Raw genomic sequence first — 454,741 nt, 5'->3', positions numbered from 1 at the left:
ATTGACAATCAAGTTGAGCCTGAACGACTTTATGAGGTTCATGATCTTGTCGAGAAATGGAACTGCGTCATTGTTGGCTTTAACTCATGCGTTTTGGAAGGGCCAGACGATCATCGAGGATATATCGGGGAAAGTCAGTTCCAAAACGCTTTAGAGGAAGTCAATGCATTGTGCAAGGGTACTAAGCCTCTAAAAATAGCGATGCTGCACCATCATCTTATTCCAGTTGATTCTCTAGAGGCAAACATCAAAAGGCCGGAGTACATACTGCAAGATGCGGGATATATAAAGTCAGAGCTTCTCCGAAATGGATTCAATATAGTTCTGCACGGACACAGGCACCATGGTCACGAGGAGTTAATTAACCAACAAGGAGATGGTGGTGGGCAGCTATTGATTGTAGGCTGCGGTAGCACTGGAGTTAATATTAATGAGCGTGGATCACAGGCGATTCAATACAATAGATTGAGCATTCGACGAAAAAAAGGTACTGATAACGTAGTGGTGTCAGTTGCACGGTACATTTTTGACTCTAACCGCCGAAAATTCTACCAGTCAGAAGATCACAAGGTGAAGACTTTTTCGCTTGCTCTATTGTAGTTAAGCAGAAAGCTAGGCTTGGTACGAAAAGAGATGTCGCAAAAGCCGCATGGTGCAAGCTAGTGAGACCAAAGCGGCATTTCTTTTCGCGGGCTTATGAAGCCGAAGGTTAAGGGAGGTTCGATCACAGCGGTAGGTTATCAGGATAGTCAGTTGAGGATTTAATCTCGACTTTGGAGCTTCATGATTTCATCCTCAAGTACTGCTATTGTGCTTTGGAGTCTTGAGATGTCGCCTTTTAGGCTGTTGATAACTTCCCTGTTGTTGATAGCCTCGCGCATGTAATAGTCGCGGGAGGATGCTGTCTGTTTGTTGGTGGCCATAAGGGACTTATTACTTGCTCTAGCATCTTCTAGCTGAGTGAACCAGTAGAGGATCTCCATTTTGCTAAGCTCTAAAAGCTCATCGGGCGACTTTATACTGGCTCTGTCAGTTATTTGACTCTTTTCGGCCTGTTCTCTTGCTGCTTTTATGCGATCTAGCTCGTTCCTTGGCCATTCTCGCTGATAAATTGTATTTCGGTGAACATTTGCCAGTTTTGCCAGTGTTGCAACCTTGGCGGGTAGTGAAAAGTCCTTTTCTATTCGCACCAGCGCCTCGTTTAAGCGGAAGGTCACAGCGTCGAAATTTTCAGAGTTTTTGTTATCGTAAGGTGCTGAACTCATATAGATACCTCCCTGCCAAGCTTTCTCAGTACACCTTCAGCTTCAGAGATTGCAAGTTTTAATTGTGCAATTGAGTCTGCTACTTCACCAGAAGCTCTCAAATCAGGGTAAGGTTCAGTTGAATCACCTTCGATTTTTTTTAGTGCAAGTGAGTTCTGAATGTAAACTTCAAGCCACTTGGGAGCATTCGCCTCGGTGACAACCGCGTTCTTACATCGATTCGGATTGCACCGTAGCGAGCCAATGCAAGGAAGTGAAGCATCATGCTCTTCCGACGCACCGCCGTAACAGTAACCTTGGCCAACATTGATAACCGCAAAATTCATTTCAGCCATTCGATCAAAGATTTCATCTTTTGAGTAGCCAGCCTCTAAATAACCTTTGAAATAGGCTGCCAAGCGACTGCGGTGCGCATCTGCGTTATCGCCAGCATATCCGCCATCTGGATCGCATGCATTGACGATGAACTCTCTCTCTGCATCAAAGCGTGCAGGTGCGTCTCTGCCTCCCCCCGAGACCAATGCATCACCGATACCGCCGTAGTCGACTGTAACCGTCTTACGGTGACGCTGTTCCACCTTGCTAACCAAGTGACCAAAATGCTTTAGCTGGTAGGAAATGAAGGGTAGTCCCACCGCCGCTCTGAACATCTGATTTGCTAGTGAGTGCCGCAACGTATAGGGCGAGAAATCGAGGCTTTCAAATTCTTCGAGTGTCAGAACCTTCATTAGAAATGCTTGGAGTTGGTGCCCCAGGCCACAACCACTAACCGAATTAGCTTCTTCTTGCTTAGAAGGTTTGATTGTGTTCATGTTCGTGATTAGAAACGGATTCTGCTTGAATCTGTTTAGAATACGTAAGGCCTTCACAGCGTCAAGAACAGCGGGAATTGCCACCCACTTGTCCTCGAACAGATTACCGTACGCCTCTCGACCCTTAAAGACAGTACTAACAATAAGCCAATGACCAAATACGTCCCTTGTCAGGCAATCCTCCGCAAGACAACCCGCAAGTTCTGACGGGCGCATGCCAGTGTACTGGGTGATTGTATAAATGGCGCTATTGTTGATGTGTGTTATGTACTCGTAAAATTCGTTGTTAAGCTGAGTGTTTGTAAGTTTAGTGATGGCTTCCTTGTCTTTAAATTGACCTGGCATGAGCGGGGACCAGTAATTTTGATCCATTTTATAAAGGAATGGAATTATCTGCCTGCCACTGTATCCGCGTGACCCCATCCGTACTGAGACGTAAATGTCATAGGATCTTCTCGTGAGTTTAACTTTTTTTGCTTCTTCGTAACTGGTAAGGTTAACGCGGTTCAGAGTTTCAGTGTCGGCAATATTCTCTTGTAATGCCTTCAAGAAATCCACTACTGCAAAGGATGCTGCACGAGTACATTTTTCAAATACTTTATTTGGAAGCCATTTTAGCTTTTTTCTGGTTTCCTTGTTGTTCAGTCGATTGCTTTGCCAGCTTAAACTTTCCAGTTCGACATGAGCTAACGGGCCCGCAAGTACGTTTTCGAGCATGAAGTCAGAGCGGAGAATATTAAACCCCTGCATTGTGGCGCTGCGAAAAGAGCGTTTGAATAGCCTGGCCTCTATTTCATAATCATTTTCTGTGAAATCTGAAAGGCTAAAGTATGAGTTTTCGAAAAAATCCTCCCCTTGCTCCAAGCGCTTGCGCTCTGACATTTGGTCAAAGAATGGAATGGTGGATTTAAATATATCAAGAATAGTGTGCGGCTTGTAAGATTTAGGGGAGGCCCTGATTCGTAGAGCGCCAGGTATTTCTAAGACGCATAGCATGGCCATTTTTATTTCGAAAAGAATGGTAGCGTTGAGGCTGGTGTATGCCGCAAAGTCAATTCTGGATTTTGCGCCTTGGATATCTCTGGCTAGGGCGGTGGTCCCGTCGTCAAAATCCCAAACAGAATCCTTTACTCGACTCTTTTTACTGACTGGAAGGTCCATCAGCGCCTTCATCAAGCTCAGGGCATTTAAGCCACTTTCGGAATGATCTACGGTTGTGATGATCTCACTGCCCAGATGCCGAAGAAAGTGATGTCGCACGGACTTAATTTTACGAACTAAGGTCTCAAAATTCATCAGAGTATTACCCCTTCAATTAAGGGGCTGGTGATGACGTGCTCTGACAGACGCTCTGCTTCATCAAGCTGTTCTGCACTAAAACCCTGCTCTGAGGGTGTAAGGATACTATCCAATATCTCAAGGTTTTCTTTGATAATCGCGCCGTAAGGAGTCTGTGCAATCGTGCTTGTTGCCATCATGGACTGATACTCCAGACGCATTGCGAAAAGTTCCGGCAGGTGTGACGATGTAATAATCGAGTTGCTGCACGAAAGGCACTTATTCAATAGTGAACAGGCACTCCCTTTTTTGTAAGTGGGAAGTTTTTTGATTTCGTCAGGGGGGTCATATACATTTCGACATTTAATCAGTCCATTGCTAATGGCGATTGAAGTGCTTAGGTTGTCTGCCGAAGAGGTTTCGTTCGAAGGCTGCTTTTTCGGTGGCTCTTGGGAAACAGCCTCTTTGTGTATTTTTGCAAGCGCAGTCTCAAGAATGTCTCGCGCAGTCTTGCTAAATTCGAGCTTGTCGAGATACTGTATGGTAGTAGACAGGGACTTATGGCCGAGAATAACTTGAATCTCTCGTAGAGAAACTCCTTGTTCAATAAGTTCGGCGACCAAGCTTGGCCTAAGTCGAGACGCTGATATGTTCAGGTCGCTGCCATCTTCATTTTTTAGTTCGTTGTCGCGTGCAAACTGATTCATTGCTAAATTAATAACAGTGGAGTTCTCGAAGGACTTTATTGTGCCTTGCTCATTCTGTTTTCTGGATTCATAAATGAATAGTTTGCTTTTAGTGTTTTTGTCTGCGCGGCTCCGGATGTTGCGTGTCAGAAAAATAACTTCCGCGAAGATTTCTTTTACTTCTTTGCATTGATTGACAGTCAGCCAAGTCATGTCCGCTTCAATTAAGTCTAAGTGCAGCAGTTTTTCTCCGTCGGAGCGCTCTTTCCAGTAACGAAGATACGGTCTTTGGGTCAGCTCATGACGTTCTACAAAGTCTTCAACGTTCAATGATTTTAGGGAGTCGGCATTGAGGCCTGTAATCTGAGCAAGCCGAGTAATGTACGGAGCCATGTGTCGAGATGTGACTTGATAGATTACACCCCAGCTCTCATATGTTCCGACTACGCCTAAGCCTATATACTGCATAATTCTTATAAAGCATTTTTCGTATTTGTTGTTGCGGCTCGCAGCTCCAGGACCGATTATCTGACAGCTGAGTTTATTTTCGAAGATCCAGCGAGCGTTTTCTAGAGATACAAACCCCCTCTTTAGCTCCCCATCGTCACCGACCGGGTCACACCCTCCGCCGAAGGGAACATAATCCTTTGCAAGATTGTTGAGCTTTACTCGCTCGTTGTTGCACGCCTGCTTAATTTGATTGCGTAATGAGGAAGGGTAGGGGCTGTATTCTTCTGTCTTACGATGCGTCTTGAACCCTTCGATATCAATGAAGGTCGTCAGCCCGAGTCCTTTGATTTTGATTGCACGCTTGTACATTGAGCGCACAGCAGAGAGCAATGAGTCGGCAGTGCCTGTAGAGAGACCGCTATTTTCTATTTTGCCAACAAGGAATTTTCGAAAACTAATAAGGTAGTTGGCGCGAAAATACTCACGTGTGTCCTCGCTCCCTGTAAGTCCATTTTCTTTAAGGTGTTCTATAGTATATCTAAATCCCTCACTATAGTTAAATTTTGTGGAGTCCGATCCGCTTTTCATGGAAGCAGCTGAAAATATATGAAGTAGTTTCTTGAACGGAAAATCAGGGGCGTCTGCAATCAGGTCTTCGTAGGAAGATACAGGGATATCTCTTAGCTCAAGCAGTAGCTTTCTATAGGATAGTTTTTTCGGCGAAACTAGCTTTTTTTGTTTAGCTTCAGTTTCTCTGTCGGCAACAGTTTTATAATCAGTTTTTATTACACCTAGGCTTTTTAGGTCAGCAATTATCCAATCGTAGGTCTCAGCGACCAATGGGAAATTCGCACGTGCCCATTTCAGGTTTTTCATCCCTTCCATCTTGTAAAGGCTGGCTTTGGAGGCAATAATCTGGCCAAAGATTGGGATCTCTTTTTTCTCTGTTTCAGAAAGCCCCTCATACCAAAGCAGCAGTTTGCGACGCCACTCGTTAGCTATAGAAGGATGACCGAGAACCACGATGTTCTCATCTATCATTTTTTGGAGAACAGTGTTGATGATATCGGCCCGTGACCGGTACACATTTTCCTCACAGCCTAACTCTCGTTTGAGATAGGTATACGCTAAGCAGGGAGGCCCTTTCTGACCAAGCTGAACAGTAAGTAATGACTGCCGACTTTTTCTGACTTTCTCTGCCCAAGACTCAATCGACAGAGTGATGACGTCGATATCACGCTTAGCTTGCTTGGATACGTCCACTTGTGGAGTTATATCCAATGAGTTTAGGCCGGGTTCGGACAGCATCTTCACTTCTTATCACTCGTGTTTATACGCTTTGTGGTTCTCTCGCGGAGCAGCTTCATCTCGCCAGCCTTTGTCTTCAGCTCAGTGCCTGGCTTACGTAGCTTCTGGTAGATGTCGTGGGGTATCTGAGTATAACCCTCGGACGTCGTTTTACTGTTGTGACCAAAAGCCTTGGAGAGCAATTCGAGCCTCTCCTCGTAGTTTCCTCCAAGATCCGGGCTGCCAAGCATTAGATAGGCTCCGCCATGACGGAATTTATGCGGTGATATCATCCGCTTTATCTTTCCCGAACTTTGGGCACGCTTGCTCACACGCTCAAGTAGCTTTTCCACGCTTTTCGTCTTGTACGGCATGCCTTCTGCATTGAAGAATGCTGGGGTCTCTGACGGGCTTTTGTAGCGACGAGCGCAGCGACGATAGAGTGGCGTCTGGTGGTACTTCTCGATGCGCTCTAAGGACGTCCTGCTCATCAAGGTTAACCGGGGCTTGATGTGATTCTTCCTACCCTTACTACCTTTGATATTCAAAGGTGAGTAATCAGCGTTGATAGGCATGTTCGTTTCTGGGGAGACGAGGTGCAGGGTCTGATGAGCAAGGGCGTCGCGAACGTCTTGGAGCGTAATCCGTGGGACTTCTGAAACGCGAATGCCAGAGTCATACATAGCTTGCAGCAAGCACCGCTCCCGCTCCGAATGGGCGCTAAGGATTACTGCTTCTAGCTCTGCCATGCTGGTTGGTTGAACAATGCCTCGCGTATTAGCGCTGCCTGGGCGTAGCACCCCACCTTCATAGGGATTGTCTGCCCGAATAGCTGGTGAATCACCGAAACGCTTGCATAGGTAGGTAGAGAAGAGGTGGCTGTAGGCAGCGTCTCTCCCTTGCACCGTCTTAGGTGCTAGGCCTTCAGCGTCGAGTTTGGCGAGATAGCTCTCCAGATGGCCTAGGCCGACCGTCAGCAATGCATCGTCTCGATCACAGGTTTCGTATTCGGGTCTGACCTTTAGGTCGGCCAGTAGATAGGAAATTCGTCGCCCATAGGAAACGACGGTTGGATCGGCAAGAAGGGTGTTTCTGTAGTTACGGCTTAGGTAGGAGGAGACTAAAGGAAAAAGGCGTCCGTCATCATCGAGCAGCGCGCTGCCTGTTACCTCAACTACTGGCTGGGCACCCTCTGGCTGAGCGAGAAACCGCTCCCGAAGTGGCCCATGTGCAAGTACTGACTCGCTGAGATCTAACTCCGCACCTCGAACTGCTATCACCTTCATTTCTAGTCGTGTCCTACACATCGGCTGAACAGCTACTGATGTGCATTCTCCGCTAAATGGAAATTCTTGGAAAGCACCTGGGGCGGGGGGATTAGGGCTGGTTGTGCACTTTAGTGTAGGGGGGGAGAAATCACCGCTTCGGCGGCGTGGTCAGTACCGATCACCAGCCCTGCGCGCGCGCCGGCGATGGTGTATTGGGCGACCATGCGCGTGCGTGCCTTGACGTTGCCGACCACGAAGTCCACCAGCGTTGGCGAGCCGTTTTTCAACTCCACCACTTCAGCCGCCAGGGCGCGCACTGCAGGGGCGATGTCCACGGTGTGCACTTCATCGGCCTTGATCACGTCCAGGCAGGCCTGGGCGTCATGTTCATCATGCTGCACCTGGTACGGCAGGCGAACGGCGATGAAGGTATAAGCCTGGTCACCGGTATCGGCGCGCAGTTCGTTGATGGCGCGCTGGGCGAGCAGGGCCGCGGTCAGCGAGTCGACCCCGCCGCTGATGCCCAGTACCAGGGTCTTGAGCCGGGCGTTGGTCAGGCAGTCCTTGATGAACGCCACGCGCCGGGCAACTTCTGCCTCGAGCGCAGCCGCGTCGGCGAACGGCGGCTGGACCTTCAGCGCCTGGGCAATTTCTTGCTGAACCGCTTGCATGGGTTACTCCTTGCTGGGGACTTTGAAAACGTGACGCATGTAAGCAACGAAGTTGGCGTCGCGGCACTGGGTCTTGGCCGCTTCGTCGGAAATCTTGGCCACCGGTGCGCCGTTGCAGTCGGTCATTTTAAGCACGATGCTCATGGGGACCACACCCGGTATGTCGCAGGTCAGGTTGGTACCGATGCCAAAGCTGACGTTGATGCGCCCGCGCAGGGCCCGGAAGATTTCCAACGAGCGGGTAAGGTTGAGGCTGTCGGAAAACACCAGGGTCTTGGTCATCGGGTCGATACCCAGTTTCTGGTAATGGGCGATCGCTTTCTCGGCCCAGGCCACCGGCTCGCCGGAGTCGTGGCGCAAACCGTCGAACAGCTTGGCGAAGTACAGGTCGAAATCGCCGAGGAAGGCATCCATGGTGATGCAGTCGGTCAGGGCGATACCGAGCAGGCCGCGGTACTCGCGCACCCAGCAGTCCAGCGCGGCGATCTGGCTGTCGATCAGCCGTGGGCCCAACTGCTGGTGCGCCATGATCCACTCATGGGCCATGGTGCCCAGCGGCTTGATATCCAGTTTCCATGCCAGGTCGACGTTGCTGGTGCCGACGAAACGGCCCGGAAAGTCGTCGCGTAGTACCCGGACCACTTCCTCCTGCACGCGGCTGGAAAAGCGCCGGCGGGTGCCAAAGTCGGCTACCTGCAGTTCGGCCAGTTCGTCGTCGCTGGCGTGGGCGCGCAGCCAGTCGAACTTGCGGTACAGCTGGTCGCGTGCCTCGGCCAGGCGCATATGCGGGTGCAGGTGGCGGTTGCGCACCTCGCTGATGATCGCCAGCAAAGGCACTTCGAACAGGATCACATGCAGCCAAGGGCCTTTCAGGCGCAGGAACAGCTGATCGTGCTCAATGCCAAGGTGCACATAGCGCAGGTTGAAGCGGAACAGCCGCAAAAACCGCAGGAAGTCGGGCTTGAGGAAACTGATGCGCTCCAGGAAGCCCAATTGGCCATCATCGAGCGTGAGGTCGTTGAGCACCTCCAGCTGGTGGCGGATTTCGCTTAGATACGGGCGCAAGTCCTCGCCGTTGCGGCAGCGGAATTCCCATTCGACATCGGCGTCCGGGTAGTTGTGCAGCACACCCTGCATCATGGTGAGTTTGTAGAAATCGGTGTCGAGCAGGTTGTGCACGATGCGCTGGGCGAATGCGCTCTCGCTCATCAAAGGGGCTCCGGAGGCGGCGAATGGGGAACATTGTGCCAGCCTTTTCGGCCTTGTTGTGTGTGCGCTGGCCTCTTCGCGGGTGAACCCGTCCTACAGGGCCGCGTATCTGCCAAATCCGCGTGTTTTTCGGTGCACCCGCCGGCCTTGAAACGGTGCTGCCTGTAGCAGTCGCGCACCACGGGTGTGCAGTTCGGTGACGTCTGCTGTTACAGGCCGGTTGCACGTAAACACATGGCAGGGTTGCAATGATGGCACGCGGTGGTTGCTCCTTGTCTGTGCGGGTGGTGGCGCCCGGCGCGTGGCAGACGGTTGCACGCTCAATAAAGAAAAGGCCGTCGGTCGCCTGTGCGCGCCGGTGGTGGTGTGATTTTCCGTAAGACAAAACCGATGGCACGGCCCTTGCTCTGAGCATTGGGCTGAGAAGTTGTAGTGCCAACCAAAAAAACTCTAGGAGCACCACCTCATGTCGCAGACGTTTTACAAGAAAGGTTTCCTGGCGCTTGCCGTAGCCACGGCACTGGGTGTTTCTTCGTATGTCCAGGCCGACGTCAAGATCGGTGTAGCGGGGCCGATGACCGGGGCCAACGCAGCGTTTGGCGAGCAGTACATGAAAGGTGCGCAAGCTGCGGCCGACAAGATCAACGCCGCGGGTGGCGTGAATGGCGAGAAAATCGTACTGGTCAAAGGCGATGACGCCTGCGAACCGAAACAGGCCGTTGCCGTGGCCAACCGCCTGGTTGACCAGGACAAGGTGATCGGGGTGGTCGGCCACTTCTGTTCGTCCAATACCATCCCGGCCTCCGAGGTGTATGACGAGGCTGGCGTGATCGCCATCACGCCCGGTTCGACCAACCCACAGGTCACCGAGCGCGGCCTGAGTGCCATGTTCCGCATGTGTGGCCGTGACGACCAGCAGGGCGTGGTCGCCGGCGACTACATTGTCGACGTGCTCAAGGGCAAGAAAGTCGCGGTGCTCCACGACAAGGACACCTACGGGCAAGGCCTGGCTGATGCCACCAAGGCACAGCTGGAAAAACGTGGCGTCAAGCCTGTGTTGTACGAAGGCCTGACCCGGGGCGAGAAAGACTTCAGCGCCGTGGTCACCAAGATCCGTGCTGCCGGTGCCGATGTGGTCTACTTCGGCGGCCTGCACCCGGAAGCCGGCCCGCTGGTGCGCCAACTGCGCGAACAGGGCCTGAAGGACGTCAAGTTCATGTCGGATGATGGCATTGTCACCGACGAGCTGGTGTCTACCGCCGGCGGCGCGCAGTATGTCGATGGCGTGTACATGACCTTCGGCGCCGACCCGCGCCTGCTGCCAGACAGCAAGGCCGTGGTCGAGGAGTTCCGCAAGGCAGGCACTGAACCGGAAGGCTATACCCTGTACGCCTACGCCTCGCTGCAGGCCCTTGCCGCCGCCTTCAACGGCGCCAAGTCGAACAAGGGCGAAGACGCTGCCAAGTGGCTCAAGGCCAACCCGGTGCAGACCGTCATGGGCGAAAAGAAGTGGGACAGCAAGGGCGACCTGACCGTGTCCGACTACGTGGTCTACCAGTGGGACAAGAGCGGCAAGTACCACCAGCTGGACAAACAAAAATAATAACGGCCTCCCGCCCGGGTTGCGCATGCGCCCGGGCCTGAGCCCCCGCGGTACCTGTCCTTATTCGGAGACCTGCACGGTCGTGCACTGCTGGGGCCGCATTGTCCGTGGCCTTGCGTGGTCGGCATGCGTGCAGTCTCGCTCAGTGAGATTGCGTTATGGATGGTATTTTCCTGCAGCAACTGGTCAACGGCCTGACCCTCGGGTCGGTCTATGGCCTGATCGCCATCGGCTACACAATGGTCTATGGCATTATCGGCATGATCAACTTCGCGCACGGCGAGGTGTATATGATTTCCGCCTACCTGGCGGCGATCAGCCTGGCATTGCTGGCCTATTTTGGCGTCGAGTCGTTTCCCCTGCTGATGCTGGGCACGCTGTTGTTCACCATCGTCGTCACGGGTGTGTACGGCTTCACCATCGAGCGCATCGCCTACAAGCCGCTGCGTAACTCTACCCGCCTGGCACCGCTGATCAGCGCCATCGGCATTTCGCTGATCCTGCAGAACTACGCACAGATCAGCCAGGGCGCTCGCCAGCAAGGCGTGCCAACCTTGCTCGAAGGCGCCATGCGCATCGACGTCGGCACCGGCTTCGTGCAACTGACCTACACCAAGATCTTCATCCTGGTGGCGGCATTTGTCGGCATGGGCCTGCTGACCTACGTCATCAAATACACCAAGCTCGGCCGCATGTGCCGCGCTACCCAGCAAGACCGCAAGATGGCCTCGATCTTGGGCATCAACACCGACCGGGTCATTTCCTACGTATTCGTCATTGGTGCAGTGATGGCCGCCCTGGCAGGGGTGCTGATCACCATGAACTACGGCACCTTCGACTTCTATGCCGGCTTCATCATCGGTATCAAGGCATTCACCGCTGCAGTGCTCGGTGGCATTGGCTCCCTGCCTGGCGCCATGCTCGGCGGAATCATCCTGGGGATCTCCGAATCGCTGTTCTCCGGCCTGATCAACTCCGACTACAAGGACGTGTTCAGCTTCTCGCTGCTGGTGATGATCCTTATCTTCCGCCCACAAGGCCTGCTGGGTCGCCCGCTCGTGGCTAAGGTGTGAACATGTCGATTGCCAAAATTGCTTCTGCCTCTGAAACCAAAGGTTTCGATATCAAACGCAGCCTGCTCGAAACCCTCGTCGCCGGCCTGCTGGCGCTGATCGTGTTTGGCCCGATCGTCGGCGTGGTGCTCGACGGTTATACCTTCAACGCTGAACCGCGCCGCGTGGCCTGGCTGGTAGGTGGCGTGATGCTCGGGCGTTTCCTGCTCAGCCTGTATGTGCAGACCGCTGCCGGCCGGCGCATGCTCGAAGGCTTCGACAGCGGTGGCTCGGGCGTGCATGTGCGGGCGCCGAACTATGTGTCGCGGCTGCGCTACATCATCCCGGCGCTGATCGTGATTGCCATCGTCTTCCCGATCTTCGCCAACAAGTACCTGCTGACCGTGGTCATCCTCGGCCTGATCTATGTGCTGCTCGGCCTGGGCCTGAACATCGTGGTCGGCCTGGCCGGCCTGCTCGACCTGGGGTACGTGGCCTTCTACGCCATTGGCGCCTACGGCCTCGCTCTGGGTTACCAGTACCTTGGCCTGGGCTTCTGGAGTGTGCTGCCGCTGGCAGCCATTGCGGCGGCCCTTGCCGGTTGCATCCTGGGCTTCCCGGTGCTGCGCATGCACGGTGACTACCTGGCAATCGTGACGCTGGGCTTTGGCGAGATCATTCGCCTGGTGCTGAACAACTGGCTGTCGTTCACCGGCGGCCCCAACGGCATGCCGGCGCCGTCGCCGACCTTCCTTGGCCTGGAGTTCGGCCGCCGGGCCAAGGACGGTGGGGTGCCCATCCATGAGTTCTTCGGCTTTGCCTACAACCCCAACCTCAAGTTCGTGTTCATTTATGCGGTGCTGTTCATGGTCGTGCTGGCCGTGCTCTACATCAAGCACCGCTTGACCCGCATGCCGGTCGGCCGGGCCTGGGAAGCGCTGCGCGAAGACGAGATCGCCTGCCGTTCGATGGGCCTGAACCACGTGCTGGTCAAGCTCTCGGCCTTCACCCTGGGTGCTTCCACCGCGGGTTTGGCCGGCGTGTTCTTCGCCACTTACCAAGGTTTCGTGAACCCCTCGTCGTTCACCTTCTTCGAGTCGGCCTTGATTCTCGCCATCGTCGTGCTGGGTGGCATGGGCTCCACCGTAGGCGTCGTCATTGCCGCATTCGTGCTGACCGTGGCGCCCGAGTTGCTGCGCAGCTTCTCCGAGTACCGGGTGCTGCTGTTCGGCGTACTGATGGTGTTGATGATGATCTGGCGACCGCGGGGGCTGATCCGCATCAGCCGTACCGGTGTGACCCCGCGTAAAGGAGTGGCGCCATGAGCGACGAAATCATTCTGTCGGTCGACAACCTGATGATGCAGTTCGGCGGCATCAAGGCGCTCAGCGACGTGAGCCTGAAGGTCAGGCGCAACCAGATCTTCGCCCTGATCGGCCCCAACGGCGCCGGCAAGACCACGGTGTTCAACTGCCTGACCGGCTTCTACAAGGCCAGTGGCGGACGCATCGAACTGAATGTGCGCGGTAGCCACACCAATGTGATCCAGCTGCTGGGCGAGCGTTTCCAGGCGGCCGACTTCGTTTCGCCGGCACGCTTTGCCAGCCGCCTGTACTACAAGATGTTCGGCGGCACCCACCTGGTCAACCGCGCGGGCCTGGCGCGCACCTTCCAGAACATCCGGCTTTTCAAGGAAATGTCGGTGGTGGAGAACCTGCTGGTGGCCCAGCACATGTGGGTCAACCGCAACCTGCTGGCGGGGGTATTCAATACCAAGGCCTACCGCAAGGCCGAAAGCGATGCGCTGGACCACGCCTTCTACTGGCTGGAGGTGGTCGACCTGGTCGACTGCGCCAACCGCCTGGCCGGTGAGCTGTCGTATGGGCAGCAGCGCCGCCTGGAAATCGCCCGCGCCATGTGCACGCGACCGAAAATCATATGCCTGGACGAACCGGCGGCGGGCTTGAACCCGCAGGAGACCGAGGCGCTTAGCCAGATGATTCGCGTGCTGCGTGACGAGCACGATATCACCGTGGTGCTGATCGAACACGACATGGGCATGGTCATGAGCATTTCCGACCATATCGTGGTACTGGACCACGGCAACGTGATTGCCGAGGGTGCGCCACAGGACATCCGCAACAACCCGACGGTGATCGCTGCCTACCTGGGTGCAGACGAAGAGGAACTGGTATGAGTGCACCCATTCTCGAGCTGAAGGACCTGGACGTGTTCTATGGGCCGATCCAGGCGCTGAAAAAGGTATCGATGCACATCAACGAAGGTGAGACGGTCAGCCTTATCGGCGCCAACGGGGCCGGCAAGTCGACCCTGCTGATGTCGATATTCGGGCAGCCGCGGGCTGCTTCTGGGCAGATCATCTACCGTGGCACCGACATTACCCGCAAGTCATCGCACTACATTGCTTCCAACGGCATCGCCCAGTCGCCGGAAGGGCGCCGGGTATTCCCCGACATGAGCGTCGAGGAAAACCTGATGATGGGGACCATCCCCATTGGCGACAAGCATGCAGACGAAGACATGCAGCGCATGTACGAACTCTTCCCGCGCCTCAAAGAGCGGCGTAACCAGCGGGCCATGACCATGTCCGGTGGCGAGCAGCAGATGCTGGCGATTGCTCGGGCGCTGATGAGCCGGCCAAAATTGCTGTTGCTGGACGAGCCCTCGCTGGGGTTGGCACCCATCGTGGTCAAGCAGATCTTCTCGACCCTGCGGGAACTGGCGAAGACCGGCATGACCATATTCCTTGTGGAACAGAACGCCAACCACGCCCTGAAACTGTCGGACCGTGCCTATGTGATGGTCAACGGGCAAATTCGCATGACCGGGACCGGGCAAGAGTTGTTGGTCAACGAAGAAGTACGCAGCGCTTACCTGGGTGGGCATTAGTTACCCCTAGGGGCCGCGATCCATGCCCGGTCGCGGTCCCCTGTAGGAGCGGCCTTGTGTCGCGATGGGCTGCAACGCAGCCCCCTTCCCATGTGGACAACTCAACCTAGCCGGGCCTTCAACCCGTTCACCCACAGCTACCCAACCCCGCTTCCCACAAGCCAAATCTTTTCCACCGATAATGTGGAACCCCCTGTGGAAAACATGGTGGTATCCCCGTCCAGCCCAACACCATCAAGCCATACAGCGTCATGATCATTTTTTGATCAGTGCACCCCTGTGGATTGTTTTCCCAGCCAATTCACGTCATACCAACCACTCCCAGCACTGCGCAGATCCTGTGTATAACTCTGTGTAAAAACCTTGGACATCCTGCTACAGGCGGCATGCTTGAAAGCCTTGCGCCGCCACCTAAAGGAACGTCGCCGACCACGACAGGCGCCAAGGGTTCCGCCGGACAGCGAAGTTGCCCCCAATCCGTGGGGAAAGCCCTGTGGATAACATGCGCATAGCTGGCGCCGAGGCCTCTGCCACAAGGGTTTGCCGCACATGAACAAAAAATGACCAGCCGTCTTTCAGCTTGCCGCCAGCGTCGGCCGCGGGCATGCTGCAAAACTGCCATGACCACCCACTGCGAGGAACAGAGCATGTCATCCACTGTATTCATCACTGGCGCCACCTCGGGTTTCGGCGAGGCCACTGCCCGCCGCTTCGCCGAAGCCGGCTGGAAGCTGGTGCTAACCGGTCGTCGCAAGGAGCGCCTGGACGCCTTGTGCGCCGAGCTTGCTGCCAAGACCGAAGTGCATGGCCTGGTACTCGATGTGCGTGACCGCAAAGCCATGGAGCAGGCCATTGCCAACCTGCCAGCCGGCTTCGACAAACTGCAGGGCCTGGTCAACAACGCCGGCCTGGCCCTGGGCGTGGATGCGGCGCAGAACTGCAGCCTGGACGACTGGGAAACCATGGTCGACACCAACATCAAGGGCCTGATGTACACCACCCGCCTGCTGCTGCCACGGCTGATTGCCCATGGCCGTGGGGCGTCGATTCTCAACGTCGGTTCGGTGGCCGGCAACTATCCGTACCCGGGCAGCAACGTGTATGGCGGCACCAAGGCCTTTGTCGGGCAGTTCTCGCTGAGCCTGCGCTGCGACCTGCGTGGCACAGGTGTGCGTGTGAGCAATATCGAGCCGGGCCTGTGCGAAAGTGAATTCTCGTTGGTACGGTTCGGTGGTGACCAAGCCAAGTATGACGCCACCTACGCAGGCGCCGAGCCTATCCAGCCGCAGGACATTGCCGAGACCATCTTCTGGATCCTCAACCAGCCCGCGCACATCAACATCAACAGCCTTGAGCTGATGCCGGTGAGCCAGGACTGGGCTGGGTTTTCGATCGACCGGTCGGTCAAGGGCTGAGCCAGGGCCGCTCGGCGGCAACAACCGCGAAGGCTTCAGCTCAGGCGCTGCAAGCCTTCCAGGCAAGTTGCCAGGTGATAGGGTGTGGTCGAAGGCATGTCGTGCCGGCTGACGGCACCCTCGCCATCCCGGCATTCGTACCAGCCAGCCTCGCGCAGGAACCGCGCTTCCAGCACCTGCAACTGTTCAGGCAACCTGGCTTCACCGCCAGCGCGCAGCACCAACGCGCGCAGGTACTCCGCCTGTGCCCAGATGCGCTGGGTGGCGTCCAGCACCTGGCCATCCACGCCCAGCATGGCAAGCACTGCGCCACCCTGCACCCCTTGCTGTTCGGCGCAGCTGAACCCCCGGTCGATCGAGGCATGCAGCGGCGTATCACGCAGCAGCGGGGAGGTGTGCAACAGGTAGAACCATTCGAACTGGTGGCCAGGCTCGTACCAGTTATCCACAGCCGCGCGTGGCTTCTCCAGCATCAGCCCATGGGCCGGTTCGACGAAATGCGCCTGGAGCGCTGCACACAGTTGCAGCAGTGACTGCCGGGTATGTTCGTCGTCGCGAACAGCCAGTACCTGCAGGAAGGCCTCGGCCAGGTGCATCTGTGGATTCTGCAGGGGGCCGCTGCCCAGGTCTGCCCAGTCCTCGCCCAGGCTTGCTTCGTACAGGCCATCGTCCCTGGCGAACTGCTGGTCGATGATGTCGAGGCCGGCATTGAGTGTGGACTCCACTAGGCTTTCGCCCACCTTGCCCCAGTAGTGCGCGCAGGCAAAGACGATGAAGGCGTGGGTATACAGGTCCTTGCGCCGGTCCTGCGGGTTGCCCTGGGCATCGATGCTGTAGAACCAGCCCCCGTGCTCCGCATCATGAAAGTGCTTCTGCAGCGAGCGGAACAGCGCGGCTGCACGCTCGGCGGCGCCCGGTTGTTCGATGCGGCTGCTGAACAGGTACAGCTGGCGGGCGCAGGCCATGGCCCGGTAGCGCTGTACCGGTAACGGCCGGTGCTGGGCGTCCAGGGCTTCGTAGGGCAGTGCCATGTCGGCATTCCAGCCAGGGCCTTGCCACATTGGCACGATGCGCTCGGCGAAGTGCTGGTTGAAACGGGCCAGTGCGGGCAGGGTAGGGCGGGGGTCGGACATGTCGGCGCTCGTGGCTGTCGGGCAGGGCGCCATGGTAGCAGATGTGGGGTTTTCGGTAGCCGGTGGTGCGCTTGCCCGGCTGTCGGGGCGGCGTTGAGCGCAGGGCGCTCAGCCCGGGTTGCCTAACCCTTGCCAATGCCGCGCTCCGACGAAGATGAAGCGCAACTGCTGGGTAATCTTTTCCTGCGGCGAAAGCGCCTGTGGGTAACCCGCTTCTGGGCTGTCGATCAGCTCGGGCAGGGTGGCGAACACGGTCTTCACCACCAGGTCGGCCATTACTGCCAGCGCCGCGCTGTCCAGGTGCTGCCAGCGTTTCATGCGCGCAAGGTCGGTGGCCAAGTCGTCGCTGATGTTCTGACGCAGGCGGGCAATGGCCTGGCGCACCGGCTGTGACCCACCATACTGTTCCCGCGCCAGGAACAGAAACAGCGCGCGGTGGGCGGCGACTACATCGAGAAAGATGCGCACCGAGGCGTCGGTGATGCCGCCCAGCTCGAATTCGTTGTGGCGGACCAGGCGAATGGTCTGGCGGAAGGTGGTATCGATCTCGGCCACCAGGGCCAGGCCCAGGGCGTCCATATCCGGGAAATGCCGGTAAAAGCCGGTTGGCACGATGCCGGCTGTCTTCGCCACTTCGCGCAGGCTGATGCTGCCAAAGCCACGGCCACTTTCCATGAGCTGGCAGGCCGCATCGAGAAGGGCCTGGCGAGTCTGTAGCTTCTGTTCGGCGCGCGGCAGCATGGTGCGGGCTTCTGTGACGGTGAGGCTGGGCACTCTAGTTAAAAAAACGAAGCCCGGTCAATGACCGGGCTGGGAGGGGAGCAAGCGCTGTGACACAGGTTGTTCTTTTCAGCCATGGCAATCAGCTCACGTGGCTGATTGCAACCAGGCGATCCGAACCACCCTCGGCAACGCGGCCGGACTGTTCGATCAGTCGGTCCGAACCACCCTCGGCAACGCGGCCGGACTGTTCGATCAGTCGGTCCGAACCACCCTCGGCAACGCGGCCGGACTGTTCGATCAGTCGGTCCGAGCCACCTTCGGCAACGCGGCCGGATTGTTCGATGAGGCGATCCGAGCCACCTTCGGCAACGCGGCCGGACTGTTCGATCAGTCGGTCCGAGCCACCTTCGGCCACGCGGCCGGATTGTTCGATGAGGCGGTCCGAACCACCTTCGGCGACTGTTTTCAGCGGTTGCGCAATCTCGACAGCGCTCGAACGCGATTCCGCAGTGAGGTGTTGTTCAGCGGCTGGCAGGGCAAAGGCGTTGGCGGCCAGAATGGACAGGGTCAGGGTCAGCAGTTGGCGTTTCATGATTCGGTGCTCCTTTCGGGGGCTGGAAAGTGGGTACGAAGCCAATGCTACGCCGGGTAACGCCAGAGAGAAGTTCATACGGATAATGGTAACAATCGACCATATTGATAGAGCTCGGCGACCAGTCTATTAAGCACCTTCCAGGCTGGTTGATGGCAAAATGCCGAGGTTGTCGTGGGGTAACATGCGCGCGGCCGCGCCACGATTTGCTGAGCGAATGGCCAGGAAAAACTTCGCTAAGATGACGCTACCGATAAAACCCCACGGGTTTTCATCAGTCCCAGATACTAAGTGCCACCGCCGCGCCTGTTTCGAGCCCCGCAAGGAGAATCACGCAATGACGCGACCCGCCAGAATCCTCGTCTGGACCCTCGCCACCCTGCTGACGCTGCTGGCAATACTGGTAGTGGTGATCGCCACCTTCGACTGGAACCGCGTCAAGCCGTTGCTCAACGAGAAGGTGTCCGAGGCCTTGCATCGGCCGTTCGCAATCAATGGCAACCTCGCCGTGCATTGGCGTACCGAGCCAGAAGAAGGCGGTTGGCGTGCCTGGGTGCCATGGCCGCACTTCACCGCCGAAGACCTCACCCTGGGCAACCCTGAGTGGTTGCAGGAGCCGAAGATGGTGGGCCTGGAGCGCGTAGAGTTCCGCCTGGCGCCACTTGCGCTATTGGTGCAGAAGATCAGCATCCCGCGCATCAACCTGACCAAGCCCACGGCCAGCCTGACCCGGTTGGCAGATGGCCGGGCCAACTGGACATTCGACTTCGGGCCGAAGGACGAAAACGAGGCACCTTCCAAATGGCAGCTGGACATTGGTGCCATCGGCTTTGACCAAGGCAATGTCAGCTTCGACGACCAGCCCTTGAAAACCAGCATGAAGGTGCAGGTTGACCCATTGGGCAAGCCAATCCCCTTCAGCGAAATCGTGGGCAAGGCCAGCGCTGAAAAAGTCGGTGGAGCCCAGGATTACGCCTTTGCTTTCAAGGCCCAGGGCCGCTACAAGGGGCAGCCGGTGTCTGGCGCCGGCAAGATCGGTGGCCTGCTGGCGCTGCAGGACGCCACCCAGCCGTTCCCGTTGCAGGCCGACGTGCGCATTGCCGATACGCACGTGGTACTTGCCGGCACCCTGACCGACCCACGCAACCTGGGTGCCCTTGACCTGCGCCTGCGCCTGTCGGGCGCCAGCCTGGGCAACCTCTACCCCTTGACGGGGGTTACCTTGCCCGACACCCCGGCCTATTCCACAGACGGCCGGCTCAGCGCCAACCTGCATGCAGCCGAAGGTGCGCGTTTCAAGTACGAGGGTTTCAACGGCAAGATCGGCGACAGCGACATCCACGGCGACCTGGCCTTCGTCGCCAGCCAGCCACGGCCCAAGCTGACGGGCAAGCTGGTGTCCAACCAGCTGCTGTTCAAGGACCTGGCGCCGCTGATCGGCGCTGACTCCAATGCCGAGCAGAAGGCCCGTGGCGGGGCCAGCAAGCAACCGGCCGGCAAGGTGCTGCCGGTGGAAGAGTTCCGCACCGATCGCTGGCGCGCCATGGACGCCGACGTCACCTTTGCCGGCAAGCGCATCGTGCACAGTGCGCAACTGCCGTTCAACGACCTGGCGGCACATGTGATCCTCGATGACGGGCTGCTACGCCTGGAGCCGCTGCGGTTTGGCGTAGCCGGTGGCAACCTGGCCTCCAACATTCGCCTGGACGGGCGCAGCGTGCCGCTGCAAGGGCGGGCGCAGTTGACTGCGCGTGGCTTCAAGCTCAAGCAATTGTTCCCCGGTTTCGCGCCCATGCAGACCAGCTTTGGTGAGCTCAATGGCGATGCCGATATCAGTGGCCGTGGCAATTCTGTAGCTGCCCTGTTAGGCACGGCCAATGGTGACCTGCGCATGTTGGTCAACGATGGCGCCATCAGCCGCAGCCTGATGGAGATTGCGGGTTTGAACGTGGGCAACTATGTGGTCGGCAAGCTGTTTGGCGATGAGGACGTGCAAATCAACTGCGCGGCGGCCGATGTTGGCATCAAGGACGGCTTGGCCTCGACCCGGCTGTTCATCTTCGACACCGAGAACGCGATTATCTATATCAATGGCACGGCGAATTTTGCCAGTGAGCAGTTGGACCTGAAGATCACCCCTGAATCGAAGGGGCTACGGCTGTTCTCGCTGCGTTCGCCGCTGTATGTACGCGGGCCATTTGCCAAACCCAGTGCGGGTGTACAGGCGGTGCCCTTGGCGTTGCGCGGTGCGGGCATGGTGGCGTTGGGGGTTGTGGCAGGGCCTGCAGCCGGTTTGCTGGCGCTGATTGCACCCAGCAGTGGCGATGATCCGAACCAGTGCACACCGTTGTTGCAGCAGATGAAGGCGGGCAAGGCACCCGCTGCGGTGAACGGGCGTAAATAGCGGGTAGTTGTGTTGCTGGCCATTACCACGCACGGGCTCTGTTTGAGGTGCGGGTTTACCCGCGAATGCGGTGGCGGATGCGACGGTAAATGGCCAGGAGATAGCCGTCGGCAGGCCCGGCCTCTTCGCGGGTGAACCCGCTCTTACGAGGGGCGCTAAGCGCCTAATGCCATTCAGTTAAGTAATTTGGGGCCGCTTTGCGGCCCTTCGCGGGCACGCCCGCTCCCACAGGGATCGCGCATTTCTTGAGTTCAGCGCCGAACGTGTGGGAGCGGGCGCGCCCGCGAAGGGCTGCAAAGCAGCCCCAGTAACGCTTAACTGACTGGCCCCTGGTGCTTACAAGCCTTGCAGCAAGTCGGACATGTCGTCTGCGTGCTCTTCTTCCTGCGCCAGGATGTCTTCGAAGATGCGGCGGGTGGTCGGGTCTTTGTCGCCGATGTACTGGATGATTTCGCGGTAGCTGTCGATCGCGATGCGCTCAGCGACCAGGTCTTCCAGCACCATCTCCTTCAGGGAATTACCGGCCACATACTGAGCATGCGAGTTCTTGGTCAGGTTGTCGGGGTTGAAATCCGGTTCGCCGCCCAACTGCACGATGCGCTCAGCCAGCTTGTCGGCGTGCTCGGCTTCCTGGTTGGCATGCTCCAGGAATTCGCTCGCGGCAACGCTTGCCTTGATACCGCTGGCCATGAAGTAGTGGCGCTTGTAGCGCAGTACACACACCAGCTCGGTCGCCAGCGACTCGTTCAGCAGGCGCAGGATCTGCTCGCGGTCGGCATGGTAACCCTCGGTTACGGCCCCTTGCTCAACATGCTGGCGGGCACGTTCGCGCAGGGTTTTTACATCGGTCAGTTCAGTAGCACTCATGTTTATCTCCGAAAGCATCAGGGTGGTCGTGGCATGCAGGGTGAGACTTACGCGCCGTGAACGGCCTCGCTGTCTTCTTCGCGTTGTTTACAGGTTTTGAAGCCTTTGGCATCAACATGGCCGGTGGCGTCGAAGCGCACGTAATACGGTTGTTGCTTGCCTTCGTGATTAAGAATGTAGTCGTTGCAGGTGCCCCCGTGCGGCAGGTCGATCACGTTCGATGGGCTACCGCCAATGGCGATGACCTTCTGCATGGTCATGCCGTGCTCCACCTGCTTGACCAGCGGTTCGTCACGGTAGGTGACGTAGTCGACCGGGTTTTCCGGGCGGCTGCCGCAGGCGGCGAGGGTGGCGCTTGCCAGAAGGATTGCCAGGGTCTGCTTGTACATGGTCCCGCTCCTTGCAAAGGGTCTGTGTGGTTTTGAACAACAGCGCGCGCCAGGAGTTCGATTGCGATGCCCACGAAAGCCACTGTAGTGTTGGCCAAACCTCCACGCAAAGGGTCAGGGGCAATGCAGCAGGATTTGGCCACGCAATACCCCTTGGTACTGGTGCCAGGGATGCTCGGGTTCGTGCGGGCGGGGTTCTATCCTTACTGGTTCGGCATTGTCCCGGCCTTGCGCAAAGGGGGCGCGCAGGTGTTCCCGGTACAGGTTTCGCCGCTGCACAGCAGTGAGGTGCGCGGCGAGCAACTGCTAACCATCATCGAAGACATCTGCAGGCGCACGGGCGCCGCCAGGGTCAACCTCATCGGCCATAGCCAAGGCGCCCTGAGCGCGCGTTACGCGGCCGCCAGGCGGCCAGCCAGGGTGGCATCGGTCACCTCGGTGGCCGGGCCCAACCATGGCTCGGAGCTGGCCGACCATCTGCAACGCACGGCGCCGGGGGATTCGCCCCAGGGGCGCATTCTGAGAGCGATGCTGCATGCCCTTGCCGTGGTGCTGGGGTGGCTGGAAACCGGTTGGCGGCGCGAGCCGTTGCCGGTGGATGTGCATGCCTCGCATCAGTCGCTGACCAGCGCCGGGGTGGCGCTGTTCAACCAGGCTTACCCACAGGGCTTGCCGGCCACCTGGGGCGGGGAAGGCGCCCATGAAGTCAACGGAGTACGCTATTACTCATGGTCCGGCACCTTGCAGCCCGGGCTGACCGACCGGGGGCGCAACCGCTTCGATGGCAGCAACCGTTTCTGCCGCCTGTTCGCCCGCAGCTTCGTCAGGGAAAAGGGCCAGTGCGACGGTATGGTGGGGCGCTTCAGCTCGCACTTGGGGCAGGTGATCGGTGACGATTACCCGCTCGACCACCTCGATATCGTCAACCAGCAGTTCGGCGCCGTAGGGCGGGGTGCCGAGCCGGTGCGGCTGTTCACCGAACACGCCGCGCGGCTCAAGGCGGCAGGCCTTTAACGGCGGATGTGGGGGGCTGGGGGGCTGAAATTCTTGGCTACACTCTCACCTCGACACCCGTGCATCGGGCACGGAGCCCAGGAGACCACTCCATGAAAGTGCTGCACATCCCGTTACTGGCCCTGGCGTTGATGTTCAGCGCCCAAGGCTTCGCTGCCAACACCGCGCAGCAGGAAAAAATGAAAACCTGCAATGCCGACGCCACCGCCAAGGCCCTCAAGGGTGATGAGCGCAAGGCCTTCATGAGCACCTGCCTGAAGAAGAGCGCCCCGCAAACCCAACAGGAAAAGATGAAAACCTGCAACGCCGACGCCACCAGCAAAGCCCTGAAGGGGGACGAGCGCAAAGCGTTCATGAGTGACTGCCTGAAGAACAAATGACCTGCGCCTATGCCTGCGCCGCCAAGGCTGGCAGACTGCGGGCATTCCCGCTGTCTGCCTTCGAGGCTGTATGACCTTTACCCCGCGTCAGATTACCTTGGCCAGCCTGATCATCGTCATGGCCGGGCTGTTGCTGGCTTTGCCGCTGAAGTTATTGCCCAGCCTGCTGGCCGGCTTGCTGGTATTTGAACTGGTCAACATGCTGACCCCGCGCCTGCAACCCCTGCTGGCCGGGCAACGCGCGCGCTGGCTGGCGGTGGCGCTGCTTGGCACGCTGGTGGTGCTCAGCCTGAGCCTGCTGATTGCCGGCGCGTTCAGCTTCCTGCTGCACGAGGCGGAAAACCCCGGCGCCTCGTTGGACAAGTTCATGGCCTTGGTCGAACAGGCCCGCAGCCAGCTGCCGCCGTTCATCGAAGCCTACCTGCCCGCCAGTGCTGCCGAATTCAAGGTCGCCATCGGCGACTGGATCAAAAGCCACCTCAGCGACCTGCAACTGGTCGGCAAGGGCATGGCGCACATGTTCGTCACGCTGCTGATCGGCATGATCCTCGGCGCCATCATTGCCTTGCAGCGCATTCCCGATGTGTCCCGGCGCAAACCGTTGGCGGCGGCATTGTTCGAGCGCCTGGCCTTGCTGGTACAGGCGTTTCGCAACATCGTCTTCGCCCAGATCAAGATTTCGCTGCTGAACACGGCCTTTACCGGCATATTCCTGGCAGTGGTGATGCCGCTGTTCGGGGTGCACCTGCCGCTGACCAAGACCCTGATCGTACTGACCTTCCTGCTTGGGCTGCTGCCGGTGATCGGCAACCTGATGTCCAACACCCTGATCACCATCGTCGGCTTGTCGCTGTCGATCTGGGTGGCGGCGGCGGCGCTGGGCTACCTGATCGTCATCCACAAGGTCGAGTACTTCCTCAACGCCCGTATCGTGGGTGGGCAGATCAGCGCCAAGGCGTGGGAGCTGCTGCTGGCGATGTTGGTGTTCGAGGCGGCGTTCGGGCTGCCTGGGGTGGTGGCGGGGCCGATCTACTATGCCTACCTGAAAAGTGAGCTGAAGCGGGCCGAGCTGGTCTGAAGCGGCAAGCGGCAAGCTACAAGTTGCAAGTTGCAAGTTGCAAGTTGCAAGCTGAGCACCTATAGATGCACTAACACCTCTCAGCTTGTAGCTTGTAGCTTGTAGCTTGTAGCTTGTAGCTTGTAGCTTGTAGCTTGTAGCTTGTAGCTTATCCGTACCGCTTGCGCGCTTCGATCGCCAGCCCACTACCAATACTGCCAAAGATATTGCCCTCCACATGGCGCGCATTGGGCAACATCGCCGACACGCTGTTGCGCAATGCCGGAATACCGCTGGAACCACCGGTGAAGAACACCGTGTCGACCTGGCCTTCGCTCACCCCGGCCTTGGCCAGCAGCTCGCTCACGCTGCCGCGCACACGCTCCAGCAACCCCTCAATGGCCTCTTCGAACAGCACCCGGGTCAGTTCGGCAGACAGTTCAGGCTCGACCCGGTGCAGGTCGATGCGGCGGCTGTCGCGCTCGGTCAGTTCGATCTTGCTGGCTTCCACTTCCATCGCCAGCCAGTGCCCGGCACGCTGCTCGATCAGCTTGAACAGCCGGTCGATACCGAAGCTGTCCTCGATGTCGTAGCGCATGCTGCCCAGCGCCAGCTGCGACTTCTGCGAGTACAGCGCGTTGATGGTGTGCCAGGTGGCCAAGTTGAGGTGGTAGCTGGTCGGCATCAGGGCGCCGCTTTTCATGCGGCTACCGTAGCCGAACAGCGGCATCACGCCCTGCAGGCTCAGCTGCTTGTCGAAGTCGGTACCGCCGATGTGCACGCCGCCCGTGGCCAGGATGTCGCTCTGGCGCTCGGCCAGCAGGTGGCGCTCTGGCGACAGGCGGATCAGGGTGAAGTCCGAGGTACCACCGCCAATGTCGACAATCAGTACCAGCTCTTCGCGGCTGATGGTCGACTCGTAGTCGAACGCGGCGGCAATCGGTTCGTACTGGAACGACACGTCCTTGAAGCCGAGCTTGCGTGCCACCTCGGCCAGAGTGTCTTCGGCCTCCTGGTCGGCGGCCGGGTCTTCGTCGACGAAAAATACCGGGCGCCCCAGCACGACCTGGTCGAACTCGCGGCCCGCGGCCGCCTCGGCACGCTTTTTCAGCTCGCCGATGAACATGCCCAGCAGGTCCTTGAACGGCAAGGCACTGCCCAGCACGCTGGTGTCGTGCTTGATCAGCTTGGAGCCCAGCAGGCTTTTCAGCGAGCGCATCAGGCGGCCTTCGTAGCCTTCCAGGTACTCGTGCAGGGCCAGGCGGCCATAGACCGGGCGCCGCTCTTCAATGTTGAAGAACACCACCGAGGGCAAGGTGATCTTGCCGTCTTCCAGGGCAATCAGCGACTCGACCCCAGGGCGGTGCCAGCCAACCGTGGAGTTGGAGGTGCCAAAGTCGATGCCCAGGGCACGGGCCGGGGTTACGTCAGACATGGGAAAAGGCTTCCGGAGGCAAAACGGCCGCGCAGTTTATGCCAGTTGGCTACAGAATCAAGACCAGTCGTCTGCGATGGAGCAAAGCCAAGGCGGTCTTGAAAGGCTATGCTTGACCCCTATCTTCAGTAGCATCTTCAGTTGCAACACGCACTTTCACATTGGTGATCCACAGATGGACTTCAAAGACTATTACAAGATACTTGGCGTAGAGCCCACGGCGGACGAGAAGGCGATCAAGGCCGCGTACCGCAAGCTGGCACGCAAGTACCACCCCGATGTCAGCAAGGAACGCGACGCCGAGGACAAATTCAAAGAGGCCAACGAGGCCTACGAGGTTCTGGGCGACGCGCAGAAACGTGCCGAGTTCGATGAGATCCGCAAGTATGGCGGCCAGCACGGCCGGCCATTCCAGGCGCCACCGGGCTGGGAAAACCGCGGTGGCGGTGGCGGCTTCGAAGGCGGCGATTTCTCCGACTTCTTCAGCTCGATATTCGGCAACCGTGGTGGCAACCCCTTCGGTGGTGGCCGGCAGCAGCAACGCAGTGCCGGCAGGCGGGGGCAGGACGTGGAACTTGAATTGGCCGTATTCCTTGAAGAAACCCTGAGCAAGGAGTCCAAGCAGATCAGCTTCCAGGTGCCGCAAACCAATGCCATGGGCCAGCGCACCGGTTTCACCACCAAAACCCTGAACGTGAAGATTCCGGCCGGGGTCACCGATGGCGAGCGTATCCGCCTCAAGGGCCAGGGCGCGCCGGGCAGTGGCGGCGGCGCCAATGGCGACCTGTTCCTGACCATTCGCATGGCACCGCACCCGCTGTTCGATGTTGAAGGCCATGACCTGATCATCACCGTGCCGCTGGCGCCATGGGAGGCTGCGCTGGGCACCAAGGTTGCGGTACCCACCCTGGACGGCAAGATCAACCTGACCATCCGCCCGGACAGCCAGAGCGGCCAGCGCCTGCGTGTACCGGGCAAAGGCCTGGCGAGCAAGCACGGTGAGCGCGGTAACCTGTATGCACAGCTGAAGGTGGTGATGCCGCCGGCATCCGACGAGTCTGCCCGCGAACTGTGGGCGAAGCTCGCCGAGAAAGCGGCGTTCAACCCGAGGACACAATGGAGTAAGTGATCATGAGCAGCACCCTGATCGTTCAACTGGACATGCGTACCCTGTGTCAGGAAGCCGATGTCTCGGCGGACTGCGTGATCGAAATTGTCGAACACGGCATTGTCGAGCCTTCTGGCCGAACGCCAGAGGACTGGCTGTTTGACGATCAGGCGCCGTTATTGGCCAAGCGCGCGGCCAAGCTGCACCGGGAACTGGAGCTGGAGTGGGAAGGGGTGGCGCTGGCGCTGGAGCTGTTGCAGGAAGTGCAGCAGCTGCGCAGCGAGAACAGCATGTTGAAGCAGCGGCTGGGCAGGTTTACCCAGATGTAGGCTTGCGCGCCGGGTTTTGTGGGAGTGGCAGGGTCGCGAAAGGGCCCTCCCACAAGCGGCCCCGTTTCAGCCTGGTTCAGCTCCCGGGTTCAGCACCAGCTGCATGAAGGTCAAATCCAGCCAGCGGCCGAACTTCACGCCAACCTGGGGCATCTGCCCGGTCACCACGAAACCCAGCCGCTCATGCAGGCGGACCGACGCCGCATTGCCACTTTCGATGGCCGCGACCATCACATGCTTGCCGCAGCCTTGTGCACGCTCGATCAGCGCCGCCATCAACACCGGCCCCAGCCCCTTGCCCCGCTGGTCGCCGCGGATGTACACCGAGTGTTCCACGGTCAGGCGGAAACCCTCGAACGGCCGCCAGTCGCCAAACGAGGCATAGCCCAGCACGCCCGTGTCATCCACAGCCACCAGTATCGGGTAGCCCTGCTGCGCACGTGCTTCGAACCAGGCCTGGCGGTTGGCCAGGTCTACCGGGGTTTCGTTCCAGATCGCCGTGGTAGTGCGCACGGCGTCGTTGTAGATATCGAGGATGCCCGGCACGTCGGCGGGCAGGGCATCGCGCAGCTGGTAACTCATGACAGGGTCTCGCAAGTACGGTGCTTGCAGGTTAAATGGTTACCAGGCCGCGCACACCCTCGGCTTGCATGTTTTCGCCGCGCCCGCGCTGCACGATCTCGCCACGGGCCATGACCAGGTACTGGTCGGCCAGCTCTTCGGCAAAATCGTAGAACTGCTCCACCAGCAGGATCGCCATGTCCCCCCGTGCGGCAAGGCGACGGATGACGGCGCCGATTTCCTTGATGACCGACGGCTGGATGCCTTCGGTCGGTTCGTCGAGGATCAGCAGGCGCGGCCGGCTGGCCAGGGCGCGGCCAATGGCCAGCTGTTGCTGCTGCCCGCCAGACAGGTCGCCGCCCCGGCGCTGCTTCATTTGCTCAAGCACCGGGAACAGCTCGTAGATGAAGGCAGGCACTTCGCGGGCCTCTCGCGCGGGGAAACGCGACAGGCCCATCAGCAGGTTCTCCTCGACGGTCAGGCGCGGGAAAATCTCACGGCCCTGGGGCACGTAGGCAATGCCGGCGTGTACGCGTTGCTGGGGTTTGAGCGCGGTAATCGGTTTGCCTTCCCATTCGATGCTGCCATCCCGGGCGGGCACCAGGCCCATCAGGCAGCGCAGCAGGGTGGTCTTGCCGACCCCGTTGCGGCCCAGCAGGCAGGTCACTTCGCCGACTTTGGCTTCGAAGGAGAGGCCGCGCAGAATGTGGCTGCCGCCGTAGTACTGGTGCAGGGTGTCGATCTTGAGCATGTTGGTGTTCCTGAAAGTGTTGCTGTGCCTGTGCCGGCCTATTTGCGGGTGAACCCGCTCCTACAGGGACCGCACAGATTTCAAGACTTGTGCATTACCTGTGGGAGCGGGTTTACCCGCGAATAGGCCGGCACAGGTATCCCTGTCTAGCGGCCCAGGTACACCTCGACCACCCGCTCATCCGCCTGCACCTGCTCCAGCGACCCTTCTGCCAGCACACTGCCCTGGTGCAGTACAGTCACGTGGTCAGCGATGCTGCCGACAAACCCCATGTCGTGCTCGACCACCATCAGCGAATGCTTGCCGGCCAAGCCCTTGAACAGCTCGGCGGTGAACTCGGTCTCGGCATCGGTCATGCCCGCCACGGGTTCATCCAGCAACAGCAACTGCGGCTCTTGTACCAGCAGCATGCCGATTTCGAGGAACTGCTTCTGCCCGTGCGACAGCAGGCCCGCCTGGCGCTGGGCCAGCGGCAGCAGGCGCAAGGTGGTCAGCACCTCTTCGATGCGCTGGCGCTGCTCGCCGCTCAGCCGTGCAGCCAGGCTGGCCCATACCGATTTGTCGGTCTTCAGCGCCAGCTCCAGGTTCTCGTACACCGTCAGCGCCTCAAACACCGTGGGTTTCTGGAACTTGCGGCCAATCCCGGCCTGGGCGATCTGGTACTCGCCCAGGCGGGTCAGGTCGAGGGTGTCGCCAAAGTAGGCCGTGCCGCTGTCTGGTCGGGTCTTGCCGGTGATCACGTCCATCAGGGTGGTCTTGCCGGCGCCATTGGGGCCGATGATGCAGCGCAACTCACCCACCCCGATGTACAGGTTGAGCGCGTTCAGCGCCTTGAAACCGTCAAAGCTGACACTGATGTCTTCCAGGCTCAGCACCGTGCCGTGGCGGGTATCCAGGCCCGCCTTGCGGGTGTGGCCCAGGCCAATGGCGTCGCGGCCGGCGCCGAGCGGGTCGAATACCGGTTCGAGCATGAATTCGGGATGCACCGGGGGCACGCCTCTCATGGCTGGCTCCTTTTTTTCAACAGGCCGACCACGCCCTTGGGCAGGTACAGGGTGACGAGAATGAACAGCGCACCGAGGAAAAACAGCCAGAACTCCGGGAAGGCCACGGTGAACCAGCTTTTCATGCCGTTGACCAGGCCGGCGCCGAGCAACGGCCCGATCAGCGTGCCACGGCCACCAAGGGCTACCCACACGGCGGCTTCGATGGAGTTGGTCGGTGACATCTCGCTGGGGTTGATGATGCCCACCTGGGGCACGTACAGCGCCCCGGCCAGGCCGCACAGCACGGCGCTGAGCACCCATACCAGCAGCTTGAAACCGCGCGGGTCGTAGCCGCAGAACATCAGGCGGTTCTCGGCGTCGCGCACTGCGGTCAGCAGGCGGCCAAACTTGCTGCGGGTCAGCCGCCAGCACAGGTACAGGCTGGCCAGCAGCAGGCCGACCGTCAGCAGGAACAACACGGCGCGGGTCCCTTGCGCGGTGATGTCGAAGCCCAGAATGGTGCGGAAGTTGGTGAAGCCGTTGTTGCCGCCGAAGCCGGTTTCGTTGCGGAAGAATAACAACATGCCGGCGAAGGTCAGGGCCTGGGTCATGATCGAGAAGTACACCCCCTTGATCCGCGAGCGGAAGGCGAACCAGCCAAACACCAGCGCCAGCAGCCCGGGGGCCAGCACCACCAGGCACAGGGCCCAGGCAAAATGCTGGGTTCCGGCCCAGTACCATGGCAGCTCGGTCCACGACAGAAAAGCCATGAACCCGGGCAGGCCGTCCCCGGCCGCCTGGCGCATCAGGTACATGCCCATGGCATACCCGCCCAGGGCGAAGAACAGGCCGTGGCCCAGTGACAGCAGGCCGGCGTAGCCCCAGACCAGGTCCAGGGCCAGGGCGACGATGGCGTAGCAGAGAATCTTGCCGACCAAGGTCAGGGTATAGGCCGACACTTGCAAGGCGTGGTCAGCCGGGAGCAGCGACAACAGCGGCAGGGCGACCAGCAGCAGGGTGACGACGGCGCCGACGGCCAGCGACAGGCGCGGCCCGGCCTTTTGCGTAGCAGTGACTAGCAGTGGCTGGTTCATCAGTCGATTACCCGTCCCTTGAGGGCGAACAGGCCTTGCGGGCGCTTCTGGATGAACAGAATGATCAACGCAAGGATGAGAATCTTGCCGAGTACGGCGCCGATCTGGGGTTCCAGCAGCTTGTTGGCAATGCCAAGGCCGAACGCCGCCCAGAGGCTACCGGCCAGTTGCCCGACCCCGCCGAGCACCACCACCAGGAACGAGTCGATGATGTAGCTCTGGCCCAGGTCCGGGCCGACGTTGCCCACCTGGCTCAGGGCTACGCCGCCCAGCCCGGCGATGCCCGAGCCAAGGCCGAAGGCCAGCATGTCGACGCGCCCGGTAGACACACCGCAGCATGCCGCCATGTTGCGGTTCTGGGTCACCGCCCGCACGTTCAGGCCCAGCCGCGTGCGGTTGAGCAGCAGCCAGGTCAGCAGCACCACCGCCAGGGCGAAGCCGATGATCACCAGGCGGTTGTAGGGCAGCACCAGGTTGGGCAGCAGCTGGATGCCGCCCGACAACCATGCCGGGTTGCTGACTTCGACGTTCTGCGCGCCGAACAGCAGGCGGATGGCCTGGATCAGGATCAGGCTGATCCCCCAGGTGGCCAGCAGGGTTTCCAGTGGGCGGCCATACAGGTGGCGGATGACCGTGCGCTCCAGCGCCATGCCGACGCCGGCGCTGATGGCGAAGGCCACCGGCAGGGCGATCAGCGGGTAGAACTCGATGGCACCCGGGGCATAACGCTGCACCAGCACCTGGACCATATAGGTGCTGTAGGCGCCGAGCATCAGCATCTCGCCATGGGCCATGTTGATCACGCCAAGCAGGCCGAAAGTGATCGCCAGGCCGAGCGCCGCCAGCAGCAGGATCGACCCCAGCGACAGGCCACTGAAGGCCTGGCCGAGCAGCTCGCCGAACAGCAGCTTGCGCTGCACCTGGGCCAGGCTGGTTTCGGCAGCGGTGCGCACGCCCGGGTCGCTTTCCGCGTCGGGTTGCAGCAGCGCTTCAAGGCGGGTGCGGGCCAGCGGGTCGCCGGTTTCCCCCAGCAGGCGTACGGCGGCCAGGCGTACGGCGGGTTCGCTGGCGCCCAGTTGCAAATTGGCCAGGGCCAGGCCCAGGGCCGCGTGTACGGCAGCGTCCGGCTCGCTAGCGAAGCGCCGGTCGAGGAACGCCATTTGCGCCGGTTGTGCGCTTTTTTGCAGTTGCTGGGCGGCAGCCAGGCGGGCGTCGCTGTCGTCGCTGAGCAACTGGTGGCTGGCCAGGGCATTGTCGATCAAGCCGCGCAGGCGGTTGTTCAGGCGCAGCTTGCGGGTGTCGTCGGGTGCGATGCGGCCCTGGCGCAGGTTTTCCAACAGCGGCAGGCGTGCAGCATCGGGTTGTGCTGCCCAGTTTTCGAGCAGTTGGGCCTGCTCCGCGGGCTTGGCGGTGAGGAAGAATTCGCCCTCGCTGGCGTGGGTTGCCAAGGGCATTAGCAGGAGAAGTGTGAGCAGCAGTCTGAGCATGCGGGCAATCCTGGAAATCGGTGTTGGATTCTTCGCGGGTAAACCCGCTCCTACAGGGATTTCACCGGTCCAGAGGGCAGTGGGGATCCTGTGGGAGCGGGCAAGCCCGCGAATGGGCTGCAAAGCAGCCCCCTGCACTCAGTTACCTTTCACGGCGTAATCTGGCCGCTTGTCATTGCCTGGAATGAACGGGCTCCATGGCTGCGCCCGCAGCGGCTGCTCGGTTTCCCAGACCACGCTGAACTGCCCGTCATCCTGGATCTCGCCGATCATCACCGGCTTGTGCAGGTGGTGGTTGGTCTTGTCCATGGTCAGGGTGAAGCCTGACGGTGCCTTGAAGGTCTGGCCGGCCAGGGCTTCGCGGACTTTGTCCACGTCGGTGGACTTGGCTTTCTCGACCGCCTGGGCCCACATGTGGATGCCTACGTAGGTGGCCTCCATCGGGTCGTTGGTTACCGCCTTGTCGGCACCGGACAGGCCCTTGGCCTTGGCGTAGGCTTTCCAGTCGGCGACGAACTTCTGGTTGACCGGGTTATCCACCGACTCGAAGTAGTTCCACGCCGCCAGGTGGCCCACCAGCGGCTTGGTATCGATACCGCGTAGCTCTTCTTCGCCCACCGAGAACGCCACCACCGGCACGTCGGTGGCTTTCAGGCCCTGGTTGGCCAGTTCTTTGTAGAACGGCACGTTGGAGTCGCCGTTGACCGTGGAGATGACCGCCGTCTTGCCGCCTGCGGAGAACTTCTTGATGTTGGCGACGATGGTCTGGTAGTCGGCGTGGCCGAAAGGCGTGTACACCTCTTCGATGTCCTTGTCGGCCACGCCCTTGCTGTGCAGGAAGGCCCGCAGGATCTTGTTGGTGGTGCGAGGGTAGACGTAGTCGGTGCCCAGCAGGAAGAAGCGCTTGGCGCTGCCGCCGTCTTCGCTCATCAGGTATTGCACCGCAGGGATGGCTTGCTGGTTGGGGGCGGCGCCGGTGTAGAACACGTTTGGCGACATCTCTTCACCCTCGTACTGCACGGGGTAGAACAGCAGGCCGTTGAGTTCCTCGAACACCGGCAGCACCGACTTGCGCGACACCGAGGTCCAGCAGCCGAACACCACCGCGACCTTGTCCTGGGTCAGCAGTTGGCGGCTCTTTTCTGCGAACAGCGGCCAGTTGGAGGCAGGGTCGACCACCACCGGTTCGAGCATCTTGCCGTTGACCCCGCCTTTGGCGTTGATTTCCTCGATGGTCATCAGCGCCATGTCCTTGAGCGACGTCTCGGAAATGGCCATGGTCCCCGACAGCGAATGCAGGATGCCGACCTTGATGGTTTCGGCGGCCTGGATACTCCAGCTCAGGCCCATTGCCGCAATCGATGCGCTGAGGGTAAAGGCCTTGATCAGACTACGACGCTTCATGTGCTCTCTCCGCTGGTTTTTATGTGTTGGGCAAGCGGGGAGGAGCTTTGCAAGGGGTGTGCCTAACGGCGAAACGGGCGGGATAGAGCGGTGGTGCGAGGTGTTGGGGCGTTTGCGCGGGCCAGCTTGGTGCCTGCGGCCTTTGCGTGCACAGGATTGGGGCCGCGGTGCGGCCCCCAGGCCATTAACCGTTGCGCACTGCGGAACGCGGCTGACGGCGGCTGCGCACGCCCTGATAAGTGGATGCCAGCAACAGGAACCAGATCGGCGTTACCACCAGCGCCGAGCGGGTGTCGGCTTCCAGGCTCAGCAACACCAGGATGAAGGCAAAGAACACCAGGCACACGTAGCACATGAAGCGCCCGCCCGGCATCTTGTACTTCGACGCCTGGTGCAGCGCCGCCCGTTGCTTGCGGTACTTCAGGTACGACAGCAGGATCAGCGTCCAGACGAACATGAACAGCACCGCCGACACCGTGGTCACCAGGGTGAATGCCTCGACCACGTTCGGCACCAGGTAAATCAGCACCGCCCCCAGCAGCAGGCAGGTGCAGGAGAAGTACAGGCCGTTGGCAGGTACCGAGCGGCTGGACAGTTTCTCGAATGCCCTGGGCGCATCACCTTCCTGCGACAGGCCGTACAGCATGCGGCTGGTGGAGAACACGCCGCTGTTGGCCGACGAAGCGGCCGACGTCAGCACCACGAAATTGATGATGCTCGCCGCGGCCGGCAGGCCGGCCAGCACGAACAGCTCGACGAACGGGCTCTTGCCCGGTACCACGTCGCGCCACGGGGTCACCGCCATGATCGCGATCAGTGCCAGCACATAGAACACGATGATGCGTACTGGGATCGAGTTGATCGCCCGCGGCAGGGTGCGCTCGGGGTTTTTCGCTTCGGCAGCGGTGGTGCCGACCAGCTCGATGCCAACGAAGGCGAACACGGCGATCTGGAAGCCGGCGAAGAAGCCCATCACCCCGTTGGGGAACATGCCGCCGTCATTCCACAGGTTGGCCAGCTGCGCCGTGCGCCCGCTGGGCGAGGTGAAGCCGGTGATGACCATATACAGGCCTGTGGCGACCAGGCCGAGGATGGCGACGATCTTGACCAGAGCGAACCAGAACTCCAGCTCGCCGAACATTTTCACCGTTACCAGGTTCAGCGACAGCAGCAGCGCCACGCAGGTCAGCGCGGGTATCCACTGTGGCAGGTCGGGGAACCAGAACTGTGTATAGGCGGCGATGGCGACAACATCGGCGATGCCGGTGACCACCCAGCAGAACCAGTAGGTCCAGCCGGTGAAGTAGCCAGCCCAGGGCCCGAGCAGGTCGGCGGAAAAATCGATGAACGACTTGTAGTTGAGGTTCGACAGCAGCAACTCGCCCATGGCGCGCATGACGAAGAACAGCATGAAGCCGATGATCATGTAGACGAAGATGATCGATGGGCCGGCCAGGCTGATGGTCTTGCCCGAGCCCATGAACAGGCCGGTGCCGATCGCGCCGCCGATGGCGATGAGCTGGATATGGCGGTTGGTCAGGTTGCGCTGCAGATGCGGTTCATCTGGCGCTGTGGGTGAGGTTTGCGTCATAGGCAGCATTCCCTTGTAAAGGTCAGTCTTCTTGTCAGAGGTAGCCGGCTAGGCTAACACGGGCGTCCCAATTCGGGGCGTGACAGATCGACTCTGCATTTGGGTAGCAGTGTGATGCCCGTCCCGGCCTCTCTACAAAGCCAACGCAGTTCGTTGTAGGAGCAACTGTCTTTCCCAAAATTTGACAAGCCTGCGCGATTCATTGTGGGAGCGGGCAAGCCCGCGAAGCAGGCGACGCGGTGTCTGGCACCGGCTGCGCCGGTGTTCGCGGGCACGCCCGCTCCCACAGGAACCGTGTGATCTTCGAGTCCTGCATTTTGTCTGTTGATCTACACCCTCTTCGGCTGAGGCAACACCAGATCCAGCCAAGGCTCGCCAGTCCTGAGCATCGCATTGAGTCGCACCATGAGGATGAATTTTTATGCCCTGTGGCCGCACCAGCGCATCGAGTGAAAGACTGGAAACATCGATATCCAAGAGGTGAGAGGACTTTGGCTTGGCCCACGCTTGTGATTCGAGATCAGCGCCGCATCCAACTGTTCGGGCTCTCGCCAAAGTGGAACGGTGAATGGCAGCTTCTGCTCCTACTCGTGCTCTAGGCACCTACGGCATTCAGCTTGTCATTCACCGCTCATGCACAATTAGGCGCTGGCCAACACCCGGCGGCGCCTCACCACCAGGCTGTCCACCGCCCACATCACTATCATCGACACCCCCACCAGCGGGAACATCACCCCCAGCACCAGCATCACCGCCACCGCCGCCTTCCAGCGCGGCAGGTCATGGCGCAGCGGCGGTACGCCCAGACCGCCCTCGGGCCGGCGCTTCCACCACATCACCAGCCCGCTCACCGAGCCCAGCAGGATCATCAGGCACACCAGCAGGATGATGACCTGGTTGACCACGCCAAACATCCTGCCTTCATGCAGCATCACCCCCAGTTCGGTGGCGCGGGCGACCGGGCTGTAGTCCTGCCAGCGCACGTCGGCCAACACCTTGCCGGTGTACTGGTCGACATGCAGGGTGGCGTCATTGCGCGGGTCATCGGCGAACACGGCGACGGTGAACACCCCATCGGCGGTGGTGGGCAGGGTAATGCTGTAGCCCGGCTCGACCTGCCGCGCGGTGGCAATGTCTTCGACCTGCTGCAGGCTTACCTGCGGGGCTGCGGGTTTGGCTGACATCATGTGGTGCCCGGCGTGTTCGGCATGCGCGCCAGACTGCGGCATGGGCGTATTTTCCATGGCCCACGGCACGGTCTGGCGGTGCGCGTCGTTCAGTTCGCCTGCCTGCTGGTCGGACTTGGGCACGTTGGTCCACATGGCCGCCGGGAAGCGGTTCCACAGTTCGGCGTACTGCTTGCCCCACAGGCCGGTCCAGGTCATGCCGCTGAGCAGCATCAACAGCAGCAAGGCCGAACCCCAGAACCCGGTTACCGCATGCAGGTCGCGCCACAGCAGGCGGCCACGTGCCGACAGCCGGGGCCACACTACCCCGGCGCCGGTGCGCCCGCGTGGCCACCACAGGTACAGGCCCGACACCACCAACACGATGCCCCAGCCGGCAGCCAGTTCCACCAGGCGGTCACCGACGGTGCCGACCATCAGTTCGCCATGCAGGGCACGGGCGATGGCCTGCAGGTTCAGCTTGCCGTCCTGTTCGCCGAGGACCTTACCGCTGTAAGGGTCAACGAAGACGTTCAATTCCCGCCCGCCGTCATGCACCACGAACTGCGCGCTGCGCTCGGCATTCAACGGCGGCAGGTATTGGCCCACGTGGCCCTTGGGGTAGGCCTGGTGCACCTCGGCCAGCAACGTATCGGCGGCCTGGCGATGATGGCCGGCTTCGACCACCATCAGGTCGCGGTACAGCACTGGGTCGAGTTGCGGCTTGAACAGGTAGATGATCCCGGTGATGGCCAGCAGGATCATGAAGGGGGCCACGAACAGCCCCGCATAAAAGTGCCAACGCCAGGCCAGGTTATAGAAACTGATGCGTGTTCCTCTCATGGGAACCTCCTTTTGACCCGCAGATGGGCGCAACCGAAGCTGCGCCCGTGGTTAGTGTCAGAAGCTGAAATCGACTTTGGTCCAGAACGTCCTGCCTGGCTCGTTGACCGGCTGTGGGTCGCTTGCCGGGTAGCCGAACCCGGCGTTGCCGGCCAGGTTCAGGTGCTCGGCGTACGCCTTGCCGAACAGGTTGTCGACCCCGGCGCTGAGCTTGAGGTTGGTGTTGACCTTGTAGGCGCCGTTGAGCGAGAACACGCCGAAGCCGGCGCTTTTTTCGTAGTCCTTGCCGACCACGTTGCCCTGGTTCTCGGCGATGCGGTTCTGCGCCGCCACCAGCCGCCACAGCGCACCGACGCTCCACACATCACGGCTGTAGGTCAGGCCCAGGCGGCTTTCCAGCGGGGGCATCTGCGGCAGCGCCTTGCCGTCACTGCTGTTCTTGCCCCACGCGTACGCCAGGCTGGCATCGGCCTTCCAGTGCTCGGTCAGCTGGTAGGCCGCGCCCAGTTCGCCACCCATGATACGCGCATCGACATTCTGGGCCTGCGAGGTGCTCATGCCCATCATGCCGGGGCGGTAGTCGAACAGGATGTAGTCACGGATCTGCCCGACATAACCCGAGGCCCAGGCTTCCAGGCGTTCGCTACGGTACTGGATGCCGAAGTCCAGCTGGGTGGTCTTCTCGGGCTTGATGCCGTCGAAAGCGTTGGCCGCACCGGGCGGTGCCAGCTTGGGCGAAAACAGCTCCCAGTAGTCGGGGAAGCGCTGGGCATGGCCCAGGCCAATGTAAGTGGTGGCTGGCAGGCCTGCCAGGTCATGTTCGTAGCGCACGAAGCCGCTGGGCAGGGTGGCCGCGCGGGTGTCGCCCTGGGTGGCGCTGCCTTGGCGGAAGTCGCGGGCCGAGGCGCGGTCCAGGCGGGCACCGCTGACCAGGCGGTCCTCACCCGTGGCGTACCAGGTCAGTTCGCTGAAGGCACCGTAGTTGTGGAAGTCGGCGTCCTTGGTCCAGGCCTGGCCCTTGTGCGCGTCCACGCCCATGCCGCCACGCTGGCGGTGCTCGTTGGTTTGCGCGTCGAGGCCGCTGATCAGTTGTACGTCGGCCCAGCGCCAGGTGGCCTTGATGCGTGCGCCCAGGGTGCGGCGGTCTACGTTGCTGACCATGGGCATGCCCATCATGCCGCTGCCCGAGGGCGTGCGCAGGCTGTAGTTGTCCATCACGTGGTCGGCGTAGTTGTAGTAGACCTGCGCTTCAAGCGTGTCCAGCACCTCGCCGAGGTTGGACTTTTCAAAGCGCAGGCCCAGGCTTTCGCGCTTGAACTGCGAGCCGTCCATGCCACGCCCGGCGTAGCGGGCTTCGCCATCGCCCTTGCCGGCGGTCAGCTCCAGCAGGGTGTCCTGGTCGGGCGTCCAGCCCAGGGCGACATCGCCGTTCCACTTGTCCCAGCGTGACGGCACGGTGTCGTTGTTACCGTCGTGATAGTCGTCCGAGCGCGACTGGTTGCCGACGAACCGTGCATAGGCCTGGCTGTTCCCGGCAGCGGCATCCAGCACTTTGTCGAAACGGCCGTTGGAGCCGGCCAGCAGGCTGGCATTGACCCGGCTGCCGAGGCTGCCGAACTGCTCGGGTTCGCGTTCGAACAGTATCGTGCCCGCCGAACCGCCTGGCCCCCAGATCACGCTCTGCGGGCCCTTGATAACGGTCAGCCGGTCATAGGTTTCGGGGGAAATGTAGGAGGTCGGCGCGTCCATGCGGTTGGGGCAGGCGCCGAGCATCAGCCCGCCATTGGTGAGGATGTTCAGGCGCGAGCCGAACATGCCGCGCAGGACCGGGTCGCCGTTGGTACCGCCGGCGCGGATCGCCGAGAAACCGGGAATGGTTTTCAGGTAGTCGGCGCCATCGCTGGCCGGCACCGGCTGGCGTGGGTCTTTCGGGTTGGTGACCACGGTCAACGGCGAACTCGGTGCCACGGCCGTGACGACCGTCGGACTCAGCTCGGCGGCCAGGGCTACCGGCGCAAGCAGCGAGCCGCACAGTGCGGCGATGGTCCCACGCAGGGACAAGGCAAAAACAGGGGTGCAGCCAGACATAATGATTCCAGTCGATCAGTCATGAGGTAGCGCGAAGCTCGCTGGCTTCGTGCACAAAATGTGGGTTCAGGTGCTGATCGAGGAAGGCGGTGCACGGCTGCGCGCACCGGGGAATACAGCCTGCCGGGCATGGCCCTGGTGCGTGGGTGCAATCAGGTGGCTGGTGGGGACGACGCTGCCGGCGCTGAGTGGGCTAAGGGCCTGGGGCAGGGCCGGGCAGTTGAACAACAGGCTGCAGTAGCCGCACTTTTCCCACATCACATGCAGCTGGCCGTCGCTGCCGTGGCCGTGATGGCTGCTGCCAGCGTGCTGATGGGCAGCCGGCATGTCCATCAGCATGCCCATGCCGGCGTGGTGGTTCATCGGCATCGCCTGGGAAATCAGCGGGCCGATGAAGATCATCCACATGGCGAACAGGCTCAGCCATCCGCCACCGGCGCGCCTGCGGTCAGGGCGGGTGGTACGGCGCATGCGGGGGTAGGGCAGGCTCATGGCCAGCGCCTGTCAGCTGCGGTCAGTGTGCGTGTTCGTGCGCTTGCGGCTGGTTCGCTGGCGCTTGCTTCTGCACGGCCACTTCGACGGTGACATCGCCGGCCTTCTCGAAGTGCAAGGTCAACGGGAAGCGCTTGCCATCGACCAGCAGGCTGCGATCCTTGGGCTGCATCAGCATCACGTGGTAGGCACTGGGGGCGAAGGTCAGGTCCTTGCCGGCGGGCACCACCACACTGGGTACCTGTTGCATTTTCATGGCCCCGTTGGCGCTCATGGCATGTTCGTGCAGTTGCGCATCATCGCTGATCGGGCTGTCGACGCTGAGCAGGCGGTCGTCGGCCTGGCCGTTGTTGTGCACCACGAAATACGCCGCCACGTTGGGTGCATTGGGTGGCAGTTGCAGCGACCAGGGGTGGGCAATGTGCAGGTCACCCACGCTGTATTCGTGGGCATTGGCGAAAGCGCCAGGCAGCATCAGGGCGGCCAGGACGAGGGCGTGCTTGAGCATGGTGAATCTCCGTTCTGTTTCAGGTTCAGGCAGACAACGACGGAACTCAGGCCAGCGGAGAGGCACGGGGGTTTAACGCAGGCCATAGCTGGCGCGGCGTGGGTTGGTAGTCAGCCGGTGGCGGCAACAGCCCGGCGAACAGTGTAGGCGGGTTGTGCAATTGCGGCGGGTACGCGGGCAGGGCCAGCAGCGGCGCGGCGCCAGAGCAGCACCAGCAGTTCATCAAGGCGGCGCTGTCGTCGCTTTGCGGGCCCAGGTCGATCTTGGCCAGTGCCTGGACATCGACCTTGGCCTTGTTGGCCATGCTGGAACAGAAGGCCCCCCACAGCAGCTGCTCGGCCGGGCCCTTGGGCGCGGCAGAGGACAGCGGCATGGCCAGCAGGTTGAACAGCACTGCAAGGCAGGCTATCCAGGCGATGTGCCGACGTGGGGGCATGGAGAGATCCGGTCAGGAATCGTGGTGGGTATTGTAAGGCCGAGTATACGTAAATACGCGGGGTGCGGTGAAGTGACGCAGCGCGTGGTGCTATCAAGCCTTGCCACGCCCCATCAGCCCACGCACGGTTTCCTGCAGGTCCGCCGGCAACACCACCACCTTGGCGTTGTTGCTCCCGGCCAGGTTTTCCATCGCCCCGACATAGCGCTCACCCAGCAGGTACATGGCCGGCACGGTCTCGTTGCCCACGGCTTCCTTGACCAACGAAATAGCCCGGGCCGAAGCCTCGGCCAGGCTGATTTGCGCCTCGGCGTCCAGCCTGGCGGCTTGCAGGCGCGCTTCGGCTTCCAGGATGGCCGCCTGCTTGGCGCCTTCGGCACGGGTCACATCGGCCTTGCGCTCCCGTTCGGCGGCAGCCTGGCGCTCCATGGCCAGTTGCATGTTTTCCGAGGGCTTGATGTCCTGGATTTCCACCGAACGCACGGTCACGCCCCAGTCTTCGGTCTGCTCGGACATCGCCTCGCGCAGGCGAGCCTTGATCTGCTCGCGGCTGGACAGCGCTTCGTCCAGGTCCATGGCACCGACGATCGCGCGCAGCGAGGTCATGGTCAGGCTGGTGACGGCGAAGGAGAAGTTCTGTACGCCATACGAGGCTTTCTGCGGGTCGACCACCTTGGCGAAGCACAGGGCATTGGCGACGATCACCGCGTTGTCCTTGGTAATGATTTCCTGCTCCTGCACATCGAGGATGATGTCCTTGGTGGGCAGGCGGTAGGCGACCACGTCCATGTACGGGATGACGATGTTCAGGCCGGGCTTGAGGGTGCTGTGGTAGCGGCCCAGGCGCTCGACGATCCATTCCTCGCCCTGGGGCACGATGCGAACCCCCTTGAACACGGTGATCAGAACGAACAGCGCGATGGCGCCAACGACGATGAGGCTGGTCATGATGCAAAATTCCTTTTTGTGCGGTTTCAGGCCCGGATGACGCGGGCGGTATTGCCCTCGATGGCGGTCAGGCGCACCCGCTCGCCGGCGGCGATTTCGCTGTCGGCGATGCAGGTCCATTCTTCATTGCCGAGGATCGGCTTCTGGAAGCGCACGCGGCCCTTGTGGAACTCCGACACCGCGGCGGTCAGCAGGCCCACTTCGCCGATCACGCTGTCGGCGGTCCAGCGCACATCCGGCTGCTTGCGCCGGAACAGCTTGAACCACAGCGCGGTGGTGGCCGATGACAGCACTACCCACAGCAGTACCTGCATGTCCAGGGCCAGGGTGGGCGCGGCCAGGGCAACCAGCGCGACCAGCACGGCACCGATGCCGAACCAGAGGATGAAGAATGTCGGCAGGACCAGTTCCAGCAGGATCAGCCCGATGCCGAACACCAGCCAGATCCACCATTGCATTTCCATATGGGTTGCGCCTTCCAGGGGGAGGTGCTGAGTGTAAGGCAGCAGGGCGCTACTGGGCCACTTGCAGGGCGTACGGAAAAATCCGAAAAAGCTGTCAGTGCAGGCCCAGCGCAGCCAGCAGCGCCAACGGCGTGTCGAATGCACGATCCACCGCTGGCAACGCCGGGCGTTTCAGGACCAGCACTGGCACCCCCAGCTCACGTGCCGCTTCCAGTTTGGGTTCGGTCGCCACGCTGCCGCTGTTCTTGCTGATCAACACGTCTATGTTGCGCCGCTGGAACAATGCCCGTTCATCCTCGAGAATAAACGGCCCGCGCGCACCGATCACTTCACAGCGCTCATTGCCGGGGCAGGCCTCCAGTGCCCGCAAGGTCCAGAACTGCTGTGGCGGAATTTCGTCCAGGTGCTGCAGCGGCTCACGGCCCAGGGTAAACAGCGGCCGGCGAAACGGCTGCAGTGCTGCGATCAAGTGCGCCCAGTCTGCCACTTCGCGCCAGTCATCCCCCTTTTGCGCCTGCCAGGCCGGGCGGCGCAGGGCCCAACAGGGGATGCCGGCGCTGCGTGCGGCCTGGGCGGCATTGCCGCTGATCTGTGCTGCATAGGGGTGGGTGGCGTCGATCAGCAGGGTAATGCCCGACTCGCGCAGGTAGCGCGCCAGGCCTTCGGCGCCACCGAAGCCACCGACCCGCACCTGGCATTGCAGGTCCTGCGGCACACGGCCGATACCGGCCAGGCTGTAGACATGCTGCGGGCCGAGGCGGCGGGCGATGGCCAGGGCCTCGGTGATGCCACCCAGCAGCAGGATACGGGCGGTCATGCCACGCCAGCCTTGCCGACAATGCCGCCCTGGCGGTCGATGGCGAACACTTCCACCTGCACTGCCGCCGGCACCACGCTGCGGGCAAAGGCCAGGGCATGGGCGCACACCGCATCACCCAGCGCGATACCGGCCGCATGCGCCAGCGCGAGAGCCTGCTGGCTGGTATTGGCGTCGATGATCGCGGCTTGCAGGGCTGTGTCAGCACCGATCGCGGCTGCCCAGCCGGCCAGCTGCGGCAGGTCGATGCTGGAATGGCGGCTGTGCAGGTCCATGTGCCCGGCAGCCAGCTTGCTGATCTTGCCAAAGCCGCCGCACAAGGTCAGGCGCGGCACCGGCACCTTGCGCAGGTGCTTGAGCACCGCGCCGACGAAGTCGCCCATTTCGATCAGGGCGATTTCCGGCAGGCCGTAGACACGGCGCATGGTGTCCTCACTGGCGTTGCCGGTGCAGGCGGCGATGTGGGTGTAGCCGTTGGTGTGGGCCACGTCGATGCCCTGGTGGATCGACGCGATATAGGCGGCGCAGGAGAAGGGCCGCACGATACCGCTGGTGCCGAGGATCGACAGGCCGCCGAGGATGCCCAGGCGCGGATTCATGGTCTTGAGCGCCAACTGTTCACCCCCCTGCACGTTGACCGTGACCTCGAAGCCGCCAGGGTGGCCACACTCATCGGCCAGGCGCTGCAGGTGCTCGCTGATCATGCGCCGGGGCACCGGGTTGATGGCAGGTTCACCGACCGCCAGCACCAGCCCCGGCCGGGTCACGGTGCCGACGCCGCTGCCAGCGACGAAGCGCACGCCCGGTTCACCCAGCAGGCGCACCTGACTGTACAGCAGCGCACCATGGGTCACGTCGGGATCATCGCCGGCATCCTTGACGGTCCCGGCTTCGGCGCATTCGCCCACCAGGCGACAGAATTCCAGGCGCATCTGCACCACCTTGCCTTTGGGCAGGGTGATAGCCACGGCGTCGTCACGCTGCCCGGTGAGCAACAGCTTGGCTGCCGCCAGGCTGGTGGCGGTGGCGCAACTGCCAGTGGTCAGGCCGCTGCGCAGTGGGGCGGGCTGTTCGCGGGTTTCTTCACGCATCGACGGGTTTCTGCACTTCCAGCAGGGTGATCGGTAGCGCCTGGCGCCAGGTGTCGAACGCGCCCAGCGGTTGGGCATGGGCGACATGCACGCGGGTCAGTTCGCCACCGTGCTGTTGGCGAAAATGCGCCAAGGCCAGTTCGCTTTGCAGGGTCACCGCATTGGCCACCAGGCGCCCGCCAGGGCGCAGGCTGGCCCAGCACAGGTCGAGCACCCCTTCGCGGGTGACGCCGCCGCCGATGAAAATGGCATCGGGCGGCTCAAGCCCATGCAACGCTGCCGGCGCCTTGCCGCGAACCAGCTGCAGGCCGGGAACACCCAGCGCATCGCGGTTATGTTCGATGAAACCCTGGCGGCCTTCGTCGGCCTCGATGGCCATGGCGCGGCAGGCCGGGTGGGCGCGCATCCATTCGATACCGATCGAGCCGCAGCCAGCACCCACGTCCCACAGCAGCTCGCCTGGCTGCGGCGCCAGGCGCGCGAGGGTCATGGCGCGGACATCGCGCTTGGTCAGCTGGCCGTCGTGGCGAAAGGCGCTGTCGGGCAGCCCGGCAAGGCGATGGTGACGGGGGGCGTCGGGCGCGGCCTGGCAGTCGATGGCCACCAGGTTGAGCGCAGCGATATCGGTGTGCGGCCAGTCCTGGGCAGTGCCGGCCAGCGTGCGTTCGGCTTCGCCACCGAGGTGCTCGAACACCTGCAGGCGGCTGGGCCCGAAGCCACGTTCGCAGAGCAGCGCAGCGATGGCCGCCGGGCTGTCGCCATCGTTGCTCAGCACCAGCAGGCGCAGGCCGCTGTGCAGGTGGGCGTTGAGGGCAGCCAGCGGCCGCGCCACCAGTGACACCACGTGCAGGTCTTGCACTGGCCAGCCCAGGCGGGCCGCTGCCAGGGCGCAGGAAGAGGGCATCGACAGCACGCGCATTTCGGCCGCGGGCACCAGGCGCGCCAGGCTGGCCCCGACGCCGTAGAACATGGGGTCGCCGCTGGCCAGCACGCACACCGGCTCGCCACGCAGGGCCAGTACCGGGTTCAGCGAGAATGGGCTGGGCCAGGGCAGTTGTTCAGCGCGCGTGCAGTGCGGCAGCAGGGCCAGCTGGCGGGGGCTGCCGACGATCTTCGTGGCGCCCAGCAGGGCGCGCCGGGCTTGTTTGCCCAAGCCAGGGAAGCCGTCTTCGCCGATGCCTACTACTGTCAGCCAGGGTGTCATTCATACCTCTTAAAGATTCTGGGGCGCACAGCGCCCCAAAATTTCTGCTCAAACCCGAATGATGCTCGACCACCGGCTTTTCATGCCGCCGACCAAAGCAGGCATAATACCGCGCCTTCTACACTCAAGCGCACTTTCACAGATTGCCGGATACTCCATTGACCCAGGCCGATGCCCCCGCTGTTACCCCACGTCCCTCGGCTTGCCCGGGGTTGTGGCGCATCGTCAGTGCCCGCGATGGCGGAATCTGCCGGATCAAACTACCGGGCGGCCTGCTGCTGGCCGACCAGGCCGATGCGGTAGCGGCCGCTGCCGAGCGTTTCGCCGGCGGCGTGATCGAGGCCACCAACCGCGGCAACCTGCAAATCCGCGGTATCGGCAATGCACACCACGCCTTGGTCGAGACCTTGCTCGCGGCAGGCCTGGGCCCGCGCGATGCGGCAGGCGACGATGTGCGCAACCTGATGCTCAGCCCGCTGGCCGGGCATGATCCGGCCATGCTGCTGGACGCCCGGCCCCTGGCCAGGCAGATTCTCGACCTGCTCGAAAGCACTCCGCGCTTCCACCAGTTGTCGGCCAAGTTCGCCGTGCAGCTCGATGCCGGCGAAGCCCTGGCCATGCTCGAACACCCTCACGACCTGTGGTTGTCGGCCTTGCGCCTGGGCCAGCAAACCTGGCTGGCTTTCGGCCTGGCGGGTTGCCCGGCAGATGGCCAAGTGCTGGGTGCGGTTCCGCTGGCCGATGGCCTGGCCCTGGTGCGTGCCGTGCTCGACCGTTTCCTCGACCTGGCCAGCCTCGCGCATTCGCGCATGCGCCAGCTGCTGGAAGCCTGCCCGGCCGGCGAGTTTGTCGAAGGCCTGCCTCTGGATATCCGCCGCGACGCTGCCGTGCTCGGCTGGCGCCGGCACCAGCCTGCTCCCGTGTGGTTGGGCAAGCTGCCTCAGGCCCGCGGCCTGGCCCTTGGCGTTGCCCCGGCGCAGGGCCGCCTGACCCCGGCCATGCTGCGCGGCGTCGCCCAGGTCTGCCGTGAGCTGGGCGACGGCAGCCTGCGCCTGAGCCCATGGCAAAGCCTGGTGCTGACCAACCTGCCGGCGCAGCACATCGAGCAGGCCCAGGCCGGGTTGTCTGCCCTGGGCCTGCTTTGCCACGTCGATGAGCCGCTGGCGCGTATCAGCGCCTGCACCGGCAGCAGCGGCTGCGCCAAGGCCCTGGGCGAGACCAAGGGCGATGCCGTGGCCCTGGCCGCGCTGCTCGGCCCTGGCGCCCCGGGCAGCGTGCACTTGTCTGGCTGCCCCCGTTCCTGCGCCGTGGCCCACGTTGCCCCGGCCACCCTGTTGGCCCGTTCACCGGGCCGTTATGACCTGTACCTGCGTGACGCGTGCCAGCCAGGCTTTGGCGCCCTGCGCGGCACCGACCTTACCTTGAATGAAGCAGGCGCCATGCTCGACCTGCCGACGGAGCACCTTGATGATTGACTACATCCGCGATGGTCAGGAGATCTATCGCAATTCCTTCCGGATCATCCGCGAGGAAGCCCGGCTCGAGCGGATCCCCGCAGACCTCGAAAAGCTCGCCGTGCGGGTGATCCACGCCTGTGGCATGGTCGAAGCCATCGATGGCCTGCAGTTCTCTGCAGGCGCTGGCCATGCCGGGCGCGAAGCGCTGCGCAACGGCGCACCGATCCTGTGCGATGCGCACATGGTCGCCGAGGGCATCACCCGGGCCCGCCTGCCAGCCGACAACCAGGTCATCTGCACCCTGCGTGACCCCAGCGTGCCTGGCCTGGCCAAAGAGGCCGGCAACACCCGCTCGGCCGTGGCCCTGGAATTGTGGCGCCCGCACCTGGAGGGCAGCGTGGTGGTCATCGGCAATGCCCCCACCGCCCTGTTCTACCTGCTGGAAATGCTCGACGCCGGCGCGCCCAAGCCGGCGCTGATCCTCGGCTTCCCGGTTGGCTTCGTCGGTGCTGCCGAGTCCAAGGCGATGCTCGCTGCCGACAGCCGCGGCGTGCCGTTCGTGATCATGCAAGGCCGCCTGGGCGGCAGCGCAATGGCCGCTGCCGCGGTCAACGCCCTGGCCACGGAGGTGGAATGATGGCGTCGCGTGGACGACTGCTGGGCCTGGGCGTAGGCCCCGGCGACCCCGAGCTGATCACCGTCAAGGCCCTGCGCCTGCTGCGCGAGGCACCGGTGGTCGGCTACTTCGTGGCCAAGGGCAAGCGTGGCAATGCCTTCGGCATCATCGAGGCGCACCTGCAGCCTGCCCAGACCCTGCTGCCGCTGGTCTACCCGGTGACCACCGAAGCCCTGCCGGCGCCTTTGTCCTATGAACAGGTCATCAGCGATTTCTACGACGAAGCCAGCGTGCAAGTGGCCGAGCACCTGGATGCCGGCCGGGACGTGGCAGTGATCTGCGAAGGCGACCCGTTTTTCTACGGCTCGTACATGTACCTGCACGACCGCCTGGCGCAGCGTTATGAGGCCGAGGTGGTTCCTGGGGTGTGCTCCATGCTGGGGGGCGCGTCGGTGCTGGGCGCGCCCTTGGTGTACCGCAACCAGAGTTTGTCCGTGCTGTCCGGGGTGTTGCCGGCCGAAGAGCTCAAGCGCCGCCTGGGCGACGCCGATGCGGCGGTGATCATGAAGCTTGGCCGCAACTTCCCCAAGGTCCGCGACGTGCTGGCCGAGCTTGGCCTGGACGGGCGCGCGCTGTACGTGGAGCGGGCGACCATGGCCAACCAGAAAATCGTGCCGCTGGACCAGGTCGACCCGCTGTCGTCGCCGTACTTTTCGCTGATTATCGTGCCGGGGGAAAAATGGCAGGGCTGACCATGAACCCGGCACCGGCCATCGTCATTCTCGGGCCGGGCAGTCTGTTGACGGCACAGCGCATCCAGCAGTGTTATCCACAGGCCTTGATCCATGGCCTGGAGGGCCGCGTGGAGGGCGCCGACTGCTACTACAGTGCCTTTGGCGACACCCTGCGGGCGCTGTACCAGCAAGCCACCCCGATCATTGCGCTGTGTGCAGCCGGTATCGTCATTCGCAGCCTGGCGCCCCTGCTCAGCGAGAAGGGCAGCGAACCGCCGGTGCTGGCCGTGGCCGAAGATGGCAGTGCGGTGGTGCCATTGCTCGGTGGCCTGGGCGGGGTGAACGTGATGGCGCGGGAAATCGGCGCGGCGCTGGGTGTTGCCGCCGCCATCACGACCAGCGGCGAACTGCGTTTCGGCACCTGCCTGCTGAACCCGCCGCAAGGCTATGCCCTGGCCGATGTCGAGCAAGGCAAGCGCTTTGTTTCCGACCTGCTGGCTGGCGAGTCGGTGCGGGTCGAAGGGCATGCGCCCTGGTTGCAGCAGGCGCAATTGCCCGCCAGCGAGGTGGCCCGGCGCACCATTCATGTGGGGCACCTGGCGCGCCCGGCCAGCCGCGACGAGTTGCTGATCCACCCGCGCTCGGTGGTCGTGGGGGTTGCAGGCGGCGCGCTGCACAGTATCCGTGCTGCCTTGCAGCAGGCCGGCATCGCCGAGCCAGCTGTGGCCTGTGTGTTGGCGGGCGAGCACGCCATGGCCGACACCACCTTGCACGAAGCGGCGCAGGCTTTGGGTATTGCCCTGCGCTTCGCGGCCCAGCCAGGCGATGTTCCCAGCATGCTGGCGGCGGCATTGCCCGATGCCCAACTGATCGGGCAGGGCGAGGTGGTCATCGCAGTGGCACCCGCCCCGGTCGAGGTGGAGCGGCTGGGCCGCCGTCGCGGCCGTCTGGCCGTTATCGGCCTGGGGCCGGGCGCTGCCGAGCTGATGGTGCCAGCGGTCAAGGCGGAATTGGCCCGGGCGCAGGACGTGCTTGGCTATGAAACCTATGTGCGCATGGCCGGGCCGTTCCGTAGCGACCAGGTGCTGCACTGCACCGACAACCGCGAAGAGATGCAACGCGCCAGGCATGCCTTCGAGCTGGCGGCCCAAGGCCGTTCGGTGGTGGTGGTGTCGTCGGGCGACCCGGGGGTGTTCGCCATGGCGGCGGCAGTGCTCGAAGCGCTGCACGCGTCGACCGACCCGGCGTGGCACCGGGTCGACCTGGAGATCCTGCCGGGGGTCTCCGCCTCGCTGGCGACCGCTGCCCAGGCAGGTGCACCGCTGGGCCATGACTTCTGCGTGATGTCGCTGTCGGACAACCTCAAACCCTGGTCGATCATCGAGAAGCGCCTGGACCTGGCCGCCCAGGCTGACCTGGTATTGGCATTCTACAACCCGATTTCCCGCTCGAGGCCGCATCAGCTCGGCGTGGCGCTCGAGGTGGTTCGGCGGCACCGTGCTGGCAACACGCCTGTAGTCCTGGGGCGTGATATCGGTAGGCCGGGGCAGACGCTCAAGGTAGTCACATTGGCCGAGCTGCTGCCAGAAATGGTCGACATGCGCACCATGGTGCTGGTGGGCTCCTCCACAACCTGCGTGTTTCCTCGCCTCACGGGCGGGGTGTGGGCCTACACGCCACGTTGGTACCCTTCGGCCAGCTAGCTGCCGCGGAAACCCTTCAGCGCGCTGTCTTGCGAGCGCGCTGGCTAAGGTGGCTGCCCCTGATTCAGGGGTAACCACCAAGGAGTTTCCCAATGTCTGAAACACAAGCCACTACCCGCGACGCCGCCGTCCTGGTCGAAGGCAACCTGCTTGCCTGTGGCGCGGGTATGTCCGTGCAAAGCCGCCATGACTGCAAGAATGCATACCACTTTGCCACCTTGGTGGCGGACAAAGCCTTCGATGCCGAAAAGCAAAGCAGGGAGTGGTATGACAAGCTCATCGATGTGATGCGTAACCTGGGCTTCACCATCCCCAAGCGCAGCTTCGAGCAGGAAACATCGGCTGAGCTGTCGGTCACCGTCGGCGCCATTGCTGTGCGCGCGATTGCCGTTGCCGGCAACGCAATGTTGGGCGGCACCCAACTGGGCAGTCTGGCCAAAAAGGCCTTCGACAAGATGGCCACCGTCGAGAGCGACGCCAAAGTGCTCGACCACAAACGCAAGAACAAGACCCGGGGCATGGTCGGCCTGGCTGCGTGCATCGAGACGGAACAAGGTGATGTGGTCATGGTGATCAGCTGTATCCAGGCGTCTGCCCCGCAGCTGGACGACGACGTGCTGGGCATCCAGTGGAAGCTGAACAAGAGCCGCTACTACGCCGGTACGGCGGTGCTCACCCTCAACAACTTCGTCTACGACAAAGTGCGCGAAACCGTGGAAAACAAACTGGGCGTGCGCAGCGTCGAGAACGTTCTGCAGTACGACATCTGATTGCCTGGCGGCATTTCGCCGATGCCGCCTTTTCGACTCTCCTTGAAATGAGGCAACACACATGGATAAAGCATCCGAGCAACTGATGCTGATCGGTGGCACGGCGTTGGTTTACCCGCAGAGGGCGGGCGAAATACTGCGCCAGGCCGCTTTCGACTCGATACTGTACGCCCAGTTGGTGGCCAACAAGCACGCCGGGTCGCGTTTCGAGCAGTATGACGCCTGGTACGCGGCCAACCGCGAGGCATTTCGCCAATTGGGCTGGATCAAGCTGGCCAGCACCCACGACCTCAAACAGCTGGGGCAACCCGTTCGGTGCGCCCAGCCCCAGCCGCTGGAAGCCTGGTTGAAAATGCGCGCGATCAGCCCCGAAGCCCTGCTGACCACGGTAAAGGCAGGCCTGCGCCGCTCTGCCCAGGCTGTAGGCCATTTGCTGAAGTTCAGCGCCCAGGAGCAGGGCCAGCGCTCCAGCCTGGTAGTGGAGGTGGGGCTGCTGAAGGCCGGGCCAACCCTCGATCTTTGCAGCATCACGCTGCAGGTCGACGAGCGTATTTCTGCCGTGCCCGTGAATGTGCTGCTGAGCGAGCAGGTACTCAGGGGCGAAGCCGAGTTCGATGGTATTTCCCTGGCACTGGATAACGGGCGCTTTGAGCACCAGCGCACTGCACTGCAGGCGCTGATGGAGGACAGGAATGCCCAAGGTGAATACCGCTTCGACCCTTATGCGCCAGTAGTGGAGGCAATACCATGACGGACGTTGCTCCTGCGGTAATTGGTGCCGGTATCGTGTCGTTCTTGCCAGGAATGGACGCAGCCCAGGCGAGCAAGGTGAAGCTGGCCCTGGCGATGGCCGAGCGGGCCACGCAAACAGCCCACAGTGAGGGCTTGATCGAGAACTGGTTCGACTACTACCGCAACCAGCTCAAGTACATGGGTTGGGACTCGGTTTCTGCCGAGCAGGCGCATTGGCCCGACCCGCGCCGTGCCAAACAGACCGATCAGGTTCTGGAAACCATCGCTGCCAAGGCGGGGGAGCGCTTTGCAACGACAACCGGGCTCTCCATCCGGAAACTGCTGAGGCAGCCCTCGGTGCTGCGTGAGCTGGAACGGTGCGCATACGAGCGCGAGCATTTCCAGTTACTGCCCTGTGCGCCCGCCGGTGCTGGCCGGGTCGACATGGTGCTTTACCATGAGGTCGACAGCCACGCGGCATTCAAGGCCGGCTTCCTCAGCCACAAGCGCAGCCACAAGGTGGTGCGGGCGGAACTGGTGCGGTTCAATGTGCTGGCGTTCGAGAACAGCTTCCTGGGCAAAGTGCAGGAGCGGGTGGTGCAAGCCTCATTGAACCGTATTCTGGAATACGGCCTTTAAGGTGCCAGGTAGCCTTTGATGCCGGTGAAGATGATCTGTGCAGCCAGGGCGCAGACGAACAGGCCCATCAGCCGGCTGACGATCTGCAAGCCCTGGTCACCGAGCAGGCGCTCGATGCGGTGCGATAGGTACAGCACCACACCCACGGTGAAGCTGGCCAAGGCAATGCCGATAATTGCCAGCAATTTGTCGCCCCAGTGCGGTTGGCTGACGCCCATTACCAGCAGGGCGCCGATGGTGCCAGGCCCGACGGTCAACGGGATGGTCAGCGGCACGATGGTGACGTCCTGTTGCACGTTGTCGGCCTGCACCGCGGACTTGCCTTGGGCCATGCCCAGCGCAGAAATGAACAGCACACTGCCCGCGCCGATCCGGAAGGCATCGGCGGTGATGCCGAAAATGCCGAAGATCGCCCGGCCGAACAGGTACAGCAGCACGCTGGCGATGAGCGCGGCAAAAGCCACCTTCCAGGCCAGTTGCTTGCGTTCTTTGCTGGAGTGGCCACGGGTCAAGCTGATGAAGCACGACAGCACGAAGAACGGGCTGTAGAGCACGAGCATTTTCAGGTAGACGCTGAACAACTCATGGAGCATGAGCGCGGGTCCTTGGCAAAGTCGGTTGGAGTGGGCTGGGCTGTGGTGGGCCTGCGTCGGCAGGTCAGGAAATGTGCGCCGGGTCTGTCGCGGCTTCGCGCTGGCTGGCCCAGTACTGAATCAGTTCGCGCAGTTGCGACAACTCCACCGGCTTGGCCATGTGCCCGTCCATGCCGGCCAGCCGCGCGCGCTCCTTGTGCTCGGCAAGAATATGCGCCGTCAGCGCCACCACCGGGGTGCGCTGGCGGTTGTTGGCGGCTTCCCAGGCGCGCAGCTGCCGGGTGGCCGAGAAACCATCCAGCACAGGCATTTCACAGTCCATCAAGACCAGGTCGTAATGCCTTTCTTTCATGGCCTGCAGGGCTTCCTCACCATTGCTGGCGGTGTCGGGTTGCAGGTTCAGCTTGCCGAGCATGCCGCGTATCACCTTGGTCGAAATGCTGTTGTCCTCGGCCACCAGTACGCGGAAATCTGCCGGCAGGTCCAATGCCTGCGGGACCCCAGGTGGGCTGGCGGGTAGCGCCTGCTCGCGGCCGCGCTGAGCCAGCTCCTCGGCGAGGGTGGTTTTCAGGGTATAACCGGCGACCGGCTTGGCGAGTATCCGTTTGACCCCGGCGTTGCGCGCGATGACTTTGCTGGGCGCGTTGCTGATACCGGTGAGCATGACCACCAGAATGTCGTGGTTCAGGCTGGGGTCTTCCTTGATCTTGGCGGCCAGCTGCATGCCGGTCATGCCGGGCATGTTCTGGTCCAGCAGCACGGCGTCGAAGTAGTCGCGCAGGTGCGCCTTGGTGCGCAACAGGGCCAGGGCCTCCTTGCCTGACGGCACCGCGCTGACATTCATGCCCCAGGCACTGCATTGCTGCACCAGCACTTTGCGGCAGGTATCGTTGTCGTCCACTACCAGCACCCGCGCATCGCGCAGCGGGCCTTCGAGGTCGGCCAGGGGCTGTTCCAGGCGCGAAGGGTCCAGCGGCAGGGTCAGCCAGAGGGTATTGCCCATGCCGGTGCTGCTCTTGATGCCGAATTCACCTTGCATCAGGCCGATCAGCTGCTTGGCGATGACCAGCCCCAGGTGGCCGCCCAGCTTGCTGCTGGAAAGGAAATGGTGGCTGTGCAGTTCGGCCTGCAGCAGGGCCTCGCGGTCTGCGGCCGGCAGCGGCTCGCCACTGTCCTGCACGGCAATGCGCAGGCGTGGCACCTCACCCCGCTGATCCAGGGCCACCACCAGCAGGATCTCGCCTTGGTCGGTGTTTTTCAGTGCGTTTTCCAGCAGGCTGGACAACGCCTGGCGCAGCCGCGTGGGGTCACCGCTGATGACCCGCGGCACCTGGGGCTGGGTAAAGCTGATCAGCTCGATGTTCTGCTGTTCGGCCTTGGCGCGGAATATGTTCAGGCAGTCCTCGATCAGCGCGTTGAGGTCGAACTGCACATCATCCAGCTCGATCTGCCGGGACTCGAGCTTGGAAATGTCGAGTATCTCGTTGATCAGGGTCAGCAGTTCGTTGCCCGCGCTGTGGATGGTCTGCACGTAGTCGCGCTGCTTGACCGACAACGGCGTGCCGAGCAACAGCTCGGTCATGCCCAGCACCCCGTTCATCGGGGTGCGGATTTCGTGGCTGATCTTGGCCAGGAACTCGGCCTTGGCGTTGATTTCGGCATCGCTGGCAGCCAGTGCCCGGCTGACGCTGAAGCGCTCTTCACTCATGCGCCGCAGGCGCTCGCTAACCGCCAGGTTGAGCAGCAGGCCGCTGGCCACGGCCAGGCCCAGCAAAATGCTCAGTAGCCAGGGCGTGGAAGTGCGGGTAAAGCCCAGCAGGGCCGGCAACAGCACCAGGCCACCCAGGTTGAACAGCACCATCGCCAGGCAGAACAGCCGGGCGGGGGCATAGCCCTTGTACCACTGGTAGCTGCTGACCAGCAGCATGCTCACGGTGCCCAGCGCCATCAGGGCATAGGTCATCAGGTTGAGGGGCAGGGTATCGACGAACAGCAGCACCAGGCCACTGAGCCCAACCAGCAGCATTTCGCCTTGCAGCAAGCGGTTCAGCCGGGGCGAATTGCACGGCGAGAAGAAGTGCTGGGTGAAATACAACCCGGCCAGCCCCGCCAGTACCAGGGTCAGGTAGGCCGCGGGCGTTTGTGCGCTGTGCCAGACATGCCACCACGGGCCGCTGAGGTTCAGCAAGATAAGGCCACTGAGCAGCATCAGGCCGTGATACAGCGCCAGCACCAGGGAAGTGCTGGAGCGGCTGTAGAAGAAGCGGATCAGGTTGTGCAGGATCAGCATCACCAAACCGCCGAACAGCATGCCGAACAGCAGCGGCTGGCGCTGATCGGCGGCGGCCTGGGCGGCGGGCTCCAGGCTGATGGCCGGGCGCAGCTGGTGTTCGGACACCAGGCGCAGGTAGATGTCCACCGGTTGCTTGCTGTTGGGCAGGGGGAGTACATGGTCGCTGCCGCGCAGGGTGGGGCTGGCATTGCCGGCCTGACGCCCGTGGTGCAACTGACGCAGAAGTTGGTCGCCTTCGAGGGCGTAGAGGTCCAGGCCAGACAGGTCCGGGGCGAAAACCCGCAGCAACTGTTCCTGGTCGCCCGGCCCCAGGCGGTAATGCAGCCACAGGGCTTGTTCTGCCGGTGCGGCATCCAGTTCGGCAAGGATCAGCGGGCTGAACTGGTTACGGTAGCGCTCGGAACGCACGTCGCTCAGTTGCAGGTTGGCCTGTTCATCGAGCAGCACCGACCAGCCTCCGCCATGATCGGCCGCAGCCGGGAACATGCAGAGCAAGGTCAGCAAGCTGACGATAAGAGCTGAGGCAATCCGAAGCCGACGCACTACGAAATCCCTTCTTGGCCGATGTGCCGGGTATCAACTATGCGCGGCGCACCAAGCCGAAGGCAAGGCCCATGGCGGGCCTTGTCGACGAGCCGGGCGCCGGGTGCACAGGCCACCGCGGCGTGCCGGTAGTGGTTACTGCTGGTGTTCACCGCGCTCACGGGCAATGGCCCGGTAGCCGATGTCGGTACGGTAGAAGCTGCCGTTCCAGCTGACTTCCTTGGCCAGGCGATAAGCCTGCTGCTGCGCGTCGGCAACGGTGCTGCCCATGGCGGTGGCACACAGCACGCGGCCGCCGTTGGTGACCACCTGGCCATCCTTGAGCGACGTACCGGCATGGAACACCTTGCCTTCGATCTGCGCTGCAGCGTCCAGGCCGTTGATCACGTCGCCCTTGGCGTAGTCGCCCGGGTAACCGCCAGCGGCCAGTACCACGCCCAGGCTCGGGCGTGGATCCCACTGGGCTTCGACCTTGTCTAGCGCCTTGGCGAAGGCCGCTTCTACCAGCAGCACCAGGCTCGATTCCAGGCGCAGCATGACTGGCTGGGTTTCCGGGTCACCGAAGCGGCAGTTGAACTCGATGACCTTGGGGTTGCCCGCCTTGTCGATCATCAGGCCGGCATACAGGAAGCCGGTGTAGACGTTGCCTTCCTCTGCCATGCCGCGCACGGTTGGCCAGATCACCTGGTCCATCACGCGCTGGTGCACGTCGGCGGTAACCACCGGGGCAGGGGAGTAGGCACCCATGCCGCCGGTATTGGGGCCCGTGTCCTGGTCACCGACGCGTTTGTGATCCTGGCTGGTTGCCATCGGCAGTACGTTGTGGCCATCGACCATGACGATGAAGCTGGCTTCTTCGCCGTCGAGGAACTCCTCGATCACCACACGCGAACCGGCGTCACCGAATGCGTTGCCAGCCAGCATGTCACGCACGGCGGCTTCGGCTTCTTCCAGGGTCATGGCCACGATCACGCCTTTGCCCGCGGCCAGGCCGTCGGCCTTGATCACGATCGGCGCGCCTTTTTCCTGCAGGTAGGCCAGCGCCGGCTCGATCTCGGTGAAGTTCTGGTAGTCGGCGGTCGGGATCTTGTGGCGTGCCAGGAAGTCCTTGGTGAAGGCCTTGGAGCCTTCCAGCTGGGCCGCGCCCTTGGTGGGGCCGAAGCAGTCCAGGCCGCGGCTGCGGAACAGGTCGACCACGCCGATGACCAGCGGCGCTTCCGGGCCGACGATGGTCAGGTCGACGTTCTTCTCGGCGAAGTCGGCCAGTTGCTCCAGGGCGCACACATCGATGGCAACGTTTTCGCATTTGGCTTCTATGGCTGTGCCGGCGTTGCCTGGGGCAACGAAGACTTTTTCTACGCGGGGGTCCTGGGCGACTTTCCAGGCCAGGGCGTGCTCACGGCCGCCGCTGCCGATGATCAAAACTTTCATGTCAAAACCTCGATTCAGGTGACCCCGAGGCGGGTGGGGAACGCTGTGGGAGCGGGGGGCCCGCGAATGCGGCGGTGAATTCACCATCGTATTCGCGGGCGCGCCCGCTCCTACAGGATCGCCGCTTGCCCGGGATCCGCGTAATTAGTGGCGGAAGTGACGCATACCGGTGAATACCATCGCGATGCCAGCTTCGTCAGCCGCGGCGATGACTTCTGCATCACGCATCGAACCACCCGGCTGGATCACGGCGCTGATACCCACTTTGGCGGCATTGTCGATGCCGTCACGGAACGGGAAGAACGCATCCGAGGCCATGACCGCGCCCTGTACCTGCAGGCCGGCATGCTCGGCCTTGATGGCGGCGATGCGGGCAGAGTTCACGCGGCTCATCTGGCCAGCGCCCACGCCGATGGTCTGGCGCTGCTTGGCGTAGACAATGGCGTTGGACTTGACGAACTTGGCCACTTTCCAGGCGAATACCAGGTCGTGGACTTCCTGCTCGGTTGGCGCACGTTTGGTAACGATCTTCAGGTCATCGGCAGTGATCATGCCGATATCACGGCTTTGCACCAGCAGGCCGCCGTTGACGCGCTTGAAGTCCCAGCCGGCAGCGCGCTCGGCTGGCCACTCGCCGCATTCCAGCAGGCGCACGTTCTGCTTGGCAGCCACTACGTCGCGCGCCGCCTGGGAAATTTTCGGGGCAATGATCACTTCGACGAACTGGCGCTCGACGATGGCCTTGGCGGTTTCGCCGTCCAGTTCACGGTTGAAGGCGATGATGCCGCCGAACGCCGACTCGGTGTCGGTGGCATAGGCCAGGTCGTAGGCCTTGCGGATGCCGCCTTCGTCTTCCGGCACCACGGCCACGCCACACGGGTTGGCGTGCTTGACGATGACGCAGGCTGGCTTGACGAAGCTCTTCACGCACTCCAGCGCGGCGTCGGTGTCGGCCACGTTGTTGAACGACAGCTCCTTGCCTTGCAGCTGCACGGCGGTGGAGATGCTGGCTTCGCCCTTCTTGGCTTCTACGTAGAACGCCGCGCTCTGGTGCGGGTTCTCGCCGTAGCGCATTTCCTGGGCCTTGACGAACTGGCTGTTGAAGGTGCGGGGGAATTCGCTGCGTGCAGCCGTCGACAGCGTCTGCTGAGCCTGGTCGATGGTGCCCATGTAGTTGGCGATCATGCCATCGTAGGCGGCGGTGTGCTCGAACGCCTTGAGCATGAGGTCGAAGCGCTGGGCGTAGGTCAGGCCACCGGCCTTGAGGCCTTCGACGATGCCGGCGTAGTCGCTGGCGTTGACCACGATGGCCACGTCCTTGTGGTTCTTGGCTGCCGAACGGACCATGGTCGGGCCGCCGATGTCGATGTTCTCGATGGCGGTCGGCAGGTCACAGCCAGGCTTGGAAATGGTGGCTTCGAACGGGTACAGGTTGACTGCAACCAGATCGATCGGCTTGATGCCGTGCTCGCTCATGATGGCGTCGTCGGTACCGCGACGACCGAGGATGCCGCCGTGGATTTTCGGGTGCAGGGTCTTGACCCGGCCGTCCATCATTTCGGCAAAGCCGGTGTAGTCAGCCACTTCCACCGCGTCAACGCCGTTGTCCTTGAGCAGCTTGTAGGTGCCGCCGGTGGACAGGATCTCGACACCGAGCTGTTGCAGCTCACGGGCGAATTCGAGGATACCGGTCTTGTCGGAGACGCTGATCAGGGCGCGGCGGACTGGCAGGCGGGTAGTCTGGTCGGTCATTTCGGGTTCCAATAACGCGGTGGAGTCAGCAAAAAAGGCGCCTCTGTTCAGGGAGCCGCCTTTTCTGATTGGGATTCTGTGTTACAGCAAGTCGTACTGCTTGAGCTTCTTGCGCAGCGTGCCTCGGTTCAGCCCGAGCATCTCGCTGGCCTTGGTCTGGTTGCCCTTCACGTAGTTCATGACGCTTTCGAGCAGGGGGGCCTCCACTTCGGAGAGCACCAGGTTGTAGACGTCCGTGACGGTCGCGCCTTCCAGATGGGCGAAGTAATTGTGCAGCGCCTTCTCGACGCTGTCGCGAAGGGTCTGGCCCTCTTCGCTCGGCGTGTTCAGGTGCTGTTTCAGGTTGGCGTTGTCGCTCACGGGCGTTGTTCCACTCACAAAATTCTCGGTCATCATCGTCATGCGGCCACCCCTTGTCCGTCCTCTGTCTCAAGGCTCTGTCGACGCTCGCTGAAAAACGCGCGAACGTTGGCGCACTGCGCTTGTGTGTCTTCCAAAGCGTTGAACCGGGAGCGAAACTCCTTGCCGCCGGGTCGTGTTGCCAGGTACCAGCCAACGTGCTTGCGGGCGATACGTACGCCCAACACATCGCCATAGAAGGCATGCAGCGCGGCCAGGTGTTGCAGCAGAATGTGTTCCACTTCGTCCAACTGCGGCGCCGGCAGGTGTTCGCCGGTGCGCAGGTAATGCTCGATCTCGCGAAAGATCCATGGCCGCCCCTGGGCAGCCCGGCCAATCAGCAGGCCATCGACCCCGGTGGCGTCCAGCACCGCTCGGGCCTTTTCTGGCGACGTGATGTCGCCGTTGGCAAAAACCGGGATCGACACCGCCTGCTTGATGGCAGCGATGGTGTCGTATTCGGCTTCGCCGGTGTACAGGTCGGCGCGTGTGCGGCCATGTACCGCCAGCGCCTGGATACCGGCCTGCTCGGCGATTTTCGCCACGTTCAGGCCGTTCTTGTTCGCCCGGTCCCAACCGGTGCGGATCTTCAGGGTCACCGGAACGTCCACGGCGCCGACCACGGCGTGGAGAATCTCGTTGACCAAGGCTTCATCCTTCAATAAAGCAGAGCCTGCAGCTTTGTTGCAGACTTTTTTTGCCGGGCAGCCCATGTTGATATCGATGATCTGGGCGCCTGCCTCGACATTGGCCCGTGCTGCCGCTGCCATCATCTGCGCATCACCGCCGGCGATCTGCACCGAGCGCGGCTCGGGATCACCCTCATGGATGCGGCGCAGGCTCGACTTGCGGCTGTTCCACAGGTTCATGTCGCTGCTGACCATTTCCGACACGACCATGCCTGCGCCCAAGCGCTGGCAAAGTGTACGGAAAGGCTGGTCCGTGACCCCGGCCATGGGCGCGAGGATCAGGTTGTTGCGTAGCGTGTATTGGCCGATGCGTACCGCCGACATAGGTGATCCCTGTTGTGGGGCCGAATCTTGGAGTTCGAAAAAGGGTTGGCATGATACCCGCTCTCGGTGACCGGATAAAGATGGAACTGGATAAAATCTGAACAACCGGGGCTGGCGACAAGCGACAAGTTGCAAGCCACAAGACAAGCAAGCCGACAGCCGGCCTGCTTCGTCTTGTAGCTTGAAGCTTGAAGCTTGAAGCTTGCCGCTTGTCGCTTATTCCGGCGAGCGGAAGCTCAGGCTGTAATTGACCGCCTTCGGGCCGGGGTCGAGGATGTCCAGGGCAATATGGATCGGCGTCTGGCTGGGCATTTCGCCACGCCCCGCCAACTCACCGGACAGGTATTCGCTGGGCTTGAAGCGGCGGCTGGCGATCAGCTGGCCATTGAGGTCGGCGAAGCGCAGTTCGAGCAACGGGAATGGCTGGGCAAATGGCGCACGGTTGTAGATGATCGCATCAACGATGAGCGCGCCTTTGAAATCCGGGTGGCTGCGCACCACCAGGTTGCTGCTCTTGATCCGGCCAATGTCGACACGGGTGGGCACTTGGCAGCCGACCAGCGGGCACAGCTGCAGGAACATGGGCCGATACTGGTCCTGGCGGGCCATTTCGTCGAAGTGGAACCATACGTACTGGAAGGCCAGCAGGCCGGCGGCCAGCAAAGACAGCACGCCCCACAGGATCCGCTTGCCCCAGTTGGGCGCAGGCTTTTCCCAGCCCAGTTGCAGGGGGTCGTCGACCACGTCGACCAGCGGCTCCTTGCGCGATGCGCGCTCGGGCTTGCCGGCAAGGCCGGGTTCCAGGCGCTCACCGGGCAGCGGTGCGCCAAGCTCGTCGTCCCGCGCCGACAGCTGCAGTGGCAGCGGTTCATCGTCGTGGGCGCTAAGGCCTTTTTCCGGGATGTCGTCATCGTCAGTGTGCAGCGGTTCGCCGAGTGTTTCAGGCTCACCGGTTTCGCCAGTGCGCTGCACCGGCGGCTGGTCGTCGAAGTCCAGGTCGAAAGTGCTGCCCAGTACCGGTTCGGTGCGCTCGCCAGGGGCAGGCTGCAGGTCTGGCGCCTGTGGCTCCGGCGTCAGCAGCACTGGCGCAGGCTGTGCCTGCTGTGGCGGTTCGAGGGGGTCATCGGTTGCCGTGCCGAACAGGTCGTCCACAGGCTCGTCGGCATGCCCCTCATCGCGCCGCGCTTGCAACCCGTCATCCTGCCGGGCGGCGCGCGCCTGGGCCGGCCCCCCACGCCGCTCAAGGCGCTCCAGCTCTTTGTCGAGGTCAAGGGCATCGAGCGCCTCGGCGGTGACGGCCCAGTCCTCCCCCGGCGCAGGGCGGGGCGCACTGCTGACCGCCTCGGGCGGGGCAGGCGTTGCCGCCTCGGCGTCGGGCAGCGCTGGCGCCGCCGGGGCAGCAGGCGCGGCCGCCGGCGCTGGCGGGGCGCTGGCAGCGCGGTTCTGCTCCAGCAACTGCTTGGCGGCGTTGAACACCTGCAGGCAATGGCCGCACCGCACCACGCCGCGCGCTACGCTTAGCTGGTGGTGGGTGACGCGAAAGCTGGTCTGGCAATGCGGGCACTGGGTGACGAAACTGTCGGTCATGCGGCAATCCGGGAGCTGTGCAGAAAAGTATTCTAGGCCCGCTTAGCGGCGCCGACCACTGATGCGCACCCAGCCGTCGCGCACGACGATCGGGTCCAGGTCGAAGTCGGCGGCATAGGCTGCGGCCACTTCCTCGCCCTGTTCGGCAAGGATGCCCGACAGCGCCAGCAGGCCACCTGGGCGGACCAGCCCGGACAGCTGCGGGGCCAGCGATACCAGCGGGCCGGCAAGGATGTTGGCGACCAGCACGTCGGCCTGCATCGCCGGCATGTGCTCTGGCAGGTACAGGGCCAGTTTCTCGTCGGCGATGCCATTGCGCTGGGCGTTGTCGCGGGAAGCCTCGATGGCTTGCACGTCGATGTCGGTACCCACTGCCTCACGGGCGCCGAGCAGCAGGGCGGCGATGGCCAGAATGCCCGAGCCGCAACCGAAGTCCAGCACCTGGGTGCCTTCGAGCTGCTGGCCATCGAGCCATTCCAGGCACAGGGCGGTGGTGGGGTGGGTGCCGGTGCCGAAGGCCAGGCCCGGGTCGAGCAGCAGGTTGACCGCGTCTTTCTCGGGGGCGTCATGCCAGCTGGGCACGATCCACAGGCGGCGGCCAAAGCGCATGGGCTGGAAGTTGTCCATCCAGCTGCGTTCCCAGTCCTGGTCCTCGATCACTTCGGCCTGGTGCTCGGGCAGTTCGGCGCCGGTCAGCAGGCGCAGGTGGGCGAACACCTGCTCAGCATCGGTATCGGCTTCGAACAAGGCCAGCAGGTGGGTGTGCGACCACAGCGGGGTGGTGTTGAGGTCGGGTTCGAAGATCGGCTGGTCTTCGGCGTCCATGAACGTGACAGAAACGGCGCCTACTTCAAGCAGGGCGTCTTCGTAGGTTTCGGCTTGTTCCGGGCTGATGGCCAGGCGTACTTGCAGCCAGGGCATGGCGGGCACCTTTGGTAAATCGACGGGGGCAGCCCTAGGCTGCGCGAAGGCTGGCAGTTTACGCGAGTGCGCAGGGTTTGTAGAGAAGGCCTGGCACGGGCCTTGTGGGTGCAACTGGCTTGTATTGCCTGGGCTGGCCTCTTTGCCGGCAAGCCAGCTCCCACAGGCACTGCACAGGGCTTGAGGCGGATACGGTCGAGGTGGGAGCGGCCTTGTGTCGCGATAGGGCTGCGCAGCAGCCCCAGGATCTCAACGTCATGCAACCATTGCCGGGGCCGCTTTGCGGCCCAATCGCGACACAAGGCCGCTCCCACAGGGGCGCGGTGCATCAGACAAAGCAGAGCGAAAGCGACTCAGCAATATAAGCAGGCTTCGCTTCACCCTCGATTTCCAGCGTGGCAATCGCCTTGAGCAGCCACTGCCCCGGTCTTTTTTCGCTCACCTCGGCCAGGTCCACTTTCAGCCGCACCTGGCTGTTCACCTTGACCGGCTGGATGAAACGCACGCTGTCCAGCCCATAGTTCACCACCATCTTCATGCCTTGCGGCAGTACCAGGATGTCTTCGATCAGCTTGGGGATCAGCGAAAGGGTCAGAAAGCCATGGGCAATCGTGCTGCCAAACGGGGTTTGCGCTGCCTTTTCCGGGTCGACATGGATGAACTGGAAATCGCCGGTGGCTTCGGCGAACAGGTTGATGCGCTGCTGGTCGATCTTCAGCCAGGCCGAGCGGCCCAGTTCCTTACCAACGTATTGCGAAAGCTCTGTAACCGGTACATAGGGCATCGCGGACTCTCCAGGTTGTCAGTTGGTACGAAAGTGCAAGATCAGCACGCTCGGCCATTGCAGTCAAGTTGTCCGCTTTTCGGCGAATATCGATCTATAGCGCAGCGTGCTTATAATGACGCCATGCTCAAGGGAGATGCTTATGCTGTTGCGTGGTTTGACCTGGCTGGTGCTGTTCCAGCTGTTGGGAACGGCGATCAACCACCTGTTGCTGCCGGTTTTGCCGGGCCCGATCATCGGCCTGTTGCTGCTGTTGGGCTTCCTCATGGCCCGCGGCGAGGTTGGCAAACCACTGAATGAAGCGGCCAGCAGCCTGCTGCGCTACCTGCCGCTGTTGCTGGTGCCGCCGGCAGTGGGGGTGATGGTCTATGCCCGGGATATCGCTGCCGACTTCTGGGCGATTGTCGGCGCCCTGCTGATTTCCTGCCTGCTGACCCTGGTTTTCGTCGGGGTGCTGATGCAGAAGTTGATCCAGCGCCAGAGCAAGCGCGAGGAGCAGCCATGATGCTTGACTGGCAAGGCGCCCTGGATGCGGTCGTGCACCATCCTTTGTTCGGCATCGGTATCACCCTGGCGGCCTACCAACTGGTGCTCGCTGGCTACGACAAGACGCGCTGGATCTTCCTGCAGCCGGTGCTGGTGTCGATGCTGCTGGTGATCGGCGTGCTGCTGGCGTGCGGCATCGACTACAGCGAATACCGCAACAGCACGCAAATCATGAATACCTTGCTGGGCCCGGCCACCGTGGCCCTGGCGGTGCCTTTGTACCTCAACCTGCGGCGCATCCGGCAGTTGTTCTGGCCCATCTTTACTACGCTGGTAGTCGGGGGGCTGTTTGCCACCCTGTGTTGCTTGCTGCTCGGCTGGTGGTTCGGTGCCGAGCACATGATCCTGATGACCATGGCGCCCAAGTCGGTCACCTCGCCGATTGCCATGCTGGTGGCCGAACAGATTGGCGGGGTCGCTGCCCTGGCAGCGGTGTTCGTGCTGATTACCGGGGTAATCGGCGCCATCTTCGGCCCGGCGCTGCTCAGCCGTGTTGGCGTGCACAGCCCGGAAGCCCGCGGCATGTCGCTGGGGGTGACGGCGCACGCGGTGGGCACTTCGGTGGCCCTGCAGGAAAGTGACGAATGCGGCGCCTTTGCCGCGCTTGCAATGAGCCTGATGGGCGTAGCCACGGCGGTGTTTCTGCCGTTGGCGGTGAGCCTGGTGGCCTGAGGACTGGTGATGACGCTACCGCTGTTTCCGCTCAATACCGTGCTGTTTCCTGGCTGCTTTCTCGACTTGCAGATTTTTGAAGCGCGCTACCTCGACATGATCGGGCGCTGCATGAAGCAGGGCGAAGGGTTTGGCGTGGTGTGCATCCTGGAGGGCGAGCAGGTGGGCAAGGCGCCGCCGACGGTCGCCTCGATCGGCTGCGAGGCGCTGATCCGCGATTTCGTGCAGCAGGACAACGGTTTGCTGGGCATTCGCGTCGAAGGCGCGCGGCGCTTCAACCTGGACAGCACCGAGGTGCAAAAGGACCAGTTGCTGGTAGGGCAGGTGCAGTGGCTGGCCGAGCAGGCCGACTGCCCGTTGCTCGAAGCGGACGATGACCTGGTGGCGCTGCTGGTGGCCTTGGGTGAACATCCGATGGTCGAGGCGCTGGACATGCCGCGCCCGCTGGACGGGCGCCAGGCGCTGGCCAACCAGCTGGCGTACCTGCTGCCGTTCATGGAAGAAGACAAGCTGGACTTGCTGAGCCTTGACACGCCGCAGCAGCGGCTGGGCGAGATCCAGAAATTGCTGGAGCGGATTCAGGGCGAGCTGTTTGCCTGAGGTGAGTGTTGCCTATGCCGGCCTGTTGGTGGGTGAGCCTGTCCAGTAGCGGCTTGCCCCGCCAACAGGCCGGCAACATCAATAGTGATACCTGGCCAACGCCTGCGGCAGTGCATGCATGGCGAAAAAGGCCAGCAGCGCCACGCAGGCCGGCAACACCAGCCACCACACCCGCTGCGGCAAGGCCGGTAGCGGCTGGCGGTGCTGCACCAGGGTCAGGCTGAGGGCGCACACGCAGCAGGCCAGCAGGGCCCCGGCGAGGATATCGGTGGGCCAGTGAGCACCCAGGTAGACCCGCGACAGGGCAATCGCCAGCGCCGGAATGCAGCCCAGCATCACCCAGGTCAGGCGCATCCGCGGCGGCTGACCGCGCCCGGCCAGCACCGCCATCACCAGGAAGAAGGCAAACGATGCCGAGCTGTGCCCGCTGGGCATGCTGTAGCTGGTCAGCGGGTCGCTCAGTACCTCGGGCCGGGCACGGGCAAACAGCCATTTGAGGGTACCATTGGCGATTGCCGTGCCCATCAGCGCGCCGCCGGCGAACACGGCGTGACGCCATTGCCGGGCCAGCAGCAACAGGCCGGTCAGCAAGCCGCCCAGGAACAGCTGGGTTCTGAAGTCGCCCAGGCGGGTGACCAGGACCACGGTGCCATCAATGGCCTGGCTGCGGTGCTCCTGCACCAGGGTCATCACGCCTTGGTCGAATTCATGCAGGTACGGCCAGCCCAGAAAAATGCCGGCCAGGGCGAGCAGGCTCAAGCCGGCAACCAGTCGGGTGCCGTGGCGTTGATCGCGAATGCTGCTGTTCAGGCTCAGGCCGATCACCACAGCCAAGCCACCGGCGAGGATGCCGGCGTCCAGCCAGAAGCCCTCTGGCAAGGGCAGGCGCATGGCAGCCCCGGTGGCCCAGCCAGGCAGCAGGTAGGCCACCGACCAACCTGCGCCGGCCACCAGGCTGACGGCGATGAAGCGTGGCAGCGGCATGTCGAACATGCCGGCGACCATCGGCAGCATGGGGCGCAGCGGGCCGATGAAGCGGCCGACCAGCAGGCTGGCGATGCCGTAGCGCTGGAAGTAGGTTTCGGCACTGCCGATCCATTCCGGGTGATGGCGCAGCAATGGCAGCCGGCGGATGTTCTGGTGGAAGTACTTGCCCACCGTGTACGACAGCGCGTCGCCCAGCAGCCCGCCGAGAAAACCCAGCAGCAAGGTCTCGCCCAGGCTGAAGGTGCCGCTACCGGCCAGTACCGCCACGGCGAACAACAGCACGGTGCCTGGCACGATGATGCCGGCGATGGCCAGGCATTCGACGCAGGCCACCAGGAAAATCGCCACGCCAAGCCACTGGGGGTTGGCGCTGAGCCAGCCGGTCAGGCTGTCGAGCCATTGGCCCATGTTCAGCTTCCTTGTTCGAGAATGAAGAAATCGCGACCTTCGACTTGGCCGCGGCGCAAGGGGTTCCGCGTGCAGAGACGCGCGTACTCGGCATCGACGAAGCGGTACGGCAGGTGCTCGTCACGCCCGTGCGGGATACCCAGGCGGGTGGCCTGGATCACCTTCGGCACGTGGCTGCCACAATCTTCCACGTACAGGCGCTCGGCGTCGAAGCGCTGGGCATCCCACTGTGGCACTTTCAAACCCAAGGCGCGGCACAGCAGCGTTTGCCCGGCGCACAGGCGTTCCGGTGGGCGCAGCTTGCCACTGGCGTCGGGGTTGTTCAGTTGCATCTGGGCCAGGCTGTTGGGGCCCGAGCGGGCGTCCTGCCAAGGATAGGCGGACTTGATGAGCACTGCGTTGCCAGGGCCGTGGGCGCTGAAGTTCAGAGAGTCGCCGCCGCGCGCGTAATACATGTAGATATGCCCGCCATCGAGGAACAGCGCCTTGCGCTTCTCGGTATAGCCGAGTGAAGCATGGCTGCCTTTGTCGGTGAGGTAATAGGCCTCGGTTTCGATGATGCGCGCCGCCAGCCACAGGTCGCCCTGGCGATGGCGGATGACCTTGCCCAGCAGGGCTTTGGCCAGGGTCTGGGCGTCGCGGTCGAAAAAGCTGTCGGGCAGGGCTGGCATGCGGGCTGTTCGCGATTTGGGGACGCCGGATAATAGCAATGAATGGCTTAATCGAGGCTGAATCGAGTGTGGTGTTGGCGGGGCCGGCCCTTTCGCGGGCATGCCCGCTCCCACAGGTACTGCATGGCCCAAGGCCTTGTGAAATCCCTGTGGGAGCGGGCGCGCCCGCGAAAGGGCCACAGCAGGAGAGTGAAATTTCGATAAGAGCGGTTACATCTTTCCTGCATATTGCCCAGGCCATTTTCGACCATCCGCCACCCACCGCTGGGCGTATACCTGCGCGGCAGTTATAATCAGCCGATTTCCCCTTCGCCAAGACACCGAACCCATGACTGAGTCCGTTCTTGACTATATGACCCGCCTGGGTCGCGCTGCCTGCGAGGCGTCTCGGGTCATCGGCCGTGCCAGCACTGCGCAAAAGAACCGCGCCCTGTTGGCCGCTGCCGATGCGCTGGATGCTGCCCGCGCCGAGCTCACCGCTGCCAACGAACTGGACCTGGCCGCCGGCCGTGCCAATGGCCTGGAGCCTGCGCTGCTGGACCGCCTGGCGCTGACCCCGGCCCGTATCGACGGCATGATCACCGGCCTGCGCCAGGTGGCCAGCCTGCCGGACCCGGTGGGCGCCATCCGGGACATGAGCTACCGCCCATCGGGCATCCAGGTAGGCAAGATGCGTACGCCACTGGGGGTGATCGGGATCATCTACGAGTCGCGCCCCAACGTGACCATCGATGCCGCCAGCCTGTGCCTGAAGTCGGGTAACGCCACCATCCTGCGTGGGGGCTCCGAAGCCATTCATTCCAACCGCGCCATCGCCACCTGCATCCAGCGTGGCCTGGCTGCCGCCGACCTGCCGGCCGCGGTGGTCCAGGTGGTCGAAACCACCGACCGCGAGGCCGTGGGCGCGCTGATCAGCATGCCTGCGTTCGTCGATGTCATCGTCCCACGGGGTGGCCGTGGTCTGATCGAGCGTATCAGCCGCGATGCCCGCGTGCCGGTGATCAAGCACCTGGACGGTATCTGCCACATCTATGTCAGCCAGCATGCCGACCTGGACAAGGCCTGGAATGTGGCATTCAACGCCAAGACATACCGCTACGGCATTTGCGGGGCGATGGAAACGCTGCTGGTCGACCAGCAGGTGGCCGAGCGCTTCCTGCCGGAAATGGCCCGCCGCTTCCGGGACATAGGCGTGGAACTGCGGGGTTGCGAGCGCACCCAGGCAATCATCGACGCCAAACCGGCTACCGAAGACGACTGGCACACCGAGTACCTGGACGCGATCCTGGCAATTCGTGTGGTCGACGGCCTGGACCAGGCTATCGAGCACATCAATCACTATGGCTCGCACCATACCGACTCGATCATCAGCGAACACCAGGGCGAAGCCCGCCAGTTCATGGCTGAGGTCGATTCGGCATCGGTCATGCTCAACACCCCAACCTGTTTCGCCGATGGCTTCGAGTACGGGCTGGGCGCTGAAATCGGCATTTCCACCGACAAGCTGCATGCCCGCGGCCCCGTCGGCCTGGAGGGCCTGACCTGCGAAAAATACGTCGTCATCGGTGATGGCCAGTTGCGCGGTCAGGGGTCCTGCTGAGTTGAGCAGGGCCCAGACAGTCCGGCGCATCGGCATTCTCGGCGGAACCTTCGATCCGGTGCACATCGGCCACCTGCGCAGCGCGCTGGAAGTGGCCGAGTTCATGGGGCTGGACGAACTGCGCCTGCTGCCCAATGCCCGGCCGCCGCACCGCGATACCCCGCAGGTGGCCGCGCAAGACCGCCTGGCCATGGTGCGCGAAGCAGTACAGGGGGTGGCCTGCCTGAGCGTCGATGCCCGCGAGCTCGAGCGTGACAAGCCGTCGTACACCATCGACACACTGGAGTCGGTCCGTGCCGAACTGGCCGGTAACGACCAGTTGTTCCTGGTGCTGGGCTGGGATGCCTTCTGTGGCTTGCCCAACTGGCACCGCTGGGAAGAATTGCTGCAACACTGTCACATTCTGGTGCTGCAACGCCCGGATGCCGACGTAGAACCCCCTGACGAGCTGCGCAACCTGCTGGCTGCGCGCTCGGAGAGCGATCCCACCGCCATGTCCGGCCCGGCGGGAAATATTTCGTTCGTCTGGCAGACACCGCTTGCGGTGTCGGCTACACAGATCCGACAGCTGCTGGCCAGCGGCAAATCGGTGAGGTTCCTGGTGCCGGACGCCGTACTGGCCTATATCGAGGCGCACGAACTGTATCGTGCGCCCAACTGACGGCGCCCCTGGCGCCTCATCCAACGAGTTGAACGAGTTTTATATGACCAAGCAGAAAATTTACGGCGAAGAACTGGTCGCAGTGACCAAGGCCGCGCTGGAAGACGTAAAGGCCCAGGACATCCAGGTCATCGACGTGCGCGAGAAGCACAGCCTGACCGATTACATGATCATTGCCACCGGTACCTCCAACCGCCAGATCAACGCCATGGCCGAAAAGGTCCGTGAAGCCGTCAAGGCCAAGGGCGCACAGCCTCTGGGCGAAGAAGGCAAGGGCGACAGCGATTGGGTGCTGCTGGACCTGAACGACGTCATCGTGCACATGATGACCGCCGCTGCGCGCCAGTTCTACGACCTGGAGCGCCTGTGGCAAGGCGCCGAGCAAAGCCGTGCTGCCGACGGCAAGCACCACAGCCCGGACCATGCCCACGAGTACTCCGACAAGCTCAAAGACCGCGAATAAGGGCCGCGCCGTGCGTTTGCGCCTGATTGCGGTCGGCTCGCGCATGCCGAAGTGGGTCGAGGAAGGCTGGCATGAATATGCCAAGCGCCTGCCCACCGAGCTGTCGCTGGAGCTGGTGGAAATTCCGCTGAACACCCGTGGCAAGAATGCCGACGTCGCCCGTCTGATCCGTCAGGAGGGCGAGGCCATGCTGAGCAAGGTGCAGCCCGGGGAACGCATCGTTACCCTGGAGGTCCATGGCAAGCCCTGGAGTACCGAGCAACTGGCGGGCGAGCTGGATCGCTGGCGGCTGGACGCGCGCACGGTCAATATGATGGTGGGCGGCCCGGAGGGCCTGGCGCCTGAGGTTTGCGCGCGCGCCGAGCAACGCTGGTCGCTGTCGCCGCTGACCCTGCCACACCCGTTGGTAAGGATACTCATCGGCGAGCAGATCTACCGCGCCTGGACCGTGTTGTCCGGGCACCCTTACCACAAATGAGCCTGTAAGCCGTCCGATGTCGCAGCCGATCCGTCTCAAGGACCACGAGAAAGACGCCCGCCTGGTGCGTAACCGCGTTGTGGTCGGCGCAATCGCGGTGGTGCTGCTGGTGTGCGTGCTGATCGCGCGGCTGTACTACCTGCAGATCATTCAGTACGACTACCACTCCACGCTGTCGGAAAACAACCGGGTGCATGTGCAGCCGATCCCGCCGACCCGCGGGTTGATCTTCGACCGCAACGGCGTGATCGTGGCCGACAACCGGCCCAGTTTCAGCCTGTCGATGACCCGCGAACGCGCGGGGAACTGGCAGCAAGTACTGGACACCATCGTCGAAGTGCTGGAATTGACCGAAGACGACCGCGCCCTGTTCGAGAAGCGCATGCGCCAGGGCCGCCGGCCGTTCGAGCCGGTGCCGATCCTGTTCGAGCTCAACGAAGAACAGATTGCCCGGGTGGCGGTAAACCAGTTCCGCCTGCCGGGTGTCGAGGTGGTCGCGCAACTGGTGCGGCATTACCCCCAGGGGGCGCACTTCGCCCATTCGGTGGGTTACGTGGGGCGGATCAACGAGAAAGAGCTGAAAACCCTCGACCCGGTGAACTACAGCGGTACCCACCATATCGGCAAGACCGGCATCGAGCGCTTCTACGAGGATGCGCTGCACGGCCAGGTCGGTTACGAGGAAGTCGAGACCAACGCCCGCGGCCGCGTGCTGCGGGTGCTCAAGCGCACCGACCCAAAGCCGGGCAAGGACATCGTGCTGAGCCTGGACATCAAGCTGCAGGAAGCCGCCGAAGCCGCCCTGGGTGGCCGCCGTGGTGCCGTGGTGGCGCTGGACCCGCGCACTGGCGAGGTTCTGGCCATGGTCAGCCAGCCAAGCTTCGATCCCAACCTGTTCGTCACCGGCATCAGCTTCAAGGCGTATGCCGAGTTGCGTGATTCGATCGACCGGCCGCTGTTCAACCGCGTGTTGCGCGGCTTGTACCCGCCGGGCTCCACCATCAAGCCGGCGGTGGCGATTGCCGGCCTGGACAGCGGTGTGGTCAACGCCAGTAGCCGGGTATTCGACCCTGGCTACTACCAACTGCCCAACTACGACCACAAATACCGTAACTGGAACCGCTCGGGTGATGGCTGGGTCGACCTGGACACCGCGATCATGCGCTCCAACGACACCTACTTCTACGACCTTGCCCACAAGATGGGCATCGACCGGCTGTCCAGTTACATGAACAAGTTCGGCATCGGCCAGCGGGTATCCCTGGACATGTTCGAGGAATCTGCCGGGCTGATGCCATCGCGTGAATGGAAGCGTGCCACCCGCCGCCAGGCCTGGTTCCCGGGTGAAACCCTGATCCTGGGCATTGGCCAGGGCTACATGCAGGCGACGCCGCTGCAGCTGGCCCAGGCCACTGCGCTGATCGCCAACAAAGGCGTATGGAACCGCCCGCACCTGGCCAAGACCATCGAAGGCCAGCCGCCGGTGGACGAAAACCCTATGGCGAACATCGTGCTGCGGGACAAGTCAGACTGGGCCAAGGTCACCCATGGCATGGAGCAGGTGATGCACAACGCCCGCGGTACCGCACGCAAAGCCGCCCTCGGTGCCCAGTACCGCATCGCCGGCAAGAGCGGTACCGCCCAGGTGGTGGCGATCAAGCAGGGTGAAAAGTACGACCGTAACAAACTTCAGGAGCGCCACCGTGACCACGCCCTGTTCGTTGCCTTCGCTCCGGCCGAAGCCCCGAAAATCGTGGTATCGGTGATGGTCGAGAACGGCGAGTCCGGTTCGGGTGTTGCGGCACCGGTGGTCCGCCAGATCATGGACGCCTGGCTGCTCGACGAAAATGGCCGTCTCAAGCCCGAGTTCGCGCCTGCTACCGCTACCCAGGAATCAGCCCTGTGATGAACAATTTCGATCGCATGCTCTCCAGTGAGGATGTGATGCGTCGGCGCGCCAGCTTCCTGCAGCGCATTCATGTCGACGGCCCCTTGCTGATCATTCTGCTGACCCTCGCCGCCGGCAGCCTGTTCGTGCTGTATTCGGCCAGCGGCAAGAACTGGGACCTGCTGCTCAAGCAGGCGACCTCGTTCGGCATCGGTCTGGTGTCGATGTTCGTCATCGCCCAGCTGGAGCCGCGCTTCATGGCCCGCTGGGTGCCGCTGGCCTACCTCACCGGGGTGCTGCTGCTGGTGGTGGTGGACGTGATGGGCCATAACGCCATGGGCGCCACGCGCTGGATCAATATCCCGGGGGTGATCCGCTTCCAGCCCTCGGAATTCATGAAGATCATCATGCCGGCGACCATTGCCTGGTACCTGTCCAAGCGCACCTTGCCGCCGCACCTGAAGCACGTGGCCATTAGCCTGGTGCTGATCGGCGTGCCATTCATTCTGATCGTGCGCCAGCCCGACTTGGGCACCGCACTGCTGATCCTGGCATCGGGCGCCTTCGTGCTGTTCATGGGTGGGCTGCGCTGGCGCTGGATCCTCAGCGTAGTGGCAGCGGCGGTGCCGGTGGCGGTGGCGATGTGGTTCTTTGTCATGCACGACTACCAGAAGCAGCGGGTACTGACCTTCCTCGACCCGGAAAGCGACCCGCTGGGCACCGGCTGGAACATCATCCAGTCCAAGGCGGCAATCGGTTCGGGCGGGGTGTTCGGCAAAGGCTGGCTGCTCGGCACGCAGTCGCACCTGGACTTCCTTCCGGAAAGCCATACCGACTTCATCATCGCCGTGCTCGGCGAGGAGTTCGGCCTGGTCGGTATCTGCCTGCTGCTGATCGTCTACCTGCTGCTGATCGGCCGTGGCCTGATGATTACCGCCCAGGCCCAGACCCTGTTCGGCAAGCTGCTGGCGGGTAGCCTGACCATGACCTTCTTCGTCTACGTATTCGTCAATATCGGCATGGTCAGCGGCCTGCTGCCCGTAGTGGGCGTGCCGCTGCCCTTTATCAGCTATGGCGGAACATCCTTGGTAACGCTGCTGTCAGCGTTTGGCGTTCTCATGTCGATCCATACGCACCGAAAATGGATCGCACAGGTTTGAAAAAGGTGAACAATTTGATGCAAGCAGTGCGTAACTGGGCTGCCCGTTGTGCGCCGTGGGTCGGCGCGGTGGGCCTGTTCGGCGCTGTACAGCTGGCCCATGCCGGCGACTATGAGGGTTCGCCACAGGTGGCCGAGCTGGTGGGCGAAATGAGCCGTGACTACGGTTTTGCCCCGGAGCAGCTGATGGGGGTGTTCCGTGAGGTGCAGCGCAAGCAGTCGATTCTGGATGCCATCTCGCGCCCTGCCGAGCGGGTCAAGCCGTGGAAAGACTACCGGCCGATGTTCATCACCGATGCGCGCATTGCCCGCGGGGTGGACTTCTGGCGCCAGCACGAGGCGGTGCTGGCCCGCGCGGAGCAGGAATACGGGGTGCCGGCGCAATATATCGTCGCGATCATCGGGGTCGAAACCTTCTTCGGCCGCAACACCGGCAACTACCGGGTGATCGATGCCCTGTCGACGCTGGGCTTCGACTACCCGCCGCGCGCCGAGTTCTTCCGCAAGGAGCTGCGTGAGTTCCTGCTGTTGGCGCGCGATGAGCAGCTGGACCCGTTGACCCTCAAAGGCTCCTACGCCGGTGCCATGGGGCTTCCACAGTTCATGCCGAGCAGTTTTCGCAACTACGCGGTGGACTTCGACGGTGACGGCCACATCAACATCTGGAACAACCCGGACGATGCCATTGGCAGCGTGGCCAACTACTTCAAGCGCCACGGCTGGGTAGCCGGCGAAGGCGTGGTCAGCCGCGCCTGGGTAGAAGGTGCGCGCGCCGATGAAGGCCTGACTACCGGTATCGAGCCGGTCAAGACCGCGGGGGAGTTGCGCGCGCTTGGCTGGTCGGTTCATGATTCGCTGCGCGATGATCTGCCGGTTACGGCCTTCCGGCTCGAAGGCGACAATGGCCCCGAGTATTGGATGGGGCTGAAGAACTTCTACGCGATCACTCGCTACAACCGCAGCGTGATGTATGCCATGGCGGTGCATCAGCTAGCGGAACAGCTGGTACAAGTACGGGGCGTCAAGTAATGCGCGCAATCATCTCTGCACACTCTTTCAAGCTGCTCACCTGCCTGGCCGTTGGCCTGGTGCTGGCCAGTTGCTCTTCCAACCGCCCGGCCCCGCAAAAAAGCAGCGGCAACGTGGTACGCAGCCAGCCGGGCCTGGATATCAACCGGGCACACAAGGATGGCGCGCCGTGGTGGGACGTGGATGTGAACAAGATCCCCGACGCCACGCCGACCGTGCACACCGGTAACTACAAGGCCAACCCCTACACGGTGCTGGGCAAGACCTACTACCCCATGCAGGACTCGCGCAACTACCGCGCCGAGGGTACCGCGTCCTGGTACGGCACCAAGTTTCACGGGCAGAACACCGCCAATGGTGAGCTGTACGACCTGTACGGCATGAGTGCCGCGCACAAGACCTTGCCGCTGCCGGCCTATGTGCGCGTGACCAACCTGGCCAACGGCCGTAGTGTGATTCTGCGGGTCAATGACCGTGGGCCGTTCTATTCCGACCGCATCATCGACCTGTCCTATGCCGCAGCGAAAAAGCTCGGCTATGCCGAAATCGGCACCGCACACGTGCGTGTCGAGGGCATCGACCCGCAACAATGGTGGGCCCAGCGTGGCCAGACACCACCGATGGTGCTGAAGGAGCCCCAGGTGGCCCAGACCCAGGCGGTGCCGGCCACGACCGGGCGGGTCGAGCAATGGACGCCGCCGCCGCAGCAGCACGCGGCGCCGGTGGTGCCGGTACAGGTAGGGGGCAACAACGTCCCGGGTGGCAATGGCGGCAGCTTCCTGCAGGTGGGTGCCTTCGCCAACCCGGATGCCGCCGAATTGCTGCGCTCCAAGCTCAGCACCATGGTCAGCGCGCCGGTGTTCATCAGCTCGATCGTGCGTAACCAGCAGACCCTGCACCGCGTGCGGCTGGGGCCGATCGGCAGCCAGGGCGAGATCCAGCAAGCCCAGGACAGCATCCGCCTGGCGAACTTGGGGCAGGCCAAGCTGGTCACAGACTGAGCTCAGCTATAAGCAACCGGCTGCAAGCTGCAAGCTGCAAGAAGACCCTGCGCCCACCCGCTTTGTCTTTCGGCTTGCAGCTTGAAACTCTTGCTGTCGGTTTTGTCATGAACTGCCGGGCTCGGCCATGTACAATGTCGGCTTTTGCCCGCAGCGGCATAAAGCCGCACTGTAGCGGGCCAGGCCTCTGGCCATAAAACTAGACTGACTGGCGCTGGGCGCATGATGTTGCCCAGGGAACATCAGACCATTAGCGATTTTCGAGAGACGGATGAACATCACCAACCTTGCCAAACGACTTTGCCTGCCTGTACTGCTGCTGATCACGCCTGCCGCCTTCGCGGCCGAGCAGATGACACCGGCACCACCGCAACTGGCAGCCAAGTCCTACGTACTCATGGACGCGTCCAGCGGCAACGTGCTGGTCGAAAACAACGGTGACGAGCGCCTGCCGCCAGCCAGCTTGACCAAGCTGATGACCGCCTACATCGCCACCCTGGACATCCGCCGCGGCCAGATCGGCGAGAACGACCCGGTTACCGTCAGTGAAAACGCCTGGCGTACCGGCGGTTCGCGCATGTTCATCAAGGTTGGCAGCCAGGTCACCGTCAGCGACTTGCTGCACGGCATCATCATCCAGTCCGGCAACGATGCCTCGGTCGCCCTGTCCGAGCACATCGCCGGCAGCGAAGATGCATTCGCCGACATGATGAACAAGACCGCGGCCGACCTGGGCATGACCAACAGCCACTTCATGAACCCGACTGGCCTGCCGAACCCAGACCACTACTCGTCGGCCCATGACATGGCGGTACTGGCCCGGGCGATCATCAACGTCGACCCGGCGCACTACGCCATCTATTCGCAGAAAGAGTTCTTCTGGAACAACATCAAGCAGCCTAACCGCAACCTGCTGCTGTGGCGTGACAAGACCGTCGACGGCCTGAAAACCGGCCACACCGAAGAAGCAGGCTACTGCATGGTGGCTTCGGCGGTACGCGATGGCCAGCGCCTGATCGCGGTGGTGTTCGGCACCAACAGCGAACAAGCGCGTGCTGCCGAAACCCAGAAGCTGCTGACCTACGGCTTCCGCTTCTTCGAAACCCAGACCTTCTACCAGAAGGGCACCGAGCTGACCCAGGCGCCGGTGTGGAAGGGCGCCACTGGCCAAGTCAAGGCCGGCCTGGCCGACGACCTGACCATGACCATGCCTAAAGGCCAGCTCAAGCGCCTGGTCGCCACGATGACCATGAACCCGCAGCTCACCGCGCCCATCGCCAAAGGTGACGTGATCGGCAAAGTGGAAGTCAAACTGGACGAGAAAGTGGTTCACAGCGCCGACCTGATCGCCCTCGATGGCGTCGAGGAAGGTGGTTTCTTCCGCCGTATGTGGGATAGCATCCGTCTATTCTTCTACGGGTTGTTCAACTGATACGTGACCTGCACACCCCCGCGCATCACGCGGGGGTGGTGTTGCCACGGCTTACGAGGCCGTTTCCGCCATGAGCGAACCAGACGTCAAGTCGCACAAGATCGAATTCCCTTGCGCCGATTACCCGATCAAAGTCATCGGTGACACCGTTGTCGGCTTCAAGGACACGGTCATCGAGATTCTCAGCAAGCACGCCAAAGTCGACCTTTCCACCCTGGCCGAACGCCAGAGCAAGGAAGGCAAGTACACCACCGTGCAACTGCACATCGTTGCCGAAAGCGAGAACCAGCTGCACGATATCAACAGCGCCCTGCGCGCTACCGGTATCGTGAAAATGGTGCTCTGATGCCCGCCTGCCTCGGTTTTCGCGAGCTTGGCCTGCAGCCCTACCAACCGGTGCTGGAGGCCATGCGGCGCTTCACCGAGCAGCGCAGCCCGGCCAGCCAGGATGAAATTTGGCTGGTCGAGCACCCTGCAGTCTTTACCCAGGGCCAGGCCGGCAAGGCCGAGCACCTGCTGGTGCCGGGTGACATCCCGGTGGTGCAGACCGACCGCGGCGGCCAGGTGACCTACCATGGCCCCGGGCAGTTGGTGGCCTACCTGCTGCTGGATGTACGCCGGCTGGGTTTTGGTGTGCGTGAGCTGGTCAGCCGTATCGAGCAGACCCTCATCGACCTGCTGGCCAGCTATGGTGTGAAGGCTTCAGCCAAGCCCGATGCGCCGGGCGTCTATGTCGATGGAGCGAAGATCGCCTCCCTCGGCCTGCGAATTCGCAACGGCCGTTCGTTTCACGGCCTTGCCCTGAACGTGGACATGGACCTTGCGCCATTCCGCCGAATCAACCCCTGCGGTTATGCGGGGCTGGCGATGACCCAGCTACGTGACCTGGCAGGCCCGATCGAACTCGACGAGGTCAGGACAAGGCTGCGCGGACAGCTGGTCAAGCACCTCGACTACGCTGAGCAGACGACCCTCACGGGCGGAATCGACTGAATATGACAACTGTGCAAGAAGCCGTGCCCAACCTCATACCTACCCAGGATGCCACCCCGCGCCCAGCGCCGAAAAAGGTGGAAGCCGGGGTCAAGCTGCGTGGCGCCGAGAAGGTGGCGCGCATCCCGGTGAAAATCATCCCGACCGACGAGTTGCCGAAAAAGCCCGACTGGATTCGCGTGCGTATCCCAGTCTCGCCAGAGGTCGACCGCATCAAGCAACTGCTGCGCAAGCACAAGCTGCACAGCGTGTGCGAGGAAGCTTCCTGCCCTAACCTGGGCGAGTGCTTCTCGGGCGGCACCGCCACCTTCATGATCATGGGTGACATCTGCACCCGGCGTTGCCCGTTCTGCGACGTGGGCCACGGCCGACCGAAGCCGCTGGACCTGGACGAGCCGAAAAACCTGGCGGTCGCCATCGCTGACCTGCGCCTGAAGTACGTGGTGATCACCTCGGTAGACCGCGACGACCTGCGTGACGGTGGTGCCCAGCACTTTGCCGACTGCATCCGCGAAATCCGCGCGTTGTCGCCAGGCGTGCAACTGGAAACCCTGGTGCCGGACTACCGCGGGCGTATGGACGTGGCACTGGAAATCACTGCGCAAGAGCCGCCGGATGTGTTCAACCACAACCTCGAAACCGTGCCGCGCCTGTACAAGGCCGCGCGCCCGGGCTCTGACTACGACTGGTCGCTGGACCTGTTGCAGAAGTTCAAGCAGTTGGTGCCGCACGTACCGACCAAGTCGGGCCTGATGCTGGGCCTGGGTGAAACCGACGAAGAAGTGATCGAAGTGATGCACCGCATGCGCGAGCACGACATCGACATGCTTACCCTCGGTCAGTACCTGCAACCGTCGCGCAGCCACCTGCCGGTGCAGCGTTTCGTGCACCCCGACACCTTTGCCTGGTTCGCCGAGGAAGGCTACAAGATGGGCTTCAAGAACGTGGCTTCTGGCCCCCTGGTGCGCTCTTCGTACCATGCCGACCAGCAGGCGCACGAAGCCAAGATCAAGCTCTGAGCCTGGCTGAAACACAAATGCCGATGCTTGCCGAAAGGGCAGCATCGGCATTTTTTTTGCCGGCGACAAGCCATAAGCTACAAGCGACAAGATGCCTGGAGCTGCATGATGAATTGTGTCGATACCCTTCCCGTACATTTGCCCAAGGCGATCTTGCAGGACACCTGCTTCGCTATCATCGCGCCGGCGGGCTCGGCGCGGCTGGATACGCACAAGGTCAACCAGTGGTTCGCTGATCGTGGCTACCGTTGCCGCATTTACCCAGGTGCCCTGCAGGCTCAGGGTTACCTGGCAGGCCCGGACCAGCAGCGGCTGCAGGACCTGCACGATGCCTTTGCCGACCCGGGCATCGACGCCATCCTGTGCATGCGCGGCGGTTACGGCAGCATGCGCCTGCTCGACCAGCTGGATTTCCAGCTGATTCGGGGCAACCCCAAGCCGCTGATTGGCTACAGCGATATCACAGCGCTGCACACGGCCCTTTATCGGCACGCCGGGCTGATCACGTTCCATGGCGCGATGCTCAATGCCGACTTGCTCGGCGGCAAGCTGGCGCCGACCGAGTCGTCGTTGCTGGCCCAGCTGGGTGGGCATGTGCGCGCAGGGGAGCAGATTGCCCACCCAGCGGGCTATGCCATGAGCACGGTCATTCCAGGGGCCGCAAGCGGGCATTTGCTGGGTGGCAACCTGTCTATGCTGGGCGCGACGCTTGGCACTGTGGCAGAGCTGGATACCGCGGGCTGCATCCTGTTTATCGAAGACGTCAATGAGCCGCTGTACCGGGTGGACCGGCTGCTGACGCAGTTGCGCCTGGCGGGCAAGCTGGCGGGCGTGAAAGGCGTGCTGGTAGGGGATTTTGCAGGGATTACCACGGCGGCGTTGACGCCATTGCTGGAGGAAACTTTCGGGCCCTTGGGCGTGCCGGTGCTGGCGGGGTGGCGCAGTGGGCATTGCGACCCGAATGTGTGCTTGCCGCTGGGGGCTCGGGTACGGCTGGACAGTGATCAGCAGTGCTTGGTGTTGGAGCAGGATGTGTTCAAGGCTTGAGATAGCCGGGGCTGCTTTGCAGCCCTTTCGCGACACAAGGCCGATCCCACAGGGATCGCGTTACACCAACGTACCGCAACCCCCAGCTATCTCACTGGCTACGCAGGCTCTCAAGCAGCTTATGGGTCGGGTAACCATCCGCCGGCCACCCCAGCCCTTGCTGGGCGTTGCGTATGGCCTTGCGGGTGTTGGCGCCGATAATGCCATCGGCATTGCCTGCGTCATACCCACGGCCGTTAAGCAGGTTCTGCAACTCCACGCGTTCGCTGCGGCTCAGCGGCAAGTCTTCCTTCGGCCAGCTGCCGGCAATGAAGCCCCAGCCGCTGAAGCGGTCGGCCAGCAGGCTCACCGCCAGTGCATAGGACGATGAGTTGTTGTACTTGAGGATGGCGCGGAAGTTATCCAGTACCAGGAACGCCGGGCCACGCGCGCCTGCTGGCAGCAGCAACGCGGCAGACAGCTGGTTGCTGCCCGCTGGCAATTGAGTACCGGTTGGCAACTTCACACCCATTGCCAGCCACTCGCTCACCGGCCTGCGCAACGCGCCATCGGCCTGCCAGAAATCGAAACCTGGTGGTACCTGCACCTCGAAGCCCCACGGTTGGCCACGCTTCCAGCCCGAGCTTTGCAGGTAGTGCGCGGTCGAGGCCAGGGCATCGGGGGTGCTGTTCCAGATATCGCGGCGGCCGTCGCCGTCGAAGTCCACGGCATGGGTGTTGTAGGTGGTCGGGATGAACTGGGTCTGGCCCATGGCGCCAGCCCACGAGCCACGCATGGCCTCAGGCTGAATGTCACCATGCTGGATGATCTGCAGGGCGGCGATCAGCTGGTCCTGGGCGAACTGCGGGCGACGGCCTTCATAAGCCAGGGTCGCCAGCGAGCGAATTACCGACTTGTTGCCCTGGAACTGGCCGAAATTGCTCTCCATGCCCCACACCGCCACCAGCACCTGGCGGTCAACGCCATAGCGTTGCTCGATGCGGGTCAGCAGTTCGGCGTGCTGCTCCAGCAGCCGCTTGCCATTGCGCACGCGCAAAGGGGACAGCGCGCCTTCGAGGTATTCCCACACCGGGCGGCTGAACTCAGGCTGGCTGCGGTCGGCCTTGATCACGTCCATGTCGGGGGTAACCCCGAGGAAGGCGCGGTCGAAGATGCTGGGCGAAATACCCGCTTGCAGGGCTTGTTCGCGGAAACCCGCTTGCCACTGGGCGAAGGTTTGCAAAGGCTGGATTTCAGTGCTGGCGTCTGGCGTTGCACCGGGTACGGTTACCACGGGCGCAGGTTGCGCAGGGGCCAGCGGCAGCGCGTCGGCCGCGGTAGGTTTTTCCGCGCAGGCAACCAGCAGGATGAAGCTGGAGGCCGCGATCAGCTGGCGGGTTTCCCAACGGGGAGAAAGACGGAAGAGCATGCACAGATCCAGAATTGCAGGTCAGGTGCTGACCATATCATGCCTGCGCCCGCGATGCTTTCATGCCGCCAAAAAGTAGGAAGCCTCCCAATCTCTCGATTGGAAGGCTTCGCGGCGGTAGCTGCCTTTGCCTTTTTCCGGTTGTTCCTGGCGGCAGCGGAACAGCGGTTGGGCAATGATCGACTTGGCCTTGTTGGGGCCGTGCTTTTTCGGCTTTTTGCTCATGGCGGGGTTCCCGTGGTAGGTGGGTTTCGGGGCGCACTTTAGGGCCCTGAGGAGATGTGGGCCAATTGATTGTGTATATGGTTCACAGGCCCTATCGCTGGCAAGCCAGCTCCCACAGGGATCGATCAGGGCTGACAGGTGTTTGTCAGAAGATATGCAGCGCCTGTGAGATCGAGCGCCGCCCGCGCGGCGCTCGGTTTCACAGGCGCTGCATAACTTGTGGCAAACACCGACAGCCCTGACGCGCACCCTGTGGCTGGCTTGGCAGCGATAGGGCCTGTGACCGTTATAGAGGGGGTAGCGCCAGGCGCTGACCCGCCATCAACAATGACAACCGCGCCAGGCCCGGCCACGGCGAGCCCTCGGCCTGGCCCTTGATTTGCGCATCGATACGCTGGGTATCCTGCAGCAGTTGCGCCCAGCGCTGCGCCGAGAGGCGCTGCAGGGCCTTGCTGACCAACGGCCGGCGCTTATCCCAGACCGGTGGGCGCGCCTGGCTGAACGCCTTGTCCAGCGGTACGCCCTGGCTGAATTGCTGGGCCAGCCCGGCGAGCTGGCGCAGCTCGCGCGCCAGGGCCCAGAGAATCACCGGGGGCTCGACTCCCTCACCGCGCAAGCCTTCGAGCATGCGCAGGGCATGTGCAGCTTCACCGTTGAGAATGGCGTCGACCAGCCCGAAAACGTCGAACCGGGCGCTGTCAGCGACAGCCGACTGCACGGTTTCGACGGTGATCTGGTTGCCTTCGGCCAACAGCTTGAGCTTTTCGATTTCCTGCGCGGCAGCCAGCAGGTTGCCTTCCACGCGTGCGGCAATCAGGTCGACAGCGTCACGCTGTGCCGACAGGCCGGCCTGCTGCAGACGCTGGTTGATCCACTGTGGCAGCTGGTGCGAATCCACCGGCCAGATCTGGATGAACTGGCAGTGGGCACCTTCGATCAAGGCCTTGCCCCACTTGGTCTTCTGCGCGCTGCCGTCGAGCTTGGGCAGGCTGACCAGCAGCAGGGTGTCTTCGGCGGGATTGGCGCAGTATTCCATCAGCGCTGCAGCGCCCTTGTCACCCGGCTTGCCCGAGGGCAGGCGAAGTTCCAGCAGGCGCCGCTGGGCGAACAGGGACAGGCTGGCACCGGCCTGGAGCAGGGTGCCCCAGTCGAAGTTGGCGTCGGCACTGAAAACCTGGCGCTCGTCGAAACCTTGCTGGCGCGCAGCTTGGCGGATGGCGTCGGCGGCTTCCTGGCACAGCAGCGGGTCGTCACCGCTGACCACGTAGACCGGGGCCAAGGCGCCTTGCAGGTGCTTGTTGAGTTGGGCGGGGGCGAGCTTCATGGGCAGTAGGCGGGGCACCCGAAGGTACCCCGCACGGGCTTAGTTGCCCGGTACTTCCAGGGGCGACTGCTGCGGCGTTTCCGCCTGCTGGCGGCGTGCGGCCTCAAGGGCGGCCGCTTCAGCCTGGGCACGCTGATCGGCTTTTTGCTGCAGCTCGTCCAGCTGGGCCGGGGTCAGTTGCTGCAGGCGCACGACCATGGCGTTGACCAGGTCACGGCGCATTTCCAGGCGGGAACGGGCGGCTTCCTGCTCGGAACCGGTGATGTTCGAGGCATCGCGCACATACACCTTGCGCACTTCCAGCTTGTCACTCAGCAGTTCAAGGTTGTTCAAGCCCTGGATGCTGTAGTTGAGCTGGGTGGTCAGCTCGTACTCGGCAGTGCGGTTACCGCTGTTGTAGCTGGCCGAGCGCTCGCGCTGCTGTTCGTTGGTCAATACCAGGCGGTACGGCGCACCGGTGTGCACATTGACGCCGCTGTTCTTGAGCACCTGGCGCAGTTCGGTCACGGTAGGCCCGTACGCGTCACGCGCACTGACGTCCATTTCCTTGATGCTCAGCTCGTTGGTGCCAGTACCGCGCAGCTGGAAACCGCAGGCGCTGAGCATGACCGCCAGGCCAATTACCAGCAAATTGCGTTTGATCATGTTGTTGCTCCCTTGTGGGCCTGTTCCGCCCGCCCGCAGTGGCTGCGGGCGGGCGTTGCCATCAGTTGGCGACGATGTTGACCAGCTTGCCCGGTACCACGATGACCTTGCGAATGGCCAGGCCGTCGATGAAGCGCAGGACGTTCTCGTTGCTGCGCGCGGCGGCTTCGATTTCTTCGCGGCTGGCGGCGGCCGGCATTTCGACCTGCCCGCGCAGTTTGCCGTTGACCTGCACCACCAGGGTGACGGTGTCCTGCACCAGTGCGGCTTCGTCGACCGCTGGCCAGCCAGCGTCGATCACAGCCTGATCATGGCCCAGCTGTTTCCACAGCTCGTGGGAGATGTGCGGGGTGATCGGCGCCAGCAGCAGGGTCACGGCTTCCAGGCCTTCGTGCAGCAGGGCACGGTCTTGCGCCGTGGCTTGCGGGGCTTTTTCCAGCACGTTCATCACGGTCATCACCTGGGCGATGGCGGTGTTGAATTTGTGGAACTGGCCGACGTCGGTACTGGCCTGCTTGATAGCGGCGTGAATGGCACGGCGAATGACCTTCTGTGCGTCGTCCAGGGCGGCGACATCCAGCTTGCCCGGCAGGCCTTGGGCGACGTGTGCCTGGGCCAGGCGCCAGACACGGCGAAGGAAGCGGCTGGCGCCTTCGACGCCGGAGTCGGACCATTCCAGGCTCGCGTCAGGTGGCGAGGCGAACATCATGAACAGGCGGCAGGTATCGGCGCCGTACTGGTCGATCATCGACTGGGGGTCGACGCCGTTGTTCTTCGACTTGGACATCTTCTCGGTGCCGCCGATTTCCACCGGCAGGCCGTCGGTCTTCAGGCGTGCGCCAATGATCTTGGCCTTGGCATCGCGTTCGATTTCGACATCGGCCGGGTTGAACCAGTCCTTGCCGCCGTTGCTGGCAACGCGGTAGTAGGTTTCGGCCACGACCATGCCCTGGGTCAGCAGGTTCTTGAACGGCTCGTTCGAGGTGACCAGCCCTTCGTCACGCATCAGCTTGTGGAAGAAGCGCGCATACAGCAGGTGCAGGATGGCGTGTTCGATACCGCCGATGTACTGGTCGACCGGCAGCCAGTGGTTGGCCGCTTTCGGGTCGACCATGCCACCTTCGTAGTTCGGCGAGGCGTAGCGGGCGAAGTACCAGGACGACTCGACGAAGGTGTCCATGGTGTCGGTTTCGCGCTTGGCCGCAGCACCGCATTTCGGGCAGCTGCATTCGTAGAATTCTGGCATGCGCGCCAGTGGCGAGCCGGCACCATCGGGCACCACGTTCTCCGGCAGGGTCACCGGCAACTGGTCTTCTGGCACGGGCACGTCGCCGCAGGACGGGCAGTGGATGATCGGGATCGGGCAGCCCCAGTAGCGCTGGCGGCTGATACCCCAGTCGCGCAGGCGGAACTGGGTGCGCGATTTGCCCAGGTCTTTACGGATCAGGGCTGCTTCGATGGCGTTGAAGGCGCCGGCAAAGTCCAGGCCGTCGAACTCGGCGGAGTTGATCAGTTGGCCGTGCTCGCCATAGGCGTCCTGCCACTCGTTGCCGACTTCATCGCCCGCACTGGTGCGTACTACGGCCTTGACCGGCAGGTTGTACTTGTGGGCGAACTCGAAGTCGCGCTCGTCGTGGGCGGGCACAGCCATTACCGCGCCATCGCCGTAGTGCATGAGCACGTAGTTGGCGACCCAGACCGGCAGCTTCTCGCCGGTCAGCGGGTGCTCCACCAGCAGGGAAGTGGCCATGCCCTTCTTCTCCTGGGTGGCCATGTCGGCTTCGGCAACGCTGCCGGCCTTGCATTCTTCGATGAACGCCTGCAGCGCCGGGTTGCCCTGGGCAGCCTGGGTGGCCAGCGGGTGCTCGGCGGCGACGGCGACGTAGGTGGCACCCATCAGCGTGTCGGGGCGGGTGGTGAAGACCTTGAGCGTGCCGGCGTGGCCGATGCTGGCCTGGTCGTAGGGGAACTGGACTTCCATGCCGCGCGACTTGCCGATCCAGTTGCGCTGCATGGTCTTGACCTGCTCAGGCCAGCCCGGCAGTTCGTCGAGGCTTTCCAGGAGCTCGTCGGCGTAGTCGGTGATGCGGAAGTAGTACATCGGGATTTCGCGCTTTTCGATCAGCGCGCCGGAACGCCAGCCGCGGCCGTCGATGACCTGCTCGTTGGCCAGTACGGTCTGGTCTGCCGGGTCCCAGTTCACGGTCCCGTTCTTGCGGTAGATGATGCCTTTCTCGAACAGGCGGGTGAACAGCCACTGCTCCCAACGGTAGTAGTCAGGCTTGCAGGTGGTCACTTCACGTGCCCAGTCGATGGCCAGGCCCAGGCTCTTGAGCTGGGTCTTCATGTACTCGATGTTTTCGTACGTCCACTTGGCCGGGGCGACGTTGTTCTTCATCGCCGCGTTTTCCGCGGGCATGCCGAAAGCGTCCCAGCCCATCGGCTGCAGCACGTTCTTGCCCAGCATGCGCTGGTAGCGGGCAATCACGTCACCGATGGTGTAGTTGCGCACGTGGCCCATGTGTAGCTTGCCGCTCGGGTACGGGAACATCGACAGGCAGTAGTAGGTGTCCTTGCCTGGCTGTTCGGTAACAGCGAACGATTGTTGCTCGTCCCAGAAGTTCTGGGCGGCGGCTTCGATATCACGGGGCGTGTATTGTTCGTGCATGGCTACTTTTTGCTGAGAGGGAAGAGACCTTGTTCCAGGCAGCGGAACCTCGCTGCGTCCGGCACTCCGGTGTCATTTAGAGTGAACGCCGTAGCATACAGCAGCGCTGCGTATCGTGGGAAACCTTCGTTGCGAATGGCCGCTGGTCGCTGCACCCGGCTGCTTTTTGCAACGACGCTAAGCTCTGGTGTGGGGGGAGATATTCTTATCTTCAATGAGGTGAACGGATGGGAGACACGCAGCTACCCGCAATCAGACCGGAGCTTTACGAGCGCCTGATCGACCGGCTTGGCCTGGCCCTCGAAAGCGCCAGGACCTCTGTACGATTGCGCGACGAGATGCCAGCCGAGCTGGAGTTGCGTGGCCTTAGCCACGCAGAGTTCGAAGTGATCAAGGCCTACCTGGAAGCTCTTCCGGAGCGCCGTAATGCTGCTGTCGGCAGTTACCCACAAGCGGAGCCGGCATCAGCCAAGATTATCTGGCTCAAGGACCAGAAGCGCGCTGCTACTGCGGCCAGACCCAGAACGCTGCGCCAGCGCTAGTCGTTCAAGGCGCCCCGCGCAGGCCAGCGCGCCACGGTCATTCATCATTCACACAGCTTGCGATCGGCACCGGCCCTACCTTGTTGACCGGTGCCGATCCTTTTAGGCTGCACGCCTGCCAAGGAGGTGTGGCCGATGCCGATTCGATTTTTCATCAAACAATGGCTGATGCCGCCGGGCATCTTGTTCCTGTTGCTGCTTGCCGCATGGTGGTGGCGTGCGCGCCGGCCACGGCTGGCGGCGCTGTGTTTTGGCGTGGGGCTGGGTGGCTTGTGGTTGCTGAGCTTGCCGCTGGTGGTGCAGGAAACGGCCCGGGTGCTGGAGACCGAGCCGCCTCTGGCCGTCAGCGACTGGGCCAGGCTGGCCAGCCGGGCAGATGCCATTGTGGTGCTGGGCGCGGGGCGCGAACGGGGTGACCCCGCGTGGGGCGGTGGTGACCAGCCTACCGCCACGGCGCTGGAGCGCATGCGCTTTGCCGCGCGGCTGGCCAAGGCTTCGGGTTTGCCGCTGCTGACCAGTGGCGGGCTGCACTACGGCACGCCGCCAAGCGAGGCGCAGTTGATGGCCGATCGCCTGCGTGAGGATTTCGCGGTCGAGGTGAGGTGGCGCGAAGAGGCCAGCCGCACGACCTGGGAGAACGCCCAGTTGTCGGCCAAGGTCCTACAGCCGCTGGGGATTCGCCGTGTGGTGGTGGTCACCCAAGCCTGGCACATGCAGCGTTCGCGCTGGAGCTTCGAACAGGCGGGGTTCGAGGTGGTGCCGGCGCCGGTGGGGTTCCTAGGGCGCGAGCATGCGCGGCCGTTCGGCGGGTTGCTGCCGGAAAGCCGAGCGATGTGGCAGAGCGGGCAGTTGCTCAATGAGGTGGTGGGGCTGGTGGGGTACCGGGTGTTCTATTGAATTCAGGTTTGCGCGGTTCCTTGTAGGAGCGGCCTTGTGTCGCGATGGGCTGCGCAGCAGCCCCGGATCTCAGCTCTATCTCAAGATTGCCGGGGCTGCTTTGCAGCCCATCGCGACGCAAGCCCGCTCCTACAGGGACCGTGTAATGCCAGTTAGACGGTCTTGGCTATGCGCCCGGCCAACAATGCCCAGCCCAGCAGCAGCACGCAGACAATCGCCAGCGGCCACGAACGCCATTGCAGATAGGGCGTGAGCTGCTGCATCGGCACCACTTCGCCATACATCACCGCCTGCTGGAATTGTGGTACTTGCGTGGTGATACGGCCGAACGGATCGATCAGCGCGGTCACACCATTGTTGGTGGCGCGGATCATCCAGCGGCCGGCTTCCAACGCACGCATCTGTGCCATCTGCAAGTGCTGTAGCGGGCCGATCGAGGTGCCGAACCAGGTGTCGTTGCTGATGGTCAGCAGCAGGTCGCTACGCGCCGCCAGCCCCGCAGCGAATTCCGGGTAGACCACTTCGTAGCAGATGTACGGGGCAATCTGGTAACCCTTGGCCTGCAGCAGTGGCTGGTCTTCCGGGCCACGGGCAAAGTCCGACATGGGCAGGTTGAAGAACTCGATGGCGCCACGCAGCATGTCCTGCAGCGGCACATACTCGCCAAACGGCACCAGTTTCTGCTTGAGGTAGGTGCCATCGCCTTCGCCGGCCACCGTGATACCGTTGTAGTAGCGGCGCTGGTGGTGCACCTCTTCGCGTACCGGTACCCCGGTGATCAGCGCCGAATGCCGCTCGGCGGCAAAGCGGCCCATCACATCAATGTAGCCCTGGGCCTGGTCCTTGAGCACCGGTACCGCGGTTTCGGGCCACACCAGCAGGTCCACTGGCTTGGAACTGAAGCTCAGGTCACGGTACAGCGCCAGTTGTGCATCGATGTGCGCCGGGTCCCATTTCAGGTCCTGTTCGACGTTGCCCTGAATGGCCGCCACTTTCAGCGGGTCGCCAGCCGGCTTCGTCCAGGCATGGCCTTTGAGTGCCAGGCCCAGGGCCCAGGGCGCCAGCAACAGCACCGCGGCAATGGCCAGGAACGCAGGGCGCGCGCGCAGGCGGTGCAGGTTGCACAGCAGGGCGGCAGTGAGGGCCAGGGCGAAGGAAACCAGCCATACACCACCCAGCGGGGCAAGGCCTGCCAACGGCCCGTCGAGCTGGCTGTAACCGGCGTAGAGCCAGGGAAAACCGGTCAGGAACCAGCCGCGGAAAGCTTCCTGCAGCAGCCACAGGGCGGCGAAACACAAGGCGTCGGCCAGCGGCGCTTCGTTGCGCCGCAACCAGCGTGCCCACAACCAGGTGGGCAGGGCGAAGAACCACGCCAGGGCGGCAAAAAATGCCAACAACAGCACGATCGCCAGCAATGGCGAAGCGCCGCCGTAGGTGGTCATGCTGACGTAGATCCACCAGGTGCCCGCGCCGTACAGGCCAAACCCGAACCACCAGCCACGCCACATGGCCTGGCGCGGGCTGAGCTCGCGCAGGCCCAGGTAGAGCAGGGCGATCGATAGCAAAGCCAGCGGCCAGATATCGAACGGTGCCAGGGCCAGGAGGGTGGATGCGCCGGCCGCCAGGGCCAGCAGGTTACCGGGCCAGCCGGGGCGGGTGATCCAACGCATGTTTGTCCTTAACGGTTGATCGGGGTCAGGCGCAGCAAGTGTATCCGCCGGCTGTCGGCGTTGAGAATACGGAACTTGTAGGCACCGATCTCGGTGGTTTCGTTACGCTTGGGCAGGTGGCCAAAGGCACTCATCACCAGGCCGCCGACGGTGTCGAACTCGTCATCGGAGAACTCGCTGTCGAAGAACTCGTTGAAGTTCTCGATCGGGGTCAGCGCCTTGACCAGGAAGTCACCGCTGGGCAGCGGCTTGATGTAGCTGTCTTCCTCGACATCGTGCTCGTCCTCGATATCGCCAACGATCTGCTCCAGCACATCCTCGATGGTGACCAGGCCGGCCACGCCGCCGTATTCGTCGATGACCACAGCCATGTGGTTGTGGTTGGCACGGAACTCGCGCAACAGCACGTTGAGGCGCTTGGACTCGGGCACGAAGGTGGCCGGGCGCAGCAGGTCCTTGATATTGAAGCTGTCGCCGTTCTCTTTGAGGATGAGCGGCAGCAGGTCCTTGGCGAGCAGGATCCCGAGCACATCGTCGTGGCTTTCGCCGATCACCGGGTAGCGCGAGTGCGCGGCGTCGATCACCGCCGGCAGGAATTCGCGCGGCGACTGGCTGGCCTTGATGCTGATCATCTGCGAGCGCGGGACCATGATGTCGCGCACCTGCAGGTCGGCGACCTGGATGGCGCCTTCGACAATGGTCAGCGCCTCGCTGTCCAGCAGTTTGTTCTGATGGGCTTCGCGCAGCAGCTCCAGCAGCTCCTGGCGGTTTTTCGGCTCATGGGCAAAAGCCTGGGTCAGTTTACCCAGCCAGGACTTCTGCCCGTTGCTCGATCGATCTTCGCTCATGGCGGTTCTCGTGATCCTTCGTGTATCAGTGTGTGAGGGTGTCGGTTTCATCATCGGCATACGGGTCGGGGTGACCCAGTTCTGCCAGCAATTCTCGTTCCATGCCTTCCATTTCCTCGGCTTCCTCATCTTCGATGTGGTCGTAGCCAAGCAGATGCAGGCAACCGTGAATGACCAGGTGGGCCCAATGCGCGTCTAGCGACTTGCCTTGCTCGCTTGCTTCGCGCTCGACCACCGCCACGCAGATGACCAGGTCGCCCAGTAGCGGGATATCGAGCAGGTCATCGGGTACATCGGCAGGGAACGACAGCACGTTGGTCGCGTAGTCCTTGTGCCGGTAGGTGTGGTTCAGCTCACGGCCTTCGGCTTCGTCGACCAGGCGAATGGTCATTTCCGAGTCGGCGCTGCGCTGGCGCAAGGCCAGCTCACACCAACGGCGGAAGTCATCGTCGCCCGGGGCAGCGGCATCGGTGGCCCGTTGAATGTCGAGTTCAAGCATCTTTGCCGGGTGCCTCAGGCTTGGCCTGGCGGGCATCGAAGCGGTCATAGGCCTCGACGATACGCTGCACCAGTGGATGACGAACCACGTCTTTGGGCTGGAAGTGGGTGAAACTGATACCCGGCACGTCCCGCAATACTTCGATGACGTGTGCCAGGCCCGACTTGGTGCCACGGGGCAGGTCGACCTGGGTGATGTCGCCGGTGATCACCGCGGTAGAGCCGAAGCCAATACGGGTCAGGAACATCTTCATCTGCTCGAGCGTGGTGTTCTGGCTTTCGTCGAGGATGATGAAGCTGTTGTTCAGGGTGCGGCCGCGCATGTACGCCAGCGGGGCGATCTCGATGACCTGGCGCTCGATCAGCTTGGCCACGTGCTCGAAGCCGAGCATTTCGTACAAAGCGTCATACAGCGGGCGCAGGTACGGGTCGATCTTCTGCGCCAGGTCGCCAGGCAGGAAGCCGAGCTTTTCGCCTGCCTCGACCGCCGGGCGTACCAGCAGGATGCGGCGCACCTGCTCGCGCTCTAGTGCATCCACCGCGCAGGCCACTGCCAGGTACGTCTTGCCGGTACCGGCCGGGCCGATGCCGAAGTTGATGTCGTTGGCGAGGATTTCCTTGACGTAGCGCTGTTGGTTCAGACCACGCGGGCGGATATTGCCCTTGCGGGTGCGCAGCGACACGCTGACTTCGTTGACGGCCGGGTTGTCGATGTGCTCGACGGCCGACTCCTGCAGGTACAGGTGCACGGTTTCCGGCGACAGGTCAGTGGCCTTGGTCTCACGGTAGAGACGGCGCAGCAGCTGTTCAGCAGCAGAGGTTGTCTTGGGTTCGCCGATCAGTTCGAACTGATTGCCACGGTTGCGGATTTCGATGGCCAGGCGCTGTTCGATCAGGCGCAGGTGCTCGTCGAACTGGCCGCACAAGTTGGCGAAACGGTTGGCCTCGAAAGGTTCGAGGATGAAACGATGGGGTTCTATGGGTGCGTTCAAGGTCGTTTTTAGCCGCTCGACGGCAATGGAGTTGAACTCAAGAATAACCCTTGAATGGCAGTGGCGAAAGCACTGAAACGATCAAGGGTATGTTCGCCCTGCACCGGGCGCGTGTACCCATGCTGGCGTACTGGCGGTCAGGGCAATGGCGAGAACGGCGTGCGCCCTTCGGCGTTCTGCAGTTCCAGCAGGTATTTGCGGAAAATCTGGCCGAGCACCTGGGTGGCATGCTCCAGGTCGTCGCGAGGCATTTGCTCGGTCACTTCGTCGGCCATGTCCAGCGCGTCTTCGGCACCGTTGACCGCGGCCATTTTCAGCAGGATATAGGCTTGCACATTGTTGGCCTTGACCCCTTCGCCATGGAAGAACATGGCCCCCAGGCGATACTGGGCATCGGCCTGGCCTTGCAGCGAGGCTTTCTGGAACCAGTCCAGGGCTTTGTTGAGGTTCTTGGGGGTTTGCGTGTAGTAGTACTCGCCCAGTTCGAACTGCGCCTGGGCGTCCCCCGCGCTCGCCGTCTGCTCGCAGGCCTTGAGGGCGTTTGCCAGGTCTTCAGGCTGAACGTTCAAGGTGCAGCGCCCCGCTGCCGGAATGAGCAACGAGTTACCGCCCTCCGCCAGGGCCAGCAGGGGCTGAAGAAGCAACAGGCAGCCCAGGGTCAGGGCGCGGCCGGTGCGGTTCATGGGGATCGACTTACCTCTGCAAAGCTGCGGCCAATGTCTCTGGTGGCACATTATGGGATAAGCAGCGCCAACCTTACAAAGTTTTACTCGAATTTCTGCTTGGTGGGTGAAGTCAGCTGATTGTGCATGAATGATTGTTGCCTGGACCGGCCTCTTCGCGGGGTAAACCTGCCAAGAGGCCGGTACAGGCAAAGCGTCACTTCAGGGCAGCAAAAGCCTTCTCAGCCGCATCCAGGGTGATCTGCAACTCCTTGTCGCCATGGGCGATGGAGGTGAAGCCCGCCTCGAACGCGCTCGGTGCCAGGTACACGCCACCGTCGAGCATCAGGTGGAAGAAGCGCTTGAAGCGCTCGGCGTCGCTGGCCATCACGTCATCGAAGGTGACGATATCGTCGGCACCGCTGAAGTACAGGCCGAACATGGCACCGGCCTGGGTGGTGACGAACGGCACCCCGGCGGCATCGGCGCGCTGTTGCAGGCCGTCGAGCATGCGGCTGGTGTAGTCGGTCAGCTCGGCGTGGAAGCCGGGGCGGCTGATCAGCTTCAGGGTGGTCAGGCCGGCGGCCATGGCCAGCGGGTTACCCGACAGGGTGCCGGCCTGGTAGACCGGGCCTAGCGGGGCGATGCAGCCCATGATTTCACGCTTGCCGCCGAAGCAGCCGACCGGCATGCCGCCGCCGACGATCTTGCCGAAGGTGGACAGGTCCGGGGTGATGCCGTAGTGGCCCTGGGCGCCACCCAGGGAAACGCGGAAGCCAGTCATCACTTCGTCGAAGATCAGTACCACGCCATGCTTGTCGCACTGCTCGCGCAGCCCTTCGAGGAAGCCCGGGGCCGGTGGCACGCAGTTCATGTTGCCGGCCACTGGCTCGACAATGATGCAGGCCACGGTCTGGCCAACTTCGGCCAGGGTCTTCTCGACGGCAGCGATGTCGTTGAACGGCAGGGTCAGGGTGTGCTTGGCGAAGTCGGCTGGCACGCCGGCCGAGCTGGGTACGCCCTGGGTCAGCAGGCCGGAGCCGGCTTTTACCAGCAGGCTGTCCGAGTGGCCGTGGTAGCAGCCTTCGAACTTGATGATGGCATCGCGGCCGGTGTAGCCACGGGCCAGGCGGATGGCGCTCATGGTGGCTTCGGTGCCCGAGCTGACCATGCGCACCATTTCCATCGACGGCACGATCGAGCAGACCAGGTCGGCCATTTCGGTTTCCATGGCCGTTGGCGCACCGTAGGACAGCCCGTGCTGCAGCTGCCTGCGCACCGACTCCAGCACCTCGGGGTGGCCATGGCCGAGGATCATCGGGCCCCAGGAGCCGACATAATCGACATAGCGCTTGTCGTCCTCGTCAACGACGTAGGCGCCCTCGGCATGCTTGAAGAACAGCGGCGTACCGCCAACGCTCTTGAAAGCGCGGACCGGCGAGTTGACGCCGCCGGGGATGTGCTTCTGGGCTTGGGCGAACAGGGCTTCGGAACGGGACATGGGAATCTCTCGAATCAGGATGCGAACAAGGCGTTGAAGGCGCGGGCGCGGCGGGTAACTTCCTGCGCGCTGTCGGCACCGAACAGGCCGTGGATCACCGCCAGCAGGTCGGCGCCATGGGCGACCAGCGGGGCGGCGTTGTCGAGGGTAATGCCGCCGATCACCGCGATCGGCAGCTTTACCTGGGCGCGAGCCTGCTCCAGCAGCTCGGTACTGGCGGCAGGCGCGCCGGGCTTGGTCACGGAGTTGAAGAAGCGGCCGAAGGCCACGTAGCTGGCACCTTCCTTGGCGGCCTGGGCGGCCAGCGCGAGGCTGGCGTGGCAGGTGGAACCGATGATCGCCTGGCGGCCGAGCAGGGCCCGGGCCGGGGTCAGCGGGCCGTCGGTCTGGCCAAGGTGCACGCCGACGCCCAGGCGCGCGGCCAGTTCGGCGTCGTCGTTGATCAGCAGCTGGGTGCCATAGCGCTCGCACAGCTTCATCAGCGCTTCGGCTTCACGCAGCCGGCGCGCTGCGTCGTCGCTTTTGTCGCGGTACTGCAGCAGGCACACGCCGCCTTCCAGCGCCGCTTCGACATAAGACAGGAAACGGCCGGCAAGCAGTTGACTGTCGGTAATGGCATACAGACCACGTAGCTTCATTGAAAGCCTCGCTTCAAGCGCAGAAGTCCAGGGGCAGGCGGCGCGGCACGTACTGGCCTTTGCCCAGCTGCTCGGCGTCACGCAGGGTGCGCCAGGTGTAGTCAAGGGCGCTGCGTACGGCGCTTTCCAGCTGCTCGCCCAGGGCCAGGCGGCCGGCCAGGGCGCTGGCCAGGGTGCACCCCGAGCCGTGGTAGCTGCCTGGCAGGCGCTGGCAGGTCCACGTGTATTGCTGGCCGTTCTGGGTGTACAGGCGGTTGTGGATTTCGTCTTCGTCGCCGTGCCCGCCGGTAATCAGCAGGTGCTTGCAGAACGGCAACAGCTTCTCGGCACACGCATCGGCGCTGCCCTCGGGCAGTTCGGCGAGAATGCGCGCCTCAGGCAGGTTCGGCGTGGCGATGGTCGCCAGCGGCAGCAGGCGTTCGCGCAGGGCATAGCCTACTTCATCCTTGCCCAGGCGGCCGCCGCCGCCGGCGCGCAGCACCGGGTCGCAGACCAGCGGCAGGTGCGGGTGTGCGGCCAGCAGCTCGGCGACGGTGTCGACCATGTCGATCGAGCCAAGCATGCCGAGCTTGACCGCGGCAACCGTGGAGTCGGCCAGTACGGCGTTAGCCTGGGCCAGCACCCACTCGCGGTCGAGTACCCGGAAGTCGGAAACATTGACGGTATCCTGCACGGTCAGGGCAGTCACGGCGGGTGCAGCGTGACAGCCTTGGGCGAGCAGGGCTTCGATATCTGCCTGCAGGCCGGCGCCGCCACTTGGGTCGTGGCCGGAGAGACAGAGGACAACGGGGCGGGAGCTGTAGGTATTCATGGTCGGCGAGCTTACCACCAAACCTGTTTGGGAGAATCGTCCGACAAACCAGATTTACTGATCGAATGGTCAGCTTATGGCTTGGATATCCCCTCAAACTATTGATTTAGAGGCCTTTGTTCGCGTTTTGGTATGGCCGATTGCCAGCGCTTACAGCTATGCTAGAGTGCTTGGATAACTCGATAAACGGACTCTGCTGGATCACGTCGTCTCAAACGGATGGGAGGCAACCCCGACGCGACTGCACAGACCAGGCTGGGGCTGTATGCGCTATTTGCTGATTGTGCTTCTGGGGGTGCTGCCCGTGCTGGCCGGCGCAGTCGATTTCGACGGGGCTACCCGGCACCTACCGCTGGGCAAGGTCATGCAGGTTTATGAAGACCCTGATGGCAGTAGCAGCATCGCCCAAGTCAGCGCCCCTGACTTTGCCAGATACTTCCGGCCACACCCAGACGAGGTGCTGAACGCCGGTTATTCCACTTCGGTGTTCTGGCTCAAGGTCGAGTTGCGCCCGGTTGCGGCGCCCGGTGCTGCGCCCCGGCAGTGGCTGCTGGAACTGGCCTACCCGCCCCTGGATCATCTGGAGCTGTACCTGGCCGATGGCAATGGTGGTTACCGCCTAGCCCAGCGCACCGGCGATGCCTTACCCTACGACAGCCGGCAGGTGCGCCAGAGCAATTATCTGTTCGAGCTGCAGCTACCGCCCGGCCAGGTGACTACCGCTTACCTGCGGCTGCATAGCCAGGGCTCGGTGCAGGCGCCGCTGGCGCTATGGGCCCCCGAGGCCTATATCGAGGCGCAACCGACCCGCCTGTATGTGCTGGGCATGATTTATGGCGTGCTGCTGGTGATGCTGGTGTACAACCTGTTCATCTACCTCAGCGTGCGCGACGTCAGCTACCTCTACTACATCCTCTATATCGCCTCGTTCGGCCTTTACCAGGTGTCGGTGAATGGCGCCGGTGTAGCCTACTTCTGGCCGGACAGCCCATGGTGGGCGAATGCTGCGACACCGCTGAGCATCGGTGCTGCCGCACTGTTCGCCTGCCAGTTCGCCCGCCACTTCCTGCAGCTTGGCAGTATCAGCCGGGGCTTCGATCGGCTGTTGCAACTGTTGATGCTGGGGGGCGTGGTGGTCATGGTGCTGGCCGTGAGCATGGCCTACGGGGTGGCCCTGCGCGTGGCCACCCTGTTGGCGCTGCTGTTCACCGTCAGCGTGTTCAGCGCCGGGCTGTATGCCTGGTGGCGGGGGTTGCGCCTGGCGCGTTGGTTCATCATTGCGTGGACGGCGTTCCTGCTTGGTGGCCTGGTCAATACCCTGATGGTGCTGGGCTACCTGCCGAACCTGTTCATCACCATGTATGCCAGCCAGCTGGGTTCGGCATTGGAGGTGGCACTGCTGTCGCTGGCGCTGGCCGACCGCATCAACATCCTGCGCGAGCAGCAGGCGCAGGCCTTGCGTGAAACCGGCCGTACGCTGGAACAACTGAACGTGCAACTGGCCAGGAGCAACCGGTTGAAAGATGAATTTCTGGCCAGTGTGACCCATGAACTGCGCACGCCGATGAACGGGGTGATTGGCTCGCTGGAGTTGATGCATACCTTGCCGATGGAAGGCGAGATGGCCCAGTACCACCGTACAGCGGTCGGTTCGGCGCAAGGCATGATGGACATGGTCGATGCCATTCTTACGCTGTCCGAGCTGCAAGCGGGGCGCCTGCGGGCGCAGCCGGCGCCGTTCAGCCTGCGTACCTTGTTGCAGAGCCTGCGCGCAGGTTACGCCGGCCAGGCATTGGCCAAGGGCCTGTACCTGAGCCTGGATATCCCGGCCGATTTGCCGGATGGGTTACTGGGTGACGGGCCCAAGCTAGCGCGTTGCCTGGGGTGCCTGGTGGATAACGGGTTGAAGTTCACCCATCAGGGCGGTGTGGTGATCCAGGTGCGCGGGCGCCGGGTGGGGCCGGATGACATGGCGCTGACCTTCACTGTCAGCGACAGCGGTATCGGCTTCGATGACCTGTACCAGGCGACGTTGTATCAGCGGTTCTTCCAGGTAGATGGCTCGATGACCCGGCGCTATGGCGGGTTGGGGATCGGGTTGTCGATCTGCCGGCAGATGGGCGAGTTGCTGGGTGCGCGGTTGGCGCATGAGTCGACGCGCGGGTTGGGGAGCCGGTTTGAGTTGAGTTTGAATATGGCGGTTTCGCAGGGGCAGGTGCCGGTGGGGATCTTGCAGAAGCGTCGTTCGGTTTGAGGGGGCGGGGTGGAGGGTGTTCGCCTCGACACATTCAGCGCCTGCGAGATCGAGCGCCGCCCGCGCGGCGCTTCGCGGGTAAACCCGCTCCTACGTTTGTTTCGGGCCAGTATTGCCTGTGCCGGACGCGCGCGACCGCCTTGTTTTTACGACGCGATATCGTGGTGGGCGCCAAGGCGTTCGCGCGCAAATCCCACAGGCGTAACTGGCCCGAAAACAAACCTAGGAGCAACTGTCTTTCTCAAAATTTGAAAAGCTTGCGCGATTCATTGTAGGAGCGGGTTCACCCGCGAAAGGGCCGGGCCTGCGGGCCGATTTCTGCCAGGCATTGTGCATTGCCGGTACCACCGTATTCGCGGGTGAACCCGCTCCTACACCGATCGATGATGCCGGCCCGGCCCCGCAGGGCTACCGGCCACCCCCGCCCGTTGTAGCAGCGGGTTTACCCGCGAAAGGGCCGGGCCTGCGGGCCAGTTTCTGCCAGGCATTGTGCGTTGCCGGTACCACCGTATTCGCGGGTAAACCCGCTCCTATATCGATCGATGATGCCGGCCCGGCCCCGCAGGGCTGCCGGCCACCCCCGCCCGTCGCAGGAGCGGGTTTACCCGCGAAAGTGCCAGGCCTGCGGGCCAGTTTCTGCCAGGCATTGTGCGTTGCCGGCACCACCGTATTCGCGGGTGAACCCGCTCCTACATCGATCGATGATACCGGCCCGGACCCGCAGGGCTACCGGCCACCCCCGCCCTTTGTAGGAGCGGGTTCACCCGCGAAGCGCCGCGCGGACGGCGCTCGATCTCGCAGGCGCTGAGTGTGTCGAGGCGAACGCTTCGGCGCTCGATCTCAAACGCGCCGCAGATCTTATGGCGAACACCTGCCAGCCCAGATGCAGGCTCAAGACATGCACCTGCAACCCATGCCCCCACCACCACACCTTTAGTCACGAATGCCACTTTGCCAACCCCGCAGGCAGTGCTTCACTGGGTCTCTCAAGCCTACCCGGATCCAGGAGCCCCCGATGAACCTGCACCAGTACGCTGAAACCCACGAAGTCACCAACCAGCCGCCATCCCTCGACGGTGCCAACCTGTACCGCCTGGACCTACCGCTCCAAGAGTGGTCACGGCGTTTCGGCGCGGGCTGGGCCGAGTCGCGGATCGATGCCTACGGCGCCTTGGCCGGGGGGCCGCTGATGCAGGCTGGCTTTCTGGCCAACGCGCACAAGCCCGAATTCAGCAGCCACGACCGCTACGGCCATCGCATCGACCTGGTCGAGTTCCACCCGGCCTACCATGAACTGATGCGCACCGCGATCGAGCACGGCCTGCCGTCGCTGCCATGGGCCGAGCCGCGCCCCGGGGCGCATGTGGCACGTGCATCCATGACCTACCTGCACAGCCAGGCCGAAGCCGGCAGCGGCTGCCCGTTGACCATGACCTTCGCCGCCGTGCCAGCCCTGCGCTTGCAACCCGAGCTGGCCGAGTACTGGCTACCGAAAATCCTCGCCTGCGAGTATGACCCGCGCAATGTCGGTGACCGGCACAAGGCCGGGGTCACCCTGGGTATGGCGATGACCGAAAAGCAGGGCGGCACCGATGTGCGGGCCAACACTACCCGGGCCTACCCGGTCGGGGCGCCGGGGCCAGGTCAGGCCTATGAGCTGGTTGGCCACAAGTGGTTCTGTTCGGCGCCGATGTGCGATGCCTTCCTTACCCTGGCACAAACCGAAAAAGGGCTGAGCTGTTTCCTGCTGCCGCGCCACCGCCCGGATGACAGCCGCAACCAGTTCTATATCCAGCGCCTGAAGAACAAGCTGGGCAACAGCTCGAACGCCTCCAGCGAGGTGGAGTTTCGCGGGGCGTTGGCGTGGATGATCGGTGAGGAAGGCCGTGGTGTGCCGACCATCATCGAAATGGTCGCCATGACCCGCTTCGATTGCATGGTCGGTTCCAGCGCGCTGATGCGCCAGGCGCTGACCCAGGCTACCCACCACTGCGCGTACCGCAAGGTCGGTGGGCGCGTGTTGAATGAGCAGCCGCTGATGCAGAACGTGCTTGCCGACCTGGCCCTGGAGAGCGAGGCTGCGCTGGCCCTCAGCCTGCGCATGGGGCAGGCGCTGGAGCAGCTCGATGACCCGCAGCAGGCGCACTTCGCCCGCCTGGTGACGGCAGTGGGCAAGTACTGGATCTGCAAGCGTGCGCCGGCCATGATCAACGAAGCCGCCGAATGCCTGGGCGGTGCCGGTTATGTGGAAGACAGCATCCTGCCCCGGCTGTACCGCGAAGCACCGGTGAACTCGACGTGGGAAGGCTCGGGCAATGTGCAGTGCCTGGATGTGCTGCGGGCCTTGTCCAAGGAACCGGGGGTGCTCGATGCTTTGTTCGCCGAGCTGGGCGATGGGCATGGCGACCCACGTTTGGCGGCGCATATCGGCAACCTCAAGGGGGCGTTTGCCGATACTGGCGACATGCAGTACCGCGCGCGGCAGTTGACCGAGGACATTGCCTTGGCGTTGCAGGCCAAGCTGTTGCTGGAGGCGGGCAATGCGCTGGTCAGTGATGCATTCATTGGCAGCCGGTTGGCGGGGGGCGGCCGGGTATATGGGGCGTTGCCGCGGGGTGTGGATGTGCAGGCCCTGGTGGCGCGGGCGACGCCAGCCTGGGCGAATTGATTCGGCTTCTTCGCGGGCATGCCCGCTCCCACAAGATCTTCATGGATGTTCCGGGCGGTGCCGTACCTGTGGGAGCGGGCGCGCCCGCGAAGAATCCAGCACCGATCAGTGGGGATGTATTTAGCCAAGAAGGCAGGCAAGATGGTTCACATGCATGTCCAGACAGGAAGCACAGTGTGAGCCACGCTTTTGTAGTCGTTGATACCCCCGAACAGGCCGTCGATCGTCTGGCGGCCCTGCATGAACAAGCCACCGGTGCTCTAAGCCTTGCGCTCAAGCGTTATCTGAAAGACCGCACCGAACCCGACGCCGAGCAGCGCGACCTGTTCCGCTACCCGGCCCTGCGCCTGACCTACTACAGCCATGGCGAAGTCGCCGCTACCACGCGTGCCTACGCCAAGGTGCAGGTGGCCGGCACCTACAGCGTCACTGTCACCCAGCCCGCGGCGTTCCGTGGTTATCTGCTGGAGCAGCTGCGCCCGCTGATGCACGACTACACCGTTACCGTCGAAGTGGGCGTCAGCGAACAGAATATCCCTTACCCCTATGTGGTCGACCAGGGTGACGAACTGGCCGGCAGCGGCATCACCGCCGCGCAGCTGGCGCGGGTGTTCCCCAGCACCGACCTGTCGGCCGCCACCGACAATATCGCCGACGGCCTGTACGACTGGGACCATGCCGACGTGCTGCCGCTGGCACTGTTCGATGCCGCGCGCGTCGATTTTTCGCTGCGCCGCCTGGTGCATTACACCGGCAGCGACTGGCGCCACATGCAGCCGTGGATCCTGCTGACCAACTACCACCGCTATGTCGACCAGTTCATCAGCCATGGCCTGGAGCAGTTGCGTGACGACCCGCGTTTCGTGCGCATGGTGCTGCCGGGCAACGTGGTCATCGAAAAAGGCATGGACCATGGCGAAACCCAGGCGCTGGTTGCCAGTGTGGTCTGGCACCGTTACCAGATGCCGGCCTACCACCTGATCGCCGCCGACGGCGACGGCATCACCCTGGTCAACATCGGCGTCGGCCCGTCGAATGCGAAGAACATCACCGACCATCTGGCGGTGCTGCGCCCGCATTGCTGGTTGATGATTGGCCACTGCGGCGGCCTGCGCCAGTCGCAGACCATTGGCGACTATGTTCTGGCACACGCCTACATGCGCCGCGACGGCATTCTCGACCGCGTGGTGCCGCCGAATATTCCGATTCCGGCCCTGGCCGAGGTGCAGTTGGCGCTGCAGGAAGCGGCTGCGCAGGTGACCGGTGAGCGGGGCGAACAGTTGAAGAAGCGCCTGCGCACCGGCACCGTGCTGACCTACGATGACCGCAACTGGGAGCTGCGTTGGGCCCAGGAGCGGCCGCTGATCAACCTCTCACGTGCCGTGGCGGTGGACATGGAAAGCGGCACCATTGCCGCCCAGGGCTACCGCTTGCGGGTACCGTACGGCACCTTGCTGTGCGTGTCCGACAAACCGCTGCACAGCGAGATCAAGCTGCCAGGTTCGGCCAACGCCTTCTATAACCGGGCGGTCAGCCAGCACCTGAAGATCGGCATTGCCGCCCTCGACCTGCTGCGCACCGAGCTCAACTCGTTGCACTCGCGTAAACTGCGCAGCTTCGATGAGCCGCCGTTCCGCTGAGGATCCATGTCACTGCCACCCCGTAACAAGCCGCGCCGCCCCCAGGCGCGGCCTGCCGCCGGCCCGCGTCGCCAGGCCAAGGCACCGCCGGCCGAGCCCCGCCTGATTCTGTTCAACAAACCGTTCGACGTGCTGACCCAGTTCAGTGACGGCGAAGGGCGGGCGACGCTCAAGGACTTCATCGACATCCCGGGCGTATACCCGGCCGGGCGGCTGGACCGTGACAGTGAAGGCTTGCTGTTGCTGACCAACGATGGCGGGCTGCAAGCGCGGATTGCCGACCCTAAGCACAAGCTGGCCAAGACCTACTGGGTGCAGGTGGAAGGTGAGCCGAGCGACGAGCAGTTGCAGCGTTTGCGTGACGGTGTGGAGCTCAACGATGGGCCTACCTTGCCGGCCGAGGCGCGGCGCCTGGCCGAGCCCGCGTTGTGGCCGCGCAACCCGCCGGTGCGTTTTCGCAAGAGCGTGCCCACCAGCTGGCTGGAGCTGGTGATTCGTGAAGGGCGTAACCGCCAGGTGCGGCGCATGACGGCAGCGGTGGGGTTGCCGACCTTGCGCCTGGTGCGGGTACGCATTGGTGACTGGGCGCTGGACGGGTTGGAGCAGGGGTGCTGGCGCGAGGTTCCGGCAAAATTGCAGCGCTAGTGGGGCCGCTTTGCGGCCCATCGCGACACAAGGCCGCTCCTACAGAACCGCGCAAACCCATGCCTTGGGTCGCGACCCCCGCATTCTCAAGGCCTAAACGCCTTCAAGAAACCCCACCACCACGCTCTTGATGATAAAGGCCAGCACCCCCAGCCCCAGCACGAAGAACAGGATCAGCGTACCGAACTTGCCCGCCTTGGACTTTTTCGCCAGGTCCCAGACGATGAAACCCATGAAACCGATCAGCACGGTGACCAGGATGATCATCATCCACTCTTCGAATACGGCGGGATCCATCGGTGTTCTCCAGGCAGTTTGAGCGCTCGAGTATACGCCCGCAGGGGCGGGCAATTACCGAAGGTGGGTCAATGGCAGCTCGGTGCTGGCCAGCACCTGGTTCAGCACGAAACTCGAACGCACGCTGGTGACGCCTTCGATGCGGGTCAGGCTGCCGAGCAGCAGTTTCTGGTAGTGGTCCATGTCGGGCACCACCACCTTCAACTGGTAGTCGGCATCCATACCGGTGACCAGGCTGCATTCCAGTACCTGTGGCAGGTTGCGGATAGCGGCCTCGAAGGTCTCGAAGCGCTCCGGCGTGTGCCGGTCCATGCCGATCAGCACGTAGGCGGTCAGGCTCAGGCCCAGCTTTTTGCGGTCGAGCAGGGCGACCTGGCGGGAGATGTAGCCGTCGTCCTCCAGCTGCTTGACCCGACGCGAGCATGGCGAAGGCGACAAGCCGATGCGCTCGGCCAGTTCCTGGTTGGAAATGCGCGCATCGCGCTGCAATTCGGCGAGGATGCTCAGGTCATAGCGGTCGAGTTTGCTCATGGCATTTGCCTTTTCTGTTCGGATTGCGGCGAATTATCATTCCAGGGTGAAAAATTGCGCAAGTACTATTTATATGAGCAATCTTAGCAATCCGCTGCCGCCAGCTGTCCGGTATCTTTATCAACAGAATCACTGCCCGGACATCAGTCCACGGCGACGCGCCCTAGGCGGGCGGTCGCGGCCAGCCATCCAACCGGATCCGCAGGCCCCCGGGCTACACAGCTTCCAGAAGACGCTGTGAGGTGAGCCGGCGCCACAAGTGCCGAGCACGGACGACAATTCCTGAAGGGAGGCCCTGCGGCCTCCCTTTTTTCATGTCGGTAATTTTAATTGGCCGGCCTGAAGAGCACGGTAGACTGGCTGCCTGCTGCAGTTTACCTACCGAGAGGGATACCATGACGTCGCGCATCTGGCAGTTGGCAGGTGTTGGCTTGCTGGGGTTGGGCATCAGCCTTGGGGCGCTGGCCGAAGGGCCCGGCGACCCTGGGCCCGGTCGGCCGCTGAACGCCCGCGACGAAGTACGCCAGACCCAGCCGCCCCGGCAGGGCTACTACCAGGATATTCCCCGCCGCCATGGCGATGAGCATCGCTGGCAAGCCGGGGGGCCGGGGCCAAGGCCCGGTGGCGACTGGCAGGGGCGCCCGGACGGCCATGGCAATGGCTGGGGGCCGGGGCCGCAGTACCGCCCTGGGCACACGGTCGATCGTTTCCCTGACCGCTACTGGAAAGTGCCCTATCGCGGCCATGACTACTTCTACTCCGGTGGCTACTGGTATCGCCCGCAGGGCGGCAATTACATCGTGGTAACCCCGCCTTACGGTGTGCGGGTCAATTACCTGCCGCCGTATGCACGGGAAGTGTGGGTGGGTGGGGCGTTGTTCTTCCTGGTTGCCGATACCTACTACCAGTACCTGGCAGACAGCCAGGAATATGTGGTGGTCAACCCGCCGGCGGTGGCGCCGCCACCCGCGCCGCCGGTTGCGGGCGGTTATGACGTGGTGGCGTACCCGATGTATGGCCAAGGCCCGGAGCAGCAGGAGCAGGACCGTTACCAGTGCCACCGCTGGGCGGTCAGCCAGTCAGGCTTCGACCCGGCCACCGCGACCTACGCGCCGCCGCCGAATGTGCTCAGCAGTTACCAACGCGCACTGGGGGCCTGCTTCAGCGGCCGAGGGTACAGCGTCAACTGACCCACGCGCAGGTTCAGATCGGGTCGGCATGCACCATCACATCCGCTTGCGGATAACGCTGGCGGATCACCCGCGAGGCTTCCACGCACAGCTCATGGGCATCATGCAGCGGCAACTGCCCGGGCAAATCCAGGTGCAGTTGTACGAACCACTGGTTGCCCGACAGCCGCGTACGCAGGTCGTGCACGCCTTTGACCCCGGGAATGGCCAACACCAGCGCGGCCATTTCCTCGCCCACATCGCCGGGCAACTCCTTGTCCATCAGGATGGCGATACTCTCGCGCGCGATCTGCAGCGCGCTCCACAGGATGTAGAGGGCAATGCCCAGGCCGAACAGCGCATCCAGCTGCGGCCAGCCGAAACGGGCCAGTAACAGCGCCAGCAGGATGCTGCTATTGAGCAGCAGGTCCGAACGGTAGTGCAGCGAGTCGGCCCGGATCGCCGTGGAGCCGGTCAGGCGGATGACCTTGTACTGGAAGGCCAGCAGGGCGACCGTCAGCACGAGTGACAGCAGCATCACCGCGATACCGATGCTGGTATCACCCAAGGGTTGTGGCGTATGCAGGCGCTCGACCGCCTGCACGCCGATCAATACGGCACTGACGCCGATGAACAGCGCCTGCGCCATGCCGGCCAGGGCTTCGGCTTTGCCATGCCCGAAGCGGTGGTCGTCATCAGCCGGGCGCAGGGCGTAGTGCACGGCCAGCAGGTTGAGGAACGAGGCGACGGCGTCCAGTGCCGAGTCGGTGAGCCCGGCCAGCAGGCTGACCGAGCCGCTCAGCCACCAGGCCAGCGCCTTGCTCACTACCAAGATGCCGGCCACCGCCAGCGAGGCGCGGGTGGCCAGGCGCAACAGGCGCTGGTGTTCAGCCGGGGTGGTTATCATCCGTGGTCAGGTCCTTGTGGTTCAGGCTGCTGGCATCAGGCCAAGGCTGGCCAATTGCTCGACACTGCCGCGGTGCTGGATAAGCCGCGGGTCGTCAAGCGGCAGGCGCTGGCCCAGTTCGGTTTCAAGAATGGCCTGCAGTTTCAGGTTGTCGACCTTGCCATCCGGGCTGACGGCCTGTTGCAGTTTTGCCGGATCGACCTGGGCGGTGTGGCCGCCTGGGTAGTAGATGGCGCCGGTGGCGAAGTCGATGCCGAAGGCGATCAGCCCGGGGATCACGTAGAAGAGGATGCCGATAGCGTCCATGGCGGCAACCACCGGGTCGATCTTGCCACCGATCTGGCCGCGACGGTCCGGGTAGAAAATGGTGCCGCAGGCGGTCAGTTGGGTCAGCAGGGTAACCACGAGTGCGCCACTGATGGCGCGGGTTGGGATGCGCATGACAATCTCCGAAAGGGTATTGAGCAGGGCAAGCGAAGCGCCTGCGCCTGATGCTAAGACCATGATAAGGCAGGCTGCGTTCGCCGTTATACTCGCCAGACTGTTCGAGGACCACCATGATTTCATTACCCATTGATGCGGCCTTGCCCGCTTTGCGCCAAGCCTTGCAAACCCGTGACGAAGCGGTGCTCGAGGCGCCCCCGGGGGCGGGCAAGACCACCCGTGTGCCGCTGGCGTTGTTGCACGAGCCATGGCTGGCCGGGCAGACCATCCTCATGCTGGAACCTCGGCGCCTGGCCGCCCGCGCGGCGGCCGAGCGGCTGGCCAGTGAGCTGGGTGAGCAGGTTGGGCAAACCGTGGGCTACCGCATTCGCCTGGACAGCAAGGTGGGCCCCAGCACCCGTATCGAAGTGGTCACCGAAGGTATTCTTACCCGTCGCCTGCAAGCCGACCCGGCACTGGAAGGGGTGGGCTTGCTGATTTTCGACGAATATCACGAGCGCAGCCTGGATGCCGACTTGGCGTTGGCGCTGAGCCTCAACGGCCGTGAGCTGCTGCGTGACGACCCGCCCCTGAAAATCTTGCTGATGTCTGCCACGTTGGAGGGCGAGCGCTTGTCACGCTTGCTGGACGACGCGCCGGTCGTGCGCAGCGAGGGCCGCATGCACCCGGTGGATATCCGCTGGGGGCGGCCGTTCCAGCCGGGGGAATTCATCGAACCCCGGGTCGTGGAAAGCGTGCTGCAGGCGCTCGCCGACCAGGCGGGCAGCGTGTTGGTGTTTCTGCCGGGCCAGGCCGAGATCCGCCGGGTGCACCAGCATCTGCAGGAGGCCTTGGGCGAGCGCCCCGAGATCCTGCTGTGCCCGCTGCATGGCGAGCTGGACCTCAATGCCCAGCGGGCTGCCATCGACCCGCCGCCGGCGGGCCTGCGCAAGGTGGTGCTGGCCACCAATATTGCGGAAACCAGCCTGACCATCGAGGGCGTGCGGGTGGTGATCGACGCCGGCCTGGCCCGTGTGCCGCGTTTCGACCCAGGTAGTGGCATGACCCGCCTGGACACCCAGCGGATCTCCCGCGCCAGTGCCACCCAGCGGGCCGGCCGGGCTGGGCGCCTGGAGCCGGGCGTGTGCTACCGCCTGTGGTCCGAGGCCCAACATGACCAGCTTCCCGCCTACGGCACTGCCGAGATCCTGCAGGCAGACCTGGCCGGTCTGGCCCTGCAACTGGCCCGCTGGGGCGTCACCCCCGAGCAGTTGCGCTGGCTTGACCACCCCCCCGCGGCCGCCTTCGCTCAGGCCCAGGACCTGCTGGCGCGGCTGAACGCGTTCAAGCCAGGCCGCCGCGACAGCCTCAGCGAGCACGGCCAGGCCATGGCCGAGCTGCCGGCGCATCCACGTATCGCGCACTTGCTGCTGCGCGGCCAGGCGCTGGGCCTGGCACAGATGGCCTGCGATGTGGCGGCGCTGCTGGGCGAGCGGGATATACAGCGCGGCGGTGGCGCAGACCTGCACAGCCGGTTGGCGCTGGTCAGTGGCGAGAGCAAGGCGGTACGGGGCGGCCACGGTGGCGTGCAACGTGCCCGGCAACTGTCGCGCCAGTACCGTGGCCTGCTACGTGGCAAGGCCAGCGCGGCGGTCGCCGAACCGGGCCACCCACGCTGGCTGGGTGCACTGCTGGCACTGGCCTACCCCGACCGCGTTGCCCAGCAGCGCCGCGAAGGGGGAGCCGAGTACCGCCTGGCCAATGGCCGGGCGGCGCTGTTTGCCGAGGTCGATGCCCTGATGAAGTGCCCGTGGCTGGTAATCGCCGACTTGGGTAGCCGCCAGGGCCAGCGTGAAGAGCGTATCTACCTGGCCGCAGCGTTCGATTCCAGCCTGTTCGAGGATGTGCTGGCCGAGCAGGTGGAGCAGGTCGACATGCTCGATTGGGACGAGCGTGAACAGGTACTGCGCGCCGAGCGCCAACTCAAGGTGGGCGAGCTGGTGCTCAGCCGTGAGCCGCTGCCAGGCCTGGATAACGACGCCAAAGCTCGCGCGCTGCTTGGGCTGGTCCGCCGCAAAGGCTTGAACCTGCTGACCTGGACGCCGGAACTGCGCCAGTGGCAGGCGCGGGTCGCACTGTTGCGCCAGCTGGACTTGGCCGGGCAGGGCCACAGCGAGTGGCCCGACCTCAGTGACGAGGCCTTGCTCGCCAGCCTGGAAGACTGGTTGCAGCCGTATCTGGGCAAGGTCTCCCGACTGAGCCATTTCGCGGCCCTGGACTTGCCATCGCTGCTGCGCAACCTGTTGCCCTGGCCGCTGCCGCAGCGCCTGGAAGAACAGGCCCCGGCACACCTTGCCGTGCCCTCTGGCTCGAACATTCGGCTGGATTACAGCGAGAACCCGCCGATCCTCGCCGTGCGCCTGCAAGAGTTGTTTGGCCTGGCCGACACCCCGCGTATCGCCAACGGCCGCCAGCAGGTCAAGCTGCACCTGCTGTCACCGGCACGGCGCCCGGTGCAGGTCACCCAGGACCTGGCCAATTTTTGGCGTACGACCTACGCCGAGGTGAAAAAGGACCTCAAAGGGCGCTATCCCAAGCACTACTGGCCAGATGACCCACTGGTGGCAGAGGCCACGGCCCGGGCCAAGCCACGGGGCACCTGAAGGCGGCGCGGTGCCCTGCGCGCTGGCAGGCGACCGGGAGGGCGCCCTCAGGCGCCGGCTTTTTCTTCCAGCAACATGAACAGCCGGTAGAGCACCACGGTGCTGAACAGCTGCAGGAAGCCGCTGAGGCTGTCCATGGCCAGCTTCATGGCCGGCGATGGCTCGGGGAACGCCATGAGCAGCAACCCGTCGATCAGCCAGATCGGGGCCAGCACCGCGACCACGCAAACCATGATGCGCATGAAATGCCCGGTGGTCATGCTGGCGCTGTCGCGCATCGCCTGCACCACCGGCCGGCCACGCAGTACCAGCAGGTACTCGGCGAACACCAGGTTGATCATGATCCACACGCCTGGGAAGACGAACAGGGCCAGGCCCGCCATGATCAGCAGCGAGCTGATCAGGATCAGCAGGGCCAGTTGCGGCCACAGTTGCAAGGCGCGGGCGAACAGGTCGCGCTTGGCGATGTCCTGGCCCTGGCTACGGGTGTCCAGGTACAGGATCAGGGCGGCGCTGTACAGCGGATAGCACAGCAGGCTGATCAGCATGCCGTAGGCGGGCGATGCCTGGTCGCCCAGTTGCCGGTACAGCAGTTGGGTGAGCAGGGCCTCCAGCACGACCAGCGGCAGGCACAGCTGGATGATGTTCGGCAGGTGGCGGCGGAAAAAGTACAGGGAGTCGCGCAGGACGCTCAGCGGATTCATCGGGCTATATCGCATGGCAGTAAAAACAGGTGCATCACTTTAGCCCAAAGCAGGCGTGGCGCTGTCACTTGCTGAAAAATGTTTCACCCTTGCAGCGATTGAATCGCGCGGCGCAACGCCCCATCTTTGAGGTTGTCCGTTGTCCCGCTACCCATGAGGTCGCCCCATGAACACTGAAGAACAAACCCTGATCGACGGCCTGTTCGGCCGTCTCAAGCAAGCCGAGGACCCCAGCCAGCCGCGCGACCCGCAGGCCCAGGCCTGCATCGAGCAGCACCTGCGCCAGCAGCCGGCTGCGCCTTACTACATGGCCCAGGCGATCCTGGTGCAGGAAGCGGCGCTCAAGCGCCTCGACGAGCAGAACAAGCAACTGCAGGCCGAGCTGGAACAGGCCCGTGCCCAGGCGGCCCAGGGCGGCAACAGTGCGCCCAGCGCTGGCGGTGGCGGTTTCCTGTCCAGCATTTTTGGTACGGGCGGGCGCACTGCAGCGCCGCCGGTGCAGCCACAGCGGCCAGCGCCTGCGGTGGCATCGGCTGGCGGCTGGCGTGAGCCGGCGGCACCGGCCTATGCGCAACCGCAAGCACAGCAGCCTGGCATGGGCGCTGCGCCGGCACGCAGTGGTGCCAGCAGCTTCCTCGGTGGCGCCATGCAGACCGCCGCCGGTGTGGCTGGTGGTGTATTGCTGGCGCAAGGTATCAGCAGCCTGTTCAACCACAACGCCCAGCCCGAAGAGGTGGTCGAGGTGATCAAGGAAGAGCCTGCGCCGGCCAGTGACAGTGGTGGCTGGAATGACCAGGGCGGGCAGCAGCAAGTGGCCGACAATGGTGGCTGGGGCAGCGACCAGGGTGGTTACGCCGACACCGACTACAGCAGCGATGACGGTGGGTTCTTCTCGGACGACGACTCCTACGTCTGACAGGTCTGGCATACTGCTGGCATTTCCGGGGCAGCGCAGCGGCCCCGGCATTCCAGGCCAGACAAGAGGTTCCCAGGTGAAAAAGATCGCGCTGTTCGCCGATGTGCAGAACCTCTACTACACCGTGCGCCAAGCCCATGGTTGCCATTTCAACTACACCGCCCTGTGGGCCGATGTCTGCCGCGAAGGGCAGATCGTCGAGGCCGTGGCGTATGCCATCGACCGCGGCGACAGCAAGCAACAACAGTTCCAGCAGATCTTGCGCAACCTTGGTTTCGACGTGCGCCTCAAACCCTTCATCCAGCGCAGCGACGGCTCGGCCAAGGGTGACTGGGACGTGGGCATTACCCTGGATGTGATCGATGCCGCCAGCCGGGTCGACCAAGTAGTGCTGGCCTCGGGTGACGGCGATTTCGACCTGCTGCTGGAGCGGGTGATCCAGCGCCACGGCACTGAGGCGGTGGTGTATGGTGTGCCCGGGCTGACGGCGCTGTCACTGATCCGTGCCGCCAGCCGCTATGTACCCATCGAGGGTAAGTTGTTGCTCAAGCACTGAGGTCATTCGTGGAACGTATCGCTGTCATCGACTTTGAAACCACCGGCATTTCCCCTGGTGCCGGCTGCCGCGCCACCGAAGTGGCGGTGGTCATGCTGGAAGGCGGGCGTATTGTCGAGCGCTACCAGAGCCTGATGAACGCCGGTGTGCCGGTACCCGCATTCGTCGCCGGGCTGACCGGCATCACCACGGCGATGCTGCGCAGTGCGCCGCCGGTCGACAAGGTCATGAACGAGGTGGCCGAGTTTGTGGGTGAAACCCCGCTATTGGCGCACAACGCCGCGTTCGACCAGAAGTTCTGGGACTACGAGCTGGCGCGCATCGGCCGCAGCCGCAGCCAGTCATTTGCCTGTTCGCTGTTGTTGTCGCGGCGCCTGTTGCCGGCAGCGCCGAACCACAAGCTGGGCACCCTGACCCGCTGGGCGGGGCTGCCGAACACCGGTACTGCGCACCGGGCCATGGCCGATGCCGAAATGGCCGCCAACCTGATGCAGCACCTGGCCGGCGTGTTGCGAGAACAACATGGTGTGCAGCAGCTCTCGCATGGCCTGCTGTGCCGGTTGCAGAAAACACCGGCAGCCAAGCTGCGCGAGGCGCTGGTCAAGTATGCTTGAGGCGTGTTCGGCGCTTGCTTCAAGCGGCGCCCGCTTCAAACCGAACGCACCGAAAGTGTGCCGCTCATTTCAAGCCATTCTGTAACTTCTGTTCGCTCAGGCAGGCCCCTAGACTGTTCACCCGTAAACGGATTTCGAGTGTTCCAATGCCTGCCTCCCGTCGCATTCCCTGGTTGCTCATCGGCGCCTTCCTGGCGCTGTACCTGGTCTGGGGCTCCACCTACCTGTTCATCCGCATTGGCGTCGAGAGCTGGCCACCGATGCTCATGGCCGGTGTGCGTTTCCTGATCGCGGGTAGCCTGCTGTACGGTTTTCTGCGCTGGCGCGGTGCGCCGGCACCCACGTGGCCGCAATGGCGGGCTGCCGGGGCAATCGGCTTTCTGCTGCTAAGTTGCGGTAACGGCGGGGTAACGGTGGCCGAACACGCCGGCGTGGCCTCGGGGGTGGCGGCCCTGGCGGTGGCGACGGTGCCGCTGTTCACCTTGCTGTTCGGCCTGCTGTTCGGGCACCGCAACTCGAAACTGGAGTGGGCAGGCATTGCCCTTGGGCTGTTGGGTATCGCCCTGTTGAACCTGGGGTCCAACCTGCAGGCGAGCCCGATTGGCGCAGCGCTGATCATTTTTGCCGCGGCCTCGTGGGCATTCGGTTCGGTGTGGAGCAAAAGCCTGCCCCTGCCACAGGGGCCAATGGCCAGTGCCGCCGAAATGCTGGTGGGTGGCGCAGTGCTGTTGTTGGGCAGCCTGCTGTCGGGCGAGCGCATGACGCAGGTACCAAGCGCTGCCGGCTGGGGCGCGTTGGCCTACCTGGTGTTCTTCGGCTCTATCCTGGCCTTCAGCGCCTACATGTACCTGCTCAAGCACGTGCGCCCGGCAGCTGCCACCAGCTACGCCTACGTCAACCCAGCCGTGGCGGTGCTGTTGGGGATCCTGTTTGCCGGTGAACAGATCGGTGCCGAAGAGTGCGTGGCGATGGCGGTGATCATTGGCGCAGTGGTGCTGATCGGCCTGCCGCAGTGGCGCAAGCCTGCCAAACCCGTGTTGCCGTTGAGAGGCGAAATCTGCAAGTAGGCAGGGGCGATGCGGTAAACTTGCCGGCTTCGCTGAACCCCTGACGGTATTGCCATGAATTTCGCCCAACTCGGCCTGATCGAACCGCTGCTGCGCACCTTGCAGCAGCTGGCCTACACCACCCCCACGCCGGTGCAGGCCAAGGCCATTCCCGCCGTGCTGGCCGGCCGCGACCTGATGGCCGCGGCCCAGACCGGCACCGGAAAAACGGCAGGCTTTGCCCTGCCGGTACTGCAGCGCCTGGCCTTGGAAGGCGAGAAAGTGGCCAGCAACTCGATCCGTGCCCTGGTGCTGGTGCCGACCCGAGAGCTGGCCGAGCAGGTGCACAACAATGTGCGCGAGTACGCCGAGAACCTGCCGTTGAGCACCTATGCGGTGTACGGCGGGGTCAGCATCAACCCGCAGATGATGCGCCTGCGCCGTGGCGTCGACCTGCTGGTCGCCACCCCTGGCCGCCTGCTCGACCTGTTCCGGCAGAACGCGGTCAAGTTCAACCAGGTACAGACCCTGGTGCTGGACGAAGCCGACCGCATGCTCGACTTGGGCTTTGCCGAAGAGCTGCAATCGGTCTATGCCGCGTTGCCACGCAAGCGCCAGACTTTGCTGTTTTCCGCCACGTTCTCCGAGCAGATCCGCCTGCTGGCAGGGCTGGCCCTGAATGACCCGTTGAGTATCGAAGTCAGCCCACGCAATGCTACTGCCGCCAGCGTCAAGCAGTGGCTGGTACCTGTGGACAAAAAGCGCAAGGAAGACCTGTTCTGCCACCTGATGCGCAAGCAGCGCTGGAAGCAGGTGCTGGTATTTGCCAAGACCCGTAACGGCGTCGACCAGTTGGTGGCGCGCTTGCTGGCCGAGGGTGTTAATGCCGATGGTATCCACGGTGACCGCCCGCAGGCGACCCGCCAGCGCGCGCTGGACAGCTTCAAGGCCCGGGAAATCCAGGTGCTGGTGGCCACCGACGTGGCTGCCCGTGGCCTGGATATCGACGATTTGCCGCTGGTGGTCAACCTGGACCTGCCCATCGTTGCCGAGGACTACGTGCACCGTATCGGCCGCACCGGGCGGGCCGGCAACAAGGGCGAGGCGATTTCGCTGGTATGCGCCGATGAAGTGCAGCTGCTGGCGGCGATTGAGGTGCTGACCCGCCAGACCCTGCCGCGTCATGAAGAACCGGACTTCATTCCGGATCACCGGGTGCCGATGACCGACGCCAGTGGCCAGGTGATCAAGAAGCCGAAGAAGCCCAAAAAGCCGAAAGAGAACAGCGCCAAGCGTGGCTTGGGGCGCTGGATGGACAGCACCGAGGGGGGCAATGCCGAGCCTGCGGTGAAGGCGGTGCGCAAGGTACCCAGCTTCAATGGCGGGCCGCGCAAGCGCAAACCCTAGCCTCGCGGCGCCCACAGTGGGGCGATGTCAGCCGTGGGCTTTGAGCCATTGTGCAGCAGCCCGCCCGGCGTGCTGCCCGCTGGCAAAGCATGCGGTGAGCAGGTAGCCCCCGGTCGGTGCCTCCCAGTCCAGCATCTCGCCGGCACAAAACACCCCCGGCATGCTTTTGAGCATCAGCCCTGCATCCAGCCCCTCGAAACGGACACCGCCGGCGCTGCTGATCGCTTCATCCAGCGGCCGCGTGCGCACCAGGGTGATTGGCAGGGCCTTTATCGCGTGCGCCAACGCTACAGGGCTGGCAAAGGTTGCAGGGTCGGTCAGCTCGCGCAACAGTGCGGCTTTTACCCCATCGATACCCAGCTGGCTGTGCAGGTGCTTGGCCATGGAGCGCGACCCCCGTGGCCTGGCCAGTGCCTGGGCAATCTTGTCCACAGGCTTGTCCGGCAACAGGTCAAGCAACAACACGCCCCGGCCATCGCGGTTGATGGCCTCACGCACCGGCGCCGACCAGGCATACACCAGGCTGCCTTCCACACCTTGCGCGGTGAGGATGAACTCACCTTTGCGCGGTGCACTGCCAGGCACGCTGAGGGCGATGTTTTTCAGCGGCGCGCCGGCGAACTTGTCTTTCAACAGCGCGCTCCAGCCGGCGACCTCGAAACCGCAGTTGCTCGGTTGCAGGGGCAAGATATCCACAGCCCGTTCGGCCAGCAGCGCTTGCCAGCTGCCGTCGGAACCCAGGCGCGCCCAACTGCCGCCGCCCAGCGCCAGCACCAGCACAGCGGCGTTGACCAGGCGTTCGCCCTGTGGATAAGCGATGCGCAAGGCCCCCTCGGCGTTCCAGCCGAGCCAGCGATGGCGGGTGTGGATAACTACCCCGCTGTCGCGCAGGCGCTTGAGCCAGGCGCGCAGTAACGGCGCGGCTTTCATGTCGGTAGGGAATACCCGGCCTGATGTGCCGACGAAGGTCTCGATGCCCAGGCCGTGAATCCACTGGCGCAAAGCATCCGCGTCGAACTCGCCCAGCAGCGTGCCGATTTCACCTTGGCGTTCGGCATAACGGGCCACGAACGCGGGGTACGGCTCGGAATGGGTGATGTTCATACCGCCGACACCCGCCAGCAGGAACTTGCGGCCCACCGAAGGCATGGCATCGAACACCTCGACCGCCAAGCCTGCCTGGGCCAGGGCTTCAGCGGCCATCAGGCCGGCGGGGCCGCCACCGATGACGATAGCAAGGGGAGGCGATGCGGGGTTGAAATCGGGCATGGTGGGCAGCAGGCTGTGGAAAAGAGCCGCATTCTAGCGCAGCGTTGCCCCCGGAAGCACTGGTCAAAAAACAACCAGTGTTCTGCAGGCCTTGCTGCTCAAGGCCTGCAGCGGCTTTCCCGCAGGTTATCCACAAGCGGTTCCACAGTCATTGTGAACAACCGATGACACGCGCAGCGCTGTGGTGAAGAATGCCGTGGCGTTTGGCCAGGGCCACCCGGTCCTTGCTGTAGCCGCCGCCGATCACACCCATTACCGCAATATCGCGGCCCAGGCAGTGACGCAGCACGGCCTCGTCGCGGGCGGCCACGCCGGCGTCCGTCAGTTGCAGGTAGCCCAGCGCGTCGTCCTTGTGCACATCGACGCCGGCGTCGTACAGCACCAGGTCGGGTTGATACAGCGGCAGCAGGTAGTTGAGGGTGTCGTCCACCACGTTCAGGTAGGCGCTGTCGCCCATGCCCCGCGGCAGGGGAATGTCCCAATCGCTGTGGGCCTTGCGTGCCGGGAAGTTCTGTTCGCAGTGCAGCGAGACCGTGATGGCCTCCGGGGTATCGTGCAGGATGCGTGCGGTGCCGTCGCCCTGGTGCACGTCGCAATCGAAGATCAGCACCCGCTGGACACGGCCGGCCTCCAGCAGGTAGCGGCTGATCACTGCCAGGTCATTGAAGATGCAGAAGCCGGCAGGGTGGTCGTAGTGGGCATGGTGGGTGCCACCGGCCAGGTGGCAGGCAACGCCATGCTGCAGCGCCAGTTCGGCCGTCAGCAGCGAGCCGCCCACGGCCCGTACGGTGCGCCGGGCCAAGGCTTCGCTCCAGGGCAGGCCGAGGCGACGTTGGTCTTCGCGGGACAGCTCGCCATTCATGTAGCGTGCGATGTAGTCGCGGTCATGGGCCAGGGCGAGGATATCGTTGGGGCAGATGTCTGGGCGCAGCAAAGCCTGGTCGGTGGTCAGCCCACTGTCGACCAGGTGGTCGTGCAGCAGGCGGAACTTGTCCATCGGGAAGCGGTGCTCGGCAGGGAACTCCGGGCTGTAGTCTTCGTGGTAGATCAGCGGCAACGGCATGGGGGAGGTCGCGGTCAGGGCCAGTGCTGATCTTGCCATGGCCGGGGCAGCTTTGCTGCCCAATCGCCGGCAAGCCGGCTCCCACATGGGCCGCATCAGGGCTGACAGGTGTTTGCCACAGCGCCTGTGTGGCTTGCCGGCGATGAGGCCCGAGCAGGCCACTGCTATTTTGCGGCGCTGGCCAGCACCCGCTGCCAGTCGGGCTCATTCAGGCGGCCGAGGATGCGTGCCTTGCCGTTACCGTCCACCGAAACGAACAGCGCGCTGGCGTAGGCGCTTTCACGCTCGCCGCCGGCCACGTGCTGCTGGCGGGCGAAGTGATCGATGCAGCCGTTATGGGTCACCAGCACCAGGTTGTGCCCGGCACGCTTGTGCGCCAGGGCATCGCTGGCGAACTGGCTGTCGCAGCTTTCCAGCCAGTCTTCGCTGGCCACCGCCTGGCCGAGGATGAAGTGCGCGGTTTGCCGGGTGCGCAGTTTCGGGCTGCTGAGCATATCGGTGTTGGCCAGGCCCAGTTGGTGCATGCCTTGGCCCACCCGCGTGGCAGCCTGGCTGCCGGCCACGGTAATGCCGGTGGGGTCGTCCAGGCACGGGCCCGGGGCGCTGTCGCAGCGTTCGGCGTGGCGGATCATCACGATCACGGCACCGTCGGCCCAGTGCTGCAGCAGGCCGCTGTCACTCAGTTGTTGCTCGATGCCAAGGTCCACGATATGCGTCCTCGTCGCCAGCCAGGTGGTCAAGGCCGCCACGACCATGCACAAGCCAAGTGCGGCACCAAGGGCTTTGCGAGACAGGCGCCGTTTGCGCCGGGCGTGAATGGCAGGGTGCCCCAGGGTATTGCTCGATAGCATGCGTTGCTCCAGTGACAGGGCCGTGGCGGGCACGGCAGTGATGGCCGCATTTTGCTAAGCGAGCTGTCGGGAGCCGGTGAAGGGCGTGTGAAAATTGCATTCGGTTGCGGCCCGTTGGGTGAACACCGCGCCGGCGCCTACGCTGTAGACTGTAATTCGGCAAAACCGGAGCAGGCCCGATGACCTCCACCCTTCAACTGGAAAGCGCGCGGCTGGTGCTGCGCCAATGGCACGACGATGACCTGCGTGAATTTGCGGCACTGTGTGCCGACCCGCAGGTGATGCGTTACTTCCCGGCACCGCTCACACGCCTTGAAGCTGCCGCGCTGATTGGCCGGATACGCGGGCACTTCAACGAATACGGTTTTGGTTTGTGGGCGCTGGAGCGCAAGGACAGCGGTGCATTCATCGGCATGACCGGCTTGCTGCAGGTAAACTTTGACGCCGATTTCGCGCCAGCCGTGGAGATTGGCTGGCGCCTGGCCCGGCGCCACTGGGGGCTGGGCTTTGCCAGCGAAGCCGCGTGGACCTGCCTGCGCTGTGCGTTCGCCCAATTGCGCCTGAACGAGGTGGTGTCGTTCACTGCCGAAAGTAACTTGCCATCGCAAAAGGTGATGCAGGCCATCGGCATGCAGCAAGACCTGCGCGGTAGCTTCGAGCACCCGCGCCTGCCCGCAGGCCACCCGCTACGCCCGCATGTGCTGTACCGCATCGACCGTGCGCACTGGGAGCACACCCTGCGCGCCTGAATGCACAGCCATGCTCGGTGCGAATGGCAAACGCTGTATTATTTGCCCATTGAAAGGGCGCTGGGCCGCAAGGGGTTCGGCGCCTGTGAGTTCGAGCGCCGCCCAGGCGGCGCAGCGCGAGCAAGGCTCGCTTCTACGGAGATGCCCCAATGAGTCATGTGTTGGACGACCTGGTCGACCTGTTGAGCCTCGAAGCCATCGAGGAGAACCTGTTCCGTGGGCGCAGCCAAGACCTGGGCTTCCGCCAGCTGTACGGCGGCCAGGTGCTGGGCCAGTCGTTGTCGGCAGCCAGCCAGACGGTCGAAGACGCGCGCCATGTGCACTCGCTGCATGGTTATTTCCTGCGCCCGGGAGACGCCAGCCTGCCGGTGGTGTACTCGGTGGACCGTGTGCGTGATGGCGGCAGCTTCAGTACCCGGCGGGTGACGGCGATCCAGAAGGGCCAGACCATTTTCACCTGTAGCGCCTCGTTCCAGTACGACGAGGAAGGCTTCGCCCATCAGGCGCAGATGCCCGACGTGGTCGGCCCGGAAAACCTGCCTACCGAAGTGGAACTGGCGCGTGCCATGGCAGACCATCTGCCTGAACGCATCCGCGACAAGGTGCTGTGCGCCAAGCCAATCGAGATTCGCCCGGTCACCGAGCGTGACCCGTTCAACCCCAAGCCAGGCGACCCGGTGAAATATGCGTGGTTCCGCGCAGACGGCAACCTGCCCGACGTGCCGGCCCTGCACAAGTACCTGCTGGCCTACGCCTCGGACTTCGGCCTGCTCACCACTGCGCTGGTGCCGCATGGCAAGTCGGTTTGGCAGCGTGACATGCAGATCGCCAGCCTCGACCATTCGCTGTGGTTCCACGGCAACCTGCGTGCCGACCAGTGGCTGCTGTATGCCACCGATAGCCCGTGGGCAGGTAATTCCCGTGGCTTCTGCCGCGGCAGCATTTTCAACCAGGCCGGGCAACTGGTGGCATCGTCGAGCCAGGAAGGCCTGATTCGCCACCGCAAGGACTGGGCATGAGCCTGCAGCAGGTGCGCAACTGGGTGTTCGACATGGACGGCACCCTGACCGTGGCGGTGCATGACTTTGCCGCCATTCGGGAGGCGCTGGGTATCCCTGCCGAAGACGACATCCTTACCCACCTGGCGGCTTTGCCAGCCGACGAAGCCGCGGCCAAGCATGCCTGGCTGCTGGAGCATGAGCGTGAGCTGGCGGAGGCCTCCACCGCGGCGACCGGGGCGGTTGAACTGGTGCGCGAACTGGCTGCGCGTGGTTGCCGGTTGGGGATACTGACCCGCAATGCGCGGGAACTGGCCCATGTGACGCTGGAAGCGATCGGCCTGGCGGACTGCTTCCCGGTAGAGCATGTGCTCGGGCGTGACGAGGCGGCACCCAAGCCGAGCCCGGATGGGTTGCTGAAGATTGCCGCGGCCTGGGGCGTGGCGCCGAGCGAGCTGGTGATGGTGGGTGACTACCGTTTTGACCTGGACTGCGGGCGCGCAGCGGGGGCACGCACGATATTGGTGAATGTGCCAGATAACCCATGGCCGCAACTGGTGGATTGGCACGCGGTCGATTGCCGGGCACTGAAGGTGATGCTGGGCTGAGTCGATAGTGCGCAGCCCGATCGCGACACAACGCCGCTGCTGCAAAGCCCGTGAAGCTTTTGCAGCCCATAGACCTGTCTATGCTCATTTCCATTCCTGACGTTGATACGGAGACCCAACCCATGACCAGCAAGGCCATCTACGTTCAACCTGGCGGCGGCTACGACAAGGTCGAGGTCGGCAGCAGCGAGGCTGCGGCCCCTCAGGCCGGCGAGATCACCGTGCGCCTGCACGCCAGTTCCCTGAACTACCACGACTTCGCCGTGGTGAGTGGCATGTGGGGGCCGAGTGAGCGGCGCATCCCCATGGCCGACGGTGCGGGCGAAGTCGTTGCCGTAGGGGCCGGCGTCAGCGAGTTTCAGGTCGGCGACAGTGTCGTCAGTACGTTCTTCCCGGACTGGCTCGATGGCCAGGCCAATGTCGAAGGCTTTGCCCGGGTGCCGGGTGACGGCATCGATGGCTACGCCCGCGAACAGGTCACCGCCCGTGCCACCGCGTTTACCCTGGCACCTTCGGGCTTCAGCCATGCCGAAGCCGCCACCCTGACCACTGCCGGCGTGACCGCCTGGCGCGCGCTGATGTGCGACGACCACCTCAAACCGGGCGACACGGTGCTGGTGCAGGGCACCGGTGGCGTGTCGATCTTCGCCCTGCAGTTCGCCAAGCTGGCAGGTGCCACGGTGATCGCCACCTCGTCCAGCGATGCCAAGCTGGAGCGGCTCAAGGCCTTGGGCGCTGACCACTTGATCAACTACAAGCGCACCCCGGCATGGGGGGAGAAAGTGCGCGAGCTGACCCATAACCGTGGTGTCGATCACGTGATCGAGGTGGGTGGCCCGGCTACCCTGGAGCAGTCGATGATCGCTGCACGGATCGGCGGGCATGTGTCGTTGATCGGCATTCTTACTGGCGTGGCCGGGCAACTGCCGCTGGTGCAGGCATTGGTGCGGCAGATTCGCCTGCAAGGGGTGCTGGTAGGCAGCCGGGCGCAGCAGCAGGCGATGGTGCGGGCCATTGATGCCAACGGTTTGCGGCCGGTGGTGGATAAGCACTTCGAGCTGGAGCAGATCGTCGACGCGTTCCGTTACCAGGAGAGCAACCGGCATTTCGGCAAGATCTGCCTGACCTGGTAAGCGCCGGGGCCGCTGTGCCGCAATTGCCCGTCAATCGGGTAGCAGCCGGTCGCGGCTGTTGGACAGGTGCAGGCACACCGCCGCGCGTGCCGCATCCGGGTCTTGCCGGCGGATGGCATTGAGGATTGCCTCGTGCTCCAGGTTGGCCAGGTATGCCTGCGCTGCCATCTTCGATCCACTGCGCTCGGCTTGGGCCATGCGGTTGCGCGGAATCAAGCCGTTACCCAGCTGCAGCAGCATCTCGGTGAAATACAGGTTGCCGGTGGCTTCGGCAATCAGCAGGTGAAAACGCCGGTCGGCCTCGATGCAGCTGTCACCTGCCGCCGCCAGGTCCTGGTAGTCATCCAGTGCCTGGCGCATGCGCGCCAACTGCCCATCATCGCGGCGTAGCGCTGCCAGCGCGGCGGCCTGGCCTTCCAGGCCAATCCGCAGCTCCAGCAAGTCGCGCACATTTGCTGCGCTTTCCGCTGCAACGCGCAACCCGGCCTGGGCTTGGCGCGCCATCACGAAGGTGCCGATACCGTGGCGCGGTTCCACCAGCCCCGAAGCCTGCAACTTCGACAAGGCTTCGCGAACCACCGTGCGGCTAACCCCGTGCTCGCGTACCAGTTTGTTCTCCGACGGCAGTTTGTCGCCGGGCTTGAAGGTGCCCAGCAGAATCTGCTGGGTCAGGCGGGAGACCAGGTCATGTGCGCGGCTGTGGCCGCGTTTGTGCGCGTGATCAGGAAGCATGCTGTGGTCTATCTCGTGTTGAGCTTGTATGACAAGTTAATTGATAAAAATATTTTTTGCCTAATTTTTCGCCATACGAGTGTGCAGTTAGACTGGTCGTTTTTGCAAGATCGAAACAAATTGGCTTTATTGCAGCTTGTATTTTGCCATTTGAGCGATGTTGTTGATCTTGTCGTACAACGTCTCGGGGCCTATGCTCGTTCCCACTGCCATGTCAGACAACCCCGACCCGCACAAAAACAATTTAGTGGGAGATCCACCTGTGAACGACACCCTCGCTCCGTCTGCCCGGAATGAAGGCGACGCGTTGGCCAGCGCCGTGGCCAAGGTCAAGCGCCACGTGCTGCCGCTGTTCGTCATCATGTTCATCGTCAACTACCTGGACCGCGTCAACATCGGCTTCGTCCGCCCGCACCTGGAAAGCGACCTGGGCATCAGCGCTGCAGCTTTTGGCTTTGGTGCCGGGCTGTTCTTCATCGGCTACGCGCTGTTCGAGGTGCCTTCGAACATGCTGCTGCAGAAGGTGGGTGCCCGCTTGTGGCTGACCCGCATCATGTTCACCTGGGGGCTGGTGGCCACGGCCATGGCCTTCGTGCAGAACGAAACCCAGTTCTATGTACTGCGCTTTCTGCTCGGCGTGGCCGAAGCGGGCTTCTTCCCTGGGGTGATCTACTACTTCACCCGCTGGTTGCCGGCGGCCGAGCGCGGCAAGGCAATCGCCATTTTTCTCAGCGGGTCGGCGCTGGCTTCGCTGATTTCCGGCCCCTTGGCCGGGGCCTTGATGCAAATCCAGGGGCTCGGCCTGCACGGCTGGCAGTGGATGCTGTTCATCGAAGGCATGGCCTCGGTGGCGTTGTGCTTCTTCGTGTTCTTCTGGCTCGACTCCAAACCGCAGGACGCCAAGTGGCTAAGCCAGGCCGAGCAGGATGCGCTGGTCGCGACCATCGACCGTGAACAGCAAGCGCGCGAGGCGCTGGGTGCGGTCAAGCCGTCGGCATGGAGCCTGCTCAAGGACCGCCAGATCGTACTGTTCTGCCTGATCTACTTCTGCATCCAGCTGACCATCTACGCGGCCACCTTCTGGCTGCCGAGCATCATCAAACGCATGGGCGACCTCAGCGACCTGCAGGTCGGCTTCCTCAACTCCATCCCGTGGTTGATCTCGATCCTGGCCATGTATGCCTTCGCTGCCGGTTCGGCACGCTGGAAGTTCCAGCAGGCCTGGGTGGCAGGCGCCCTGGTGGTCGCGGCCATCGGCATGTTCATGTCCACCACTGGCGGGCCGGTGTTCGCCTTTGTCGCCGTGTGCTTTGCCGCCATCGGCTTCAAGTCGGCCTCGTCACTGTTCTGGCCGATCCCGCAGGGCTACCTGGATGCTCGCATCGCGGCGGCGGTGATAGCCCTGGTCAACTCGGTCGGCAACCTCGGCGGCTTCGTTGCCCCCACCACGTTCGGCCTGCTGGAGCAGCAGACCGGCTCGATCCAGGGCGGGTTGTATGGCCTGGCGGTGACTTCGGTGCTGGCGGCAATTGCCATCTTCTTCGTACGTACACGCCCCAAGGGCGCACCTTCCGATAGCCTGAAGGCCCCTGCGGCCTTGGGCCAGACCCACTGACGACTGCGAGACAACAACCATGAATATGCAGACAACACCCGCCGTTCACACCAGCACCCCGGTGGTCACCGACCTGCGCGTGATTCCGGTGGCTGGCCACGACAGCATGCTGCTCAACCTCAGTGGCGCACATGGCCCGTTCTTTACCCGTAACGTGGTGGTACTGCGCGACAGCGCGGGCAACACGGGCCTTGGCGAAGTGCCGGGTGGCGAGAGCATTCGCCAGACCCTGGAAGACGCCCGCAGCCTGGTAGTAGGCCAGCCGATCGGTCACTACCAGCGCGTGCTCAATGCCATGCGCCAGACGTTCGCCAGCCGCGACTCGGCAGGGCGCGGCCTGCAGACCTTCGACCTGCGTATCACCGTGCATGCCGTGACGGCGATCGAATCGGCGCTGCTCGACCTGCTCGGCCAGCACCTGAGTGTGCCAATGGCGGCGCTGCTGGGCGAGGGCCAGCAACGTGATGCGGTGAAGATGCTGGGCTATCTGTTCTATATCGGCGACCGCCAGCAGACCGACCTGGCCTACCGCAACGAAGCGGACAGTGACGACGACTGGTTCCGTGTGCGCCATGAAAAGGCCCTGACACCCGAGACCGTGGTGCGCCTGGCCGAAGCGGCCAAGCAGCGTTACGGCTTCAGCGACTTCAAGCTCAAGGGCGGCGTGCTGCGGGGGGAAGAGGAAATGGAAGCAGTGACGGCGCTGGCCGAACGCTTCCCCGAAGCACGCATCACCCTGGACCCCAACGGGGCCTGGTCACTCAAGCAAGCCATCGCCCTGTGCCGCGACAAACACGATGTGCTGGCCTATGCCGAAGACCCATGCGGCGCCGAGAACGGCTACTCGGGCCGCGAGGTGATGGCCGAGTTCCGTCGCGCTACGGGTTTGCCCACGGCTACCAACATGATCGCCACCGACTGGCGGCAGATGGGCCATGCGATCCAGTTGCAGTCGGTGGACATTCCGCTGGCCGACCCGCATTTCTGGACCTTGCAGGGCTCGGTGAGGGTGGCGCAGATGTGCAACGACTGGGGGCTTACCTGGGGTTCGCACTCCAACAACCACTTCGATATTTCGCTGGCGATGTTCACCCAGGTGGCGGCTGCCGCGCCGGGTGAGATCACCGCGATCGACACCCACTGGATCTGGCAGGACGGCCAGCGCCTGACCCGTGAGCCGCTGCGCATTGTCGACGGCCATGTGCATGTGCCGGCGCGGCCGGGGTTGGGGGTGGAGCTGGATGAGGATCAACTGGCCAAGGCCCACGAGTGCTACCGCAACATGGGGTTGGGGGCGCGGGATGACAGCGTGGCGATGCAGTTCCTGATTCCGGGTTGGCGCTTTGATAACAAGCGGCCTTGCCTGGTGCGTTAAGGCTGCTGGCCTCTTCGCGGGCTTGCCCGCTCCCACAGGTCCGGCGCAGCAGTTGAATCTTGCGCTGTACCTGCGGGAGCGGGCAAGCCCGCGAAAAGGCCAGCAGCTCCCTGTCAACCTGCTTCAAAAAACGCCCGCGCCATCTCTACGAATGCCCCCAGCACCGGGTTGGGGTTATCCCGGCAGAACGCCAGGAAGATCTCTGCCTGCTGCTCCATGCCCACCAGTGGCCTGAACGCCACCTGCTCCAGGCGCAGGGCTTGCGCCGATGCCGGCACCACTGCGCACCCCAGCCCTACATTGACCAGGCCCAGGATCGAATGCGTCTGCCCCAACTGATGCAAGTACCGCGGCTGCACTTGATGCCGGGCAAACAGGTTGGCGATACGGTCATGGAAATAACGCCCTTCGTTGGCGCTGTACATCACGAACGGTTGCTCGTCGAAGTCGCCCGGCCTGAGCCGCTCACGCGCCGCCAGCGCATGCCCGGCGGGCAGGGCGGCAACGAAGGGTTCACGGTGGATCGGCAAGTACTCCACGCGCGCGCTGGGCAGCACCTGGCGCACCAGGCCGACGTCGATCAGCCCCGCTTCCAGGTCGTGCACCTGCGTGCTGGAGACGCGCTCGCTAAGCACCAGTTCGATATCCGGCAGAGTCTGCCCGGCGTGCACCAGCAAGCGCGGGATCATGCTGTAGGCGCCAACGGCGGTGAACCCCAAGGTCAGCCGGCCGGCTTCGCCGTGGGCGATGCGCCGCGCCGATTGGCTGGCCGACTCGGCGATCTGCAGGATGCGCCGGGCGTCTTCGAGAAAGCTCTGGCCTGCCAGGGTCAGCCGCGCCTGGCGGTTGTTGCGCTCGAGCAGCAATACGCCCAAGGCATGTTCCAGCAGTTGGATCTGCCGGCTCAAGGGTGGCTGGGTCATGTGCAGGCGGGTCGCGGCGCGGCCGAAATGCAACTCTTCGGCCACGGCCACGAAGCAGCGCAACTGGTGCAGCTCCATGATTCAATTCCTGAATTATTCGATCCAGCATCTATATTAGACCTGTATCAAACGGCGGCCTAGCATCGAGTCATGTCTTTGAACTGCCGGACGCCCACCATGAACCACACCCCCATCGAAGTGCTGTTGACCCAGCCCTTGCCTGAGGCCATCGATGCCCAATTGGTCAGTGCCTATCAGGTCCATCGGCTGTACCAGCAGCCCAATCCGCAACAGCTACTGGAACAGGCCGGCCCGCGCATTCGCGGCGTGGTTACCGGCGGTGCCAAAGGCTTGCCCACCGCGCTGATGGACCAGCTGCCTGCGCTGGAGATCATCGCCATCAGTGGCATCGGCACCGACGCTGTCGACCTGCGCCATGCGGCCAGCCGCGGCATTCATGTCACCACCACGCCAGGCGTGCTGACTGCCGACGTTGCCGACCTGGCCATGGGGCTGATCATCAGCAGCCTGCGCCGCCTGGGCGAGGGTGAGCGGCTGGTGCGCGAGGGTTTGTGGGGCAAGGTCGACTTGCCACTGGCACGCCGGGTCAGCGGTTGTGCGCTGGGCATCGTCGGCCTTGGCCAGGTGGGCAAGGCAATCGCCCGCCGCGCTGCTGCGTTCGACATGAGCATTGCCTACAACGGGCGGCGCGAGCAGCCAGGCACAGGCTACCGCTATGAGGCGGACCTGGTTGAGCTGGCGCGGTCGGTGGATGTGCTGGTGGTCGCCGCTGCCGCCGACGGCGGGCAGGTGCTGGTGACGGCCGAGGTGCTGGAGGCGCTAGGGCCGCAGGGTTATCTGGTCAACGTGGCGCGCGGCAAGTTGGTGGATGAAGCCGCACTGGTCGAAGCGTTGCGCGAAGGGCGCATTGCCGGGGCCGGGCTGGATGTTTTCGTAGACGAGCCTTACGTGCCCCCGGCCTTGCTGGACCTGAACCAGGTCAGCCTGCAACCGCATCGGGGTAGCGCCACGCTGCAGACCCGGTTGGAGATGGGGCGCATGGTTTTGCTCAACCTTGAGGCCTGTTTGCGCGGTGAGCTGCCGCCGAATCGGGTGGTTCACCTTTAGGGCCCTTTCGCGGGCACGCCCGCTCCCACAGGCGTGATACAGGTCCTGAGCATTGTGCAGTACCTGTGGGAGCGGGCATGCCCGCGAAGAGGCCGGCACAGGCAACACAAAGGCCCCAGGGCCACCCCTTCTGCGCACAAGAACAATCGCTTCCACCGAGAAGCAAGAGGGTCCACATGAACAGCAAAACCGCCGTCGCCGCACCGCAGGCCCTGGCCGGGATCGGTCGCCATCGCTTCCTGGTCCTGGCGCTGATCTTTGTCATTACCGTCATCAACTATGCCGACCGCGCCACCTTGTCGATCACCGGCACCGAGGTGCTTGCGGACCTGGGCCTGGACCCGGTCATGCTGGGCATGATTTTCTCCGCGTTCGCCTGGGCCTATGCCCTGGGCCAGGTGCCCGGCGGCTGGCTGCTCGACCGCTTCGGTGCCCGGCGTGTCTACGGCATCAGCCTGATCCTGTGGTCGTTGTTCACGTTGCTGCAAGGCACCGTGGGCTGGGTGGGCCTGGCCGGTGCCTCGGCGGCGGTGGCGCTTTTCTCCATGCGTTTCATGCTTGGCCTGGTGGAGTCCCCGGCCTTTCCCGCCAACTCGCGCATTGTCAGCTGCTGGTTCCCGACCCGCGAACGTGGCACGGCATCGGCACTGTTCAACTCGGCGCAGTACATGGCGGTGGTGGTGTTTGCCCCCCTGATGGCCTGGATGACCCACGCCATGAGCTGGGAGCAGGTGTTTATCTGGATGGGCGTGCTGGGGCTGCTGCTGAGCGTGGTCTGGTTCCGTTTGTACCATGAGCCGCACAGCGCCCCGGGGTTGAGCCGCGAAGAGCTGGACTACATGCGTGAGGGTGGCGCCCTGGTCGACCTGGAACAGGAGCGCAAGGCCGCCAGGAGCAAGCCGACCCGCGCAGAGCTTGCGCAACTGTTCACCAGCCGCAACCTGTGGGCGGTGTACATGGGCCAGTACTGCATCACCGCGCTGACCTACTTCTTTATCACCTGGTTCCCGATCTACCTGATCAAGGGGCGCGGCATGACCATCATGGAGGCTGGCTGGGTGGCCGCGTTGCCGGCCATTTGCGGCTTCACGGGCGGCATTCTGGGGGGCTTCGTATCCGACTGGCTGATCCGCCGCGGCGTGCACCCGTCCAGGGCCCGCAAGACCCCGTTCATCATTGGCATGGCGCTGTCCACCTGCCTGGTGCTGGCCAACTATGTAGATGGCAACGCGGCGGTGATCGCCCTGATGACCCTGGCTTTCTTTGGCAAGGGCCTGGCGGCGGTGGGCTGGGCGGTGCTGTCGGATGTGGCGCCGACGAAGATGGTCGGCCTGTGCGGTGGTGTATTCAATGGCATCGGCAACATTGCCGGCATCGTCACCCCACTGGTGATTGGCTACGTAGTGGCCAGCACCGGCTCGTTCCACAACGCACTCTGGTTCGTGGCCGCCCATGGCGTGCTGGGGATCCTCGCTTACCTGTTGCTGGCCAGGCGCTTCGAGCGTACCGGGCAGGCGTAGGCAGACGCCTTGGCAACAGAGGCCCCGGGAGACCGGGGCTTTTTTGTGGCTGGCTGCCAGTGGTGTTGCCTATACCGGCCTATCGCCGGCAAGCCGGCTCCCACAGAGTACTTCACAGGTTCTGAAGCGTGTGGAGGACCTGTGGGAGCCGGCTTGCCGGCGATAGGGCCGGTACAGGCAATACACAACCAGATGAAAAACAAAAGCACCCAACGCCCCGATGGCGCGATTGGATATGCCATTCGCGACATATGGCGCCAAGGGAAATGCCCTGTCGTGATCGAACAGTTCCGGGGCGTTCTCGTGTAATTTCCCACCGCCCCGCGGGGCTTAAATGAAGCCCGAACCGCACTGACACCTTGCGCTGTGACGCGTGCCAAAGATCAACAACAGCATGCGAGCATTGTGTCGACCTACCCAACTCAAAGGAGCTATTTTCGCCTACGCCTGCCCGTCCATCCTTGTGTCAGCAAAAAGAGAACAACATCAATGAACACCGTGGGATCTGATGGCAACCTTGCACAAGGTTTCAAGCCACGACACGTAACGATGCTGTCTATCGCCGGCATCATCGGCGCCGGACTTTTCGTCGGCTCTGGCCACGCCATTGCGGCAGCCGGCCCAGCCACCATAATTTCCTATTTCGTAGCCGGAACCCTGGTGGTTCTGGTCATGCGCATGCTCGGCGAAATGGCCGTGGCGCACCCTGACACCGGATCGTTTTCCACCTACGCCGACCAGGCCATCGGCCGCTGGGCCGGCTACACCATCGGCTGGTTGTACTGGTGGTTCTGGGTACTGGTCATTCCGATTGAGGCGCTGGCCGCCGGGCATGTGCTGAACGCCTGGTTCCCCCAGGTGGACAGCTGGATCTTCGCCTTGGCCTCGGTGCTGTTGCTGGCCGGGACCAACCTGTTCAGCGTGGCCAAGTACGGCGAGTTCGAGTTCTGGTTCGCCATCCTCAAGGTCACGGCCATTCTCGGTTTCATCGGCCTGGGCTTTGCCGCGCTGATGGGCTGGCTGCCCAACCGCGAAGTCAGCGGCTTGAGCGGGTTGATGGCTGACTACGGCGGTTTTGCGCCCAATGGCTGGTCGGCTGTGGTCGGGGCGTTCATTACCGTGATGTTCAGCTTCATCGGCACCGAAGCCGTGACCATTGCTGCCTCCGAGTCCAGCGACCCGTCGCGCAACATCGCCAAGGCCACCCGCTCGGTGATCTGGCGCATCAGTACCTTCTACATCCTGTCGATCTTCGTGATCATCTCGGTGGTGCCGTGGAACGATCCGCAGCTGGCGGTGGTGGGCTCGTACCAACGTGCGCTGGAGATCATGAACATACCCAACGCGGCATTGATGGTCGACCTGGTGGTGCTGGTGGCGGTAACCAGTTGCATGAATTCGTCGATCTACATCGCATCGCGGATGATGTACTCGCTGGCCAAGCGCGGTGACGCCCCGGCCTTCCTCAACAAGACCTCCAAGGTTGGCGTGCCGCGTGCGGCGGTGTTTGGCAGCACCCTGATCGGGGCCGCCATCGCCATCCTCAACTACTTTGCGCCCAAGGGTGTGTTCGAGTTCCTGCTGGCCAGCTCTGGCGCCATTGCCTTGCTGGTGTACATGGTCATTGCCATCTCGCAGCTGCGCATGCGCCGCCGCCTGGAGCGGGAGAACACCGAGCTGAAGTTCCGCATGTGGCTGTTCCCGTACCTGACCTGGGCGGTGATCATTTTCATTGGCGGGGCGCTGGCGGTCATGATGTACACGCCTGAGCACCGCGCAGAGGTGAGCTCCACATTGGGGCTGGCGATTGTGATCTCCTTCCTGGGCATCGTGACTTCGCGGGGCCATGCGCAACCGGTAGGGGCGCGGTCGATGGGGTGAGTGGGTTCACCCGGGGTCAAGACAAAAGGCACCTATGGATAGGTAATGCCTGTCAGTTAAGCGTTACTGGGGCTGCTTTGCAGCCCTTCGCGGGCACGCCCGCTCCCACACGTTCGGCGCTGAACTCAAGAAATGCGCGATCCCTGTGGGAGCGGGCGTGCCCGCGAAGGGTCGCAAAGCGGCCCCAAATTACTTAACTGACTGGCTTACCTATGGATAGGTGCCTTTTTTTGCGCTGGGGTTGCCTACAGAGTGCGCCAGGCGGTTTGCGAGCGCCTTGAGCATCTTGCTTCCGCCCGCCGCCGATTACCGGGCGGGCCAATGGACGACCTGTGATGCCGTGCTTGCCTACGACTCGACCAGGGACAAAGGGCGGCGCCCGGCAACTATCTCACCGGGTGAGTACTTGCAATATGAGGTACGGTTCAAGGTTGCATCGATGTCATGCCGTGATGGTATGCATTCCTATAAAACCGTTTCGCAGTAGGCTGCCGCGCACGATTGCCTCTTCGAGCCCGCTGACAAGCGCCGGCGAGGCCATGCATATTCGCCAAGCAACGCCCTGGAAACTTCTGGTGGAAGCGGGTTGACGGCGCTACGTAGCTGTTGGCCGTAACCAGGGCATGGCAGCAGCCGTGCCGCAATCTGAAGCCGTTGGGCTATCCTAATTGGCTTAATGCAATTATCTTTTCCCGCTGCACAACTAATCGAACCGGCAAATGTCATTCACAGCAGGCCGGCCATTCATCGGGACGCCGGCCTTCACCACTGGAGCGAAGGCACATGGCAACACTGCAAGGCAGCACGTTGGAGGCTATCCAACATAGCCAGGCGCAACTGCGCGAGGAATGGACAGCCAGCCTCGAAACCAACGGCGCCACGCGCAATATCAAAGAACAGGTACTGGCACAGGAAACCCAGGAATTTCTGCAGTTGCTGGTGGACGGCCTGCGCGCTGGTGGCGGCAGCCACCTGGCCGGTAGCGAGTGGGAGCCTTTGCGCCGGTTCCTGGAGAAGCTTTCTGCCAGCCGGGCTCAGCTTGGCCACGATTCGCACCAGGCTGCGTTCTTCATCTTCGCTTTGAAAGGGCCGCTGTTCGGCTTGCTGCAAGCGCACTACAGCAGCGAGCCGGCACGCCTGGCCGAGCAACTGTGGCTGGTGTCGGAACTGCTCGATGGCATGGGCATGCACACCATCCGCGCCTTCCAGAAAACCCGCGAGGAAGTGATCAGGCGCCAGCAGGAAGAACTGCTGGAGCTGTCTACCCCTGTGGTCAAACTGTGGGACGGGGTGTTGGCGCTGCCACTGATCGGTACGCTGGACTCGCAGCGTAGCCAGACGGTCATGGAGTCGCTGCTGCAACGCATCGTCGACACCGGCTCGGAAATTGCCATCATCGACATCACCGGTGTACCTACCGTCGACACCCTGGTCGCCCAGCACCTGCTAAAGACCGTCACGGCCATCCGCCTGATGGGCGCCGACTGCATCATCAGTGGCGTGCGCCCGCAAATCGCCCAGACCATCGTGCATTTGGGGCTGGACTTGGGGTCGCTGACCACCAAGGCCAGCCTGGCCGACGCCCTCAAGCTTGCCCTTGCACGCCTGGGCTGCGACATCAGCAAGCAGGGGTAAGCCCATGGAGCGTATCCCGATCCTGCAAATGGGCGAGTTCCTGCTTGTGACCATTCAGGTCGACATGCACGACCAGCTGGCGCTGACCCTGCAGGAAGACCTGACCGAGCGCATCAGCAGTACCTCGGCCCGGGGCGTGTTGATCGATATTTCCGCGTTGGACATGGTCGACTCGTTCATCGGCCGGATGATTGCCAGCATCTCTGGCCTGTCACGCATCCTGGATGCCGAAACCATGGTGGTGGGCATGCAGCCGGCCGTGGCCATTACCTTGGTCGAATTGGGCCTTACCCTGCCGGGCGTGAGCACGGCACTCAATGTGGAGCGTGGCATGCAAGTGCTGCGTCAACGTGTGAGCCAAAAATGAATGTGCGCGAAAGCGGCAGCCAACCGGTACGAATCGAACAGGATGTGGTACTGGCGCGTCAGTTGGCGCGCAAGCTGGCCGGCGAATGCGGCATGCGCCTGGTGGACCTGACCAAGCTGGTGACGGCAGTCAGTGAACTGGCGCGCAACACGGTGGTGTATGGCGGTGGTGGCGACATGGACTGGGCTGTGCTGGAGGATGGCGGGCGCACCGGTTTGCGCCTGTTGTTCCGCGATGAGGGCCCCGGCATCCCCGACATCAAACTGGCGCTGACTGACGGCTGGACCTCGGGCGGTGGCCTGGGCCTGGGCCTGACCGGCGCCCGGCGGCTGGTTGATGAATTTGAACTGGACACCGCGCCAGGGCAGGGCACACGCGTGACGATCACCCGATGGGCATGAACCTATTCGCCAGCCAGACCCACGTAGTAGGCCTGGCAGACCCGAGCGATGTTGGCCACGCCCGGCGTACCGCACAAAAGCTGGCCGAGCGGCACGGCTTTGACGAAGAGGACAGCGGCCGTGTGGCGCTGCTGGCCACCGAACTGTGCAGCAACGTGCTCAAGCATGCAGGCCGCGGTGAGCTGCACCTGCGGGTGCTGCCCCGTGAGCACGGGGGCTATGCCATTGAACTGCTCACGGCCGACCGTGCCCAGGGCTTCGATGCACAGGCCTGCCTGACCGATGGTTATTCAACTTCCGGCACCCAGGGTATCGGCCTGGGGGCCTTGGCGCGCATGGCCCAGGTGTTCGATGTGCACGCCGATGCGCGCGGCGCGGTGGTGCTGGCGCGCGTGCACGCCCAGCGCGACCACGCGCCCGACCTGCGCGTGGGGGTAAGCCAGCATGCCCTGCACGGCGACCCCGCCTGTGGCGATACCTGGCACCTGGCGATCGAAGGGCAGCGTATCAGCGCCCTGGTGATCGACGGCCTGGGCCACGGTGTGGATGCCCAGGCTGCAGCCAGCGCGGGCGCCGCGGTGTTTGCCCAGGCCCCGTTCGCCGACCCGCTGGAGCAATTGCAGGCCATGCACCAGGCCATGAGTGCCGGCCGTGGTGGCGCGGTGGCGATAGCACGCTATGACGGTGCCCGCGACCACCTCGGTTTCGCTGGTATCGGCAACATCGGCGCCAGCCTGGTGAGCGCCACCCAGATGCGTGGGTTGGCCTCGTTGCCCGGCATCGTCGGCGGCCAGTATAGAAAAGCCCAGGTATTTGACTACGCTCATGCAAATGGAAAATTGTTGATCATGTACAGCGACGGCCTGCAGTCCCGTTGGAATCTTCAGCACTACCCCGGCCTGGTGCACCGCCACCCTGCCGTGATCGCGGCAGTGCTGCACCGCGACTTCTGCCGGGGCCGGGATGATGTAACCGTGCTGGTCATCGACCTGGAGGCGGCGCATGGCTGATGCAGAGGTAATTGCCCGGCTGCAGGCGGATAACGATGCCCTGCGTGCCGAACTGGAAGAAACCAACCAGGGCGTGCTGGCCCTGTACGCCGAGTTGGACATACAGGCCGAGCAGCTGCGCCAGGCGTCGGACTTGAAAAGCCGCTTCCTGTCGTACATGAGCCACGAATTCCGCACGCCGCTGGGTTCGATCCTGAGCATCACCGGCCTGCTTACCGACGAGCTCGATGGGCCGTTGTCGGCTGAACAGCACCGCCAGGTCACCTTCATCAGCACGGCCACCCGCGAGCTGTCCGACATGGTCGACGACCTGCTCGACCTTGCCAAGATCGAAGCCGGGCGCATCAGCATCTCGCCGGCTTGGTTCGACATGCTCGATCTGTTCGCGGCCTTGCGCGGTATGTTCCGACCGATTGTCGACGCTACTGCCGTCGATCTTATCTTCGAGGAGCCTACAGGGCTGCCGCGGCTGTACACCGATGACAAGAAGCTCGCGCAGATTCTGCGCAATTTCATTTCCAACGCGCTGAAGTTCACCACCCAGGGTGAGGTGCGGGTGTCGGCGCAGCTGTATGGCGACGACCGCATTCGCTTTGCCGTCAGTGATACCGGCATCGGCATTGCAGCAGAGCTGTTGGATACGTTGTTCGAGGATTTCACCCAAGTAGATTCACCCCTGCAGAAGCGCTTTCGCGGCACTGGCCTGGGGCTGTCGTTGTGCAAGCGCTTTGCCATGCTGCTGGGTGGCGAAGTGGGGGTGCACAGTGAACCAGGGGAAGGCTCTTCCTTCTTCGTGGTGATTCCTCTGGCCCTGGCTCAGGAGAACGCCGATGAAACCTGAGGTGCGCTTGCTGATCGTGGACGATAACGTCGCCACCCGCTACGCATTGCGCCGGCGCCTGGTAGTGCATGGCTACGAAGTGCTGGAGGCAGGCACCGGCGGTGAAGGCCTGGCGCTGATTCGCGACGGGCAGATAGATGCCTTGATCCTGGACGTGAACCTGCCGGACATGAGCGGGTTCGATATCGTACGGTTGCTGCGCGAAGATGCCCGCACGGCGTTGTTGCCGGTGATTCACGTGTCGGCCGCGTCGATCCAGAGCGGTGACATCATCACCGGCTTGAACGCTGGCGCCGATGCCTACCTGGTGCACCCGGTAGACCCGGATGTGTTGCTGGCAACCTTGCGTACCCTGTTGCGGGTGCGTGACGCCGAGCGTGCCCTGCGCCGGAGCGAGGCGCGCTTTCGCGAGATATTTACCGGTGTATCGGCGCCCATCGCGGTGCTCGACGCCGAGTTCAAGGTGCACGAGTGCAACCAGGCGTTCAGCCACCTGACCCAGGAAAACAGCAACCCCGGGCAACTGCTGGAATGCTTTGCCAGCGGCCAGGAGCCAGCGTTGGCCGACCTGCGCCGGCACCTGGCCGCTGGCGAGCGCTGGAAGGGCACCCTGAGCATGCTGGTGCACGGGCATGTACGCGAAACCGAGTGGCAGCTGTCGCCCTACCAGGCGCCAGGGCTGTGCCTGGTTTTTATCGAGGACATCACCGAGCACCGCCACCGGGAGCGCTCCCACCTGGCCCGCCTGGACGATGCCACCAGCCAGTTGGCGCGGGAAGTGGCGGTGCGCGAACGCACCGAAGCGCAGCTGCTGCAACTGCAGAAAATGGATGCCCTGGGCAGCCTGACCGGCGGCATTGCCCACGACTTCAACAATTTGCTCACGGGCATCATCACCAGCCTGGAGCTGATCTGCAAACGGGTGGCGGAAAACCGCATCGAGAAAGTGCCCAGGTACGCCGAAGCCGCACTCAGTTCAGCCACCAGCGCGGCCTCGTTGACCCACCGGTTGCTGGCCTTCGCGCGCCAGCAGCCACTGGATACCCGCCCGGTAGACGTCAACCAGCATGTACGCTCGCTGGAAGAGCTGCTCAACCGCACCATCGGCGAGCGCATCAAGCTTACCCTGGACTTGTCGACCCACCCGGCCATCGCCTTGGTCGACCCGGTGCAACTGGAGAGCGCGGTACTCAACCTGGTGATCAACGCGCGCGACGCCTTGGCCAAGGGGGGGCGGATCTGGGTGAACACCGCAGCCACCTGGTCGCAGGGCAACCCCGACCTCGCAGACGGCCATTACATTGCCGTCAACGTGCGCGACAACGGCAGCGGCATCGAGCCGGAGCTGCTGGAAAAGGTGTTCGACCCGTTCTTCACCACCAAACCGGTGGGGCAGGGCACCGGGCTGGGGCTGTCGACCATCTACGGCTTCGCTCGGCAGTCTGGCGGGCATGTGCTGCTGAGCAGCGTGGTGGGGCAGGGCACGGAGGTGACCCTGTTGTTGCCGGCCAGCGCAGAGGCGGCGGTAGCTGTGCAGCCGACGGACGTGCAGAACCTGCACGGCAACGGCGAGCATGTACTGGTGGTCGAAGACATGGCCTCGGTCCAGGCGGCGGTGGCAGAGGCGCTGACCGATGCCGGGTACCGCTGTACGGTGGCCACCACCACTGACGAGGCGTTGCGGCACCTGCGCGACGACGCCAGCCTGGACATGATGCTGACCGATGTTGGCCTGCCGACCCTCAGCGGCCGCGAACTGGCCGACCTGGCGCGTTGCTACCGGCCCCAGTTGCCGGTGCTGTTCATGACCGGGTACGCCGATGCGGCACTGGACCGCCAGGCCTTTCTCGGCACGGGCATGGACATGCTGGTGAAGCCCTTCCAGCTCTACGAGCTGCTGGTGAAAGTGCGCCAGGCGGTCGGTACACCCTGAGGCCATCGCCCCTGTCGTTTTTTTCTGAAAATAAATGAGGTGTTTTCTCATTCTCGTTCGGCCTTTGCACAAGGCCGGAATACAGGCCACCCGCCGACCCTCTACGGAGCGAGAAAATGAGTTCGACACCGGTTCCACAGCGCCACCCCCTCAGCCGTGCCATGCACGCGGCGATTCTGGGTTTGGTTGTCAGCAGCCCGGCATTGCCTGCGCTGGCGCAATCTGCTGGCGCTGATCACACCCTGCAACTGCAGCAGTGGAACATCCCTGCTGGCCCGCTGGCACCCGCGCTGGACCGTTTTGCCCGCCAGGCGGGTGTGAGCCTGGCCTTCGACGCGCAGACCGTGGCCAACCGCACCACCCCGGGTGTGCAGGGCGGCCTGGCGACGCCCGCAGCGTTGTCGGCGCTGTTGCAGGGGACCGATCTGCAGGTTGAACAGCAAGGCCCCCAGGCCTACCAGATCATTGCGCAAGCGCCGGCTGCCGGCCCGCTGGAGCTGGGCGCAACCGAGGATTACCGGCTGGCGCCGGTCATCATCAATGCCAAGGTCAAGGCCAGCGCCGATGACGACCTCAATTCAGTGGTGGCCAAGGAACTGTGGGTCGGTGGCAAGGTGGCCACCAGCATCCTCAACACCCCGGCCTCGGTGTCTGTGGTGACCCGCAAGGAAATGGAGCAGCGCAGCGTCAGCACCACCGAGGAAGCGCTGCAGTACAGCCCGGGCGTGGTCAGCGACTTCTACGGCTCGGACGACCGCAACGACTACTTCCAGATCCGCGGCTTCCAGGCCACCACCTACCGCGACGGCCTTACCCTGAGCTCGATGCGCGGCGTGCGCGAAGACCCCTATGCCTATGAGCGCATCGAGATTCTGCGCGGCGCCAACTCCACCCTGTTCGGCCCGGCAGACCCGGGCGGCTCGGTGAATTTCGTGACCAAGCAGCCGCGCTTCGAGAAGTTCGGCCAGGGCTACGTGACCTACGGCTCCTACGACCATGCCGAGACCGGCATTGACGTGGGCGATGCCCTGAACGACGAGCAGACCCTGGCCGGCCGCTTCACGGCCAAAATGCAGAACAGCGACCGCGAGTACGACCACTCGCAAGACGACGACCGCTTCGTGATGGGCGGCCTGACCTGGGCACCCAGCGACTTCACCTCGGCCACGGTGATTCTCGATTACCTCAAGACCAACAGCTCCCCCAACAGCGGTGGCTACCCGCTGGACAAGGAATACGACCGCAGCGATTTCTACGGCGAGCCCGGCTACAACTTCCATGATGTGGAGCGCACCAGCCTCAGCGCCAGCATCACCCACGACTTCGACAACGGTTTCACCCTGCGCAGCAACCTGCGCTACAGCGAGCTGAGCGATGACTTCGGCTACGTCTACCTGAGCGACAGCGCCGAGCGCGTGGGCACCGTGATCCCCCGCTACGTGTTCGGCACCGACAGCGACGCGGACCAGCTCAATGGCAACCTGATGCTGCAGTACGATGCCCAGTTCGAGCATATCGACAGCAGCACCCTGGTGGGCGTGGAATACCTGGACTCGACCAACAAACAGCGCTCGGTGTACAGCCTGGCGCCGTCGATAGATATCGCCAACCCTGTGTTCACCGGCGTACCTGGCGGCATCACGCCGTATAGCCGCGAGAAAAACGACGCCACCACCAAGGCCGTGTTCCTGCAGCAGAACCTGTCCTTCTACGACCGCGTCATTGCCACGGTAGGTATGCGCAATGACTCGATGGACCTGACCAGCACCGAGTATGTGGGGGGGGTGAACAGGCAGAGCGACACCTTCTCGGAAACCTCTTACCGCGGCGCGCTGACCTACATCGTCAACGATGAAGTGTCGACCTACGTCAGCATGGTGGAATCGGTTTCGCCGCCGCAGGTAGGGGTTACCCCGCAGACCGGCAGGCAGTACGAAGTGGGCGTGAAGTACTCGCCGCTGGGCATGGATGCGATGTTCTCGGCCGCCGTGTACGACCTGACCCAGGAAAACGTCACCATCGCCGTAGTGCTGCCCAGCGGCATCATCGAGCAGCAAACCGTGGGCGAGTCCCGCGCGCGCGGCCTGGACCTGGAAGCCAAGGCCCAGGTCACGCAAAACCTCAGCCTGATCGGGGCCTATTCGTACATGGACACCGAAGTGTTGCGCGGCTCGCTGTATGACGGCAGCTCGCTCAAAGGCAAAGCGTTCACCGTTGCGCCCAAGCATACGGCTTCGCTGTGGAGCTACTACGACATACCCGACACCGACGTGAGCGTGGGGTTGGGTGCGCGGTACGTGGGCGGTTACTTCATGGACGCGGCCAACACCAAGAAAAGTGATGGCACCACCCTGTTCGACGCTGCGCTGAACTACAAGATCGCCAAGGGCACCGACCTGGCGCTGAATGTCAGCAACCTGTTCGACGAGCAGCATGTGGTGGGCTCGGGTACGGCCGATTACTACAACCCAGGGCGTGAAGTGACCGCCAAGTTGAGTTACAGCTGGTAAGCCAGCCCAGGCTCATGATCGTCACCCAGCCCCCGAGCTGGGTGACCCCTCCCAATCCAATCCCCGCATCCCCCCCCTCAAATAAAATTGTACAAAGAACTTTCTCTGTACAAGATAATCATAGGCTTGATATCAAAACGTCACTACGCAAGATCTCGCCCGTACGCCTGGTGCGCGGCGGCCAGCGTAGCGTCCAGCCAGGCCTCAAGAGTAGCTCCCCACGATGCTCAACAATCTCAGTATCTCGAAAAAACTGTACACCGGTTTCGGTCTTGTCCTGCTTATCATCGCCGTATTGGTACTGACTGCCTTGCGAGGCTTCGACCAGGTCAGCAGCAGCGTGAAGCGCAACATCCATAGCTACGACGTGCTCAACAGCTCCAGCAGCATGCTAAACAGCCTTATCGACATAGAAACCGCCATGCGCGGTTTTGCCCTCACCGGCCAGGACAGCTTCCTTGAACCCATGAACACAGGCGAAGCGGCGTTCACCGACGCTTACAATCGCCTGAAGCAGGCCACCGCCGACAACCCCCAGCAGCAAGCCCGGCTGGCCCACCTGCAACAGCTTTACCAACAGTGGCTGCAGCAAGACATGCAAACCAGCGTGAACCTACGCCGCGAGGTCAATGCAGACCGCGCCCCGCTGACAACGCTGGTCAGCCAGATAAGCTCGGGCCAGGCCAAAGCCAAAATGGACGCCATGCGCGCCGTGATCAACGAATTCCAGGCGGCCGAGAAATCCCTGCAGGACGAGCGCAGCCTGCTGATGGACCACGCGAAATCCACCGCCTTCACCATCCTGATCGCCGGCGGGTTGGTCGCTGCAATCCTGGCTGTGCTGATCGCCACATTCCTTGCAAGAACCCTCACCCACCGCCTGGGTGAAGCTGTAACGCTGGCGCGCAACATCGCTGACGGGCGGCTGGACAACACCATCGCCATTCAAGGTACGGATGAAGTCAGCACCCTCCAACAAGCATTCGTGGCCATGCAAGACCGCCTGCGCACCATGATTGGCGAGATCAGGGCCAGTGCCGAACAACTGGTGGGGGCTGCCGATAATATTTCGGCGGCATCGGTGCAACTCTCGGCATCAGTGCACGAACAGTCGAACTCGGCCTCCTCGATGGCGGCCACGGTCGAGGAACTGACCGTGAGTATCAACCATGTCTCTGACAATGCGGTGGAAGCGCATACCCAGTCCAGCGAGTCCGGTCGCCAGTCCAGCGAAGGCGGCAGCGTGATTCAGGAAACGCTGACGCGCATGAACCTGATCGCCCAGACCGTAGAAGCCTCTGCCGGCCAGATCAGCGAACTGGACAGCCATGCCGAGCAGATCAGCAGCATTGTCAGCGTGATCAGCGGCATTGCCGAGCAGACCAACCTGCTGGCCCTGAACGCCGCCATCGAAGCCGCCCGCGCCGGCGAACAGGGCAGAGGCTTTGCGGTGGTGGCCGACGAAGTACGCTTGCTGGCACAACGCACCGGCAACTCGACCCAGGAAATTACCGAGATGGTCAAACGCATCCAGTCCGGCACCCGCGAGGCCGTGGGGCAGATGGAGGTGGGTGTGCAGCAGGTCAAAGGCGGTGTGACCCTGGCGCAACAAGCGGGGGAGGCGATCGTCAGCATTCGGCAGTCTTCGGGGGACGTGGTGCGCATGGTGGATCAGATTTCCCTGGCACTGCGCGAACAGACCGCTGCAAGCCAGGATGTGGCGCGCAACGTCGAACGGATTGCGCAGATGTCGCAGCAGAATAGCCAGGCGGTGGAGCAGACGGCCGAGACGGCGGGGGCGTTGCAGCGGTTGGCGCAGGGGTTGTATGGGCAGGTGGGGGTGTTTCGGATTTGACGGAGTAAGGGGGTGATGCCCCTGCGCGTGCGACGTCCTCATTCGCCGTGCGCACAGGGGCCCTTGGCGGTCGATACCGTCAGTGATTGATAGCTGCGAGCCGACTGACTTCTATCGCCTTTGGCCTTGAGGTTCAGCGCATCATTCCCAACTCCGCATCATCCAGCAGCGCTTTCCCCAGAGCGCAAAGATAGTGCGCTGCCCAGATCAGCTTTGGCTTGTCTTCCATCAGCCCATCAATGGTCAAATCCCGCGCATAGCCCATCAGCTCCGACGCTTGTTCACGGGCGTTCTGGCAGGGGATGCCCGGTTCGATGCGGAACAGCGGGTGGGTTTGGTTTTCACCTTGGAAGAAGATGGTTTTGCCGACAGTGCATTGGGTGTTTTCGGTGGTCATCGAGCAATACCCCTGGTCAATGCATGGGTTGCGGGCCGGCTGGCCGTTGTATTTGCGCCAGTGCCGATTCGAGCAAACGGCGGAGTGTTTCCAGCTCGTGCATCGACGCCATGATCAACACGGAGGCGGGTGATCTGGGTTGCATTAGCATTGCTTGCTGTGCAACGGCTTCGGCGCAGGGCGCGTAGTCGGTTGCGAGCATGAGGGTGTCTTCCAGGGAGTGGGGGAGATGGGGTGGGTCGGGGACGATTTTTAGCATTGGACTGTGTTCTCGATAGTGGCTACCGCCAACCCGCTGTCAAACGGAATGGTGGCAGCTGTGCATGGGTTGACAGACCGGCGAACACAGAAACCGGCGCACGCGAGCGTGCCCCATGCACAACCGCCATTAACGGTTATGCGCACTGTGTATCGTTGCGGCCTGTCAAAGCCGGTCGTTGGATGAGCAACGACCCACCGAGCCTAGAACTCTGAACTAGCGATCGCAACGGAAAACAGGCGCAGGGAGTATGTTTGGGAAACGTCCTACGCGGAAGGGGTAAAATCTGATTTTCTGGCACCGGGCCAGCCACCCTCAGGCACAAAAAGGACGCCTGGGGGTAATGTCTGTTAGTTAAGCGATTGGGGCCGCTATGCGGCCCATCGCCGGCAAGCCGGACTCCCACAGAAGCAGTGCAGACCTCAAGCTTTGCGCGGTACTTGTGGGAGCTGGCTTGCCGGCGATGGGCTGCGAAGCAGACCAATTGTTGCCACTAAGGCTTAACTGACTGGCATTACCCCTGGGGGCGTCTTCTTTTTGGAATTTGGTGGGTCGGGGTAATCTGAAACAAGTCGGTATCTATTAGTTTGGGCTGGCAAACGAATGTTCGGTCAACTTGCTTGGAATACCAGTTGGAACGCTGCGTAGCCTAGATTCTGATGGACGGTAATTTGAGAACTGCGCCCAAAAACGAGTCGGGCCCGAATCTATAAAGCAGATGGTCGCTCTGTTGATTGTTGCCCCTGCGCTCGCTGGCACTGGGGCTCCTAGCAAACGATACCGTCAATGATTGCTGTGTTGGCTAAGCCGACTCTCGAAGTATTGCGCCGTCTCTTTGTCGGTGCAGTACAGGTAGCAACCCTTCATCCCGCGTGTCATCAGGGTTCGGTACGTATTTTTGATGATCAGGTCTGTTTCACTTTTCGCGAGGGTAGGTTGTTCTTTCATCATTTTTTTCCAGCCGCGAATCGATTTATCGTGCTTGTCGCGCTCATCCGGGGATGTCACTACCTGACCGTCACGTACGACTAGATCTGGCCCGATAATCACGCCGATGTAGTCGACTTCCAACCCTTGGCAGGTATGAATGCAGCCAACCTGCTCGATGGAGTTCTCAGCGATGATCCATAGGCTGCCATCCTGATCCAGGTTCCATTGGCGTTTGTAGTCACCAATGACGATATCAGCAGCGGTGGGGTCTTTCTTGCTCAACCAAGGCCAACAATAGCCCGCGACCACACGAGCTTTGTTTCCGTGGTTTTTCTCGTTGATTGCTTCATGCATCGCCTGGGGTGAGTCGAACACCTTAAACTCGTACTCTTGAGTCTCAAGCGTCGGATTTGCCGTCGAGCGAATGCCTAGTGTGTCATCCAGCCATGCCAGATAACCGTCAGAACCACTGCAGCGAAACTGCGAAGACAGCACGTGTTCTTCAACCACAGCACCCTTGGCCTTTGCAAAGGCGCGTATCGCCTGCTTGCTGCCGATATCGCTCAAGGTTACACGCTGGTCCTCATCAATAAAGAAAATTGAGCATTTCGCTGAATCAATCAGCTCCTTGATCTGGTTTTCCCCAAGGTTTCCATAAAGCCCGCTTTTCTCATTCAGTCGGTGGGCTTCGTCCACGATGAGCGCATCGAATGTGTTGGGCTCAGTGTCGATGAATGCCCCAGAGCCTGAAAAGAAATTCGAGAAATGGCTGCGCTTGATGGTGCCAACCAGTTTGCTTTCGTAGACCTTGCGAGGGGCGGCATTCTTGGAGACGTATTTGCTCATCAGCTTCAATTCTGTGAGCTTCACCAGCAGATTGATAGCCAGAACAGTTTTTCCGGTGCCCGGTCCACCTTCGATGATCATCACCTTGGGTGCTTGATCCGAAGCCTCGTTTGCCGCCGCAAGCGCCGACTCAAAAATTGCTTTCTGATCGTCAATCAACACGAACTCGGGTTTGCCTTTCATCAACCCCGCGAGGGCTTCGGCTAGCGCCTTGGATGGGCGAATTTTTCCTTCGGACAGCTCGTAAAGAACCTCTTTGTTGTCGCCATGACTTATATGCTTTTTCAGAAAGGTTCTGAGTTTGCTGAGCTCTTCCGGGCCTTTCAGAAACAGCGGAGCCTTGCTGATGTGGGGCTCATAGTGGGCTGAATCTATGACACCGTCGCTGACGTAGTTATGGAGGTAGGCGCACGGACGGATTTCGATGCTTTTGTCATACACCGCCTCGTTGAAGCCTTCCAGCAGCGCTGCATAGGACCATACTTGATAGGAGGGGTGAATGGTTTCAATGAGGCCGCCACCCAATGCCGTTTTGACGATTGCGTCTTTGGTTGTGGCGTTGGCCTTGCTCCATTGCTTCAGCTCGATCAGTACGGCCTTTTTTGCCTGGTTTTCGTCGCGACCGGTGAGTAGAAAGTCGATTCGCTTCGACGACTGCGGAATGTGCAATTCGATGGCCAGGCCTGCATCGCTCGGGAGGTCCTCATCTCTAAGGACCTTGGCCATGTACGTCAGAGACCCTTGCCACGACCTGATTTCCGAGGAGCCGACGTTCTTGCCGGTAGCTTCCTTGTAATGCCTGAGGATCACCTCCTCAATGTCATCGTTATCGTTGTCTTTGAGAAATTGCTGTTTGGTCGCAGCGTAAACGATCACGGGTTGTCCTTAGGTGCGTGTTGGTCAGAGTTGGTCGTACTTTTTGCTGGTGCTTTTGGCTTTATCTACGGGGTATTTCTGGCCATTCGAGGCGAGTTTCTGTGTCACCGCCTCGTTGAGGTCAATGCCAAGTACGCTGCTCAGGCGAACCAGGTACATCAGTACGTCCGCCAGCTCATCCTTGATGGCTTGGCCGATTTCGGGATCTGTTGCGGCGGAGATCGAATCGGCATCGCTCATCCATTGGAAAATCTCGCATAGCTCTCCTACCTCGCCAGTGAGAGCCAGGATGAGATTTTTGGGGGAGTGGAACTGCTGCCAGTCGCGATCATCGGCGAAGCGCTTTAGGGATGCGGCAAGCTTTACTACGTCAACCAGTGGCGCGGATGAGCTATCTGAGTCACTCACGGGGCTCTCTCTTGGGTATCAGTGAGGGGCAAAAGATCTGTAGGAAATCGGCTTCGTATTGTAAGGCCTTTCGCTATTGACGCAGGCGTTTTGTTTTTCTCCCGCTTCTGCTAGCCGAATTGCTTGCCTGCATTAGCTATGTCATTTGAGGGGGGGACGTGGGCCGCCTACAGGCGGATTTTCTAGTGCCTGGCGACAGCCTCCGCCGTATCTGGCCTGGCAATTGGCGACAGGATGGTGACTGCTTTGGCGACGCACAGGATTCGTCGAAGACCGATATCGCGACTGATGGCGGCGCCCGGCCTGATTGACGCGGCATCAGGAGTCGAAATGCCGTTTAAATCATTGATTTATAGGTGCTTTACATGAGGTTTTGTGGGCTGTATTTCATTGGGTACCCTGGGCCCTACGGAGGTTTTTAGCCCAGGAGATATGTGGGAAAGGGGCCTTGGGGGGCGTCGAGCCCTGCCTCCTGCGCATCGCAGGTTTAGGAGGTCAGCCAAAACCTGTATAAATTTTCAGTGTTTGTGCTCGATCTTTCGCGCCAAACCGGTTAGAATGACCTCCGTTAGGAGGCTTTCCCATGCATACTATTGACGCCGTTGACCTTTTTTGTGGTGCTGGAGGGCTGACTGCAGGTCTGCTCAAAACCGGTATCAGCGTTCGTGCTGGCTACGACATTGATCGCAATTGCGAGTATGCCTATAAGACGAACAACGGCGCAGAATTCGTGGCTGAAAGCGTTGAGTCTGCAAAGGTTGGCGATGTTGCTGCTTGGTATCGAGACGGTCGGGTCAAGCTCTTGGCGGGATGCGCTCCCTGCCAGCCCTTCTCGACCTACAATCAGGGGCGTGATACCAGCACTGATCGCAAGTGGCCGCTTCTGTATTCGTTTGAAGAGCTCATCAAAGGCATTAAGCCAGAGCTGGTCACCATGGAGAACGTCCCTGATGTTACCAAGCACAAGGTATATGTTGACTTTGTAAAGGGGCTGGAGGATGAGGGCTATCATATTTGGGCAGGGACCATCCACTGCATTGACTACGGACTTCCTCAGCAGCGTCGCCGACATGTACTGTTAGCTTCGAAATTTGGTCCCATAGCCATGATTCCGAAGACTCATGCAGGCAAGCCGGTGACAGTAGAACAGGCAATTGGACATTTCCCAAAGCTTGAAGCTGGTGGGTGTGATCCGAAGGATCCTCTGCATCGTGCGGCCACTTTAACTCCAATAAATCTTGAGCGTATCAAACGATCAACGCCAGGCGGTACATGGAAAGATTGGCCAGAGTGGCTGCGCGCACCTTGTCATCGCAAGAGTAGCGGCAAGACTTACCCGAGTGTTTATGGTCGGATGCGCCATGATGAACCCGGGCCGACTATGACGACGTTATGCTATGGATTTGGCAACGGGCGATTCGGTCACTATGATATGAAGCAAAATCGCGCAATTTCTCTTAGAGAGGCTGCAACTTTGCAATCCTTTCCTGAAACTTATCAATTTATGCCGCCTCAGGAAATCACGTTCAAAGCAGTCGGTCGCATGATAGGAAACGCCGTCCCTGTCCGACTAGGTGAAATTATCGGAATGAGTATTCAGCGCCACCTCCAAGAATTTGCTACCGATCAGAAGTAGGAGCAAATTCTCTTCTGAGTCGCAGCTTAAGTGTGCATGGACCTATCGTTTCGCACCTCCAGATGATGATAACTTGTTAGCCCAGCGTCTCAAACTGGGCTGACTTTCTACATCCCATTCTACGTTAGCGTTAAGCTTTGGTATCCAGTAGTCTTGGCGAATCTTTTGGGTGGTTGCATATTTGCAGTTCTGATGGCGATGCCAAAACACTCTTGCACGAATATTGCTGATGTGTATTTCATTAGTACTATATCCAGGCTTTCAGGAAGCGGTTTTTGTGTGGCCTGAATTGGAATCACATATGATTAAATAAACATCTCGATTTAAGGGCGGGTGCGCGCCCGCCCTAAGGCTTTCATAGTTCTAGAGCGTGTTTGTGGGTTTTCCGTCTTGTTCAGTCGTTCTCCTAATTAGGCTGGTAGTGCAGTGGGTGCTGCATATTTCTTCTTTCTCAGATATGAAGAAATCGACCATAGCACGGATCTTAAATAGACCGTAGTTTGGTAATGGACCTTGGAAAGATACTCTGGTGAGGTATCTTGCCCGCACTGTTCAAATGATAGCCTTCCATGTGCAAAAGCATTTCTTTTATCTCTAACGTCTCGTAGTTGGCGCAAAGTTTGACGGCCGTTTAAGTTTGGGTCTGCAGTTTGGAAGCCGTACTTTTTAGCTGTCGTTTTAATTTCTGCGCAATCAACATTTCCGGAGAATATTTTTTCTCTATCGTAACCCAGTCTGGTTATAGCAATTTCAATCGGGTGCGTTCTTCCATCCAAGGCTGAGCTATGACTGTCTTTGATAGCGCGCTTGAAATGACTAAGTGCAATGTTTTGTAAATTTCCGCTTAATTGGTCAAAGCCCAGGTTGTCGCCATCCACAGCTTTGTGAATCGCGTCAATAGCATTTGTCATAGTCGCTTCCACCAAATTGTAAAGAAGCAAGTAGGTGTTCGCGCGTAATGTTTTTGTTAGTTCGCGTGATAGCTCGGCTCCTGCAATTGGAGCGATTTCGCCGTCAGTTTCACCGGCAAGTGATACAGAACGATTGTTCGCAATTATTTCTATGAAATCAATATATCTGCTTACCTCGGCGCTTCTTTGTCTGAACAGGTCGTAGAGTTCGACGACAAGAACTTCACTGTTGGTCATACTGGACCTCTCGACCCAGTAGATTATCTCTGACAAAGTGGATTCGATTTACCACTTTGGGTCTGGAGTTGCTTGCATCCGAGCGAGTGAGCGTCTTGAATTCATCACTTGCCAGCCATGCCATTGAAGCGGGAACTAACCCTGGAGCTATTCTTTGAGCAAGGGCTACGCCGACTGAAATTGACTCAAATCGAATTCGAGGTACCGATGAATTATTGGGCGCTTTCTTGAATCCATGAGGGAAAAATCTTTGAACGAAGTCAAGCATGTTTTCGAATGTTGTGCGAAGCTCCTTCTGGTCGAAATCATGGTTGTTCATATGGTCAAGATATTCATCTAGGAATTCATCGACCCGCTTGTTGAATGCTTCATATCTATGTAGGTAGGCGTAAAATCTAAGTACCATCTCCTCATAGTCGCGATGATTGATTCTTACGTCACTGATAGGGCAGAGCTGTCTGAAGCGTAGGTTGGCAGCCGTGTTTCTAACAAAGTCAGTGAACGGACCATCCTGTGAGCCGAATCGTTGCTCCATGTCCTTTAATTTTGTTCCGCCGGTGTTAAGGCGATCAAAGAGCTGGCGACGCGCCTCTTCATCAACTTCCATTAACTCGATCATTCGCATTGTTTTGCGTCTAAATCTAAGCTGGCGTGAGACTGGAAAATCTTTAAAATAAAACCCGTTCAACATTGGCAACATTTTCAAATCATCAAGCTTGAACTGGTTACCTAAAAAACGTACAAGTGTTCTTATTCTTTGCGAGCCGTCAACTATTTCCAAGCGGCCTTCGTTTTCGCCAGTGTGTACATCGGCGACATATAGGTATGGTATTGGTAAATTAAGTAATATGGATTCAATAAATCTACCTTGTTGTTCCTCGCTCCAGACTAGCTCGCGCTGATAATCTGGGATGAATAATTCTGCCTTGTCGGTTTCCTCTAGTTTGTCTACGTACTTCGATACGATTACCTCGATAGGGTACTCTCTTATATCAAAGTCTGTTTCTTTTTGCCTCTCAATGATTTGCTTTTCAGCTTCGATTTTTTGTTCGTCGCTAATAAGTGCGAACATTTCTCCTTGCTTCGCCATTAAAATTCCTTATCTGCTGATTGTTGGCAAAATTGTTAATTGGTGTTGCGAAGCTTTTTGGTTTGATCCATATGCGCTGCCACCATTGGGTTAAGCTTACACCTTCCGACGGTGTATGAGTTGACAGGGTTCGATAGAACGGTTCAGGGGACTGAGCCTTCGCGCCTCGGGTAACTTGCCTCCCTCCGGATGCTTCGCAAGGGGAGGCGAGGGATTTCGCGTAATGTCTGCATTCTTTGCAAACCATCATTTCGCTGGTAGGCATTTTGCCATTGATGGCGGTGAAAGGAAGCCCTTTGCCAGCATGAAGGTCGGTATTTCCGAGTCGACGAAACCAATTTTTATCCCGCATTCGGGAGTGCCCGATAACCAGCCGGTACACAAGATTGGACGCCTAAGCCGCATGTGGCATGCCTGCCATCCAGCTTATTTGAACGGCCATTCATGATCTGTCTCCTCTAGCAGTTGAGTCTCATTAATCCCCCGCGTCATCCCGTCAAGAATGCTGAGTGTTATCAGAGATCAAGACCCCTGCGACCTGTGGGGGGAGGTCCTCTACGCAGGACTGTCGGCTCCTTACGTCCGGGAGCAAGGGCATCCCATGATCTGGTCTCCTTAGCACCGTTACCGGTGGGCGGGTGGAGGCTGCATTGGCTGACGAGATCGGTGCCGCGAGATCCTGAGCCAGGTGCAGGCAGCAATGCGATGACGGGGCATGCCTGACTCAGTCAGGCGCAGTCTATTCCTTGAACTGCGGCACCATATCGTTAAGGGAAGCGGTCACACTGCAATCGTTTCCCCCGGATTACAGATTCATGCCAACGGAAGAAATCGCGTTCAAGTCCGCAGGCCGCATGATTGGTAATGCGGCTCCCGCAAGGTTGAGCGAAATCATTGGCCTGAGCATCCAGCGTCACCTTGAGGAGCAGGATCGGCTAAAAATACCTTCCTGAGTCGAGCATCCAAGGACATCACGTCCTTGGTCTCACACTCCCAAACAACGACAACCCGCCAGCCCAGCTCGCGCAGTTGTTCGGCTTTTCTATTGTCCCGCTCCACATTCGATGCAAATTTCGGTAGCCAGAAATCTTGGCGTGTTTTCGGCGTCGAGGCGTAACGACACCCCGGATGCCGGTGCCAATAACATCCGTGGACGAAAACCACCGTCCTTCGCTTAGTAAGGACGACGTCTGGACTGCCAGGCAGAGACTTCGAATGCAGACGGAATCGAAGCCCCAAGCTATGGAGCAGGCGCCTCACGACCAATTCTGGCTGCGTGTGCTCCCGCTTGATCAAACGCATCCGATCGGACGCCGTGAACTGGTTCATAGTGGCTCTTCGCTGCTGAATTGCGGATCCACTTGTGTAACCATGCAGCCAAAGCCAAACGAACACAACAGGGAAAAACAGCAATGGATGCAATAGTCGAAACGGTTGAGGATCAGGAATTATTTTTGGAAATCGACCTCAACGTGTTGAATCATCTGGGGATAGGTCTATACAGCAGCACGCCCGCCGTAGTCACCGAGATCGTCGCCAACGCATGGGACGCCGACGCCCATACCGTTACGGTAGACATTCAACAAGACAAGATTATCGTTCAAGACGATGGCCACGGGATGGGGCACGGAGAGCTGCAGGCCCGATTCCTTCGTGTCGGGTATGCCCGCAGAGACCAACCGAAAGGCAATAAGAGCGACACTCTTGACCGCCCGGTGATGGGCCGTAAGGGAATTGGGAAGCTGGCCATGTTCTCTCTAGCGGACCAAATCGACATTTGGTCAAAGAAAGCCGGGGGGCCTCAGGTCTCCGCTCGAATCAACGTCGAACAACTCAGGAAAGACATTCAGTCAGCCAAGAAATATTCTCTCGAAAAGCTGGACACAGAATATGACTGGGGAGACAAGACAGGAACACGCATCGTACTTTCGAAGCTAACGGCGGGAACTGACAAAACGGAGAGCTTTCTCCGTCCCCGCATAGCGAGGCGTTTCAGTGTGCTGGGGGATATCCATAAATTTAAAGTAGTCATTGATGGACATGAAATCACGACCCAAGATCGCGGGTATCATGCAGACGTCCAGTTCTGGTGGGATTTGGAGGATGAAACCAGATCAGAGCAAAAGCCTCTACTCAAGAATCTTGCGACCGACGAAGATGGCCAGGAGTGTATAAAGCGCATAAACAACGTCGTAGTTGTCGAAAACCATGCCTATAACCTCCGAGGCTTCATCGCCACTGTCGCGAAGCCGAAGAGCCTGAAAAAGACTGATGACAACATCAATCAGATCTCACTGTTCGCCAATGGCCGGGTATTCCAAGAGGATATGCTGAAGGACATCGGCAATGCCAAGGTGTTTAACAGCTACATCGTTGGTGAGATTCATGCGGACTTTCTCGATAGGGATGGGACTGACCGGGCAACGGCAAACAGGGAATCGGTGAAAACCGGAGATCCTCTGGTAAGCGCTGTACGTGCGTGGTTGAAGAATACTCTTGACGATATTGCGGACCAGTGGGATGACTGGAGACGTCAGCAGAATGTCGATAGCGACGATGAGCGCACCAAGCTGGCGCTGGAAAAATGGTACGCCTCTTTGACGGACGCCCGAGATAGGAAGCTAGCTCAGAAACTGATCACTCCCATCCTGTCGGCTGAGCACTCGAATGATGACACCAAGAACAAGGACATCAAGCGAGACTTGGTACGTAGTGCGATTGTCGGCTTTGAAAAATTACGAATCCGGAAGCAGCTGGACAAGCTCGAAAAAGTCACCGATGTATTATCCGTTGAGTTTCAGAGGCTGTTTCTGAATCTCGATAGTGTTGAAGCGACCCATTATCACGAAATCACCCGCTCCAGATTGCAGGTGATTGAAAAATTCGAAAAAGAAATTGCTAACACAGATGCGCTTGAGAAGGTTGCTCAGAACTATTTGTTCGACCACTTGTGGCTACTTGATCCGACATGGGGGCCGGTAGGTGAAAGCAAGGTTATGGAGCAGACTCTCACCAAAGAGTTGAAAGACATTGCGCCTGATAATCCTACCGGTGCACGGATTGATATCGCCTACAGAACTTCGACAGGGCGCCACGTCATTGTGGAGCTGAAGAAACCTGACAAAAAGTCGGTAGATGTAGATGACCTTACGAAGCAAGGACGGAAATATCGAGGTGCAGTTACGGAATATCTCCGTAAGCATAGCGATATTGGAGGCCTGAATGGCCGCAGACCAGCCATCGATGTTGTATTTGTGACCGGCGAACTCCCTAGGACCAGCGACGGCGATGTTCTGGAAATTCTCAGAGGAAACCAAATGCAATCATTCACTTACGAGGGAATGATCGTGAATGCGCGGAGAGCATATCAGGAGTATTTGGACGCATCGCCAAGTGTTTCCATCATTGATGACATCGTGTCGAACATAACCTGATCCTGCATGCCCTACCTTATGGTCAAATAAGGCAGGGCAGCTTTTCTTTAAAATGGATTTGTTGTCTGTGTCTTCGAGTTTAATTTCGGGTATTTGAGAAGTTTGTCTTTCGTGATACCTGAAAAGCTATTGGGTCAGAAGTCCACTCATCGATATCCCAGCAGAGTAAAGCCTCAATCTCGCCGCCAGTGGCTGTTGGTTCTCCATTATCACGAGAAAGTCTAATTTTCGAGACGATAATTAGGGCGGTTGATCCCTTGTGCGTTCGATGGAGATTTACTTCATTTTTTGTCATTAACACCGAATCGCAGAAGTCACTGGTCGTGCCTTTAACCTCGACCAGAAGCTCCTCGCCAGCTCTCTTGGCTAATATGTCAAATGACTTAGTGGCTGAAGTGTCTTGAGGCTCATATCCGTTTATTAATAGGTGTTCTATCGCCAGTGCCATGGCGTGCCGCTCAATTACCTGTCGCTCCTTTGCTGTCAGTCCCCGGCCTTGCTTCCCTGCTCTGTTTCTTAATGGCTTGGCGATTACTGAAATTTCGTCGGCGCTTTGGTCACCAGGAGATAAGTCTCGTTGTTCAATTTGAGCAAGATAAATTTCGTTTAGACGTTCCGCAGCTCTGAATAATAGTAGGTCTAGATCGGTAGTATTTAATTCTGAGGCGGCAATGCGCTTGGCGAATCCCGTGGCCTTCTCAAATGTTCGCGGAAGTGGTGCTTTGGCACCCAGAGAAATTTCGTCATCAAAAGGGATGAGCGACTTCCATTTTTGCTGAACAATAAGTCTAGCCCATGAGGTTCGTGTCTTAAGTTCATCATCAGAAACCGGCCGGAGATCACCTCCGCGCCAGATAGTGCTTCCACACCCTACGGTAATAAAAACAGCGGATCCGTCTGCTGCAAAGTGAATTACCAGATAGAAACCTTCTCTAGGGGTAGGAGACATTGCCTTAGAGAAGACTCGTACCCACGGAGCTTCCGTCTTTCGCCCGATACCATCCGAGCCTTCAACAGCAAGATCATCGAAAGCGCTATCAAGTGCCTTCCGCAGAGAAGGTAAACGGCTGCGTAACTCCCCCGCAAGTACTGACCGAATGAGATGCCCCCGCTCTTGCATGTCGGGTGTGTTGGATGACGTATACTTGGGCTGCAAGCTGCAAATTTGGCCTAACGTGATTTCCACTAAGAAGCTCCCAGTCTTATGCAATCTGCATTCCAGATGCGGAAATCGTGACCAATTTGTGTCCAGGTCAGTGGATTTCCATCAGGGGTAGGAAGTTATCAACTTATTGCTAACGGTTCATCCTAATAGTGCAGACATAACGAACCGGATCCGCTTTTGCCCAATTGAGATCAGCTTCTGGTGCGCATCTGCCTATGGGCTATGTGTCTGTTCTGGGTTGATTGCTTTAGGTGTCTGACCAATACCCAGGCATCAGTAAGAAACACGGTGGGGCATTCGAGAAATCAACAAGGGATCGGGATCTCTGATTCACCACTTATTGGTCAGACATGAACCTAGAGCGTCGATCGTTTTGGTTGAGTAGGTGGTAAACGGCGCTACTGGCTGTGCTGTCCTAAGGAGCAATGCCCGCGAACACCGGCGGAGCCGTTGCCAGACACCGCGTCGCCTGCTTCGCGGGCAAGCCCGCTCCCACAATGAATCGCGCAGGCTTTTCAAATTTTGAGAAAGACAGTTGCTCCAACTAACGGGCGGGGGTGGCCGGTAGTCCTGCGGCGCCGGGCCGGCATCATCGATCGGTGTAGGAGCGGGTTCACCCGCGAAAACGGTGGTACCGGCAATGCACAATGCCTGGCAGAAACTGGCCAGCAGGCCCGGCCCTTTCGCGGGTAAACCCGCTCCTACAACGGTCGGGGAAACAGGTACCTGGGGTTTTCGTGAGAGCCAGCGGCAAAGCCTGGCTCCCATAGCCTATAAGCCTGGAATTCAGCGCATCATCCCCAGCTCCGCATCATCCAGCAGTGCTTTCCCCAGAGCACACAGATAGTGCGCTGCCCAGATCAGCTTCGGCTTGTCTTCCATCAGCCCATCAATGGTCAAATCCCGCGCATACCCCATCAGCTCAGACGCCTGCTCACGGGCGTTCTGGCAGGGGATGCCTGGTTCGATGCGGAACAGTGGGTGGGTCTGGCTTTCACCTTGGAAGAAGATGGTTTTACCGACAGTGCATTGGGTGTTTTCGGTTGTCATCGAGCAATATCCCTGGTCTTTGTGTTGCCTGGGCTGGCCCTATCGCCGGCAAGCCGGGCTCCCACAGTGTGAGGTGGGGTCAGTGCATGGGTTGCGGGCCGGCTGGTCTTTGTATTTGCGCTAGTGCCGATTCGAGTAGACGGCGTAGCGCTTCCAGCTCGTGCATCGAGGCCATGATCAGCACGGAGGAGGGCGACCTGGGCTGCATCAGCATCGCTTGCTGTGCCACGGCTTCCGCGCACAGCGCGTAGTCAGTAGCAAGCATGATGGTGTCTTCCAGGGAGTGGGGAAGGTGGGGTGGGTCGGGGACTATCTTCAACATGATTGCTTCCATTTCAGGGCCGCCACCCTCTGCTGTCAAACAGCGGGTGGCAGCTGTACGCGGGTTGACAGACCGGCGGAAACAACAAGCTCCGGCGCACGCAAGCGTGCCCGCACGTACAGCCGCCATAACGACGAGCCTTTTTGTTGTTTACCGTAGCGGCCTGTCAAAGCCGGTCGTTGATGAGCAACGACCCACCGAGCCTAAAACCCCGAAATAACGACCGCAACGGAAAACAGGCGCAGGGAGTATCTTTGGGAAACGTCCTACGCGGAAGGGATTAAATCTGATCTTCTGGCCCCAGGCCAGCCAATCACAGGCACAAAAAAAGACGCCCAGGGGCGTCTTCTTTTTTGGAATTTGGTGGGCCGGGGTAATCTGAACAGGTAACGTAAGCTATTGATTTTAAAATATTATATCGGTTTATTTTTTCTGTTGGAATGCCATTTGGAATGCCGATAGGATGTGCTTGGTACCTTAAGGTGTCCTGATGGGGTGCTATTGCTATATCGTTCCTTTACCTCATACCTGGAGATCGGACTGGCTGATACGCGCAATGAGCGGGGAGACCAGGTCACTGATTCTCTTGGGTGTTCATCCGTCACAAAACAGACAGGCCGAACAACAGACAGGCCGAACGGCTGGCAACAGGACTACAGTGATCGCGCTGCGTCTGAGGCTATTCAACTTTGTTCGCACCGTAGAGCTCCGTAAGGCGGAGTGCGGCGAATTCGATCTGGGTCGGGCTGAATAGCGTATTCCGGCGGAGCGTATGAAAATGCGAGAGCCGCACATCGTTCCGCTGTCCAGGCAGGCGGTCGATCTACTGCGTGAGCTACATACCCATACAGGCGGTCACCGGCTGTTGTTTCCGAACTGTCGCAAGCTAAACGAATGCATGACCGCCAAAACGCTGAACCGGGCACTGGAGCACATGGGCTTCAATTGCAAAGAGAGCATCGGCTTTTCGGCTCATGGATTTCGTGCAACGGCTTCGACAGTGCTGAATGAAATGGGGTATCGCGCAGATGTTATCGAGCGTCAGTTGGCGTATGCCGAGAGAAACAAAGTTCGTGTAAGCTACATTCAGGCGAAATATTTGGAGGAGCGACGCCGGATGATGCAGGCATGGGCTGATGAAGTTGATGTTAAACCTTTTGAAAAGAAGATTTACTTAGTTATCGTTTGTCTACCTGACTGTGTTCTGTGAAGTTCTTGCAATGTAAGATTTTTGATTGAAGTGGTTAGTAAATCTAGGCAGGAGACTTGTGTTTCGTCTCCTGCTTTTTGATTGTTGGTAGGGTGGTTTTGATGTGTGTGGTGCTTATATGTTTTTCAGTGGCTTTAGTTTTTCTGGGATATAGATTCCTTTGTCCTCTTCCATCTGCAGCAGGATGTCCAGTATTTGAGTTCGCTTTAGGTCATATTTTTCAGCTAGCTTATCAAGACGCTGGATGGTCTTTTTGGATAGGATGAAGTTGTATTGTTTTTTGTCGGTTTCTTTGGTTCGATACTTGTTTTGGCTCCATCTGCTTTTAACTGTCTGGATGAAAAGCTTTCTTTCAGCAGGGAGTTTAAGTGTGTTGTCGAAAAAAATTAGTAGCTCTTCGTGGTTGGTGAATGGGTCATTGCCGAGAGCTAATAGTGGGTTGTCTTTGATGAATATTTTCCATGCTAGTTCGCATTTTTTATTTTCGTCTTCCTCATGAAACCATTGGAATGCCTGGTCTACATTTTTTTGCAGTTCCCAGGCTGATGCTATTTGTGAAATCTGTATTTGTTTTGTTGTTGGTGTGGTTACCCATGCGTCAATTTTAGTAATAATTGTTTCGCGATCTGGTAGGTTGGGTGGTGTGTCCGATAAGAAGTATCCGGCTCTTCCGGTTATATTGTTATTTATCCAGGTGTGTTGTCTTTTGCTGTCTGTAATCCACTTCAGGGTGTTTTCTGGTAGGAGCATGCTTGATTGGTTTTGCTCAATTTCATGGCTTAGGTTTGGCGTATTTATAATTAAGTCTGCCATTCTGTCTCTCATGCCCGGGCTTCTGAACTCGCCTAAATACGTTATTGGGTAGCGGTGCTTCAAGAAGACCCATAGCCAATTAGTGAATCGGCTGTTTGTAATTATCCCTGGAAGTGTATTCGCGAGCTTGTCGTTTCGAAGGATTGCCATGTCTGATGCTCGTATGGGGGCAGGCCTTGGGGGCATGCGCTGGAATTTATCTCTAGTAGAATTTTAGATGAAAAATAGTCGTTTGTTAATGCCTTTCTAGCACATTCCTTGCGCTTTTTTAGAATATATTATTCTGCCAGAATCCAGTGTTCACGGGCCCTCAATGAGATTTTTAGGCTGGTTTTGGGCTTTAGGCTACCCATCTGAGCTATAGACAGATGGCGGTCATGGCGGAGAGCGCTCATCGCGAGAGGGCAGGCTGTACTCGGAGTTGGGCTGGGCTATTGATTCTGCCGAGCTTCGGGCCAGGTAGATATACGGGGAGATTAGCTGTGGGACGGTCGCTGTTAATTATACTGCGACAAGGGTGTCGAGCCGGGGGGCGTCGTGAAAAAAACTGACCGTGATGAGCCTGCATATGAGAAACCTCCCAGCGAGGAGGATATCCCTGAAGAGGATCGTTATCGCTTTGGCCTGCTTATTCGAGCTCATACTTCTACACGCTATCGGTATCAGGAGTAAATCACTCTTCAGACCGTTGATGGGCAGTAACTCTTTACCGGCCTCCCAGATCCTGTGTACGAATCTGAGGAGCTGGTCATGCGTGTAATTCGATTGAAAACGGTTGTTGAAATAACAGGTCTGGCACGGTCGACGGTGTATAGCTACATCGCTAAAGGGATATTTCCGAAGTCTATTTCGCTGGGCGGTCGATGTGTCGGATGGGTGGAGTCTGAGGTTCATACCTGGATTCAGGCTAGGGTAACAGAGCGCAATTAGTCGATGAGCATCATGCCCGGTTAGTCGCCGGGCATGATGCTTTTTTGCCGGATCTTACTAATTAGTGATTGGTGCTTGGGTTGTAGTGTAATTGTTTGGTGTTTGCTTGATTTGCTGTTTTTGTGTTTTTCGGTGTGGGTAGTATGCTTTAGTTATTATTTCATTAATGTCCTTTGCCTATCCTTAATGCCCTATGGCTATCCTTTATGCTGAATATGATGTCTATCCAGTTGTTAGGATGTTAGGTAGGCAGCCTCAAGGTGTTGTAATGACTACCATCTTTAATTTGTATGTGAACTCATTGATAGCTTGGCTCGATGGACTGTGCTGTACGTGTAAATAACTACCGAGCTTAGTTAGGATATGAACTTCTCTAGAGTAAGTGGTAATCATGCTTCGTTTATCAATGAATCGTAATCTTCACCTGCATACAGCAGCTACGTTTCAAGACCTGCCGGTCATGGTTGATAAAGGCCCTTTTATACTTGAGTACCTGGAGGCACTGAGTCGCACCATTAACCTTGCCCTTGTTCAGTATCCCAGGGTGTTTGCATTCAGGGTGGACCTGCGTCTACCGCGTTTTGTGGGTATTCCGGATGACGCTTTGTCAAATCGTGTGATTAGTCGATTCATTGAGTCGTTCAAGGCAAAAATTGAGCATGACCGTGAGAAAGCACGTGAGCAGCACAAGTACGCCCATGCCTGCAGGGTGCGTTACGTCTGGGCGAGAGAAGTGGGCTGGGGAGGGCGACCGCATTACCACCTGCTGATCCTGCTTAACAGAGACGCCTACTACACAGTCGGGCGGTTGCAATCACAGAGGCCTAATATGATCAGCCGCATGCAAGAGGCTTGGGCCAGTGCGTTGGAGTGCGAGGTTGGTCAAGTACGGGGCTTGGTGGAGATCCCGAAGAACGCTGAATACCGAGTCGACCGGGAGGTCCGGCCAGGTAACGTGGATTACCTACCTGAGCTGTTTCATCGAGCCAGCTACCTCTGCAAAGCTGCCACAAAGCGCTATGGAGACGGATCTCATGGCTTCGGATGCAGCAGGGGGTAGAGGGTATGGGTATGTCGCTATTCCGAATGCGGGATGGCTGGCTGATCCACGACCTCATCTGTGGTCAAGACAGGCACTGGGTAATACCTGCCTCTCGGCTCTGCGTGCAAGTCTCTGTCGGGTCAATTTTCAATCAGCGCTGACAGCATGGGCGTCAGCGAGCACCTGGTCGATGATGGCAAAGGCAACGTTATGTGGAATATCAATTGAGAGCTTAGGGGAGGGACAGAAATCGAAAGCTCGCCTGGTGGGTGTCGGTTTGATAACTTCCTGGCTTTAGTCTGGTCAGTTTGTGACGCTCAGAGCAGCACACTGGCTGTGAAAGGTTTTCAGTGGGATACGACTTGTCCGATTGGATTACCAATCGGTGGGGTTGGGCTAAGGAGTATTTGCAGTGAGCGCAGGTAAAAAAGGTCAGATCGACAGCGCCAAGATTGTGATTGGCGATGTGTTCTCCCGCTTCTGGTTCCGCATTCCGGACTATCAGCGAGCTTACGTCTGGGGCAAGGATGAGATTTCCGAACTGATTGACGATGTGCGCTACGCCAGCGAGCACAACCCGGACGGTCAGTATTTCCTCGGATCGATGGTACTTCGTAAGGCTACGCGCAGCACTGACGGGGTGGACTTTGAGGAATACGAGTTGCTCGATGGTCAGCAGCGCCTGACTACGCTGATGTTGATCCTGGCCTGCATCCGCGACAGGGTGACGGACGAGCAACTCAAAGGCGCCTGTCGCGGGATGCTGTTTCAAGAGGAAAACAAGTGGAAGAGGATTCCGGGCCGCAATCGCATTGTCTACGACATCCGCGATAACGTGGGTGATTTCATTGAGCGTTATATCAAGGCCGACAACGGCTCTCGCAGCGCGGATTTGCCGGGCATTGCCGCTCGCAAAAATCTGTCCCTGGCTAATATGGCAGCGGGCATGCAGACCATTCAAGCATGTTTTACTGACAGCAGCCGTTTCCCCGCGGAGGTAGACTTCGACCGTTTCGTTGGCTATCTGCTGAACAACGCTCTGTTTATCTACGTGGCCACTGAAGATCTGGATGATGCCTTCCGACTGTTCACCATCCTCAACGACCGTGGCATTCCGCTTTCCAATAGCGACATTCTCAAGGCTAAAAACCTGGGTGCCGTTGCCAAGGAAACTGAGCGCAGCAAGTGGGCTGAATACTGGGAGGAAGTCGAAGGCGAGATGGGCCGCGACGAGTTCGACCGCTTTTTGTCTTTAGTACGTACCATCTATGTGAAGGACAAGGCCCGTGAGGGCTTGCTCAAGGAGTTTGACGATCGTATCTACGGAGCCAAGCCGCCACTGCTGGCACTGGGCAGCAAGAGCTTTGAAGCCGTGAAAGCCTACAAGGATGCCTTCGATGAGGCAATCCAACTAGATGGTCTGCCGACGAGTCTGGGCAATGCCTATCGCAACCGCATCAATGTGATGCGTCGTGGCTTGCCAGGCACCGACTGGATCCCGCCAGTATTGGCTTGGTATCACAAGTTCAAGGCAGAGAAGTTGCTCGATCTGATCGAACGCATCGACAACAAGTTTTCGGCTGACTGGATTGTGCAGCTTACGCCGACCCAGCGCATCAGCAACATGAATGAAGTGCTCAGGGTGATAGAGGCGGCCGAGACCCCGGTTGAAGTGCTTGCCAGCAAAGCCTTCGACTTCGACCGCAAGCCGTTGCAGGAATTACTTGACGGTGCCATTTACGGCCGGCGCTTTGCCCGATATGTACTGCTGCGTCTTGAGTACCTTTTGGCCAGCCATGCCGCGCCGCTAAACCTGCCGGATGATATTAGTGTGGAGCATATCCTCCCGCAGAATCCGGGTGGGACGAGCCAGTGGGTCCTAGATTTCAGTGAGGAGGAGCGGGAAACGTGGTTGCATCGCTTGGGTAATTTGATGCTGCTCTCACGGCGCAAGAACACTTCCTTGGGCAATCTGGATTTCGCGAATAAACGAGTTCGCTACTTTGAGGATCGGGTGGAAAGCCTCCCAAACTCGCAGCGGTTGTTGGCGATGAGGAGTTTTACGCTTACTGATTTAGAGAACCGTCACAAAGAGCTGCTGAAGCGCCTGACAGACTCCTATGGTGCTTGTGTCTGACCCAGCGCTCAAGAAAGGGACTGAAATCCAAGAAACATGACCAGGCGACTGCGACGTGCTTTGGCTCAGCGTATGCGTCCGGCCAACCCGTCTTGCGTGACTAAGTCGGACGTCACCGATGCGGCATCAGCTGTCAATCTCACTGGCCGGCTGTGTCGGCAGGCGCATTATCACATCTTTGAGATAGGCATACAGATCATGTCCGTTGTTCCGAGCTAACTGGATCAAACGCGCGGCTGCAGCCGCGCGTTTGCCAATGCGAAGCGCCCCGGCAACGCCTGCATGCAAGGATTGTGAGTTGCGCAGACGACATGCGTCTCTGCAAACGGCTAGTGAATCAATTTAAAATTTCCTGATGTCGGCCATTTGTCCGAGCCTCTCGGAGAGGCAGTCTAGAGATGAGTTATTCTCATCAGCGGATTGATAATCCCGTGGCTTAAGAATTGATCGTAATCACTTGGCCTGCAAAATCGCGCAGACCCGTAGATTCAGAGTGACATACTCATCCCAGGTGTACTGCTGGGCGTAGCGTATGATGTATTGCCGATCCACCCTGCATATGTCAGGGCGCTCGGCATAAATGGTGCAGCCCTTACTCACTTTGTCGTAATGCCTGCACGTGCCGTCGCCACGATCCAAAAACTGGGTTTCTGTAGCCAAATGGACGTGCTGGCAGCACAAACCGCACTGGGTGCAGGGGAAGGAGGGTGTAGTACTGTCGCTACGCATATGGAAAGTATCATCACCTCGAAGCGGGGCCCGGCTACAGCTGGGGCAGATGGGAAGGCCCGCGCAGGCGCGCGGGCGCTGTTTTATACAGAAGGTGCATCCAGGCGCGCTTTCTGTCCGCTTGCCACGGCGGCGACATCTTGGATGCGCTTTTCCGTTGCCAGAACCAGATTGCCGTCTTGGTCCAGGATCGCAGTGTCAATCATGGCTTTGAGAAGCTGTGCAAACTTGACCGAACGGAAAACAACCTCCTTGCTTTCGTCCGAGAAAGTCCGGTAATCCACGCCATTATTTTCTATGATTTTCTTCAACTCGCCCACGGTGCGGCGTAGTTGCGAGCTGATCTTGGAGAACGTCGTGTTTGCCATGGAGGTTATCTGCTCAATGGTTCGCAGCTTACCTGCCATCAGCTCGGCTTGATCGTTAATAGTGCGGGCTTGTTCTAGGTTACTGCGGGCATTGTTCAAAGCCTCTTCGCCCTTGTTACCAAGAACATGACCGAAGATGGCCAGCGCCGGTCCAGCGACAATGCCGCCCAGCACCATCATGCCTCCGGCCATACCGTAGCCGCCAGCGGCCAACGAACCCCCACCCAGCCAGGCCAGCGTGGCATTCGTAGCTGCCACGCCGCCCAGTGAAGAAATGGCCGTGCCGGTGCTGGCAGTAGCCAGCAGCATCGTGCCGTTGTAGGCACCAAAGGCCAGAGCTGCGCCTCCGCCCATGCCTGCACCCAGGCCGAGCCCAGCGTCTTTGAGCGCCTGGTAGTCCTGCCTCAGACCAGTAAGGGTTTTGTTGGAAAAATCGCCGGCGTTAAGTTTATCGAGCTCTGGACTCTGACTGAGTTCGATATTTTTCAGGCGTTCGAAGGTTTCGATAAATTCGGCGACCACTCCGTTGAACGCACGCAGCTTACGCTGACCATAATCCTCCAGAACGGCGTTAGTGGCCTTGCGTTGCTCTTCAACCTTTAGATTGGCGCTATCGACCAGGGAGCGTGCATCGTTATTTATGTCTTTGGCGTTGCTATGGTCCATAGCGCCGCTGACACCTTTGGCTGCACCGTAGATACCCGCTGCGGCAGCAACAGCGCCAATGATGAGAGGAATGGGCATGATGGTTTCCTTACTCGAGAATGATCGAAATGGTCTTGCTGACTTCCTGGTTCAGTGTTTCTGCGCGCTCTAGGAGATCATCGAAAATGAAATCTTCCAATTGATGGTGAAGCTGAAACTCTTTGAGGAGTGCCCATTCCACGCTGGTGATAGTGCCGTCACGGAGGGCGACCAATAGCAGCTCGAAAAGAATGACCTTAGGCGCGGTCGGTAGCTCGAATCTCTTGCCTTTGAGCAATTCTTTCAGAACGCTAGTGGCAGCCTGTACGCGGGTTTCAGGTTTTTCCGCTTTGGTGACTGGATATTTCTTGAGTTCGTCGATGAGTTTTGCCGCTACGTCATCGGACGATTTGCTTCCAGACATGAAAGCTGTCGAGGAAGACCATCCAAACATGCTACTGGCGCTGGAAGAATTTCCAAACACGCTGGTGTTTGATGGGCGTGTGATGGACTGCTCAAGCTCAGCGATCATTTCCCGCTCTTTTTCGCCCTCTTGAATGGACAGCGCGCTGAGATCGGTGTCGGAGGTGAATTCATCTGACGTTTTACCGTCCCATAGCAGCGGTTTGTCAGCCAAGGCCAACAGTTTTGCGAGACCAAGTAAATGTTTTTGGTCCGGTTCAGGCAAAAGTTTGAGCAGCATGTAGTGTTTCGTCCTTTTCCAGGTGTATCTTCAAAGCGAGTCAGGCAGGTTAAAGAATCAGAGGGCTATCGGCGTTCATGAAATCGTCGAACTCCTCGAAGGATTGGAATTGCAGTTGTTTTCCCAGCAAGGTGGCGTATTGATTGATAGCGGCTGCCAGGTCATCAATGCCGCCGCCGACGACGTCATTCACAATGGCGAACAAATGTTGCGTTTCTTGCAGCAATTGAGGAATTTCGCGACGTGTGAAGCTATCCAGTTGCGCTTGTTCTTCGGCTATCTGGTCGCGGGCGGCTTCTTCGATGGCACGAATGCGTGCCAGTTGCTGGCGAGAAAGCTCGACGCCACGCGCAGCGTCCAGTGCGCTTTGGTAGAAAAGCGAAGAGAGCGTGTAGCCGATCATCCCGCCTATTGCTGCGCCGACAAAAGGTACGGGGATAGCCAATTGTCCCAGCGCCGCCATCATGCTGCTTGAGAGCATGCCTGCTCCCTTCTCACCCACCTCGCTCAGCAACTGGGCTTCGCTGATTTCTCCGGTGACATAACGCTTCACCGAGCTGCCCAGTGACAGGCAAATGTTGATCGCCAGCGCCGGTGCATTAGTACCGGCGAGCGTTCGCAAGGTTTGGTTGCTTGATTGCTGCATGCCACCTTTGATCGCGGCGCCAGCGAAAGCCGTGGTGTATCCAAGAGCACCAGCCTTAACGGTTTCGAGGGCAAAATCCTGGGCAGCTTCGCCTAATTGTTTCTTGTCTTGGGCCACGCTGAACGCATTGGTCAAAAGCGAAATGACGCCACCGATAACCGCGCCATACTTCGCGCCCTCCACACCGGCCCGGTGGCTGGTACGGGCGATATCTTTCATCGTCTCGCGCAGCGGTTTTTCGGCGTAGTCGATAGCCTGTTCGGTCGATATTCCAAGGTCAACGATGTCTTCTTCTGCAAGCTTGTCGAATCTGTCAGCGCGCTCGCGGAACTTCTCGGCAAGCTCTGGTTTTCCTTTCTGCTCAGCCTGCAGCGCGTGTTTTCTTAGGTTTTCTGCACGCTTGCGACAGTAAGTCTTGGCGTCTTCGACCTGTTCGCTGGGTAGTTCCAACTGTTTACCGAAGTACTTACTGTATTTGTGATCCTCATGGCTAACCTGGTTGGCAACCTTGTTTCCACTGGCCTCCAGCTTGGTCTGGGCTTCGTAAATGATCTTGCCGTTTTCATCCACGCGTACTCGATCCACCGCTTCGCGGTACTTAGAGTCGGTATCAATGCCGTAATGCTTCAAGTCATCGCTGCGAATCGTGCGCTCAGACGATTTGTTGATGATGGCTTCGGCGTTGTCACGACTGGTACCGGCAACTTCGCCCGCCCAGCCCGCTCGTTGTTTGACGCCGGTTCTTTCCTGGCTGATGCCTTTCAGGCCTTTGCTGAGAACCTTGCCGGCTTCATTGTCAATGCCGGTGTAGGCTTTGACGAACTCGGCATTGGCACTGCCATAGCGGCTGACGGTTTCACTTGTGGAAAGTGCTGTTGCGGTGCGGCCGATATCCCGCTTTATTTCGTCTCTGCTGTCGTCTTGCTCGCTCGCGGTTGAAACAGACGTAAGAGTGTCGTGGGACTTCATGGAGCCTCCTGGCAAGCTTGGGCATCGGTAATGGTGGGCGAGTGGTGTGGCGTGGGCTGCGCATACAGTGCTCCCATGTTGATCAGCTTCCCTTTGATTACATCCACCCAACGCTTCGGTTCATGCAGGCGGACGTTCTCTCCCAACCCAAACACCCACCAGAGTGTTTCCTGATCGTCCGGCACCTTGGCACGCAGACGCTGCCAATTGCTGCCTTGTAACGGCTTTAGGCTTTGCTCGGGGCTAAGCGGGGTTTCAGTCAGCAGCCAGGCGATATTTGGGGATACGTCGGCGATCAGTTCGTGGTGTTCGATCGGGCCGGGATTATTGAATCCGCCGCTTTGGATAAAGTGATCAATCTCGAACTCGGGTTGTTCGCGTGTTGGTACATCAAGGCACGCAGCCTTCTGGATGCGGTGCAGGGCGAATTGGCGAAAGTCGGTGTAGCCTTCGACAGTGCCGATCAGATAACTGACGGAGTGGCGCGTGACCATGCCGGCTGGGTGTATGCGTAGGGTCTTGTATTCGGCCTTACTGCGGCTGAGGTAGACTATCTCCAGTTGCCGCGTTTCCAACAGAGCAGTGGCTACCTCGGACCAGACGGCCGAGTCCACTTCGGCGAGTTGGAGCGCCTTGCCGTTAGGCAAGGTGCGCACGCGTCTGACCCAGTGCGCCAGGTTGTTGTGTTCCAGCCCTTGGAGTTGCCTACGCGCCAAGTCGAAGTGGTGCGACAGTAGGCTCAGCACGCTGGGTGGCAGCAGTTTGCTCAGGTGGCTTTCGGCAAGGACGAAGGCCAGTGCGGTGGGGGTGTCCAGAGCTGGAAAGTCGAATTGGGGGGTTTCCTTGGGAAAGCTCCAGAGATAGGGCCGTCGGCTTTCGTCACAAAGTAGTGGAAAGTCTAGAGCGAGGCGGCCGATGAGGTCCCGTTGCAAAGTCCGAAGGTCGATGTCGAAATTCTCGGCCTTGAGCCTTTGCAGCAGTTCGGTGGTGGAAATGCTTTTGGGCGCGCGCGGGATGAGACGCAGCAGGGCCAGGTGCCTGAATAACCTGTCTTTGGGGTCTGACATAAAGGAACTGTGCCTGAATCAACCGTGATGGTTCGCTGACGTCACATATCTGGCGAACATTCCATTTGATGGCTTTTTAGCATTATTTGTTTCTGCTCGCCATGGGCAAATGGCCGTAGCCTCACGTCTGTTCAGTCCCGCCTGAAGGCCTAGTCCGGAATTTTTCGCGGTCTAGTTCCTTTTTCAGTTCGTCGATCGCTTGGCTTTTCTTCATTAGTACAGCACCGACCACCAAGCCAATGGTAAAGCAGACCAACTCTTTCATGGGGAACGCCTCACTGGTTGACTTGTGGCTATCCTCCATCAGCCATGCGACAATCTGTGTCGTTTATTTCATGACGTGGCAGCCATGCTTTGGCTACAACCGAGGCTAAGTCAGCGGGGATCACAAAAAAAGAATGTGGGCCGTGCCGATGACTGCCCATGCGTCAGCCACGGGCGACCATCGGACGAGTGTGAGCCTAGACGTTACAGGTAGCTCGCGGCTTCTTCCTGAAGCCTTAATCGGTCTCCCTCTAGGATCAGGGCGTCATTCGTATAACCACGGCTTCAACTCCTTGAGGTTGGCAACCACAATCTGCTGAGCCTCAGGGTTAGGATTCAGATTTTTCGGATCGACTTGAAAACGCTGCAATACGTACTTCACCAGTGCTCTACGACTCGGAACAACCAGACGCCCATCTGTCATGCCGAAATCGACCTCAATGATCATTCGCTGTGCTTTATCCAGGCGCTCATCAGGCTTGATGATCACCGGAGCCTCGGTGTTCCAATCATCGTCCTCGGCAATACCATTCTCAGTTTCTTCGTCACGCAGGTCGGGTACGCCTCGTAGCCTGCTTAGCACGAAGTCACGGTACTGACGGTTTTTTTCACAGTAGGCTCGTACATGCCACCGCATTCCGGTGTACACCAGTGTATGAGGTGCGATTGTTCGGCCTTCTGGTTCCGGGCTATTGAGTGAAACGTAGTCGATGTCCAGTCTCAGATGGTCGCGGCAAGCCTTGAGCAGCGGCCGGAGAACTTCGGCCTTGATCGACCGGTCTGGCACTTCGAGCACCTTGGTATGAGCGTAGGCCAGCGCCAGGCCTTCGACGTGCGGTGCGCGTGCGTTGTTCTGATACAGCAAGTGCAGGTAGGCGCTGGCGCTGTCATCGATGAACAGCGGTTTGAAGGTCTTGCTCGGCACGTAACCTTTTATCTGCTTGTCATATGTAAGGTTTTTGGGCGCATGCTCAGCGATGTAGGTATTGATGTCTTTCGATGCCTGCTGCCGACTGATGCCAAAGCTCTGGATCAGGTGTCCCGTGGTCAGCCGGCCTTCCCACCAGGCTACGGTTTCAATCAGACGATAGCGAAGAGCTAGGTCCCAGCGAACCTGTTCGATGGATTGCTTGCGTTTCATGCCCTCTCCATATGCTCGAATTCTTTACCTGTATAAGTCTACATTCTAGACGTGTCATTTGTAGCTACATATCGTCTTGCTGTCTTCGGGTTTATTGAGCTTGTGGAAGGGGGCGAACATGGTTGCTTGGGATGCGGTTTCTATAGGTGCTCTGCTGTTGATGGGGGCAATCTTGCTAGTGCTTGTACTTCAGTGCCTGGGGCTACGCGAGCTCTGGAAAATGGCTCTCGACTTCAAAACGGATGTGCGTTGGGCTCGCATTTGGGAGATGGAAAATCGGGAGCTGCGTTCAGCGCTGCGGGCTGAGAAAGCACACATTGAGCAGTTGCAAAGGAAGCTATTGATCCTGCAAGAGCTGCTTCCGACTGAGGGGGAGCCAATAGCAGGCGACCGGTAGACAAAGCTCGTAATGACCCCATGAATTCTGAGAGGGTCGAGTGACGAGGTCAGTGGCATTCAAGTAAACTGATAAATTTGACGAATTTGTGGAAGCTTAAATGGTCAGGCTGGAGGACATCACAAAAGACGCTCAGATTCGCGGCCTGCATGGCGACGAGGTTGTTAAAGTCGTCAGTGTCGACAAGGTCGGTGACTCGGCAATCAGTGTCGTCTACCAGAAAAGTGCCGGTGGTTACGGCGACCAGATGCTGTTTCGCAGCGACGAGTCCCGTCTTGAACTGGCCCAGGCCGGTAAAGCTTGGGCGTTTGATGCCCCAGGTAGCGAATTCAAGCTGGCCTTGGAGGCGTGGCGTATCCAACTGGCTCATCTATTCGATCCGATGATGGCGGTGTACACCTCCAACGTCGACCCGCTGCCTCACCAGATTTCCGCTGTCTACGAATCCATGCTGCCGCGCCAGCCGCTGCGCTTCGTGCTGGCCGATGACCCAGGCGCCGGTAAGACTATCATGGCCGGCCTGTTGATCCGTGAGTTGCTGATGCGAGCCGATGCCCGGCGCATCCTCGTGGTGTCGCCAGGCTCGCTGACCGAGCAATGGCAGGATGAACTGCTGGAGAAATTCGGCATCAAGTTCGAGGTGTTCAGCCGTGAGAAGCAGGAGCAGTGTGCCACTGGCAATTACTTTGAAGAGCAAAACCTGCTGATCTGCCGTCTCGACCAGCTGTCGCGCAACGAGGGCTACCAGCTCAAGCTCAAAAATACCGACTGGGATTTGATCATCGTCGACGAAGCCCACAAGCTGTCGGCCAACTACTTCGGCAACAAGGTCAACAAGACCAAGCGTTTCGAGTTGGGCGAACTGCTCGGCTCAATTACCCGTCACTTCCTGCTGATGACTGCCACCCCGCACAACGGCAAAGAAGAAGATTTCCAGATTTGGCTGTCACTGCTCGATGGTGACCGCTTCTACGGCAAGTTCCGCGAGGGCGCCCACAAGGTAGACGTATCCGACCTGATGCGGCGCATGGTCAAGGAAGAGCTGCTCAAATTCGACGGCACCAAACTGTTCCCAGAGAGGCGCGCCTACACAGCCAATTACTCGTTGTCTGATCAGGAAGCGGCGCTTTATCACGATGTGACAGAGTACGTGCGCAACCAGATGAACCTGGCTGATCGCCTTGATGGTCAGCGCAAGAACAACGTTGGCTTTGCTCTTACTCAACTGCAGCGCCGTCTGGCCTCCAGCCCTGAGGCCATTTATCAATCGCTGCGCAATCGTCGCAAACGCCTGGAAAATCGTATCGAGGAAGAAAAACTTCACCTGCGTGGGCCTGGTGTCGCCAGCGTGCTGGGTGAGTACTTGGTGAAAAAGCGCATCGAGGTGCCTGACAACCTCGACGAAATGGAAGACGAGCTCAGTGCCGATGAATACGAGCTCTACGCCGACCAATTGGTTGACCAGGCCAGCGCTGCCGAAACCATCGCCGAGATGGAAACCGAAGTTTGCTTGCTGCAAGGTTTGGAACGACAGGCACAGCGTCTAGTGGCTTCCGGTAGTGACCGCAAGTGGGAAGAGTTGTCCTGCCTGTTGCAAGACTCCCCACAGATGTACAACGGCGAGAACCGCCGCAAGCTGATCATTTTTACTGAGCATCGCGCCACCCTGGATTATCTGGTCAGGCGCATCGCCGACATGCTGGGTGATCCACAGGCCATCGTCACCATTCATGGCGGCACTAACCGTGATGAGCGGCGCAAGGTGCAGGAAGAGTTTCGCCACAACCCTCGCGTGCTGGTGTTGATTGCCACTGATGCGGCTGGCGAGGGCGTCAACCTGCAGAATGCCAACCTCATGGTCAATTACGACCTACCCTGGAACCCCAACCGTCTGGAGCAGCGTTTCGGGCGTATTCACCGTATTGGTCAGGATCAGGTCTGCCACCTGTGGAACATTGTCGCCAACGAAACCCGCGAAGGCGAGGTATTCCAGAAGCTGTTCGAAAAGCTGGAGATCGAGAAGCAGGCGCTGGGCGGCAAGGTGTTCGACATCCTTGGCGAGGCCTTCGACAACGTGTCACTCAAGGATTTGCTGATCGAAGCCATTCGCTACGGCGACTCGCCGGAGGTGCGTGAGCGGCAAAACCAGGTCATCGAGGGAGTGCTGGACACCGAACATCTGCGTGAAATTCTCCGTCGCAATGCGCTGGTCGAGCAGCACATGAGCCTCGACCAGCTGTATGCCGTCAAAGAGGAAATGGAGAAGGCCGAAGCCCGCAAGTTGCAACCCTATTTCATCCGAGCCTTCTTCAATGAGGCTTTTACCAGTGTTGGCGGAGAGCTGCGTAGCCGCGAACCAGCACGCTTTGAGATTCGTCATGTGCCGGCTGCACTGCGCGAACGTGACCGCGTGAGCGGCGAAACCCGCACGCCTGTACTCAAGCAGTACGAGCGCATCTGCTTCGAGAAACAGCAGGTGCGCGTGCCTGGCAAGCCTATGGCTGATCTTATCCATCCCGGCCATCCGCTGATGCGGGCGCTTACCGATATCACGCTCAGTGCTCATCGTGGAAAGCTCAAGCAAGGCTCAGTGCTGGTTGATCCCAACGATGACAGCCTGATCCCCAAAGTGCTGTTCATGCTCGATCACAGCGTGCGAGAGAGTGCGAGCCACAGCGTCGAACAGCCCAAAATCGTCTCGCGCCGACTGCAGTTTGTCGAAATCGGCCCGCAAGGGCAAAGCAGCAATGCGGGCTGGGCGCCGCACCTAGATCTGTTGCCGATCAAACCGGGTGAGCTGGCTTTGGTACAGGACGTACTGGGTGCCTCTTGGTTGCACCAAAATCTGGAAAACCTCGCGCTACAGCATGCCTCGCTGCAATTGGTGCCAGAACATTTCAGCGAAGTGAAACACCGCATTCAGCACCAGGCCGAGCGCGTGCTAGCGGCTGTACATGAGCGCCTCGTCAAGGAAATCAACTACTGGTCGGATCGCTACCTCAAGCTCAGTGACGATGTGGCCACAGGCAAGCAGCCGCGTATGCAACCGGAGAATGCGCGTCGTCGTTATGAGGAGCTGACTGCCCGATTGGAGCAGCGCACCCGTGAGTTGCAGGCCATGCAACAGGTCAGCTCTGCCACGCCAGTGGTGGTTGGCGGAGCCTTGGTGATTCCTGCGGGCCTGCTGGCTCAGCGCCAAGGCGATACTAATTTCTGTGCAGATGCAGAAGCGCGCTCGCGTATTGAGTGGGCAGCTATGCATGCCGTAATCGCAGCTGAGCAAGCGCTTGGCCACGGCGTCAAGGACGTATCTGCCGAAAAATGCGGCTGGGATATCACTGCGCGCCCACCGGTAGCCTCCGATGGCAGCATCAAGGACGACCGTCACATCGAGGTTAAGGGGCGCGTCAAGGGCGCCACCACGGTCACCGTCACCAAGAATGAGATTTTCTCCAGCTACAACCAGGGCGAGAAATACATCCTCGCCATCGTTCTGGTGGATGGCGAGCAGGTGGACGGCCCGTATTACATCAAGCACCCGTTCAAGAGTGAGCCGGAATTCGGCATCGCCAGCGTCAACTACGACTTGGGGGAGCTGCTATCCCGAGCGATTAAGCCGGAGGAAAGCCTGTGAGATCGATCAGTCTACACACCAGTGAAGGATGTCAGACATGCGGTTGAACAAGGTCACGCTGAACAATTTCCGATGCTTTGAGCATCTGGAATTGGATCTTCATCCTCGGCTGACGGTGTTGGTCGGGAAAAATGGTGCTGGTAAAACCGCCATCCTAGATGCGATTTCTGTAGGCCTATCGCCAGCTCTTCGATATCTATCCTCGGTCAATCAGCGACTTTCTAGCAGTCGCATTAAAGACTCCGATGTCCGAATTGAGTCTTGGGGCAAGCGTGGCAATCAGGAGCGTTGGGGCGCTTGTGACTATTCGCAGGTGATAGTCGAAACCACATCAGCCTTGAAGTGGGAGACATGGAAGGCATCCACTAAGGGCAAGACTCCCAAGACCAAGACCAAGATCGGTGAGGCAACATTGGCTAGCGCCATGGCCAGTATCTCCGAGAGCTTCAAATCGGAGCAGCCAGAGCTGCTACCGATTTTCTCCTATTATGGCGCACAACGTGGCTATATCGAAATTCCCAAGCGGATACGTGCAAGTACAAAAAACTATGGCTATCCGACAGCTGCCCTGATCGATGCACTGAATGCCCAGAGTGACTTTCGGGAGATGCTCAAATGGTTCGATCTTGAAGAGTCAGCGGAACTTCGCGCCAACAAAGGGTGCCGGCCGGAAGAGTACGAAGAAAGCGCGGCATTGAGTGCGGTCAGAGTAGCCATCGAGCAGGTATTGGGAGGGGACTACAGCAATCCCCGCTTCAATCGCGAGCATAAGTTCGTAGTGGACGCCAAACAGGGGCCGACTCCGCTTCAGGTCAGCCAATTGAGCCAGGGCTATCAGAGCATGCTGGCACTGGCGATGGACTTTGCCCGCCGAATGGCAATCGGAAATAGCCATCTGCATCGCTTCTTCGATCTGCCCCACAGTGAGGCTGTCGACGTCTTTCTGAAAGAGCTGCGACAGCTAAATCCTCAGTGGTTCGATAAGCCAGGGGAGTTAGATCTTCCTTCATTCAGCACGCCCACCTTGTCGGCACCGGGAATTATGCTGATCGACGAAGTCGATCTTCATCTCCATCCTGCGTGGCAGCAGCGTGTACTGGACGACCTTCTGCGAGCCTTTCCTGGTACACAGTTCGTTGTTACCACCCATAGCCCGCAGGTGCTCAGCACCGTTCCCGCCGAATGCATTCGCGTTCTGGCGACGGAGCGAGATGAAGAATCCGGCCAGCAACGTATCGTAATCCAACCTGTAGCCCATCAGACCCTGGGTGTGGCCAGCTCCGATGTACTGGCTGAGGTGATGGGTACCGATCCGGTACCGGATGTCGACGCAGCCCGCCAGCTCAGTCGCTACATGGCGCTGATCCAGCAGGATCTGGAAGACAGCGATGAGGCACAGCAGCTGCGTGCGACGTTGAATCAGCACTTCGGCGCCGATCACCCGCAGATGCTCGAATGCCAGCGTCTGTGCCGTCTTCAGGCTCTCAAGCGCCGCCGACCGTTGCGTTCGAGCGGAGCGGAGGGCTGACTCATGCACCTACTGCAACGCGGTGCAGCGCCGATCTGCCTAGTCCGCTACAGGCATGGTCGAGACAACTGGAGTGCTCTGGGTGGCGCAGACAGGGCCGAAATCTGGCAAGCGCTGGAAGCTATGCAGCACCAGCGCTGCGGCTATTGCGAGGCGGCTATTGCCGAAGGCAATCGGCATATCGAGCATTTTGTGCAGAAGGGGCGTGACCCTAGGGTCACATTCCAGTGGGACAACCTCTTTGGCTCCTGCAACCGCGAGGACTCTTGTGGCAAGTACAAAGATCACTGCGCCGGGGCCTACAACCCTGACGACCTGCTCAAGCCTGATGTCGATGATCCCGACCATTACTTTGTCTTCGTGGCCGACGGCACCATCCAGCTGCGTGTCGGCCTGAGTGACGCCGACAAAAAGCGTGCCAGCGAAACTCTGCGCGTCTTCAATCTCGATGCGGAACACGGCGCCTTGCGCCATATGCGCCAGAGGGAGGCCGCCGGTTATGTGCCGATAGCCGAAGAGCTGTGGGCGCTGTTCGATGAATTTTCCGAGGATGAGTGGCAGCAGTTGCTGGATGACGAGCTGGCTGCCACGGTCCATCTGCCTTTTGTTAGTGCCATTCGCCATACCCTATGCCGAATGAGCTGATCAGGAATCCCCATGTATCCCATCAAGACCCCAAAAAAACTCATCGAAGTCGCTCTGCCGCTGGATGCGATTAACGCTGCTTGTGCTCACGAAAAGCAGCCCGGCATTGGTGCACATCCACGCGGTATTCATCTGTGGTGGGCGCGACGGCCGCTGGCGGCGGCGAGGGCGGTGATTTTTGCTCAGATGATCAACGACCCCGGATACCAGCAAGGCGGTGGCTTCAAGTACGGGGTGAACAAGGAGAAGGCCGCTGCCGAGCGCGAGCGTCTGTTCAAGATCATCGAAGAGCTGGTGCAGTGGGAAAACACCAACAATGAAGAGGTTCTGGCGCGGGCGCGGGCGGAAATCTGGAAGAGCTGGCGCGAGACCTGCGAGCTGAACAAAGGGCACCCGCAAGTTGCAGAACTGTTTAACCCGGAGAAGCTGCCAGGCTTCCATGACCCCTTTGCTGGCGGTGGTGCACTGCCCTTGGAGGCGCAGCGTCTGGGACTGGAAAGCTACGCCTCAGACCTCAACCCGGTGGCAGTGACCATCAACAAGGCGATGATCGAGATTCCGCCCAAGTTCGTCGGCCGTGCACCGGTCGGGCCGGAAATCGCTGCCGACAAGGGCAGCAAGAAGAAGGCGACCCGAGATGCCTTCGAGGATTGGTCGGGTGCCAAAGGGCTGGCGGAGGACGTCCGCCGCTATGGCGCTTGGATGCGCGAGGAGGCGCAAAAACGTATCGGCCATTTATATCCGCAGGTCGAAGTAACTGCCGAAATGGTCGCCGAACGTCCGGATCTAGCGCAGTATCTGGGTGAAAAACTCACCGTGATTGCCTGGCTTTGGGCTCGCACAGTGAAAAGCCCCAACCCGGCGTTCAGCCATGCCGAGGTGCCGCTTGCTAGTAGCTTTATTCTGTCTAGCAAGGTAGGGAAGGAGTCCTATGTCGAGCCTGTGATTAATGGCGAGAGCTATCGCTTTACGATCAAGGTAGGGATACCACCGGCTTCAGCCAAAAATGGTACCAAGCTTTCGCGCGGGGCTAACTTCCAGTGCCTGTTGTCCGATACACCAATTGAGCCGAAGTACATCAAGGCTGAAGGCATGGCAGGGCGCATCGGTCAACGGCTGATGGCGATTGTTGCAGAGGGGGCTCGTGGTCGTGTCTATCTGGAACCAATAGTCGAGCATGAGGTAATTGCTGCACAAGCCCAGCCTGAATGGCAGCCAGAATCCAGCTTACCGGATGACCCACGCAACTTCTGGACGCTCAACTATGGTCTGGACAAATTCAGTGACCTATTCACCCGTCGCCAACTCGTCGCGCTGAGCACCTTCTCTGATCTGGTGCAGGAAGCCATCGCTCGCGTGCGCGAGAATGCATTGGCCGCCGGCATGGCCGACGACGGCCTGGGGCTGGATCAGGGGGGCACGGGTGCTACGGCTTATGCACAGGCGGTGGGGGTGTATTTGGCGTTCGCTATTGATCGTTTGGCCGATTACGGTAGCTCCATTGCTACCTGGAAACCGTCAGGCGAACAGGTCATGCAAACCTACAAGCGTCAGGCAATTCCCATGACTTGGGATTTCCCTGAATCAAACTTCATGATCGATCGATCGATTTGTTGGGTGAGCGCTGTGAAGTACACGGCTGATAATCTCGAAAAAACAGCCGGATACAGTAAGAATAGCGCTGGTTTTGCCCTGCAGAATGATGCTCAAACCCAAACCATCAGCCAGAACAAGCTGATCTCTACCGATCCGCCTTATTACGACAATATCGGTTACGCCGATCTCTCTGACTTCTTCTATGTCTGGCTACGTCGTTCGCTGCGTCCTATCTTCCCCAGCCTGTATGCGACTCTGGCGGTACCCAAAGCTGAAGAGCTGGTGGCCACCCCGTACCGACATGGCAGCAAGGACAAGGCCGAAACCTTCTTCCTCAATGGCATGACCGCTGCCATGCATAACTTAGCGGAGCAGGCTCATCCGGCCTTCCCGGTGACCATTTACTACGCCTTTAAGCAGGCGGAAACCAAGGCCGAAGCCGGCACGTCCAGCACCGGCTGGGAAACCTTCCTCGCTGCCGTACTCAAGGCTGGCCTTGCCCTCAGCGGCACCTGGCCGATGCGTACCGAACTGAGCAATCGCATGATCAGCTCCGGCACCAATGCGCTGGCCTCCAGTATCGTATTGGTCTGCCGTCCGCGTGCTGCTGATGCGCCGAGCATTTCCCGTCGCGAATTTATCCGCGAACTTAACGCCATACTACCTGACGCGCTGTTGGATATGACTCGTGGCGGCATCAACTCTCCAGTGGCGCCCGTGGACTTGTCCCAGGCGATTATCGGGCCTGGAATGGAGGTGTTCAGCAAGTACAGCGCCGTGCTGGAAGCCGACGGCTCACCGATGAGCGTGCGCAGCGCCCTACAACTGATCAACCGCTTTATCGGCGAAGATGACTTTGACCACGACACCCAGTTCTGCCTCGCCTGGTTCGAGCAGCATGGCTGGGCTGAGGGCAAATACGGCGATGCCGATGTGCTGGCTCGCGCTAAAGGCACCAGCGTCAACGGACTGGTGGACGCCGGTGTGGTGGAAAGTGCCAGTGGCAATCTACGGCTGCTCAAGTGGGCAGAGATGCCCCGAGACTGGTCGCCGGAAGACGACATCCGCCTGCCCGTGTGGGAAGCCCTACACCAGTTGATCCGCGCCCTTAATCAGGACGGCGAAACCGCTGCAGGCCAACTGCTCGCACGTATGCCCGACAAAACCGCCGGCCTCACCGCGCTAACCTATCGCCTCTACACCCTCTGCGAACGCCAAGGCTGGGCCAACGAAGCCCGTGCCTACAACGAACTGCAAGGCGCCTGGACCGGCATCGAACAAGCCAGCCAGGAAGCCGGCCATATCGGCAGCCAAGGCTCGTTGGATATCTGAGGAGGCGGAAATGTCGGCTATGCAAGAACTGGCAGTAGAGGAGCTCTGGAGCCTCGTAAGGAAGGACATCGCTGGCATTCAGATTATCTGGAAGGCTGCCGATTGCCTTTATTACCAGCCACAAGGAGAGGGCTGTCCGAACCTCTTGCTTCCAGTGCTGCATGCAGGTTGTACTGAATGATTTTGGAAGCCAATTTGCACAGCGCCCGTGAGCGCGTCTCTGATGTAAAGGAATAAAAGGAATGACACTTAAGCCCTGGCGCCTTATCGCCGAACCCCACGAAGACGTGCGCAGCGGCACCTTTGTTCAGGCCGAATTCGCTGCGGATATCACCCGCGTACATACCGGTACTGCTGCAGCGGAGTATCAAGACCCGAAGCTGTTCTTCCAGCGCACCTTTATTACCGAGGGCATGCGCCTCCTGCTGGATTCAGTGGTTCGGCGGTTGTCCGGCAAGGGCGGTGATCCGGTTATACAGTTGCAGACAGCCTTCGGTGGCGGAAAGACCCACACCATGCTGGCGGTCTATCACTTGGCCCAGGGCAAGGTGTCGGCCAGTGAGATGCCTGGCATCGGTGCTATTTTGAATAAGGCCGGTGTTACCGAACTGGCTCCGGCGCGGGTGGCGGTATTGGATGGCATTAAGTCCTCCCCCAACCAGCCAGTACAGCATGGTGCCTGCTCGGTCCGCACACTCTGGGGGGAGTTGGCCTGGCAACTGGGCGGTGATGAAGGCTATGCGCTGGTGGCTGACGCTGACAAGTCCGGCACTTCGCCGGGTAAGGATGTGCTGGTTACACTGCTGAGTCGTTATGCGCCTTGTGTCATCCTGGTGGATGAATTGGTGGCCTATATTCGTCAGTTCGAGGAAGGTGTCTCACTGGCCGGCGGAACCTTCGACTCTAACCTGACCTTCGTCCAGGCGTTGACCGAGGCGCTAAAGGCTGTGCCCACAGCCGTGATGCTGGCCTCGTTGCCAGAGTCCGAAAAAGAAGCCGGCAGCCAGCGTGGCGTGCGCGCACTGGAGGCGCTGTCGCACTACTTCGGCCGTGTGCAGGCGCTGTGGAAGCCGGTGGCGACTGAGGAGGCTTTCGAGATCGTTCGGCGTCGCCTGTTCAGTCGGATCAACGACCAACTGGCCGCTGAACAAGTGTGCCGTCAGTTCGCCGATTTCTACGTTGCTCACAGTGGAAAATTCCCTTCTGAAACTCAGGAAAGCCATTACTTCGAGCGTCTGAAGCAGGCTTACCCGATTCATCCGGAGGTGTTTGACCGGCTGTACGACGACTGGTCGAGCTTGGATAACTTCCAGCGCACCCGTGGCGTGCTGAAGATGATGGCCAAGATCATCTACAGCCTGTGGAAGGACGGGAATAACGACCCGTTGATCATGGCTGGCAGCCTGCCTTTTGCTGATACCGACACCCGCAACGAGTTCACCTATTATCTACCCGCAGGCTGGGATCCGGTAGTGGACCGGGATATTGACGGGCCGCGCGCAGAAACCGTTGCCATCGAAAACCATGATGCGCGGCTTGGGGCTGTGCATGCATGCCGCCGGACTGCACGTACCATTTTCCTCGGTAGTGCGCCTACAACTTCTAGCCAGTTGGTTCGTGGTATCGAGCTTGAGCGCGTGCTGCTGGGCAGCGCTCAGCCCGAGCAGCAACTTGGTGTGTATGAGGATGCACTGCGTCGATTGGGCGACAAGCTGCATTACCTAAATAGTGCTAACAGTCGTTACTGGTTCGATACGCGGCCGAACCTGCGCCGTGAGATGGAGGAGCGTAAGAAGCGTTTCAAGAATGAGGATGTTTACCCGATTCTTAAGGATCGTTTGAAGGGATTTGGCAACAATTCATTCTATGTGCATCCATTCAATGAGAGTGCCGATGTGCCGGATGACTGGGCCTTGCGTTTGGTGATCTTGGCGCCAGATGTGCCTTACAGCAAAACCGGGCCGAACGCAGCGCTGAACAAAGCGTTGGAGATCCTCAAGAATCGTGGCGAGCAGCCTCGTCAAAAGCAGAACCGTCTAATTTTCCTGGTAGCGGATGCTGACAATGTGAGCCGCTTGAAGGACCACGCACGTTCGGTGCTTGCTTGGGAATCTATCGTCAGCGACTACAAGGACAATCGTCTCACGCTCGACAACCTGATGGCCAAAAATGCCTCGGCCAGCCTGGAGCAGGCGCGCGATACGCTTAACCGTACCCTGCGCGAAACCTGGAAGTGGCTGCTGGCGCCAGTGCAGCACACTAGCAACCTGACAGAGATCGTCTGGGAGACCTATGCAGTTAACCCTGGTGCTTCGAGCCTGTCCCAGGAAATCGAGAAGGTTTTGCGGGAAAACGAGCTGCTGATCACCGAGTGGGCTCCGATCCATCTGTCCAACATGCTCAAGCGCTGGTTTTGGAAGGATGGCGTGGTTGAAGCTGGCGCGCTGGATGTATGGCAGAAGTCCTGCTGCTATCTGTATCTACCGCGCCTGCGTGACGATCAGGTGTTTGCCCGTACTCTGAACCAAGGCGTGCAGAGCAAAGACTTCTTCGCTGTAGCGCAAGGCAACGAAGGCGACCGATATCAGGGCTTTGTGTATGGCAAACCGACCTCCGTCATTCTCGATGGCTCTTGCCTGCTACTCGAACCAAGCGCGGCATCGAGATATGCCGAGGCGCTGAGAGCCAAGGAGACAGCGGCCAGTGCTGCGTCCACGGTGCAGCCGCCTACTGGAGACCTGATCCATGACATTCCTACAGAGGGTGTCGGTGCTACCGCCGTAGGTGCTGGCTCTGGTGGTAGGTCGTCTGGTTCGACTGATGTGCCGGTGGCTAAGGCATTGCCGACGCAGTTCTATGCCAGCGCCGACCTAGACCCGGTCAAAGCCAAGATGCAATTTGCAACTCTGGTTGACGAGGTGATTCAGCAGTTCACCGCCAAGCATGGCGTGAATGTGACCATTTCCATCGATATCCAGGCCAGCAGCGCTGGTGGTTTTGACGACTCGGTGCAGCGCTCGGTAAAGGAGAACTGCAGCGTTTTGAAGGTGAATACCTACGAGTTTGAGTAGAGTCCCTCAGGGCGGGCGTCCTAGTTGACGCCCGCTACTATTGCCAGTGAGCTGGGATTTCGATGCTGTAGTTCTTGGCGACGGTTTTTAGTGTGGCGAGGATCTCAGCATGTCGTGCCTGATCGGTCGGCTGCCAGGTCTTACGGCGATCAAGCAGGCTTTTCAGTTCGCCCAGGTTGTACATGCCGAGACGATGAAAGTTGCCCCAGCTCGGTATGCCGAACAGGTTGTAGATGACCACGGTGGCGTCGCGTTCGCTAGCAAGACGCTTTTCCCCGCTGAGCTTTTCGGCAGCGGCTTCGGCTTCGTCCCGGTCGTCGTAGGTGTTGAGCAGTTTCATCAGTGTTTGGCTGTAGTTCAATTGGGCAGTGGATTCTGCCTGACTGGGAAAAAAAGAACATCCAAGGATCTGTTCAGGGAGGGCCACAGGTGAGTGAAGTAGTACATCCAGTGACCTATCCCCTTTCGACTCTGACGTATTTCAGAGCCAGCCAGGCCGCATTCGCCAGCCTTGTCTGTGCCCTCGCGCACCGCCCCAGCCTCCTGCCGGGCGCCATTACAGAGAGCCTTCCAGTGACAGTCATCACCACACCCGAATTACTGCAATGCCGTCAAGCCTGCCACCAGCGTTTGCGGCAAGCGCTGGGGCTGAATGCACTGGGGCTGCTGATGTTCGCTGTCATGCAGTGGCTGCCTGCGACTCCCCTCCTGTCGGCTGGCCAGCAGATTGAGCCGCGCTGGCTGCTTGCGTCGCTAGCGGTTTTGTTGTTGCTGCTCGGGCTACTCGCATGGGGCGTCTGCTTTTTCCATTGGATGCATCTCCAGCGTTATGCCAAGGTGGTTGATTCACTCCAGAGAATCCTCGCCCCCCGCGAGCTGTCGTCGGTTCGACAGGCATTGGCTGTTGCTCGGGAGCAGGCCGGGCAGAGTCCCCTGAACATAAGTGCGCTGCACGCACTTCAGCCACAGCTGGAGCAGCACTTGGAGGGGCTCACCCGGCAGTATCTACAGCAGAGCCTGGCGGCCTATGTGGCAAACGCACATAACCAGTGCCGGCAGCACCTGCAGGCCATCCGTAGCCGGACACCGCTGATCCAGGCAGAAAGCACCGTACGCGAAACACTGCAGCGCTTGCAGCAGCGGCGTGATCAGCTTAGTGACCAGTGGGATGAGACCTACGAGAAGTTCTCCTGGTGGAACAAGATAAAGTACTCCGATGGCCCAGATTTCAGCGAAATTGATCAGGCCATCAGGCAACTCAAGAAGATGCATGAACGGTTGCTGACTCAGCACGCCGAAGACTTCACCCGCCTTGATAAGCACTTTTCCGAACTCAAATACCGCGCCGAAGCACGCATCACCACCAGCCAACAGCAGATCGAGAAGTTCATCGCCCATGAAGTGGCTCGGAGTCAGGAAAATGAGTTGCCGCTCAGGGCCGGGTTCATGCTGTCAGCCCTGTCGGTGCCGCTTTCCCTGTGGGATGACTTCACTACGGCAGGCAACATTTACGACGCCCTGCGGAGCGTCAACGGCAACTTTGCTGGTATGAGTGATAGCGAAATCTGGCTGGAAACCCTGTTCATGTCCTCAGAGAGCCTAGTTGGGCTGACCTCCCTGGCCAAAGGCGCCTATTTTGAGAAACTAGTGGCGGCCGATACCGGGGGTGCCCTTTTCGAACACTTCAACAACCCCGGCACCGATATCGTCATCGACGGTGTGGCCTACCAGATCAAGGCCACTTCCAGCACCACCTACATTAATAGCCTCGATGCTGACATCCCGGTTATTACCACCTCGGAAGTGGCCGAGCAGACCCGTGCCATCGACTCAGGCTTCAGCAATATCGAGTTGGAGCATTCGGTAGACCTCGCCCTTGGCGACTCGGTGGTCGACACCAAGGACACTGCCTTCGATGCATTGCTCACTGCCGTCGGCGGGCTCGGGCTGTTTGCCACCATCCAGGGCATCAACCATGCCGCAGAGTACTATGAAAACGGCGGCGACGGCGTAGAGGCCCTGTTTGCAGGAGCAGGCGTGGCCATCGAAGGCACAGCACGAGCGCTGGTGGGCACCGCAGAGCTGGGCTACAAGGTGCTCGCTTCCGCCCCTAGTCGCTTTATCGGCCGCACACTGCTGGCTGGGCTGGAAAAGCTCGATGACAAAATGATGGACGCGGGCTCTAAGCCCAAATGAGTAGCCCCAGTCGGGGCACCGACGCAAAAAAATAAGGCGTCAAATCAGCTCCCTCCATGGTGATCTTTGCGCTGAGCCCAAAGATCACCATGGAGGCATTATGATATCTTTCTACAAAAGACCTCGTTCAGCCAACGAGACGCAACCTTCATGGCCAACCACCACATGATCCAAGATGCGGGTGCCGACCATGTTCAAAGCGTTCTTGAGGGTGGTGGTCAAGGTACGATCAGCTTGACTGGGCTCTGGATCGCCGGAGGGATGATTGTGCACCATAATGACGGCCGCAGCGTTGTGTTCCAATGCGATTTTGACCACTTCTCGTGGGTACACGCAAGCCCCGTCCAGCGTGCCTCTGAACAGTTCTCTAAAGCCTATAACCCGGTGTTTGGAATCGAGTAGCAGGAGGGCGAAAACTTCGTGCTCGTGGTACTGCAGTAGTGTTTGTAGATGGTTGAAGACCTGCTTCGGCTCAGTCAGTGCGCGGCCTTTAGACAGGCGACTCATGGCCAGTTGCTGCGCCATCTGCAGGATATCGGCCTCGGTGACGGGTGATTCCATGACGTAGGTTCCGCTCGCCTCACCGGCTTTGAGCTTGTGATATTTCATGACGGTACTCCTGTGTGAATTGGGAAGCATGCTGGGGAGGTTGAGATGAGCGTTACTGGACTGAAGGCCTAGTGCTGTGCTGGATAGTCTGAACCTCTAGCTTCTGAGCCAGTGAGGGCTTTGAAGGGGCTGGCGGTTGGAGCTCGGCGTTGTTAGGTTGGTTTTCAGCAGTGGGAAAGAACTCCTCGACGATGGCGTCGGTGTCCTCCTCGCTGTATTCAAAGGCGCCATTGATAAGGCCCTGTCGGGCCGCGTGATCCAAGGCGCTTTGGTCAAAGCCCGTGGCTTGTCGGTTTTCATCCAGTTGTTTGGCGGCGAGCAAGGCCTCTTCTAAGGTCAGTCCACTGCGCACCGTGATGTCGACGTAGAAGATCGGTGTGCCGTGGCTCTGACGAGTGGATTTGCCACGCAGACGCAGCTCTAGGTGGAGACATGCCAAGCGATTGCCAGAGATGGCTTGCAGGTAATGCAGGCGCGCTGTCAAGGTGCGGATGCTGTTGAATCCAGTGGTCCGGAAGACAAAACTGCCCAGTGGGTCGTCATCGCCAATCACCACGTTCAGCCGACCGTAAGGCTTACAGGCATTGCCTTGGGCCATTGGGCAGCCATCGGGTGAAGGGCAGGGCAGCGACTGGATGCCGTCCTTGGTCAAACGCTTGCACGTTTCACCGTTGCCGACGCATAACGGTCTGCCGGTGGTACGGTCGAACAGGCTGTAGTCCGCGCGAAAGTTGAGGTCCGGTTCGTTGAACAGCAATCGGATCGGAATGCTGCGCAGCTTGCCATCCAGGCCATTGCGCAGTTCCTCATTGAGTGGATGCAGTAACCAGCCGTCACGGCTCTGGACTTGCGAGGTGATGGTGAACTGATCATCTTTCTCGGGCAGGCGCTTGCCGTTTTTCTCGACGATCTTACCGATGGAAATGCGCCCGAGTACCGGCGGAGTGATGGCTAAACCTTTGAGCATGGTGGTGCTCCTTGATCTGAAAATAAAAAAGCCACCGGGACGTGAACGGTCCGGGTGGCTAGGGTGAGCAGGTTGTTTCAGGCGAGCAGGAAGCGACGAGTGCCTGCTTTGGCCTTGGGGTAGCGAGCCTGCAGGTAGGGCTTGTCTTTGAGTATCTGTTCGACATCCAGACCAATGCTGTCCTTGGATTTCTTCCAGCTGATGTAGCCCTCAGCAAACTCTGCACGGGTGGCTTCCCCCATGGCCTGCTGCAGAATTTGCTTGAGCTGCGCCTCACGCGTTTCCTGCTGAGCAATGTTCTGACGAACTGACTTGAGCTCCAGGAAGGTGCTGGTCAGCGCCGGGTGCTGGCTGAAGTCCAAGGTCTGTCCGTTATCCTCGGGATAGAGGCAGCGCAATGCCGCTTCCGCAGATGCTGTGCCATCGGCCGGTGGCGGGGTGTCACTGATGACGTAATCCCAGAACAGCCGTTCCAGATCAATCAGCCGAGCAATCAGCGCCTCGTCGCGTGTGATGCGATGGATTTCCAGATGCTGGCCACCGAGCAGCACCGCCACATCAGCGGCCTGCTTGCCTGTGACTGCAAGCTGGTGCATGACTTGCAACTGCACATATTCGGGCACGCCCTCTTTCCAGAGGCGCGCCCCGTTTATGCCGGCAGTTTTGCATTCGAGGATTTGCACCTCTGGAGCACCGATTACCTCGCGGTCGATATTGGCGAGCATCCACGGGAGCGCCGGATCGGGATGCTGTAGTACAGCGTTGATCCGTCGAACCTTGTTCTGGCTGCGTTTGCTGTAGTGCCAGGCCACGATGGGTTCCAGCACATTGCCCCAGTACAGCGGGCTTTCCTCATCGTGAGGATCGGCCTTCGGTAGCCCAGCATCGCGACCGGTCTTCTCTAGCCACAGCTCCAACTGCGACTTGTAGGGGTTCAGACCCACTGCAGCGGCGGCATCCGAACTGCCGATGCCTTGCTTGCGGATCTGCAACCAGTCCTCGCGGGGCAGCTCCTTGGTGTTGACCAGGCGCAGGGCAGGGCGTTTCTTACGGGTGCTACTATTCAATGACGTTGCTTTCATCGTCTTTACCTGTTGGCATAAAAACGCCCGACCAGCACAAGGCTGACCGGGCGCGAGGATTGATGTGAGTGAGGGTTAGGCGGCGAGTTGCAGAGCGGCATCCAGGGCGCGTTGCTTGATCTGCGCCCCCTGACCGAACCATGCCGAGTCCAGGCGGTACTCGTTACTGCGGGCACGGCGCTCGTGGTCGACATACTCGGTCACGGCATTCAGCAGGCCCCAAGCGGTGCCGCGTGCCGACTCTAGCTGACTGCCTCGACCACGCCCTTCGTACAACTCCTGCACCTTGCGCAGGGCTCGCTCATTGGGGAGTTGCTCCGGCAGAGCACCGGTTGGGCTGGTCTCACACATCACGTTCATGAAGAAACCCAGCGCCTCATGCCACTGCACCTTGCGTTCAGCCAAAGCCCTCATGCGATACATAAATTCGTCCCAGCCAGAGACGGCGATGCCCAGTTGCTTCTTCACCGTCTTCGGTTCAAAGCGAGTGTTGTGGGGCACCTTGATGGCGCGGCTGCTGCCGTCCAAGGCGATGGTCAGGGTGTTGTTGCACACCACACGCACGGTGGTTGGCGTTGCTGTGGTAGCCAAGGTGCCGTCACAGGAGGTGGCGAGCAGGAGGTAGCCGTTGACCTGGTCGTTACCCTTGAGCGTTGCGCCTTGCCCGGTGCGCGCCAGCGCCCAGAACTTGCGACCACCCTTGAGCACGCCGGCCGTTTCCAACTCATAGCCGGATACCTCGGTGAGATCGCGGTAGAACTCCAGCACCTCTCTCGGCTGCACGGTGTGGTAACGCTGCGAGACCACCGACAGAGGGGCCTTGGTGTCGGAGCGGTAGAGCACTTTCTGCTCGGGGAAGGAATGGATGGTGCCCAGGTGGCCGATGGCGTCAGACTTAAAATGGACCGGGCTTTCCTGAATCTCCCAGTCCATGCCGGCTTCACGCTGCCAGACCTCAATAGGTTGTTTGCGGGGCAGGTTGTTGCCCAGGCCATGCCAGGGAGTAGCGCCAGCGTAGGCCATGGTTTCAACGAGATGAGCCATGAGAATGATTCCTTGCGGATGAAGGGGAAAGAGCGTCGTTTCATCAACGAGCGACGCCCGTTCAAAAAGGCTTAACGGTTGACGCTGAAGCTGTAACCGCACTCCAGACATTGGTAATTGGCCAGCACCTTGTCGTCGATCTGCTCGCCCAGCGTGGCCCCGGCAATGCCCCCCGCGGCCCCGCCGAACAGACCACCCAAAATCGCCCCGGCGATGCTGCCAATAGCAATGCCCACCGGCCCACCGACTACACCCAGTACCGCGCCGGCTTCCGCACCTGACAGGGCACCGGCGGCGCCACTGGCTGCACCACCTGCGGCGCCAATCAAACCACCCGTTTGTTTACCGATATTTTTAGTGATGACGCGTCCAGAGTTACAGCTTGGGCAAGGGGTATACATGTGCAAATCCTCTCAAGTGATGAGCGTGCCGAGGTAGAAGCTGGCACGCAAAATCCCCAGCAGCAGTCGATACTGCGGGGCGTTCACAGAGGTGATATAGGTTTGAAATATTTTCGGATCCGATTTTTGATTGATCTATCGCTGTAGAAGTAACCGGATACTGGTCCTGAAGGCTTTGAGAGGGATGAGGAAGGGCGAAAATGACATTCTGAAGAATGTGGAACGCTGGCAGTCCTGAGCGCAAGCTGATCCAGGTGAACCCACAGTACATGGGGCTATGGATCCCTACCGCGACCGGGTGGCAGGTCAAGAGACGCAGACAACGCATCAATCACGTCCCGTATGAAAATCGTCTTGATCTCGCCCATGATGAGACCTTCACCATCGGCACACCCTGTGAGGTGGCAGCATGTCCGTAGCTCGCTTCTGGCGAAGAGCTGACGTTGGGTCAACGTATCGAGACGACTTTTTTGTCTTGATTATCTCTGATAGCTGACACCGACAGGTTGCCTGTAGCAGCTTCCTGAATGTGGTCGCTCCACCACGCCATCATAGGGCGTCTGCGTTCTATGTAATCTGCTCGGTTGTACGCGCTACGTACCTCGTCTTTATCGACGTGAGCAAGCGCAACCTCGATCAATTCAGGATCCCAGCCGTGCTCGTTGAGAATGGTGCTCGCCATAGAGCGCATCCCATGGCTTACCAAGCGTCCTTCGAAACCCATGCGTTTCAGTGCCATGTTTGCGGTTTGGCTGTTGCAGTGGGTACGAGGGTTCCGGTCTGCGGGGAACACATGCTCCCGATGTCCACTGTAGGGCTTGATCGCTTCCAGGAGCGCGAGAGCCTGCTCCGTGAGCGGGACAATGTGCGTGCGGCGCTTCTTCATGCGCTCCGCAGGAATCGTCCAGATCTTCTTCTCTATGTCGATATCTGCCCAGCGGGTGGTTGCTGCCTCGACTGGCCGGGTCATGGTGTGGAGCTGCCACTCGATCAGGCAGCGGGTTGTCCTTTTTATGCTGGCATTGGCTATTGCCACCATGAGTTCTTTCAACTCATCGGGGGGCAGTGCCGCCATGTTTTTCTTTTTCGGTTTCTTGAAGACGGAGCGGATACCGCTGAGCGGGTTCGCGTGAATCAGTCCCGAGTTGACCCCGTAAGTCATGATCTCGTTGAGCCGCTGCGTCAGCCGCTTCACGGTTTCAAGGCTGCCCTTGGTTTCGAGTGGCCGGAGCAGGTTGATGACTTGAGGTGCGCTGATGGCTGAGATCGGTGTGGAGCCCAAGTCCGGGAATACGTGCAACGTTAGCGAGCGCCAGATGTCCTCAGCGTAGGCCGATGTCACAGCATCTTTCTTCAGCTCATACCAGGACGTCGCCACATTCCGGAATGTGTGCTCAGTCGCAGCTTGTTTAGCTTGCAGCACAGCATCCCGTTTCTCTTTAGGGTCGATGCCATGGGCAAGTGCTTCCCTCGCTTCAATGGAACCCTTGCGTGCTTGCGCTAACGAGACTTCAGGGAAGGTTCCCAGTCCCATGTTGATCCGCTTCTTCGTCACAGGGTGTCGATAGTTGAAGTTCCACAGCTTGGAGCCATTGCTTCTCACTCGCATTTGAAGCCCGCCGCCATCAAATAGAACATAGTCCTTTTCAGCAGGCTTGGCAGATTTGATTTTGAGTTCAGTGAGGCGGGTAGCTTGTGCGCACATTGGCATTCCAGAATTGATTTTGGCATTCCAAAAATTAGCACCTACGGGCTTGGAATGCCATTTGGAATGCCAAAAGGCGTGGCTGCTCATGGACGTCTGTGGAGGCTGATAGCGCTGAAAGCCCCGTATTTACTGGGTTACAGGCACAAAAAAAGACGTCCGTGGACGTCTTTAGATGATTATTTGGTGGAGCCGGGGGGATTTGAACCCCCGTCTAATCAAAGTTTCATGCCGCCTTGAGCGTCAAGGCTGGCATAACGCTGTCATTACCGTTTCTTTTTCAGTTGCCTTATCCCATTCTGCTTGACTACCTCAACGAACAGCATGTAGTCGGCGAATCTCCCCGGGATATGAATGTCATTTTGCTCCATCAAATCCTTGACCTCTCCGACTACATCATCCTGGAGAGGTTCTGATGAACAATTTCGATAGGTGATTCTCGGTGGAAGATTGCCACCATAGCGGTAGCAAAGAAAGCCGTCTTGTCCGACTTCCCAAGATTTATGGCTGCAAGGATTTGAACTGTCTGAATCGATTTTTCCAACCTCATGTTTTATGTGTTTGGCCAGCATGCAATAGCGCTTGAAAGAGTTCGCATTAAAAATCTTTCTGTACCTTTTGTTATAGCTATTGACATACTCTTCGTTTTCTCCGCCCTCCACTGGATATCTGGCATCATTAAGAACAAAATTTTTGAGCGAATCTAAATCACTTATCTGCTGATGGCTAATATTGGTCAGCAAGTCCGAGGCGATGGCTCGGAAGTTATGGGAGTAGCTTCTTAGCTGACTACGAAATGAATCGTCTGGATAGCCTATAAATAGTTTTGTTAGCCCAGCTTTGAGGTACATTTCAACGCAGTATCCGATTAGCAGGATTGAGGCCTTTGGAAACCCGTTGCTGACATTTACGTGATTTATAAACTCCCGTCTCATGTTTTTGAAGTCACGTAAATTTTCAAATTTACGTGACTTTACTACCCACGACGCCCACAAGTGGCGTGCGCTAACGTACAGGCCGTCTCCCTCTTTGATCCAGTCTTTAGGCCCCAGATCTCCCTGCGAGTTGCGAGCTAGTTTTATCGGCTTTTGTGGCGTATCCATCATCTGCGCTTCCCTCCTTTGGCTGCCATAGAGATTCCGCTTTGGCTCCTGCGCACGTGTCTGCAGCAGGCATCCATCTTCCGTATACCCGCGCAATCATAGTCCAGTCACTGTGTCCCATCTGTCTGGCCACCCACATAGGGTGCTCCCCAGCCGACAGCATCATCGACGCATAGGTGTGCCGTGTCTGATATGGGCGCCGGTATCGAACGCCGGCCCTCTTCATTGCCGGGTGCCACATTGTCTTGCGGATTGGCTGGTCCCCGGCCCAGCGTTCAAGCGTCCGGGGGTTCTGGAATACTTCAGCATCAGCCAAGAACGTATGCGCCTTCTGCGCTGTGAGCGCTTCAAGGGCGGGGCGCAGCAGCTTCACAGAGCGCCGTCCTGCTGCTGTCTTGGTGACCTCGGCCTCCCCACCCGCTGCCTGGGTCATAGCACGGCTGATCATCACTTCTCCCCGTACCCAGTCTACGTCTCCCCAATCCAATGCCACCAGTTCGCTGGTTCGCAGGCCGGTCCACAGCGCGAACTGCACCATGTTGCGCGCCTGGCCGGTCAATGCCGCCAGAATTGCCTGCTGTTCCTCGGGCGAGAATGGGTCCACATCATCATCTCGAGGCGGTGCCTCTTTCCTGGCATATGTCCAACCGGCCAACGGATTAGTGTCGAGGAGCTCTTCGTCGACCGCGTCGTTCAGCGCCGAGCGCAGGCAACTCTGGATGTTGCTCAGCGTTTTGTTGCTGACCTTCAGACCGTCTAGCCAATCCCGAACCATCTTGCGTTTGAAGTCCACCACCAAGTGGTGACCCAGGGCCGGCACAAGCCTTAGCTCGACGATCTTCCGGTAGCCCTCGAACGTGCTGCTGGAGACGTGTTTCTTCTTCGCTTCAAGCCAACGCGTGAGGAAGCCGCCAACAGTCTCCCGGCTTGACTCCGGCGCGAACTTGGCCGCTCGCGCTGATCCTGGAAACGTGACGGCGTAGTCGAACGTCCCCTGAGCAATTGCGTGCTCGATAGCCGCCTTGTGCTGCTGGGCCTTTTTCAGATTAGTGGCGGTGGGCTTGAGCGCGACGCGCTCGCGGCACCGAACACCCCGGTACATGAACGTGATCTCGATGCTCGAGTCTGAGACTGCCCTGACCCCGCTCCCGCCTCTACCCATGATTCATATCCTTCCATGTCAATCAGCGTCCGGCCATCCGGAGCTTTCAGCCAAATCTCACCAAGCCGCCAGATGCCGTCGCGGATCTTTGAGCGGATCGCGTCCTCGGTGTAGCCAGACTCGCTGGCGAATTTTCTGACGGTCATGTAGCGCATTGATCTACTCCACCTGATGCATCAGGTTCGGGTTGTCACGGCGGTCTGTCACGGCAGGCAGAGCCAGCGCAGCCAGCTCAGCCACCAGTGCCTCGGCTCGCCCGTAGAACTTACCGGTGTCCTCGTTCACGAACCGCTCGAGCACGGTGGCCACCGCCTGCTGGTTGGCCAAACCGCGCAGATCGGCGCTGGGTACGGTCACATCGGTAGATGGCTCATGCACGTAAGCCTCCTGACTGATCAGCAGGGTGCGCACCGGCCTGACGCCCTTGCACTTGCTCACCCAGTTCGTATCGGGCACGCAGCAAGGCAGCATGTGCAGGCACCAGGCAGTCGCTGCGTTCGACTTTTGGCTGCTGCTCCAGTACTCGCTCAGGCCAAACGCCTGGGCAGCATCCCTGACCGTGTACAAACCATCGTGTCCCCAGTCCGGCAGTTGCAGCAGGTTGCAGCGCAGCACCTGCAGCTCCTCGATCGACGGGATGTGCCAGCCCCAGGTACCGCGGATGTTCATTCCCAGCACCTTGCGGGCGATGGCGCTGCCCTCGGCGGCCATGGCCTGGGTGTTGGCCATTCCGTCGAAGCGGGATGTGGCGGCTCGGATGCGTGGGCGTGGGCCTTCCTCCTGCCACCAGTGGGCGGCCACCTCGAAATCTCGGCCTGCATCGATCACCGCGTGCTCGGCGCTGTCGAAGAAGATCCGGCCGGCGAAGAAGCCGCCACCCAGGGACTGACCCACCGCGGGGAGGGCGGCGGGGTTGATAGATCGGCGCTTATTCATGGCAGCCTCCGGAAGTGGTCGGCCAGCACTCGCCGTCCCTCCAGGCCGCAGGCGGCAGCCAGGTCGAGCACTTGGCCAAATGTGGTATGGCGCTGCTGCAGGGCATCCCACAGCAGCAGGAGCAGGTCGACTTGCTTCATGGCTGCTGCTCCTGCGTGTCCTGCACCACCTGCTGCTGCATGGCCTGCACGCGCAGTGCGGTGTCGATCTCCTGGTCCAGCTCTTCGCCGGATAGCCAGTTATCGCCGCGCACCACCAGCAGGTCTTCGTCTGGGTCTTCGATGCGCTCGCGGTCTCGGAGAAAGCGATAGCGCTTGGCGTCAGCAGCCATGCGAACGTGGTCGTCGATGTTGAAAGTGGTATTTCCATCCCGTAGGCCGATCACCCCAGAGATCAGGATGGTGCGGATTCGGCCGGCCAACTCGCTATCGCTAAACGAGGCACCCCACCCGTGGGGCACTTCGTTCAACACCTCATCAAGAACTTCATCACGGATAGCCAGGGCATCTTGCAGATCGCCTTGTCTGGCGCCGGCGATCACTGCCAGGCCGCGTCCGATGTACACGTGGGCGCCGAGCTGAGCGAAGGGCAGGATGTGTTCAAGGGTGCCGCCTTCAGGTGCGCGCAGCACCAGGGTGATGCGATCAGGCTGCGTCATGGTTCTTCTCCGGCTGCTCATTCCCCTTGAGCTGCTCAGCTTCTTCTGCCAGCAGCTGGCGCCACTCCGATTCGGTGCGGTTGGCGTACAGCGGTTCGGACCGGTCGGGCTCAGGTTGATTTGCCGGCGCCGATTGCTGAAGACCGGCCTGGATGCGCTCGAAGATTTCCTCGCGGTGCACAGCTACGCCTTCTGGTGCCTGGATTCCCAGGCGAACCTGGCTGCCCTTTACACCCAGCACTGTGACGCTGATGTCATCGTTGATGCGGATGGTTTCGCCTACGCGGCGGGTGAGGATCAACATGGTCAGAACTCCTTGTGGGGGAGAGCGGCGCTCGCCGCCCTTCCATTCACTGCGTCGTGCGCAGCTCGTTGCGAGGAACCCAGCCGCCTGGCGTCTTCACCATGCAGCCGACATAGGGCGCAAACTTGGTCTGCCGCTCGGTCTGGTAGCCGTACCACTGGCACGATCCCCAGTTCACCGCAGCGGTGATTGCTAGGCAGGACAGGGCAAGCCCCGCCACGGCGCCCAGACCAATGTGCTTGCGCTTCACGCCTCGATCCCGAAGTCGGACAGACGCAGGCCCAGCTCACGACCGATCTCCGTCAGTACCTTCAACTCCTCCGGCTCGATCTCGCCATCGGCTTCGGCGACGGTGATCATGTTGACGAACACCTCCTCGGCGTCTGCCGGGTTGTTCTTGATGTCGCGGATCTCGCGGAGGATGTTCAGGCGCCCTACACGGAAGCCGGCCTGCAGCTGCTCGGTGAGACGACCCAGGGTCGCGGTGATCTCGGCGCCGAAGTGCTCGAGGTTTTTGTTGGAGCGGATCAACTGATCGATCTTGTCGGTCTCCGACTTCTCGATTTCGCCATCAGCAGCTGCCACCAAAATGCAGCCGCCAACGATGGCCTGCATGAGGTCGCGGTTCTCTACCTTCTTGAGCTCAGCCTTGGCGTTGCCGAATTTCTTGCCGAACAATTTGCCGAACATGGGTGTTTCCTCTTGGGTTGGTGAAGCTTTCTCCGGGCAAGCCGAGGGCCTGCCGCGATTGATGGCTTTCGCAAAATCTTTGGTGGATCAGATCAGGCGGTCAGCGTTACGCCACCGCCAGGGCGCATTCAGCGCGCCGGGTTGCAACACGGGTTTCTACTTTCCGCTCGCCGCCGCTACCTCCACGACGAATCCGCATCGCCTGGTCGTCGCCGAGTACGGCATGAGTCGTCAGCAGGGCGATCAGGGCCATGACCGAAGGGGCGATGATCTGGCGGCGCATCGCCTCGGCTACCAGCTGAGCCCGCTTGATGACGCCGAGCTTTGTACTCGCAGCAAGCAGGCGTTTGTCGACAGTGTCCTTCGCTACACCGAGCTCGTGGGCGACCTCTTTGCTGGTCATCCCGCAAGCAACGGCCATTACGCACTGGAGCTCGCGCTCTGCCAGGCCCATTCCAAGGCTGCCAGTCCAGTTACCGAAAGTCAGTGCGTTCATGCGATCGATTCCATCCGAGGGAAGATGTCGCAACATTACAACTACTGTTTGTTTGTTGTAAATAGAATTTGTAATTTTTGGCAAAAAGAAACCCGCATGCGGCGGGTTTGCTTTGGGGCTGGGCTGCTGCTACCAGAGTACGGATGACCAGAACACCTTGCCCAGGATCGAAATACCTTTCTCAGCCATTTCTTCGGCTGTGTACTCTTCATCCGGGTGCTCGTCCCGGTTGAAGCTTCGCATGCGAATGCCGCCACCGGGAAGACGATAGAGCGTCTTCACCCTGAGCTGTCCATCGTGATCAATGGCGTACATCTTTCCGTCGATAACGCCAGTTGTGCCTCTGTCAACCCCAACGGTGCTCTTGTCGGGAAGGACCGGCTCCATGCTGTTTCCGGTAACTGAAACACACACAGCCTCGCTTGGCTGTACGCCTTGCCGCCGAAGAGTTCTCTTGCCGAACCGAAGCCTGTTCTCTCGAGACTGCTCAACGACAGTCCTACCGCTACCTGCGGAAAGCTCCACTTCCTTGAGGAATGGCACGTAGACCTCGTCGTCATCCAATGGGGTACTGTCATCCCAGGTATCAAGTGGCCCGAGATACTCTGCGTTACCGACAATGGATTTCGCCGGGTCTTCTTTGTTCGGGAACACTACCACCGTGCGCCGCCCAGGATTTTCTTCGTTCAGCTGGACGATGGCGGTGCTCACCAGGTCTTCCAGCGATAGATTTAACGCCTCGGCTATATCCACAAGCATCAATGGTTTAGGGGTCGATCGCCCTGACTCCCAAGCCTGGACTGCTTGAGGTGTCAAGCCCAGTCGGCGCGCCAGCTCCGACTGAGTGAGTCGCTCCCTCTTTCGGGCTTCTGTGATGATTTCGGCAAGTTTCTTCATGGCGTTATCTTACAACCTCCTGTTGTAGCTGGCATTGCAAATATGATTTGTAAAATGGAAACGCCGGTTGTAGGCTTGCCAGCAATGTCATAAGTCCGCAGGAACCACTGATGAGCACCGAAGCAATGGCTTCAGCCGTGAAGGCGGTGGGGAGCCAAACGGCTCTGGCCAAAACCCTAGGCTGCACCCCGCAGAACGTTCAGCGCATGTGCGCCACAGGTCGCGTTCCGCCAAAGCATGTCTTGCGCATCGAGGCAGCCTCGGGAGTTTCTCGGTGCTTGCTACGCCCCGACCTGTATCCAGAGGAGCCCTCGACCTTGAACGAAAAGGTACAGGCTTTCCCTATCATTGAGCAGACCAACGAATCTGCTGTGAATCTATCCAGTGCTGCGCAGGCCTCCCCATGACGGCCTCGGCATCCCTGTTTTTGCTGTCCGGCTGACTTTTCTCCGGGCAACAAAAAACCCGCCGTAGGAAGCGGGTTTCTCACGCCACTCTGTAGGAGGAGTGGTTAGTTCGTAACGTCTTTGAATAGGAGACGGCGCTATGGCGCATCCAGAAAATAGCAAAACTCAAAACCCGGCGCAACAACCCAAACCACATTTGGTTGATCTGCGCCATCGCTTCCGCGCCGCCCAAGGCGCTTATGGCATTGCCCGCGTTCTGCTTGAGGACCAGGCTCAGCTTGGCGAAATGCTGTTGTCTCGCGACCGGGAGGATTTGCTCAGTGCTCTCGAGTTCTGCACTCAGGCGCTCTATGCCCATCACGAGTACGCCTATCTCGACGCACTCCCGCATGCCTCAGAGCAAGGCGGTGCCCAATGACAAACTCCGTCGATAAGGTCGAGCTCGACGTGATTTTCACGCACACGTACTACGTGGTGACGATCGCTAAGGAGCCAGGCGCGTCCCGCTTCTCCATGCCCATTATTCGCGACGAGGTCTCGGCGGAAGAGATTGCCGCCATGCTACGCCTGTCTTTCCCAGGCCAGGAGGTTAAGGTCATCTGGGTTGCTGCACATCCGCACGAAGACATCAATGAGTGCCGCATTGTCGCGGATCACATGGCGGATCTGGTCGGCTCCGTTCGTACCGCCGCAGATCCTGGCCATGAGCTGATGTCGCGCCTGGGTTTTTTCGGCAGGTACGAAGGAAGCGCGCCACAAAACCCTGCTGTTGCAAAACGTGGCGCGGGAGGTGCGGCATGATGAAGCAAACTGCTCTGGTGCTGGCGCCGGTGTCCGGTGAGATCGTCCACGACGTGACCCTCACCGCAGCGGATATCGCGCGTTTCAACGACGCGCGCGAATCATTCAAGTTGATCAAGGCCCTGTACTGGGCGCACGTCGTGCCTTCGCTGGGCGGCTTCGAAAATCCTGTCACGGGGGAACTTGAACGCCTACTTGAGCGTGTCGTTTTCGATACACGCAATTTCATGTGGCCGCATCGCAACGCAGCCGCCTTCCACGATGCAAAAGATGTGGGAGGTGATGCATGAACCTGGTCACCGTCCACAACACCCAGTTGCCCATCGTCGAATATCGCGGTCAGCGCGTGGTCACCTTGGCGATGATCGACCAGGTGCATGAGCGGCCCGATGGAACTGCTGGCCGCACCTTCACTGCCCACAAGGACCGACTCATTGAAGGGGCGGGTTATTTCTTCGCCGACACCAGCCAAAAAGATGTATTGCGTTGTTTTGGAATTGAGGTGCCCAACCGCGGGCTGATCCTGATGGCCGAGCAAGGCTATCTGATGTTGGTCAAGCCTTTCACCGACGATTTGTCGTGGTCCGTCCAGCGCCAACTGGTCAGCAACTACTTCAGGCCGGCGCCAGCGCTGCCCACCGACTACATCACGGCCCTGGAGCACCTGCTGGCTTCTAAGCGCTCAGAGCAGCTGGCGCTCGAGCAGCGTGACCATGCCATCGCCACCAAGGCCGAGATCGGCAACCGGCGCGAAGCCACGGCCATGGCCACGGCTTCCGCAGCGGTGCGCAAGGTCAAGCACCTGGAAAACGAGCTGGGCCGAGGCTGTCAGCACGCGACCGTGACGGCGGTGGAGAAGGCCGCCCACCGGAGTTTCGGCAGCCAGGGTTTCCGCCCGCTCAAGAACTGGTGCGACAGCCACGGAGTGTCCGCCCCGAAAGTCCAAGACCCTCGATTCGGCTGGGTTCGCTCCTGGCCTGCTGCCGCCTGGACGGCTGTTTACCAAATTGACCTGGCCGAACTGTTCGGCGCCGCAGGAGACCACGAATGAAAGCCAAGCCTACCCATGCGCAACTCATGACCTTGATCGCCGAGGCGGCTGTTGAGTTCCAGCAGGCCGAGATTCTGCGCAACTCCCTGAAGCGCGAGCTGAGCGCGATGTATGCGACCTACTTCAGGGCTCACGGTCGCCCAGGCAATGGCGAGCGCACCCGTTTCGACTTCGAAGACCCGGCGTATCGCGGTGTGGTCCAGTTCACCGAGGGGGCGTACAGCCGCTGGTTTGACCAGCGTGCTCTCACAACGAAGCTCAAGCGCAAGCTGCGCAACCTGGTTGAGCGCCTGGAGCGTGCCCAATGAGCAAGGTGATCAACAAGGCCTACTTCGAGAGCTTCTCCAATGCGGCTCTGATGTTGCTGTCCTTCGAGGCCGTCATGGACGCAATCGAGGTGGTCAGCGATGGCGCCAAGATCCGCGAGTTTGACGAAACCTATGTCGGCCTGGTCGGCGCCAGCTTGGCGTTGAGCGTGCTGTTCGAGCGACAGACCGGCAGTGATGCTTCGGTCGTCTCGGGAGAGCACCTCGAGCAGGAGCGTCGGCATCTGCTGCAGGGTGGTGAGCCGCCAACCTTCAGCATTCCGATCGTCAACACTCTGCGCGAGCCACTGCGGCCCGAGGTTTTCGACCATCTGACCACTCTGCAGCTCGCCAGCGCGTCGTTCAACTATGCCGACAAGGTGTTCGAGACGATCAGCAACCACTCGCCCCAGGCGCTTGAAATGGCCGAGGCGCGGGTTTCTTCGCTGGATGCGGTGACAGCGCTGCGTTCGCTCGTTCTGCGCCTTTCTGGTGGCTCGCTGACTGACCTTGCCCAGCACGTTGCCAAGATCACCGGCGCTGGTTCGGAGACTCTCCAATGACCAGACCGTCTACCCCCCCCCAGGCGCTCCAGCAGCTCGCTGGCGCGTCGATCATCACCGGCCCCTGGCCTACCTACAGCCAGTTCAAGGGCTTTCCAGAGCGCGAGCGCTGGACGATCTACGAACTGGCCAAGGCTGGTCGACGCGCCATGGAAGACAACGGCTTCGAGATGACCGAGAGCTACGACGCCTTTGTGCGCCGCATCACAGAGGAGCTTGACCTGTGAGCATCGATCAACTCCTGCGGAAACCCGTTTACTTTGGTGAAGTCGACGGCGTGATCTACGAGGACCGTGACCGGTACTTCGAAGCGATCGCCGCGAAAGAAACAGAAGCTATCGACAACTTCTGCGCCTACATGGATGAAAACCGCGACCTGCTGATGTACGTCGCCCGCCAGGGCGATGGTGAGGGTGGTCGTCTGGTGCAAATCCTCAAACAAGCGCTGTTCGGGGCTCGCGAGGGCCAGAAGACCGCCTACCGGAAGAAGAAAGTTCCGGATCGCCTGCGCACAGCAGTGATGGAGCGCGATATGTACCGGTGCGTCCGATGTGGCTCGCACCGTGAGCTGTGTGCCGATCACATCTTCCCCGAAGTGCTGGGAGGTGAGGCGACCATTGAAAATCTCCAAACCCTCTGTCGGCCTTGTAATACCAGCAAGGGCGGGCGAGTCGAGGTATCTGTATGAGCATCATTCGTGCGCCTCGCCCCGAGGCGAACTTCTACATGCTGAACAAGGCCATCAGCGAGGATGCCCGGCTTAGCTGGGCGGCCCGTGGGTTGTTGGTGTTCCTGCTGGGTAAGCCTGACCACTGGGAGATCTCGGTTGCGCACCTGCGCGGCGAGACCTCCAGCTCCGCTAAGCCCACCGGTCGAGACGGGGTCTACGGCCTTCTCCAGGAACTGATCAACGCCGGGTACGTTGCCCGTCGCCAGGATCGTTCTGAAGCCGGCGTGCTGGGCGAAATCAACTACATCGTCTCAGAAACACCGCTTCCGGATTCACCGTATCCGGCAACACCGTATCCGGCTCAGCCGTATCCGGCAAATCCGACACTAGTAAGTATTGAAGGTAAGCAAGTACTGAAAAAACCAGCAAGGACTGAAAAACCCTCGTGCAACTCGGGAGAGTCGGTAGTTGAGTTTGAGCGGTTCTGGAAACTCTACCCGCGAAAGGTCGGGAAGGACAAAGCCGAGAAGGCCTGGGCAAAGCTCAAGGTGGATACAGCCCTGTTCAACCGCATGGGCACCGCCCTGGCTGCTTGGAGCAAGTCGCCTGACTGGACCAAGGATGGCGGCCAGTTCATTCCTCACGCGGCCACCTGGCTGAACGGCAAGCGCTGGGAAGACGAGCTACCGACTGCTGGCGCCAGCCATCAGTCGCACCACACCGACCTCGACAAGATTGACCACACCGAAGGGTTTGTTCGCCAGCCTGACGGGACTTACCGGGTAGCACGACCATGACCACTCCACGAACTCTTGAATTCAAGCCTGGCCAGTGCCGCGAGCACGGCGATTTCACTGATGAGCTGATCGAGTCATTTTCGGGCGACCACTTCTGGCAAGGGTGCACGCGCTGCCAATTCGACGCACTGCACTCGGCTGACGAGACGATCCGCAAGCCGGCGCAAGCTTTGCGGCGCGACTGGGCGATGAATGTCAGCCTGATGGCCGCTGAAATCCCGCTGCGCTTTCGCAGTGCAACTCTGGAAACCTACCGCGCCGAAACCGAAGGGCAGGCCGTGGCGCTGAACGAGTGCAGCGACTACGTGAATGGCTTCGAGCGCAACTGGGAGCTGGGTCGCTCGATGTTGCTGCTGGGCAGCGTGGGCACCGGGAAGACTCACCTGAGCTGCGCCATTGCCCAGCAGGTGATCCGCAGCTACGGAGCATCTGCGCGCTACACCATGGCCATCGAGATCATCCGCGATATCAAGATGACCTTCGACAAGAAGTCCGAGCAGACCGAGCGCGACGTGTACGCCTCCCTGTTGAAGCCGGATCTGCTGGTGATCGACGAGGTAGGCGTTCAGCATGGCAGCGACTTCGAGCGCCAGGTGCTGTTCGAGGTGATCGACTCGCGGTACCGGCAGCTGATGCCGACCATCGTGGTATCCAACCTGGGCCTGGCCGGCCTGCGCAAATGCCTGGGTGACCGTGCTGTCGACCGACTGACCGATGCTGGCGGGCCAGCTGTCCTGTTCACCTGGGCCTCGGCGCGAGGTGAAGCATGAGCGAACTGGTAATGGGATACCCCGAGGCCGAGCACGGAGTGCTGGGGGCGATCATGCTGGCGTCTCTCGATGGCAACGCCGCGCTTGTGGATGACATCGTGAGCCAGATGACCAGTGCCGATTTCCTCTACGACGACCACGCGGCCCTGTTCGATGTGATCCGTGAATGCTTGGATCGCGGCTTGCCGGTCGACGCGGTAACGGTCGGGGACGTGCAGCGAACTTTGCCGAGCGGGCAGGGCACCCTTGCATTCGCCGTGGACCTCTGCCGCAACGTGCCCTCGGTGGCCAACGCGATGGCCTACGCAAAGCAGGTCAAGCAGTGGGCGGTGATCCGTCAGGTGGTCGACCTTGGTCATTCTGCGAAGGCTGCTGTTGCAAGCGGCCTGGTGCCGGACGAGATCATCGCCCAGGCCCAGCAGTCCATCGCTGACTTGCGCGACCTGCAGGGTTCCGAAAAGGCCGGGTACAAGCGCATGGCCGAGGTGCTGCCCAAGGTCTTCGACGGCATGCAGGAAGTGCTGGACGATCGAGCACCGCCGAAGCTGTCCACCGGCTTGGCTGACTTGGACAAGCTGATCGGCTTCCTGCGCCCCAAGAGCATGGTGGTGATCGCCGGGCGCCCTGGCAGTGGCAAGACCATGCTGGGCCTACAGATCGTCAATCATGTGGCCATCCGTGGCGCTGGCGTGGGGTTGATCTTCAGTTTGGAGATGGACGAGAAGGAGTTGACCATCCGTACCATCGCCTCGCAGGGCGCCGTCGATCTGCGCCGCATGGAGGAGGTCAAGAGCCTGGATGAGGACGAGTGGCAGCGCATCGGCACGGCTGGCAGCAAGATCGAGGCTGCCCAGTTGTACCTGAACGACACCCCAGGCATGACGATGAGCGCCATCCGGTCGGATGCACGCAAGCTCCAGCGCGAGAAGGGCCTCGACATCATGATGATCGACTACCTGGGGCTGGTGGGCACCGAAGGCAGGAGTCAGAACCGCGCCGATGCTGTGGCAAAAGTCTCCATCGCCCTGAAGAACCTGGCCAAGGAGTTGAGCGTGCCGGTGCTGGTGCTGGCGCAGCTCAACCGAAACCCGGCGAGCCGCCCCGGCAAGAAGCCCCAGGCCAGCGACCTGCGTGACTCTGGCCAGATCGAACAGGACGCCGATGCGGTGATCCTTGTGCACCACGACCCGGAGTCGGAGGCGGGTGAGCAGGGCGTCACTGAGCTGATCCTCGACAAGGGGCGCCAGGCTCCGCAGGGATCGTGCCTGGTCCAGCGCCAAGGGCAGTACGCCCGCTTCGTCAACTTTGCCGGTAACCGCCTCCCGCCTGACGATGAGGTCGAGATGGGGCGCGTTCTGAATTTCTCCAAGCACCGTAAGGGGAGCAAGCACCATGAAACTTTCTGATCTGTGGCCACGCGCTGGCTCTGGCAAATCTGCAACCCCGGTCGTGTCGGTGAGAGTGACGAAGCGTGTCGGCACCGAGCAGCCTGTTGCCACTGGCAATACCCCAGTGCCCAGCACCACCCCCCGCGCCCCGACCGAGCTACCGGCCACCCTTGCTGAGTGCGAAGAGCTGGAAGAAATCCTGTGCCGTGACGCCATCCGCCTGGAGTGCCAGATCGGCCAGGCCAAGGGCAGGGCAGTTGCCGAGGGCAAATATTCCAACCCTGACTGGTACCACCGCGCCAAAGCAGCGCTGAAGCACATCAATCGCGACCGCCAGCGCCTGATGCAGCACATGAAGGCGCTGCGGGTCGAGGCCAGGCGCAATTGCCCGGCTTGGCAGGCCCGCGACAAGGCCATCCTCCGCGAGCTGAACGCCCGGGTGCCGAAGGAGGTGTTCGACGAGTGCGTGCGGGTGGTGGACGAAGAACTGGAGATGATGCGATGAGCAACGTCACTGCGGCGTTGCCGCGCAAGAGCCTGACTGCCGTGGAGTGCAAGTTCCTCAAGGTTGGCAACCGCATGCTGCTGGAGCAGAACAATGGCCGGATCGCTTCGGCCGCGCTGATGGACATCGTGGCCGACTGGCACGCTGCGCGCGCCAACGTGGGGTTCGAGCAGTTCGCCAAGGGCTGGATCACCGAAGGCAACGCCAGGAACAAACACGCTGACAAGCTGCTGCGCGAACTGTTCGGCCTGGACACTGACCCAACGCCCCGGAGGGCTGCATGAAGAAACGAACCTACGTGGACAAGGCGCTGGGTGATACCGAGTACATGCTCGAGCAGTGGGGCTGGTGGCGAATGAGTGAGATGGGGGTGCCACGATACGTGTCGCCACTCTATGCGCTCATGCGCGACAACGTACCCAGCGAGGGTGGTGCTCGGCAGTATGTCATCACAGACGACCTGGCGCTGATCATCGACGGCGCCGTGGCCAGGCTGACGAAGCGCAACCAGCAGATGGGTGATTTCGTATGGGCTTACTACGGTTCGAAGCACCCGGCCATGCGGGTTGGCCGGGAGGCGGGAATGTCAGAGCGCAAGGCGCGGGAGATCATCAAGGCGGGCGTTGCATGGATCGACTGCGCCCTCGAAGAAATTCGAGAAGCTGCGTAAAAAGATCTATGCGGGCGGATAAACACCTGTTTTCATAGCAGCGTGTCCAGCTTGCAACGTTACGCGACACAGACAAACCCCGGCCATCGTGTCGGGGTTTTGTGTTTTTGAGGGGCTTCGATTCAGGTAGCCCTCCAGAAAAAGCATTTTTCTTGTATGAGGGAACGATTTGATAGCGCTATGATTCTGATAGGTTGCTACTCAATAATATGGAAGACCGTGAGTATGAAAAACGTTCTCGCCGTTGTGGCGCTTTCCCTTTTCGCTGCGTCCGCCGGAGCGGCTGAGCTATCCGGAGCGCTTGGCGCGACAGGCCAAGGTGGTCTAACAGCGCGCGTCGGCATTGGCTTTAACTGGGACAAAAGCTGGTTTGAATCCAGTACTGGCCGTCTCACCGGTTACTGGGATGCTGGGTATACCTATTGGGAAGCAGGAGATGCTTCCGGTGGCGCTCACTCGCTGTCCTTTGCGCCAGTTTTCGTTTACGAGTTCGGCAGCGGTAACGTGAAGCCATTCGTTGAGGCTGGCATCGGCCTGGCGGTCTTCTCTGGTACGTCCGCAGGTGACCAGGACTTTGGTTCGGCCTTCAACTTCGAAGACCGCATCGGTGCGGGCTTGAAGATCGGCGAGACGCAGAAGGTTGGCATCCGAGCGATTCACTACTCCAACGCTGGCATTAAGCAGCCCAACGACGGTATCGAGTCGTACTCGCTGTTCTACAGCCACCAGATTTAAAAAAGCACGATCCCTCTTTGCCCGCCCTGTGCGGGCTTTTTTATGCGGATGACACGCTCAGGCAGCTGGGCTAAGTCGGTAGTGGCGTCGATCAAAGCCGTGCGCTCCCTGATCGGCTACGCGATGAGAGTCTGGGGTATGTGACCCAGCGATCCAGGCCACCAAGCCGGGTATGCACCGGCCCTCCGCACCCATTCCAAGCCTCGGCACATGCCGGGGCTTTTTCGTTAAATGGAGCCAGTCATGGATAGCGTCGAGACGGCAGATGCTCAGATTTCTGCCCAGGCCCTCCAAATTCCGTCGAGGATCATCAGCGGAACTCGGGTTGCCCTGTACCCAGGCAGTTCGCTGGCTTTCGGATCTGACGGGATCAATCTGGCTAGCCTTGAAAATAATCTCGCAGAAGCTGAGCTCGCAAATCATGAAGAGAGTCGTAAGTCTGAACCATTTGGTCGTTCGCCTCCCTGAATGTTCGATTGGGGCGCTTGTCTGGAACCCAGCCACCATCGACTGACCACTTCCAGTAAAGTTTTTTTGCCTCATCACGGAGGCTTACATTTGCTCGGTTGTTCAAGCGGTATTGAGTCAGAGCCTGGTCCACTCGCGGGTCGTCACTCAACAAGACATGCTTGTTCTCGATCAATACCGGCCAATTGAGGTCAATTTTGATTGGTGCGCAGATCGAAAAAGTTGTAAAGCCCTTTGGGTCGACCGTCCCAGGTGCTGGTTCGTTGAGGTCTACGAGCTCTCCGCTAGGAGAGCGCCAGATAGCATGATGGGTCGCTTCAATATAGAGAGTTGGCACTCGTGTGATCTGCCATCCTTGAACCATCGACCCTCCATACACTTTACAAAAGTTCACAACATCCCAGTAACATAATCCATGTGTGAAGTTAAGGCTCCTGCGTACCTGAATGAGTGGGGAGCTTTGCAGCATTTGCAGCAGCTCAGTCTCTCCAAGTGAGCCGATTGGAAAGTCTTCAACTGGAAGGATAACTGGATCGCTCATTTCGATTTCCCTTCGATGTGTGATGTCAGTGAGCCTCTATAGCAAGCTCTAGGAATCAAGTCCACACGCTCTCGGGGCAAGCACTCCTGAACCCTCACGGTCGCCATAGTAGCGGCCTTTTCTTTTTCTGCTTCCCGCAAGGGAGGAACCCCGGATGTCCAACATGCCAGACAAACCAGACACTTGGGCGATTGCTCTTGCGTGGTTGAGCCAGCATTCGCCCCTGCTGTATGCGGCCGGCCTGTCCTGCGCCATGGCCGTACTGCGCATAACCTACGGCGGCGGCACTCGCCGGCAGATGCTGGTGGAGGGCGCCATCTGCGGCGGCCTGACCCTGACGATGATCAGCGGCCTGGAGTTCTTCGGCCTGCCGCAGAGCATGTCCACCTTCGTTGGTGGATGGGTTGGCTTCCTTGGCGTAGAGAAGGTGCGCGAACTCGCCAACCGTGTCACCGACTTCAAGCTGCCCACCCGCAAGGCGGAGTGATCCGCGCCACAACATCGACATGCGCCGTTTCGTGGCGCGAGGAACAGAGCATGAGTAGCCAGAAGCTTGCGACGAGCAACGAGCTCGGGACATTGATCTGCCAGACGCTAGGTCTGGATGCTTCCGAAGTGACTGCGATGACAGTTCGCATCGAGGCGGGAGAGCCGGCCTTGATCGAGGTGACACGCAGCCTCTACCTCGATGAGGCCAAAGAGATCGCTGGGCAGTTGACTCGGTACGAGTTGATTCCAGCGCAGGACTGAATGATGGCCTGCAGCGGGTGCGCCGCCCGGCGCGAATGGATCAACAAGTGGACAAAGGTGGCGTATGAGCGAGCCCGTGATCTCGTTACTGGAGCAGATGCTGGAAGAGCAGAAGAAGCAGACAAGCCTGCTCGAGCAGATCGCAAGCCAGAACCTGGCACTGATCGAAGCCCTGGCGGATGAGGGCGGTGTCGATCCTGATGCGCCGCCGCAGAACTACCTGAGTGGCGCGCCATGCCGTTGAGACCTCAGCGGCCATGTCGGGCTAAGGGCTGTCGTGCTCTACACCGCAATGCCAATGGCTACTGCGACGGCCATGCTGACTTGGCTGCCGAGCAGGCCAAGGCTTGGGCGACACGTAAGGGGTCAGGCCGTGGTGGTCGCCCTTGGCGGCGCAAGCGTGAGCAAATCCTCAAGCGAGATCAGTACCTGTGCCGCTGTGACGACTGCGCCCAGCTTGGCCGCATCCGCGAAGCGCATGAGGTTGACCACATCGTAGCCCTGGCCCACGGCGGTACCGACGATGACGACAATCTTCGGGCGATCAACCGTGATTGCCACAAGATCAAGACGCAGAAAGAATCCCGAAAACATCGATAGATAGACCATGCGACCTATACCCAACCTCAGCGGCTACTACGCAACTGAGGACGGGGAAGTTGCGTCTGTGCGATCTGGGGCGGTCAGGGTGCTGAAGAGCCAGGTGTACGATGGTTACCATCGCGTCACATTGACGGTGCGAGTCAATGGCAAGAAGGAGCGCCATCGCTTCGAAGTGCACCGACTCGTGCTTATGGCGTATGCAGGCTTGCCGCAGACTGCTGGCCTTGAAGCGCGCCACTTGAACGGTGTGAGCGAGGACAACCGTCCGGTTAACTTGGCGTGGGGTACCAGGCGACAGAACCTAGAGGACGCCATCAAGCATGGTACTCGCGGACCAGGAATGAAGGCTCTGCATCGACGACTTACTGACCAGCAGGTGGTTGAGATAAGGCAGAGGAGAGCTGCAGGCGATTCGCCGCAGGCTTTGGCCGAGGAGTACGGTGTACACCGCGAATACATCCCCAAGATCGTCAGCGGCAAGGCTTGGAGCTGCATACCGATCAAGGTGGGGGTAGGGGCCTAGTGAAAGTTCACACCTTTTCGCTCGGACACCGCGCCCTCAGCTTTTTTTCCACTTCCGCAAAATTCAGGTTTTCAAAATGGCCCGACCGCGCAAGCCGACCAACGTGCTTGAGCTGACCGGTGCGTTCAAGAAAGACCCCCAGCGTCACCGTGAGGATGCCGAACCGGTGGGTGAGCTGACCGCACCGCCGGCTCACATCAACGGAGCAGTGCTCCACGCCTGGAAGGAGATTGCGAAGTACGCCCCGCGGGACGTGCTGACCAACTCCGACCGACTCAGCCTGGAGCTGGCCGCCAACCTACTGGCCCAGTTCCGCAACGACCCACTCGATTTCCCTGCCGCCAAGCTAGTGCGCCTGGAGGCCATGCTCGGCAAGTTCGGCATGACGCCGGCTGACCGGTCCAAGGTGGGCGGGGGTAAAAAAGACGCGCCGAAGGGCAATGCATTCGCGGAGCTGTGATGGCCAAGGTGAAATTTCCGCTGATGAAGGCGGCCGAAAAGTACGCCAAGGATGTCGTCGCCGGGAAGATCCTCGTCTGCAAATGGATCCAGCTGCTGGCCCAGCGTCACCTCGACGACCTGGCTGCCTCAAAGCGCAAGGACTTTCCGTACAAATTCGATCCCGCCAAGGCGGAGAAAGTCGCCAAGTTCCTGCAGCTTCTGCCGCACACCAAGGGTAAATGGGGCGGAAAGAAGCAGCTAATCAAGCTGGAGCCCTGGCAACTTTTCTCGGTTTGCGTGCCGTTCGGCTGGGTCCGCAAGAAGGATGGCACTCGGCGTTACCGGACTATTCTGGTGTTCGTACCCAGGAAGAACGGCAAATCGATCATCGGCGGCGGCGTGGGTCTGTACATGTTCGTCGCCGACGGAGAGTTCGGCGCCGAGGTCTACTCTGGAGCGACCACGGAGAAGCAAGCCTGGGAGGTGTTCAGGCCGGCCAAGCTGATGGTCGAGCGTACCGACGACTTGCGAGAGCACTACGGCGTCGACGTGAACGCTTCCAACATGGTCGTTTTGGCCGATGGGTCGCGATTCGAACCGGTCATCGGGAAGCCTGGCGACGGCTCTTCACCGTCCTGCTCGGTGGTCGACGAGTACCACGAACATCAAGATTCGACGCTCTACGACACCATGGAAACCGGCATGGGCGCCCGCGAGCAGCCAATAATGCTAGTCATCACCACTGCGGGGTCCAGCATCGGCGGGCCTTGCCACCAGCTGATTCGCGACTCCGAGCGGATGCTGGAAGGAGTCATTGAACGTCCGGATCTCTGGCCCGCGCTCTACACCATTGACCATGGCGATGACTGGACCAGCGAGATCGCGCTGCGCAAGGCGAATCCGAACTTCGGCATTTCGGTCGGGGAGGACTTTCTGCTGGCCCGCCAGCGTGACGCGATGCAGTCGGCAACCAAGCAGGCCACCTTCCGCACCAAGCACCTGAATGAGTGGGTAGGCGCCAAGAATGCCTGGCTCAACATGCTGCGCTGGAAAGAGGCCCCGGCCAGAAAGAGCCTTGCAGAACTGGAGGGCCGTCCCTGCTACGGCAGTCTCGACTTGGCGAGCAAAATCGACATTGCTGCGAACCTGCTGATCTTCCCGCCCAATGGCGACGATCCGTTCTGGCATATCCACGCCAGGTACTACTTGCCAGAAGCGCGGGTGCTGGAGGAGCTGGACAGCAACACCGCGCGGTACCGCGAGTTCGATGCTCTCGGCCTGCTGACCCTGACCGACGGAGAGGTCACCGACTTTGAAGTCATCAAAGAGGACATGCGCGAGTTTGCCGGTCGCTTCGACATCCGGGCCTACGCCTACGACCCGTGGCAGGCCACCCAGCTTGCCCAGGAGATGGACGCCGAAGGATTGCCGATGGTTGAGCTGCGTCAGACGGTGCAGAACCTGAGTGAGCCCATGAAAGAGGTTGAAGCCCTGGTGTTGCAGCGAAAGCTGGCCCACGGTGACTGCCCGGTGCTGACTTGGATGGCCTCGAACGTGGTGGCGAAGCTGGACGTGAAGGACAACATCTACCCCAACAAGGAGCGCCCGGAGAACAAGATCGACGGCATGGTGAGCCTGATCACCGGCTGCGCCGTGGCCATCAAGCTCGGTATCGATGACTCCGGCCACTTCGATGACTTTCTTGCCAGCCCGATCGTGGTTGGCTAACTGGACTACCTATGAAAACTGGCCTGATCATCTTTCTGGTGCTTGCCGCCGGCGGCTTGCTGCTGGGCGTCGCTGGTGTATACGTGCTGGCCGGCTTGGGTTACGCGCTGTTGGCCGCTGCCGGTTCGCTACTGATCGCCGCGGGCTTCATTCGCAAGGGGTTGATCGGTGGCTAAATCATTCACGCAGATCCTCGGCCAGGCCCTGGTGAAGTCGGCCGAGCCGGGAGTGGCATCGAGCCTGGCGGGATGGGCGGGCCGCAAGATCGGCCTAACCGACTCCGCCTTCTGGAACACCTTCTACGGTACCGACTCGGCCTCAGGGAAGGTGGTCAGCCAGCAGACGGCGCTCCAGCTCTCGACTGTTTGGGCATGCGTGCGCTTGATCGCTGAAACCATCGCCACGCTGCCGATCGCCTTGTACGAGGACAGGAACGGTGCGCCGGTGGTGGCCAGCTCTCACCCGGTCAACTTCGTCATCAGCCAGCAGCCCAACGCCGACCAAACCCCTGTGGAGTTCTGGGAGAACGTCATGGCCAGCCTGCTGCTGCAGGGGAATGCATTCTGTGAGCCCCACGAGAGCGGCCGCACCTTGACGAGTCTGGAGTTCCTTCTGCCGCAGAACATGTCGCCCCCGCGGCGCTTGGCGGACGGCTCCATTGAGTACCGCTACACCGACAACTTCGGCAAGCCTCACACGTTGACCGAGGATCAGATGGTGCACGTCCGAGCCTTCGGCGTTGACCCGCTTTGCGGCCTTTCGCCTCTGGCATACGGGCGACAGGTGCTGGGCTCGGCCATGGCGGCTGATGAGTCGGCGGCCAAGATGTTCGCCAACGGCATGAAGCTGGGCGGCGTCCTGTCCACGGACCAGATCCTCAAGCCGGAACAGCGGAAGGACATCCGCGAGGACATGATCAAGCAGTTCTCAGGCGCGACGAACCACGGCAAGACGATGGTTCTCGAGGCGGGCATGAAGTACCAGCAGGTATCCATGACGCCTGAGGATGCCCAGATGCTGCAGACCAGGGCGTTCAACGTCGAGGAGATTTGCCGCTGGTTCCGCGTGCCGCCCTGGATGGTCGGACACACGCAGAACTCCACCAGCTGGGGTACTGGCATGGAGCAGCAGATGATCGGCTTCCTGTCCTTCACTCTGCTGCCCTGGATCAAACGCATCGAGATGTGCGCCAACCGGCGCCTGCTGCGCCCAGATGAGCGCCGGCGCTTCTACGTGAAGTTCAACCCGGAGGGGCTATTGCGCATGGACAGCGCGGCGCGGGCGGCCTTCTACAGCTCGATGACGCAGAACGGGATCTACACCCGAGACGACTGCCGGCGCAAAGAGAACCTGCCGCCAGAAGGTGGGAACGCGGCAAAGCTCACCGTGCAATCCAACATGCTGCCGATCGACAAGCTGGGCGAAGACCCCGGCGGCGCCAACCAGGCCAAGGCGGCGCTGCTCGACTGGCTCAACGACCAGCCAAGAGGTAATACCCAATGAGACACAAGGATCGACTGGCGGCGGTCAAGTACCGCTCCTTCGACTATGACGTGAAGGCTGTCGGCGACGACGGCCTTTTCTCTGGCTACGGCTCGGTGTTCGGCGTGGTCGACAGCTACAACGAGGTGGTCGCGCCTGGCGCCTTCCTTGAGTCCATTGAGGAAGCCAAGGCCAAGTCGCGAACCTTCCCGGTCCTTTGGCAGCACCGAACCGGCGAGCCCATCGGCAGCTGGGACATCAGCAGCCTCAAGGAAGATGATCGGGGGCTGTTCGGTGCCGGCGAGCTCTGGCTGGAAGACGCGCCCTATGCCCGTATCGCGTATCGCGGCATGCAGACCCGCTCCATCACCGGCCTGTCGATCGGCTACTACGTGCGCGAGTCTAGCTTCGATGAGAAGACCCGCATTCGCACGCTGACCAAGCTCGACCTGATCGAGATTTCCATCGTGACCGTGCCGGCCAATGACGAGGCCCGCACCGACACGATCAAGTCGAAGTTGGCCCACGGCGGCCTGCCTTCGATGCCCGAATTTGAGTTGCTCCTGCGCGAGGCAGGCTTCTCGAAGACTCAGTCTGCGGTGATTGCCAACCGTGGCCTGCAGCACCTGCTCCGGAGCGAGTCCGAGGGCGACCTGGCAGCAATTGAAATCGCTGAGGCGCTCAAGTCGCGCCCGGCTCTTTCCCTCCCTTCGTTTTGAGGAATCACCATGCATAACGCCATGAGCAACCAGGCTCGCTCCGAACATCGCCAGTTCCAGCGCAAAGAGCACGCCGACGACAAGATCCAGCTGAAGGCGGTCAACGACCTGCTCGACGAGCGCGATCAGGAGATCAAAGCTTTTGCCACCAAAGCGGCTGCCGAGATCAAAGAGCACGGCACCATCCTGACCGAAACCAAGACCATCCTCGATGGGCTGGTGAAGGATGGCCTGGGCCTGCAGGATCGCCTGCAGGAGATTGAGCAGAAGATGGCTCGCCGCTTCTCCGCCAATGACCCGGTCGACTTCAAGTCTGCGGGCGAGGAACTGACCGAGTGTGACGACTTCAAGTCGCTGCAAACTCGAGGTCGCGGCATTGTCCGAGTCGGCCGTAAGGCCGTTACCAACATCACTAGCTCTACCACTGGTACCGGCGGCGTCGGCGCGGCAATCCAGCCGACCCGCGTTCCTGGCATCGTGGTTGGCCCGGAGCGCGAGTTCACGATTCGCGACCTGATCATGCCGGGTCGTACCGGCTCGAACGCAGTTGAGTTCGTGCAGGAGACCGGTTTCCAGAACATGGCAGCGTCTCAGGCGGGCGAGGGTGCCGCCAAGGCTCAGTCCGACCTCTCGTTCGGCCTGAAGACCACCAACGTGGTCACCATTGCCCACTGGTTCCGCGCTTCCAAACAGGTGCTGTCAGACATCCCGCTTCTGCAGAGCTACATCAACGGCCGCGCGATCTACGGCCTGAAGTACAAGGAAGAGGAGCAACTGCTGGCCGGCGACGGCACCGGGCAGAACCTGCTGGGTTTGATCCCGCAGGCCACCGCCTTCAACGAAGCGCTGCGCAAAACCGGCGACACCAAGATCGACACCCTGCGCCGCGCAATTCTGCAGGTGCGCGTGGCCGAGTACCGTGCTTCGGCCATTGCGCTGAACCCTGTGGACTGGGCAGACATCGAGCTGACCAAGGACGCCAACGGCTCCTACATCTGGGTGAACGTCCAAGAAGGCGGCGTCCAGCGTCTGTGGAAGCTGCCGGTGGTGGATAGCAACGCGGTGCCAGAGGGGGAGTTCCTGGTCGGCGCGATGAACATCGCGGCCCAGGTATTCGACCGCGAGGATGCGGCTGTCGAGGTATCCACCGAAGACGGTGACAACTTCCGCACCAACATGGTCACCATCCGCGCCGAGGAGCGCCTGGCGCTGGCGGTGTATCGCCCCGAGTCGTTCGTGCACGGCGAATTCGAAGCCACTCCGTAACCACCTCAGGAGCGCGCCCGGGAAACCGGGCGTGACCGCACATGCCAGACGTCAAAGTCAAAACCATCAAGGGCTTCAACAACGGTGGCGCTTACGTCAAGCGCAACCAAGAAATCACCGTGGACGAGCTGCGTGCTCGTGACTTGCTGCGCAACGGCTTGATCGAGGAGTACGACGTGAAGAAAGCTGCGGAGCCCGAGAACAAGAAGGGTCAGGAGCCGGCCAACAAGGGCGGTAAGAGTGTTACCACCAAGGCCAAGGAGTGATCCATGTCTGTGATCGCCATCGATCTGGCCATGCACCACCTGCTGGCCGAGCCAGAAGACCAAGTTCTGGTCCAGGCGCAGCTCGATGCGGCGGAGGAGGCCGCGATGCAGTTCCTCAACCGCCGCTTCTACCTGGATCAGGTGGCGCTCGACGAAGCCCGTGCTGGCGTGTCTGCCGCCCTACAGCAAGCCAAGGAGGCGAACACCGAGGCGGTGGCTGCCGCTGAGGCAGAGCAGGACCACACGCTACGCTGCCGCATGCTCGACCATGCCCGCCAGGTGCTGGCCGATGCGTATGACCAGGCCGATGCCATCGCCTACGGGATGGTGCTCAACCCTTCCATTCAGGCGGCCTGCCTGCTCAAGCTTGGCCACCTGTTCGCCAACCGTGAAGACGTGGTGACCGGGACTACAGCTGTTGAGCTGCCGCTGGCATCCCGGCACCTGCTGATGCCGTACCGCATCCGGATGGGTGTGTGATGCAGGCCGGCAGACTGCGGCATCGCATCGACATTCAGGAGCAGAGGCCGGTGCGTGACCAGGCGACCCTGGAGTTCGGGGAGCCGGAATGGGTCACTCGCTGGGCGAAGTGTCCGGCAAGTGTCGAAGACCTATCGGCCAAGGACTTCATAGCGGCTCAGGCCGGCCAGGCCCAGGCCACGGGCCGCATGGTTATCCGGTACCGGGCTGGGGTAGTTCCGACCATGCGCATCCTGTACCGGGGCGAGGTCTACAGCATCGTTGGTCCGCCTTTGGCTGACGCGAAATCCGGACTCGACTATCTGACCATCCTGGTGGAGAAGGGGGTGAAGGATGGCTGAAACCGTCCAGTTCAGCCTTATAGGGCTGGACAGCCTGCTGGGCAAACTGGCTACCGTGAACGAGGACGTCAAGCGCAAGGGCGGTCGGTCTGCCCTGCGCAAGGCCGCGCAGGTGATCGCGGCCAAGGCCAAAGAAGGCGCCGAGCGGATCGATGACAAGGGCACCGGGCGCTCGATCTCTGACAACATTGCCTTGCGCTGGAACGGCCGGCTGTTTCGCGCTTCCGGCGACCTCGGTTTCCGAATCGGCGTTCTCCATGGCGCCGTTCTTCAGGACGGCGGAGATCTCAGCCCGAATTCGCCGACCCCGCACTGGCGTCTGATCGAGTTCGGCACCGAGAAAATGGCAGCGGTGCCGTTCATGCGGCCGGCACTGGCCGACAACATCAGCGATGTCACGAACACGTTCATCTCCGAATACGAGAAGGCTATTGACCGCGCAATCCGGCGCGCTGCGAAGAAGGCTGCAACCCCATGACACCACCCATTGAACTCGTTTGCGCGGGTGACTCCGGCGTCACGGCGCTGATCGGTGCTGGCGTGAACTTGCGCCTGTATCCGTTTGGCGAGGCTCCGGAGGGCGTGGCCAAGCCGTATGCCGTATGGCAGCTGGTACGCGGAAGCCCGGAGAACTACTTGGCAGGACGCCCTGATATCGATGGTTTCACGCTGCAGGTCGACGTGTACGGCACCACCAGTACCTCTGTGCGCAAAGTGCGTGACGCAATCCGCGATGCAATCGAATTGCGGGCGTACGTCACCCGATGGGGTGGCGAGACCCGCGACCCTGCAACGAAGAACTTCCGAACCAACTTCGACGTGGACTGGATTATCCCCCGCTGACCCCGCCGTAAAGAACCCTGCCCGCCTTGAGCGGGTTTTTTTATGCCCAACATTTGGAGAAAGCTATGTCGATCCTCACCAAAGGAACCCAGATTTATGCTCTGGTGCCATCGCAGTCTGGCGGGGCGCCATTCACAGTCATGGAGGTCGAGTGCGCTACCAGCTTCGAACCAGGCGGCTCCCCGGCCGAGCAGATCGAAGATACCTGCCTTTCTGCCCAGGAGCGCAGCTACAAGAAAGGCTTGCGCACTCCAGGCCAAGCTTCGCTTGGTCTCAACGCCGACCCGAACAACCCCAGCCACATTCGTCTGCACCAACTGTCCGAGGCTGACGGTGATAACAATATCCGTTGGGCGGTAGGCTGGTCGGATGGTACGGCGGTACCCACGGCTATCGCGGCTGGCAGCTTGGAGCGGGTGGCCGTGACCGATGGCGGAAGCGGCTATACCAGTGCGCCGACCGTCAACATCACCGGTGGGGGTGGTACCGGAGCTGCGGCTACTGCCGTGGTAGATGGCGGGGAAGTCGTGGCGGTCAATATCACCAATCCTGGCGCAGGCTATACCGGCACTCCGGTCATCGCGTTTAGCGGTGGTGCCGGCACCGGCGCGATTGCTGTTGGTGAGGTTAGCGACGAGCCAGATTTCGCTCTGCCTCCTTCGCGCACCTGGTTCACATTCTCCGGGTATGTTGCCGACTTCCCATTCAACTTCGCGCTGAACGCCGTTGTGGCGTCGACCGTCGCGATCCAACGCTCGGGCGGCTCCGCCTGGATTCGTAAGGTGGCCTGACCATGGAACTGAACATCTCCAACCTGGAAAAATCCAAGGCCTTCACCGCCCGCCCGGTGGCCAAAGAGATCGACTGGAATGGTAACAAGTTCACCTGTTACGTCCGGCCGCTGTCCTACCAAACCGCCATTGGCGATATCGCCGCCCACCGTGGCGCCGATCCGCTTGCCTGCCGTATCGCTTCCAGCATCTGTGATGCCGAGGGCAAGTCGGTATTCACGGTCAATGACATCACGGGTGAGGCTGATCCGCAGAAGGGGGCGCTCGATCCGGACCTGACCAACCTGCTGCTGATTGCCATCGGTGAGGTGCAGAACGGGCCTGCTGCGGGAAAGTAGAGGCGCTGGAGCCGATCGATGAGCTGTGGTGCGAGCTGGTGATGAATGGGATAGGCGGCCGCACCATCGCCGAAGCGCAAGAAAACATGACCTATCCCGAGTTCTTGGTCTGGGTGAAGTTCCGACACAAGCGCGGGTCGCTTCACCCGGGCATGCGCATAGAGATGACCCTGGCCCAGTTCCAGGCGACCTACTTCAACAGCAAGACCAGCGAATCAGCACCGAAACTGTACCCGCAGGACTTCGCCCCGCACATGGACCCGCGGGTTGAGACGCTGGAGGAGGCCATGGAAAGCTGGTTGTGATTTGGGTGGAACTGCATGCAGTGGTAGTTTTGCAGGTTTCTATAGGAGCGAGGCCAATGAAGACATTGAAGTGCAGGAAGTGCTCTGCAATCTACCCTGCATCAGACAAGAACTGTCCAAGTTGCAATGCGTCATCGCGATCCTTACCGCTCTCTTGGATAGCTGGCGCATTAGTGGCGGTGGCCGCCGGTGTTTATTTTGTGTCTGCCCAGGATAGACAGCCACCAGCCTCTGCTGGGCCTAGAGACTCGGAGGTGCTGACCCTAGCATTCTCGTCTGTTCGCGCGAACATGAAAGATCCTGGCAGCGCAAAATTTGGTCAGGTTAAAAGGTATTCGGTCGGTGATGGTCGTAATGTCGCCTGCGGCTCAGTGAATGCCAAAAACTCATTCGGTGCTTATGCTGGCGAAAAGAGATTCGTATTCACGTACGAATCAGGCATCGTGATGATCGATGATGGATCATCTGTCTTTTCCACCGCATGGAGCACGCTGTGTAGATAGTCCATAACACGAACCCGCCACGGCGGGTTTTTTATTGCCTGGAGAATTTATGGCGGGCTCACTTGGCACCTTGACCCTCGATTTGATTGCCCGGATTGGTGGATTCACCGGGCCTATCGACCAGGCTGGCCGTGCGGCCAAGAAGTCCTCGAAGGAAATCACAGAGGCGGCCAATCAAGCAAAGGTCGCCTGGAGCGCCCTGGGCGAGGTTGCCGCAGGCGTGGTTGCCGGCCTATCCGTCGCTAGTATCTTTGGACGTTTCGTTACTGAAACACGAAACGCAGAGCAAGAGCAGTCTCAGCTCAGTGCAGTTCTACGGTCGACAGGAGAGTCGGCCGGATTTAATCGAGACCAGCTGAATGAAATGGCTGCTGCCATGGAGCGTGCCACGACCTTTTCGGGTGGTGACATCAACCAAGCGCAAACCGCATTGCTTGCCTTCACTGGGGTGGTTGGTAATCAGTTCAATAGGGCTCTGCAGTCTGCAGCCGATATGGCAGCGCGAACCGGCGTGACGGTAACGTCTGCTGCAGAAACGATCGGCAGGGCGCTGGATGTGCCATCCAAAGGCCTCACCGCGCTGAGCAAGCAGGGTTTTCGCTTCACGGAAGACCAGAAGAAAATGGCTATTGCCATGGAGTCGACCGGTAACATTGCAGGTGCTCAAGGCATCATCCTGGCTGCGCTTGAGGAGTCCTACTCGGGAGCTGCTGCAGCAGCCAGGGATACTTTCGGTGGTTCTCTGGACGCCCTGCAGAACACTATTTCCGGGCTGCTCACGGGCGAGGGGAGCCTCAATAGCGCGAAGGACGCTGTTAATGCGCTGAACGATGTTCTTTCATCACCTGGGGCAAAGGACGCGATCGACCTTACTGCTAAGGCCGCTGTAGTTTTGGCTGGGGTGCTAACTGTTCGGCTGGCTGCGGCTGCAGCGAGCACCGCCGTTTCATTCCTCGCCGCCCAAGTGGAGGCAGCTCGCTATCAGGCAACGCTAGCCAGAATGGCCGGGGTTTCTGCCACTGCTGCTGCTGGCATCACTGCGGTGAGTCTTGCTGCTCGGGCGGCATCTGCAGCGATGGCGCTTCTTGGCGGGCCTGCAGGAATCATCATTGCCGCCGGAGCCGCGCTGACCTACTTCGCAACCAAGACGAAGGAGGCCAAGCAGTCACTGGTAGATATCGGCACGCCACTTGACGAAATTGCCGAGAAGTTCAGAAATCTTGGGCGTGACCAGAAGGCAGCACAGCTTGCTCAATACACGGCTGATTTCGAGAAGGCCACCCAGGACCAGGCAGACGCCTACAGCACGCTGATGAAGCGGGTGAATCGTGACCTGGGCAGTTCGCTGTTCCCCAGGATCAAGAAAGAGTTCGATGAGGCCTATGCTTCTGGGCAGCCATTGTCCCTGGTTATCGAGGATCTATCGCGGCGGTTCCGGCTCAAGCCGGAGGCCCTGCAGGCTTGGGTGGCTCAGTCTGGCGCAGTTGCTGAGGCCGGCGAGAAGGCGTCCTATGCTGCCAGCCTGGTCAAGCGCCTCACCGATGAGTTCAATGCCAACACTGCCGCGGCAGCCACGAACGCAAACACGGTCCCCGAAAAGTCCAAGGTCTACACCGACTTGGCCAAGAAGATCGACGAGCAGATCGCTGTCGCCGGGAAGCGAACAGAGGCCGATAAGCTTGCGGCAAGGATCAGCGGTGGCTTCGTTGAGGGCTTGAAAGAGGGCGAGGGTGAACTGCTCGTAGCCAAGCAGAAGAACCTGGACGCAATCGAAAAGGCTGCAGCAGCCACGAAGAAGGCCGAGGAAGACGCCCAGTCTCGTGCGAAGTCAGCAGCTGAGGCGCTGAAGAAGCGCGGGGTCGACGCCGAGGAAAGCTACCGCCGGCAGATCGCCCTGATCGACGAGACCACCGGCAAGCAGGGCAAGGCTACCGAGGTGGCCAAGCTCGCCTTCGAACTGGAGACCGGCAAGCTCAAGGGCGTCAGCGTCGAGCGCCGGAAGGTACTCGAAGGGCTGGCTGCCGAACTCGACGCCAAGGTCAAGTTGCAAAAGCAGAACCAGGAAGACCTGAAGCTGGCCACCTACGCGGCCAATCTGAAAGACAGCAACACAGTCGTGCGTCAGGGTTTTGAACTTGAAATCGCTGGCGCAGGACAGAGCGATAAGCTTCGCGATCGCTTGCGTGAAAACCTGGCTATTGAGCAGGATTTTGTCAGGCAGCGAAACGAGCTCTACAAGCAATACAAGGAAGCTGAGCTGCTCGGCGACCCTGATGCCAAGTCGCGGTACGACAAGGAAACCGCGCTGCTCGACGATGCGCTCACTGAGCGCATGGCAATTCAGCAGGATTATTACGCCAAGCAGGACGAAGCCCAGCTGAAGTGGTTGGATGGTGTTTCTTCAGCCTGGGGTAATTATCTCGACCAGTCCAGGGACATATCGGGCCAAACGAAAACCCTGTTCACCGACGCATTCTCCGGGATGAACGACGCGCTTTACGGTTTTGTGACCACCGGGAAGCTGTCACTTGGTGACCTCGCCACGACATTCGCTCAGTCCGCTTTGCGGATGCTGATTCAGTGGGGTACGGCTCAGGTGACCATGGCGGCGTTGAACGCTTTTACCTCGACTGCCGCGATTCCAATCGTCGGCCCCTTGGCTGCGCCTGCCGCCGCCGCTTCGGCGCTGGGGACGGCTGGCAGCTTTATGTCCACGATCAGCTCCGTGGCCGGCATGGCGCATGACGGCATTGATGCTATTCCCGAGACAGGCACTTGGCTGCTGCAAAAGGGCGAGCGCGTAACGACTGCGCAGACCAGCGCGAAGTTGGACAGGACCCTCGACGATGTTCGGTCGCGGCGCGGTGGTGGTGGCACCGTGGTCAACATCATCGGTGATCGAAACAAGGCCGGCGCTGTTGAGCGCAGAACCACGCCAGACGGCCAGGAGCACACTGATGTGTTTGTGGCGGATGTCTGGGGAGGGGGCGAGCGGGCACAGGCTCTTGAGCAAATCTACGGACTCACCAGGCGAGGTAGTTGACTGATGGCAGCAATCGATTTCCCCAAAGGGCTGCCCCTCCCGCTGCAGGATAGCTACTCGCTCAACACCATTGATCCGATGGCTCGCACGCAGATGGTGACGGGGAGAGCTCGTCAGCGTGTGCGTCACAGCTACGTTCCGACCTTTGTGTCAGCCGCGTTCCTTTTCAACCAGGATCAGGCTTCCTTGTTCGAGGCGTGGTATGCGCGAACGCTGGGCAACGGCGTCGAGTGGTTCAATTGTCCGCTGCAGACGGCAGAGGGTTTGAGGGTTTACGAAGCTCGGTTTACCCAGATCTATGAGGGGCCTAGCTTGGTACAGATGGCCTTCTGGCGGTACTCGGTGCGACTGGAGCTTCGTCAACGACCTCTCATTCCGGAAGGCTGGGAGAACTTCCCTGGCTTGTGGCTTGGCAAGAGCATCATTGACGTTGCAATCAACCGGGAGTGGCCCAAAGCATGAGCCTGATCGAACAGTGCTATGCCTCTGGTCGCGGGGAGATGGTCGACACGCTGGAGGTAAGGGGAGAGGGCAGCAGTTTTTCCCATCTCTACTGTTCTGGATTCGAGGACCGGACGTGTATCGCCGAGGACGGGAGGGTGCTGACGTTCACGGCCATGGCCATTGAATTTGCACTGCCCGCCAATGACAACAGCGGATTCCAGAACATAGTCATCGGTATGGACAACATCACCGGCGAGGTTCAGGAGGCGGTTGAGGCGGCAAAGTCTTCGGGAAGCCGGGCCATCGTCACCTTCCGCCGCTACCTGGCCGAGGACCTGTCTTTCCCGCAAGAGCGGTACCGCATGACGCTTCTCAGTCGGGACTATGACTCAGATGCTCAAATCGCCCAGCTTACTGCTGGCTTCTTCGACCTGCTCAACACCAATGGCTTGCGCCGCGTCCTCACCACATCCTTGGCACCTGGCCTGAAGTACATCTGATCATGATCGAGAAATTCATGCGCGCCCCGTATCGCGAGGGTGCACGGGGACCTATTGCCTTCGATTGCTGGGGGCTGTGCATCGCTGTGCGCCACCAGGTGTTTGGCCTGCCGTTGTTGCCCAGCCTGGGCGCGGTGGGCAAGGACAGGCTCAAGGCCAACACAGAGGCCTACCACGACCTTCGCCAGGGTATGGAGGAGTGTGCTCCGGAGCCTGGGGCTATTGCCGCCGTGTTCCGTGGCGCCCTGTGCCTGCACGTTGGTGTGGTGGTGGAAAGCGAAGGCCGGCTGAAGGTGCTGGACACAAACCCCGGGGGCGCCTGCCTCCGGACGACCGGCGAGTTCGAAGCCGCTCACCCAAGGGTGGTGTATTACCGATGATCGAATTTTATCCGAACAAGCTGAGCAATACGGCGCCTCTCGGCACCTGGAAGACCGACCGCCGGATGACCATTGAGGAATGGTTGAAATCCCAGGCCCCGTCCTACGAGCGTCGGGAGAGCCCACCGATCAGCGCTGTGTTGAACGATGAGGTGATCGAGCAGGCCGCCTGGCACAAGGTTACCTTCAAGCCAAACGACCTGCTGCAGATCTACCGCGAGCCAAAGGGGACCGACCCATTCTCCATCACCTTTGCGCTGTTCAAGGGCGCCAAGGCGGTACTGAAGGCGATCATGCCGAAGATGCCCGGCATGCCGTCTAGCGCCGGCACCCAGCAGGGCGACCCCCTGATGGAGGCTAGCGCGAAGGGTAACAAAGTGAAGCTGGGCGAACCTGTGCGGCAGATCGCCGGCCACCAGCGGGTTTACCCGTCGTACCTGACCCAGCCACGCCGCTACCACCTGGCGCCCCGTGACCAGCGCGTCGAAATGCTGCTCTACATCGGCGAGGGTGAATACGAAGTCCCATCGACCAAGGTGAAGGTTGGCGAAACCCCGCTGATCTCCCTCGGCGCAGATGCTTCGTTCACGATCTACCCACCAGGCGCTGACCTTTCGGCAGATCCGGCCCACATCAACTGGTTCAACGTGCCGGAAGTGGGGGCAAGCTCGAGCGGTTCGGCCGGCCTGGAGCTGACCATGGCAACCGAACTCACCCGTTCGGCTACTGCCTCCGCATACCAGTTTGTTGGCGACACCATCAGCGTTCCGGCCGGCTCCGGCCAGTTCCCGGCCGACTGGTCGAACGGCATCATCATTCGGGTTCTGTCCCCCTACACCTACACGGTGATCGACGGCGGCGCCGGGCGCGACATCATCCGCGGCCCGCTGGAAATGCTGAATCCTACGGCTGGCATGCTCATCGAGGTTGCTGGTGCAAACGCCGGCCTCTACGTGGTGCACAGCTATACGCCATACAGCCCGGGTGTGCCAGCCAATCCCGGAACTGCCTCAACCATGACGGGGTCGGCCGCGCCAAGTCGATACAACTTTGACGTTACGCCGCTTAGCTTCACATTGGTGCGCAACGCGGTCAGCTACCCGATCACGCTGAATACTGCCACAACCGACCTCAGCGGCCTTGTTTCAACGCTTAATTCACTGCTCGCAGGAGCGCCATTCCAGGCACAGCAGAGTAGTGGCCGTCTTCGCTTCGTGGAGACGACGCCGTTTCTTGGTTTGCCTATCAACCATACCGGGGCTTCGACCATTCTTGGCACAGCGCCAGTTCGAACCACAGGCACTGCAACAACCAGCGCAGTACCCGAGCAGCCCGCTGAAATGACCCTAGATTACGACGGGGGCGAGCCGGTGGTGGGGCTGGCACTTGGGCAGGGCCTGGCCACCATTGGGCCCCGCGGACTGCGGTACCGGATCACGGCATTCAGCAACAGCTTGCTGGAGGTTGAGCGCCTGACATCCTCCGGTGCCGTGGATGCTGGTTGGCCGGGCTTCGACAACATGCAGACCGTGAACGGCCTGGTTACCCTGGATGCTTCGAACCTGCAGGGTGGTTACCGTGGGCCGTTCGCCTGCTGCCCTGAAAATGAGAAGGTCACCGAGCTCGAATGGACCATCACCTATGCCAGCGGTCTCCTCGGAATCGGGCGGGAAGGCCAGTTTTATGAGATCCCAACCTACTACGCGTTTGAGTATCGAGACATGGATGTCGCCGGAGCTTGGACCGTCATCGAGATCACCAACGTGGGAGGCAGTCGGGATGCCCAGGGATTCACCGAGCGGATAGCGCTCCCATATCCGATGCGAGCCGAGGCGAGGGTGCGCAAGCTGTCCAAGGACAGGCCTGGCCGGATCAATGAAGAGGCAAATGACGAAGCCACCTGGACTGACCTGCGCGGGCGCATGCAGAACTCGCCTACCAGTTACCCCGGCTTAACGGTCATGACCTGCAACATCCGTGGTGGTGACCGGCTTTCAGCGCAATCCGAAAGCCAGGTGAACCTGGAGGCTACCCGTATCCTGCCACTGCTGGAGGGTGGTGCAGGGCCTGTACGTGACATCGTGCCCTGGTGCATCTACCAGCTGAAGCAGCGCGGCTACACGGACGACGACCTCGATCTGCCTGAGTGGCAGGCATTCCACGAAATCTGCGTGGCCCGCGGCGACACCTACGATGAGACGTTGGATTCCACGATCACGGTCAAGGACATGATCAACAACGCGCTGGCGTGCGGATTTGGTGAGCTGGTGACCTTCCGTGGCCTTCTGCGCCCGGTCCGTGACAGCGCGCGTGCCGCGTTCGATGTGACCTACGGACCGAAGACCCAGACCTACTCGCCACAGAACATGACCAAGATGTTGAAGATCAGCGGCGCCATGCCGTCGATCAATGACTTCGACGGCGTAGACGTGGAGTACTTCTCGCGGGAAACCTGGGCGTGGGAGACGGTCGAGTGCCGCTGGCCGGGCGATCTGGGCACCAAGGTCGAGAAGATCAAGATGCCCGGGTTCAGCGAAAAAGCCAGGGCCTGGCGCTTCGGCATGCGCAGGCGCGGTCACCAGAAGTATCGGACCGATATCTACACCTGGGAAACCGAGATGGACGGCAGCAACAGCGGCTATCTGAGCTTTGCGGCCGTCGCTGATGATGCCCCCAAACGGTGCCAAAGCGCGATTCTGCTGGCGTTTACGGTGACCGAATCGGGGACACTGCTGCGAAGCTCAGAACCACTGGAATGGTCATATACCGAGCAAAACCTGATTGGTTTGCGCCGCCTGGACGGCACGCTATCTGGTCCCTGGGATGCGGTGCGCATTGACGACTACACCGCCTCGGTAGCTGCGCTGGACTTCACGCCAGAGGTCGACGGCCCGCTTGAGCCACCGCACATCCTGTTTGGGCCTGCTTCGCGGTGGGCGTACCCCGTGCTGATCACCAGCTCAGACCCAGGCAAGGACGGAAACGTGTCAATGAAGGGCATGCCCTACGACGCCCGCGTTTATACCTACGACGACCTATACCCGCCGGCCTGACCGGACCCTGACGAGCATGCCCGCCCAGCGCGGGCTTTTTTTGTGCCCGGAGAAAACATGGCTTACAACACCAACAACCCACTCGGCTCAAGCGATCCGCGGGACTTGTTCGACAACGCGACGAATCTTGACGAGGGGATGAACAGCACGGCGGACTCATTCCTTGACCGGTTCGGCAGGCCTCGGGTCACCTGGCAGAAATTTCATAACCTGACGATCAACGCGGAAAACGAGATCGAAGCTACGGTCACGGATGCCCAGGAAAGGGTGAATACGGCCGCAGACTCTGCCATCGAGGACATGGAGCAGACCGCCGCCGACCTGGGAAGCGACATTGGCAACAAAGGGTTCGGCACTTATGCCGAAATGCTCGCCTATGTGCCGATCTATGACGGCCAGCTGGCCTGGGTTCAGTCGGACGCCGACCTGACGAAGAACGGCTTCTACCAATGGAGCGCTGACACCTCTTCCTGGCGTAAGCCGTCTCCTCAGCCAGCACTGAGCACAGACATCACGCCGCGCAAGCGGCCCCTTGGGCCTGTGACCGGTCAAGCACCCCTGATCTGGAGCATCGGCAACATGCTGGTATCGCTACCCGTGCAAAAGAAACGCCCGCTTGGCCCAGACCTTCGCCAGGGCCCTTTCCTGACCATGGGCGATTCGGTTCTCCAGCCGGTAGAAGCCCGCAAGCGCCCGCTGACCGAGGCTTACCAGCAAGCGACTCTGTTCCTTTCCGGTGAGTCGGTGATGATGCAATCTGGCGATGCCATTCCGCCTACCCCGGCAGTTAGCTACGATTCGAAGCTGATTCAGGAGCAGAACGACAAGCCATCAGGCAAGCGTCAGGCGGCTATTGCTGATGGGCAGGTCTGGGCCTATGACCCGCTTGGTGCCACCCAGTTGACCCAGGCAGGGACATGGTTGGCTGCCCAGGCAGTGGCCTTCGATATGGTCAGAGCACTCAAGTCCGTCGCTGGTACCGCTCAGCCCCACTCGATCACCAAAGACGGGCGGATCTTCCGCGATGGGAATGTGCTGCTGCACAAGCTGGTAACTGGCCAAAGCCTGGCCCTGGGGTCGCGCGGCCTAGTGCTGGATGCCAGTGGCGAATTCACCATTGATGGAAAGCGCGGGAACCTGTTCTCGCCCTATACGCCGCCTGGTTACACCGAGAACCTGTTTACCTTGCCTGGAGGCCCGCGCCCAACCTCATGGGTTGGGGCGACCGCCCTCGACCCCGTGCGTGAGTTCGTATCAGGCGTGGTGGCTGAGACGCCCGCTACATCCTACATGCTCGCACTTCGGCGCTGGCATGAGCGCACCACATCCGTCTCCCCAAGGCTCCTCTACAGCATCTCCGCCGTTGGTGGAGTGCCGTATGCAAGCCTGAAAAAGGGAACTACCACCTACAGCAACGCGCTTGGCCACGTGACTGCGGCAAAGAACATCGCAGAAGCCAACGGCTGGGATTACCAGGTGCCAAGTCTGTCGATTGTCCATGGCGAAAGCCAGAAGGACACAACTCAGGCCCAGTACGTGGCAATCCTGGCTGAATGGATCAGTGACTACCGGGCCGACGTGGTGACAATAACTGGGCAGGCCATTGCGCCAGTTGCTTTCATTTCGCAAATGCTGACCGGTGAAAGCGGCACGATACCTGCCATCCCGCTGGCACAGATGCAGGCCCACAACGAAAACCCAAGCATTGTCATGGTTGGGCCCAAGTACGCTTATGGCTACTTCGACCAGTACCACATGACTGCCGACGGCTACATCAAGATGGGCGAGCTTGAAGCGCGCGCCGAACGCCTCACACAGGTCAGCGGCAAGTGGCAGCCCCTCAAAGTTGTTTCGGCAGTTCGCTCAGGTTCCACCCTGACGCTAAAGCTGAATAACCTGCCCAACGGCAATGCAGCCACACCGGGCCCAATCGGCAGGGTGGTAGTTGATGCGGTGAGTATCGTTGACCCTGGTAATGCCGGCTTCGAGCTATCCGCCGGCTCTATTACCTCTGTAGTGGCTGGGGCTGACGGTGCGTCCATCGTTATTACGACAACCGCAGAAATCGCAGCAGGCACCACCCTGACCTACGCGCTGCAACCAGGCCTCAACTCACCTCAATCTGGCGCAGGCCGGCGCGGCTGCGTGCGAGATTCCGATATGCGCGACTTCTCCCGATATGACAACAAGCCGTTGTTCAACTGGCTGTGTGCCTTCTCAATGGAGCTTCAATAATGCCTCTCTACGCCCTCCGCACCCCAGGTTCAGCATCGGTACCAGGTGCACCGAAGATCGACTATTCCCAGGCTGAGGATGAGGTGGTGAACATCCCGAGCATCAAGTTCTGGCCATGCCTGGCGCCATATGGAGCCAAAAGCGGGGTCGTTCTTGATCGCGTCGAGCAGTTCGCCATCCCGAGTTACGGCTCGTCCAACGCGCTGGCAAACTTCGTCACCATGGTCAACGGCAAGACGGGATACAAGGTCACAGCTATCGCCCAGGCGCTGGGCATGAACCCGTTTGTGAACTCCGGTTCCTTCACCATCGGCTGTGTGTGCGCTGACCAACTTGCATTCGGCAGCCTCACTTCTGGCGCTGCTTCCGATGCGTCGGCACCGTGGGGGGTCTATTCCAACCTCGCCGGATCGGGCGCAATCGTCGCCAACTTCGGCACCTTAGCTCTCTCAGAGGCCACGTCTGGCGCGTGGGCGAAGAAGCTGAGCGCTACCAAGCTGACGGCTGTGGTGCTCATCTTCGATCGAAACCTTGGGCGCATCAGCATCCGCTATGACGGTGTCGAGATGTGGAACTACACGAACGACCTCGTGAAAACTATAGGCCTGAAGCCTGAGCTGAACATGGGTGCGCTGCGGGTTGCAGGCCAGTCATCGGATGCCACCCGCCCTATGGTGAGCAACGCATTCACAGCCTTCGGTTCGGCTCTCGCCGGAACAGAGCTGGCGTCTCTCGAAAAAATGCTCATCGAGGCCGCAGCAGCGGCTTGATCAAATAAAGCCCGCCAAGCGCGGGCTTTTTTTCGCCTGGAGAAACCATGGCCAGACTCACCGAATCCCAGGCCGGAGGCGCGAATGTTCTCCGGTTTCTGGATCTGATCGCCTTCGCCGAGGGCACTCAAGCAGTGAAGGGTAGCGACGACGGCTACAACGTTCTGTTCGGCAAAGGCCTGTTTCAGGGGTATGCCGATCACCCTCGCCAGAAGATCACCCGGCTCTCCAACGGAAAGCCGATCACTAGTAGCGCGGCTGGTCGCTACCAGTTTCTCGCTGGCACGTGGGACGAACTGGTAAAGCGCTACGGCTTCAAGGGGCGCTTTACGCCTGAGGCACAGGATTTGGCTGCCATCAAACGGTTGGGAGAACGCGGCGCGCTTCAGTTGATCAAGGATGGAAAGATCCGTGAGGCGATAGCCAAGTGCGCCAACGAATGGGCAAGTTTCCCGGGAAACAATTATGACCAGAATCCCAAAGCCCTGAGTGCGCTGCTGGCTCAGTGGCAGAAGCTCGGTGGGGTTCTGGCGTGACCTGGCTCGGCGCGGTACCGACCTGGTGTTGGTGGCTGATCGCTCTGGTGTTGGTCGCTGGCGGCCAGCAGTACCGCGTGGTGGTCGCCCAGGGCGATACGGCCCAGGCCCGAACCGAACTGTCAGATTACCGCCTGCAGGTAGCCGAGCGCGACCGGCGCGCTGCGGCCCAGGCCCGACAGGAAGAACAACGCCGCCAAGCCGTGGCGGACAAGGAGGGCGAGAGTGCACGACAAAAACTGGAACTGGCCCAAGGCCGCGCCGCTGCTGCTGAGTCTGCTGCTGGTGGGCTGCGCGGGGAAATCGATCGACTGCGCGCCGGCCGAGCAGCCACCTGCGGTGCCATCGCTACCCAGCAGCGCCAGGCAGGAACCTCTGCCGTCGTGGTGCTCGGGGGATTGCTTGAAGAGTCTGACCGAATGGCGGGAGATCTCGCAGCAGCGCTTGAGCGAAGCCGAATAGCGGGCCTGGCGTGCGAGTCCATCTATAATGGCCTGACCAACTGAGCAGGTCACCAGAATGGACAAGCGCACCTTCATCGGCATGGTCGAGGCCGGCGAGCCTCTGATTCAGCAGGCCATCGACGCCATGCGCGAGTATCACCAGGCCCAGGACCGTGGCGCGCCGGCGGAAGAGGTCGAGCGGTTGCGCTTATTGGCGGAGTCGCTCTTTCAGGTGGTGTCCGATTACCAGCTTCGCGTGATCGCAAAGATGCGCGGCAAGGATTTACCGCCTCTTCACTAGGACGCCGGCCTGTGGGGCCAAGAGCTTTACGCTGAGGGTGAGATTGTGGCCGAGCGTCGGCAGCGTGAGCGTGACGCTGATGCTCTCCTAAGACTTCCTGCGCCTATGGAGAGTGAAAACTGCGGGCTTGGTTGTGTCGTGCGGGGACATAGTTGAGGCAACGTAGTATTTGATCGCCTCAAATCCAGCAGTGGTTAGGACGCTATACCCACCGCGTACCTTGCGCAGATCACCGCTGGCGATAAGGGCCTGAACATCTGGATAGGGAGGGGTGTTCGCTAGCTTGTCCCTGACTTGTGCACGCAGCTCATCAGTGATCTTCATCGATCAGGTTCAACCTCGTTGTCGACGCCAGGCGATGCTGGCGTGCTGCTATGAGTGTTCTGAAAAAATAGAAGCTGGATCGGTACGGCAAAACCCTGACTTGAACGCCAGGGCTTCACGCTTTCAAGCTGCATGGACCTAATTAAAGGAATCCAATGCGCTTGATTCTCTTCGGCTTGAGAGGTTTGCTCTTCCATCGAAGGGCTAGGCGCTCGATATCCACAAAGTAGGTAGGTACTCGTGACCGCTCGCGTACGGCTTCAATAAAGGGTAGAGCTTGAGTGTATAGGTTGATCAGTGTGGTGTTGCTCGTGTACCGAAGCATTCGCTCACAATAGATCCCCTCATCAATCCCAATGCTGATCCGCTCCCAATAGTTAAGAACGTAACTGATTTTCTGGGTTTTTTCCTTCTGTGCAGCAAGTTTTTCAGCCTCAGCAGGGTCATCGGGCACCTCGCGTTTGGCTGGGAACACTGCCCGGATGTTTCCGTTTGGATCGTCATGGAGCTGACGAATCACTGAATAGCCCTCGTTGAGCTGTTCATCGCTTCTGCTACCAAACATGAGATCTGCGGTCTGCTTCCTTCGAGCAATAATTTTGCTCGTTACCACTGAAGCAACAGCCGTTGCTAGCCCGAGGATCAGTAGGAGGTTACGCAAGATCTCTGAGCCGAGTGCCTCTAGGACCTGAGGCGTGGTTTGACACACTGTTTCCATACAAAATCTCGACGAAAAAAATGGAGACCGACAGGTCTCCATTCTTGTGGGAGGGGTGAGCTACTGCTTTACAGGCCTTCGTATTCTTCACGCTTGGTCATCACGTTCATACTCATTAGAACTCCTTCAGTTAACCTAGCGGCATCGCTAGCGGCTCGCGGTTTGATCATGGTTGCGGGTGTCCCATTTGTCAACACCAGCAGTCCTGCCAGTCATCGGTGACGCTGTCATAAAGCTGGCATAACCAGCCCAACTCGACCCCTCCAGGCACAAAAAAAGCACTACCAGAACTCTGTAAGTGCTTGATTTGCTTAAGTTATTTGGTGGAGCCGGGGGGATTTGAACCCCCGTCCGCCAGTACTCCGCTGTCGGTACTACATGCTTAGCCGTGTCTACTGATTTAATCCGCAGCCGCCCGACGGGCAGGGTGCTTTGGATGAGTTGTGTAAGTTTTAGTCGCTTCGCCCACAACGTGCTACGCGACGATCCTGTTCTATATGACAATCAGTTCGGGTTTACAGGCATCCCCTAGTGATTGCTGGAGCCGAAGCTACCAGAAGCAACGGGTCAAGAGGACTGCTTACGCAGCCAGCTTGTACTCCGCGCCGAAGGTTTCGTCATTGGCAACTATAAAAGTTGCAACAGTGGATTTACGAGTTCTGTTACCAACTCGGCATGCACCTAGAGTTTCGCTACCGGCGTCGAATCCTAATCGGCCCCTACACTAGCTCTTGGCTAACGTACCTTACGGCACGTGAGCCGGAGTATACGCCATTGTGCGGGCGACGTCGACAGCTGGTCCTGTCGCCCGCGCCAGGGCTTAGGCGCCGCCGCTGCCGCTGCTGCTGCCTTTCTCGGTTTTTTCCAGGCGCTCCAGCACTTTGCTGGTGATGGCGATGCATTCCTTGGTGTCACCCGAGGCCTGGGCAGCCTTGGCTTTGTCGACGTGCTCGGTCACGGCCTTGTCCAGGCCCTCGGAGGTGGCGCCGGCGGTAGCCATGCTGTCATCGATTTTTTGCAGGTTCATGGCGCACAGGTCGTCAGCAGCGAACACCGGCGAAGCCAGCAGGGTAGCGGCCGCGAACAGGGCCGAAAGCGCGGTACCTTTCATGGGAGTCTCCTCTGGGGCCTCGGGAAGGTGGGCCTAAAGGATGGACCTTGGCAATTCCACAAGGGTTCAATCTTGTTCGTGCCGCGGGGGCGGGGTTGTTTGCGAGAGGGGGTGGCTTGCCCGCGAACACCGGCTTAGCCGGTGCCAGCTACCGCGCTGGGTTTTTCGCGGGCACGCCCGCTCCTACACCGGCCGCGTCGCGCTTACGAACTGAGTTCTTTTCGCGACGGCGCAGCCCGTAGGGTTGTGTTATCTCCCACAATGAATCGCGCAGGCTTCAGAGGCTGCGGGGGCGGGTGACGCGGTCCACCAGGTAGACCAGGCCGTGGTAGTCGATGCCGCTGTGGCTGCTCAAGCCGATCTCGCAGGTGCGGCTGGTGGAAATGCCTTCGCTGCAGTACTGCACGGCATCCTTCAGGCTGCGCAGCGAGTGGGCGTTGAGCTCGGGGGTGGTGAAGCCCTTGTCGCCAGCGAACCCGCAACAATGAATGCCTTCCGGGATGACTACCTGCTTGCTGCAGCGCCGGGCAAGGTCGATCAGGGCCTGGCTTTCGCCCAGGTGCTGGGTGCTGCAGGTCACGTGCACGGCCACCGGCTCATCCTGGGGGGTGAACTCCAGGCGTTCGAGCAGGTGGGTGCGAATGAAGCGTACGGGGTCGTACAGGTCCAGCCGGGTGTCGCCCAGGTCTTGTACCAGGCGCAGGGTGCAGGGGCTGGTGTCGCAGTAGATCGGGTCAAGGCCGCCGCGGCTGGCGTGCAGCAGGGCGTTGATCAGCTCCTGGCGCTTGTGTTCGGCCTGCTCGGGGTAACCCTTGGACGCGAACGGCTGGCCGCAGCACAGGCTGTCGGCGTTGTCGGGGAACACGACCTGGTAGCCGGCCTTTTCCAGCAGGGCGCGGGTCTTGTCCAGCAGCGGGCTTTGCTCGCGGTCGGCATAGGCCGGGCCCATTACCCTGGACACGCAAGCCGCCAGGTACACCACCCGTGGGCGGGCGTCGTTGCTGGCCTGGCCGAACGCGACCGGGCGCAGCGGTTGGGGCATGGCGGGGGTCCACTGCGGCAGGCGGCCGTTGCTGGCTTTGCGCAGGGTGGCACTCAGGCGGCCCAGGCGCGGGGCGCCGAGCAGCTTGCGCGCGCCGTTGGCTGCGGTCAGGGTCAGGCGGGCGCCGCCCAGTGCGGTGGGGAAGTGATCGGCCAGCCAGTTGGCGGTGTTGCCGTGGTCGGCAGCCTGGCTGCGCAGTTTCTTTACCAGCTCGCCGGTGTTGATGCCCACCGGGCAGCGCTGGGCGCACAGGCCGGTGGCAGCGCAGGTGTCGATGCCTTGGTACTGGTAGGTGCGCATCAGCTCGCGGGTGTCGACGCCGGCGCGCTGCTTGGCCTGGATGTCCCGCCACATCACGATACGCTGGCGTGGGCTGAGGGTCAGGCCCTTGGACGGGCACACGGGTTCGCAGAAGCCGCACTCGATGCACTTGTCGACGATTTCGTCGGCGGCGGGCAGTGGCTTGAGGTTTTTCAGGTGGATGGCCGGGTCGTCACTCAGTACCACATCGGGGTTGAGGATGCCGTTGGGGTCGAGCAGGCGCTTGAGCTGCCACATCAGTTGGTAGGCGTCGTGGCCCCACTCCAGCGCCACGAACGGTGCCATGTTGCGCCCGGTGCCGTGCTCGGCCTTCAGTGAACCGCCAAACTCCACGGCCACCAGCTGCGCCACGTCGTCCATGAAGGCCTGGTAACGGGCAACCTCTTCGGCGCTGTTGAACCCTTGGGTGAACACGAAGTGCAGGTTGCCTTCCAGGGCGTGGCCAAAAATGATCGCTTCGTCATAACGGTGCTTGTCGAACAGCTGGATCAGGCGGTTCACGCCCTCGGCCAATTGCTCGACCGGGAAGGTCACGTCTTCGATGATGACGGTCGTGCCGGTCTGGCGCACGGCGCCGACGGCGGGGAAGGTGTCTTTGCGGATTTTCCACAGCTGGTTGTACACCGCCGGGTCTTCGCTGAAGTCCACGCGCTGCTCCAGCGGGAAGTCGGCGATCGAGGCCATTACCTGCTGCAGTTGCTCATGCAGCAGGCTCTGGCTGGCCGCGCGTGACTCGATCAGCAGGGCGCAGGCGTTGGCCGACAGGCCTTTTACCCACAGCGGCATGCCGGCCATGTCCTGCACCGAGCGCAGGCTGCGGCGGTCGAGCAGTTCCACGGCCGACACCGGCTGGCGCTTGAGTACCGGCACCGCGCGGCAGCAGCTTTCCACGCTGGGGAACACCAGCAGGGCGCTGGCCTTGTGCGGGTGGTCGGGCACGGTGTTGTAGGTAACAGCGCTGATAAAGCCCAGGGTGCCTTCGGAGCCGACCAGCAAGTGCTGCAGAATGTCCAGCGGCTGGTCGTAGTCCACCAGCGCGTTCAGCGACAGGCCGGTGGTGTTCTTCAGCCGGTACTTGTGCCGGATGCGCTCGGCCAATGCCGTGTTGGCGCGGGTTTCGCGGCCCAGGCGGGCCAGCGCTTGCAGCAGCTCGGCATGGCTGGCTTCAAAGGCCGCCACGCTGGCCGGGTCTTCGCTGTCCAGGCGGGTGCCGTCTGCCAGCACCAGGCGCAGGCCGGCCAGGGTGTGGTAGGTGTTCTGGGCGGTGCCGCAGCACATGCCGCTGGCGTTGTTGGCGACGATACCGCCGATCTTGCAGGCGTTGATCGAGGCCGGGTCGGGGCCGATCTTGCGTCCGAACGGGGCCAGCCAGGCGTTGGCCTGGGCGCCGATCACCCCGGGCTGCAGGCGGATCTGTTCGCCTTGGCCACGGATCTCGCGGCCGTTCCAGTTATCGCCCAGCACGATCAGCACCGAGTCGCTGATGGCCTGGCCAGACAGGCTGGTGCCGGCGGCGCGGAAGGTGACCGGCACCCGGTCGCGTTGGGCCAGCTTGATCAGGCCGACCACTTCGTCTTCGGACTCGACGCGCACCACCAGCTTGGGGATCAGCCGGTAGAAGCTGGCGTCGGTACCGAAGGCCAGGGTCGAGGTGGGGTCGTCGAAGCGGCGTGCGGCGGGGATCAGGCGCTCGGCATCACGCAGAAACGCGGCGGGCAGGCTCATGCAGTCTCCTCGCGGGGCTGTGGCCTCTGCGTGCCACATGCCCCGGGTCTATCAGGCGGTCGTTGGTGCAGGCGCTCAGGCGCCCAGTTCGCGTACCAGCGAGTCGCGGGTGATTTCGCTGATGGTCTTGGCGCCGGTCAGCACCATGGCTACGCGCATTTCCTTCTCGAACAGCTCCAGCAGGTTTTTCACCCCGGCCTGGCCATGCACGGCCAGCGCATAGAGGAAGGCGCGGCCAATCAGCACGGTGTCGGCACCCAGGGCGATCATGCGTACCACATCCAGGCCGCTGCGAATGCCGGAGTCGGCGAGAATCTTCAAGTCACCTTTCACCGCATCGGCAATGGCCGGCAGGGCGCGGGCGCTGGACAGCACGCCATCGAGCTGGCGGCCACCGTGGTTGGACACGACGATGCCGTCGGCACCGAATTTGACCGCATCGCGGGCGTCATCGGCATCCAGGATGCCTTTGATGATCATCGGGCCATCCCAGAACTCGCGGATCCACTCCAGGTCCTTCCAGGAAATGGACGGGTCGAAGTTGTTGCCCAGCCAGCCGATGTAGTCGGCCAGGCCGGTCGGGTTGCCCCGGTACTTGGAGATGTTACCCAAATCGTGCGGGCGGCCCATCACGCCCACGTCCCAGGCCCACTCGGGGTGGGTCATGGCTTGCAGCACGCGGCGCAGCGGGCCGTGCTTGCCGCTCATGCCAGAGTGAGCGTCGCGGTAGCGGGCGCCGGGCACGGGCATGTCCACGGTGAACACCAGGGTCTTGACCCCGGCCGCCTTGGCCCGCTCCAGGGCGTTACGCATGAAGCCGCGGTCCTTGAGCACGTACAGCTGGAACCACATGGGGCGGTCGATGGCTGGCGCCACTTCTTCGATCGGGCACACCGACACCGTAGACATGGTGAACGGGATGCCATGGGCCGCCGCCGCCCGCGCCGCCTGCACTTCGCCACGGCGGGCGTACATGCCGGTGAGGCCGACCGGGGCCAGGGCCACGGGCATGCTCAGGGTTTCGCCGAACAGTGTGGTCTGCAGGCTGAGCTCGGACATGTTCTTCAGCACGCGCTGGCGCAAGGCAATGCTTGCCAGGTCGGCTACGTTGTGGCGCAGCGTGTGCTCGGCGTAGGCACCGCCGTCGGCATAGTGGAACAGGAAAGGAGGCAGCTTGCGTTGGGCCGCGGCGCGATAGTCGGTAGAGGCAGAAATGATCATGGATTCTCGCAGCGTTGCTTGGGGGTATGCCAGGCGCCCGATGGCGCCCGGCCCCTTTCACTTTAGTGATGAACCAGCATGCCGGTCAGCCAGTAAGCCTGGATCAGGGTGATCAGGCCGACGATGGTGGCAAAGAACAGGCTGTGCTTGACGGTGAAGCGGAACAGGTCGGATTCCTTGCCGACCAGGCCGGTGGCGGCGCAGGCCACGGCGATCGACTGCGGGGAGATCATCTTGCCGGTCACGCCGCCGCTGGTGTTGGCCGCTACCAGCAGGGTGTCGTTGACCCCGATCTGGTGGGCGGTGGTGGCCTGCAGCGAGCTGAACAGGGCGTTGGACGAGGTGTCCGACCCGGTCAGGAACACACCCAGCCAGCCAAGGAACGGCGAGAAGAACGGGAACGCCGCGCCCGTGCCGGCCAGCACCAGGGCCATGGTCGACGACATGCCCGAGTAGTTGGTGACGAAGGCGAAGGCCAGCACCATGCCGATCGACAGGATGGGCCAGCGCAGTTCCCAGAAGGTCTCTTTGAAAGTGGTAAGACCAGTTTTGAAGTTGATTTTCAGCACCGCCATGGAGATCAGCGCCGAGAGGAAGATCGCGGTGCCGGTGGCGGAGATCGGGTCCAGCTTGAACACTGCGGGCATGGCGGTTGGGGCGGCCACGATCGGTGCGGTCTTGATCACCAGTTGGTCAAGGTGCGGGATGGCGAAGTTGAACACGAAGTTGTACATCGCGCCGCCCGGGGCGAAGGCTGCCTTGAACGGTTTCAGGGTCCAGATGGTAACCAGCACGGTCAGGATCAGGAACGGCGACCAGGCCTTGAAAATCTCGCCAAAGCTGTAAGGGCTTGGCTGGCTGCCGCTTGGCTGCACCACGGCAGCACCCACGCTGGCCTTGGCTTCGCCGAACGCGCGCTTGGGTTGCCACACTTTCAGGAACAGGGTGAGGCAGATCAGGCTGGCTAGGGCCGAGGTGATGTCTGGCAGCTCGGGGCCAATGAAGTTCGAGGTGAAGTACTGGGTCACGGCAAAGCTCAGGCCGGCGACCAGGGCCGCAGGCCAGGTTTCTTTCACGCCGCGCAGGCCGTCCATCATGAACACCAGCCAGAACGGCACGAACAGCGACAGCAGCGGCAGCTGGCGGCCGGTCATGGCGCCGATGTGGAAGGCGTCGATACCGGTCACCTGGCCGGCCACGATGATCGGGATGCCCAGGGCGCCGAAGGCGACCGGTGCGGTGTTGGCGATCAGGCACAGGCCGGCGGCGTACAGTGGGTTGAAGCCCAGGCCGACCAGCAGTGCGGCGGTGATGGCCACCGGCGCGCCGAAGCCTGCTGCACCTTCCAGAAACGCGCCGAAGCAGAAGCCGATCAGCAGTACCTGCAGGCGCTGGTCGTCGGTGATCGACAGCACCGAGCTGCGGATCACTTCGAACTGGCCGCTCTTGACCGTGAGTTTGTACAGGAACACCGCGGCAACGATGATCCAGGCAATTGGCCAAAGGCCGTAAAGGAAGCCGTAACCTGCGGCAGCCAGGGCCATGTCGACCGGCATGTGGAAGGCAAATATGGCCACCAGTACCGACAAGGCCAGGGTAATGCTACCCGCCACGTGGCCCTTCAGGCGGAACACGGCGAGGGCAAGGAAGAAGAACACGATGGGAATGACCGCCGCCAGTGCGGACAGGCCAAGACTACCAAGCGGGCTATAGAGTTGTTGCCAGGTTTGCATATGGGGTGGCCCCTAATTGTTGTTGGTCAGGCGCTGGCATTGGATAATTGGTAAGACCAATTTACAATGGCTGGTCGCTAGGTTAAAAGCGCTGTCGTGGGTGTGTCAATTTGTCCCGTGCAAAACTTTGGTCGCGTGCCGATGAGCGGGCAGCTGATGTGCCGGGAAAATCATGGCCTGATGGGTGTTCGCGCGCTCTGGATCGGCGAGAATAGGCACCCCCGGGTGTGTGCCGGGGTTTGTGGAGAGCATGTGATGGTTTTTGATCAGGTTCGCCAACGGCGCCTGTCCGACGACATCGTCGATCGGTTGGAAGCGATGATTCTGGAGGGCACCCTTACGTCAGGGCAGCGGCTGCCCGCCGAGCGTGCGCTTGCCGAACAGTTCGGTGTGTCGCGCCCGTCACTGCGTGAGGCGATCCAGAAACTGGTGGCCAAGGGCTTGTTGGTCAGCCGGCAGGGGGGCGGCAACTTTGTCGCCGAGTCGCTGGGGTCCACGTTCAGTGACCCGCTGTTGCAGTTGCTGGAACACAGCCCCGAGGCCCAGCGGGACCTGCTCGAGTTTCGCCATACGCTGGAGGCGTCCTGTGCGTATTACGCGGCGCAGCGCGCTACCGAGCCAGACCGGGCGCGGCTGAAGGCGGCGTTCGACACGCTGCAGGACTGCTACGCCAGGGTCGATGAAGTGACCCGGGCCGAGGAGGGCGCGGCCGATGCGCGCTTCCACCTGGCAATTGCCGAGGCCAGCCATAACGCGGTGCTGTTGCACACCATCCGCGGCTTGTTCGACCTGCTCAAGCGCAACGTGGTGACCAACATCGGTGGCATGTACCAGCAGCGGACCGAGACTCGCGACATGCTGATCAGCCAGCACCGCGAGCTTTACCTGGCGATTGTCGAGGGCAGGGCGGAGGAGGCGCGAGAGGTGTCCAGCCGGCACATTCTGTATGTGCAGGAAGTGCTGGAAGAGGCGCATGAGGAGGCGCAGCGGGTAGCGCGGGCGGAGCGGCGTAGCGGGCGTTGACTCGGTCTCTTCATGCATGTGCGGTTAATGTAGGAGCGGCCTTGTGTCGCGATGGGCTGCGAAGCGGCCCCTGGGCTTCGGCAATGAGCGGAGATTGCTGGGGCTGCTTCGCAGCCCATCGCGACACAAGGCCGCTCCTACACTGACCGCGCTGCTGACAAAGAAGGTTTTAGTCTTCCTTGCCCTTGTTGCGCACCGCCCGCTGCAGCTCGCGGTTGGAATCGCGTTCGCGCACGGTGTCGCGCTTGTCGAATTCCTTCTTGCCCTTGCCCAGTGCAATTTCGCACTTGATCAGGTGCTTGCTCCAGTACAGCGACAACGCCACGCAGGTGTAACCCTTTTGCGCCACCGCCGCTTCCAGGCGCTCAAGCTCGCGCTTGTTCAGCAGCAGCTTGCGCGTGCGCATCGGGTCGGCGATCACGTGGGTGCTGGCCGTGGTCAGCGGGGTGATGTGGCTGCCGAACAGCCAGGCCTCACCGTCCTTGAGCAGCACGTAGCTGTCCACGAGGTGCGCCTTGCCGGCTCGCAGGCTTTTTACTTCCCAACCGGACAGGACCAGCCCGGCCTCGAACTTGTGTTCGATGAAGTAATCGTGTCGCGCTTTTTTGTTCTGCGCGATGGTCCCGGTCGGATGTTTCTTTTGTTTAGCCATAGGGCCGGCATTATAGGCAAGACCGTGCGTCGTTCGCTATGGGATTTCGGTGTGCTTGAGCCACCGCAATGAATACCGGACAATACAAGCCCTGTCCTGCCGACAGAATCTGTTTTTGGCACGCTGCGAAGCGCCGCCACCCAGCCTTGGAAGTGACGCCTGGATGACTACCCATATTCAACGCTCCGCCCTGCTGCCATACCCCGCCCAGGCGCTCTACGATCTGGTCAACGATGTGGCCAGCTACCCGCAGTTCCTGCCGTGGTGCTCGGCCGCGACGGTGATCGAAAGCAGCGAAACGCACATGCGTGCCAAGCTCGAAGTGGCCAAGGGCGGCATGAGCCAGCACTTTGTGACGCGCAACGTGCTGGTGCCCGGGCAGTCCATCGAAATGAACCTGGAGGAAGGCCCCTTTACCCAATTGCATGGGGTGTGGGTGTTCAAGCCTTTGGGCGAGAAGGCCTGCAAAATCAGCCTGGACCTGTCTTTCGATTATGCCGGGCCCATTGTGCGTGCCACGTTGGGGCCGCTGTTCAACCAGGCGGCGAATACCCTGGTCGATGCGTTCTGCCAGCGTGCCAAGCAGTTGAACGGCTGATCAGGCAGGCAGCAACAAAAAACCCGGAACAAGTCCGGGCTTTTTTGTTGCTTTCGATTACCGGGTTTCCAGCGGTGCTGGCGTAGGCACCGGGGTGGTCTCGATAGTATCGATTTCGCGCTGGATGGCCTCTTCGGTCGAACCAGGCTTGGCGGGTTGCACCGCCGGTTGTGTGGCGGGCTGCTCGGTTTGGCCTGGCTCGGTGGCGGGGCTGACCGTGGTATCGCTGCTGCCACCCAGAATTTCCTGGTCGCGGCTAACGCCTGGCATAAAGTCGCCAGACAGGCTGACCAGTTGGTCGCTGTCGTTGAAGAAAATGCTCATGCGCTCCTGCTGGCGTTGGCCGCCACCAGGCTGCAGGCTGTACAGGTAATCCCAACGGTTGGTGTTGAAAGTGTCCTGAATCAGCGGGTTGCCCATGATAAACCGCACTTGCCGTCGGGTCATTCCCGGGCGCAATTGGTCTATCATGTCCTGCGTGACGACATTGCCCTGCTGGATGTCGATTTTGTAAACCCCGGGAAACGAGCAACCGGCGAGTGCGAGCAGTCCCGCGAGGGCGAGGCTGTTTAGCAAGAGCTTGGTGTTTTGCATCGGTGGGCGACTTCCACTATCTTGGCTGGACAACGTAAACCCCGATCATACCCGTATTAAGAGAAGCTGCGAAGCAGCATCGGCGAGAAAGCTGACCATGGTTGAAAATAGCGAATTACGCAAAGCCGGTCTCAAGGTAACCCTGCCTCGAGTCAAGATCCTTCAGATGCTCGACTCTGCCGAGCAGCGTCACATGAGCGCCGAGGATGTCTACAAGGCGCTGATGGAGGCTGGCGAGGACGTTGGCCTGGCTACCGTGTACCGCGTACTGACCCAGTTCGAAGCGGCGGGTCTGGTGGTTCGCCACAACTTCGACGGCGGTCATGCGGTATTCGAACTGGCTGATGGCGGTCACCACGACCATATGGTCGACGTGGATACCAGTGAAGTCATCGAGTTCATGGACGCCGCCATCGAGAAGCGTCAGCGTGAAATCGTGGAGGAACACGGTTTCGAGCTGGTGGACCACAATCTGGTCCTGTACGTGCGTAAGAAGAAGTAACGATTCAATCGTTATGGATAGCAAAGGCGACCTTCGGGTCGCCTTTGTGCTTTTGGGGCATTAGGTCTGTGTGTAGGGGCGGGTTCACCCGCGAATAGGTCGGGCCTGCTGGTCAGGATTTCCTGGCTATTTACTGTTGCAGCGCCACCGCATTCGCGGGTAAACCCGCTCCTACACTATTTGCGGATCGACGAAGCCCCTTGTGGCGAATAGGCCGTTGCAGCACCAGCGCGTTCGCGGATCGGTTGTTTCAGGCCTTGCTGGTGACCACCATCTTGCGCGCATGTGCCAGGGATTCCTTGGTTAGGTCGATGCCGCCCAGCATGCGTGCGACTTCTTCCACGCGCTCGCGCTTGCCCAGGCTGGCCACGGCGGTGTGGGTGGTGTCGCTGTTGCGCACCTTGTGCACGAACAGGTGGTGGTGCCCCTGCGCTGCCACCTGCGGCAGGTGGGTCACGGTCAGCACCTGGCCGCGCTCACCCAGCCGGCGCAGCAGCTGGCCGACGATTTCCGCGGTGGGCCCGCCGATACCCACATCCACTTCGTCGAATACCAGCGTGGGAATGCGCGAGGTCTGTGCCGTGATCACCTGGATCGCCAGGCTGATGCGCGACAGTTCGCCACCCGACGCAACCTTGGCCAGGCCCTTGAGGGGTTGCCCCGGGTTGGCGCTGACCAGCAGTTCGATCTGCTCCAGGCCATGCGGCGAAAGTTCCGTGCCCTGGTGCGGGGTCAGCTCGATACGGAAGCGCCCGCCAGGCATGCCCAGGCGCTGGATTTCCTGTTCCACCGCCACCGCCAACTGCTGGGCGGCCTGCCGGCGCAGGGCGCTGAGTTCGCTGGCCCTCTCTTTATAGTGCTGGGCGTACGCAGCCAGCTCTTCGCCCAGCTGTTCAATCGATTCATCGCTGGCGTTCAGGCCTTCCAGCTCTTCCATCAGTTGCTGCTGCAGGTGGGGCAGCTCGGTCGGGTGCACACGGTGTTTGCGCGCCAGGGTATAAATGGTGTCGAGGCGCTCCTCCAGTGCCTGCAGGCGCATCGGGTCGGCATCGAAGTTGTCCAGGAAGCGGTTGAGCTCACCCACCGCTTCTTCAACCTGGATCTGCGCGCTGGCGATCAGGTTGGCCGCCTCGGTCAGCGCCTTGGGCGACTGGGTGGCGGCGCCGAGGCGGTTGAGGCTGGCGGTGAGGGCGCTGAGTACGTTGCCCGAATCACTTTCGCTGCACTGGTCGATGACCTGGCGGCAGATACCGAACAGGGCTTCGGCGCTGGTCAGGTTCTTGTGTTCCTGCTCCAGCTGTTCCAGTTCGTGCTCGCCGAGGGCGAGGTTGTCCAGCTCTTCCAGCTGGTAGCTGAGCAGCTGATGGCGGGCGCGCTGCTCGTCACCGGAGTTGGACAGGCGCTCAAGTTCCAGGCGGGTTTGCTGCCAGCGTTTGGCGGCCAGTTGCACCTGGCGGGCCAGGTCGACAGCACCGGCGTACTCGTCTAGCAGGCGGCGGTGGGTGTCGGTTTTCAGCAGCGACTGGTGCTCATGCTGGCTGTGGATGTCGATCAGCAGTTCGCCCAGGGCCTTGAGGTCGCCGAGCGGGCACGGGGTGCCGTTGATGTAGCCCCGGCTGCGCCCTTCGGCGGTGATGACCCGGCGCAAAATGCACAGGCCGTCGCTGTCCATGTCGCGCTCGGCCAGCCAGCTGTGCGCCTCGGGGATGTCCACCAGGTCGAAGGTGGCCAGGATATCGGCCTTGTCGGTGCCAGGGCGCACCACGCCGCTGTCGGCCCGGTCGCCCAGGGCCAGGCCGAGGGCGTCGAGCATGATCGATTTGCCAGCGCCGGTCTCGCCCGTGATGACGGACATGCCGCGGGCGATTTCGAGGTCGAGGTGTTCGACGATGGCGTAGTTGTGAATGGACAGGTGCACCAGCATGGGGGCGGCTCCCGAAAAGTCAGGTCTGGTTATTTATACAGTACTTTTTTCAGGCCTGCCAATGCCTCTTGGCGGATTCTGTTTGTGCCTGGAAACCCGCTTGCCCCTTGAAGCTGGTTTTTCCGGCCCCATATAGCCGACAACCAAGGCGAGCCTGGCTCGCAGTCCACAAAATTGCGCAGGAGAGACCCCATGGCTGACGAACAGCTGAACGAAAAAGACCTTAATGTTGAAGAAACCGGTGCCCAAGCCACTGCGGATGCCCGTGTTCTGGAACTCGAGGAACAGCTGGCCGCCGCCAAGGACCAATCGCTGCGTGCCGTGGCCGACTTGCAGAACGTTCGCCGCCGCGCCGAGCAGGATGTCGAGAAAGCCCACAAGTTCGCCCTCGAGAAGTTCTCCAGCGACCTGCTGCCGGTGATCGACAGCCTGGAACTGGCCCTGGCCCACTCCAGTGCCGAGGATGAAAACGTCAAGCAGATCCGCGAAGGCGTGGAGCTGACCCTGAAAATGTTCCAGGACACCCTCAAGCGCTACAACCTCGAAGCGGTCGACCCGCATGGCCAGCCGTTCAACCCTGAGCACCACCAGGCCATGGCCATGCAGGAAAGCGCTGACGTAGAGCCTAACAGCGTGTTGAACGTGTTCCAGAAAGGCTACCTGCTCAACGGCCGCCTGCTGCGCCCCGCCATGGTGGTGGTCAGCAAGGCGCCGAGCGCGGCGCAACCCTCGATCAATGAAAAGGCTTGAAATCCGTCGGGGCATCCCCATCTAGGTGTCAAGCCTTCAAGTATTACCGCAGTTGGCCAAATTAGTCGCTGCTACCAAATTCAAGTTTCGGGAGAGTTAACATGGGCAAGATCATCGGTATCGACCTGGGGACCACCAACTCGTGCGTCTCTATTCTGGAAAACGGTAACGTCAAAGTCATCGAAAACGCCGAGGGTGCGCGTACTACCCCTTCGATCGTGGCCTACGCCAACGATGGCGAAATCCTGGTTGGCCAGTCGGCCAAGCGCCAGGCCGTCACCAACCCGCACAACACCCTGTTCGCCGTGAAGCGCCTGATCGGCCGCCGCTTCGAAGAAGACGTCGTGCAGAAAGACATCAAGCTGGTGCCCTACAAAATCGTCAAGGCCAACAATGGCGACGCTTGGGTACAAGCGGGCGGCAAAGACATGGCACCGCCGCAAATCAGCGCTGAAGTGCTGAAGAAAATGAAGAAAACCGCCGAAGACTACCTCGGCGAGCCCGTGACCGAAGCGGTAATCACCGTACCGGCCTACTTCAACGACAGCCAGCGCCAGGCTACCAAAGACGCCGGCCGCATCGCGGGCCTGGACGTAAAACGTATCATCAACGAGCCGACTGCCGCTGCACTGGCCTACGGCATGGACAAGGCCAAGGGCGACCACACCGTCATCGTCTATGACCTGGGTGGTGGTACCTTCGACGTGTCGGTCATCGAAATTGCCGAAGTCGACGGCGAGCACCAGTTCGAAGTACTGGCTACCAACGGCGACACCTTCCTGGGTGGCGAAGACTTCGACATGCGCCTGATCGACTACCTCGTCGACGAGTTCAAGAAAGAGTCGGGCATGGACCTGAAGAACGATCCACTGGCCCTGCAGCGTCTGAAAGAAGCTGCTGAAAAAGCCAAGATCGAGCTGTCGTCCGCTCAGTCGACCGACGTCAACCTGCCGTACATTACTGCAGATGCCACCGGTCCGAAGCACCTGAACGTGAAAATCTCCCGCGCCAAGCTGGAGTCGCTGGTCGAAGACCTGGTTACCCGTACCATCGAGCCATGCCGCGTAGCGCTGAAAGACGCCGGCATCGACGCCAGCAAGATCGACGACGTGATCCTGGTCGGTGGCCAGACCCGTATGCCGCTGGTGCAGAAGGCTGTTGCCGACTTCTTCGGCAAAGAAGCCCGCAAGGACGTCAACCCGGACGAAGCCGTGGCCATGGGCGCTGCCATTCAGGGCGCGGTACTGGCTGGCGACGTGAAAGACGTGCTGCTGCTGGACGTCAGCCCGCTGACCCTGGGTATCGAAACCATGGGCGGCGTGATGACTTCGCTGATCGAGAAGAACACCACCATCCCGACCAAGAAGTCGCAGGTGTTCTCGACTGCCGACGACAACCAGGGCGCTGTGACCATTCACGTGCTGCAGGGTGAGCGTAAGCAGGCTGCGCAGAACAAGTCGCTGGGCAAGTTCGACCTGGCCGACATTCCGCCAGCGCCACGCGGTGTGCCGCAAATCGAAGTGACCTTCGACATCGACGCCAACGGTATCCTGCACGTCAGCGCCAAAGACAAGGCCACCGGCAAGTCGCAGTCGATCGTGATCAAGGCCAACTCCGGCCTGTCGGACGAAGAAATCGAGCGCATGGTGCGTGACGCCGAGGCCAACGCCGAGGAAGACCGCAAGTTCGAAGAGCTGGCTGCTGCCCGTAACCAGGGTGATGCGCTGGTTCACTCGACCCGCAAGATGGTCGCTGACGCGGGTGACAAGGTCACCGCTGAAGAGAAAACCGCCATCGAGGCTGCCGTGGTTGCCCTGGAAGCCGCTGTCAAAGGCGACGACAAGGCCGCCATCGACGCCAAGGTCGAAGAACTGTCCAAGGTCTCTGCCCCGGTTGCCCAGAAAATGTACGCCGAGCAGTCGGCCGAACAGCCTCAGGGTGGCGCGCAGCAGGCCGAGCCGGAAGCCAAGCACGATGACGTGGTTGACGCCGAGTTCGAAGAAGTCAAAGGCGACGACAAGAAGTAATCGTTGCATGTTGTCGGCCAGTTCACCGTGGTTTGGCGGTGAACTGGTAGGATGTCGCCGCGCGGGGGCTTGCTCCCGCGTTGGCGTATCTGGAATTCGAGAATTTTTACAGCATCTGTCAGCGGCCCCGGTGGGCGAGGGCAGGTGCTGATGGCGTGGCGCAGATGCCACACGCCCAACAAGGTGCAAATGACCTATGTCCAAGCGTGATTATTATGAGGTTCTGGGTGTCGAGCGCGGCGCCACCGAGGCAGACCTCAAAAAGGCTTATCGCCGTCTGGCGATGAAATACCACCCGGACCGCAACCCGGGCGATAAAGAGTCCGAAGACAAGTTCAAAGAGGCCAACGAGGCCTACGAAGTGCTGTCTGATGCCAGTAAGCGCGCTGCGTTCGACCAGTATGGCCATGCCGGTGTCGACCCGAGCATGGGCGGCGGCGGCCCTGGTTTCGGTGGCGCCAACTTCTCCGACATCTTCGGCGATGTGTTCAGCGACTTCTTCGGCGGTGGCCGTGGTGGCGGACGCGGTGGCGCCCAGCGTGGCAGCGACCTGCGTTACACCCTGGAGCTGAACCTGGAAGAAGCGGTGCGCGGCACTACGGTCAGCATCCGCGTGCCGACCCTGGTCAACTGCCAGCCGTGCGATGGCTCCGGCGCCAAGAAGGGCTCCACCCCGTCGACCTGCCCTACCTGTGGTGGCATTGGCCAGGTCCGCATGCAGCAGGGCTTCTTCTCGGTGCAGCAAACCTGCCCGCGTTGCCATGGCCAGGGCAAGATCATCACCGACCCTTGCACCTCGTGCCACGGCGAAGGCCGCGTCGAGGAATACAAGACCCTGTCGGTCAAGGTGCCGGCCGGTGTCGATACCGGTGACCGTATCCGCCTGTCGGGTGAAGGCGAGGCCGGCACCCATGGTGGCCCGACCGGCGACCTGTATGTGGTGATCAGTGTGCGTGAGCACGAGATCTTCCAGCGTGACGGCAAGCACCTGTACTGCGAAGTGCCGATCAGCTACACCGATGCTGCCCTGGGCGGCGAGCTGGAAGTGCCGACCCTCGATGGCCGCGTGAAGCTGCGTATTCCGGAAGGCACCCAGACCGGCAAGCAGTTCCGTTTGCGCGGCAAGGGTGTGGCGCCGGTGCGCGGTGGTGGTGCCGGTGACCTGCTGTGCCGTGTGGCCGTGGAAACCCCGGTCAACCTCAGCCGCCGTCAGCGCGAACTGCTCGAAGAGCTGCGTGATTCGCTGGAAGGCGACAGCTCGCACTCGCCCAAGGCCAGTGGCTGGTTCGATGGCGTGAAGCGCTTCTTCGGCGATCTCTGACAAGGAAAAGGCTATGCGACGTATTGCAGTGATGGGCGCGGCAGGGCGGATGGGCAAGACCCTCATCGAGGCCGTGCAGCAGCAACCCGGCGCCGGGCTGACGGCGGCGGTCGACCGCCCGGACAGCTCGCTGGTCGGCGCCGATGCCGGTGAACTGGCGGCCCTGGGGCGCATTGGTGTGCTGCTGTCCGACGACCTGGCCAAGGTGGTGGACGAGTTCGACGTGCTGATTGATTTCACCCACCCGTCAGTCACCCTGAAGAACCTGGCGTTCTGCCGCAAGCACGGCAAGGCCATGGTCATCGGTACCACCGGTTTCAGCGTCGAAGAAAAGCAGTTGCTGGCCGAGGCGGGCAAGGACATTCCAATCGTGTTCGCTGCCAACTTCAGCGTCGGCGTCAACCTGAGCCTGAAGTTGCTCGACATGGCGGCACGCGTGCTGGGCGATGATGTGGATATCGAAATCATCGAGGCGCACCACCGCCACAAGGTCGATGCACCTTCGGGTACGGCGTTGCGCATGGGTGAAGTGGTTGCCAATGCGCTGGGCCGCGACTTGCAGGAAGTGGCCGTGTATGGCCGTGAAGGGCAGACCGGCGCGCGCGACCGCAAGACGATCGGCTTTGCCACTGTGCGTGCTGGCGACGTGGTCGGTGATCACACCGTACTGTTCGCTGCAGAAGGCGAGCGCCTGGAGATTACCCACAAGGCCTCCAGCCGCATGACTTTCGCCAAGGGCGCCGTGCGTGCGGCGCTGTGGCTCGACGGGCGTGAGCCTGGTCTGTACGACATGCAGGATGTGCTTGAGCTGCGTTAAGCAGTGAGGCTGTGTTGGCTTTTTCGCGGGCTTGCCCGCTCCCACAGGGTTTGTGCTAGGCCCAGGCCCTGTGGGAGCGGGCAAGCCCGCGAAGAAGCCAACCCATTAGCCAGCCTGTCGCATCGATGTGTTTTAGAGGCACATATGCGGTAGACCGAAAACGCACTTTTCTGTAAGCTACAGCTTTAGTGTGTCCACTAAAAGCGCGCAGCGAATTGAATTCAGCACATGAAAGCGGGGTGACGTGTCCATACGTCACTCCGCTTTTTTGCAACCTGCGATCGCCCTTTCATGCTTGATTTACGGGAGGTCTTCTTGACAAAGCCAGCCATACTCGCCCTTGCCGACGGCAGTATTTTTCGCGGTGAAGCCATTGGTGCCGACGGTCAGACCGTTGGTGAGGTGGTATTCAACACCGCTATGACCGGCTACCAGGAAATCCTTACAGACCCTTCCTACGCGCAGCAAATCGTCACCCTGACCTACCCGCACATCGGCAACACCGGTACCACCCCGGAAGACGCCGAGTCCAACCGCGTATGGTCCGCTGGCCTGGTCATCCGTGACCTGCCGCTGCTGGCCAGCAACTGGCGCAACACCCAGTCGCTGCCGGAGTACCTCAAGGCCAACAACGTGGTTGCCATCGCCGGCATCGACACCCGTCGCCTCACCCGCATCCTGCGTGAGAAGGGCGCCCAGAACGGCTGCATCCTGGCGGGTGACAACATCAGCGAAGAGGCGGCCATCGCCGCTGCCCGTGGCTTCCCGGGCCTCAAGGGCATGGACCTGGCCAAGGTGGTTTCCACCAAGGAACGCTACGAGTGGCGCTCCAGCGTGTGGGAGCTGAAAACCGACAGCCACCCGACCATCGACGCGGCCGACCTGCCCTACCACGTGGTGGCCTTCGACTACGGCGTCAAGCTGAACATTCTGCGCATGCTGGTTGCCCGTGGCTGCCGCGTGACCGTGGTGCCGGCCCAGACCCCGGCCAGCGAAGTGCTGGCGCTCAACCCGGACGGCGTGTTCCTGTCCAACGGCCCTGGCGACCCCGAGCCGTGCGACTACGCCATCCAGGCCATCAAGGAAATCCTCGAAACCGAGATTCCGGTATTCGGCATCTGCCTGGGCCACCAGTTGCTGGCGCTGGCTTCCGGTGCCAAGACCGTGAAAATGGGCCATGGCCACCACGGTGCCAACCACCCGGTGCAAGACCTGGACACCGGCGTGGTCATGATCACCAGCCAGAACCACGGCTTTGCCGTTGACGAAGCCACCCTGCCGGGCAATGTCCGCGCCATCCACAAGTCGCTGTTCGACGGCACCCTGCAGGGTATCGAGCGTACCGACAAGAGCGCGTTCAGCTTCCAGGGCCACCCTGAAGCGAGCCCAGGCCCGACCGACGTCGCGCCACTGTTCGATCGTTTCACCGATGCCATGGCCAAGCGCCGCTGAGCATCCTGCTTCAAGGCCCCGGGCCGGCACACGCCGCGCCCGGCAGCGCCTGACCCAGATTGTTCAAAGCGGCTTGCCGACTGACCCCGGATTTGAGTGACCACCATGCCAAAACGTACAGACATCAAAAGCATCCTGATTCTCGGCGCTGGCCCGATCGTGATCGGCCAGGCCTGTGAATTCGACTACTCCGGCGCCCAGGCTTGCAAAGCCCTGCGCGAGGAAGGTTTCCGCGTCATCCTGGTGAACTCCAACCCAGCCACCATCATGACCGACCCGGCCATGGCCGACGCCACCTACATCGAGCCGATCAAGTGGCAGTCGGTGGCCAAGATCATCGAGAAAGAGCGCCCAGACGCCGTGCTGCCGACCATGGGTGGCCAGACTGCACTGAACTGCGCCCTGGACCTGGAGCGCCACGGCGTTCTGGAGAAGTTCGGCGTAGAGATGATCGGTGCCAACGCCGACACCATCGACAAGGCCGAAGACCGCTCGCGCTTCGACAAGGCGATGAAGGACATCGGCCTGGAGTGCCCGCGTTCGGGTATCGCCCACAGCATGGAAGAGGCCAATGCGGTGCTGGAGAAGCTGGGCTTCCCTTGCATCATCCGCCCGTCGTTCACCATGGGCGGCACTGGCGGCGGTATTGCCTACAACCGTGAAGAATTCGAAGAAATCTGCACCCGTGGCCTGGACCTGTCGCCAACCAAGGAACTGCTGATCGACGAATCGCTGATCGGCTGGAAAGAGTACGAGATGGAGGTGGTCCGCGACAAAAAGGACAACTGCATCATCGTCTGCTCCATCGAGAACTTCGACCCGATGGGCGTGCACACCGGTGACTCGATCACGGTTGCTCCGGCGCAGACCCTGACCGACAAGGAATACCAGATCATGCGCAACGCCTCGCTGGCGGTGCTGCGTGAAATTGGTGTGGAAACCGGCGGTTCCAACGTGCAGTTCGGTATCTGCCCGAACACCGGCCGTATGGTCGTGATCGAGATGAACCCGCGCGTTTCGCGTTCCTCGGCACTGGCGTCCAAGGCTACCGGCTTCCCGATCGCCAAGATCGCCGCCAAGCTGGCCATCGGCTACACCCTCGACGAGCTGCAGAACGACATCACCGGCGGCCGTACCCCGGCCTCCTTCGAGCCGTCGATCGACTACGTGGTCACCAAGCTGCCGCGCTTCGCCTTCGAGAAATTCCCCAAGGCCGACGCCCGCTTGACCACCCAGATGAAGTCCGTGGGTGAAGTCATGGCCATCGGCCGTACCTTCCAGGAGTCCCTGCAGAAAGCCCTGCGTGGCCTGGAAGTCGGCGCTTGCGGCCTCGACCCTAAAGTCGACCTGGCCAGCCCGGAAGCTGCCAGCATCCTCAAGCGCGAGCTGACCGTGCCGGGTGCCGAGCGTATCTGGTATGTCGCCGACGCCATGCGTTCGGGCATGACCTGCGAAGAAATCTTCAATCTGACCGGCATCGACATGTGGTTCCTGGTGCAGATGGAAGACCTGATCAAAGAAGAAGAGAAGGTCAAGACCCTGGCCCTGTCGGCCATCGACAAGGACTACATGCTGCGCCTCAAGCGCAAGGGCTTCTCTGACCAGCGCCTGGCCAAGCTGTTGGGTATTACCGACAAGAACCTGCGCCGCCACCGCCACAAGCTGGAAGTGTTCCCGGTGTACAAGCGCGTCGACACCTGTGCCGCCGAGTTCGCCACCGACACCGCCTACCTGTACTCCACCTATGAGGAAGAGTGCGAGGCCAACCCGTCGACCCGTGACAAGATCATGATCCTGGGCGGTGGCCCGAACCGTATCGGCCAAGGTATCGAGTTCGACTACTGCTGCGTACACGCGGCCCTGGCGCTGCGTGACGACGGTTACGAGACCATCATGGTCAACTGCAACCCGGAAACCGTTTCCACCGACTACGACACCTCCGACCGCCTGTACTTCGAGCCGCTGACCCTGGAAGACGTGCTGGAAGTGTGCCGCGTCGAGAAGCCCAAAGGCGTGATCGTGCACTACGGCGGCCAGACCCCGCTGAAACTGGCGCGCGCCCTGGAAGAGGCCGGTGTGCCGATCATCGGTACCAGCCCGGATGCCATCGACCGCGCCGAAGACCGCGAGCGCTTCCAGCAGATGGTCCAGCGCCTGAACCTGCTGCAGCCGCCGAACGCGACCGTGCGCAGCGAAGAAGAGGCCATTCGTGCCGCCGGCAGCATCGGCTACCCGCTGGTCGTGCGCCCATCCTATGTACTGGGTGGCCGTGCCATGGAGATCGTCTACGAACTGGACGAGCTCAAGCGCTACCTGCGTGAGGCTGTTCAGGTTTCCAACGACAGCCCGGTACTGCTCGACCACTTCCTCAACTGCGCCATCGAAATGGACGTGGATGCGGTGTGCGACGGTACCGACGTGGTCATCGGCGCGATCATGCAGCACATCGAACAGGCCGGCGTTCACTCCGGTGACTCGGCATGCTCGCTGCCACCTTACTCGCTGAGCAAGGGCGTGCAGGACGAAGTGCGCGAACAGGTCAAGAAAATGGCCCTGGAGTTGGGCGTGGTCGGCCTGATGAACGTGCAGCTGGCGCTGCAGGGCGACAAGATCTACGTGATCGAAGTCAACCCGCGTGCATCGCGTACCGTGCCGTTCGTGTCCAAGTGCATCGGCACTTCCCTGGCCATGATCGCGGCCCGCGTCATGGCTGGCAAAACCCTGAAAGAGCTGGGCTTCACTCAGGAAATCATCCCGAACTTCTACAGCGTCAAGGAAGCCGTCTTCCCGTTCGCCAAGTTCCCAGGGGTTGACCCGATCCTCGGCCCTGAGATGAAATCGACCGGTGAGGTCATGGGTGTTGGTGACAGCTTCGGTGAAGCCTTCGCCAAGGCCCAGATGGGTGCCAGCGAAGTGCTGCCTACTGGTGGCACCGCGTTCATCAGCGTGCGTGACGACGACAAGCCACAAGTGGCTGGCGTTGCCCGTGACCTGATCGCCCTGGGCTTCGAAGTGGTTGCTACTGCAGGCACCGCCAAGGTTATCGAGGCGGCTGGCCTGAAAGTGCGCCGCGTGAACAAGGTGACCGAAGGCCGCCCGCACGTGGTCGACATGATCAAGAACGACGAAGTGTCGCTGATCATCAACACCACCGAAGGCCGCCAGTCGATCGCCGACTCCTATTCGATTCGTCGCAATGCGCTGCAGCACAAGATTTACTGCACTACGACCATTGCGGCCGGTGAAGCCATCTGCGAGGCGTTGAAATTCGGTCCCGAGAAGACTGTTCGTCGCCTGCAGGATCTGCATGCAGGACTCAAAGCATGAGCATTACCAAATACCCGATGACCGTCCAGGGCGCTCGCGCCCTGGAAGAGGAGCTGACCTTCCTGAGCAAGACCGAGCGCCCGCGCCTGAGCCAAGCCATTGGTGAAGCGCGTGAGCTGGGCGACCTCAAGGAAAACGCCGAATACCATGCCGCGCGTGAAGAGCAGGGCATGGTCGAGGCGCGTATTCGCGATATTGAAGGCCGCCTGCAGAACTCGGTGGTGATCGACGTCACCACCATCGCTCACACCGGCAAGGTGATTTTCGGCACCACCGTGGTGCTGGCCAACACCGAAACCGATGACGAGGTGACCTACCAGATCGTCGGTGAAGATGAAGCTGACGTGAAACAAGGCAAGCTGTCGAACAGCGCACCGATCGCCCGTGCCATCATTGGCAAGGAAGAAGGTGACACCGTGGTGGTGAAGACCCCAAGCGGTACGGTCGAGTACGAGATTGTCGAAGTCAAACACATCTGACCGGCGCCTGCGGGCGCCATCCCTCGAGGGGATCCTCTGGCAACTGGCCCAGGTGTTCTGGGTCGGTGGCCTGTGGGTGTTCCATGTGGGGCTGGTGCCTGCGCTCAAGGTCAGTGGCCTGGCGCCGCTGCTGGTGCAGGATATCGCCGGGCAGATCGACCGCTGGTTGATCGGCGTGGCGTTGCTTGGCTTGTTGACCCAGCTGGCTGTGCTGGCAAGGGTGGAAGGCCTGGCGGCCTGGTGGCGGCAGTTTCGTGGCCAGATGCTGTTGCTCGGCTTCGGTGCGTGTGTGGGGTACTACACCCTGCGTTACGGCATTTCCGTTGGCGAGCGCTGGCAGATGTTCTGCTTCTTGGTGCTGGGCTTCTCCGGCATCGTGCTGGTAGCCCAGCCGGTGCCGGTCAAAGCCCAGCGCTAGGCGGCTCGAGACCGCTGGGGCCGCTTTGCGGCCTATCGCAGGCAAGCCAGCTCCCACACCGACCGCATCAAGCTCAAGGTATGCGCCGTAATTGTGGGAGCTGGCTTGCCTGCGAAGGGCTGCAAAGCAGCCCCATGCCGTTACTTATAACGGTGAATGTTGGACAGCTGCTTGTTCGGTTGTGGGTTCTTGCGGTAGATCAGGGCTTTCTTGCCGATGGTCTGCACCAGTTCGGCGCGGCCGGCCTTGCACAGCTCGGCGATGGTCTCGGCGCGTTCTTCGCGGTCTTCCGAGCGAATCTCGACCTTGATCAGTTCATGATCGGCCAGTGCGCGTTCCAGCTCGGCGACCACGCCTTCATTCAAACCATTGCCAGCAACGATCAGGACCGGCTTCAGGTCATGACCAATGGACTTGTATTGCTTCTTCTGCTCGTTATTGAGCGGCATAATCTGACCCTTTCCGTCTGATTCTGTAAAATTGACCGGCATTTTACCCGAGGGCCACCGGCTCCGCCCAGTCAATCACGACGCATATCATCGAGGTGCCCCGTGGTACAACGTTCCAAAAGCAGCGCAAACTGGCTGCGAGAGCATTTCAACGATCCTTTTGTGAAACAGGCACAGAAGGACGGCTACCGCTCGCGTGCGAGCTACAAACTGCTGGAGATCCAGGAAAAGGACCGCCTGATCCGCCCCGGCATGAGCGTAATCGACCTGGGTGCGGCCCCGGGCGGGTGGTCGCAGGTGACCAGTCGTCTGATTGGCGGCCAGGGCCGGCTGATCGCTTCGGATATCCTGGAAATGGACTCGATCCCCGACGTTACCTTTATCCAGGGCGATTTCACCGAAGACGCCGTGCTCCAGCAAATCCTCGACGCGGTCGGTGATTCGCACGTGGACCTTGTGATTTCCGACATGGCCCCCAATATGAGTGGTACGCCCGAAGTGGACATGCCACGTGCCATGTTCCTCTGCGAGCTGGCCCTGGACCTGGCAACCCGCGTGCTCAAGCCCGGCGGGGATTTCCTGATCAAGATTTTCCAGGGCGAAGGCTTCGACATGTACCTGAAGGACGTGCGCACCAAGTTCGACAAGGTGCAGATGCGCAAGCCTTCTTCATCGCGGGACCGCTCGCGTGAACAGTACCTGTTGGGCAAAGGTTTCAAAGGCGCTTGAAAGGCGTGAAGCGCGGCGGCCGATAGTTATTTCCAATCGGCCGCGGCGTCAGGATCGTCCGAACTTCGTGTAGTCTAGCTTTCACAAAGGGTTACAGACGGTGCCTGCGGCTGCGTAGGTAATGTAGTAAGTTAGGGCGATGAATATCATGCGAGGCACGGCTGCGTCGTGCGCCGGCCTCAGAGGGTAGCGAATTGAACGACATGGCAAAGAATCTGATCCTGTGGTTGATCATCGCAGCTGTCCTGGTGACAGTGATGAACAACTTCTCCAGCCCTAACGAGCCGCAGACCCTCAACTACTCCGACTTCATCCAGCAGGTCAAGGATGGCAAGGTCGAGCGTGTGACGGTCGACGGCTACATCATTACCGGCAAGCGCTCCGATGGCGACAGCTTCAAGACTGTGCGCCCGGCCATCACCGATAACGGCCTGATCGGCGACCTCGTCGACAACCACGTAGTGGTCGAAGGCAAGCAGCCTGAGCAGCAGAGCATCTGGACGCAGCTGTTGGTCGCAAGCTTCCCGATCCTGGTGATCATCGCCGTGTTCATGTTCTTCATGCGCCAGATGCAGGGCGGTGCCGGCGGTAAAGGCGGGCCGATGAGCTTTGGCAAGAGCAAGGCGCGCCTGCTGTCCGAAGACCAGGTCAAGACGACCCTGGCCGACGTTGCCGGTTGCGACGAGGCCAAGGAAGAAGTTGGCGAGCTGGTGGAGTTCCTGCGTGACCCGGGCAAGTTCCAGCGCCTGGGCGGCCGTATCCCGCGTGGCGTGCTGATGGTGGGCCCGCCCGGTACCGGTAAAACCCTGCTGGCCAAGGCCATTGCCGGTGAGGCAAAAGTCCCGTTCTTCACCATTTCCGGTTCGGACTTCGTTGAAATGTTCGTCGGTGTCGGTGCCAGCCGTGTGCGCGACATGTTCGAACAGGCCAAGAAGCATGCCCCGTGCATCATCTTCATCGACGAGATCGACGCCGTGGGCCGCCACCGTGGTGCCGGCATGGGCGGTGGTCACGACGAGCGTGAGCAAACCCTGAACCAGCTGCTGGTGGAAATGGACGGCTTCGAGATGAACGATGGCATCATCGTCATCGCCGCCACCAACCGCCCGGACGTACTCGACCCGGCGCTGCTGCGCCCCGGCCGTTTCGACCGCCAGGTGGTGGTCGGCCTGCCGGACATCCGCGGCCGCGAGCAGATCCTGAAGGTGCACATGCGCAAGGTGCCGGTCAGCGAGAACGTCAACCCGGCCGTCATCGCGCGGGGTACGCCGGGCTTCTCCGGTGCTGACCTTGCCAACCTGGTCAACGAAGCTTCGCTGTTTGCCGCCCGCTCCAACAAGCGCCTGGTGGAAATGAAGGAGTTCGAGCTGGCCAAGGACAAGATCATGATGGGCGCCGAGCGCAAGACCATGGTCATGTCCGAGAAAGAAAAACGTAACACTGCCTATCACGAGGCGGGCCACGCCATCGTCGGCCGGCTGGTGCCTGAGCACGATCCGGTCTACAAGGTTTCGATCATCCCGCGTGGCCGTGCCCTGGGTGTGACCATGTTCCTGCCGGAAGAGGACCGTTACAGCCTGTCCAAGCGTGCCTTGATCAGCCAGATCTGCTCGCTGTACGGCGGTCGTATTGCCGAAGAGATGACCTTGGGCTTCGACGGGGTTACCACGGGCGCTTCCAACGACATCATGCGTGCCAGCCAGATCGCACGGAACATGGTGACCAAGTGGGGCCTGTCCGAAAAACTCGGTCCGTTGATGTATGCCGAAGAAGAAGGCGAGGTGTTCCTGGGCCGCAGCGCTGCCAGCCAGCACGCCAGCGTTTCCGGCGAAACCGCCAAGCTGATCGACTCCGAGGTGCGCAGCATCATTGACCAGTGCTACGCCACGGCCAAGCAGTTGCTGGTTGAAAACCGCGACAAGCTCGAAGCAATGACCGAAGCACTGATGAAGTATGAGACCATTGATGCCGATCAGATCGACGACATCATGGCTGGGCGTACGCCACGCGAGCCGCGTGACTGGGACGATGATACGGATTCGGGCACGCCTGCTGCCCAGAACGATCGTCCGGAATCGCCGATTGGCGGCCCGGCAGCTCAACACTAAGGGCATCTATGAGCTCAGTGCAGTACCCGACCCGGTTGCCTTGCGGCAACCGGGTTCTTGATTTGTCACGTACCCATGTCATGGGTATCCTCAATATCACCCCCGATTCCTTTTCCGATGGCGGGCGCTTCAACCAGCGCGACGAGGCCTTGCGCCATGCCGAAGCGATGGTTGCCGCCGGCGCCACGTTGATCGACATCGGTGGTGAGTCCACCCGGCCTGGGGCTCGCGCCGTTTCGGTCACCGAGGAGCTCGAGCGTGTGGCGCCCATGGTCGAGGCGATCAACAGTCGCCTGGATGTGGTCATCTCCGTCGATACCTCAACCCCGGCCGTCATGCGTGAGTCTGCGCGCCTGGGCGCCGGGTTGATCAACGACGTGCGTGGCCTGGAGCGCGACGGCGCCCTGGATGCCGCTGCCGCCACCGGCCTGCCGGTGTGCCTGATGCACATGCGTGGCGAGCCGGGCAACATGCAGGACGACCCGCACTACGACAACGTGACTGCCGATGTTGCCCGGTATCTGCAGCAGCGCATGGCGGCCTGCGCATCGGCCGGTATTGATGAACACCGCATCATTCTTGACCCGGGCTTCGGTTTCGCCAAAACGCTGGCGCACAACCTGAGCCTGTTCAAGCACATGGAAACGCTCCATCGTCTTGGGCGCCCACTCCTGGTGGGGGTCTCGCGAAAGAGCATGATCGGCCTGACGCTGGAACGTCCGGTCGACGAGCGCCTGTACGGCAGCCTGGCACTGGCGGCCCTGGCCATGACCAAGGGCGCGAGCATCCTGCGTGTCCACGACGTGGCCGAAACGGTCGATGTGGTGCGCATGATCGCTGCGGTACAAGGCGCCGAATAAGAACATTGGAGTCCCTATGAGCAGAAAATACTTTGGTACCGACGGCATTCGTGGCCGCGTCGGCGAATACCCGATCACCCCGGACTTCATGCTGAAGCTGGGTTGGGCGGCCGGCATGGCCTTCCGCAAGCTCGGCCACTGCCGGGTGCTGGTGGGCAAGGACACGCGTATCTCCGGCTACATGTTCGAGTCTGCCCTCGAAGCCGGCCTGTCGGCGGCAGGGGCTGATGTGATGCTGCTGGGGCCGATGCCAACACCGGCCATCGCCTACCTCACGCGTACCTTCCACGCCGAAGCCGGTATTGTCATCAGCGCCTCGCACAACCCGCATGACGACAACGGCATCAAGTTCTTCTCGGGCCAGGGCACCAAGCTGCCGGACGACGTCGAACTGATGATCGAGGAACTGCTCGATCAGCCGATGACCGTGGTCGAGTCGAGCAAGCTGGGCAAGGTGTCGCGTATCAACGATGCTGCTGGCCGCTATATCGAGTTCTGCAAGAGCAGCGTACCGAGCAGCACCAGTTTTGAAGGCCTCAAGCTGGTGGTCGATTGCGCCCATGGTGCCACCTACAAGGTTGCGCCAAGCGTGTTCCGTGAGCTGGGTGCCGATGTCACTGTGCTGCATGCCCAGCCCGACGGGTTGAACATCAACGAAAACTGCGGCTCGACCCATATCGAATCGCTGCAGGCAGCGGTGCTGGTCGGGCATGCCGATCTTGGTATCGCCTTCGACGGTGACGGCGACCGCGTACTGATGGTCGACCACACCGGGGCGATCGTCGATGGCGACGAGTTGCTGTTCATCATTGCCCGCGACCTGCAGGAGCGTGGCAAGCTCCAGGGCGGGGTAGTGGGTACGCTGATGAGCAACCTGGGCCTGGAGCTGGCGCTCAAGGACCTGGATATCCCCTTCGTGCGGGCCAAGGTCGGTGACCGTTATGTGATGGCCGAGCTGCTGGAGCGTGAGTGGCTGGTGGGCGGCGAAAACTCGGGCCACGTGGTGTGCTGCAACTACACCACTACCGGTGACGCGATCATTGCCGCGTTGCAGGTGCTGATGGCGCTCAAGCGCCGCGGCGAGGGCCTGGCCCAGGCCCGTCAGGCCCTGCGCAAATGCCCGCAGGTGCTGATCAATGTGCGCTTTGGCGGCAGCAAGGTCGACCCGCTGCAGCACCCGGCCGTGCAGGAAGCCAGCGCCAAGGTCACCGAGGCGCTGGCGGGGCGCGGGCGAGTATTGTTGCGCAAGTCCGGCACCGAGCCGCTGGTGCGGGTAATGGTCGAAGGCGAGGACGAAGCGCAGGTGCGTTGCCATGCCGAAGCCCTGGCCAAACTGGTTGGCGAAGTTTGTGTCTGAAGGCGCTTGCCAGCGCAGATCTGGTTGGGTAAGATCTGCGCCCACTTTGACCGACGAGGTAAAGCATGCGTCGCCCTATGGTAGCTGGTAACTGGAAGATGCACGGTACCCGCGCTAGCGTCGCTGAGCTGACCGAAGGCTTGAGCAATCTCGCCTTGCCGAGCGGAGTGGAAGTCGCAGTATTTCCACCGGCCTTGTTCATCAATCAAGTGATCGATGGCCTGGCAGGTAAAGAAATTACTGTCGGTGCACAGAATTCTGCTGTACAACCCGAACAGGGTGCGCTGACCGGGGAAGTTGCTCCCGAGCAGCTGGTTGAAGCAGGTTGCAAGTTGGTGTTGATTGGCCATTCCGAGCGTCGCCAGATCATTGGCGAAACCGACGAAGTGCTGAATCGCAAGTTTGCAGCGGCCCAGGCCAAAGGTTTGAAGCCAGTGCTTTGCATAGGGGAAACCCTGGAAGAGCGCGAGGCAGGCAAAACGCTCGAAGTTGTCGGGCGTCAATTAAGCAGTATCATCGAAGCATTCGGTGTTAGGGCTTTTGCCAATGCAGTAATTGCCTATGAGCCTGTATGGGCCATCGGCACTGGCCTTACGGCCACGCCACAGCAGGCCCAGGATGTGCACGCCGCCATCCGCGGCCAGCTGGCGGCAGAAGATGCTGAAGTGGCTGCGAAGGTGCAGTTGCTCTACGGCGGCAGCGTGAAGGCGGCCAATGCGGCCGAACTGTTCGGCATGCCGGATATCGATGGGGGGCTCATTGGTGGAGCGTCCCTGAACGCAGACGAATTCGGTGCAATTTGTCGCGCCGCAGGAAACTGAACAAATGCTGGAAACAGTCATCGTTGTTTTTCATCTGTTGGCAGCGCTTTCGCTAGTAGTGCTGGTACTGTTGCAACAGGGTAAAGGTGCTGAAGCAGGTGCATCTTTCGGCGCGGGTGCTTCTAATACCGTGTTCGGGAGCCAAGGCTCTGCAACGTTCCTAAGTAAATTAACTGCTATACTCGCTGCCACTTTCTTTTTGACAGCACTTGGGTTAGGATACTTCGCGAAGCAACAAGCTCACCAGCTTAGCCAAGCAGGTCTTCCAGATCCAGCAGTGCTAGAAGTGAAAGAGCCGCAAAAACCGGCAGTCAATGATGATGTACCGGTGCTCCAACAGCAGCAGAAGAGCGAAGCCACTCCTAACACGGGTGATGTACCTCCTCCGGCAGAAGAGCAGAAGTAACGGGTTTCAAGTAGTATTGCCGAGGTGGTGGAATTGGTAGACACGCAACCTTGAGGTGGTTGTGCCCATAGGGTGTAGGGGTTCGAGTCCCCTTCTCGGTACCAATTGAAGCTTGAGAGCCCGCTTTAGCGGGCTTTCTTGCAGGTGAAGGTTTGGATTTGACCCTCAGCAGGGTTCGGTCTTATACTTTCGCCCCAGCTTTGTCGCGGGGTGGAGCAGCTTGGTAGCTCGTCGGGCTCATAACCCGAAGGTCGTTGGTTCAAATCCAGCCCCCGCAACCAGCTTCAGCGGAGCCCCTTTTCAGGGGCTTTTTGCTAACCGAACAGTTTCGGCGTCGTTGTCCAACGGCGCTTTCAGGGATGGGCGCTTTGCCCATTTTTTATTTGCACAGCATGCACGAGGGGGTTCAGGTGTCGAGCAAGCTAGAACAGTTGCAGGCCTTGTTGGCCCCGGTTGTCGAGGGTCTGGGCTATCAATGCTGGGGGATCGAGTTCGTTTCCCAGGGTAAGCATTCGGTATTGCGCATCTACATCGACAAGGAAGGCGGTATTCTGGTGGACGATTGCGAAGCAGTCAGCCGTCAGGCCAGCGCAATCCTCGATGTGGAAGATCCAATCAGCAGTGAATACACCCTCGAGGTGTCTTCTCCAGGCATGGATCGCCCACTGTTCACTCTGGAACAGTTTGCCTCGCATGCCGGCGAACAAGTGAAGATCAAGCTGCGCTCACCCTTCGAGGGTCGTCGTAACTTCCAGGGCCTTCTCCGCGGTGTGGAGGAGCAGGACGTGGTGGTCCAGGTGGACAACCAGGAATTCCTTCTGCCGATCGATTCGATCGACAAGGCCAATATTATTCCCAGTTTTGACTGAGACGTGCCGGGCCCGGCGGACTATCCGGGCCCAATGGCTTGCGCAAGGCGAGGCGTACGATGAGCAAAGAAGTACTGCTGGTTGTTGAATCGGTATCCAACGAAAAAGGTGTACCGCCCGGCGTCATTTTCGAAGCGCTGGAGGTGGCCCTGGCCACTGCAACCAAAAAACGTTTTGAAGACGAAGTCGATCTGCGTGTGGAAATCAACCGCCACACCGGTAGCTACGAGACCTTCCGTCGCTGGACCGTGGTCGATGAAGCCGATTTGGACGACCCGGCGATCGAGACCTGGCTGGACAAGATCAAGGACACCCACCCTGAAGCCAAGGTAGGTGACGTGATCGAAGAGAAGATCGAGTCCATCGAATTTGGTCGCATCGCCGCCCAGACCGCCAAGCAGGTCATCGTGCAGAAGGTCCGCGAGGCCGAGCGTGCCCAGGTGGTCGATGCCTACCGCGAACGCGTTGGCGAAATCATCTCCGGTACCGTAAAAAAGGTTACCCGCGACAACGTTATCGTTGACCTGGGCAACAACGCCGAGGCCCTGTTGGCCCGCGAAGACATCATCCCCCGCGAAACCTTCCGTGTTGGCGTGCGCCTGCGTGCGCTGCTGAAGGAAATTCGCACTGAAAACCGTGGCCCTCAGCTGATCCTGTCGCGCACCGCGCCGCAGATGCTGATCGAGCTTTTCCGCATTGAAGTGCCGGAAATTGCCGAGGGCCTGATCGAAGTCATGGCTGCTTCCCGTGACCCGGGTTCGCGAGCCAAGATCGCCGTCCGCTCCAAGGACAAGCGTATCGACCCGCAAGGTGCCTGTATCGGCATGCGTGGTTCGCGCGTCCAAGCTGTATCCGGGGAGCTGGGTGGTGAGCGTGTGGATATCGTCCTGTGGGACGATAACCCGGCGCAGTTCGTCATCAACGCCATGTCGCCGGCTGAAGTCGCGGCGATCATCGTTGATGAAGATGCCCATGCCATGGACATCGCCGTCGCCGAGGACAACCTGGCCCAGGCCATTGGCCGTGGCGGTCAGAACGTTCGTCTTGCCAGTCAGTTGACCGGCTGGACCTTGAACGTGATGACCGAGAAGGACATCCAGGCCAAGCAACAGGCCGAAACCGGTGACATCCTGCGCAATTTCATTGATGAACTGGAAGTCGACGAGGAGCTGGCCCAAGTGCTGGTCGACGAAGGCTTCACCAGCCTCGAAGAAATTGCCTACGTACCGTTGGAAGAAATGCTCAACATCGATGGCTTTGACGAAGATATCGTCAATGAGCTCCGCGCTCGAGCCAAGGACCGTTTGTTGACCAAGGCCATCGCTACCGAAGAAAAACTGGCAGACGCCCACCCGGCTGAAGACCTGCTCTCCCTCGAGGGCATGGACAAGGACCTGGCGGCTGAACTGGCGGTGCGCGGCGTGGTTAACCGCGAAGACCTGGCCGAGCAGTCGATCGACGATCTGCTCGACATCGACGGCATCGACGAAGAGCGTGCCGGCAAGTTGATCATGGCCGCCCGAGCCCACTGGTTCGAGTAATTAGGCGCGGCCTGAGGAGAGAAGTGCATGACGCAAGTCACGGTGAAAGAACTGGCCCAAGAGGTCGAGGCACCGGTAGAGCGCCTGCTGCAGCAGATGCGTGAGGCAGGTCTGCCGCACACCGACGCCGGTCAGGTAGTGACCGATAATGAGAAGCAGACCCTGCTGACTCATTTGAAAAGCAGCCACAAGAGCAAGGCGGAAGAGCCGCGCAAGATTACCTTGCAGCGCAAAACCACCAGCACCCTGCGTGTCGCCGGTAGCAAGAGCATCAGCGTAGAAGTACGCAAGAAGAAAGTTTTCGTGCAGCGCAGCCCGGAAGAAATCCAGGCTGAGCAGAAGCGTGAGCTGGAAGAGCGCCGTGCGGCCGAAAACGCCGCGCGCGACAAGGTCGAGGCCGAAGTTCGCCAGCGCAACGAGGAACAGGCTCGCCGTCAGGCTGCCGATACCGCAGCAGCAGCCCCGGCGCCTGCGGCCAAGCCAGAGCCGGCTCCTGCCGCTGCCCCGGCCCCGGTCGTCGCCGACGCGCCAGCCTCCGAAGACGCTGCAGCCCGTGCTGCCGAGCGCAAGAAGGACGAGACCCGTCGCAACGAGAGCCGTACCCGTGATGACGACCGTCGTCGTGGCGAAGCCCCTCGTGTGTCGATCAAGGTCAAGGTCAAGGAGAAGGAAAAGGCTCCAACGCCACGTGCCGCTCCGCGTACCACCGATGAAGAGAGCGACGGCGCCCGTCGTGGTCGTGGTGGCAAGAGCAAGCTGAAGAAGCGTAACCAGCACGGCTTCCAGAACCCGACCGGTCCAGTCATCCGTGACGTGACCATCGGCGAGACCATCACCGTCTCCGAACTGGCCCAGCAGATGTCGGTCAAGGCCGCTGAAGTGGTCAAGTTCATGTTCAAGATGGGTACCCCGGTCACCATCAACCAGGTGCTCGACCAGGAAACTGCTCAGCTGATCGCTGAAGAGCTGGGCCACAAGGTCACGCTGATCAGCGACACCGCGCTGGAAGATTCCCTGGCCGAATCGCTGAAGTTCGAAGGCCAGGCCGAGTCCCGCGCGCCGGTGGTTACCGTCATGGGTCACGTTGACCATGGCAAGACCTCGCTGCTCGACTACATCCGTCGTGCCAAGGTTGCTGCTGGCGAAGCCGGTGGCATTACCCAGCACATCGGTGCCTACCACGTGGAAACCGACCGCGGCATGGTCACCTTCCTCGATACCCCGGGCCACGCTGCGTTCACCCAGATGCGTGCCCGTGGTGCCAAGGCGACCGACATCGTCATCCTGGTGGTGGCGGCGGACGACGGCGTAATGCCGCAAACCCGCGAAGCGGTTCAGCATGCCAAGGCAGCTGGCGTTCCGCTGGTGGTTGCAGTGAACAAGATCGACAAACCGGGTGCTGACCTCGATCGTATCCGTAACGAACTGGCCGTCGAAGGCGTTACCTCCGAGGACTGGGGTGGTGACACGCCATTCGTCAAGGTATCGGCGAAGATGGGTACCGGTGTCGACGAGCTGCTCGAAGCCGTGCTGCTGCAGGCCGAGATCCTCGAACTGACCGCTACGCCGACTGCACCTGGTCGTGGCGTGGTCGTCGAATCGCGCCTGGACAAGGGCCGCGGCCCGGTCGCGACCATCCTGGTTCAGGACGGTACGCTGCGTCAGGGCGACATGGTGCTGTGCGGTTCCAACTATGGCCGCGTGCGTGCCATGCTCGACGAGAACGGCAAGCCTGTGAAAGAAGCCGGCCCGTCGATCCCGGTCGAGATCCTTGGCCTGGACGGTACCCCGGAAGCCGGTGACGAGCTGTCCGTGGTTGCCGACGAGAAGAAAGCCCGCGAAGTTGCCATGTTCCGTCAAGGCAAGTACCGCGAGGTCAAGCTGGCCCGCGCTCACGCCGGCAAGCTGGAAAACATCTTCGAGACCATGGGTCAGGAAGAGAAGAAAACCCTCAACATCGTGCTCAAGACCGATGTACGTGGTTCTCTCGAGGCGCTGCAGGGTTCGCTTGGCGGCCTGGGCAACGACGAAGTGCAAGTGCGCGTGATTGGTGGTGGCGTCGGTGGTATCACCGAGAGCGATGCCAACCTGGCGCTGGCTTCGAACGCTGTACTGTTCGGCTTCAACGTGCGTGCCGATGCCGGTGCGCGCAAGATCGTCGAGCAGGAAGGTCTGGATATGCGTTACTACAACGTGATCTACGACATCATCGAAGACGTCAAGAAGGCCCTGACCGGCATGCTCGGCAGCGATGTTCGCGAGAACATCCTGGGTGTTGCCGAAGTGCGTGACGTGTTCCGTTCGCCGAAATTCGGCGCCATCGCTGGCTGTATGGTCATCGAGGGTACCGTGTACCGCAACCGTCCGATCCGCGTACTGCGCGACGACGTTGTGATCTTCGAAGGCGAGCTGGAATCGCTGCGTCGCTTCAAGGACGACGCCTCCGAAGTGCGTTCGGGCATGGAGTGCGGTATTGGCGTCAAGAGCTACAACGACGTCAAGGTCGGCGACAAGATCGAAGTCTTCGAGAAAGTCCAGGTGGCTCGTACCCTTTAAGGGCGAGCGAGCCGCAAGCGCCCTTTGCAGGGCGGCTTGCGGTACCTCTTCAGGTAGCGCCCGGTCAGGCTCAGGTCTGCCCGGGCGTTTGCCGCTTTAAGTTACAGGTAGCAAGAATGGCCAAAGAATATAGCCGTACCCAACGTATTGGCGATCAGATGCAGCGCGAGCTGGCCGAGCTGATCCGTCGCGAAGTCAAAGACCCGCGTGTCGGCCTGGTGACCATCACCGCCGTGGACGTCAGCCGCGACCTGGGCCATGCCAAGGTGTTCATCACCGTCATGGGCGAAGAAACCCCGGACGCGGTGCAGCAGTCGCTCAAGGCACTCAACAGCGCTGCCAGCTTCCTGCGCCTGCACCTGGGGCGTTCGATGCAACTGCGCAGCGTGCCGCAACTGCACTTCCACTTCGATGAAAGTGTCAGCCGCGGTGTGCACCTGTCGGCGCTGATCGAGCGTGCAGTGGCCGAAGACCGCATGCACAAGGAAGCCGACGAGCCGGACACCAAGGAGTAAGCGGTGGCCCAGGTCAAACGTATCCGCCGCAACGTCAGCGGCATCATCCTGCTGGACAAGCCGCTGGGCTTCACCTCCAATGCCGCCCTGCAGAAAGTACGCTGGCTGCTGAATGCGGAAAAGGCCGGCCACACCGGTAGCCTCGACCCGCTGGCAACCGGCGTGCTGCCGTTGTGCTTTGGCGAGGCGACCAAGTTTTCGCAGTACTTGCTCGATTCCGACAAGGGCTACGAAACGGTCATGCAGCTGGGGCAGACTACCAACACCGGCGATGCCGAAGGTGAGGTTCTGCAGACCCGCGAGGTGACCGTTGGTCGCGCCGATATCGAGGCAGTGCTGCCGCGTTTTCGCGGCCCTATCAGCCAGATACCGCCGATGTACTCGGCACTCAAGCGTGATGGCCAGCCGCTGTACAAGCTGGCACGTGCAGGAGAGGTAGTGGAGCGCGAGGCGCGTTCTGTTACTATTGGCCGCTTGGAGTTGCTCGAGTGCGAAGGCACCCGTGCACGGTTGAGCGTAGGTTGCAGCAAAGGCACCTATATCCGCACCCTGGTGGAGGATATCGGTGAGGCTTTGGGCTGCGGCGCCTATGTTGCCGAGCTGCGCAGGACCCAGGCCGGGCCCTTCGCGCTGGCACAGACGGTGACCCTCGAAGCGCTCGAACAGGCTCATGCCGAAGGCGGCAACGAAGCGCTGGACCGCTTCCTGATGCCCTCGGACAGCGGCCTGCAGGACTGGCCAATGGTCAGCCTGTCCGAACACAGTGCGTTCTACTGGCTGCATGGGCAGGCGGTACGCGCGCCGGACGCGCCACAATTTGGCATGGTCCGGGTACAGGATCATAATGCGCGCTTCATCGGTATCGGTGAAGTGAGCGAAGACGGGCGCATTGCGCCACGTCGGCTTATTCGGTCGGAATGACCGAAACCGCGGGGCCAGGCAATTGCCGAACCCCACGGCTGCAAGGGTGGCTGTCAGTAGGCACGGTCACACCTTTTTTATTAATACAGGGATTTGTCCCTGGCCTATTGGACCCCGCGTGCGGGATCCGTTATCAGGAGAAGCCAAATGGCCCTCAGCGTTGAAGAAAAAGCTAAGATCGTTGCCGAATATCAGCAAGCCGCCGGCGATACCGGTAGCCCGGAAGTGCAGGTTGCTCTGCTGACCCACAACATCAACAAGCTGCAAGGCCACTTCAAGGCCAACGATAAAGACCACCACTCCCGTCGTGGTCTGATCCGTATGGTTAACCAGCGTCGTAAGCTGCTGGACTACCTGAAGGGCAAAGACACCACTCGTTACAGCGCCCTGATCGGTCGCCTGGGCCTGCGTCGCTAATAGCGGCCTGGTCAGTGGTGTGCATGGCGTGTCGCAGGCTTCGGCTTTGCTGTTTCGCAGCAGGGTCGTCGGGCACGCCACGCGTATCTCCGAGGTTGGCAGCCTGGTTGAGCTGAGCGGTTTACCGCGCAGCGGCCAGGCTCCCAGCCTCGTGTTGTATCTGGACGGTCAATGGGGCCGATTCCCCGTTCTGCCCAAGAATTCGCAAGAAACCAGTTCCCCCAAGAGCCACTGAAAAAGGTAGGAAACCGTGAACCCGGTAATCAAGACTTTCCAGTTCGGTCAATCGACCGTCACTCTCGAAACGGGCCGTATTGCCCGTCAGGCAACCGGCGCCGTGCTGGTTACCGTCGATAACGACGTCACCGTGCTGGTGACTGTGGTAGGCGCCAAACAGGCTGATCCAGGCAAGGGCTTCTTCCCGCTGTCGGTTCACTACCAGGAAAAGACCTACGCCGCCGGCAAGATCCCAGGTGGCTTCTTCAAGCGTGAAGGCCGTCCTTCCGAGAAAGAGACGCTGACCTCGCGCCTGATCGACCGTCCGATCCGCCCGCTGTTCCCGGAAGGCTTCATGAACGAAGTGCAGGTCGTCTGCACCGTGGTTTCCACCAGCAAGAAGACTGACCCGGACATCGCTGCGATGATCGGTACCTCGGCTGCCCTGGCCATTTCCGGTATTCCGTTCGAAGGCCCGATCGGCGCCGCGCGCGTGGCCTTCCACGAAAGCACCGGCTACCTGCTGAACCCGACTTACGAGCAACTGGCTGCCTCCAGCCTGGACATGGTCGTTGCCGGTACCTCCGACGCCGTTCTGATGGTTGAATCGGAAGCCCAAGAGCTGACCGAAGACCAGATGCTGGGCGCGGTACTGTTCGCCCATGACGAGTTCCAGGCCGTGATCCAGGCGGTGAAAGAGCTGGCTGCCGAAGCGGGCAAGCCAACCTGGGACTGGAAACCTGCGGTGGCCAACACCGAGCTGTTCAACGCTATCCGTGCCGAGTTCGGCGAAGCGGTTTCGCAAGGCTACACCATCACCGTCAAGGCCGACCGCTATGCGCGCCTGGGCGAGCTGCGTGACCAGGCGGTGGCCAAGTTCTCCGGTGAAGAAGGCCAGCCTTCGGCTGCTGAAGTAAAAGACATCTTCGGCGAAATCGAATACCGCACCGTTCGCGAAAACATCGTCAACGGCAAGCCACGTATCGACGGCCGCGACACCAAGACCGTTCGCCCGCTGAACATCGAAGTGGGCGTGCTGCCGAAAACCCACGGTTCGGCGCTGTTCACTCGCGGTGAAACCCAGGCCCTGGTGGTTGCGACCTTGGGTACTGCCCGTGACGCCCAGCTGCTGGACACCCTCGAAGGCGAGAAGAAAGACCCCTTCATGCTGCACTACAACTTCCCACCGTTCTCGGTAGGTGAGTGTGGCCGCATGGGCGGCGCTGGCCGTCGTGAAATCGGCCACGGCCGTCTGGCCCGTCGTTCGGTCCAGGCCATGCTGCCTGCCGCCGACGTGTTCCCGTACACCATCCGCGTGGTCTCGGAAATCACCGAATCCAACGGTTCCAGCTCCATGGCTTCGGTCTGCGGTGCTTCGCTGGCGCTGATGGACGCCGGTGTGCCGATGAAGGCGCCAGTGGCCGGTATCGCCATGGGCCTGGTGAAGGAAGGCGACAAGTTCGCGGTCCTGACCGACATCCTCGGTGACGAAGACCACCTGGGCGACATGGACTTCAAGGTAGCCGGTACCGCCAAAGGCGTCACCGCGCTGCAGATGGACATCAAGATCAACGGCATCACCGAAGAGATCATGGAAATCGCCCTAGGCCAAGCCCTGGAAGCGCGCTTGAACATCCTCGGCCAGATGAACCAGGTCATTGGCCAGTCGCGTACCGAGCTGTCGGCCAACGCGCCTACCATGATCTCGATGAAGATCGACACCGACAAGATCCGTGACGTGATCGGTAAAGGCGGTGCCACCATTCGCGCCATCTGCGAAGAGACCAAGGCTTCGATCGACATCGAAGACGACGGCTCGATCAAGATCTTCGGCGAAACCAAGGAAGCGGCAGATGCTGCCAAGCAGCGCATCCTGGGCATCACCGCCGAGGCCGAGATCGGCAAGATCTACGTCGGCAAGGTCGAGCGTATCGTCGACTTCGGCGCCTTCGTCAATATCCTGCCTGGCAAAGACGGCCTGGTGCACATCTCCATGCTGAGCGATGCGCGCGTCGAGAAAGTCACCGACATCCTCAAGGAAGGCCAGGAAGTTGAAGTACTGGTGCTGGACGTGGACAACCGCGGCCGTATCAAGCTGTCGATCAAGGACGTAGCCGCGGCCAAGGCCTCGGGCGTTTAAGCGACCGCTACGCAGCAATGGAAGAGCCCTTCGGGGCTCTTTTTTTTTGACCGGGGCGGGAACCTTTTGCGGACTTGCATCTTGCATGCAGGTTGCAGGTGCAGATTGCAAAATGCATGATTACTGCCGTTTCGCTTAATCGCTAAAGTACTGATTTATAAGGTTTTAATAGAAAATCAAAACCTGGCACAGCGCATGCAACTACCTTCATACCTGACGCCAGGACACACGGCGCAGACCTTTCGAAAAACAGGAGTGACCCACATGAAGAAGTTCGCCATTGCTGCCGCTACTGCTACCGCTCTGACCCTGACCATGGCTAATGCGGCTTTTGCCCAACAGACCACCCAGGCCCCGATGATGCTGGCGGCCGGTGAGGTGACCAAAGCCAAGGAAGCTACCTCCGATACCTGGATCACCACCAAGGTCAAAGCTGACCTGATGACCGAGAAAGGCGTACCGGGCAGCGACATCAAGGTAGAAACCAACAAAGGCGTGGTTTCGCTGTCGTCTGACATGAAAGTGACTGAGTCCCAGAAAGAAATGGCAGTCAGCATTGCCAAGAAGATCAAAGGCGTACAGGCCGTTTCGGCTGACGGCCTGAAAGCCGAATAAGGGATGTCCCGTTGGCCAAACGGATTTGGCCACCTTCAAAAATGAAAAGCCCCGGCCTATGCCGGGGCTTTTCATTGGTGCCGCTTGCGCCTACTCGGCATCCAGATGCATCGGCGTGACCACCCGGCCGTCTTTCTCGGGCTGCCCCAGGCTGGTGTCGATGAAATACACCCGGTCATCTTCCAGCTTGCCTTTGTCGACCAGGTAATCCTTGATGCTGCTGGCCCGCTCCTGACCCAGCGTGCGCAACAATGCAGTACTCTCCGCCCACGACTTGATCACCGCATCGCGCAACTTGGCCGTGCGTTCGTCACGGCTTAGTTGCTCCCATTCGGCCGGCGGTTGTTGCTTCAGGCGCGCACGGTAGATGCCTTCGAGCATGGCGGGTTTGTCGCTGTCGTCGACCACCAGCATCGAGGCATTGGCAGGCACCTTGTCGCCGCGGCGCTGCAATATCTTGTACCAGGTGGCCTGATACTCACGTTCCAGGCGTTGCTGGGCAATCAGTGGGCCATCGCTGGCCTGGGCGCTGGTGCCCTCGATTTCCAGGCGCAATTCCGGGCGTTCTTTCAGCGCGGAGGCCAGCTTGTCCAGCGCCGCCTGGGCATCGCCACTGAGGGTGCTGGAACCGGGGGCGAAGGCGACGTTACCCAGGTCTTGCGAACCGCCGCCAGTGATCAACCCACCGATGAACTTGAAGGGCGCTTGGGCTGCCCGCAGCACCAGGTTGCGCAGGGTTTGCCAGACGATCGGCATAACGCTGAACTGCGGGTTGTTGAGGTCGCCCGACACCGGCAGCTCGATCGAGATCTTGCCTTGAGTGTCCTTCAACAACGCCACCGCCAGGCGGATCGGCAGGTCGACCGCATCCGGGCTGTCGACTTTCTCACCTAACTGCAGTTGCTCCACCACCACCTTGTTCTCGGCTTTGAGCTGGCCATTGGTGATCAGGTAGTGCAAGTCGAGGTTGAGCCGGCCTTTGCGGATGCGGTAACCGGCGAATTTGCCGGAGTAGGGCGTCAAGGTGGTCAGCTCGACGCGCTTGAAGCTGGTGGCGATGTCCAGGCTGGCCAGCGGGTTGAACGGGTTGAGGGCGCCCTTGATGGTAACCGGGGCGTAGCGGTCGACCTTGCCTTTCACGTCAACCTTGGCAGGCACCGGCTTGCGGTTGTCGATGGTGCCGATCTGCCCGTTGAGTTGCTGCACGGCGGTGGCGAAGTTGGGGGTAAGGGACAGGTCGGCAAAGTTGGCCGAGCCGTTCTTGATGTCGACCTGGCCAATATGAATGCCCAGCGGCTTGCTGCTGCTGGCGGGGGCCGTTGTGGCCGGGCTGCTTGGCTTGGCGCCGGCCGGTTGCGGGATCAACAGGTCATTGACGTTGGTCGTGCGGTCTTCGTTGATGATGAAGCGCGCGTAGGGCTCCTGCAGGGTCACCTTGTCGATCGACAGGGCATCACCGTGCACATACGACAAGCCGTCTACGTTGACCTGTTGCCATTTCACAAAGTCCCGGCTCTTGATGGTGTCCAACGTATGCAGTTGGCTGACCTGGGCCTTGCCGGTGACCGTGAAGGCCAGTGGCGCGGTGTTCTTCAGGTCGACCTTGAGGTCACTGTCGAGCATGCCGCTGCGCAGTTCCAGCAGGATGAACGGGCTGACGTAGGCCTGGGCCACGCGCAGGTCGATGTCGCGGGTGCTGACGTCGAGCTTGGCCTGGATGGGCGCCAGGTTCACCTGGCCGGCGGCCTGCAGCTTGCCTTGCTTGCCTACGCCGGTATCGAGCTTGAGGGTGAAGGGGGACTGGTTGAGGCTGTCGAAGCCTTGCAGGTCGACATTCAGCGGGCCGACATCGAGCGCTACCGGTTCTTTCTGGCTGCGATCTGCCAGGTGCACCAGGTAGTTGCGCAGTTGCACGTCCTTGAGCAATACCTGCCAAGGCTTGGCCGGTTCGTTGGCCGATTGTGGCTCAGGCGCAGGGCCGGCGGCAGCCGGTTCGGCCTTTTCTTTCGGCGTGGCTTTGGCCGGTTGGCTGGCGAACAGCTTCTGCCAGTCGAGCTGGCCGTCCTTTTCCAGTGCAGCCCAGGTTTCCAGCTTGTCGCTGCGCAGCTTGCCCACACTCACCTGTTGCTTGACCAGGTCGACGGTCGTCTCGCTCACCTCCAGGTTGGCCAGGCGCGCCAACGGGCGGCCGTCTGGCGCGTTGATGGCGAACGGGGCCACGCGCAGCGTGGCGTTGTCCAGCAGCAGCTCGGTCTGCTTGGCGAGGTTGAGCTTGTACTGGGTCTGAAGGCTGACCAGCCCGTCCTGCAGCACCAGGGGCACGGCATCGCGCACGTAGGGCCAGAACAGCTTCATCTTGGCGTCGGTGACTTTCAGCGTGCCTTGCGAGGCGATCGGCGACAGGCTGAGGGTACCGTTCCAGTCGATGCGCCCGCCGTTGGGGCCGTTGGCCACCAGGGTCATGTCGGCGTTGTCGTCAGGCAAGGTGCTGAGGTTCTTCAGCTCCAGGTTCATGTTGTCGTAGAGGAACTCGATGGGTTCGCTCGGGCGCATGTCCTGGAAGTGCAGCAAGCCTTGCTTGAGCTTGATGCTGCCGATACGCAACGGGAAGGGTTCGCTGGGTGGCTCGTCGGGCTTGGCTTCGCTCGGCGGCAGCTTGAACAACGTCGTCAGGTTGAGTGTGCCGTCTTTGGCGAACAGGACCTGGTGGCGGGGCTTGTCGAGCTCGACCGCTTCCAGGTGCAGGGCCTTGCTCCACAGGCTGTCGAGCAACAGGTTGGCGTACAACCGGTCAAACCCGACCTGCTCCTTGCCAGGCTCGCCCAGCTGCAGGCCCCACAGGGTCAGCTCGAGGCTGAAGGGGTTGAGTTCGATGCGTTCAAGGTGCGCGGGCACGGTTGCGTACTTGGCCAATTGCTGATTGGCGATACGCAGCGCCACGCCGGGAAGAATCAGGAACCCAAGCAGGCTGTAGAGGGCTACCAGGGCCACGCTGGCGCCAGCGGCGCGAGTCAATCCTTTGTACATGTGTCGCTTCGTCGGTCTGAGCAGGAGTGCTTGGAGTATGGCACGTTAAATCAGTTCCGCAGGCGCGACCTGTTGCCCTCACTCGATGCCCATGCGCCGCCTGGCGCGGTGCGCGGAGCCGTCGCGCATTGCCCAGCGCAGCAGCGCTGCCGTGGGTTTGAGGCCCAGGCGGATCAGGCGCTGCTGCCAGGGCCGGTGCTGCAGGCCAAGCAGGCTCTGGCCCCAGCCAGGCAGCAGGTCGATGCCGGCGTGCAGCATCAGTTTGCCCACCGGTTGAGCCAGGCGGCTGGGGGCAGGGGCGTCGAGCAGAATCCGCATGACCTCGTGGCTGCGCGCATCACAGTGCAGTTGCGGGCGCATGGCTTGCAGGTAGGCCTCCACCTGCTGGCACGAGCGTGGTACGTCACGGGCGCCGAGGCGCTCGGCGATCAAGGCGATTTCGTTGTAGTAGGCATCTTGCTCGCTGCGCGGCAGGTGCGGGTTACGGTAGCGCAAGTGGGCGGCCAGAAAGCTGCTGACCTCTGCCACATGCACCCAGGTCAGCAAGGCTGGGTCGCTGGCCGCGTAGGGGCGGCCATCCAGCGCGGTGCCGGTCACTTGCAGGTGGATGGTGCGCACTTTGTCGATCAGCCACTCGGCATCACCGGTCGCGCCGAAAGTTGTGCCGGAAATGAACTGGCTGGTGCGCCGCAGGCGGCCGAGCAAGTCCTCGCGGAAGTTGGAGTGGTCCCACACGCCGGCCAGGGCCAGCGGATGCAACAGCTGCAGCATCAGTGCGCTGATGCCGCCGACCAGCATGCTCGGAAAATCGCCATGCACCTGCCAACTGACACTGTGCGGGCCGAAGAGCCCTGGGTCACCCTTGGGGGACTCCAGGTCGAGCTGGCCGAGGGCCAGCCCGGTAAGGCTCATGACCTGGGTTTCGATACGGCGGCGTAGGGCTTCCATGGCGACCTGCGATACAGTGCGGCCATCAGCAGCGGCCGCCGGTTATTGGTTGAGGCGTTTGTCGATCAGGTCCTGCACCACGGCGGGGTCGGCCAGCGTCGAAGTATCGCCCAGATTGTCCAGCTCATTGCAGGCGATCTTGCGCAGTATACGCCGCATGATCTTGCCGGAGCGGGTCTTGGGCAGTGCCGGGGCCCACTGGATCAACTCGGGCTTGGCGAAACTGCCGATTTCCTTGCTGACCATGGCGAGTAGCTCGGCCTTGAGCGCTTCGTCCGGTGTAACGCCATTCATGGCCGTGACGAAGGCGTACACGCCCTGGCCCTTTAGGTCATGCGGGTAGCCGACCACGGCGGCTTCAGCGACGCGGTCATGCAACACCAGTGCGCTTTCCACTTCGGCCGTGCCGATACGGTGCCCTGACACATTGATCACGTCGTCAATGCGCCCGGTGATCCAGTAGTCGCCGTCGGCGTCGCGGCGGGCGCCATCGCCGGTGAAGTAGTAACCGGGCATGGGTTTGAAGTACGTGTCGACCATGCGTTGGTGGTCACCATAGACACTGCGGATTTGCCCGGGCCAGCTGGCCTTGATCACCAACAGGCCGGCACCCGGCCCGTCGATCACCTCGCCCTTTTCATCCAGCAGGGCGGGCTGTACGCCGAACATGGGCTGGGTGGCACAGCCCGGTTTGAACGTGGTAGAGCCGGGCAGGGGGGTCAACATGATGCCGCCGGTTTCGGTCTGCCACCAGGTGTCGACAATGGGGCAGCGCTTTTGCCCGACCTCTTCGAAGTACCACTCCCAGGCTTCCGGGTTGATCGGCTCGCCGACACTGCCCAGCAGGCGCAGGCTTTTGCGCGAGGTGCCCTGCAGTGGGCCCGAGCCCTCGCGCATCAGTGCCCGCAGCGCGGTCGGCGCGGTGTAGAAAATATTGACCTGGTGCTTGTCCACCACCTGCCAGAAGCGCGAGGTGTCCGGGTAGTTCGGTACCCCTTCGAACATCAGCGAGATGGCACCGTTGGCCAATGGGCCATAGACGATGTAGCTGTGCCCGGTCACCCAGCCCACATCCGCGGTGCACCAGAACACTTCGCCGTCGCGGTAATCGAACACCACCTTGAAGGTCAGGGTCGCCTGCAACAGGTAGCCGGCGGTGGTGTGCAGCACGCCTTTGGGTTTGCCGGTGCTGCCGGAGGTGTAGAGGATGAACAGCGGGTCTTCGGCTGCCATGGGCTCGGGGGCACAGTCGTCGCCGGCGTGTTCGGTTGCCTCGTGGTACCAGAGGTCGCGGCCCTCTGCCCAGTCCACCTCGCCTGCGGTACGGCGGACCACGAAGACGCTGCTGACCGCGGGGCAACTGGCCAGGGCTTTGTCGACGTTCTGCTTCAACGGGATACGCTTACCGCCGCGCACGCCTTCATCGGCGGTAATCACCGTACGGCAGTCGGCATCGAGAAGACGATCACGCAGGGCGTCCGGCGAGAAACCACCGAACACCACCGAATGGATCGCGCCGATGCGGGTGCAGGCCAGCATGGCGTACGCTGCTTCGGGGATCATCGGCATGTAGATGCACACGCGGTCGCCTTTCTTCACCCCGCGCGCCTTCAGGGCGTTGGCCAGGCGGCAGACTTCGCGGTGCAGTTCGCGGTAGCTGATGGCTTTGGCATCTTTCGGGTCGTCGCCCTCCCACAGCAAGGCCGTCTGCTCAGCGCGCTGGGCCAGGTGGCGGTCGATGCAGTTGTAACTGACGTTGAGCTGTGCGCCGTCGAACCAGCGGGCCTCGCCGGAACGCAGGTCGCACTGCTGCACGCTTGACCATGGCTTGATCCAGTCCAGGCGCTTGGCTTGCTCGGCCCAGAAGGCGTTGGGGTCTTCTACCGACTGGCGGTACAGGCGCTGGTAGTCGTCAGGGGTGAGGGCGGCGGACTGGGTGACGGCCAGAGCCTGGGGATAGTTGCGGATATCGAACATGGCGGTGGTCCTGCTCTTGTAAGGGGCGATGGACTGCAACGGCTATTCGATAGGACAGTGTAGCTGGGAGAGGTGTTCAAACTGTGCCGGCCTCTTCGCGGGCATGCCCGCTCCCACAGGAATAGCGCCTCCCGCAAGTGAGGCGCAGTATCTGTGGGAGCGGGCGTGCCCGCGAAGAATCCGTTACAGGCTTGAGATCACCCGCGATGACGGCCACGGAAGTAGTTGATCAAGCCTTGGGTCGAACCATCTTCGGCGCTGTCGTCCAGGCTGCCGACCAGGCGCTGGTACACGCCCTTGCCCAGCTCCTTGCCCAACTCCACGCCCCACTGGTCGAAGGCGTTGATGCCCCATACCACGCTTTGCACGAACACCTTGTGTTCATACATGGCCACCAGCGCCCCCAAACGGCGTGGGCTGATGCGCTCTACCACCAGGGTGTTGCTCGGGCGGTTGCCCGGGATCACCTTGTGCGGGGCCAGCTTTTCGATGTCTGCTTCGTTCAGGCCTTTGCCACGCAGCTCGGCTTCGGCTTCTTCGCGGGTTTTACCCAGCATCAAGGCCTGGCTTTGCGACAGGCAGTTGGCGTACAGCCACTGGTGATGGTCGGCAACCGGGTTGAAGCTCACGACCGGCACGATGAAGTCGGCCGGAATCAGCTGGGTGCCTTGGTGCAGCAACTGATGGTAGGCGTGCTGGCCATTACAGCCGACGCCACCCCAGATCACCGGGCCGGTTTCGGTTTTAACCGGGGTGCCGTCCTGCAGCACACTCTTGCCGTTGGACTCCATGTCCAGTTGCTGCAGGTGCTTGGTGATGTTGCGCAGGTAGTGGTCGTACGGCAGGATCGCATGGCTGCTGGCGCCCCAGAAGTTGCCGTACCACACGCCCAGCAGGGCCAGCAGTACCGGCATGTTCTTGTCGAACGGCGCGGTCTGGAAATGCTGGTCCATGGTGTAGGCGCCGGACAACAGCTCCTTGAAGTTGGCCATGCCGATGGCCAGGGCGATCGGCAGGCCGATGGCCGACCACAGCGAGTAGCGCCCCCCCACCCAGTCCCACATCGGGAAGATGTTCTCTTCGCGGATACCGAAGGCCACCGCGGCAGCCTTGTTGCTGGAAACCGCAATGAAGTGGCGGTACAGCTCGGCCTCCGAACCGCCCTGGGCCAGGTACCAGGTACGTGCGGCCATGGCGTTTTTCAGGGTTTCGAGGGTGTTGAACGACTTCGACGAAACAATGAACAGGGTCGTTTCGGCGCGCAGCTTGGCCGACAGTTCGTGGAACTCGCTGCCGTCGATATTGGCCAGGTAGTGGCAGCGTACACCGCGCTGCGCGTAGGGCAGCAGGGCTTCGGAAACCAGCTCCGGGCCGAGGAACGAGCCGCCGATACCAATGTTGACCACGTCGGTGATCGGCTTTTCGCTGTAGCCACGCCACAGGCCATCATGGATGCGGCCAACCAGTTCGGTGATCTGGTTGAGTACCTTGTGCACCTCCGGCATGACGTTCACGCCGTTGACGCTGAGTTTGTCGCCAACCGGCCGGCGCAATGCGGTGTGCAGGACCGGGCGGCCTTCGGAGGCGTTGATGATTTCGCCACTGAACATCGACTTGATAGCGTCCTGCAGGCCCACTTCGTTGGCCAGGTTGACCAATAGATCGCGGGTTTGCTCGGTGATCAGGTTTTTCGAGTAATCGAGAAACAGGCCGCAAGCGCTAAGGGAAAACTGGTCGAAGCGTTGGGCATCGGCGGCGAAGGCGTCGCGCATGCTGAAGCTCTGCATGGCGTCGCGGTGTTGCTGAAGCGCCTGCCAGGCGGGCAGCGCCGTCACATCGTGGGGTGTACGGTAATACGCCATTGCGCGGGGTTCCCTTAATGCGTGGTGAGGCCTTTGACACGGCAGTCATTGCCGGGTTCAGGCTGCATCATTATAGGCAAAGGCCACGCGCTGGGAATGGCTATGGGACGGGGATTTTGAGGGGGCTGCAAAGCAGCCCCAAGGCCTTTATGCGGTCTTTTCTTCCACATGCAGGTACAGATTGTCGATCAACCGGGTGGTACCCAGGTAAGCCGCCGCAATCACCACAAGGTCGCGATCATCGATCACTGCCGGGCGCAGGCTCACGGCATGGCGCACTTCCAGGTAATCTGGACGCAAACCCGCGGCAACCAGCTGCGCCTGCCCTTCGGCAACCAGCGCGGCAAAGTCGCGCTGCCCGCGGCCAATGGCCGAAGCGATATGCTGCAGCGTGCGGTACAGCGCAGGCGCGGTAGCCCGTTGCTCGGGCGTGAGGTAACCATTACGCGACGACAGCGCCAGGCCATCGTCGGCCCGCACGGTAGGCTCGCCAATGATCTGGATCGGCATGTTCAGGTCGCGGACCATGGCGCGGATCACTGCCAGTTGCTGGAAGTCCTTTTCACCGAACACCGCAAGGTCTGGCTGGACCATGTTGAACAGCTTGGTGACCACGGTGGCCACACCTTCGAAATGCCCTGGCCGGCTGGCGCCGCACAAGCCTTCGGAAAGCTGGGGAACACTGACCCGGGTTTGCACGCTCATGCCGTCGGGGTACATCTCTGCCACGCTGGGTGCGAACAGGAGGTTGCAGCCAGCCTGCAACAGGCGCTCCTGGTCGGCTGCCAAGGTGCGCGGGTAGTTGTCCAGGTCTTCGTTGGCACCGAACTGCAGCGGGTTGACGAAGATGCTGGCGACCACGAAATCGGCACGCTGCGCGGCCTTGGTGACCAGAGCCGCGTGGCCGCTGTGCAGGTTGCCCATGGTCGGCACGAAACCGATGCGCTTGCCCTCACCGCGGGCACGGGCTACTGCTGCGCGCAGTTCGCGGACGGTCTTGACTGTATTCATGCACTGAACCCGTGTTCGCTGCCTGGGAAACTGACTTGCTTGACGGCCGCGACGTAAGCGGCGAGGGCGCTGTGGATATCCGGTTGGCCCTGCATGAAGTTCTTCACGAACTTGGGCACCCGGCCGCTCAACGACAGGCCAAGCATGTCGTGCAGCACCAGTACCTGGCCATCGGTGGCACTGCCGGCGCCGATGCCAATCACCGGAATACCGACCGCGTTGGTGATTTCCGCGGCCAGTTCGCTGGGTACGCACTCCAGCAGCAGCATGGCTGCACCGGCCTGTTCCAGGGCAATGGCATCAGCGCGCATCTGCCGGGCCTGGGCTTCCTGGCGGCCTTGCACTTTATAGCCGCCCAGTACGTTGACGGTCTGCGGGGTCAGGCCCAGGTGCGCGCACACCGGTACGCCACGCTCAGCCAGCAGGCGGATGGTTTCTGCCAGCCAGGCGGCACCCTCGATCTTGATCATGTGGGCGCCTGCCTGCATCAGCGTGGCGCTGTTGGCAAACGCCTGTTCCGGGGTGGCGTGGGCCATGAATGGCAGGTCTACCAGGATCAGCGCGCCGTCATTGCCACGTTTGACGCTGGCGGTATGGTAGGCCATGTCGGCCGTGGTGACCGGCAAGGTACTGTCGTGGCCCTGCAGGACCATCCCCAGCGAGTCGCCCACCAGCAACACTTCAACACCGGCCTGGCTGGCGACTTTGGCGAAGGTCGCGTCATAGCAGGTCAGCATGGTGATTTTTTCACCCTTGGCCTTGAGGCCATGCAGGGTGGTCAGGGTTACTTCAGGCATGTAGGAAATTCCTCGTTCAGGCGCTGTAAAAAACGACTGCATTCAACGCGTGTAGTCATCTTCCGGAGCGGCACATCATCGCGCGTGATGTTCGGGCACAGGTCCGTCCGGGCCTAAATACGGGTATGCGGCAGTCAGTTGCCACACGGGACGCCTATAGTCGTGAGCGAGGTGGGGGAAGTCAATCACCCTGTTACCGCATTGTTACGATCAGGGTGTTACTGGCGTTATCGGGCCGGTGCAACGGGCTGGAGCACCCGGTTTACAAGCGCTCCAGGCCGACGAATGGGCAGTCCTCGAGCAGCTGTGCCAGGGCGCGGCCATCGGCCAGGCGGAAGTCGCCCGGTACCAGCTCGGCCAGCGGGTACAGCACGAAGGGGCGGGCATGCATGTGGTAATGCGGCACCTTCAAGCGGGGCTCGTCGAGCACCTGGTCGCCGAACAACAGGATGTCCAGGTCCAGCGTGCGTGGGCCCCAGCGCTCCGCGCGCACCCGGCCCTGGTCGTTCTCGATGGCTTGCAGGGCATCGAGCAAGGCCAGCGGTGCCAGCTGGGTGTCCAGCGCCGCGACGGCGTTGGTATAACGTGGCTGCCCGGGCAACAGCGAATCGCTGGTGTAGAAGGCAGAGGCTGCTACAAGCCGCGTGGCCGCGACCTGGTCCAGCGCCTGCAACGCGCTGCGCAACTGCTCGGCCGGTGCAGCCAGGTTGCTGCCCAGGCCGACGTAGGCGCGCGTCGTCACTCGAACGCCTCGTCGCCTGCGCGCTTGCGTTTGCTGCCGCTGCGCTTGCGTTTACGCGGGCCGGCAGTGCTGCCTTCGTCACGGTTGCCCAGGTCGCGGATCATCTCGCGGCGCTCGCTGTCGTTGGCGTCCTGGTAATCGGTCCACCATTGCCCCAGGTCGTCGGTTTCTTCGCCTGCGCTTTCACGCAGCAGCAGGAAGTCGTAACCGGCACGGAAGCGCGGGTTGTCCAGCAGCATGTCGGCGCGCTTGCCGCTGCGGCGTGGCAGGCGCTCCTGCATGTCCCAGATTTCCCGGATTGGCAGGGTGAAGCGCTTGGGGATGGCGATGCGGGCGCATTGCTCGGCGATCAGGTCGTGGGCTGCGCCATTCATGGCCGGAATCGGTGGTACGCCCTGGCTTTGCAAATGCAGCACGCGGGCTGGCAGGGCAGGCCACAGCAGCGCGGCGAACAGGAACGCCGGCGTAACCGGTTTGCCCTGCTTCACCCGCAGGTCGGTGTTGTTCAGTGCCTGGCTGATGAGCGTGTGGGTATAGGTCGGGCGCTCTTCCAGCGCGTGCGCACTGGCCGGGAACAGCGGCTCGAACAGCTCCAGGTCGACCAGCATTTCAAAGGCGATGGCACCTTGGCCCGACAGGAACAGCTTCAGGCACTCTTCGAACAACCGCGCTGGCGGGATTTCGCGCAGCAGTGGCGCCAGTTCGCGGATCGGCTTGAAGGTGTGCTTCTCGATACCGAAGTCCAGCTTGGCCGCGAAGCGCACTGCGCGCAGCATGCGCACGGGGTCTTCCTGGTAGCGGTGCGTGGGGTCGCCGATCAGCCGCAGCAGGCGGTTGCGAACATCGTGTACGCCGTTGGCGTAATCGAGAATGCGCTCGCTGACCGGGTCGTAGTACAGGGCGTTGATGGTGAAGTCGCGGCGCTGCGCGTCTTCTTCCAGGGTGCCGTATACGTTGTCACGCAGGATGCGACCACTGGCGTTATGCGACGAACGGTGGCTGTCATTCTGGTCATCTTCCGAATGCGGAGCACGGAAGGTAGCGACTTCGATGATTTCACGGCCGAAATGCACATGGACCAGCTTGAAGCGGCGGCCAATGATGCGCGCATTACGGAACTCGGCACGGACCTGTTCAGGGGTGGCACTGGTGGCAACGTCGAAGTCTTTCGGCGTAATGCCCAGCATCAGGTCGCGGACGCAGCCACCGACCAGGTATGCCTGGTAACCGGCAGCCTGCAAGCGCTCGACAATGTTCACCGCGTGGCGGCTGAACTGGTGGCGCTGCAACGAGTGCTGGCTCTTGTTGATCACCTCAGGCGTGGTGCGCCTGTGGTGCTGGCCCGGTACGGGCGGGCGGAACGACTGGAACAGCTTCTTCAGCATGGGATGCACTGTTTGAAGGAATGTTCGGCCAAGAATAGGAGAATGGCCGCATGATGGGCGGGGATTCTAGCATTTACTCAGGGAATGGTGTAGGCGGGTAGCAGGAAGCCTGCGGGAATCGTAGAAACGACAAGGGGAGCCTAAGCTCCCCAAGAAGTGTCGTTGCGTGCTCTTATTATTTTTTTGCCGGGCTTTTTGTTTTTGTTGAGTGCCCTGCCCACAAACCCTGAAGCTTGTGGACGACCCCCAAACTGGGGGTAAAGAGCAAACGGATTGCTTTGGCCGCTGATGTCACGTTGATCTGTTGATCCAACCAGTTCAGGCGCTGCTTTTTAGTGCAGTTTTTGTTGTTCTCTGCCTGGTCGTGGGGCAAGCCCCAAACACGCATCCTCTCCAAAAGAATCAGTTAGCTGCGCCTCCGCCGTCTTGTTTTTATTGTGCGTGAGCCGTTTCGTCTTGTTCTTATTATGAGTTGCAGTGCTTGTTATTGTTCTTGTACCAAAGATATAGCAGGTGCCGTGCCAACTTTTGAAAAGCCAGTAAAATCAAGGAGTTGGTGGATTCTGCAGGTTTGTGGCAGGCCCGAAATGTGGAGATTTCGTTACCGTACGCCTCGGTGACTGTTACGGCGCAGAGGGTGGGTAACAGATTTTTACGGCAGCGGATGTGTTACCTGGGGTGGTGGCTGGCCGTTTCGCGGGCTTGCCCGCTCCCACAGGGTCACCGTGGCTGCCAGGTTGCGCTGTGCTTGTAGGAGCGGGCGAGCCCGCGAACAGGCCGGTGAGGCTGGTAGAGAAGGGGCAGGAGGAACCTCCCACCCAGGCAGGTCAGTTATCGCTGGTAGCGTTGCTCTTGCGCCGCGGAATGCCCAGGCGTTGGCGGCGTTCCCATAGGCACTTGCGGCTGACGCCGAGTTTGCGGGCCAGTTCGGTCTCGGTCATGTGGTCCTGGTGCTCGAGCACGAAGTGCTGGAAGTAGTCTTCCAGGGACAAGTCCTCGGTCGGCTCGTGGCTGGCAGTGGCCGCGCTGGCCACCGCCAGGGCGTTGTCGAGAATATCGTCTTCTTCCAGGTCGCTCAGCTCGATGTCGATACCCAGCAGGTCGGCAGAAATTTCTGCGCTCTCGCTGAGGATGACCGCGCGCTCCACGGCGTTTTCCAGCTCACGTACGTTGCCCGGCCAACTGTAGTGACGAATGGCCTGTTCGGCTTCAGCAGAGAAGTGCAGGTCATCACGGCCGATGCGCGCACGCTGGCGGGCCAGGAAAGCACTGGCGATTTCATTGACGTCGCTGCCGCGCTCGCGCAGCGCGGGCAGTTTCAGGGCGATCACGTGCAGGCGGTAGTACAAGTCTTCGCGGAACTGGCCGGCCTTGGCCAGGTTCTTCAGGTCGCGGTGGGTCGCGGCGATCAGGCGCACATCGACCTTTTGCGACTGCACCGAACCGACCCGGCGAATTTCCCCTTCCTGCAGCACGCGCAGCAGGCGGGCCTGGGCTTCCAGGGGCAGTTCGCCGATTTCATCGAGGAAGAGCGTACCACCGTCGGCGGCCTCCACCAGGCCGGCACGCCCGGCACTAGCGCCGGTGAACGCGCCTTTCTCGTGGCCGAACAGTTCGGACTCGATCAGGGTTTCGGGGATAGCTGCGCAGTTCACCGAAATCATCGGCGCCTTGGCCCGCCGCGACAGGTTGTGCAGGGCGCGCGCCACCAGCTCTTTACCGGTACCCGACTCGCCCTGGATCAGCACATTGGAGTCGGTAGGGGCCACCTTGCGAATCTTGCTGTACATGTCTTGCATGGGCGGGCACGAGCCAATGATACCGATGTCGCCATTGGCCGCTGCCGGGGCTGCTTTGTCGGCAGGGGCTGCCTTGCCGGTGCTGGCGCGGGGCTCGGCGGCCGGTGCTGCAGTTGGGGCGTTCTGCCGGTCGCGCAGGATGCGCGCCACCGCTTGCAGCATTTCGTCGTGGTCGAAGGGCTTGGCGATGTAGTCCACCGCGCCCATCTTCATCGAGTCCACGGCTGAGCGCAGGCTGGCGTAGCTGGTCATGATCAGCACCGGGGTGCCTTGGCCGAGCTTGATCAGCTCGGTGCCGGGTGCACCTGGCAGGCGCAGGTCACTGACGATCAGGTCGAAAGTGGCAATGCTGAAGCGTTCCTGGGCTTCCTGCACCGAGCCGGCTTCGCTGACCTGGTACTGGTTCCGCTCGAGCAGACGACGCAAGGCCGAGCGGATGATGGTTTCGTCTTCGACGATCAGAATATGCGGCATTGATTCAATTCTCTCGACGGTCTCGAATTTCAGGGGACGTCGCTACGACATGCCGGGGCAGGGTCACGCGGATCCGGGTGCCACGTTGCCGTTCGATGTCGGCCGGGCTGTCGATGGTGATTTGCCCATAATGCTCTTCCACGATGGAATAGACCAGAGCGAGGCCCAGTCCGGTTCCCTCGCCGGGGTCCTTGGTGGTGAAGAACGGCTCGAACAGACGGTCCTGGATGTTCTTCGGAATGCCGCTGCCCTCGTCTTCGACGATCAGGTCGACGGTGTGCTCGCTCACCTCGCTGCGCACGCGCACTGCGCTGCCGGGCGGCGAGGCGTCGCGGGCATTGGAGAGCAGGTTGATCAGCACTTGGGCCAGGCGCTGCGGGTCGCCTTCTACCCAATGCTCAGGGTCGCAGAGGTTGAAGAACTGTACTTCGAAATTACGCCGGTTCAACGCCAGCAGACCAATGGCGTCCTGCGCCACTTCGGCCAGGCACACCGGTTCCTCGCTGTTCTGGTGGCTGCCACCGGCATGGGCAAAACTCATCAACGACTGGACGATGCGTGACACGCGTTTGGTCTGGTCGAGGATCTGGCTGGACAGCTCGGTGATTTCGCCATCGCCCTCACGCTCCTCGCGCAGGTTCTGCGCCAGGCAGGCGATGCCGGTGATCGGGTTACCGATTTCGTGGGCCACGCCGGCGGCCAGCCGGCCGATGCTGGCCAGGCGCTCGGAATGCACCAGCTTGTCTTCCAAGGCCTGGGTTTCGGTCAGGTCCTCGACCAGCAGTACCAGGCCGCTGTTACCGGGGGCCAGTGGTTCATCGATGGCCGCCTTGTGCAGGTTCAGCCAACGTGGCTGGCCATCCAGTGCCAGGCGTTGTTTGTGCAGGTGCTCGTCGGGCACGTTGATGAAGCCCTGCAGCAGCCCGCGCCAGGGCTCGGCGATGGTCACCAGGCGTGAGCCGACCACGTGCTTGGCGGCAATGCCGGTGAGCTCTTCCATGGCCTTGTTCCACATGAGGATTTCCTGGTCCTTGGCCAACGAGCAGACGCCCATGGGCAGCTCCTGCAAGGTCTGGCGGTGGTAGCGGCGCAGGGCATCGAGCTCGGCGGCCAGGCCGGTCAGGCGCGAGTGGTAGTCTTCCAGGCGGCTTTCAATGAAGTGGATGTCCTCGGTGACGTAGTTCTCGTTACCAGACTTGTACGGCAGGAAGGTCTCGACCATGTCCTGGGCCACGCTCGGCCCCATCAGGCCCGACAGGTTGGCCTCGATGCGGTCACGCAGGCGGCGCAAGGCGTATGGCCGGCGTTCGTCGAACGGCAGGTAAAGGTCACGCAGGGCCTGCTCCACTTCCTTTTGCGCGGCTTTGGCGCCCAGCGGCTTGGCCAGTTGGGTCGCGAATTCCTGGGGCGAGGCTGCGTGCAGTTCGCGGCGCTGTGGGCGGCGCACGTTGTCCACAGCGCAGGCTTCAGCGGCGCTGACCTCTTCGGTGCTGGCGTTGGTGAACAGCGAAATCAGGGTGAACAGCAGCACGTTGGCCGCCAGCGAGGCGATGGCCGCCATGTGCCAGCTGGTATCGTCCAGCACGTAGATCATGTCCAGCAGTGGGATGTAGAAGCCCTGCAGGTTGCCCAGCAGCGGCAGGAGCATGGTCACCATCCACACCAGCGTGCCGGCCAGCAGCCCGGCGATGAAGCCGCGGCGGTTGGCGGTCGGCCAGTACAACACGGACAGCACCCCGGGCAGGAACTGCAGCGTGGCCACGAACGCCACGATGCCCAGGTTGGCCAGGCTCTGGTGGTTGTTCTGGGTCAGGTAGAACATGAAGCCGGCGGTGATGATGGCGACGATCAGTGCGCGGCGGGTCCATTTCAGCCAGCGGTAGATGTTGCCCTCGGCCGGGGGCTGGTATAGCGGCAGTACCAGGTGGTTGAGGGCCATGCCCGACAGCGCCAGGGTGGTGACGATGATCAGGCCACTGGCCGCCGACAGGCCGCCTATGTAGGCCAGCAGGGCCAGTGCCTGGTTGTTGGCGGCAATGCCCAGGCCCAGGGTGAAGTATTCGGGGTTGGTACTGGCGCCCAGGCGCAGCCCGGCCCAGAGTACCAGCGGCACGGCCAGGCTCATCAGCAGCAGGAACAGCGGCAGGCCCCAACTGGCGCTGACCAGCGAGCGTGGGTTGAGGTTTTCGGTGAAAGCCATGTGGTACATGTGCGGCATGACGATGGCCGAGGCGAAGAACACCAGCAGCAGGGTGCGCCACGGGCCTTCCTGCAACGGGGTGTGCAGGGCAGCCAGGGCGGTCTGGTTCTGCAGCAGCCACACTTCCAGCTCGTGCGGGCCGCCAAACACGCCATACAGGGCGTACAGGCCGATGCCGCCCAGTGCCAGCAGCTTGATCACCGACTCGAAGGCGATGGCGAACACCAGCCCTTCATGCTTTTCGCGCGTGGCAATATGCCGTGAGCCGAAGAAGATGGTGAACAGGATGATCAGCGCACAGAACGCGAAGGCCACCCGCGCCTTGACCGGCTCACCGGTAAGGATGCTGATCGAGTCGGCCACCGCCTGTATCTGCAACGCCAGCAACGGCAGTACGCCAATCAGCATGATGAGGGTGGTCAACGCGCCGGCCCAGGTGCTGCGGAAGCGGAACGCCAGCAGGTCGGCCAGCGACGACAGCTGGTAAGTGCGGGTGATCTTCAGGATCGGGTACAGCAGCACCGGCGCCAGCAGGAATGCACCGGACACCCCCAGGTAACAGGCAAGGAAGCCGTAGCCGTACTGATAGGCCAGGCCCACCGAGCCGTAGAACGCCCAGGCACTGGCGTATACGCCCAGCGACAGGGTGTAGGTGAGCGGGTGGCGAATGATGGCGCGCGGGATCAGCCCGCGCTCGCTGACCCAGGCTACGCCGAACAGCACCATGAGGTACCCGGCGCTGATCAGGATCATCTGGGTCAGGCTAAAGCTCATCGGCATCTCGTTGGCTCTGCAGGATGAAGGTGACGACGATCAGGATCAGCCAGAGCAGGTACGGGCGGTACCACGCTCCGGTCGGTTCGATCCACCAGTCCATGATGGCCGGGGAGAACAGGTAGATCCCCACGACCAGAAGCAGGACCAAACGATAGATGTACATGCTGGCCTCGATGGTTGGGCGCTGCGGGTTTGAACTTATTATTGGCGCAAATGATTGGGCGGATGCTAGCGGGAATCGCTGAGGTTAGCCAAGGGTTTGAATTTGTTGGGCTTTTGTTTTGAGAGAAAGGTGGCCTGTTCGTGCCCTATCGCAGGCAAGCCAGCTCCCACAGGATTACCACAAGCGCTGCATATCTTCTGACAAACACCTGCCAGCCCTGCTGCGATCCCTGTGGCAGCTGGCTTGCCTGCGACAAGGCCAGCAAGGCCTCAGCGCAGATCAGCCTCTGGCACCGTCGTGCGCCGCGCAATCGCTTCGGGCCGCCACTGCTGGCGGGCCACGGCCAGTACTTCAGCCGGCGTTGCCAGCAGCAACTGCGGGTCAGTCGCTTGCCCCAGCGCCCGCAACGCCCGCAACAACAGCGGCGTCGCCTGCTCGGCCTGCAACGGCGGCGAACGGTATGACTTGCCCAGCTTATGGCCGTCCGGCTGCACGATCAGCGGTATGTGCAGATAGCGCGGCTGCGAAAAGCCCAGCAGCTCTTGCAGGTACAGCTGGCGCGGGGTGTTGTCGAGCAGGTCGGCACCGCGCACGATGTCGGTGACACCTTGCCAGGCGTCGTCCAGTACAACGGCCAGCTGGTAGGCATACAGGCCATCGCGGCGCTGTATCACGAAATCGCCCACGTCGCGGCCCAGGTGCTGCTGGTAAGCACCCTGTACGCGGTCGCTGAAACGGTAGGTCAGCTCTGGCACCCGCAAGCGGATCGCCGCGCCCTCCCGCGCATGCCCGGCGTTACGGCACAGGCCTGGGTAGATGCCGCCATAGGCCTCCAGTTGCTTGCGCGAGCAGGTGCAGGCATAGGCCAGGCCCATGTTGAACAGGCGGTCGACCACCGCGGCATAGGCGTCGTGGCGCTGGCTTTGAAACACCACTTCGCCGTCCCAGTGCAGGCCGTAGCGTTCGAGGGTTTGCAAGATGGCGTCACGGGCGCCGGGCATTTCCCGGGGCGGGTCGGTGTCTTCCACGCGCAGCAGCCAGCGGCCGTCGACCGCGCGGGCATCCAGCCAGGAGGCGAGTGCAGCCACCAGTGAGCCAAAGTGCAGGAAACCGCTGGGGGTGGGGGCAAAGCGCCCGATGTAGCTGGAGTTGGTCATGGTCTGGCTGGGTATATAAATGCAACGGGGCGCATGATGCGCCCCGTTCGGTTGGAAGAAAGATCAGCCTTTGCCGACCGTTTTTTCCTTTTTCTCGGCGATTTCCTTGCAGTCGAAGCACAGGTCGGCGGTAGGGCGGGCTTCCAGACGGCGCAGGCCGATCTCGATGCCGCACGACTCGCACCAGCCGTAATCTTCGTCCTGAATCTTCTGCAGGGTTTTGTCGATTTTCTTGATCAGCTTGCGCTCGCGGTCGCGGTTGCGCAGCTCCAAAGCAAATTCTTCTTCCTGGCTGGCCCGGTCAGCCGGGTCCGGGAAGTTGGCAGCTTCGTCCTTCATGTGGTCTACAGTGCGATCCACACTTTGCATGAGCTCGCCTTTCCAGGCGTTGAGAAGCTTGGTGAAATGCTTCTTCATGGGCTCACCCATGTACTCTTCGCCCTTGGTCTCTTTATAGGGCTCGACACCGTACATGGTCTGACCGGTTTTTTGCTTTTCTACGGTGGACATGAATAGACCGCCTCTCACTCATCTGATCCAATGCGCAGGATGCTCCATCTCCGGCGACCGCCGGCCCTGCGACTGCGAGCCGCCGAACTTACCAGATAGATCGGGGGTGCGCTAGCCCGCCCGATCCTGCTAACAGACACCGGCCTGAGCGGTACGTTCGATTACTTACGCAGGTAGAATCTTCAGTTTAGCCGCTATTGAGAGAAGGTCATGGCCCACCCCTACAGCGCGCGCAGCCGCGCCATCGAACCTTTCCATGTCATGGCACTGCTGGCGCGAGCCAACGAGCTGCAAGCGGCCGGCCACGACGTGATCCACCTGGAAATCGGCGAGCCGGACTTCACCACCGCAGCACCGATTGTGGCTGCGGGCCAGGCCGCGCTGGCCGCCGGCCACACCCGCTATACCGCCGCACGCGGCCTGCCGGCGCTGCGCGAAGCGATAGCCGGGTTCTATGCCCAGCGTTATGGCCTGAACATCGACCCGCAGCGCATTCTCATTACCCCGGGCGGTTCGGGCGCCCTGTTACTGGCCAGCAGCCTGCTGGTCGACCCCGGCAAGCACTGGCTGCTGGCTGACCCGGGCTACCCGTGTAACCGCCACTTCCTGCGCCTGGTAGAAGGTGGGGCGCAACTGGTACCGGTCGGCCCGGAGGTGAACTACCAGTTGACCGCCGACCTGGTGCAGCGCTACTGGGACCAGGATACCGTTGGCGCCCTGGTCGCCTCGCCGGCCAACCCGACCGGCACGGTGCTGGGCCGTACCGAACTGGCCAGCCTGGCCAAGGCCACCCGTGAACGGCACGGCCACTTGGTAGTCGACGAGATTTACCACGGGCTGACCTACGGCATGGATGCGCCCAGCGTGCTGGAAGTGGATGACTCGGCGTTTGTCCTGAATAGTTTTTCCAAGTATTTCGGTATGACCGGCTGGCGCCTTGGCTGGCTGGTGGCACCGCCGCAGGCCGTGGCCGACCTGGAGAAACTGGCGCAGAACCTGTACATCAGTGCGCCGAGCATGGCACAGCATGCTGCACTGGCGTGCTTCCAGCCCGAAACCCTGGCCATCTTCGAACAGCGTCGCGCCGAATTTGCCCGCCGCCGGGACTACCTGTTGCCGGCGCTGCGCGAGCTGGGTTTGCGCATTGCCGTTGAGCCTCAGGGGGCGTTCTATCTATATGCCGACATCAGCGCTTATGGCGGTGATGCGTTTGCCTTCTGCCGGCATTTCCTGGAGACCGAACACGTGGCCTTCACCCCGGGCCTGGACTTCGGTCGCCACCTGGCCGGGCACCATGTGCGCTTTGCCTATACGCAAAGCCTGCCGCGCCTGGAGGAGGCGGTGCATCGCATTGCCCGTGGCTTGCGGAGCTGGCAAGGCTGATGCTTTTTTCACCTGCACTCGAACACGGCCGCCTGCTGCGCCGCTACAAACGGTTCCTGGCCGATATCGAACTGGCCAACGGCGAGCAGTTGACCATCCACTGCCCGAATACTGGCTCCATGCTCAATTGCATGCGTGAAGGCGGGAAGGTGTGGTTCAGCCGCTCCAACGACCCCAAGCGCAAACTGCCGGGCACCTGGGAAATCAGCGAAACCCCGCAGGGCCGGTTGGCGTGCGTGAATACCGGGCGGGCCAATGCCCTGGTTGAAGAGGCGCTGCGCGCCGGTACGATCGCCGAGCTGGCCGGGTTCACGGCACTCAGACGTGAGGTGGCGTATGGCGAGGAGGGCAGCCGCATCGACTTCCGCCTGGAGTTCGACGGTGCCCCGGCCTACGTCGAGGTCAAGAGTGTGACCCTGGGCTACCCCGACTGCCCGGTTGCGGCGTTTCCCGATGCGGTGACCCAGCGCGGGGCCAAGCACCTGCGCGAGCTGGCAAAGCTGGCCAGCCAAGGCGTGCGGGCGGTGCAACTGTATTGCGTCAACCTGACCGGCATTGATGCGGTGCGCCCTGCCGAGGAGATCGATGCAGCCTACGCCCAGGCGTTGCGCGCTGCCGTGGCGGGCGGGGTGGAAGTGCTGGCATACGGCACGCGCCTGGACCCGCAGGGCATCGTCATCGACCGCCGCTTACCGGTGCTGCTCAACCCTTGAGCCATACGCCCTGGGTGTCTTCATGGCAGCCCAGGGCCTGCAACTGCTCACCGTCACAGGGGCCGGCCACGCATTCGCCGCTCTCGATCAGGAACAGGGCGCCGTGATGGCCGCACTGGATCAGGCTCGCGCTGTCATCGAGAAAGCGGTCCTGTGCCCAGTTCAACGGGATGCCCTTGTGCGGGCAGCGGTTGCGGTACAGGTAGACCTGGCCCTGGCGGCGCACGCCGAACAGTTGCAGGCCGTCTACGCTGAAGGCGCGTGTCTGGCCCTCGGCCAGGCTGGGTGATGTGCAGAGAAAATGCATGGCAGTACGACTCGTGAAACAGATGATGGCTTGACGCGTCAATGCGAATAATTATCAAATTGCCCGCATTCGCTGCGTTCTGCCGTCCATGGTGCGCAGTTCCGCCGCTCGCCACAAGGCGTGCAGCTCGCCTTCAGAAGGAACCCGATGATGCGTCGTCCCGCCGCTTTGCTCGCCTTGTGTGCAAGCCTTGTGCTCTCTAGCCAGGCCCTGGCGGCAGACCTGCCGCAACGCTGGGTCAGCGCCGGCGGCGCGCTGAGCGAGTGGATATGCGCGTTGGGTGGTGAAGCGCGGCTGGTGGGGGTGGACACGACCAGTCAGCACCCAGCTTCGTTGAAGTCGCTGCCCAGCGTGGGGTACCAGCGCCAGTTGTCGGCCGAGGGCGTGCTCAGCCTGCGCCCGGATGTGCTGGTGGGTACCGAAGAAATGGGCCCGCCGCCGGTACTGGCGCAAATCCGCAAGGCCGGTGTGCGTGTCGAGCTGTTTTCCGGCAAGGCCGAGCTGGCGGCGGTAGACAGCAACCTCAAGCAGTTGGGGCAACTGCTGGGCGCAGAACCGCAGGCCACAGCGCTGGCCGCGGGTTACCATCAGCAACTGCAAACCTTGCACGCCAAGGTCCAGCAGGCCCAGGCGCAGCACAAGGCACCGGGGGTGTTGCTGCTGGTAGGGCACGCTGGGGCCAAGCCGCTGATCGCCGGGCAGGGCACCGCCGGTGACTGGCTGCTGGGCCAGGCCGGCGGGCGCAACCTGGCAGAGCATCAGGGCTACAAGCATTTCTCGAACGAAGCATTGGCTGCCCTGGACCCGGATGTGATCGTGTTTTCCGATCGGGCGCTGGCCGATGAGCTGGCGCTGCAGGCTTTGTTGAAAGAAAACCCGGCGCTGGCGGCTTCGCGTGCCGTGCGTGAGCAACGCCTGTTGTCGCTTGACCCCACACTGCTGGTCGGTGGGCTTGGGCCGCGCCTGCCGGCGACCTTGCAATCGCTGGCTGCTACCTTCTACCCGGCAGCCAAGGCCAGCTTCGTACAATGAACCAGCGGGTCCGGCCACGTACATTGTTCATTTGCCTGAGCCTGCTGTGCCTGCTGGCGGTGTGGCTGTCGCTGGCGCTGGGGCCGGTCAGCCTGCCGCTGTTCGATACCCTGCGTGCGGGCCTGCGGTTGATGGGCCTGCCCATTAGCGCCGACGGCTTGCAACAGGCCGAAATGATCCTTGGCCAGATCCGTCTGCCGCGCACTTTGCTTGGGCTGGCAGTGGGCGCGGTGCTGGCGTTGTCCGGGGTCGCCATGCAGGGGTTGTTCCGTAATCCGCTGGCCGATCCGGGTTTGGTCGGGGTGGCCGCCGGGGCGGCCGTGGGCGCGGCGCTCGCTATTGTCGGCGGGGCCTGGTTCGGCGGCCTGCCAGAGGCCTTTGCACCGTATTTGCTGTCGTTCTGTGCCTTTGTCGGGGGCCTTGGCGTGACGGCGCTGGTCTACCGCCTAGGCCGCCGCGATGGGCAGACCAGCGTGGCCACCATGCTGCTGGCCGGGGTCGCGATGACGGCACTGGGCGGCGCGGTGGTGGGGTTGTTCTCTTACCTGGCCGATGACGCCACGTTGCGTACATTGACCTTCTGGAACCTGGGCAGCCTCAACGGTGCCAGCTACGACCGGCTATGGCCGTTGTTGCTGGTGGCGGCGGGTGTGGCACTGTGGCTGCCACGGCGGGCCAAAGCGCTGAATGCCTTGCTTTTGGGGGAGTCCGAGGCCCGCCACCTGGGCGTTGATGTGGAACGGCTCAAGCGCGAACTGGTGTTCTGCACGGCGCTTGGGGTGGGTGCAGCTGTTGCGGCTGCCGGCCTGATCGGCTTCATCGGCCTGGTGGTGCCGCACCTGGTGCGCTTGCTGGCGGGGCCGGATCACCGGGTGTTGTTGCCAGCCTCGCTGCTGGCTGGCGGTGTGCTGATGCTGTTTGCCGACCTGGCGGCACGGCTGCTGCTGGCGCCCGCCGAGTTGCCGATCGGCATTGTCACGGCCTTTGTCGGGGCGCCGTTCTTTCTGTTCCTGCTGGTGCGAGGGCGCAGCTGATGTTGCATGCCGAGGGCCTGCACTTGCGGCGGGGCAGCCACGAGGTGCTGCATGACATTGATCTGCAATTGCCCCCTGGCCAGGTGGTGGGCGTGCTCGGCCCCAACGGCGCGGGTAAGAGCAGCCTGTTGGGCGTGATGTGTGGCGAGCTGGTGCCAGGCCGTGGGCGGGTGACGTTGCAGGGGCGCGCCCTCGGTGATTGGCCTGGACAGGAGCGGGCCCGGCGCCTGGCCGTATTGCCTCAGGTGTCGAGCCTGGGGTTTTCGTTCAGCGTCGAGGAAGTGGTGGCCATGGGCCGCATGCCGCACGGCACCGGGCAGCGCCGCGACGCCGAAATTGTCGAAGCGGCGTTGCAGGCGGCGGATGCCTGGCACCTGGTGGGGCGCAGTTACCTGGCGTTGTCCGGCGGCGAGCGGCAACGCGTGCACCTTGCCCGTGTGCTGGCACAGTTGTGGCCGGGGGAACAGGGCACTACCTTGTTGCTCGATGAGCCCACCTCGATGCTCGACCCGCTGCACCAGCACACTACCCTGGAGGCGGTGCGCCGCTTTGCCGACCGCGGCGCTGCGGTGCTGGTGATCTTGCATGACCTGAACCTGGCGGCGCGCTACTGTGACCGGATCTTGTTGCTGGAGCAGGGGCGTTGCCATGCCTTTGCCTCGCCTGAACAGGTGCTGACGCCGGCAGCGTTGAAGGCCGTGTACGGGATCGACGTGCTGGTGCAGGCACATCCTGAGCGTGGCCACCCGCTGATCATCACCCGTTGAAGCTGGCCCGATCGCTGTCGTGAGCGGCCGCTACCAAGGAGCTACTGCCAATGCGATACCCGCTGTTGTCCGGTTTTTCGCTGTGCATGTTACTGGTATTGGGCGGCTGCCAGGCCAGCCTGCCACCGTTGCCTGCCTGGCAGAGCACCGAAGGGCGCACGCATGCCCAGCTTGGGCAGGTGGTCGATCTCGGCAGCGGGCAGGTAATCAGCCCGGACCAACTGGTGCAGCGCCTGGCTACCGCACCGCGAGTGCTGGTCGGTGAAAAACATGACAACCCCGACCACCACGCACTGCAAGTGTGGTTGCTGCGCGCCCTGCAGAGCCAGCGTGCCCAGGGCAGCTTATTGCTGGAGATGCTGCAACCTGAACAGCAGCCGCTGGTGGACAGGCTCGAAGGGCAACCTTTGCCGGCAGACTTGCCCAAGGCACTGGCGTGGGAGGAGGGCTGGGACTGGCAGTTGTACGGGCCGATCGTGCGTTCAGCCCTGCAACAGCAGATACCCCTACTGGCCGGCAACCTTTCCCCAGGTGAAATGCGCCAGGCCTACCGGCAGCCGCCGCCATTGGCGGGCGAGAAAACCAATGCGGCGACCGTCAGGGCGAGGTTGCTGCAGCAGGTGCGCGCCGGGCATTGCGGGATGCTGCCGGAAAGCCAGCTACCGGCGATGCTGGCCGTGCAGCAGCAGCGTGACCGGCGCATGGCCAAGCGCTTGCTGGCGGCGCCGCAACCGGCACTGCTGTTTGCCGGGGCCTATCACGTGCGCAAGGACCTGGGCGTGCCGTTGCATTTGAGTGACCTGGGCGCACCGGGTGCGAGCAAAGTGCTGATGCTGGCCGAGGTGGGCGAGAAGGTTGAAGCGGGTGAGGCCGATTACGTGTGGTACACGGCGGCGATGCCAGAGCAGGATTATTGCACCCAACTGAAACGATAAGACATGAAACCCCGGGCAAAAAAAGACCCGGCAAATTGCCGGGTCAATAACCGTGATTAGCCTGATGAGGAGATAATCTGAGAGTCCGAACCAGGGGCTCTTAGCTTATCCAACCAGTCTCGCGACCAGTTGTGATAATCATAACAATTCTCATTTAGACGTCAATCCTCTTGTCGCGCTTATTTTGGATTTTTTTGCGCGGGGGTTTTCGCATCCAGTTGTTGGTTGAGGGCTTCCTTGCGTTCGAGGGGCAAATCGTTCCAGTGCATATCCAGCAGGGCGCCTTCAATGGCATACAACAGCACCTTCGATGCGCGAAACCCTCGTGTCTTCACGGCCTGGTATGCACCCACGGCACCCAGGCGGCGCAGATCCGATGCACTGTGAATGCCGGCCGCATGCAGCCACTGCGCAGAGGTCTTGCCAAGGTTTTTCAGATGCTGCAATTCATCGTTCATCGAGCCTCCTTGCGATGGCTGAACGGGTCATGGGGAGATAAATCGCGAGCAGGTCAGAGAGGAGTGTAGCGGGGGTTGGGGAATACGCGGCTTTTTGCCACCGGGGCGATGAGATGCCCTGTGCCGGCCTCTTCGCGGGCTCGCCCGCTGCCACAGGTTCGGCGCAGCCTTCAAGGGCTGTGGTTTACCTGTGGGAGCGGGCAAGCCCGCGAAGGGCCGGCGCAGGAAAATCGACTAGCTTACAAGCCAGGCAGACGCTGGCGAATCTGCTCGATCACCTGGTCCATGCTGCCAGCCGTCTGGGTGTCAACGTGGGTGCTCTGCGCCAGCTCCTGCGTATCCAGCGCCTCTCGGCTGGCCTGCTGCGCCTTGACCACCTCCAGGGTGGCATCCGACGGGTCGCTGTTCTCGGCCTGGCGCTGCTCCAGCCAGCTGGCGATCACTGCGTCCGGCGCGTGGCAGTCCAGAATCAGGAACGGCACGCCAGTCTGGCTGGCTACCTCGGCCGCAGCCTGGCGCTGTTCGCGTTTGAGGTAGGTGGCATCCAGCACCACCGGGAACCCTGCCCGCAGCACGGTCGCGGCGACTTCGTGCAGGCGCCGGTAAGTTGCAGTGCTGGCCTCCTCGGCATAGATGCCGGTGCTGAGCTGGGTGGCCTCAGCCTGCTGCTGTTCGCCGTACAAGCGCTTGCGCTCTACGTCCGAACGCACGCGCACTGCGCCCAGCGCCTCGACCATGCGCATGGCCACATGGCTTTTGCCCACTGCCGATACGCCGTGGGTGATGGCCAGCAGGCGCGAAGGGATGGCGCTGTAGCTTTCTGCCAGGTTGGCGTAGTTGCGGTAGGTGCGCAGGGTGGTGGCACGCTGCACGCCATCGGCATTGGCCGGCATGCTGAACAGCGCGACCTTGGCCCGTACCAGTGCGCGGTAGGCCTTGTAGAAGTTGAGCAGCTCCAGGCCTTCGTAGTCGCCGGTCAGTTCCAGGTACTGGCTGATGAAGCGCCGGGCCAGGCACTTGAGGCCGCGGTCTTCCAAGTCCATCGCCAGGAAGCCGGTGTCGGCGTAGACGTCGGTCAGGCGGAACGGTTCGTTGAATTCGATGCAGTCGAAGATCACCACCCGGCCATCGATCAGCGTGGCGTTGCCCAGGTGAATGTCACCGTGGCATTCGCGAATAAAGCCATTGGCCTTGCGCTTTTCCAGCAGGCCATGCAGCCGCTCGAAACTGCTGCGTGCCCAGGCTTGCAGGGCGTCTAGCTGTTGCAGGTCGGCCTTGTCGCTGAGGAACGGGCGTATCTGCTCGAAGTTCTGCTCCACCGGCGCCATGACGGCCTCCGGCGTGCCCAGTGGGTGCTCGACCGGTACACGCGGGGCCTGCAGATGGAATTCGGCGATCTGCCGGGCCATCTGGTCGATGTGCGTGGCGTTCAGTTCGCCATTGGCCTGCAGGGTGCTGAGCATCTGCCCTTGGGGGAACTGGCGCATCTTCAGTGCATATTCGATGGCCTGGCCTTCGCCGGCGAGCTGTGGCGCGTCGGCGCTACCGGTGATCGGCAGAACGTCCAGGTACAGGCCGTCGGTCAGGCGCTGGTTCAGGCGCAATTCTTCGTTACAGAAATGCTGGCGCTGGTCCAGGCCAGTGAAGTCGAGAAAGCCGAAATTCATCGGCTTCTTGATCTTGTAGGCGTACTCGCCCGTCAGCAGCACCCAGGAGATATGCGTCTCGATGAGCTGGAACCCGTCCACGGGGTGGGGGTACAGGGCGGGGTTCTGCAACGCAGTGATAAGAGCTTGGCTCACGGCAAATCCTTCCGGGGGCAGGGAATTCGAATGCATCATTATGGTCAATGGTGCCGTCCCTGCCTACCGCCGGGCCGCCTGCCCAGTCTTCCCAAAGTGCGTATAATCCGCCGTCATGACCCGAACCCGAACTCCCCGTACCCCTCAAAAACGCCCGACCGGCCGCTCCCGCGCCTGGCTGGGCTGGGCTTTGAAGCTCAGCCTGGTAGGCCTGGTGATCGTCGCCGGCTTCGCGGTTTACCTCGATGCCGTTGTCCAGGAGAAGTTCTCTGGCAAGCGCTGGACCATCCCGGCCAAGGTGTATGCACGGCCGTTGGAGCTGTTCACCGGCCAGAAACTGAGCAAGAACGACTTCCTCACCGAGCTCGACGCGCTTGGCTACCGGCGTGAAAGCGCGGCCAATGGCCCGGGGGCGGCCGCCGTCAACGGCAATACCGTCGACCTCAACACCCGTGGCTTCCAGTTCTACGAGGGCATGGAGCCAGCGCAGTTCGTGCGCGTACGGTTCTCCGGCGATTACGTGGCCGGCCTTTCCGGGGCCAATGGCAAGGCGCTTGACGTGGTGCGCCTGGAGCCGCTGATGATCGGCGGTATCTACCCGAAAAACCTTGAAGACCGCATTCTGATCAAGATCGACCAGGTGCCGAAATACCTGCTCGAGACCCTGGTTGCCACGGAAGACCGCGACTTCTACAGCCACCATGGCGTGTCGCCCAAGTCCATCGCCCGGGCCATGTGGGTGAATACTTCATCCGGCTCGATGCGCCAGGGTGGCAGTACCCTGACCCAGCAGTTGGTGAAGAACTTCTACCTCAGCAGCGAGCGCAGCCTCAGCCGCAAAGTGACCGAAGCGATGATGGCGGTGCTGCTCGAACTGCATTACGACAAGCGCGAAATCCTCGAGGCCTACCTCAACGAGGTCTTTGTCGGGCAGGACGGCCAGCGTGCCGTGCACGGCTTCGGCCTGGCCAGCCAGTTCTTCTTCAGCCAGCCGCTGTCGGAGTTGAAGCTGCACCAGATCGCCTTGTTGGTGGGCATGGTCAAGGGCCCGTCCTACTACAACCCGCGGCGCTACCCTGAACGTGCGCTGGCCCGGCGCAACCTGGTGCTCGACCTGGTGGCCGAGCAAGGCGTGGCCAGCCAGGAGGAGGTCGATGCAGCGAAGAAGATGCCGCTGGGCGTGACCAAACGTGGCAGCCTGGCCGACAGCTCCTTCCCGGCCTTCCTCGACCTGGTCAAGCGGCAGTTGCGCCAGGACTACCGCGATGAAGACTTGACCGAGGAAGGCTTGCGTATCTTTACCAGCTTCGACCCGATCCTGCAGATGAAAGCCGAAGCCTCGATGAGCGAGACGTTCAAGCGCCTGGCCGGGCGCAAAGGGGCGGACGAGGTCGAATCGGCGATGGTCGTCACCAACCCGGAAACCGGTGAGGTACAGGCCCTGATCGGCAGCCGCCAGGCGGGTTTCGCCGGCTTCAACCGCGCCATCGATGCCTCGCGGCCGATCGGCTCGCTGGTCAAGCCGGCCGTTTACCTGACCGCGCTGGAGCAGCCAAGCAAGTACACCCTGACCAGCTGGGTGCAGGATGAGCCGTTCTCGGTCAAAGGTGGCGACGGCCAGGTCTGGCGCCCACAAAACTATGACCGCCGCCCGCACGGCACGATCTACCTGTACCAGGGGCTGGCCAATTCCTACAACCTGTCGACTGCCAAGATCGGCCTGGAAGTGGGGGTGCTGAACGTGATCAAGACCATCGGCCGGCTGGGGGTGAATGTCGACTGGCCAGCCTTCCCGGCCATGCTGCTGGGGGCTGGCGGCATGTCGCCGATGCAGGTCGCGACCATGTACCAGACCATTGCCAATGGAGGCTTCAACACGCCGATGCGCGGTATTCGCAGCGTGCTCACCGCAGAGGGTGAACCGCTCAAGCGCTACCCGTTCCAGATCCAGCAAACCTTCGACCCGGGTGCCATCTACCTGGTGCAGAACGCCATGCAGCGAGTGATGCGCGAAGGGACCGGCCGCTCGGTGTACAACACCTTGCCGCGCTCGTTGACCCTGGCGGGCAAGACCGGTACCAGCAACGACTCGCGCGACAGCTGGTTCTCTGGTTTCAGCCAGGATTTGCTGGCGGTGGTGTGGATGGGCCGCGACGATAACGGTAAAACACCGTTCACCGGCGCCACCGGTGCCCTGCAGGTATGGACCAGTTTCATGAAGAAGGCCGACCCGCTGCCGCTGGACATGCCGCAACCGGACAACGTGGTACAAGCCTGGATCGACCCCTACAGCGGCCAAGGGTCTGACGGCAGCTGTCCGGGAGCGGTACAGATGCCGTATATTCGCGGCAGCGAACCGCCCGCCGGCGCAACCTGTGGCGGCGAGCAGAATCCAGCTGAATCGGTCATGGACTGGGTCAAGGGCTGGATGAATTAAGCGCAGGCTGCATTGATGAGGTGTGACGTGAACAAGTGGCTGTTTCCTGCCGTGACGGCGCTGGCTGTGCTCCAAGGGTGCTCCAGCGTCCCGCGCGGCAATATTCCGGTGGTCGATTCGAGCACCCGCGTGTCGAACAGCGAACGCGTGTCTGCCAACCGCCCGGCGGGTGGTTACAACGCTGGCACCGCGCAAGCGCAAAAACTGCCTGAGGATTCCGGCGTCACCGTGATGATCCCGCAGGGCGCAGGCGCTTCGGGCATCCAGACCTTCCCGGCGGCCAATGGCGCGGCGCCGATCAGCACCGCGCCGATCACGCCGGGGCCGATCACTACCGGGCCGGCCACGTCGGCGCCCATGACCACCAACCCCAACCCGATCGCCGACGAACCGTTCGATATCGCGGCGATGAACAACGCCCCGCAAAGCACCAGTGCCCCCACCGGAATTCCGCGCAGCAACACGGCTGCAGGTGGCCTGGCGGCTGACGAACAGCTGGACGGCCCAGTACTGGCACTGCTGACCACCGCCACCACCCAGCAGGGCAGTGGCGATTTCAACGGCGCTGCTTCCAGCCTGGAGCGTGCCCAGCGCATTGCCCCGCGCGAACCGCAGGTGCTCTACCGCCTGGCCCAGGTGCGTTTGTCGCAAGGCGATGCCCCCCAGGCCGAGCAGCTGGCGCGTCGCGCCCTGACCTACGCCAACGGCCGCCCCAGCCTGCAGGCCGAACTGTGGAACACCATCGCACAGGCCCGTGAAAAGCAGGGCGATAGCGCTGGCGCCGCCTTGGCCAGGCAAAAAGCGCGGGTCAGTTCCTGATGATCGAGCAACGTATTCTGGACATCGCCGACCACCTGCTGCTGATCGAGCGTGAGTTGCAGGTGCAAGGCTGGTGGGAGGACGAGCCACCGAGCGATGAGGCGCTGGCCAGTACGGTGCCCTTCGCCGTCGATACCTTGCGTTTTGAGCAATGGCTGCAGTGGATCTTCCTGCAACGCATGAAGATCATTATCGAGCTCGGCCAGCCGCTGCCAAATGCCTCCAGCATTCTGGTCATGGCCGAAACGGTGTTTGCCGACCGGCCCGAGCAAAGTCGTGAGCTGCGCCGACTGTTGGCAGCTTTTGACCAATTGATCGCTCCTTCTGCCTGATTTCTTCAGTTTTTTCGTCAAGGGCCGCAGATTGTGGCCCTTTTTTATGGAAATCTTATTAATTCTGCTGCTGAAGCGATTTTTAGTGGTTGCAAGAATTCATCTCGGGGAAAAATTGGCAATAATTTTTCTTGACTTGTGCGCGCCGAATCACAAGAATCCAACTTCCGCTTTAGAGGGACTGCCAGAAGCAGACCCGCTAAGCAGATCATGAGGCGCACACCCGCGCCGACCTGTTACACCCCGCAACGCGTTACCTCGCGCTGGGTGGGAAAACCCCGCAACACTCTGGGGCGCTCCCAATACTTGCTCAGTCAGTGCTGACGTTCGCTCATGCTCTGCTTGGCAGTAAACCTATTAAGACCCGTCCTGAAGGGGCGGTATTCTGGCGTTTTAGAGGTGAACAACGTGGAGCTTTTATCTGGCGCTGAGATGGTCGTCCGCTTCTTGCGTGACGAAGGCGTTAAGCACATCTACGGGTACCCTGGTGGTGCTCTCTTGCATGTTTACGACGCGCTGTTCAAAGAACCGGAAGTGGAACACATCCTGGTTCGTCACGAACAGGCGGCAACCCATATGGCGGACGGCTACGCCCGCGCCACCGGCAAAGCCGGTGTGGTGCTGGTAACCTCCGGCCCGGGTGCGACCAATGCCATCACCGGTATTGCCACCGCCTACATGGACTCGATTCCGATGGTCATCCTGTCCGGCCAGGTGCCTAGCACCATGGTAGGTACCGATGCCTTCCAGGAAACCGACATGATCGGTATCTCGCGGCCGATCGTGAAGCACAGCTTCATGATCAAGCACCCGACCGAGATCCCTGAAATTCTGAAAAAGGCGTTCTACCTGGCGCAATCCGGTCGCCCAGGTCCAGTCGTGGTCGACATTCCAAAAGACATGACCAACCCGGCTGAAAAGTTCGAATACGTCTACCCGAAAAAGGTCAAGCTGCGCTCGTACAGCCCGGCGGTCCGTGGCCACTCCGGCCAGATCCGCAAGGCGGCCGAGATGCTGCTGGCTGCCAAGCGCCCAATCGTCTACGCCGGTGGCGGTGTGATCCTGGGCGGTGGCTCCGAAGCGCTGACCGAAATCGCCAAGTCGCTCAACCTGCCTGTCACCAACACCCTCATGGGGTTGGGCGGCTTCCCGGGTACTGATCGCCAGTTCCTCGGCATGCTCGGCATGCACGGCAGCTACACCGCCAACATGGCCATGCACAATGCCGACGTGATCTTCGCCGTCGGTGCGCGTTTCGACGACCGCGTGGTCAACGGCCCGGCCAAGTTCTGCCCGAATGCCAAGATCATCCATGTCGATATCGACCCGGCGTCGATCTCGAAGATGATCAAGGCCGATGTGCCTATCGTTGGCCCGGTCGACAGCGTGCTCAGCGAAATGCTCGGCATCCTCAAGGAAATCGGCGAGCAGCCCGACAAGGCCGCGCTGGATACCTGGTGGAAGCAGATCGACGAGTGGCGTGGCAATGGTGAGCTGTTCCCTTACGACAAGGGCGACGGCAATGTCATCAAGCCGCAAAAAGTCATCGAGACCCTGTGCGAAGTGACCAAAGGCGATGCCTTCGTCACCTCCGACGTAGGTCAGCACCAGATGTTCGCGGCGCAGTACTACCGTTTCAACAAGCCGAACCGCTGGATCAACTCCGGTGGCCTGGGCACCATGGGCTTCGGCTTCCCGGCGGCGATGGGCATCAAGCTCAACTTCCCGGACCAGGACGTGGCCTGCGTGACCGGCGAAGGCAGCATCCAGATGAACATCCAGGAGCTGTCCACCTGCATGCAGTACGGCCTGCCGGTGAAGATCGTCAACCTGAACAACGGGGTGTTGGGCATGGTCCGCCAATGGCAGGACATGGCCTACAACGGTCGTCACTCGCACTCGTATGTCGAGTCGCTGCCTGACTTCATCAAGCTGGCCGAGGCCTATGGCCATGTGGGTATCCGCATCACCAGCCTGAAGGACCTCAAGCCGATGCTGGAAGAAGCGTTTGCGATGAAGGACCGCCTGGTATTCATCGACATCGCGGTTGACCGCAGTGAGCACGTCTATCCGATGCAGATCAAGGATGGCTCGATGCGTGACATGTGGCTGAGCAAGACGGAGCGTACCTGATATGCGGCATATCATTTCCCTGCTGCTGGAAAACGAACCCGGTGCTTTGTCCCGTGTGGTCGGCCTGTTCTCCCAGCGCAACTACAACATTGAAAGCCTGACCGTGGCGCCGACCGAAGACCCGACACTGTCGCGTCTGACGCTGACCACCGTTGGCCATGACGAAGTGATCGAGCAGATCACCAAGAACCTGAACAAGCTGGTCGAAGTGGTCAAGCTCGTCGACCTGTCGGAAAGCGCCCACATCGAGCGCGAACTGATGCTGGTCAAGGTCAAGGCCACCGGTGCCCAGCGCGCCGAGATCAAGCGCACCACGGATATCTTCCGTGGCCAGATCGTCGACGTCACCGCCAGCGTGTACACCGTACAGCTGAGCGGTACCAGCGACAAACTGGACAGCTTCATCCAGGCCATCGGCACCGCATCGATTCTCGAAACCGTGCGCAGCGGCGTTACCGGCATTGCCCGTGGCGACAAAGTGCTCAGCATCTGAATTTAAAAATTAGCGATGGCTCCGCAGGGGGCCGAGATATAACCAGGGGTATTTTCATGAAAGTTTTCTACGATAAAGACTGCGACCTTTCCATCATCCAGGGCAAGAAAGTCGCCATCATCGGTTACGGCTCCCAGGGCCACGCTCAGGCGTGCAACCTGAAGGACTCCGGTGTAGACGTTACCGTCGGTCTGCGTAAAGGTTCGGCTACCGTTGCCAAGGCTGAAGCCCACGGCCTGAAAGTTGCCGATGTTGCTACCGCTGTCGCTGCGGCTGACCTGGTGATGATCCTGACCCCGGACGAATTCCAGGGCACGCTGTACAAGAACGAAATCGAGCCGAACATCAAGAAGGGCGCTACCCTGGCCTTCTCCCATGGTTTCTCGATCCACTACAACCAGGTTGTGCCGCGCGCCGACCTGGACGTGATCATGATCGCGCCGAAAGCGCCAGGCCACACCGTGCGCTCCGAGTTCGTCAAGGGCGGTGGTATTCCTGACCTGATCGCTATCTACCAGGACGCTTCGGGCAACGCCAAGAACGTCGCCCTGTCCTACGCCGCTGGCGTGGGTGGTGGCCGTACCGGCATCATCGAAACCACCTTCAAGGACGAGACCGAAACCGACCTGTTCGGTGAGCAGGCTGTTCTGTGCGGCGGTACCGTAGAGCTGGTCAAAGCCGGTTTCGAAACCCTGGTTGAAGCTGGCTACGCGCCGGAAATGGCCTACTTCGAATGCCTGCACGAGCTGAAGTTGATCGTTGACCTCATGTACGAAGGCGGTATCGCCAACATGAACTACTCGATCTCCAACAACGCAGAGTACGGTGAGTACGTCACCGGCCCAGAAGTCATCAACGAAGAATCCCGCAAGGCCATGCGCAACGCACTCAAGCGCATCCAGGACGGCGAGTACGCGAAGATGTTCATCTCCGAAGGCGCCACCAACTACCCATCGATGACCGCCAAGCGTCGTAACAACGCTTCGCACGGCATCGAAATCATCGGTGAGCAACTGCGCTCGATGATGCCTTGGATTTCGGCGAACAAGATCGTCGACAAAGCCAAGAACTAAGTAGCATCGCAACATGAAAAACGCGGCTTCGGCCGCGTTTTTTCGTTCTGGCAGTCAGCATCTGGTATAAAGCAGACCAGTGGCCTGCCGTCAGAACCTGTTTCGCGGGCCCGTGTCGAACATTTTCCACCCTGTTGCAAGGTACCCTCCATGAGCGAACGTCCCGAAGAGCCGAACAAGCCCTCCGACGCCGAAAGCCTGCTACCGGTCGATGAGCACGTTGAAGAAGGCCATGACGCCGAAGGTCGCAAAGTGCGCCACCGCGGCATCTACCTGCTGCCCAACCTGTTTACTACCGCCAACCTGTTTGCCGGCTTTTATTCCATTATCAGCTCGATGAGCGCACAGAGCGCCCTGAGCGCTGGTGACCCGCGTGAAGCGAGCAAGTATTTCGCGTTTGCCGCCATTGCCATCTTCGTGGCCATGGTGCTTGACGGCCTCGACGGCCGTGTCGCGCGCATGACCAACACCCAGAGCGCGTTCGGCGCCGAGTACGACTCGCTGTCGGACATGGTCGCCTTCGGTGTGGCCCCGGCGTTGCTGGCCTTCGGCTGGGCGTTGGGTGACATGGGCAAGGTTGGCTGGATGGTCGCCTTCATCTATGTTGCCGGCGCTGCGCTGCGCCTGGCACGCTTCAATACCCAGGTCGGCACCGCCGACAAGCGCTACTTCATCGGCCTGGCCAGCCCGGCTGCCGCGGGTGTTGTGGCTGGCACCGTGTGGGCGTTCAGCGACTACGGTATTCAGGGCTCCAAGCTGTCGTTCCTGGTGGCGCTGTTGGTGGCGGCTGCAGGCATGCTGATGGTCAGTAACATCAAGTACAACAGCTTCAAGGAGCTGGACCTCAAGGGCCGTGTGCCATTTGTGGCCATTCTTGCCGTGGTGCTGGTGTTTGCCGTGGTGTTCAGCGACCCGCCGCGTATCCTGCTGCTGATCTTCCTCGCCTACGCGGCTTCGGGGCCTATCCAGTTCCTGCTCAAGTCGCGCCGCCGTAAAGCGTAAAAAACGCTTAATGCTGGAATAACCTGCCGGCTCCATAGTCTTACTGGTACGTCCGTTACCCAGTGCTATGGAGCCGCTCATGCTCATCAAGCTTCCCAGGTCGTCCGAGTGCAAGGCATCGGAGATCACCCCCGAAGGCATTTACCTGTCCCGTCGTACGTTGTTGGGTGGCTCGTTGGCCGGTCTGGCCCTGGGCGCATTGCCCAGTGTTGGTCGCGCGGCCGAGGCCAGCCGTTATGCCGATGTCGAGCCGGGCAAGGCGCCTGGCTGGTTCACGGAAAAGCTCGGCGCCACGCAGTGGCAGGCAGTCACCGCCAAAGGGGAGGCGATCACGCCGTTCAAGGACGCTACCCACTACAACAACTTCTATGAGTTCGGCCCCGACAAGGGTGACCCGGCGGCCAATGGCGACAGCCTGAAAACCGAACCTTGGTCGGTTGTGGTGGATGGTGAAGTCGGCAAGCCTGGGCGCTATGCCCTGGAAGACTTCGTCAAACCCTACCAGCTTGAAGAGCGCATATACCGGCTGCGTTGTGTAGAGGCCTGGTCGATGGTCATCCCGTGGCTGGGGTTCCCATTGGCTCAGGTGCTGAAGCAGGTCGAGCCAACTTCGAAGGCCCGTTACGTGCGTTTTGAAACGCTGAAAGACCCGGAGCATATGCCTGGCCAACGCTCGGGCTTTGCGCTGATCGACTGGCCTTATAGAGAAGGGCTGCGGCTGGACGAAGCGATGCACCCCTTGGCGATGCTTGCGGTAGGCATGTATGGCCGCGAGTTGCCCAACCAGAACGGTGCACCGCTGCGGCTGGTGGTGCCGTGGAAGTATGGCTTCAAGAGCATCAAGTCGATCGTGCGCATCAGCCTGGTGGCCGAGCAGCCCGGGACTACCTGGCAGGGCCTGGCACCCGATGAATATGGGTTCTACGCCAATGTGAACCCCACTGTCGATCACCCGCGCTGGAGCCAGGCGCGGGAGCGGCGGCTGCCTAGCGGGCTATTCAGTCCCAATGTGCGGGAGACGCAAATGTTCAATGGCTATGCCGACGAAGTAGCCTCGCTCTATGCCGGGCTCGACCTGCGGAAGAACTACTGATGCGCTATCCCTGGTTTCGTCTGGCGATCTTTATCGTGGGCTGCCTGTTTCCTGCCTGGTGGTTGTACGAAGCGGCAACGGGGTTGCTGGGGCCTGACCCGGGCAAGATCATGATGGACCGGTTGGGGCTTGGCGCGCTGAACTTCCTGCTGGTGACCTTGAGCATGACACCGCTGCAGAAGCTGACGGGGTGGTCGGGTTGGATCGTGGTGCGGCGGCAGCTGGGGTTATGGGTGTTTGCGTATATCGTGCTGCACATTCTCTGTTACCTGTTCTTTATTCTCGGGCTGGATTGGGGACAGTTGGCGGTGGAGCTGCGCAAGCGGCCTTACATTATTGTCGGGGCGCTGGGGTTTCTTGGGTTGTTGGCGTTGGCGGTTACCTCGAACCGGTATAGCCAGCGGCGGCTTGGCGCGCGGTGGAAGAAGCTGCACAGGGTGGTGTACGCGGTGTTGGGGTTGGGGTTGCTGCATTTCTTGTGGATCGTGCGTTCGGATCTGCGGGAGTGGGCGGTTTATGCGTTTATTGGGGTTGTGTTGATGGGGTTGAGGATTCCGGCGGTTTCGCGGAGGTTGGCTGGGTTGGTTAGGCGGTAGGGGGGTAGTTGGGTTCAGGTTGGGCAATGGGCCTGTTTATAGATACTGGTGGGGTTGGGAGGTGTCCGCCACAACACATTCAGTGCCTGTGAGATCGAGCGCCGCCCGCGCGGCGCTTCGCGGCTAAAGCCGCTCCTACGTTTGTTTCGGGCCAGTCCATCCTGTGCCAGGCGCACGCGACCGCCCTGTTGGTACGACGCGATATCGAGACATACGCCGAGGCGTTCGCGCGCAAATCCCGCAGGCATAATTGGCCCGAAACAAATGTAGGAGCGGCTTTAGCCGCGAAGCGCCGCGCGGGCGGCGCTCGATCTCGCAGGCGCTGGAAATGTTGTGGCGTACACCCGCGGCGCTCGATCTCACAGGCGCTGAAGGTGCTGTGGCGAACACTTCGCGGCCTCGAAACGGCCTTCGCCTGGAAGATGCCAAATAAATGAAATTAAAGGTTGACGCCCTCTCGAATCCCCTTATAATGCGCCCCACTTCCAGCGACAACGAAACGACAAACTCCTTGAGATTCAATGAGTTAACCGATTCGGAAAGCGCTGTAAGGGCTACGATCAAATGATCGAAAGCGGTTGAGATGATGGTTGACAGCGCTTCTAAACGCTGTATGATTCGCCTCCCGCTACGAGAGATCGCAGTGAGTCAAGTGTTTGAAGCTAAACGAGTTTCTCGCAAAAAACTTCAAAATAAACGCTTGACAGCAAATGAGGAAAGCGTAGAATGCGCGCCTCGGTTGAGACGAAACGATCTTAACCAAACGCTCTTTAACAAATCGAATCAAGCAATTCGTGTGGGTGCTTGTGAGTATGGACTGATAGTCAAAAAGATTATCAGCATCACAAGTGGCCATGCGAGAAATCACATAGTCATTTGAGATTGCTGAGCCAAGTTTAGGGTTTCTTAAAAACCCAAGCAGTATTGAACTGAAGAGTTTGATCATGGCTCAGATTGAACGCTGGCGGCAGGCCTAACACATGCAAGTCGAGCGGATGACGGGAGCTTGCTCCTTGATTCAGCGGCGGACGGGTGAGTAATGCCTAGGAATCTGCCTGGTAGTGGGGGACAACGTTTCGAAAGGAACGCTAATACCGCATACGTCCTACGGGAGAAAGCAGGGGACCTTCGGGCCTTGCGCTATCAGATGAGCCTAGGTCGGATTAGCTTGTTGGTGAGGTAATGGCTCACCAAGGCGACGATCCGTAACTGGTCTGAGAGGATGATCAGTCACACTGGAACTGAGACACGGTCCAGACTCCTACGGGAGGCAGCAGTGGGGAATATTGGACAATGGGCGAAAGCCTGATCCAGCCATGCCGCGTGTGTGAAGAAGGTCTTCGGATTGTAAAGCACTTTAAGTTGGGAGGAAGGGCAGTAAGTTAATACCTTGCTGTTTTGACGTTACCGACAGAATAAGCACCGGCTAACTCTGTGCCAGCAGCCGCGGTAATACAGAGGGTGCAAGCGTTAATCGGAATTACTGGGCGTAAAGCGCGCGTAGGTGGTTTGTTAAGTTGGATGTGAAAGCCCCGGGCTCAACCTGGGAACTGCATCCAAAACTGGCAAGCTAGAGTACGGTAGAGGGTGGTGGAATTTCCTGTGTAGCGGTGAAATGCGTAGATATAGGAAGGAACACCAGTGGCGAAGGCGACCACCTGGACTGATACTGACACTGAGGTGCGAAAGCGTGGGGAGCAACAGGATTAGATACCCTGGTAGTCCACGCCGTAAACGATGTCAACTAGCCGTTGGAATCCTTGAGATTTTAGTGGCGCAGCTAACGCATTAAGTTGACCGCCTGGGGAGTACGGCCGCAAGGTTAAAACTCAAATGAATTGACGGGGGCCCGCACAAGCGGTGGAGCATGTGGTTTAATTCGAAGCAACGCGAAGAACCTTACCAGGCCTTGACATGCAGAGAACTTTCCAGAGATGGATTGGTGCCTTCGGGAACTCTGACACAGGTGCTGCATGGCTGTCGTCAGCTCGTGTCGTGAGATGTTGGGTTAAGTCCCGTAACGAGCGCAACCCTTGTCCTTAGTTACCAGCACGTTATGGTGGGCACTCTAAGGAGACTGCCGGTGACAAACCGGAGGAAGGTGGGGATGACGTCAAGTCATCATGGCCCTTACGGCCTGGGCTACACACGTGCTACAATGGTCGGTACAGAGGGTTGCCAAGCCGCGAGGTGGAGCTAATCTCACAAAACCGATCGTAGTCCGGATCGCAGTCTGCAACTCGACTGCGTGAAGTCGGAATCGCTAGTAATCGCGAATCAGAATGTCGCGGTGAATACGTTCCCGGGCCTTGTACACACCGCCCGTCACACCATGGGAGTGGGTTGCACCAGAAGTAGCTAGTCTAACCTTCGGGAGGACGGTTACCACGGTGTGATTCATGACTGGGGTGAAGTCGTAACAAGGTAGCCGTAGGGGAACCTGCGGCTGGATCACCTCCTTAATCGACGACATCAGCCTGCTGATGAGCTCCCACACGAATTGCTTGATTCATTTGCTGATGAGAATTCAGAAATGAACATTCGTTGATGAATGTTGATTTCTGACTTTTGTCAGACCGTTCTTTAAAAATTCGGATATGTGATAGATATAGACTGACATGCACTTTCACTGGTGTGTGATCAGGCTAAGGTAAAATTTGTGAGTTCTGCTCTTAATTGAGCGAAATGCGAATTTTCGGCGAATGTCGTCTTCACAGTATAACCAGATTGCTTGGGGTTATATGGTCAAGTGAAGAAGCGCATACGGTGGATGCCTTGGCAGTCAGAGGCGATGAAAGACGTGGTAGCCTGCGATAAGCTTTGGGGAGTCGGCAAACAGACTGTGATCCAGAGATCTCTGAATGGGGGAACCCACTCAGCATAAGCTGAGTATCTTGTACTGAATACATAGGTGCAAGAGGCGAACCAGGGGAACTGAAACATCTAAGTACCCTGAGGAAAAGAAATCAACCGAGATTCCCTTAGTAGTGGCGAGCGAACGGGGACCAGCCCTTAAGTTGATTTGAGATTAGTGGAACGCTCTGGAAAGTGCGGCCATAGTGGGTGATAGCCCCGTACACGAAAATCTCTTATCAATGAAATCGAGTAGGACGGAGCACGAGAAACTTTGTCTGAATATGGGGGGACCATCCTCCAAGGCTAAATACTACTGACTGACCGATAGTGAACCAGTACCGTGAGGGAAAGGCGAAAAGAACCCCGGAGAGGGGAGTGAAATAGAACCTGAAACCGTATGCGTACAAGCAGTGGGAGCCTACTTTGTTAGGTGACTGCGTACCTTTTGTATAATGGGTCAGCGACTTATATTCAGTGGCGAGCTTAACCGAATAGGGGAGGCGTAGCGAAAGCGAGTCTTAATAGGGCGTTTAGTCGCTGGGTATAGACCCGAAACCGGGCGATCTATCCATGGGCAGGTTGAAGGTTAGGTAACACTGACTGGAGGACCGAACCGACTACCGTTGAAAAGTTAGCGGATGACCTGTGGATCGGAGTGAAAGGCTAATCAAGCTCGGAGATAGCTGGTTCTCCTCGAAAGCTATTTAGGTAGCGCCTCATGTATCACTGTAGGGGGTAGAGCACTGTTTCGGCTAGGGGGTCATCCCGACTTACCAAACCGATGCAAACTCCGAATACCTACAAGTGCCGAGCATGGGAGACACACGGCGGGTGCTAACGTCCGTCGTGAAAAGGGAAACAACCCAGACCGTCAGCTAAGGTCCCAAAGTCATGGTTAAGTGGGAAACGATGTGGGAAGGCTTAGACAGCTAGGAGGTTGGCTTAGAAGCAGCCACCCTTTAAAGAAAGCGTAATAGCTCACTAGTCGAGTCGGCCTGCGCGGAAGATGTAACGGGGCTCAAACCATGCACCGAAGCTACGGGTATCATCTTATGATGATGCGGTAGAGGAGCGTTCTGTAAGCCTGTGAAGGTGAGTTGAGAAGCTTGCTGGAGGTATCAGAAGTGCGAATGCTGACATGAGTAACGACAATGCGAGTGAAAAACTCGCACGCCGAAAGACCAAGGTTTCCTGCGCAACGTTAATCGACGCAGGGTTAGTCGGTCCCTAAGGCGAGGCTGAAAAGCGTAGTCGATGGAAAACAGGTTAATATTCCTGTACTTCCAGTTATTGCGATGGAGGGACGGAGAAGGTTAGGCCAGCCTGGCGTTGGTTGTCCAGGTTTAAGGTGGTAGGCTGAAATCTTAGGCAAATCCGGGATTTCAAGGCCGAGAGCTGATGACGAGTTGCCTTTAGGCGACGAAGTGGTTGATACCATGCTTCCAAGAAAAGCTCCTAAGCTTCAGATAACTGGGAACCGTACCCCAAACCGACACAGGTGGTTAGGTAGAGAATACCAAGGCGCTTGAGAGAACTCGGGTGAAGGAACTAGGCAAAATGGCACCGTAACTTCGGGAGAAGGTGCGCCGGCGAGGGTGAAGGACTTGCTCCGTAAGCTCATGCCGGTCGAAGATACCAGGCCGATGCGACTGTTTATTAAAAACACAGCACTCTGCAAACACGAAAGTGGACGTATAGGGTGTGACGCCTGCCCGGTGCCGGAAGGTTAATTGATGGGGTTAGCGCAAGCGAAGCTCTTGATCGAAGCCCCGGTAAACGGCGGCCGTAACTATAACGGTCCTAAGGTAGCGAAATTCCTTGTCGGGTAAGTTCCGACCTGCACGAATGGCGTAACGATGGCGGCGCTGTCTCCACCCGAGACTCAGTGAAATTGAAATCGCTGTGAAGATGCAGTGTATCCGCGGCTAGACGGAAAGACCCCGTGAACCTTTACTATAGCTTTGCACTGGACTTTGAATTTGCTTGTGTAGGATAGGTGGGAGGCTTTGAAGTGGGGACGCCAGTTCTCATGGAGCCATCCTTGAAATACCACCCTGGCAACTTTGAGGTTCTAACTCAGGTCCGTTATCCGGATCGAGGACAGTGTATGGTGGGTAGTTTGACTGGGGCGGTCTCCTCCCAAAGAGTAACGGAGGAGTACGAAGGTGCGCTCAGACCGGTCGGAAATCGGTCGTAGAGTATAAAGGCAAAAGCGCGCTTGACTGCGAGACAAACACGTCGAGCAGGTACGAAAGTAGGTCTTAGTGATCCGGTGGTTCTGTATGGAAGGGCCATCGCTCAACGGATAAAAGGTACTCCGGGGATAACAGGCTGATACCGCCCAAGAGTTCATATCGACGGCGGTGTTTGGCACCTCGATGTCGGCTCATCACATCCTGGGGCTGAAGCCGGTCCCAAGGGTATGGCTGTTCGCCATTTAAAGTGGTACGCGAGCTGGGTTTAGAACGTCGTGAGACAGTTCGGTCCCTATCTGCCGTGGACGTTTGAGATTTGAGAGGGGCTGCTCCTAGTACGAGAGGACCGGAGTGGACGAACCTCTGGTGTTCCGGTTGTCACGCCAGTGGCATTGCCGGGTAGCTATGTTCGGAAGAGATAACCGCTGAAAGCATCTAAGCGGGAAACTTGCCTCAAGATGAGATCTCACTGGGATCTTGAATCCCCTAAAGGGCCGTCGAAGACTACGACGTTGATAGGTTGGGTGTGTAAGCGCTGTGAGGCGTTGAGCTAACCAATACTAATTGCCCGTGAGGCTTGACCATATAACACCCAAGCAATTTGCTAGCGCAGATTGCGGTGGTGAAGATGACATGAACCGAAAGTTCGCAAGGCATCACAAACATCACATATCCGAATTCGCTGGGCTGTCCATCTGGACATTCTGGCTACAGAATTTCTTGACGACCATAGAGCATTGGAACCACCTGATCCCATCCCGAACTCAGTAGTGAAACGATGCATCGCCGATGGTAGTGTGGGGTTTCCCCATGTGAGAGTAGGTCATCGTCAAGATTCATTTCGCAAAACCCCTATCTGCACATGCAGGTAGGGGTTTTGTCTTTGTGCTCCCAAAAAGTCCCCTGGCCTCACAACAATCCCTGTGGGAGCGGGCGTGCCCGCGAACACCGGCGCAGCCCGTGCCATGCCCCACAGAGAACGCATCACGCGTGATATCGTTTCCCTCCATCAACCTCAGCACCTGCCAGAGAGTTTCCGATGCCCCACACCACCCATCTGCACCCCGGCTTCATGATCGTCCACGGCAACCGCCTCGACGATCTGCGCAGCCTTGTGGTGAGCTGGATGCGTCGCTACCCGCTGGCACCGTTGGAAAACGAAATCGCCTTGGTGCAGAGTAACGGTATCGCTCAATGGCTCAAGCTGGCTTTGGCGGAAGACCCGCTGGAGGACGACCAAGGTGGCTGCGGCATCGCCGCTGCAATTGAGGTTCAACTGCCCGGCAGCTTCATGTGGCAGTTGTACCGCAGCGTGCTGGGGCGCGATGAAATTCCCGAGGTGTCCCTGCTCGACAAAGCGCCGCTGACCTGGCGCCTGATGCGTCTGCTACCGGCGCTGATCGAGCGCCCGCATTTCGAGCCGTTGCGCCGCTTCCTGATGGACGACGGTGACCTGCGCAAGCGCTACCAGCTGTCCGAGCGCCTGGCCGATCTGTTCGACCAGTATCAGGTCTACCGGGCCGACTGGCTCAGGGACTGGGCAGCAGGTGAGCACGTGCTGAACACCGCCCGTGGCGAACGTAAGGCACTGCCCCCGGCTAACCGCTGGCAGGCCGAGCTGTGGAAGGCCTTGCTGGAAGACGTCGGAGAAAAAGGTATGGCGCAAAGCCGGGCCGGCGTGCACCAGCGCTTCATCGAACGTATCAATAGCCTGGAACAGGCTCCCCCCGGGTTACCCTCGCGGGTGATCGTGTTCGGCATTTCATCGCTGCCGGCCCAGGCCTTGGAGGCATTAGCCGGCCTCGCACGCTTCAGCCAGGTGTTGTTGTGCGTGCACAACCCTTGTCGCCACCACTGGGCGGACATCGTTGCCGACAAAGACCTGCTGCGCCACCAATACAAGCGTCAGCAGCGCAAACAAGGCATGCCCTTGCAGCTCGACGACCAGTCCCTGCACCAGCACGCACACCCATTACTGGCTGCTTGGGGCAAGCAAGGCCGAGACTACATCAACTTGCTCGACAGCTACGACGACCCGGGTAGCTACCAAGGCGTGTTCAGCGATGGTCGCATCGACCTGTTCAGCGACGGTTCACCCGCCACGCTGCTCAGCCAATTGCAGGACGACATTCTCGAACTGCGCCCGCTGGCAGAAACGCGCGCGCTGTGGCCGCCAGTCGATCCCGCCAACGACCGCTCGATCCGTTTTCACATTGCCCACAGCCCCCAGCGCGAAGTAGAGATTCTCCACGACCAGCTGTTGGCCCGCTTCAGTGCCGACCCCACATTGCGCCCGCGTGATGTCATCGTCATGCTGCCGGCCATCGATACTTACGCGCCGCACATCCGCGCCGTTTTCGGCCAACTGCAGCGCAATGACCCCCGTTACATACCGTTCACCCTGACCGACCAAGGGCAGCGTGGCCGGGAGCCTCTGCTGATTGCGCTGGAACACCTGCTCAAACTGCCGGACAGCCGTTTCGCCGTCAGCGAAGTGCTCGACCTGTTGGATGTCCCCGCGGTAAGAGCCCGGTTTGGTATCCGCGAAAACGACTTGCCTACCCTGCACCGCTGGATCGAAGGCGCAGGCATTCGCTGGGGCCTCGATGCCGAGCAGCGAGCCAGCCTTGGCCTGCCCGCCGGGCTTGAACAGAACACCTGGCGCTTTGGTTTGCGTCGCATGCTGTTAGGGTATGCCGTAGGCGTGGGCGAAGCGTGTGACGGTATTGAGCCGTACGATGAAATCGGTGGTCTGGACGCAGCCCTGATCGGCCCGCTGGTGGCCCTGCTCGACGCACTGGATGTCGCCTGCCAGGCCCTGGCCGAACCGGCCACCGTCAGCCAGTGGGGCGAGCGCCTGCATGCCCTGTTGCATGTGTTCTTCCTGGCCGAGGACGAGCACGACGAATTCCTGCTGATCCAGTTGCAGGATCTGCGCGATAGCTGGCTTGAAGTATGCGAAACGGTCGGCCTGCAGGACCCTCTGCCATTGACCGTGGTGCGCGAGGCCTGGCTGTCGGGGCTGGACCAAGGCAAGCTGTCACAACGTTTCCTGGCGGGCTCGGTGAATTTCTGCACGCTCATGCCCATGCGCGCGATCCCATTTCGGGTGGTGTGCCTGCTGGGCATGAACGATGGTGATTACCCGCGCGCCCAGCAGCCACTGGACTTCGACCTGATGGCCAGCGACTACCGCCCCGGTGACCGCTCACGCCGTGAGGACGACCGTTATCTGCTGCTCGAAGCGCTGCTGTCGGCACGTGACCAGCTGTACGTCAGCTGGGTCGGGCGCAGTATCCGTGACAACAGCGAACGCCCGGCCTCGGTGTTGATCGGGCAGTTGCGCGACCACCTTGCGGCGGGTTGGCAGCTGAACGGCGCACAGCAGGGCCAGGCGACACAGGCGGGCGAGCAGCTGCTGCACGCCCTGACCCAAGAGCACCCGCTGCAACCGTTCAGCCCGCGCTACTTCCAGAAGGGCAGCCCGCTGTTCAGCTATGCCCACGAATGGCAAGTGTTGCACCAGCAGAGCGAAGGCGACCCGCAGGGCGAACCAGCCCTGGCGCCCTATCAGGATGATGAAGCGCTTACCCTGACCCAGCTGAGTGACTTCCTGCGCCATCCAGTTCGGCATTTCTTCAGTCAGCGCCTGAAGGTGTACTTCGAAGCGCTGGAAGCGCCGACCCCGGACGAAGAACCCTTCACCCTCGACACCCTGCAGCGCTACGGCGCCAGTGAAAGCCTGCTCGGTGTCGCCTTGGCCGCACCGGGCAACGCCGAGCAGGCCCTGCAGGCCCAGGCCCGGCGTTTGCAGGCTTGCGGTGTGCTGCCGCTGGCTGGGTTCGGCGAGCTGCTGCAAAGCGAGTTGATCGAGCCGTTACCCGACCTGCTGCAACGCCACCAGCAGTTGCTGCAACGCTGGCCGCGCTTGGTCGAGGGCGCTTTGCCCGTGCATTTCGAGCACGGCCGGCACCGTCTCGAAGGCTGGCTGGGGCGGGTATTCCAGGCCGACGAGCAAAGCCTTCTGAGTATTACCACCGTGCCCAACACCATCAGTGCCGGGCGCAACAACTTGAAGTGGCACCGCCTGATCGCGCCCTGGGTCACCCACCTGGCGGCCTGTGCCGCAGGTTACGCGTACCATAGCGCCCTGGTCGCCAGCGACCTGACCCTGTTGCTGGCACCGCTCCCGCAAGGCGCCGCCGGGCAACTGTTGGGCGACCTGTTGGTGGCGCGCCAGGCCGCGATGAACGCGCCCCTGTCGGTTGCCGCCAAAACCGCTTTTGCCTGGCTGGCCCACGACGATGCCGACAAAGCCCTGGCCGCTGCGGCCCGCGCCTACGAGGGCGATGAACGCAGCAGTTTCGGCGAGCGCAGTGAAAGCACTGCCTTGGCTCGGCAGTTCCCTGATTTCGCCGCACTCACCGCCGACGAAACCTTTGAAGGCTGGTGCGAAACCTTGTACCGCCCATTGTTCACCGCACCCTGGCAGACCCTGGGCAACCCGGAGAAAGGCGCATGACCCAGGCCCGCCCCTTGGCGTTGAGTTTCCCCTTGCATGGCAGCCAGCTGATCGAGGCCAGTGCCGGCACCGGCAAGACCTTCACCATTTCCGCCCTGTACCTGCGCCTGATCCTCGGGCATGGCGGCGAGCAGGGTTTTGCACGCGAACTGCTGCCACCGCAGATTCTGGTGGTGACCTTCACCGACGCCGCCACCAAGGAGTTGCGCGAGCGTATCCGTGCGCGCCTGGCAGAAGCTGCACGCTTCTTCCGTGGCGAGCTGGAGGGCGCCGACCCTTTGCTGCACCAACTGCGTGACGACTACCCGCAAGAGGCGTGGCCGCGCTGTGCCGGGCGCCTGGAAATTGCGGTGCAGTGGATGGACGAAGCAGCGGTATCGACCATTCACGGCTGGTGCCAGCGCATGCTGCGCGAGCACGCTTTCGACAGCGGCAGCCTGTTCACCCAGACCCTGGAAACCGACCACAGCGAGCTGCTGGGCCAGGTTATGCGCGATTACTGGCGGCGCTTCTGCTACAGCATGCAAGGCCAAGCGCTGGCGTGGGTGCGTAGCCATTGGGTCAGCCCCGACGCCTTGCTCCCGCGCATTCGCCCCTTGTTCGGCCGGGTGCGGGCCGAGCAGCACGGCGCCGAACCGGCGGCACTGATCGAAGCATCGCTGCAGCAGCGCAGCGAACAGTTGGCCCGGCTCAAGGCGCCTTGGCTACAGTGGGCCGAAGAGCTGCGGCAGATCTGCCGCGATGCCCTGGCGGCCAAGCAGGTCGACGGTCGCAAGATGCAGGCGCGCTATTTCGAACCCTGGTTCGACAAGCTTCATGCGTGGGCTGCGGACGAACAGCAGGTGGAGCTCGACCTGGGTACTGGCTTCACGCGCCTGACCCCGGCCGGCATGGCCGAGGCCTGGAAGGGCGAGCCACCCGCGCACCCGGGCCTGGCTGCCATGCAGACCCTGGCGCAACACCTGCAAGCCCTGGACAGCCCGGATGCCCCCCTGCTCGAGCATGCCGCCCATTGGGTCTCGGCACGGTTTGAAGTGGAGAAGCGCCGGCGGGCAGAAATGGGCTTCGACGATATGCTGGTGCGCTTGCAGCACGCACTGGCCAGTGACGCCGGCGAGCGCCTGGCCGGGCTGATTCGTGAGCAGTTCCCGGTGGCCCTGATCGACGAGTTCCAGGACACCGACCCGGTGCAGTTCGGCATTTTCGAGCGTATCTACCAGATCAGCGAAAATCGCCCGGACACCGGCCTGTTCATGATTGGTGACCCGAAGCAGGCGATCTACGCCTTCCGCGGTGCCGACATTTACACCTACCTCGCCGCACGGCGGGCCACCAGCGGTCGGCTGCACAGCCTGGACACCAACTACCGCTCCAGCAAGGCCATGGTGGCGGCGGTCAACCAGGTGTTCCTCCAGGCCGAGGCACGTCAGGGAGGGCGCGGGGCGTTCCTGTTCCGCAGTGCCGATGACAACCCGTTGCCGTTCATCGAGGTGCGCGCCAAAGGCCGCAGCGAACAGCTGGTGATCAACGGCGAAGCCAGCGCTGCCCTGCAATGCTGGCAGCTGCAGAGCGAAGAGCCGGTATCCGGCAGTGTCTACCGCCAGCAACTGGCCGCCAGTTGCGCCAGCCACATTGTCGATTTGCTCAATGGCGGCCAGCAAGGCACGGCTGGTTTGCGCAATGCCGAAGGCGAACTGCGCCCCTGCCTGCCGTCAGACATCGCCATTCTGGTGCGTGATGGCCACGAAGCGCAGCTGGTGCGCGCCGAGCTGGCCGCACGCGATGTACGCAGTGTGTACCTGTCCGACAAGGACTCGGTGTTCGCTGCCCAGGAAGCCCATGACCTGCTGGCCTGGCTCAAGGCCTGCGCCGAGCCCGATTCGGAGCGCCTGCTCAAGGCGGCCCTGGCCAGCCTTACCTTAGGCCTGTCGTTGCCCGCACTGGACCGCTTGAACCAGGACGAGCGGGTCTGGGAGGGCTGGGTCATGCGGTTCCGCTACTACCGCGAAACCTGGCAGCGCCAGGGCGTACTGCCGATGCTGCGCCACCTGCTGCATGACTTCCAGCTGCCGCGCACGCTGATCCGCCGCAGCGATGGCGAACGGGTGCTGACCAACCTGCTGCACCTGGCCGAGTTGCTGCAGCAGGCAGCTGGCGAAATGGATGGCGAACAGGCGCTGATTCGCCACCTGGCTGAGCACTTGGCCAGTTCTGGCCAGGCTGGCGAGGACCAGATTCTGCGCCTGGAAAGCGACGAACAGCTGGTCAAGGTGGTGACCATCCACAAGTCCAAGGGCCTGGAGTATCCGCTGGTCTACCTGCCGTTCATCTGCACCAGCAAACCTGTGGACGGTAGCCGGCTGCCGCTGGCCTGGCACGACCCTGAAGGCCACGCCCACCTTACCCTGACCCCAGACCAGGAGCAGATCGAACGCGCCGACGATGAGCGCCTGGCCGAAGACCTGCGCCTGCTGTATGTGGCCCTTACCCGTGCCCAGCATGCCTGCTGGCTGGGTGTCGCCGACCTCAAGCGCGGCAACCAGAAAACGTCGCAGTTGCACCGCTCGGCGTTGGGGTATCTGCTGGGTGGCGGCCTTGCCCTGGCCAGTTCGGCGCAGTTGGCCGACTGGTTGCAGGCCCTGGCCGCGCGTTGCCCGCACATCGCCTGCACAGGCCTGCCGCCGGCCCAGCCGCAGGTGTATCGCATGCCCCATGCCGCGCGTGAATTACTGCCGGCACGCAAGCCACGCCGGGCCGCCGCTGAGCACTGGTGGATCGCGTCCTACAGCGCCCTGCGCGTGGGTGACCAAACCCTCGGTGCCGACAGCTCGCAGGCCCAGCAACTGCAGGATGACGAAGTCGTCGATGTGCAGGTGCTGCGTGAAGTCCCGGCCGACAGCGGTGATATCCACCGCTTCCCGAGGGGGCCGAACCCCGGCACCTTCCTGCACGGTCTGCTGGAGTGGGCAGGCCGCGAAGGCTTTAGCCTGGTAAGCCGTAACCCGCAGTTGATCGAGCGAACCGTTGGCCAGCGCTGCAACCGCCGAGACTGGACGGGTTGGATCCCCACCCTCAGCCAGTGGATGCAGCGCTTGCTGAGCGAGGCCTTGCCGTTGCCCGGCAGTGGGCAGAGCGTGACGCTCGGGGAGCTGTGCACTTACCAGATCGAAATGGAGTTCTGGTTCGCCAGCCAGCGCGTCGACGCCGAGCAGCTGGATCGTCTGGTAGCACGCCACACCCACCCCGGCCTGGCGCGCCCGGTGGCGCAGCCGACGCTGCTCAATGGCATGTTCAAAGGGTTCATCGACCTGGCATTCGAGCTGGACGGCCGCTATTACGTGACCGACTACAAATCCAACTGGCTCGGCCCGGATACCCAGGCCTACGATGCCCTGGCCATGGAGAAAGCCATCCTCGAACACCGCTACGACCTGCAGTACGTGTTGTACCTGCTGGCCCTGCACCGGCAACTGCGCGCGCGGCTGCCGGATTACGATTATGACCGCCACGTGGGCGGTGCCTTGTTCATCTTCCTGCGGGGTGCCAGCAGCAGTGGGCACGGCGTTTACTTCACCAAGCCACCGCGTGAATTGATCGAAAGCCTGGACGCGCTGTTCCGTGGCGAGCACCCGCCCACCCAGCAGGACCTGTTTGCCGGAGCCATGCCATGAGCCGCAACCTTGTCGACCTGTTGCCCACCCCATTGCACGCCGAGTACCTGCTGGCGCTGGCGCCGCAAACTGACAGCGGTGACCTGCTGCAACTGCTCGACCGCTGGGTCGAGCGCGGCTGGCTACGGCCGCTGGACCGTGCGTTCGTGTCATTTCTGGAAGAGCGGGCCCCAGGCAGTGACCCCTTGCTGCTGCTTGCCGCAGCGTTGGCCAGCCATCAACTGGGCCACGGCCACGTCTGCCTCGACCTGCAGCAAACCCTGGCCGAGCCCGACTTTGCCCTGTCGTTGCCGCCAGAGGGCGACGCACTGACCGGCCCCTTGCTGTTGCCTTCGCAGTTGTTGGCCAACCTCGACTTGCAGGCCTGGCGCCAACGCATCGTAGCCAGCCCGCTGGTGGCCGCTGGCGACGCCCCGGGCCAGCAGGCGCGCCCCCTGGTGCTCAGCGGCCAGCGCCTGTACCTGCGCCGTTACTGGAGCTACGAGCGGCGTATCGACCACACTTTGCGCCTGCGCCTTAGCCAGGCTGAAGCACCGCCGGCGGACTTGCCACAACGCTTGGCGCAGTTGTTCGAGGGTGGCGCCCCGGCAGGCCAGGTGGATTGGCAGAAGCTCGCCTGCGCCCTGGCCACCCGCGCCGGCTTCAGCATCATCACCGGCGGCCCCGGTACGGGCAAGACCACCACGGTGGTGCGCCTGCTGGCGTTGTTGCAAGCGCCGGCGGTGGAGCAGGGCAGGCCATTGCGTATCCGCCTGGCGGCACCTACCGGCAAGGCCGCTGCGCGCCTGACCGAGTCCATTGGCCAGCAGGTCGAGCGCCTGCAGGTCAGTGCCCAGGTACGCGAGCAGGTGCCGACCGACGTCAGCACCGTGCACCGCCTGCTCGGTAGCCGCCCAGGTTCGCGGCACTTCCGCCACCATGCGGGCAACCCGTTGCCGCTGGATGTGCTGGTGGTCGACGAAGCCTCGATGATCGACCTGGAGATGATGGCCAACCTGCTCGACGCCTTGCCTGCGCGGGCACGCCTGGTATTGCTGGGTGACAAGGACCAGCTGGCCTCGGTCGAGGCCGGTGCCGTGCTGGGTGACTTGTGCCGGGACGCCGAAGAAGGTTACTACGCGCCGGCCACCGCCAGCTGGCTCGAACAGGTCAGTGGCGAATCGCTGGCTGACAGTGGCCTCAAGGTTGGCGATGAACAGCGCAACCCGCTGGCCCAGCAAGTGGTGATGCTGCGCTTTTCGCGGCGCTTTGGCGAAGGCAGCGGCATTGGCCAGCTGGCGCGGCTGGTCAACCGGCAGGACGCCCATGCGGCGCGCAACCTGCTGGCCATGCCACCGGCTGATGTGCACAGCCTGGTGCTCAGGCACGAGCAGGACCGCGCCTTCGACCGCCTGCTGCTCGATGGCTTGAACCAGGGCAGTGAAGGGCCACAAGGGTACCGCAGTTATTTGCGTACCCTTGGGCGCTATCGGCCACTGCTGGATACCCCGTTCGACGACCCCGCCTGGGAGCAGTGGGCAGGCAAGGTGTTGCACAGTTTCGAGGCCTTCCAGTTGCTGTGTGCGGTACGCCGGGGTGCCTGGGGCGTCGAAGGGCTCAACGAGCGGGTGGCGCGGGTGCTGCACGGCGCCGGCCTGATCGACAGCCAGCAGCCTTGGTACGAAGGGCGCCCGGTGCTGGTCACCCGCAACGACTACGGCTTGGGCCTGATGAACGGCGACATCGGCATTGCCCTGCGTTTGCCGGACGAGCGCGGCGAGCCGCTGCTGCGGGTGGCCTTCCCGCGTAATGACGGCAGCGGCGGCGTGCGTTTTGTCCTGCCCAGCCGCCTGAATGAAGTGGAAACGGTATTTGCCATGACGGTGCACAAATCCCAGGGTTCGGAGTTCGGCCACACCGCACTGGTACTGCCCGACACACTGAACCCGGTGCTGACCAAGGAGCTGGTCTATACCGGGATCACCCGCGCCAAGCACTGTTTCAGCCTGGTCGAGCCGCGCCAGGGCATTTTCGAGGAGGCGGTGGCACGCAAGGTAATGCGTATTTCCGGCTTGATGCTGGAGCAAGTCTGACCCCGGCCGAAAAGCAGTTGGCGATCCCCAGTGGGAGCGGGCGTGCCCGCGAACACGGGCGCAGCCCGTGCCAACCACCGCGGTGCCTGCCTTTCTACAGTGATGCGGCCATGTGCTATCGTTGCGCCGAGACCAGAAAGGATTTTGAGAGATTCCCCACATGCATGTGGCCGCAAGACGTGTGACAAGCTGTGCGGTTTCGCTATTGCTGGCCGTCCTGTTTATCGCTACGGGGCCTGCCCGGGCGGACACCGCAACCACCAACGCCCAGGCGCAGCAACGGGCCAAGGCCGTCACCCAGGTCGTGCTGGGCATTTTCAGCTACGCGCGCTGGCCGGTGGAGCCGTCTCCATTGCGCCTGTGCCTGGTCGGCCCCACCGAATACGCTGATGACCTGATCAAGGGCCAGGTGCAGGAGTCTGGCCGCCCGCTGCAAGTGAAGCGCTTGCTGGCAGATGACAGTCAGGTCGCTCAGGCGTGTGATGCGATCTACATCGGCAAGCTCGACCAGCGCCAGCGTGACAAGCTGTTCGAGCGGGTCAGCGGCTACCCGGTCCTGAGCATCAGCGAATCGAATGACCCATGCACCATCGGCAGCCTGTTCTGCCTGCGGGTCAGCGACCAGCAGGTGGCCTTCGAGGTCAACCTTGACTCGGTGGCGCGCTCCGGGGTGCGCATTCACCCCAGCGTGCTGCAGCTGTCGCGGCGCCGGGCGGTGCAACCATGAAGCCGACCCGCAAGCGCAGCCTGCGCCCAACTCTGCGCTCGGTGCTGGGCCGTGCACACTTGAATGTCGCCTTGCTGGCCGTGGGCCTGGCCGGTATTTCCTTGACCCTGTTGGGCGTGCTGGCCTTGAGCGTCTATGCCAATCACAACCTGCAACTGATTGCCCGGTCGATCAGCTACACCGTGGAGGCGGCGGTGGTGTTCGATGACAGTGCCGCCGCCAGTGAGGCGCTGGCGCTGATCGCCAGCGCCGAGGAAGTGGCCGAGGCCAGGGTATTCAATGGTGAAGGCGAGCAACTGGCGCGCTGGCAACGTGCCGATTCGGGCATGCTTGCCCTGCTGGAAACGCAGGTCGCCCGCGCGTTGCTGGACGAACCGGCCAAGCTGCCGATCATGCACCAGCAGCAACAGATCGGGCGCATCGAACTGGTTGGCCAGGGGCGTAGCCTGTTGCTGTTCATGCTGGGGGGGCTGGCCGGTATTCTGTGTTGCACGGTCCTCAGCGCCTTGGCTGCCCAATACCTGTCGCGGCGCCTGCTCGGCGATATCACCCGGCCGCTGCGCGGCCTGGCCAGCGTCGCCCACGCCGCCCGCCGCGAGCGCAGCTTCGACCGGCGTGTGCCGGAAACGGCGATCGCCGAACTCAACGAGCTGGGGAATGACTTCAACGCCCTGCTGGACGAACTGGAAGTATGGCAAAGCCACCTGCAGAGCGAAAACCAGACCTTAGCCCACCAGGCCAGCCACGACAGCCTGACCGGCCTGCCCAACCGCGCCTTCTTCGAAGGGCGCCTGAGCCGCAGCGTGCGCAACGCAGCCAGCCAGCAGGATCACATGGCACTGCTGTTCCTTGACAGTGACCACTTCAAGCAGATCAACGACACGCTGGGCCATGCGGTGGGGGACGAGGTGCTGATCAGCGTGGCCGAGCGCCTGCGTGCCCAGTTGCGTGAGCATGATCTGGTTGCACGTTTGGGCGGCGATGAATTCGCCGTGCTGCTGACGCCTTTGCAAACGCGCCGGGATGCCGAGCACATTGCCGAAAAAATCGTCGCCAGCATGAAGTTGCCGGTGCAACTGGACAGCGGCCGCAGTGTCGCCACGTCGGTGAGCGTCGGTATCGCCTATTACCCGGAAGACGGCGCCGACCCGGCCAGTCTTCTGAATGCCGCCGATGCGGCCATGTATCAGGCCAAGCGCAAACGGCGTGGCCATTGGCAAGTGGCGCAGACGGAACGGTCCGCCAACCCTATCGACAACAGGAGCTGAACCCGTGATACAGGCTTTACGTTTTCCACTGTGGGCCGTGTTGCTCGCTGTGCTGGCGCTGACCGGCTGCCAAAGCGCGCCGCCCAAGGGGCTGACCCCGGAACAGATTGCCGTGCTCAAGCGCGAAGGCTTTACCCCCACCGATGAAGGCTGGGCGTATGACTTGTCTGGCAAAGTGTTGTTCGGCAGTGACCTGGACAGCCTCAACAGCCAGAGCCAGGCGATTGTCGAGCGGATCGGCAAGGCACTGCTGGGCGTGGGTATCCAGCGTGTGCGGGTAGACGGGCATACCGACTCGTCGGGCAAGGCGGCCTATAACCAGGAGTTGTCCGAGCGCCGCGCGCAGAGCGTGGCCAAAGCCTTGGTCGGCGTGGGCATGCAGCCGCAGAACATCCAAAGCCAGGGCCTGGGCAGCAGCCAGCCGGTGGCGAACAACCGCACCAGCGCCGGGCGGACCGAAAACCGGCGCGTGTCCATCGTGGTGGCGTCTTACTGAGCCCCGTCACTGCTGGGCAAAGCGCATTTCCCGGGTTTGCCCCATCAACAACGGCGCATTCGCCTCCGTCATCCCACGAATGTAATCCCACAACAGGGTAATCCGCTTCAACTTGCGCAAATCCTCCCGGCAATACATCCAGAATTGCCGCGTTACCTCGATGTCCTCTGGCAACACCCTGACCAGCCGTGGATCCTGTGCAGCCAGGAAACACGGCAGGATCGCCAGCCCGCGCCCCTGCAGCGCCGCCGTGTACTGGGCAATCACACTGGTACTGCGCAAGTGCGCGCTGGCGCCGGGAATCAGGTTGGCCAGGTACAGCAACTCCGAGCTGAACGCCAGGTCGTCCACGTAACTGATGAACGGGTGCCTGGCCAGATCAGCCACCTGGTGTATCGGTGCATGGCTGGCCAGGTAGTCCTGCGTCGCATACAGCCGCAAGCTGTAGTCGCACAGTTTGCAGCACACATAAGGCCCGTGCTCCGGCCGCTCCAGGGCGATGACGATATCCGCTTCGCGCTTGGACAGGCTGATGAAGTGCGGCAGCGGCAGGATATCCACCGAAATGGCCGGGTAGGCGTCGACGAAGTGGCTCAACTGCGGGGTAATGAAGAAACTGCCGAAGCCTTCTGTGCACCCCATTCGCACATGCCCCGACAACGCCACGCTCGACCCGGATACCTGCTCGCACGCCATGTGCAGCGTACTTTCGATCGACTCGGCATAGCCCAGTAAACGCTGGCCCTCGGCAGTGAGAACAAAGCCGTTGGTGCGCGACTTTTCGAACAGCAAGGTACCCAGCGCACCCTCCAGCGAGCTGATGCGGCGCGACACCGTGGTGTAGTCCACACTCAGGCGTTTTGCCGCGCTACTGGCCTTGCGGGTGCGGGCCACTTCGAGGAAGAACTTCAAGTCGTCCCAGTTGAGCGCGCTCAGGGATGTGAGATCTTTTTGCATGATGATCCGGTTTTTTTGTGCGTTCTTGTTGGATGTTTGCACATCTATACTCGAAACAAGCCTCAGGACGCCACCTCGCGTTTACTTGGCGCTGGCGATCTCGTCCCGACAATAATTCCAAGGAGAACGCAGATGAACGCACCGCAATCCCCGAACCCGACCAAGGTCGAGCAGGTGAAGCTGCTGATCGACGGCCAGTGGGTCGAGTCTGTGACCACCGAATGGCGCGACATCGTCAACCCGGCCACCCAAGAGGTGCTGGCGCGGGTACCGTTCGCCACGGTAGATGAAGTCGATGCAGCGGTAGCCGCTGCCCACCGTGCTTTCAAGACCTGGCGAGACACCCCGATTGGCGCGCGCATGCGCATCATGCTCAAGCTGCAGGCGCTTATTCGCGAACACACCAAGCGCATTGCCCAGGTGCTCAGCGCCGAGCAGGGCAAAACCCTGGCTGACGCCGAGGGTGATATCTTCCGCGGCCTGGAAGTGGTGGAACACGCTGCTTCTATCGGCACCCTGCAGATGGGTGAATTCGCCGAAAACGTCGCCGGCGGCGTCGATACCTACACCCTGCGCCAGCCTATCGGTGTATGCGCTGGCATCACGCCGTTCAATTTCCCGGCGATGATCCCGCTGTGGATGTTCCCCATGGCCATCGTCTGCGGCAACACCTTCGTGCTCAAACCATCCGAGCAAGACCCGCTGTCGACCATGCTGCTGGTCGAGCTGGCGCTGGAAGCTGGCGTACCGGCCGGGGTGCTGAATGTGGTGCACGGTGGCAAGCAGGTGGTGGATGCCATTTGCACTCACCAGGACATCAAGGCGATTTCCTTCGTCGGCTCCACCGAAGTGGGCACCCATGTGTACAACCTGGCCAGCCAGCACGGCAAGCGCGTGCAGTCGATGATGGGCGCCAAGAACCACGCCGTGGTGCTCCCCGATGCCAACCGTACACAAACCATCAATGCACTGGTGGGTGCCGCATTCGGTGCGGCCGGCCAGCGCTGCATGGCGACCTCCGTCGCGGTACTGGTGGGCAAGGCCCGTGAGTGGTTGCCAGACATCAAGGAGGCCGCCAGCAAGCTCAAGGTCAACGCCGGTTGCGAGCCCGGCACCGATGTCGGGCCGGTGGTTTCCAGGCGGGCCAAGGAGCGCGTGTTGGGCCTGATCGAAAGCGGCATCAGGGAGGGCGCCAAGCTGGAGCTCGATGGCCGCGACGTTCAGGTCCCGGGCTACGAGCAGGGCAACTTTGTCGGCCCGACCCTGTTCTCAGGCGTGAAGACCGACATGCAGGTGTACACCCAGGAAATCTTTGGCCCGGTGCTGGTCACCCTGGAGGTCGATACCCTCGACGAAGCCATCGCCCTGGTCAACGCCAACCCGTTCGGTAACGGCACCGGCCTGTTCACCCAAAGCGGCGCGGCCGCGCGCAAGTTCCAGAGCGAGATCGACGTGGGCCAGGTGGGTATCAACATCCCGATCCCGGTGCCGGTCCCGTTCTTCAGTTTCACCGGCTCGCGTGGGTCCAAGCTCGGCGACCTTGGCCCATACGGCAAGCAAGTGGTGCAGTTCTACACGCAGACCAAGACCGTCACTGCCCGCTGGTTCGACGACGACAGCGTCAACGACGGCGTGAACACCACCATCAGCCTGCGCTAAGGAGTTCCTCATGCGTATTGCATTCATTGGCCTGGGCAACATGGGCGCGCCCATGGCCCGCAACCTGATCAAGGCCGGGCACACACTGAGCCTGTTCGACCTGAACAAAGCCGTGCTTGCCGAGTTGGCCGAACTGGGCGGGCAGATCAGCCCTTCGCCCAAGGCCGCGGCCGCCAGCAGCGACTTGGTAATCACCATGCTGCCGGCCGCGGCCCATGTGCGCAGTGTTTACCTGAACGACGACGGTGTGCTGGCGGGCATACGCCCCGGCACACCGACCGTGGACTGCAGCACCATCGACCCGCAGACCGCGCGCGAGGTGTCCAAGGCCGCGGCGGCCAACGGCGTGGACATGGGCGATGCGCCGGTGTCCGGTGGCACCGGCGGTGCGGCAGCCGGCACGCTGACGTTCATGGTCGGTGCCAGCGCCGAGCTGTTCGCCAGCCTCAAGCCGGTGCTGGAGCAGATGGGCCGCAACATCGTCCACTGCGGCGAGGTGGGCACCGGGCAAATCGCCAAGATCTGCAACAACCTGCTGTTGGGTATCTCGATGATCGGCGTGTCCGAGGCCATGGCGCTGGGTAATGCGCTGGGCATCGATACCCAGGTGCTGGCCGGCATCATCAACAGTTCGACCGGGCGTTGCTGGAGCTCGGATACCTACAACCCATGGCCCGGCATTATCGACACGGCGCCGGCCTCGCGGGGCTATACCGGTGGGTTTGGTGCCGAGCTGATGCTCAAGGACCTTGGGCTGGCGACCGAAGCGGCACGCCAGGCACACCAGCCGGTGATCCTGGGGGCTGTGGCCCAGCAGTTGTATCAGGCCATGAGCTTGCGTGGCGAGGGGGGTAAGGATTTCTCGGCTATCGTCGAGGGGTATCGCAAGAAAGATTGACGCAAGAGGTGGGCTTCATCGCGGGCCAGGTGGCCTTCCCTCTGTAACTGCGCACCAGAGGGAAGGGCACCTGCCCCGCGATTTTTTTGCCCCGATTCTGCAGGCGCCACATAACCCTGTGGGAGCGGGCATGCCCGCGAACACCGGCAAAGCCGGTGCCATCCACCACACTGCCTGTTTCGCGGGCGCGCCCGCTCCCACAGAGTTAGTTGTAGAGTGTCGGATCAGGCAAAGACGAAATACTTGCGCACGGTCTCGACCACTTCCCAGGTGCCTTTCATCCCCGGTTCGATCACGAACACGTCACCGGCCTTCAGGTGCTTCGGCTCTTCGCCTTCCGGGGTGATGATGCAGTAGCCATCGAGGAAGTGGCAGAACTCCCACTTGTCGTAATTGACCTCGAACTTGCCCGGGGTGCAGATCCAGGTGCCCATGATCTTGCTGCCGTCTGCCGACAGGTAGGCGTTGAGGTTCACGGTGTGCGGATCGCCGCCGATGCGCTTCCACTTGGTGGCGTCCACGACCGGCGTGGGGCAGGTTTCGCGCAGGACGGTGATGAAATCGGACATGGCACAACTCCTGGTGACTGGCTGAATGACTGGTCACCATAGGGCCATCGGCCGAGCCGCAGTTGCCTGGGCTCGACGTCCAGCTGTCTGGTCGCGCTATGCCCACCAATACCGCACAAAGTGGAAGAACACTGGCGCCGCAAAGCACACCGAATCCATGCGGTCGAGCATGCCGCCGTGGCCTTCGATCATGTGGCCCCAGTCTTTCACCCCACGGTCACGCTTGATGGCCGACATCACCAGCCCGCCGAAGAAGCCCATGGCGTTCACGGCCAAGGCCATGAGCGCGGCCTGCCAGAAGCTGAAGGGCGTGATCCAGCACAACAGGGCGCCGATCAAAGTGGCCAGCGCTACGCCGCCGGCCAGGCCTTCGACGGTCTTGGAGGGTGACAGGTTGGGCGCCACCTTGTGTTTGCCAAACAGCTTGCCGCACACGTACTGCAACACGTCGCTGAGTTGCACCACCAGAATCAGCCAGGCGATCAGCAGCAGGTTGCGGCCCTCGTAGCCGGGGATGTCCAGGGTCATCAGGGCCGGCACTGAAGACACGCAGTACACGGCGATCATCAAGCCCCATTGCACTTTTGACGCACGCTCGAGGAAACGTGTGGTGTCACCGCCCAGGCTGGCGAGGATCGGCAGCAGCAAGAACAGGTACACCGGAATGAAAATGCTGAACAGGCCGTACCAGTCCATGGCGATCAGCACGTACTGCACCGGAAGTGCCACGTAGAAGGCTGCCACCAGTGCCGGGTAGTCGCTGCGCCGGGTAGGGGTGAGGGTCATGAATTCGCGCAGGGCATAGAACGACACACCGTAGAACAGCACGATCACACCGTACTTGCCGAACACGAAGGCAATGCCGATCACCACCACCATCACCCACCAGGCATTGATGCGGGCGTTGAGGTTGTCGATCACGGCGTGCGGCGCCGGGCCGGCGCGCCATTTGAGCAGGCGGCCGATCACGCTGGCCAGCAGCAGCAGGGCGCCGATGCCGGCAAACAGGGAAAGGGTATTGTTGTCCATGTCAGGCATCCTTGGGGGCCAGGTTCAGCAGGGCCTGGCTGGCCCGCTCGAGAAACGCCTGCTTGCTTTCATCGGCGTGCAGGTGCAGCGGTTCGCCAAAGCTCAGGGTGCACAGCAACGGCAATGGCAGGGCGCGCCCTTTGGGCATCACCCGGTTGAGGTTGGCGATCCATACCGGTACCAGTTCGACCTGCGGGTGGGCTGCTGCCAGGTGATACAACCCGCTTCTGAAGGGCAGTAGCGGTGCGTCGCCAAGGTTGCGCGTGCCCTCCGGGAAGAAGATCAGCGAGTCGCCCTGGGCCACCGCGTCGAGCACCGGCTGCAAAGGGTTGCCTTGCCCTTCGCTGCGCTGGCGCTCGATCAGTACCCCGTTGAAGACCTTGCGGATAAGAAAGTCGCGGATGCCCGGCCTGGCCCAGTAGTCTGCGCCGGCCACCGGGCGCGTGCGCTGACGCAGCCCTTGCGGCAGCGAGGCCCACAGCAGCACGAAGTCGCCGTGGCTGCTGTGGTTGGCGAAATACAGGCGCTGCACCGGCAGCGCCGAGCAACCCAGCCAAAGGGCGCGGGCACCGGTAATCAGGCGGGCGGCCGAGGTGATGACGTAAGCAGTCAGGTTGGCGAGCATAGGCAGGTGGTCATCCCTTGAAAGGCAGTGTCAGCAGGGTAGCCAAGGCTAGCGACAGCTGCAGGCCCAGGCATACGGCCTGACGGCGCAACAGGCCTAGTGCGGCCTGGCTGCGGGCAGGCCAGGCGCGGCCGTCGGTGGCCTGTGGTTTGAGTTTCAGTTCGAACAGGGCGCGGTCTAGGGCCTGAGTGTCGGCCGGCAGGTCTGCGCTATTGGCCAGGTGGGCAAATAGTTCGGCATCGATTGCCACGCGGATGGCCCAATATTTGTGGAGCACGCCGAGCACCAGCAGCACGCTGCACAGCAGGCTCGCCAGCGGATGCAGCGGGGCGTTGAGCAGAGGTGCAAGGCCGTAGGCCAGGGCCAGCAAGGTGAGGCCGTCGGACAGGCGCTCCAGCTGTTTGCCTCGGCCCAGCAGGCTGGCGGCCACGCGCAGGTTCATGGCTGTGCTCCCAGTTGCTGGAGCACATGGCGGTGGGCACTGTGCAATACGATGCCGGGGCGGGCTTTGCGGATAAGGGATTCTGCCTGCTGGGCGTCAACGCACCGGCCGGTCACCACCAGCCAGGCCGCCACGGCGCTGGCGCTGCGTGAATAACCCAAAGCGCAGCACACCAGCACGGGACCCTGAGCGCGCAGGTGCTCGATAGCGCTGGCGGCTTGTTGTAACAGCGCAACGTCTGGCGTTAACAGATCCAGGGTCGGGAAACACTCATAGGCAACAGCTGACGCGCCCGTCGTAGGAGCGGCCTTGCGTCGCGAAAGGGCTGCGGAGCAGCCCCGGGTTTTCAGCTTCGCAGCAGAAACTGTGGGGGCTGCTCCGCAGCCCTTTCGCGACGCAAGGCCGCTCCCACAACGGTCGATGTATGGTAGCTCGGCGCATAAATCAACAATTGCAGCGAACTGCGTGTCGCGCCCTGGGATTCTCCCCAGGTACACACCATCACACACCTCGTCGGCCTGTGGATGGCGCCGGGTCCACAGCCGCGAATTCAGCCACGCGCCCGCCAGATAGGGTGCCAGCAGCCACCGGCTTGCAGGCGACAAGCGCCCGTCATTACCCTTCTGAAAACCACCCGCCCCGAACACGGCGTAGTTCAGCGCCACCAGCCCCAACGACACCGCCGGCCAACTCAACCACAGCCAAGCCCCGCCCATCGCAGCGGCAGGGAGTACACACAGCAGCGCGCCCAAGGCATAACAAGCGGCAACCTTCCAGCGCTTGGCATCCTGAGCAAGACGGGCCGCCTGAAAGGGCAGGCGCCCTTGCCGCGGCCACAGCCACAGGCAGGCAAACCCCGCCAGCGCCCCCGTGGGCACATCGATGAAATGGTGCTGCCAGGTGGTCAGCACCGACACCCCGATCAGCGCCATCCAGCCATGCATCAGCCAACGCCAGGGCTGGCGTTGCACATGCCGGGCAAACATCGCCCAGATGATCACCAGCAAAGCGATGTGCAGCGAAGGCGCCTGGTTGAATGGCTTGTCGAAGCCCATCAACACGTCGAACAGCCAGCCGAACAGCCCGTCCAGGCCCGGCCGCTCGAAGGTGAACCGCAGCGGCCACAGCAGAAAACAGCAGACGCTGATCACCTGTGCGCTGAGTAGCGCCAGCGCGTGGCGGTCCATTTCCTGGCGTGTGCGCGGCAGCAGGAAGGACAACCCGTACAGCAGGTCGATCGACCAGTACGGGATGATCGTCCAGGGCCACAGCGGCATGCCGTGCTCCCAGCCGAACACCAGGCTGCCGACATCACTGCGCCCAGCCGTGTAATTGTTCGCCAGCCCATAGCTGAGGAAGAACAACGGCCCCAGCAGCAGAAGCCAGAACACGCCCCGGCGAATCAGCCCGTGCTCGCGTGGCGGGCTCACTCAGCGCACCCGCTGTGCCAGGCTGACGCTGAAAATGCCCCATTCATCGATACGCTGGGCCAGCTTGCGGAAGCCCGCGGCCTCAACCAGCTGGTCCATCTCGGCCTGGCTGCGCCGGCGCATTACCCAAGCCTCGCCACCGCGGTGGCTGGTGAGGGCGCGGGCAATCATCTCCAGTTGCGGGTGCCATGGCTGGCAGGTGTAGACCAGGTAGCCGCCATCTTCTACGGCGTCGGCCAGCCCGGCCAGGGAATTGCCCACCAGTTGGTTACTGGGGAAGAGCTCGTATAGCCCCGAAACCACGGCCAGCGTTGGGGGCTGTTCAAGTGTGGCCAGGCTCTGGCGATCGAAGGCGTCGCCCTGGACGAAGCGGGCGATGTCGGCCAGGCCCTTCTCGCGGATCAGCGCGCTGCCTTGCTGAACGTTCAGTTCGCTGTAGTCGCGCAGCAGGATCGAATCTGGCAACTGCTCAAGGCCTTGAAGGGCTTCGAGGATATAGCGGCCATGGCCGGCCGCGATATCGACAATGTGCACGGGCCGTTGCTGTTCACGCAGGTGGGCGATGGCCAGGCGTAGCAATTGCTCGACGTGCAGTTTGCGTTGGCGTATGCCACGCCAGCCGATGGCGTCGAGGTAGTTCTGGTCGATCAGGCGCCCCAGTTTGCCCTTGCCGGTCGGCTGGTTGCGGTACACGTAGTCGAGGGTGCTGCCAGAATCGAAGCCGGTGTCAAACCCGAGCTTCACCCCCGCAGACAGCCCCTTGCCCAGGCTCAAGCCGGCGCGGGTGGCGCGCCAGTAAAGGTCGCGTGGCGAGTTGCGCGGCAGCGGCGCAGCCAGGCTTTCTGCCTCGGCGCAACTGGCCCCGGTCTTGTCGGCATCCAGCAGTGAGGGCAACGCGGCGGGGCTGGCAAAGCAATGGTCGACAAACCGTTCGATGCGCCTCAGGGCATGGGCCCGATCACGTTCCCCCAAGGTGTCGTGGAAGAACCCGGGCAGTATGTGCATTTCCTTTCGTGTGCTGCCAAGCCGGTCGAAAAACCGTTCTTGCGGTTGGCGCTCGACCACGAAATCAGCCCCGGACACCAGCAACTGGGTCGGCACCTGGATGGCCTGGGCGTCCGCCACCACGCGGTCGGCGGCCTCGTACAGGCCCAGCAGCATGGTTACCGAAATGGGCCGGCTGATCAGCGGGTCGGCCACGTACGACATCACCCGCTCAGGGTCGTGGGTGAGCAGGCGCGGCTTGACGTAGCTGTTGACGAAGAAATTGCCGCGCAAGGCCTTCAGCAGCTTCAGGCCTGGGCGGGCAAACGGCACGTACAGCTTGACCTTGAACGCTGGCGAGGCCAACACCAGGCAGCGCACCTTGGGCGCGTAGTCGTGGGCCCAGGTGGCGATCAGCACGGCGCCGACGCTCTGTGCCAGTACCACCAGGTCCTGTTCGGCGATGCCGTGGTGGGCCTGGATGTGTTCGATGAAGGTTTGCACGTCGCGCACACTGGTAGCGAACCCCGGGCTGTCGCCACGCGCGCCTGGCGAGCGGCCGTGGCCGCGGGCATCCCAGGCGAAGAAGTCGTAGCCCGGCATATCCAGCTCATCGGCCAGGTGGGCCATGCGCCCGCCGTGCTCATGGCCCCGGTGGAACATCACCACGGCGCGGCGTGGCTGGTGTTCGTTGCGGGTGGCAGGCCAATGACGGTAATGCAGCTCGACACCGTCATGGGTGGGGAAGTGCAGCGCTTGCGCTTGGCGCATGGTCAACGTCCTTTTGCGACGACGATAGGCTCAGCGGGTTTCGGCCAGGCCCTGGCGAACCCGGTTGTAGAGGGTATAGAGCGAGAGCGCGAGGATGACCAGCAACAGGCCGTCGATCCAGGCGCCATCGAGCAGGCCAAAGGCGACGCCGGTGCCCAGCACCCCGAAGGCGAAGGCCCTGTCGCTCTTGCCCATAGGCCCGTCGTAGCGCCGCGAGGCGCCTGCCAGCGGGCCCATGACACCGGCGTACTCGCTGAAGGTGGCGCACAGCACCACCAGTACCACCAGCGTAGGCGACACCCCGGCCAACAAGGCGAAGGGCAGGTACAGCGCTGCATCGGCAATCACGTCACAGAGTTCGTTGAGGTAAGCACCGAGGGTGGATTGCTGGCCGAACTCCCGGGCCAGCATGCCGTCGACGGCATTCAGCGCCATGCGCAGCAGCATCCAGATCGGTACCAGGATGAACAGCCAGGTGATGTGCGGCAGGGCGGCCAGCAGCAGGCCCACCAGGAGCGATACCACGGCAGCGGTGACAGTGACCTGGTTGGCGGTGACGCCTCGGTCGTGAAGGCGTTGCACGGCCGGGCGCAACAAAGCCTGGAAGCGTGGTTTGAGCTGGTAGATCGAGGCCACTGGACAGTCCTTTTTAGTGGGGCGTCATGGCGCCATTGTGTGTGAGCCTTCTTCGCGGGTAAACCCGCGAAGAATCCAACGCAGTGCATGGCACCGGCTGCGCCGGTGTTCGCGGGCGCGCCCGCTCCTACAGGGATCGCGCCAGCTTTTAGTAATTGAGCATGACAGTTGCTCCCACCAGCCGGTCAACCAACCCCGACGCATACCCTGGCAACGCCGTAAAGTCCCGCGCGCACACCAGCAACCGGCGGTTGGCCCAGGGTTCCGCCAGGGCCACCCAGTGCAGCGGCAACAGCCCTTGCCAACGCTTCACCGCCGCCAGAGGCACCACCCCGACCCCAGCCCCGCCTGCAACCATGCGGATCACGCCATCAAACCCTTCGGCCCGCACTCTCACCTGCATGCGCCGCCCTTCCCGCAATGCCTGTTCCTCCAGGTACAACGCCAATGCACTGCCTGCTCCAAGCCCGACATGACCATGCACCAGGCTGTCGATGAAGCTGGGGGCAGCCTCGCTGGCCAGCGGATGGCCAGGCGGCGCTACCAGCACCAGTGGGTCGTCACGAAACGGCCGGGTTTGCAGGTGCCCGAAGGGCGCGGCTGATGAAACAATGCCAAGGTCTGCCATGCTTTGCGTAATCGCCTGCACGATGCGCAGGCTCGGCAGTTCCTGTATGTCCACGCTGATGCCGGGGTTTTCAGCCAAATAACCGGCCACGAGTTCTGGCAGGTACTCCGTAAGTGCTGCGGTGTTGCACAGCAGGCGCACTTGACCGTGCTGCCCCTGAGCGTACTGGCCCAGGTCGAACTGCAAGCGTTCGACCTGCTGGGCAATCAGGCGGGCATGCAGCAACAGCGCCTGGCCGGCCGGGGTCGGCTGAACACCGCGGCGGTTACGCTGTAGTAAAGGGATGCCCAGCGACGCTTCCATGGCCCGGATGCGCGCACTGGCTGCCGGCAGCGAAAGATGGCTGCGGCTGGCACCGGCGGTGATGTTGCCGCACTCCAGGGTGTGCTGGAACAGCTTGAGGTCGATCAGGTCGAAATGCATGTGCCTCTGCCTTAGCAAGAGTCTGGGTAAGGGTATGGCAGATTTTCAGCCTGCCCGCCACGGGCCATTATCGGCCCATGAATACCTTGCTCGCTTTCTACCACAACATGGGCCCTGCTCTGTCGCTGCTGGTGGTGCTGACGTTCCTGCTGGCCGGCGCAGTGAAAGGCGTGATCGGCCTGGGGCTGCCCACCATCGCAATGGGCCTGCTGGGCCTGGCTATGCCTCCGGCGCAGGCTGCAGCGCTGCTGATCGTGCCGTCGACCCTTACCAACCTTTGGCAGTTGGCCAGCGGCGGGTACCTGCGAGCGTTGCTGGTGCGGCTGGGCCCGATGCTGGCGCTGATCTTCATTGGCACCTTGCTGGGCAGTGCCTGGCTGGGAATCGACAGCGGGCCATGGGCCGCGCATGCGTTGGGTGCGGCCTTGCTGGCGTACGCGGTGTACGGGCTGGTTGGGCCGGGCTTGCACTTGGCAGCGGCGCACGAGCGTTGGCTGGGGCCTGCGTGCGGGCTGGTGACGGGGGTAATCACGGCGGCAACCGGGGTATTCGTGATACCTGCGGTGCCCTACTTGCAGAGCCTGGGCCTGAGCCGCGAGCAGATGATCCAGGCGCTGGGCCTGTCGTTCACGGTATCGACCCTGGCACTGGCTATTGGCCTGGCCGGGCAGGATGCCCTCGGTGGCCAGGCCTTGGGTGCTTCATTGCTGATGCTGGCGCCAGCCTTGCTCGGCATGCTGGCCGGGCAGTGGTTGCGTCAGCGCATCAGCGCGTTGCTGTTCAAGCGTTGTTTCTTCATCGGCCTGGCCGCACTGGGCGGCCACTTGCTGATCAACGGTTAGCGCTGGATGCGCTGAGCATGTTGACCCGCTGGATATCGAAATCACGCTCCAGGTAGTCCATGCGTTTTTCGAAGAAGGCGGCCATGTGCGGCAGGGCCGAATGCACATCCAGCGCGGCCTGGTCGGCCCACACTTCGAAAAACACGAACAGGCTGGGGTCCTGCTGGTCGCGCAGCATGTGGTACTCGATGCAACCTGGCTCCTGGCGGCTTGGCTCGACATAAGGGCGGAACAGGTTTTCGAACGCATCAGCCATTTCCGGGCGGGTCTTGGCTTTGAGAATGAAGGCGATCTGCTCAGTCATGGGGCGCTACTCGGTGAGGGACGGTGAACCGATTCTACGGCAATAATTTGATGCTGATTCGTGACTTCTGGTCAATTGTATTTTGCCCGGTGACTTCTGTATCCCGCCCCAGCGAACCTCTAACCTGCCGACATCAAATTTTGACTCGGCCGGGGAGGCCAGCATGAAAAAGATTCTTCTGCTCAATGGTGGTAAACAGTTCGCTCACTCTGATGGCCGCCTCAACACGACCTTGCACGAAGCGGCCATCGCCCACCTGGACCGCGCCGGTTTCGATGTACAGCAGACGTTCATCGACGGTGGCTACGACGTGCAGGCCGAGGTCGAGAAGTTTCTCTGGGCCGATGTGATCATCTACCAGATGCCGGGCTGGTGGATGGGCGCGCCGTGGACGGTGAAGAAGTACATCGATGAAGTGTTCACCGCAGGCCATGGCAGCCTGTACGCCAACGATGGCCGCACCCGCTCGGATCACACGCAGAAGTACGGCAGCGGTGGCTTGGTGCACGGCAAGCAGTACATGCTTTCGCTGACCTGGAACGCGCCGCAGCAGGCCTTCGATGACTCGAGCGATTTCTTTGAAGGCAAAGGCGTGGATGCGGTGTACTTCCCGTTCCACAAGGCCAACCAGTTCCTTGGCATGGCCGGCCTGCCGACTTTCCTGGCAACGGATGTGATGAAGCGCCCAGATGTGCCGGCGGCGTTGGCAGCCTATGAGGCCCATCTGGACAAGGTGTTCGGCAAGGCAGCGTGATGGGTTGCCTGTACTGGCCTCTTCTCGGGCTGGCTCGCTCCCACAGGTGAGGTGGGAGCAGCCGCACTTGGCCTGTACATGCGATTATCTGATCCTTGCACAGACCCATCACAGGCCCGAATGTGAAAACCCGATCCGAAGAACTCCAGGTATTCGTCGCCGTCATCGATTGCGGCTCGATCTCCGCCGCTGCCGAGCAGATGGGCCAGACCCCGTCCGCCGTCAGCCGGACCTTGTCACGCCTGGAGGGCAAGCTCGGCACCACCCTGGTCAATCGTACCACCCGCCGTATGGACCTCACCGAGGAAGGGCGTTTTTTCCTCGACCGCGCGCGGTTGATCCTGCAGCAGATGGACGACATGGAAGAGCGCCTGTCGATGAACCGCCAGACCCCTACCGGGCGCCTGCGCATCAACGCTGCCGCCCCTTTCATGCTGCATGCCATCGTGCCGTGGATCGGCGAGTTCCGCCGCCAGTACCCGGGCATAGAGCTGGAGCTGAATACCGACGACCTGATCATCGACCTGCTGGAGCACAGCACCGATGTGGCGATTCGCATCGGCGAACTGGCCGACTCCAGCCTGCATGCACGCAGCCTCGGCTGCAGCCCGGTGCAGGTGCTGGCAAGCCCCGCCTACCTGGCGCAGCATGGTACACCCCAGCGTGTCGAGGACCTGGTCAACCACTGCCTGCTTGGCTTCAGCCAACCCGACTCGCTCAACCAATGGCCGCTGCGCCATGCCCAGGGTGACCGCTTCGGCATCCGCCCCGCGTTGCTCGCTTCCAGCGGCGAGACCCTGCGCCAACTGGCGCTGGCCGGGGAGGGCATCGTCAGCCTGTCGCATTTCATGACCCACGAAGACATTCGCAGCGGGCGCTTGCAGGTGCTGTTGGGTGAAGCCAACAACGGTTACCGGCAACCGATTCACGCGGTGTACTACCGCAACACGCAGCTGGCCCTGCGTATTCAGTGCTTTCTGGATTTCATCCAGCGCAAGCTGGCCATGTACGCCTGCTGAGTTGCCTGAACGCGACAAATTCTGCCCACGGGCGGCGAAACGCCCGGCGGTCGATTGCACAGTCGAGGCGCATCGGCCTTACTAACTGCTCGACAAAAACAACACCAAGGAAGTGTCATGCGTATTGTCCCGTTTCAGTACCTGGCTCTCGCAGCCGCGATCCTGAGCTGTTCCTCGGTTTACGCTGCTGATCTGGAAGGCGGTGCAGTGGCTGCCCCCGATCAATATGGTGCACAGGTTGCCGCCGATATCCTGAAAAAGGGCGGCAACGCAGTCGATGCCGCCGTGGCCACGGCCTTCACCCTGGCGGTGACCTATCCCGAGGCCGGCAATATCGGCGGCGGCGGTTTCATGACCCTGTTCGTCGACGGCAAGCCGTATTTCCTCGACTACCGCGAAGTGGCGCCCAAGGCCGCCACGCGCAACATGTACCTGGACGACAAGGGCGAGGTCATCGAGAACCTCAGCCTGGTCGGGGTGCGCGCCGCTGGCGTACCCGGCACGGTAATGGGGTTGTGGGAGGCGCATCGCAAGTTTGGCAAGCTGCCCTGGAGCGAGCTGCTGACCCCGGCCATCGGCTATGCGAAAAATGGCTTCAAGGTCGCGGAAAAGCAGTACCAGTACCGCAACGATGCACAGGGCATGTTCAAGACTGCGACCAACTTCAACGACTACTTCGGCAACATGAAGGTTGGCGAGCTGTTCAGGCAGCCCGAACTGGCCCAGACCCTGGAGCGCATCGCCGACAAAGGCGTCAGCGAGTTCTACCAGGGCAAGACTGCCGATTTGCTGGTGGCGCAGATGCAGGCCGACAAGGGCCTGATCACCAAACAAGACCTGCAGGACTACAAGGCCGTATGGCGTGAGCCGATGGCCGTCAGTTGGCGTGGCAACGTGGTGTATACCGCGCCACCACCCAGCTCCGGCGGGGTAGCGCTGGCCCAGCTGCTGGGCATCAAGGAAGACCGCGCGGCGGACTTCAAGGGGGTGGCGCACAACTCGGCGCAATACATCCACCTGCTGGCAGAGATCGAGAAACGCGTGTTCGCCGACCGCGCCGACTATCTCGGTGACCCGGCCTTTACCCAAGTGCCGGTGGATAAACTGGTGGCCAAGGACTACCTGGCCAAGCGCGCTGCGCAGGTCAACCCGAAAGCCATTTCCGACACTGACAAGGTCAAGCCCGGGCTGGAGCCGCACCAGACCACGCACTTTTCCATCGTCGACAAGCACGGCAACGCGGTCAGTAACACCTACACCCTCAACCTCGACTACGGCAGTGGCGTGGTGGTGAAAGGGGCGGGCTTCCTGCTGAACGACGAGATGGACGATTTCAGCGCCAAGCCGGGGGCTGCCAATGCCTTTGGCGTAGTCGGCGGTGATGCCAACGCGATCGAGCCGGGCAAGCGCATGCTGTCATCGATGAGCCCCAGCCTGATGACCCGTGACGGCAAGGTCGAGCTGGTGATCGGCACCCCGGGTGGTTCGCGGATCTTTACCTCGATCTTCCAGGTGATGAACAATCTGTATGACTACGGCATGCCATTGGACAAGGCGGTGGCGGCGCAGCGTGTGCACCATCAGTTGCTGCCCAAGGACACCATCTACTTCGACAGCTATGCACCGTTGACCGGGCCTGTGGCTGACGGCCTGAAGAAGATGGGGTATGTGCTGGAAGACCAGGGCTGGGAGATGGGTGATATCCAGGCGATCCGGGTGGACGGGGCAAAGCTGGAGACTGCCTCTGATCCACGGGGGCGTGGAGTGGGCATGATCGTCAAATAAGCTGTCGCCTGTGCTGGCCTCATCGCCAGCAAGCCAGCTCCCACAGGTACGGCGCTGTTTCTGATCCTGGACCGTTACTGTGGCAGCCTGGCTTGCCGGCGCTGGGCCGCTCAGCGGCCCCGGGGCTTGCAGTCAGACGCGGAACTGGCTGACCAGCGTCTGCAACTGCCCACCCAGGCGCGCCAGTTCGACGCTGGACGCTGCCGTTTCATTGCTGGCCGCCGCCGTCTGCTCAGACACATCGCGCACATTGAGGATGCTGCGGCTGATCTCCTCGGCCACCGCACTCTGCTGCTCTGCGGCCGCGGCAATCTGCTGGTTCATCGACTGAATGCCCGACACCGTGCTGGTAATGCTTTCCAGCGAGGCCCCGGCCTTGCGCGCCAGTTCCACGCTGCTGTCGGTCAGGGTACGGCTGCCTTGCATGGCGCTGGCCACTTGCTGGGTACCCTGCTGCAGGCCGGCAATCAGCTCTTCGATCTCTTCGGTGGACTTTTGCGTGCGCTGCGCCAGGCCGCGTACTTCATCGGCCACCACGGCGAAGCCGCGCCCGGCTTCACCCGCCCGCGCCGCCTCGATCGCCGCGTTCAGCGCCAGCAGGTTGGTCTGTTCTGCCACCGACTTGATCACGTCCATCACGCTGCCGATCTTCTGGCTTTCCTGTTGCAGCAGGCTCATGGCTTCAGTGGAGCGATGCATGTCCTGGGCCAGGCGCTCGATCTGGCCGATCGCTTCACCGACCACGCGGTCGCCGGCGCGGGCCTGTTCGTCGGCACCGGTGGCGGCGTGCGAAGCCTGTTCGGCATTGCGCGCCACTTCTTGCACGGTGGCGGCCATTTCGTGCATGGCGGTGGCCACCTGGTCGGTTTCGACCTTCTGGCTATTGGCCCCGGCACTGGTCTGTTCGGTCACTGCCGACAGTTCTTCGGCAGCGCTGGCGATTTGGGTCACGCCGTCGCGGATGCCGCTGATCAGCTCGCGCAAGGTGGTGCCCATGCGCGCGATGCCTTGCTGCAGCACGCCCAATTCGTCGCGGCGGGTGACGCGCAATTGCTGGGTCAGGTCGCCACTGGCGATTTTTTCCACCGCCAGCAGCGTCTCGCGCAACGGGCGGGTGATCTGCCGGGTGATCAACACCGCGCCCAGCACGCCGACCAGCAACGCCAGCAGCGTGGCGATGGCCTGCAGGCTGCGGGCCTGGCTGCTTTCGATGTCGCGACGCTGCAGCTGGATCTGGTACAGCGCATCGCTGCGCTTGACGATATCGGCACCCTGTACGGTCATTTCCGCACGCGCGGTGGTGATGCTGGCGACTGCATCGCGGAACTGGCGTACGGCATCACGGTAGGCCAGTACCGCGCTTTCCAGTTGCTGCAGGCGTGTGCCTTCACCCGGCATCTGGCGTTTGAGGTTGCCCACATTGGCCAGTGCCGCATCCAGCTGGCGCAGGGCGGCCTGCTCGTTGCTGGCACTGTTGTCGGCAATGTAGCCGCGCACGTCGATGCGCACCTGCAGCAACTGCTGGCGCGCCTGGCTGATCAGTTGGTACTGGGCCAGGCGTACGCTGTCGGCTTCCGGGCGGGCCATGACTTCCTGGCTCAACAGGTCCATGGCCTGGTCGGCGCCGGCGGCCGAGCTGTCCATGGTGCTACGCGCTGCGCGCGTGGCGTCGTAGCCTTGGCGCATCTTGTTCAGCGACAGCTTGTAGGCGCTGATGGTTTCCCCCAGCTCACCCAGCAGCTTGACGTTCTCGGGGCTTTTGAACGTACTGGCCAAGTAGGCCTGCTGCTTGCTGAAGGCGTTCAGCTTGGCCTGGGTGTTGGCGGCCGCGGCATCGTCGCCATTGGCGATCATGTACTGCAGGCGGGCCACGCGCAGGTCGGTCAGGTCTTTGTTCAACTGGCCGATGTCGCTCATCCAGTTGCTACGGTCGATCAGGCTGCCCAGGCTGGTCCAGCCAGTCAGGGCCAGCAGGCCGGTGAGGACAAGCACCAGGCCGAAGCCCAGGCCGAGTTTGAGGTTGACGCTGATGTTGGCAAACCAGCTGTTCATGCACGCACTCCAGAAATAGTTTTCGCTCTTTTGATGTTCGATCGCCAGGCGTTATTGTTCTGGATGCCCGCTGATTCATGCAGGGGTTATCGGCAATGCTGCGGGAAGCTGAAACGCTTTTTCAGCAATAACAGCGTGCGCATTTTGGTAGGCGCGGCGTTGCCGGTGCGCCGGACCGGTCGGAAAGGGCCGCGAAGCGGCCCCAGGGTTCCAGCGGTGACGCAGCAGTCTGTTGGCGAGGTATCAGAGGCTACGGGCACTGAAGGTGTCGCAGCGGTCCACTTCACCTTCGGCAAACCCGGTCTTGAACCAGCGCACGCGCTGGGCCGAGGTGCCATGGGTAAACGAGTCCGGCACCACACGGCCGCGCCCTTGCTGTTGCAGGCGGTCATCGCCAATGGCGTTGGCAGCGTTCAGCGCCTCCTCTACATCGCCCGGCTCCAGCCAGTTCAGGCGCTTCTGTGCCTGGTAGGCCCAGACACCCGCCAGGCAGTCCGCCTGCAGTTCCTGGCGTACCAGCAACCCGTTGTCGCCCTCCATGCGCTGACCACTACGGCGGGCGGCGTCGACCTTGGCCGAAACCCCCAGCAAGGTCTGTACGTGGTGGCCAATTTCGTGGGCGATGACGTAGGCCTGGGCAAAGTCGCCGGCCGCGGCGAAACGGGTTTCCATTTCGCGGAAGAACGACATGTCCAGGTACACACGCTGGTCGGCCGGGCAATAGAACGGCCCCACGGCCGCAGAGGCAGCGCCGCAGGCCGAATTCACCTGGCCACTGAACAGCACCAGCTTGGGGTCGCGGTACTGTTTGCCTGCTTCGGCGAACAACGCCTTCCAGGTGTCCTCGGTATCGCCCAGGATCGAGGCCACGAACTGGGCCTGCTCATCGTTGGCCGGTGGCGCCTTGGCGCCGGCACCGCTTGGCGCCGTCTGGGTCTGCTGCTGCTCCACCTGGCCGGCCAGCTGGCCGAGGATCTGCAACGGGTCCTGCCCGGTCAACCAGCCGATGCCGACGATCAGCAGGATCGCCCCCAGGCCCAGGCCTTTGCCGCCGCCAAAGCGCATGCCGCCCCCACCGCCACCTTCGCCCCGGGCATCGACCACGTTGTCGCTGCGTCGGCCTTTTCGCCATTCCATGAGTGCTCTCCCGAGCGTGAAACAAGAAGTAAAAGATTAGTTCACGACCGCGGTTGGTGTCAGGTGCAGGTGCTCATGCATAACCAAATGGATATGTTTTAAGTGCCTCATTTCAATATTCACCGCGCGCGACATGCCGGAAACTGTATGTAGGAGCGGGCTTGCCCGCGAAGGGTTCAATAAGCCCGCCTGCGCATCTCCATAATTCCAAGAGAGGAAACCGGCATGCCCGCCCAGGACAACAGCCGCTTCGTGATCCGTGATCGCAACTGGCACCCCAAAGCCCTCACCCCCGACTACAAGACCTCCGTTGCGCGCTCGCCGCGCCAGGCGCTGGTCAGCATTCCGCAGTCGATCAGCGAAACCACCGGCCCGGATTTTTCCCACCTGGGCTTCGGTGCCCACGACCACGACCTGCTGCTGAATTTCAACAACGGTGGCCTGCCGATCGGTGAGCGCATCATCGTTGCCGGCCGCGTTGTCGACCAGTACGGCAAGCCTGTGCCCAATACCCTGGTGGAAATGTGGCAAGCCAACGCCGGTGGCCGCTATCGCCACAAGAACGACCGCTACCTGGCACCGCTGGACCCCAACTTCGGCGGTGTCGGCCGCTGCCTGACCGACCGTGACGGCTACTACAGCTTCCGCACCATCAAGCCGGGCCCGTACCCGTGGCGCAACGGCCCGAACGACTGGCGCCCAGCGCACATCCACTTCGCCATCAGCGGCCCGTCGATCGCCACCAAGCTGATCACCCAGCTGTATTTCGAAGGCGACCCGCTGATCCCGATGTGCCCGATCGTCAAGTCGATCGCCAACCCGCAAGCCGTGCAGCAGTTGATTGCCAAGCTCGACATGAGCAACGCCAACCCGATGGACTGCCTGGCCTACCGCTTCGACATCGTGCTGCGCGGCCAGCGCAAGACCCACTTCGAAAACTGCTGAGGACCCCGCCATGCCAATCGAACTGCTGCCGGAAACCCCTTCGCAGACTGCCGGCCCCTACGTGCACATCGGCCTGGCCCTGGAAGCGGCCGGCAACCCTACCCGTGACCAGGAAATCTGGAACCGCCTGGCCAAGCCCGACGCCCCGGGTGAGCACATTCAGCTGATCGGCCATGTCTACGACGGCAACGGCCACCTGGTGCGCGACTCGTTCCTGGAAGTGTGGCAAGCCGACGCCAACGGCGAGTACCAGGATGCCTACAACCTGGAAAACGCGTTCAACAGCTTCGGCCGCACCGCCACCACCTTCGACGCCGGTGAGTGGACGCTGTACACGGTCAAGCCCGGCGTGGTGAACAATGCCGCTGGCGTACCAATGGCGCCGCACATCAACATCAGCCTGTTTGCCCGTGGCATCAACATCCACCTGCACACGCGCCTGTATTTCGATGATGAAGCGCCGCTCAATGCCAAGTGCCCGGTGCTCAACCTGATTGAGCAGCCGCAGCGCCGCGAGACGCTGATTGCCAAGCGTTGTGAAGTGGACGGGAAAACGGCGTATCGCTTTGATATCCGTATTCAGGGGGAAGGCGAGACGGTGTTCTTCGACTTTTGATGTAAACGTCGGGGCCGCCAAGCGGCCCCGATGCCTCAGCCTGCAACGGGTTTGAGGTCGAACGCACCGGCCTGATGTTGAAACAGCAGGCAATCGGCAGCCGCCGTGCAGCCACTTTCATGTATCAACCCGGCCGGCAGGTTGTAATAGGCGCCTGCCGGGTACTCGATGCGCTTGCCGTCGATCACCGCATAGAAGGTCCCCTTCAGCACGACCGTCGGCAGTGCCTGGCTGTGCTGGTGCAGGCCGTTGTCGGTCCCTTTGCTGAATTTCACATAGGCCGAGTAGGGCCCCTTGCCGAAGATATCGCCCTCAACGTTGGCGAAGCTGACAGCGCCATTGGTATTGGGCACGTCCTGCCAGTTCAAGGCCGTGTGGTCGGTGACTGAAACGATTGGTTGTGCCGCGTTGGCGCCAACTGCCAGGGTGCCGAGTGCCAACGCTGCGATGAATGCCTGCACTGCTTTCATGCTGGAGTACCTTTGTTGAGTGATGATCAACAAGAGGCTAACTCACGGTTGAGGGCACAAATACGGGCAGAACTAGCCATGACTTGTGTCAATTACGCACAAATCAATATTCTCACTTCGCTTGTGAATAGTACGCCTGTACGTAATCCAGCAATGCTCGCACCTTGGGCGGCAGGTAGCGGCTCTGTGGATAAACCGCGTAAAGCGTGCGTGCTGGCAGTTTCCAGCCTTCCAGCACCGGTACCAGCCGCCCGTTCTGCAGGGCATCGTGGACGATGAAGCGGTCGAAGCTGGCGATCCCGAGGGCGCCTATGGCGGCAGCGCGCAGGGCCATCGGCGAATTCGCACTCAGGCGTTGGGGCATGAGGATGTCGCGCTGTTCGCCTTGGGTGTTAGTCAGTTGCAGGCGCTGTGGGTGGGGTAGCTGGCTATAGCCGAGCAGGGGGTGGCCAGTCAGTTCATCGGGCGTAGCCGGTGTGCCGTTTCGCTGCAGATAACCCGGGGCTGCTACCAGCAACACCTCGCTGCCCGTCAGCCGGCGCGCCACCAGGCTGGAGTTCGGTAACTGGTCGGTGACCCGCAAGCAGACATCAATTTGCGCCTCGAGAAGGTCGACGAAGCGGTCGCTGCAGTGCAGCTCGATCTGCAACAGGGGATGGCGCTCGACGAAATCCGGTAGCCAGCGACCCAGCTCCAGTTCACCAAAGGCTGTGGCCACGCCCAGGCGCAAGGTGCCAGTGGGCTGTTGCTGATGCTCCGACAATTCCAAGCTCATTGCCTGCATCTGTTCGAGAATCTGCACGCAATGGCGATAGAACAATGCGCCGGCTTCGGTGAGGTGCAAGCGGCGCGTGGTTCGGGTGAGCAATTGCGCGCCGAGGTGGCGTTCAAGCTGCTTTACCTGGCGTGACAGGACGGTATGCGAGACCCCCGCCTGACTGGCAGCGGCGCTGAAACTGCCGAGATCGACCACCCGGCGGAAAGACTGCATGGCACTGAACTGGTCCATCGGCATCACTCTCCTGGCAAGCTGCGCTGGGGCCAGCCAGGCCCCAGTGCAGCGCGGATCAGCGCCGGACCAGCAGCACGCCGCTTTCCATATGGTGCGTGTACGGGAATTGATCGAACAGCGCGCAGCGTTCGATACGGTGGGTATCTTGCAGCTGAGCGATGTTCTGCGCCAGCGTTTCCGGGTTGCACGAGATGTACAGGATCCGCTCGAAACGCCGGGTCAACTCGCAGGTATCCGGGTCCATACCCGCACGCGGCGGGTCGACGAACACCGTACCGAAGTCATAGGCTTTCAGGTCAATGCCTTCCAGCCGGCGGAACGGCCGCACCTCGTTCAGCGCCTGGGTCAGCTCTTCAGCCGACAAGCGCACCAGCCGCACGTTATCCACAGCGTTTTCGTCGAGGTTGCTCAACGCGGCATTGACCGACGTCTTGCTGATCTCGGTGGCCAGCACCTGGCGCACGCGGGTGGCCAGTGGCAGGGTGAAATTGCCGTTGCCGCAATACAGCTCCAGCAGGTCGTCCTCACGCTCGCCCATTGCCTCGAACGCCCAGCTCAGCATCTTCTGGTTCACGGCACCGTTAGGCTGGGTGAACGCGCCTTCTGGCTGGCGGTAGCTGAACACACGGCCAGCCACGTCGAGTTTTTCCACCGCGTAGTCGCGGCCGATCACCAGGCGCTTGCCTTTGGAGCGGCCAATCACGCTCACGCCCAGCGCCTCGGACAGCTGCCGTGCAGCCACTTCCCAGGCCTCATCCAGCGGGCGGTGGTAGCACAGGGTAATCATGGCGTCGCCAGCCAGGGTAGTAAGGAACTCCACTTGGAACAGGCGGTTGCCCAGTGCTTCGCTGGCCTGCCAGGCGGCCTTCAGGCGCGGCATTAGTTCGTTGATGCGCAGGCTGGCAATCGGGAAGTCGTCGATCAGGATCGCCTTGTGCTTCTCGCCCGGGGCGAACATGGCGTAGTGGCGCTGGCCATCCTCGCGCCACAGGCGAAACTCGGCGCGCAGGCGATAGTGCTCGCGTGGCGAGTCGAAAACAGCCGGCTCTGGTGCGCCGAACGGTGCCAGCAGCTCGCGCAGCCGGGCGACCTTGGCGTCCAGCTGGGTGGCGTAGGAGGAGGGGTCGAAAGCAGCACTCATGCGTTGAACCAGCCCAGCTTGATGACGAACAGGATGGAAAGGATCACCAGCGCTGGGTTCAGGTCGCGATAGCGGCCGGAAATCAGCTTGACTGCAGTCCAGGCGATGAAGCCGAAGGCAATACCGTTGGCAATCGAGTAGGTCAGCGGCATGGCCAGGGCCGTCACCACCACCGGTGCGGCTTCGGTAACGTCGTCCCAGTTTATCTCCGCCAGGCCCGAGGCCATCAGCACCGCGACGAACAACAGCGCCGGGGCCGTGGCGAAGGCCGGCACGCTGCCGGCCAACGGTGCGAAGAACAGCGCCAACAGGAACAGTACGGCGACCACGATGGCCGTCAGGCCTGTACGGCCACCGGCGCTGACGCCGGCAGCGGATTCGATGTAGCTGGTGGTGGTCGAGGTGCCCAGCAGCGAACCGGCCATGGCCGCGGTGCTGTCAGCGATCAGTGCACGGCCCATTTTCGGCATGTGGCCGTCCTTGCCCATCAGCCCGGCGCGCTTGGCCACGCCGATCAGGGTGCCGGAGTTGTCGAACAGATCGACGAACAGGAAGGCGAAGATCACGCTTACCAGGCCCACATCCAGCGCGCCGGCGATATCCAGCTGCAGGAAGGTCGGGGCCAGCGATGGCGGCATGGAGACGATGCCGCCGAACGGCGTCACGCCCATCACGATCGCCGCGACGGTCACCGCCAGGATGCCGATCAGTACGGCGCCGCGCACTTTCAGTGCTTCCAGGCCGACAATCAGGAAGAAGCCCAGCGTGGCGAGAATCGGGGCCGGCTGCTTGAGGTCACCCAAGCCCACCAGGGTTGCCGGGTTATCGACGACGATGCCGGCATTATGCAGGGCGATAAGCGCCAGGAACAGGCCGATGCCGGCGGCAATCGCCGAGCGCAGCGGCAGCGGAATGCTGTTCACGATCCACTCACGGATACGGAAGATCGACAGCAGGAAGAACATCACCGCCGACAGGAACACCGCACCCAGCGCCACTTGCCAGGTGTGGCCCATGTGCAGCACCACGGTATAGGTGAAGAACGCGTTCAGGCCCATGCCCGGGGCCAGGGCGATCGGGTAGTTGGCGATCAGGCCCATGGTGGTGGAGCCGATGGCGGCTGCCAGGCAGGTGGCGACAAAGATCGCCCCCTTGTCCATGCCGGTCTCGCCGAGGATGCTCGGGTTGACGAACAGGATGTAGGCCATGGCCAGGAAGGTGGTGACGCCCGCAAGAATCTCGGTGCGCACGTTGGTGTTGTGTGCTTTTAGTTGAAACAGCCTTTCCAGCATTCCCGCTCCCAAGGCGCCCGGCGCCACGAATGTATCGACCCCAACAGCAAAGCACAGACCGTACCGCTTGCCGTGGTTTTGTGTGGGGCGGAAAAAAGCCGCGCATCATACCAGCATGCTCGGCGGTGGCCTATGGCCGTTGGGGAATGGGTTCGCTGTAGCCTGTATTGGCCCTGTGGCCGGCAACCCATCAACCGCTGTGCAACCGATCCCGCTTGGCCAGTGTAGGGAACAGTTTTATCCATACCCCGGTCACCAGCAACGTGCCCACCCCACCCATCACCACTGCCGGCACTGTGCCAAACCAGTGCGCGGTCACCCCCGACTCGAACTCGCCGAGCTGATTTGAGGCACCTATGAACAGCCCGTTCACCGCGCTCACCCGCCCGCGCATCTCATCGGGGGTTTCCAGTTGCACGAACGAACTGCGGATGACCATGCTGATCATGTCTGCCGCGCCCAGTACCACCAGCACCGCCAGCGAAAACCAGAACGAGGTGGACAGGCCGAAGGCAATGGTAGCCACGCCAAAAATACCCACTGCGGTGAACATGGTCCGCCCGACATTGCGCTCGAATGGAAAACGCGCGAGCCACAGCGACATCAGCAACGCCCCCACCGCTGGCGCCGAGCGCAACAGGCCCAGGCCCAGTGGGCCTGTGAGCAGGATGTCCTTGGCGAACACCGGCAGCAGCGCCGTGGCACCGCCCAGCAGCACAGCGAACAGGTCCAGCGAAATGGCCCCAAGAATGTCCGGGCGGCTACGAATGAAGCGGATCCCTGCCAGCAGCGACTCGATGCTCGCACGCCCACGCTGGGTAACCTGGCCGCGTGCCTGCAGGCTCAGGGTCAGGATGCAGGCGATGGCGTACAGGGCCACCGTGGGGCCATACACCCAGATGCTGCCAAAGGCGTACAGAAAGCCGCCCACCGCCGGGGCGACGATGGTCGCCGACTGGGTGGCCGAGGCTGAAGCGGCCACCGCCCGTGGGAACAGCCCTGGCGGTACCACGTTGGGTAGCAGCGCCTGGGTGGCTGGCATTTCGAATGAGCGCGTGGCGCCCAGCAGGAAGGCCAGGGCAAAGATCAGTTCCCGGGTAACGTTGTCGGTGGCGCTGCCCACGGCCAATGCCAGGGCAATCAGCCCCTGCAAGCTCTGGCACAGCGCTGCGACCTTGCGCCTGTCATAGCGGTCGGCGACATGCCCGGTGTGCAGCATGAACAGTACCCTGGGGGCGAACTCGACCAGACCTACCAGGCCCAGGTCCAGGACATTGCCGGTCAATTGGTAGAGGTGCCAGCCAATGGCCACGGTGAGCATCTGAAAGCCACTGGCGGTAAACACCCGGGCCAGCCAGAAGGCTAGAAACGGGCGGTGCTGGCGCAACAACTGCGGTGCGGAATCGGACATCGGAACCCTGGGGCCTCGGCGCAGTGGAGGGGCGCGCAGCGTATCATCTGTTTGTAACAAACAGTTACTGTTTGCCCGGCTCGGCACTTTTTCGCGCGCCATGAAAGCGGGTGGGGCAACCGGTCACGCGGCAATCCACCGCACGGCCCAACCGTGCATTCAGGACTATGCTTCCAATCAGTCGTTGATCTGGATCAATCGTTCCAGAACTAACGAATGGGCCCAGTGGGCCGGAATCCCTGCGATCGAACAGAACAATTCCAACGCGCCGTACTCGACCCAGTGGGGGCAGTGGGCGACGGTGCCACGAGCCCGTACGCCGGATTATCTGAAGAGGAAGCACCATGTTCGGAATAGAAGCCCTCGAGCTCGCCCGAATGCAGTTCGCCTTTACCGTGTCGTTCCACATCCTGTTCCCGGCCATCACCATTGGCCTGGCCAGCTACCTGGCGGTGCTCGAAGGCCTGTGGTTGCGCACCCACAATCAGGTTTACCGCGACCTCTACCATTTCTGGTCGAAGATCTTCGCGGTGAACTTCGGCATGGGGGTGGTCTCGGGGTTGGTCATGGCTTACCAGTTCGGTACCAACTGGAGCCGCTTCTCCGACTTCGCCGGCGCGGTAACCGGCCCACTGCTCACCTACGAGGTGCTCACCGCCTTCTTCCTCGAAGCCGGTTTCCTCGGGGTCATGCTGTTCGGCTGGAATCGTGTCGGCCGAGGGCTGCACTTCTTCTCCACGCTGATGGTGGCACTGGGTACGCTGGTGTCCACCTTCTGGATCCTGGCCTCCAACAGCTGGATGCAAACCCCGCAAGGCCACGAAATCATCGATGGCCGGGTAGTGCCGGTAGACTGGCTGGCCGTGGTGTTCAACCCCTCGTTCCCGTACCGCCTGATGCACATGGCCACGGCTGCGTTCGTGTCTACCGCGTTCTTCGTCGGCGCCTCGGCGGCCTGGCACCTGCTGCGCGGGCGGGACAACCCTGCGGTGCGCAAGATGCTGTCGATGGCCATGTGGATGGCACTGATCGTCGCCCCGATCCAGGCGGTGATCGGCGACTTCCACGGCCTCAATACGCTCAAGCACCAACCGGTGAAGATCGCCGCGATCGAAGGCCACTGGGAGAACGTGCCCGGTGAGCCGACGCCGCTGATCCTTTTCGGCATTCCTGACATGCAGGCCGAAACCACCCGCTTCAAGCTTGAGATCCCGGCGCTTGGCAGCCTGATCCTGACCCACAGCCTGGACAAGCAGGTGCCGGCGATGAAGGACTTCCCGCCCGAAGACCGGCCCAACTCGACCATCGTGTTCTGGTCGTTCCGCATCATGGTCGGCCTGGGTCTGCTGATGATCTTCGTTGGCTTGTGGAGCCTCTGGCTACGCAAGCGCGGCACGCTGTACACCTCGCGGCCGTTCCTGCACATGGCATTGTGGATGGGGCCCTCCGGCCTGGTAGCGCTGCTGGCCGGCTGGTTCACCACTGAAATTGGCCGCCAGCCCTGGGTGGTGTACGGCCTGTTGCGCACCGCAGACGGGGTGTCCAACCACAGCTATGCGCAGCTTGGCTTTACCCTGGTGGCGTTCGTGGTGGTGTATTTCGCCCTGTTCGGCACCGGCCTTGGCTACATGCTGCGCCTGGTGCGCAAGGGCCCGCAGACCGGTGAGGGTGATGAAATCAACCCGGGTGGCCCCGGCACCAAACGCACCCCGGCGCGGCCGCTGTCCGCCGCCGATGATGGCCACGAGGCCAACACCGCCAGCCTGAACAAGGGGAACTGAGCCATGGGTATCGACCTTCCGCTGATCTGGGCGGTGATCATCATCTTCGGCGTGATGATGTACGTAGTGATGGATGGTTTCGACCTGGGCATCGGCATGCTCTTCCCGTTCGTGAAGGGCGAGCATGACCGTGATGTGATGATGAACACCGTCGCCCCGGTGTGGGACGGCAACGAAACCTGGCTGGTGCTCGGGGGGGCCGGGCTGTTCGGGGCCTTCCCGATGGCCTACTCGGTGGTGCTAGAAGCGTTGTACTTGCCGTTGATCCTGATGCTCATCGGCTTGATCTTCCGGGGGGTGGCCTTTGAATTCCGCTTCAAGGCCACCGCCCGCAAGCGGCACATCTGGGACAAGGCATTCATCTGGGGTTCGCTGATCGCCACCTTCTTCCAGGGTGTGGCCCTGGGCGCGTTCCTGGAAGGGTTCAAAGTGGTCGACCGGCATTTTGCCGGGGCCACCCTCGACTGGTTGACCCCATTCAGCCTGTTCTGCGGGGCGGGGCTGATCGTGGCCTACACGCTGCTGGGTTGCACCTGGTTGATCATGAAGACCGAAGGACCGCTGCAGCAGAAAATGCACGAAATCGCCCGGCCCTTGGCGCTGGTGCTCCTGGTGGTGATCGGAATCGTCAGCCTGTGGACGCCGATTGCCTACCCGCAGATCGCCGACCGCTGGTTCAGCATGCCTAACCTGCTGTGGTTCATGCCCGTGCCGTTGCTGGTGCTGGTGACGTTCTATGGCTTGCTCAAGGCCGTGGCCCGCAACGCGCACTACACGCCGTTCCTGCTCACGCTGGTGCTGATATTCCTTGGCTATAGCGGCTTGGGCATCAGCCTGTGGCCGAACATCATCCCGCCGTCGATCTCGATCTGGGATGCCGCAGCGCCAGCACAAAGTCAGGGCTTCATGCTGGTTGGCACACTGTTCATCCTGCCGTTCATCCTTGGGTATACCTTCTGGAGCTACTACGTGTTCCGCGGCAAGGTGACCCATGAAGACGGCTATCACTAGGAGGCGCGCATGATGGCTGGCAAGCATGGCCTGGAAGAGAAGAAACCGCTGTGGCAGCGGCTGGGTTGGCTGGTGCTGATCTGGGCGTTGAGCGTGGCCGCACTGGGTGTGGCGGCCTGGGTGATGCGCATGTTCATGGGGGCTGCTGGCCTGACCACCCATTAAGGTCAGCCTGCGTTGGCCCTATCGCCGGCAAGCCAGCTCCCACAGGGTCGCATATGCCTCGAGCCTTGTGCAGTACCTGTGGGAGCTGGCTTGCCGGCGATAGGGCCGGTACAGGCTTACTTGCGCGCTTTGAGGATTACAAACTTGGGCGTAGCCGCTACCTGCTCCACCCCACGGAATAACCGCGCCAGCTTGCTGTGATAGCCCAGGTGGCGGTTGCCCACGATGTACAGGGCCCCGCCCACCACCAACGCTTCGCGAGCCTGCTGGAACATGCGCCAGGCAAGAAAATCGCCAACCACCTGTTGCTGGTGGAACGGCGGGTTGCACAGCACCACATCCAGCGACTGTTTCTCGACCCCGGCCAAGCCGTCGGCCGCTTCGAAGGTGGCCGGGCGTTCGCCCAAGGCGGCGCGCCAGTTCTCCCGTGCCGATTGCACCGCCATGTACGACTCGTCGACCAAGGTGTACTCGGCATCCGGGTTGGCCAGGGCACTGGCAATGGCCAGCACCCCGTTGCCACAGCCCAGGTCTGCTACCCGCGCCTGGCCGAGGTCGCGTGGCAGGTGCGGCAGGAACGCCCGGGTGCCGATATCCAGGCCTTCACGGCAGAACACGTTGGCATGGTTGAGCAATTCCAGCGCCGGCGTGTCCAGGTGGTAACGGCTAGGGTAGGGCGAGCGGGCCAGGGGCCGCTCTGCCAGCGTCGCGGTGAGCAGGCGGGCCTTCTTTTGCGCCAGCGAAGCCTGCACCGTGCCGATGTACTTCTCCAACAGGTCACCGGCCGCGCGTGGCAAGTGCTTGACCATTGCCCCGGCAATCACCTGCGCAGTGGGGGCCAGCTGCCCCTGCAGGCGGATCAGTTGCTCTTCGAGCAGGGCCAGGGTTTTAGGCACGCGCAGCAGCACCCGGTCGAACGGGCCCTGCCAGTGCTCGCTGGCAGGCACGAACGGCACGCTGTCGAACGGCAGGCCATTGCGCGCCAAGTTCTTTTCCAGGGCCATGTGCGCCAGGTGGGAGTCGCCGCTGCTGGTCACCTGCACCTTGCCAGCCAGGCTGGCGGCCAGGGCGCCGAAGCTGTCGTTGAGCACCAGCACCCGGCAGTTGGCGTCAGGTGCCTGCGCGTGCAACTGCGCGAGCAGGTATTCGTCGGCGGCATCGAAAGCCTGCAAAGGGTCGTTGGCCTGTTCGGGCTGGCGGATCAGGTCGAGTTCGGCGTAAGGGGTGGTCAACAGGGGCATGGCGTCTGGCTCGGGTATGAAACTGCCCGTTGCGGTTCGCCCCGGGCTTTGCCGGGCGATTCTACAGGGCTTTGCCCCCGGTCGCAGATTTGAAGGTCAGATCCAGCCGCGCAGCGCGGCAATGGCAATGGCGCCAGCCTTGTTGGCGGCGTTGGTCTTGGTGATCACGCTGCGAATATGAAAATTCACCGTGCTTTGCGACAACGACAGAATGCAGGCAACGTCGGCAGCGGTCTTGCCAGCGGCGGACCATTTCAGCACTTCCAGCTCACGCGCGCTCATCTTCGGTTGTGGCGGGCACAACGCGTTCAGGTGGTGTTCGCCGAGCACGGCATGCAGCGTGTGGCACAGCCACTGCACACTGCCTGCCTTGTCGTAGAGTTCGTTGATGTCGATGCTGCCCGCCGGGCGGGCTACGCTGATCTGGCTCTCGTTGTGTTGCAGGTCGTGCAGCGACTGCGTCCAGCCGTGACGCAGGCCGTGCTCGCAGGCCGCTTCGCGAAAGTGTGGGGCCTCACGATAGAGGTCGTCAGTCCACAGCACCGGCATGGTCGACTGGTGGCTGAGGTGGGCGGCGCAGTCCTGCTTGTAGAAGTCGTCGTGCTGATAACGTCTGATCCATTCATCGGGATAATTGCTGTACAGGTAGATCCTGGGCGTCTGCGTCGCGATCTGAATGCGGATTTTCAGTCCCAGGTACTGCATCGCCAGGTCCTGCGCCAGATGCACTGCGATGTTGAACAGCTTCTTTGGGCTGCGCTCGCTGACGAACGCGTCAAGATGTTCAGGTTTCCAGTGAAGCATCTGAAAAACTCCTGGGGCGGCCTAGGATCCAATCCGTTTGAGAATCAGGACTAGTGTAGGAAAAGACCTACTGTCGTGTTGGGTTTTTTTGCTATAGCCAATAGCATTCTCTGCGACTTTCAGACCGTCATCTGGCGTGAGGCCCTACAAAGCGGTGGTTTTTATCCCGAGCACTTTAGGCGACACTGTGCATACGCCAACCCTGGAGCCCGATATGACCGCTAGCGCCGACAAGTTCACCCGCCAGACCCTGCTCGATGTTCAGCCGCTGACGCCGAACCTCTTCAGCCTGCGGGTTACGCGCGATGCCGGGTTCAGATTCCGTTCCGGCCAGTTCGCCCGCCTGGGCGTGACCAAGGCCGATGGCAGCGTGGTATGGCGCGCCTATTCCATGGTCAGTGCGCCCCATGACGAGCACCTGGATTTCTTCTCCATCGTGGTGCCGGGCGGTGAGTTCACCAGTGAGCTGAGCCGCCTGGGGGCAGGCGATACCTTGCTGATAGACCGCCAGGCGTTTGGCTTCCTCACCCTCGACCGGTTCGTCGGCGGCCGCGACCTGTGGCTGCTGGCTACTGGTACCGGCATTGCGCCGTTCATGTCGATCCTGCAGGACTTCGAGGCCTGGGAGCGGTTCGACAGCATCAAGCTGGTGTATTCGGTGCGCGAGGCCAGGGAGCTGGCTTATGTGGATGAAATTGCCGGCCTGGAACAGCGCGATTATCTGGCCGAATTCGCCGGCAAGTTGCAGTTCATTCCGGTGGTCACCCGCGAGCAGCACCCAGGTGCGCTGAACCAGCGCATTACCACGCTGATCGAGAACGGTGAGTTGGAGCGGGCGGCGGGGCTGGCACTGTCCCCCGAGCATTCGCGGGTGATGCTGTGCGGCAACCCGCAGATGATCGACGAAACACGCAAGGTGCTCAAGGCGCGCGACCTGCAACTGAGCCTGAGCAAGCGGCCTGGCCAGGTGGCGGTTGAGAATTACTGGTAAGGCGCTGGGCCTGGGCACCGGCGCTGCCGGTGATGTGCCCCCATCAGCGGATCGACACGGCCCGTTGCAGGAGCGGGTTCACCCGCGAAGAGGCCCGGCCCGTGACCAAGATTTTCTGGCCATTCACCATTGCAGCCGCCACCGCATTCGCGGGTAAAACCGCTCCTACATCCAACTTGGACTGCCCGGCAAACTCAAGGCAGGCGGTTCTGGTTCTGCGTCTTGAGCAAATCGCGAATCTCGGTCAGCAGGGTTTCCTGGGGGGTAGGCACTGGCGGGGCAGTCGGTGCCACGGCCTCTTCACGCTTGAGCCGGTTGATGGCCTTCACGCCCATGAAAATGGCGAAGGCCACGATCAGGAAGTCGATCACGGTCTGGATGAACTTGCCATAGGCCAGCACCACCGCCGGTACATCACCTTGAGCGGCTTTCAGGGTAATGGCCAGATCGCTGAAATCCACACCACCAATCAACAGGCCCAGCGGAGGCATGATCACGTCGCCGACGAAGGACGAGACGATCTTGCCGAAGGCTGCGCCGATGATGATACCAACCGCCATGTCGACGACGTTGCCTTTGACCGCGAAGGCCTTGAACTCATTGAGCATGCCCATGTTTAGATCCTTGTAACAAAAGGTGAGGTAAACGCAGTGTAAGCCACTTGAACGCTTCATGCGTTGTGTTCAGGGCAACTGACTGCGGTTAGAACGAATAGTTTTGTCGCATCCCGAAGCGCTCGAGGCACGTGCGGCTCGGCTATCATGGCGATTTTTCCAGGAGACCCCAACCCATGGCCAAGGCCAAGCGCATGTATGGCTGCACCGAGTGCGGCGCGACCTTCCCCAAATGGGCCGGCCAGTGTGGTGAATGCGGGGCCTGGAACACCCTGGTCGAAACCATGATCGAAAGCGGCGGTGCCGCTGCGCCCAGCAGTGGCCGCGCCGGTTGGACCGGGCAGCAGGCACAGATCAAGACCCTGGCAGAAGTCAGCGTCGAGGAGATCCCCCGTTTCACCACCAGCAGCACCGAGCTCGACCGTGTGTTGGGTGGCGGCCTGGTAGATGGCTCGGTGGTGCTGATCGGTGGCGACCCCGGCATCGGCAAGTCGACCATTCTGTTGCAGACCCTGTGCAATATCGCCGTGGGCATGCCGGCACTGTATGTCACTGGCGAGGAGTCGCAGCAACAGGTGGCCATGCGCTCGCGCCGCCTGGGCCTGCCCCAGGACAAGCTCAAGGTCATGACCGAAACCTGCATCGAGACGATCATTGCCACAGCACGTGTCGAAAAGCCGCGGGTAATGGTGATCGACTCCATCCAGACCATCTTCACCGAGCAGTTGCAGTCAGCCCCTGGTGGTGTTGCCCAGGTGCGTGAAAGCACGGCGTTGCTGGTGCGTTATGCCAAGCAAAGCGGCACGGCCATCTTCCTGGTCGGCCACGTCACCAAGGAGGGCTCGCTGGCCGGCCCGCGGGTGCTGGAGCACATGGTCGATACCGTGTTGTATTTCGAGGGCGAGTCCGACGGCCGCCTGCGCTTGCTGCGGGCGGTGAAGAACCGCTTTGGCGCCGTCAACGAGCTGGGCGTGTTCGGCATGACCGACCGTGGCTTGAAGGAGGTATCCAACCCGTCGGCGATCTTCCTCAACCGTACCCAGGAAGAAGTGCCGGGCAGCGTGGTGATGGCCACCTGGGAAGGCACCCGGCCCATGCTGGTCGAGGTGCAGGCGCTGGTCGACGACAGCCACCTGGCCAACCCGCGCCGGGTCACCCTGGGCCTGGACCAGAACCGCCTGGCCATGCTGCTGGCGGTACTGCACCGCCACGGCGGCATACCCACCCACGACCAGGACGTGTTCCTCAATGTGGTGGGCGGGGTCAAGGTGCTGGAAACCGCTTCGGACCTGGCGCTGCTGGCGGCGGTGATGTCCAGCCTGCGCAATCGGCCACTGGCCCACGGCCTGCTGGTGTTCGGCGAGATCGGCTTGTCGGGCGAGGTACGCCCGGTGCCAAGCGGGCAGGAGCGCTTGAAGGAAGCGGCCAAGCACGGCTTCAAGCGGGCGATCGTGCCCAAGGGCAATGCACCGAAGGAGCCGCCAGCGGGGCTGCAGGTCATTGCCGTGACCCGGCTGGAGCAGGCCCTGGATGCATTGTTCGAATAATTTGTAGCCTGTTCTGGCCCTATCGCCGGCAAGCCAGCTCCCACAGGTTCTGCCCATCTTGTGGCAAGCAGCTGCGAGCCCTGATGCGAGCCCTGTGGGAGCTGGCTTGCCGGCGATAGGGTCAGCCCAGGCAAACGAAAAAGGGGGCCGATGATGCGCATCGGCCCCCCACCTCACCGCTCAGGCAACCCTCAATGCTCGGCCACCGCCGCAGGGCGTCTGACCGTTTCGTTGCCATGCTCGTCCAGCTCCAGCATCGGTACCTCGTTACCCTCGGCATCGAACAACTTGCCATCCTTGAAGTAGTCGCCATCGCGCAGTGCAGAAATGTCCGAATACTGGATGGTGCGCTCGTAGGCCGCAGCGAACACCGACTGGTTTTCCGAGTTGCCGGTGGTGAAGTGGTTGAAGATCAGGTTCAGCAGGATGGCCATGATCGCCGCCGAGCTGATGCCCGAGTGGAAAATGGTCTCGAACCAGTTCGGGAATTGGTGGTAGAAGGTCGGCGCGGCGATCGGGATCATGCCGAAGCCCAGCGAGGCCGCGACGATGATCAGGTTCACGTTGTTCTTGTAGCTGACCTTGGACAAAGTGCGGATACCACTGGCTGCCACGGTGCCGAACAGCACGATCCCTGCACCGCCCAGTACCGGGGTAGGGACAGCGGCAATGACCCGGCCCATGATCGGCAGCAGGCCGAGGACCACCAGGATCAGGCCACCGGTAGCCACCACATAACGGCTCTTGACGCCGGTAACGGCCACCAGGCCGACGTTCTGGGCGAATGCGCTTTGCGTGAACGAGCCGAAGATCGGCGCCAGAATGCTCGACGCCATGTCGGCACGCAGGCCGTTGCCCAGGCGCTTGGAGTCGACCTTGGTGTCGATGATCTCACCCACGGCAAGGATGTCGGCCGAGGTTTCCACCAGGGTCACCATGATGACGATGCACATCGACAGGATGGCGGCGATGTGAAACTCGGGCATGCCGAAATGGAACGGCGTGGGGAAGGCGAACATCGGGCCTTCGGTGACCTTGCTGAAGTCGGCCATGCCCAGCGCCCAGGCGATCAATGTGCCGACCACCATGGCCAGCAGGATCGACAGCCGCGAAATGCTCGCGCTACCCAGTTTGCTCAGCAGCAGCACAATGGCAAAGGTCAGCGCCGCCAGGCCGATATTGGCCACGCTGCCGAACTCGGGCGAAGCGCTGTTGCCGCCCATTACCCAGCGCGCGGCGACCGGCATCAGGGTCAGGCCGATGGTGGTGATGACGATACCGGTCACCAGGGGCGGGAAGAACTTGGTAATGCGTGAGAACACCGGGGTAATCAGAAAGCCGATCAGCGATGCCGCCATGACCGCGCCGAGCACCCCCGGCAAGCCACCGCCACCTTCGCTGCTGAGAATGGCGCCCATGGTCGCCACGCCCGCGAACGACACGCCCTGCACCAGCGGTAGCTGGCAGCCGAAAAACGGCAGACCCAATGTCTGCAGCAGGGTGGCCAGGCCACCGGCAAACAGCGAGGCGGCGATCAGCATGCCGATTTCGCCACCGTTCAGGCCAGCGGCCTGCCCCAGGATCAGGGGCACCGCGACGATCCCCCCGTACATGGTCAACACGTGTTGCAGACCATAGGCCAGGTTAGCGCCCAGCCCGAGGTTTTCGTCCTCGGGGCGTTGAGCGGGAGACGTGCTAGGGGACGTAGTCATGGAGCAGGCTCTCTGTTTATTGTTGTGGCGCTACTGTAGACACTTCCCATGATCGATTGCCACAAGAATTGTATACAATATTTTGATCGGAGCGCGCACAAGTGCCGCATCAGGGTGTGCTAAAACCCAATGCATGAGCCGTACCAACTTGTTTAAAGCGGTACTAGAGGGGTGTGTACAAAGTCCTGCTACCCAGGCCTAAAGCTGTCTGAGTAGACAGGAAACACAAAGTGGGAAGGCCCTTAGCTAGCTAAGAGATTTCATTCTTCGATCAATTCCCGCAGCTCACGCATCATTATGGTGCCGTCACCCAGGTTCAATTCCACAAGACGGTGCAGATGGGTCATCGATTCGACATCGATGTATAGGCAAATGAAACCTAGCTGGGTCTGCTCTTCGTGGCGTAGTTCGACCTGCATGGTCACCTGCGTTTGCTCGTCCAGCGTAATGATTGCGTCGAAGTTCTGGCTCAGGTCGGCATCCCATTGCTGCGGGCGTTCCACCAGCAGCCCCTTGAGCGAAATGTCCAGCAGCTTGGAAGACCAGCATCGGGAGCCTTGGTGAAGTTTGGTAGGGGCGTCGAAGCAGATTCGCTGGAAACGCCTACGTTCGTCGTGATCGCTCATGGGTAAGGCCCTCGGGTGGCATCCTGATCAGGTGATGAAGGGTTTGTGCATCAGGTACTGCAATCTGGCCGCAGAGGCTCTAGACCAAAGCAAGTGTGGCAATGCCGCCTGACTCGCCCTAGACTCGGTGGGCGGTCTTTCCAATCCAACAGCTGGAAGCTAACCATGAACAACAATAATAGCCTGCTACGCCACATACCGTGGCTGGCGCTGGCAGTCATAGGGGCCTGCGCGCTGGGTGTTGTTGCCCTGCGTCGCGGTGAGGCGATCAATGCCTTGTGGATCGTGGTCGCGGCAGTGGCCATCTACCTGGTCGCCTATCGCTACTACAGCCTGTTCATCGCCACCAAAGTGATGCAACTCGACCCGCGCCGTGCCACCCCGGCGGTGCTCAACAACGACGGCCTGGACTACGTTCCGACCAACAAACACATTCTGTTCGGCCACCACTTCGCCGCCATCGCCGGGGCCGGCCCACTGGTGGGCCCGGTGCTCGCCGCGCAAATGGGCTACCTGCCCGGCACGCTGTGGCTGATTGCCGGCGTGGTGCTGGCCGGTGCAGTGCAGGACTTCATGGTCCTGTTCCTGTCCACCCGCCGCAACGGCCGCTCGCTGGGCGACATGGTGCGCGAGGAAATGGGCCGCATTCCGGGCACCATCGCCCTGTTCGGCTGCTTCCTGATCATGATCATCATCCTGGCGGTGCTGGCGCTGATCGTGGTCAAGGCCCTGGCCGAAAGCCCATGGGGCATGTTCACGGTGATGGCGACCATCCCGATCGCGATGTTCATGGGCATTTACATGCGCTACATCCGCCCGGGCCACATTGGTGAAATCTCGATCATCGGCGTGGTACTGCTGTTGGCCTCGATCTGGCTGGGGGGCCAGATTGCGGCCGACCCGGTATGGGGCCCGGCGTTCACCTTCACCGGTGTGCAGATCACCTGGATGCTGGTCGGTTACGGTTTCGTGGCGGCGGTGCTGCCGGTGTGGCTGGTGCTGGCGCCGCGCGACTACCTGTCGACCTTCCTCAAGATCGGTACCATCATCGCCCTGGCCATCGGCATCCTGGTGACCATGCCCGAGCTGAAAATGCCGGCGCTGACCCAGTTCACCGATGGCACCGGCCCGGTATGGAAGGGCACCCTGTTCCCGTTCCTGTTCATCACCATTGCCTGTGGTGCGGTGTCTGGCTTCCACGCGCTGATCTCCTCGGGCACTACGCCCAAGCTGCTGGATAACGAAACCAACGCCCGCTACATCGGCTATGGCGGCATGCTGATGGAGTCGTTCGTGGCCATCATGGCCATGGTGGCTGCGTCGGTGATCGAACCAGGCGTGTACTTCGCCATGAACAGCCCGGCAGCCGTGGTCGGTGCCGACGTGGCGTCGGTCGCGCAGACCGTGAGCAGCTGGGGCTTCCTGATTACGCCCGAGCAACTGGAGGCGGTGGCCCGCGACATTGGCGAGCACACCATCCTGGCCCGTGCCGGGGGTGCACCCACGCTGGCGGTAGGTATCGCGCAAATCCTGCACCAGGTGCTGCCGGGTGAAAACACCATGGCGTTCTGGTACCACTTCGCGATCCTGTTCGAGGCGCTGTTCATCCTCACCGCGGTCGACGCCGGTACCCGTGCCGGGCGCTTCATGCTGCAAGACCTGCTGGGCAGCTTCGTGCCAGCCCTGAAACGCACCGAGTCGTGGGGTGCCAACCTGCTGGCCACCGGTGGTTGTGTAGCGTTGTGGGGTTACCTGCTGTACCAGGGCGTGATCGACCCGCTGGGCGGCATCAACACCCTGTGGCCGCTGTTCGGTATCTCCAACCAGATGCTGGCGGGTATCGCCCTGATGCTGGGCACCGTGGTCCTGATCAAGATGAAGCGCGAGCGCTACATCTGGGTCACCCTGCTGCCGGCAGCCTGGCTGCTGATCTGCACCACGGCGGCGGGCCTGATCAAGCTGTTCGACCCGAACCCGGCGGTAGGTTTCCTGGCCCTGGCCAAGAAATACAGCACCGCCTTGGACGCCGGCCAGGTTCTGGCCCCGGCCAAGGACATCGGGCAGATGCAACACGTGATCTTCAACGCCTACACCAACGCCGGCCTGACCATTCTGTTCCTGCTGGTGGTGTTCAGTGTGCTGTTCTTTGCCATCAAGGTCGGTTACGCCGCCCTCGGCCGCAAAGAGCGCAGCGACAAGGAAACCCCGTTCCAGGCCCTGCCTGACGCTTGAGAGGACTACTGTCATGTTCAACGACCTGGGTCGACTGGGTAAGTACCTGGGGCAGGCCGCCCGCCTGATGGTCGGCATGCCCGACTACGACAACTATGTCGAGCACATGCACAAGACACACCCGGACAAGCCGGTCATGACGTATGAGCAGTTCTTCCGCGAACGTCAGGAAGCACGTTATGGCGGCAAGTCCGGGCCAAAGTGCTGTTGAGTCTCAAGCGTTAAGCTGTTCCGGCCTCATCGCTGGCAAGCCAGCTCCCACGGGCACTTCACAGGCCTCAAGGTTTGTGCAGTGCCTTTAGGGCGCTCTTTCAGGTACTGCCCAGGCGTCAAGGTTTGCGCGGTACCTGTGGGAGCTGGCTTGCCGGCGATGGGGCCTGTGTTATTTCCGCACAGGAGATGTTCTGCGTGCAGACGCCCATTCCCGTAACCATCCTCACCGGCTTCCTCGGTGCCGGTAAAACCACCTTGCTCAAACACATGCTCAAGGCCGAGCACGGCCTGAAGCTGGCGGTGATCGAAAACGAGTTCAGCGAAGCCGGCATCGACAGCCAGTTACTGGGCGACCAGCCGGTGCAGGTGATGACCCTGGCCAACGGCTGTGTGTGCTGCAGCATCCACGGCGACCTGACCCGCGCCTTGTACCTGCTGCTCGAGCGCCTGGATGCCGGCGAAATCGCCTTCGACCGCCTGGTGATAGAATGCACCGGCCTGGCCGACCCGGCGCCGGTGGCGCAAACCTTCTTCATCGACGAGGAACTGCGCGAGCGCTACATCCTCGACGGCATCATCACCCTGGTCGATGCCAAGCATGCCGAGTTGCATCTGACCCAGACCATCGCCCAAGCCCAGGTCGGCTTTGCCGATCGCCTGTTGCTGAGCAAGACCGACCTCGTCGAGCCGGCTGCGGTCCAGGCCCTGCGCGATCGCCTGGCCCGTATCAACGGGCGGGCGGCGATCCGTGTGGTCGAGCACGGCCGCATCGACCTGGCAGAGCTGCTGGATGTGCGCGGTTTCAACCTCAACCCCGACCTGGGCGCAAACCTGAAACCCTCGCTGCGCCCGGTGCTCAAGCCGGCCACCCCCGACCGCATCGGCACCCTGGTGTTGCGTACCGAAGCCGCGCTGGATATCGACCGCCTCAGCGGCTTCATGAACGACCTGCTGGAAACCCATGGCAAACAGCTGCTGCGTTACAAGGGCGTGCTGAACATTGCCGGCGAGGACCGCAAGCTGGTGTTCCAGGGCGTGCTCAAGCTGTATGGCTTCGACTGGGACGCCGAGTGGGCCGAAGGCGAAACCCGCGAAAGCGTGATGGTCTTCATTGCCGATGACCTGCCCGAGGCTACGATTCGGGCTGGGTTCGAGGCGCTGGCTGAGGGCTGACCCGGCGTGGCGAGGGTGGCGCGAACCACTGCGGCCACGAGCTGCGGTGGCGCGTTTGCACCTCGATGCAGGGGATCAGCCGCTCGCTCAGCACGGCGGTTTGCCCCACGGCCTTGGCAGTGCGGTACTTGATGCTGTGGATGCACTCGCGGTCGCCGAACTCGCAGCGGTTGAGCGCGGTGCCCCCACAGGGGCCGTTGGCCAGGCCCTTGGGGCAGGTTTCCGGGCAGGTGTACAAGGTGTCTTCCAGGCGGCAGCGGCCGCAGGTATCACAGCCAACCAGCGGGCGCTTAACACTGCGCTCCAGGGTGTGCAGCACCTGTGCGCCAAGGCGGGTCGTCCACAGCGGCTGGCGCACCGCCCAGCCAAACGCCTTGCTCAGGCTGTTGCGGCGGCTGAACAGCAGCCCATGCATGCCATGCATCAGGTGGTAGCGGGCTTTTTCCTTGAACGAGGCATCGACCCTTGATTCGCCCTGGCGCCAGTTGGCCTGGGGTGGATGGAAGGTGACTGCCGGCAGCCCCGGCATCTGCCAACTGGCTTGCCAGGCGGGCGCCCATTGCTCCAGGGTGTGGACTTGCGTTTGCCAGTACGCCAGTCGCGCTTCAAGGGCAAGCAGCTGCTTCAGGTCGTGGATGCCCGACAGGTGCACGCCGGCGTACCCCATCAGCTTCGTACCGATGATCTGCAAGGCAAGGCGGTCAACGCTGCGCGCCTGGGCAAAAGCCTTGGACTGCGCCATTTCCGCTTCGAGCATTTCGCGCATGGAGGGGGTAACGGTCACGCCGGCGACGTGGTCGAGCATCGCTGCGCGGCCATGGGTGAGGCTCATGAGGCAGGCCAGCATGGGTTTGGGCGCGGCCTGGCGACGCATCCAGTGCATGGCTTCCTGGTGTTTGGCTGCGTCGAAGCCCAGTTGCAAGGTGAGGAAATCGGCCCCCGCAGCCAGTTTTTTCTCGGCCTTGAAGTACTGCGCGCCGCCTTCTTCCTCGTGGTACTTGAACGGGTTCAGCGCCGCGCCCAGCAACCAGTGCGGGCAGGCCTGGCGGGCAATCTGCAGCGCGGGCACCGACTCCAGGTAGCGCACCGGGCGCTGGCCGGGTTCATGCCCGGGCAAACGGTCACCGGTCAGCAGCAGCAACTGGTCGAGGCCGGCCGCCGCCATGCGCTGCAATTGCGCGAGCAAGTGGTGGCGTTCGCGGTCCTTGCCGGAGAAGTGCGGTAGGGCCGGCACCGGGCGGTCGAACGAGGCCAGGGCGTCCAGCGGCGACATGTCCAGCGGGCTGCCGACGCGGTCGCCGATGGCCACGGTCATTGGCCAGCCGCACAGCTGCGCACGGTCCATGATCGCTTGCATGGCGGCGAAGCGTTCTGCAGAGGCTTTGGGCACAAACTCCATGACACAGACAAAATGGTGTTCACGCAGCGCGGTTTTCAGCAGGCTCATGAGGCCGGGCACCTGGTGTGGTCAGGGTGGCATTGTGCGGCACAAGGCGCAGGAGGTCATGTCCGGATGCGCAGGCTGGTGCTCTGAACAAGACATGGGGCGACTTCCGCGCACTCGGGATCATGAGAATTTCTTGGGTTTTCATCTCAAATTTTATGAGTTTGTCTCAACCCTACGATCCGCTGGAAAATCCCCTCATTAATTTGAGCATGCTGAGGGGCGACACATGGCACTGGCACACAACCTGGGCTTTCCACACATTGGCGGCGACCGCGAATTGCGGGCCCGCCACTGGCAAGTGCAGAAAGACGCCGGTATCGAGCTGCTGCCCGTCGGCGAAACCGGCCAATATCACCACTTGCCGGGCACCGATGACCAGCCGTTTGCCCTCAACTGGGACCTCTTGTTCGAAGAGGTGGAGCATGCCAACGCGTTGGGCCATGCCATCAAGCCTGTCGTGATTGGCCCGTTGACCTACCTGTGGCAGGGCCAAGGCCGCAACGCCGACTTCGACAAGCTGGAACTGCTCGATCGCCTGCTGCCCCTGTATGATCAGGTCCTCAACCGCTTGGCTGCGCTGGGCGTCGAATGGGTCCAGATCGACGAACCGATCCTCGCCCAAGACCTGCCACAGGACTGGAAAAACGCTTTCGAGCGCGTCTACAACATCCTGCAGCGCGCACCGCTGAGGAAGTTGATTGCCACCTACGCCGGTGGCCTGGATGGCAACCTTGGCCTGGCCGCCAACCTGCCAGTCGATGGCCTGCACATCGATCTGGTGCAGGCACCCGCACAGTACCAAGCCATCCTTGACCGCCTGCCGGCCTATAAAGTGCTGTCGCTGGGCCTGGTTGATGGCCGCGATGGCGCGCCTTGCGAGTCGGACAATGCCCTGCGGCTGTTGCAAGACGCCCATGAACGCCTGGGGGCGCGGCTTTGGCTGGCGCCGGCCTGTTCGCTGGCGCATGGCACGGTAGAGGTGGCTGTGCAGAAGTGCCGCGAAGTGGCTGCGCTGGCCGCTTCGCTGGAGCAGTACCGAGTCGCGGCTTGATCATCTGCTGCTTGTGCCGGCCTTTTTCGCGGGCTCGCCCGCTCCCACAGGTACAGCGCATGTTTTGAAACCTGCGCTGTACGTGTGGGAGCGGGCGAGCCCGCGAAAAGGCCGGGCCTGCTTAACTCAAACGCCGCTCAACGTTCGATAGCCAGTGCAACGCCCTGGCCACCGCCAATGCACAAGGTCGCCAGGCCTTTGTGGGCATCGCGCTTGATCATCTCGTGCAACAAGGTCACCAACACCCGGCAGCCGGACGCTCCAATCGGGTGGCCCAGGGCAATCGCCCCGCCGTTCACATTGACCCGGGCCGCATCCCACTCCAGCGCCTTGCCCACGGCCAGTGCCTGTGCAGCAAAGGCTTCGTTGGCTTCAATGAGGTCCAGTTCGCTCAGCTGCCAGCCGGCCTTGTCCAGGCAGCGCCGCGTCGCCGCAACCGGGCCGATGCCCATGATCGCCGGGTCTACCCCGGCACTGGCATAAGCGGCGATCTTCGCCAGCACCGGCAGGCCCAGGGCCTCGGCTTTGGTGGCGCTCATCAGCAGCACCGCGGCAGCGCCGTCGTTCAGGCTGGAGGCATTGCCAGCGGTGACGCTACCGTCTTTCTTGAAGGCCGCGCGCAGCTTGCCCAGCGATTCGGCAGTGGTGTCCGCGCGCGGCTGCTCATCACGGGCGAACACTTTCGGCTCGCCCTTCTTCTGCGGCAGCACGACAGGGGTGATCTCCGCATCGAAGCGGCCGGCCTCGATGGCAGCGAGTGCCTTGCGTTGCGACTCGGCGGCAAAGGCATCCTGCTGTTCACGGCTGAGGCCGTACTCGTCCACCAGATTTTCGGCAGTGATGCCCATGTGGTAGTCGTTGAAGGCATCCCACAGGCCATCGGTGATCATGCTGTCGATCAGCTGGCCATGGCCCATGCGCTGGCCGGTGCGGGCCGAGGGCATCACATAGGGGGCCAGGCTCATGTTCTCCTGGCCACCGGCAATCACCACCTCGGCGTCACCGCAGCGGATGGCCTGGGCCGCCAGGTGCAGGGCTTTCAGGCCCGAGCCGCAGACCTTGTTCAGGGTCAGCGCCGGTACGCTGAAGGGCAGGCCGGCCTTGATCGCGGCCTGGCGTGCCGGGTTCTGCCCGGCGCCGGCGGTCAGCACCTGGCCAAGGATGACTTCGTCGACCTGTGCCGGGGCCAGCCCGGTCTGCTCCAGCAGGCGCTTGATCACGGCGGCGCCGAGGTCGACCGCAGGCACGTTGGCCAGGGCACCCTGGAAGCTGCCGATGGCGGTACGGGTTGCAGCGACGATGACCACGTCGTTCATGTTGTTGTTCTCCGTGCGGTGGGCGTAGGGCTTCAAGCATCGGTGCCCTGGGCTTATTTGTTAAGTTTGTTTTTCTTTGAGATTGATGTGAAAAGCAAATGAGTGGCCGCGCGGCGGGCCACCCCGGTTTTGCATCGCCCGGATCACCCCGTAATATGTGTCGGATAACCTGCGGGGGTAGTCTCACCCTCTGATCAACAGGAAACGCCCATGAGGCGCTTCCCCGGCATAAACCTGACGAGGTACAGACATTGGCCATCATTCATCCTAAGGTTCGCGGTTTCATCTGCACCACGACTCACCCGAAGGGCTGCGAGCTCAACGTCCGTGACCAGATCGAAGCCACCCGCAAGCTGGGCGTGCGCGAGGATGGTCCGAAGAAGGTCCTGGTCATTGGTGCTTCCAGTGGCTATGGCCTGGCAGCACGCATTACTGCAGCGTTCGGTTTCAAGGCCGACACCCTGGGCGTATTCTTCGAAAAGCCAGGCACCGAAACCAAGGCCGGCACCGCTGGCTGGTACAACGCTGCGGCGTTCGACAAGTTTGCCAAGGCCGAGGGCCTGTACAGCAAGTCGATCAATGGTGACGCCTTCTCCGACGAAGCCCGCGCCAAGGTCATCGAGCTGATCAAGAACGAAATGGGCGGCAAGGTCGACCTGGTCATCTACTCGTTGGCCTCCCCGGTGCGCAAGCTGCCGCAGACCGGTGAAGTGATCCGCTCGGCACTCAAGCCGATTGGCCAGCCGTACAAGTCGACTGCCATCGACACCAACAAAGACACCATCATCGAGGCCAGCATCGAGCCGGCCACCGAGCAGGAAATCGCCGACACCGTTACCGTCATGGGTGGCCAGGACTGGCAACTGTGGATCGACGCCCTGGCGGGCGCCAACGTACTGGCCGAGGGTGCCCGTACCGTGGCCTTCAGCTACATCGGTACCGAGATCACCTGGCCAATCTACTGGCACGGCGCCCTGGGCCAGGCCAAGCAGGACCTGGATGAAACCGCGCTGCGCCTGGACAAGAAGCTGGCCGCTGAAGTGAAGGGCGGCGCCAACGTGGCGGTGCTCAAGTCGGTGGTTACCCAGGCCAGCTCGGCCATTCCGGTGATGCCGCTGTACCTGTCGATGGTGTTCAAGATCATGCAGGAAAAGGGTGTGCACGAGGGTACCCAGGACCAACTGGACCGCATGTTCCGCGACCGCATGTACCGTGCCGATGGCGCCCCGGCCGAAGTGGACGAGAAGGCCCGCCTGCGCCTGGACGACTGGGAACTGCGCGACGACGTGCAGGATGCCTGCAAGGCCATGTGGCCGCAGGTGACCACCGAGAACCTGTTCCAGCTGACCGACTACGCCGGTTACAAGAAGCAGTTCCTCAACCTGTTCGGCTTTGAGCGCGCTGACGTCAACTACGACGAAGACGTAGCTACCGATGTGAAGTTCGACTGCGTCGAACTGTAAGCTCACGGCGTGCTGGCCTCATCGCTGGCACGCCAGCTCCCATTTCGACAGCGGTGCCCTCAAGGCCGTTGTCGGAGCTGGCTCGCCGGCGATGGGCTGCAAAGCAGCCCCGGCAGTTTCAAGCCTTGCGCGACAGTGGCGGTGCAGCAAACGTCACACCCGCCAGGCCGTGCTTGATCAACGCACGAATATTGCCATGGTCACTGCCCTCAGGCGTGGCCAGCACATCCCGATAGTGCTCGCCGAAAGCCAGCAGCGCTTCCTGATCGCTCAGCCCCTCGAGCACTGCCAGGCCCAAGGTTTTGCACGAACCTTCGTTCTGCCCGGCGGCATTCTCGACACCACCATTGTTGAACGCCTGCGGCTGGTAGCTGTAGTGCTCGGCAATGAACGCCAGGGTGTCGGCAAAGGCATGTTGGCCGCTGGCCAGGCTGGCGCGCAGGGTATCTAGATCAGTCACGAGGTTTTCCTTTTTCGAACGCCGCTTGCTGCTCGGCGCTGGCTTCTTTCTGGTATTGGGCTTTCCACTGGGCATAAGGCATGCCGTACACCGCTTCGCGGGCGTCATCCAGGCTCAGGTCGAGCTCACGCTCGTCAGCCGCAGCCTTGTACCACTTGGACAGGCAGTTGCGGCAGAAGCCGGACAGGTTCATCAGGTCGATGTTCTGCACGTCGGTGCGTTTCTGCAAATGGTCGACCAGGCGCCGGAACGCGGCGGCTTCGAGTTCAAGCTGTTGCTGTGGGGTCATGGGGGCTCTCACGTCATGCGGTTCTTCAGGTGGCGGCCACCATTGATGACCACCTGGCTGCCGGTGCTGTACTGGCTGGCGAGCAGGTACTTGACCGTCTCGATCAGTGGCCCGGCGCCGGGTTCGAATTCCAGCAGGGCCTTTTTCAAGGTGTGCTGGCGGTAGGCTTCGTCACCCCCTTCCTTGAGGATCAGCAGCCCGGGAAGGATACCGTTCACATGCACCTTGGGCGCATATTTTTCAGCGAACGACAGCACCATGTTCTGCAGCGCAGCCTTGGTGGCGGCATAGCCAATGTGGCCCTTGCTGCCACGCGAGGAGGTTTCGTCGCAGATGTGAATGATGTCGGCTTTGTCCAGCTTGGCCAGCATCTCGCCCAAGGCCAGGTTGAGGTGGTAGGGCGCCTCTACATGCAGGCGGAACATGGTTTCCAGGTTGTCCAGGCCATCGTCCAGCCACAACGACGCGTTATGGATGATGGCGCGCAGGCCGTCGTACTGCCCGGCCAGGTAGTCGATCAGCGCCTGGCGGTCGTCGGCCCGGCACAGGTCTGCCTGGAACTGCACGATATTCGGGTGGGCCGCCTGTGGCTGTACGGTACGGCTGGCACTGACCACCGTATGGCCGGCCTGTGCCAGTTCAAGGGCCAGGGCCAGCCCGACGCGCTGGCTGGCTCCGGTAACGAGAATTGGGCTGTTCATGTTGGGGGCGGTCAACTTGTCTGTCCTGTGGTTGCCGCCCAGCATACCCGAACTGTTTGCCTGTTGTACGGCCTGGCCTCAGCGGCTGCGCAGGGCGCCCGCGGTGGCCGAAGAGGGCTGTAGCCAACCGGCCAGCAGGCGGGTGGACAACGGGATGAACAGGTACACCATCAGCGGCGTGAGAGCCAGGGTGCTGAGCATCACCCGCGGTACCAGGTCGAGTGCGGCCAGCCAATGGCCGAACGCCATGTTGAACGCCAGCGAGACCGGAAAAAACGCCAGCCAGATGGCCACGGCCTGTTTCCAGCGCGGCGGTTTCTGCACCGTACTGGCGCCAAACCAGTCGTCAATGCCACTGACGCGCGCCTCTTTGGGGCGCTCGAACAGGCCATTGCCGCGCTGCAACCAGGCCCGCCGCGAGGCGGAATGTTCCCAGGCATGCAGGGTGGGCTCATCGCTGAAGCGAAAAATGATCTGGAATTCGTCGCCATCGTGGGGTGGGGCGAGAATGCCCGAGCCCAGGTAGCCGGGGAAGTCAGTGGCCAGCTGTTCGCCCTCATGCAGCCAGGCCAACAGGTCCTGGTAGCGGCCATGCGCGGCGCGGCGCGACACCATCAGGGTAACGGGTGGGGTAGACATTGTGTATCTCCTGGCAACGGGGCTGGCGGGTAGCCGGCCCCTTGGCTGCGTAGCCCGGGGTGGTGGGCGACGCAGGCGAACATGCAAGAATCGGGCGCGGATTATCGCGCAGTTGTGCTGTGTGGCAACTGTCAGCCGGCAAATGGTCGCATCCTGTGCCCGGCGCTGTCGTAGTAGACTAAGCCCTCTATTGCAGCACACAGGATGCCGTGCAGATGAGCGAATTGGGACGCAAGCTGGGGGTCGATGCGAGTTTCGAGCAGCAAGTGCTGTTTCCGATCCGTGAAGTCTCCCGCCTGACTGGCGTCAATGCGGTGACCCTGCGCGCCTGGGAGCGCCGTTACGGTCTGATCCAGCCCATCCGCACCGACAGCGGCCACCGCCTGTATTCCCAAGGCGACATCGACGATATCCGCAGTATCCTCGGCTGGCTGGAGCGCGGGGTGGCGGTCAGCAAAGTGGGCAGCATCCTTGCCCGCAGCCAGGCGCTTGCCGGGCAGGCCACGCGCGCAGTGGACAGTTCGCTAGGCTGGCAGCAGCAGGTGCGCCTGGCAGTGCAACGCTTTGACTTGGCCGGGCTGGGCCGCCTTTATGAGGAGGTGTTTGCCGCCAGCACGCTCGATCAGGTTTTCACTGATGTTTTCATGCCGGTGTGGCACGACCTGGCCGTGCGCCATGGCGGCTACGGCCAGACCAGCGAGTGGCTGTTTTTTGACCAGTTTTTGCGCGGGCGGGTGTTCGCGCGTTTGCAGCTGGCGCCTGCGCCGCGTCGCCACAGCGTACTGCTGGTGCCCTTGCCGGGGCAGTGCCATGAGCTTGAACTGCTGGTCACCAGCCTGCTGCTGGGCAGTGACGACATAGGCGTGACGCCTTTGGTGTGTGGGCAGCCGCTGCAAGAGCTGGCGCTGGTCTGTGAACGGATGAAACCAGACGCCCTCGTGCTGTTTTCCCACCAGCCGCTCACTGCAGAAGTCAGCCGCTATCTGAAGCGGCTGGCGTCGGTGCTGGGCTGCACGTTATTGCTGGCGGGAGAGACAACCGACCAGGCCAGCGGCGGCCTGGCGGGCAGCCCCCTGGTCTGCCTGGGGGCACAAGGCGCGGTAATGCGTCAGCGTCTGCGCCAGTGCCTGGCAGGTCAGCTGGACACCTGAGTGTGCAGTTCGGGGTGGGCGCGGCAATGGGCCTGCAGGATGTAGCCGCGCAGGCGCTCGATTTCTTCCGCTGGGCTTTGGCCAAGGTCGTACGCTGCCAGGTCTGGGCCAATACGCCGGCCCAGCACACCCTGCAGTTCGATCGGCTGGAGGTTGCCGGGGGCGAAGCGCAGGTCGAAACGCGCCGGCGCGCTTGGCAGGCCACGCAGCTCCACCAGCACGCCTTTGAAGGAAATTTCCCGTACCCACAGCCCGCTAGGCGCGCCATGGCCATCGAGCAGGGCGCTGGGCTGTTCCAGCGACAGGCGCCATGGCCGCAGCATGGGGCCATCCTCGTAGATTTCCGGCGAACCCACCTGCAGGTGCAAGGCGTGGAATTCGTCTTCCACCAGTTGCAGCGGAAAGCTGATTTGCTGGTTGTTGAATTGCGCCTGCAAGGTCACTTGTTCATGGGCCACCAGGCGGGTGAGCAAGCTCTGGATGCGGCGGTCGCCATTGACCTGCAGGCTCGACATGGAGTCGGCCAGGTTCAGGGTGGGCGAATGCTGCATGTTCTGAATGAAATCCAGCTCGTCCTGGGTAAGAAGGGCGTCGGCTTGCATGATCGAACTCGGTGGTGGCGATTTCTTCAACGTAGTTGACCGTGCCCGGGGGGCTTGGTTCAGGTGCGTTCGTCGGCTTTCAGACGAGCGCGCAGTTCGGCCAGCTCCCGTTCCATTTCCACCTGGCGGGTAACGTCTTTCTGAATGCCGATGAAGTAGGTACGTCGCTCGGCGTCGTTCCTTACCGCCGTGATCGACAGTTCGTTCCAGAAGGCAGTGCCATCCTTGCGGTAGTTGCGCATCACTTCCCGGCAAGGGCGGCCTTCGGCCAAGGCTTTGCGAATGCGTGCACGCGCGAGTTGGTCACGGTCGTCAGCCTGCAGGAAGCGGCAATCCTGGTAGAGTATTTCGTCCCGGTTATAGCCGGTCAGGCGTTCGAACGCGGCGTTGACATAGATGAGGATGGTGTCGTCGCCTTCCTGTTCGGCAACCACGATCCCGTCATGGGATGCATCGACCATAGATTGCAGCAGTTTTGCGTTGATCATGTTCAGGCCATACGGCAGGCAGAAAAATCGGACGTGCTGTAGCAGGCGGCTTTGGCAGAGGCGGCCTTTTGCCAGCGCTGAATGCTAGTATCCTACGTTTTCACTCAGTTTCGGAATCCTCTCCCCGATGAAAGTCGCCATTATTTCCGGATCGGTCTATGGCACCGCCGAAGAAGTCGCCCGTCATGCAGAATCGAAGCTCAAGGCCGCTGGTTACCAAGCCTGGCACGCCGCACGTGCCACTTTGCAGGACCTTGAAGGTTTTGCCCCGCAGGCCCTGTTGGCCGTGACATCGACTACCGGTATGGGTGAGCTGCCGGACAACCTCATGCCCTTGTACAGCAGCCTGCGTGACAGCCTGCCAGCGGCCTTCCATGGCCTGCCGGGTGCAGTGATTGCGCTGGGCGATTCCAGCTATGGCGATACCTATTGCGGGGGCGGCGAACAGCTGCGCGAGCTGTTTGCCGAGCTAGGCGTGCGCGAGGTGCAGCCGATGCTGCAGCTGGATGCCAGCGAGACGGTGACCCCGGAAACGGATGCCGAGCCGTGGTTGGCCGAGTTGGCTAATACCTTGAAAGGCTGACGGTCAGGTTCAGCAAGTATGGGCCTGCTGCAGGTGAGTGCCCGGGCAGACCTGCCAGCCAGGCCCCGATTCATGCCTCGCTGTCGGGTACCGGCCATTCGCGCAGCAGCGCCAACCACGCTTGCGCGGCCCGCGACAAATACGCGCCACGCCGCCAGATGAAGGCAATGTCCCAGCGCAGGTCCCCCGGTGAGCGCAGGGGCATACGCACCACACCAGGGCGTTCCAGGGCTTTTGCCACCACCCGGGGCAGCAGCACAACGCCCTGGCCTGCCGCGACCAACGCTGCCAGGAAATCCGCCTGGCCACTGCGCCCGCCTTCCGTCGGGGTGAAGCCCTGCTGCTGGCAGGCTTTCACCAAACGGTCATTGAGCACGAAACTGCGCTGGTAGAGCAGGAACGGCGTTGCGGCCAATTGCTTCAGGTGCACCCCGCCCAGGCCTGCCAACGCATGCTCCGCCGGTAGCAGGGCATCCAGCGGCTCATTGCAGAACGGCTGGTATTCGAACCCGTCGTCGCTGGGCGTAAGGCTGCCACCGAGCTCCAGCTCGCCACTTCTGACGGCCTGCTCGATGCTACGGCTGCCACCCTCAACCAACTGGATGGCGATGTTCGGGTGGCGTCGCCGGTATTCGGCGAACAAACCGGCGAACAGCGCATCACTGCCCAGCATCGGCAAGCCCAGGCGCAGTTCGCCACGCTCCATCTGGCTCAGATCGTCCAATTCGTTGAGCAGCGCCTGGCGTTGGCGCAGCAGGGCCTCGCCGCGCTCAAGCACGATGCGCCCGGCGGCGGTCAGGTGCAGGTGGGATGCCTGGCGTTCCAGCAGCGGCTGGCCCACATCTTGCTCAAGCTGCGCCACTTGCTTGCTGACGGCCGACTGACTGATGTGCAGGGTCTGTGCGGCTTGGGTAAAGCCGCCCCGGTGCACCACTTCGATAAAGCTGCGCAGCTGTTTGAATTCCATGTGCCAATTCCATTATGGAATGGTAGCCAGTCTAACAATTCGCTTCTGGCCTAGGCAGCCAAAACTTAAAATGAGGGCCTGTCGAGGAACACCGCCATGAAACCCGCGTTAATGAAAAAAATGCTGCGCCTGCTTGCCGAGCTGGCGACCCTGTGTGCCCTGTTTGCACTCGGTGGCCAGCTGGCCACTTGGCTGGGCTGGCCCATCCCCGGCGGGGTCATGGGCCTGGCGCTGCTACTGCTGTTGTTCGCCGCGGGGGTACTGAAGCCGGCCATGCTGCAATTGGGCGCCGGTTGGTTGATGGCCGAAATGCTGCTGTTCTTCATTCCTGCACTGATGAGCCTGCTGGACTATGGCGCGCTGATCCGGGACGAGGGCTGGCGCATCCTGCTGGTGATCGCCGTGAGCACGCTGATGGTGATGGTGGTGACGGCCCTGACCGTCGAACTTGTGTGCCGCTGGAGCATGCGCCATGAGCCTTGAACCCATGCCGTTGTTCTGGCTGGCGCTGACGTTGCTGGCTTACCTGGGCAGCCGCTGGCTGTACCGGCGCAGCAAGCGCTACCTGCTGTCGCCGCTGATTCTGGTGCCGGTGTTGCTGCTGGCGGTGGCTGTGCCGCTGCACACCGCCTATGCCGAATACGCGCGCAATACCCACTGGCTGATGGGCGTGCTCGGTCCGGTGACCGTGGCCTTTGCGGTGCCGATCTGGCAGCAGCGGGCCATGCTCGCCCGGCATTGGCCGGCGTTGCTGGTCGGCATGCTGGCGGGCAGCAGTGCGTCCATCGCCAGTTCATGGGGGTTGGCGCACCTGCTGGCGCTGGACAGTGCGACCAGTCTGTCGCTGGTGCCGCGTTCCATCACCACGCCCTTTGCCATGCCGTTGGCCCATGACCTGGGCGGTGTGCCCGAGCTGACGGCAGTGTTCGTGATGTTCACCGGGGTGCTTGGTGCCATGTTCGGTGGCGTGCTGCTGCGTTGGTTGCCGCTGCGCACGCCGTTGGCCCGGGGGGCATTGTTCGGCGTGGGCGCGCACGGCGCCGGCGTCAGCCGGGCCCAGGAAGTGGGCCGCGAGGAAGGCTCGGTGGCCGGCCTGGTCATGGTCCTGACCGGGCTGCTGAACCTGTTCGCGGCACCGCTGCTGGCCATGTTGCTCTGACCGTTCATGCCACTGACTCGCTCAGTCATCAAGCTGGCTGGCAACGCAACTTCCACCCCTGGTAGGGCTGGCTAGACTCACCCTCGACATAGAGAGCACATGAAAGTGCCGAGGTGACATGCAATGACCGCAGCCTTGCCCTATCCAGTCCACATCACTTAACCGGGTTACCTCTGATGCCTTTGGCCGAAATTCCATTGTGCGTCTGGCGTACCCGGGGTCAGAGCTTCACATTCCGGGGCCAGAGCATCCGCTACTGGACCGCAGGGCAAGGAGAGCCCCTGCTTCTTTTACACGGCTTCCCCACCGCCAGTTGGGACTGGCATTACCTGTGGGGGCCTTTGACGCAGCGCTTTCGGGTGATTGCCTGCGACATGCTCGGCTTTGGCGATTCGGCCAAACCGGTCGACCACGCCTACAGCCTGATCGAACAAGCCGACCTGCAGCAGGCGCTGCTCGCCCACCTGCAGGTGGACCAACCGGTGCATCTGCTGGCTCACGACTATGGCGGCAGCGTCGCTCAGGAACTGCTGGCGCGGCACCATGAGCAGCGCGCCGAGGTAGCCAGCTGCGTGTTTCTCAACAGTGGCCTGTTCGCCGAAAGCTGCCACCTGCTGCTGATCCAGAAGTTGCTACTGAGCCGCTTCGGCTGGCTGGTGGGCCGCTCCTTCGGGCGTGACGACCTGGTGCGCAACATGACCCAGGTCTATGGCCCCTGCACCCACCCGAGCGAGAGTGCCCTGGACGATTTCTGGAGCCTGATCGCCGCCAACCGCGGTACGCGCGTGCTGCATAAACTGGTGGGCTACCTGCTGGAGCGCCGCCTGCACCGTGAGCGCTGGGTTACGGCCATGCAGTGCCCAGGTGTGCCCCTGCGGCTGATCAACGGCATGGTCGACCCATTGTCCGGCGCGCACATGCTTGAGCGTTACCGGCAACTGGTGCCACAGCCAGACACCGTGCAACTGCAGGGTATAGGCCACTACCCGCACACCGAGGCGCCGGTGCAGGTGCTGCGGCATTACCTGGCCTTTCGTGAGCAACCGCTGAGCTTTTGCAAGGCGAAAGTGGCGTGGTCCTGAGCGGGCCTCATGGCCCGGCGTTATTACCAGGCATTCAGCCTGCGTGAGCTTGATTGTCTGCTTGCCGCCGGCGGCAGACACTCGGCTCACCTGAACCTGCCTGGAGCCCTTGGCATGAGCGAGCCTGTTCTTCTGCAAGATCGTGTGGTGATCGTTACCGGCGCCGGTGGCGGCCTGGGCCGTGCCCACGCGCTGCTGTTCGCCGCGCGCGGGGCCAAGGTGGTGGTCAACGACCTCGGCGTTTCCACCCACGGGGAGGGCGCCAGCGCCAGCGCTGCTGATCGGGTGGTGCAGGAGATTCGCGCCGCCGGGGGCAGCGCGGTTGCCAACCATGACTCGGTCACCCAGGGGGCCCGCATTGTCGAGCAGGCGCTGGATAGCTATGGGCGCGTCGATGTCGTGGTGAACAACGCCGGCATCCTGCGTGACAAGACCTTCCACAAGATGGACGACAGCGACTGGGAGCAGGTTTACCAAGTGCATGTCGAAGGCGCCTACAAAGTTACCCGCGCGGCCTGGCCACACCTGCGTGAGCAGAACTGGGGGCGGGTGATATTCACGGCATCCACCTCTGGCATCTACGGTAATTTTGGCCAGGCCAATTACGGCATGGCCAAACTGGGCCTGTACGGGCTTACCCGTACCTTGGCCATCGAAGGGCGCAAGCACGGCATCCTGGTCAACGCCATTGCCCCAACCGGCGGTACGCGCATGACCGAAGGGCTGATTCCCCCGCAGGTGTTCGAACGGCTCAAGCCGGAGTTGGTCAGCCCCTTGGTGGTGTACCTGGGCAGCGAGCAGTGCCAGGGCAGCGGCGAGCTGTTCGAGGTGGGCGGGGGCTGGATCGGCAAGGTGCGCTGGGAGCGTAGCCTGGGGGTGGGTTTCGACCCGCGCGAAGGCTTCACCCCCGAGCAGGTCGCGCAGCAGTGGGGGCACATTGGTGATTTCGAAGGGGCAGTGCACCCGCAGGACAGCTTGCAGGCACTGCAGCAGATGATGGCCAACCTGCAGAAATACCCGTTGTAAGGCCATTGTAGAAGCGGGTTTACCCGCGAAAGGGGCGGGCCTGCGGGCCAGTTTCTGCCAGGCATTGTGCATTGCCGGCACCATCGTATTCGCGGGTGAACCCGCTCCTACATCGATCGATGATGCCGGCCCGGCCCCGCAGGGCTACCGGCCACCCCCGCCCGTTGTAGGAGCGGGTTCACCCGCGAAAGGGCCAGGCCTGCGGGCCAGTTTCTGCCAGGCATTGTGCATTGCCGGCACCACCGTACTCGCGGGTGAACCCGTTCCTACATCGATCAATGATGCCGGCCCGGCCCCGCAGGGCTGCCGGCCACCCCCGCCCGTTGTAGGAGCGGGTTTACCCGCGAAAGGGCCGGGCCTGCGGGCCAGTTTCTGCCAGGCACTGTGCGTCGCCGGTACCACCGTATTCGCGGGTGAACCCGCTCCTACAGGTGTCGCGTGGCCTTGAGGCTTTGCCGGTGTCCGCGGGCGTCATTATTCAGCGCAAAAAAAAGCCGCTGCAAGCCGCAGCGGCCAATCGAGACGTTAGATCAAGGAGCTTCAAAATCTACGTCAGTGCACCTCGCAGGCCTGAAAGGCGGGGGGGAGAGCCCTTCATGCCGGCCAGTGAGTTAAGAATAAGCGCTTGATCCCGTAGGAAAAATAGCCGCCTGTGACATTCACCTTTACGTTTCGGGCAACAGTTGCGCAGCTGTTCAGGCCGCGGGCGAGTAGCCCATTCGCCAGCTGGTTTCCCGCGTTGCCGCCAGCAACCGCTGTGCCGCCGGGCCATGCTCGTCGGCATGGAAGATGGATGTTGGCCCGACCACGGTCATCACCGCCGCAACCTGCCCCATGGCATTGAATACCGGGGCCGACAATGCATCCACGCCCGGCATCAACAAGCCGTGTACATGGTGCAGGCCACGTTCGCGTATGCCGGCCAGTAGCGCTTGATAATCGTCGGCAGAGTGCTGCAGGGCGGCCAGTTCACGGTCACGCAGGTCCACCGTTTCCCGCTCGGGCAGGTAGGCAGCGAACACCAACCCGGTCGATGAGCTGAGCAGCGGCAGCACCGAACCGATCTGCGTCACCACGGTCACCGCCCGCACCGCGGGCTCGATGCTGACCACGGTCGCGCCCTGGTTACCCCATACGGCGATGAAGCAGCTTTCGTTCAGTTCGTCGCGCAGTTGCGACAGGGGCAGTGCAGCAATTTTCAGCACATCGATGCTGCCCAGCGCCGCCAGCCCCACCCGCAATGCCTCACGCCCCAGGCCGTAATGGTTGGTGGCAGCATCCTGTTCGGCAAACCCGCTGGCGATCAATGCCTGCAGGTAGCGGTGCACTTTGCTCGCCGGCATCTGCACATGCTCGGCCAGGCGTGACAACGAGGTGGAAGGGGACAACTCAGCCAAGGCCTTGAGGATGTCGGTGCCGACCTCCGCAGAGCGGACTTTCTGCTTGCCGTTGTCGGCGGTGGTACTGGCTTTGGCCATGGACAGCTGCTTCCGGATTCTTCAGTCGGGCCTTTATAGCTTGACGCCATGCGCGGGGCAAATTACGTTATTCGTAATCTGATTACGATAAAAACAATGCAGACCCGCTGCCGCCCACCCAGGGCCTGCAGCCAACTGCCCGCAACGGCTCGGCCAGAGCCCGGAGGCATCGATGAATCGCGATCCATCACCCGACCTTCACTACCTCAGCGGCTTCGGCAACGAGTTTGCCAGCGAAGCCCTGCCCGGTGCCTTGCCGGTCGGGCAGAACTCGCCGCAGCAGGCGCCCTACGGGCTGTACGCCGAACTGCTGTCCGGCACCGCGTTCACCATGGCCCGCAGCGAGCTGCGGCGGACTTGGTTGTACCGTATTCGCCCGTCTGCCTTGCACCCACGTTTCGAGCGCCTGGCGCGCCAACCGCTGCAGGGCCCGCTGGGGGGCATCAACCCCAATCGCCTGCGCTGGAGCCCCCAGCCGATTCCCGCCGAACCCACCGACTTCATCGAAGGTTGGCTGCCGATGGTGGCCAACGCCGCGGCAGACAAACCGTGCGGCGTAAGTATCTACATCTACCGCGCAAACCGCTCCATGGAGCGGGTGTTCTTCAACGCCGACGGCGAACTGTTGCTGGTGCCGGAACAGGGGCGCCTGCGCATTGCCACCGAGCTGGGCGTGTTGCAGGTCGAGCCGCTGGAGATTGCGGTGATCCCGCGTGGCATGAAGTTCCGTGTCGAGTTGCTCGACGGCCAGGCTCGCGGCTACATCGCCGAAAACCACGGCGCCCCCTTGCGCCTCCCGGACCTGGGCCCGATCGGCAGCAATGGCCTGGCCAACCCGCGGGATTTCCTCACCCCGGTGGCGCACTACGAGGAAACCACCGGCCCGCAGCAGCTGGTGCAGAAGTTTCTGGGTGAACACTGGGCCTGCGAACTGCAGCATTCGCCGCTGGACGTGGTTGCCTGGCATGGCAGCAACGTGCCCTACAAGTACGACCTGCGCCGCTTCAACACGTTGGGTACGGTCAGTTTCGACCACCCAGACCCGTCGATCTTCACCGTGCTGACGTCGCCGACCAGCGTGCATGGCCTGGCCAACATGGACTTCGTGATCTTCCCGCCGCGCTGGATGGTGGCCGAGAACACCTTCCGCCCACCGTGGTTCCACCGCAACCTGATGAACGAGTTCATGGGCCTGATCCAGGGTGCCTACGATGCCAAGGCCGAGGGCTTCCTGCCGGGTGGGGCGTCGTTGCACGGAGTGATGAGCGCCCATGGGCCCGATGCCGAAACCTGCGAAAAAGCCATTGCCGCCGAGTTGGCCCCGCACAAGGTCGACAACACCATGGCGTTCATGTTCGAGACCAGCCAGGTGCTGCGCCCGAGCGTGCAAGCGCTGCAATGTCCGCAATTGCAGGCCGACTACGATAGTTGCTGGGCCACCTTGCCGAGCACCTTCAACCCGAACCGGAGATAACCCATGAACCACACTGCCATTGCCCGTAGCTGGGTCGAGCACGCCAACGGGCACAGCGACTTCCCGCTGCAGAACCTGCCAATGGGCATCTTCAGCCGGCCAGGTGAAGCCAGGCGCTGTGGCGTGGCCATTGGCGACGCAATCCTCGACCTGGAGGCGGTGCTGGCCGCCGGCCTGTTCGACGGCGAAGCCAAGGCTGCCGTCGAGGCGACCCGGGGTGGGGCACTGAACGCATTCTTCGCATTGGGGCGCAGCGCGCGGGTAGCCCTGCGCGAACGCTTGCAGGCATTGCTGGGTGAACACAGCGAACACCAGGCGGCGCTGAAGCCGGCCCTGCTCAACGCCGGCGACTGCCAGTTGCACGTACCGGCGCAGATCGGTGACTACACCGACTTCTACGTGGGTATCGAGCACGCCAAGAACGTCGGCAAGCTGTTCCGCCCCGATAACCCGTTGCTGCCCAACTACAAGTACGTGCCGATCGGTTATCACGGCCGTGCCTCGACCATCCGCCCCTCGGGTACCGAGGTGCGCCGGCCAAGGGGCCAGACCCTGCCGGCCGGGCACACCGAGCCAAGCTTTGGCCCCTGTGCGCGCCTGGACTACGAACTGGAACTGGGTATCTGGGTCGGCCAGGGCAACGCCATGGGTGAAGCGATTGCGGTAGGTGATGCTGCCGAACACGTGGCCGGCCTGTGCCTGCTCAACGACTGGTCGGCGCGCGACATCCAGGCCTGGGAATACCAGCCGCTGGGGCCGTTCTTGTCGAAAAGCTTCATTACCAGTATTTCGCCGTGGGTGGTCACCGCCGAGGCGCTGGCGCCGTTCCGCTGCGCCCAGCCGGCCCGGCCGCAAGGCGACCCGCAGCCGCTGCCGTACCTGCTGGACGAGCGCGACCAGGCTGCGGGCGCGTTCGATATCGAGCTGGAAGTGCTGTTGCTGACCGCGCGCATGCGTGAGCAGGGCCTTGCCCCGCACCGCCTGACCTTGAGCAACACCCGCAGCATGTACTGGACCGTGGCCCAACTGGTTGCCCACCACAGCGTCAACGGCTGCCAGTTGCAGCCGGGCGACCTGTTCGGTTCGGGCACCCTCTCCGGTGCCACCCCTGGCTCGTACGGCAGCCTGCTGGAAATCACCGAAGGCGGCAAACTGCCGGTGGAGCTGGCCAGTGGCGAGGTGCGCAAGTTCCTCGAAGACGGTGACGAGATCATCCTGCGCGCCCGCTGCCAGCGTGACGGCGTGGCCAGCATCGGCTTCGGCGAATGCCGTGGCACGGTCGTGGCGGCCAACTGAGGGGGCAGGGCATGGAGCTGTACACCTATTACCGTTCCACCTCGTCGTACCGGGTGCGCATCGCGCTGGCACTCAAGGGCCTGGCCTACCAGGCCTTGCCGGTGAACCTGCTGCAAGGTGAACAGCGTGGCGCCAGCTATAGGGCCGTCAACCTGCAGGGCCGCGTGCCAGCCTTGCGCAGTGACGGCGGTCAAGTGCTGGTGCAGTCGCCGGCGATCATCGAGTACCTGGAAGAGGTGTACCCACAGCCCGCCCTGCTGCCGGCCGATGCCGAGCGGCGGGCCAAGGTGCGCGGTGTGGCGGCGATCATTGGTTGCGACATTCACCCGCTGCACAATGTCAGCGTGCTGAACCAGCTGCGCCAGGCCGGTCAGGACGAGGGCCAGGTGAACGCCTGGATTACACACTGGATCAGCCAGGGGCTGGCGGCCGTGGAACAGTTGATTGGCGATGAAGGGTTCTGTTTTGGCGATACGCCGGGGCTGGCCGATGTGTACCTGATTCCGCAGTTGTACGCGGCTGAGCGCTTCGCTGTCGACCTTGGCGGCTACCCGCGCATTCAACGGGTTGCCGCACTGGCCGCCGCGCACCCGGCATTCGCCCAGGCCCACCCGGCCCGGCAGCCAGACACCCCGGCTCAGTGAAGTGAGCGGTTTGCCGCCGGAAGCTTGCCGATCCGCTCGCACAGCTCCAGGCGCTGGACCGGGTCTTCCGTCAGCAGCAGGGCATGCTCCAGGTCGTAGCGTTCGGCTTGGGGGCAGTCCAGGTGTTGGTAAAGCGAGGCGCGGGTCATGTAGTCGGCGACCTGCACCGGCCCTAATTGCATGACCCGTTCGGCGTCGATCAACGCCGCCAGGTGGTTGTCGTTGCTGATATGCAGTTGGCGCAGGTTGCGCGACAGGCGTTGCAACATCTGCTGCGCGCTGGCGGTGCGCAGATGCTCTGCCGTCAGCGGCAGGTCGGGGCCAAACTGGCGTGCCAGCAGATCGCGACAGTCGCTAGGGTACAGGCGCCTGCCGCCACAGGGGTCGAGCAGGTGGTCGGCACCCGGCACGCGCAACAGGAAGTGCCCGGGAAAACCCACGCCCTCCAGCGGTATGCACAAACGCCTGGCCAGCTCGAGGGCGAGGATGGCCAGGGCCAGCGGTTGGCCTCGGCGGCGTTGCAGCACCTTGTCCAGCATGGCGGCATGTGGCCGCAACGGCAGGTATTCGTCTTGCACAAACCCCAGTGCATTGAGTTGGCGCAGCAGAGGCTGTGCCAGTTCACTCAACGGTAGCATGGGCAGGTGGGCACTGATTGCGTGCTGCAGGTCGTGCACGATGGCAAGGCTGGCGGCAGGCGCGACGTTACGGTCGTGCTCGGCGGCAACCCACAATGCAGCTTCCAGCAGGGCGACGGGCTCGCGTTCCAGGCAGGCCAGGCAGGCTTGACGTGGGTTCATGGGGCTTCTCCACACTCGCTTGAGTATTAGCTGCGGTGCCGGGTTTCGTCCAGTGGTCTGGCGGCGGCTGCGAACATGAGGCCGGGCTTATACTGGGTGCAGCACCTGTTGGGGAGCCTGTCGATGTTCGCGCTGATGCAAAGCACCCGTACCCAGTCATTGCACTTGTTCACCGACCCGCCCACGGGCCTGAAAGCGGTGGTGGCGATCCACAGCCAGCAGTTGGGGCCGGCGCTGGGTGGCTGCCGCTACCTGCCGTACGCCGATGACGAAAGCGCCATGGCCGACGCCATCCGCCTGGCCCAGGGCATGAGCTACAAAGCGGCATTGGCGGGCTTGCCTTTGGGGGGCGGCAAGGCGGTGATCTTGCGCAACCCGCATGTGGAAAACCGCGCAGCTTTGTTCGAGGCCTTCGGCCGCTTCGTCGATACCTTGCAAGGGCGTTTCATCATTGCCGTAGACAGTGGCACCTCGACCCTGGACATGGACTGCATCGCCCAGAGCACGCCGCATGTGACCAGTACCACGGCCTCGGGCGATCCCTCACCGCATGCGGCGATGGGGGTATTCGCCGGCATCCGCGCCACGTCCTATGCCCGCTTGGGCAGCTACAACCTCGAAGGCCTGCGCGTAGCGGTGCAAGGGCTGGGTAATGTTGGCTACGCCCTGGCCGAACAACTGCATGCGGCGGGGGCGGAACTGTTGGTGAGCGACCTGGACACAGGGCGGGTACGGCTGGCTGTGGAGCAGCTCGATGCCCACCCGGTTACCCATGATGCGTTGATCAGCACCCCCTGCGACATCTTTGCCCCGTGCGGTGTGGGGCCGGTGCTGAACGGGCAGAGCGTGATGCAACTGCGCTGCGCGGCAGTGGCGGGGGCGGCGAACAACCAGCTGACTACCTTGCAGGTGGCTGACCAGCTGGAGACCCGCGGGATACTGTATGCGCCCGATTACGTGATCAATGCCGGTGGCTTGATTTACGTGGCGCTCACCCACCGTGGCGAAGACCTGGGCACCATCACCTCGCACCTGGCACGCATACCATCGCGCCTGACCGAAGTGTTCGGCCATGCCCAAGCGGAGAAACGCTCGCCGGCGCGGGTGGCGCAGATGTTGGCGGAGCGGTTGTTGTATGGCTGACGGGGTTTATGTGGTATGCACCGGCCTCATCGCTGGCAAGCCAGCTCCCACAGATATCCCATAACCTTCAAGACTTTTGCGTACCTGTGGAAGTCCCCACAGATTTCTCACAACCTTCAAGATTTGCGGTACCTGTGGGAGCTGGCTTGCCAGCGATGAGGCCGGTGCAGGTAATCACTCGGCTGGTTGCCCGTCGAGCAACTCGGCCAACGCATCCGGCTGGCTTTTGAACGCCCGGGCGAACACATCGCGGTTCTTGGCCATGTAGATACCGGCTTCTTCAACCTGCTGCTCGGTCAGCGAAGGCACTGCCTTGTGCAGCACTTCAGCCAGGCGCTCTGCCAGTTCGAGCATTTTGTCGTGACGGTCGGCTTCTGCCTTATCCATGAACAAGCGCTCCGGGTCGCGGCTGCTGCGGTACACCACTTCGACGGCCATTCATCACCTCTGTGCCTTTTTGCTGGTTTGCAATTTACTGTATCTATATACAGTAATGGCAATGTTGGTTGGTTCGCAAGCAGAAATTGTAGTGGGGTGTTTTGCGGGGGCGTCCGGCACAACATCTTTATCGCCTGTGAGATTGAGCGCCGCCCGCGCGGCGCATCGCGACGCAAGGCCGCTCCTACATCTGTTTCGGGCCAGTTATGCCTGTGGGATTTGCGCGCGAACGCCCTGGCGCCCCCCACGATATCGCGTCGTACAGACAAGGCGGTCGCGCGCGTCCGGCACAGGCAATACTGGCCCGAAACAAGCGTAGGAGCGGGTTTACCCGCGAAGCGCCGCGCGGGCGGCGCTCGATCTCCCAGGCGCTGAAAAGGCTGCGGCGAACCCCTGCCAGCCCTCCTGCAACCTAGAGCCAAACCCTCACTGCTTCATCCCCAGCTCGGCATCATCCATCAGCGCCTTGGCCATCGCACTCAAGTAATGCGCAGCCCATATCATCATCGGCTTCCCATCCATCAACCCGGTGATGGTCAATTCGCGCACATACCCCATCAACTCCGAAGACTGTTCGCGGGCATCCCTGCACGGGATACCGGGCTCGATGCGGAATAGCGGGTGGGTGCCGTTTTCGCCCTGGTAGAAAGTGGTCTTGCCGACGGTGAACTGGGTGTCTTCTGTGGTCATTGGTCAGTCCCCTGATGTGCCTTTGATGCCTGGTCTGGCCGCATCGCTGGCAAGCCAGCTTCCACAGTTGCTGCGCGAAGGGTTTCTTCGAGAGGATGGGGTGGGTCGGGGATAAGTTTCAGCATGCTTTGGTATCCATTTCTTGGGCCGCTCCCCACTTGCTGTCAAACACGTGGGTGGCAGCTGTGCATAGGTTGACAGACCGGCGGATACCAGAACCGGCGCACGCGAACGTGCCCCATGCACAGCCACCATAATGGACCAAGCTATGCGAAGTATCTCGTCGCGGCCTGTCAAAGCCGATCGCTGATATGCAGCGACCCACCGACATTAGAGCGCTGCCAAAACGGCCGCAACGGAAAACAAACGGCAAGAGTATCTTTGGGAAATGCCCTACAAGGAAGGGCTTAAATCTGATTTTTCGCTGGCGCAATGCCATTTCATTTTCTGCAGCGCGCCATGCCACAAAGTGCCTTGCGGCAATCGGCCGCCTTCCCATGGCAGGGGCCTGGCCCTTTAACTGCATGGCAGAAACGTCACACCCGTGGCGCATCATCCTTGAAAGTCGTAGTGGGGAATGAAACATCGTGAACATCAAATGGGCAGAAAAACTGCGCAAGGGCCTGCACGGCTCGGCCGACTCGCTGGGCAACCTGTGCGTCGAAGCCTTCCATTACCTTGCCCTGTTCGGCATCGGCGCCATCACCGCCTATGCGGCGGTGGTCACCTTCCTGGACATGCTCGGCAAGGGCGGGATCAGCGTCGATGACATCCTGCTGCTGTTCATCTACCTGGAGCTGGGGGCCATGGTCGGGATCTACTTCAAGACCAACCATATGCCCATCCGCTTCCTCTTGTACGTGGCAATCACCGCGCTCACCCGCCTGCTGATCGGCGATGTTTCGCACCACAAGGCGCCGGATGAGGGGCTGCTGTACCTGTGCGGGGGCATTCTGCTGCTGGCGTTCTCGATCCTGGTAGTGCGCTACGCCTCGTATCGCTACCCCTCGACCAAGGTGCTGGATGCCAACGGCAAGCAGGTGGAAGAGGGCAAGTAGCCCTCAATTGGCCAAGAACGCACGGGGCTCGTGACGGGCGTCGCGGGTCAGCGCGGCCAGCACCTGCAAGGGGTTCTGGCCCAGCTCGATGGCCAGGCCCAGGCGTATGCTGTCGATCACCCGCTGCAGGCGCACCGGTTCGTTGCGCTGGGCTCGGGTGATCAGGCGCTTGGCAACCACGCCAGCGTCATCGGAAAGGGTCAGCATGATGCTGCCGTCAAGGTTGGCAATGCTCAGGTTGACCCGGTATTCGGGGGCGAAGGCGGCGCTGATCTGCTCGAATGGATTGTTCATGCCTGAAGCCTGCAAAGATGGACTGCAGAAATTGACCGGCCCGCACCCGGTTCGTTCAAGTAGGGCAATTGGCCATTAGCGCAACTACACTCCTTGCATCGCAGCCGCGACGCATGGCCAATGGCCGGCAAAGGAGTGCCCGTGCTTCCCTCATCCGCTGCCCGCCAGCGTGGCGCAATCGGCCTCATGGCCGTGGTTACGCTGGGCCTGGCGCTGTTGTTCATGCTGCTGGTGATCGACAGCGGCCGGTTGTACCTGGAGCAGCGCAAGCTGCAACGCATTGCCGACATGGCCGCGCTGGAGGCGGCCGGCCAGTATGCCGTTTGCACCGGCAGCGGGCCGCAGGCCACCGTGGTCGCCCGGGCGGCCGCCACCCGCAACGGCCATGCGCCCGGCAACCCGCTGGCGGCCAGCTGCGGCTACTTGCAGACCGGCGCCAACAGCCTGCGCACCTTCACCACGGACAACAACCGCACCGAGGCGATCCGGGTGGATGTGAGCAACACGGTCCCCACCAGCGTCGCGGCGGGGGTGTATAGCCTGGCACAGGGCACAGGGGTGCCGCTGACCACCACCTTGCACGCCCATGCGGTAGCTTCGTCGCCTGTTCCACCGCAGGCCATGCTGAGTATCCGAACCACCCTGGCCACCGTCGATTCGCGACAGTCGGTGTTGCTCAATGCCCTGCTTGGTGCCTTGGGCGGTAACGTGCAGCTTGATGTGGCCGGTTGGCAAGGCATTGCCAGCACCCAGCTCAACGTGCTGCGCTACCTGGACCAACTGGCCATCGACCTCAACCTCAAGGCCGGTGACTATCGGCAACTGCTCAGCGCCGATGCTACCGCTACGCAACTGCTGCAGGCGGCGGTGAAAGTACTGCAGCAGAGCGGCGCGGCCGCCAACGTCGTGACCAACCTGGGTAAGCTGGCACTGGGCGCCAGCAACAGCACCTTGCTGCAGCTGGGCGATTTGCTCGATATCCAGAACGGCACCACGCAGGCCGGGCTGGATGCCAGCATCCAGTTGCTGCAACTGGTGCAGGGCGTTATCCAGCTGGCGGTCAGTGAAAGTGCGGCAACGGTGGACTTGCCGGTCAGCGTGCTGGGGCTGGTCAATGGCCGTGTCCGCCTTAAAGTGATCGAGCCGCAGCAGATTTCTGCGGTGGGTGACCCGCGCACCGATGAATTGCGGGTACATACCGCGCAGGTGCGGGCGATGATTTCGCTCGACCTGCCGCTGCTCGACTCGGTGTTCGGCTTGCTCAACGCGGTACTCGACCTGGTCGGGCCGATCACCAATGTGCTCAACAACCTGCTGAGCCTGAACCTCGCCAGTACCTTGCAATCGGTACTGTGCCTGGTCGGCGTGCCGTGCACTGTCACCGATATCATCCTGGTCCCAGACAAGCTGTCGCTGGATATCGGCCTTGAGGTGGCGGAAGCGACCACGCGCCTCGACCCGCAAGCGCCAGGCACCTTCAGTTGTTCACCCAAGCGCCTTGTCACGCAGGCGCAAAGCTCGGCGGCCAAGGTTGCGGTGGGGCGTTTCGAGTCCAGCAATGCGTTCTTCATCAGCGGCACCACGGTGGTCAAAGCATTGCCGTTGGTGGACATCGGCACCAAGCGGTGTACCCAGTTGCTGGGCATTGGCACTTGCCAGGCGCGTGTTCCTTTCGCCGCTGGCGGGCTGGGCGTGCGGGTCAACAGCAAGATCTTGGGCAGCGGGGCCGTCGAGCGCCCACTGGTGTTCCAGGCGCCCGACAGCGTGCCGCCCAACATCGGCCTCAGCCCTGCCTACCAGAGCATGCAAACCGCCAACAGCACGGTCGTCGGCAGCCTGGCCGAGACCTTGCAGGGCATACAGCTGGAAGCCTACAAACCCACCGTGAACAGCGGCCTTGGCGATGTGCTGGTGCTGGTTGGCAACGTGCTCGGCACGGTCAAAGGTATCGTCGAGCCCTTGATCAGGAACCTGCTCAGCCCGTTGCTCGACCCGCTGCTCAACGTGCTGCTCAAGGCCCTTGGCATCGACCTGGTCAACGCCGAGGTCGGCGCCAACCTCACCTGTGCCAACCGCGCTCAGTTGGCTTTGTAGATCGGCAACCACACTTCAAAGCAGGCGCCTTCGTTGCGGTTGTGCACCGCCAGCCTGCCGCCCATGGCATCGACGATGCCGTGGCTCACCGACAAACCGAGCCCGGTGCCGACCCCTGCTGGCTTGGTGGTGAAGAACGGCTCGAAAATGCGCTCGAGCAGGCGCGGGTCGATACCGCCGGCGTTATCTTCCACCAGCAGGCACAACTGCCCGTGCTCGATGCGCTGGCCTACGCGGATGTGTGGGTGGGCAACACGCCGTTCCAGCAAAGCGTCCCGCGCATTGACCACCAGGTTGATCAGCACCTGCTCAAGCTGGTCCTGATGGCCAAGCACGCGCGGGCACCGCTCGGGTGCCTCGATGGCCAGCGTTACGCCTTTGCCGCACAAACCCTCGGCCAGCAGCCCCTGCGCACCGAGCACCGCCACCCAGGCGGCGAACACCTGCTGTTCGACCTCGGACCGCCGCCCATGGGTGCGCAGATGCTCGACCAGGCGAATGGCGCGCTCCAGCTGGTTGTCGATGCGCTGCAGCTTGCCTGTGAGGTACGGAACATCGGCGGCACCGCTTTCCAGGCGTTTCAGCCCGTTGACCACCGCCAGGCGCATGGTGGTCAACGGCTGGTTGATCTCATGCACCAGCCCCGTTGCCAGTTCGCCCAAGGTGGCCATCTTGGCTGCCTGCAGCAGTTGCTGCTGGCTATGGCGCACTGCCGTGTTGTCGCGGGCAACTGCCTGGATCTCCACCAGTTGCCCGTGCTCATCGAACAGGCCACGCTCGGCCCACACCCACCAGGCGTTGCGGCGCCCCGGTAATTGCAGGCAGACCTCGGCACTGCTCAACGGCTGCTGCGGGCTCAGCGTGGCGAGGCGCTGCACGAAGGCCGTGCGTTGGCTATCGCTCATCCACTGGCCCAGGTTCATTTCGCCGAGTTGCTGTGGCGGGCACTCCAGCAGCTCGGCCAGAGGCCGATTGCCGAACAGCAATTGCAGCGCAGGCGTGTACCGGCAGATCAGCGCGGGCGAGTCTTCCACCAGCGCCCGGTAGCGCTCCTCGCTCTGGCGCACCCGTTCGGCAGCCTCGGTGGCCTCGCTTACATCCAGCCACAGCCCCACGACCTCGACCGGTTGCCCCAGGTCGTCACGTAGCAGGCGGGCCTCGTCCAGTATCCAGTGATAGCCGCCGCGCTCATCACGCAAGCGGTAGCGGCTGCGAACCTGGCCGTCGCGCAGTAGCGTGCGCGTACGTTCCAGCCATAGCGTACGGTCGTCCGGGTGCACCGCCTGGCCGGGCTGTTGGGCCAATTCACCGTCTTTGGGCCAGCCCAGTAGCGGGGCCAGGCTGGCGCTGAAAAAGTCACTGTGCAGCGCCCCGTCGGCGTAGCGCTGGATATAGATCACCGCTGGCGAGCTGGCGATCAGGTTTTCCAGCCGGGCGCGGGCCGCCCCGGCCTGTAGCTCCTGGGCTTTCAAGGCGCTGATATCGAGCACGAAGCCCTGAACCTGGCGGCCGCGCAGCTGGCCGACCCACTGCAGCCAGCGTGGGGCTGCCAGGTCGTCGGCGGGCAACAGGCGCAGGTTCAGGTTCAAGGCGATGCCGTCGCGCAGTTGCGCCAGCGCCATGCGTGCAGCTTCGCGGTCGGCCGGGTGCAATCGGCCGAACCATTGTTCGCAGGTGGCATCGCGCGGCAGCCCCAGGCGTGATGCCAGGGCCGGGTCGAATGCCAGTGGCCCCTGCAAGGGCCATGACCACCAGCCAGCGCCCAGTTGCTGTTGCAGTTCATCCAGGTGGCAGGCGCGCTGCTGCAGCTGCAGCTGGCGCAGGCGGCTGAGCAGCGGTTCGACCAGCGCGGGCAGCAGGGTAGCCTGCGCTTGGGTTGTGGGTGGCCTGGGTGCCCCGGCACACAGTAACCAGGCCTGAACACAGTGGCCGTGCTGGTAGGGCAGGGCGACCAGCGGCAGGCCGGCAGCCGACGACTGCAGCAGCGGGTGCTCGGCCGCCAGCTGCCGAGCGGCGGCTGGCAACGTATGCAGCCAGGCACGCAGGCGCTCGTCGTCGGCCCAAGGCCAAACGGCATCGCTGCTGGCGTAGCTGTACCAGCCGCCGTCACCTGGCAGCAGCAGGCGCAGGGCCCCCGCCTGCCAGTGCTCGGCCAGGTGTTGCAGTTGAGCGGTTGTGGTCGGCAGCAGGTGCTGTTCGTCGCAGTCACGCATGGCGCGGCCAAGCGCCAAGGCCAGATGGTGCTGCGCCAGGTCATGGGCGTGTTTTTCGCGCTCACCCAGCAGGTCGCCGATATCGAACACCTGCAGCAGCCACCCGTCAGCCTGGCGCAGGAGCCAGCCGCGCGTATGCAGAGCAGTGCCGTGCACGGTCACGAAGTCCAGGTCCAGCGGCTGCCCCTGCCAGTCCGCCGGGGCGCCTTCGAGTACCAGCCAGCTATGCCGTTGCAGGTAGTCATGCACCCGCGCGGCGTGGTGCGGGCTTGCCGGCAGCAGCGTGCGCAGCGGCCCGGCCAGGCGCAGCACGTGGCCTTGATCATCCAGCCACAATTGCAACCCGGTGGCTGGAGGGTGCTGTTCAACCGGCAGCGGAGCCTGGCCGCCGAGCCAGCGCTCGAACAGGCCGTTCACAGTTGCAGGCTCGCTTCGGCACGCAGCCGGTCGGGTAGGCGCGGTACCTCGCCAATCAACGGCAGCACCAGCATAGGCAGCACATAGGTGAGTTTTGCCTTGGGATAATCGATGGCTACTGTCAGCAGCTTATCGGCGCCCAAGGTAACCTGTGCGTCGCTGGCCGGCTGGAAGTCGAAGGCAGCCGGCAGCCACTGCAACTGCTGGCTGATGACCTGGCGGGCCAGGTTCTGCACATCGCGGGTGTAGCTGGGGCTGTCCGGGTCCAGTGCCACGCAGCGGCGCACCGCCTCGGCGCTGGCCTGGTTGAACGATTGCAGCATGAGCATGGGCAGGGAATAGCTGACAAGGCCGTAGAACACGGCGAAGAAGATCATGAACACCGCCGCGAACTCGATGGCTGCTGCACCGTGCTGCCGTTTTGCCGGGCCTGCTTTCATGATTGCGTCTACCCTGACCATGTGTCCTGAACAACAGCATAGAACCGATCGACGAACAGGGATGGCCAATTGCCCATGCACAGCTTTGCATTGCTGGTCTGGCTAGCGTTGTGCGCCGGGCAGGATGCCCGCGAACGGCAGATAGCCAATGTACTGACGCTGGGTGCCGCAACCCTTGCGCTGGCCTGGTTGCTGGCCACAGGGTGCAGTTGGCTCGGTGCCCAGGGCAGTGATGCGGCGCTGGCGTTGTTCATCGTGCTGCTGCTCACGCTGCCGGGCTACGCGCTGGGGCAGTTCGGGGCCGGTGACGTCAAGCTGCTCGGTGCGTTGGCGCTGGCCAGCAGCGTTGCTCACGTGCTGGTCACTTTCATTGCTGCGGGGGTGGTGCTGGTGGCCTGGCAACTGGTTCGCCGAGGTGCGCGACAGCCGCGGCAAAAAAGGCCGTTCGCGCCCTGTCTGCTGGCAGGCTTTGCCGTCTCACTGGCCTGCCTGGGCTGAGCGTTGACGGCACGGCAAGCCCCCGCTAATTGTTGCGCTCGGTCATCTTGGTCCAGCGGTAGAAGTCGGGGATCTCGTACTTGTAGGTATCCAGCCAGCGCTGCATGGACTGGTCGCGTTCCCGTGCCGTTTGTACCTGCAGGTGGCGCGAGGCCTGTGCGCCGCTGGACTGCACGCGCAGCAGCCGCTCGGTGGCCGTTTCATCCTGAGGGCTCGGGCGCGGGTATTGCTCGGCGTGCAGCGCCGCGCTACCCATGCAGCAGGCCAGCACCATCATGTACCTGATCATGTTCACCTCCCAGTTTCAATTGACCATCGGCTGCGATGCCTGGGCCGAGGCGACCGGGCCTCGGCCACCGGCCTTGATCTGCCCGGCCCGCGCCTTGGCCGCGGCAAACTGCCGGGGCTCAAGCTGCAAGCGGCCGACCAGGTCGGTCGCCTGCTGCCAGTTGTCCTGGAGCAGCGCCAAGGTCACCAGGTTGACCGCAGGCAGGGGGTTGTCGTCTTTCAGCTCGATGGCCGTCAGCAACTCGAAACGAGCCTGCTCATAGCGCCCCAGGTTCATCAGGACCACGCCCAGGTCATTGCGTACGCGTTCATCGGTAGGCGCCAGGCGTACAGCACGCTGCAGGTTCTGCAAGGCCTGGATGTCGTCGCCACGTGCCGCGGCCAGTTGGCCCAGGCCATGCTCGCCTTCGGCAGCCAGGCAGCCGCCCAGCAGGCTGCGGTACAAGGGTTCGGCCTCGCCAAGGCCAAGCAGCCGGGACACTTTGGCCTTGCGCAGGCGCACCTGGTCGAGGTCGTCCGGCAGTTGCTGCAGGTGCGCAAGGCTGGCATGCGGGCGGCCGTCATTGAGCATTTCGTCCGCCAGGTTCAGGGCCAGTTGCTGGTCGGCGTCCGGCTTGCCGCAGCCGGAGGCAGTGAACAACGAGCGCAGGTCTTGCGGCTGTTGCCCAGCGCAGCCGCTCAGCAACACCAGGCATGCGCACAACACGACTGTCTTCATCCAGCTTTCCTCAGGGGCTCAACGCCCGCGCCAATGCAGAGAAGCCTGGCCCGGCAAGCACGATCAGCAGGGCCGGGAACAGGAATACCATCATTACCGCCGACATTTTTGCCGACATCATCGACACCCGTTCTTGCAGGCGGGTCAGGCGGCGGTCATCGAGCAAGGCTTTCAGGGCCAGCAACGACTTCATTGCGCCGCTGCCCTGGGCCAGCAACTGGCGCAGGATCACGCACGTGTCGGTGAATTCGTCCACCGCCAGCACCTGGGCGGCCTTCTCCAGCTCCGGGCCCAGCCCCAGCCCCGAATCCACCCGCTGCAATACCTGGCGCAGTTCTTCGCTGATGTTCGGGACCAGCGTTCGCCCTTCCTGGCTCAGCAGGCGCAGTGCCTGTTCAACCGCCAGCCCGGTTTCGAACAGAATTCGCAGCATGGGGATCATCAGGCCTACCTCTGCGGCAATGCGCTGTTGGCGCCGGGCAGCAGCCAGGGCCAGCAGGCGCTTAGGCAGCAGGTAACCGGCGCCCAGGGCACACAATGGCCAGACCACCCAATGGGCGGCGGCAGCGCCTTTGAAGCCTTGCTGCAACAGCAGGGTCAGCACCACCGCCAGCAGTGGCAGGCCCAGTTGCACGGCGGCGAACAGCGCGCGCTGGCGGCTGCGACGCCAGCCGATGCGCTCGAGCAGGGCCTGGCTTTCACCGTCGAACTTCTGTAGCCGCTGCCCCCAGGGGCTACTCCCCAGCCAGTGCAGCCAGCCCTCCAGGCGCTCGGCACGGGCCAGGCGCCCCTGTAGCCTTCGCCCCACCAGCACCCGGGCCCGCCATTGGCGAATGGCCTGCTGGGCAAACAGGCCGGCGGCGATCAGCAGGCACAGGGCGCAGATCAGCATGGCCATGTTCACAAGCTCCTCATCATGCGCCACAACACCAGGCAGCCGAGTACCTGCAAGGCGAAGGCCAGCAACAGCATCAGTTGGCCGCTGCTGTCACGCCACATGGCCAGCAGGTAGTGGGGGTTGGCCATCAGGAAGTAACCGACCATCGCCAGTGGCAACGCCCCGAGAATGATGGCCGTGATGCGCGTTTCGCCGGTCATGGCCTTGAGCTGGCGGGCCCCTTGCTCGCGCTCGCGGATCAGCTTGATGAGGTTCTCCATCAGTTCGCTGGCGTTGCCGCCATGGCGCTGGTTGATGCGCAAGCCCAGGGCGAACAGCCGCAATTCGTCTTGCTGGTGCAACTCGGCCAGTTCGGTCATGGCGTCCTCCAGCGGCACGCCCAGTTGCACATTGCGCCGGACCCTCGCCAGCGTAGTGCGCAGTGGCTCGCGGCTGCTGTCGATAGCGCCCAGTACCGCGTCATTGAGCGTGCGCCCGGCCTTGAGGCTGCGCACGCTGTAGTCCAGCAGGCCGGGCAGTTGCTCGACGACGTGCCGCATGTGCCGGCGGCTCTGCCAGCTGATGAGCAGGTAGGCAATGGCCGGCAGGCCGGTCAGCAGCATCAGCGCAGCGACCCAGCCAAGCGCGACCAGCGCCAACAGCACCAGCCCCAGCCAGGCCAGCAGCCAGCGCTGGGGGTGCAGCTCGACAGTCGTCAAACCGGCGCGTTGTAGCAGCGGGTCGAGCCAACTGCGCCGTGCCGCACCGTTGCGCACAATGCTGAACGCGCGCCCAAGGCGTTGCAGGATGCGCTCTTCGTGCCGCTTGTACAGGCCGCGGCGCAACAGCAGCAGGGCCAGGCCCAGCAACAGCGGGCACAGCGCCAGCAGCAGCGGGCCGGTCACAGCAGGCCCTCTGCCTTGAGCTTGCTGCCGGCCGGGTGGAGCGCCTCGCGCAGGAAGCTGTCACCGCCCCGGCGGTCCAGGCGGAACAAGGTGTTGGTGACGTACACCTCATCGCGCACGCCCACCACCTCCAGCACTTCGCTGACGCAGCGTCGGCCATCGGGCAGGCGGGTCAGCTGGATCACCACGTCCAGCGCTGCACAGACCATTTGCCGCAAGGTCTTTTCGGCAACTTGCCGGCCACTCAGGCCGACCAGTGTCTCCAGGCGCAAGAGTGCGTCCGGTGCGCTGTTGGCGTGCACGGTACTCATCGAGCCATCATGGCCCGTGTTCATTGCGGTCAGCACATCGAGCACTTCGCTGCCGCGGATTTCGCCGAGGATAATGCGGTCCGGGCGCATGCGCAGGGCGTTGCGGATCAGCTCGCTGGCCTTGATCTCACCGTGCCCTTCGGCATTGGGCGGGCGGGTTTCCAGGCGCACCACATGGGGGTGGTGCAGTTGCAGTTCGGCAACGTCTTCGATGGTGACCAGGCGCTCGCGAGGGGCGATCATCTGGCTGAGGATGTTCAGCAGGGTGGTCTTGCCGGTGCCGGTGCCGCCGCTGACCAGAATGTTGCAGCGCTTGCCCACGGCGCGTTCGAAAAAGTCGAAGATAGGCTGGTCGATAGCACGGGTGGCCAGCAGGTCGGCACTCTTGAGCATGTCCTGGCGGAATTTGCGGATCGACAGGCACGGGCCGTCCAGCGCCACGGGCGGAATGATGGCATTGACCCTACTGCCGTCGGGCATGCGTGCGTCGACCATGGGCGAGGACTCGTCCAGGCGTCGCCCGAGCGGGGCGAGGATGCGTTGCATCACCCGCTCTACATGGTGGGCGTCGATGAACCGCAGGTCGGTCTGCTGCAACAGGCCGGCCCGCTCGACGAACACCCGATGGGGGCCATTGACCAGAATTTCGGTGACGCTGGGGTCACGCAGCAATACTTCCAGCGGGCCGAAGCCGGTCAACTCGTCCACCAGCTCTTCGGCCAGCCGCTCCATTTCATACCGCGACAGCGCCAGGCGCAGGCGCGCAACGTAGTCACCAACCTGCTCCAGCACGAACTGGGTCAGCGCCGGCCGTGCGCCTTCCAGCAGGTTGCGGCCGCTGTCCTCGATGGCATCGATGGCAAAGCGGTGCAGTGCGCGCTTGAGCGCGTAGGGGTCGCCCGCGGTCGGTTGCGGGCCACCAAACGGTTGATCGTTGTTCATTTGCTGCCCCAAAGCCGGCGCAGCCAGGTGACGGCCGGCGGTGCGAGGTTTTCCGAGCGCCGGGCCAGGCGTTCGCCCAGGCTGCGCAAGGCTTGCGTAAGCGGCTCACGGGGGGCCAGTTCGAACAGGCTCAGGCCCTGGTTTTTCACGTTCAGGCGCACTTCAGGGCTGTAGGGTAGGGCCCTGAGCAAAGGCAGCGCGTAGCGTTTGGCCAAGGTGTCGGCGTCGGGGGCAACCTTGCTCAGGTAGCGGTCCACCAACAGGCTGGCGTGTTCCAGCTTGATGCCGTGATCACGCCACAGGTCGAGCACCTCCAGGTTGCGCCGGCACTCAAGAATGTTCTGGTCGGTGTAGATGATCAGTTTGTCGCAGTGGCTGACCAACGTGCGCAGGGCTTCGCTGTCGGCATGCCCGGCGAGGTTGACGATAATGTGCTGGAAGTGCTGGCGCAGGGCGCTGAGCAGCATGTACAACTCGGCAGCGCTGGTGTGTTGCAGCGGCTCGTCGGTTTCGGCATAGGTCAGCAGGCGCAGGCCTGTGTTGTCGCGGGTAAATGCGCTGTCGATCAGTGTGGTGTCGAGGCGGCGCAGGTGGCGCAGGGCGTCACTGAAGTAGAACGACGCCTCCAAGCCCAGCAGCGCCAGGCTGTCGCCACGCGGCAGGCCTAGGTCCAGCAGCAGGGTTTGCTGGCCGCTCTGCTGCACCACACGGGCAAGGTGGGTGGTGAGCAAGGCGCCGTCGGCACCGCTTTGCACCCCGAACAGCACCGTCAGCCCGCCCAGGCTGGGGTTGCTGGCCACCGCTGGCATGCGTTTGCCCAGGCGCCGCACCAGCCCGGCCACTTCGCTGGCGCGCGAGCCATAGGCGACGAAGTCGCGGGCGCCAGCGCGCATGGCATGCAGCACCAGCTGGTTATCCAGGCCATCGCCGAGGGCGACGATCGCCAGCATTGGCTTGGCCTCCAGCACGCCCTCGATCAAGGCGCACTGGTTGATCAGTTGCTCGCGGTCCAGGCCGATGAACATCAGGTTGCTGAAGGTGGCATTGACCAGGGCCAGCAGCTCGTCGAGGCTGCCACCGTTGGCGCCGATCACCTGGCCTTGCGGTGCCAAGGCGCCCTGCAGCCAGTGCAGGTCCTCTTCGGTGCGGGTGATGGCGAGGAAGGTCGGGTTCAGGCTCTCGTTCATTGCGACAGCCCGCCCTTGCCATCGAAGTTGCCGTTCTCCAGGAAGAACAGGCGGCCCCAGCTGGGGTCGTAGTTACGCAGGTGCTCGCCCGGCAAGGGCGGCAGCTTTGCATTGACCGCCAACGGTTGCACCAGGTGCGGGGTGACGATCATCAGCAGTTCGGTTTCGTCGCGGCGCATGGTCGAATTGCGGAAGAACGCCCCCAGTATCGGCAGGCTGCCCAGGCCGGGTAGCCGGTCTACCGCTGAACGGGTGTTGTTGCTGACCAGGCCGCTGATGATGAAGCTTTCGCCATCGGCCAGGGCGATGCTGGTGTCGGTGCGCCGTACCGTCAGCCCCGGGACCTGAGTACCGGCGATGGTCACCACGTTGCTGTAGTCCAGCTCGCTGACTTCGGGGGCAACCTTGAGGGTGATCCGGCCTTGGCTGATGACCGTCGGGGTCAGTGCCAGGCGCACGCCGAACTCCTTGTACTCGATCGAGACGTTGTCACTGCCGGCACTGGGCACCGGGATCGGAATTTCGCCACCGGCCAGGAAGCTGGCTGTCTGGCCACTGAGCACGGTCAGGCTCGGGCGCGCCAGGGTGTAGGCGAAACCGCTGTTCTCCAAGGCATTGATCATGGCCAGGAAGCGGCTGCTGCCACCGCCCCAAACGATGTTGAAAACGGTGTCATCAAGGGGGATCGCGGGATTCACGACAGGAACAGAACCGGGCGTTACGCTGGTATTGGGCACGGTACCTGGCGAGCCAATCAGGCTATTGTTCGAACCCTTGAAAAACAGCCGTGCTCCTGCCTCCTTATATTTGCTGCGGCGTACTTCGACAAACCGGATATCGGCTTGCACCTGGCTGGGCAGTTGCGTGTCCTGCGACGGCAGGAAGCTGTCCTGGGCCATATCGGCGCTGGCCCGCCCGCGGACGAACACCATCGCCCTGTGCGGTGACGGCGCGCAGGCTGTCCACATCATCAGGCTGGTATTGCCCTGGCCCACTGCGGTAATCACCACACCGCGCTCACCGCTGGCCTGGACATCGGCCACCTTCGGCTCGCCGACCGCAACCCGCTCGATCGCCACCGGCAAGCGCAGCTCCTGCTGCAGGCCCTGGTCGATCTCGATGATCGCAGGCAGTTGGCCGAACGCTTCGCAGCCTTTGGGTGCCGCCTGCGCCTGGGGCAACAGCGCGGCCAGCAGCCCGGTCCAACATGCTTGTCTGAAGAAGGAACTTCGCATCACTGCATCCTTGCCGGTTCAGGGGGTCTTGGCGTTTGCTTCAGCCGTGGCGCCACGGATGATGTGCATGGCGGGCGCGGCGTGGCTGGGTGCCGGGCTCGCCACACTGGCCACCGGCGCCTGGGACAGCTGGCTAAAGCGGTAGAGCGCGCGGTTGGCGGCCTCCACCTGCGGTATCGCATCGGCCTCGCTCCAGTAGCGCGCCAGGCGCTGTTCATCGGCGCTGCGCACCGCCAGGCGCAAGGTGCCGGCCTGGGCGGCCAGCATCAAGCGGCTGGCCATGGCTTCGGGCACGGCCACTGCCACCGTGCGGGTGCCTGCGCCGTTGCCCAGGCCGCTCTGATCGCGGCGGGCCTTTTGCTCTTCGGGGCTCTGCGCCGGGCGGCCATCGTTGGCCAACCCCGTTTGCTCGCCGACGCTCAGCACACGCAGGGCCGGCAGTACCACCTGGGCCGAGGCTTGCGGGTTGTTGGGCTCTTCGCGCAGGAACAGCAGCACGTCAACGTAGTCACCCGGGCGCAGTTGGCCAGCGGCACCGACCACTTCATCCACGCCCAGTGCCACCGCCCGCTCGTGTGCGCGGATCATCCGTGCCAGCGGCCCGCCGGCCTGAAAGCTGGCTTCTTCCAGCCAGGTGCCTGCCGCCAGGGGCCGGGCGCTGCTGCGGCCGACCACCTGAGCGACCTGTTGATAAGCACCGGCGGGGGCGACCTGCAGCCGCTCGACCAGCACATCGTCTTCAGTGAGTGGGGTATTGGCTGGCACGGCCTTGCGCAGCACGACCACAGCCGTGCGCGGCACTTCCACTGGCGCGCTGGGCGCTGGCGCTGTGGCCACGCTCGGCGGTGCAACGGTAGGCGCGGGGGCAATGGGGGCGACCGGCGGACGGCTGAGCACCACGCCCCAGTAGCCTGCCAACAGCGCCGCCAGCAAGAAAAACGCGGCCAGGAATAGGGTCAAGCGGCTGCTCATCTCGGCCTCCCTGCACGCGTTGGATGATGGCGAAAAGTCACTATTTCGCTATAGCAAGTTAGCGCAGCCATCGCCATTTGCCATGAGCCTGGGCAGTTTTTTTCAGGGGGCTAAGCAGGTCGCGTAAAAACAAAGAGTTAGCGAATAACGGTTGGTTAACCCATGCGGGTTAATACTTTCTGATTAACCCTTAAATACATTTGCAGTTCGTACCGGCTTGGCAATTCTTTGATGGCAGATCGGTGTCATTTTGATACCACCGCCGCCGGCATCCATGCCGCAAGGAGCTGAAGCATGAAACTGTTCATTCTGCACTGCATGAATTTCCTGCATCGCAAGGACGGTGCATCCGGTATCGAATACGCCGTCATCGCAACCATGGTTGCAGTGGTGCTGGCGGCTTTCGTCGGGGATATCTCCACGGCCGTGAACACAACATTCACGACCATCAAAAATGCGCTTTGAGGCCTGAAAGGGAGCCAGCGGCATGCAGAACGCTTGCGCGCGTCAGCAGATCCTCCTGGTGGATGACGAGCAGGACGTTCTGCTGGAATTGGCGGAGCTGCTCGAAAACGAAGGCTTCGCCTGCCTGACCGCCACCTCGGTGAAGGCGGCCTTGCACCAGCTGACCTGTCACCCGGACGTAGCCTTGGTGATCACTGATGTGCGCATGCCGGGCGAAAGTGGCATCGGCTTGATCAAGCGCCTGCGCGAGCATACCGCCCGCCTGCATTTGCCGGTGATCGTCATGTCGGCACAGGCCGACCTGGATGACGTCAGCGAATTGCTGCAATTGCAGGTACTGGACTTTTTCCGCAAGCCGATCTACCAGGCCCGTTTGCTGGAAACCCTGGACAACCTGTTCCCCGTGTCGCGCTTGCGCGTCGTCAATTGAATTGACCCGGGCGGGAACGAAAACGCCCGGCACTTGGCCGGGCGTTTCGGTTATTGCGATCAGGCGTCGGGGTCACTCAGTTCCAGGGCGCCGCGTTTGCTGCGCAACTTGCCGTAGAAGTGCTCCAGCGCGTGGTTCAGCTTGGTGGCGGCACCATCCACCGCCTGGTCCAGCGAAGCGGCAGTGTGGGTCACGGAAATCGGTTGGTGGCCTTTGGGGCGAGCCTCCATCTGGCAGCGTTTGTCATGCGGTCCGGGCTTGGCGCCATTTTCGTCGCGCAGGTGCACCTCGATGCGGGTGAGGTCGTCCTCGTAACGTTCAAGTGAGCTTTCCAGTGTACTGCGGACCCACTGGTCGAGCCGGGCGTTGCCTTCGAAATGGTTGCTGCTGTTGACCTGGATTTGCATGATTCAATCCTTATTCAGCTTGCTCGCATGGAGGCGCGGCCAGGTCCTTGAGACCGTTGGAAATTCTGCGCCTCTTGACTCTAAGGTCAGGCAACCGCCGGATGAATTCAAGCCCTTTCGGAAAATAAATTTCTTGTTGCATCTCTGCGCGCACCGGCAGCTTGTCGTTCAAGCTTTGCTTATGAGAATTGAAATCATTAGTATTGCAGCCCCGAACACGCCCGGACCTTCGCCATGACGCGCAAACCCGCCGGCCTTCCGCTCAGCTACCGCCTGGCCGTGGCCTCACGCAGCTTGGCTGCGCTGCTGGGCGGCTACCTGCTGGCGTCTTCGGCCAGCGTCTGCATCGCCCTGGTGGCACCGTTGCCCAAGGTAGACGCCACGCTGATCGGCCTGATGCTGTCGTTCGTTTTCTACCTGCTGGCCTTCATCTGGTGCTTCGCCTGCCGCAGTGCCTGGCGCGCGTGGCTGGGCGTGCTGGCGCCAAGTCTGGTACTGGGCGTGATCAGTGGCATTGCCTACTGGGTGAAAACCTCATGAAAGACGGCTTCCGCCAGGCCATGGCCTGGCTGCATACCTGGGCCGGCCTGATCTTCGGCTGGCTGTTGTTCGCCATTTTCCTTACCGGCACGCTGTCGTATTTCAAGGAAGAGATCAGCCACTGGTCGCAGCCTGAAGTGCGCAGCCATGCACTGGACCCGGCCCATAGCCTGGCCCTGGCACAGCGTTACCTGGAGGCCAATGCCGGGCATTCGGGCACCTGGTTCATCCGCTTGCCCAACGCCCGCGAAGCGGGCTTGAACGTGGGCTATCGCGACCCCAACGGCGGGCCGCGCGGCTTTGTCAGCAAGACCCTCGATACCCAGACCGGGCAACCGGTAGAGGCGCGCGACAGCCGCGGCGGCGAGTTCTTCTACCGGTTCCACTTCCAGCTGCAGATGCCGTACCCCTATGGCCGCTGGCTGTCGACCTTCTGCGCCTTCATCATGCTGCTGGGGCTGGTCACCGGCATCATTACCCACAAGAAGCTCTTCAAGGAGTTCTTCACCTTCCGCCCCGGCAAGGGCCAGCGCTCGTGGCTGGATGGGCACAACGCGATCGGCGTGCTGGTGCTGCCGTTCCACCTGATGATCAGCTACAGCAGCCTGGTGCTGTTCATGTACATGGTGATGCCGGCGGGGATCATGGCTAGCTATGGCAACGACACCGGCAAGTACTTCAATGACCTGTTCGGGCGCAACGATGCACCCAAGGCGGCCCAGGTGGCCACGCCGCTGGTCGCGCTGCCCAGCCTGTATGCCAAGGTGCAGGCGCTGCAACCCGAGGCACGCATTGGCAACATCCAGGTGCAGAACCCGGGCGACCGCAATGCCCGTGTCACCTTCACCCAATCGGCGGCCGACCATGTGGCCTACCGGCGCAGCGCCAACTGGACGTTCGATGGCGCCAGCGGCACGCTGCTGAGCCAGGGCAAGCCGGAGAGCGGGGCCATGATGACGTCATTCAGCTTTGCCGGCCTGCACATGGGCAACTTTGCCGGGCCCTGGCTGCGCTGGCTGTATTTCTGCTTTGGCATTGCCGGTACTGCGGTGATCGGCACAGGCCTGGTGATGTGGCTGGGCAAGCGCCAGCTCAAACATGCCCAGCGCGCGCACATGCCCGGCGAGCTGCGCCTGGTCGAGGTGCTCAATATCGCCAGCATGAGCGGCCTGCTGCTGGCAGTGGCGGGCTTCTTCTGGGCCAACCGGCTGATCCCGGCCGCTGCCGCCGGCCGTGCCGATTGGGAGGTGAATGTCTTCTTCATCGTCTGGGGCCTGTCCCTGGCCCACGCCGTACTGCGCAGTGGGCGCCGGGCCTGGGGCGAGCAGCTGGCGCTGGGCGCATTGGCCTTCGCCTTGCTGCCGCTGCTCAATGGGCTGACCACCGACCGTGGGCTGAACCATTCGCTGGCGGCAGGTGACTGGGCCATGGCAGGCCTGGACCTGACCGCGCTGGGTACCGGGCTGTTCCTGGCCTGGCTGGCCGGCAAGATGCTGAGCAGCCCCGCGCCGCTGGCCAAGCGCGCGGCCCGGGCGGCAGACAAGCCGCGCGCCGAAGCGGCGCAGGCACGCTGATGCTGGGGAACGCATTGCTCGCCTACGCAGGCTTCGTTGCCTTGTGCCTGGCCATGGACAAACATTTTACCGGCCTGCTCGGGCGCAAGCCGCACCCCGGCCATTTGCGCCTGTTGCGCGTGGCGGGCTGGTCGTTGCTGGTGCTGTCGCTGGCGTTCAGTGTGCACCTGCGTGGCTGGGCCCATGGCCTGGTGGAGTGGGCGGCAGTGATGATGGCGGCGGTAACCGTGTGGGTTTTCGCCCTGCCGTACCAGCCGCGGCTGTTGCTGGGCCTGGCCGCCGGCAGTGTGCTGCTGGGCCCGGTGCTGGCCGTTTTGGCGGTGTGACAGCATGAGCGAACAGGGCGATACCCTCGGGTCGGGTGCCGACAGCACAGGCGGGCGCGCGCGTTTTGTCCAGGTGTTCCAGGCCCAGCGTGCACGCATGGAGGCCCTGGTCAGCCGGCGCGTGGGCTGCCGCGCCACGGCGTCGGACCTGGTCCAGGAGTTGTTCCTGCGCTTCTGGCGTCGCCCCGAGGTGAAGGTCGAGGCGCTGGATACCTACCTGCTGCGCTGTGCCGGCAACCTGGCCATCGACCACCTGCGCAGTGAGGGCAGCCGCGAACGCATTGCCGAAGCCGCGCTGGCGGTGGACGAGGCGAGCATGGCGCACGCGCCGGAGCAGGCCGTGGAAGTGGACCACGACCTGCAGCGTATCGAGGCTGCCTTGCGCGCCTTGCCCGAGCGCACCCGGCAGATCTTCCTGCTCAATCGCATTCATGGCTGCAAGTACGGCGAGATCGCCAAGGCCATGCAGCTGTCCCAGAGCGCGGTGGAAAAGCATATGATGCGCGCCCTAGAAGCGTGCAAGGCGAGTGTTGCCGAGCCCGCGTCCACCCCGCGCCGGCCTGGGAGTGCCTGCCGATGAGCCCTATACCGCCGATCACCGAGGCGCAGTCGCAGGCCGCTTTGCGCTGGCTCAGCCGCATCAGCGAGCAACCTGCAGTGGCCGAGGGGGCCTCGTTCAAGCGCTGGTTGCTGGCCGAGCCCGGGCACCGCGCCGCGTACGAGCAGGCCCAGGCGCTGTGGCGCAACAGTGGTGTGGCGGCGTCGCGGCTGGCTGCCGAAGAGCATGCCAGCCTGCAGCCCTACCTGGCCGCCATGGCCCGCCCGGCTGCCAGGCGCCCCGGGCGCGCGCGCCTGGCGGCAATCGGGCTGGCGGCCTGCCTGGTGCTGGCCATTGGGGTAGCCGGGGGCTGGCACCCAGGCTACTGGCTGCAGGACCTGCAGGCCGACTACAGCAGTGCCGGGCAGATTCGCCAGGTTACCCTGCAGGACAACTCGCAGGTGACCCTGGATGCGGGCAGTGCAATTGCGGTCGATTTTGCCCATGGCAAGCGTCGCGTGCGCTTGCTGCATGGCGCGGCGTTCTTCCAGGTCACGCATACCGGCGAGCCATTCCTGGTCGAGGCCAATGGCGGTGAAGTGCGGGTACTCGGTACCCAGTTCGAGGTGCGTGAGCAGGGGGAGGGCACGCAGGTCACGGTGCGCAGCGGGCGGGTGGCGGTGAGCCCGGTTGCGGGGGCCGCGGCCAGGGAGCTGACGGCCAACCAGCAGGTGAGCTACGGCGCCGGCCGGGCCGGCGCAACCTTGGCGGTGGACAGCGACAACCGCCTGGCCTGGCGCCAGGGCTGGCTGAATTACTACCAGGTGCCGCTGGCGCAGGTGGTCGAGGACCTGGGGCGCTACTACCCGGGGCGGATCGTCTTGCTGGATGAGGAACTCGGGCAGCGTAAGGTCAGTGGCAGTTTCCCCTTGGCCGAACCGCTGCGGGCACTGGATTCGCTGGGCAAGGTGATGGGTTTTTCACGGCAGACCGTGCTGGGTCGTTTGACGCTGATCCGCTAGCCCCCTGCCGGCCGCCGTTGGCGCCTGCCGTAGAAGCGGGTTTAGCCGCGACCCGGCAGCACAGGAAAAATATTTTTCAAAAGCGCGTGAGGTAACGGACGGTGGTATCCGTGTAATGAGTGGAAGTGCGATTCATTCGTACTCATATTCCTCTCACAGGTCAGCGTCCATGAAGTTCTCCCCGCGTTGCGTCCCCCTCTGGTTCGGCCTTGCCATGCTCCCGACCGTCGCCGTGGCTCCCCAGGCCAGCGCTGCCGAGCAACAGCAGGCCTACGCCTTTGCCCAGCCGGCGCAACCGCTGGCCCAGGCCCTCAGCGCCTTCAGCCGTACCACGGGCCAGAGCGTGGTTTACACCGTAGCGTTGCCTGGGGTGCAGGCGCCGGCGCTGACCGGCACCTACAGTGCCGAACAGGCGCTGCAACAGCTGCTGGCAAGCAGCGGGCTGACCTGGCGGCGCCTGGACGCGCGGACCCTGACCCTGGACGCGCTGGATACTACCGGGGCCCTCAACCTGCAGGCCACCACGGTGACCTCGCTCCGGGACGACTACAGCTACCAACCCCCGGCCACGGCTTCGATCATGCGTGGTCAGGGCGCCAACCAGGACATCCCCCAGGCGATCAACGTGGTCCCGGCGCAGGTCATCCGTGACCAGGCGCCGCGCAACCTTGACGATGCCCTGGCCAACGTCAGCGGCATTACCCAGGGCAACAACTTCGGCGGCACCTCCGACACGGTGATGAAGCGCGGTTTCGGTGACAACCGCGACGGCTCGATCATGCGCGATGGCATGCCCATCGTGCAGGGCCGCAGCCTCAATGCCAGCACCGAACGGGTCGAAGTGCTCAAGGGGCCGGCCTCGCTGCTGTACGGTATCCAAGACCCGGGCGGGGTCATCAACGTGGTCAGCAAGCGCCCCCAGCTCGAGCAATACAATGCCCTGAACCTGCGGGGCTCCACCTACGGCAGCGGCAAGAACGGCAGCGGCGGGGGCTTCGACAGCACCGGCGCGCTGGGCGACAGCAACTTCGCCTACCGCATGATCGTCGACCACGAAGACGAAGATTACTGGCGCAACTTCGGGGTGCATCGTGAATCGCTGGTCGCGCCGTCGTTGGCCTGGCTGGGCGAAGACACCCAGGTGGTGCTGGCCTACGAGCACCGCGAGTTTCTCTCGCCGTTCGATCGGGGCACGGCCTTTGGCAGCAATGGCCACCCGCTGGACATTCCCGCCACCCGGCGCCTGGACGAGCCCTTCAACGACATGGAAGGGCGCTCGGACCTGTATCGTCTGGAGGTCGACCACCAGTTGGCCGATGACTGGAAGCTGCACGTTGGCTACAGCTTCAACCGTGAGACCTACGACGCCAGCCAGGTTCGCGTCACGGGGGTGAACGAAGCCAATGGCACCCTGACCCGCAGTATCGATGGCACCCATGGCGCCATGAGCCGGGACCAGTTCGCAACCTTGAGCCTGGCCGGCACCGTGCAATTGGCCGGCATGCAGCATGACTTGCTGCTGGGCGCCGACCATGAAGACCGCAAGGTCTACCGCGCTGACCTGATCCGGCAAGCCGCGCGGTCCAGCTTCAGCTACGTGAACCCGGTGTACGGGCAGGAAGTGGAAGGCACCACCGTGCGTGCCAGCGACAGTGACCAGACCGACAAGCTGCGCACTGACGCGCTGTTCCTGCAGGACGCGCTGCACCTGGACGATCACTGGATCCTGGTGGCCGGTGCACGCTTCCAGCAGTACGACCAGTACGCCGGCCGTGGTCGCCCGTTCACGGCCAACACCGATACCAACGGCCAGACCTGGGTGCCGCATGCCGGTATCGTCTACAAGGTCGATGAGCAACTGTCGTTCTATGGTAGCTACAGCGAATCGTTCAAGCCCAACTCCAGCATCGCGCCGCTCACCGGGGGGGTGGTACTGGACTCGTCGGTGGCGCCGGAAGAGGGCAAGTCGTGGGAGCTGGGCGCCAAGCTCGACATGCCAGGCAGCCTGACCGGTACCTTGGCGCTGTTCGACATCACCAAGCGCAACGTGCTGGTGGCCAATTTCGACACGCGCACCGGCGATACGCTTTACAGCAATGCGGGTGAAGTCAACTCACGCGGGGTTGAACTGGACCTGACCGGCCAGCTCAGCGAGCGTTGGAGCCTGATCGGCAGCTATGCCTTCACCGATGCCAAGGTCACCCAGGACCCTGACCTCAAGGGCAACCGCCTGCAGAACGTGGCCAAGCACAGCGGCTCGCTGTCGGCGGTGTACGACTACGGCAGCCTGTTCGGCGGCGACCGCCTGCGCTTTGGTGCCGGGGCCCGGTATGTGGGTGAGCGCAGCGGCAACGCGACCAACACCTTCGACTTGCCTTCCTACACCGTGGCTGACGCATTTGCGACCTACGAGACCAAGCTCGATGAGCACAAGGTGCTGTTGCAGCTGAACGTGAAGAACCTGTTCGACAAGGTGTACTACAGCTCGGCGGTGAACCAATACTTTGTGGCGATTGGGGATGCGCGGCAGGTGAGCCTGTCCAGTACCTTTGAGTTTTAGGGAGCAGGGGCCGCTTCGCGGCCCATCGCAGGCAAGCCAGCTCCCACAGGAATCGCGATATGTTCTGGCCCCATCGCAGGCAAGCCAGCTCCTGCAGGAATCGCGATATGTTCTGGCCTCATCGCAGGCAAGCCAGCTGCCACAGGAATCGCGATATGTTCTGGCCTCATCGCAGGCAAGCCAGCTGCCACAGGAATCGCGATATGTTCTGGCCTCATCGCAGGCGAGCCAGCTCCTACAGGAATCGCGATATGTTCTGGCCTCATCGCAGGCAAGCCAGCTTCAACAGGTACTGCACAGGTCTGGGGCCTGAGGCAATCGCTGTGGGAGCTGGCTTGCCTGCGATGGGCTGCAAAGCAGCCCCGATGTCACAGGTTGAAGGCCAGGCGGTACTCGCCCGGTGTGGCGCCAACGGCCTGGCGGAACCGATTGCTGAAATGGCTGGCACTGGCAAACCCGCACACCAGGGCAATTTCTCCCAACGGCATGCCCCCCAGCCGCAACAGCTGGCAAGCCCGGTGCAGCCGCCGTGCCAGCAGGAATTGGTGCGGTGGCAGCCCGAAGCTGGCGCGGAACATGCGCGCAAAGTGGTACTCGGACAGGTTGCAACGCAACGCCAGTTCGCCGAGGGTGATCGGCTGGTCCAGGTGCGCCTCGAGGTAGTCGACCAGTTGCCGACGCAGTCTTGGTGCCAGCCCGCCTTTCAGGCGCAGGCCCTGGCGCAGCCCGACCTGGCTGAGCAGCGCATGGTCGACGATTTCATGCGCCAGGCTGCTGGCGAGCAGACGCTCGCCGGGTTCGTCCCAGTCCAGGCCGATCAGTTGGCGAAAGCGTCGGGCCTGCTGTGGGTCGTCAAGAAAGGTCGCTTCCTGCAACTGCAGTTCGCGCGGCTCACGGTCGAGCAGGCGCACGCAACCAAGGGCGAACTGCGCTTGGCTGACATACAGGTGCGCCAGACGGATCTCGCCATTGACCACCCAGTTCGATTCCTCGCCGGCCGGCATGATGCACAGCTTGTCGGGCGCGCCTTTGTCGGCCGGCCGTTGGCGGCGGAAGGTGCCGGTACCGTCGGCGATGTAGCACGACAGGGTGTGATGGCTCGGCGCCTGATAATCGCGGGCGTCGTCGCGGTTGCTCCACAACGCCGCCGCCAGCCCGTCACCCAGGTGCGCGCTCAGCTCCAGGCGGGCGTGGGGCGAGGCGTGCATGGCATTGAATACTTGTAGCTGGGTGAATGGCGTCATGGCGGGTTCCTCTGACGCCCATCCTACTGCGCCTTGAGCGTGCGTACAGCCGCCAGCGCGACAAATGCGCAAGTTTGTGCAAGCGCAAAGTCCAGGGCCGGGCGAACACTGATTGCACTGGCGAGGGCTGCGCCCTCGCTCGCCGGCAAGCCGGCTCCCTCAGTTACAGCGCCCAGCTTGAAGGTTGACGCTGCCCCTGTGGGAGCTGGCTTGCCGGCGATGGGCCGCGCAGCGGCCCCGGGATGTAGGGTCGATCGCCTGAGGAGCCGCACCGATGAACCTGTCTCTCTACCTGCTCACCGTCCTGATCTGGGGCACCACCTGGATCGCCTTGAAACTGCAACTGGGCGTGGTCGCCATACCGGTTTCGATCGTGTACCGCTTTGCCCTGGCCGGTCTGATCCTGTTTGCCTTCCTGCTGCTCACCCGTCGCTTGCAGCCGATGAACAGGCGGGGCCACCAGATCTGCCTGGCCCAGGGCCTGTGCCTGTTCTGCGTCAACTTCATTTGCTTCCTCAGTGCCAGCCAGTGGATCGCCAGCGGCCTGATCGCCGTGGTGTTTTCCACCGCCACGCTGTGGAACGCGCTGAATGCGCGAATCTTCTTCGGCCAGAAAATCGCCAGCAACGTGCTTGGCGGCGGCGGCCTGGGCCTGCTTGGGTTGGGCTTGTTGTTCTGGCCCGAGCTTTCGCACCACGCGGCCAGCCGCGAGACCCTGTACGGGCTTGGTCTGGCCCTGCTTGGCACGCTGTGCTTTTCAGCCGGCAATATGTTGTCGAGCATGCAGCAGAAAGCCGGGCTGCGGCCCATGACCACCAATGCCTGGGGCATGGTCTACGGTGCGGTGATGCTGGGTACGTACTGTGTGGTCAGCGGCGTGCCGTTCGGCATGGAGTGGAACCTGCGCTACATCGGCTCGCTGTTGTACCTGGTGGTTCCGGGGTCGGTGATCGCCTTTACCGCCTACCTGACCCTGGTGGGGCGCATGGGGCCGGAGCGGGCCGCGTACTGCACGGTGCTGTTCCCGTTGGTGGCGTTGAACGTGTCGGCGGTGGCCGAGGGGTACCAGTGGACGGCGCTGGCCCTGCTGGGGCTTGTCGCAGTGATGGCAGGGAATGTGCTGGTGTTTCGCAAGCCCAGGGCACGGGTAGCTGAGGGGGGGTTGGAGGCCAGATGAATCATGGCCCTATCAGCGGCCAGCTACCGAAACTGTGGGCGCTGGTTTGCCGGCGATAGGGCCGGTACAGGGATAACCGGGGGATCAGCCCTTCCACACCTGCGGGTTCACCAGGTCCCGCGGCCGCTCACCCAGCAGCGCCGCGCGCAGGTTGTCCAGCGCCCGGTTGGCCATGGCTTCGCGGGTTTCGGCGGTGGCCGAGCCTATGTGCGGCAAGGTCAGGGCATTGGGCAGCTTGAACAGCGGCGAATCGCTCAGTGGCTCTTTCTCGTAGACATCAAGGCCTGCGCCGCGCAGGGTGCCGTTCTGCAGGGCTTGGATCAGTGCGGCTTCATCGACCACCGGCCCGCGTGCAATGTTGATCAGGAACGCGCTTGGCTTCATCAGCTTCAGCTCGCGGCTGCCGATCAGTTTGCGGGTCGCGTCCGACAGGGGCACCACGATGACCACGAAATCGGCTTCGGCCAGCAACTGCTCCAGGCTGCGGAACTGCGCGCCCAGCTCCTGCTCCAGCGCGCTCTTGCGGCTGTTGCCGCTGTACAGGATCGGCATGTTGAAGCCGAAGCGGCCACGGCGGGCCACGGCTGCGCCGATGTTGCCCAGGCCGACGATGCCCAAGGTCTTGCCATGCACATCACTGCCGAAGTGCGCCGGGCCCACGGTTGCCTGCCAGTTGCCGGCCTTGGTCCAGGCGTCGAGTTCGGCGGTACGCCGGGCGCAGCCCATGATCAGCGAAAAGCCCAGGTCGGCAGTGCTTTCGGTGAGCACGTCGGGGGTGTTGGTGAGGGCGATGCCGCGTTCGTTGAAGTAGTCCAGGTCATAGTTGTCGTAGCCGACCGACACGCTGGACACCACCTCGAGCTTGGCCGCACCTTCCAGCTGCGCCCGGCCAAGCTTGCGCCCGACCCCGATCAGGCCGTGGGCTTCGGGCAGGGCTTCGTTGAACTGGGCGGCGATGTCGCCCAACTTGGGGTTGGGCTGGATCAGGTTGAAATCTTGCTGCAGGCGCTCGGCCATGGCCGGGGTGATTCGGCTGAAGGCCAGGACGGTCTTTTTCATCGGGCTGCTTCCAAGGGGAAAGCTACAAGCTACAAGCTACAAGCTACAAGCTACAAGCTACAAGCTACAAGCTACAAGCTACAAGAAAAAGCAGCACGTGAACGGATCTGCTTTTTCTTGCAACTTGCAACTTGCAACTTGCTACTTGCTACTTGCGACTTGCAGCTTCCCTTAGTTGGCGATCAGCACCTGATGGGTTTTCAGGTCGGCCTCATGCGCGGCAAGAATTTCCGGCAGCGAGTTGCGCAGGTATTCGACCCAGGTCTTGATCTTGGCATCCAGATACTGGCGCGACGGGTAGATGGCGTACAGGTTCAGTTCCTGCAGGCGGTACTCCGGCAGCACCCGCACCAGGCTGCCGTCGCGCAGGCCATCGATGGCCGAATAAATCGGCAGCACGCCTACGCCCATGCCGCTGCGGATCGCGGTCTTCATGGCGTCGGCGGTGTTGACCATGAACGGTGAGCTGGTGATGTTGACCATCTCCTGGCCTTCCGGGCCATCGAACAGCCACTTTTCCAGCGGGATCACCGGGCTGACCATGCGCAGGCAGGCGTGCTTGAGCAGGTCGGCAGGTTTGTGCGGCAGGCCATTGCGGGCGATGTAGGCCGGCGACGCGCAGACGATGCTGTAGGTGATGCCCAGGCGCTGCGAAACGAACCCCGAGTCCGGCAGCTCGGTGGCCAGCACGATGGACACGTCATAGCCCTCGTCAAGCAGGTCGGGCACGCGGTTGGCCATGGTCAGGTCGAAGGTCACGTCGGGGTGCGATTCACGGTAGCGGGCAATCGCATCGACCACGAAATGCTGGCCCACCCCAGTCATCGAATGCACCTTCAATTGCCCGGCGGGGCGCGCATGGGCGTCGCTGGCCTCGGCCTCGGCTTCCTCGACGTAGGTCAGAATCTGTTCGCAGCGCATCAGGTAGCGCTTGCCGGCCTCGGTCAGCGCAATGCGGCGGGTGGTACGGTTGAGCAGCCTTGTTTGCAGATGGGCTTCCAGGTTGGAGACCGCCCGCGATACGTTCGCGGTGGTGGTGTCCAGTTGCGCCGCAGCGGCCGTGAAGCTGCCTAATTGCGCTACGCAACTGAAAGCACGCATGTTTTGCAGGGTGTCCATGGGTCACTCTCTAGGTAGAGGACAAAATTGTGTCACGAAGCAACGCAAAAGTTATGAAAACTTACCTTCGACCAAAGGCGGATTATCGCCATTTTGGTAACAAAGATTCGCAGGAATCTACGCTTATCGCCAGTGCTGCTGCCCCCTAGAATTGCTCCGCCTCTCCACCTCTTCCTCGGGAAATCGCAGCTGTGCCGCGTCGCATCATCAGAACGCTCAGTGCGTTCAGTGCCTGTGCCCTTGCCCTCACCTTGAGCGGCTGTATCGGAACCTGGGGCATCGCCCCGCAAAGCAAGACGCTGCAAGCCAATACCCTGACCACCGACGCGGCCATTCGCGAAACCGCAAGCGATGCTCACTGGCCCGACCAGCAGTGGTGGCACGCCTATGGCGACCCGCAACTGGACCGCTGGGTTGCCCTGGCAGTGGCCGGCAGCCCGAGCCTGGCCATGGCCGCCGCGCGGGTGCGTGAAGCCAAGGCCATGGCCGGTGTGATCGAGTCGGCTGAAAAGCTCCAGGCCAACGGCCAGGCCACGCTCAAGCGCCACAACTGGCCTGAAGACCAGTTCTATGGGCCTGGTGCGTTGTCGGGTGCCAACACCTGGGACAACAACGCGGCCATTGGCTTGAGCTACGCGCTGGACTTGTGGGGCCGTGAACGCAACGCCAGTGAACAGGCCGTGGACCAGGCGCACATGAGCGTGGCTGAAGCGCGCCAGGCGCAACTGGAGCTGCAGAACAACGTGGTGCGCGCCTATATCCAGCTGAGCCTGCACTTTGCCCAGCGCGATATCGTCAAGGCCGAGCTGGCACAGCAAGAACAGATCCTGGCCTTGGCCAGGCGCCGCCTGGCGGCCGGTATCGGCACCCATTTCGAAGTCAGCCAGGCCGAAGCGCCGCTGCCGGAAACCCATCGCCAGCTCGATAGCCTCGACGAAGAAATCGCCCTGGCCCGCAACCAGTTGGCTGCCCTGGCCGGCAAAGGCCCGGGGGAGGGCGCGCAGTTGCAGCGCCCGGCCCTGGCCCTGGCCGCACCACTGAAGCTGCCGTCCAACCTGCCTGCGGCACTGGTCGGCCAGCGCCCGGATGTGGTCGCCAGCCGCTGGCAGGTGGCTGCGCAGGCACGCGGCATCGACGTCGCGCACGCCGGCTTCTTCCCCAACGTCGACCTGGTCGGCAGCCTGGGCTTCATGGCCACGGGCGGCGGGCCGCTGGAATTCCTGACCGGGCGCAAGTTCAACTACAACGTTGGCCCGGCCATCAGCCTGCCGATCTTCGACGGCGGGCGCCTGCGCTCGCAGCTGGGCGTGGCCTCGGCTGGCTATGACGTGGCCGTGGCGCGCTACAACCAGACCGTGGTCGGTGCGCTGAAGAACATTTCCGACCAGTTGATCCGCCGCGAGTCGATGCAGCAGCAGTCGCACTTCGCTGCCGAATCGGTGGCCGCCGCGCAGAAAACCTACGATATCGCCATGGTCGCCTTCCAGCGTGGCCTTACCGATTACCTCAACGTGCTCAATGCGCAGACCTTGCTGTTCCGCCAGCAGCAGGTGCAGCAGCAGGTGCAGGCGGCACGCCTGATCGCCCATGCCGAGCTGGTCACCGCGCTGGGCGGTGGCCTGCAGGCTGGCCAGGACGTACCCCAGGAAGAACGCCAGGCTGCGCCGAAGACCCCGGCGACCCTGGCCATTTTCGATACTCGGCCGGACAACGCTGAATGAGCACTTCCAGTTTGCCTGTGCGCTGGCTGCAAAGCCTGGAATGGCGTCGCGGCTTCTTCGCCTGGGCGCGTACCGATGGCGTGACCTGGGTTTATATCTTCAAGGTACTGGCAGCCGCGTTCATTACCCTGTGGCTGGCCATGCGCCTGGAGCTGCCCCAACCGCGCACGGCGATGATCACCGTGTTCATCGTCATGCAGCCGCAAAGCGGCCATGTGTTCGCCAAGAGCTTCTACCGGGTGCTCGGCACCCTGGCCGGCTCGGCGATGATGGTGGCGTTGATTGCCATTTTTCCGCAAAACACCGAGCTGTTCCTGCCCAGCCTGGCGCTGTGGGTTGGGCTGTGCTCGGCCGGCGCCATGCGCTACCGTACCTTCCGCGCCTATGGCTTCGTGCTGGCCGGCTACACCGCGGCCATGATCGGCCTGCCGGTACTGCAGCACCCCGACCAGGCGTTCATGGCGGCGGTGTGGCGGGTGCTGGAAATTGCCTTGGGCATCTTGGTGTCGACCTTCGTCAGTGCCGCGATCCTGCCGCAGTCGGCCAGCGCCGCCATGCGTAACGCCCTGTACCAGCGCTTTGGCGTGTTCGCCGGCGTGGTAGTCGAGGCCTTGCGCGGTGACAGCCAGCGTGACCGTTTCGAGAGCAGCAACGTGCGCTTCGTGGCCGAGGCGGTGGGCCTGGAAAGCCTGCGTAACGTCACCGCCTTCGAAGACCCGCACATGCGCCGGCGTAGTGGCCGGCTGGTGCGTATGAACAGCGAGTTCATGGCCATCACCACACGCTTCAACGCCCTGCACCGCCTGCTGGAACGCCTGCGGGCACGTGGCCCGCGGCAGATCGTCACGGCCATCGAGCCGGGCCTGAATACCTTGGTGGAGCTGTTGCAGCCCTACGTGGGCCGGGCGCTGACCGACGCCGATGCCTTGCGCCTGACCCTGGAGCTGGGCGCGTACAAGGAAGGCCTGCAAGCCCAGGTGCGTAGCCTGCGGGCCGACTACCTGGCAACCGGGCCCAGCGCGGCCGACCAGCTCGACTTCCACACGGTGTTCGAGCTGTTGTACCGCTTCATCGACGAGATGTTCAGCTACGCCGAAACCCACGCCTCGCTGGCTGCACACAAGCACGAGCGCGAGCAATGGGACGAGCCCTATGTGGCGCAGACCAGCTGGCTGGTGTCGTTGGCAGCGGGTGTGCGCGCCTCGACGGTGCTGTTGCTGCTGGGTAGCTACTGGCTGCTCAGCGACTGGCCCAGTGGCGCCATGATGACCCTGATCGCCACGGTGACCGTGGGCTTGTCGGCGGCCTCGCCCAACCCCAAGCGCATGTCGTTCCAGATGGCCTGCGGTACTGCGCTGGGGGCCGTGGTCGGCTTCTTCGAGACCTTTTTCGTGTTCCCCTGGATCGATGGGTTCCCATTGCTGTGCATGGTGCTGGCGCCCGTGTTCGTGCTCGGCGCGTTTCTCTCGTCACGGCCAGCCTACGCCGGCTACGGCATCGGCCTGCTGGTGTTTTTCGCCATCGGCTCGGTACCCAACAACCTGACCGTGTACGACCCCTACAGCTTCATCAATGACTACATCGGCATGATTCTGGGCATGTGCGTGTGTGCCGCCGCCGGGGCGATCATCCTGCCACCCAACAGCCGCTGGTTGTGGAGCCGCCTGGAGCAGGAGCTGCGCGAGCAGGTGTTGTTTGCCATCAGCGGCCGCCTGCGTGGCATCGGCACGGCGTTCGAAAGCCGCACCCGCGACTTGCTGCACCAGGCCTACGGCCTGGCAGCCGGCAAGCCGAAGGTTCAGAGCGAGCTGATGGGCTGGATGTTCACCGTGCTGGAGGTCGGCCACGCGGTTATCGAGCTGCGCAAGGAGCAGGCCCGCGCCCCGGTGCACCCGGCCTATGCCGAGTCGCAACCGTGGCGCCAGGCTATCCGCGTGATGGGCCGGGCCCTGGCACGGCTGTTTCTGCAGCCCAGTGCCAGCAACCACGAACGCGCGCTGGTAGCAGTGGACCATGCCATTGCCCGGGTGCAGGCCACCGACGAGCCATTCGCCCGGCACTTCGATACCTCGGTGCTGCGCCGTGCGCAAAGCTACCTGCACTTCATCCGTTCTTCCTTGCTCGACCCACAGTCGCCGCTGGTGCCGGCGAAAGGACTGCCTGATGCTGCGTGAAAGCATGCCCCGCGAAATCGCCTTCCATGGTGTGTACATGCCCACCATGACCTTGATGTTCCTGTTTGCGCTGGGCCTGGCCTGGGGCCTGGACCGGTTCATCGCCAGCCATGATGGCTACCGCTTCTTCTGGCACCCGGCTTTGCTGCGCCTGAGCCTGTTCGTCTGCTTGTTCGGCGCCATGGCGCTTACTGTCTACTGGTGAGAAACCTTCGATGAAAAAGTTCTTCAGCCTGATCGCCACCCTGCTGGTGCTGGTCGCTGCCGTGGCCATCGGTCGCCAGTTGTGGGTGCACTACATGACCACGCCGTGGACCCGTGACGGCCGCGTGCGTGCCGATATCATCAACGTGGCCGCCGACGTGCCTGGCTATGTGGTGGACGTGCCGGTCAAGGACAACCAGCGGGTGAAGAAGGGCGACCTGTTGATCCAGATCGACCCCGAGCACTATCAGCTCGCTGTCGACCAGGCCAAGGCGCTGGTCGCGTCGCGCAAGGCCACCTGGGAGATGCGCAAGGTCAACGCCAAGCGCCGCGCCGACATGGACAACCTGGTGATCTCCAAGGAAAACCGTGACGATGCCAGTAACATCGCCAACTCGGCACTCGCCGACTACCAGCAGGCCCAGGCTGAACTGGCAGCAGCTGAGTTGAACCTCAAGCGCACCCATATCGTGGCCACGGTGGACGGGTACGTGACCAACCTGAATATCCACCGGGGCGATTACGCGCGTACCGGTGAAGCAGTGATGGCAGTGGTCGACGAGAGCTCGTTCTGGGTGTACGGCTTCTTCGAGGAGACCAAACTGCCGCATGTGAAGGTCGGTGACCAGGCCGAGCTGCAGATGATGAGCGGCGAGCGTATCAAAGGCCATGTGGAGAGCATCGCCCGCGGTATCTACGACCGCGACAACCCGCAAAGCCGCGAGCTGATCGCCGACGTGAACCCTACTTTCAACTGGGTACGCCTGGCGCAGCGGGTGCCGGTGCGCATTCACATCGATGAAGTGCCGGAAGGGTTTTTGCTGGCGGCGGGGACGACGTGTACGGTGGTGGTGAAGCCGAGCAAGGGGTGACCTGCGGCGCCATTCTGGCCCACAGTCACTGCACTGCCTTTGAATACAGCGCTGGACCTGTGGCGGCGGGCATGCCCGGCAAGAATCCAACGCGGTGGCTGGCACCGGCTGCGCCGGTGTTCGCGGGCGCGCCCGCTCCCACAGGGTACGCTGTGCGCCTGCCAGCATCGACAACCTCGCGTTCAGGCGGGCCCCACCAATACCGGCACCTTCACCCGGTCGATCACCTTCGCACTGATCGATGGGTCCAGCAACCGCCCCAACCGTGACAGGTGGCGGTGGCCCATGATGATCAGTTCGCAGTTCAGTTCCTGCGCCTTGGCTACGATCGCCTCGACCGGTTGCCCCGCGATCATGCAACCCTGGCTGGCGAAGCCGGCCTGTCGCAACTCGCCTACCGCCTTGGCCACCGCGTCGTCGGCCTGGTGCTGTTCCTTGCAGGCGGCGGGGTATTGCTCCAGCTCTTCGGTGGTGTAGGGCGCGGGTTGCTCGTGCACGGCGAAGGTAGAGTCGATGGCCAGCAGCACGTGCAATTCGTGTTCGCCGGGGCGGCAGTAACGGCGGGCGAGGGTGAGCAGGGCGGTGGCGGCGGGGGAGGCGTCGATGGCGATCAGGACTGGGCTGGGCATGCAGAATCCTTGCTTCTGGCTGGCTAGTCATTTGCCTGCACCGCCCCTATCGCCGGCAAGCCTGCTCCCACCGGTTCAACACAGGCCTTAGGCATTGTGGGATCCCTGTGGGAGCCGGCTTGCCGGCGATAGGTGCGGTGCAGGCACTGCAAGTGTTATGACCCAATCACCGTCCAGAATAAATACCCCACCACGCACGGGCGCATTGCGTCTGGTGCAATCCGCCAACCTGCTACCATCGCCACTCCCCAGCTGTAATGGAACACGGCCATGCAACTCCCGGACATGAACCTGCTCGTCGCCCTCGATGCCCTGCTCGACGAAGGCAGTGTGGTCGGCGCGGCGCAGCGCATGAACCTGAGCCCCGCGGCCATGAGCAGGACGCTGAGTCGTATCCGCGATGCGTTGGGCGACCCGATCCTGGTGCGCGCGGGCCGTGGGCTGGTGCCGACGCCACGGGCGCTGGCCTTGCGCGAGCAGGTGGCGGCGCTGGTGGAGCAGGCCGGGGAAGTGTTCCGCAGCGCCGATGAAGTCGACCTGCCCAAGCTCGACCGTGCCTTCAACATTCGCACCAATGACCTGTTCATCGCCCTTTATGGCGCTCAGTTGCTGCGCCGCATGCACGAGCAGGCACCGCGCACGGTGCTGCGCTTCGTGCCGGAAAGCCCCGGCGGCGACGACGACAGCGTGCTGCGCGACGGGCGCACCGACCTGATCATCAGCTCGACCGTGGACCTGGGACCGGAGATCAAGGTGCAGAGCCTGTTCCAGACCTACTATGTGGGCCTGGCTCGGCGCGACCACCCGATCTTCGAGCAGCCGATCACGCCGACCAGCTTTGCCAGTTATCCACAGATCAGCGTGTCCCGCCGTGGCCGGGCCAACGGGCCGATTGATGTCGAGCTGGCCAACTTCAAGGTGCAACGGCGCGTGGCTTTGATTACCCCGAGTTTTCACTCGGCGCTGTTCTCGCTACCGGATTCGGACCTGATCCTGCCGATGCCGGCGAATATCCTCAACAGCGTGCACAAGCTCGGGTTGCCACTGCGATCGTTCGAGATCCCGGTACCGCTGGAGCGGGTGACGGTGCTGCAGGCCTGGCACCCGCGGTTTCACAACGACCCCGCACATAGGTGGTTGCGGCAGACCTTGAAGGCTTGCTGCAGTGTTGATCCGTGATTGCCTGTAAGGGCCTCATCGCCGGCAAGCCAGCTCCCACCTCGACCGCATTGATCTCAAGCCCTGTGCAGTACCTGTGGGAGATTTTATGGTTTCTGGCAAGGGTAGCCGCAGCATCTTCAGCGCCTGTGAGATCGAGCGCCGCCCGCGCGGCGCTTCGCGGGTAAACCCGCTCCTACGTTTGTTTCGGGCCAGTATTGCCTGTGCCGGACGCGCGCGACCGCCTTGTTTGTACGACGCGATATCGTGGCGGGCGCCAAGGCGTTCGCGCGCAAATCCCCCAGGCATAATTGGCCTGAAACAAACGTAGGAGCGGGTTTACCCGCGAAGCGCCGCGCGGGCGGCGCTCGGTTTCACAGGCGCTGCATAACTTGTGACAACCACCGACAGCCCTAATGCGATCCCTGTGGGAGCTGGCTTGCCGGCGATAGGGCCAGACCTGCAAAAAAGTGGATTGCGTCTAGCGCAACATAAACCTACCGAGAAGTCAGTTTTCGTCAGCATTCGACCTTCTTAGACTTGCTCCAGTCGCAAATTTGTTGCTGGAGATGTCTGCCCATGAGTTCCCCGTCCGCCCCGTCGGCCGCACCTGCCGCCGCCCCCGCGCCGGCCGCGCCTGCGCAGACGGCGTTCGGCCTGCAGGTCGTGGTCGGGCTGTTCGGTGTATTGCTGGCCGTGTTGTGTGCGGGCCTCAACGAGTCGGTGACCAAGATCTCCCTGGCCGATATCCGCGGCGCCATGGGCATCGGGGCCGACGAAGGTGCCTGGCTGCTGGCGGTGTACAGCGCCGCTTCGGTCTCGGCCATGGCCTTTGCGCCGTGGCTGGCCACCACCTTCTCGCTGCGGCGCTTCACCCTGAGCGCCATTGGCCTGTTCGCCGCACTCGGCCTGCTGCAACCGTTCGCCCCCAACCTGCACAGCCTGATGCTGCTGCGCGTGCTGCAGGGCTTTGCCGCCGGCGCGTTGCCACCGATGCTGATGAGCGTGGCGCTGCGCTTCCTGCCGCCGGGCATCAAAGTGTACGGCCTGGCCTGTTACGCCCTGACCGCCACGTTCGGCCCCAACCTCGGTACCCCGCTGGCCGGGTTGTGGACTGAATACGTGGGCTGGCAATGGGCGTTCTGGCAGATCATTCTGCCTTCGGCACTGGCCATGTGTTGTGTGGGCTGGGGCCTGCCGCAGGACCCGCTGCGCCTGGAGCGTTTCAGGCAGTTCGACTGGCGTGGCGTGGTGCTTGGCCTACCGGCCATCAGCTGCATCGTGCTCGGCTTGTCGCTGGGGGACCGCTGGGGCTGGTTCGACTCGCCGCTGATCTGCTGGCTGCTCGGGGGTGGGCTGCTGTTGCTGGTGCTGTTCATGTTCAACGAATGGTCCGAGCCGCTGCCGTTCTTCCAGTTGCGCATGCTGTCGCGGCGCAACCTGAGTTTCGCCCTGGTGACCTTGGCCGGCGTGCTGGTCGTGCTGTCGGGTGTGGGCAGCATTCCGTCGGCCTACCTGGCGCAGATCCAGGGCTACCGGCCGGCGCAGACCAGCCCGCTGATGATGCTGGTGGCCGTGCCGCAGTTGATCGCCCTGCCGTTGACCGCAGCGCTGTGCAACATCCGCGCTGTGGACTGCCGCTGGGTGCTGGGCATCGGCTTGGCGATGCTGGCGGTGTCCTGTGTTGGCAGCAGCCTGCTGACCAGCGAATGGATCCGTGGCGACTTCTACCCGTTCTACCTGCTGCAGGTGTTCGGCCAGCCGATGGCGGTGCTGCCGTTGCTGATGCTGTCCACCAACGGCATGACCCCGCAGGAAGGCCCGTTCGCGTCCAGCTGGTTCAACACCGTCAAGGGCCTGGCCGCGGTGATCGCCGGTGGCCTGCTGGATGCGCTTGGCACCCTGCGCCGGCACTTCCATTCCAACCACTTGGTGGACAGCCTGGGCAACGCTCCGCTGGTCGACGATAACGCCGCTGGCCTGGCCAGGCGCATCCACGATCAGGCGCTGGTGCTGACCTCGGCCGACCTGTACCTAGTCATGGCCTGCATCGCCGTGGCCCTGATCTGCCTGATTCCTTTCGTGCCCACCCGGGTCTACCCGCCGCGCGCGGTGGCCTGAACCCTGGATGAATTCGAGAACCGCTGATATGACCAACAACCGCAAAACCCTGTTTATCGGCTCGGTGCTCGCCGTGGCTGTCCTGGCTGGCATCGTCGGCCCCTGGATGTTCGGCAGCGACCACCGCCAGAGCACCAATGACGCCTATGTGATCGCCGACTACACGGTGGTCGCGCCCAAGGTCGCCGGCTTCATCAAAGAGGTGCTGGTAGAGGACAACCAGCAGGTCACGGCTGGCCAGCTATTGGCGACCATCGATGCCCGTGACTACCAGGCCGCGCTGGATGCGGCGCAGGCGCAATTGCTGGTGGCCAAGGCGCAAAGCGCCGATGCCCGCGCCACCCTCGAACGCCAGGCCGCGCTGATTGCCCAGGCCGAAGCTGCGGTGAAAGCGGCCCAGGCCGAAGCGGCGTTCGCCGACCATGAGGTCAACCGCTACAGCCGCCTGGCAGAGCAGGGCGCCGGTACCGTGCAGAATGCCCAGCAGGCACGCAGCAGGGTCGACCAGGCCCGCGCGCGGCTGGCCAATGCCCAGGCAGCGCTGGTGGCGGCGCGCAAGCAAGTGGACATCCTTACCGCCCAGGTAGCCAGTGCCGATGGCCAGCTCAAACGCGCCGAAGCGGGCCTGGAAAAAGCCCAGCTCGACCTGTCCTACACACGCATCACCGCGCCGGTGGACGGCATGGTCGGCGAGCGCGCCCTGCGGGTCGGCGCCTTCGTCAACCCGGGCGCTCGCCTGCTGTCGGTGGTGCCGTTGCAACAGGCCTATGTGGTCGGCAACTTCCAGGAAACCCAGCTGACCCACGTGCAGCCGGGCCAGCCGGTGAGCATCAGCGTCGACACCTTCTCCGGCGAGAAGCTGCAAGGCCATGTGGAAAGCATCGCCCCGGCCACCGGCGTGACCTTCGCCGCCGTGAAGCCGGACAACGCCACCGGCAACTTTACCAAGGTGGTGCAGCGCATTCCGGTGAAGATCGTTTTCGATGATGGCCAGCCGCTGCTCGCCCGCTTGCGCGTGGGCATGTCGGTGGAAGCGACCATCGATACCCGTGGCGACAAGCTGAACGACAAAGAGGTCAGCGCACGATGAAAGCGGCATTACGCGTGAGCCCATTGCTGCTGGCCGTACTGATGGCTGGCTGCAGCATGGGCCCGGACTTCCTGCGCCCCGACAGCCAGGCACCGCAACAATGGGCGCCGCTGCAAGGTGAGGCGGCGGCCAGCCAGCCGCAGGCCGAACCGCTGGAGCTGCGCTGGTGGGAAAGTTTCCACGATGCCCAGCTCAGCGCATTGATCGAGCGCGTTGCCGAGCGCAACCTCGACCTGCAGATGGCCAGCGCCCGCCTGCTGCAAAGCCGTGCCCTGCGCAGCACCGTGGCCGCCAATGACATGCCGTCGGTGGATGTGAACGCCGGGTACAGCCGCGCCCGTAACAGCGCCGAAGGCCTGAGCGACCCTTCCGGCAAGGCGGGCAAGGCGGCCTTCAACCTCTGGCAGGGCGACCTGGTGGCCGGCTGGGAGCTGGACCTGTGGGGCCGCGTGCGGCGCCAGGTCGAGGCCGCCGATGCCACGGTCGAAGTGGCCGAGAACGACCGCCGCGGTGTGCTGTTGGCATTACTGGCGGAAACTGCCGGCAACTACATCCAGTTGCGTGCGGTGCAGCACACCATCGATATCACTCGCGATAACCTCAAGGTCGCCCAGCACAGCCTGAAGCTATCGGAAAACCGCCAGGCCGAAGGCGTCGCTACCCGCCTCGACGTAGCCCAGGCCAGTGCCCAGGTGGCGTCCATCGAGTCGCGTCTGCCCAGCCTTGAAGCCCGGCGCGATGACCTGATCAACGCCCTCAGCCTGCTCGCCGCCGAACCGCCGCGCAGCCTGCAGGCCCAGTTGCTGCAGGGTGGCGAACTGCCTGCGCCGCAGCAGAAGTTCGCCATCGGCTTGCCGTCCGAGCTGGCCGAGCGCCGGCCGGACATCCGCCAGGCCGAGGCTCGCCTGCACGCTGCCACCGCCAGCATCGGCGTGGCCAAGGCCGACTTCTACCCGAGCATCCGGCTGTCGGGCAGTGTCGGCTTCCAGGCCATGCAGTTGTCCGATTTCGGTGCCTGGGACTCGCGCCGGTTTGCCTTTGGGCCACAGCTTTCATTGCCGATCTTCGAGGGCGGTCGGCTCAAGGGCACCCTGGAGTTGCGCGAGGCGCAGCAGCAGGAAGCGGCGCTTGACTATCGCAAGGTGGTGCTGGGGGCCTGGCATGAGATTGACGATGTGCTACGCCTGTACAACGCCAGCCAGTTGCGGCGTGACCACTTGGCCGAAGCGGTGCGGCAGAACCGCATCGCCCTGGAAACCGCCCAGCGCCAGTACGTGGAAGGGGCGGTGGATTTTCTCAACGTGCTGACGGTGCAGGGTGCCTTGCTGGCCAGCGAGGAGCAGTGGATCGACAGCTCGGCGGCGGTGTCGCAGGCGTTGGTGGGGCTGTACAAGGCCTTGGGGGGTGGCTGGCAGGCGTTTGATCAGCAATCGGTGAAGAAAGCTTGAAGGCGGGGCCGCTTTGCAGCCCATCGTATAGCGCAATACCTGTAGGAGCGGGCTTGCCCGCGAAGGGCTGCAAAGCAGCCCCGGCGATTTCCCAGACAGATGAGGAGGCAAAGATGCACATTTCCCTGAACGGCAAACGCGCGATCGTCAGCGGTTCCACCGCCGGCATTGGCCTGGCCATCGCCATAGGTCTGGCCGAAGCCGGCGCCGAAGTGGTCCTCAACGGCCGCACCCAATCCCGCGTCGACGAAGCGCTTAAAGCCGTGCGCGAACGCTTGCCACAAGCGCGCATCATCGGCATCGCTGCCGACCTCGGCACCCAGGAAGGTGCGCAAAAACTGTTCGACCAGGTGCCGCATACCGACATCCTGGTCAACAACCTGGGCATCTTCGAGCCCAAGCCGTTCTTCGAGATCGAAGACGAAGACTGGCAGCGTTTCTTCGACGTCAACGTGCTTAGCGCGGTGCGCCTGTCGCGCCACTATGCCCGAGGCATGGCCGAGCGCAAATGGGGGCGGGTGGTGTTCCTGTCCAGTGAGTCGGCGCTGCAGATCCCGACCGAGATGATTCACTACGGCATGACCAAGACCGCGCTGTTGGCGGTGTCACGAGGGCTGGCCGAGACCCTGGCGGGCACCGGGGTAACGGTGAATGCCGTGTTGCCTGGGCCGACGCGCTCCGAAGGCGTGGGTGACTTCTTCGCCAAGCTGGCCGAGGAGCAGGGGGTGACGACTGCTGACCTGGAAACCAGCTTCCTGGCCGAGCACCGGCCCAGTTCGCTGATCAAGCGGCTGGCGACAGTGGAAGAGGTGGCCAACATGGTGGTGTACCTGGCATCGCTGCAGGCCAGTGCTACCACCGGGGCGGCGTTGCGGGTGGACGGCGGGGTGCTGCGGTCCATTGCCTGATTGTCTACTGCCTGTACCGGCCTCTTCGCGGGCTTGCCCGCTCCCACCCTGTAGGAGCGGGTTTACCCGGGAAGGGGCCAGCACAGGAAAAAGAAGAATCAAAGCGGTCGCAGCAGGCCAAAGCGCTTGCGCAACGCCCAATTCAGCAAGCGCCGCGGCAGCAACCGAGCCATCAACGGCAACGCTGTACTGCCATTGCCCAAGCGCACTACAGCCGGTACCGGCGACCTGCTCACTGCCGCCAGCACGCCCTTGGCAAACACCGCCGCCGAAGTCGGCTTGTCCTGCGAAGCCCGCGCCCGTGCCTGCACATGTTCACGCAATGGCCACCACGCCGAATCCGTCGCCAATACCTGCTCGGCCTGGCGCTGGGCATTGCTGGCGAACTGGGAGGCAATCGCCCCGGGTTGCACTTCCATCACCTGCACGCCGAACGGTGCCAGCTCAAGGCGCAGGGCATCGCTCAGGGCATGCACGGCGGCCTTAGAGGCGCAGTAGGCGCCGGCGAACGGGGTGACCAGTACGCCGGATACGCTGCCGATATTCACCACCAGGCCCCGTGAGCGGCGCAGCAGCGGGAACAGCGCGCGAGTGACGCCTACCACGGCGAAGACATTGGTTTCGAACTGCTGGCGCAGCGCATCCACGCCGCCATCGAGCAACGGGCCCATGGCGCCGTAGCCGGCGTTGTTGATCAGGATATCGAGGCTGTCCAGTTCCTCGGCCAGGCGGGTAAGGGCATCGCTGTCGTTCACGTCCAGTTGCCGGGCGGTGTAGCCGGCGGCACTCAGTTGTTCGACATCTTCAGGCTTGCGGGCGGTGGCCCAGACGTGGTGGCCGGCATCGCGGAAGGCGTCGGCCAGGGCGCGGCCAATGCCGCTGGAACAACCGGTGATCAGGACGGTGGGCATGGTGGGGGCCTTTGATCAAGGTGAGAGATGTGTCGCCGGTACTGGCCCTATCGCCGGCAAACCAGCAGTCCAACCTGTGGGAGCTGGCTTGCCGGCGATAGGGCCAGTGCAGGCAATGAATCAATTGGCAAATGTACCTTGCAGGTGCTCAGCCCGAAACTCCAGGGTTTGTGGTCGGTAACCGGAACGCAGGGGCGGCAAGGGCAGGCAGTCTTCCCACTCGGCCCCCGGCTGCAGTTCGCCAGGGCCACGGTAGCGCGGGGCGTTGTAGGTATTTTCGGCGAGGTTCACGGTATCGCCCGGCGCATAGGCGGCTACGCGCCAACGCAGTTCGGTGAGCGGTACCGGGTTGCCGTTCTTCATGTGCACCCGCAGGGTTCGGTCGGCGGGGCACTGGTCTGGGGCGTAGCTCAGGCGCAGGTCCAGGCGGGCCAGTTGCGAGGCTTCGCGGGTGTCCTGCCAGGCAACGAACAGGGCCACCAGGCCCAGGCCGCACACGGCGGCCAGGGAAATGGGCAGGGCCTTGGCCGGGTAGCGCAACAGCAGCACCAGCCAGGTGAGGATAAGGACGGCACCGATGATCATGATGTGCGGATTCCGTTCGAGTCTCGGCACATCTTGGAGTGGCAAGCTGCAAGCTGCAAGCTGCAAGCTGCAAGCTGCAAGCTACAAGCTACAAGCTACAAGCTACAAGCTACAAGCTACAAGCTACAAGCTACTAGAAAAAGCAGGGCGGTGGAGAACCCACAATTTTAGATTCGACGCCGCCCCGCTGTTTCTTGTAGCTTGCCGCTTGCCGCTTGCCGCTTGCCGCTTGCCGCTTGCCGCTTTACTGCGCGATGGTCTTCACCGAAACCCCACGCTCGACCGGCGTAGAAGTGCGCCCATACACATCTTCAAAGCGCTCGATGTCATCTTCGCCCAGGTAACTCCCGGACTGCACCTCAATGATCTCCAGCGGGATCTTGCCCGGGTTGCGCAGGCGGTGCACCGACGCTATCGGGATGTAGGTCGACTGGTTCTCGGTCAGCAGGAACACGTTTTCGTCGCAGGTCACCTCGGCAGTGCCGGACACCACGATCCAGTGTTCGGCGCGGTGGTGGTGCATTTGCAGCGACAGGCTGGCGCCTGGCTTGACGGTGATGTGCTTGACCTGGAAGCGGCCGCCCATGTCCACCGAGTCGTAAGAACCCCATGGGCGATACACTTCCAGGTGGTTCTGGGTTTCGCTACGGCCCTGTTCGTCCAGTGTCTTGACCATTTGCTTCACGCCTTGAACCTTGTCCTTGTGGGCGATCATCATGGCGTCCTTGGTCTCGACCACCACGATGTTCTCAAGCCCGATCACCGACACCAGCTTGCCGTTACCGTGGATCATGCAATTGTGGCTGTCCTGCACCACCACATCGCCCTTGGTGACGTTGCCATTGTCGTCCTTCTCATGCACCTCCCACAACGACGACCAGCAGCCCACGTCACTCCAACCTGCCGACATCGGCACGACACAGGCGCGCTGGGTTTTTTCCATCACCGCGTAGTCGATGGAGTTGTCCGGGCAGCAGGCGAAAGTGGCGGCGTCGATGCTCAGCACATCGCCGTCTTCCTGGCTACGCTCCAAGGCCAGTACACAGGTGTCGTAGATATCGCCATCGTGCTTTTTCAGCTCCTCGAGGAAGCGGCTGGCGCGGAACAGGAACATGCCGCTGTTCCAGAAGTAACCACCGGCCTGGACGAACTCGGTGGCGCGCTTCTCGTCGGGCTTCTCGACGAACTGCGCAACCCGCGCCACGCCCTCGGGCAGCAATGCATCCTGGCTGGAGCGGATGTAGCCGTAGCCGGTTTCCGGTTTGGTCGCCGGTACCCCGAACAACACCATCTCGCCGCGCTCTGCCGCTACGGTGGCCAGGGCCAGGGCACGTTGCAGGGCCTTCTGGTCCTCGATCACATGGTCGGCAGGCAGCACCAGCATCAGTTCGTCACGACCTTCGTTGACCAGCTTCATCGCGGCCATGGCCACCGCGGGCGCCGTATTGCGGCCAAACGGCTCCATCAGGATGCCTTGGGTTTCCAGCTTCAGGGCCGCCAGCTGCTCCTGCACGATGAACTTGTGGTCCTTGTTGCAGACCACGATCGGCGTGTCCATGCCCTCGAACACCAGGCGCGAGAGGGTTTGCTGGAACAGCGTGTGTTCACCGGTCAGGGCCAGGAACTGCTTGGGGAACTGCTTGCGCGACAAAGGCCACAGACGCGAACCGCTACCACCAGAAAGAATTACCGGGATCATCATGTTTCTCCAATAGTCGTTGAGAGGCAGGGGAATCAGTTGCTAGCCACGGGGCGAGTTACCCACACCGGCGACAAGGCGTTGCCGGAACCCGTTACGTACAGCACTGCGGCTTCGCCGCGCTCAAGGGCGACTGGCTTCACGTCACCCACTTTCTTGTCACCTTGGTACAGCGCCAGGTTCACCTTGACCGGGTTGATCTCGCGCTCACCACGACCGTTGGCGGCCACTTGCTTGACCACTTCGGTCTTGCCGTCGGCGGTTTTCAGGGTCAGCTGCTGGTCGCTCAGGTTCTGCACGCGCACCAGGGCTTTCTGCTTGTTCTTGAACGGCGGCTCTTCGATCAGCTTCGGGTTGCCGCTGTTGCTGTTGACCAGGGTGTAGTACTTGTCCGAGGCCAGCTTGACCGGCACGCTCTTGCCGCCGACCTGGGCGGTGTAGTCACCGCCAGGCAGGAAGCTGAAATCGCTGCTGGCCTGGGCGCCAACCTGCTTGATCTGGGTGTTGCCGACGCTGGCGGCAGCCGGTGCACTGGTGGCGTTGTACAGCCGCACGAACGTGGAGCCTTTCGGCGCGCTGGGGCCATACAGCGCGGCGTCGGCGCCGGCGAAGGCCTGCAGGGAAGCAAGGGACAGGCCGGCCGCCAGGGTGAGGGCTTTGGCAATGGAAGTCTTGGTAGTCATGTGCGTGTTCCTCTCTTCAGTCAGTGGTTCGTCCGGGTGGACGACAAGGCCAGGTTTTCTTCGGATTTACGGGCGTTCTTCAGCTGCGCGACCCAGTGCGGGTCGAAGCTGCTGAGGTCGTTCTTCATTGGCAGATATCGTTCTGGGAATTCCCACACCACCACTTGTGGCGCGGCGTTCTTGAAGGCATCGCTTTGCAGGTACTTGAGCATGGGCACCAACGGGCCGTGGCCGTCCTCGGCGTAATTGGCCACGTCGCTGCGCAGCGCCTGCTGCAGTGCGCCAAGGAAGTTCCAGTGCGGGTTGGCGCTGTAGCTGGTGCCAACCAGTGCCACCGGTATGCGGCTGTCGGCGAACAGCGCGTCAGCGCCGTCACCCTCCGGCTCGGCGGCCCGGGTGGTACGTTGTTGCAGGCTGTCCGGGGCGGGCAGCAGGTTGCTGAACAAAGGGTCCAGTGGCAGGAAGTTGGTCAGGTCGCCTTTGTACGGGGCGGTGCTGCCTGCTTCGGTTATGAAGGCCTGCGGGGCGCCGTCGAGCAGGTTCTGCCGGCGCACGGCGTCGGCCAGCGCCTGCGCCGCCACTTCGGCGCCCATCGGCGTCCAGTGGGTGTCGGTACGCAGGAACACCTGGCCGCGGGCCTTGGCCTGCGCCAGTGGGCCCATCAGCTCGGGCGCAAACACGTTGGCCTGGCGTGCCTGGGCGTGAAACTGGTTGTACAGGTCGTCATGCAGGCTGGCCGGTTGTTGCTTGCCGATGTATTCGGCATACACCCGCGCCTTGGCCGGGACGATCGCCAGCACCAGGTGAACGCCGTGCTGCTGCAGGGTGTCGCGTACACCGCGGATCAGCGCCAGGTTCTCTTGCATCAGTTGTTCGGCACCGGCGGTGGGCTTGAACTCTTCGTCACTGAACAACCACTGGTCGCGGCCCAGCACCACGCCAGGGCGGCCTTCGTGGAACAGCTTGAAGTCCATCGCCGCCCACAGGTTGGTGCCCAGGCGCTTGATCGGGAACTGGTCGTCGTAATGGGTTTCGGCTGCCTTGGCCAGTTTGCCGTTGAGCAGGGTCATCTGCTCGGTGCGCTGGAAACTTTCCAACCCACCGGTGGACCAGACGCCCATGCCCACCAACAGGCCGATGAAGGACAGCGAATAGGTAATGCGTAACGTTCGGGTCATGTCAGCCACCTCAGAACTGGAAGTAGAGGAACGGCGAGTAGCTCTGCGCCGAAAGCTTGAGGATCGAGGCCACGAACAGCAGCAACACCAGCGCGCGGGTCATGACCCGGGTCCAGTCCAGGCCCAGCGAACCGTCGCTGTTGACCTGCACCGGGGTGGCCTTGGGCGTGGGTGTGGCGTTGCGGTAGAAGTCGCGCAGGCCGAAGAACGCCAGGGTGAGGTAGGCGATCACCAGGGTGGCGACCTGCAGGCCGGTGAGCTGGGCACGGTTGAGTTCCGACAGCTGCCAGTCGCCGAAGCTGAACATGGCGCCATACATGCGTGCGGCGACGTGCAGGTTTTCGGCGCGGAAGATCACCCAGCCGACCACCACCAGCAGGAAGGTGAAGGCCCATTTCACCGGGTTGAAACGCTGCGGGTTGGTGTCGATGCCCAGCGCCCGCTCGATCGCCAGCCACATGCCGTGCCAGGCGCCCCAGATGATGTAGGTGAAGTTGGCGCCATGCCACAGGCCGCCCAGCAGCATGGTCAGGAACAGGTTGCGGTAAGTGTTGAAGGTGCCTTTGCGGTTACCGCCCAGGGTGATGTACAGGTAGTCGCGCAGCCAGGTCGACAGGCTGATGTGCCAGCGCCGCCAGAACTCGGTGATGGACTGGCTGATGTATGGCTGCTTGAAGTTTTCCATGAAGCGGAAGCCCATCATCAGCCCCAGGCCGATGGCCATGTCGCTGTAGCCGCTGAAGTCGAAGTACAACTGCGCGGTGTAGGCCAGGGCGCCGAGCCAGGCATCCCCTGTGGTCGGGTTCTGCAGGGCGAAGCAGTGGTCGGCGACCACTGCCAGGGTGTCGGCGATGAACACCTTCTTGATGAAACCCTGCATGAAGCGGGTGCAGCCTTCGGAGAACTTGTCCAGGGTATGGGTGCGGTTGTTGAACTGGTCGACCAGGTCCTTGAAGCGCAGCACGGGGCCGGCGATCAGGTGCGGGAAGATCGCCACGAACGCGGCGAAGTCGATCAGGTTGCGCGTGGCCGGGGTGTCGCCGCGGTACACGTCGATGATGTAGCTGATCGACTCGAAGATGTAGAACGAGATACCGATCGGCAGCAGCACGTGGGTGAGGATGAAGGGCTCCAGGCCAAACGAGGTGATGATCGCATTCAGGCTGTCGACACCGAAGTTGGCGTACTTGAAGTAGCCGAGAATGGCCAGGTCGACACCGACCCCCAGCAGCAGCCAGCGCTGTGCCGGCTTGGTGCGCACGCCGGCGGCACCCACTTTCAGGCCGATCCAGTAGTTCCACAGGGTGACCCCGGCGAACAGTGCCAGGAAGTCCACCCGCCACCAGGCATAGAAGATGTAGCTGGCGACCAGCAGCAGCAGGTTGCGATAACGTTGCCCGCTCAAGTAATACAGGCCGAGGAATATCGGCAAGAACAGGAACAGGAACACGTTGGACGAGAAGACCATCCCGGTTCTCCTTATTGTTCACAGCATCCGGGGCACAGCGCCCCCCAAACCCCCCAGCAAAAAGCTGGAGGGCAACTTAGATCCCTGTGGGAGCGGGCATGCCCGCGAACAAGGGCGAAGCCCTTGCCATGCACCGCGGTGGCTTCTTCGCGGGCATGCCCGCTCCCACAGGTACCGACCCCACAATGGGAGTCAGTTCATTTCTTGCTTGCTGCGCTCGGGTCATAGACCCGGGTCACATCGCCGCCCAGCCGGAAGCTGTTGAACGGCTGCATCCCGTGCTTGCGCTCGAGCGTGTCGCCGACGCAGTGGTACAGCGCGCACCAAGGCTCGAGCCAGGCGTACTTGTTGTCGACCTTGAGGTCTTTCATGTCCTGCTTCTCACCGGCACGTTCGGCGAAGTGACGTGGGTCGCGGGCGCCGTAGAGCACACCTTCGCCCAAGCGCTGCAGGGCAAAGTTGTTTTCGCTGCGCAGGTCCACGCCGTTGGCCTGGGCGAAGCTGGCAATCATCGCCAGCGGCGGCAGGGCGTAGTTGTGATAGGCCAGGGCACGTTGCTTGCGCTTGACCTCGTTGGGCAGGAAACCTTGCTCGTCGACCTGGTTGGCACCCACCTTGAATTCCTTCACCGCCCAGTCGAACAGGTCGCGGCGGTCGGTGGCCACGGCGGTGGCCATCACCGACCAGGCGGCCCAGTAGCTGTGGTTGTTGATCTTCCCCAGCGGCAGGTTGCTCCAGTCCTGTACGGTCTGCTCGGCCAGGCGGTCCAGCCATTTCTCGATCAGCTCGGCCTCGGCCTGGTGCGCGGCCAGCGGCTGGGCAGTGGAGAACTTCAGGCGCAGCCACGAGCCGCTCATGCTGCCCAGGGCCCATTTGCGCATCGACTTGCCGGTGTGGTTGTAGTCGGTGGACAGCAGCGCATTGGCCCGCGCCCAGGTCCCCAGCCAAGCCAAGGTGCAGTCGAGTTGCGCCGGGCGGCCATCACGCATGTATTGGCCGACCATCTTGCTCACGCCCTTTTCCAGCGTGGTGATGTCTTCGGTCGACTTGCGAAAGGCCTTTTCCGAGGCGACATTGAGCGTGGCACGGGCCTTGTCGGAGCCTTCGTACTTACTGCGGAACTGCAGCGCACCGGTGTAGGGTTTTGGTGCCGGCTCGCAGCGGAAATTGCCGTCGCCCGTTTTGGGTTTCTCGATGCCCTCGTAATAGCCTTGGGGTGGCACCAGCGCAGCGTGCGCGGCGCTGCCGAACAGCGCCATGGCGAGCAGGGCAGGGCGAAAGATTTGCTTGAATACGGTCATGGTCGCCTCACTGGCCGGCTTGCGCGGTTTGCGCAGGCACGGCGAAGTTGTTGCGTTTGCAGAGTTTGGCCTCGACTTTCTGGGTGCCGCTTTCCGGGCCCTGCACCTCGAACGCCAGCAGGCTCTGGTCGGCCCAGTCCTCGTCCTCACGCATCTGGAAGACAAAGCGGCCGTCGGTGTCGGAGGTTTCCGGTTTTTCCAGCTTGATGTCTTCGTGGCGGCCGTTGAGGTACCACAGGGTGGCTTGCAGCACCTTCACCGATGGGTCGTCGAACCTGACATCCATCTGCAGGTTGCGGTTGATCAGCTGTTTCACCACGCCGCCCTTGCCGTTGACCATCAGCTCGTTGTTGCCGGGCTTGAGCGTGGTGCTGGCGCTCATCAGGGCCGGGCGGTCATTGCAGCCATCGTCGAGCAGGCCAAGGATTTGCCGCCAGATGGTTTCCTGGTCCAGGCGGTACAGCGGCGAGAACTCCCAGATCAGGATCTTGGGCGGGTTCTTGCGGAATTCCTCGCTGCCCAGGTACTGGATCATCGAGCCTTCCAGGCCACCGCCGGGGAAGGCGACGTTGAGCACATCGGCGCCGATGTACTGCTCGAGGAAGCCGGAGAAGTTGTAGTTCTTGCCGCTGTGGCTGGTGCCGACCAAGGTGATCTGTGCGTTGCCGCTGTCGCCGAACAGGTCGTCGCCGCCGCCGCTGGAGCCTTTCGGCTCGGTGGCGAACTGGTCCATGTACTGGATCGCATAGCTGGTGCCACACAGTTGGCCGGCCACGTTGTGCAGGGTGCCCGTCTTGCCCATGCGGCCAGATTTCTTGGTTTCGAATTCCTTGCGTGGAATGCCCGCGAAAGCCGGCATCTTGTGCACGGTGTCGGCGACGATCCTGGCGGCGCGCTGGGCACCGTACGGCGTCCAGTGCTGGTCACCCCGGAAGTAGAAGTCCTTGCCCTGGTCGGCGGCGGCCAGTTGCTCGTTGGTCAGCGGCGACAGGTCGGGCACGTTGTAGCCCATGCTGGCGAAGCGCTTGAGCATGGCCTGGTAGTTGCCCAGTGCCTTCTGGTAGTCGAATGCAGCTTTCTCGGCCGGGTTGAGCATGTTGCGGTTCACCAGGCCACGGGTCGGCTGGTACACCACCACCAGTTCCACGCCGCGCTTCTTGAACGCGTCGTGCACCTGCTGCAGGCGCTTGTAGCCGGCCGGCGTGGTGCTGAACTCGGTGCGCAAGTCTTCGCGTGTGCGGAACAGCCAGTCGCCCTTGGCTTGCACCAGGGTGGTGAAGTTCTGCTGGTAGCGGGTGGTGTAGCGGCTGGCATCGTGCGCTTCGGGGCACAGCTGGCAGCAGGGTTCGGCCGTGAAGGTCGGGGCCTTGACTTCATCGGCGCGCACGCCCTGGCTGATTGCCAGAAGGGCAGCGGACAGGCCCAGCAGTTTCATCAGGTGTGGAGTCATGGTCTGGGCTTCCTTAATCGATCATTTCGGTCTGGCGCTCGACCGGGTCGATCAGCACAGCCTTCTGCTGGCGGACCAGCAGGTCGAGGATTTCGTCCTGGCGCTCGCCCAGCACGCCGTTAAGGCTGATGCCGCTGGCCTTGCGCGGGGCGAGCATGGATACCTTGTACAGCTCGACCGACAGCGGCGAGTCGATCGACAGCGGGCCTGAACCATTGGCCGCCAGTTCGCCGCCCACCACGATCAGCGAGACCTTGGTGTCGAACGGGTCGAGGGCGATGTCGCGGTCGGTGTCGGACAAGTCCTTGATGTGGCCATACACGCCGACCAGGCCGTTGGCCATGGCCACGTTCTCGTACAGGCGGATGTTCACGCTGTTACGTACGCGTATGCCGTGGCGACGGTTGTTGATCAGCTTGTTGCCCCAGATCAGGTTGTCGCCGCTTTCGTACAGGGTGATACCGTCGGTGTGGTTGCGGTAGATCTCGTTGTAGGCCACCAGGTTGTTGACGCTGTTACGGTCGATCACCACGCCGGAGAGCTTGTTGTCGTAGCTCTTATTGTTGATGATCCAGCTGTCGTTGACCTCACGCGAAATGATGATGCCGTGCTTCTTCTTGGTGCCGTAGACCGTGTTGCCGGCGATGATCAGGCGGTGCGAGCGGTCGTGCGGGTCGATGCCATAGACGATGTTGTCGTTGTAGGTATTGTCCTTGACCACGAAGTCCTGGGTTTCGTAGCAGTAGAAGCCGTACCACATGTCGCTGAACTGCGAACCGATGATCCAGCCGGTGGGTTCCGGGCGGCCCATGCGCTTGGCCATGTTCGGGGTGTACTGCGAAATGCTCACGCCGTACGACTTGGACTTGGCGTAGCCGAAACTGGCCATCTTGGTATTGACGATGTAGGTTTCGGTACCGCCCCACGAGAGCAGGAATGGGCGGAATTCCTTGGGCGAGCGGAAGGTCGCCGGGCCGTTGTCTTTTTCCCGCCAGCCAGTCACCTGGGTGTCGGTGACGAACAGCTTGCCGTCGTTGACCAGGAACGCGCCGCCCTCCTGGGACAGGCGCAGTTGCTTGACCTTGCCATCGATCTCGAAAATACCCTTGCGGCCGACCACGATCGGCAGGCGCGCCAGGTAAACGCCCGGCTCGACTTCGCGCAGGTACTGTCGCGGCACCTGCTTGCTCAGCTCGACAAGGTCGACATGGCCGTCATCGATGAAGATCGCCTGCGAAATACCGTGCTGGCGCTGGACCCACTCGGCCGCCTTGTTGTCGCCGCCGACAAATTCCTTGAGGGTGTCCTCCTGGAACATGCGGCGCAGGCTGACCTTGCCCTTGTGGCTGCGGTCGATCTTCTTCTGCACGGCCTGGGCGGTGTAGCCGCTCAGGTCGGGCAGCTTGGGCGGGTCCAGGTGCAGGGGCTCGATCGGCGCGCTGGCCACGGTGTAGGTCTTGGCCTGCTGCAGCTCCTTGGCAATGACCTTGGGCTCTGCGGCGACGGCCAGGCCCGAGGCCAGCAACAAGGCGCTGGCCAACAGGCTGTGACGTAGGTGCGGGTGAAGGTTCATCAGGTTTCTCCCGGCCTCAGAAGCGCCAGATCACGTCGACGAAGGCGCGGTGCATGTACGAGTCCGCTTCCTTGCCATAGGCGTCGCCCGGCTTGAATACACCCGCGCGCAGGCGCACCAGGGCAGACGGCTCGTCGATGGCCTGGCTCATGGACGCGGGCAGCAGGCCTTGCTTGAAGTACTTGGTCACGACCACGTCCATCTCCTGGCCAAGGTCTTTTTCACCGTCGACCAGTTGGCGGTTCACACCGTTGTCGTCGACCACGGCGTTGATGCCGCTGGAGCCGATGTTCTGGTTGCCATCGACGCGCCAGAACTTGTGGTAGATCAGGCTGGCGTCATAGTCGTCGCGCAGTTGCCACGATGCGAACAGCGTGGCCGCCTGCAGGTTGCCCAGCTCGCCGCGCAAGGCCTCACCGAAGCGGTGCACCCGCGAGCGGGTGCCGGTGAAGTTGGAGCGGTTGCTCTCCAGCCCGGTCTGCTCAAAGTTGTTCGAACCATCGTCACCGCCGCCGCCGCTGCCGCGGGCGTAGGCTGCACCCACCTGCCATTGCGGGTCGAGGCGCAGGCGGATACCCAGGTCGGTGGCCCAGGCATTGACGTTGCCGCTCTGCTTGCCGGTGGCCACCTGATCGTCACCCACCTGTTGGGTGGTGAGCTTGTCGCGGTCGCCGGTCAGCCAGGTGACGCTGCCCCAGTAGTTGACGGTGTGGTCATTGCGCCAGTTGTAGGCGTCGCTGTTGGCCTCGAGGCCCAGCCAGGTGAGGTCGCCGGTGCGGGTCTTGTCCAGTGCGTCGACGGTTTCCCCGGGTTGGTTCAGGCTGCCGCTGTCATGGGTGTGGTGGGCGCGCAGGCCAACCCAGTGGCCGGGGGTCCATTGCGTGGCGATGTTGCCGTAGACGTGCGTACGGTCCTTGTCTTCGGGCGCCAGCTCGGTGAGGTCGGTGCGGTATTCGCTGAAGCGCTGGGCCACGCCCAGGTCGGCCTTGAGCAAGGTGGTGTCGAAGGTCCAGTTCAGCGCTTCGATGTTGGTGTCGCGCCACATGCCGTCATCGCTGCGCAGGCGCTGGCGGCCCAGGCGCAGTTGCTCGCCAGGGTAGGCGGTGAGGCCGCTGTAGCCAACCCAGAATTCGCGCATGGCCAGGTAGCTTTTGTCTGGCTTGCGGCTGTCGTCACCGGTGTCGGTGGTGGTGCCGTCGTCGTTCTGGCGCAGGGTGTCGGTTTCGATGGTGTCGGTGGCTGCGACCGCCTGGCCCATGGCGTAGGCGCTCCAGTTGCCGCGCTCGCCGTAGACCCATGGGCGCAGGTCCAGGCCCAGGCCGTTGACGTCGCCGCCGGGGCGGGTACCCAGGTCGCGGTCGTCTTCCGATTGGCCGGTGATTTTCACGTCCAGGCCAAAGTTTTTCTCGGCGGTCATTTCCGCCAGGGTCGGGCAGGACCACAGCAGGGCGAAGCTCAGGCCGATGCCGGCTTTCACGAAGGGATTGAGCGTCATAGCGAGTCCTCACCGTCTACTTCTTGTTCGTCGTCTTGCAGGGCTTCGATGGCCAGGGTGCTGTTGGCGCCTTGGCTCATGCTGCCGCGGGCCTGCTTTTCCTGAGCCAGCAGTTGCTGGGCTTGGCTGCGCTGGTCCGGGGTCAGTTGCGGCTCGAGTCGTTGCAGCATTTCTGCCGCCTGCGGCGTGGGGTTGGCTTGTGCCAGCTGGGCGAACACCCAGGCATTGCCTGGTTGCGGGCGAATGCCATGGCCTTCGCTGAACAACTGGGCCAAGGCGTAGTCGGCGCTGATCTGCCCGCCGCGGGCGGCGGCCAGCAGGTGGTCGACCGCCTTCTGCGGCTCGACGTTGCCCAGGTAACCACGGCGGTACAGCTGGCCCAGGTAGTAATGAGCGCTGGTTTCGCCAGCCTCGGCGGCCGCCTGCAGGTGGCGCTCGGCTTTCTTGGCGTCAGCCGGTACAGTCTTGCCTTCGTAGTACAGGCGGCCCAGCAGCAGTTCGGCACGTGGCTGTTCGGCTTCGCGACCCTTGTCGATGTAGGCCAGCAACTGGTCGGTGTCGCCCAGTTCGGGGAACTCGTAAAGCAATTGCGCCAGGCTGACCCACGACGCCGGGTTGGCCGGTGCCACCTGTTCGAGCAAGTCCTTGGCCGTTTTTTCATCGGTCTGGCCAAGGCTGCGATCGGCCAGCACCCGGGCCACACTGTCGACCCTGCTGGCTGGCACGGCACCACGGGCGTAGGCCGCCTGCAACTGGCCGAGCAGGGCGGCCTGCTGGTCGGTCTGGCCGCGCTTCTGGTACACGGTGGCCAGTTCGACGTAGCACATGTCGGTGGTGCTCAGGGCGGCCTTGCAGATCTTCTCCACGTCGCCCAAGTGCTGGTCGTAGCTGCCCTGGGTGCGATACAGCAGCACCTGGGCCAGGCCCGCTTCCGGGTTGCCAGTGGCGCGCCACTGGTCGATCTGCTGCTGCGCGTTGACCTTGGGGAAGCTTTGCGGGTAGCTCAGGTACAGCATCGCCAGCGGGATCAGGGTGTTGCCTTCACCTTGCCGGGCGGCGAGTTTCAGCAGCGTTTCGGCTTCTTCACGCTCGGCCTGGGTGCTGTCGGGCTTGGCCACCAGCAGGCGGCCAAGGCGCGCCTGGGCGCGCGACGAGGACGCAGCGGCAGCGCGGTAGGTGGCCTCGGCCTCCCTGATTTGCACCGGGTCGCGGCTGGCCACCTTGATGTCGGCCAGGCCCACTTGCGCATCGCTGTAGCCCAGGTCGGCCAGGGCCTTGTAGTTGCGTTCGGCCAATGCCGTGTCACCGCGCTTCAGGGCTTCGTTGGCCAGGCGCTGGTCGGGCAGGCCGGCGCAGCCGGCCAACGTGATGGCCATGGCCAGGCCACACAGACCCAGGTTCACACGGAACCTGTGGGGGCAGGTGTTGGTATCAGCGATCATCGTCCGATCCTCTTACAGCCCACGGGCCACGGCTTTGTCGATCAGCCAGTTGAGCGACGGGCCACGGTCGCTGTTGACCGACGCCGGGCGGCCGGCGAGCTCGGCGGGCAGGCCGCTATCGGGCTTGATCTGCACACGGATGTCGGAGGCCAGGTCTTCGCTGTTGAGGCTGGCGCTGCTGACGATCTGACCGGTACGCACTTCGTCTTCGCCGGCGACCTGGAAGTTGACCCGGGTTCCTGGCTTGACCTCATCGAACTGGCGGTAGCTGAAACGCGCCTCGACCATCGGGTTGGTGGTACGCGGAATCAGCTGGAAGATCGGCTGGCCCTTGGCAGCGTACTGGCCGTCATCCACCAACTGGCGGGCGACCACGCAATCGCAGGGGCTGGTCAGGGTGCCGGACAGTTGCTTGCCGAACAGTTCCTCGATCTTCGCCGGTTCCAGTTGCGTGTCGTCGAGGTTGCCCTTGAGCATGTCCAGCATGCTGGTGGTGAAGCTGGCCAGTGGCGCGCCCTTGGCCACCTGCCCACCGCTCTCGACCAGGCTGTTCACGGTACCGTCGCGCGGCATGGTGACATTGGTGGTGGGTACTGCGACCACACCGGCTTCAGCATGGCTGATGAAATACATGCCGTACAACGACTTGGCGACGAAACCGAAGGCGGCGATGCCGACCACGAACACGCCGAGGGTGACGGTAACGGCCTTGAGCCGGCCGAAGGGGCTCAGGCCACTGCCGCCGTCTTTCTGCTTGCGCGCCTTGGTGAAGTTGTCGCGCTGCAGGGTGCTGAGCACGTCGCCGGCAGTGATCAGTTCACCCGACAGGTGCGAGGTGATGATATGGCGCAGGGTGGCGATGTCGCGTGGCTCCAGGTTCTGGAATTGCGCACCGGTACGCCCGCTGTCGGGGTGGTACGAGCGCACCTGGAATTCGATGTCCATCGACAGGCCGAGGTTGTCGACCGTGAACATCAACCGCCCACGCAACGCATCGCCCACCGCCAGTTGCTGCTTGGTGTGGAAGCTCAAGCCTCCGGCGGAAAGGTCGTCGACCTTCACGTCGTGGGCCTGGCGCTGGGCGTCGATGAAGCGCAGCTTGGCGGGGATGCGTACCCGGGCGTGCTGGCGCTGGGCTTCGGACTCATGCACGACGTTGACATTCACGGCGGTATTCATGGGGTTTGTTCCTGTTAGATCCGATCCGGGTTGGGCTCACACGACCATGAACAGCACAGCAACGAAGATGCTGGCCGCCGAGAAGGTCATGGTCCGCGAGGACCAGGTGTTGAACCATTGTTGAAAGCTGGCGAGGTCACGCTTGAGGGCAGTGGGCTGACGCGTCCACGACTGTTTGTCGAGGCGGAAGAACACGTAGATCTTCATCAGCGCGCCGATGATCTGGTTGTAATAGAGAATCAGCGGGTAGGCCGGGCCGACGTTGTGGCCAGAGCACAGCAGCATCACGGTGAGGATCAGGCGGGTGATGCCGATCCACAGCAGGTACACCAGCAGGTATGCCAGGCCGAACTTGAGGCTGGCGATCACCGCTACGGTCAGGCCCAGCAGGCTGGTCCACATCGACACGCGCTGGTCGAACAGCACGATGCTGGTGAACAGCCCCAGGCGCCGCAGGCCCAGGCCCAGCGCACGGGAATTCTGCCGCAGGTTGTTGCCGTACCAGCGGTACATCAGCTTGCGGCTGGCCTTGAAGAAGCTTTTCTCTGGCGGGTGCTCGACCGTGTTGATGGCAGCGTCCGGCACGTAGAAGGTGTCGTAGCCCAGGCGCATCAGGCTGAACCAGCTGGACTTGTCGTCACCGGTCAGGAACTTGAAGCGGCCCAGGCGCCAGTGCATCAGCGAGTCGCTTTCCACGTCGGCGATGAACTCGGGGTTGGTGACCACGCTGGCGCGGAACATCGACATGCGCCCGGTCATGGTCAGTACGCGCTTGGACAGGGCCATCGAGCACATGTTGATGTGGCGCTGGGCGAAGCGCAGCTTGTGCCATTCGCTCATGATGTAGCCGCCGCGTACTTCGCAGAATTCGTTGGTGGTCAGGCCGCCGACATTGGGGTACAGCTTGAACCACGGTACGGTCTTGCGCACCACGCCATCGGCCAGCACGGTGTCACCGTCGATCACCGCCACCACGGCGTTTTCGTCCGGCAGCATGCGGGAGATGGCACGGAAGCCGTAGGCCAGGCCATCGCGCTTGCCGGTACCGGCGATGCGTACGATGTCCAGCTTCACGTGGGCCGGCGGGTTGTACTTGGCCCACAGGCTTTTCACCAGCAGTTCATCGGACATTTCCACCAGCGAGCAGACCACCGTGGTGGGGAAACCGCAGTTGATCGCCTCGCGGATCACCGAGCTGTACACCTGAGCGGTGGTCAATGCTTCGATGCGGAAGCTGGTGACCATCAGGTACACGTGCGACGGGTCGGCGGCGCTGCCCATTTTCTGCACTTTGCGGCGCAGGTAGGGGTACACGCCGTAGAGGAAGATCATGCCGCGGATGAAATGGGTGGCGCCCATCGAGTAGCGCCAGATGCCGACGGCGCCGACCAGGAAGATGAAGTGCTTCGATTGCGAGTCGAAGATATCGGCTGGCAGGGCCAGGGCGATCAGCATGAGCAGGCTCATGTAGAGCAGCCAACCGGCGCACTGCAACAGCACTGTCTGGAGCCTTTGCATGTTCAGCATCCGTGGAAAATTCGGGAAAGGGCGGCAGCGCAAGTGGGGAGCCTTGCGCCGCCTGGCCCAGGGGTTACCAGCAGATGCCTTCGGTGCGGCTGGCAGCGCTGGTCGGCTTGCTCATGAAGCCGACCAGGTCGATCACTTGCTTGCCGGCCGGTGCTTGCTGGGCAAGGGCGCGGAACTGCTCGTCACGGTTGCCCAGAACGATGATGTCGGCGTTGTCGATGACCTTCTGGAAGTCACCGTTGAGCAGCGACGAAACGTGCGGGATCTTCGATTCGATGTAGTCTTTGTTGGCCCCATGAACGCGGGCGTACTCGACGTTCTCGTCGTAGATATCCAGTTGGTAGCCCTTGCCGATCAGGCGTTCGGCCAGCTCCACCAGTGGGCTTTCGCGCAGGTCGTCGGTGCCGGCCTTGAAGCTCAGGCCAAGCAGGGCGACCTTGCGTTTGTCGTGGGCTTCGATCAGTTCGAAGGCGTTTTGCACCTGCGACTCGTTGCTGCGCATGAGCGAGTCGAGCAGGGGGGCGCGCACGTCCAGGCTGGCGGCACGGTAGGTCAGGGCGCGCACGTCCTTTGGCAGGCACGAGCCGCCGAAGGCAAAGCCGGGGCGCATGTAGTACTGCGACAGGTTGAGCACCTTGTCCTGGCAGACCACGTCCATCACTTCGCGGCCATCCACACCGACAGCCTTGGCGATGTTGCCGATCTCGTTGGCGAAGGTGACCTTGGTGGCATGCCACACGTTGCAGGTGTATTTGATCATCTCGGCCACTTCGATCGGCTTGCGGATGACCGGGGCGTCGAGTTCTTCGTACAGCGCCTGGAGGATGTCGCCGCTGGCGCTGTCCAGTTCGCCGATGACGGTCATCGGTGGCTGGTCGTAGTCCTTGATTGCAGTGCTTTCACGCAGGAATTCCGGGTTCACCGCGACGCCGAAGTCGACGCCGGCCTTTTTGCCCGAGCAATCTTCGAGGATCGGGATCACCACGTTCTTGACGGTGCCTGGCAACACGGTGCTGCGCACCACGATGGTGTGGCGGCGCGTGGTGTCGCGCAGCACATAACCGATTTCCCGGCACACCGACTCGATGTATTCCAGGCCCAGGTCACCGTTTTTCTTGCTGGGGGTACCCACACAGATCATCGATACATCGCTGGCGCGAATGGCCTCGGCGAAGTCGGTGGTGCCGCGCAGGCGACCATTGGCGATGCCTTGTTGCAACAGTGCTTCCAGGCCAGGTTCGACGATTGGCGACTTGCCCTGGTTGATCAGGTCGATCTTGGTGCTGGACACGTCCACACCGATTACTTCATGGCCACGCGCCGTCAGGCAGCCTGCACAGACTGCACCCACATAACCCAAACCAAAGATGCTGATACGCATCGCTATCACCTCATGTGTTTATCACGCCGACGCCTCCGTGGAGTGCCGGGCTGGGTTGATTAACAGCAGTTTTCAGGCGCACGGGTTCATGGCGAATGCACACTTCACCGAGCGCAGGCAACATAAGTCCGGAGTGCACGAAAAGTTATGCACTCAAATTAGGCATTTAAAAACCAGGTAGTAAAAACGTGCCCTGTCATGCAGCCGTCTTTATTGCAAGGCGCTACGCGGCGCTTTGCTGTGCTTGTTTTTTCAAGTGGGATAAATCCTTTGAAATCAACCACTAGGACGAGTTGTGCGGGACGCTTGTCTCCTCTAAGGACAGGCATTTGGGCGTTAGCCGGGCGGCCTGTCTATATTCTCAGGGCAGGTAGTGGATACCTTGCCGTTGTCATCTGTAAGTCATCTCTCACAGCCCGTGGGCAGGAAATTCGTTACGGCTCTATGAGCGGTTGTGGATATGAGAAGTTCCTGGCTGGGTTTCGTCTCGATGAAAGATTTCTAAATATTTATTCAGCTGCCGACAGTTTCAATTTGATGGCACGCATCGGTTTGCCCCCGATGTTTCAAGGGCGAAACTGTTGCGAGATGTTTTAGTGCCAGCATCGAAAAAATTTTTTCAGAATTCGTCAGAAAAGGTATGAACGGTCGCCCCGGCGGCAGAGCGAGACACTTGCGTAAAGATTTTTTTGGCGCCAGAAAAATGACGAATCAAGGTGTTCTCTCATGAGCGGCCCGCACGGCTTGCAACATTTTGTAGGCACATTTTTTTTAAGGTTTTGCCACTGTGGCCGTTAAGCCTCATGGGCGCTCCCAGAGGAGGTGCCTGTGTACGAAGGAGCGTCTCAGGCAGCTTGAGGCTACGGCCGCAAGGGCGTCTCACCCCATCACCACAGGGAAGAGACGAGAATGACACCGATGAAAAGATTTACGCGAATCCTTTGTGCAACTGCCTCGTTGCTTGCTGCCGGCCAAGCGCTGGCGGGGCCGCCTGTCGAGGTTACCTTCAGGAACCTTGGTACAGAGACCGTCAAGCTCCAGTTGACCAATGCCAATGAGAGCAGCACCTATCAGATTGCAGTGCCCGCGCCGGATCAAGAAGTCAGAGCTGGCCAGTCGATAAAGTTTACCGTCCAACGCTTAGTGAGTCCTGATGCGAATGGCGCCATGTTGCGCTATGCGGACGGACGAAAGTCATGCGCTTTCAGCACCACATTCGTGATGATGATGGCCGGGGGCATAAAGCAACCCAAATGGAACAAAACAGCCACCCCGACCGGCGGGGCAACTTGCACCGCTGTGAATTCAGGTTTCGCTGCTAACTACGCCTGGAAAGCCGAGTTCACCATGAAGTAACCACTTGGCGTTGATCGAGTGGCCCGTCCAGTTACTGGCAGGCTGCTCGGTTGAGGCTGAATGCACTGAAGTGTTAACTCAATCAGGAGGCTAGTCATGTCCAGGATTGGCGATTTTATTGCTTCACCCTTGCAAAAAATATTCAAAGCGATTCCAGTGGCCACTACTGCGACCTCGTCTGACTTGGACGCAGCCAGAGTTGATGGTGAAGGCGAGAGTGTGCCAGACGTGTCTCCACTTGCTCGTCAGCTAGCGGCTGCCGCAGAGCGGGCAGCGCAGCGTGACAGCCAGCTTAGCCGTCAGGAACTGGCTAAATTGGGCATGCGCATCAGGGATGATCTGAACAGCTCTGTCCACGGCCTGAACAAGCCTCTGAACGATGCGTTTGTACCTGACACTGATGACGCGGAGTTGCTGGCCCGTGCGCGGCAGGCGACCGAGTTCGTTAATGGAAAAGGACAGAATCCATTCAAAGATTTGTCCACTGAACAATTGGTCTTGATTGGCTATGACGAAGAGGGTGATTTCACCAAGAATGAAAGAGAGGCCGCTTTCATGGAACTTGGGCATCGGTATTCATTATGGACTCATTATATTGTCGATAAATCGAATGCGGAATATGAAAACACCGGCCTCAGGGATCATGCGATCAGGGAAGTGATCGCCTATTACAAGGCACTGCCTGCGATAGAGGAGGCGCAATTCGGTAATTATGAAATCAATCTGAATATGCTGATTGGCAGAAAAGAGTCCCCCCCAGGTGAGGAAGCGGACTCACTGCAGGAAACAATCTTGAAAACCGTCCGCAAGTTGGAAGATGAGGCGCGGCACGCAAAGCCGGCGCTGGCACCGGCAGGCGACCAGGACAACCGTGCATGAAGCCGATGATCAGCCTCACCAACGTCAGCCGGTTCCATGCTGGCCGGCCGGTGCTGCACGGCATCGACCTGATGGTGCCTGGGGGCCAAAGCTGCGCCATCATCGGCCCGTCCGGTTCAGGCAAAAGCACCTTGCTGAACCTGATCGGCCTGCTTGACCGCCCATGCAGTGGCCGTGTCCTGCTAAATGACATCGACGTGACGGCAGCCAGCGCTGATCAGCGTGCGGTCATGCGCAATCAGCTGATCGGTTTTGTCTTTCAGAGTTTCAACTTGCTGCCGCGGCTCTGCGCGCTGGATAACGTCGCGCTACCGCTGGCCTATCGCGGCCTGCGCCTGCCTGCGGCGCGGCGCCTGGCCCAGGTGCAGTTGGAGGCCGTGGACCTTGGCGCGCAAGGCGGTCAGCGGCCTGCCGATTTGTCAGGTGGCCAACGGCAGCGGGTGGCCATTGCCCGTGCGTTGGTCACTGAACCGCGCATGCTGATCGCGGACGAGCCAACCGGCAGCCTGGATCCGTTGACCGGCAAGCGCGTGCTGCAACTGCTGCTGAAGCTCAACCGCGAACGGGGCACCACGCTGCTCATGGTCACGCATGACCTGTCCCTGGCGCAGCAGATGCAACGCCGCGTGCGTGTGGAAGATGGACGCCTGAGCGATGCCTGAGCACTATGGCCCCGGCTGGCAGCAGCGCTTCGCCGAGGCGCTGCTGAACCTTCGCCTGATGGGGCGCAGGGCGTGGCTGGCACTGCTGGGAATAGGGGTCGGCTGTGCTGCGGTGGTTGCTTTGCTGAACATGGGGCATGGCGCAGCGCAGCATGTGAAAGCGCTTTTCAAAGGTATGGGCAGCGAACTGATGGTCGTCGAGTTGGAGCGCCCGGACAGGCGTGGCAGCGCAGCGATGCCTGACCTGACCGGTGTGTCAGCGTATGTGCGGGTGGCGGCCCCGCTGATTGTCGCTGCAAGCACTGTCCAGCGGCAGGGTTTACGGCAGGACGCAATGGTTGTAGGTAGCACGCCCCAGCTTGCCGAGCTGCTTGAGCTTCGTGCCCGGGGTGGGCGCCTGCTGTCTGCACATGATGCCGACGCCCTGCATGTCCTGTTGGGAGCCTCGCTGGCGGTTCAATTGGCCGCACGGGAGGGCGAGCAAGTGCAGCTGGGGCGCTACCTGGGTTGGAGTACTGGCGGCAACAGGTGACAACCCATTGTTGCCGGTCATGCTGGACCGGGCTGTGATCATGCCCTTATCAGGCATGCGCCGCCTGATGCCGGCCCCGGATGTGGGTTTGATGCTGGCACTCGGGCGCGACCCCCATCCGTTGGCAAAGTCCGCAAAATGTCTGTCAGCCCATCTCCAGGCACAACTGCCATTGCACCAAGTGTCAGTGCGGCTGCCGAGCCAGTTGCTCGAGGGCATGGCCGGCCAGTCGCAGATGCTCAACGGTTTACTGGCGGGGTTTGCCGTGATTGCCTTGCTGTTGGGCGGCGTCGGCGTGATGAACGTCATGTTGATGAACGTTGCCGAACGCCGCCGGGAAATTGGCCTTCGCCTTGCCCTTGGGGCGCGGGCCCGGGATATCGGTTGGTCGTTCCTGCTCGAAGCCTTGCTGTTGTCTTGTGCCGGTGCATGGGTGGGTGCAGTGGCAGGGCTACTGGCTGCCTGGTTGTTCGCCTGGCTCTCCGGTTGGCCGCTGTCACTGGCTTTTTACTCGCTGCCATTAGGCGTAGCCGCTTCGTTGTTTGCAGGGCTTGTGTCGGGCTTGTATCCGGCACTCGCCGCCGCGCGCCTGCAACCGGTGGAGGCATTGCGTGAGGTATAGCGGATGGCTGCTTGCCTGCGCGTTGCTCCTGCCTGCTGCAGCCAGGGCTGAAGGGGTCAGCGCATTGGCGATGGCCAGGGCCCATGAAGTGCCATTGCAGTTGGCAGATGCGGTTGCCCTGGCCTTGCGAGACAACCGCGCCATTCGTAGCGCCCGGCTTCGGCGCAGGGTTGAAAAATTCGACCTGCGTGTGGTCCGTGATCACTACTCGCCGCAACTTTCACTCAAGGCGCGCGCTTACGGTAATCGCAACCAGAGCGAGGGTTACCGAGAGGCCGACTTCGTCCCGTCAGCCAAGCTGTTGACACCTTACGGCACGCGCCTGAGCCTGGATTGGTCATATGGCCATGCCCGGGGGCAGGAGTCAGGCGCGCGCTACAGGAACGGCGCCAACCTGAGCGTGACCCAGCCACTGCTGCGTGGTGCCGGCCGTGCCATCGCAGGCGCGCCACTGCGTCAGGCGCAGCTGTCGGAGCAGCTCAACCGGCTGGCGCTCAAGGATGATGTTGCGCGGGTCATCAACCAGGTCATCTTCCTTTACCGCGCGTTGCTACGGGCTCAGGAGCAACAGAACATTGCTGAGCAGGCGTTGCGGCGCGCGCGTCAGCTTGTGCAGGTTAACCAGGCCCTTATCAGTGCGGGCCGCATGGCAGCGTTCGAGATCATCCAGGCTGAAGCCGAGGTGGCTACCCAGGAGCTGGCACTGGAGAGTAGCCGCAGCCAGTTGCGGGGAAACCGGCTTGCCTTGGCCCAAGCACTGGCTATCGACCTTGCAACCCCTTTGCGGGCTGTGGACAAGGTCGAGGTGCAACAGGTGCAGGTGGATGCCGCGCAAGCGTTGGCCCTGGCCGAAGCGCTGCAACCTGCCTATCTGATGCAGCAGATTACAGGTGAGCAACTTGCAATCGACTTGCTGCTGGCTCGTGACCAGCAATCGTGGGACTTGGCGTTGGTGGCTGGGGCCAGCCAGGCGCATGAACGCCCTGGCAGTCGGCCGAGTTGGCAGCGCTATGTGGGGCTGGAGCTGGAGGTGCCCCTGGGTGACCTGAGCCTGCGGCAGGCTGAGGTGCATGCCGAGGCCGCACTGCAACACCATCAACTGACCAAGGCCGAGGTTTACCAGCAGTTGCAGCGCGATGTGAGCGATGCCGTGCGGGATATTAAGGTGCATTGGCGGCAGTTGGAGATTGCCCGGCGGATGTTGTCCCTATCGCAGCGCAAACTTGATATCGAACGGGAAAAACTGGCCCTCGGGCGCTCCAGCAACTTTGAGGTGCTGATCTTCGAGAGTGATCTGCGCCATGCTCAGAACGCCTACCTGGATGCTGCCATCGCTTACCTCAATGGCCGCGCAGTGCTTGACCAGGTACAGGGTTCGACGCTGCAAAACTGGGGTGTGGACCTGTATGACTAGGAGGCATCGGGGGTTATGGATAGTGCCTGGCCTGTTCAGTCTGTTCGTTATCTGGTTCTGGTACGGCCGGCCGGCAGAGCCGCAGCCCGACGGTGAGCGTTGGGTGCCGATCGTGCCCCAGCATTTGCAGCAGCATCTGGGCCTGGCCGGCAGGCTGCAGGCAACACGCCAGGTCACCGTGACGGCACCGTTCGACGGCATACTGGCCGCAATCGCTGTCAGTCATGGGCAGCGCGTTCAGGCGGGGCAGGTGCTGCTTACGCTGGACACCGACCAGTTGGCTATCCAACTGCGCCAGGTGGAGGCGGACTGGTTGCGGGCTCGCAGCAACGTCATGGTTCTTGAAGCCTGGGCCAGCGGCCCTGAGGTGGGCAGGGCGCGGCGCATGCTGGCCAATGCGCGAAGCGCGCTGGCGGCTGGCCAGGTAAACCTGAGTGACACCCAGCGGCTATATGAGCGAGGCATTGTCGCGCGAATGGAGCTGCAGGGGCTGGCGCGACAGGTTGAGGCGCAGCGGCAAACCGTGCTCGATGCCGAGCAGGAGTTGCAGCAGGCACAGGTTCGCGGCCAAGGCGATAGCCTGCAAATTGCGCGGATGGAGCTGAGCAATGCCGAGGCGCGCAAACGTGCACTGCTAAGCTTGCAGCGCCAGCGCGTGATCAAGGCCCCCTTCAGTGCTGTGGTCGTGCGGGTGACGGCGCCAGGTGACACCGCGGTGCCCCTGCAGCCAGGCCAGCAGGTCGTTCGCGGCACGCCACTGCTGGAGCTGATAGACCTGGACCAGTTACAGGTTTTGGCAGCCGTAGAAGAGCAGGACCTGGGCATTCTGCGCGAGGGGCAGCAGGTGCAGGTCAGCGTGGCTGGCCAGTCATTTACCGGGGTATTGGCCCAAATAAGCCAGCAGCCTAGACCGGACAACGGGCAAGGTACCTGGTATGACGTAGTTGCAGATATCGACCTGTCTGCGCCGTCAGCGCAGTCAGGCTTGCGCCTGGGGATGAGTGCACAGCTGAAAGTATTGGTATACAGCAACGACAGTGCCCTGGTGGTGCCTGCCGAGGCGCTGCGGGTGGATCAGGCGGGTGCACATTACGCCGTATGGCGCGGCGAAGACGGCCAGCCGGCGAGGCGGGTTTTGGTTAAGGCAGGGGTGGCTGTGCCCGAGGGGGTGGAAGCGATCGGTTTGGAAAGCGGCTATGTACAGCTGCCCTGAAGGCGGTGGAGGCTGGCCCTGGCCTTGCCGGTGCTCGCGGCTGAAGCAGTTCCTGCGGGTGCCGCGTGGCGGTTGCAGGAGCGGCTCAAGCCGCGAAGCGGTATCGGCAGGTCTACTCGCCCGGGTGATCGCGCAGAAACACCAGGTGATCTGGCTTGGACTGTTCGGCACTGTAGTAGTAACCCTGGACATCGAACTGCTTGAGCTGCTCTGGATCGTTGATGCGCTGTTCGATGACAAAGCGGCTCATCATGCCGCGGGCTTTCTTGGCATAGAAGCTGATGATCTTGTACTGGCCGTTCTTCAAGTCCTTGAAGTCGACATTGATCACCCGCGCCTTGAGGGCGCTGCGTTTCACTGCGCTGAAGTATTCATTGCTGGCCAGGTTCAACAGCACGTCATCGCCCTGAGCGGCCAGGGCCTGGTTCAACCATTCACTGATGCGTGTACCCCAGAAGGCGTACAGGTCCTTGCCGCGGGCATTGGCCAGCTTGGTGCCCATTTCCAGCCGGTAGGGCTGCATCAGGTCGAGGGGGCGCAGCAGGCCGTACAGGCCGGAGAGCATGCGCAGGTGGTCTTGCGCGTAACTGAAGTCGTCCTCCCCCAGGGTTTCGGCAGCAAGGCCTGTGTACACGTCACCTTTGAACGCCAGCAGCGCCTGCTTGGCATTGGCTGGGCTGAAGTCCGGAGACCAGCTGCCGAAGCGTGCGGCGTTCAGGCCGGCGAGTTTGTCGGACAGGTGCATCAGCTCGCTGATTTGCGCCGGCGACAGGGTTCGCAGTTGCTGGATCAACACCTGGGAATCATCCAGGTACTGGGGCAGGGTGAAGCGCTCGGTTACCGGCGGGGTATCGTAGTCGAGGGTCTTGGCGGGGGAAATCACCGTCAGCATCGGGTCGGCTCCTGGCATCATTGGCCTGAGATTCTACGGGCTGGGCGGTGCAAGTCCAAACTATGGTGACAATAGTCACAGACCATGGCCGGTTCTAACGCTATAGTTCGCGTTTTGCCGTGACGGAGCCTTTTACCGTGCGCATCGCCTTTGCCGCGCTGGCCGCGCTGTTGAGCCTGGCCGTGCAAGCCGCCCCCACAGCCCCGGTCAGTTTCGATCGCAGCCTGTGGCCCGAGCAACTGAACAGCCCGGCGTTGTTCGATGTGGCTTCACGGGCGGAGATTCTGTCGTTCGCCCGGGTACTGCATGAAAGCGAGCTGCTCGATGATGCAACGCTGGCGGCGCGGCTGGGCTTGCGGCAGATCAACCTGCAGAAGGTTCGCCAACTGCGGGCGCGCATGTGGCAGCGGTTATGGGCAGGCTACCAACAGGCACAACGCAGCTGCGAGCAGGATGCGTCGTTCTGCTACGCCGTTGAGTCCATGGCGGATCTACGTACCCAGGCGGCGACGTTCGCCGCCGATGTCGGCGCGTTCTATGCCGGGTGGATAGAGCCCAGCCACCAATTTCACAGCCGCTACCTGGACGAACAGCTGCGCAAAGCTGCGCTGCTGCCCCAGACCAGCAGCGAGGTGGAGCGGCTATCTGCACGGGAGCTCGATGGTGAACGCCTGAACGATCGCATGTTCCTGCTGACCTTCGTCGGTGGCCCGGGGCCTGACGGCGGCAGTACCGACCTGCTGGCCGATTACCTGCGCCGGCAAAAGCTGGCGGGTACCTTCTTCGTACTTGGCAACCGCTTGCAGCAGCGCCGGGATGCCGGCATGCCGAACACTGTGGCCTGGCTTTATCGCGGCCAGTGCGTGGGTATTCAGGGCTGGGAGTACCGCTCGCATGCACAGTGGGTCGATTGGCAGGACTCGCTGCGGCGCAGCCAGGCCCGCGTGCAGGCCGACCTGCCGGAGCAGTACGTGCCGCTGTTCCGCCCCCCTTACGGGCAACGCCGGGCCGATGGCGAGGCGTTCATGGCCAGCCAGCAGTTGCGGGTGTCGTTGTGGGATATCGACGCGCAGGATGACACTGCACTGACTGCCGAAGCCTCGGCGCAACGCGTGCTGACCCTGATGCTGTTGTGGCGCAAGGGGGTTATCCAGCTGCATGACAGCCTGCCCAAGGCGCAACCGGCGGTGGAGTGGTTGCTGCGCAGTACCGCCCAGAGCGGTATCGGCTGGGAAGACTGCCAAGCCTATGGGTACAGCGAATAGAGGTACCACTTCTGAGCGTAGTCGTGTCTAGGCCTGCCGCCAAGGCCTTATCGTCAATCGGAAAAATAAACTTCAAAAACACGTAAAAATGCTTTTTCCGGTCATGGTTTTTGCGGTATGAAGAAACCAGACAGCCGATCCCTGCAGCACAGGTGGCGTCATCCAGACCCTCCTGGCCAGGTTGCTCCCCGCCCGTAACAACGCGGATACGGGGACACGGCAGTCACTCTGCGGCGTAACAGACCACGCCGTGCGGCTTCGACATAAGGTGACCGAGTATGGATGACCAAGGACGCACCCCTTCCTCCAGCAAGCCAATCCTCTATGTGCTCGATACCAACGTCCTGATTCACGACCCCAACGCATTACTCAACTTCGAGGAGCACCACGTCGCTATCCCCATGACGGTGCTGGAGGAACTCGACAAACTCAAGACCGGTAAACAGACCATCGCCGCAGAGTGCCGGCAGGCCATCCGCCTGATCGACCAGACCCTCGGGGACGCTTCGCCCAGTGATGTCGAGCAGGGCGTGCCGATCCAGCGCAACAAGAGTGGGGCCAAAGGCTTTCTTTCGATCCTGATGAGCCCACGCAACGAGCCTGGCAAGTTGTTGCCGGAACACCTCAACGACAACATCATCATCAACACTCTGCTGGACGTTCGCACCCGGCGCCCCGACCTGGACGTGGTGCTGGTTACCAAAGACATCAACATGCGCTTGAAGGCGCGTGCCTGTGGCATCGCATCCGAGGACTACAGCACCGACCAACTGGTCGATGATGTGTCCTTGCTGTCCAAGGGCTACCACTCGGTCAGCGGTTCGTTCTGGGACCGGGTCAGCAAGGTCGATACCCGCCAGGAGCGCGGCCGGACCTGGCATCGCGTGCACATGATCGACAACCTGCCGGCCGTTCACGTCAACGAGTTCATCATTGACGACCAGGGCTTCGTCGGCTGGGTGAAGGGCATCCGCGACGACGAGTTGCTGCTGCTCGACTTGCACCAGGAGCCACTGCTGCACCAGGAGGCCTGGGGCCTGAAACCGCGGGACATCCATCAGAGCCTGGCGCTGTTCGCCTTGCTCGACCCGGACATTCACCTGGTCAACCTGACCGGCGCTGCCGGTTCCGGCAAGACCATCCTGGCCCTGGCAGCAGCCATCGAGCAGACCATGGTCAGCAAACGCTACCGGCGCATCATTGCCACCCGCAGTGTGCAGGGGCTGGACCAGGAGATCGGCTTCCTGCCGGGTACCGAAGCAGAGAAAATGGAGCCGTGGCTGGGCGCCATTACCGACAACCTCGAAGCCTTGCACATGGACGATGAAAGCACCCATGGCAGCGTCGAATACATTCTCGAGCGCGTGCCGCTGCAGTTCAAGTCGTTGAACTACATTCGCGGCCGCAGCTTCCAGCAGAGCCTGATCTTGATCGACGAGTGCCAGAACCTGACGCCGCACCAGATGAAAACCATCATCACCCGTGCCGGTTCCGGGTCCAAGGTGGTCTGCCTGGGCAACCTGGCGCAGATCGATACCCCCTACCTGTCCGCGACCAGCTCGGGCCTGACCTACCTGACCGAGCGCTTCAAGGACTTCCCCCATGGCGTGCACATCACCCTGCAGGGTGTGCCACGCTCGGTACTGGCCGAGTACGCCGAATCGCATCTGTAAAACCCTGTCGCCGGGCAGCCCACTGCCCGGCATTTCCACGAGCGTGCCCATAAAGCCGCCAGACCTGCCGACACATACCTCTGCTCAAACCTGACCCACAGGTTTACACTGCAGGCTCCCTTCACAGGAGCAGAGCAGTGCTGACACATCTTGATTCCCAGGGGCGGGCCAACATGGTCGACGTCACTGAAAAGGCCGTGACCGAGCGCGAGGCCACCGCCGAGGCGCGGGTGCGCATGTTGCCGCAGACCCTGCAGATGATCGTCGACGGTGAACACCCCAAGGGCGATGTGTTCGCCGTGGCGCGCATTGCCGGCATCCAGGCGGCGAAGAAGACCAGCGACCTGATCCCGCTGTGCCACCCGCTGATGCTGACCAGCGTCAAGGTAGAAGTCAGCGCGCAGGGCGAGGACGCGGTGCGGATCCTCGCCCGCTGCAAGCTGGCCGGGCAGACCGGTGTGGAAATGGAGGCACTGACCGCCGCTAGCGTCGCTGCGCTGACGATCTATGACATGTGCAAGGCTGTGGATAAAGGCATGGTCATCGAGCAGGTCCGCCTGTTGGAAAAGCTGGGCGGCAAGAGCGGCCACTACAAGGTGCAGGCGTGATGAAAGTCAAAGTGATGTACTTCGCTCGTTACCGTGAGTTGCTGGGCGTGGATGCCGAGCGGGTGGAGGGTGAGTTCAAGGTTGTCGACGATGTGCGCCGGGCATTGCTGGGCAAGGGTGGGCCTTATGAACTGCTGGCCGAACAGAACCTGATGTGCGCCCGCAACGAAGAACTGTGCAAGCTGGATGAGCCGTTGGAAGAGGGCGATGAAGTGGCGTTCTTCCCGCCGGTGACGGGGGGCTGAGCATGGCAGTGCGAGTGCAGGAACACGCGTTCGACCCGGGCGTCGAGACCAATGCCATGCATGCGGCCAACGTGGGGGTGGGCGCGGTGGTCGGCTTTGTCGGCTATGTGCGGGACTTCAATGATGGCCGCGAAGTGGCAGGGATGTTCCTCGAACACTATCCGGGCATGACCGAAAAGGCCTTGGCCAAGATCGTGATCGAGGCCGAGCAGCGCTGGCCGCTGTTGAAAGTGCAGGTGCTGCACCGCATCGGTGCGCTGGAGCCAGGTGAGCCAATCGTATTCGTCGGCGTGGCCAGTGCCCATCGGCAGGCAGCGTTCGATGCCTGCAACTTCATCATGGACTACCTGAAGACCCGGGCACCGTTCTGGAAGAAGGAAAATACCCAGGAAGGGCCGAGGTGGGTGGACGGCAGGCAGAGTGACCTGGATGCCGCAGGGCGCTGGTAGTCAAGGCTGCGCCAGCCGTTTGTAGGAGCGGCCTTGTGTCGCGATGGGGCCGCAAAGCGGCCCCGGCAATTGATGCGTTGAAGCTGAAATCCCGGGGCCGCTGTGCGGCCCTATCGCGACGCAAGGCCGCTCCTACAGGGGGATATGTACTCCCAACCACGGGTCAGTGGTGCTTGCGCGGCACCGGCTTCAGCAGTTCATCCGGCGGCATCTCGCACTTGATCTTGCGCCCCAGCAGTTCCTCGATCGCCGGCAGCTGATACGAGTCATCCTCCCCGGCAAAGCTGATCGATACGCCATTGGTGCCGGCACGGCCGGTACGGCCAATGCGGTGCACGTAATCGTCCGGGTCCTCTGGCAGGGTGAAGTTGATCACGTGGCTGATGCCGTCGATGTGAATCCCGCGCCCGGCCACGTCGGTGGCGACCAGAACGGTGATGCGCCCTTCGCGGAAGTTCTCCAGGGTACGAATTCGCTTGTGTTGCGGCACGTCGCCCGACAGTTGGGCGGCGTTGATGCCGTCGCGCACCAGTTTTTCCTCGATGCGCCGCACTTCGTCCTTGCGGTTGGCGAACACCATCACCCGTTCCCAGCGGTTCTGGGTCACCAGGTTGTACAGCAGCTTGTACTTGTCGCTGCCGGCCACCGCATAGACATGCTGCTCGACCGTTTCGCTGGCCACGTTCTCCGGTTCGATCTCGACGATGGCCGGGTTGGTGGTCCATTGCTTCGCCAGGTTCATCACGTCGTCGGTGAACGTGGCCGAGAACAGCAGGGTCTGGCGCTCGCTTTTGGGCGGCGTCTGGCGAATGATCTGGCGCACTTGCGGGATGAAGCCCATGTCGAGCATGCGGTCAGCTTCGTCCAGCACCATCACTTCGACCATGTCCAGGTGCACCTCGCCCCGCTGGTTGAAGTCCAGCAGGCGGCCCGGTGTAGCCACCAGAATGTCGCAGTGGCGCGCTTCCAGGGCCTTGAGCTGCTTGTCGAAGTCCATGCCGCCGACGAAGCTCATGACGTTCAGGCCGGTGTACTTGGTCAGCGCCGCGGCGTCCTTGGCAATCTGTACCACCAGCTCGCGGGTTGGCGCGATGATCAGCGCCCGCGGCTCACCCATGTAGCGCTCTTTGGGCGCAGGGGTCTGCTGCAGCTGGGAAATGATCGAGATCAGAAACGCTGCGGTTTTGCCGGTGCCGGTCTGGGCACGGCCGATGGCATCCTGACCACGCAGGGTGTAACCCAGTACCTGCGCCTGGATCGGCGTGCAGTAAGGGAAGCCCAGGTCGTGGATAGCGTGCATCACCTCGCTGGACAGCTTGAAGTCGTGGAAGCGCGTCTTGCCTTCCTGCGGTTCGACCACGAAGTCTTCCAGTTTCCACAGGCTGGCCTGGGGCTTGGGCTTGCGCTCGCGACGTGGTTTGTCCTTGGCCGGCTTGTCGCCCGCTGGCGTTACGGCAACAGGCGATTCTGCCTTGGGGGTAGGGTTGGCGCGTGGGGCCGCCGGTTGCGCCTCGCTGGCGGGTGCCGGCGCAGGCGTCACACTGGCAGCAGGAGCGGCGGCCTGTGGGGCAGCCTCTCCCTTGCCGAATATTTTCTTGAGTGCCTTGAGCACGATCGTCTCATCAACTGATTAAGGAATGTACGCCGGGCAGTGTAATGCAAGAATCGGGCGTGGCGTAGTGCAATAGCCTGACAACTACACTGACCGCTGCTTATTGCAGTTGCACGGCAAGCCACTCCCCGATGTCGTTCAGCTCTTCCACCACCACTTCGTGTTCCATTGGGTATTCGTGCCAGCGGGCGGCAACGCCCCAGGTGTTCAGGTACTCGAAGGCGGTGCGGCCCATGGCCGGGATCACTACCGGGTCGTGCACGCCGTGCAGGCACAGGGCAGGGGTGCGTTGCTGGCAGGCACTGAGCTGGTGTTGGTCATTGAAGGTGGGGGCATAGGTGGACAGGGCGATCACCCCACCCAGCGCCTCTTGCCACTTTATATAGGCAGTGTGCAACACCACCGCGCCGCCCTGGGAGAAACCGGCGAGGAAGATGCGCGACAGGCTGACGCCTTTGGCCTGCTCCGCCTTGATCAGCGCCACCACTTGCTCGGCAGACGCCTCCAGCTGAGCCTCGTCTATGGCGCGGGCCGGGGTCATGGCCTTGATGTCGTACCAGCTGGGCATGGCATAGCCGCCATTGATGGTCACAGGGCGGGTGGGTGCCTGGGGCATCACGAAGCGGGTGCTGGTCAAGCGCTCCTGCATGAATTCGGCTACGGGTAGGAAGTCGTAACGGTCGGCTCCCAAGCCGTGCAACCAGATCACACAG

At 61.8% G+C, this 454,741-nt stretch carries 423 protein-coding genes, 2 tRNA genes, 3 rRNA genes, 1 other RNA gene and 4 pseudogenes (2 of these 433 cut by a window edge); 239 read left to right on the top strand and 194 right to left on the bottom strand.

The genetic code is table 11. From position 1 onward, the window contains the following. Positions 1-600, top strand: the 3' end of a protein-coding gene (locus GEV39_RS22335; protein WP_173891252.1) for an nSTAND1 domain-containing NTPase. It extends 1,605 nt beyond the left edge of the window; 600 of the gene's 2,205 nt are visible here — the last part of the coding sequence; the start codon falls outside the window, past its left edge; its stop codon occupies positions 598-600. A gap of 161 nt (positions 601-761) precedes the next feature. Here GEV39_RS22335 and GEV39_RS22330 read toward each other — a convergent pair whose 3' ends face one another. The 6 genes and pseudogenes from GEV39_RS22330 to pncB form a co-directional block, all read right to left on the bottom strand. Continuing rightward, the gene (locus GEV39_RS22330) at positions 762-1,265 is read right to left on the bottom strand and encodes a hypothetical protein (protein WP_173891251.1); all 504 of its coding nucleotides are present in this window, start codon (positions 1,263-1,265) and stop codon (positions 762-764) included. Then, the gene (locus tag GEV39_RS22325) at positions 1,262-3,373 is read right to left on the bottom strand and encodes a site-specific integrase (protein ID WP_173891250.1); all 2,112 of its coding nucleotides are present in this window, start codon (positions 3,371-3,373) and stop codon (positions 1,262-1,264) included. The genes GEV39_RS22330 and GEV39_RS22325 overlap by 4 nt, the downstream gene beginning before the upstream one ends. After that, positions 3,373-5,799, bottom strand: a complete 2,427-nt coding sequence (locus tag GEV39_RS22320; protein ID WP_173891750.1) for a tyrosine-type recombinase/integrase — start codon at positions 5,797-5,799, stop codon at positions 3,373-3,375. Before GEV39_RS22320 ends, GEV39_RS22325 begins: the two co-directional genes overlap by 1 nt. Positions 5,800-5,801: 2 nt before the next feature. Further along, positions 5,802-7,064 carry a tyrosine-type recombinase/integrase gene (locus GEV39_RS22315; protein WP_173891249.1) on the bottom strand — a complete coding sequence of 421 codons (1,263 nt, stop codon included), beginning with the start codon at positions 7,062-7,064 and terminating at the stop codon, positions 5,802-5,804. A 128-nt stretch (positions 7,065-7,192) separates the two neighbouring features. Beyond that, positions 7,193-7,717, bottom strand: a pseudogene (nadE, locus tag GEV39_RS22310) (NAD(+) synthase); the annotation flags it as partial. A gap of 3 nt (positions 7,718-7,720) precedes the next feature. Next, positions 7,721-8,926: a nicotinate phosphoribosyltransferase gene (pncB, locus tag GEV39_RS22305; protein ID WP_173891248.1), complete on the bottom strand. Its 1,206-nt coding sequence runs from the start codon at positions 8,924-8,926 to the stop codon at positions 7,721-7,723. A 466-nt stretch (positions 8,927-9,392) separates the two neighbouring features. On the opposite strand from pncB, the gene GEV39_RS22300 reads away from it, so the two are divergent. From GEV39_RS22300 to GEV39_RS22275, 6 genes are all read left to right on the top strand, one after another. Continuing rightward, positions 9,393-10,529 carry a branched-chain amino acid ABC transporter substrate-binding protein gene (locus GEV39_RS22300; protein WP_173891247.1) on the top strand — a complete coding sequence of 379 codons (1,137 nt, stop codon included), beginning with the start codon at positions 9,393-9,395 and terminating at the stop codon, positions 10,527-10,529. A gap of 158 nt (positions 10,530-10,687) precedes the next feature. Then, the gene (locus GEV39_RS22295) at positions 10,688-11,602 is read left to right on the top strand and encodes an ABC transporter permease subunit (RefSeq protein ID WP_029885723.1); all 915 of its coding nucleotides are present in this window, start codon (positions 10,688-10,690) and stop codon (positions 11,600-11,602) included. Positions 11,603-11,604: 2 nt separating this feature from the next. After that, positions 11,605-12,906 (top strand): high-affinity branched-chain amino acid ABC transporter permease LivM, encoded by a 1,302-nt coding sequence (gene livM / locus GEV39_RS22290; RefSeq protein ID WP_009683305.1) that lies wholly within the window; start codon positions 11,605-11,607, stop codon positions 12,904-12,906. Continuing rightward, entirely contained in the window at positions 12,903-13,778 is an 876-nt protein-coding gene (locus GEV39_RS22285; RefSeq protein WP_029885721.1) for an ATP-binding cassette domain-containing protein, read from the top strand. Before livM ends, GEV39_RS22285 begins: the two co-directional genes overlap by 4 nt. Then, complete coding sequence (locus GEV39_RS22280) at positions 13,775-14,491, top strand: ABC transporter ATP-binding protein (protein WP_173891246.1); 717 nt, start codon at positions 13,775-13,777, stop codon at positions 14,489-14,491. The genes GEV39_RS22285 and GEV39_RS22280 overlap by 4 nt, the downstream gene beginning before the upstream one ends. A 647-nt stretch (positions 14,492-15,138) precedes the next feature. Continuing rightward, positions 15,139-15,906, top strand: a complete 768-nt coding sequence (locus GEV39_RS22275; RefSeq protein ID WP_173891245.1) for an SDR family oxidoreductase — start codon at positions 15,139-15,141, stop codon at positions 15,904-15,906. Between the two features lie 35 nt (positions 15,907-15,941). On the opposite strand, the gene GEV39_RS22270 is transcribed toward GEV39_RS22275, so the two are convergent. From GEV39_RS22270 to GEV39_RS22260, 3 genes are all read right to left on the bottom strand, one after another. Further along, entirely contained in the window at positions 15,942-17,039 is a 1,098-nt protein-coding gene (locus GEV39_RS22270) for an AGE family epimerase/isomerase (RefSeq protein ID WP_173891244.1), read from the bottom strand. Between the two features lie 108 nt (positions 17,040-17,147). Then, complete coding sequence (locus GEV39_RS22265) at positions 17,148-17,780, bottom strand: TetR family transcriptional regulator (RefSeq protein WP_173891243.1); 633 nt, start codon at positions 17,778-17,780, stop codon at positions 17,148-17,150. A gap of 121 nt (positions 17,781-17,901) precedes the next feature. After that, entirely contained in the window at positions 17,902-18,354 is a 453-nt protein-coding gene (locus GEV39_RS22260; protein ID WP_173891242.1) for a phage infection protein, read from the bottom strand. A gap of 337 nt (positions 18,355-18,691) precedes the next feature. Here GEV39_RS22260 and GEV39_RS22255 point away from each other — a divergent pair, with 337 nt between their 5' ends. Beyond that, complete coding sequence (locus tag GEV39_RS22255; RefSeq protein ID WP_173891241.1) at positions 18,692-20,758, top strand: AsmA family protein; 2,067 nt, start codon at positions 18,692-18,694, stop codon at positions 20,756-20,758. Between the two features lie 336 nt (positions 20,759-21,094). On the opposite strand, the gene GEV39_RS22250 is transcribed toward GEV39_RS22255, so the two are convergent. Beyond that, the gene (locus GEV39_RS22250; protein WP_009683295.1) at positions 21,095-21,625 is read right to left on the bottom strand and encodes a ferritin-like domain-containing protein; all 531 of its coding nucleotides are present in this window, start codon (positions 21,623-21,625) and stop codon (positions 21,095-21,097) included. 47 nt (positions 21,626-21,672) lie between these two features. After that, positions 21,673-22,014: an osmotically-inducible lipoprotein OsmE gene (gene osmE, locus GEV39_RS22245; protein ID WP_173891240.1), complete on the bottom strand. Its 342-nt coding sequence runs from the start codon at positions 22,012-22,014 to the stop codon at positions 21,673-21,675. 123 nt (positions 22,015-22,137) lie between these two features. Between osmE and GEV39_RS22240 the strand changes: the two genes are divergently transcribed. From GEV39_RS22240 to GEV39_RS22230, 3 genes are all read left to right on the top strand, one after another. Continuing rightward, positions 22,138-23,028, top strand: a complete 891-nt coding sequence (locus GEV39_RS22240) for an esterase/lipase family protein (RefSeq protein WP_173891239.1) — start codon at positions 22,138-22,140, stop codon at positions 23,026-23,028. Between the two features lie 92 nt (positions 23,029-23,120). Then, positions 23,121-23,408 (top strand): PsiF family protein, encoded by a 288-nt coding sequence (locus GEV39_RS22235; RefSeq protein ID WP_173891238.1) that lies wholly within the window; start codon positions 23,121-23,123, stop codon positions 23,406-23,408. A 70-nt stretch (positions 23,409-23,478) separates the two neighbouring features. Beyond that, positions 23,479-24,486: an AI-2E family transporter gene (locus tag GEV39_RS22230; protein WP_009683291.1), complete on the top strand. Its 1,008-nt coding sequence runs from the start codon at positions 23,479-23,481 to the stop codon at positions 24,484-24,486. Between the two features lie 148 nt (positions 24,487-24,634). On the opposite strand, the gene GEV39_RS22225 is transcribed toward GEV39_RS22230, so the two are convergent. Next, a complete protein-coding gene (locus GEV39_RS22225; RefSeq protein WP_110676661.1) occupies positions 24,635-25,900 on the bottom strand; it encodes an Hsp70 family protein in 1,266 nt (421 codons plus the stop codon). Between the two features lie 175 nt (positions 25,901-26,075). Here GEV39_RS22225 and cbpA point away from each other — a divergent pair, with 175 nt between their 5' ends. Continuing rightward, a complete protein-coding gene (gene cbpA, locus GEV39_RS22220) occupies positions 26,076-27,029 on the top strand; it encodes a curved DNA-binding protein (protein WP_009683289.1) in 954 nt (317 codons plus the stop codon). A gap of 2 nt (positions 27,030-27,031) precedes the next feature. After that, positions 27,032-27,337 carry a chaperone modulator CbpM gene (locus GEV39_RS22215; RefSeq protein ID WP_173891237.1) on the top strand — a complete coding sequence of 102 codons (306 nt, stop codon included), beginning with the start codon at positions 27,032-27,034 and terminating at the stop codon, positions 27,335-27,337. A 66-nt stretch (positions 27,338-27,403) separates the two neighbouring features. Here GEV39_RS22215 and GEV39_RS22210 read toward each other — a convergent pair whose 3' ends face one another. The 17 genes from GEV39_RS22210 to cbiE all read right to left on the bottom strand — a co-directional run bounded on the left by GEV39_RS22210 (position 27,404) and on the right by cbiE (position 45,268). After that, on the bottom strand, positions 27,404-27,919 hold the full coding sequence (locus GEV39_RS22210) for a GNAT family N-acetyltransferase (RefSeq protein WP_173891236.1): 516 nt from the start codon (positions 27,917-27,919) through the stop codon (positions 27,404-27,406). Positions 27,920-27,950: 31 nt separating this feature from the next. After that, entirely contained in the window at positions 27,951-28,649 is a 699-nt protein-coding gene (gene urtE / locus GEV39_RS22205) for an urea ABC transporter ATP-binding subunit UrtE (protein WP_054904943.1), read from the bottom strand. A gap of 146 nt (positions 28,650-28,795) precedes the next feature. Further along, a complete protein-coding gene (urtD, locus tag GEV39_RS22200) occupies positions 28,796-29,653 on the bottom strand; it encodes an urea ABC transporter ATP-binding protein UrtD (protein WP_029885711.1) in 858 nt (285 codons plus the stop codon). Continuing rightward, the gene (gene urtC / locus GEV39_RS22195) at positions 29,650-30,729 is read right to left on the bottom strand and encodes an urea ABC transporter permease subunit UrtC (RefSeq protein ID WP_173891235.1); all 1,080 of its coding nucleotides are present in this window, start codon (positions 30,727-30,729) and stop codon (positions 29,650-29,652) included. Before urtC ends, urtD begins: the two co-directional genes overlap by 4 nt. Further along, complete coding sequence (gene urtB, locus GEV39_RS22190) at positions 30,729-32,216, bottom strand: urea ABC transporter permease subunit UrtB (protein ID WP_173891234.1); 1,488 nt, start codon at positions 32,214-32,216, stop codon at positions 30,729-30,731. Before urtB ends, urtC begins: the two co-directional genes overlap by 1 nt. 138 nt (positions 32,217-32,354) lie before the next feature. Further along, positions 32,355-33,620 carry an urea ABC transporter substrate-binding protein gene (urtA, locus tag GEV39_RS22185; protein ID WP_173891233.1) on the bottom strand — a complete coding sequence of 422 codons (1,266 nt, stop codon included), beginning with the start codon at positions 33,618-33,620 and terminating at the stop codon, positions 32,355-32,357. A 184-nt stretch (positions 33,621-33,804) separates the two neighbouring features. Next, the gene (cycA, locus tag GEV39_RS22180; protein ID WP_173891232.1) at positions 33,805-35,211 is read right to left on the bottom strand and encodes a D-serine/D-alanine/glycine transporter; all 1,407 of its coding nucleotides are present in this window, start codon (positions 35,209-35,211) and stop codon (positions 33,805-33,807) included. 641 nt (positions 35,212-35,852) lie between these two features. Next, entirely contained in the window at positions 35,853-37,220 is a 1,368-nt protein-coding gene (locus GEV39_RS22175; RefSeq protein WP_173891231.1) for a PepSY-associated TM helix domain-containing protein, read from the bottom strand. A 57-nt stretch (positions 37,221-37,277) separates the two neighbouring features. Continuing rightward, positions 37,278-39,308 carry a TonB-dependent copper receptor gene (locus tag GEV39_RS22170; RefSeq protein WP_173891230.1) on the bottom strand — a complete coding sequence of 677 codons (2,031 nt, stop codon included), beginning with the start codon at positions 39,306-39,308 and terminating at the stop codon, positions 37,278-37,280. Between the two features lie 66 nt (positions 39,309-39,374). After that, positions 39,375-39,800, bottom strand: a complete 426-nt coding sequence (locus GEV39_RS22165) for a DUF2946 domain-containing protein (RefSeq protein WP_173891229.1) — start codon at positions 39,798-39,800, stop codon at positions 39,375-39,377. Between the two features lie 22 nt (positions 39,801-39,822). Next, complete coding sequence (locus GEV39_RS22160; protein ID WP_009683277.1) at positions 39,823-40,308, bottom strand: copper chaperone PCu(A)C; 486 nt, start codon at positions 40,306-40,308, stop codon at positions 39,823-39,825. 46 nt (positions 40,309-40,354) lie between these two features. Continuing rightward, positions 40,355-40,744, bottom strand: a complete 390-nt coding sequence (locus tag GEV39_RS22155) for a DUF2946 domain-containing protein (RefSeq protein ID WP_054904938.1) — start codon at positions 40,742-40,744, stop codon at positions 40,355-40,357. Positions 40,745-40,837: 93 nt separating this feature from the next. Beyond that, positions 40,838-41,692: an SPFH domain-containing protein gene (locus GEV39_RS22150; RefSeq protein WP_009683275.1), complete on the bottom strand. Its 855-nt coding sequence runs from the start codon at positions 41,690-41,692 to the stop codon at positions 40,838-40,840. Between the two features lie 26 nt (positions 41,693-41,718). After that, positions 41,719-42,156: an NfeD family protein gene (locus tag GEV39_RS22145; RefSeq protein WP_173891228.1), complete on the bottom strand. Its 438-nt coding sequence runs from the start codon at positions 42,154-42,156 to the stop codon at positions 41,719-41,721. Between the two features lie 94 nt (positions 42,157-42,250). Further along, complete coding sequence (locus tag GEV39_RS22140; RefSeq protein WP_173891227.1) at positions 42,251-42,973, bottom strand: cobalt-precorrin-6A reductase; 723 nt, start codon at positions 42,971-42,973, stop codon at positions 42,251-42,253. After that, positions 42,970-44,064: a cobalt-precorrin-5B (C(1))-methyltransferase gene (locus GEV39_RS22135; protein WP_173891226.1), complete on the bottom strand. Its 1,095-nt coding sequence runs from the start codon at positions 44,062-44,064 to the stop codon at positions 42,970-42,972. The genes GEV39_RS22140 and GEV39_RS22135 overlap by 4 nt, the downstream gene beginning before the upstream one ends. Next, positions 44,057-45,268: a precorrin-6y C5,15-methyltransferase (decarboxylating) subunit CbiE gene (gene cbiE / locus GEV39_RS22130; RefSeq protein ID WP_173891225.1), complete on the bottom strand. Its 1,212-nt coding sequence runs from the start codon at positions 45,266-45,268 to the stop codon at positions 44,057-44,059. The genes GEV39_RS22135 and cbiE overlap by 8 nt, the downstream gene beginning before the upstream one ends. Positions 45,269-45,411: 143 nt before the next feature. Between cbiE and cobG the strand changes: the two genes are divergently transcribed. From cobG to GEV39_RS22095, 7 genes are all read left to right on the top strand, one after another. Then, on the top strand, positions 45,412-46,743 hold the full coding sequence (gene cobG / locus GEV39_RS22125; protein WP_173891224.1) for a precorrin-3B synthase: 1,332 nt from the start codon (positions 45,412-45,414) through the stop codon (positions 46,741-46,743). Next, positions 46,736-47,362, top strand: coding sequence for a precorrin-8X methylmutase (locus GEV39_RS22120; protein WP_009683269.1), 627 nt, complete (start codon positions 46,736-46,738; stop codon positions 47,360-47,362). The genes cobG and GEV39_RS22120 overlap by 8 nt, the downstream gene beginning before the upstream one ends. Continuing rightward, a complete protein-coding gene (locus GEV39_RS22115) occupies positions 47,359-48,093 on the top strand; it encodes a precorrin-2 C(20)-methyltransferase (protein ID WP_173891223.1) in 735 nt (244 codons plus the stop codon). Before GEV39_RS22120 ends, GEV39_RS22115 begins: the two co-directional genes overlap by 4 nt. Next, complete coding sequence (cobJ, locus tag GEV39_RS22110) at positions 48,081-49,778, top strand: precorrin-3B C(17)-methyltransferase (protein ID WP_173891222.1); 1,698 nt, start codon at positions 48,081-48,083, stop codon at positions 49,776-49,778. The genes GEV39_RS22115 and cobJ overlap by 13 nt, the downstream gene beginning before the upstream one ends. Before the next feature lie 92 nt (positions 49,779-49,870). Continuing rightward, on the top strand, positions 49,871-50,548 hold the full coding sequence (locus GEV39_RS22105; RefSeq protein ID WP_173891221.1) for a hypothetical protein: 678 nt from the start codon (positions 49,871-49,873) through the stop codon (positions 50,546-50,548). 61 nt (positions 50,549-50,609) lie between these two features. Further along, positions 50,610-51,299 carry a hypothetical protein gene (locus GEV39_RS22100; RefSeq protein ID WP_173891220.1) on the top strand — a complete coding sequence of 230 codons (690 nt, stop codon included), beginning with the start codon at positions 50,610-50,612 and terminating at the stop codon, positions 51,297-51,299. After that, positions 51,296-51,919 carry a hypothetical protein gene (locus tag GEV39_RS22095; protein WP_173891219.1) on the top strand — a complete coding sequence of 208 codons (624 nt, stop codon included), beginning with the start codon at positions 51,296-51,298 and terminating at the stop codon, positions 51,917-51,919. The genes GEV39_RS22100 and GEV39_RS22095 overlap by 4 nt, the downstream gene beginning before the upstream one ends. Here GEV39_RS22095 and tspR read toward each other — a convergent pair. The 9 genes from tspR to GEV39_RS22050 all read right to left on the bottom strand — a co-directional run bounded on the left by tspR (position 51,916) and on the right by GEV39_RS22050 (position 63,235). Beyond that, on the bottom strand, positions 51,916-52,512 hold the full coding sequence (gene tspR / locus GEV39_RS22090; RefSeq protein ID WP_009683262.1) for a type III secretion system genes modulator TspR: 597 nt from the start codon (positions 52,510-52,512) through the stop codon (positions 51,916-51,918). The two genes, GEV39_RS22095 and tspR, sit on opposite strands and share 4 nt — an antisense overlap. A gap of 64 nt (positions 52,513-52,576) precedes the next feature. Further along, entirely contained in the window at positions 52,577-55,348 is a 2,772-nt protein-coding gene (locus GEV39_RS22085; protein ID WP_173891218.1) for a hybrid sensor histidine kinase/response regulator, read from the bottom strand. A gap of 135 nt (positions 55,349-55,483) precedes the next feature. Continuing rightward, a complete protein-coding gene (purD, locus tag GEV39_RS22080) occupies positions 55,484-56,779 on the bottom strand; it encodes a phosphoribosylamine--glycine ligase (RefSeq protein ID WP_054913305.1) in 1,296 nt (431 codons plus the stop codon). A gap of 144 nt (positions 56,780-56,923) precedes the next feature. Continuing rightward, positions 56,924-58,531: a bifunctional phosphoribosylaminoimidazolecarboxamide formyltransferase/IMP cyclohydrolase gene (gene purH, locus GEV39_RS22075; protein ID WP_173891217.1), complete on the bottom strand. Its 1,608-nt coding sequence runs from the start codon at positions 58,529-58,531 to the stop codon at positions 56,924-56,926. 81 nt (positions 58,532-58,612) lie between these two features. Continuing rightward, complete coding sequence (gene fis, locus GEV39_RS22070; RefSeq protein ID WP_003249693.1) at positions 58,613-58,933, bottom strand: DNA-binding transcriptional regulator Fis; 321 nt, start codon at positions 58,931-58,933, stop codon at positions 58,613-58,615. Then, positions 58,930-59,943 (bottom strand): tRNA dihydrouridine synthase DusB, encoded by a 1,014-nt coding sequence (dusB, locus tag GEV39_RS22065; protein ID WP_173891216.1) that lies wholly within the window; start codon positions 59,941-59,943, stop codon positions 58,930-58,932. Before dusB ends, fis begins: the two co-directional genes overlap by 4 nt. A gap of 216 nt (positions 59,944-60,159) precedes the next feature. Next, positions 60,160-61,530: a DUF3426 domain-containing protein gene (locus GEV39_RS22060; protein WP_173891215.1), complete on the bottom strand. Its 1,371-nt coding sequence runs from the start codon at positions 61,528-61,530 to the stop codon at positions 60,160-60,162. Positions 61,531-61,572: 42 nt separating this feature from the next. After that, positions 61,573-62,451: a 50S ribosomal protein L11 methyltransferase gene (gene prmA / locus GEV39_RS22055; protein WP_047150017.1), complete on the bottom strand. Its 879-nt coding sequence runs from the start codon at positions 62,449-62,451 to the stop codon at positions 61,573-61,575. Between the two features lie 328 nt (positions 62,452-62,779). Next, complete coding sequence (locus GEV39_RS22050) at positions 62,780-63,235, bottom strand: MaoC family dehydratase (RefSeq protein ID WP_173891214.1); 456 nt, start codon at positions 63,233-63,235, stop codon at positions 62,780-62,782. A gap of 142 nt (positions 63,236-63,377) precedes the next feature. Between GEV39_RS22050 and GEV39_RS22045 the strand changes: the two genes are divergently transcribed. The 3 genes from GEV39_RS22045 to GEV39_RS22035 are packed head-to-tail and all read left to right on the top strand — an operon-like array spanning position 63,378 to position 65,053. Further along, a complete protein-coding gene (locus GEV39_RS22045) occupies positions 63,378-63,740 on the top strand; it encodes a CidA/LrgA family protein (RefSeq protein WP_029885805.1) in 363 nt (120 codons plus the stop codon). Then, complete coding sequence (locus GEV39_RS22040) at positions 63,737-64,453, top strand: LrgB family protein (RefSeq protein ID WP_173891213.1); 717 nt, start codon at positions 63,737-63,739, stop codon at positions 64,451-64,453. The genes GEV39_RS22045 and GEV39_RS22040 overlap by 4 nt, the downstream gene beginning before the upstream one ends. Before the next feature lie 9 nt (positions 64,454-64,462). Beyond that, entirely contained in the window at positions 64,463-65,053 is a 591-nt protein-coding gene (locus tag GEV39_RS22035; RefSeq protein WP_173891212.1) for an LON peptidase substrate-binding domain-containing protein, read from the top strand. A gap of 78 nt (positions 65,054-65,131) precedes the next feature. Here the strand turns inward: GEV39_RS22035 and GEV39_RS22030 are convergent, their stop codons facing one another. Both GEV39_RS22030 and GEV39_RS22025 read right to left on the bottom strand, forming a co-directional pair. Then, complete coding sequence (locus GEV39_RS22030; protein WP_173891211.1) at positions 65,132-66,448, bottom strand: bifunctional DedA family/phosphatase PAP2 family protein; 1,317 nt, start codon at positions 66,446-66,448, stop codon at positions 65,132-65,134. Positions 66,449-66,450: 2 nt separating this feature from the next. Further along, positions 66,451-67,119 carry a DNA-3-methyladenine glycosylase gene (locus GEV39_RS22025; protein ID WP_173891210.1) on the bottom strand — a complete coding sequence of 223 codons (669 nt, stop codon included), beginning with the start codon at positions 67,117-67,119 and terminating at the stop codon, positions 66,451-66,453. 328 nt (positions 67,120-67,447) lie between these two features. Here GEV39_RS22025 and GEV39_RS22020 point away from each other — a divergent pair, with 328 nt between their 5' ends. The 13 genes from GEV39_RS22020 (at position 67,448) to GEV39_RS21960 (ending at position 79,889) form a co-directional block, all read left to right on the top strand. After that, complete coding sequence (locus GEV39_RS22020; protein ID WP_173891209.1) at positions 67,448-68,719, top strand: glutamate-5-semialdehyde dehydrogenase; 1,272 nt, start codon at positions 67,448-67,450, stop codon at positions 68,717-68,719. Next, positions 68,688-69,380: a nicotinate-nucleotide adenylyltransferase gene (gene nadD, locus GEV39_RS22015; RefSeq protein ID WP_173891208.1), complete on the top strand. Its 693-nt coding sequence runs from the start codon at positions 68,688-68,690 to the stop codon at positions 69,378-69,380. The genes GEV39_RS22020 and nadD overlap by 32 nt, the downstream gene beginning before the upstream one ends. Before the next feature lie 43 nt (positions 69,381-69,423). Further along, a complete protein-coding gene (gene rsfS / locus GEV39_RS22010; RefSeq protein WP_009685825.1) occupies positions 69,424-69,843 on the top strand; it encodes a ribosome silencing factor in 420 nt (139 codons plus the stop codon). A gap of 10 nt (positions 69,844-69,853) precedes the next feature. Beyond that, positions 69,854-70,321, top strand: a complete 468-nt coding sequence (gene rlmH / locus GEV39_RS22005) for a 23S rRNA (pseudouridine(1915)-N(3))-methyltransferase RlmH (RefSeq protein WP_173891207.1) — start codon at positions 69,854-69,856, stop codon at positions 70,319-70,321. Between the two features lie 16 nt (positions 70,322-70,337). Further along, complete coding sequence (gene mrdA, locus GEV39_RS22000) at positions 70,338-72,227, top strand: penicillin-binding protein 2 (protein ID WP_173891206.1); 1,890 nt, start codon at positions 70,338-70,340, stop codon at positions 72,225-72,227. Between the two features lie 38 nt (positions 72,228-72,265). Then, complete coding sequence (rodA, locus tag GEV39_RS21995) at positions 72,266-73,369, top strand: rod shape-determining protein RodA (protein ID WP_173891749.1); 1,104 nt, start codon at positions 72,266-72,268, stop codon at positions 73,367-73,369. A 17-nt stretch (positions 73,370-73,386) separates the two neighbouring features. Then, on the top strand, positions 73,387-74,397 hold the full coding sequence (gene mltB / locus GEV39_RS21990) for a lytic murein transglycosylase B (protein WP_009685829.1): 1,011 nt from the start codon (positions 73,387-73,389) through the stop codon (positions 74,395-74,397). Next, positions 74,397-75,398 carry a septal ring lytic transglycosylase RlpA family protein gene (locus tag GEV39_RS21985; RefSeq protein WP_054906037.1) on the top strand — a complete coding sequence of 334 codons (1,002 nt, stop codon included), beginning with the start codon at positions 74,397-74,399 and terminating at the stop codon, positions 75,396-75,398. The genes mltB and GEV39_RS21985 overlap by 1 nt, the downstream gene beginning before the upstream one ends. A 271-nt stretch (positions 75,399-75,669) precedes the next feature. After that, a complete protein-coding gene (locus GEV39_RS21980) occupies positions 75,670-76,830 on the top strand; it encodes a D-alanyl-D-alanine carboxypeptidase family protein (protein ID WP_009685831.1) in 1,161 nt (386 codons plus the stop codon). 70 nt (positions 76,831-76,900) lie between these two features. Next, positions 76,901-77,176: a DUF493 domain-containing protein gene (locus tag GEV39_RS21975; protein WP_009685832.1), complete on the top strand. Its 276-nt coding sequence runs from the start codon at positions 76,901-76,903 to the stop codon at positions 77,174-77,176. Further along, on the top strand, positions 77,176-77,823 hold the full coding sequence (gene lipB, locus GEV39_RS21970; protein WP_173891205.1) for a lipoyl(octanoyl) transferase LipB: 648 nt from the start codon (positions 77,176-77,178) through the stop codon (positions 77,821-77,823). The genes GEV39_RS21975 and lipB overlap by 1 nt, the downstream gene beginning before the upstream one ends. Before the next feature lie 2 nt (positions 77,824-77,825). After that, positions 77,826-78,842, top strand: coding sequence for a lipoyl synthase (lipA, locus tag GEV39_RS21965; RefSeq protein ID WP_009685834.1), 1,017 nt, complete (start codon positions 77,826-77,828; stop codon positions 78,840-78,842). Positions 78,843-78,950: 108 nt separating this feature from the next. Beyond that, positions 78,951-79,889 carry a S66 peptidase family protein gene (locus GEV39_RS21960; protein ID WP_173891747.1) on the top strand — a complete coding sequence of 313 codons (939 nt, stop codon included), beginning with the start codon at positions 78,951-78,953 and terminating at the stop codon, positions 79,887-79,889. A gap of 91 nt (positions 79,890-79,980) precedes the next feature. Here GEV39_RS21960 and GEV39_RS21955 read toward each other — a convergent pair whose 3' ends face one another. The 5 genes from GEV39_RS21955 to leuS form a co-directional block, all read right to left on the bottom strand. After that, positions 79,981-81,297, bottom strand: a complete 1,317-nt coding sequence (locus GEV39_RS21955; protein ID WP_173891204.1) for a lytic murein transglycosylase — start codon at positions 81,295-81,297, stop codon at positions 79,981-79,983. A gap of 60 nt (positions 81,298-81,357) precedes the next feature. Next, positions 81,358-81,522 carry an alternative ribosome rescue factor ArfA gene (arfA, locus tag GEV39_RS21950; RefSeq protein ID WP_009685838.1) on the bottom strand — a complete coding sequence of 55 codons (165 nt, stop codon included), beginning with the start codon at positions 81,520-81,522 and terminating at the stop codon, positions 81,358-81,360. Positions 81,523-81,808: 286 nt separating this feature from the next. Next, positions 81,809-82,846 carry a DNA polymerase III subunit delta gene (gene holA, locus GEV39_RS21945; protein WP_173891203.1) on the bottom strand — a complete coding sequence of 346 codons (1,038 nt, stop codon included), beginning with the start codon at positions 82,844-82,846 and terminating at the stop codon, positions 81,809-81,811. Positions 82,847-82,885: 39 nt separating this feature from the next. Beyond that, entirely contained in the window at positions 82,886-83,491 is a 606-nt protein-coding gene (locus tag GEV39_RS21940; protein ID WP_009685391.1) for an LPS-assembly lipoprotein LptE, read from the bottom strand. A gap of 61 nt (positions 83,492-83,552) precedes the next feature. Further along, the gene (gene leuS, locus GEV39_RS21935; protein WP_173891202.1) at positions 83,553-86,159 is read right to left on the bottom strand and encodes a leucine--tRNA ligase; all 2,607 of its coding nucleotides are present in this window, start codon (positions 86,157-86,159) and stop codon (positions 83,553-83,555) included. Between the two features lie 227 nt (positions 86,160-86,386). Between leuS and GEV39_RS21930 the strand changes: the two genes are divergently transcribed. After that, positions 86,387-86,701: a hypothetical protein gene (locus tag GEV39_RS21930; RefSeq protein WP_173891201.1), complete on the top strand. Its 315-nt coding sequence runs from the start codon at positions 86,387-86,389 to the stop codon at positions 86,699-86,701. 135 nt (positions 86,702-86,836) lie between these two features. Then, positions 86,837-87,598: a YdcF family protein gene (locus GEV39_RS21925; RefSeq protein WP_173891200.1), complete on the top strand. Its 762-nt coding sequence runs from the start codon at positions 86,837-86,839 to the stop codon at positions 87,596-87,598. A 152-nt stretch (positions 87,599-87,750) separates the two neighbouring features. On the opposite strand, the gene lnt is transcribed toward GEV39_RS21925, so the two are convergent. The 8 genes from lnt to GEV39_RS21885 all read right to left on the bottom strand — a co-directional run bounded on the left by lnt (position 87,751) and on the right by GEV39_RS21885 (position 95,218). Continuing rightward, positions 87,751-89,268, bottom strand: a complete 1,518-nt coding sequence (gene lnt, locus GEV39_RS21920; RefSeq protein WP_173891199.1) for an apolipoprotein N-acyltransferase — start codon at positions 89,266-89,268, stop codon at positions 87,751-87,753. Positions 89,269-89,276: 8 nt separating this feature from the next. After that, complete coding sequence (locus tag GEV39_RS21915; protein WP_009685396.1) at positions 89,277-90,116, bottom strand: CorC family transporter; 840 nt, start codon at positions 90,114-90,116, stop codon at positions 89,277-89,279. 25 nt (positions 90,117-90,141) lie between these two features. Then, positions 90,142-90,615 (bottom strand): rRNA maturation RNase YbeY, encoded by a 474-nt coding sequence (gene ybeY / locus GEV39_RS21910; protein ID WP_173891198.1) that lies wholly within the window; start codon positions 90,613-90,615, stop codon positions 90,142-90,144. Then, positions 90,608-91,606 carry a PhoH family protein gene (locus tag GEV39_RS21905; protein WP_009685398.1) on the bottom strand — a complete coding sequence of 333 codons (999 nt, stop codon included), beginning with the start codon at positions 91,604-91,606 and terminating at the stop codon, positions 90,608-90,610. The genes ybeY and GEV39_RS21905 overlap by 8 nt, the downstream gene beginning before the upstream one ends. Before the next feature lie 137 nt (positions 91,607-91,743). Continuing rightward, entirely contained in the window at positions 91,744-92,289 is a 546-nt protein-coding gene (locus tag GEV39_RS21900; protein WP_173891197.1) for a tetratricopeptide repeat protein, read from the bottom strand. 196 nt (positions 92,290-92,485) lie between these two features. Next, positions 92,486-93,769, bottom strand: coding sequence for a glutamate-1-semialdehyde 2,1-aminomutase (hemL, locus tag GEV39_RS21895; RefSeq protein WP_009685400.1), 1,284 nt, complete (start codon positions 93,767-93,769; stop codon positions 92,486-92,488). 14 nt (positions 93,770-93,783) lie between these two features. Next, complete coding sequence (gene thiE, locus GEV39_RS21890; protein WP_173891196.1) at positions 93,784-94,407, bottom strand: thiamine phosphate synthase; 624 nt, start codon at positions 94,405-94,407, stop codon at positions 93,784-93,786. Between the two features lie 13 nt (positions 94,408-94,420). Next, the gene (locus GEV39_RS21885; RefSeq protein ID WP_029884760.1) at positions 94,421-95,218 is read right to left on the bottom strand and encodes a hydroxymethylpyrimidine/phosphomethylpyrimidine kinase; all 798 of its coding nucleotides are present in this window, start codon (positions 95,216-95,218) and stop codon (positions 94,421-94,423) included. A 265-nt stretch (positions 95,219-95,483) separates the two neighbouring features. Between GEV39_RS21885 and GEV39_RS21880 the strand changes: the two genes are divergently transcribed. From GEV39_RS21880 to GEV39_RS21865, 4 genes are all read left to right on the top strand, one after another. Beyond that, positions 95,484-97,472, top strand: coding sequence for a sensor histidine kinase (locus GEV39_RS21880; protein ID WP_173891195.1), 1,989 nt, complete (start codon positions 95,484-95,486; stop codon positions 97,470-97,472). 1,015 nt (positions 97,473-98,487) lie between these two features. Next, complete coding sequence (locus GEV39_RS21875) at positions 98,488-100,140, top strand: acyl-CoA dehydrogenase family protein (RefSeq protein WP_173891194.1); 1,653 nt, start codon at positions 98,488-98,490, stop codon at positions 100,138-100,140. A 176-nt stretch (positions 100,141-100,316) separates the two neighbouring features. After that, positions 100,317-101,780 (top strand): AMP nucleosidase, encoded by a 1,464-nt coding sequence (gene amn, locus GEV39_RS21870; protein WP_173891193.1) that lies wholly within the window; start codon positions 100,317-100,319, stop codon positions 101,778-101,780. A 6-nt stretch (positions 101,781-101,786) separates the two neighbouring features. Next, positions 101,787-102,425 (top strand): pseudouridine synthase, encoded by a 639-nt coding sequence (locus tag GEV39_RS21865; protein ID WP_029887384.1) that lies wholly within the window; start codon positions 101,787-101,789, stop codon positions 102,423-102,425. Between the two features lie 93 nt (positions 102,426-102,518). Here GEV39_RS21865 and GEV39_RS21860 read toward each other — a convergent pair whose 3' ends face one another. Both GEV39_RS21860 and GEV39_RS21855 read right to left on the bottom strand, forming a co-directional pair. Beyond that, positions 102,519-102,722 (bottom strand): DUF2788 domain-containing protein, encoded by a 204-nt coding sequence (locus GEV39_RS21860; protein WP_003249787.1) that lies wholly within the window; start codon positions 102,720-102,722, stop codon positions 102,519-102,521. Positions 102,723-102,776: 54 nt separating this feature from the next. Next, positions 102,777-103,253 carry an Lrp/AsnC family transcriptional regulator gene (locus tag GEV39_RS21855; RefSeq protein ID WP_003249795.1) on the bottom strand — a complete coding sequence of 159 codons (477 nt, stop codon included), beginning with the start codon at positions 103,251-103,253 and terminating at the stop codon, positions 102,777-102,779. Between the two features lie 395 nt (positions 103,254-103,648). Here GEV39_RS21855 and GEV39_RS21850 point away from each other — a divergent pair, with 395 nt between their 5' ends. Continuing rightward, positions 103,649-104,443, top strand: a complete 795-nt coding sequence (locus GEV39_RS21850; RefSeq protein ID WP_173891192.1) for a DUF6515 family protein — start codon at positions 103,649-103,651, stop codon at positions 104,441-104,443. Positions 104,444-104,456: 13 nt separating this feature from the next. Here GEV39_RS21850 and GEV39_RS21845 read toward each other — a convergent pair whose 3' ends face one another. Continuing rightward, positions 104,457-105,329 (bottom strand): cation diffusion facilitator family transporter, encoded by an 873-nt coding sequence (locus GEV39_RS21845; RefSeq protein WP_457254173.1) that lies wholly within the window; start codon positions 105,327-105,329, stop codon positions 104,457-104,459. 21 nt (positions 105,330-105,350) lie between these two features. Beyond that, complete coding sequence (pmcY, locus tag GEV39_RS21840) at positions 105,351-105,770, bottom strand: periplasmic Zn2+ metallochaperone PmcY (RefSeq protein WP_173891191.1); 420 nt, start codon at positions 105,768-105,770, stop codon at positions 105,351-105,353. A gap of 116 nt (positions 105,771-105,886) precedes the next feature. On the opposite strand from pmcY, the gene hrpB reads away from it, so the two are divergent. Further along, entirely contained in the window at positions 105,887-108,415 is a 2,529-nt protein-coding gene (gene hrpB, locus GEV39_RS21835; RefSeq protein ID WP_173891190.1) for an ATP-dependent helicase HrpB, read from the top strand. 47 nt (positions 108,416-108,462) lie between these two features. On the opposite strand, the gene GEV39_RS21830 is transcribed toward hrpB, so the two are convergent. Next, on the bottom strand, positions 108,463-109,119 hold the full coding sequence (locus tag GEV39_RS21830) for a YciC family protein (protein ID WP_173891189.1): 657 nt from the start codon (positions 109,117-109,119) through the stop codon (positions 108,463-108,465). A gap of 166 nt (positions 109,120-109,285) precedes the next feature. On the opposite strand from GEV39_RS21830, the gene GEV39_RS21825 reads away from it, so the two are divergent. The 5 genes from GEV39_RS21825 to rhlE1 all read left to right on the top strand — a co-directional run bounded on the left by GEV39_RS21825 (position 109,286) and on the right by rhlE1 (position 113,658). Continuing rightward, positions 109,286-110,035, top strand: coding sequence for a DUF2076 domain-containing protein (locus GEV39_RS21825; RefSeq protein WP_173891188.1), 750 nt, complete (start codon positions 109,286-109,288; stop codon positions 110,033-110,035). A gap of 76 nt (positions 110,036-110,111) precedes the next feature. Beyond that, positions 110,112-110,591, top strand: a complete 480-nt coding sequence (locus tag GEV39_RS21820; RefSeq protein ID WP_009681780.1) for a LabA-like NYN domain-containing protein — start codon at positions 110,112-110,114, stop codon at positions 110,589-110,591. Between the two features lie 8 nt (positions 110,592-110,599). Continuing rightward, positions 110,600-111,205 (top strand): 3'-5' exonuclease, encoded by a 606-nt coding sequence (locus GEV39_RS21815; protein ID WP_110676596.1) that lies wholly within the window; start codon positions 110,600-110,602, stop codon positions 111,203-111,205. Positions 111,206-111,351: 146 nt separating this feature from the next. Further along, positions 111,352-112,272 carry a drug/metabolite exporter YedA gene (gene yedA / locus GEV39_RS21810; RefSeq protein WP_173891187.1) on the top strand — a complete coding sequence of 307 codons (921 nt, stop codon included), beginning with the start codon at positions 111,352-111,354 and terminating at the stop codon, positions 112,270-112,272. Positions 112,273-112,326: 54 nt separating this feature from the next. Beyond that, positions 112,327-113,658, top strand: a complete 1,332-nt coding sequence (gene rhlE1 / locus GEV39_RS21805) for an RNA helicase RhlE1 (RefSeq protein WP_054911680.1) — start codon at positions 112,327-112,329, stop codon at positions 113,656-113,658. 27 nt (positions 113,659-113,685) lie between these two features. On the opposite strand, the gene GEV39_RS21800 is transcribed toward rhlE1, so the two are convergent. From GEV39_RS21800 to pmrG, 3 genes are all read right to left on the bottom strand, one after another. Continuing rightward, on the bottom strand, positions 113,686-114,927 hold the full coding sequence (locus GEV39_RS21800; protein WP_173891186.1) for a TIGR03862 family flavoprotein: 1,242 nt from the start codon (positions 114,925-114,927) through the stop codon (positions 113,686-113,688). A 148-nt stretch (positions 114,928-115,075) separates the two neighbouring features. Then, positions 115,076-115,990, bottom strand: coding sequence for a histone deacetylase family protein (locus GEV39_RS21795; RefSeq protein ID WP_173891745.1), 915 nt, complete (start codon positions 115,988-115,990; stop codon positions 115,076-115,078). 164 nt (positions 115,991-116,154) lie between these two features. Next, positions 116,155-116,841, bottom strand: coding sequence for a lipopolysaccharide core heptose(II)-phosphate phosphatase PmrG (pmrG, locus tag GEV39_RS21790; RefSeq protein ID WP_173891185.1), 687 nt, complete (start codon positions 116,839-116,841; stop codon positions 116,155-116,157). Between the two features lie 179 nt (positions 116,842-117,020). Here pmrG and GEV39_RS21785 point away from each other — a divergent pair, with 179 nt between their 5' ends. The 4 genes from GEV39_RS21785 (at position 117,021) to GEV39_RS21770 (ending at position 120,329) form a co-directional block, all read left to right on the top strand. Next, positions 117,021-117,590 (top strand): GNAT family N-acetyltransferase, encoded by a 570-nt coding sequence (locus tag GEV39_RS21785; protein ID WP_009681789.1) that lies wholly within the window; start codon positions 117,021-117,023, stop codon positions 117,588-117,590. Between the two features lie 149 nt (positions 117,591-117,739). After that, positions 117,740-118,609 carry an acyl-CoA thioesterase II gene (gene tesB, locus GEV39_RS21780; RefSeq protein ID WP_009681790.1) on the top strand — a complete coding sequence of 290 codons (870 nt, stop codon included), beginning with the start codon at positions 117,740-117,742 and terminating at the stop codon, positions 118,607-118,609. Beyond that, a complete protein-coding gene (locus tag GEV39_RS21775) occupies positions 118,606-119,196 on the top strand; it encodes an HAD family hydrolase (RefSeq protein ID WP_029887396.1) in 591 nt (196 codons plus the stop codon). Before tesB ends, GEV39_RS21775 begins: the two co-directional genes overlap by 4 nt. 122 nt (positions 119,197-119,318) lie before the next feature. After that, the gene (locus tag GEV39_RS21770; RefSeq protein WP_173891184.1) at positions 119,319-120,329 is read left to right on the top strand and encodes a zinc-dependent alcohol dehydrogenase family protein; all 1,011 of its coding nucleotides are present in this window, start codon (positions 119,319-119,321) and stop codon (positions 120,327-120,329) included. Positions 120,330-120,359: 30 nt separating this feature from the next. Here the strand turns inward: GEV39_RS21770 and GEV39_RS21765 are convergent, their stop codons facing one another. Continuing rightward, positions 120,360-121,061 carry a FadR/GntR family transcriptional regulator gene (locus GEV39_RS21765; protein WP_173891183.1) on the bottom strand — a complete coding sequence of 234 codons (702 nt, stop codon included), beginning with the start codon at positions 121,059-121,061 and terminating at the stop codon, positions 120,360-120,362. A gap of 262 nt (positions 121,062-121,323) precedes the next feature. Between GEV39_RS21765 and GEV39_RS21760 the strand changes: the two genes are divergently transcribed. Next, complete coding sequence (locus tag GEV39_RS21760) at positions 121,324-122,676, top strand: MFS transporter (protein ID WP_115294826.1); 1,353 nt, start codon at positions 121,324-121,326, stop codon at positions 122,674-122,676. A 19-nt stretch (positions 122,677-122,695) separates the two neighbouring features. Further along, entirely contained in the window at positions 122,696-124,051 is a 1,356-nt protein-coding gene (gene gudD / locus GEV39_RS21755; RefSeq protein ID WP_173891182.1) for a glucarate dehydratase, read from the top strand. Between the two features lie 113 nt (positions 124,052-124,164). Here the strand turns inward: gudD and GEV39_RS21750 are convergent, their stop codons facing one another. Then, positions 124,165-125,052: a LysR substrate-binding domain-containing protein gene (locus tag GEV39_RS21750; RefSeq protein ID WP_173891181.1), complete on the bottom strand. Its 888-nt coding sequence runs from the start codon at positions 125,050-125,052 to the stop codon at positions 124,165-124,167. A 99-nt stretch (positions 125,053-125,151) separates the two neighbouring features. Between GEV39_RS21750 and GEV39_RS21745 the strand changes: the two genes are divergently transcribed. From GEV39_RS21745 to GEV39_RS26630, 12 genes and pseudogenes are all read left to right on the top strand, one after another. Further along, on the top strand, positions 125,152-126,102 hold the full coding sequence (locus GEV39_RS21745; RefSeq protein ID WP_173891180.1) for a 2-hydroxyacid dehydrogenase: 951 nt from the start codon (positions 125,152-125,154) through the stop codon (positions 126,100-126,102). Between the two features lie 176 nt (positions 126,103-126,278). Further along, positions 126,279-127,622 (top strand): MFS transporter, encoded by a 1,344-nt coding sequence (locus GEV39_RS21740; RefSeq protein ID WP_173891179.1) that lies wholly within the window; start codon positions 126,279-126,281, stop codon positions 127,620-127,622. A gap of 489 nt (positions 127,623-128,111) precedes the next feature. Beyond that, entirely contained in the window at positions 128,112-129,503 is a 1,392-nt protein-coding gene (gene gabP / locus GEV39_RS21735; protein WP_054882033.1) for a GABA permease, read from the top strand. A 783-nt stretch (positions 129,504-130,286) separates the two neighbouring features. Continuing rightward, positions 130,287-131,138, top strand: a complete 852-nt coding sequence (locus GEV39_RS21730) for an STAS domain-containing protein (RefSeq protein WP_173891178.1) — start codon at positions 130,287-130,289, stop codon at positions 131,136-131,138. Positions 131,139-131,142: 4 nt separating this feature from the next. Continuing rightward, the gene (locus tag GEV39_RS21725; protein ID WP_054905950.1) at positions 131,143-131,505 is read left to right on the top strand and encodes an STAS domain-containing protein; all 363 of its coding nucleotides are present in this window, start codon (positions 131,143-131,145) and stop codon (positions 131,503-131,505) included. Further along, complete coding sequence (locus tag GEV39_RS21720) at positions 131,502-131,906, top strand: anti-sigma regulatory factor (RefSeq protein WP_009683493.1); 405 nt, start codon at positions 131,502-131,504, stop codon at positions 131,904-131,906. Before GEV39_RS21725 ends, GEV39_RS21720 begins: the two co-directional genes overlap by 4 nt. Then, positions 131,903-132,916, top strand: coding sequence for an ATP-binding protein (locus tag GEV39_RS21715; RefSeq protein ID WP_173891744.1), 1,014 nt, complete (start codon positions 131,903-131,905; stop codon positions 132,914-132,916). Before GEV39_RS21720 ends, GEV39_RS21715 begins: the two co-directional genes overlap by 4 nt. Then, a complete protein-coding gene (locus GEV39_RS21710; protein WP_173891177.1) occupies positions 132,909-133,757 on the top strand; it encodes a sensor histidine kinase in 849 nt (282 codons plus the stop codon). The genes GEV39_RS21715 and GEV39_RS21710 overlap by 8 nt, the downstream gene beginning before the upstream one ends. After that, positions 133,747-135,690 (top strand): PAS domain-containing hybrid sensor histidine kinase/response regulator, encoded by a 1,944-nt coding sequence (locus tag GEV39_RS21705; protein ID WP_173891176.1) that lies wholly within the window; start codon positions 133,747-133,749, stop codon positions 135,688-135,690. The genes GEV39_RS21710 and GEV39_RS21705 overlap by 11 nt, the downstream gene beginning before the upstream one ends. Before the next feature lie 116 nt (positions 135,691-135,806). Further along, positions 135,807-138,200 carry a TonB-dependent siderophore receptor gene (locus GEV39_RS21700; RefSeq protein ID WP_173891175.1) on the top strand — a complete coding sequence of 798 codons (2,394 nt, stop codon included), beginning with the start codon at positions 135,807-135,809 and terminating at the stop codon, positions 138,198-138,200. A 223-nt stretch (positions 138,201-138,423) separates the two neighbouring features. Beyond that, positions 138,424-139,200: pseudogene (locus GEV39_RS26635) on the top strand (CHASE3 domain-containing protein); the annotation flags it as partial. Further along, positions 139,192-140,055 (top strand): methyl-accepting chemotaxis protein, encoded by an 864-nt coding sequence (locus GEV39_RS26630; protein WP_502708019.1) that lies wholly within the window; start codon positions 139,192-139,194, stop codon positions 140,053-140,055. The pseudogene GEV39_RS26635 and the gene GEV39_RS26630, both read left to right, overlap by 9 nt. A gap of 133 nt (positions 140,056-140,188) precedes the next feature. Here GEV39_RS26630 and GEV39_RS21690 read toward each other — a convergent pair whose 3' ends face one another. The 4 genes from GEV39_RS21690 to GEV39_RS21680 form a co-directional block, all read right to left on the bottom strand. Then, positions 140,189-140,452: a DUF3077 domain-containing protein gene (locus GEV39_RS21690; RefSeq protein WP_009683500.1), complete on the bottom strand. Its 264-nt coding sequence runs from the start codon at positions 140,450-140,452 to the stop codon at positions 140,189-140,191. Positions 140,453-140,468: 16 nt separating this feature from the next. Then, positions 140,469-140,711, bottom strand: coding sequence for a hypothetical protein (locus GEV39_RS26260; protein ID WP_249414298.1), 243 nt, complete (start codon positions 140,709-140,711; stop codon positions 140,469-140,471). A gap of 783 nt (positions 140,712-141,494) precedes the next feature. Beyond that, positions 141,495-143,363 (bottom strand): DUF2075 domain-containing protein, encoded by a 1,869-nt coding sequence (locus GEV39_RS21685; RefSeq protein ID WP_173891173.1) that lies wholly within the window; start codon positions 143,361-143,363, stop codon positions 141,495-141,497. A 24-nt stretch (positions 143,364-143,387) separates the two neighbouring features. Next, positions 143,388-143,771 carry a nucleotide pyrophosphohydrolase gene (locus GEV39_RS21680; protein ID WP_173891172.1) on the bottom strand — a complete coding sequence of 128 codons (384 nt, stop codon included), beginning with the start codon at positions 143,769-143,771 and terminating at the stop codon, positions 143,388-143,390. A 583-nt stretch (positions 143,772-144,354) separates the two neighbouring features. Here GEV39_RS21680 and GEV39_RS21675 point away from each other — a divergent pair. Next, complete coding sequence (locus GEV39_RS21675) at positions 144,355-145,407, top strand: DNA cytosine methyltransferase (RefSeq protein ID WP_173891171.1); 1,053 nt, start codon at positions 144,355-144,357, stop codon at positions 145,405-145,407. A gap of 410 nt (positions 145,408-145,817) precedes the next feature. Here GEV39_RS21675 and GEV39_RS21670 read toward each other — a convergent pair whose 3' ends face one another. Beyond that, positions 145,818-146,555 carry an MAE_28990/MAE_18760 family HEPN-like nuclease gene (locus GEV39_RS21670; protein WP_173891170.1) on the bottom strand — a complete coding sequence of 246 codons (738 nt, stop codon included), beginning with the start codon at positions 146,553-146,555 and terminating at the stop codon, positions 145,818-145,820. After that, on the bottom strand, positions 146,542-147,645 hold the full coding sequence (locus GEV39_RS21665; RefSeq protein WP_173891169.1) for a DUF262 domain-containing protein: 1,104 nt from the start codon (positions 147,643-147,645) through the stop codon (positions 146,542-146,544). The genes GEV39_RS21670 and GEV39_RS21665 overlap by 14 nt, the downstream gene beginning before the upstream one ends. A gap of 223 nt (positions 147,646-147,868) precedes the next feature. Between GEV39_RS21665 and GEV39_RS21660 the strand changes: the two genes are divergently transcribed. Both GEV39_RS21660 and GEV39_RS26255 read left to right on the top strand, forming a co-directional pair. Beyond that, positions 147,869-148,093: a hypothetical protein gene (locus GEV39_RS21660; protein WP_173891168.1), complete on the top strand. Its 225-nt coding sequence runs from the start codon at positions 147,869-147,871 to the stop codon at positions 148,091-148,093. A gap of 367 nt (positions 148,094-148,460) precedes the next feature. Next, positions 148,461-148,598: a hypothetical protein gene (locus tag GEV39_RS26255; RefSeq protein WP_249414297.1), complete on the top strand. Its 138-nt coding sequence runs from the start codon at positions 148,461-148,463 to the stop codon at positions 148,596-148,598. Here GEV39_RS26255 and GEV39_RS21650 read toward each other — a convergent pair. Next, positions 148,537-148,974: a very short patch repair endonuclease gene (locus GEV39_RS21650; RefSeq protein WP_173891167.1), complete on the bottom strand. Its 438-nt coding sequence runs from the start codon at positions 148,972-148,974 to the stop codon at positions 148,537-148,539. The two genes, GEV39_RS26255 and GEV39_RS21650, sit on opposite strands and share 62 nt — an antisense overlap. 83 nt (positions 148,975-149,057) lie before the next feature. Here GEV39_RS21650 and GEV39_RS21645 point away from each other — a divergent pair, with 83 nt between their 5' ends. Then, positions 149,058-151,079: a BbrUII/HgiDII family restriction enzyme gene (locus GEV39_RS21645; RefSeq protein ID WP_173891166.1), complete on the top strand. Its 2,022-nt coding sequence runs from the start codon at positions 149,058-149,060 to the stop codon at positions 151,077-151,079. A gap of 79 nt (positions 151,080-151,158) precedes the next feature. On the opposite strand, the gene GEV39_RS21640 is transcribed toward GEV39_RS21645, so the two are convergent. The 3 genes from GEV39_RS21640 to GEV39_RS21630 form a co-directional block, all read right to left on the bottom strand. Then, a complete protein-coding gene (locus tag GEV39_RS21640; RefSeq protein WP_173891165.1) occupies positions 151,159-152,265 on the bottom strand; it encodes an MrcB family domain-containing protein in 1,107 nt (368 codons plus the stop codon). Positions 152,266-153,030: 765 nt separating this feature from the next. Next, positions 153,031-153,294 carry a DUF3077 domain-containing protein gene (locus GEV39_RS21635; RefSeq protein WP_173891164.1) on the bottom strand — a complete coding sequence of 88 codons (264 nt, stop codon included), beginning with the start codon at positions 153,292-153,294 and terminating at the stop codon, positions 153,031-153,033. Between the two features lie 79 nt (positions 153,295-153,373). Continuing rightward, the gene (locus tag GEV39_RS21630; protein ID WP_173891163.1) at positions 153,374-153,616 is read right to left on the bottom strand and encodes a hypothetical protein; all 243 of its coding nucleotides are present in this window, start codon (positions 153,614-153,616) and stop codon (positions 153,374-153,376) included. Between the two features lie 772 nt (positions 153,617-154,388). On the opposite strand from GEV39_RS21630, the gene GEV39_RS26250 reads away from it, so the two are divergent. Next, positions 154,389-154,826 (top strand): tyrosine-type recombinase/integrase, encoded by a 438-nt coding sequence (locus GEV39_RS26250; RefSeq protein WP_226343017.1) that lies wholly within the window; start codon positions 154,389-154,391, stop codon positions 154,824-154,826. A gap of 114 nt (positions 154,827-154,940) precedes the next feature. Here the strand turns inward: GEV39_RS26250 and GEV39_RS21620 are convergent, their stop codons facing one another. Further along, the gene (locus GEV39_RS21620) at positions 154,941-155,639 is read right to left on the bottom strand and encodes a hypothetical protein (RefSeq protein ID WP_052329224.1); all 699 of its coding nucleotides are present in this window, start codon (positions 155,637-155,639) and stop codon (positions 154,941-154,943) included. A 750-nt stretch (positions 155,640-156,389) separates the two neighbouring features. Here GEV39_RS21620 and GEV39_RS21615 point away from each other — a divergent pair. The 3 genes from GEV39_RS21615 (at position 156,390) to GEV39_RS21605 (ending at position 159,748) form a co-directional block, all read left to right on the top strand. Continuing rightward, a complete protein-coding gene (locus GEV39_RS21615) occupies positions 156,390-156,569 on the top strand; it encodes a helix-turn-helix transcriptional regulator (RefSeq protein WP_043935929.1) in 180 nt (59 codons plus the stop codon). A 391-nt stretch (positions 156,570-156,960) separates the two neighbouring features. After that, a complete protein-coding gene (locus GEV39_RS21610) occupies positions 156,961-157,629 on the top strand; it encodes an inovirus Gp2 family protein (protein ID WP_043935927.1) in 669 nt (222 codons plus the stop codon). Between the two features lie 394 nt (positions 157,630-158,023). Beyond that, positions 158,024-159,748, top strand: coding sequence for a DUF262 domain-containing protein (locus GEV39_RS21605; RefSeq protein WP_103518009.1), 1,725 nt, complete (start codon positions 158,024-158,026; stop codon positions 159,746-159,748). Positions 159,749-159,860: 112 nt separating this feature from the next. Here GEV39_RS21605 and GEV39_RS21600 read toward each other — a convergent pair. The 8 genes and pseudogenes from GEV39_RS21600 to GEV39_RS21570 form a co-directional block, all read right to left on the bottom strand. Then, positions 159,861-160,021 (bottom strand): annotated as a pseudogene (locus tag GEV39_RS21600) (transposase domain-containing protein); the annotation flags it as partial. A gap of 180 nt (positions 160,022-160,201) precedes the next feature. Then, positions 160,202-160,477, bottom strand: coding sequence for a YkgJ family cysteine cluster protein (locus GEV39_RS26425; protein WP_015271899.1), 276 nt, complete (start codon positions 160,475-160,477; stop codon positions 160,202-160,204). A gap of 83 nt (positions 160,478-160,560) precedes the next feature. Beyond that, positions 160,561-161,589 carry a hypothetical protein gene (locus GEV39_RS21595; RefSeq protein ID WP_103518010.1) on the bottom strand — a complete coding sequence of 343 codons (1,029 nt, stop codon included), beginning with the start codon at positions 161,587-161,589 and terminating at the stop codon, positions 160,561-160,563. Positions 161,590-161,599: 10 nt separating this feature from the next. Continuing rightward, positions 161,600-162,232, bottom strand: a complete 633-nt coding sequence (locus tag GEV39_RS21590; protein WP_015271897.1) for a hypothetical protein — start codon at positions 162,230-162,232, stop codon at positions 161,600-161,602. 49 nt (positions 162,233-162,281) lie between these two features. Further along, positions 162,282-163,847: a hypothetical protein gene (locus tag GEV39_RS21585; protein WP_103518012.1), complete on the bottom strand. Its 1,566-nt coding sequence runs from the start codon at positions 163,845-163,847 to the stop codon at positions 162,282-162,284. Continuing rightward, on the bottom strand, positions 163,844-164,914 hold the full coding sequence (locus tag GEV39_RS21580; RefSeq protein WP_015271895.1) for a helix-turn-helix transcriptional regulator: 1,071 nt from the start codon (positions 164,912-164,914) through the stop codon (positions 163,844-163,846). The genes GEV39_RS21585 and GEV39_RS21580 overlap by 4 nt, the downstream gene beginning before the upstream one ends. A gap of 121 nt (positions 164,915-165,035) precedes the next feature. Continuing rightward, positions 165,036-165,179 carry a hypothetical protein gene (locus GEV39_RS21575; RefSeq protein ID WP_167398628.1) on the bottom strand — a complete coding sequence of 48 codons (144 nt, stop codon included), beginning with the start codon at positions 165,177-165,179 and terminating at the stop codon, positions 165,036-165,038. Positions 165,180-165,443: 264 nt separating this feature from the next. Next, positions 165,444-166,319, bottom strand: coding sequence for a helix-turn-helix transcriptional regulator (locus GEV39_RS21570; RefSeq protein ID WP_103518014.1), 876 nt, complete (start codon positions 166,317-166,319; stop codon positions 165,444-165,446). Between the two features lie 118 nt (positions 166,320-166,437). On the opposite strand from GEV39_RS21570, the gene GEV39_RS26245 reads away from it, so the two are divergent. From GEV39_RS26245 to GEV39_RS21545, 6 genes are all read left to right on the top strand, one after another. Further along, a complete protein-coding gene (locus GEV39_RS26245) occupies positions 166,438-166,716 on the top strand; it encodes a hypothetical protein (RefSeq protein ID WP_103518015.1) in 279 nt (92 codons plus the stop codon). 100 nt (positions 166,717-166,816) lie between these two features. Continuing rightward, positions 166,817-170,350 (top strand): helicase-related protein, encoded by a 3,534-nt coding sequence (locus tag GEV39_RS21565; protein WP_103518016.1) that lies wholly within the window; start codon positions 166,817-166,819, stop codon positions 170,348-170,350. A 37-nt stretch (positions 170,351-170,387) separates the two neighbouring features. Beyond that, on the top strand, positions 170,388-171,878 hold the full coding sequence (locus GEV39_RS21560) for an AAA family ATPase (protein ID WP_167398629.1): 1,491 nt from the start codon (positions 170,388-170,390) through the stop codon (positions 171,876-171,878). Between the two features lie 3 nt (positions 171,879-171,881). Continuing rightward, positions 171,882-172,523 (top strand): retron Ec78 anti-phage system effector HNH endonuclease PtuB, encoded by a 642-nt coding sequence (ptuB, locus tag GEV39_RS21555; RefSeq protein WP_103518018.1) that lies wholly within the window; start codon positions 171,882-171,884, stop codon positions 172,521-172,523. A gap of 12 nt (positions 172,524-172,535) precedes the next feature. Then, entirely contained in the window at positions 172,536-175,451 is a 2,916-nt protein-coding gene (locus GEV39_RS21550; protein ID WP_103518019.1) for a DUF1156 domain-containing protein, read from the top strand. Positions 175,452-175,693: 242 nt separating this feature from the next. Next, on the top strand, positions 175,694-178,522 hold the full coding sequence (locus tag GEV39_RS21545) for an ATP-binding protein (protein WP_103518020.1): 2,829 nt from the start codon (positions 175,694-175,696) through the stop codon (positions 178,520-178,522). A 37-nt stretch (positions 178,523-178,559) separates the two neighbouring features. On the opposite strand, the gene GEV39_RS21540 is transcribed toward GEV39_RS21545, so the two are convergent. Beyond that, positions 178,560-178,862, bottom strand: a complete 303-nt coding sequence (locus tag GEV39_RS21540; protein ID WP_103518030.1) for a hypothetical protein — start codon at positions 178,860-178,862, stop codon at positions 178,560-178,562. A gap of 233 nt (positions 178,863-179,095) precedes the next feature. On the opposite strand from GEV39_RS21540, the gene GEV39_RS21535 reads away from it, so the two are divergent. Next, on the top strand, positions 179,096-180,718 hold the full coding sequence (locus GEV39_RS21535) for a hypothetical protein (RefSeq protein ID WP_249414295.1): 1,623 nt from the start codon (positions 179,096-179,098) through the stop codon (positions 180,716-180,718). A 111-nt stretch (positions 180,719-180,829) separates the two neighbouring features. Here the strand turns inward: GEV39_RS21535 and radC are convergent, their stop codons facing one another. The 16 genes and pseudogenes from radC to GEV39_RS21455 all read right to left on the bottom strand — a co-directional run bounded on the left by radC (position 180,830) and on the right by GEV39_RS21455 (position 192,772). Beyond that, positions 180,830-181,327 carry a RadC family protein gene (gene radC, locus GEV39_RS21530; protein WP_173891162.1) on the bottom strand — a complete coding sequence of 166 codons (498 nt, stop codon included), beginning with the start codon at positions 181,325-181,327 and terminating at the stop codon, positions 180,830-180,832. Positions 181,328-181,379: 52 nt separating this feature from the next. After that, positions 181,380-182,294 carry a recombination directionality factor gene (locus GEV39_RS21525; RefSeq protein WP_103518022.1) on the bottom strand — a complete coding sequence of 305 codons (915 nt, stop codon included), beginning with the start codon at positions 182,292-182,294 and terminating at the stop codon, positions 181,380-181,382. Between the two features lie 77 nt (positions 182,295-182,371). Continuing rightward, on the bottom strand, positions 182,372-183,376 hold the full coding sequence (locus GEV39_RS21520) for a YqaJ viral recombinase family nuclease (protein ID WP_103518023.1): 1,005 nt from the start codon (positions 183,374-183,376) through the stop codon (positions 182,372-182,374). 75 nt (positions 183,377-183,451) lie between these two features. Next, entirely contained in the window at positions 183,452-184,420 is a 969-nt protein-coding gene (locus GEV39_RS21515; protein WP_103518024.1) for a DUF932 domain-containing protein, read from the bottom strand. A gap of 71 nt (positions 184,421-184,491) precedes the next feature. After that, positions 184,492-184,821: a hypothetical protein gene (locus GEV39_RS21510; RefSeq protein WP_034100767.1), complete on the bottom strand. Its 330-nt coding sequence runs from the start codon at positions 184,819-184,821 to the stop codon at positions 184,492-184,494. Between the two features lie 448 nt (positions 184,822-185,269). Further along, positions 185,270-186,526: an integrase domain-containing protein gene (locus GEV39_RS21505; protein WP_103518025.1), complete on the bottom strand. Its 1,257-nt coding sequence runs from the start codon at positions 186,524-186,526 to the stop codon at positions 185,270-185,272. A 266-nt stretch (positions 186,527-186,792) separates the two neighbouring features. Beyond that, positions 186,793-187,632: a hypothetical protein gene (locus GEV39_RS21500; protein ID WP_173891161.1), complete on the bottom strand. Its 840-nt coding sequence runs from the start codon at positions 187,630-187,632 to the stop codon at positions 186,793-186,795. Beyond that, entirely contained in the window at positions 187,568-188,791 is a 1,224-nt protein-coding gene (locus GEV39_RS21495; protein ID WP_249414294.1) for an Arm DNA-binding domain-containing protein, read from the bottom strand. The genes GEV39_RS21500 and GEV39_RS21495 overlap by 65 nt, the downstream gene beginning before the upstream one ends. Before the next feature lie 159 nt (positions 188,792-188,950). Beyond that, positions 188,951-189,727 (bottom strand): hypothetical protein, encoded by a 777-nt coding sequence (locus GEV39_RS21490; protein ID WP_173891160.1) that lies wholly within the window; start codon positions 189,725-189,727, stop codon positions 188,951-188,953. Continuing rightward, positions 189,724-189,867 (bottom strand): hypothetical protein, encoded by a 144-nt coding sequence (locus GEV39_RS21485; RefSeq protein ID WP_173891159.1) that lies wholly within the window; start codon positions 189,865-189,867, stop codon positions 189,724-189,726. The genes GEV39_RS21490 and GEV39_RS21485 overlap by 4 nt, the downstream gene beginning before the upstream one ends. After that, positions 189,864-190,385, bottom strand: coding sequence for a hypothetical protein (locus GEV39_RS26240; protein ID WP_249414293.1), 522 nt, complete (start codon positions 190,383-190,385; stop codon positions 189,864-189,866). The genes GEV39_RS21485 and GEV39_RS26240 overlap by 4 nt, the downstream gene beginning before the upstream one ends. A 106-nt stretch (positions 190,386-190,491) precedes the next feature. Then, positions 190,492-190,689 (bottom strand): annotated as a pseudogene (csrA, locus tag GEV39_RS26235) (carbon storage regulator CsrA); the annotation flags it as partial. A 46-nt stretch (positions 190,690-190,735) separates the two neighbouring features. Further along, entirely contained in the window at positions 190,736-190,939 is a 204-nt protein-coding gene (locus tag GEV39_RS21470; protein ID WP_173891157.1) for a hypothetical protein, read from the bottom strand. Further along, positions 190,936-191,379, bottom strand: a complete 444-nt coding sequence (locus GEV39_RS21465) for a tellurite resistance TerB family protein (protein ID WP_173891156.1) — start codon at positions 191,377-191,379, stop codon at positions 190,936-190,938. Before GEV39_RS21465 ends, GEV39_RS21470 begins: the two co-directional genes overlap by 4 nt. Before the next feature lie 106 nt (positions 191,380-191,485). Continuing rightward, positions 191,486-191,875, bottom strand: a complete 390-nt coding sequence (locus tag GEV39_RS21460; protein WP_173891155.1) for a LuxR C-terminal-related transcriptional regulator — start codon at positions 191,873-191,875, stop codon at positions 191,486-191,488. A gap of 129 nt (positions 191,876-192,004) precedes the next feature. Continuing rightward, positions 192,005-192,772, bottom strand: coding sequence for a LexA family transcriptional regulator (locus GEV39_RS21455; RefSeq protein ID WP_173891154.1), 768 nt, complete (start codon positions 192,770-192,772; stop codon positions 192,005-192,007). A gap of 110 nt (positions 192,773-192,882) precedes the next feature. On the opposite strand from GEV39_RS21455, the gene GEV39_RS21450 reads away from it, so the two are divergent. The 16 genes from GEV39_RS21450 (at position 192,883) to GEV39_RS21375 (ending at position 201,434) form a co-directional block, all read left to right on the top strand. After that, positions 192,883-193,179, top strand: coding sequence for a transcriptional regulator (locus tag GEV39_RS21450; RefSeq protein ID WP_173891153.1), 297 nt, complete (start codon positions 192,883-192,885; stop codon positions 193,177-193,179). Between the two features lie 139 nt (positions 193,180-193,318). After that, the gene (locus tag GEV39_RS21445) at positions 193,319-193,597 is read left to right on the top strand and encodes a hypothetical protein (RefSeq protein WP_110678101.1); all 279 of its coding nucleotides are present in this window, start codon (positions 193,319-193,321) and stop codon (positions 193,595-193,597) included. Then, positions 193,594-193,980: a hypothetical protein gene (locus GEV39_RS21440; protein ID WP_173891152.1), complete on the top strand. Its 387-nt coding sequence runs from the start codon at positions 193,594-193,596 to the stop codon at positions 193,978-193,980. The genes GEV39_RS21445 and GEV39_RS21440 overlap by 4 nt, the downstream gene beginning before the upstream one ends. Continuing rightward, positions 193,977-194,270 carry a hypothetical protein gene (locus GEV39_RS21435; protein WP_173891151.1) on the top strand — a complete coding sequence of 98 codons (294 nt, stop codon included), beginning with the start codon at positions 193,977-193,979 and terminating at the stop codon, positions 194,268-194,270. Before GEV39_RS21440 ends, GEV39_RS21435 begins: the two co-directional genes overlap by 4 nt. Next, entirely contained in the window at positions 194,267-195,031 is a 765-nt protein-coding gene (locus tag GEV39_RS21430; RefSeq protein WP_173891150.1) for an ORF6N domain-containing protein, read from the top strand. Before GEV39_RS21435 ends, GEV39_RS21430 begins: the two co-directional genes overlap by 4 nt. Further along, positions 195,028-195,339, top strand: a complete 312-nt coding sequence (locus tag GEV39_RS21425) for a hypothetical protein (RefSeq protein WP_173891149.1) — start codon at positions 195,028-195,030, stop codon at positions 195,337-195,339. Before GEV39_RS21430 ends, GEV39_RS21425 begins: the two co-directional genes overlap by 4 nt. After that, positions 195,336-195,899 (top strand): hypothetical protein, encoded by a 564-nt coding sequence (locus tag GEV39_RS21420; protein ID WP_173891148.1) that lies wholly within the window; start codon positions 195,336-195,338, stop codon positions 195,897-195,899. Before GEV39_RS21425 ends, GEV39_RS21420 begins: the two co-directional genes overlap by 4 nt. Next, positions 195,896-196,126, top strand: a complete 231-nt coding sequence (locus GEV39_RS21415; RefSeq protein ID WP_173891147.1) for a hypothetical protein — start codon at positions 195,896-195,898, stop codon at positions 196,124-196,126. The genes GEV39_RS21420 and GEV39_RS21415 overlap by 4 nt, the downstream gene beginning before the upstream one ends. Then, positions 196,123-196,587, top strand: a complete 465-nt coding sequence (locus GEV39_RS21410; protein WP_218581698.1) for an HNH endonuclease — start codon at positions 196,123-196,125, stop codon at positions 196,585-196,587. Before GEV39_RS21415 ends, GEV39_RS21410 begins: the two co-directional genes overlap by 4 nt. Continuing rightward, positions 196,584-197,366, top strand: coding sequence for an LvrA C-terminal domain-related protein (locus GEV39_RS21405; protein ID WP_173891146.1), 783 nt, complete (start codon positions 196,584-196,586; stop codon positions 197,364-197,366). Before GEV39_RS21410 ends, GEV39_RS21405 begins: the two co-directional genes overlap by 4 nt. Next, entirely contained in the window at positions 197,363-198,136 is a 774-nt protein-coding gene (locus tag GEV39_RS21400; RefSeq protein ID WP_173891145.1) for an ATP-binding protein, read from the top strand. The genes GEV39_RS21405 and GEV39_RS21400 overlap by 4 nt, the downstream gene beginning before the upstream one ends. Beyond that, positions 198,133-199,542: a replicative DNA helicase gene (locus GEV39_RS21395; RefSeq protein ID WP_173891144.1), complete on the top strand. Its 1,410-nt coding sequence runs from the start codon at positions 198,133-198,135 to the stop codon at positions 199,540-199,542. The genes GEV39_RS21400 and GEV39_RS21395 overlap by 4 nt, the downstream gene beginning before the upstream one ends. After that, the gene (locus tag GEV39_RS21390; RefSeq protein WP_173891143.1) at positions 199,529-200,029 is read left to right on the top strand and encodes a hypothetical protein; all 501 of its coding nucleotides are present in this window, start codon (positions 199,529-199,531) and stop codon (positions 200,027-200,029) included. The genes GEV39_RS21395 and GEV39_RS21390 overlap by 14 nt, the downstream gene beginning before the upstream one ends. Continuing rightward, a complete protein-coding gene (locus tag GEV39_RS21385) occupies positions 200,026-200,313 on the top strand; it encodes a hypothetical protein (RefSeq protein ID WP_024717998.1) in 288 nt (95 codons plus the stop codon). Before GEV39_RS21390 ends, GEV39_RS21385 begins: the two co-directional genes overlap by 4 nt. After that, a complete protein-coding gene (locus tag GEV39_RS21380) occupies positions 200,310-200,699 on the top strand; it encodes an antiterminator Q family protein (RefSeq protein WP_024717999.1) in 390 nt (129 codons plus the stop codon). Before GEV39_RS21385 ends, GEV39_RS21380 begins: the two co-directional genes overlap by 4 nt. A 225-nt stretch (positions 200,700-200,924) precedes the next feature. Then, positions 200,925-201,434, top strand: a complete 510-nt coding sequence (locus GEV39_RS21375) for an acyloxyacyl hydrolase (RefSeq protein ID WP_016489223.1) — start codon at positions 200,925-200,927, stop codon at positions 201,432-201,434. Between the two features lie 379 nt (positions 201,435-201,813). On the opposite strand, the gene GEV39_RS21370 is transcribed toward GEV39_RS21375, so the two are convergent. Then, on the bottom strand, positions 201,814-202,443 hold the full coding sequence (locus tag GEV39_RS21370; RefSeq protein WP_173891142.1) for a hypothetical protein: 630 nt from the start codon (positions 202,441-202,443) through the stop codon (positions 201,814-201,816). Positions 202,444-202,597: 154 nt separating this feature from the next. Here GEV39_RS21370 and GEV39_RS21365 point away from each other — a divergent pair, with 154 nt between their 5' ends. The 29 genes from GEV39_RS21365 to GEV39_RS21225 all read left to right on the top strand — a co-directional run bounded on the left by GEV39_RS21365 (position 202,598) and on the right by GEV39_RS21225 (position 225,527). Beyond that, positions 202,598-202,930 (top strand): phage holin, lambda family, encoded by a 333-nt coding sequence (locus tag GEV39_RS21365; protein WP_173891141.1) that lies wholly within the window; start codon positions 202,598-202,600, stop codon positions 202,928-202,930. A gap of 50 nt (positions 202,931-202,980) precedes the next feature. After that, positions 202,981-203,193 carry a hypothetical protein gene (locus GEV39_RS21360; protein WP_173891140.1) on the top strand — a complete coding sequence of 71 codons (213 nt, stop codon included), beginning with the start codon at positions 202,981-202,983 and terminating at the stop codon, positions 203,191-203,193. 64 nt (positions 203,194-203,257) lie between these two features. Continuing rightward, complete coding sequence (locus tag GEV39_RS21355) at positions 203,258-203,437, top strand: YebO family protein (protein WP_173891139.1); 180 nt, start codon at positions 203,258-203,260, stop codon at positions 203,435-203,437. Then, entirely contained in the window at positions 203,428-203,793 is a 366-nt protein-coding gene (locus tag GEV39_RS21350) for an HNH endonuclease (RefSeq protein WP_173891138.1), read from the top strand. Before GEV39_RS21355 ends, GEV39_RS21350 begins: the two co-directional genes overlap by 10 nt. Before the next feature lie 7 nt (positions 203,794-203,800). Then, entirely contained in the window at positions 203,801-204,319 is a 519-nt protein-coding gene (locus GEV39_RS26625) for an HNH endonuclease (RefSeq protein WP_173891137.1), read from the top strand. Positions 204,320-204,395: 76 nt separating this feature from the next. Continuing rightward, a complete protein-coding gene (locus GEV39_RS21340) occupies positions 204,396-204,779 on the top strand; it encodes a terminase (protein ID WP_029885668.1) in 384 nt (127 codons plus the stop codon). Further along, the gene (locus GEV39_RS21335; RefSeq protein ID WP_082437966.1) at positions 204,779-206,488 is read left to right on the top strand and encodes a terminase large subunit; all 1,710 of its coding nucleotides are present in this window, start codon (positions 204,779-204,781) and stop codon (positions 206,486-206,488) included. The genes GEV39_RS21340 and GEV39_RS21335 overlap by 1 nt, the downstream gene beginning before the upstream one ends. Before the next feature lie 11 nt (positions 206,489-206,499). After that, positions 206,500-206,664, top strand: coding sequence for a hypothetical protein (locus GEV39_RS21330; RefSeq protein ID WP_019752321.1), 165 nt, complete (start codon positions 206,500-206,502; stop codon positions 206,662-206,664). Further along, on the top strand, positions 206,657-207,991 hold the full coding sequence (locus tag GEV39_RS21325) for a phage portal protein (RefSeq protein WP_173891136.1): 1,335 nt from the start codon (positions 206,657-206,659) through the stop codon (positions 207,989-207,991). The genes GEV39_RS21330 and GEV39_RS21325 overlap by 8 nt, the downstream gene beginning before the upstream one ends. Further along, entirely contained in the window at positions 207,988-208,689 is a 702-nt protein-coding gene (locus tag GEV39_RS21320) for an HK97 family phage prohead protease (RefSeq protein ID WP_173891135.1), read from the top strand. The genes GEV39_RS21325 and GEV39_RS21320 overlap by 4 nt, the downstream gene beginning before the upstream one ends. Positions 208,690-208,698: 9 nt before the next feature. After that, positions 208,699-209,955 (top strand): phage major capsid protein, encoded by a 1,257-nt coding sequence (locus tag GEV39_RS21315; protein WP_173891134.1) that lies wholly within the window; start codon positions 208,699-208,701, stop codon positions 209,953-209,955. Between the two features lie 41 nt (positions 209,956-209,996). Continuing rightward, complete coding sequence (locus tag GEV39_RS21310; protein ID WP_054881547.1) at positions 209,997-210,221, top strand: hypothetical protein; 225 nt, start codon at positions 209,997-209,999, stop codon at positions 210,219-210,221. Positions 210,222-210,224: 3 nt separating this feature from the next. Continuing rightward, positions 210,225-210,701, top strand: a complete 477-nt coding sequence (locus tag GEV39_RS21305) for a head-tail connector protein (RefSeq protein WP_054913192.1) — start codon at positions 210,225-210,227, stop codon at positions 210,699-210,701. Continuing rightward, positions 210,701-211,042 carry a phage head closure protein gene (locus GEV39_RS21300; RefSeq protein WP_173891741.1) on the top strand — a complete coding sequence of 114 codons (342 nt, stop codon included), beginning with the start codon at positions 210,701-210,703 and terminating at the stop codon, positions 211,040-211,042. The genes GEV39_RS21305 and GEV39_RS21300 overlap by 1 nt, the downstream gene beginning before the upstream one ends. Continuing rightward, entirely contained in the window at positions 211,035-211,520 is a 486-nt protein-coding gene (locus GEV39_RS21295; protein ID WP_173891133.1) for an HK97-gp10 family putative phage morphogenesis protein, read from the top strand. The genes GEV39_RS21300 and GEV39_RS21295 overlap by 8 nt, the downstream gene beginning before the upstream one ends. Further along, positions 211,517-211,885 carry a DUF3168 domain-containing protein gene (locus GEV39_RS21290; RefSeq protein ID WP_173891132.1) on the top strand — a complete coding sequence of 123 codons (369 nt, stop codon included), beginning with the start codon at positions 211,517-211,519 and terminating at the stop codon, positions 211,883-211,885. The genes GEV39_RS21295 and GEV39_RS21290 overlap by 4 nt, the downstream gene beginning before the upstream one ends. A gap of 65 nt (positions 211,886-211,950) precedes the next feature. Then, entirely contained in the window at positions 211,951-212,676 is a 726-nt protein-coding gene (locus GEV39_RS26620; RefSeq protein WP_173891131.1) for a phage tail tube protein, read from the top strand. Between the two features lie 2 nt (positions 212,677-212,678). Then, the gene (locus tag GEV39_RS21280) at positions 212,679-213,014 is read left to right on the top strand and encodes a phage tail assembly chaperone family protein, TAC (RefSeq protein WP_173891130.1); all 336 of its coding nucleotides are present in this window, start codon (positions 212,679-212,681) and stop codon (positions 213,012-213,014) included. Positions 213,015-213,055: 41 nt separating this feature from the next. Further along, positions 213,056-213,319 carry a phage tail assembly protein T gene (locus GEV39_RS21275; RefSeq protein WP_173891129.1) on the top strand — a complete coding sequence of 88 codons (264 nt, stop codon included), beginning with the start codon at positions 213,056-213,058 and terminating at the stop codon, positions 213,317-213,319. A gap of 552 nt (positions 213,320-213,871) precedes the next feature. Next, on the top strand, positions 213,872-216,865 hold the full coding sequence (locus GEV39_RS21270) for a phage tail tape measure protein (RefSeq protein WP_173891128.1): 2,994 nt from the start codon (positions 213,872-213,874) through the stop codon (positions 216,863-216,865). Between the two features lie 3 nt (positions 216,866-216,868). Continuing rightward, on the top strand, positions 216,869-217,327 hold the full coding sequence (locus tag GEV39_RS21265) for a transposase (RefSeq protein WP_173891127.1): 459 nt from the start codon (positions 216,869-216,871) through the stop codon (positions 217,325-217,327). Then, positions 217,324-217,809, top strand: a complete 486-nt coding sequence (locus tag GEV39_RS21260; RefSeq protein ID WP_173891126.1) for a DUF1833 family protein — start codon at positions 217,324-217,326, stop codon at positions 217,807-217,809. Before GEV39_RS21265 ends, GEV39_RS21260 begins: the two co-directional genes overlap by 4 nt. Before the next feature lie 2 nt (positions 217,810-217,811). Beyond that, positions 217,812-218,189: a hypothetical protein gene (locus GEV39_RS21255; RefSeq protein WP_173891125.1), complete on the top strand. Its 378-nt coding sequence runs from the start codon at positions 217,812-217,814 to the stop codon at positions 218,187-218,189. Next, positions 218,186-221,242, top strand: coding sequence for a host specificity factor TipJ family phage tail protein (locus GEV39_RS21250; protein WP_173891124.1), 3,057 nt, complete (start codon positions 218,186-218,188; stop codon positions 221,240-221,242). Before GEV39_RS21255 ends, GEV39_RS21250 begins: the two co-directional genes overlap by 4 nt. Before the next feature lie 57 nt (positions 221,243-221,299). After that, the gene (locus GEV39_RS21245) at positions 221,300-223,477 is read left to right on the top strand and encodes a hypothetical protein (protein ID WP_173891123.1); all 2,178 of its coding nucleotides are present in this window, start codon (positions 221,300-221,302) and stop codon (positions 223,475-223,477) included. Beyond that, positions 223,477-224,247 (top strand): hypothetical protein, encoded by a 771-nt coding sequence (locus GEV39_RS21240; protein WP_173890360.1) that lies wholly within the window; start codon positions 223,477-223,479, stop codon positions 224,245-224,247. Before GEV39_RS21245 ends, GEV39_RS21240 begins: the two co-directional genes overlap by 1 nt. A gap of 47 nt (positions 224,248-224,294) precedes the next feature. Further along, a complete protein-coding gene (locus tag GEV39_RS21235; protein ID WP_173891122.1) occupies positions 224,295-224,783 on the top strand; it encodes a glycoside hydrolase family 24 protein in 489 nt (162 codons plus the stop codon). Continuing rightward, the gene (locus tag GEV39_RS21230; RefSeq protein ID WP_173891121.1) at positions 224,780-225,289 is read left to right on the top strand and encodes a DUF2514 family protein; all 510 of its coding nucleotides are present in this window, start codon (positions 224,780-224,782) and stop codon (positions 225,287-225,289) included. Before GEV39_RS21235 ends, GEV39_RS21230 begins: the two co-directional genes overlap by 4 nt. A gap of 13 nt (positions 225,290-225,302) precedes the next feature. Next, entirely contained in the window at positions 225,303-225,527 is a 225-nt protein-coding gene (locus GEV39_RS21225; protein ID WP_173891120.1) for a hypothetical protein, read from the top strand. A gap of 466 nt (positions 225,528-225,993) precedes the next feature. On the opposite strand, the gene GEV39_RS21220 is transcribed toward GEV39_RS21225, so the two are convergent. The 6 genes from GEV39_RS21220 to GEV39_RS21195 all read right to left on the bottom strand — a co-directional run bounded on the left by GEV39_RS21220 (position 225,994) and on the right by GEV39_RS21195 (position 233,722). Continuing rightward, positions 225,994-226,569 (bottom strand): DUF4760 domain-containing protein, encoded by a 576-nt coding sequence (locus tag GEV39_RS21220; RefSeq protein ID WP_173891119.1) that lies wholly within the window; start codon positions 226,567-226,569, stop codon positions 225,994-225,996. 321 nt (positions 226,570-226,890) lie between these two features. Continuing rightward, positions 226,891-227,289: a transfer-messenger RNA gene (ssrA, locus tag GEV39_RS21215) on the bottom strand. A gap of 100 nt (positions 227,290-227,389) precedes the next feature. Continuing rightward, on the bottom strand, positions 227,390-227,680 hold the full coding sequence (locus tag GEV39_RS21210; protein WP_173891118.1) for a PA2433 domain-containing protein: 291 nt from the start codon (positions 227,678-227,680) through the stop codon (positions 227,390-227,392). A 277-nt stretch (positions 227,681-227,957) separates the two neighbouring features. Continuing rightward, entirely contained in the window at positions 227,958-230,768 is a 2,811-nt protein-coding gene (locus GEV39_RS21205) for an FAD-binding and (Fe-S)-binding domain-containing protein (RefSeq protein ID WP_173891117.1), read from the bottom strand. 75 nt (positions 230,769-230,843) lie between these two features. Beyond that, positions 230,844-231,989, bottom strand: a complete 1,146-nt coding sequence (gene lldD / locus GEV39_RS21200) for an FMN-dependent L-lactate dehydrogenase LldD (RefSeq protein WP_009685323.1) — start codon at positions 231,987-231,989, stop codon at positions 230,844-230,846. A gap of 62 nt (positions 231,990-232,051) precedes the next feature. Further along, the gene (locus tag GEV39_RS21195; RefSeq protein WP_173891116.1) at positions 232,052-233,722 is read right to left on the bottom strand and encodes a lactate permease LctP family transporter; all 1,671 of its coding nucleotides are present in this window, start codon (positions 233,720-233,722) and stop codon (positions 232,052-232,054) included. Positions 233,723-233,977: 255 nt separating this feature from the next. Here GEV39_RS21195 and GEV39_RS21190 point away from each other — a divergent pair, with 255 nt between their 5' ends. Beyond that, positions 233,978-234,745: a GntR family transcriptional regulator gene (locus tag GEV39_RS21190; RefSeq protein ID WP_054881451.1), complete on the top strand. Its 768-nt coding sequence runs from the start codon at positions 233,978-233,980 to the stop codon at positions 234,743-234,745. 169 nt (positions 234,746-234,914) lie between these two features. Here the strand turns inward: GEV39_RS21190 and smpB are convergent, their stop codons facing one another. Continuing rightward, positions 234,915-235,397: an SsrA-binding protein SmpB gene (gene smpB / locus GEV39_RS21185; RefSeq protein WP_029887491.1), complete on the bottom strand. Its 483-nt coding sequence runs from the start codon at positions 235,395-235,397 to the stop codon at positions 234,915-234,917. A 163-nt stretch (positions 235,398-235,560) separates the two neighbouring features. Between smpB and GEV39_RS21180 the strand changes: the two genes are divergently transcribed. Beyond that, positions 235,561-235,995, top strand: a complete 435-nt coding sequence (locus tag GEV39_RS21180) for a type II toxin-antitoxin system RatA family toxin (protein ID WP_173891115.1) — start codon at positions 235,561-235,563, stop codon at positions 235,993-235,995. A 57-nt stretch (positions 235,996-236,052) separates the two neighbouring features. Here the strand turns inward: GEV39_RS21180 and GEV39_RS21175 are convergent, their stop codons facing one another. Beyond that, complete coding sequence (locus GEV39_RS21175; protein WP_173891114.1) at positions 236,053-236,589, bottom strand: outer membrane protein assembly factor BamE; 537 nt, start codon at positions 236,587-236,589, stop codon at positions 236,053-236,055. Positions 236,590-236,686: 97 nt separating this feature from the next. Here GEV39_RS21175 and fur point away from each other — a divergent pair, with 97 nt between their 5' ends. Beyond that, positions 236,687-237,091 carry a ferric iron uptake transcriptional regulator gene (fur, locus tag GEV39_RS21170; protein WP_009685331.1) on the top strand — a complete coding sequence of 135 codons (405 nt, stop codon included), beginning with the start codon at positions 236,687-236,689 and terminating at the stop codon, positions 237,089-237,091. Between the two features lie 250 nt (positions 237,092-237,341). Here the strand turns inward: fur and recN are convergent, their stop codons facing one another. Continuing rightward, on the bottom strand, positions 237,342-239,015 hold the full coding sequence (gene recN / locus GEV39_RS21165; protein WP_173891113.1) for a DNA repair protein RecN: 1,674 nt from the start codon (positions 239,013-239,015) through the stop codon (positions 237,342-237,344). A 192-nt stretch (positions 239,016-239,207) separates the two neighbouring features. Here recN and grpE point away from each other — a divergent pair, with 192 nt between their 5' ends. From grpE to GEV39_RS21125, 8 genes are all read left to right on the top strand, one after another. Beyond that, entirely contained in the window at positions 239,208-239,765 is a 558-nt protein-coding gene (gene grpE, locus GEV39_RS21160; RefSeq protein WP_009685333.1) for a nucleotide exchange factor GrpE, read from the top strand. 101 nt (positions 239,766-239,866) lie between these two features. Next, positions 239,867-241,792: a molecular chaperone DnaK gene (dnaK, locus tag GEV39_RS21155; RefSeq protein WP_173891112.1), complete on the top strand. Its 1,926-nt coding sequence runs from the start codon at positions 239,867-239,869 to the stop codon at positions 241,790-241,792. Positions 241,793-241,988: 196 nt separating this feature from the next. Continuing rightward, a complete protein-coding gene (gene dnaJ / locus GEV39_RS21150; RefSeq protein ID WP_009685335.1) occupies positions 241,989-243,113 on the top strand; it encodes a molecular chaperone DnaJ in 1,125 nt (374 codons plus the stop codon). Positions 243,114-243,126: 13 nt separating this feature from the next. Then, positions 243,127-243,930: a 4-hydroxy-tetrahydrodipicolinate reductase gene (gene dapB / locus GEV39_RS21145; RefSeq protein WP_173891111.1), complete on the top strand. Its 804-nt coding sequence runs from the start codon at positions 243,127-243,129 to the stop codon at positions 243,928-243,930. 315 nt (positions 243,931-244,245) lie between these two features. Further along, the gene (gene carA, locus GEV39_RS21140; protein WP_003249935.1) at positions 244,246-245,382 is read left to right on the top strand and encodes a glutamine-hydrolyzing carbamoyl-phosphate synthase small subunit; all 1,137 of its coding nucleotides are present in this window, start codon (positions 244,246-244,248) and stop codon (positions 245,380-245,382) included. Positions 245,383-245,487: 105 nt separating this feature from the next. Then, positions 245,488-248,709 carry a carbamoyl-phosphate synthase large subunit gene (carB, locus tag GEV39_RS21135; RefSeq protein WP_029885745.1) on the top strand — a complete coding sequence of 1,074 codons (3,222 nt, stop codon included), beginning with the start codon at positions 245,488-245,490 and terminating at the stop codon, positions 248,707-248,709. Continuing rightward, positions 248,706-249,188, top strand: a complete 483-nt coding sequence (gene greA, locus GEV39_RS21130) for a transcription elongation factor GreA (protein WP_081016656.1) — start codon at positions 248,706-248,708, stop codon at positions 249,186-249,188. The genes carB and greA overlap by 4 nt, the downstream gene beginning before the upstream one ends. Further along, entirely contained in the window at positions 249,166-249,606 is a 441-nt protein-coding gene (locus GEV39_RS21125; RefSeq protein ID WP_173891110.1) for an MFS transporter, read from the top strand. Before greA ends, GEV39_RS21125 begins: the two co-directional genes overlap by 23 nt. A 140-nt stretch (positions 249,607-249,746) precedes the next feature. Here GEV39_RS21125 and yhbY read toward each other — a convergent pair whose 3' ends face one another. Beyond that, entirely contained in the window at positions 249,747-250,055 is a 309-nt protein-coding gene (gene yhbY / locus GEV39_RS21120) for a ribosome assembly RNA-binding protein YhbY (protein WP_173891109.1), read from the bottom strand. A 102-nt stretch (positions 250,056-250,157) separates the two neighbouring features. On the opposite strand from yhbY, the gene rlmE reads away from it, so the two are divergent. From rlmE to GEV39_RS21040, 16 genes are all read left to right on the top strand, one after another. Beyond that, positions 250,158-250,784 carry a 23S rRNA (uridine(2552)-2'-O)-methyltransferase RlmE gene (gene rlmE / locus GEV39_RS21115; RefSeq protein WP_009685342.1) on the top strand — a complete coding sequence of 209 codons (627 nt, stop codon included), beginning with the start codon at positions 250,158-250,160 and terminating at the stop codon, positions 250,782-250,784. Between the two features lie 203 nt (positions 250,785-250,987). Further along, positions 250,988-252,892, top strand: a complete 1,905-nt coding sequence (gene ftsH / locus GEV39_RS21110) for an ATP-dependent zinc metalloprotease FtsH (RefSeq protein WP_173891108.1) — start codon at positions 250,988-250,990, stop codon at positions 252,890-252,892. Positions 252,893-252,900: 8 nt separating this feature from the next. Next, complete coding sequence (gene folP, locus GEV39_RS21105; protein WP_173891107.1) at positions 252,901-253,752, top strand: dihydropteroate synthase; 852 nt, start codon at positions 252,901-252,903, stop codon at positions 253,750-253,752. A gap of 16 nt (positions 253,753-253,768) precedes the next feature. Then, positions 253,769-255,109 (top strand): phosphoglucosamine mutase, encoded by a 1,341-nt coding sequence (gene glmM, locus GEV39_RS21100; RefSeq protein ID WP_173891106.1) that lies wholly within the window; start codon positions 253,769-253,771, stop codon positions 255,107-255,109. Positions 255,110-255,174: 65 nt separating this feature from the next. Next, the gene (tpiA, locus tag GEV39_RS21095; RefSeq protein ID WP_173891105.1) at positions 255,175-255,930 is read left to right on the top strand and encodes a triose-phosphate isomerase; all 756 of its coding nucleotides are present in this window, start codon (positions 255,175-255,177) and stop codon (positions 255,928-255,930) included. Between the two features lie 4 nt (positions 255,931-255,934). Then, positions 255,935-256,336: a preprotein translocase subunit SecG gene (gene secG, locus GEV39_RS21090; RefSeq protein WP_009685347.1), complete on the top strand. Its 402-nt coding sequence runs from the start codon at positions 255,935-255,937 to the stop codon at positions 256,334-256,336. An 18-nt stretch (positions 256,337-256,354) separates the two neighbouring features. Further along, a tRNA-Leu gene (locus GEV39_RS21085) sits at positions 256,355-256,440 on the top strand. Positions 256,441-256,540: 100 nt separating this feature from the next. Then, positions 256,541-256,617, top strand: a tRNA-Met gene (locus GEV39_RS21080). Between the two features lie 129 nt (positions 256,618-256,746). After that, positions 256,747-257,205 (top strand): ribosome maturation factor RimP, encoded by a 459-nt coding sequence (gene rimP / locus GEV39_RS21075; RefSeq protein ID WP_009685348.1) that lies wholly within the window; start codon positions 256,747-256,749, stop codon positions 257,203-257,205. 59 nt (positions 257,206-257,264) lie between these two features. Beyond that, the gene (gene nusA, locus GEV39_RS21070) at positions 257,265-258,746 is read left to right on the top strand and encodes a transcription termination factor NusA (protein ID WP_009685349.1); all 1,482 of its coding nucleotides are present in this window, start codon (positions 257,265-257,267) and stop codon (positions 258,744-258,746) included. Positions 258,747-258,773: 27 nt separating this feature from the next. Next, a complete protein-coding gene (gene infB / locus GEV39_RS21065; protein ID WP_154211612.1) occupies positions 258,774-261,302 on the top strand; it encodes a translation initiation factor IF-2 in 2,529 nt (842 codons plus the stop codon). 116 nt (positions 261,303-261,418) lie between these two features. After that, positions 261,419-261,817, top strand: coding sequence for a 30S ribosome-binding factor RbfA (gene rbfA / locus GEV39_RS21060; protein ID WP_009685351.1), 399 nt, complete (start codon positions 261,419-261,421; stop codon positions 261,815-261,817). 3 nt (positions 261,818-261,820) lie between these two features. Further along, complete coding sequence (gene truB, locus GEV39_RS21055; RefSeq protein ID WP_009685352.1) at positions 261,821-262,738, top strand: tRNA pseudouridine(55) synthase TruB; 918 nt, start codon at positions 261,821-261,823, stop codon at positions 262,736-262,738. Between the two features lie 147 nt (positions 262,739-262,885). Beyond that, on the top strand, positions 262,886-263,155 hold the full coding sequence (gene rpsO / locus GEV39_RS21050; RefSeq protein WP_009685353.1) for a 30S ribosomal protein S15: 270 nt from the start codon (positions 262,886-262,888) through the stop codon (positions 263,153-263,155). Positions 263,156-263,405: 250 nt separating this feature from the next. Next, complete coding sequence (pnp, locus tag GEV39_RS21045) at positions 263,406-265,511, top strand: polyribonucleotide nucleotidyltransferase (protein WP_009685354.1); 2,106 nt, start codon at positions 263,406-263,408, stop codon at positions 265,509-265,511. Positions 265,512-265,775: 264 nt separating this feature from the next. Next, entirely contained in the window at positions 265,776-266,126 is a 351-nt protein-coding gene (locus GEV39_RS21040) for a BON domain-containing protein (protein WP_009685355.1), read from the top strand. A 90-nt stretch (positions 266,127-266,216) separates the two neighbouring features. Here GEV39_RS21040 and GEV39_RS21035 read toward each other — a convergent pair whose 3' ends face one another. The 13 genes from GEV39_RS21035 to dksA form a co-directional block, all read right to left on the bottom strand. Next, positions 266,217-269,153, bottom strand: a complete 2,937-nt coding sequence (locus GEV39_RS21035) for a DUF748 domain-containing protein (RefSeq protein WP_173891104.1) — start codon at positions 269,151-269,153, stop codon at positions 266,217-266,219. Positions 269,154-269,231: 78 nt separating this feature from the next. After that, the gene (locus GEV39_RS21030) at positions 269,232-270,101 is read right to left on the bottom strand and encodes an oxygenase MpaB family protein (protein ID WP_173891103.1); all 870 of its coding nucleotides are present in this window, start codon (positions 270,099-270,101) and stop codon (positions 269,232-269,234) included. 42 nt (positions 270,102-270,143) lie between these two features. Next, positions 270,144-272,078: an acetate--CoA ligase gene (acs, locus tag GEV39_RS21025; RefSeq protein WP_173891102.1), complete on the bottom strand. Its 1,935-nt coding sequence runs from the start codon at positions 272,076-272,078 to the stop codon at positions 270,144-270,146. Between the two features lie 197 nt (positions 272,079-272,275). Next, the gene (gene pgi, locus GEV39_RS21020; RefSeq protein ID WP_161891945.1) at positions 272,276-273,940 is read right to left on the bottom strand and encodes a glucose-6-phosphate isomerase; all 1,665 of its coding nucleotides are present in this window, start codon (positions 273,938-273,940) and stop codon (positions 272,276-272,278) included. A 147-nt stretch (positions 273,941-274,087) separates the two neighbouring features. After that, the gene (panC, locus tag GEV39_RS21015) at positions 274,088-274,951 is read right to left on the bottom strand and encodes a pantoate--beta-alanine ligase (protein WP_173891101.1); all 864 of its coding nucleotides are present in this window, start codon (positions 274,949-274,951) and stop codon (positions 274,088-274,090) included. Then, positions 274,948-275,748 carry a 3-methyl-2-oxobutanoate hydroxymethyltransferase gene (gene panB / locus GEV39_RS21010; RefSeq protein WP_173891100.1) on the bottom strand — a complete coding sequence of 267 codons (801 nt, stop codon included), beginning with the start codon at positions 275,746-275,748 and terminating at the stop codon, positions 274,948-274,950. Before panB ends, panC begins: the two co-directional genes overlap by 4 nt. A 262-nt stretch (positions 275,749-276,010) precedes the next feature. Further along, on the bottom strand, positions 276,011-276,490 hold the full coding sequence (gene folK / locus GEV39_RS21005; protein WP_173891099.1) for a 2-amino-4-hydroxy-6-hydroxymethyldihydropteridine diphosphokinase: 480 nt from the start codon (positions 276,488-276,490) through the stop codon (positions 276,011-276,013). Beyond that, complete coding sequence (locus GEV39_RS21000; RefSeq protein WP_173891098.1) at positions 276,487-277,875, bottom strand: polynucleotide adenylyltransferase PcnB; 1,389 nt, start codon at positions 277,873-277,875, stop codon at positions 276,487-276,489. The genes folK and GEV39_RS21000 overlap by 4 nt, the downstream gene beginning before the upstream one ends. An 827-nt stretch (positions 277,876-278,702) precedes the next feature. Then, a complete protein-coding gene (locus GEV39_RS20995; protein ID WP_173891097.1) occupies positions 278,703-280,148 on the bottom strand; it encodes a sigma-54-dependent transcriptional regulator in 1,446 nt (481 codons plus the stop codon). A 4-nt stretch (positions 280,149-280,152) separates the two neighbouring features. After that, entirely contained in the window at positions 280,153-283,128 is a 2,976-nt protein-coding gene (locus GEV39_RS20990; protein WP_173891096.1) for a sensor histidine kinase, read from the bottom strand. Further along, a complete protein-coding gene (locus GEV39_RS20985; RefSeq protein WP_003250005.1) occupies positions 283,112-283,288 on the bottom strand; it encodes a hypothetical protein in 177 nt (58 codons plus the stop codon). The genes GEV39_RS20990 and GEV39_RS20985 overlap by 17 nt, the downstream gene beginning before the upstream one ends. A gap of 269 nt (positions 283,289-283,557) precedes the next feature. Then, on the bottom strand, positions 283,558-284,445 hold the full coding sequence (gene gluQRS / locus GEV39_RS20980; protein WP_173891095.1) for a tRNA glutamyl-Q(34) synthetase GluQRS: 888 nt from the start codon (positions 284,443-284,445) through the stop codon (positions 283,558-283,560). A 63-nt stretch (positions 284,446-284,508) separates the two neighbouring features. Continuing rightward, positions 284,509-284,955 carry an RNA polymerase-binding protein DksA gene (dksA, locus tag GEV39_RS20975; RefSeq protein WP_016501618.1) on the bottom strand — a complete coding sequence of 149 codons (447 nt, stop codon included), beginning with the start codon at positions 284,953-284,955 and terminating at the stop codon, positions 284,509-284,511. Between the two features lie 210 nt (positions 284,956-285,165). Between dksA and GEV39_RS20970 the strand changes: the two genes are divergently transcribed. Together GEV39_RS20970 and sfsA are read left to right on the top strand one after the other, a co-directional pair. Then, complete coding sequence (locus GEV39_RS20970) at positions 285,166-286,338, top strand: pyridoxal phosphate-dependent aminotransferase (protein WP_173891094.1); 1,173 nt, start codon at positions 285,166-285,168, stop codon at positions 286,336-286,338. Next, complete coding sequence (sfsA, locus tag GEV39_RS20965) at positions 286,338-287,051, top strand: DNA/RNA nuclease SfsA (protein ID WP_173891093.1); 714 nt, start codon at positions 286,338-286,340, stop codon at positions 287,049-287,051. The genes GEV39_RS20970 and sfsA overlap by 1 nt, the downstream gene beginning before the upstream one ends. Here the strand turns inward: sfsA and GEV39_RS20960 are convergent. Next, positions 287,041-287,358 carry a Rieske (2Fe-2S) protein gene (locus GEV39_RS20960; RefSeq protein WP_054913425.1) on the bottom strand — a complete coding sequence of 106 codons (318 nt, stop codon included), beginning with the start codon at positions 287,356-287,358 and terminating at the stop codon, positions 287,041-287,043. The genes sfsA and GEV39_RS20960 overlap by 11 nt on opposite strands. A 147-nt stretch (positions 287,359-287,505) precedes the next feature. On the opposite strand from GEV39_RS20960, the gene GEV39_RS20955 reads away from it, so the two are divergent. The 4 genes from GEV39_RS20955 to GEV39_RS20940 are packed head-to-tail and all read left to right on the top strand — an operon-like array spanning position 287,506 to position 291,126. Next, a complete protein-coding gene (locus tag GEV39_RS20955; RefSeq protein WP_173891092.1) occupies positions 287,506-288,390 on the top strand; it encodes a heme/hemin ABC transporter substrate-binding protein in 885 nt (294 codons plus the stop codon). A 50-nt stretch (positions 288,391-288,440) separates the two neighbouring features. Continuing rightward, positions 288,441-289,424 carry a FecCD family ABC transporter permease gene (locus GEV39_RS20950; protein ID WP_173891740.1) on the top strand — a complete coding sequence of 328 codons (984 nt, stop codon included), beginning with the start codon at positions 288,441-288,443 and terminating at the stop codon, positions 289,422-289,424. Next, positions 289,424-290,191: a heme ABC transporter ATP-binding protein gene (locus GEV39_RS20945; RefSeq protein WP_173891091.1), complete on the top strand. Its 768-nt coding sequence runs from the start codon at positions 289,424-289,426 to the stop codon at positions 290,189-290,191. Before GEV39_RS20950 ends, GEV39_RS20945 begins: the two co-directional genes overlap by 1 nt. A 50-nt stretch (positions 290,192-290,241) precedes the next feature. Beyond that, positions 290,242-291,126: a ChaN family lipoprotein gene (locus tag GEV39_RS20940; RefSeq protein ID WP_173891090.1), complete on the top strand. Its 885-nt coding sequence runs from the start codon at positions 290,242-290,244 to the stop codon at positions 291,124-291,126. Positions 291,127-291,305: 179 nt separating this feature from the next. Here GEV39_RS20940 and GEV39_RS20935 read toward each other — a convergent pair whose 3' ends face one another. Next, positions 291,306-291,584 (bottom strand): TfoX/Sxy family protein, encoded by a 279-nt coding sequence (locus GEV39_RS20935; RefSeq protein ID WP_029886419.1) that lies wholly within the window; start codon positions 291,582-291,584, stop codon positions 291,306-291,308. A 239-nt stretch (positions 291,585-291,823) separates the two neighbouring features. Continuing rightward, positions 291,824-293,386 (bottom strand): bifunctional aminoglycoside phosphotransferase/ATP-binding protein, encoded by a 1,563-nt coding sequence (locus GEV39_RS20930; RefSeq protein WP_173891089.1) that lies wholly within the window; start codon positions 293,384-293,386, stop codon positions 291,824-291,826. A 115-nt stretch (positions 293,387-293,501) separates the two neighbouring features. Here GEV39_RS20930 and mrcB point away from each other — a divergent pair, with 115 nt between their 5' ends. The 18 genes from mrcB (at position 293,502) to yfiB (ending at position 321,171) form a co-directional block, all read left to right on the top strand. Then, positions 293,502-295,823, top strand: a complete 2,322-nt coding sequence (gene mrcB / locus GEV39_RS20925; protein ID WP_173891088.1) for a penicillin-binding protein 1B — start codon at positions 293,502-293,504, stop codon at positions 295,821-295,823. Between the two features lie 15 nt (positions 295,824-295,838). Beyond that, positions 295,839-296,642, top strand: coding sequence for a tetratricopeptide repeat protein (locus GEV39_RS20920; RefSeq protein WP_173891087.1), 804 nt, complete (start codon positions 295,839-295,841; stop codon positions 296,640-296,642). Continuing rightward, positions 296,642-296,974 carry a YqcC family protein gene (locus tag GEV39_RS20915; protein WP_009685384.1) on the top strand — a complete coding sequence of 111 codons (333 nt, stop codon included), beginning with the start codon at positions 296,642-296,644 and terminating at the stop codon, positions 296,972-296,974. Before GEV39_RS20920 ends, GEV39_RS20915 begins: the two co-directional genes overlap by 1 nt. A 408-nt stretch (positions 296,975-297,382) precedes the next feature. Then, on the top strand, positions 297,383-299,107 hold the full coding sequence (locus GEV39_RS20910) for an acetolactate synthase 3 large subunit (RefSeq protein ID WP_173891086.1): 1,725 nt from the start codon (positions 297,383-297,385) through the stop codon (positions 299,105-299,107). A 1-nt stretch (position 299,108) separates the two neighbouring features. After that, positions 299,109-299,600: an acetolactate synthase small subunit gene (gene ilvN / locus GEV39_RS20905; RefSeq protein ID WP_003250040.1), complete on the top strand. Its 492-nt coding sequence runs from the start codon at positions 299,109-299,111 to the stop codon at positions 299,598-299,600. A 56-nt stretch (positions 299,601-299,656) separates the two neighbouring features. Then, positions 299,657-300,673 (top strand): ketol-acid reductoisomerase, encoded by a 1,017-nt coding sequence (gene ilvC, locus GEV39_RS20900; RefSeq protein ID WP_009685386.1) that lies wholly within the window; start codon positions 299,657-299,659, stop codon positions 300,671-300,673. Positions 300,674-300,823: 150 nt separating this feature from the next. After that, a complete protein-coding gene (gene pssA / locus GEV39_RS20895) occupies positions 300,824-301,675 on the top strand; it encodes a CDP-diacylglycerol--serine O-phosphatidyltransferase (protein ID WP_009685387.1) in 852 nt (283 codons plus the stop codon). Positions 301,676-301,754: 79 nt separating this feature from the next. Next, on the top strand, positions 301,755-302,768 hold the full coding sequence (gene msrP / locus GEV39_RS20890; protein ID WP_173891085.1) for a protein-methionine-sulfoxide reductase catalytic subunit MsrP: 1,014 nt from the start codon (positions 301,755-301,757) through the stop codon (positions 302,766-302,768). Then, a complete protein-coding gene (msrQ, locus tag GEV39_RS20885) occupies positions 302,768-303,364 on the top strand; it encodes a protein-methionine-sulfoxide reductase heme-binding subunit MsrQ (protein ID WP_173891084.1) in 597 nt (198 codons plus the stop codon). The genes msrP and msrQ overlap by 1 nt, the downstream gene beginning before the upstream one ends. 926 nt (positions 303,365-304,290) lie before the next feature. Further along, a 16S ribosomal RNA gene (locus GEV39_RS20880) occupies positions 304,291-305,826 on the top strand. A gap of 281 nt (positions 305,827-306,107) precedes the next feature. After that, a 23S ribosomal RNA gene (locus tag GEV39_RS20875) occupies positions 306,108-309,000 on the top strand. A gap of 134 nt (positions 309,001-309,134) precedes the next feature. Continuing rightward, a 5S ribosomal RNA gene (gene rrf, locus GEV39_RS20870) occupies positions 309,135-309,250 on the top strand. The 16S, 23S and 5S rRNA genes sit together here, the layout of an rRNA operon. A gap of 204 nt (positions 309,251-309,454) precedes the next feature. Then, complete coding sequence (recC, locus tag GEV39_RS20865; RefSeq protein ID WP_173891083.1) at positions 309,455-312,937, top strand: exodeoxyribonuclease V subunit gamma; 3,483 nt, start codon at positions 309,455-309,457, stop codon at positions 312,935-312,937. After that, complete coding sequence (recB, locus tag GEV39_RS20860; RefSeq protein WP_173891082.1) at positions 312,934-316,608, top strand: exodeoxyribonuclease V subunit beta; 3,675 nt, start codon at positions 312,934-312,936, stop codon at positions 316,606-316,608. Before recC ends, recB begins: the two co-directional genes overlap by 4 nt. Further along, positions 316,605-318,680 (top strand): exodeoxyribonuclease V subunit alpha, encoded by a 2,076-nt coding sequence (recD, locus tag GEV39_RS20855; protein ID WP_173891081.1) that lies wholly within the window; start codon positions 316,605-316,607, stop codon positions 318,678-318,680. Before recB ends, recD begins: the two co-directional genes overlap by 4 nt. Before the next feature lie 160 nt (positions 318,681-318,840). After that, complete coding sequence (yfiR, locus tag GEV39_RS20850) at positions 318,841-319,407, top strand: regulatory sequestration protein YfiR (protein WP_173891080.1); 567 nt, start codon at positions 318,841-318,843, stop codon at positions 319,405-319,407. Then, entirely contained in the window at positions 319,404-320,675 is a 1,272-nt protein-coding gene (gene dgcN / locus GEV39_RS20845) for a diguanylate cyclase DgcN/YfiN (RefSeq protein ID WP_173891079.1), read from the top strand. The genes yfiR and dgcN overlap by 4 nt, the downstream gene beginning before the upstream one ends. A 4-nt stretch (positions 320,676-320,679) precedes the next feature. Continuing rightward, positions 320,680-321,171, top strand: a complete 492-nt coding sequence (gene yfiB / locus GEV39_RS20840) for an outer membrane lipoprotein YfiB (RefSeq protein WP_173891078.1) — start codon at positions 320,680-320,682, stop codon at positions 321,169-321,171. 6 nt (positions 321,172-321,177) lie between these two features. Here yfiB and GEV39_RS20835 read toward each other — a convergent pair whose 3' ends face one another. Further along, positions 321,178-322,128, bottom strand: a complete 951-nt coding sequence (locus tag GEV39_RS20835) for a LysR family transcriptional regulator (protein WP_173891077.1) — start codon at positions 322,126-322,128, stop codon at positions 321,178-321,180. 132 nt (positions 322,129-322,260) lie between these two features. Here GEV39_RS20835 and GEV39_RS20830 point away from each other — a divergent pair, with 132 nt between their 5' ends. Then, positions 322,261-323,787 (top strand): CoA-acylating methylmalonate-semialdehyde dehydrogenase, encoded by a 1,527-nt coding sequence (locus GEV39_RS20830; protein ID WP_173891076.1) that lies wholly within the window; start codon positions 322,261-322,263, stop codon positions 323,785-323,787. 10 nt (positions 323,788-323,797) lie between these two features. Beyond that, positions 323,798-324,685, top strand: coding sequence for a 3-hydroxyisobutyrate dehydrogenase (gene mmsB, locus GEV39_RS20825; RefSeq protein WP_173891075.1), 888 nt, complete (start codon positions 323,798-323,800; stop codon positions 324,683-324,685). Positions 324,686-324,909: 224 nt separating this feature from the next. Here the strand turns inward: mmsB and GEV39_RS20820 are convergent, their stop codons facing one another. The 8 genes from GEV39_RS20820 to GEV39_RS20785 form a co-directional block, all read right to left on the bottom strand. Next, positions 324,910-325,254, bottom strand: coding sequence for a cupin domain-containing protein (locus tag GEV39_RS20820; protein ID WP_003251579.1), 345 nt, complete (start codon positions 325,252-325,254; stop codon positions 324,910-324,912). Positions 325,255-325,350: 96 nt separating this feature from the next. Next, positions 325,351-326,283 (bottom strand): phosphatidate cytidylyltransferase, encoded by a 933-nt coding sequence (locus GEV39_RS20815; RefSeq protein ID WP_173891074.1) that lies wholly within the window; start codon positions 326,281-326,283, stop codon positions 325,351-325,353. 1 nt (position 326,284) lies between these two features. Beyond that, positions 326,285-326,908, bottom strand: coding sequence for a lysophospholipid acyltransferase family protein (locus GEV39_RS20810; RefSeq protein ID WP_173891073.1), 624 nt, complete (start codon positions 326,906-326,908; stop codon positions 326,285-326,287). Between the two features lie 10 nt (positions 326,909-326,918). Beyond that, positions 326,919-327,350, bottom strand: a complete 432-nt coding sequence (locus GEV39_RS20805; RefSeq protein WP_173891072.1) for a hypothetical protein — start codon at positions 327,348-327,350, stop codon at positions 326,919-326,921. Further along, positions 327,347-328,780: a dual specificity protein phosphatase family protein gene (locus GEV39_RS20800; protein ID WP_173891071.1), complete on the bottom strand. Its 1,434-nt coding sequence runs from the start codon at positions 328,778-328,780 to the stop codon at positions 327,347-327,349. Before GEV39_RS20800 ends, GEV39_RS20805 begins: the two co-directional genes overlap by 4 nt. Beyond that, positions 328,781-330,535, bottom strand: a complete 1,755-nt coding sequence (locus GEV39_RS20795; protein ID WP_173891070.1) for a bifunctional alpha/beta hydrolase/class I SAM-dependent methyltransferase — start codon at positions 330,533-330,535, stop codon at positions 328,781-328,783. It abuts the gene before it with no gap. Between the two features lie 30 nt (positions 330,536-330,565). Then, the gene (locus GEV39_RS20790) at positions 330,566-331,171 is read right to left on the bottom strand and encodes a CDP-alcohol phosphatidyltransferase family protein (RefSeq protein WP_173891069.1); all 606 of its coding nucleotides are present in this window, start codon (positions 331,169-331,171) and stop codon (positions 330,566-330,568) included. 148 nt (positions 331,172-331,319) lie between these two features. Continuing rightward, positions 331,320-332,222, bottom strand: a complete 903-nt coding sequence (locus tag GEV39_RS20785; protein WP_173891068.1) for a LysR family transcriptional regulator — start codon at positions 332,220-332,222, stop codon at positions 331,320-331,322. A gap of 77 nt (positions 332,223-332,299) precedes the next feature. On the opposite strand from GEV39_RS20785, the gene GEV39_RS20780 reads away from it, so the two are divergent. Next, entirely contained in the window at positions 332,300-333,064 is a 765-nt protein-coding gene (locus tag GEV39_RS20780) for a sulfite exporter TauE/SafE family protein (protein WP_173891067.1), read from the top strand. Here GEV39_RS20780 and GEV39_RS20775 read toward each other — a convergent pair. Beyond that, positions 333,054-333,368, bottom strand: coding sequence for a putative quinol monooxygenase (locus GEV39_RS20775; RefSeq protein ID WP_054905836.1), 315 nt, complete (start codon positions 333,366-333,368; stop codon positions 333,054-333,056). The genes GEV39_RS20780 and GEV39_RS20775 overlap by 11 nt on opposite strands. A gap of 163 nt (positions 333,369-333,531) precedes the next feature. Between GEV39_RS20775 and mdaB the strand changes: the two genes are divergently transcribed. The 3 genes from mdaB (at position 333,532) to ggt (ending at position 336,926) form a co-directional block, all read left to right on the top strand. Beyond that, positions 333,532-334,122, top strand: coding sequence for an NADPH:quinone oxidoreductase MdaB (gene mdaB, locus GEV39_RS20770; protein ID WP_173891066.1), 591 nt, complete (start codon positions 333,532-333,534; stop codon positions 334,120-334,122). 122 nt (positions 334,123-334,244) lie between these two features. Next, positions 334,245-335,141, top strand: a complete 897-nt coding sequence (locus GEV39_RS20765; RefSeq protein WP_173891065.1) for a LysR family transcriptional regulator — start codon at positions 334,245-334,247, stop codon at positions 335,139-335,141. Positions 335,142-335,258: 117 nt separating this feature from the next. Next, a complete protein-coding gene (gene ggt / locus GEV39_RS20760) occupies positions 335,259-336,926 on the top strand; it encodes a gamma-glutamyltransferase (RefSeq protein WP_173891064.1) in 1,668 nt (555 codons plus the stop codon). 132 nt (positions 336,927-337,058) lie between these two features. Here the strand turns inward: ggt and GEV39_RS20755 are convergent, their stop codons facing one another. Both GEV39_RS20755 and ypfJ read right to left on the bottom strand, forming a co-directional pair. Further along, positions 337,059-338,978, bottom strand: a complete 1,920-nt coding sequence (locus GEV39_RS20755; RefSeq protein WP_173891063.1) for a methyl-accepting chemotaxis protein — start codon at positions 338,976-338,978, stop codon at positions 337,059-337,061. 243 nt (positions 338,979-339,221) lie between these two features. Continuing rightward, positions 339,222-340,115, bottom strand: a complete 894-nt coding sequence (gene ypfJ / locus GEV39_RS20750) for a KPN_02809 family neutral zinc metallopeptidase (protein WP_009682254.1) — start codon at positions 340,113-340,115, stop codon at positions 339,222-339,224. A gap of 225 nt (positions 340,116-340,340) precedes the next feature. Here ypfJ and pcaH point away from each other — a divergent pair, with 225 nt between their 5' ends. Both pcaH and pcaG read left to right on the top strand, forming a co-directional pair. Further along, a complete protein-coding gene (gene pcaH, locus GEV39_RS20745; RefSeq protein WP_009682255.1) occupies positions 340,341-341,060 on the top strand; it encodes a protocatechuate 3,4-dioxygenase subunit beta in 720 nt (239 codons plus the stop codon). Between the two features lie 10 nt (positions 341,061-341,070). Continuing rightward, positions 341,071-341,676, top strand: a complete 606-nt coding sequence (pcaG, locus tag GEV39_RS20740) for a protocatechuate 3,4-dioxygenase subunit alpha (RefSeq protein ID WP_009682256.1) — start codon at positions 341,071-341,073, stop codon at positions 341,674-341,676. A 35-nt stretch (positions 341,677-341,711) separates the two neighbouring features. Here pcaG and GEV39_RS20735 read toward each other — a convergent pair whose 3' ends face one another. The 5 genes from GEV39_RS20735 to GEV39_RS20715 all read right to left on the bottom strand — a co-directional run bounded on the left by GEV39_RS20735 (position 341,712) and on the right by GEV39_RS20715 (position 347,002). After that, positions 341,712-342,146: a cupin domain-containing protein gene (locus tag GEV39_RS20735; RefSeq protein ID WP_173891062.1), complete on the bottom strand. Its 435-nt coding sequence runs from the start codon at positions 342,144-342,146 to the stop codon at positions 341,712-341,714. A gap of 112 nt (positions 342,147-342,258) precedes the next feature. Continuing rightward, positions 342,259-343,155 carry a LysR family transcriptional regulator gene (locus GEV39_RS20730; protein WP_173891061.1) on the bottom strand — a complete coding sequence of 299 codons (897 nt, stop codon included), beginning with the start codon at positions 343,153-343,155 and terminating at the stop codon, positions 342,259-342,261. Between the two features lie 58 nt (positions 343,156-343,213). Further along, entirely contained in the window at positions 343,214-344,299 is a 1,086-nt protein-coding gene (gene trmA / locus GEV39_RS20725) for a tRNA (uridine(54)-C5)-methyltransferase TrmA (protein ID WP_054912341.1), read from the bottom strand. Further along, positions 344,296-345,591, bottom strand: coding sequence for an NCS2 family permease (locus tag GEV39_RS20720; protein ID WP_009682260.1), 1,296 nt, complete (start codon positions 345,589-345,591; stop codon positions 344,296-344,298). Before GEV39_RS20720 ends, trmA begins: the two co-directional genes overlap by 4 nt. Before the next feature lie 190 nt (positions 345,592-345,781). Then, entirely contained in the window at positions 345,782-347,002 is a 1,221-nt protein-coding gene (locus GEV39_RS20715) for an MFS transporter (protein WP_054912342.1), read from the bottom strand. A gap of 344 nt (positions 347,003-347,346) precedes the next feature. Here GEV39_RS20715 and GEV39_RS20710 point away from each other — a divergent pair, with 344 nt between their 5' ends. Genes GEV39_RS20710 through GEV39_RS20700 form a run of 3 tightly spaced genes read left to right on the top strand, consistent with a single transcriptional unit; the run spans position 347,347 to position 349,959 of the window. Further along, entirely contained in the window at positions 347,347-348,783 is a 1,437-nt protein-coding gene (locus GEV39_RS20710; RefSeq protein WP_173891060.1) for a cytochrome ubiquinol oxidase subunit I, read from the top strand. A 3-nt stretch (positions 348,784-348,786) separates the two neighbouring features. Next, complete coding sequence (gene cydB, locus GEV39_RS20705; protein ID WP_173891059.1) at positions 348,787-349,794, top strand: cytochrome d ubiquinol oxidase subunit II; 1,008 nt, start codon at positions 348,787-348,789, stop codon at positions 349,792-349,794. A gap of 9 nt (positions 349,795-349,803) precedes the next feature. Beyond that, the gene (locus GEV39_RS20700) at positions 349,804-349,959 is read left to right on the top strand and encodes a DUF2474 domain-containing protein (protein ID WP_173891058.1); all 156 of its coding nucleotides are present in this window, start codon (positions 349,804-349,806) and stop codon (positions 349,957-349,959) included. A 116-nt stretch (positions 349,960-350,075) separates the two neighbouring features. Here the strand turns inward: GEV39_RS20700 and GEV39_RS20695 are convergent, their stop codons facing one another. Together GEV39_RS20695 and GEV39_RS20690 are read right to left on the bottom strand one after the other, a co-directional pair. After that, the gene (locus tag GEV39_RS20695; RefSeq protein WP_173891057.1) at positions 350,076-351,200 is read right to left on the bottom strand and encodes a methyltransferase; all 1,125 of its coding nucleotides are present in this window, start codon (positions 351,198-351,200) and stop codon (positions 350,076-350,078) included. Positions 351,201-351,296: 96 nt separating this feature from the next. Beyond that, positions 351,297-352,004 (bottom strand): autoinducer binding domain-containing protein, encoded by a 708-nt coding sequence (locus GEV39_RS20690; RefSeq protein ID WP_173891056.1) that lies wholly within the window; start codon positions 352,002-352,004, stop codon positions 351,297-351,299. A gap of 214 nt (positions 352,005-352,218) precedes the next feature. Here GEV39_RS20690 and GEV39_RS20685 point away from each other — a divergent pair, with 214 nt between their 5' ends. Beyond that, a complete protein-coding gene (locus tag GEV39_RS20685) occupies positions 352,219-352,995 on the top strand; it encodes a ferredoxin--NADP reductase (RefSeq protein WP_173891055.1) in 777 nt (258 codons plus the stop codon). A 194-nt stretch (positions 352,996-353,189) separates the two neighbouring features. Here GEV39_RS20685 and mscL read toward each other — a convergent pair whose 3' ends face one another. Beyond that, positions 353,190-353,609, bottom strand: coding sequence for a large-conductance mechanosensitive channel protein MscL (gene mscL / locus GEV39_RS20680; protein ID WP_029888025.1), 420 nt, complete (start codon positions 353,607-353,609; stop codon positions 353,190-353,192). Between the two features lie 176 nt (positions 353,610-353,785). Here mscL and radA point away from each other — a divergent pair, with 176 nt between their 5' ends. Continuing rightward, complete coding sequence (gene radA / locus GEV39_RS20675) at positions 353,786-355,156, top strand: DNA repair protein RadA (protein WP_009681282.1); 1,371 nt, start codon at positions 353,786-353,788, stop codon at positions 355,154-355,156. A gap of 191 nt (positions 355,157-355,347) precedes the next feature. Here the strand turns inward: radA and GEV39_RS20670 are convergent, their stop codons facing one another. Together GEV39_RS20670 and GEV39_RS20665 are read right to left on the bottom strand one after the other, a co-directional pair. Further along, on the bottom strand, positions 355,348-356,868 hold the full coding sequence (locus GEV39_RS20670) for a nucleobase:cation symporter-2 family protein (RefSeq protein ID WP_029886890.1): 1,521 nt from the start codon (positions 356,866-356,868) through the stop codon (positions 355,348-355,350). A 260-nt stretch (positions 356,869-357,128) separates the two neighbouring features. Next, positions 357,129-357,494, bottom strand: a complete 366-nt coding sequence (locus GEV39_RS20665; protein ID WP_173891054.1) for a PilZ domain-containing protein — start codon at positions 357,492-357,494, stop codon at positions 357,129-357,131. A gap of 165 nt (positions 357,495-357,659) precedes the next feature. On the opposite strand from GEV39_RS20665, the gene GEV39_RS20660 reads away from it, so the two are divergent. The 3 genes from GEV39_RS20660 to yjiA all read left to right on the top strand — a co-directional run bounded on the left by GEV39_RS20660 (position 357,660) and on the right by yjiA (position 361,112). Next, positions 357,660-359,726, top strand: coding sequence for a carbon starvation CstA family protein (locus tag GEV39_RS20660; protein ID WP_009682653.1), 2,067 nt, complete (start codon positions 357,660-357,662; stop codon positions 359,724-359,726). Positions 359,727-359,739: 13 nt separating this feature from the next. Beyond that, positions 359,740-359,937, top strand: coding sequence for a YbdD/YjiX family protein (locus GEV39_RS20655; RefSeq protein ID WP_009682654.1), 198 nt, complete (start codon positions 359,740-359,742; stop codon positions 359,935-359,937). 197 nt (positions 359,938-360,134) lie between these two features. Further along, positions 360,135-361,112 carry a GTPase gene (gene yjiA / locus GEV39_RS20650; RefSeq protein WP_173891053.1) on the top strand — a complete coding sequence of 326 codons (978 nt, stop codon included), beginning with the start codon at positions 360,135-360,137 and terminating at the stop codon, positions 361,110-361,112. Here yjiA and GEV39_RS20645 read toward each other — a convergent pair. After that, positions 361,072-362,559: a methylenetetrahydrofolate reductase C-terminal domain-containing protein gene (locus tag GEV39_RS20645; RefSeq protein WP_173891052.1), complete on the bottom strand. Its 1,488-nt coding sequence runs from the start codon at positions 362,557-362,559 to the stop codon at positions 361,072-361,074. The two genes, yjiA and GEV39_RS20645, sit on opposite strands and share 41 nt — an antisense overlap. Positions 362,560-362,785: 226 nt before the next feature. On the opposite strand from GEV39_RS20645, the gene GEV39_RS20640 reads away from it, so the two are divergent. Further along, positions 362,786-363,610 carry a 5-methyltetrahydropteroyltriglutamate--homocysteine methyltransferase gene (locus GEV39_RS20640; RefSeq protein ID WP_173891051.1) on the top strand — a complete coding sequence of 275 codons (825 nt, stop codon included), beginning with the start codon at positions 362,786-362,788 and terminating at the stop codon, positions 363,608-363,610. A gap of 137 nt (positions 363,611-363,747) precedes the next feature. On the opposite strand, the gene GEV39_RS20635 is transcribed toward GEV39_RS20640, so the two are convergent. Then, positions 363,748-364,926 carry an acetyl-CoA C-acetyltransferase gene (locus GEV39_RS20635; RefSeq protein ID WP_173891050.1) on the bottom strand — a complete coding sequence of 393 codons (1,179 nt, stop codon included), beginning with the start codon at positions 364,924-364,926 and terminating at the stop codon, positions 363,748-363,750. A 251-nt stretch (positions 364,927-365,177) separates the two neighbouring features. Between GEV39_RS20635 and fabV the strand changes: the two genes are divergently transcribed. Next, a complete protein-coding gene (gene fabV, locus GEV39_RS20630) occupies positions 365,178-366,389 on the top strand; it encodes an enoyl-ACP reductase FabV (RefSeq protein WP_173891049.1) in 1,212 nt (403 codons plus the stop codon). A gap of 118 nt (positions 366,390-366,507) precedes the next feature. On the opposite strand, the gene GEV39_RS20625 is transcribed toward fabV, so the two are convergent. Genes GEV39_RS20625 through GEV39_RS20610 form a run of 4 tightly spaced genes read right to left on the bottom strand, consistent with a single transcriptional unit; the run spans position 366,508 to position 368,478 of the window. Then, entirely contained in the window at positions 366,508-366,849 is a 342-nt protein-coding gene (locus GEV39_RS20625; RefSeq protein ID WP_009682661.1) for a HopJ type III effector protein, read from the bottom strand. Then, on the bottom strand, positions 366,842-367,138 hold the full coding sequence (locus GEV39_RS20620; protein WP_009682662.1) for a DUF1244 domain-containing protein: 297 nt from the start codon (positions 367,136-367,138) through the stop codon (positions 366,842-366,844). The genes GEV39_RS20625 and GEV39_RS20620 overlap by 8 nt, the downstream gene beginning before the upstream one ends. A gap of 8 nt (positions 367,139-367,146) precedes the next feature. Continuing rightward, positions 367,147-367,884, bottom strand: a complete 738-nt coding sequence (folM, locus tag GEV39_RS20615) for a dihydromonapterin reductase (protein ID WP_173891048.1) — start codon at positions 367,882-367,884, stop codon at positions 367,147-367,149. A 33-nt stretch (positions 367,885-367,917) separates the two neighbouring features. Next, positions 367,918-368,478, bottom strand: a complete 561-nt coding sequence (locus GEV39_RS20610; protein WP_173891047.1) for a putative antibiotic biosynthesis monooxygenase — start codon at positions 368,476-368,478, stop codon at positions 367,918-367,920. 215 nt (positions 368,479-368,693) lie between these two features. Between GEV39_RS20610 and GEV39_RS20605 the strand changes: the two genes are divergently transcribed. Then, positions 368,694-369,629: a MerR family transcriptional regulator gene (locus GEV39_RS20605; protein ID WP_173891046.1), complete on the top strand. Its 936-nt coding sequence runs from the start codon at positions 368,694-368,696 to the stop codon at positions 369,627-369,629. On the opposite strand, the gene GEV39_RS20600 is transcribed toward GEV39_RS20605, so the two are convergent. Beyond that, on the bottom strand, positions 369,614-370,231 hold the full coding sequence (locus GEV39_RS20600) for a hypothetical protein (protein ID WP_173891045.1): 618 nt from the start codon (positions 370,229-370,231) through the stop codon (positions 369,614-369,616). The two genes, GEV39_RS20605 and GEV39_RS20600, sit on opposite strands and share 16 nt — an antisense overlap. Before the next feature lie 59 nt (positions 370,232-370,290). Beyond that, positions 370,291-370,719, bottom strand: a complete 429-nt coding sequence (locus tag GEV39_RS20595; RefSeq protein ID WP_173891044.1) for a PAS domain S-box protein — start codon at positions 370,717-370,719, stop codon at positions 370,291-370,293. A gap of 127 nt (positions 370,720-370,846) precedes the next feature. Here GEV39_RS20595 and GEV39_RS20590 point away from each other — a divergent pair, with 127 nt between their 5' ends. Then, on the top strand, positions 370,847-371,302 hold the full coding sequence (locus GEV39_RS20590; protein ID WP_173891043.1) for a flavodoxin: 456 nt from the start codon (positions 370,847-370,849) through the stop codon (positions 371,300-371,302). Positions 371,303-371,372: 70 nt separating this feature from the next. On the opposite strand, the gene GEV39_RS20585 is transcribed toward GEV39_RS20590, so the two are convergent. After that, complete coding sequence (locus tag GEV39_RS20585; protein WP_173891042.1) at positions 371,373-372,269, bottom strand: LysR family transcriptional regulator; 897 nt, start codon at positions 372,267-372,269, stop codon at positions 371,373-371,375. Positions 372,270-372,365: 96 nt separating this feature from the next. Here GEV39_RS20585 and GEV39_RS20580 point away from each other — a divergent pair, with 96 nt between their 5' ends. The 4 genes from GEV39_RS20580 (at position 372,366) to GEV39_RS20565 (ending at position 375,536) form a co-directional block, all read left to right on the top strand. Further along, complete coding sequence (locus GEV39_RS20580; protein ID WP_173891041.1) at positions 372,366-372,752, top strand: CidA/LrgA family protein; 387 nt, start codon at positions 372,366-372,368, stop codon at positions 372,750-372,752. Next, positions 372,742-373,428, top strand: coding sequence for an LrgB family protein (locus GEV39_RS20575; RefSeq protein WP_054906051.1), 687 nt, complete (start codon positions 372,742-372,744; stop codon positions 373,426-373,428). The genes GEV39_RS20580 and GEV39_RS20575 overlap by 11 nt, the downstream gene beginning before the upstream one ends. A gap of 176 nt (positions 373,429-373,604) precedes the next feature. Continuing rightward, positions 373,605-374,510 (top strand): alpha/beta fold hydrolase, encoded by a 906-nt coding sequence (locus GEV39_RS20570; RefSeq protein WP_173891040.1) that lies wholly within the window; start codon positions 373,605-373,607, stop codon positions 374,508-374,510. 114 nt (positions 374,511-374,624) lie between these two features. Next, a complete protein-coding gene (locus GEV39_RS20565; protein ID WP_173891039.1) occupies positions 374,625-375,536 on the top strand; it encodes an SDR family oxidoreductase in 912 nt (303 codons plus the stop codon). Positions 375,537-376,231: 695 nt separating this feature from the next. Here GEV39_RS20565 and GEV39_RS20560 read toward each other — a convergent pair. After that, positions 376,232-377,014: an IclR family transcriptional regulator gene (locus GEV39_RS20560; protein ID WP_125855325.1), complete on the bottom strand. Its 783-nt coding sequence runs from the start codon at positions 377,012-377,014 to the stop codon at positions 376,232-376,234. 172 nt (positions 377,015-377,186) lie between these two features. Here GEV39_RS20560 and hmgA point away from each other — a divergent pair, with 172 nt between their 5' ends. The 3 genes from hmgA to maiA are packed head-to-tail and all read left to right on the top strand — an operon-like array spanning position 377,187 to position 380,428. Continuing rightward, positions 377,187-378,488 carry a homogentisate 1,2-dioxygenase gene (gene hmgA, locus GEV39_RS20555; RefSeq protein WP_173891038.1) on the top strand — a complete coding sequence of 434 codons (1,302 nt, stop codon included), beginning with the start codon at positions 377,187-377,189 and terminating at the stop codon, positions 378,486-378,488. A 3-nt stretch (positions 378,489-378,491) separates the two neighbouring features. Beyond that, positions 378,492-379,784, top strand: coding sequence for a fumarylacetoacetase (fahA, locus tag GEV39_RS20550; protein WP_173891037.1), 1,293 nt, complete (start codon positions 378,492-378,494; stop codon positions 379,782-379,784). Positions 379,785-379,795: 11 nt separating this feature from the next. Continuing rightward, positions 379,796-380,428 carry a maleylacetoacetate isomerase gene (maiA, locus tag GEV39_RS20545; RefSeq protein WP_173891036.1) on the top strand — a complete coding sequence of 211 codons (633 nt, stop codon included), beginning with the start codon at positions 379,796-379,798 and terminating at the stop codon, positions 380,426-380,428. Here maiA and GEV39_RS20540 read toward each other — a convergent pair. Beyond that, a complete protein-coding gene (locus GEV39_RS20540; protein ID WP_173891035.1) occupies positions 380,422-381,228 on the bottom strand; it encodes a SirB1 family protein in 807 nt (268 codons plus the stop codon). The genes maiA and GEV39_RS20540 overlap by 7 nt on opposite strands. Before the next feature lie 123 nt (positions 381,229-381,351). Between GEV39_RS20540 and GEV39_RS20535 the strand changes: the two genes are divergently transcribed. Beyond that, positions 381,352-382,371 carry a Leu/Phe/Val dehydrogenase gene (locus GEV39_RS20535; RefSeq protein ID WP_173891034.1) on the top strand — a complete coding sequence of 340 codons (1,020 nt, stop codon included), beginning with the start codon at positions 381,352-381,354 and terminating at the stop codon, positions 382,369-382,371. A 174-nt stretch (positions 382,372-382,545) separates the two neighbouring features. Here the strand turns inward: GEV39_RS20535 and GEV39_RS20530 are convergent, their stop codons facing one another. Together GEV39_RS20530 and GEV39_RS20525 are read right to left on the bottom strand one after the other, a co-directional pair. After that, positions 382,546-382,809, bottom strand: a complete 264-nt coding sequence (locus GEV39_RS20530; RefSeq protein WP_029886905.1) for a YebG family protein — start codon at positions 382,807-382,809, stop codon at positions 382,546-382,548. Positions 382,810-383,235: 426 nt separating this feature from the next. Then, entirely contained in the window at positions 383,236-383,499 is a 264-nt protein-coding gene (locus GEV39_RS20525) for a DUF3077 domain-containing protein (RefSeq protein ID WP_009681699.1), read from the bottom strand. A 587-nt stretch (positions 383,500-384,086) separates the two neighbouring features. Here GEV39_RS20525 and GEV39_RS20520 point away from each other — a divergent pair. Continuing rightward, positions 384,087-384,557, top strand: a complete 471-nt coding sequence (locus GEV39_RS20520; protein ID WP_009681701.1) for a phosphate-starvation-inducible protein PsiE — start codon at positions 384,087-384,089, stop codon at positions 384,555-384,557. Positions 384,558-384,560: 3 nt separating this feature from the next. Here the strand turns inward: GEV39_RS20520 and GEV39_RS20515 are convergent, their stop codons facing one another. Beyond that, the gene (locus tag GEV39_RS20515; protein ID WP_173891033.1) at positions 384,561-384,851 is read right to left on the bottom strand and encodes a DUF3509 domain-containing protein; all 291 of its coding nucleotides are present in this window, start codon (positions 384,849-384,851) and stop codon (positions 384,561-384,563) included. A 141-nt stretch (positions 384,852-384,992) separates the two neighbouring features. Between GEV39_RS20515 and GEV39_RS20510 the strand changes: the two genes are divergently transcribed. Then, positions 384,993-386,945, top strand: a complete 1,953-nt coding sequence (locus tag GEV39_RS20510) for a pilus assembly protein TadG-related protein (protein WP_249414292.1) — start codon at positions 384,993-384,995, stop codon at positions 386,943-386,945. Here GEV39_RS20510 and GEV39_RS20505 read toward each other — a convergent pair. Continuing rightward, entirely contained in the window at positions 386,930-389,575 is a 2,646-nt protein-coding gene (locus tag GEV39_RS20505; protein WP_173891032.1) for a PAS domain-containing sensor histidine kinase, read from the bottom strand. The genes GEV39_RS20510 and GEV39_RS20505 overlap by 16 nt on opposite strands. Further along, complete coding sequence (locus GEV39_RS20500) at positions 389,572-390,015, bottom strand: TadE/TadG family type IV pilus assembly protein (protein WP_173891031.1); 444 nt, start codon at positions 390,013-390,015, stop codon at positions 389,572-389,574. The genes GEV39_RS20505 and GEV39_RS20500 overlap by 4 nt, the downstream gene beginning before the upstream one ends. Positions 390,016-390,090: 75 nt before the next feature. On the opposite strand from GEV39_RS20500, the gene GEV39_RS20495 reads away from it, so the two are divergent. Continuing rightward, complete coding sequence (locus GEV39_RS20495; RefSeq protein ID WP_173891030.1) at positions 390,091-390,513, top strand: prepilin peptidase; 423 nt, start codon at positions 390,091-390,093, stop codon at positions 390,511-390,513. Between the two features lie 25 nt (positions 390,514-390,538). On the opposite strand, the gene GEV39_RS20490 is transcribed toward GEV39_RS20495, so the two are convergent. The 8 genes from GEV39_RS20490 to cpaB are packed head-to-tail and all read right to left on the bottom strand — an operon-like array spanning position 390,539 to position 397,948. Continuing rightward, entirely contained in the window at positions 390,539-390,802 is a 264-nt protein-coding gene (locus GEV39_RS20490; RefSeq protein ID WP_009685010.1) for a DUF3613 domain-containing protein, read from the bottom strand. Between the two features lie 15 nt (positions 390,803-390,817). Continuing rightward, positions 390,818-391,519, bottom strand: coding sequence for a tetratricopeptide repeat protein (locus GEV39_RS20485; protein ID WP_173891029.1), 702 nt, complete (start codon positions 391,517-391,519; stop codon positions 390,818-390,820). 10 nt (positions 391,520-391,529) lie between these two features. Beyond that, positions 391,530-392,417, bottom strand: coding sequence for a type II secretion system F family protein (locus GEV39_RS20480; RefSeq protein WP_173891028.1), 888 nt, complete (start codon positions 392,415-392,417; stop codon positions 391,530-391,532). A gap of 2 nt (positions 392,418-392,419) precedes the next feature. Beyond that, on the bottom strand, positions 392,420-393,301 hold the full coding sequence (locus GEV39_RS20475; protein WP_173891027.1) for a type II secretion system F family protein: 882 nt from the start codon (positions 393,299-393,301) through the stop codon (positions 392,420-392,422). Then, entirely contained in the window at positions 393,298-394,554 is a 1,257-nt protein-coding gene (locus GEV39_RS20470) for a TadA family conjugal transfer-associated ATPase (protein WP_173891026.1), read from the bottom strand. Before GEV39_RS20470 ends, GEV39_RS20475 begins: the two co-directional genes overlap by 4 nt. Further along, positions 394,551-395,741, bottom strand: coding sequence for a CpaE/TadZ family protein (locus GEV39_RS20465; protein WP_173891025.1), 1,191 nt, complete (start codon positions 395,739-395,741; stop codon positions 394,551-394,553). Before GEV39_RS20465 ends, GEV39_RS20470 begins: the two co-directional genes overlap by 4 nt. Beyond that, positions 395,738-396,976: a type II and III secretion system protein family protein gene (locus GEV39_RS20460; RefSeq protein ID WP_173891024.1), complete on the bottom strand. Its 1,239-nt coding sequence runs from the start codon at positions 396,974-396,976 to the stop codon at positions 395,738-395,740. Before GEV39_RS20460 ends, GEV39_RS20465 begins: the two co-directional genes overlap by 4 nt. Positions 396,977-396,994: 18 nt before the next feature. Further along, on the bottom strand, positions 396,995-397,948 hold the full coding sequence (cpaB, locus tag GEV39_RS20455; RefSeq protein WP_173891023.1) for a Flp pilus assembly protein CpaB: 954 nt from the start codon (positions 397,946-397,948) through the stop codon (positions 396,995-396,997). A 294-nt stretch (positions 397,949-398,242) separates the two neighbouring features. Here cpaB and GEV39_RS20450 point away from each other — a divergent pair, with 294 nt between their 5' ends. Both GEV39_RS20450 and GEV39_RS20445 read left to right on the top strand, forming a co-directional pair. Beyond that, positions 398,243-398,413 (top strand): Flp family type IVb pilin, encoded by a 171-nt coding sequence (locus GEV39_RS20450; RefSeq protein ID WP_029885790.1) that lies wholly within the window; start codon positions 398,243-398,245, stop codon positions 398,411-398,413. Between the two features lie 22 nt (positions 398,414-398,435). Then, positions 398,436-398,843, top strand: coding sequence for a response regulator (locus tag GEV39_RS20445; RefSeq protein WP_009685022.1), 408 nt, complete (start codon positions 398,436-398,438; stop codon positions 398,841-398,843). A 59-nt stretch (positions 398,844-398,902) separates the two neighbouring features. Here GEV39_RS20445 and GEV39_RS20440 read toward each other — a convergent pair whose 3' ends face one another. Continuing rightward, on the bottom strand, positions 398,903-399,250 hold the full coding sequence (locus GEV39_RS20440) for an HPF/RaiA family ribosome-associated protein (RefSeq protein ID WP_009685023.1): 348 nt from the start codon (positions 399,248-399,250) through the stop codon (positions 398,903-398,905). Between the two features lie 234 nt (positions 399,251-399,484). On the opposite strand from GEV39_RS20440, the gene GEV39_RS20435 reads away from it, so the two are divergent. The 6 genes from GEV39_RS20435 to GEV39_RS20410 all read left to right on the top strand — a co-directional run bounded on the left by GEV39_RS20435 (position 399,485) and on the right by GEV39_RS20410 (position 405,810). Further along, positions 399,485-399,790 carry a DUF3649 domain-containing protein gene (locus GEV39_RS20435; protein WP_173891022.1) on the top strand — a complete coding sequence of 102 codons (306 nt, stop codon included), beginning with the start codon at positions 399,485-399,487 and terminating at the stop codon, positions 399,788-399,790. After that, positions 399,787-401,364 carry a PepSY-associated TM helix domain-containing protein gene (locus tag GEV39_RS20430; protein ID WP_173891021.1) on the top strand — a complete coding sequence of 526 codons (1,578 nt, stop codon included), beginning with the start codon at positions 399,787-399,789 and terminating at the stop codon, positions 401,362-401,364. Before GEV39_RS20435 ends, GEV39_RS20430 begins: the two co-directional genes overlap by 4 nt. Further along, complete coding sequence (locus tag GEV39_RS20425; RefSeq protein ID WP_173891020.1) at positions 401,364-401,690, top strand: DUF3325 domain-containing protein; 327 nt, start codon at positions 401,364-401,366, stop codon at positions 401,688-401,690. Before GEV39_RS20430 ends, GEV39_RS20425 begins: the two co-directional genes overlap by 1 nt. Positions 401,691-401,694: 4 nt before the next feature. Next, a complete protein-coding gene (locus tag GEV39_RS20420; RefSeq protein WP_173891019.1) occupies positions 401,695-402,270 on the top strand; it encodes an RNA polymerase sigma factor in 576 nt (191 codons plus the stop codon). Beyond that, positions 402,267-403,250, top strand: coding sequence for a FecR family protein (locus GEV39_RS20415; protein WP_173891018.1), 984 nt, complete (start codon positions 402,267-402,269; stop codon positions 403,248-403,250). Before GEV39_RS20420 ends, GEV39_RS20415 begins: the two co-directional genes overlap by 4 nt. Before the next feature lie 169 nt (positions 403,251-403,419). Continuing rightward, the gene (locus GEV39_RS20410) at positions 403,420-405,810 is read left to right on the top strand and encodes a TonB-dependent siderophore receptor (RefSeq protein ID WP_173891017.1); all 2,391 of its coding nucleotides are present in this window, start codon (positions 403,420-403,422) and stop codon (positions 405,808-405,810) included. 368 nt (positions 405,811-406,178) lie between these two features. Here GEV39_RS20410 and GEV39_RS20405 read toward each other — a convergent pair whose 3' ends face one another. After that, positions 406,179-407,054: a helix-turn-helix domain-containing protein gene (locus tag GEV39_RS20405; protein WP_173891016.1), complete on the bottom strand. Its 876-nt coding sequence runs from the start codon at positions 407,052-407,054 to the stop codon at positions 406,179-406,181. 274 nt (positions 407,055-407,328) lie between these two features. Between GEV39_RS20405 and GEV39_RS20400 the strand changes: the two genes are divergently transcribed. Then, positions 407,329-408,231, top strand: a complete 903-nt coding sequence (locus GEV39_RS20400; protein ID WP_173891015.1) for a DMT family transporter — start codon at positions 407,329-407,331, stop codon at positions 408,229-408,231. 84 nt (positions 408,232-408,315) lie between these two features. On the opposite strand, the gene GEV39_RS20395 is transcribed toward GEV39_RS20400, so the two are convergent. Further along, positions 408,316-409,290, bottom strand: a complete 975-nt coding sequence (locus GEV39_RS20395; protein WP_173891014.1) for a 2-hydroxyacid dehydrogenase — start codon at positions 409,288-409,290, stop codon at positions 408,316-408,318. A gap of 171 nt (positions 409,291-409,461) precedes the next feature. After that, positions 409,462-410,409: a LysR family transcriptional regulator gene (locus GEV39_RS20390; protein WP_173891013.1), complete on the bottom strand. Its 948-nt coding sequence runs from the start codon at positions 410,407-410,409 to the stop codon at positions 409,462-409,464. Between the two features lie 191 nt (positions 410,410-410,600). On the opposite strand from GEV39_RS20390, the gene GEV39_RS20385 reads away from it, so the two are divergent. The 4 genes from GEV39_RS20385 to GEV39_RS20370 are packed head-to-tail and all read left to right on the top strand — an operon-like array spanning position 410,601 to position 415,380. Next, positions 410,601-412,130 (top strand): efflux transporter outer membrane subunit, encoded by a 1,530-nt coding sequence (locus GEV39_RS20385; protein ID WP_173891012.1) that lies wholly within the window; start codon positions 410,601-410,603, stop codon positions 412,128-412,130. Then, complete coding sequence (locus tag GEV39_RS20380; protein ID WP_173891011.1) at positions 412,127-414,304, top strand: FUSC family protein; 2,178 nt, start codon at positions 412,127-412,129, stop codon at positions 414,302-414,304. The genes GEV39_RS20385 and GEV39_RS20380 overlap by 4 nt, the downstream gene beginning before the upstream one ends. Positions 414,305-414,308: 4 nt before the next feature. Continuing rightward, positions 414,309-414,509, top strand: a complete 201-nt coding sequence (locus GEV39_RS20375) for a DUF1656 domain-containing protein (protein WP_009685040.1) — start codon at positions 414,309-414,311, stop codon at positions 414,507-414,509. A 10-nt stretch (positions 414,510-414,519) separates the two neighbouring features. Next, positions 414,520-415,380 (top strand): efflux RND transporter periplasmic adaptor subunit, encoded by an 861-nt coding sequence (locus tag GEV39_RS20370; protein ID WP_173891010.1) that lies wholly within the window; start codon positions 414,520-414,522, stop codon positions 415,378-415,380. Between the two features lie 182 nt (positions 415,381-415,562). On the opposite strand, the gene GEV39_RS20365 is transcribed toward GEV39_RS20370, so the two are convergent. Then, positions 415,563-416,009 (bottom strand): universal stress protein, encoded by a 447-nt coding sequence (locus GEV39_RS20365; RefSeq protein WP_173891009.1) that lies wholly within the window; start codon positions 416,007-416,009, stop codon positions 415,563-415,565. Between the two features lie 270 nt (positions 416,010-416,279). Between GEV39_RS20365 and GEV39_RS20360 the strand changes: the two genes are divergently transcribed. The 5 genes from GEV39_RS20360 (at position 416,280) to GEV39_RS20340 (ending at position 422,734) form a co-directional block, all read left to right on the top strand. After that, positions 416,280-417,188 carry a LysR family transcriptional regulator gene (locus GEV39_RS20360; RefSeq protein ID WP_009685043.1) on the top strand — a complete coding sequence of 303 codons (909 nt, stop codon included), beginning with the start codon at positions 416,280-416,282 and terminating at the stop codon, positions 417,186-417,188. 558 nt (positions 417,189-417,746) lie between these two features. Next, the gene (locus GEV39_RS20355) at positions 417,747-419,288 is read left to right on the top strand and encodes an MFS transporter (protein WP_173891008.1); all 1,542 of its coding nucleotides are present in this window, start codon (positions 417,747-417,749) and stop codon (positions 419,286-419,288) included. 28 nt (positions 419,289-419,316) lie between these two features. After that, positions 419,317-420,378: an HlyD family secretion protein gene (locus GEV39_RS20350; RefSeq protein WP_173891007.1), complete on the top strand. Its 1,062-nt coding sequence runs from the start codon at positions 419,317-419,319 to the stop codon at positions 420,376-420,378. After that, positions 420,375-421,826 carry an efflux transporter outer membrane subunit gene (locus GEV39_RS20345; RefSeq protein WP_173891006.1) on the top strand — a complete coding sequence of 484 codons (1,452 nt, stop codon included), beginning with the start codon at positions 420,375-420,377 and terminating at the stop codon, positions 421,824-421,826. Before GEV39_RS20350 ends, GEV39_RS20345 begins: the two co-directional genes overlap by 4 nt. A gap of 113 nt (positions 421,827-421,939) precedes the next feature. Further along, complete coding sequence (locus GEV39_RS20340) at positions 421,940-422,734, top strand: SDR family NAD(P)-dependent oxidoreductase (RefSeq protein ID WP_173891005.1); 795 nt, start codon at positions 421,940-421,942, stop codon at positions 422,732-422,734. 98 nt (positions 422,735-422,832) lie between these two features. Here the strand turns inward: GEV39_RS20340 and GEV39_RS20335 are convergent, their stop codons facing one another. The 14 genes from GEV39_RS20335 to GEV39_RS20270 all read right to left on the bottom strand — a co-directional run bounded on the left by GEV39_RS20335 (position 422,833) and on the right by GEV39_RS20270 (position 440,606). Beyond that, positions 422,833-423,645: an SDR family oxidoreductase gene (locus GEV39_RS20335; RefSeq protein ID WP_173891004.1), complete on the bottom strand. Its 813-nt coding sequence runs from the start codon at positions 423,643-423,645 to the stop codon at positions 422,833-422,835. A 120-nt stretch (positions 423,646-423,765) separates the two neighbouring features. Further along, entirely contained in the window at positions 423,766-424,230 is a 465-nt protein-coding gene (locus tag GEV39_RS20330; protein ID WP_173891003.1) for a multidrug transporter, read from the bottom strand. A gap of 244 nt (positions 424,231-424,474) precedes the next feature. Further along, positions 424,475-425,929, bottom strand: a complete 1,455-nt coding sequence (locus GEV39_RS20325) for a mannose-1-phosphate guanylyltransferase/mannose-6-phosphate isomerase (RefSeq protein WP_173891738.1) — start codon at positions 425,927-425,929, stop codon at positions 424,475-424,477. A gap of 35 nt (positions 425,930-425,964) precedes the next feature. Beyond that, positions 425,965-426,612 (bottom strand): alginate O-acetyltransferase AlgF, encoded by a 648-nt coding sequence (locus GEV39_RS20320; RefSeq protein WP_173891002.1) that lies wholly within the window; start codon positions 426,610-426,612, stop codon positions 425,965-425,967. 20 nt (positions 426,613-426,632) lie between these two features. Continuing rightward, positions 426,633-427,790 (bottom strand): alginate O-acetyltransferase, encoded by a 1,158-nt coding sequence (locus GEV39_RS20315; protein WP_173891001.1) that lies wholly within the window; start codon positions 427,788-427,790, stop codon positions 426,633-426,635. Between the two features lie 10 nt (positions 427,791-427,800). Then, positions 427,801-429,258, bottom strand: coding sequence for an MBOAT family O-acyltransferase (locus GEV39_RS20310; protein WP_173891000.1), 1,458 nt, complete (start codon positions 429,256-429,258; stop codon positions 427,801-427,803). Between the two features lie 197 nt (positions 429,259-429,455). Continuing rightward, positions 429,456-430,559, bottom strand: a complete 1,104-nt coding sequence (locus GEV39_RS20305; RefSeq protein WP_173890999.1) for a mannuronate-specific alginate lyase — start codon at positions 430,557-430,559, stop codon at positions 429,456-429,458. A gap of 7 nt (positions 430,560-430,566) precedes the next feature. Next, positions 430,567-432,009 carry an alginate O-acetyltransferase gene (locus GEV39_RS20300; RefSeq protein ID WP_173890998.1) on the bottom strand — a complete coding sequence of 481 codons (1,443 nt, stop codon included), beginning with the start codon at positions 432,007-432,009 and terminating at the stop codon, positions 430,567-430,569. Between the two features lie 13 nt (positions 432,010-432,022). Continuing rightward, positions 432,023-433,582, bottom strand: a complete 1,560-nt coding sequence (gene algG, locus GEV39_RS20295) for a mannuronan 5-epimerase AlgG (RefSeq protein ID WP_173890997.1) — start codon at positions 433,580-433,582, stop codon at positions 432,023-432,025. Between the two features lie 16 nt (positions 433,583-433,598). Beyond that, entirely contained in the window at positions 433,599-435,077 is a 1,479-nt protein-coding gene (locus tag GEV39_RS20290) for an alginate export family protein (protein WP_173890996.1), read from the bottom strand. Further along, the gene (gene algK / locus GEV39_RS20285) at positions 435,074-436,519 is read right to left on the bottom strand and encodes an alginate biosynthesis TPR repeat lipoprotein AlgK (protein WP_173890995.1); all 1,446 of its coding nucleotides are present in this window, start codon (positions 436,517-436,519) and stop codon (positions 435,074-435,076) included. Before algK ends, GEV39_RS20290 begins: the two co-directional genes overlap by 4 nt. Before the next feature lie 12 nt (positions 436,520-436,531). Next, on the bottom strand, positions 436,532-437,698 hold the full coding sequence (locus GEV39_RS20280; RefSeq protein WP_173890994.1) for a PilZ domain-containing protein: 1,167 nt from the start codon (positions 437,696-437,698) through the stop codon (positions 436,532-436,534). Between the two features lie 36 nt (positions 437,699-437,734). Further along, positions 437,735-439,216, bottom strand: a complete 1,482-nt coding sequence (locus tag GEV39_RS20275; protein ID WP_009684460.1) for a glycosyltransferase family 2 protein — start codon at positions 439,214-439,216, stop codon at positions 437,735-437,737. Between the two features lie 73 nt (positions 439,217-439,289). Beyond that, positions 439,290-440,606: a nucleotide sugar dehydrogenase gene (locus tag GEV39_RS20270; protein WP_173890993.1), complete on the bottom strand. Its 1,317-nt coding sequence runs from the start codon at positions 440,604-440,606 to the stop codon at positions 439,290-439,292. A gap of 909 nt (positions 440,607-441,515) precedes the next feature. Here GEV39_RS20270 and GEV39_RS20265 point away from each other — a divergent pair. From GEV39_RS20265 to GEV39_RS20240, 7 genes are all read left to right on the top strand, one after another. Further along, on the top strand, positions 441,516-441,962 hold the full coding sequence (locus GEV39_RS20265) for a hypothetical protein (RefSeq protein ID WP_232109400.1): 447 nt from the start codon (positions 441,516-441,518) through the stop codon (positions 441,960-441,962). A gap of 96 nt (positions 441,963-442,058) precedes the next feature. Continuing rightward, the gene (locus tag GEV39_RS20260; protein WP_173890992.1) at positions 442,059-442,841 is read left to right on the top strand and encodes a hypothetical protein; all 783 of its coding nucleotides are present in this window, start codon (positions 442,059-442,061) and stop codon (positions 442,839-442,841) included. Positions 442,842-442,846: 5 nt separating this feature from the next. Further along, a complete protein-coding gene (locus GEV39_RS20255) occupies positions 442,847-443,503 on the top strand; it encodes an ABC transporter ATP-binding protein (protein WP_218581713.1) in 657 nt (218 codons plus the stop codon). Next, entirely contained in the window at positions 443,496-444,035 is a 540-nt protein-coding gene (locus GEV39_RS25955; protein WP_218581696.1) for an ABC transporter permease, read from the top strand. The genes GEV39_RS20255 and GEV39_RS25955 overlap by 8 nt, the downstream gene beginning before the upstream one ends. 181 nt (positions 444,036-444,216) lie before the next feature. Next, positions 444,217-444,657, top strand: coding sequence for an ABC transporter permease (locus tag GEV39_RS25950; protein ID WP_249414372.1), 441 nt, complete (start codon positions 444,217-444,219; stop codon positions 444,655-444,657). Further along, a complete protein-coding gene (locus tag GEV39_RS20245) occupies positions 444,647-446,071 on the top strand; it encodes a TolC family protein (protein WP_249414291.1) in 1,425 nt (474 codons plus the stop codon). Before GEV39_RS25950 ends, GEV39_RS20245 begins: the two co-directional genes overlap by 11 nt. A gap of 22 nt (positions 446,072-446,093) precedes the next feature. Beyond that, a complete protein-coding gene (locus tag GEV39_RS20240) occupies positions 446,094-447,284 on the top strand; it encodes an efflux RND transporter periplasmic adaptor subunit (RefSeq protein WP_173890990.1) in 1,191 nt (396 codons plus the stop codon). A gap of 112 nt (positions 447,285-447,396) precedes the next feature. Here GEV39_RS20240 and yaaA read toward each other — a convergent pair whose 3' ends face one another. Further along, complete coding sequence (yaaA, locus tag GEV39_RS20235) at positions 447,397-448,176, bottom strand: peroxide stress protein YaaA (protein WP_054905661.1); 780 nt, start codon at positions 448,174-448,176, stop codon at positions 447,397-447,399. Positions 448,177-448,313: 137 nt separating this feature from the next. On the opposite strand from yaaA, the gene GEV39_RS20230 reads away from it, so the two are divergent. The 5 genes from GEV39_RS20230 to moaE all read left to right on the top strand — a co-directional run bounded on the left by GEV39_RS20230 (position 448,314) and on the right by moaE (position 452,416). Continuing rightward, positions 448,314-449,441, top strand: coding sequence for a polysaccharide deacetylase family protein (locus GEV39_RS20230; RefSeq protein ID WP_173890989.1), 1,128 nt, complete (start codon positions 448,314-448,316; stop codon positions 449,439-449,441). Between the two features lie 278 nt (positions 449,442-449,719). Continuing rightward, entirely contained in the window at positions 449,720-451,114 is a 1,395-nt protein-coding gene (locus GEV39_RS20225) for a PhoH family protein (RefSeq protein WP_173890988.1), read from the top strand. Positions 451,115-451,251: 137 nt separating this feature from the next. Beyond that, complete coding sequence (gene moaC / locus GEV39_RS20220) at positions 451,252-451,722, top strand: cyclic pyranopterin monophosphate synthase MoaC (RefSeq protein ID WP_173890987.1); 471 nt, start codon at positions 451,252-451,254, stop codon at positions 451,720-451,722. Continuing rightward, positions 451,722-451,967, top strand: a complete 246-nt coding sequence (moaD, locus tag GEV39_RS20215) for a molybdopterin converting factor subunit 1 (RefSeq protein WP_110675617.1) — start codon at positions 451,722-451,724, stop codon at positions 451,965-451,967. The genes moaC and moaD overlap by 1 nt, the downstream gene beginning before the upstream one ends. A gap of 2 nt (positions 451,968-451,969) precedes the next feature. Next, a complete protein-coding gene (gene moaE / locus GEV39_RS20210) occupies positions 451,970-452,416 on the top strand; it encodes a molybdopterin synthase catalytic subunit MoaE (protein WP_173890986.1) in 447 nt (148 codons plus the stop codon). Positions 452,417-452,579: 163 nt separating this feature from the next. On the opposite strand, the gene rhlB is transcribed toward moaE, so the two are convergent. Both rhlB and GEV39_RS20200 read right to left on the bottom strand, forming a co-directional pair. After that, entirely contained in the window at positions 452,580-454,028 is a 1,449-nt protein-coding gene (rhlB, locus tag GEV39_RS20205) for an ATP-dependent RNA helicase RhlB (protein ID WP_173890985.1), read from the bottom strand. Between the two features lie 100 nt (positions 454,029-454,128). After that, positions 454,129-454,741, bottom strand: the 3' portion of a protein-coding gene (locus tag GEV39_RS20200) for an alpha/beta hydrolase (RefSeq protein WP_173890984.1). Its footprint extends 44 nt past the window's final position; 613 of the gene's 657 nt are visible here — the last part of the coding sequence; its start codon lies beyond the right edge, outside the window; the stop codon is at positions 454,129-454,131.

This window comes from Pseudomonas sp. NY5710 (assembly GCF_013305665.1).
In the GTDB taxonomy this organism is placed as follows: domain Bacteria; phylum Pseudomonadota; class Gammaproteobacteria; order Pseudomonadales; family Pseudomonadaceae; genus Aquipseudomonas; species Aquipseudomonas juntendi.
Note: the sequence above shows the minus strand (reverse complement) of the source record. Positions and strands in the feature narration are given on the sequence as shown.

Excerpts from the sequence above, each read along its gene's own strand:
- GEV39_RS21745 (WP_173891180.1), top strand. The coding sequence starts at position 125,152 with ATGAACCACACCCCCATCGAAGTGCTGTTGACCCAGCCCTTGCCTGAG.
- GEV39_RS21245 (WP_173891123.1), top strand. The coding sequence starts at position 221,300 with ATGGCTTACAACACCAACAACCCACTCGGCTCAAGCGATCCGCGGGAC.
- GEV39_RS20445 (WP_009685022.1), top strand. The coding sequence starts at position 398,436 with ATGCAGAACGCTTGCGCGCGTCAGCAGATCCTCCTGGTGGATGACGAG.
- GEV39_RS21485 (WP_173891159.1), bottom strand. The coding sequence starts at position 189,867 with ATGAAGCAAGTCGACCTGCTCCTGCTGCTGTGGGATGCCCTGCAGCAG.
- GEV39_RS20255 (WP_218581713.1), top strand. The coding sequence starts at position 442,847 with ATGATCAGCCTCACCAACGTCAGCCGGTTCCATGCTGGCCGGCCGGTG.
- recD (WP_173891081.1), top strand. The coding sequence starts at position 316,605 with ATGAGCCGCAACCTTGTCGACCTGTTGCCCACCCCATTGCACGCCGAG.
- recB (WP_173891082.1), top strand. The coding sequence starts at position 312,934 with ATGACCCAGGCCCGCCCCTTGGCGTTGAGTTTCCCCTTGCATGGCAGC.
- GEV39_RS21175 (WP_173891114.1), bottom strand. The coding sequence starts at position 236,589 with ATGCAAAACACCAAGCTCTTGCTAAACAGCCTCGCCCTCGCGGGACTG.
- GEV39_RS21590 (WP_015271897.1), bottom strand. The coding sequence starts at position 162,232 with ATGCTGCTCAAACTTTTGCCTGAACCGGACCAAAAACATTTACTTGGT.
- GEV39_RS20940 (WP_173891090.1), top strand. The coding sequence starts at position 290,242 with ATGCGATACCCGCTGTTGTCCGGTTTTTCGCTGTGCATGTTACTGGTA.
- GEV39_RS21415 (WP_173891147.1), top strand. The coding sequence starts at position 195,896 with ATGACCAGACCGTCTACCCCCCCCCAGGCGCTCCAGCAGCTCGCTGGC.
- GEV39_RS21960 (WP_173891747.1), top strand. The coding sequence starts at position 78,951 with ATGAATTGTGTCGATACCCTTCCCGTACATTTGCCCAAGGCGATCTTG.
- GEV39_RS21900 (WP_173891197.1), bottom strand. The coding sequence starts at position 92,289 with ATGAACCGCACCGGCCGCGCCCTGACCCTGGGCTGCCTGTTGCTTCTT.
- GEV39_RS21190 (WP_054881451.1), top strand. The coding sequence starts at position 233,978 with ATGGTTTTTGATCAGGTTCGCCAACGGCGCCTGTCCGACGACATCGTC.
- GEV39_RS20400 (WP_173891015.1), top strand. The coding sequence starts at position 407,329 with ATGAACCTGTCTCTCTACCTGCTCACCGTCCTGATCTGGGGCACCACC.
- GEV39_RS21715 (WP_173891744.1), top strand. The coding sequence starts at position 131,903 with ATGAACCTATTCGCCAGCCAGACCCACGTAGTAGGCCTGGCAGACCCG.
- GEV39_RS21205 (WP_173891117.1), bottom strand. The coding sequence starts at position 230,768 with ATGAGCCTGCCCGCCGCGTTTCTGCGTGATGCCGAGCGCCTGATCCCC.
- GEV39_RS22250 (WP_009683295.1), bottom strand. The coding sequence starts at position 21,625 with ATGAGTGCTACTGAACTGACCGATGTAAAAACCCTGCGCGAACGTGCC.
- algK (WP_173890995.1), bottom strand. The coding sequence starts at position 436,519 with ATGATCGCTGATACCAACACCTGCCCCCACAGGTTCCGTGTGAACCTG.
- GEV39_RS20640 (WP_173891051.1), top strand. The coding sequence starts at position 362,786 with ATGGCACTGGCACACAACCTGGGCTTTCCACACATTGGCGGCGACCGC.
- ybeY (WP_173891198.1), bottom strand. The coding sequence starts at position 90,615 with ATGCTTGAACTCGACATTCAACGGGCCACCGATGCCGCTGCCCCGGGC.
- GEV39_RS20780 (WP_173891067.1), top strand. The coding sequence starts at position 332,300 with ATGAATACCTTGCTCGCTTTCTACCACAACATGGGCCCTGCTCTGTCG.
- GEV39_RS22225 (WP_110676661.1), bottom strand. The coding sequence starts at position 25,900 with ATGTCTGACGTAACCCCGGCCCGTGCCCTGGGCATCGACTTTGGCACC.
- GEV39_RS21490 (WP_173891160.1), bottom strand. The coding sequence starts at position 189,727 with ATGAATAAGCGCCGATCTATCAACCCCGCCGCCCTCCCCGCGGTGGGT.
- GEV39_RS21985 (WP_054906037.1), top strand. The coding sequence starts at position 74,397 with ATGCGCGCAATCATCTCTGCACACTCTTTCAAGCTGCTCACCTGCCTG.
- GEV39_RS21385 (WP_024717998.1), top strand. The coding sequence starts at position 200,026 with ATGAGCAACGTCACTGCGGCGTTGCCGCGCAAGAGCCTGACTGCCGTG.
- GEV39_RS20590 (WP_173891043.1), top strand. The coding sequence starts at position 370,847 with ATGAAAGTCGCCATTATTTCCGGATCGGTCTATGGCACCGCCGAAGAA.
- GEV39_RS20460 (WP_173891024.1), bottom strand. The coding sequence starts at position 396,976 with ATGCGAAGTTCCTTCTTCAGACAAGCATGTTGGACCGGGCTGCTGGCC.
- GEV39_RS21265 (WP_173891127.1), top strand. The coding sequence starts at position 216,869 with ATGGCAGCAATCGATTTCCCCAAAGGGCTGCCCCTCCCGCTGCAGGAT.
- GEV39_RS22140 (WP_173891227.1), bottom strand. The coding sequence starts at position 42,973 with ATGACCGCCCGTATCCTGCTGCTGGGTGGCATCACCGAGGCCCTGGCC.
- GEV39_RS21610 (WP_043935927.1), top strand. The coding sequence starts at position 156,961 with ATGCTTCGTTTATCAATGAATCGTAATCTTCACCTGCATACAGCAGCT.
- folP (WP_173891107.1), top strand. The coding sequence starts at position 252,901 with ATGAGCTCAGTGCAGTACCCGACCCGGTTGCCTTGCGGCAACCGGGTT.
- GEV39_RS20485 (WP_173891029.1), bottom strand. The coding sequence starts at position 391,519 with ATGAAGACAGTCGTGTTGTGCGCATGCCTGGTGTTGCTGAGCGGCTGC.
- GEV39_RS20755 (WP_173891063.1), bottom strand. The coding sequence starts at position 338,978 with ATGAACAGCTGGTTTGCCAACATCAGCGTCAACCTCAAACTCGGCCTG.
- GEV39_RS20395 (WP_173891014.1), bottom strand. The coding sequence starts at position 409,290 with ATGAAAAAGACCGTCCTGGCCTTCAGCCGAATCACCCCGGCCATGGCC.
- GEV39_RS20225 (WP_173890988.1), top strand. The coding sequence starts at position 449,720 with ATGGATGACCAAGGACGCACCCCTTCCTCCAGCAAGCCAATCCTCTAT.
- GEV39_RS21885 (WP_029884760.1), bottom strand. The coding sequence starts at position 95,218 with ATGAATACCTACAGCTCCCGCCCCGTTGTCCTCTGTCTCTCCGGCCAC.
- GEV39_RS21280 (WP_173891130.1), top strand. The coding sequence starts at position 212,679 with ATGGAACTGAACATCTCCAACCTGGAAAAATCCAAGGCCTTCACCGCC.
- thiE (WP_173891196.1), bottom strand. The coding sequence starts at position 94,407 with ATGAAGCTACGTGGTCTGTATGCCATTACCGACAGTCAACTGCTTGCC.
- GEV39_RS20280 (WP_173890994.1), bottom strand. The coding sequence starts at position 437,698 with ATGAATACCGCCGTGAATGTCAACGTCGTGCATGAGTCCGAAGCCCAG.
- GEV39_RS20810 (WP_173891073.1), bottom strand. The coding sequence starts at position 326,908 with ATGCTCGCCAACCTGACTGCTTACGTCATCACCTCGGCCGCCCGCCTG.
- GEV39_RS21450 (WP_173891153.1), top strand. The coding sequence starts at position 192,883 with ATGAGCACCGAAGCAATGGCTTCAGCCGTGAAGGCGGTGGGGAGCCAA.
- GEV39_RS22315 (WP_173891249.1), bottom strand. The coding sequence starts at position 7,064 with ATGAAGGTGATAGCAGTTCGAGGTGCGGAGTTAGATCTCAGCGAGTCA.
- GEV39_RS25955 (WP_218581696.1), top strand. The coding sequence starts at position 443,496 with ATGCCTGAGCACTATGGCCCCGGCTGGCAGCAGCGCTTCGCCGAGGCG.
- GEV39_RS21335 (WP_082437966.1), top strand. The coding sequence starts at position 204,779 with ATGGCCAAGGTGAAATTTCCGCTGATGAAGGCGGCCGAAAAGTACGCC.
- GEV39_RS21390 (WP_173891143.1), top strand. The coding sequence starts at position 199,529 with ATGAAACTTTCTGATCTGTGGCCACGCGCTGGCTCTGGCAAATCTGCA.
- GEV39_RS22030 (WP_173891211.1), bottom strand. The coding sequence starts at position 66,448 with ATGGGCCAATGGCTCGACAGCCTGACCGGCTGGCTCAGCGCCAACCCC.
- GEV39_RS21865 (WP_029887384.1), top strand. The coding sequence starts at position 101,787 with ATGTCACTGCCACCCCGTAACAAGCCGCGCCGCCCCCAGGCGCGGCCT.
- dnaK (WP_173891112.1), top strand. The coding sequence starts at position 239,867 with ATGGGCAAGATCATCGGTATCGACCTGGGGACCACCAACTCGTGCGTC.
- radA (WP_009681282.1), top strand. The coding sequence starts at position 353,786 with ATGGCCAAGGCCAAGCGCATGTATGGCTGCACCGAGTGCGGCGCGACC.
- GEV39_RS20665 (WP_173891054.1), bottom strand. The coding sequence starts at position 357,494 with ATGAGCGATCACGACGAACGTAGGCGTTTCCAGCGAATCTGCTTCGAC.
- GEV39_RS21775 (WP_029887396.1), top strand. The coding sequence starts at position 118,606 with ATGAGCCTGCAGCAGGTGCGCAACTGGGTGTTCGACATGGACGGCACC.
- recN (WP_173891113.1), bottom strand. The coding sequence starts at position 239,015 with ATGCTGGTGCACCTGTCCATTCACAACTACGCCATCGTCGAACACCTC.
- GEV39_RS20390 (WP_173891013.1), bottom strand. The coding sequence starts at position 410,409 with ATGGACACCCTGCAAAACATGCGTGCTTTCAGTTGCGTAGCGCAATTA.
- urtC (WP_173891235.1), bottom strand. The coding sequence starts at position 30,729 with ATGAACCAGCCACTGCTAGTCACTGCTACGCAAAAGGCCGGGCCGCGC.
- GEV39_RS22295 (WP_029885723.1), top strand. The coding sequence starts at position 10,688 with ATGGATGGTATTTTCCTGCAGCAACTGGTCAACGGCCTGACCCTCGGG.
- GEV39_RS20720 (WP_009682260.1), bottom strand. The coding sequence starts at position 345,591 with ATGCTGGAAAGGCTGTTTCAACTAAAAGCACACAACACCAACGTGCGC.
- maiA (WP_173891036.1), top strand. The coding sequence starts at position 379,796 with ATGGAGCTGTACACCTATTACCGTTCCACCTCGTCGTACCGGGTGCGC.
- GEV39_RS20320 (WP_173891002.1), bottom strand. The coding sequence starts at position 426,612 with ATGACTACCAAGACTTCCATTGCCAAAGCCCTCACCCTGGCGGCCGGC.
- GEV39_RS21250 (WP_173891124.1), top strand. The coding sequence starts at position 218,186 with ATGATCGAATTTTATCCGAACAAGCTGAGCAATACGGCGCCTCTCGGC.
- folM (WP_173891048.1), bottom strand. The coding sequence starts at position 367,884 with ATGCTGGGCGGCAACCACAGGACAGACAAGTTGACCGCCCCCAACATG.
- GEV39_RS21195 (WP_173891116.1), bottom strand. The coding sequence starts at position 233,722 with ATGCAAACCTGGCAACAACTCTATAGCCCGCTTGGTAGTCTTGGCCTG.
- GEV39_RS21340 (WP_029885668.1), top strand. The coding sequence starts at position 204,396 with ATGGCCCGACCGCGCAAGCCGACCAACGTGCTTGAGCTGACCGGTGCG.
- recC (WP_173891083.1), top strand. The coding sequence starts at position 309,455 with ATGCCCCACACCACCCATCTGCACCCCGGCTTCATGATCGTCCACGGC.
- GEV39_RS20700 (WP_173891058.1), top strand. The coding sequence starts at position 349,804 with ATGATGGCTGGCAAGCATGGCCTGGAAGAGAAGAAACCGCTGTGGCAG.
- tesB (WP_009681790.1), top strand. The coding sequence starts at position 117,740 with ATGAGTCATGTGTTGGACGACCTGGTCGACCTGTTGAGCCTCGAAGCC.
- GEV39_RS21850 (WP_173891192.1), top strand. The coding sequence starts at position 103,649 with ATGACGTCGCGCATCTGGCAGTTGGCAGGTGTTGGCTTGCTGGGGTTG.
- radC (WP_173891162.1), bottom strand. The coding sequence starts at position 181,327 with ATGAAATATCACAAGCTCAAAGCCGGTGAGGCGAGCGGAACCTACGTC.
- GEV39_RS21665 (WP_173891169.1), bottom strand. The coding sequence starts at position 147,645 with ATGGCGAAGCAAGGAGAAATGTTCGCACTTATTAGCGACGAACAAAAA.
- gluQRS (WP_173891095.1), bottom strand. The coding sequence starts at position 284,445 with ATGACCAACTCCAGCTACATCGGGCGCTTTGCCCCCACCCCCAGCGGT.
- GEV39_RS20490 (WP_009685010.1), bottom strand. The coding sequence starts at position 390,802 with ATGATCAGGTACATGATGGTGCTGGCCTGCTGCATGGGTAGCGCGGCG.
- ggt (WP_173891064.1), top strand. The coding sequence starts at position 335,259 with ATGCGTATTGTCCCGTTTCAGTACCTGGCTCTCGCAGCCGCGATCCTG.
- GEV39_RS20405 (WP_173891016.1), bottom strand. The coding sequence starts at position 407,054 with ATGACGCCATTCACCCAGCTACAAGTATTCAATGCCATGCACGCCTCG.
- trmA (WP_054912341.1), bottom strand. The coding sequence starts at position 344,299 with ATGAGTGCTGCTTTCGACCCCTCCTCCTACGCCACCCAGCTGGACGCC.
- GEV39_RS22155 (WP_054904938.1), bottom strand. The coding sequence starts at position 40,744 with ATGCCCCCACGTCGGCACATCGCCTGGATAGCCTGCCTTGCAGTGCTG.
- GEV39_RS22050 (WP_173891214.1), bottom strand. The coding sequence starts at position 63,235 with ATGCCCTATGTACCGGTTACAGAGCTTTCGCAATACGTTGGTAAGGAA.
- ptuB (WP_103518018.1), top strand. The coding sequence starts at position 171,882 with ATGCACCTACTGCAACGCGGTGCAGCGCCGATCTGCCTAGTCCGCTAC.
- arfA (WP_009685838.1), bottom strand. The coding sequence starts at position 81,522 with ATGAGCAAAAAGCCGAAAAAGCACGGCCCCAACAAGGCCAAGTCGATC.
- sfsA (WP_173891093.1), top strand. The coding sequence starts at position 286,338 with ATGCTTTTTTCACCTGCACTCGAACACGGCCGCCTGCTGCGCCGCTAC.
- GEV39_RS21730 (WP_173891178.1), top strand. The coding sequence starts at position 130,287 with ATGGCAACACTGCAAGGCAGCACGTTGGAGGCTATCCAACATAGCCAG.
- GEV39_RS20710 (WP_173891060.1), top strand. The coding sequence starts at position 347,347 with ATGTTCGGAATAGAAGCCCTCGAGCTCGCCCGAATGCAGTTCGCCTTT.
- GEV39_RS20595 (WP_173891044.1), bottom strand. The coding sequence starts at position 370,719 with ATGATCAACGCAAAACTGCTGCAATCTATGGTCGATGCATCCCATGAC.
- GEV39_RS21440 (WP_173891152.1), top strand. The coding sequence starts at position 193,594 with ATGACAAACTCCGTCGATAAGGTCGAGCTCGACGTGATTTTCACGCAC.
- moaD (WP_110675617.1), top strand. The coding sequence starts at position 451,722 with ATGAAAGTCAAAGTGATGTACTTCGCTCGTTACCGTGAGTTGCTGGGC.
- GEV39_RS21635 (WP_173891164.1), bottom strand. The coding sequence starts at position 153,294 with ATGACAACCGAAAACACCCAATGCACTGTCGGTAAAACCATCTTCTTC.
- urtE (WP_054904943.1), bottom strand. The coding sequence starts at position 28,649 with ATGCTCAAGATCGACACCCTGCACCAGTACTACGGCGGCAGCCACATT.
- GEV39_RS20585 (WP_173891042.1), bottom strand. The coding sequence starts at position 372,269 with ATGGAATTCAAACAGCTGCGCAGCTTTATCGAAGTGGTGCACCGGGGC.
- GEV39_RS21785 (WP_009681789.1), top strand. The coding sequence starts at position 117,021 with ATGACCTCCACCCTTCAACTGGAAAGCGCGCGGCTGGTGCTGCGCCAA.
- holA (WP_173891203.1), bottom strand. The coding sequence starts at position 82,846 with ATGAAGCTCGCCCCCGCCCAACTCAACAAGCACCTGCAAGGCGCCTTG.
- secG (WP_009685347.1), top strand. The coding sequence starts at position 255,935 with ATGCTGGAAACAGTCATCGTTGTTTTTCATCTGTTGGCAGCGCTTTCG.
- GEV39_RS22040 (WP_173891213.1), top strand. The coding sequence starts at position 63,737 with ATGATGCTTGACTGGCAAGGCGCCCTGGATGCGGTCGTGCACCATCCT.
- GEV39_RS20670 (WP_029886890.1), bottom strand. The coding sequence starts at position 356,868 with ATGACTACGTCCCCTAGCACGTCTCCCGCTCAACGCCCCGAGGACGAA.
- GEV39_RS22100 (WP_173891220.1), top strand. The coding sequence starts at position 50,610 with ATGGATAAAGCATCCGAGCAACTGATGCTGATCGGTGGCACGGCGTTG.
- GEV39_RS22215 (WP_173891237.1), top strand. The coding sequence starts at position 27,032 with ATGAGCAGCACCCTGATCGTTCAACTGGACATGCGTACCCTGTGTCAG.
- GEV39_RS20495 (WP_173891030.1), top strand. The coding sequence starts at position 390,091 with ATGCACAGCTTTGCATTGCTGGTCTGGCTAGCGTTGTGCGCCGGGCAG.
- lnt (WP_173891199.1), bottom strand. The coding sequence starts at position 89,268 with ATGCGTTGGATCACCCGCCCCGGCTGGCCCGGTAACCTGCTGGCCCTG.
- GEV39_RS20955 (WP_173891092.1), top strand. The coding sequence starts at position 287,506 with ATGATGCGTCGTCCCGCCGCTTTGCTCGCCTTGTGTGCAAGCCTTGTG.
- GEV39_RS20580 (WP_173891041.1), top strand. The coding sequence starts at position 372,366 with ATGAAACCCGCGTTAATGAAAAAAATGCTGCGCCTGCTTGCCGAGCTG.
- GEV39_RS21505 (WP_103518025.1), bottom strand. The coding sequence starts at position 186,526 with ATGTGCGCACAAGCTACCCGCCTCACTGAACTCAAAATCAAATCTGCC.
- GEV39_RS26630 (WP_502708019.1), top strand. The coding sequence starts at position 139,192 with ATGCAAGACCGCCTGCGCACCATGATTGGCGAGATCAGGGCCAGTGCC.
- pmrG (WP_173891185.1), bottom strand. The coding sequence starts at position 116,841 with ATGCTATCGAGCAATACCCTGGGGCACCCTGCCATTCACGCCCGGCGC.
- GEV39_RS21500 (WP_173891161.1), bottom strand. The coding sequence starts at position 187,632 with ATGATGGATACGCCACAAAAGCCGATAAAACTAGCTCGCAACTCGCAG.
- GEV39_RS21675 (WP_173891171.1), top strand. The coding sequence starts at position 144,355 with ATGCATACTATTGACGCCGTTGACCTTTTTTGTGGTGCTGGAGGGCTG.
- GEV39_RS21465 (WP_173891156.1), bottom strand. The coding sequence starts at position 191,379 with ATGTTCGGCAAATTGTTCGGCAAGAAATTCGGCAACGCCAAGGCTGAG.
- GEV39_RS22300 (WP_173891247.1), top strand. The coding sequence starts at position 9,393 with ATGTCGCAGACGTTTTACAAGAAAGGTTTCCTGGCGCTTGCCGTAGCC.
- GEV39_RS21525 (WP_103518022.1), bottom strand. The coding sequence starts at position 182,294 with ATGCTCAAAGGTTTAGCCATCACTCCGCCGGTACTCGGGCGCATTTCC.
- GEV39_RS20425 (WP_173891020.1), top strand. The coding sequence starts at position 401,364 with ATGCTGGGGAACGCATTGCTCGCCTACGCAGGCTTCGTTGCCTTGTGC.
- prmA (WP_047150017.1), bottom strand. The coding sequence starts at position 62,451 with ATGCCCTGGCTGCAAGTACGCCTGGCCATCAGCCCGGAACAAGCCGAA.
- urtD (WP_029885711.1), bottom strand. The coding sequence starts at position 29,653 with ATGAGAGGCGTGCCCCCGGTGCATCCCGAATTCATGCTCGAACCGGTA.
- pncB (WP_173891248.1), bottom strand. The coding sequence starts at position 8,926 with ATGAGCGAGAGCGCATTCGCCCAGCGCATCGTGCACAACCTGCTCGAC.
- GEV39_RS21310 (WP_054881547.1), top strand. The coding sequence starts at position 209,997 with ATGCCAGACGTCAAAGTCAAAACCATCAAGGGCTTCAACAACGGTGGC.
- GEV39_RS21565 (WP_103518016.1), top strand. The coding sequence starts at position 166,817 with ATGGTCAGGCTGGAGGACATCACAAAAGACGCTCAGATTCGCGGCCTG.
- GEV39_RS21520 (WP_103518023.1), bottom strand. The coding sequence starts at position 183,376 with ATGAAAGCAACGTCATTGAATAGTAGCACCCGTAAGAAACGCCCTGCC.
- GEV39_RS26260 (WP_249414298.1), bottom strand. The coding sequence starts at position 140,711 with ATGCTAAAAATCGTCCCCGACCCACCCCATCTCCCCCACTCCCTGGAA.
- osmE (WP_173891240.1), bottom strand. The coding sequence starts at position 22,014 with ATGTACAAGCAGACCCTGGCAATCCTTCTGGCAAGCGCCACCCTCGCC.
- GEV39_RS20815 (WP_173891074.1), bottom strand. The coding sequence starts at position 326,283 with ATGGACAACAATACCCTTTCCCTGTTTGCCGGCATCGGCGCCCTGCTG.
- GEV39_RS22165 (WP_173891229.1), bottom strand. The coding sequence starts at position 39,800 with ATGAGCCTGCCCTACCCCCGCATGCGCCGTACCACCCGCCCTGACCGC.
- grpE (WP_009685333.1), top strand. The coding sequence starts at position 239,208 with ATGGCTGACGAACAGCTGAACGAAAAAGACCTTAATGTTGAAGAAACC.
- GEV39_RS20635 (WP_173891050.1), bottom strand. The coding sequence starts at position 364,926 with ATGAACGACGTGGTCATCGTCGCTGCAACCCGTACCGCCATCGGCAGC.
- GEV39_RS20565 (WP_173891039.1), top strand. The coding sequence starts at position 374,625 with ATGAGCGAGCCTGTTCTTCTGCAAGATCGTGTGGTGATCGTTACCGGC.
- GEV39_RS20570 (WP_173891040.1), top strand. The coding sequence starts at position 373,605 with ATGCCTTTGGCCGAAATTCCATTGTGCGTCTGGCGTACCCGGGGTCAG.
- rhlE1 (WP_054911680.1), top strand. The coding sequence starts at position 112,327 with ATGAATTTCGCCCAACTCGGCCTGATCGAACCGCTGCTGCGCACCTTG.
- pcaG (WP_009682256.1), top strand. The coding sequence starts at position 341,071 with ATGCCAATCGAACTGCTGCCGGAAACCCCTTCGCAGACTGCCGGCCCC.
- leuS (WP_173891202.1), bottom strand. The coding sequence starts at position 86,159 with ATGCACGAACAATACACGCCCCGTGATATCGAAGCCGCCGCCCAGAAC.
- ftsH (WP_173891108.1), top strand. The coding sequence starts at position 250,988 with ATGGCAAAGAATCTGATCCTGTGGTTGATCATCGCAGCTGTCCTGGTG.
- GEV39_RS21360 (WP_173891140.1), top strand. The coding sequence starts at position 202,981 with ATGAGTAGCCAGAAGCTTGCGACGAGCAACGAGCTCGGGACATTGATC.
- dksA (WP_016501618.1), bottom strand. The coding sequence starts at position 284,955 with ATGTCCACCGTAGAAAAGCAAAAAACCGGTCAGACCATGTACGGTGTC.
- infB (WP_154211612.1), top strand. The coding sequence starts at position 258,774 with ATGACGCAAGTCACGGTGAAAGAACTGGCCCAAGAGGTCGAGGCACCG.
- GEV39_RS20350 (WP_173891007.1), top strand. The coding sequence starts at position 419,317 with ATGACCAACAACCGCAAAACCCTGTTTATCGGCTCGGTGCTCGCCGTG.
- GEV39_RS22045 (WP_029885805.1), top strand. The coding sequence starts at position 63,378 with ATGCTGTTGCGTGGTTTGACCTGGCTGGTGCTGTTCCAGCTGTTGGGA.
- GEV39_RS21615 (WP_043935929.1), top strand. The coding sequence starts at position 156,390 with ATGCGTGTAATTCGATTGAAAACGGTTGTTGAAATAACAGGTCTGGCA.
- mscL (WP_029888025.1), bottom strand. The coding sequence starts at position 353,609 with ATGGGCATGCTCAATGAGTTCAAGGCCTTCGCGGTCAAAGGCAACGTC.
- GEV39_RS20540 (WP_173891035.1), bottom strand. The coding sequence starts at position 381,228 with ATGAACCCACGTCAAGCCTGCCTGGCCTGCCTGGAACGCGAGCCCGTC.
- cbiE (WP_173891225.1), bottom strand. The coding sequence starts at position 45,268 with ATGACACCCTGGCTGACAGTAGTAGGCATCGGCGAAGACGGCTTCCCT.
- GEV39_RS21305 (WP_054913192.1), top strand. The coding sequence starts at position 210,225 with ATGTCTGTGATCGCCATCGATCTGGCCATGCACCACCTGCTGGCCGAG.
- GEV39_RS22150 (WP_009683275.1), bottom strand. The coding sequence starts at position 41,692 with ATGACCAGCCTCATCGTCGTTGGCGCCATCGCGCTGTTCGTTCTGATC.
- GEV39_RS21275 (WP_173891129.1), top strand. The coding sequence starts at position 213,056 with ATGAATGGGATAGGCGGCCGCACCATCGCCGAAGCGCAAGAAAACATG.
- ilvC (WP_009685386.1), top strand. The coding sequence starts at position 299,657 with ATGAAAGTTTTCTACGATAAAGACTGCGACCTTTCCATCATCCAGGGC.
- hemL (WP_009685400.1), bottom strand. The coding sequence starts at position 93,769 with ATGTCCCGTTCCGAAGCCCTGTTCGCCCAAGCCCAGAAGCACATCCCC.
- GEV39_RS20730 (WP_173891061.1), bottom strand. The coding sequence starts at position 343,155 with ATGGACCAGTTCAGTGCCATGCAGTCTTTCCGCCGGGTGGTCGATCTC.
- GEV39_RS21585 (WP_103518012.1), bottom strand. The coding sequence starts at position 163,847 with ATGAAGTCCCACGACACTCTTACGTCTGTTTCAACCGCGAGCGAGCAA.
- GEV39_RS20345 (WP_173891006.1), top strand. The coding sequence starts at position 420,375 with ATGAAAGCGGCATTACGCGTGAGCCCATTGCTGCTGGCCGTACTGATG.
- GEV39_RS21670 (WP_173891170.1), bottom strand. The coding sequence starts at position 146,555 with ATGACCAACAGTGAAGTTCTTGTCGTCGAACTCTACGACCTGTTCAGA.
- mmsB (WP_173891075.1), top strand. The coding sequence starts at position 323,798 with ATGCGTATTGCATTCATTGGCCTGGGCAACATGGGCGCGCCCATGGCC.
- GEV39_RS20600 (WP_173891045.1), bottom strand. The coding sequence starts at position 370,231 with ATGCAAGCCGACGCCCTTCTTACCCAGGACGAGCTGGATTTCATTCAG.
- GEV39_RS20820 (WP_003251579.1), bottom strand. The coding sequence starts at position 325,254 with ATGTCCGATTTCATCACCGTCCTGCGCGAAACCTGCCCCACGCCGGTC.
- GEV39_RS21225 (WP_173891120.1), top strand. The coding sequence starts at position 225,303 with ATGGACAAGCGCACCTTCATCGGCATGGTCGAGGCCGGCGAGCCTCTG.
- GEV39_RS21560 (WP_167398629.1), top strand. The coding sequence starts at position 170,388 with ATGCGGTTGAACAAGGTCACGCTGAACAATTTCCGATGCTTTGAGCAT.
- GEV39_RS21575 (WP_167398628.1), bottom strand. The coding sequence starts at position 165,179 with ATGAAAGAGTTGGTCTGCTTTACCATTGGCTTGGTGGTCGGTGCTGTA.
- msrQ (WP_173891084.1), top strand. The coding sequence starts at position 302,768 with ATGCGCTATCCCTGGTTTCGTCTGGCGATCTTTATCGTGGGCTGCCTG.
- GEV39_RS21460 (WP_173891155.1), bottom strand. The coding sequence starts at position 191,875 with ATGAACGCACTGACTTTCGGTAACTGGACTGGCAGCCTTGGAATGGGC.
- GEV39_RS20335 (WP_173891004.1), bottom strand. The coding sequence starts at position 423,645 with ATGCCCACCGTCCTGATCACCGGTTGTTCCAGCGGCATTGGCCGCGCC.
- GEV39_RS21770 (WP_173891184.1), top strand. The coding sequence starts at position 119,319 with ATGACCAGCAAGGCCATCTACGTTCAACCTGGCGGCGGCTACGACAAG.
- GEV39_RS22115 (WP_173891223.1), top strand. The coding sequence starts at position 47,359 with ATGATGGCGTCGCGTGGACGACTGCTGGGCCTGGGCGTAGGCCCCGGC.
- carB (WP_029885745.1), top strand. The coding sequence starts at position 245,488 with ATGCCAAAACGTACAGACATCAAAAGCATCCTGATTCTCGGCGCTGGC.
- lipA (WP_009685834.1), top strand. The coding sequence starts at position 77,826 with ATGACAACTGTGCAAGAAGCCGTGCCCAACCTCATACCTACCCAGGAT.
- GEV39_RS20325 (WP_173891738.1), bottom strand. The coding sequence starts at position 425,929 with ATGATCCCGGTAATTCTTTCTGGTGGTAGCGGTTCGCGTCTGTGGCCT.
- GEV39_RS21630 (WP_173891163.1), bottom strand. The coding sequence starts at position 153,616 with ATGTTGAAGATAGTCCCCGACCCACCCCACCTTCCCCACTCCCTGGAA.
- GEV39_RS21710 (WP_173891177.1), top strand. The coding sequence starts at position 132,909 with ATGGCTGATGCAGAGGTAATTGCCCGGCTGCAGGCGGATAACGATGCC.
- nadD (WP_173891208.1), top strand. The coding sequence starts at position 68,688 with ATGGCCAGTTGCGCGGTCAGGGGTCCTGCTGAGTTGAGCAGGGCCCAG.
- yedA (WP_173891187.1), top strand. The coding sequence starts at position 111,352 with ATGCCTGCCTCCCGTCGCATTCCCTGGTTGCTCATCGGCGCCTTCCTG.
- GEV39_RS20620 (WP_009682662.1), bottom strand. The coding sequence starts at position 367,138 with ATGACCCCACAGCAACAGCTTGAACTCGAAGCCGCCGCGTTCCGGCGC.
- GEV39_RS20465 (WP_173891025.1), bottom strand. The coding sequence starts at position 395,741 with ATGAACGAGAGCCTGAACCCGACCTTCCTCGCCATCACCCGCACCGAA.
- GEV39_RS22235 (WP_173891238.1), top strand. The coding sequence starts at position 23,121 with ATGAAAGTGCTGCACATCCCGTTACTGGCCCTGGCGTTGATGTTCAGC.
- cydB (WP_173891059.1), top strand. The coding sequence starts at position 348,787 with ATGGGTATCGACCTTCCGCTGATCTGGGCGGTGATCATCATCTTCGGC.
- GEV39_RS20945 (WP_173891091.1), top strand. The coding sequence starts at position 289,424 with ATGTTGCATGCCGAGGGCCTGCACTTGCGGCGGGGCAGCCACGAGGTG.
- GEV39_RS20420 (WP_173891019.1), top strand. The coding sequence starts at position 401,695 with ATGAGCGAACAGGGCGATACCCTCGGGTCGGGTGCCGACAGCACAGGC.
- GEV39_RS21445 (WP_110678101.1), top strand. The coding sequence starts at position 193,319 with ATGGCGCATCCAGAAAATAGCAAAACTCAAAACCCGGCGCAACAACCC.
- cobJ (WP_173891222.1), top strand. The coding sequence starts at position 48,081 with ATGGCAGGGCTGACCATGAACCCGGCACCGGCCATCGTCATTCTCGGG.
- GEV39_RS26255 (WP_249414297.1), top strand. The coding sequence starts at position 148,461 with ATGCCAACGGAAGAAATCGCGTTCAAGTCCGCAGGCCGCATGATTGGT.
- GEV39_RS20275 (WP_009684460.1), bottom strand. The coding sequence starts at position 439,216 with ATGCAAAGGCTCCAGACAGTGCTGTTGCAGTGCGCCGGTTGGCTGCTC.
- GEV39_RS21795 (WP_173891745.1), bottom strand. The coding sequence starts at position 115,990 with ATGCCGTTGCCGCTGATCTACCACGAAGACTACAGCCCGGAGTTCCCT.
- GEV39_RS21875 (WP_173891194.1), top strand. The coding sequence starts at position 98,488 with ATGAACCTGCACCAGTACGCTGAAACCCACGAAGTCACCAACCAGCCG.
- GEV39_RS20300 (WP_173890998.1), bottom strand. The coding sequence starts at position 432,009 with ATGACTCCACACCTGATGAAACTGCTGGGCCTGTCCGCTGCCCTTCTG.
- GEV39_RS20480 (WP_173891028.1), bottom strand. The coding sequence starts at position 392,417 with ATGGCCATGCTGATCTGCGCCCTGTGCCTGCTGATCGCCGCCGGCCTG.
- greA (WP_081016656.1), top strand. The coding sequence starts at position 248,706 with ATGAGCATTACCAAATACCCGATGACCGTCCAGGGCGCTCGCGCCCTG.
- GEV39_RS20795 (WP_173891070.1), bottom strand. The coding sequence starts at position 330,535 with ATGCGCCAAGCGCAAGCGCTGCACTTCCCCACCCATGACGGTGTCGAG.
- GEV39_RS21035 (WP_173891104.1), bottom strand. The coding sequence starts at position 269,153 with ATGTACAAAGGATTGACTCGCGCCGCTGGCGCCAGCGTGGCCCTGGTA.
- GEV39_RS21955 (WP_173891204.1), bottom strand. The coding sequence starts at position 81,297 with ATGCTCTTCCGTCTTTCTCCCCGTTGGGAAACCCGCCAGCTGATCGCG.
- GEV39_RS21350 (WP_173891138.1), top strand. The coding sequence starts at position 203,428 with ATGCCGTTGAGACCTCAGCGGCCATGTCGGGCTAAGGGCTGTCGTGCT.
- GEV39_RS21765 (WP_173891183.1), bottom strand. The coding sequence starts at position 121,061 with ATGCTTCCTGATCACGCGCACAAACGCGGCCACAGCCGCGCACATGAC.
- GEV39_RS21515 (WP_103518024.1), bottom strand. The coding sequence starts at position 184,420 with ATGGCTCATCTCGTTGAAACCATGGCCTACGCTGGCGCTACTCCCTGG.
- GEV39_RS21645 (WP_173891166.1), top strand. The coding sequence starts at position 149,058 with ATGGATGCAATAGTCGAAACGGTTGAGGATCAGGAATTATTTTTGGAA.
- GEV39_RS21000 (WP_173891098.1), bottom strand. The coding sequence starts at position 277,875 with ATGCTGAAGAAGCTGTTCCAGTCGTTCCGCCCGCCCGTACCGGGCCAG.
- GEV39_RS21845 (WP_457254173.1), bottom strand. The coding sequence starts at position 105,329 with ATGATAACCACCCCGGCTGAACACCAGCGCCTGTTGCGCCTGGCCACC.
- GEV39_RS20830 (WP_173891076.1), top strand. The coding sequence starts at position 322,261 with ATGAACGCACCGCAATCCCCGAACCCGACCAAGGTCGAGCAGGTGAAG.
- GEV39_RS22240 (WP_173891239.1), top strand. The coding sequence starts at position 22,138 with ATGCAGCAGGATTTGGCCACGCAATACCCCTTGGTACTGGTGCCAGGG.
- GEV39_RS20835 (WP_173891077.1), bottom strand. The coding sequence starts at position 322,128 with ATGCAAAAAGATCTCACATCCCTGAGCGCGCTCAACTGGGACGACTTG.
- panC (WP_173891101.1), bottom strand. The coding sequence starts at position 274,951 with ATGAATACAGTCAAGACCGTCCGCGAACTGCGCGCAGCAGTAGCCCGT.
- GEV39_RS21705 (WP_173891176.1), top strand. The coding sequence starts at position 133,747 with ATGAAACCTGAGGTGCGCTTGCTGATCGTGGACGATAACGTCGCCACC.
- GEV39_RS21510 (WP_034100767.1), bottom strand. The coding sequence starts at position 184,821 with ATGTATACCCCTTGCCCAAGCTGTAACTCTGGACGCGTCATCACTAAA.
- GEV39_RS22160 (WP_009683277.1), bottom strand. The coding sequence starts at position 40,308 with ATGCTCAAGCACGCCCTCGTCCTGGCCGCCCTGATGCTGCCTGGCGCT.
- GEV39_RS21545 (WP_103518020.1), top strand. The coding sequence starts at position 175,694 with ATGACACTTAAGCCCTGGCGCCTTATCGCCGAACCCCACGAAGACGTG.
- GEV39_RS22255 (WP_173891241.1), top strand. The coding sequence starts at position 18,692 with ATGACGCGACCCGCCAGAATCCTCGTCTGGACCCTCGCCACCCTGCTG.
- GEV39_RS21290 (WP_173891132.1), top strand. The coding sequence starts at position 211,517 with ATGACACCACCCATTGAACTCGTTTGCGCGGGTGACTCCGGCGTCACG.
- GEV39_RS20310 (WP_173891000.1), bottom strand. The coding sequence starts at position 429,258 with ATGGTCTTCTCGTCCAACGTGTTCCTGTTCCTGTTCTTGCCGATATTC.
- GEV39_RS22280 (WP_173891246.1), top strand. The coding sequence starts at position 13,775 with ATGAGTGCACCCATTCTCGAGCTGAAGGACCTGGACGTGTTCTATGGG.
- pgi (WP_161891945.1), bottom strand. The coding sequence starts at position 273,940 with ATGGCGTATTACCGTACACCCCACGATGTGACGGCGCTGCCCGCCTGG.
- GEV39_RS22035 (WP_173891212.1), top strand. The coding sequence starts at position 64,463 with ATGACGCTACCGCTGTTTCCGCTCAATACCGTGCTGTTTCCTGGCTGC.
- GEV39_RS20450 (WP_029885790.1), top strand. The coding sequence starts at position 398,243 with ATGAAACTGTTCATTCTGCACTGCATGAATTTCCTGCATCGCAAGGAC.
- GEV39_RS22020 (WP_173891209.1), top strand. The coding sequence starts at position 67,448 with ATGACTGAGTCCGTTCTTGACTATATGACCCGCCTGGGTCGCGCTGCC.
- GEV39_RS20535 (WP_173891034.1), top strand. The coding sequence starts at position 381,352 with ATGTTCGCGCTGATGCAAAGCACCCGTACCCAGTCATTGCACTTGTTC.
- GEV39_RS21915 (WP_009685396.1), bottom strand. The coding sequence starts at position 90,116 with ATGAGCGAAGATCGATCGAGCAACGGGCAGAAGTCCTGGCTGGGTAAA.
- msrP (WP_173891085.1), top strand. The coding sequence starts at position 301,755 with ATGCTCATCAAGCTTCCCAGGTCGTCCGAGTGCAAGGCATCGGAGATC.
- tspR (WP_009683262.1), bottom strand. The coding sequence starts at position 52,512 with ATGCTCCATGAGTTGTTCAGCGTCTACCTGAAAATGCTCGTGCTCTAC.
- GEV39_RS22325 (WP_173891250.1), bottom strand. The coding sequence starts at position 3,373 with ATGAATTTTGAGACCTTAGTTCGTAAAATTAAGTCCGTGCGACATCAC.
- yhbY (WP_173891109.1), bottom strand. The coding sequence starts at position 250,055 with ATGCCGCTCAATAACGAGCAGAAGAAGCAATACAAGTCCATTGGTCAT.
- GEV39_RS20645 (WP_173891052.1), bottom strand. The coding sequence starts at position 362,559 with ATGAGCCTGCTGAAAACCGCGCTGCGTGAACACCATTTTGTCTGTGTC.
- GEV39_RS21550 (WP_103518019.1), top strand. The coding sequence starts at position 172,536 with ATGTATCCCATCAAGACCCCAAAAAAACTCATCGAAGTCGCTCTGCCG.
- GEV39_RS22330 (WP_173891251.1), bottom strand. The coding sequence starts at position 1,265 with ATGAGTTCAGCACCTTACGATAACAAAAACTCTGAAAATTTCGACGCT.
- GEV39_RS21365 (WP_173891141.1), top strand. The coding sequence starts at position 202,598 with ATGTCCAACATGCCAGACAAACCAGACACTTGGGCGATTGCTCTTGCG.
- GEV39_RS22060 (WP_173891215.1), bottom strand. The coding sequence starts at position 61,530 with ATGACCGACAGTTTCGTCACCCAGTGCCCGCATTGCCAGACCAGCTTT.
- GEV39_RS20935 (WP_029886419.1), bottom strand. The coding sequence starts at position 291,584 with ATGAACGATGAATTGCAGCATCTGAAAAACCTTGGCAAGACCTCTGCG.
- GEV39_RS26625 (WP_173891137.1), top strand. The coding sequence starts at position 203,801 with ATGCGACCTATACCCAACCTCAGCGGCTACTACGCAACTGAGGACGGG.
- GEV39_RS21740 (WP_173891179.1), top strand. The coding sequence starts at position 126,279 with ATGAACAGCAAAACCGCCGTCGCCGCACCGCAGGCCCTGGCCGGGATC.
- GEV39_RS20985 (WP_003250005.1), bottom strand. The coding sequence starts at position 283,288 with ATGTACATCTATCGTTTGGTCCTGCTTCTGGTCGTGGGGATCTACCTG.
- GEV39_RS20365 (WP_173891009.1), bottom strand. The coding sequence starts at position 416,009 with ATGCCCAGCCCAGTCCTGATCGCCATCGACGCCTCCCCCGCCGCCACC.
- GEV39_RS20515 (WP_173891033.1), bottom strand. The coding sequence starts at position 384,851 with ATGAACAATCCATTCGAGCAGATCAGCGCCGCCTTCGCCCCCGAATAC.
- GEV39_RS21270 (WP_173891128.1), top strand. The coding sequence starts at position 213,872 with ATGGCGGGCTCACTTGGCACCTTGACCCTCGATTTGATTGCCCGGATT.
- gabP (WP_054882033.1), top strand. The coding sequence starts at position 128,112 with ATGAACACCGTGGGATCTGATGGCAACCTTGCACAAGGTTTCAAGCCA.
- GEV39_RS21435 (WP_173891151.1), top strand. The coding sequence starts at position 193,977 with ATGATGAAGCAAACTGCTCTGGTGCTGGCGCCGGTGTCCGGTGAGATC.
- GEV39_RS20695 (WP_173891057.1), bottom strand. The coding sequence starts at position 351,200 with ATGCCCCTGTTGACCACCCCTTACGCCGAACTCGACCTGATCCGCCAG.
- GEV39_RS21595 (WP_103518010.1), bottom strand. The coding sequence starts at position 161,589 with ATGCCCATTCCTCTCATCATTGGCGCTGTTGCTGCCGCAGCGGGTATC.
- GEV39_RS21235 (WP_173891122.1), top strand. The coding sequence starts at position 224,295 with ATGGCCAGACTCACCGAATCCCAGGCCGGAGGCGCGAATGTTCTCCGG.
- panB (WP_173891100.1), bottom strand. The coding sequence starts at position 275,748 with ATGCCTGAAGTAACCCTGACCACCCTGCATGGCCTCAAGGCCAAGGGT.
- GEV39_RS21400 (WP_173891145.1), top strand. The coding sequence starts at position 197,363 with ATGACCACTCCACGAACTCTTGAATTCAAGCCTGGCCAGTGCCGCGAG.
- GEV39_RS22230 (WP_009683291.1), top strand. The coding sequence starts at position 23,479 with ATGACCTTTACCCCGCGTCAGATTACCTTGGCCAGCCTGATCATCGTC.
- GEV39_RS22105 (WP_173891221.1), top strand. The coding sequence starts at position 49,871 with ATGTCTGAAACACAAGCCACTACCCGCGACGCCGCCGTCCTGGTCGAA.
- GEV39_RS21425 (WP_173891149.1), top strand. The coding sequence starts at position 195,028 with ATGAAAGCCAAGCCTACCCATGCGCAACTCATGACCTTGATCGCCGAG.
- GEV39_RS22270 (WP_173891244.1), bottom strand. The coding sequence starts at position 17,039 with ATGTCCGACCCCCGCCCTACCCTGCCCGCACTGGCCCGTTTCAACCAG.
- GEV39_RS22175 (WP_173891231.1), bottom strand. The coding sequence starts at position 37,220 with ATGAGAGGAACACGCATCAGTTTCTATAACCTGGCCTGGCGTTGGCAC.
- GEV39_RS20610 (WP_173891047.1), bottom strand. The coding sequence starts at position 368,478 with ATGTCTACCCCACCCGTTACCCTGATGGTGTCGCGCCGCGCCGCGCAT.
- GEV39_RS21315 (WP_173891134.1), top strand. The coding sequence starts at position 208,699 with ATGCATAACGCCATGAGCAACCAGGCTCGCTCCGAACATCGCCAGTTC.
- GEV39_RS21855 (WP_003249795.1), bottom strand. The coding sequence starts at position 103,253 with ATGAGCAAACTCGACCGCTATGACCTGAGCATCCTCGCCGAATTGCAG.
- livM (WP_009683305.1), top strand. The coding sequence starts at position 11,605 with ATGTCGATTGCCAAAATTGCTTCTGCCTCTGAAACCAAAGGTTTCGAT.
- pssA (WP_009685387.1), top strand. The coding sequence starts at position 300,824 with ATGAGCGAACGTCCCGAAGAGCCGAACAAGCCCTCCGACGCCGAAAGC.
- GEV39_RS22170 (WP_173891230.1), bottom strand. The coding sequence starts at position 39,308 with ATGTCTGGCTGCACCCCTGTTTTTGCCTTGTCCCTGCGTGGGACCATC.
- GEV39_RS26425 (WP_015271899.1), bottom strand. The coding sequence starts at position 160,477 with ATGCGTAGCGACAGTACTACACCCTCCTTCCCCTGCACCCAGTGCGGT.
- GEV39_RS26245 (WP_103518015.1), top strand. The coding sequence starts at position 166,438 with ATGGTTGCTTGGGATGCGGTTTCTATAGGTGCTCTGCTGTTGATGGGG.
- GEV39_RS21700 (WP_173891175.1), top strand. The coding sequence starts at position 135,807 with ATGAGTTCGACACCGGTTCCACAGCGCCACCCCCTCAGCCGTGCCATG.
- GEV39_RS20470 (WP_173891026.1), bottom strand. The coding sequence starts at position 394,554 with ATGAACAACGATCAACCGTTTGGTGGCCCGCAACCGACCGCGGGCGAC.
- GEV39_RS21690 (WP_009683500.1), bottom strand. The coding sequence starts at position 140,452 with ATGACCACCGAAAACACCCAATGCACTGTCGGCAAAACCATCTTCTTC.
- GEV39_RS22120 (WP_009683269.1), top strand. The coding sequence starts at position 46,736 with ATGATTGACTACATCCGCGATGGTCAGGAGATCTATCGCAATTCCTTC.
- GEV39_RS22135 (WP_173891226.1), bottom strand. The coding sequence starts at position 44,064 with ATGCGTGAAGAAACCCGCGAACAGCCCGCCCCACTGCGCAGCGGCCTG.
- GEV39_RS26250 (WP_226343017.1), top strand. The coding sequence starts at position 154,389 with ATGAAAATGCGAGAGCCGCACATCGTTCCGCTGTCCAGGCAGGCGGTC.
- mrdA (WP_173891206.1), top strand. The coding sequence starts at position 70,338 with ATGTCGCAGCCGATCCGTCTCAAGGACCACGAGAAAGACGCCCGCCTG.
- GEV39_RS22145 (WP_173891228.1), bottom strand. The coding sequence starts at position 42,156 with ATGGAAATGCAATGGTGGATCTGGCTGGTGTTCGGCATCGGGCTGATC.
- acs (WP_173891102.1), bottom strand. The coding sequence starts at position 272,078 with ATGTTCGATATCCGCAACTATCCCCAGGCTCTGGCCGTCACCCAGTCC.
- dnaJ (WP_009685335.1), top strand. The coding sequence starts at position 241,989 with ATGTCCAAGCGTGATTATTATGAGGTTCTGGGTGTCGAGCGCGGCGCC.
- cycA (WP_173891232.1), bottom strand. The coding sequence starts at position 35,211 with ATGACGCAAACCTCACCCACAGCGCCAGATGAACCGCATCTGCAGCGC.
- cpaB (WP_173891023.1), bottom strand. The coding sequence starts at position 397,948 with ATGAGCAGCCGCTTGACCCTATTCCTGGCCGCGTTTTTCTTGCTGGCG.
- moaE (WP_173890986.1), top strand. The coding sequence starts at position 451,970 with ATGGCAGTGCGAGTGCAGGAACACGCGTTCGACCCGGGCGTCGAGACC.
- GEV39_RS20360 (WP_009685043.1), top strand. The coding sequence starts at position 416,280 with ATGCAACTCCCGGACATGAACCTGCTCGTCGCCCTCGATGCCCTGCTC.
- GEV39_RS21330 (WP_019752321.1), top strand. The coding sequence starts at position 206,500 with ATGAAAACTGGCCTGATCATCTTTCTGGTGCTTGCCGCCGGCGGCTTG.
- lipB (WP_173891205.1), top strand. The coding sequence starts at position 77,176 with ATGCCCGCCTGCCTCGGTTTTCGCGAGCTTGGCCTGCAGCCCTACCAA.
- GEV39_RS20355 (WP_173891008.1), top strand. The coding sequence starts at position 417,747 with ATGAGTTCCCCGTCCGCCCCGTCGGCCGCACCTGCCGCCGCCCCCGCG.
- dapB (WP_173891111.1), top strand. The coding sequence starts at position 243,127 with ATGCGACGTATTGCAGTGATGGGCGCGGCAGGGCGGATGGGCAAGACC.
- GEV39_RS20525 (WP_009681699.1), bottom strand. The coding sequence starts at position 383,499 with ATGACCACAGAAGACACCCAGTTCACCGTCGGCAAGACCACTTTCTAC.
- GEV39_RS21355 (WP_173891139.1), top strand. The coding sequence starts at position 203,258 with ATGAGCGAGCCCGTGATCTCGTTACTGGAGCAGATGCTGGAAGAGCAG.
- GEV39_RS22265 (WP_173891243.1), bottom strand. The coding sequence starts at position 17,780 with ATGCTGCCGCGCGCCGAACAGAAGCTACAGACTCGCCAGGCCCTTCTC.
- GEV39_RS20560 (WP_125855325.1), bottom strand. The coding sequence starts at position 377,014 with ATGGCCAAAGCCAGTACCACCGCCGACAACGGCAAGCAGAAAGTCCGC.
- GEV39_RS22260 (WP_173891242.1), bottom strand. The coding sequence starts at position 18,354 with ATGAAACGCCAACTGCTGACCCTGACCCTGTCCATTCTGGCCGCCAAC.
- GEV39_RS21420 (WP_173891148.1), top strand. The coding sequence starts at position 195,336 with ATGAGCAAGGTGATCAACAAGGCCTACTTCGAGAGCTTCTCCAATGCG.
- GEV39_RS21210 (WP_173891118.1), bottom strand. The coding sequence starts at position 227,680 with ATGAAAGGTACCGCGCTTTCGGCCCTGTTCGCGGCCGCTACCCTGCTG.
- GEV39_RS20340 (WP_173891005.1), top strand. The coding sequence starts at position 421,940 with ATGCACATTTCCCTGAACGGCAAACGCGCGATCGTCAGCGGTTCCACC.
- GEV39_RS20660 (WP_009682653.1), top strand. The coding sequence starts at position 357,660 with ATGAACAACAATAATAGCCTGCTACGCCACATACCGTGGCTGGCGCTG.
- GEV39_RS21650 (WP_173891167.1), bottom strand. The coding sequence starts at position 148,974 with ATGAACCAGTTCACGGCGTCCGATCGGATGCGTTTGATCAAGCGGGAG.
- GEV39_RS20330 (WP_173891003.1), bottom strand. The coding sequence starts at position 424,230 with ATGATCATCGGTGCCGTCCTTATCCTCACCTGGCTGGTGCTGCTGTTG.
- GEV39_RS22320 (WP_173891750.1), bottom strand. The coding sequence starts at position 5,799 with ATGCTGTCCGAACCCGGCCTAAACTCATTGGATATAACTCCACAAGTG.
- GEV39_RS20575 (WP_054906051.1), top strand. The coding sequence starts at position 372,742 with ATGAGCCTTGAACCCATGCCGTTGTTCTGGCTGGCGCTGACGTTGCTG.
- hrpB (WP_173891190.1), top strand. The coding sequence starts at position 105,887 with ATGATTTCATTACCCATTGATGCGGCCTTGCCCGCTTTGCGCCAAGCC.
- GEV39_RS22275 (WP_173891245.1), top strand. The coding sequence starts at position 15,139 with ATGTCATCCACTGTATTCATCACTGGCGCCACCTCGGGTTTCGGCGAG.
- GEV39_RS20315 (WP_173891001.1), bottom strand. The coding sequence starts at position 427,790 with ATGACCCGAACGTTACGCATTACCTATTCGCTGTCCTTCATCGGCCTG.
- GEV39_RS20685 (WP_173891055.1), top strand. The coding sequence starts at position 352,219 with ATGACCGCTAGCGCCGACAAGTTCACCCGCCAGACCCTGCTCGATGTT.
- GEV39_RS21040 (WP_009685355.1), top strand. The coding sequence starts at position 265,776 with ATGAAGAAGTTCGCCATTGCTGCCGCTACTGCTACCGCTCTGACCCTG.
- GEV39_RS20380 (WP_173891011.1), top strand. The coding sequence starts at position 412,127 with ATGAGCACTTCCAGTTTGCCTGTGCGCTGGCTGCAAAGCCTGGAATGG.
- GEV39_RS21300 (WP_173891741.1), top strand. The coding sequence starts at position 210,701 with ATGCAGGCCGGCAGACTGCGGCATCGCATCGACATTCAGGAGCAGAGG.
- purH (WP_173891217.1), bottom strand. The coding sequence starts at position 58,531 with ATGACCGACCAGACTACCCGCCTGCCAGTCCGCCGCGCCCTGATCAGC.
- dusB (WP_173891216.1), bottom strand. The coding sequence starts at position 59,943 with ATGTCGGCGGTACGCATCGGCCAATACACGCTACGCAACAACCTGATC.
- GEV39_RS20270 (WP_173890993.1), bottom strand. The coding sequence starts at position 440,606 with ATGCGTATCAGCATCTTTGGTTTGGGTTATGTGGGTGCAGTCTGTGCA.
- GEV39_RS21260 (WP_173891126.1), top strand. The coding sequence starts at position 217,324 with ATGAGCCTGATCGAACAGTGCTATGCCTCTGGTCGCGGGGAGATGGTC.
- GEV39_RS21940 (WP_009685391.1), bottom strand. The coding sequence starts at position 83,491 with ATGATCAAACGCAATTTGCTGGTAATTGGCCTGGCGGTCATGCTCAGC.
- GEV39_RS20370 (WP_173891010.1), top strand. The coding sequence starts at position 414,520 with ATGAAAAAGTTCTTCAGCCTGATCGCCACCCTGCTGGTGCTGGTCGCT.
- GEV39_RS20605 (WP_173891046.1), top strand. The coding sequence starts at position 368,694 with ATGAGCGAATTGGGACGCAAGCTGGGGGTCGATGCGAGTTTCGAGCAG.
- GEV39_RS21570 (WP_103518014.1), bottom strand. The coding sequence starts at position 166,319 with ATGAAACGCAAGCAATCCATCGAACAGGTTCGCTGGGACCTAGCTCTT.
- GEV39_RS20410 (WP_173891017.1), top strand. The coding sequence starts at position 403,420 with ATGAAGTTCTCCCCGCGTTGCGTCCCCCTCTGGTTCGGCCTTGCCATG.
- GEV39_RS26620 (WP_173891131.1), top strand. The coding sequence starts at position 211,951 with ATGTCGATCCTCACCAAAGGAACCCAGATTTATGCTCTGGTGCCATCG.
- GEV39_RS21825 (WP_173891188.1), top strand. The coding sequence starts at position 109,286 with ATGAACACTGAAGAACAAACCCTGATCGACGGCCTGTTCGGCCGTCTC.
- GEV39_RS20915 (WP_009685384.1), top strand. The coding sequence starts at position 296,642 with ATGATCGAGCAACGTATTCTGGACATCGCCGACCACCTGCTGCTGATC.
- GEV39_RS20430 (WP_173891021.1), top strand. The coding sequence starts at position 399,787 with ATGAAAGACGGCTTCCGCCAGGCCATGGCCTGGCTGCATACCTGGGCC.
- GEV39_RS21880 (WP_173891195.1), top strand. The coding sequence starts at position 95,484 with ATGCGCTATTTGCTGATTGTGCTTCTGGGGGTGCTGCCCGTGCTGGCC.
- GEV39_RS21660 (WP_173891168.1), top strand. The coding sequence starts at position 147,869 with ATGTCTGCATTCTTTGCAAACCATCATTTCGCTGGTAGGCATTTTGCC.
- GEV39_RS21320 (WP_173891135.1), top strand. The coding sequence starts at position 207,988 with ATGAGACACAAGGATCGACTGGCGGCGGTCAAGTACCGCTCCTTCGAC.
- GEV39_RS21725 (WP_054905950.1), top strand. The coding sequence starts at position 131,143 with ATGGAGCGTATCCCGATCCTGCAAATGGGCGAGTTCCTGCTTGTGACC.
- GEV39_RS20995 (WP_173891097.1), bottom strand. The coding sequence starts at position 280,148 with ATGCCGCATATTCTGATCGTCGAAGACGAAACCATCATCCGCTCGGCC.
- GEV39_RS21455 (WP_173891154.1), bottom strand. The coding sequence starts at position 192,772 with ATGAAGAAACTTGCCGAAATCATCACAGAAGCCCGAAAGAGGGAGCGA.
- GEV39_RS21720 (WP_009683493.1), top strand. The coding sequence starts at position 131,502 with ATGAATGTGCGCGAAAGCGGCAGCCAACCGGTACGAATCGAACAGGAT.
- GEV39_RS21180 (WP_173891115.1), top strand. The coding sequence starts at position 235,561 with ATGACTACCCATATTCAACGCTCCGCCCTGCTGCCATACCCCGCCCAG.
- GEV39_RS21030 (WP_173891103.1), bottom strand. The coding sequence starts at position 270,101 with ATGGAAGCCCTACGCCGCCGTATCGAAACCCAGGTCATGAGCCTTACC.
- GEV39_RS21860 (WP_003249787.1), bottom strand. The coding sequence starts at position 102,722 with ATGGATCCCGCCGTATTCGAAGAGTGGATGATGATCATCCTGGTCACC.
- GEV39_RS20440 (WP_009685023.1), bottom strand. The coding sequence starts at position 399,250 with ATGCAAATCCAGGTCAACAGCAGCAACCATTTCGAAGGCAACGCCCGG.
- algG (WP_173890997.1), bottom strand. The coding sequence starts at position 433,582 with ATGAACCTTCACCCGCACCTACGTCACAGCCTGTTGGCCAGCGCCTTG.
- GEV39_RS21495 (WP_249414294.1), bottom strand. The coding sequence starts at position 188,791 with ATGGGTAGAGGCGGGAGCGGGGTCAGGGCAGTCTCAGACTCGAGCATC.
- GEV39_RS21580 (WP_015271895.1), bottom strand. The coding sequence starts at position 164,914 with ATGTCAGACCCCAAAGACAGGTTATTCAGGCACCTGGCCCTGCTGCGT.
- GEV39_RS20735 (WP_173891062.1), bottom strand. The coding sequence starts at position 342,146 with ATGAAAGCAGTGCAGGCATTCATCGCAGCGTTGGCACTCGGCACCCTG.
- GEV39_RS20805 (WP_173891072.1), bottom strand. The coding sequence starts at position 327,350 with ATGAACCTGCGCGTGGCCGCCAGCCTGCTGGGCCGAGGCAAACAGCTG.
- GEV39_RS20960 (WP_054913425.1), bottom strand. The coding sequence starts at position 287,358 with ATGCATTTTCTCTGCACATCACCCAGCCTGGCCGAGGGCCAGACACGC.
- GEV39_RS20775 (WP_054905836.1), bottom strand. The coding sequence starts at position 333,368 with ATGACTGAGCAGATCGCCTTCATTCTCAAAGCCAAGACCCGCCCGGAA.
- urtB (WP_173891234.1), bottom strand. The coding sequence starts at position 32,216 with ATGCTCAGACTGCTGCTCACACTTCTCCTGCTAATGCCCTTGGCAACC.
- GEV39_RS20530 (WP_029886905.1), bottom strand. The coding sequence starts at position 382,809 with ATGGCCGTCGAAGTGGTGTACCGCAGCAGCCGCGACCCGGAGCGCTTG.
- pcaH (WP_009682255.1), top strand. The coding sequence starts at position 340,341 with ATGCCCGCCCAGGACAACAGCCGCTTCGTGATCCGTGATCGCAACTGG.
- yaaA (WP_054905661.1), bottom strand. The coding sequence starts at position 448,176 with ATGCTGACGGTGATTTCCCCCGCCAAGACCCTCGACTACGATACCCCG.
- GEV39_RS21430 (WP_173891150.1), top strand. The coding sequence starts at position 194,267 with ATGAACCTGGTCACCGTCCACAACACCCAGTTGCCCATCGTCGAATAT.
- GEV39_RS20290 (WP_173890996.1), bottom strand. The coding sequence starts at position 435,077 with ATGACGCTCAATCCCTTCGTGAAAGCCGGCATCGGCCTGAGCTTCGCC.
- GEV39_RS21295 (WP_173891133.1), top strand. The coding sequence starts at position 211,035 with ATGGCTGAAACCGTCCAGTTCAGCCTTATAGGGCTGGACAGCCTGCTG.
- GEV39_RS20415 (WP_173891018.1), top strand. The coding sequence starts at position 402,267 with ATGAGCCCTATACCGCCGATCACCGAGGCGCAGTCGCAGGCCGCTTTG.
- urtA (WP_173891233.1), bottom strand. The coding sequence starts at position 33,620 with ATGAAGCGTCGTAGTCTGATCAAGGCCTTTACCCTCAGCGCATCGATT.
- mdaB (WP_173891066.1), top strand. The coding sequence starts at position 333,532 with ATGAAAAAGATTCTTCTGCTCAATGGTGGTAAACAGTTCGCTCACTCT.
- GEV39_RS21370 (WP_173891142.1), bottom strand. The coding sequence starts at position 202,443 with ATGAGCGATCCAGTTATCCTTCCAGTTGAAGACTTTCCAATCGGCTCA.
- GEV39_RS21800 (WP_173891186.1), bottom strand. The coding sequence starts at position 114,927 with ATGCCCGATTTCAACCCCGCATCGCCTCCCCTTGCTATCGTCATCGGT.
- GEV39_RS21930 (WP_173891201.1), top strand. The coding sequence starts at position 86,387 with ATGGGAGACACGCAGCTACCCGCAATCAGACCGGAGCTTTACGAGCGC.
- GEV39_RS20375 (WP_009685040.1), top strand. The coding sequence starts at position 414,309 with ATGCCCCGCGAAATCGCCTTCCATGGTGTGTACATGCCCACCATGACC.
- GEV39_RS21980 (WP_009685831.1), top strand. The coding sequence starts at position 75,670 with ATGAACATCACCAACCTTGCCAAACGACTTTGCCTGCCTGTACTGCTG.
- purD (WP_054913305.1), bottom strand. The coding sequence starts at position 56,779 with ATGAAAGTTTTGATCATCGGCAGCGGCGGCCGTGAGCACGCCCTGGCC.
- GEV39_RS21240 (WP_173890360.1), top strand. The coding sequence starts at position 223,477 with ATGCCTCTCTACGCCCTCCGCACCCCAGGTTCAGCATCGGTACCAGGT.
- GEV39_RS21830 (WP_173891189.1), bottom strand. The coding sequence starts at position 109,119 with ATGAATCCGCTGAGCGTCCTGCGCGACTCCCTGTACTTTTTCCGCCGC.
- GEV39_RS20265 (WP_232109400.1), top strand. The coding sequence starts at position 441,516 with ATGACACCGATGAAAAGATTTACGCGAATCCTTTGTGCAACTGCCTCG.
- rpsO (WP_009685353.1), top strand. The coding sequence starts at position 262,886 with ATGGCCCTCAGCGTTGAAGAAAAAGCTAAGATCGTTGCCGAATATCAG.
- fis (WP_003249693.1), bottom strand. The coding sequence starts at position 58,933 with ATGACGATGATGACCGAGAATTTTGTGAGTGGAACAACGCCCGTGAGC.
- lldD (WP_009685323.1), bottom strand. The coding sequence starts at position 231,989 with ATGATCATTTCTGCCTCTACCGACTATCGCGCCGCGGCCCAACGCAAG.
- GEV39_RS20435 (WP_173891022.1), top strand. The coding sequence starts at position 399,485 with ATGACGCGCAAACCCGCCGGCCTTCCGCTCAGCTACCGCCTGGCCGTG.
- GEV39_RS20970 (WP_173891094.1), top strand. The coding sequence starts at position 285,166 with ATGGCCCACCCCTACAGCGCGCGCAGCCGCGCCATCGAACCTTTCCAT.
- ypfJ (WP_009682254.1), bottom strand. The coding sequence starts at position 340,115 with ATGGAATGGCGAAAAGGCCGACGCAGCGACAACGTGGTCGATGCCCGG.
- smpB (WP_029887491.1), bottom strand. The coding sequence starts at position 235,397 with ATGGCTAAACAAAAGAAACATCCGACCGGGACCATCGCGCAGAACAAA.
- mrcB (WP_173891088.1), top strand. The coding sequence starts at position 293,502 with ATGACCCGAACCCGAACTCCCCGTACCCCTCAAAAACGCCCGACCGGC.
- GEV39_RS20690 (WP_173891056.1), bottom strand. The coding sequence starts at position 352,004 with ATGCTTCACTGGAAACCTGAACATCTTGACGCGTTCGTCAGCGAGCGC.
- GEV39_RS20260 (WP_173890992.1), top strand. The coding sequence starts at position 442,059 with ATGTCCAGGATTGGCGATTTTATTGCTTCACCCTTGCAAAAAATATTC.
- GEV39_RS21540 (WP_103518030.1), bottom strand. The coding sequence starts at position 178,862 with ATGAAACTGCTCAACACCTACGACGACCGGGACGAAGCCGAAGCCGCT.
- GEV39_RS20990 (WP_173891096.1), bottom strand. The coding sequence starts at position 283,128 with ATGCCGATGAGCTTTAGCCTGACCCAGATGATCCTGATCAGCGCCGGG.
- fahA (WP_173891037.1), top strand. The coding sequence starts at position 378,492 with ATGAACCACACTGCCATTGCCCGTAGCTGGGTCGAGCACGCCAACGGG.
- cbpA (WP_009683289.1), top strand. The coding sequence starts at position 26,076 with ATGGACTTCAAAGACTATTACAAGATACTTGGCGTAGAGCCCACGGCG.
- tpiA (WP_173891105.1), top strand. The coding sequence starts at position 255,175 with ATGCGTCGCCCTATGGTAGCTGGTAACTGGAAGATGCACGGTACCCGC.
- nusA (WP_009685349.1), top strand. The coding sequence starts at position 257,265 with ATGAGCAAAGAAGTACTGCTGGTTGTTGAATCGGTATCCAACGAAAAA.
- glmM (WP_173891106.1), top strand. The coding sequence starts at position 253,769 with ATGAGCAGAAAATACTTTGGTACCGACGGCATTCGTGGCCGCGTCGGC.
- GEV39_RS22025 (WP_173891210.1), bottom strand. The coding sequence starts at position 67,119 with ATGCCAGCCCTGCCCGACAGCTTTTTCGACCGCGACGCCCAGACCCTG.
- GEV39_RS21220 (WP_173891119.1), bottom strand. The coding sequence starts at position 226,569 with ATGGAAACAGTGTGTCAAACCACGCCTCAGGTCCTAGAGGCACTCGGC.
- GEV39_RS22095 (WP_173891219.1), top strand. The coding sequence starts at position 51,296 with ATGACGGACGTTGCTCCTGCGGTAATTGGTGCCGGTATCGTGTCGTTC.
- GEV39_RS21925 (WP_173891200.1), top strand. The coding sequence starts at position 86,837 with ATGCCGATTCGATTTTTCATCAAACAATGGCTGATGCCGCCGGGCATC.
- GEV39_RS26240 (WP_249414293.1), bottom strand. The coding sequence starts at position 190,385 with ATGACGCAGCCTGATCGCATCACCCTGGTGCTGCGCGCACCTGAAGGC.
- pmcY (WP_173891191.1), bottom strand. The coding sequence starts at position 105,770 with ATGCGCATCCCAACCCGCGCCATCAGTGGCGCACTCGTGGTTACCCTG.
- GEV39_RS20500 (WP_173891031.1), bottom strand. The coding sequence starts at position 390,015 with ATGAAAGCAGGCCCGGCAAAACGGCAGCACGGTGCAGCAGCCATCGAG.
- rodA (WP_173891749.1), top strand. The coding sequence starts at position 72,266 with ATGCGTCGGCGCGCCAGCTTCCTGCAGCGCATTCATGTCGACGGCCCC.
- GEV39_RS20715 (WP_054912342.1), bottom strand. The coding sequence starts at position 347,002 with ATGTCCGATTCCGCACCGCAGTTGTTGCGCCAGCACCGCCCGTTTCTA.
- GEV39_RS21255 (WP_173891125.1), top strand. The coding sequence starts at position 217,812 with ATGATCGAGAAATTCATGCGCGCCCCGTATCGCGAGGGTGCACGGGGA.
- GEV39_RS20655 (WP_009682654.1), top strand. The coding sequence starts at position 359,740 with ATGTTCAACGACCTGGGTCGACTGGGTAAGTACCTGGGGCAGGCCGCC.
- GEV39_RS21405 (WP_173891146.1), top strand. The coding sequence starts at position 196,584 with ATGAGCATCATTCGTGCGCCTCGCCCCGAGGCGAACTTCTACATGCTG.
- ilvN (WP_003250040.1), top strand. The coding sequence starts at position 299,109 with ATGCGGCATATCATTTCCCTGCTGCTGGAAAACGAACCCGGTGCTTTG.
- GEV39_RS21375 (WP_016489223.1), top strand. The coding sequence starts at position 200,925 with ATGAAAAACGTTCTCGCCGTTGTGGCGCTTTCCCTTTTCGCTGCGTCC.
- GEV39_RS22285 (WP_029885721.1), top strand. The coding sequence starts at position 12,903 with ATGAGCGACGAAATCATTCTGTCGGTCGACAACCTGATGATGCAGTTC.
- GEV39_RS20305 (WP_173890999.1), bottom strand. The coding sequence starts at position 430,559 with ATGACCGTATTCAAGCAAATCTTTCGCCCTGCCCTGCTCGCCATGGCG.
- hmgA (WP_173891038.1), top strand. The coding sequence starts at position 377,187 with ATGAATCGCGATCCATCACCCGACCTTCACTACCTCAGCGGCTTCGGC.
- GEV39_RS20785 (WP_173891068.1), bottom strand. The coding sequence starts at position 332,222 with ATGCATTTCGACCTGATCGACCTCAAGCTGTTCCAGCACACCCTGGAG.
- GEV39_RS21750 (WP_173891181.1), bottom strand. The coding sequence starts at position 125,052 with ATGGAGCTGCACCAGTTGCGCTGCTTCGTGGCCGTGGCCGAAGAGTTG.
- GEV39_RS21380 (WP_024717999.1), top strand. The coding sequence starts at position 200,310 with ATGAAGAAACGAACCTACGTGGACAAGGCGCTGGGTGATACCGAGTAC.
- GEV39_RS21620 (WP_052329224.1), bottom strand. The coding sequence starts at position 155,639 with ATGGCAGACTTAATTATAAATACGCCAAACCTAAGCCATGAAATTGAG.
- GEV39_RS21975 (WP_009685832.1), top strand. The coding sequence starts at position 76,901 with ATGAGCGAACCAGACGTCAAGTCGCACAAGATCGAATTCCCTTGCGCC.
- rbfA (WP_009685351.1), top strand. The coding sequence starts at position 261,419 with ATGGCCAAAGAATATAGCCGTACCCAACGTATTGGCGATCAGATGCAG.
- GEV39_RS21395 (WP_173891144.1), top strand. The coding sequence starts at position 198,133 with ATGAGCGAACTGGTAATGGGATACCCCGAGGCCGAGCACGGAGTGCTG.
- rsfS (WP_009685825.1), top strand. The coding sequence starts at position 69,424 with ATGACCAAGCAGAAAATTTACGGCGAAGAACTGGTCGCAGTGACCAAG.
- dgcN (WP_173891079.1), top strand. The coding sequence starts at position 319,404 with ATGAAGCCGACCCGCAAGCGCAGCCTGCGCCCAACTCTGCGCTCGGTG.
- yfiR (WP_173891080.1), top strand. The coding sequence starts at position 318,841 with ATGCATGTGGCCGCAAGACGTGTGACAAGCTGTGCGGTTTCGCTATTG.
- mltB (WP_009685829.1), top strand. The coding sequence starts at position 73,387 with ATGCAAGCAGTGCGTAACTGGGCTGCCCGTTGTGCGCCGTGGGTCGGC.
- GEV39_RS22210 (WP_173891236.1), bottom strand. The coding sequence starts at position 27,919 with ATGAGTTACCAGCTGCGCGATGCCCTGCCCGCCGACGTGCCGGGCATC.
- gudD (WP_173891182.1), top strand. The coding sequence starts at position 122,696 with ATGAATATGCAGACAACACCCGCCGTTCACACCAGCACCCCGGTGGTC.
- fur (WP_009685331.1), top strand. The coding sequence starts at position 236,687 with ATGGTTGAAAATAGCGAATTACGCAAAGCCGGTCTCAAGGTAACCCTG.
- GEV39_RS20920 (WP_173891087.1), top strand. The coding sequence starts at position 295,839 with ATGAGGTGTGACGTGAACAAGTGGCTGTTTCCTGCCGTGACGGCGCTG.